We start from the raw sequence: 395165 nt of genomic DNA on the forward strand, positions 1-395165 counted from the left end.
ATGTGCTGTTCGAAGCCCACCGTGATGCCCTGTGCCCACCAGCCGTCGACGCCGCGCTCGTCGACGAGCCAGGCAGCAATGGTCGTGTGGTCCCACTCGCGGGCGCCGGCGCTGTCGAGCAGGTCGTTCCAGGCATCACGTGACCGTCCGGTCGCCCGTTCGAGGGCTTCGGTGCCGACGGTCTCGCTGTGCGACGCGGTGGGCTTTGTCATGCCCCTAGTGTGCCTTGAGGGCGGCTTCCCCGCCAGCGTTCAGTCCGCGGCAGCGCCAAAATCAGCCCACTGCCGCGCACAACTTCGGAAATCTGCGGCAATCGCCAACCACGCAGAGAAAAACCCCAGGTCAGGGGTGCTCGCAATGCACAGTGCCGGCCAATTCTCCGAAATACGTGCACGCGGGTGAATCTCAAACGCGCGCGAGCGCGGCGAAGTCATGCACCGTGAGCGTCTCACCCCGGCTCGTCGGATCGATGCTCGCGCTTTCGAGAACAGCGGATGCCGCGGCCGAGCCGCCGAGCACGGAGCCCAGCGACTGCCGCAGCATCTTGCGGCGCTGCGCGAATGCAGCATCCACGAGGGCAAAGGTCTTCTCACGCTCTGCCTCGGTTCCGAACGGCTCACCGTGTCGCACGAACTCCACGAGCACGCTGTCGACGTTGGGGACGGGCCAGAACACCTGGCGACTCACGGTTCCCGCCGTGCGCCACGTTCCGTACCAGGCGGACTTGACGCTGGGGCTGCCGTACACCTTCGATCCGGGTTCAGCCGCGAGCCGGTACCCGACCTCGGCCTGCACCATGACGACGCCCGCCGTCAAGCTCGGCACCGTCTGCATGAGGTGCAGCAGCACGGGCACCGAGACGTTGTACGGCAGATTCGCGACGAGACGCGTCGGCTCCCCAGGCAGCTCACGCACGCGCAGCGCATCTTCGGCCAGAACCGTGAGGTCGGCGCCGGGCGCCATCTCGGCCACCGTGCGCGGCAGCTGCTCGGCAAGTCGCTTGTCGATCTCGATTGCGAGCACCTTCGCCCCCGCCTCGAGCAGTCCGAGCGTGAGCGATCCGAGTCCGGGTCCGACCTCGATCACGCGGTCGCCGGCCTGCACGTGCGCCGTCGCGACGATCTTGCGCACGGTATTGGCGTCGACGACGAAGTTCTGCCCGAGCTTCTTCGTGGGCTGCACGCCCAGCAGTTGGGCAAGGTCGCGAATCTCGGCGGGGCCGAGCAGCGCGACGCCGCTCATTGCGGGCCTGCAGCGTATGGATCGCCGGGCGCGACGACCGGGTCGGTGTCCCACCGGCCGTACACGTACTCGGTGTTCGAGAGAATCTGCGCCGCGAGCATCGTGACATCGGTCTCGAGATGCTGAGCGATAAACCGGACCGTGTGCGGCAGCAGGTACGACGCGTTGGGGCGACCCCGGTACGGCATCGGCGTGAGAAACGGCGCGTCGGTCTCGACAAGCACGAGCGCGCGCGGCGCAACGTCGAGCGCGCGGCGCAGGTTGCGCGCGTTCTTGAACGTCGCAGTGCCGGCGAACGACATGTACCAGCCGTTCTCGGTGCAGATCTCGGCGAGCTCCGTGTCGCCCGAGAAGCAGTGGAACACCGTGCGCTCAGGAGCGCCCACCCGCTTGAGCGTCGCCACGACATCGTCGTGTGCATCGCGATCGTGAATCTGCAGGGCCAGGTCGTTCTGCTTGGCGATCTCGATGTGCGCCTCGAACGACCGCAGCTGCGCCTCGCGACCGTCTTCTTCCGTGCGAAAGTAGTCGAGTCCCGTCTCGCCGATGCAGCGCACGCGCGGCCGCGACGCGAGCTCAGCGATCGCCGCGAGACCGTCGTCGAGCGTGCCGGCGGCATCGAGCACCGGCGCTTCGTTCGGGTGAATGGCGACGGCCGCCAGCATCCGGGGTTCGGTGGATGCTGCCTCAGCAGACCACCGCGACGAGGCAACGTCGGTGCCGACCTGCACAATGCCCCGCACACCCGCGGCAGAGGCGCGGTCGAGTTGCTCAGCGGGCGTCAGCGAAGGGCCGTCGACCGGAAAATCGTCGATGATCGAGGGGTCGATGTGCGTGTGGTTGTCGTAAACGGGAACGACGAGCTCCTCAGGCACGGGCGGGTAGCTCCGATCACGGTGCTTCTTCGCCGAGCGCCCACTCATCTTTCGCTCCGTTCGTCGCTTCTTGTCGTCAGTCGTTCGTCGTCTCGATGCGCGGGAACAGCGCCTCGAGACGACCCACAACGGTGCCTGCCGGCAGCTGCCCCCAGCGTCCCGCGTCGCGAATCGGCTGGTCGGCAAGTGCTCCGAGCGAGTCGACGACGCCGAGCGCTGTCCACAGCTTATCCGTTGCCACAGGCGTCACCGGGGCCAGCAGCACGGCGAGCGCGCGCAGTCCCTCCGTCACGGTGTACAGCACGGTCGCCAAGCGGTCGCGCTGCGCATCATCTTTCGCGAGCACCCACGGCTGCTGCTCGGTGATGTACCCGTTGAGCTCGTCGACGATCGTCCAGATGTGCGCGAGAGCGTCGTGAATCGCGAGCTTCTCGATCGCGGCATCCGCTGCGCTGGCAGCATCCGCCACCACCTGCTGCACGTGCAGATCGTCATCTGAATATTCGGATGCTGCGGGCACGCTGCCCTCGAAGTACCGCGTCACCATGGCCAGCACGCGCGACGCGAGGTTGCCGAACCCGTTTGCGAGCTCGGACTGATAGCGCGCCGAGAGGTCCTCCCAGCTGAACGACCCGTCTTGCCCGAACGCGATGGCGCGCATGAAGTAGTAGCGGAACGCATCGGAGCCAAAGGTGTCGGTGATCTCGGTCGGGGCGATGCCCGTGAGCTTGGACTTCGACATCTTCTCGCCACCGACGAGCAGCCAGCCGTGTCCGTACACCCGCTGCGGCACCTCGAGCCCCGCGGCCATGAGCATGGCCGGCCAGATCACGGCGTGAAAGCGCAGAATGTCCTTGCCGACAATGTGCACGCCGGGCCACAGGCGTTCGAGCTTGTCTGAGCTGTCGTCGCCGTAGCCGATCGCGGTGATGTAGTTGAGCAGAGCGTCGAACCACACGTAGACGACGTGCGAGTCGTCCCAGGGCACCTTGACGCCCCAGTCGAAGCTCGAGCGCGAGATCGACAGGTCGCTCAGTCCCTGCTTGACGAACTGCGTCACCTCGTTGCGCGCCGACTCCGGCTGCACGAAGTCAGGGCGCTCGTTGTAGAGCGCGAGAAGACGGTCGGCGAATTCGCTCATGCGAAAGAAGTAGTTGCGCTCCTGCAGCAGCTCGACGGGCTTCGAGTGAATGGCGCAGACCTTCTGCCCCTCGTACGGCCCCGAACCGTCGACGAGCTCTGACTCCTGCTTGTACTCTTCGCAGCCCACGCAGTAGAAGCCCTCGTACTCGCCGGCGTAGATGAATCCGTCGTCGTAGAGCTTCTGCAGAAACGTCTGCACGGCCTCTTCGTGGCGCGGCTCGGTTGTGCGAATGAAGTCGTCGTTCGCCACGTCGATCGTCTCGAGCAACGGACGCCAGCTCTTCTCCACGAGCGTGTCGGCCCATTCCTTCGGGCTCACGCCGTTGGCGGTCGCGGTGCGCAAGATCTTCTCGCCGTGCTCGTCTGTGCCCGTCAGCATCCACGTGTCGTCTCCGGCCTGCCGGTGCCAGCGCGCGAGAACGTCGGCGGCGACCTCGGTGTACGCGTGCCCGATGTGCGGGGCGTCGTTCACGTAGAAGATCGGGGTCGTGACGTAGAAGGATTTGCCAGAGCGCATGGGTTCCATCCTAAAGCGAGACGCCTGCGCGTTTGGCCCAGATGACGCGCCCCGCACAGCCCGAGAGGCGTAGGCTCGCCCCATGAGACAACGACGCATCGCATCTTTCTCTGTCAGTGCGATCGGACTTGGCGGCATGCCCATGTCGATTCCCGGCCGCAAAGATCGCGGCACGTCGATCGCGACGATCCACGCCGCCCTCGACGCGGGAGTGACGCTCATCGACACCGCCGACGCCTACACGTCGCCCGGCGATGGCCAGGGGCACAACGAAGTCCTCATCGCCGAGGCGCTCTCGTCGTACGGAAGCGACACCTCGAGCGTGCTCGTCGCGACGAAGGGCGGGCTCATCTATTCGGATCCGGGACCGTGGGCTCGCACGGGCACGCCCGAGTATCTGAAGGATGCTGCCAAGCAGTCAGCCACGCGACTCGGCGTCGAGTCGATCGGTCTGTATCAGTTCCACCGTCCCGATCCCGATGTTCCGTATGCGGAGTCGATCGGAGCGCTGAAGGAGCTCGTCGCGGAGGGCGTGGTCGTGCACGCCGGGATCTCGAACGCCAATGTCGACCAGATTCGTGAGGCCCACAGCATCCTCGGTGACGACCTCGTGTCTGTGCAGAACCAGTTCTCGCCCGCTCACCTCGACAGCCGGCCCGAACTCGACCTGTGCGCAGAACTCGGCCTTGCCTTCTTGCCGTGGAGTCCGCTGGGCGGCATCAAGCGCGCGGGCGAGCTCGCCGACGATCACGCGGCGTTCGGCGAGGTCGCGACCGAGCTCGACGTCAGTCCGCAGCAGGTCGCGCTTGCGTGGGAGCTTTCGCTCTCAGAGGTCGTCGTGCCGATTCCGGGTGCGAGCAGGCCGGCGTCGATCGAGGACTCCGCGAAGGCCGCTGATCTCGAGCTCAGCGCCGAGCAGCTGCAGCGCCTCGGCGCGTAATCTCCAGGCGTGAGGGGCTGCGCCGCATCATCGACGGCGTTTCGCCGGGGTGGGTGCGGGCACAGCGTTCGTGTCGTGATTCGTCGCCATGAGGTGCTCTGAGAGTGCCATCCAGGCGGCGAACACAAGGCAGCCGGCCTCGAAGCTCGGCAGATCGTCGTTCCAGCGAGCGGACGTCCCGCGCTTCCGGGCACCCGTGGCGACGCCCCCTTTCGCCAGCAGCGCGAGGCCGCCTGCGAGGTTGAGAGCGCCCCAGATGCCGTTCACCCCCGGTCCGGAGTCTCGACCGCCAAGCGGCGTCAGGTGGCGGCGCGCCGAGACCGCTGTCGCGAGGTGGGGCGCGCTGTTGGCGACGAGCAATCCGGCGATGAACGATCGAGTTCGCGAAGAAGGCATGGGGTCACGATACGCCCGCGCGGCGCATCGAAGCGAGGCTCATGCGAAATGCTGTCGTCGACGTCGTGTCTCGATGCGCACCGCATGGAGCGCACGTCAGCGGTTGCGGGTGATTCGGCGAGCTACGGCTCGTCCGGTGATGAGCATGAGGCCCGCCGCGAGCAGACCAGCGCCCAGCGCTGCGAGGTTTCCTGCGCCGTCAGCGCCGGTGCGTGGCAGCTCAGCGCCGGCATCGCCCGGGTCATCAGCTGGAGCCGGAGGCGGCGTCGCGGACTCGGTCGGCGTGACCGGCGGTTCCGTCGGGGCAACAGCCACGGCCGTCTGCACGTCTCCGCATTCCGTGGCTGACGCTACTGTCGCCTCATCACCCGAATACAGCGCGACCCAGTAGTACGTGCCGGCCGCATCCGGAACGAACTCGCCCGATTCGGCCGTGCCCTCGGCGGACAGCGGCGACGTCACCGTGTAGAGCGCCTCCGTCAGGCATTGGTCGTCTCCGTAAACGGCAAACAGCACGTCGCCCGTCGCTGCTGCCGGCGTCACCGTCGCGGTGGCAGTGGCAGCCTCGCCCACAGTGAGCTCGTCCGTCGCCTGAACGGAGATCTGCGACGTGCGCGGCAGAACCGCGAAACTCTGCGTCTGTACGGCTCTGTCGAATTCGAAAGGCGCGCTCCACTGAGATGCTTCGATGGTGCATGTTCCCGACACAAGCAACGCAACGCTGCTTCCGTCGACCGTGCACACGTCTGGCGTTGTACTCGCGTAGCTCACCGGCAGTCCCGAGCTGGCGGTTGCCGCCAGAGCCACTGGCCCGTCGTCGACCATGGTGTCCGCCACGGCCGGGAATGTGATCGTCTGCGACTCAGGGAGCTCGGGGATTCCGAGGCGTAGCGTGCCTCGCAAGAAGTTGTTCAAATCGCGGTTGCTGCCTCTGACGTCGAAGCCGTACCGGTCGCCCGCTGAAACATCGAAGCTGACCGTGCCCGTGTATGCGAAATCACCGTTGGGAGGATTGCCAGAACAGTTCGGACCTTCGTCGATGACCGAATTGACGCTCCGCACTCCGGCTGACTCAATCACCTGATCAAGAATCGTCGTCGCGTCACACCACGCGTGATTTCCGGTCCATTCATACTCGACAGTGACGGTGCCGTCCTCGTCGGCAGTCGTCATCATCGACCATGTGCGCAGCTGCTCAAGGCCAGCTGGTTCCATGTCATACGAGAACTGCGCGGGCGCCGTCGTCCCATCGAAATCCAACGTGTACGTATTGTCAGGACCGCTTGCTTCCCACGCCGTACGTTCCGCGGCGTTGGCCGGCTGCACATCGACAAGCAGCGGACCGGCGATCAATGCTCCGGCTGCGAGCCCCAGCCCGAGGGTTCTCAGGGTGACTGTCGTTCTTCGCGATGCGACGCTGCTCACGGTTTCCTCTCGGCGGCGAGACACGTACCCACGAGAGTCTCGTCTTCTTCCCATCACCCTGCGACCCCCCATTCGAGGGTCACATCACAATCAGCGAATGGAGCGCGCGTCGAGCGCTGCCTGATAGAGGTCGCGCTTACCGAGCTCTGTTTCCGCAGCAACGGCGGCCGCGGCATCCTTGAGCCTCTCCCCCGCTGCGACGCGTTCCGTGACGCGGGCAAGACCGTCGTCAAGCGAGAAGGATGCCGCTTCGGCGCCGTGAACCACGAGCACGATCTCGCCCTTCACGCCGTCTGCGGCCCATGCGGCCACGTCGGACGCCGCACCTCGCTTGACCTGCTCATAGAGCTTCGTCAGCTCGCGGCACACGGCGACGCGACGGTCGGCGCCGAGCTCAGCGACCACGTCGTCGAGCGCAGACGCGATGCGCTGGGGCGATTCGAAGAACACCATGGTGCGTCGTTCATCGGCCAGCCCGCGCAGCGTCTTGCGTCGCTCGGCCGGCTTGCGGGGAAGAAACCCCTCGAACGTGAAGCGATCGGTCGGAAGCCCCGAGAGCGCAAGCGCCGTGATCACGGCACTCGGCCCTGGAATCACGGTGACGTCGACGTCTGCCGCGATCGCCGCCTGCACGAGATGGTAACCGGGGTCAGAGACGGTGGGCATTCCCGCGTCGCTCATCACGACGACGTCGCTCTCGCGTGCGCGCTGCACCAGGTCGGCGGCCTTGTCACGTTCGTTATGGTCGTGTAGAGCGACGATCTGCGGTCGGTTCTCGATGCCGAGTCCTGCGAGCAGCCGCGCCGTCGACCGGGTATCTTCGGCCGCGACAAACTCGGCCTCGCTCAGCGTCTCGACCAGCCGTGCCGAGGCGTCGCCGAGATTGCCGATCGGGGTCGCGGCAAGAATGATCATGCAGCCAGTCTGCCACCCGGAACACGCACCGAAGAACGAGTTCATCGTCCGGCGTCGTGACCGTGACAGCATCCCTCGCACAGCCGTCATCGTGGCGCGATCGCTAGCATGGCAGAGTGCCAGCCAGCCAACCTCCCGAGAGCGACGAGACGTTCGATTCCGTGGTGCGCGGCGGCACATCGTCGGTCTCGCAGCCCGCGGCAGACGACGTCGCGACGCCAGCATCCGGCACGCCCATTCCTGCTCGATCGCGCATTGACGCATGGTGGAACCGGATGCTGTCGAGCCCTGCTCGTCAGCGCCTGTGGACGTGGGGCGGCCCCGCGTTCGTCACGCTGCTCGCCGCTGTTCTGCGCCTGTGGAACCTCGGCAACCCCCACGCTCTCGTTTTCGACGAGACGTTCTACGTGAAAGACGCGTGGTCGCAGTGGAACAACGGCTACTCGACGACGTGGCCCGAGAACATCGACGGTCGCTTCGCCGCGGGCGACACCGACAGCTACAGCACAACCGGCTCATACGTCGTGCACCCCCCTCTCGCGAAGTGGCTCATCGGCCTCGGCATGGCCGTCTTCGGCGCCGACTCGAGTGTGGGCTGGCGCATCTCGACAGCGATCGTCGGCGTTCTCGCCGTCGTACTCGTGATGTTCGTCGCCCGCCAGCTGTTCCACTCGCGACTGCTCGCCGTCATCGCGGGCGGCCTGCTCGCGATCGATGGCCACGCCATCGTCATGTCGCGGGTCGCCCTGCTCGACAGCTACGTCATGTTCTTCGCGCTGTGCGGTTTCGCGTGCGTTCTGCTCGACCGGCGCTGGCACGAACGACGACTCGCGTCGGCTCTCGCCGCCTCCGCAGCATCCGATCGCCCTCTCACGTGGGGACCGGCGGTCTGGGGCCGCCCCTGGGTCATCGCCGCGGGAGTCGCCTTCGGGCTCTGCACGGCGACCAAGTGGTCTGGACTGTACTTTCTCGCAGCGTTCGGTCTCTATCTGGTGGTGGTGGATGCTCTCGCACGCCGCCGCGCCGGCATACCATTCTGGGCCTCTGCCGCGGTTCTCAAGCAAGGCCCCGTCACGTTTCTGCTGCTCGTGCCCGTCGCACTCGCCGTCTACCTCGCCAGCTGGACCGGCTGGTTCGTCACGGACGGCGGCTACGACCGGCAGTTCGCCGCGACGGACGGCAACGCCTGGACGGGCGCGTTCTCGTGGCTTCCGCTCGCCCTGCAGAGCCTCGTCGCGTATCACCAGTCGATGTACGACTTTCACGTCGGGCTCTCGACACCGCACCCCTACCAGTCGAATCCGTGGTCGTGGCTGCTCATGCTGCGGCCCGTGGCCATGTGGTACGAGGGCGTTCCCGCCGGAACGGGCGGCTGCACCGGTGAGTGCGTCGTCGACATCACGTCGATCGCGAACCCGCTCATCTGGTGGGCGGGAGCCGCAGCGGCCGTCTACCTGCTCGTGCGCCTCGTGCTGCGCCGCGAGTGGACGGCGGGGCTCATTCTCATGGGCTTCGTCGGCGGCTACCTTCCGTGGCTGCTGTACACCGACCGCACGGTATTCCAGTTCTACTCCATCGCGTTCGAGCCGTACCTCATTCTCGCGCTCACGTTCGTGATCGGCCTCGTGCTCGGACGGCCGGGCGACGCCGCAGAACGTCGCACAAGCGGCATCCTCGCCGTCGCGGTCTTCGGCGTCTTCTGCGTGCTGCTCTCGGCATTCTGGTACCCGCTGTGGGCCGCGATCCCCGTTCCCACCTGGTTCGTGGGGCTGCACTACTGGCTGCACAGTTGGATCTGACTGGCCTGCCGCGCCACGCACGATTAGCCTGGCGAACGGTGTGATGAGAGGAGGCCCGTGAACGCGGTCACAGTGAAAGAGTCGGTACGGATGCTGCCCGGCATCGCCGCGTGCGGAGCTGCCGCCCTGGTGTCGTGGGGTATCGCGTTGGGTGTGCCTGAGATTCCGCTGCTCACGGCGTGCGTCGCCCTCGGCATTCTCTTTGCCCAGCTGCCGGGAACGCAGAGCCTCATTCGCGGCGTCTTCGCACCGGGGCTCGCGTTCTCGTCGAAGAAGCTCATGCGCGCGGGCGTCGTGCTGCTCGGCCTCAAGCTGAGCCTCGTCGATGTGGCGGGTCTCGGCTGGACGACGCTGCTCACCACGATCGCGATCGTGCTCATCACGTTTGCCGCAACCTACGGTCTCGGCAAGCTCTTCCGACTTCCCGGGCACGAGCCGCTGCTCATGGCGACGGGGTTCTCTATCTGCGGAGCGAGCGCGATCGGCGCGATGTCGGGCGTCGTCGGAGCGAAGCGCCGCGAGCAGGCGCATCCTGTCGCCCTTGTGACCTTGTGCGGAACGCTCGCGATCTTCGTGCTGCCCGCCCTGTGGGGCCCGCTCGGTCTCACGAACGAGCAGTTCGGGCACTGGGTGGGCGCCGGGGTGCACGACGTCGGGCAGGTCGTGGCGACAGCGCAGATCGCGGGCAGCTCAGCCCTCGCCATTGCGATCGTCGTCAAGCTCACGCGTGTGCTCATGCTCGCTCCCATCGTCGCTGTCGCTGGCGCCGTCGAGCGGCGACGCAGTGCGGGCGCCGCCGATGCGAAGCGGCCGCCGATCGTTCCGCTGTTCGTCGCGGGGTTCATCGTGGCGATCCTCGTGCGCTCGTTCGTGCCGCTGCCCGAGTCGGTGCTGTCCGGAGCAGACGTGCTGCAGACCGCGCTTCTCGCGATGGCGTTGTTCGGGCTCGGCACCGCCGTCGACCTCAAACGTCTGCTCACGGCGGGCTGGCGCTCACTCGCAGTCGGGCTGATCTCGTGGGTGCTCATTGCGGCGCTCGCGCTCGGCGCCGTGCACCTCGCCTGAGGCACGCGAGCACCAATTTCGGAAATCCTGCTCGCCCGAGTCTCTTCCCGCATGCGCAAAGCCCGGAATGGCGCGGAACTCCTGATTCCGCCTCGACGACTTTTCCGAAATTGTGCACGCTGCCCCGGTTCACCGTCTGTATCGTCGAGCCATGAGCGCGATCCGCCGCATGCACGACGACGAGGTGATTCCGGATGCTGCGCAGGTGGCGACGCTCATCGCCGACCAGCATCCGCAGTGGTCGGCGCTGCCCGTCATGCCCGTCGCCTCGTCTGGCACAGACAACGCCATGTTCCACCTCGGCGACGACCTCGCTGTGCGCATGCCGCGCCGCCCGGGTATGGAGGAGCTTCCGGCGCGCGAGCACCGCTGGCTGCGGGCCCTCGCGCCGCAGCTGCCCGTCGCCATTCCCGAGCCTCTCGCCCTCGGCGCTCCCGGCCACGGATACCCGTACCCGTGGCTCGTGCTCTCGTGGCTCGACGGCGAGAATCCGCGTGTCGGTGCGCTGCAGCATCCGTTCGATCTTGCCCGCGATCTCGGCGCGTTCACTCGGGCGATGCGCGCGATCGACACCGCAGACGGACCGCCGACCGGCGCTTCACTTGCTGAGCGCGACGCTCGAGTGCGACGGGACATTGAGGCATTGCGCGATGAGATCGACGCGGATGCTGTGACGGCGGTGTGGGAGCAGGCGCTGACCCTGCCCGCCGAGACGGCGCCGACGTGGGTGCACAGCGACGTGGCTCCCGGAAATCTGCTGCTGCACGACGGCCGCCTGCACGGTGTCATCGACTTCTCGTGGTGCGGCGTCGGCGACCCGGCCATCGATCTGCAGGTGGCGTGGAACCTGCTGCCCGACGAGGCACGGTCGGCGCTGCGCGAGGCAAGCGGCGTGGATGAGGCGACGTGGCTGCGGGCACGCGCCCGTGCGCTCGCGCAGGCCCTCGTGCAGCTGCCGTACTACAAGACGACGAACATTCCCCTGGCGACGAATGCGCGCCATGTGATCGCCGAAGTGCTGCACGAGGCCGAACTCAGCCCTCGCTGATCGCATCGCGGTCCGAGTGGTCGCCCCGATGAAAGTGACTTCTGTGAGAACGCGACGATTCATGCCCAAGCATTCATCCAGAAGATCCGCGCCGCGAACGGTATCTGAGCCGAAAGCGTCTACCTGAGCACACGATTGCGGCTCGCGAGCACACCGCACACGAACTGAACCGCGACGACGCCGAGCATCACCATGAGCGGCAGCTCCCACGCGCCCGTCGCGTCGTGAATCGCGCCGATCGCGAGCGGACCGGCCGCGGCGAGCAGGTACCCGATCGACTGCGCCATGCCCGAAAGCGAGGCGGCCGCGCGGTGGTCGCGCGTGCGCAGCCCGAAGAGCGCGAGAGCCAGCACGATGAGCCCGCCCTGGGCGAAGCCGATCATGCCGATCCACAGCAGCACGAGCGACGGGGACGTCAGAACCCCGAGAATTCCGAGTGCCGACGAGAGCGAGTAGATCGTGACGACAATGCGCTGGTCGCGCTGCCACTTGTGCAGCATCCCGGCTGCCGTCAGCGTGCCGACGATTCCGCACACCTGAAACGCGCTCTGGTGCCAGCCCGCCGTGAACGCGTCGAATCCGACGGACTGCTCGATCGCGGGCATCCAGGTGATCACGACGTAGAAGATCGTCGACTGCAGTCCCATGAACACGGTGACCTGCCACGCGAGGGCCTGCGACCACGGTGATCTGCCGCGCGGCGGCTCGTCTGCGGCCTGCACGGCGCGCATCTCGAGTGTCGTCGTTCCCGGCCGCCGCATCTGTGGCGCGAAAACGGCGAACGCAATGATCGCGAGGCCCGCCCAGATGCCGTACGCCAGACGCCACCCGCTGTCTGACAGCCCCGCGATCGGAACGGCAAGACCAGCGGATGCTGCGGCGAACGCCGACTGCAGCGCCGAGTACACGCCGGTCAGCCTGCCGATGTCGTGGGGAAAGTCCCGCTTGAGCACCGACGGCAGCAGCACGTTGATCGCCGCGATTGCGGCGCCGAGCGCGAGGGTGCCCGACCACAGAAAGACGTCGCCCGGAACCGATCGCGAGATGATCCCGGCGGCGAGCACCACGAGTGAGGCGCCGATGGTGCGCTCGAGCCCGAACCGCACGGCAATCGCGGGCATGATCGGCGAGAACACCGCGAAGGCGAGCAGCGGAACGCTGATGAGGGCGGATGCTTCGATGGCCGTCAGATCGGCGTCGGCGCGCGCCTGGTCGAGCACTGGTCCGACGGCCGTGATCGACGCTCTGAGGTTGGCGGCGACGAGCAGAATGCCGAGCATGACGAAGCCGGGTCGCAAGCGACGTGCGCCTCCGCCACCGAGCTGCGACGCTCCCCCGCCTGGCGTCGAGGCTCCGCTTCCTGATCCGGAGGAGCCGTGCGACGTCATTGCTCAAGCTTATAGTTTTTCCGCAAACGCGGCGCCGACCTCCACCATGCGGAAGAACCTCGCGAGTTGTTGCGCGTCGTCCGCACACATGTGAGGCATATGCACCGCCCCGCCCCGCGGGAAGGTGCATTCGGCTCAAACAAGCGAGGGACGACGCGACGCGGCAGTGAGCCAGAAGCGACGCGCCAATGCGACGCCGTGTTACACCGGCGCTTCGAGCGACAGCATCCTCGCCAGTAGCCTCGTGCCATGGCAGATCGTGAGTACGGCTTTCGCACGCGGGCGATTCACGCGGGCAACATCCCCGACCCCGAAACCGGCGCCCGGGCGCTGCCCATCTACCAGTCGACGGCCTTCGTCTTCGACGACTCGGCGGATGCTGCAGCACGCTTCGCCCTTCAGAAGTACGGCAACATCTACGCACGCCTCGCCAACCCGACCGTCGCGAGCCTCGAAGAGCGCGTCGCGAGCCTCGAAGGCGGACTCGGCGCTGTCGCGACAGCATCCGGTCTCTCGGCTCAATACATCACGTTCGCGAGCCTTGTCGGAGCCGGCGACCACATTGTCGCGTCGTCGAGCCTCTACGGCGGGTCGATCACGCAGCTCGACGTGACGCTGCGCCGCTTCGGCGTCGAGACGACGTTCGTGCACTCGACGGATCCGGAAGACTACGCAAGCGCCATCACCGAGCGCACGAAGGCGATCTTCGCCGAGACCATCGCCAACCCCTCGGGCGAGATCGCCGACATCGCGGGGCTCGCCGACGTCGCCCACGCGCACGACATTCCGCTCATCATCGACTCGACCATCGCGACGCCGTACCTCAACCGGCCCATCGAGTGGGGCGCCGACATCGTCACGCACTCAGCCACCAAGTTTCTCGGCGGCCACGGCACGACAATGGGCGGTCTCGTCGTCGAGTCCGGCCGGTTCACGTACTCGCGCGAGAAGTTCCCGCTGTTCCACGAGCCCGTGCACACGTACGGCGACCTGCAGTGGGCCGGCAACTTCGGCGAGTACGCGTTTCTCACGCGGCTGCGGGCCGAGCAGCTGCGTGACATCGGACCCGCGCTCTCGGCAACGAGCGCGCAGCAGCTCGCGCAGGGCATTGAGACGCTGCCGTTCCGCATGAGCGCCCACGTGCAGAACGCCCGTGCCGTCGCCGAGTGGCTCGAGCACGACGATCGCGTGGAGGCCGTGTACTGGGCAGGACTCGAGAGCCACCCGCACCACGATCGCGCGCAGAAGTATCTGCCACTCGGACCGAGCTCGGTGTTCAGTTTCGTCGTCGCGGGCGGCCGCGCAGTCGGGCAGAAGCTCATCGAATCGGTCAACCTCGCCAGCCACGTCGCCAATATCGGCGATACCAAGACGCTCATCATTCATCCCGGCTCGACGACTCACGCGCAGCTCACCGAAGAACAGCTGACGGATGCTGGCGTGCAGCCAGGCCTCATCAGACTGAGCGTCGGCATCGAAGACGCCGACGACATCATCTACGACCTCGATCAGGCGCTCAGCCGGGCAGTGGAGGCATGACCATGACAGAGGACACCGCACGTGACACCGACGTCGTCACCCTGCAGAACGGACTCAGCTGCGAGATGCCCGCGGACTCGCCGCTCGCCAAGCTGCTGAAGTCGCAGCGTACGTGGATCGGTCCCGATGCGAAACAGCGCCTCGCGATCCTCAAGGCGGCGAAGTCCGTCGCGATCGTCGGCGCCTCGGCGAACCCGGCGCGGGCAAGCTACTTCGTCGGCACGTACCTGCAGCAGTCGAGTGACTACACGCTGTACTTCGTGAACCCACGCGCAGACGAGATTCTCGGCGAGAAGGCGTACCCCGACCTCGCGTCTCTTCCCGAGACCCCGGACATCGCCGTGGTGTTTCGCAAGGCGAGCGACATTCCGCAGGTCGTCGATGACGTTGTCGCAGCGGGCATCGAGACGATCTGGGTGCAGCTGGGCATCTGGAACGAAGAGGCCGCGTACGACGGCGAGAAGAAGGGGCTCACGGTCGTCATGGACCGCTGCATCAAGGTCGAGCACGCACGATTCCACGGCAAGCTCAACCTCTTCGGGTTCGACACAGGAGTGATCTCGTCGAAGAAGGGCCTCCGCTAGCGCGGCGCATCACTCTCGGGGCACCGCGCGATCACGTGGAACACGTGCCAGTGCTTCGGCCCGTCGAACGAGCGGCCCTCGCGCTCGTCTTCGTCGAGCAGAAGCGTCTCGAGTCCCCATAGCATCCGCTCTACGTCATTGTGCGTGTGAAAGGTCATTCCAGGTGTTCCCGCCCACTTATCACGCACGCCGAAGAACTCGACGGCGAGCAGTCCTCCCGGTCGAAGACACGTGCGGATCGCTCCCCACAGCGCATCGAAGTGCGAGGGCGGGCAGAACGGAAGCGAAAAGCCGGCGAAGACCAGATCGGATGCTGGCAGCTCGCTGATGTGCGCAAAGTCGCGGCGCTCGGGCGTGACACCCTCGACGCCGTCGAGCCGGGCGCGCAGTCCAGAGTCGCCATCGATCGCCGTGACGCGCCATCCGCGTGACGCGAGCTCTCGCGATTCGAGCCCGTCGCCCGCGCCGAGATCGACCGCCTCGCCCGGCTGCCGCTCGCCCCAGTGCTCGAGCGCCGCAAGCAGGTTCTTGCGCGGTTCCCTGCCGGCCATTGCGGCGTAGTAGGCATCCCAGTCGAACGTCGGCGTCATAGCACCATGCTCGCACGAGGTGGCGACACTACACTTGCCTCGTGGGCGAGGGCGAGAACGGTGCGGCACAATCGGTGCGCGTCCGCGTGCTCGGCCCCGTTCTTGTCGACGGTGCCCCCGTCGCGGGGCTGCTGCCACGCCGCCTCATTGCGGCACTCGCGCTCGCGTCCCCGCTCGTCGCCAGCAGCCAGAGGCTGATCGACGACGTCTGGGGCGACGACCCTCCCGACCGGCCGCGCGCCGCGCTGCAGACGCTCGTGTCGCGTGTTCGGCGACTGCTCGGCGCCGACGCCATCGCATCCGGGCCGGCCGGCTACCGACTGACCATCGGCACAGACCTCGATGTCGCCCGGAACGCAACGCAGCCCAGCGACCTCGAGCACGCGCTGGCCCTGTGGCACGGCGACCCGGGCGACGATCTCGGCGATGCGCCGGTCGCCGACCGCTTGACTGTGCAGGCCGACGCGCTGCGCGGCAGCATCCTTCGTGCCCGTGCACGCTCGCTTCTCGACGACGCACGTGTCGACGAGGCGACGGCCGCGCTCACGCCGCTCGTCGACGCGTCGCCGCTTGATGAAGAATCGGCTGTGCTGCTCATGCGCGCGCACACGGCGGCCGGCCGTCGCGTCGATGCCCTCGCGGTCTTCGCCCGCCTGCGCGGCGCTCTGTCGGAGACACTCGGCACGACGCCGGGCAGCGACGCCGTCGAGCTCAACACTCAGCTGCTGCGCGATGATTCGCCGCAGCGCAGACGCATTGGCGTGCGGTCTCGCCGCACGCCGCTCGTCGGCCGCGACGACGACATCGCCGCCGTCGAAGCCGCGGTTGCGTCACACCGTCTCACGACCATCCTCGGCGTTGGCGGACTCGGCAAGACGAGCCTCGCCGCCGAAGTCGCCGGCCGATCGACAGCACCCGTGACCGTGCTCGTCGAGCTCGCCCCGGCGACGAATCCCGACGACGTCATGCTCACGATCGCGACGACGCTCGGCATCCGCACCGTGAGTTCGACCACCCGCCTCTCCGATCCCCTCGTGCGCACCGACCTGCGCTCGCGTGTGATCACGATGCTGGCCGAACGCGACACGCTCCTCGTTCTCGACAACTGCGAGCACCTCGTCGCCACGATCGCCGGGATCACCGACGATCTGCTCGCGGCCGTCGCATCGCTGCGCATCGTGGCGACGAGCCGGTCACCGCTCGCGATCGAGGGCGAGCAGGTCTTTGTGCTTCGGCCGCTCGCGATAACGGATGCTGCGGGCGCGGGCCCTGCCGTCACGCTGTTTCTGGAGCGAGCGCGTGCCGTGCGCCCAAACGCCGAGCTCGACCGTGCCACCGTCGCGCGCATCTGCGAGAGCCTCGACGGGCTTCCGCTCGCGATCGAACTCGCCGCCGCGCGCGTGCGCTCCATGTCGCTCGACGACATCGAGCGGCGCCTGCGCGATCGATTCGCCCTGCTCACCGCCGTGGACCGCTCCGCGCCCGAACGGCATCGCACCCTCTTCGCGGTGATCGACTGGAGCTGGAAGCTGCTCGACGCTCACCAGCGGCGCGTCATGCGACGCCTCGCGCTCTTCGCCGACGGTTTCACCGCGGATGCTGCGGCGATCGTTGCCGGCGACGGCTCCGATGTGCTCGACGACCTCGACGCGCTCGTCATGCAGTCGCTCGTGCAGGTGAGCGACGAGAACGGCACGGCCCGCTACCGCCTGCTCGAGACCGTGAGCGAGTTCGCACGGGATCGGCTCGACGACGCGGGCGAACGGGCTCAGATCGAAGAACGCCACTTCGCGTGGGCAACCGATCTCGCGCTCCGCATCTTCGGCAACACGATCGGCCCGCGCCAGGTCGAGACCATGCGCATCGCCCGCGCCGAGCGCGAGAACCTCATTGCGACGCTGCGCCACGCCATCACGGGTCGCCGGAGCGACGACGTCTACGCCCTGTTCGGCGCGCTGAGTGCACTGTGGATGATGCGCGGTGAGCACGAGGAGATCATGGCGTTCGGCGCGGATGTGCTCGCAGCATCCTCCCCTCGCGAGATCCCCGCGCACATTGCCGACGCCGCGGGGTTCGGGCTCGCGCTCATCGCCGTGGTCTCCGGTCTCGCGGGCATGCGCCACGCCACCTATCCGGCGTTGTCGCGCGTGCGGCGTCTCACCCGTGCCGGCTCGATCACCGATGCCCGCACGCTCATCGTCACCGAGCTGTTCTCGTGGCGCATTCCCGACAGCCACGAGGCGATCGACGCTGTGCTGGGCCGGGTCGACGAGCTCACGGCCTCGCGCGACGACATGACGTCTGCGTGTGCGGCGATGCTCGGCGCGAACGTTCTCGAGAACATCGGCGAGTGCGACCGTGCCATCGAGCTTGCGCGAACGGCGTCGGCACGTGCGGCGCGGCTCGAAGACCCGTGGCTCATGGGCTACGCGGCGCTGCTGCTCGCGCAGCTGTATGGCGAGACGGGCCGCATCGAACAGTGTGCGCGCTGGGCCACGGCCGCTCGCAAGCACCTCGCGCTCATCGATTCGAATCAAGACGCCGAGCAGACCGAGTGGGTGCTGACGCTCGCGCGCATTCGTGCGGGCGACGCCGGTCCGCACGAGCTGCTCGCGGTGAGAGACGACAGCGTTTCGCCCGAGACGAGCTCGATGCTGCTCTCGCTGCACGCCGAGATCGCCCTCGCGGCGGGCGACGCCGCCGGGGCGCGAGCGGTCTTCGAGGAGTGCCTCACGATGCTCCGGTCGGTCGGGGCCCGCTCGGCATCGTGGTCGCTGCTCGTTCAGGCCGCCCTCGTCGCGACATTGCAGTCGATCGAGGGAGCAGGCGACGACCTGGAGCGCGAGGTGGCCCGGCTGGCGACGCGCATCAGGGTCATGCGTCGAGTGCGGCGCTGGGGCGTCGATCAGCCCGTCGTCGGTGCGGGAATAGTGGCGCTCGGATCTTTCGCGCTTGGCCGCTCGGCGACCGCGAACGTGGGCCTGCAGCTCGTCGCGCTTGCCGAGGCGATGAGCTACCGCCGAGACTTCTCGGTGCTGAACCTCGAGAGCATTCTGTCTCGTGCCGCAGAAGCATGCGGGGCGGATGCTGTCGCCACAGCCCGCGCCGACGCCGCCGGCCTTCGCCCACTCGACCGCGTCGAACGCGCGACCGAGCTTCTCGACGACCTGGCTCGCGCGCGGCGCCGCGTCACGAGCAGCACGTGATGCGTCACGAGCGGCACGCGATCACGTGCCGCCGCGCAGCTCGACGCTGATCTGCTCGGCGTCGAGAACATCGAGGGCGCCGGCGAGCGTCTCTGACGAGAACGTTCCCTCATCGCGCACCCGCAGCAGGGCGTCGCGCTGCGCCGTGATGATCTGCACGGCGTCGGCCTTGCGCCCCTCTGCCGCAGCGGCGCCTCGCTCTGCCGTCGCGGTGTCGTTGAGCAGGGTGCTCAGCTGCCGGCGCTCGTCGTCGGCGAGACCTGCCGGCTCGGGCCGCGGCTTAACGCGGGCGATGAGCCACGACAGCGTTCCGCCCTGCAGCAGCAGCGAGACGGCGGCCACGAGAAACGCGATGAGAACGAGCGTCGAGCGATGCGGGGTCTCGGCGGGAAAGGTCTGCGCCGCCGCCACGGTCACGGCACCGCGCATGCCCGCCCACACGACGACGGTGCCCTCGCGCCAGCCGATCGGCCGCTCGAGAAAGTAGTCGAAGTCGGCGACGGCGCGCGTAATGCGCGTGCGCAGCCGCTCGATGCGCTGCGCGGCCCGTGCGCCGAGCGGGGGCCGCGGAATCTCGGCAGGGCCATGCTTCTGCCCGCGGCGAAACCCGTCTGCTGCCGCGGCACGAATATCGTCGGGTCGAATCGCGCCAGGCGCTCCCCCGTCTGGCTGCACCCCAGATGCAAGACGGGCGTCTCGCTCGTCGAAGCGCTGCTTGATGATCTTCATGCGCGGCCGCATCACCTCGTGTCGTCGGGCGCGCCGCTGCAGGGACTGCACCAGGAGCGACACGTAGCCGCTGCGCACGGCGATCGTGAGCACGAGGCCGCCGAGCGCGACGAGAACGGCAGGCAGCACGCCGTCGTGATCGGCGATGACGTCTCCCACAATGCCCGTAAGTTCGAGGCCCAGCAGCAGAAACACGGCGCTCTCGAGCAGCAGCTCGATGGTGCGCCAGTTCTGCTGCTCGGCGATACGGTGCCACGGCTTGAGCCGTTTGACTGCGCCGCGCCCGGTGACAAGGCCCGCGACGACGGCCGCCACGAGTCCCGAGGCGCCGAGCATCTCGGCGGGAATCGACGCGATGAACGGGATCGTGAACGAGATGACAGTGCTCACGGTGGCGTCAGAGACGCGCGAGCGTACGACGAGGTTGAGCCAGCCCACGATCGCGCCAATCGCCGTCGCCACGAGAATCGCGTAGGCGAAGTCGCCCAGCACGCCCCAGAACGAGACGGATGCTGCGGCACCGGCGATCGCCGTTCGCAGCATCACGAGCGCTGTCGCGTCGTTCAGAAGGCTCTCTCCCTCGAGCATCGTCACGATGCGCGGCGAGACGCCGAGCCCCTTGACGATCGACGTCGCGACAGCATCAGTCGGACTCACGACCGCGCCGAGAGCGATGCCCCACGCGAGCGAGATGCCGGGAATCACCCACCAGAAGAACAGTCCGAGAACGATGCTGCTCACCACGACAAGGGCGACCGACAGCCCGCTGATCGCCGTGAACTCGCGGCGAAAGTCGAGCGAGGGCATCGACACCGACGCCGAGTAGAGCAGCGGCGGCAGCACGCCGGCGAGAATCCACTCGGGGTCGATCTCGATGGTGGGAACGGCGGGAACGAGCGTCACGCCGATGCCGAGCAGCACAAGAAGCAGCGGTGCGGCGACGCCGAGTCGCGGGGCGAACGTTGTCGCCGCCGCGATGACGAGTAGTGCCAGAACCGCGACGATCAGAATCGTCTCCATCGCATCGCTCCCCCTTTCCCCTCGATACTGCCACTCACGGATATGCACAAATTCGGAAATCTCAGGCGACACGCCGTGGGGAAAGCGCCATCCACGGCGTGTCGCGTCTAATTTTCCGAATGAACGGTAGGGCTCAGGCCTTGCGCATGTACGCCCGCACGGTGAGCGGCGCAAACACCACCACGATCACCGCGGCGCCCACGAGCGAGATCAGCAGATCGCTGCCGACTGTGCCGGTGTTCGCGAGATCGCGCACGGCCGTGACCAGGTGCGAGATGGGGTTCACCCGCACAAAGCCCTGCAGCCACCCGGGGAGCGTGTCGATGGGCACGAATGCGTTCGACAGGAACGTCAGTGGAAACAGAATGATCATCGAGATGCCCTGAACGCTGGATGCTGTGCGCGCGATGACGCCGAAGAACGCGAAGATCCAGCTGATCGCCCACGCGCACACGATCACCGCGAGTCCCGCGAGAACCACGCCGCCGATTCCGCCGTCGGCACGCCACCCCATGATGAAACCCATCACGAACGTGAGCGTCGTCGCGATCGTGTAGCGCACCGTGTCGGCGAGCAGTGCTCCGGCAAGCGGGGCAATGCGAGCGATCGGCAGCGACCGGAAGCGGTCGAACACGCCCTTGTCCATGTCTTCGCGCAGTTGTACGCCCGTGACGACAGACGTGGTGATCACGGTCTGCACGAGGATGCCGGGAATGATCACCGGAAGGTAGCTCTCAACGTCGCCCGAGATGGCGCCGCCGAAAATGTACGTGAACATCAGGGTGAAGATGATCGGCTGAATGGTCACGTCGATGAGCTGCTCGGGGGTGCGCCTGATCTTGAGGAGGCCGCGGCGGGCCATCGACAGCGAGTGCGAGACGGTGTCGGCGAGGCTGATCGTGTTCGACAGCGTCTGCGTGGGCAGAGCCGAGGTGGGGTGAGCGGATGCTGTGGTCATGCGTGTGCTCCTTCGATTTCGTCGTCTGCCGCCTGCGTCGCGTGACCCGTGATCGCGAGGAACACCTCGTCGAGGGTCGGCTTCTGGACGCTCATTTCGGCGAGGTGGATGCCGCGGGAGCGGAGGTCGATCAGCAGGTCGGCGACCCGGTCGGCGTCGTGCATCGGCACAGTGATGGTGCCGCCCGAGAGGGACGGTGCGCCGCGGAACTGCAGCACGTCGCGCATCGCCTGCACGGCAGCATCCGTGTCACTCTGATCGACGAGTCGCACCTGGAGCGCCGATGTGCCGACAGAGGCCTTGAGCTCGTCTGCCGTGCCCTCGGCGACCACGCGGCCGGTGTCGATCACGGCGATGCGGTCGGCGAGCTGGTCGGCCTCGTCAAGGTACTGGGTCGTGAGCAACACGGTGGAGCCCTGCGCGACGAGGCGGCGGATCGTATCCCACATCTGGTTGCGCGTGCGCGGGTCGAGGCCCGTCGTCGGCTCGTCGAGAAAGATGAGCGGGGGCCGCGCGATGAGGCTCGCGGCGAGGTCGAGGCGGCGTCGCATTCCACCCGAGAACTTCTTTAGCGGGCGGGTGGCGGCATCGGTGAGTGAGAACTCCTCGAGCAGATCGCCAGCCGTGCGCTTCGCCTCACGGCCGCTCAGTCCGAGCAGCCTGCCGAAGAGCACGAGGTTCTCTGTCGCGCTGAGCGACTCGTCGACAGAGGCGTACTGCCCCGTGACGCCGATGAGCTGCCGCACGATGCCGGCGTCGTGCTGCACGTCGAATCCGAAGATGCGGGCGCTGCCGGCATCCGGACGCAGCAGCGTCGCGAGCATGCTGATGGTTGTTGTCTTTCCAGCTCCGTTGGGGCCGAGAACTCCGTAGACGGTTCCGGCCTGCACAGCGAGATCGACGCCGTCGACGGCGCGGTTGGTGCCGAAGACCTTGACGAGTCCTGTCGCGTCGACGGCGAGTTCAGTGGATGGCATTCCTGTTCCTTTCATCGCAGAACAAGAATGTGCCCGCGCACTTTCACATCGCTTACACGACGCTTTCACGACCGGCGACATCGTGACAGCGCTGCGTCCGGCTCCTTCAGTAGGTGAACACCCGGATCGCGAGGTTTCCGCCCGGCGCTTTCGCCCTCAGAGGCATTGTTCTACAATGTAGAACATGAGTGATATCGGAATCCGTGCGCTGAAACAAAACGCGTCGGCAGTCGTTGCCGCGGCCGCTAAGGGCGAGACGGTCACCATTACTGATCGCGGGCGCCCTGTCGCGCAGTTGTCTCCGATGCCGCTACGTCGCCTTGACCATCTCACAGCATCGGGCCAGCTCCGCGCTCCGCGCCGGTCCATCGAAGAGCTCAGTGCGCCCAAGCCAGGCGAGCTCACGTCGGCGCTGCGTCGCGGGCGCGACAACGAGCGGTTCTAATGGCGTTCTACCTCGACACGTCGGCGCTCGTGAAGCTCGTTGTCGGCGAAGCCGAGTCGGCGGCTCTTCAGGCGTGGCTTGTCGCTCAAGAGGAAGAACTCGTCACGAGCGATCTCGCTCGCACAGAACTTATGCGCGCCGTCCGACGGGCATCGCCGGAACACGCCGTGCGAGCACAAGAGGTACTGGATTCCCTGTTCGTCCTGACCTTGCCGTCGAGCACCTATGACGCCGCCGCGCGTCTCGACCCTCCGGAACTGCGCAGCCTTGATGCTCTTCACCTCGCCGCGGCGTTCGAGCTGGGCAACGATCTCAGCGGCGTCGTCGTATACGACGATCGGCTGGCCGAAGCCGCGAACGCATACGGGGTCACGACAGTCGCGCCGCGGTGAGCGACCGCGCTACTCGAGACGTGCGGCGTCGGCACAGTGAGCAGCAGAGGATCGAGGCCGATTCCGAGCGCCACGCCCGACGATGGGCAGTCGGGAATCTCAGAGATCTCGGGTTTGAAGAGGATGTGCGTGAGCAGGTACCCAGCAGTGGCATGACAGCTCCTTTGCTGAGTAGACGACAGCATTACGCGACGGTGACGCGTCGGGTTCACAACGCCACAACACCTCTGATCAGGGCGGCGCCACCTCCCATCGCGGCGAGGGTGATCGCCGTGTTGCGGGCGGCACGCGACGATACTCGCGCGCTCAGGGCGCCGCCGATCATGATTCCAACGATGACGATCACCACGATGACGCCGAAGGTCCACGCGGGAGGCAGTTCTGCGATGGTCGCAGCGCCGAGGGAGATTTTCATGACAACCGAGACGATGCCCATCGTCATGAAGGTGGGCTGCATGGTCGCGGCGGACGAGCGCTGTCTCCATCGCGTGAGCTTCGCGTCGATGACCATGACGGGAGCTGCGACGCCCGCGCACGTGTTGAAGAAGCCGCCGATGGCGCCCGTGACGGGGCCGAGTGCACGAGTTCTGATGACGGGAAGGCTCGGAAGCCCGAACGTCGTCGCGAGGGCGACCAGCACGATGGCACCGATCAGGATCTGCAGCCAGCTCGCCGGTGCTGCACGAACGACGAAGGATGCTGCGATGGCGCCGACGATGATCCCGGGGAGAAAGGCGAGATACCGCTTCCACTCGATGTCGCGGCGCAGCGACAGCAGAATCAGGAGTCCCGAGACGACCGTCGTGGCGTTGGTCACGAGTATTCAGGCAACGGGGCCGAGCAGCATGGCGAGAATCGGGGCGACCACGAGCCCGACGCCTGTGCCGGACAGGCGCTGCAGAATCGCCCCGACCAGGATCGCAACCCCGGCGACGGCCGCCGTGGCTACATCCACGCGGCCGCCGCGAGCGCCGAGGTACTCATACCCTCAGGCTACAGCGATCACCCTGCTGTGCAGATCGCCGTGCCGGCAGCTCACACTGCCGTGCAACTCACACAGCCTGCAACTCACACGGCCTGCAATTACACCGTCGTGTAGCCACCGTCGACGAGGTAGTAGCCTCCGGTCATGAACGATGCCTTGTCAGAGAGCAAGAAGGTCACGAGCTGAGCGACCTCGTCTGCGCGGCCGAGGCGACCGAGCATGTGCTTGCTCTCGAGTGCGGTGCGCACATCGTCGCTCAGGCTGCTGCGCACGAGCGGAGTGTCGATGTAGCCGGGCCCGACGGAGTTGATGCGAAGACCCTGCTGTCCGTATTCGGCGGCAGCGTTCTTCGTGATGCCGACCACGCCGTGCTTGGCCGCCGTGTACGCGCCGTTTCCGATGGCGGCCACGGTTCCGTGGATCGACGCCATGTTCACGATCGCGCCGTTCTCTCCGCCTGCTTTGAGAATTTCGGGGATCTGGTACCGCATGCCATAGAGCACGCCGTTGAGGTTGATGTCGATCACGCGATCCCAGTCCTCGAGATCGATCTCGCCTGCCGGTGCCTGCTTGCCGCCGATTCCGGCGTTGTTGACGGCGAAGTTGAGGCCTCCGAACGTGTCGACGGCGAACGTCACGACCTTCTCGGCATCCTCAGCGCTTGCGGTGTCCTGGGCGACGGCAGCGGCGGTTCCGCCCGCTGATTCGATCTCGCTCACGACGCGCTGTGCGCTGTCGAGGTTGATGTCGGTGACAACGACTTTGGCGCCCTCCGATGCCAGCTGCTTGCTGATTGCCTCGCCGAGACCCGATCCTCCGCCGGTGACGAGTGCGACCTTGCTGTCGAATGCCATGCCACTGTCCTTTCGTTCAGCGATTCGTCTGAACAGGCGGCCTGCACCGTTGTGAGGGGATGGTGATGAGGCCGCGACGAGATCGCGAACCCCTCACGCCCCATGGTATCAAGACAATACATGCATATGCATGGACTTTCCTCCCGGCAGAACCCGAAAGGCGCGTAAACCGACGTACCCTTAACAGACGTTCGAGGAGGAGCATGTACGTCTCAGTGTTCGACCTGTTTTCGATCGGCATCGGCCCGTCGAGCTCCCACACCGTCGGCCCCATGCGCGCAAGCCTCGATTTCGTCAGGCGCCTTCGCGAGTCGAACAGCCTCTCTCGCGTGCGCCGCGTCGGCTGCACACTCTACGGCTCGCTCGGAGCGACCGGACTCGGCCACGGCACGCCAGACGCCGTCGTCGCAGGACTTGCCGGCCTCGAGCCGACAACGTGCGACCCGGCACAGGTGACAGGTGCATGGGATGCTGCCGCAGGAGCCCGCGCTCTTGCGCTCGGCGGCGACCACCGCATCGAGTTCGAGCACGACGACGTTGCGCTTGAACCGCGTACGCGGCTGCAGCATCCGAATGCCATGACGCTCGCGGCGTGGTCGGACAGCGCGGTTCCGATCGTGGAGCACACCTACTTCTCGGTCGGAGGCGGGTTCATTCAACGCGAGGGCGATGCCGAGAACGAGGCGACGACCGAGGTTCCCCTGCCCTACCGCAATGCCACCGAGCTGCTCGAGCTCTGCGCTGAGCTCGACCTCGGCATTGCAGATATCGCGCGCCGCAACGAGGAGTCGCTGCGCAGCAGACAGCAGGTGGATGCTGGTCTCGACGAGCTCTGGCGCGTGATGGACGACTGCATCACCGCGGGCCTGACGACCGATGGCACGCTTCCCGGGCCGCTCAAGGTGGCGCGACGAGCGCGGTCTCTGCGAGAGAAGCTCGAGAACACCGAAGCCGAGAACGGCCGCTCGCTTCCGGGTGAATGGCTTCTCGCGTTCGCCCTCGCTGTGAATGAAGAGAACGCCTCGGGCGGCCGAGTCGTGACGGCCCCGACGAACGGGGCGGCGGGCATCATTCCCGCGGTCGGGCGGTACTACCTGACGTTCGTCGACGGCGCGAGCGTCGAGGGAATGCGCACGTATCTGCTGACCGCGACGGCGATCGGCACGCTCTTTAAGGCGAACGCCTCGATCTCGGGTGCGGTCGGCGGCTGCCAGGCCGAGGTCGGCTCGGCGTGCGCAATGGCAGCTGGGGCACTGTGTGCTGTGCTCGGGGGAACGCCGAAGCAGGTGGAGAACGCCGCAGAGATCGCTATGGAGCACCACCTGGGGCTCACGTGCGATCCGGTTGCGGGACTCGTGCAGGTGCCGTGCATTGAGCGCAATGCGATCGCGTCGTCGACGGCGGTCACCGCCGCGCGCCTCTCGCTCAATGGCGACGGAACGCACGTCGTCTCGCTCGACGCCGTGATCGAGACCATGCGTCAGACGGGACTCGACATGTCGACGAAGTACAAAGAGACGAGCGAGGGCGGGCTCGCGGTGAACGTCATCGAGTGCTGAGACGCAACCCCGTGGCGGAGTGACGCCCTCGGTCTTATGGTTGCCGGATCATTTGACGAGAAAGACGGTGATCGATATGGCGGTCAATCCACTGATTCCAGATCGGGCGAGCCCGGTGCAGCCCGCCGGTGAGGGCAAGGGTTTCGAGCTGGCGATCCTCGAGACGGGGGCGACCGCGCTGCAGTCGTCCACTCCCCTGCACGGCTTCGATGTGTACGTTGTGGGTTTTCACCTGGCCAAGAGCGATCCGCACATGCAGATGGAGGCGCACCACTACTGCCGCGTCGTCAACGACGACCTGCTGCAGTGCACGATCTTCGACGGCAACACGCGAGATGCGAATCTCATCGGTGTCGAGTACATCGTCTCGGAAAAGCTGTTCGACACGTTGCCCGAGGAGGAGCGTGGCTTCTGGCATCCGCACAACTTTGAGGTGCTATCGGGGCAGCTCATTGCGCCGGGGCTTCCCGATGCGGCCGAGGCGAGGTTCATGCAGCACCTGATGAACAGCTATGGCAAGACCTGGCACATGTGGCATACCGGAACGCAGGGCACCCCGGGCGACGAGCTTCCGCTCGGAGAGCCCACGCTCATGTGGTCGTTCAATCGCATGGGAGAGTGTGATCCTGCGCTTCATGAGAGCCGGGAAGAGGCGATGAAGCTCGACACGGCGAAGACCCGGGCGAATCGGCAGCAGCTCGTCAACCTTGCGCGCCCGCAGCAGGGCGTTGATGTCCTTGCCGACGCGTTCACGGGCACGGAGTCAATCACGGGTGTCGTTGATGCCGACAGCGAGAAGCCCTGAGAAAAAGGCACTGCGAAAAGAGGCACTACGAAGAGAGACACTGCGAAGCGACGCGCACGGTTCGCCCGGCGCACCCGTCACAGGGTTTCAGGCAAGCGGCACGCGAAGTCTTCGCACACGTAGAGCGTCGGCTTGCCGTCTACGGCGACTCGGTCGGCGAGAACATCGATTCCGGATGCTGCGAGGCGACGCGCAGCCGACTCGCTCACCCGCATCATGACGTCGGCACCCTCCCGCCGCACGCGCTCGGGCAGGGCGGCCGTTGCTCCGTCTGGCACAACGACGATCGTCTGGCGCGCGGGCGATCCGAGCCGCGAGACCTCCTCGAGCAGCGCACCGAAGCCGACCGGATTCGACAGCGCTTGGTCAGCAAACGGAGCAAGCGCAGACTCTGCCCGATCACGCAGTGACCGGTCGCCGGTGAGCAGCCACAGCATCCGACTGGCACGCGCGCAGGCACTCACACCCGACGGATACGCACCCTCGCTCGGGTCCTCCTGCAGCGCGAGCCCCTGAGCCGCGAGCACCTCGTCGGTCACGGGCTCGGCAAAACCGTTCGCCGACGACACGCGTCGCAGCAGATCCCGCGCCCGCTCGACGTACGCGCCGTCGCCCGTCGCGCACCCCACTTCGATCAGACCGCACGCGAGTAGCCCGAAGTCCTCGAGCACCGCGACGGCGACAGACACCTGCTCCGCCGTTGACGCTCGCACGAGCACGTCGCCGCTGTCGTGACGGCGCAGCAGCTCGTCGGCAACCTCGCGCGCGGTTGCGACCCAGTCGGCGCGGTCGAAGACGACGCCGGCGCGCGCCAGGTTCTCGATCGCAAGGCCGTTCCACCCCGTCAGCACCTTGGCATCAAGCGGCGGCGGCTCGAGCCCCTCGCGGTTCTCGGCGAGGTAGTAGCCGCCCTCTGTGCGCACGCCGTCGATGGTGCTCTCGGAGTCCTGGCCGCTCGCGAATCCCCACCCGAGTAACAGCGTGCTCTGCAGAAACGCGGCGATGCCCTCCGCAATCGTCCGCGACTCGTCAATGCCGCTCTGCCACGAGCGGGTGTAAGCGCCCAGAAGCAGAGCATTGTCATACAGCATCCGCTCGTAATGCGGTTCTGACCAGTCGCGTTGCGTCGCATATCGAAAGAAACCGCCGTCGCGATCTCGCAGCGGTGAGTGCGCCATGGCTGCGAGTGTGCGGTTGGCGAGCTCATCGGCGCCGTAGGCCTGAAGAAACCCGATCACGGGGGCGACAGGAAATTTCGGGGCCATGCCGAATCCGCCAAACAGCGCATCTTCTGCATGCTCCAGACGACCGACGGATGCTGTCAGCTGCTCACGCGCCGGCAGCTCCGCCGTCTCGGCTCCACGCGCTCCGGCCGCGCGCACAGCATCGGCCACCGCCTGCGCTGTGCTCTGAGCCGCGTCGCGTCGCTCGGACCACGCGGTGACGACGGCTTCGAGCACCTGGCGGAATGACGGTCGGCCGCCGATCGGCTGCGGGGGAAAGTACGTGCCGGCGTGAAACGCTCCCCCGTCGGGAGCGGCGAAGACGCTGAGCGGCCAGCCGAGCCCCTGGGTGAATGCGCCCGCCTGTGCGAGGTAGCTCGCGTCGACACTCGGGTGCTCTTCACGATCCACCTTGATGCACACGAAGTGCTCGTTGAGGTAGGCGGCGATCGCGTCGTCGCTGAAGGACTCGCGTGCCATCACATGGCACCAGTGGCACGTCGCGTACCCGATGGAGATGAAGACGGGTACGTCGCGTTCGGCTGCCTCGGCGAAAGCGGCGGAGCCCCACGGCTGCCAGGCGACAGGATTGTCGGCATGGGCCCGCAGGTACGGGCTCATGGCGTCGGCGAGCTGGTTGGCCATGACTCCAGCGTACGGCTGGGCACCGGTCACCGCGAGGTCACTCTCACCGTCGAAGGTCTGAATGCACGCTGCGCCAGCAATCGAGCCTGTGCCGCTCGCGAAAGTCCACCTGGCGCGCGCCGCGCTCGTCGAACCCCATCACGAACTGACCTTCATCGAACCGCGGCCATGGAGGGCTGTGCGCGGCTGATGGCTCCCCGTCGTGCGCAAACGACGCCCACAAGCCGATCATCTCGTCGGCGAGCGCATGCTGCTCGGCGGTCAGCATGTCCTCTCCGCCGAGATCGAAGAGGTACGGCATATCAGCGGCGTGCGCAGCTCCCATCGGAAACCCAGGGATCTCGGCTCCGTTGACGTTCGGGGCAGTCCTGTCGGCAAACGCGTACGCGTACACGGGAGCGCGCGAGGCCTGCAGCTCGTGCTCGCGGTGAACGGCATAGGCCCACGACGAGTCCGTGGCGATCGCCGACCACGTCACGAGCGCCGATCCCCGTGACGCGTCGTAGGCGTCCGCCACGGCAGATGCATGGTCGCCGAAGGAGTTCGCCAGAAACTCGGGAAGCCTTTCGTCGGTGATGGGATTCACCTGGTGCGCACCGGCGATGAACGGCCTCATCTCGTCACGGGTGATTCCCGAGAGAATCGGCACATCGTGCACGAGGCCGTTGCGTACGGCGTCGGCAGGATGCCGCGGGAGCAGCGAAGTGCCCCAGGCAAGGTGGTTGGCGAAGTCCCCCGTGTGTTCTACGAGCGTCGCCGAGTCAAGGGAACGCAGCCTCGCGACAGCATCCTCTCCCCCACACCCCAGCTGGTCGGCAAGCCGCGCACCCGATGCCTCCACGTGGGAAAGGTGGAGGTAGGGCGAGTGCTCGGGTGAGCGCGGAAACATGATGCCGCGCGGCCAGTGCAGCATCGGTGAGCCGGACTGCATGATGGCCCTGTCGAAGAGCCCAGCTGCGTCGGGACTTGTGAGCAGCGCACCGATGCTCATGGCTCCGGCGGACTGCCCGAAGACCGCGACGTTGTGAGGGTCTGCTCCGAATGCTGCAGCGTTGCGGCGAACCCAGCGCAGAGCTTCCAGCTGATCGGCCAGTCCGAAGGTTCCCGATCCGGGCAGCCCCGCGTACCCGAAGTAGCCAAAGACTCCGAGCCGGTAATTGATGGTCACGACGGCGACGTTCCCCTGGGCAGCGAGTCGCTGAGCATCGTAGAGGTGCCCGCCGCCCGTGGTGAATCCGCCTCCGTGAAGCCACACCATGACCGGCAGCGGGTCGGCCGGTTCGTGCCGCGGTGTCGTGACGTTGAGAAACAGGCAGTCCTCATCGATCATGGCTGCGGGCAATCCCGGCTGGGGGCAGAGCGGCCCCGGCTTGGTCGCATCGGCAACTCCGCTCCAGGCATCGGCGGGAGCTGGAGCCGCCCAACGTCGATCACCGACGGGCGGTGCGGCGTAGCGAATGCCCGAGAACACTCGCGCGTGCCGAGTGCGCCGTCCCCGGATTCTGCCGGTGTCAAGCGTCACCTCACGGGGTGCTTCTGTCATGTGCCCTCACCTTCCTGTGTCCTCCCGGCTTGCTCGACGCGCCGCCACAGTCCGGCTCGAGCGAAGTAGCGGTGCTGGATCACTTGCAGCACAACGAACGTGACTGCCCACAGCGCGCCGGCGATCACCGGAACAAGATCCACGGGCAGCGCGTATGCCATCACCACTCGAACGATCGCGTCTCCGATCATCCCGACGCCCCACAGCACGGTCGCGCCGCGCCAGATGCGACGAAATCCTGCGTCGTCCTCCCAGATGTCGTCCCAGAGCTGCGGATGTAGTCGGGCGCTCATGCGCGTCGGCTCGATCATTGTGCGAGCGAATGTGAAGGCCACGGGGCGACGGAAGCGCAGGCTCACGAGAAAGCCCAGCCCGATTGCCCCTGTGAACCATCCCTCTTTCGCGAGCAGGAAGCGCGGGCTGCCGGTCACGAACGTCAGCAGCGCACTTCCCGCGAGCACAATGAGCACGAAGATCCCCAGCGCATTGACCTTCCGCTGCCTGATGGAGCGCACGGCGATCGCCAGAACCGTGGGTAGACCGGCGAGGATCAGCGCGAGTACAGCATCCAGCCCAATTGCTCGCAGAATGTAAAATCCGGCGACGGGCACGACCAGATCAGTGATGATCAGGCCGAGCTGACCGCCCATGCCTCTACCACGGGGGCGCCTGGCGTCAGCGTTGTCCTCGCTCATCGCCGCATGCTCGGCCCTGGTCATGCGGGCTGCCCCTGCGGGTTTTGGCGCTGACCGCTGTGCATTGCAAAGAACTGCCGAACCGAGCGCGGAGCCCAGAGCAGAATGAGCATGATCACGTGGATGCTGTCGCCGGGGATCACCGCCCACAAGTACGCGCTTCCTGCGGCAGCGGAGTACAGGCTGAAGAACGTCGCGATCACGAGGTACGCGCTCAAAGCGATGCGCGCCCATTGACGCCCCTGGAGCACCTTGATGACCAGCCAGATCGAAAGCACGACGTCGACGGCGTGAAGCACGACGGCGTAGATGATCGAGGCGTTGATGGCGAATTCCATGAGGCGAGGCTCAAGTGTCGGATTGGTGGCGCGGATGCTGTCGGCGAGAAAGCCGTCTCTGCCGATGATCATCGCGACCGGGAGCGCAATCAGCAGAAAGATTCCGACGCCGACGGCGGGCACGAGCCACTTGAGCGGAGCGGGCACGTCGGACCAGCGCACCCGGGTCGCCGTCTGCTCAACGGCAGTCGGGCCGGACGGTTCAATGCGTGTGTCGTCTGTCATGCGGGCAGGTTAGCAAAAATTTAGCAAGGGTGATATTTTTTTATCTATGGCGCTAAAAATACGCAGGGAACGCTCACGTGGGCATGTTGGACACTTTCGCTCAGCCGAAGCCCGTCGTGCCTACCGAGCTGCCTACGATGAGGCCTTCCGCGACCTGCCAGAAGCGAACGACAAGCATGACGTCGAAACATCGTTCGGGCGCGTGCGCGCGTACGAGTGGCATCCGCGGGACACGGAGCACCGCCACCCCGTGATCCTGCTGCCGGGTCGCGCGTCGGGCACGCCGATGTGGTCCGCGAACATTCGGGCCCTTGGCGAGAAGCGCCGCGTCATCGCCCTCGACATGTTGGGCGACGCCGGTCTCTCGCAGCAGCATCAACCGTTGAATCAGGTCCGAGATCACGCGACGTGGCTCCATGAGGTGCAGTCGCAGCTCGCTCCGCAGGGAGCACACGTGGTCGGGCACTCCTTTGGCGGCTCAACGGCAGCGGCCTACGCACTTCACCATCCGCAGAGCGTGACGAGCCTTGCACTTCTCGAGCCAATGCTTACGCTCGCGTATCCACCCATCAGGATGCTGTTGTGGACGGCCCTCTTCTCGCTGCCCGTTCTCCCGGCACGGTGGCGCTCGGCAGCGCTCGCTCGTGTGGGCGGGAGCGACGACGATGCGGGGGCATTGGGGCGCATGGTCTCGCTTGGCGTCGCAGGATTCCGTGCGGAACTGCCGATGCCTCGCCCGCTCTCGGCATCGCAACTGTCAGAGCTGACCATGCCGGTCTATGCCGCGTTCGCCGAACGAGACTCGCTTGCGGGAAAACCGGGGACAGCGTCGCGTGTGCGTGAAAGACTTCCTGACGGGCATGTGACGACATGGCCCGGAACAACTCACTCACTCCCCTTGCAGGTGCCGGCGGCGCTTGCGGGCGACCTTGACGAGTTCTGGACGCGGGCCGAAGAGCGCGCCCGAACGCATCCCGCTGCACACGCCAGCAGACTGGAACAACGATGATAATTTCGCTGACGATATGACCGACAAGACTGCATCCGAGCCGCCACGGCTGACGTTCATCCAGCGCACTCGCCGAGCACAGCTCATCGAGTGTGCCATTGCCGTTCTCGCGGAGGACGGCTATGCACAAGCATCCTTGTCGCGCATTGCCAAGCGCGCAGAGGTGACCCGAGGCGTGATTTCGTATCACTTCGCCGACCGAGACGAGCTGCTCGACGCGGTGGTCAGCGAGGTCTACGGCATTGCGACGGAGCAGCTGCGGCCCAAGATCGATGCGCAGCCGACCGCTCTCATGGCCGTCCGCACGTTCATTACGGGAAGTGCTGAGTTCTATCGTGATTTCCCCACACACATGGCCGCCCTGCATGAGATCGCCAGTCATGCGCGTGGAGAAGACGGCATGCTCCGTCACGCCGAGCAGTCGCGCGCCAATGACCAGGAGCTCTCTGCGGTTGGCGTGCTCCTTGAACGCGGCAAGCAGAACGGCGAGTTTCGCGAGTTCTCAACGAGCGTCATGGCGCGCACCATCCGCAGCGCGCTTGACGGTCTGCTCGTGCAGATGCGTGCTGATCCTGACTACGATGCAATCAGGGATGCTGAGGAGCTTGCCGACATCTTCGAGCACGCCCTCTCGAGCTGAACGGGCTCTAGAACAACGGTTCTTCGACTAGCGCCTCCCTCTCGTCATTATCTGCAGCGTTCGCGTCTTCGACTCCGGCTTCCGATTCGGCTTCGTTCGTCGTCTCCAGGAATTGAACGTTGGAGGTGCGTGGCACCTGGTAGGTGATGCCGAGGGGTGAGACCCATTCGATCTGGTCGCCGTTGGTGTGGACCTGCCAGAGGGTGTGGTGTCGGAGCATGTGGTGCTGTTCGCATCCGGGCTGCAGGTTCGACAACTTTGTTTCGCCTCCGTGTTGCCATTGTTCGATGTGATCCAGGTCACAGATCGTGGCAGGCCGGTCGCAGCCGATGCCGGTGCACGTTTCATCACGCAGCCGCACGGTGCGTTTCAGATCCGCCGGCACCGCATAACTGTCACGCCCGACCGACAGCACCGCCCCGGTCTCCGGGTGCGTCAACAACCGGGTGAAACTCGGTGCCCGCGCCGCCAGCTCGCGTGCAATGGTGGGGGCGATGGGGCCGTACCCGTCCAACTGCCCCGGCTCGTCGGAGTGTCCGAGGAGTGTCATGACGGGGACGGTGACATGCACGGTCGGACGAATCCCACCCAAACGGTCAGCACCCACCCCCGAAGCACCAACACCGGGCTTAGGCCCGTCGGTGGTGAATCCCTTGAGTAGAGCGTCGACGATCGTGTCTGCTTCGATCTGCGCCAGAGTCCGGTCGTCGCCGGCGGTTTTCAATGCCCGCGCCGTCCGCGTGGCCGCATTCACAAGGCTCTGCACCACCTCGACCGGACCATACAAAGACAGGACTGCCATGCCGTCTTGGGTGCCGTAACACTCCACCCGACGCTGCTTCACCGCCTCCGTGCGACGTTCCGTGATCGTCTCCGGAAACAAACCCTCCCGAATCTTGACCGCAGCACGAGCAAACTGCGTCGCCGACTGCACCATTGCTTTCGGCAGTGCTTCCGCTTCGAACGCGGCCGCCTCACCAGCATCGAGACTGACGGCTTGACGCAGCATCGCGTCGACATGCTGCCGCGTAATCTCACCAGCCTCTAAAGCGCCGAATGTTGACGAGAGCTTCTCACACAGAAACTCAGCATCATTGAGCAGGCCTTGCGCGTGACCCTTCGTGACACCGATCGCCGCACCGATCTCCTGCGCCAAAGAAGACCGCACCCACCCCTCAGCCTCCGCGTCAAGATCCGCCCGCGTTGCCCCATCCCGCATCGGAATGAACACGCCCGGGTGTGCCAAAGCGTCCTGCAGCATCCCGTAGATGCCGCGCATGCGAGACGCTTCCGCTGCCGAAATCGCACGAGAATCAGCAACAACACCATCCAACTGCTCACGCAACGCGCTCGCTACAGCATCCGCTCCAGAGGGCTGCGGCGACTGATCCGAGCCGGTCGTCTCTAGTTCGGATTCCGCATGTGCCGACTCGTCAGGCTCGGATTCTTCGAATCGAGGATCGCCCCATGGCTGCTCGTTCGAATCTGTCGGCGGCGGCTGATATAACTCATCTCTCCCATCCGCCGGACCCCAATTGCCCGGGTCCGGAGGGGAATCTCTGAACTCATCCATGCACCAATTCCACCACGAACCACCGACATTAATTCGAGCGAACCAACGAATGTGGATAACTTAGCTCGAAGCTGTGTTCGAGCGAAATCTGTGGAGAAATCAGCCCAGACGCGCAGAACGCGGCGACGCGCTATCTACCAGGTGCCGACGTACGTTGAGGCGGGTACCTCCGCCGGAATCCCCCGCTGCCGCACAAACGGAAGCCCTCGACGCACCGCAAGCTCGACGCGCGAACGTACAGCATCGCTCGTCAGCTCATAGCCCGTGAAGTCGGTATTCGACGCATACACTCCGATCGGCAGCGTGAGCGCCTGAAAGAAGCCGAACAGCGGTCGAAACTGATGCTCAAGAATCAGCGCATGCTTCTCTCCCCCGCCCGTCGCCGCCAGCAGCACGGGCGTGTCGACGAGCTCATACTGCCCGACGAAATCGAAGAGGTGCTTGAACAGCCCGGTGAACGAGCCTCGGTACACGGGGCTCCCCACGACGAGCAGATCCGCGGTCTCAATCGACCGCAGCGCCGCCTCGGCGCGTGGCGATACCTGGTCGCGCGTCAGTGCACCCGCAAACCCTGACCCGATCTCAATCAGCTCGATCACCTCGACGTCGACCGTCTCGCGCATCGCCACTTCGCCGACGATCGCGCGAATCAAGGCCGTGGTCTTCGAGGGCTCGTGCAGGCTCCCCGAGACGGCGACCACCTTCAGAGTCGTTGCATCGTGTTCAGGCATGAGGCGACAGTACGCTCGACGGCGGCTCGAGAAAATCTCTCACCGACATAAGTCGTAATGGATGCTGCGGCATGCGGCGCCGCAGCAGGCTCAGTCGCGAACGACAGCCTTCTCGCCGGCACGAATCGGTGTGCTGAGCCGGTTCTCGGCGGGCGGCAGCGGGCACACGTAGTGGTCGGCGAACGCGCATGGAGGCAGGTACGCCCGGTTGAAGTCGATGGTCACCGAACCGTCATCGCCCGGAGCAGTGATCGGCACGAACCGGAACCGGTAGCTCTCATCGCCACTCGTGCCGTCACTGATCACGGCGCGCAGCCCGCGCGGGTCCGTCGTCACCTTCAGCGACGCGCTCTCGCCACCGGGCAGCGTCACGTCGACAGTGCCGGCAAGTTCGCCGTCAGACACGTGGCCGTCGATGCTCTCGACGCTCTGCGTCGCGCCGTCTCCAGCATCCGTGAATCGCCCCGTGAGCACCCAGCTCTCGTCGGGCTCGAACGCAGAAAGATCGCGGATGCTGGCGCGCGTCGCAGCATCCGGGTCGATGAGCCGCAGCGCCAGCGCCCCGTCGCGTGAGAAGTACCGCAGTCGCTTGTCGCCCCACTCGATGTCTTGCCCGGTCTCGAGAGAAATCGATGCGCCCTCGACGGTGCCCACGGGACGACCATCTTGCAGAATCGTCTTGCCGTGCAGTGCCGGCGCCGTACCGACAATTGTCTCTCCGGCCGCCTTCCACGTTCCCGGTACGCCCTCGTACGCTGCCTCGTCGGCGGTCAGCCAGTGTGTCGCTACCAGCGATGCCAAGCCGAGCGGAGACGTCGTGGCGCGAACTCGTGACTCGTGCCAATCCGCCCACGCGGCGGCGAAATCGTTGGTATCAGTCATGCTTCTCCTCGAGTGGTACCGGGGTGCGTGCGATCAGCACGCGCTCACGCACATCGCCCAGCCTATGTCAGCCGGGCGATGTGTGCAGTGCAGATCAGTTGAACTCGTCGGGATGCGAGCCGACGCGCTGACCGCGCTCGAGAGCGTCGATTCCCGCCATCTCGTCGCTGGTGAGCGTGAAGTCGAGAACGTCGAAGTTCTCGGCCATACGGCCGGCGTTGTTCGACTTCGGAAACACGATGTTGCCGTGCTGCAGGTGCCAGCGGATCACGGCCTGCGCTGGAGTCTTTCCGTGCGCCTCAGCGGCCGCGACGACGGCCGGTTCGTCGAACAGCGGGTACTTGCCCTGCCCGAGCGGCCCCCACGCCTCAATGTGGATGCCCTGCGACCGGGCGAACTCCGTGAGCTCACGCGACTGCAGTGCCGGGTGCAGCTCGATCTGATCGATCGCGGGCACCGTGTTGCTCTCGGCGAGAATGCGCTCGAGGTGCGGGCGCAAGAAGTTCGAGACGCCGATCGAGCGCGCCTTGCCGTCGGCCTTGATGCGCTCCATCGCGCGCCAGGTCTCGGCGTACAGGTCGCGCTGCGGCGTGGGCCAGTGGATCAGGTAGAGGTCGACCGAGTCGAGGCCGAGCTTCTCGAGGCTCGCGTCGATGGCATCGAAGGCCGATTGCGTTCCCTGGGCGTCATTCCAGAGCTTGGTCGTGATGAACAGCTCGTCACGCGGAATGCCGCTCGCGGCGATCGCCCGGCCGACGCCCTCCTCGTTGCCATAAATCGCGGCGGTGTCGATGTGCCGGTAGCCTGCCTCGAGCGCGTCGGTGACGATGCGCTCGGTCTGCTCCGGGTCAACGAGAAACACGCCGAAGCCCAGCTGCGGAATGTGGTGTCCATCGTTCAGCTCGATGGAGGGAACATACGAGTTAGCCATGATCTCAGCTAACCACAGACGGATGCTGTCGCGACATGTTCCGCGTATGGCGAACGATCAGCGGCCGAGGTCGAACCCGTCGAGTCCGCTGAACAGATCCGGCTCGGCGCTCGAGGGCACCGAGTCGCGTCCTGTCGCGTTCCCCTGCCCCTCAAAGCCGGGCCCTGTCGGAATCTCGGTCCCGTTCTGATACGCCGTCGCGACAGCACGCGCGCGCAGGTCTGCCGCCTCGTTGAGATCGTGTCCCGCGTGCCCCTTGACCCATTCGAACGTGTAGTCGCGCCCGGCAATCGCCTCGTCGAGTTCCTTGAGCAGTCCCACGTTCATGACGGGTTTGCCGTCGGCCTTGCGCCACCCTTTGCGCTTCCAGCCCGGCATCCACTTCGAGATGCAGTTGATGGCGTACTGGCTGTCGCACAGAATATGCAGGTGCTCGTGCGAGACATGCTCGGTCGAGCGAAAGAGGTCGAGCACGGCCATGAGCTCGCCCATGTTGTTGGTGCCGTGCGGCCATCCGCCTGCCGCCCACGAACCGTCGTCGATGTACCAGGCCCATCCCGCGGGGCCGGGATTGCCGAGTGCTGAGCCGTCAGCGGCAGCCGTGATCGTCATACGTCAATCCTGTCACGGCGACGCGACTGCTCGCCCACACCCTGCCGCGCCGTCCGGTAGTGCACGAGCATCCTTGTAGTAACCTCACTATCCCTGCATTGGAGGGATCATGGTCACCATGTCAGCACGAGAATTCAACCAATCGGTTGCCGCCGCTCAGCGACATGCGGCCGACGGGCCGGTCGTCGTCACGCGTCGTGGAGAGCCCGCCTTCGTGCTGCTGCACATCGACGATTACCGTCGCCTGACGGACGCCACGCACCAGGGCTCTCTGAGTGAACGGCTTGCCCCGTCAGATGGCGCCGACCTCAACGACGTCGAATTTGAGCGCGACGCCGAGAGCTGGCGTCCGGTGATCGAGTTCTGACATGTATCTGCTCGACACGAACGTCGTCTCTGAGACCCGGCTACCTCAAACAGGAAACCGAAACGTGCTCTCGTGGCTCGACTCGGTCTCACCGGCGTCGCTCTATCTGAGCGCCGTTACCGAGTACGAGCTTGAACTCGGTGTGCTCATGAAGGAACGCAAAGACGGGCAGAGCGCCGCCAGGCACCGCCTCTGGCTTGAAGGAGTTCGCGACGCCTTCTCGGGCCGAATCCTGCCGATTTTGCCGGAGACGGCCCGTCTCTGCGCAAGCTTGAACGTTCCTGATGGACGCCCCTTCGCCGGCGCACTGATCGCCGCCACTGCGCTGCACCACGGTCTCACGGTTGTCACGCGCAACGAACGCAACTTCGCCGTGCCTGGCCTTGGTGTGTTGAGCCTGTTCCGCTGAAGGCGCGACCTACTGCGACACCAACTGGCGAAGTGGGCGCACCTACTGTCGCGAGGTAGCGACGAACACCTCACCGTCACCCGAGACCGTCAGCGCGGTCTCGTCCGGCGTGACGTACATCGCCTGCCCCGCCGTCATCGTCGCCGCCCCCTGTGCGCCGGTCACGTCCACTTCGCCGCGCGTCACGACAGCGATGGCCGCCTTCTGAATGTCGATCGACGCGTCATCGTCATGCACGTCCATGCGATACAGCTCGAAGTCCGGAACGTCGGGAGCAAACAGCTCGACACCGTCGCCCACGTGCTCGGGCTCGAGGTACGGCACGGGAACGGGCTCGAAGTTCAGAACCGTGAGCAGCTCGGCAACGTCGACGTGCTTCGGCGTCAGTCCCCCACGCAGCACGTTGTCGCTTGCCGCCATCAGCTCCACGCCGAAGCCGTGCAGGTACGCGTGAATGTTGCCCGCGGGCAGATACAGCGCCTCGCCACGCCGCAGGGTCACGCGGTTGACGAACAACGACACCACGATGCCGGGGTCCCCCGCGTAATGCTCGGCAAGCAGACGCACCGTGTCGACAGCAGGAGTCAGAGGGGCGGATGCTGCCACGTCCGTGACCGCCGAGACCAGCGCCGACACCTCTGAGCCGAGCAGGTACTCGATCACCGAGCGCAGCACCTCGGCGTCGTCGCCCTCGAGTCTTTCGCGCAGGCCGCGCAGCTCTGCCGCCGCGAGCCCTTGGCCGTTGCCCTCAGCCACGTCGATAAGCGCATCGATCTCTGCGACAGCATCCGCCACCGGCCGAAACCCGCATAGGGCGTCGTACGTGTCGCTCAGGGCGACGACGAGCTCTGGCTTGTGAAAGGCGTCTTTGTAGTTGCGGTGCGGAGCGTCGAGCGGAACCCCCGCCGCGTTCTCGCGCGCAAAGCCCGCCTCCGCTTGCTCGGGCGACGGGTGCGCCTGCAGCGAGAGCGGCGTCTCGGCCGCCAGCAGCTTGAGCAGAAACGGCAGTCGCCCACTCGAAAGCCCGGCAGAGTCCGGCTCATGGGCAATCCACGTGGCGAGGTCGGGAAAGCCGACGCCGGAGCCGCCGAAGATCCGCGAGGGCGATCCGGGGTGCGCCCCGAGCCACAGCTCGGCTTCGGGCTCCCCCGACGGCTCCCGGCCCTGCAGCTCCGCGATGGCCGTCGTCGACCCCCACGCGTACGGACGCGGGGTGTTCTCAATGGCTACGAACAAATTGCACCTCACTGTCTGACGCGCAGCGCGGATGCCGTTGCACCGACGCCACCTGAGCTTGTTGTGTCCCCACAATCACGCCGGAGTCCGGCACGGAGCACTTGCATCAACCTACCAACCGTTTCTCACCGTCGCGACGACGCACAATAAGCTCACGAGCAGTTGCAGCGACGACTGCTGCACAGAACGACACCTCACCGGGAGACTTCACATGACGTTCGAGCCCATCTCCGCCGATTTCTACGGGTTCTCGACCCTGCTGAGCGACAACGAGAAGGAGGGTCTCCAGCGCATCCGCGATTACATGGAGAGCGAGGTGCGCCCGGTCATCAACGAGTACTGGGAGAAGGCGGAGTTCCCGACCCACCTGGTTCCCGGCTTCATGGCGACCGACGTTGCCCGCTATGCCTTCCCCGAGACGTCGCCATTCGAGAACTCGGCGGTCTTCCGCGGGTTCGCGGCGCTCGAGATGTCGCGGGTGGATGCTTCGATGGCGACGTTCATCGGCGTGCAGGAGGGCCTCGCCATGGGGTCCATCGGCGTCGCGGGCTCTGCCGAGCAGCGTGCGGAGTGGCTGCCGAAGCTCGCGTCCGGGGAGGTCGTCGGCGCATTTGGCCTGACTGAGCCCCTCTCGGGAAGCGACAGTGCGAAGGGGCTGCGCACGACCGCGCGCCGCGAGGGCGACGAGTGGGTCATCAACGGCGCGAAGCGCTGGATCGGCAACGCCACGTTCAGCGACATCACGATCATCTGGGCGAAAGACGAGGCCGACGGCCAGGTGAAGGGCTTCATTGTTCCCACCTCGACGCCGGGGTACTCCGCCACGAAGATCGAGCGCAAGATCAGCCTGCGTTCGGTGATGAACGCCGACATTACGCTCGAGAACGTGCGGGTGCCTGAGAGCCTGCGTCTGCAGAATGCGAGGTCGTTCCGCGACACAGCGCGCGTGCTGCGGCTCACGCGCGCTCAGGTCGCCTGGTCTTCGGTCGGCGTCGCCGTCGGTGCGTATGACGCCGCCGTCGCATATGCGCAAGAGCGTGAGCAGTTCGGAAAGCCCATCGCGCAGCATCAGCTCATTCAAGACCATTTGTCGCGGTGCCTCGGCAACATCACAGCATCCATTGCCATGTGCGTTCGCGTCTCGCAGATGCTCGACGAGGGCACGCAGCGCGACGAGCACTCGGCCCTGGCGAAGGGCTTTTGCACGGCGCGCATGCGCGAAACGGTGGCGTGGGCGCGTGAGGCGATGGGCGGCAACGGCATCGTTCTCGATTACGAGGCGGCGCGCTTCTTCGCCGACGCCGAGGCGCTCTACTCGTACGAGGGCACGCACGAGATGAACTCCCTCATCGTCGGTCGTTCGATCACGGGGCACAACGCGTTCGTCTGACGCCCCTCAACTCGACCACTACACGTGAGTTGGGCGAGCGATGTGCCACTCTCGAGTCTGGGCCTGGAAAGCATCGAGCTGCTGCTTGAGCTCGCGGGTCGCTGCTGGGTGATCCCCCGAGACGTCACGCTGCTCCGCGATGTCAGCGGAGAGGTCGAACACCGCCTCGTCGACCGCGTGCGGCGGAGTCATTCCCTCTTGCGCATTGACGACGAGCTTCAGATCACCGTTCCGAGCAGCCCATTGCCCGTCGTGGCTCCAGAACAGCGTGCGCTCCTGCGAGCTATCCGCTTCGGGTTGTCGAAGCTCGTCAAGAAGAGAGCATCCATCGATGTCGGAGACAGCCGGGGCATTCCCGTCGACGGCATGCACAACGGTCGGAAGCACATCCATCATGGCGCCAACGCCGCGATACTCCTGACCGGCCGCAAGACCGCCGTTGGGCCAGGAGATGATCGCGGGAACTCGGATGCCGCCCTCGAAAAGTGAGCCCTTCGTGCCACGAAGAACACCTGCGGATCCGCCGGCATACGAGACCTCTTCCCCGTTCAGCCAGTTGCGGCTCTCGGCCGAAGGCCCATTGTCTGACGAGAAGAAGATCAGCGTGTCGTCTCGCACCCCCTGCGCCTCGAGAGCATCCAGAATGACGCCGATGGCATCGTCCATGGCGGCGATCATCGCTGCGATCATTCGACGGTCCTCTGGCAGATGCGCGAACCGCTCGACGTACCGTTCCGGCGCATGCAGCGGATAGTGAGGCGCGTTGAACGGAACGTAGAGAAAGAACGGATGATCTGCGTTGCGTGCGACGAAGTCGGCGGCTCTATCGCCGAGCGTCAGCGTCAGGTATTCCCCGTTGTCCCACACCTCTTCATCGCCGTCCCAGAGGTCATGGACCGGATTGTGGTCGCCCCAGTAATAGATGTGCGAGTAGTAGTCGACGCATCCGGCTCGAAACCCGAAGCTCTCGTCGAACCCGAAGGTCAGCGGGCTGTGATCGGCCGCGGCGCCGAGATGCCACTTCCCGAAGATGCCTGTGCGGTATCCGCGCTCGCGCAACCGCGATGCGAGCGTCTCCTGCGGCGGGAGGCCAGGAGTACCGCGCTCTCCGCCGAGAATCGATTCCACGCCGGCGTGCGCGGGATACCGCCCGGTGAGCAGCGAGGCACGTGACGGCGAGCAGACCGGAGAGTTGGAGTACCACTGCGGCAGCCGAACTCCCGCACGGCACAGTGAGTCGAGAAACGGCGTCTCCAGCTCGTCAGCGCCAAAGGACGGAAGGTCTCCCCACCCGAGGTCATCGCTATACAGAATGACGACATTGGGGCTAGCTTTCTGGGCGGACACGGTCTCCCTTTCGACGACGACGGCGTCCTCCGACATTACTCCATCAAATTGATGAGTGGAACGCGCACCGCGCATGTCCTACGATCAAAGAATGACGCGCACTGACGCGGGCCTCGGCAAGAAGAGCTCAAACAGGGTCCGAAATGAGCGGCGGGGCACAAACCTGCCACGTGTGGCCGACTATAACCAGATGCTCGTGCTCGACTTGATTCGTCGCTCAGCGGGGATCAGTCGAGTAGAGCTTGTACAGCGCACAGGGCTCAGCGCGCAGACGCTGTCGAACATCGCCCGCCGTCTCGTCGACGCGGGACTGATCCGGCAGTCCGGCCGCGTGCACTCTGGCGCCGGCGCGCCGCGAACGATTTTCGAAGTCGAAGAGAACGGCCGGTATGCGATCGGCCTCCACATCGATCCCGCACGGCTGACCTGCATCCTGATGAATCTGGCCGGCGATGTCGTCGCCACCACGGTGGAGTCCACCCCCACGACCCCGGACCCCGACGATGTCCTGAACGCCATTGAATCGTCCATCAGCACGTTGATCTCGGAAACGGGGGCAGACCGTTCCCGCATCGCCGGGATCGGGGTGGCGACTCCTGGACCGGTCGACCTCGTTCAGGGTGCGGTGATCGGCGCTCCAAACCTCCCCGGCTGGGAGACCGTTCAACTGCGCAGTGAGCTCAGCGCCCGTATGGAACTGCCCGTGATCATCGAAAAAGACTCCACTGCCGCGGCACAGGGAGAAATCTGGAACTCCGACGAGAAGCCCGCCAATCTGGCGTTCATCTATCTCGGCACGGGCGTCGCCGCAGGCATCGTCCTCGACGGAGAGATCATGCGAGGGGCCAGCGCCAACATCGGCGATATCGGGCACCTCAGCGCTGACCCCGACGGACCCCTCTGCTATTGCGGAGGGCGTGGATGCCTCTCCGCGACGGCGATGCCTGCCACACTCGTGGCGTCCGCAATCGCGCAGGGAGCGCTGCATTCCGTTGACGTCTCAGATGCCCATGCCGTGGAAGTCGCTCTAGCCGAACTCGGCCGAATGGCCGCGGCAGGCCACCCGACAGCCATCGGCATCCTCGACCGTGCAGCACACGGCTTCGGGCGCGTCGCCGGCCAGCTCGTGAACACGCTGGACCTTGATGCGATCGTCTTCGGCGGACCTCAGTGGGAAACCTTCCGCCCGAGCTTTCTGCGCGTCGTTCCGGCGATCGTTGAGCGCCTGTTCATGGGGCGAGATCTTCATCACGTCGACGTGCGCGGCACGTCGATCGGCGACCCCGTTGGCGCCGTCGGAGCGGCGTCACTTGCCATGTGGTCGACGACGTTCGACACGCCTGGACGCCTCTACCTCACGAGCTGACGGGCGTCGCTTTCAACGCAGCCAAGAACTCGCTATTGACTCTGCGGAGCGCCATTACCTAGACTAACCTCGCGCTATTCAATCAAATTGATTATTGCCACGGTGGCTGGCGCAGGAAGGGAACGCAATGAAGCGCCGACACCTTGTCGCATTGACGACATCGGCCATGGTCGTGGCCGCTGGTCTCACCGCTTGCTCCACGGGCCAAGAAGCCAAAGACGGCCCAGCGACGATCACGATCCTCGAATACCAGCAGGCACGCGCGGACGTGCTCGAAGAGCTCATCCCCGAATTCGAGAAGGCGATGTCGGCCAAAGGCAAAGACATCACCGTCAAGTTGAATGCCGACATCCTCCCCGATAGCGACGTCAACACGAAACTCACTCAGCAGCTGCATGCTGGCACCGCACCCGATGTCATCGATACGGGCGGCTCGAACATCACGGGTTGGGCCGCGGCCGGCTACCTTCTCGAACTCGACGACTATTTGACGGACTGGGACGGATGGGACACGTTCTACGACGTATCCCGCGTGCGGGCCAAGCAGTCCGACGGGCACTATTACTCCATCCCCCACGAGGCGAGTCTGCAGCATCTGTTCGTACGCGCCGACGTCCTCGACGACCTCGGAATCGACACGTCTCAGCCCGAGACCTGGGACGAACTCATCGAACGGTTAACGGCGGTCAAGGACCAGACGGGCGAGGCGCCAATCGTGATTCCGGCTGGAACCGCGTGGGGCGACGGCTCGTTCACGGAGGGATTCCTGCCCATCGCCGCCGGCACGGGAAGTCCGTTTTACAACGCGGAGGACGGCACCTGGACCATCGAGAGCAAGGGACTGACCGCGACGTTCGAGTTGTACAACGAGCTCGTGAAAGAGCAGCTCCTGCCTGTTGAGGCCCTGCTCAATCCCAACCCGTGGGAGCCGACGAAGTACGAGGCGTTCCCGGCCGGGACGATGCCCGTCGCTGCCCAGGGAACCTGGGGCTGGCGTTACGACTGGGGCCCGGACGGATCAGCCCCGATTGAAGATGTTCAAGACAAGGTGATCACCTGGAACTACCCCGCACTCGTCGATGGCACGGAGCCGTACTCCGTGAGCGGCGGCGGTTACAACTACGCCGTCAATGCAGAGAGTGAGTACCCGGACGCTGCTGTCGAATTCATCAAATGGCTGGCGTCGGACGAAGCGCTCGCGAAGCAGTTGGCCGTTGTGGGCGCAGCGTCACCGCGCGAAGGCATCTCCGACATCGAGCCCTACGCGAGCGAGCCGGCCTTGCTCGACGCGGAATCGAAACTGACGACCGCCGTCGTGCCTCTCGTGGGCGAGGGCAGCGATCAGATCTCGCAGGCCGTACAGCACGCGACAGCGCAGATCCTCACGGGCGACGCAAACGGCAAACAAGCGGCGAAGGCATTCGCGAAAGAAGTGCGCGAGTTCCTCGACCCGAGCTTCATCGCCGAATGATGTCAGCTTCTCTCGCTCCGACGCGGCGACGCCGCGGCCTCCAGCAGCGCGGCCTCGTGCCGCTGCTGCTGGGGCCGTCGGTGGTGCTCATCACAGCATTCGTATTGATTCCCGCCGCCTACGGCATCTATCTCAGTTTTACCAACACTCAACTCACCGGCTCCGCGGCACGCAATCCGAAGTTCGTCGGGTTCGACAACTACGCTCACCTGCTCACGTCCGAAGATTTCCTCGGATCGATGTGGAACACCGCGCAGTTCGTCTTCTTCTCGGCCATCATCGGGCAGACCGTGCTGGGAATGGTCGCCGCGCTGATCTTGAGCCGCAAATGGCTTCGAGGAAAGGGCGCGTTCGGCGCCGCGGTGCTGCTGCCCATGGTCGTGCCCGAAGTCGTCGCGTCGCTGACGTGGGCAAGCGTCTTGTCACCCAGCGGCGACGGCACGCTGAATAGGCTCCTCGGCGTCTTCGGCGAGGCTCCCGTGGCTGCACTGCAAGCGGCGCCCATGCTGTGCATTATCGTCGTGAACATCTGGCGTGGAATTGCCTTCGCCATGATCATGTTCCAGGCGGCACTGGAGGACGTTCCCGACGAGCTCATCGAAGCCGCTCGGATTGACGGGGCCGGACCGTGGCAGGTATTCCGCCATGTCATCCTTCCCCTGATCCGTGGAGCAGTGTTCTTGTACCTGCTGCTCACGACGATCACGACGGTCGGCGTCTTCGGCCTTGTCTACTTCCTCACGCAGGGAGGCCCGGGCAATGCAACCGAGCTGACGGCCATCTTCATCTACCAGCGCGCCTTCCAGTATTCGCAGATCGGCTTGGGAAGCGCAGCATCAGTGATCCTGCTCATTCTGCTGCTGATCTTCGGCCTGACCTACGTGCGTTTTTCGAAAGTTGAGGTCTGATGGCTGCCACCAGCACCGCAGTGAACACCACCACCTCGGTGGTGCGCCGCCGTCCGAGCATGTTCCGGTCCGTGCAACGCACGTTGCAGTACGTCTTGATCACGCTGCTCGCGCTCTTCTGCCTTATTCCGTTCGCGTGGCTCGTGCTCACCGCCTTCGATGCGGATGCGGGTTCGACCATCAAGCTGCCGGATCTCACCGCCAGCAACTTTGTGCGGTTCTTCACCGAAGCGAACACTCCTCGCCTGCTCGCGAACAGCCTCATCATCTCCGTGCTAGCCACGGCGCTGAATCTCGCTGTCGGCGTGCTCGGAGCCTACGCGCTGTCCCGATTCCGCTTTCGCGGCCGCGCGACGTTCATGTTCTCCATCCTGCTGATCAGGGTCATTCCTGCACCAGCCACCATCGTCGCCCTGTATCTGCTGATGGTGAAGGTGAATCTGGACAACACCCTGTTCGGGCTGATCCTCGTCGAAGCGGCAGCTGCTCTGCCGATCACGCTGTGGATGCTCAAAGGAGCCATCGATGCAGTGCCCGTCGAGATCGAAGAAGCCGCGTGGCTTGACGGGAACAGCCGATTCCAGGGAATCATCCGCGTCGTCGCGCCCCTCGTGATGCCGGGACTCGGCGCCACCGCGATGCTGACATTCATGGCGGTGTGGGGGGACTTCCTCACGCCCCTCGTGCTCTTGCAGTCTCCCGACCTGTACCCGCTTTCTATCGGCTTGTTCCGCGCTTTCAGCGCATTCAACCAGGTCGACTGGGGCCTGCTGGCCGCGAGCGCGATGATCTACATGATTCCGCCCGCAATCCTCTACATGGTGCTTCGCAAGCATCTGCTCCGCTCGAGCATGGGCGGCGCCATCAAGGGATAGCAACGCCCAGCGCGCTTCTCCGTTTGTCCTCTCTGGTGTGCCCAACGGGGCACCGCTTCATCACTTTTGAAAAGGAACGATTTCTTTGGTAGTCGATGTCAATCCGCACGGCCGAACCCAGCTCGACGAAGCCGCGCTCGCGATGTTACGGGTGCGCCGCTTCACACGATTCCGCGTCGCGCCCGCGATCTATAGCGAGGCGCTTCCCGTGGAGGTTCGCGCCTGGACGGTGAACGGCGAACCCGTGCCCTTCTCGCACGCGACGGCGCAGACGTTCGAGCCGTTCGAACTCGGCACGGCCTGGGGCCGCCCCTGGGACACCGTGTGGTTCGAGGTGCGCGGCGAAGTACCGTCGGGCTGGAACCCGGCAGAGACGGAGCTCGTCGTCGACCTTGGGTTCACGGCTGATCAGCCGGGCTTCCAAGCGGAGGGAACCGTCTACCGAGAGAACGGCACCATCGTCAAGGCGCTCGAACCCTTGAACGCGTGGGTACCGCTTCCGGATGCTGGACCGTTTCGGCTCTTCATCGAAGCTGCCGCGAATCCGATCGTGCAGGTTCCGTACGAGTACGAGCCCACGCATGTGGGCGACAAGGCTACGGCCGGCACCGAGCCGATCTACACGCTCCGCGATGTCTCGGTCGCGCGTCGTGATCTCGACGTCTGGGAGTTGCTCCAAGACGTGGCAACTCTCGACGGGCTCGTCGACGTGCTCCCGCCCGACGGTTCGCGACGAGCCGACATCATTCATGCCCTCGTACGCATGGTCGACGTGATGGATCCGGACGACATCGCCGGTACTGCGGCGAAGGGGCGAGCGGCCCTCGCCGACGTGCTCTCAGGAACCGCGCCGGACAGCGCCCTGATCGTCTCGGCCGTCGGGCACGCGCACATCGACTGCGCGTGGCTCTGGCCCACGCGTGAGACGGTTCGCAAGGTCGCGCGAACGTTCTCGAACGTTCTCGATCTCATCGAGCGCGACCCGGAGTTCATCTTCGCCGCGTCTTCGGCACAGCAGTACGCCTGGATCAAGGACACGCAGCCCGAGCTCTTTGAACGCGTTCGGGCCGCTGTCAAGGCCGGCCGCATCCGTCCTGTTGGCGGCATGTGGGTGGAGTCTGACACGAATATGCCCGGTGGTGAAGCGCTCGTCCGCCAGTTCGTGCGGGGCACGAGGTTCTTCCGCGAGGAGTTCGGAGTCACAAGCAACGTGGGGTGGCTGCCCGACTCCTTCGGGTACAGCGGGGCACTCCCCCAGATCGTTCGCTCTGCCGGCATCTCGCACTTCTTGACGCAGAAGCCGTCGTGGAACGAGACGAACCCCATGCCCAACTCGAGCTTCCTCTGGGAAGGCATCGACGGATCGCGCCTCTTCACGCATTTCCCGCCGGCCGAGACGTACAACTCCGATCTCGGAGCCGCCGATCTGGCGCGCAGCGAGCGCAAGTTCCGGCAGAAGGGGGCAGCACACAACGTCATCGCTCTGTTCGGCTGGGGCGATGGCGGCGGTGGCCCCACCCGAGAGATGCTCGGTGCTGCTCAGCGCAAACGAGACCTCGATGGTTCGCCGAAGGTTCAGCTCAGCGATCCCGAGACGTTCTTCGAAACGGCGGCAGCCGAATTGGCGGAGCCACCGGTGTGGGTCGGCGAGATGTACCTCGAGCTGCACCGCGGCACTCTGATCTCTCACGCGCGCAGCAAGCGCGGAAACCGGCACTCCGAAGCACTGCTCAGGCAGGCGGAGCTCTGGGCGGCGACGGCAGCTGTCCGACTCGGATCGGAATACCCGTACGAGGCGTTAGAGAAGGCGTGGGAGCGTGTGCTTCTGCTGCAATTCCACGACATCCTCCCCGGAACCTCGATCGCGTGGGTTCACCAGGAGGCCGAGCAGCAGTACGCCGACCTCACGGCTGAGCTCACCGCCCTCGTCGAGCACTCGCTGGGGCAGCTCGCCGGCGACGGAAACGAGGTGCTGCAGGCAAACGCCGGTCCGCTCGCGCGAAGCGGAGTCGCGGCAATGGGTGTCGCCCCCGCATCCGAGGGCGGTGCACCGGATGCGCGCGAGGACGCCGACGGTTTCGTTCTCTCCGACGATCGTCTGCGCGTCGAGATTGACAGGCGCGGCACGCTGGTTTCCATCGTCGATCTCACCGCCGATCGAGAGCTTGTGCCCGCGGAGACCGCGGGAGGCGTACTGCAGCTGTTCCGCGACGCTCCCCGAGAATGGGACGCCTGGGACATCAACGATGAAGACAAGCGCTCGCGGAAGGATCTCGTCGACCCCGACAGCATCCGTCTCGATGGTGATGCCGTTGTCGTGCGCCATGCCGTCGGCACCTCGACCATCGACGTGCGCATCTCCCTCGCAGACGGGTGTTTGCACTACGCGTTCGACATCGACTGGCACGAGTCGCAGAAGCTTCTGAAACTCGCGTTCCCGCTCGACGTCCGGGCGGATCGTGCAACGTCGGAGATTCAGTTCGGCCATCTACACCGTCCCATTCACCAGAACACCTCGTGGGACACCGCGCGCTTCGAGACTGTCGCACACCGATGGATCCACGTTGGCGAGCCTTCCTACGGCGTGGCGATCGCCAATGACGTGGTCTACGGACACGACATCCGAAACGGACAGTCTCCAGATGGCACCCCCATGACGACCGCGCGCCTCTCGCTCGTGCGTGCGCCGCGCTACCCTGATCCGGGCGCCGATCAGGGACAGCACACGTTCACCGTGAGTCTGCGCCCGGGCGGCATCCCTGAGGCTATCGCCGACGGCTACGCCCAGCACCTTCCGCTTCGCGACGTGCGGGGCTCGGCCGTGGAACCGTTGATTGAGGTGAGCGACCCTGCGATCCTGGTCGAGAGCGTGAAGCTCGCGGAGGATCGCTCGGGAGATCTCGTCGTTCGCCTCTACGAGGCTCATGGCAATCGCTCGTCGGCCACGCTGAGCACCAACTTCGCGTGGAGCGGCGTTCAGACGACAGACCTCCTCGAGGATGCCGTGTCGACAACGACGATTCGCGGCACTGCCGAGGGGTCAACGGTCGATGTATGTCTACGGCCGTTCGAACTCGTTACCCTCCGTTTCGCCTCCCCTGCCCGATAAGGACGATGGATATGACCGACAACACGACAGCAATTCCCCGCCCCGAGTACCCACGGCCGCAGTTCCGACGCGATGACTGGGTCAACCTCAACGGAACATGGGGGTTCGAGATCGATCGCAGCGACACCGGGCTGGAGCGCGGGCTTCGCGACTCGGCGCTCTCGGGGCAAATTGTTGTGCCGTTCGCTCCGGAGAGCACTCTCTCCGGCATCGGCGACCTCGATTTCTACAACGCCGTCTGGTACCGCCGTTCGCTGCACGTTCCAGCGGAGTGGAAGGGAAGCCGCGTGGTGCTCCACTTCGGTGCGGTAGACCATGACGCGACAGTGTGGGTGAATGACGTCGAGGTCGGTCGCCACCGCGGTGGCTTCTCAAGTTTCTCGTTCGACGTCACCGACTCTGTGCGCTTCGGAGCCGAGGTGCCCCTCGTGGTGCGCGCTCGAGATGAGCCCCACGCACCGCAGGCACGCGGAAAGCAGTCGCGTACATATACTCCGACCGGCGCGCACTATTGGCGCACGACGGGCATCTGGCAGACCGTCTGGATCGAGCGGGTTCCGGAGACCTCGATTCGCCGGCCGCGCATCACCCCGAATGTCGCCGCCGGATCGTTCGACGTCGAGGTGCCGCTGTCTGGCATTTCCCGGGGCGCCCGCCTCATGGTGGCGGTATCCGATGCCGAGGGCGAGGTCTCGCGGGCTGAGGTGCGCGCCGATCTCGACCTTGCTCCCCGCGTAACGCTCTCGCTCCCCGAAGGGCGGCAGCGCTTGTGGTCCCCGTCTGACCCGTACCTGTACGACGTGCGCTTCGAGTTGCGCGGAAGTGACGGAAACCTGCTGGACGCCGTCGACTCCTACGCGGGGCTGCGCAGTGTGTCGATCACGGGCAAGGCAATTCGCCTCAACGGCGAGGTCGTGTTCCAAAAGCTGGTGCTCGACCAGGGGTATTACCCCGACGGCCTCATGACCGCCCAGAGTGACGCGGACCTGGTTCGCGACATCGAGCTGTCACTCGCGGCCGGTTTCAACGGTGCGCGCCTGCATCAGAAGGTCTTCGAAGAGCGCTTCCTCTACCACGCTGACCGCATGGGATACCTCGTGTGGGGCGAGTTCGGCGACTGGGGATGCAACTCGAGAGAGGGCGAGGCAAGCAATCAGCAGCCCGACGCATCGTTCATTCAAGAGTGGCTCGAAGTCGTGGAGCGTGATTACTCGCATCCCTCGATCATCGGCTGGTGCCCCATGAACGAGACATGGCAGGCGTACGGCGATCGCATCACGGTGCTCGATGACGTCATGCGCGGCATGTTCCTCGCGACGAAGGCCCTCGACACCTCCCGGCCCGTCCTGGACACCTCGGGATACGCGCACCGCGTTCCTGAATCAGACGTGTTCGACAGTCACCAGTACGAGCAGGAGCCGCAGCTGCTCGCCGAGCACTTCGCGCGGCTCAGCGAGGGCGATCCGTTCGTCAATCCGTCGCCAACGACGGGCGAGTCCTGGTCGATCCCCTATGCCGGGCAGCCATTCTTCGTGAGCGAGTTCGGTGGTATCTGGTGGAACGCCGCCGAGGCGCAAAAGGCAGAGTCGAGCGGCTGGGGCTACGGAGAACGAGTTCGCAACATTGACGAGTTCTACGCGCGATTCGAAGGGCAAGTCGCGGTGCTCATGGATCATCCCGACATGTTCGGTTACTGCTACACGCAATTGACAGACGTCTTTCAAGAGCAGAACGGACTGTACAACTTCGACCGCAGCGACAAGTTCGACATCGACCGCATTCGCGAGGCGCAGGACCGCCCGGCCGCGATCGAGCAGAAGTACGCCGAACGCGACGAATGAGTCACATTCGCACGTCCCCGCGCAGCGTCTCGCGCGGGGACGTCGTCTCATGCTTTCGGTCAACATGCACGGGTGACCGAAGTCTCACGCGATAGATTGGAGAAATGAGCTCGCCCGTCGTCGCCCCGCCCGCGACCTTGTCGACCAAGTACCGGGTGACAGCGGCGCACGGCACGTTCGGGCTCTTCGTCGCGTTCGGCGGCGACGGCATCCGGAATCTTGTGGGCTGGCCCGCCTACGTCGTCATTGTCAGCGCGTACACGCTGATCACGCTCGTTCTTATCGCGAGAGCACGACCGGTGCTTTCGCCACGCGCGCTTCCCAAGGCTCTCATCGCCTTTCTCGTGTATGCGCTCGTCTCGGTGACGTGGTCGGCCTATGCCGGCGCGACGCTGCTCACGTACTTGGGCACGTTCATGTGCACGGTCGTCGGCGTATACCTCGCGCTCGTGTTCACGTGGCAGCAGGTGCTGACGCGTCTCGCGAATGCCCTCAAGTGGGTCATCGGACTCTCGCTGGCATTCGAGCTGTGGGTGTCGGTGTTCGTGCGCGACATGGTGCTGCCGCTCTCGGGCGGCGTGTACGTGGGTGACGACCCGCCGCTTCTCGCGTACTGGTCGCGAAACCTGCTGTTCGAGGGCGGAAAGATCCAGGGAATCCTCGGCAACTCGAATCTGCTGTCGATCTGCGCGCTCTTCGCGGTCATCGCCATCGGCATTCAGCTCACCATTGGTTCCGTTCGTCGCAGCTGGGGCTGGTTCTGGATGCTGCTATCAGTCGCGACCTTCTCGCTGACGCGCTCGAGCACGATCATTGTCGCGGCCCTCGTCGCAGCGGCGGCTCTGCTCGCCGTTGTCATCGCTCGCCGCGCATCGCGGCATGGCCGCACGGCGCTGTATGTCACGGTCGCCGTGGTCTTCGCCGGCATCGTCACGGTGATTCTGACGTTCACCGATCAGCTGCTCGCCCTTCTGGGCAAGAGCGAAGATCTCACCGGGCGCACCGAGTTCTGGACTCGAGTCATCAACCAGGCATCGGAACGTCCCTGGTTCGGCTGGGGCTACTCCAGTCCGTGGGTTCCGGGGCAGCTTCCGCTTGACGACCCTCTCGTCAGACATCACGTCGTACAGCTCCACGCGCACAACGCGTGGCTCGACGTATGGCTGCAGCTAGGCGTCATCGGCGTCGTCCTGTTCGCCGCGGTCATCGCGTCGCTGCTCTGGCGCTCGTGGTTCGCGGCCATCGACCGGCCGCGCTTTGACCTGCGCGACGACCGCCCCTACTCCGCCCTGGCGCTGCTGCCCCTGCTGTTCACTGTCGTACTCGTGGTGCAGAGCCTTGCCGAGAGCCGCATCCTCATCGAATCGGACTGGGTGCTCGTCGTCCTTCTGTCACTCAAGACCAAGCGACAGCGCGCGATCACCGAAGACGGGGCAACGTGACGGTGCCGGGCGGACCTCGCGGGCGCATTCCGCACGGCCTTGACGAGGCCGTGAGTTCGGCGCCGTTCGCCCAGGCGTTCACGATCTGCGCGATCGCCACAACGTTCTCGATTCCCCTCATTCGCAATCTGCTCGACTGGCCGGGGGTCGTCGGCGCGCTCGGCACGCTCGTGCTACTGGCCGGCGTCGTGCTGATCGGGCGCCGTCACTACATCGAGTGGCGCGGCTGGTGGCCGCTCTCGATCTTCGCGTTCATGGCCTGGTGTGCCCTCAGCCTGTTCTGGAGTGACTATTCGACAGACGGTTTCGTGGGCATCGCTTATCAGGTCGTCGTCGCGATTCTCGCCATGACCATCGCGCTCACGCGCGACATGATCCAGATCGTGCGCGCCGTCGGGGGCGTGCTGCGCGCGCTGCTTGCCGTATCAATCGTGCTCGAGATGCTGAGCGGCATCTTCTTCGACGTGCCGATTCCGTTCCTCAGCATCGAGGGGAACATCGCGCTCGGCGGTCCGATCCAGGGAATCTTCGTCACGCGCAACATGCTCGGGCTCATGGCCGTCATTGCCCTGATCACCTTCGTCATCGAATGGCGAACGCATTCGGTCGACCGCCCCATCGCCTACGGCTCGGTTGCCCTTGCCGTGCTGTGCCTGCTTCTGTCGCAGTCCCCCATCAACCAGCTGCTCATTCTGGTGGTGCTCGTCGCGACGCTCGCGCTGTACTGGCTGCGCAAGTCCTCCCCCGAGCGGCGCACTCTCATTCAGGCGTTCTTGCTCACGGTGTCGTTTATCGGCTTCGTGGCCGTCTACCTTGCGCGCAACCTGATCATCCGGTGGCTCGACGCCGCGAGCGAGTTCGGTGTGCGGTACCACTTGTGGCGCTCGACGTGGGATCTCGTGAAAGACAACTTTCTCGAAGGCTGGGGGTGGATCGGCGCCTGGCGCAACGACGACTTCCCGTACATTCTCATCAACATCCAGGTCGATCGTGTGCACGCGTCGGCGCTCAACGCCTATCTCGACGTCTACCTGCAGGTCGGCCTCGTCGGAATCTTCCTGTTCCTGGTTCTGTGCCTATTCGCGTTTCTGCGTTCGTGGAATCTGGCATCCAACCGCCGAAGCCTCATCTACACCTGGCCAGCGCTGGTGCTCGTCACGCTCTTGGCGGGCTCTGCAGCTGAGAGCCACATTCTCACCGGTGCGGGGTGGTTCCTTCTGGTCATCTGCGCGGCGAAAGCGTCGCAGTCACAGAGCTGGCGGCAGACGCTCGACAGGCGACCTGCTGGGCCGTCGACGCCGCTGAACCATCCAGACCGTATCGACTGACGCTTACTTGTTCTTCGCCTTGTGAACCTCGAGGGCCTCTTCAATAGGGCCGTCGAAGATCTTCTTGCCCTTGCGCAGAACAATGCCGCGGTCACACAGTTCCTTGACCGTGCCTGCGCTGTGGCTGACCACGACCATGGTCTTACCCTGGTCGATCAGCTCCTGAATCTTCTGATTGCACTTCTCACGAAACGGAGCGTCGCCAACTGAGAGGATCTCGTCGACCAGAAGCACGTCAAGCTCTGTGTGAATGGCGACGGAGAACGCCAACCGCATGAACATTCCGGACGAGTAGTGCTTGACCTCTTGATCGATGAATTCACGGATGCCGGAGAAGTCGACGATATCGTCGAAACGCTCGTCGGTCTCCTTCTCACTCATTCCGAGGATCGCGGCGTTGAGGTAGACGTTCTCGCGCCCGGAGAGCTCTGGATGGAACCCGGCGCCAACTTCGATAAGTCCCGCAAGTCGTCCCCGCACGAGAATGCGTCCCGCGTTGGGCTCGAGCACCCCGGAGATGAGTTTCAGCATCGTCGATTTGCCCGAACCGTTGTGGCCAAGGATGGCCACGGATTCACCTTCGTCGATGGTGAATGACACCTCGTCGACGGCCTGGAACGGACTCGACCCGACCTTGCGTCCACGGATCTTGCCGATCACAGCCTCTTTCATGGAGTGACTGTGTCTGATCAGGAACGTCTTGCGAACGTTCTCGACGATGATGCTCGGGCGAGCTGCAGTTGTTGTCATGCGATTAGAGATCCTGTGCGAAGTTGCGCTCGAACCGGCGGAAGACGAACTGTCCTACAACGATTGTGACAATGGCGATCGCGAATGCGACGAGCGAGTACACGAGCATGTGCTCTGGCGGGAACAACGCATCGGCCGGTGGATTATCGAGAGCCCCTGTCGACGTCGTAAACCAGAAACCGTAGTGGAAGAACTCGACGGCGACGGTTAGAGGGTTGCACATGTAGATGTTGAACAGCCAGCTCGGCGCGATGTCGGCGAGCATTGTCCACGAGTACAGTACGGGAGCGGTCCACGTTGCGAACGTTCGGATAATCTCCACGAAGTTCTGCGCGTCTCGGAACGCCACGTTGAGTGCTCCGAAGAACAGGCCGAGGCCTGTGGAGAACAGCACGATCAGCAGCATCCCGAGAATGGCGACCGCGACGCCAGCGAGTGTGGGCACCCACCCCGTCAGGAGAGCTACGAGGATGAGAATCGCGACCTGTGGCAGAAAGTGCACGAAAGCGACGATGACGGTAGCAACGGGAAAGAGTTCGCGTGGAAGATAGATCTTCTTGACGAGTGCCTTGTTGTTTACGATTGACGTCGTCGCGTTGCTGAAGGACTCATTGAACAGGTTGACGACGACGATTCCCGAGAAAAGATAGACGGGAAAGTTGTCGATGCCACGTGAGAGCCCGAGGATGTGCCCCATGACGAGGTAATAGACAAGAAACTGCGCTGCCGGCTTCGCGTATGACCACATCCAGCCGAAGACGGAGTTCCGATAGCGGGTTGTGACGTCCTTCTTAACGAGAACCTTCAGCAAGTAACGTCTTGTGAAAATATCAAGAACACCGTGACCCCGGCCTGGGGTCTTGAATTCGCTCAAGTCAGCGTTCGTCAATGTCTGTGCCAATGTCGTCGTGCTCTCGGGTCAGCTCTGGGGGCCAACTGGAATCATAGCGCTGTCAAGCTGAATTACTGCCGGTTGCAGAGTCCTACCAGGATTTCACGGATTGTGGAAGCTAGGCTCAGAGAGGCATTGTGCCGCAAGTCAAGACGAACAGGAGTCAAACGCCGCGCATGTGGACAGCACTGCAGAACGTCATCTTCCCTCTTGACCGCGACCCCGACGTCCTTCCTCTCTACGCCGACCCCGAGACGTGGACGACCATCGACGGCCAGAACGTCAAGGTCAGCAACCATGCGCACATCGACGATGTGCTCTCTCGGACGAGCGCTCGTGTAAACGGGGGAAAACGCGTCTCATTCGCAAGCTATTTCAATGCCTTTCCGGCGTCGTACTGGCAGCACTGGACCAACGTCAAGCGCGTGCGTCTAGAGCTTTCCACGACCGGATCCGGCACGATTCTTGTCTACCGCTCGAACTCACAGGGTGCGCAGCAGCGTGTCGAGTCCCGTCGCGTCAGCGAAAACGCAACGAGCACGTTTGACCTTCCGCTCAAGTCCTTCGGCGACGGCGGTTGGTACTGGTTTGAGCTTGAAGCCGACGAGGACGGGCTCGTTCTCGATCGAGGTACCTGGCTGACGGACGCGAAGCAGAAGAACTCGGGTAAGGCGTCGCTGGGCACGACGACATTCAACAAACCCGATTACTGCGTGAACACGCTTGACGCGCTCGCTCAGAGTCCGGAAGTGCTCGAACTTATCGACCGCATTTTCATCATTGACCAAGGCGACCAGAAAGTCGCCGACCAGGACGGGTTTGACCAGGTAAACGACAAGCTCGGCGAACAACTCGAGATCATCGACCAGGCGAATCTCGGCGGCTCCGGAGGCTTCTCGCGCTCGATGGCGGAGGTACTGAAGCGCGACGACAGTGATTTCCTCATCCTCCTCGATGACGACGTCAAGATTGAGCCCGAAAGTATTCTGCGCACCGTCGCTTTTGCGCGACACAGCAAGCGACCCACCATCGTCGGTGGGCACATGTTCGATCTACTCAACCGACCTGTCCTGCATGCCTACGCCGAGATTGTCGATGAGAAGCCCTTCATCTGGCGTCCTCAGCACCGTGAGCTGTTCCCTCATGACTTCCGCAACACCAATCTCCGGCAGACCCGATGGATGCATTCACGCATGGACGCGGACTACAACGGGTGGTGGTTCTGCCTCATCCCTAAAAAGGTCATTCAAGAGATTGGCCTGTCTTTGCCCGCGTTTATCAAGTGGGATGACTCCGAATACAGCCTTCGGGCGCGTGAGCATGGCTTCCCGACCGTGTCGCTACCCGGTGCCGCATTGTGGCACGTATCGTGGCTCGATAAGGACGATTCAATTGACTGGCAGGCGTACTTCCACGCCCGCAATCGAATCGTGGCAGGGCTCCTGCACTCTCGTTACCCGCGGAGCGGAATTCTGCTCCGTGACAGCTTCCGCCTTGACCTCAAACACCTTCTGTCAATGCAGTACTATGCCGTGACCCTGCGTCATATGGCGCTCAGGGACATCCTAAGTGGCCCGGAGCACATGCATGCGCAGCTTCCCACGCAGTTGTCAGTACTTAGAAAGACCGCTTCATCCTTCCCTGAAATGCGTGTCCTGCGCACGGATGAGGAGATTCCGCCGACGAACCAAGGCAAGCGAGTTTTCCCTGTCACGCCACCTCACAAGTCGACACCCGGCCCGCGCGGGATCAGTCTCGCCGTGTTCACAGCGAAGATGACATTGCGCCACTGGTTCACCCGCCCGTCTTCCGCGAACCGTAAGCATCCTCAGGTTGAACTCGCGAAGCGCGACGCCACGTGGTTCCGCACGCCACACTATGACAGCGCGCTTGTCTCAACAGCTGACGGGTCAGGAAAGTCATGGTTCCAGCGTGATCGTTCAACGTTCCGCCGTTTGCTCGCCGAGAGCATTGCGCTCCATCGTCAGCTGCGAGACAGCTGGCGGACGCTTTCCACCGCGTACTGTCAAGAATTGCCCGCACTTACATCACCTGAAGAGTGGAATAAGACATTCGCCGCGAAATAATCGACGAAATAAGCACGAGGTAATAATGAGAACAGTCGCTGTCATCCTTGCTGGCGGAGTCGGCGTGCGCGTTGGACTCGGTATCCCTAAACAACTCATCAAGATTGCAGGCAAGGCAATTGTTGAGCACACGCTTGAGGCAATCGAGAACAACTCACACATCGACGAGATCATCATCATGATGAACGCCGACTCAATTCACGAGCTCGATCACCTTCAGAAGAGCGGACAATTCAGCAAACTAACTCGAATCCTTCCCGGTGGAGAAACGAGAAACGCCACAACCAGACTTGCACTGGCTGCTTTACCGGACGAAGAGTGCAAAGTACTCTTCCACGATGCTGTACGGCCTTTCATCGACGACAGAATCATCGATGACTGCGTGAGGGCACTGGACAGCTACGACGCGGTGGACACGGCAATACGATCTGCGGACACGATCATTCAAGTTGATGACGACGGGTGCATCTCCGACATGCCGGATCGTTCAGTTCTGCGCAGAGGACAGACGCCTCAGGCATTCAAGATCTCGACAATTCGTAGGGCTTACGAGATCGCGACCGAAGACCCGGAGTTCAAGGCAACTGACGACTGCGGCGTCATCTTTAAGTATCTTCCGGATATCAAGATCTACGTCGTCGAGGGAACCGGCGAGAATATGAAAGTAACGGAGCCTATCGACATCCACATCGCCGATAAAATCTTCCAGCTTCAGTCAAAGAGTCTCTCGAGCGAATCTTCCGAAGTCCCAAACTTGGCAGGAAAGACGGTTGTCGTTTTTGGCGGGAGCTACGGAATTGGCAAGAGTATCGCGGATGTGGCCGCGAAAGCCGGCGCCCGGGTATTTTCATACAGCCGAACTGCGACCAACACCGATGTAACTTCACGCAAGAGCGTCCGGGCCGCGTTGCGTTCCTCACTTGAGAAGGCAGGCAGGATTGACTACGTCATCGTGACGGCAGGGATCCTTTCTATTTCGCCGTTGGCCAGCGCTCCGAAGAAGGAGATCAAACGGACAATTAGAACGAATCTCACGGCCCCCGCGGTCATAGCGCAAGAGGCATTTGACTTCTTGAAAGAGTCCGAGGGATCCTTGACGTTCTTTACGTCCAGCTCATACACGCGCGGCAGGGCTGGCTATAGCCTCTACTCCGCGACGAAGGCGGGAGTCGTCAATCTGACACAGGCACTGGCGGAAGAGTGGGCCGACGACCGTGTGCGGGTAAATTGTGTCAATCCGCAACGCACGCACACTCCGATGCGCACGCAAGCCTTTGGCGACGAGCCTCAGGGCACGCTCCTCTCCGCAGACGTCGTCGCGGAAGTGTCAGCTCGCGTCATGGCCTCCCCCATGACCGGCCAAGTCATAAGCGTTCGTCTCTGAGGCCGCACCATTCTCCACACGTTGTCTTCACCCACGGTTACTCGTCCGCGCTTCGCGCTAATCGACCTTACCCGCTTCGCTGCTGCTGCCGCGGTTTTGATTTACCATTTCACCGCGAGAGAAAACAAGGCGTGGGGCGAGCCCGTCAACGAAGTTTTCCCAGGGCTCTTCCCGTTTGCGAAGTACGGTTTCCTCGGTGTAGAAGTCTTCTTTATCATCAGCGGGTTTGTGATTCTTCTGAGCGCTGAAGGTCGTAAACCAGCGGCGTTCATCGCGTCCAGAGTTAGTAGGGTGTACCCGGCGTACTGGACGGGAGTGGCTCTCACGTCGTTCCTTCTTTTGTTTCTATGGCCAGCCGGAAAAGATATTTCGGTTGCACAAGCGCTGCTAAATCTCACTTTGCTTCAAGAGGTATTTAATGTCCCGCACATAGACGGCGTCTACTGGACCCTGTGGGCAGAGCTTCGGTTCTACCTTCTAGTTTTTGGTCTCATTATTGTCGGACTCACTCGAGAGAGGGTTTTGTCCTTGGCCATCCTGTGGCCGCCGCTGGCAGCGCTCTTTCAGCAGCTGGATTCAGACGTTATCGATACGATCTTGATGCCGGAGCAAGCCCCACTCTTTAGTATGGGCATCATCATCTACCTACTTGTCAAGCAACCCAAGAATTTTGTTCTCTGGGCGGCTCTCGGGGTCAACTGGATTTTCGCAGTATTCCAGACGAACGGCGGCACCCGGATCGGAGCCGAGTCGAACACCGAAAACCTTCTGGATCCAGTCATCGTCGCGGTCGTTCTTGGATTCGCAGGTGTTGCAATCTGTCTTTTTGCGTTGACGCGATTGAGTCGCATACGTGCGGCATGGATGACATCACTCGGTCTGCTGACCTACCCGCTGTATCTCGTCCACGAACACTGGGGATGGTGGATGCTCTCGAACCTTCGGGAGGCGCCGAGTTGGCTTGCATTGCTCATCGCCTCGCTGGGCTGCATCGCACTTGCCTGGGCAATTTACGCCTTCGTGGAGAAGCCGTTCGGACCACGGATGCGGGCCCTATTGAAACGGCATCTATCTGATCTTGGAGCGACGCGCGAACACAATTTCCGCGAATCAGCCTGACTTGTTTCCACGGCCTCGAAGCCGGTTAAGGCGAACTCTCACACCCTCGAGTACTCGCTTCTCGGCCGGTTGGCGAAGATATTTGAGCGTTCCTTCATGCTCACGCACCTTCGCCTCTAGCCGCTGGATTGACGCGTTCAAAGACTTCGGGTCATTGCCAGACGAGCTCGAACGAGGTGCGAAAGGAGGGGCATAAGCGCCTTCACTTCGCAACTGGTCCGCGTCGATACCTTGCCAAAGCCAGCGCAAACGCTCAATTAGGACATCTCGGTTGTTCGAGAAAAGTGTATGAACCGGATCCGGAAAGCTCGCCGATGCCAGGATATGTTCATAAGAGATGTTCTCCTGGCCGGGCTCGTAAATGGTTGTTAGATCGTTCTTTCTCAAGAACGCGGTGTAACGATCGAAATTTTCCATACTGCACCGGTTCAACTCCGTGAAGTCGGCCGACTCATAGAGCTCTTCTACATCGACACCTTCATCGGCGGATGGAACCGGACGGAAAGGGATCCCGTGGTAGCGAGCCAACTCCAAAGTACGTGAGTCATGGGAAAGCAGAACAGCCGGGGTGCCTGCAGTCAATGCAGCAATATTGCCATGAATTCGGTTCCCGAATACAAACTCACATGAGGATAGATAACCGCGCCAAGTGCTCGGGTCTAAGAAGAATCGAATCCGATCTTGACGGTATAGCGGGTGGGAAATATCTGCTGGTACCCCGCTGGCAAGTTTGCCTGATACGTCTTTCCCCCATAGCAGAAGGGCAAGCTCTCTGTGCTCTTGCGGAATATACACGGAGTTGGGGTATCGATCCGCGACGTTGTTGAGAATGGCTCCCATGCTTGAAATGGACGGGGTGACGTTCAGTCCGATACTTGCATCTACGGCAGGAGGAGCATCTGCCTTTTCGACCACCATCTGACGTCCGTTGTCGTACATCGACGGGCAGCCGATAACGTCTACATGGTTTGTCCCGAAGCCTAGCGAGTTCAAATAATCGGCCGTGATCTCACCACGCACTCCTACTGAACTAGAACGATCGAGTACGGCGCGCATGAACCGCGTTACTGAGGCATTTGTCCTGTCAGAGACTCCGGAGTAGTTGCCATCAAAACCTAACTGCGCACCGACACCGACGACGGCTACAGGAATATCGAGCTTCTCGATAACACCAGAGAGCCTGTCGAGCCAAGGGAGAAACTGCGTACGAAATGCGTTTGCCAATGGTAAAGCGAAGATATCGAATTCATCGTTGACTCGTTTGGTGTATTCGTCGTTGACTCGCGGCGATTCCGTTTCCAACGAATCAACGACAACCTCGGCATCCGGCACGTTCACCGCCTTGTAAACGGCATTCGTGAAAAGCAGATTGCCGACGTTCGCACCAAAGACGCCAGAGCGGTTTCGCGCGAACGAAGCTTCTGGCGAAACTACATCGTGCGGAGCCTTGCCTGCCCGAACTAAAATCCTCACGACAACTCGCCTCCTTGCTCCTGACTACGCCAGCTCAACTGTATCTGGTTAAGGGAGTCTCCCAGATGTGAACCGCGACGGACGTTTAGACTTATCCGGATGCACATGCGACCGCACTCCGCGCCGGACGCAAAGGCGGCAAACGATGAGGGTTTATTTTGAGCAGTTTCCGTAATCTCGCACTCGACATAGTTGCTCGACCAGAGCTGTTGGCGGCTCGAGAAGGAGTGCGAAACGTCGGACGCTGGATAGCTGGACTGAATCTGCGCGTTCGCCTTCTCAGAGATTCACAAGAGTTGATACCGGGGCTCCTCAGCATCGTTGTGCCCGCGTATGGAGTCGAGCGTTACATCGGGGAATGTCTTCGATCACTTAGTGTTCAGAACTACCGCAACATAGAAGTGATCGTCGTGGACGACGGATCTCCCGACCGCAGTTACGAAGTCGCGCAGCATTGGTCAAGGCGTGATCCTCGAATACGGATAATTCGTAAGGAGAATGGCGGACTCAGTTCGGCAAGAAACGTCGGAGTGGAGCATTCCCGAGGTGAGTACATCGCCTTTCTCGATAGTGACGATTTCGTTGACCGTCACGCGTACCAGGATGCGATGAGTATCCTCCGCGAAACGGGGTCCAGTTTTGCCGTCATGCCGTATCGACGCGAACTGAAGGGTTCGTATCCCCAGGCAGCGCCGTGGATTAGAGCGGCGCACGATGTTGAACGCAAAGCAACGACGCTCGAGACCTTTCCAAACGTTATGGTCAACGCGGTCGCGTGGAGCAAGGTGTACAGGCGTGAATTTTGGGACGCTTGCGAGTTCACTTTCCCTGAAGGGCTGCTTTACGAAGATCAAGCTCTCTCAATGGAGGCCTATGCTCGCGCCGACCGATTCGATGTCTTGTCTCGCGTCAGCATTAACTGGCGCATGCGCGATGACCAGTCCTCGATCACGCAACAGGTCACATCATCTCGCAATATCCATCACCATCACATCGCGGTCCGGGACTCGTTGAATGTATTGCAGAAGTACAGCTCGCCAGACGTACGACAGGAACGACTTCGCCAGATCCTGAATAACAACCTCGGCGAATTCCTTCCCAACATTCGCCAGATGGATGACGAAGCGTGGGCTCAATTTGTCGACTTCATCCGATACCTGGTCTCCGAGGTCTCGGAGACGTCGCTGTGGCAAGAGGTTGACGCCCGTAAGAAAATTCTCATTGGACTCGTAGACTCCGAGCATCGGGAACTGGCACTGCAATTTCTTGAGGAACACGGCTGGCAGGCCGACCACTTCTCTGGGTCGGCCGTGGGTAGCCGCGTCGTCGGTGAATTCCCACTTAAGGACAGGCTTCAAACGGAGCTGGAAAGCTTCGCGTTCGAGTTGTCGTCCGGGGAGACCCCTCTGAGGGCGGTGGCGCGTCAGTTGACGGGCTCGAAGGAGGAGATCCAACTCTCAATCGTTGCCTATATCGACAGAATCCGCCCCGAGGACATCGACTCGATGCGCTTTGAGTTGGTTGAAGCTGAAACAGGCTCGACACGAGAACTAGCGAGTCACAAGTCGGGTCTGCCGGGCGCAGTACTCGGGCACACCCGTCGATACGCTGACATGCAGGAGGCGATCTATCGCATCACGGTCCCCAGCGACGCCTTCGACCGCGACGGAGAATATGAGATTCGCGTCACAGGCACGTCTAATGGTCTGAGGCGCGCCGCGATCGTTACCACCGATTGGAAATCGACGCGCTCTACAGCCATCGAACTTGATTCTGGTCGAGTCGTAGTTTCCGTTCGGCGTCCGGACAAGTCCGTGTGCTTCAGGGTCACGACGCCGAGCGTCGTTGCCAAGCAATTAGGCATCGCTGGCGACAAAGGCACACTCACGTTTGACAGCGTGAAACCGATATCCCACGTAGCTCTAGTTCGGGACGGCGACCGCTTTAGTCTCAATCGCTCGATCACCGGCGTCGAACGCGTGAATGGAGAATTCACCGCCAGATTCTCATTGCCACGAAGTTTGTATTCGGACCCGGGGCGCATGACTTTCGATTTGCGTGCGTTCGAACCGGACGGAACTAGCCACACCATTTATGTATCGGCAGAACTGCCGGGCGTAAATCTCGTCGATGCTTCTACGCGCTTCGTCTGGTCGCGCCGAGTCAGGACACGCAATACAGAGGACATTCGTGGCCGCTCGATCCAGGAGTTCACAAGCGGCTGCCTGACGCTAGTTGATCGACGGAATTGCGTGAGCGTGACAGACGTGCGGTACGACGATGCGAACGGGCTCATCGTCGAGTGCCAACGTGTTGAAGGCACGCCTGACCCTGCTCGAGCACTCGCTCAAGTCGGTTCCTCGATGTTCGACTTGCCCATCGTGCTTACGGCCGAGAGTATTTCGATAAGAATCCCTCTCGAAGCATCCGCCTGGAGAGACATTCGCCGACCATATCCAAGTGGCTCATACACTCTTCAACTTGAGAGCTTCGACAGCTCTCCTCTATCCCTTGATGTGCACGATGCGCTCGCGCCCCGTCTCCCCCGAACTTTCGAGACCGAAAAGCTCCGGGTCAACGTCACTCGGGAGACAGGTGCATCGCTGGGTATGCAGATTGAGCCTCCGCTCTCCGACGATGAAATCGGCGGTGGCAACCGTTGGAGGATGAAGGACTGGTTCTACAGCCTTTCGGCTACAAAGCCAAAGTCCGTTCTGTTCCGCAATTTGTACGGGGAGGCCGCAAACGACTCAGCTCTTGCCGTTCATAAGGAGTTGCAGCGCCGGAAGAGTTCACTCGAGCTGATCTGGGCCGTTAAGGATTACTCAGTCGATGTTCCTGAGGGTGCACGCGTTGTACTTGAGGATTCGCACTCCTATTACGAAAGTTTTGGAACTGCTAATTACGTAATGGTCAACGTGCACCAGCCCGACTGGTATGTGAAGCGCGACGGCCAGGTCCTGATCCAGACCTTCCACGGCTATCCGTTCAAATTCAACGGCTATAAATGGTGGCAAAAGCTCGGGTTCACTGCAGAACGTCAGGAATCATTCTTCAAGCGAGCCGCTGAGTGGGATTACCTGATCTCTCCCGCTCGCTATGCAACGCCGATCTTGAAAGAATTCTATCGTCCGGGTTCGAGCGTCCAATCGGAGATTCTTGAAATAGGATATCCGCGCAACGACGCCCTTCTTTCACCCGAAGCGGACCGTGTTCGGGAACAAGTCCGTAAGAACTTGGGGATTCCAGAGGGTCGAAAAGCTGTGCTCTACGCGCCGACTTTCCGCGACTACGTGTCCGCCGATGACATGTCAGCTGCGATGCTAGAGTTTCTAGACCTTTCAAAACTCATGCGGTCACTCGGCGATGACTACGTGATTTTGCTGCGAGGGCACCCGTTTAATGCAAGGCAGGGGACGTCAGCAGATAGCGGGATCATTAATGTCACCGACTATCCCGATATCAACGACCTTATTCTTGCGTCGGATATAGGGATACTCGACTACTCTTCATTGCGCTTTGACTACGCCCTCACTGGGAAACCTTCGCTCTACTATGTGCCCGACTACGAGCAGTATTTCAGAGGTCGGGAGAGTTTCGTCCCATTCGATGAAACTTCGCCCGGGCCGCTTCTCTACAACGCTGCAGATCTCGTCGACGCCATCAAGAACGCCGACGCAGTTGCACGATCGTTCGATGGAGAGAGAAGTACATTCATCAGCCGTTTCATGGAGCTTGAAGACGGGCACGCCACGGAACGCCTTGTCGATTTGATTTTCGCGCCGCGGGGAGACGCGTGAATAAACCAGATGCGCCGGATCCTTGCGTCGCGCTTATAGGGGACGTGGGTTGGGAAGGTCTTTATCACCTCGGAGATGAAGCGATGACAGAGGCCGCGATAGGAGAGCTTCAGTCGCGCGGCATCGCGGACATCACGATCATCGCCGCCGAGGCCGCTCCGGCCCAAAAACGGTACGGAGTCAGCGCAATCGATCGATTTGGTTTCGGAACGCGGTGGAACCGCAAGCGCCTCGAAGAGCGTTACACCACACTTGTTTCAGAAATCGCGAACGATTTTGGCACGATGCCTCCGGAAGACCCGGCGCATGCCATTCTGGACCTCGTGCGCCGGTGCGATGCTGTAATTATCGCGGGCGGGGGGAACATCACGTCGCGATATCTGTATCATGTGTATGAACGCTCCGTGCTCACAAAGCTGGCGAAGAAGTTCGGCAAGCCACTGCTGATGACGAGCCAGACTATAGGTCCAAGCATCGACGACGCGCACCTCGGAATCGTCGCTGAGATACTGACGAGCGCTTCGATGATCGGTGCCCGCGAATTGGACTCGCTCGCGTTGATAGGTGATTTGACTGCGGGCCGAGCAACTGCGTACCGCACCCTCGACGACGCTTTCCATCTGCGCGCGGACGCAGCGGATGAAGAATGGGTCGCAGCCCTCAATCTAGACGATAGGTTCGTGGTTGCCTCGGTCTCACCCTACGTTTCGAACCCGTTTTGGAGTGAAGATGAATACTTCACTCAGATGGCGGCGATACTGGACAGTGTGGCCGCCGAGTTGGACGAGACGGTGTATTTGCTTCCTCACGCAGGCTCGCCAATTCGGGATGAAAAGAAGCACGATCAAATTTCCCATGAGCGAGTCATCAAGACTTCCTCATCCTCTCGTATTTACGCTCTACCTGTAATGTCGGCCAGGGAATGTCTAGCCGTGATGAAGAAGGCAACGCTCGCCGTCAGCACCCGTTACCACCCGATCGTTCTCGGACAGAGTGTTGGTACTCCAACAATTTCGATAGGCGTGGACGCGTACTCATTCGTGCGCATGTACGGTGCTCAGAAGAATTTCGAAACGGCCGAGCTTCATTTGCCAGCGAGGCGCGCAACTGCGGACGCCGTTTCAGCGCTAAGCAGTCAGGTAGCAGCACAACGCCGTGTGTACGAGCAGCACATTAAAGCGATCGAACCCGTTCGAAGAGCAGAAGCGAAAACTTGGTGGGACGCTCTAGTTGAACGAATCAGGGAATCATCAGGAGGAACTGTCCCATCCTTTGCTGAGGTTCCAAGCCTCAAGCTCGCAAATGTAGAAGCGGTTAGCTGCTCAGAACATGCAGCGCACAACGAGTTGAGCTTAATGTATGACTCGCTCATTCGTGAGCGGAAGGCCAAAGCCCACACTGAGGATATCGTTGGCCGAGTTGGGAAAGACCGCGACCAGCAGCGTCAAGCGAGACTAGCTGCAGAGTCGGAGATCTCAACACTCCGAAGCGAACTCGTGGCTGCCAATTCGCGCAAAGTTGTGAGGCTGGCTGACAAGCTAGGTGCGGTGGTACGAGCTCTTCGTCGAAGGAAGAGCTGATTCTAATCACGTGGAAGTTCCAACCGATAACCACTTTTCGTGACTCAAAGAACCAGGGAAGGCCGGTTGCTACTTAGTAGCCGAAACCGATTTGCACGCTGCTAGCCGAGCCTCTCGACTACGAGATCGGTGAGTTCGGCGATCCGCAAGCTATCGCGTCGAGCTTCATCGAGATCACGTCGAAGCTGCTCAACTTCCATTCGTAGGTCGTGAACTTGCTGCTTGAGTACCTGAACTTCCTCGCCAGCAACCATGTTGGCAGGAGCGGCAGCCCAGGCCATACGCTTAAGCTTGGTCTTAATTCCCATGATTACTTCTCCCTCTCCGAGAAACTGTCGAGTCTGCCACCAGCCGTTTACCTCCGTGGACTAGTTCGACATGTGTGCGATCAACTCGCGCTGTCAGCCCATGATCCGCCGCTGACTTGTATACAGCATGAATTGGAATGTGCCATGTCTGTGGACGTTCCATGTCAAATTCTCTACCCGGGGACGCGCAGAAAGTCATGAAAGCAAATGACTCATCCCTCAATAGGTACTTGCACAGGAGAGCCGCGTTGACCCGCGCTGAATTCGTCATTCCTTCAATGGCGTGGTGCATGAAAACATAAATTGGTCGGTGCTCGGAGCGAAGCTCGATTGCCAGCTGAAGCATCTCTTTACGGTCATACAAATTAGCGACCCGAAAGTCGACTTTGCTCCCGGACTCCTGTCTAGCCCTTTCAATAGCGACCCAGGAAAAGTCGAAAGCAACCACCTCGTGCCCTAGCGACGCAAGATATCGGGCATCCGCACCGGTGCCGCACGCGATCTCGAGAACTCGCGAATGTGGAGGCAACCTCGCGGCTAATCGCTCCGCTGCTGCCGAGGGCCCGCGGAGAATGCTGACGTTTTGGTACCGCGAGTCCCAGTACAAACGATGAAGGCTCAAGCGCCCGAACCAGAAGTGGAATCGTCTCACCGTGTCATCTGGGGTCTCGAACACGAAGGACGGGTCAGGAGTGCGCCATTCAGACCCATAACATGCAGTGAGCCAACGCTCCGGGTTCGCTGGGGTAGGAAGCTCCACACCTCCGAGTTCGCGTGTGCTCGTCGGTACGATGTCGCTCATGCTGACCTGGTCAGTGTCGACGTGAATCGGCTCATAGAAGCGACCATCCTTGAAAAGCGCAGCGAACACGTCGACGAAATGATCAATGTGCCCGGACTCCGTCTTGAACATCACCTGGAAATGACTGACGCTGTGCCGGACGATCCAGTATCCCAACGCTTCAAAATCGCGCTGTAATCGGAAACTCTCCAATGCGACGTCTGAGGGATGGGAATATTTGCTCAAATACGCGGTGTCGGCATCATCGTCGTGCTCGAGCACGTCACCGCCTCGCATTGCTCCGAGAAGCGTTCCACCCACGATGAACGAATCGAACCCAAGATCATTCAACTGACCGAGAACCTCGGCCGTCCGCTGAATCAAGCGGTCTTTATCTTCACGAGTCTGCTGTTCGAATCCGTGAGTAAGACGACCCCATTTGTTGACCGTTAGAGTCCGTCCATCAGCGTCCTTTAGGACGATCGGCTGATCGGAAGTTCCGAAAGTCAAGAACCGGCTATCAAGCACAGAATCATTCTGATCTCGGACTTCGAAAAGACTCCGTCCGTCCATCTGACGCAGGAGCTCGTCAGGCCAGCGCACAAGGACGCCGAATCGGCGGACACCAGTATCTGGCGCGACGGTCCATAAATGACGGCCGTCCAAATAAACGTTTAGCGCCGACGTCGCCGCTCCTGGGCGCACAAATATCCCACGGTGGCTAAGCAGCGCTACTTTCATTCCTGAGACTCTACTGTGCAGCAAGCTTGTTGTTCCACATTGAGAGTGCCGAACCGATCGCCATGTGCATATCGAGGTACTGGTAGGTTCCCAACCGACCGCCGAAGTATACGTCCTTCTCGCCACCCTGCAGTTCGCGATACTTCAGCAAGCCATCTCGATCTGCTGCCGTGTTTACCGGGTAATACGGCTCGTCGCCGCGTTCGGCAAAGCGCGAGAACTCGCGCATAATGACCGTCTTGTCGCTCGGATAGCTGTCGCGCTCAGGATGGAAGTGCCGGAACTCGTGGATTCGTGTGTATGGGACGTCCGTGTCGGGATAGTTCATCACCGGCGTACCTTGGAAATCGCCGACGGGCAGGACCTCCTGCTCGAAGTCAAGAGTCCTCCACGAGAGCTCACCTTCGGAGTAATCGAAGTATCGATCCACCGGCCCCGTATAGACGATGGGAACGTGGCCGACCGTCGCCCTCTTATTGAAGGGCTGGCTCTCATCAAAGAAGTCGATATCAAGCTTCACATCAATGTTGGGATGGTCAGCCATGCGTTCAAGCCACACCGTGTAGCCGTCAGTGGGCAGGCCCTCCCACGTGTCGTTGAAGTAGCGGTTGTCGTACGTGTACCGCACGGGAAGACGGCTCACGATTGACGCTGGCAAGTCGGCTGGATCTGTTTGCCATTGCTTTGCCGTGTAGTCGCGGAAGAAAGCTTCATAGAGAGGACGGCCGACGAGGGCGATCCCCTTTTCCACGAAGTTTTTTGCCTCTTTGGCGTTGAACTCGCCGGCTTGTTCTGCGATGAGTTCGCGCGCCTCGTTTGGCGAGTACGCGGCTTGGAAGAACTGGTTGATCGTGCCCAGGTTCACCGGCATCGGATAGACGACACCGTTATGAGTCGTGTAGACCTTATGTACGTAGTTCGTGAACGTGGTGAAGCGGTTGACGTACTCCCACACGGACGGATTCGACGTGTGAAATAGGTGCGCGCCATACTTGTGGACCTCGATACCCGTCTCGGGCTCAGCCTCGCTGTACGCGTTACCGCCGATATGCGGGCGCCGATCGATCACGGTGACCTTGCGGCCACTCTCTGCGGCGCGCTCAGCGATGGTGAGGCCGAAAAAGCCGGACCCGACGACAAGAAGGTCACAGTTCACGAGTGTTCATGCTCCTAGATTGCAGTGTGCGAACGTCAGTACCGACTCTAGACGGTGTCGGCTGTTAGCCCTCCGCATGAAGTTGCGCGCTCCAAGCCGATTCGACCATGTCACGAACCGAATGCGTGGGCGTCCACTCGAAGCGTTCCTTGATCCGGGTTGCGTCAGCAACGACCGCTGCAGGGTCCCCAGCTCTGCGTTCGGTTACCTTTGGCTCGATTGTGCTACCGCTCACTTCAACGAGTTCAGCGAGAACTTCTTTGACACTTGCGCCTGTTCCCGTGCCCACGTTGACGGCGGAGTAGCTCTCGTGCGTTTTGCTGAGATAGTCGATGGCGGCGATGTGGGCGGAAGCCAGGTCTTCGACGTGTACGTAGTCCCTCACCCCCGACCCGTCAGGAGTGTCGTAGTCGTCCCCAAAGATCTTGGGCGCACTTCCTCGCGCGAGCGCGTCGATGGCCAGCGTGATCAGGTTGGCGGGCACCGTGTCTGCGAGCTCGGCCGAACCGGCACCCGCAACGTTGAAATATCGAAGGCTGACCGCTCGTATCGACGTTGCCTTTGCAACATCACGCACGAGCCACTCCCCCATGAGTTTGGACGAACCGTAAGGATTCACGGGCTTCGTCTCGTCCTCTTCACTGACGAGATCAGCAGCAGGACTCCCGTACACGGCTGCAGACGAGGAGAACACAAGAAGCGGTACGCTCTCTGCTTCCATCGCTTCAAGAACGTGCGCGAGCGTCTGCGTGTTCTCGCGGTAGTAGCGAACGGGTTGTTCGACGGACTCACCGACCTGCTTGAGCGCGGCCATGTGGATTACGGCTCGCACATCGTGCCGACGAAGAACAAGGCGCACCTCTCGAACGGAGGAGTCCGCTGCAAGATCAATGTCGTAAATCGGAACATCCGTGATTCGTTCACGGCGCCCCGTGCTGAAGTTATCGACGACAATGACGTCGCTGCTTTGCTGCAGCATCCGGACAATGTGGCTGCCGATGTAGCCGGCTCCCCCGGTGACAAGAACGCTCACGAGTTCTCCCTCGGCTGGCGACGTGCGACCTGCGGCAACTGCTTACTGTCCGCCACCGATTACGAGTCGCGGTGTGCCCGTCCACGAAGCCGGATCGGTCGTGTTGCGCCCATCAATGAGCAGCTTCACTCCGGGAAGATCGGCGGCGGTCATGTCCTTGTACTCCGCGTGGTCCGCCTGGATGATCGCGAGGTCGACGTTCTCGCCGAGGTGATGGGCCGTCCACCCGAATGACGCGAGCTCATCATCGGAGTACATCGGATCGTGCACCGTCACGTTCGCGCCGCGTTCACGCAGCGCGTTCACCGTCTCGAAGACTCCGGAGAACGCGGTCTCCTTGACGCCGCCTCGGTACGACGCTCCGAGGACGACCGCGTTGACGCCGCTGAGGCTGCCCAGTACTTCTTCGGCCTTCGTCACAACGCGCTCTGGCATCGCGGCGTTGAAGAGCCGCGCCTGACGCACAATGTCGGCATTCGGGTCAGTCGAGAGGTACAACCGGGGATAAACAGGAATGCAGTGTCCTCCGACAGCGATACCCGGCCGATGAATATGGCTATACGGCTGAGAGTTACATGCCTCGATCACCTGGTAGACGTCAACGCCGACAGTGTCCGCATACACAGCAAACTGATTCGCGAGTCCGATGTTCACGTCGCGGTACGTCGTCTCGGCCAGCTTTGCCATCTCAGCGGCTTCTGCGGTGCCGAGATCCCACACGCCGTTCTTTCGCGATAGGTCAGGGCGTTCGTCGAACGTCAGCACTGCCTCGTAAAACTCCTGAGCCTGGCGTGCGCCTTCCTCCGAAAGGGCGCCAATGAGCTTCGGGTACTTGCGGAGGTCGTCGAAGACGCGGCCCGTAAGCACGCGCTCTGGCGAGAACACCAGGTGAAAGTCTGCACCCTCGGTCAGTCCGGAGCCCTGCTCGAGCATCGGCTTCCAGCGGTTGCGTGTCGTACCGACGGGAAGCGTCGTCTCGTACGAGACAAGGGTATTCGGCGTGAGATGCTCTGAGAGCGACTTCGTCGCGGCATCCATCCAGGCGAAGTCGGGGTCCCACGTCTCGTCATTCACGAACAGTGGCACGACAAGGACGACCGCGTCCGCGCTCGGAATCGCTTCTGCATAGTCGGTCGTGGCCTTCAGCCGTCCGGCTGGGACGAGCTCCGAGAGCTTTTCTTGGAGGTGCGCTTCGCCGGGAAACGGTTCGACCCCCTTGTTCACGAGATCAACGACGTTCGGGTTCACGTCGACTCCGATGACATCGTGACCTGCGTCAGCGAACTGAACAGCGAGAGGAAGACCAATTTTGCCGAGGGCAACGACCGCAATCTGCATGGTCTTCAGTCTACGTGCATTCACTGAGCTGCTCCGAGCGTGGTGCCACTGGGCTGGCCCAGACGGATACCATTGCACTGTGTCTTCTCGGCCAAGCATCCTCGCGATTTCTTTCTCGGATTTCAGCTCCGACGCGCGCGTTCTTCGACAGCTTGAGGTCCTCAGCGAGTTTGGCGACGTCACGACGGTCGGGTACGGGCCCAAACCGGAGAAGGCGATAGAACACCTTGAAATATCGGGAAACCGTCCTTCTCTTCCACAAACGATTCCCGGTGTCGTCAAGCTCGCAATGCGGCTTCATAAAGGCGCAGAACTCACTGCTCCTGCTGAAGTTTCCGCACTTGCACTTATCAAGGATCGCTCCTTCGACCTTGTCGTTGCCAACGAAGCACGAGCCCTTCCGCTTGCCCACGCAGTCAAGGGCAGCGCTCCGGTGTGGGGCGACATGCATGAGTGGGCCCCAGAAGAACGCACTCACGTTCTCTCGTGGAAGCTCCTGGTGGCGCCCTACATGCGCCACATCTGTGAACGCTATCTGCCCATGACCGATGCTGTAAGCACCGTCAACGCATCGATCGCTCGCCTCTACGACAAGCAGTTCGGTACGATGGCGAGAGTAGTTCGTAACGCGCGGCCGTTCGAGAACCTCACCCCATCCCCACTTGAGGGCGACCGTGTCCGGCTCGTCCATAGTGGAGCTGCCGTGCCCGGACGGGATATCGAGAGCCTTATTAGCGCGACCCTTCAGCTGGATCCGCGCTTTACCCTCGACCTCTATCTCATAAAGGGGCGCGACGGCGGAGAATATTGGCGATCGCTTCGAGCCTTGGCACAGGACTCTGCCCGGATCAACTTCCACGAAGCCGTGCCCCCAGCGGAGCTCCCGAAGGTGCTCAACGCATTCGACGTCGGCGTTTTCAACTTACCTCCTCGCACGACGAATCACCGGCTCATGCTGCCCAACAAACTGTTCGATTTCGTCCAGGCCCGGCTAGCAGTGGTGTTCAGCCCGTCCGTAGAAACTGATGCTGTGATCTCGGCTCATAGCCTCGGTGCCGTAACCGGTGGTTTCTCTACGGACGATTTGGTAGCGACACTGCGTGCCTTGTCCAGCGAGGAGATCGCGGGCTACAAGCAGAACTCGCACAGGGCTGCAATCGAGCTGAGCGCCGAATCCGATGTGGAGACGGAGCGGGCGATCATCGCACGGCTACTCGGCCTCTGATTTTCCGTCCTGATTATTGCCGAGTCCAGACAAAGCAGCTTGCTCCGCGAAATCCGGGACGTCACGGACGAGCTCCGAGAAAGTTCCCTGCGCGTCTACTCGACCATCGCGAAGGAAGAAGATCTGATCGGCATCTTTGATGGTTGAGAGCCGATGGGCGACGAGTATCACCGTGACTTCGCCCTGAAGTTCAGAGATTGCGCGCGAAACCGCGGCCTCTGTCCGAGAGTCAAGTGCACTCGTGGCTTCGTCCATCACGAGCACAAGCGGGCGCCCGTAGAGCGCGCGCGCAATCCCAAGCCGCTGGCGTTGCCCACCGGAGAGGGATAGCCCGCGCTCACCAATGGGTGCGTTTATGCCACCGGGTCGCGCTTCGATTGTCTCTAACAGCTGCGCCTGAGCGAGCACTTCGCGTACTCGCTCGTTGTCGACGTCGTCAGTCCAACTCAAGGCGACATTCTGAGCTACGGTGGCGTCAAAAAGCGCGACATCTTGCGGCACGTATCCGACCCGTGAACGCCACGCTCTCCGGATTGAACGAAGATCAGTTTCATCAAGCGACACAGTCCCCACGGTAGGAGAAATCAGACCAAGGATGAGGTCGATCATCGTCGACTTGCCAGCGCCCGATGAGCCGACGAAGGCCACCGTGCTGCCGAACGGAACAGTGAAATTGACCGAATCGAGGGCGCGAACGTTGTCGTTCCCGTAGGAGAACGAGACGTCGCTCAGGGCAATGGCGGAAGGACGAGTCGGAATCTCAGCGGTGTCCTCTTCGGAGACTGCTTGCTTGGCACTCTCACCTTCTTGAATCTCGCGAAGCACGATTTCAGCGTGCGGTGCGTTCGCGGTCATCTTGTTCACGATAGTTTGGACCCGGACAATTGAGGGCGCCACGCGAAAACCTGCGAGACCGAACATGGCGATGGCCGCAAGGGCCTGTTCGAGTCCACCTCCGATAAACCCAGCGATGCCTACGAGTACGAAACCGCCGACAATACCCGCTTCGAGAACGTACCGGGGAACCTGTCCATAGAATTGGACATCAGCACGGGCGCGCGAACTGTGAACACGTCCTGCTCGCACAACGTCAGAAACCTCAGCAAGTTTGTTGCGAAGGGTGACTTCCTTGAGCGCACCCACCATCTCTGTGATCAATCTCGACGTCTGAAGCGTGTATTTGAGGTTGGTTTTACCTGCCTGGCGTGATCGCTTTGCCACGACGATGTAGAGAAGAAGTCCGAGCAGTCCCATGTACACGAGCGTGATTATCGCGACGACAGGCTGCGCAACCGCAAGAACCACGACAACCGCGATAAAGCTGAGGCTCTCGCCCAATAGCGTTGATCCAGGTAGGAGAAAACCTGCCACGATGGCGCCGACACTGCCGTCCGTGAGACGGACGATATCCGACGAGTTTTTCTTCAGCCGTTCTGTCCAAGGTAGGGCCGTAAACGACTCGAACAGCATTGTGCCGAGCTCTAGCTCATAGGTCGCAAATCGTTTCGTTGCAATGCGCAGAAGGGCTACAGCGCCCACGCCCTTGAACACAATGAGTGCGCAAACGAGTGCAATCGCCCCGATTAAACCAGGCCCGCCGACTTCTCCGACTATGGGGAGCGTGATGGTCGTCTGGCTGATGAGAGGCGTTATGACGATCGCTAGCACCCCGAGCGCCGCGGCATCTAGGATCGCCAGGATTCCAAGCCCAACCGAGTAAAGTGTCAGAAAGCGCTTCGCCCGGCCCGGCAGGATGTTCAAAACATCGCGATAGAGTCCGTAGAGAGCTTTCATTATTCGACCTCGAAGATGCGGGCGACCATCTTCTGCCACACAGCCACTTGAGTTTCACCAGATAATGCCCGCGCGTTGTCGCTCGAGTTCTGCTTCCACCGCCGCACGTCCTCAGGCGTCATCGTTTCGAGCGTCTTCTTGAATTCAGCAACTTCGAATCCGGCTGCGACCGCGCCGAGCTCATACTCGTCAAGTATGCGCATCATTTCCGGCGATGGCCCAATGATGATCCCCAGGCGCGCTTGAATGTAGTCAAAGAACTTGTTGGGCAGGCACCATGCCAGGTTGAAGGTGGTTGGCGCGATAATCGAGACTCCCACATCGTACTGATTGAGCGTCTGGACAAGCTCACTATACGGAACCGGGTCCTTAAAGCGAATTCGATCACTACCCTCTGCAAGGGCGCGTAGCTTGTCGGAGTACTCGGGGATCTTGTGCATGAGGTAGAGATCAAGCGTCACGTTCGCTGTTGTGTCGCGAACTGCCTCGATCATCACTTCCAACTTGCGTGCTGGCGCCGCGATACCGCTATGGACAAGGCTGATGGTGTCACCGACGTCACCGACAGGAAGCTCCTGGTACGGCGTCGCGTTCGTTACAAGCTCGGGAACGAAATCGAAGTTTCGGGAGTACTCGTCAACGATGCCTTGGCTGACAGTTCCGACGCCAGCTGCGCGTGCCACATATTTCCGAAGTATCCAGCGGAAGTAGGGCGCGATGAGGAATCGCCACAGTCGCGAGTGCTCGTTCTGCCGAGGTGCGTATTCATGGAGATCGACCACCACCCCGTGGGTGGAGGGAAGACTCATCGCTAACGGAGCAGTGGCAACATCGTGGGTGATGATGAGGTCCCACTCCCGACCTTCCAATGCTTTTGCAGCCATCTTGTTTCGTGGCGCCGTGCGATACGTCACCTCGTAGAGGCGAGTTAGCAGAGTGAATGGGTAAATGAAACGATCCCAGAGGCCGGCCACACCGCGACGCAGAGCAGGCTGTGTGAACTCGATATGCTCGACGACGTCCGCGTGTGGTCTCTCGCCGAAACCCGCGGTGGTGACCTCGTATTCGTCGACAAATTTGGCGATCTGTTTGAGCGCGCGTGGAGCGCTCTTGATCGGAGTGTACGTGAGTACGAGGATTCTCTTCTTGTTCGGCACAATCACTGTTTTGTCAGTTTCTTCTGGTGTTCTGAGGCGACGGATTCAAGGATGTTGCAGGCGCTGGTGGCGATCGCTCCGATATCAACATTCTCGCGCGCCCAAGCCGAAGCACGCTGTCGGTCCGCGCGCGCTTGTTCTCGTTCCAGCATGCTAATCATCGATGTTGCAACTGATTCGACATCGTAATCAGTGGCGATACCGTAACCGATCGTGTCGATGAACGCCTTTCCAGGACCAGTGCCAGCGTAGATCACCGGCGTACCGCAGCTTGTCGCAGCGTACATCTTCGTCGGAAACGCGAAGTCGTAGCCACTATCGGGTTTCACCGAGGCGAGAGCCGCCGCTGCGCCTCGCAGCCATCGTGCAACTTCGCTCGGTGTCGTCCGGGGAAAGACACTGATTGAACCTTCAGGCAAGTCAGCGGCAATCTCCTTGATTACAGGAAACTCGCTTCCCTGCCCGACGAAGACCAAGGCTGCGTCTGGTCGGACGCGCTGAACGTCCGCGAACGCATCGGCAAAGATCCGGGCACCATGAACCTCAGACGCGGTACCTGTATATACAAAGTACGGGCGCCTGAGATTCTTTGCCGGGCCCTCAAGTGAAAATGCGGCGAGGTCTGAACCATTCCCGATCGTGCGAACATTTCTAGAGACGCTTAGTTCCCTAAGCCGCTCGCTGACTCCGTCGCTGACCGATAAAACGCGCTGCGCCCCGCGCATGGCAAATTTCTCGAGCCATCTCACGATCTTCACGACGAAGCTCGGGGCTCCTGCTGTCTGAGACGCGTCGGACCAGATATCCGCTGCGTAGTACGCGTACGGAACTCGCCGCATTGCGCATATCAGCCGAACGACCGCGCCTGTTGTGGGGGGCGGTTCTGCGAGAACGATGTCTGGACGTCGCGCAAAGAGCAACCGCGCCATCAGCGGTATGTCGAAGCTCATGTACTGTGCGTACCCACGCACATAGCCCGCGCGATCACGCAGAACCTTTGCCCGCTTTATCTGAACGTTGTCGGGGAACTCAATAAGGCCGGCATTCAGCTGAGAGGGCGGAGCGGACGTAAGTACACAGACAGAATTCCCCGCCTCCGCGCATGCACGAGCCAGGGCACCCAATCGAAACGATGCCGCCCCGGGCTCTGGAGCGAAGATCCGTGAAACGATAGTGATTCGCATTAGCTAGGGAGCAAGTGCCTCACCGGTACGCGCGGACTCGAGCGCTGCCTCGACGACCTCAAGCGCACGAAGCCCTTGCTGCATTGTGACAACGTCACTCGCCTGCCCGAGCACTGCGTCGCGAAACGCCTCGTGCTCGACACGAAGTGGCTCGCGCTTGGGGAAGGCGAATCGTGTCACGTCGCCCTCGGAGACGCCCCGGAAAGCGCTCACCGACTCCCACTCGAGCGGAATCGTGCCGTTCGCGTAGAAGGTGAGGTCGCCAGTCGCCGTATCCGCCACGAACGCGCCCTTCTCGCCTGTCACCACCGTGATTCGTTCCTTCATGGGGCTCAGCCAGTTCACGAGGTGGCTGACAACGGCTCCCGAGGCGAGACGACCAGTGACCGCGATCATGTCCTCGTATTCGCGACCACTCTTGAATGCAGTCTGCGCGAACACCCGATCGTAGTCGCTTTGCGTCACCCACGCAGTGAGATCGATATCGTGCGACGCGAGGTCCTTCCCGACCCCCACATCGGCGATGCGCGCGGGGAACGGGCCCTGCCTGCGCGTTGCGACCTGGTAAACGTTGCCGAGTTCACCCGCGGAGAGTCTGCGACGCAGCTCCTGAAGAGCCGGGTTGAAACGCTCGATGTGGCCTACAGCGCCGACCAGCCCGGCATCGGCGAACGCCTTCGTCATGCGCTGCCCTGCCTCAACTGTCTCGGCAATTGGCTTCTCGACAAACGTATGCACACCCGCTGCGGCAAGCTTCAGGGCAGCATCCTCGTGGAACCGCGTCGGAACCGCGACGACAGCCATGTCGATGCTCGCGGCAATCAGCCCCTCCACATCGGGAAGAACCTCGAGACCGCCCGCCACGCCGTGAGGATCTCCGGCCGGGTCGGCAATCGCCACGAGATCGATGCCCTCGACCTCACGAAGCACTCGAGCATGATGCCGGCCCATCATCCCAGCACCGAGAAGACCGGCTCGAAGTTTTTCAACCATTACGCGCCTGCCTTCGCCACGGTGTTCACCGCAGTAACGATGCGTTCGAGATCGCTTCTAGTCAGCGATGGGTGAACCGGGAGCGACACCACCTGCGACGCGGCGCGCTCGGTCTCCGGCAATTCCAATGCCTCAGCAAAGTGCGCGAGTGACGGAAGACGATGATTCGGGACAGGGTAGTACACACCCGCACCGACGTTGTGCTCTGCTTTCAACGCGGCGACGAAGCCGTCTCGATCGTCTTCCACCCGGACAGTGTATTGGTGGTACACGTGCACGGCACCTTCAGCGACTGGCGGTGTCACGACCCCCTCAAGCCGAGCGTCAAGGAACGCGGCGTTTTCCTGACGCTGGGCCGTCCAGCTGTCCACCTTCGACAACTGAACGCGTCCGATCGCCGCATGCACATCGGTCATGCGGTAGTTGAAGCCGACGAGCTCATTCTCGTACTGGCGCTCCATCCCTTGGTTGCGCAGCAGACGCGCGCGGCGAACCAATTCGTCATCGTCGAGCGAGATCATGCCGCCCTCACCACTGGTCATGTTCTTCGTGGGATACAGGCTGAACATGCCGAAGCTACCGAACGTTCCGACGGGTACGCCGTCAAGCGAGGCACCGTGAGCTTGCGCTGCATCTTCGAACACCAAAACCTTGTGACGGGCCGCGATGGCAGACAGCTCTCGCATGTGTGCCGGGTGCCCGTACAAGTGCACCGGCATGATCCCCTTTGTGCGCGGGGTGATTGCGGCTTCCACGGCCTCTGGGTCGAGCGTGAACTGCTCTGGCTCGATATCGACGAAGACGGGAGTGGCCCCGGTCAGAGCGACGGCGTTGCCTGTCGCTGCGAACGTGAAAGACGGGACGATGACTTCGTCCCCCGGACCGACACCTGCCGCCAGAAGACCAACGTGAAGCCCCGAGGTGCCCGAGTTCACCGCGACGACAGCGCGTCCTGGCACGAAGTGTTCGGCGAACTCCGTCTCGAAGGCCGCGACTTCGGGCCCCTGAGCGACCATGCCGCTCCGCAGCACACGATCGACCGCCTCGCGTTCCTCAACTCCGATGATCGGCTTTGCCGGTGGAATGAACGCGTCACTCACTGTTTTGTTACCTCTTTCAGCTCTCCGTCGATCTCGACGTACGTCTCGCCGGTCTCGGAACACACCCAGTATCCGCCACTTTCGCTGAGCGGACGCCCGGACGTGCCCACCCAGCCAATGCGCCGCGCAGGAACGCCCGCCACGAGTGCGTGATCGGGAACATCCTTCGTCACGACCGCGCCAGCGGCCACGGTCGCCCAGCGACCGATCGTTACCGGCGCAACACAGACAGCACGCGCGCCGACCGAGGCACCTTGACGGAGGGTGACACCCACCGCTTCCCAGTCGTCTGCCGACTTCTGCGTCCCATCCGAATTGATTGCTCGTGGGTACGTATCGTTCGTCAGCACAGCTGCAGGCCCGATGAACACGCCGTCCTCGAGCACGGCCGGTTCGTAAACCAGCGCGTAGTTCTGCACCTTGCAGTTGTTGCCGAGCTGCACGCCGGTACCGATGTAGGCTCCTCGACCGACCACGCAGTTCTCCCCCAGCGCTGCGTCCTCGCGCACCTGCGCGAGGTGCCAGATTGAGGAACCAGCTCCAATCGTCGAACTCTCCGCTACGTCCGCGGTCTCAATAACGCGAACATTCGCGTGAGCAGTCACGAGTGCCTCTCTTTCATAGGGCGGTGTGGTCGCGCATCTCAGACTAACGGGTCTGTCAGAATGGAACCATGACAACGCCCGCGCCCCCGTCGAGTGCGAGTTCTGGCCCGTCAGACGTATGGGTTGTTATCCCGCTTTTCAACGAAGCCAGCGTCATCGAGATAGTGATTCGCGACCTTCACCAAGAGTTCAGCAACGTCGTGTGTGTCGACGACGGCAGCACGGACGGATCAGCGGAAGCTGCACGTCGTGCAGGAGCAAAAGTTCTGCAACATCCCGTCAATCTCGGCCAGGGCGCATCGCTGCAGACAGGGTTCGAGTACGTTCTGACGCAACCCGGAGCCCGATACGTCGTCACGTTCGACGCCGATGGGCAGCACCGGGTAGTAGATGCTGCAGAGATGCTCGCGCTCGCGCGCAATGACAACCTCGCGATCGTGTTTGGATCGCGCTTTCTCGACAAGCGCACGAATCCAGGAATCCTCAAACGGATCATTCTGAAGACTGCTGTCTGGGTCACCAATATGACTACCGGGCTGCGCCTCACCGACGCGCACAATGGGCTGCGCGTGATTCGGACTGATGCACTCGCCCGTGTCACCCTGGTACAGGACCGTATGGCACACGCCACTGAGATCGTGCTGAAACTCGGTCGTACAAAGCTGCCCTGGCGGGAATATCCCGTGGAGCTGCTCTACACGGACTACTCTCGCGCCAAGGGACAGTCCGTCTTGAACTCCATCAACATCCTCGTCGATCTCATCGTCCGTTAGGCGCACCGTGCTTATTCAGATCATTCTCGTCATCGGCGTCATCGCCGTTGGCATCTTCTTCACGCGCCCGACGGGAAGCGACAGCCACCTTGCGCTTCGACGCTTGTTTCTCGGCTTTTTCGTCTTCGTGGCGATCCTGTCGATCATCTTCCCGACCTGGCTCACGTGGTTCGCCAACCTCATCGGTGTCGGACGAGGAGCGGATCTCCTGCTCTACGCGCTCGTTCTTGCCTTTCTGGTCTTCGTGTCGACAACCTACCGCCGCAATGTTCAGATAAACCGCCGCATCACTCAACTTGCTCGGCAAATCACGCTTGCAAAGGCGGCTATCGACGATGTTGAAGCAGGAGAAGACAACCAGAAGAAGTCCGACGGCTAAAGGCCGCACGCAGTGATGCGATAGAGCACTTTGTCGCCCTCACGATCAACTTCCTCAACCGCAGACGACTCATCGAGATCGAGAAGCCCCTCGAACCCGATCCAAGTCTTCACATCGAGTCTGCTTCCGTCGAAGCGATCCGCACCGAAATCAAGCACGTAACGAGCTCCGGTTGCTTTTATGGCATCGCATACGCCAGCCTCGTCGACTGCCTCATTCAGCTTTCCATTGACAATCTCGTGTGCTTCAGCATGAGATGTATTGAAATGAGGATTCAGCACGCGTCTATCGGAGATCGCCATCGCCCATGAGGTCCCGGTCCACGGATTGCCGACGATCACAGCGTCGTCCGGAACTTCCTCGGGCAGACGTTCGATCAGAGCACGCTCATCGTCGTCCAGAATTCGAGAGCGCTCGTCGAGACGATAAGCGTTCGACGCGTGCTGAACTGCGTAGACCATCGCGGTGAACTGTGTTGCGGCGACCAGGCCGAGTAGCCCAATGACCCCGATTGCCGTTACGGTTCGTGGGGACGTCGACGGAATGCGGCGCCGAAGCGCGCCCCACGCTGCTTCGGCACCTGCAACCGCAAGTACAAGTGACGGCAGTACAAGGAACGCTTCAAGGCGCGGCGTGTCCTTGTAGAACATGCCCAGGGTCATGTTCCTGAGATCTCCGGGCGGCAATGCTCCGGCAAGGACGAAGAGACCCGCGGCCGCGAGCCACATAAAGCAGAACCACCAGCGTCCACGACGAATCATTGCCACAATGCCGACAACGACGAAGATCGCGATAATGACCGCGAGCGGACGATCCCCGCGGGCGAAAGCGAAAGCATCGATCAACACTTCGGGAAGCGAACCGTAATCACGCCACGGCGCGTTATAGCCGAACTGTCCGATACGTCGCCACACAAGCGCGTAGGCGCCCAGGAGCACGATGATGCCCACGATCCACGCTATGCGAACTCCGTTGGACCGCGCCGCCCGAACCGCGTTCACGCCTAGCGCGGCGAGCCCGACCACCCCAAAAAGACCAAGACCGAATACGACCGATGGTTGTGAAAGACCGATCGCGACCACGACACACGTCAACGTCAAGATCTGCAGCGTTGCAGCGCCTAGTCGCCTCCCTCGCACGAGTTTGAAGAGGCTCAGACCAAGTGCGAGTCCTGCAGGCAGCAATGCGAGCGCCAGAAAGTACGAGAAGAGCACGCCATAATCCAGCATGCCGAGAGGAAAGGGAGGAAAGGCCGTCGCCGCGACCCCTGCAATCACCAGGGCAGATCGACGAGCCGGAAAGAGCAGACGGACGACGGCGAGCACACCGAGGGGCCACACGACAGACGCAACCACAAGGTTCGTCATATTTGCCACCCCCACCAGCTCGGCCCATGGGGCAGCCATAGCCACAACGGAGACGAGGTCGTGCCACGCGGCCGGATAGAACGTCGAGCGTCCCGCCGGAAGAATGAGCCCAGTCAAATGAAACGACGAGCCATTTGCAGTGTCGATGATGTACTGAATGCCGTTGAGGTGGAACGGTGCGTCATACGTCTGCGATACATGGTCCGGCGCGCCGAATGAAAATCCGAGTTGAAGCGCGATGATAACCGCCGCAATGGCAAGGCCGACAGTGAAGGCCCACGAGAACCCGATAATGCGTCGGTCTGGAACGGGCGACCATGTCCCCGTCACCCAACGGCGCACCAGCCAGGTAATGAGCGCAACGCCGACGAACGTGCCGGTAAGCGGACCAAGCGACCAGGGGACACCCACCTTGGCGAAGACGATCGCGGTAATCGCCAGCAACGCGATCGTCACTGCTGGTGCGCCCAGTGCAAGCAGAAGTCGTCTCGCGCCCGCCGCTGCGGCAATCAAACCGCCGGGGACAAAGATGATCAGGAGAGCGATCAGTACCACGGGGACGGCTTCCAGCCACGTCATACCCGCACTCTCCCTCTCGTCGTGTGTAGCACGTTCGACATTATGCGGTATGGTCCGACGTCGACGACGCAGAAACGTCCGAGAATCCGCGCTGAATCATTCGGCGGTAAAGCACTCGCCTGATCCCGACGGGGACGAATCGATACACTCCACGCACGACGAGGTTGCGAACGAACTGCGCTCGTGTGGTGAACCCGATACGCCGCAGCGCCCGCTGCAGATTCCACTCCGCTTCGAACTGCTTTGATCCGCCACGACGTGCATAAGCCCCGGCACCAACGCGATACATGACCAGCGGTTCGGGAAGATTTTCAACCCGAGCACCTGTCTGAATCATTCTCGCGAACAGCCAATAGTCTTCCATCAGTCCGATGTCTTCGTAGCTGCCTGCTCGAGCCACCGTTGCCTTGCGATACATGACCGTCGGGTGGTTGAACGGGTCGTGGAACCGCGCGTATCTCGCGATTTCGGCGGAACCGACTGGAGGAGTGCGACGTCCAAGAACTTCACTTGTGTCATCGGCGAACTCGTACATTCCAGTGCCGACTAGATCGTAGCCTTCGGCCATTTTCACAATTTGGCGTTCGAAACGTTCGGAGAGCGCGACGTCATCTGCGTCCATGCGAGCGACGATGTCGTGCGAGCAGCGCTCGAGCCCCACGGTCAAAGCGCGAGCAAGCCCGCCTCGTTCCTCGATGACAACCCGGACAACGGGGGCGGGACATGCATTTATCACTCGTTCGAGAGACTGCTCGAGCTCTGCTGGAATCGGACCGTCCTGAACGAGCACAACCTCGGAAGGAACGAGTGTCTGTCCTGAAGTTGAACTATTAAATGCACGCTCGAACTGCGAAGGCTCATCGTTTCCGTATACGGGGAGTAGCAGCGAGAACGCATGCTCGGGTGCTGATGTACTCACCCGGCTCGCCCCAGCTCGGCGAAGACATCGTTGGGAACACCCTTGTTTCGGAGGGTGTCAGTATTACGACGTGGACGTCTCCGCCACCCTTCTCGCCACCCGTCAGCGAATCCGGTTTTGAGAGTTGCACGATCGTGCGATTTCATCACGGTTCGACCCCAACGAAGCAGACTAGAGATCCCGTAGAGGAACTTCTCGCGAGGACTCAGTGCTTCGGAGTGGCGGAACAGCCAAATCTTATTTCGCACCTCGAATCGAAAGCGCTCTCCCGGATCGTCGTCAGTCGCGCCACGTCGAGCCGTCTTGTGAACGACGACGCTTCCAGGAACCGAGAGCCCGCGACGCCCACGGAGAATCCGAGTGCTGAACTCAAAATCGTCGTTCCAGAGAAAGTAATCAGCAATCGGATATCCGACTCCGCGCACTACGTCGGCACGATACATCGAGGAGACAAACGAAAGAGAACGCACCGGCAGCGCTCCGACAGCATCCGCAGCGCTCGTTTCATTTGCAGTTGAGAACGGATTCATTCGCGGAGTATTCATAGGATGCTCGCTGCCATCGGTCCATACGACCCTTGATCCCACGGCCGCGAGGTCCTGATTCGAGTACCGGTTCACCGCGTTCATGAGTCCCAGAAGCGCCGTTTTGCTTGGCACCGTGTCGTCGTCCATCACCCAAATCCAGTCAGCGTCATGACGGACGATTGCAGCGGCCATACCGACAGCGAAGCCTCCGGCGCCCCCCGTGTTGTCACTCAGCTCAACGAGCGAATCCCCCAACTCAGCCTCACGAACGACCGCTGAGGTGTCATCAGTCGAAGCGTTGTTGACCACGACAATGGAGTCGACAGGGCGAACCTGTTGGGCGAGTGCTTCGAGAACTTCCGCCAGCAGATCTCGTCGGTTATAGGCGACGACCACAGCAGTGACCCGCGGCGTTTTGACCAAGCCAAGCCCTTTCGTCCAAGGAACGCAGTGCTAAGCGAGTTTACCCCAAGGCTCCTGTCAAGTTTCCATCACTAGGCGATAGTAACGACGACGTCGCCCCCGGGCGCCCACGTCATCGTCCCGTGCTCAAATTGTTGAGATCGAGACCCGTCCTTATGCTTCGTGTAGTCGCCGGTCGGATATCCAAGTGCACTCGCCGGACCCCCTGCTTCAGCATAAGTGTCAGCCATGCCCCCGAGAATGTACCGTACCTTGAACCCCGGCGCCCAGTACATGTCGCCCACATCGAAACTCTGGAAACGTGATCCATCCTTGTTCTTGACGTAGTCACTCGTCGGGTACCCGAGTTCGCCTGACGGCCCCCCGGTCGCCGCGTACGTGTTCGCCATTCCACCCAGAATGTAACGCACGTCCCGCCCGGGCGCCCAGTACATGTCGCCTACCTCGAAGCTCTGGAAACGTGATCCATCCTTGTTCTTGACGTAGTCACTCGTCGGGTACCCGAGTTCGCCTGACGGGCCCCCGGTCGCCGCGTACGTGTTCGCCATTCCACCGAGGATGTATCGAACTCCACCACTATTCGCCATCCAGTACATGTCGCCAACCTGGAAGCTTTGCGATCGCAGCCCGCTCTTGTGGGTAACGTAGTCGCTCGTTGGGAAGCCGAGGTCGCCTTTTGGCCCACCCATGGCCGCGTATTCCTTAGCCATGCCTCCAAGAATGAACTTGGCTCCGGTCCTCGACGACCAGTAGATCCCGCCCTTTACAAACGCCTGGGATCGGCCAGACCCGACAACTGTGTACTCCCCTGATGGAAAACCCAACACTCCATCACCGCCGCCGAGACGATCGTGTTTGGTACGTACAACCCCGGTCGTGTAGTAGGTGCCGTAACTGTTGTGCCAATACAGCGTGCCATTTTGAAACGCTTGGCTTCGCCCGCCGTTCGCGTGCTTCGTGTAATTTCCGGAGGGGTAACCTAGCATGCCGCCACCGCCGCCGAGCCGCCAATGCTCGTCACCGACGGTCCCAGTTGTCCGCAAGTACTGACCTTGCGGGGTTCGGTACAGCACGTACATTTCGAACTTCTGGCCCACGCCGCCGTCGGCGTACGACTTTGCCTCGCTAGTCGGCTTTCCAAGGAGCCCAGATGCACCGCCGTTCTGCGTGTAATAGGTCTGCAGCTTTGGGTGTACTGAGGGTCCCGCGTAGGTGCTACCGAACCAGTCGTTGAAGTAGAGGAAAAAGTTGCGGTTGCCGTAAGACGAGCATGAATCGCCGGTTCCGTAACCGGCGTTCAAGGCGGCCTGGTTGGGACGGTACGGCGTGTAGTTGTACAGACCCGCGGTGGCCTGGTTCTCGATGTAGACCCTGCTTGTTCCGCACGACGAATTGGGGTGCCACTTGATGCTGTTGGTCTTGCCCGCGACGTAGTTGAAGGAGTTCGGCCACGCGCGGTAGATCTGGAATTGTCGAGCGCCAAGGTAGAGCTGGTTCTGGAACCCGAAATATTTCGAGTTGCAGTCCGCCCCGTCCGGACAGCCAAAGCCCATGGCAATCGTGTACCGCCACTCAGAAGGCCAGTGGTGAGTGAGGAGTCCCTGCTCCTTTTGCAGCGTCACAAGAATGACCTGTGGGTTGATGTCACACGCACGCGACACCTTGTAGATGATGCGTGCTGCATCTTCGTTCTTACCGCCAGCAATCGCCTTGCAATATGAATCTGCGGACCGGCCCGTCGTGTTCTCTTTGTACTCATCAAGACACGTGTAGCCTGAGGTACACGCCGGGACTTTGCTGTTGATGAACGATCTGATCTGACTCTCGGTCATCGTCGTTGAATCGTAGAAGACCTCATCATCGATGATGTGACCGGCGTCGAACGTCGCCGCCTCGGCCTTCTGCGTTTCCATGGGCATCGCAGTCAGCACGGCGGCTGTGACGATTCCGACCACAAGTAGCACGATCGTGCGCATGCTGATCCTGCTGACGCGTGTTGACATGATTCCCATAATATTCACATCATTCACAATCGCCACACGAATAACAAGTGGTCGGCGCGGATCCTTCGCTTAGATTAGACAGGTGACTACTTCGCGGAACCCGCAGAAACTCGGGATGGGAGGGCCATTCGCATGGTGACGATGCGCGTGATTGTTGAGGACATGGTTCCCCCAGTAAGGGGGGACCTCGGTTCGTATACCCGGGATCTCACTCGCGCCCTCATTCGCCACGCACCGTCTGGGTGCGACGTGGAAGGCGTAGTTGCTGCACACGATGACGAGCTCGCGGAGCACGTTAGAAATCGGCTCGGCGGGCTCGCGCGACTCACCCCGACAGCGCTCCGGCGACGCGAACTCAGCGCGGCCTGGCAAATGGGAGTCGGTGGATCGTCACTGGCGACAGGCTTGCTGCACTCCCCCACTTTGTTGGCCCCTTTGGTCAAGCATGATCGTGATGGTGGGTCGCAGACGACCGTCACGGTGCACGACATACTTCCGTGGACGCACCCGAAGTCGTTCACGCCGACAACGGTTGCGTTACAAAAGGCTCTTCTGAAGCGCGCGAAGAAGTATGCGGACGCCGTCGTCGTGCCGACGCACGCTGTCGCGGATCAGCTCGCCGAGCTCGCAGACTTTGGAGACCGTGTGCGTGTTGTCGCCGGCGCAGCACCGAGTACCCTGCGGCTTCCAATCGTTCCCGAACAGCGCGCGCTTGAGCTGGGGTTGCCGCCGCAGTACATCGTTGCGAAGGGATCGCTCGATCCCAGGCATGGAATCATCGACCTGATCTCAGCGATGGCGCTCCCGACTGCCCCGGACATTCCACTGCTCATCATCGGACCGGAAACATGGGGGGAGCTCACGATCGAATCGGTCGCGGACGAAGCGGGAGTTGCCGAAGGCCGCGTGGCCGGGCTCGGGCAGCTCTCAGACGCTGACCTGGCACTCGTGCTGTCACGGGCGACTGCCTTCGTGTTTCCCAGCGTGGGAGAAGGATTCGGGCTTCCCCTTGTGGAAGCGTTCACGTTCGGCACACCCGTGATTCACTCTGACGACCCGGCGATTCTCGAAACAGCCGGTGGCTATGGTCACGTCGTCGAGGCCGAAGGCCAGGGGTACCCGGAACGCCTCGCCGAAGCGATCGGTCAGGTCGTCGAAGATGACGAGCTGCGGAATCGCCTCACGATTCTGTCGCAAGACAGAGGGCACTCCTTTAGCTGGGGGTCTGCCGCCGAAGCGATCTGGTCCCTGCACGCGGATCTCTGATCGGGGAAATGCACATGACCGCCGGAATCATCGTCGACGTCATTCTCGTCGTAATACTGCTCGTCGCCGTGATTGGCGGCTGGCAACGAGGCATGCTCCACACGATCGGTGCTATCGCCGGAATGATCGTCGGCGGAATCGTCGCGCTTCTTGTCATGCCCCTCGTCTCGGGAAACGTGCCGGCGGCGGGGTGGAACGTCGTTCTCGCCGTCGCGTGCGGAATCATTCTCGTGGGTCTCGGCATTAGCCTCGGGTCCTGGCTGGGCAAGCTCATTGCCGGCCCCGTTCGCAAGATCAAACTGGGTATCGTCGACAGGTTGCTGGGTGCCGTCGTCAGCGGCATCGTCGCGCTGCTCGTCGTGATGACTCTCGGCATGAGCACAAGCACCCTTGGGCTTCCTACCCTGACGCAGGCGATGGCATCGTCAACGCTTCTCAAAACGTTGGAGAACGCGACACCAACACCGGTGCTCGGCGCGATCTCGCAATTCCGGAGTCTCGTCATCACCGACGGAATTCCATCGGTTCTCGACGCGGCGGGCATTCCCGACAACATCGAGATCCCCGACGCGAACACGGACTCACCTGCCCTTCACGCGGCAGCGCAGTCGGTCACGCGGATTACGGCGAACGCTCCCGCGTGCGGAACACGCAGCGCCGGCAGCGGGTTCGTCATCGACGATGGCCTCGTCATGACAAACGCCCACGTTGTCGCGGGAGCGTCAGACGTTGTCGTGGAAACCCCCGGCGAACTGCCTCGAGCCGGATCGGTCGTCTACTTCGACGCAGACGCGGACATCGCCGTCATCGACGTTGATGGCCTCGGCGCAGAGCCACTCCCCTTTAATCCGACTCCGGATGCCGGCGCCACGGTGTTCTTCCAGGGTTACCCGTTCGGAGGACCGTTCGTCTCGAGAAGCGCCGCCGTCGTCAACACCGGTGACATGACGGTGAGCTCCATCTACGGAGAGCCGGGAGTGACACGATCGGTGACGACCCTGGCGGCCCATGTGCAGCACGGCAACTCGGGCGGTCCGCTCCTTGACAAGAACGGTGCTGTTGTCGGCATGATCTTCGCGAAAGCGGATAATCAGCCGGACGTGGGCTTCGCGCTGTCCATGGCCGAGCTGTCGCCGGTACTCGCTCAAGCGGGGTCGTTCAGTTCTCCCGTCTCGACTGAATCGTGCAGCACCTCTTGACAGCTGTCTGCTCAATGTTTGAGCAGCGCACCGAGCTGCTTCCATAAGCCATCTGCAAGGGCGGCGGAGTAGGTCGCAGAAATGTGGTGCGCGTCTCGGTACACCAGTCTGTTGCCGATGATAACGGGACAGAAATCTTCATTACAGAAGTAGTTAGTCATATCAAGAACCGCCGCTGACTGGCTCGAAGCCGCCTCTCTGGCCGCGTCCTTGAGATCGGTCGACAGCGCTTGCGACTTTGGAGCACCGCACGCAGCGGCATCGTTTACGTGCCCTGATAAGCATGTTGCCGGATCCATCCCGAACTGAGGGTTGTCGAGCATGACAGCCACATCGGTGTTCTCTTGCAACTCCGCGATAATCTGAGCTACTCCGTGTTCCCATACGGATGCTGACGGTCGAGTTTCGCCCTTCCCTGTATAGCCCGTGACGATTGTCAGGTCCGGCTCGTCTAGCTTCACAGCATGGAGCACGTTCTTCTTCCATTTCCTGCAATCTGCAGAGCTCGCGACCTCGTAGGCAGCACAATTGCTCTTGGTATTTGATACGAGATTGATGTCCCCTCTTTCAGCAAGGACGTGTAACGCCGGATACCACTGAGCCGCATGCGAATCGCCGAAAAGCATGACGGTTGGAGCGTCGGGATCGACCTCGACTCGGCACTCATTGATGTCGCTCTCACCGTCGCTCAGATGGCAGCCTTCGGCATATACGTCGGGATTATCTTCGCTGGCATCTTTCACTGTGGGCGTCATGTTGAGCGGCACAAAAGGCGTTGCCACCGGCTCAGCGGTGGGGCCAGACTCCTCAACCGCTGTTTGAGTATGAAAAGGTCGGTCAACAGACGCTCGATAGGCCGTGCCACACGTGAGAACAAGACACGCTGAAACTCCCGCCGCGATCACCATCGTCGGCCACGTCTTCTCGCGAGGCGCTCTGAGCGGAGTTTCGACAAAGCGGTAGAGCAGCCAGGCGAGAGGAATACCAACGGTTGCGAGTCCAAGAGTCACGGGCAGGGAGAGCGGACGTTGATCTCCAACCGCGATCTGCGGAATGGTCAAGAGCGGCCAGTGGACAAGGTACAGAGAGTACGAAATCGTTCCAATGAAGATCATCGGCTTGTTCGAAAGCAATACGGTCGACGAGAACCGTCCCATATTTCCTTGAGCGTCTCGCCCTGATCCCGCAGCAATCACCAGCGCTGTTGCAATAACAGGAATGATTGCTGCAGTTCCGGGAAAAATAGTCGCGCCATCGTAAATAATTCCGCACGCGACAAGCGCGACAACTCCGACCCAGCCAATACTCCACCGCACCAAGGGCGAAAGCGCAAAGGACGTAGCAGTCACGAGCACAGCCAGTAGGCCGCCGATCGCGAACTCCCATGCTCTACTCGGCATCATGAAGAACGCGAGCGGTTGTGAGCGTTCGGTAAGCCAGATCGAGCCTGCAAGGCCGACGAACAACACGAAGGCTAACGTCGCGATGAGCCCACGGACGGATTTTCGCGTCACGAGGAATACCAGCGCAATCGCTGCTGGCCACACCAGATAGAACTGTTCCTCAACGCCAAGGGACCAGAAATGCTGGAAAATCGACGGATTTGGGTTCGAGAGGTAGTCCACCTTCTCACCGGCGAAATAGAAGTTCGGAATGTAGAGCGCGGTGAAGATGGATTCTTTGAAAGAACGCGGCTGCAGCAATGGCGGTATCCAGATCGCCGCGGCAACAACGCTCAACGCTACAACCACGAGCGACGCCGGGAGGATGCGCCGGATACGTCGCGCATAAAAGGTCGCGAAGCGGATTCGACCGTACTTGCTGAGCTCTGAAACGAGGTGAGCCGTGATCAGAAAACCCGAAATGACAAAGAAGACGTCAACTCCGATGTAACCGCCAGACAGCCACGGGACGCCCGCGTGATATATCACGACCAGTAGAACCGCAATTGCTCGCAGTGCTTGTATGTCGGGACGGAACCCGATCCGAGTCACCTTCATGCAGTCGACGCCGTAGCTACTTGCCGTCGCCCGACGCGGTCTCCGGCGGCGCAACCGCCTCGGCGACAAGGTCATGGATGTGCTCGAAGTTCGGGTTGTCTTGATCAGGCACCGTCGGCGGTGACAGTTCGAGATTGGTGATGTCGTGGTCCCGCGTCTTAAGCGCGAGGTCACTGAAGTACCCCAACATCGACTGCGGAATGTCGGTCTTCACGACCTGACTGCCCGCGTCGGCGATCGCCTGAAACTTGGACAGCACGTTGCCCGGCGTGAACTGGCGCAGGATCGCCTCTTGCAGCTCACGCTGCCGCCGCATGCGATCCCAGTCACTCGTCGAGTGCCGCGAACGCGCGTACCACTCCGCGTGGTATCCGTCGAGCTTCTGCTTGCCGACCTCAATCCACCCGTCGACGTTGTTGAGGTTCTCGTCTCCCCCGATCGGCAGCCGCTCCTTCACGTCAATCTCGACGCCGCCCAGTGCGTCGATCAGCTGCGAGAATCCCGCCATGTCGATGAGCGCATAGAACTGGATGCTGAGGCCCGTGACGCCCTCGGCAGCATCGCGCGTCGCCTCGATGCCCGGGGAGCTGCCGTGCGCCTCAGCATCCGGGTACCAGTCGGCGTGGCGTAGCTGGGCCTCGGTGTAGACGGAGTTGAGCTTGCAGGCACTCACATCGCAGTGCTCGTACCCGTTGGGGTACGCGTCGTGGAACGGCCCGTCGGAGAACGGCACGCGCATCATGTCACGCGGAAGGCCGATGATGGTCGCGGCACCTGTGCTGGCGTCGACGCTGACAACCGAGATGCTGTCGGGCCGCAGCCCCTCGCGATCCTCACCCGCGTCGCCGCCCAGCAGAAGGATGTTGTAGCGGCCATCGACGGGTGCGACGGGCGCTGAGTTGCCGAAGATCGCCCCGAGGGCGCCCCGCGCAATGCCTGCGTAGTAGGCGGCGCCGCTCGCGCTTCCCACCGAGAGCACGAGGAAGATCACCGTCGCGACGGCGATCCAGAAGCGGGCGCCCGGCGCGGCCTTGATGATCCTCAGCAGGCGGAACGTGTTGAGCGTGAGCACGAACCACAGCAGCGCATAGGCCACGAGAACGACCTGCACGAGCAGCAGAAACCAGCCTTGCGTCGCCAGCGTGATGAACGGCGTGCGCATGAACGCGAACAGCAGAGCCGCGATGATCGCCGCCGTCCACATGCCCAGCGTCGCGCCGAGGCCGATGCGCCCGAGCTTGCGGTTGCCTGCAAGCACTTGCGCCGACCCGGGGATCACGAAGCCCAGAATGAGCAGCCACCACGCTCGCCGCGTCATTAGCGGCGACGACGCGGTATCGGGGTACCTGATCGGGTTTGCGACCAGCGAGCTCATAGAGAGTTCTTGAGATTCTCGTTCTTGACCTCAACCTGCGCGGCGAGATCGTCGGCGTACTCTTCGAGTTTGGCCTGCAGGGCGGCGTCTGACGTCGCGAGGATCTTCGCGGCGATGAGTCCCGCGTTCTTGGCACCGCCGATCGAGACAGTGGCGACGGGAACCCCTGCGGGCATCTGCACGATCGACAGCAGCGAGTCGAGACCGTCGAGCTTGGCCAGCGGAACCGGAACGCCGACGACCGGCAGAGGTGTGACCGCCGCGAGCATCCCGGGCAAGTGCGCAGCGCCGCCCGCGCCCGCGATGATCACCTTGAGACCGCGCGCAGCAGCATCCTTACCGTAGGCAATCATCTTCTCGGGCGTGCGGTGCGCGCTGACGACCTCGACCTCATGATCGATCTCGAAGTCGCTCAGCACCTGGCTCGCGTCGCTCATGACGCGCCAGTCAGAATCGCTTCCCATGACGACGCCGACAAGCGGGCGCTCGGAATCGTGATGTGGCATGCGCATAATGCTACGGGCGCTGGCTGGAAGTTCTCGGCTACGGCACGCTTTGCGCGACGTATTGCCTATGCGGCACCCGAGTCCTCGGTCGGGTCGGCACGGCCCGCACGTGCTCGCCGGGCCGCGCGCACGCGGTAGACGATCCACGCGGCGAGCGCGACAACGACGGCGAGAATGACGATGTACTTGAGCACGTCGGCGTACTGCTCCACGATGTGCCAGTTCTCCCCGAGGTAGAACCCGGCCATGATGAACACGGTGTTCCAGATGAGGCTGCCCGCGGCGGTGAGCGCTCCGAAGACGAGCAGGTTCATGCGCTCGATGCCGGCCGGAATCGAGATGAGACTGCGAAAGATCGGCAGCATGCGGCCGAAGAAGATCGCCTTTTTGCCGTGCTTGGCGAACCACTTCTCGGCGCTGAGCACCTCGGACACTTTGACCAGCGGCATCCAGTCGGCGATGCGGATCATGCGCTCCCGGCCGAGCAGCGCGCCGAGCCCGTAGAGCAGAAGGGCTCCGACGATAGACCCGAGTGTCGTCCACGCGATCGCCTCGACAAGAGCCATGTTTCCCTGGCTCGCGGTGAAGCCCGCGAGCGGCAGAATGATCTCGCTCGGCAGCGGCGGAAACAGGTTCTCCAGCGCGATTGCGATGCCCGCCCCAACTCCTCCGAGTGTCTCCATGAGCGAGACGGCCCACGCGGCAACGCCCGAGAGCGCGGTGTCAGTAGCGGCATTCAGCATGCGGCTACCGTAGCCGAGCGCGGCTGGCGAAATCATGATGATCAGACCAGCGAACGAGCGGATGCTGTCGCAAATCAGCCGCGAGGATGACTGTTACGCACGAGCCACGTGTCGTCGCCAACGACCTGGATTGGTCAACCGTCGAGGCGATGCTCCCAATACCCGGGCCGACGCGACTCGTGAGCGTAGGCGAGTATGAAAATCTCGCGCTCATGCACCATGTAGATTAGTTTGTAGGGAAATTTGCCAAGATGCCGCGCGCGCACGATTGGCCTGCCCCTTTGTCCATGGTAAGGCGGAGGAGCATCCGGCCACTCAATGATCAGCTCGGCAGCATGCTCAGCCGCGTCCGCGAACTCGTCAGCAATTCTCCCGCCAGCGTCCAAATAGCGGTCATGAGCGTCAAGGAACTCTTCTCGTGCTTCTGGATGTTCACTCCAGTCGCGAGTCATTTACGACGTGCCGCTAGCCTTGCCCTTGCAATGGCGATGGTCTCTCGACCGCTTACCAGCTCGACCGTTCCGTCCAACAGCTCGGTCAAGCGCCTGTCGATTGTCTGGTCCCAGGCGTCGTCGACCTCAGCTTGCTCAGTTTCATCGGCTTCTTGAAGCGCGAGCGCCGCAATTTCACGCTCGTCTGCGTTGAGAGATTTCCCCTCTTCGATGTAGCCCTTCAGCTTCGATGTCATGTACCAATTCTACGGCGCGGCCCTGACGGAGGTAAGGAACTATCCACAGGTAAACGTTGAAAATTCAATCTGAGCCGCGCAGCCAGCGACCGAAGGCGTCGAACGAGTACGGACGACCGAGGAACGCCGCAACGAGATCGGCGGCGTCCGCGGAGCCGCCTCGAGCGAGGATCTCATCGCGATAGCGGGCCGCCACGTCGGCATCGAAAAGATTCTCGGGGTCGAATGCCGAAAACAGGTCCTTCGCGATCACGAGGCTCCACATGTACGTGTAGTAGCCGGAGCCGTAGCCCTCGAGGTGCCCGAACGCCGCCTGGAAGTGCGTGCCGGGCAACGGCCGAACGAGTGAGTACCGGTCGGCGAGCGCCTGAACGGCGGCGTCGTGGTCGTCGGGGCGCTCGAGGTGCAGCCGGTACGACACCGCGGCGTAGTACATCTGCGTGCGCACGCGGTACGCGCGCCCGAAGTCCTCGGCGGTGCGCATGCGCGCGACGAGATCGGCGGGGATCGGCTCGCCCTCGGCGTCGACCGCGAACGAACGCAGAATGTCAGCATCCCACGCCCATTCTTCGAGCATCTGTGACGGCGCCTCAACGAAGTCCCACTCCGTGGCAACGCCCGAGAAGCGCGCCCAGCGCTGATCGCCGCCGAGAACGTGGTGCACGAGGTGGCCGAACTCGTGGAACAGCGTGACGACCTGGGTGTGCTCCATGAGCCCACGTGGAAAATTGCACACGAGCGTGCCCTCGGGAAGCTGGGTGCCGCGAACGCCGGTTGCGAGATCGAGCTGCGCCGCGTGCTTGTACTTGCCCTCGCGCGGGTGCAGGTCGAGGTAGATGCGGCCGATGCGCTCGTCGCCGCGATGCACGTCGTAGCACGCGACGTCGTCTGCCCACCGCGGCACGTCTGGCCGCTCACGGTAGCTGATGCCGAACAGCCGGCCCGTGACCTCGAGCAGACCGGCGCGCACGCGCTCGAAGTCGAAGTAGCGGCGCACGTTCTGCGCGTCGACGTCGAACTGCTCGCGCCGCACGAGCTCGGTGTAGTACGCGCTGTCGCCCGTCGTGATCTCGGTGATGCTCGGGTCGTCCTGCTGTGCGCGGCGCAGTAGAGCCTCCACCTCGGCGCGCCCGCTCTCGCCCGCGAGCTGCGAGATGCGCTCGATGAAGTCGGCGACGGCCGCCCCTGTGCCGATCATCTTGTCTTCGGTGTCGAAGTCGGGCCACGAGTCGTAGCCGAGCAGCCTCGCCTGCTCGGCGCGGAGGTCGAGCATCTCGTGCAGAAGAGCGTCGTTCGCGGGCCACGCACGACTGTTGAACTGGCGAGACACAGCGTGGCGCGCGTCACGGTCGGTGGCGAAGGTGAGAAACGGAATGGTGTCGGGGTAGTCGGTCGTAATTGTGACGAGGCCGTCGGCGTCGGCCGGATGCTCGTTACGGTAGTCCTCGGGCAGCCCGTCGAGCTGTTCGGGGCGCAGTTGCAGCGACCGCACGTCGTCGCGGATGGTGCGCGAGAACCGCTGCCCGACGATCGTGGAACGCTCACTGATCTCGGTGAGCCGCGCCCGCGTCGCACCGTCGCGGTCGACGCCGCTGCGGCGGAAATCGCGCAGAACGTGCTCGAGCAGGCGAGCGGCCTCGGCGTCGAGCTCGGCCGTGTCGACGGACGCGAGTACCCCGTACAGCTCACGGTCTTGCCCGCGTTCGGTCAGGAACGCGATGATCGCCTGCGACTTCTCCTCAGAGAGCTCGCGCACGCTCGGGTCGGGGTGCACCTCGGCGAAGAGGCTAGTGAATCCGGATGCTGTCGAGATGACACGCTCCGCGTCGTTCCACAGCTCGAGCACCTCGAGCGGCGTTCGGGCGGCGCCGTCCTTGAGGCGCTCAACGACGTCACGCCCCGTGGCGAGCGCGGAATCCGCTCCGTCGGAGATGAAAGCGGGCCAGTCGGTAGCGGAGCGGGGAAGCGCGAGTGGTTCGGCAGTCATGGGCGCCACTCTACGCGCCCCCCAATCACGATCGGTTCAGGCTCCGAAGCGCTTCCAGACCAGAAGCAAACGAGTCGTTGAATCGCTCGCGTTCTGATGCGGGGATACCGTTGCCTGCCGCAACCGCTCGCCATTCGCTGAGCACGTCAGCAACGTGCGCCACCACCGCACGCGCTTCGTCCGGGGAGAGCCTGCAGAGTCGGGCGAGCTCCAGGAGCCCTTCGGCTTCGTCGGCGGGGGTGTCGGCACCAGCAATCGTCGTCTGACGTACGTCGGGGTCTGGGTTCGGATTCACGTCGAATGCCGGACTGAGCACCCATCCCCCGCGGCCTCTGAGAAACCCGTGATTGCGGAGATGGTCGTCGGTATTGTTCAATCCGATGCTGACGGCAACGCGCCGAAACAGCTGATGCGCATCTTCTTTCGCGTGGGCACTCACCTCGCCGAGCTGTTCAGCAATGTCGGCGTAATCACCCGAGTCTCCGTCCCGGTATCCGAGGAGCGTCATCGCACTCATGTATCCGATTCGGACGGCATTGTCAGACGCGGCACTGCGTCGGGAAGTTGTGCGGTCAAAGCGATCCAGCAGCAGCACGTGCCGATCTCCCGTACGTTCGAGCCGATGATCGGCGACCCGGACACCGGCTGCCTCCGCGAGGTCCAGTGCAGTGGCTTCCCACGCCATGACGTTCCACGAATCGGCATGGTGCGGAAACTTTGCAATCAGCTGACGGCCGTCGGCGTCAAGCACCGCCGCTTTCGGTCGCGCTCCACCGAGGGAAGCGGTCCCTGCAGCGAGGAGAGTCTTCACCGCTGAAAAGTCGTCATCTGACGTGTCACGAGCGGCGGTGTCGGCGGCATGAAGCAGTTGAGGCAGGCTGACGAGCTTGGGCACGGAGTGCGCGGGGTCAAGGAACTCCGATGATTCGCCACCGCGAAACCTCAAGGCTCCCTGGCGCGTCACATCGCTGACCCCGACCAAGAAGTCCACGTCGTCGAGGCTGTTTGACCTGCGCGATTCTTCGCGGGCGAGCGCTCGTTCGCGCTTCTTGATCAAGTTGCGTCCCCACCGATCCGGTGCTGAGTCCGAAAATGCGCCGGGGAGACCGGTCGTGTGCTGGGTGCCAGAGACAAGCTCGAGAGTCGGATCAACGGGATACGCACGCGGGTGCGCCAGGTAATCCTGTTCGTACTGGAATGTCGTGGAGGTGAGCGCACCTCGGCTACGGTGAAATTGCGCCCGCCCCGCGAAGACCATTCTACCGTCGAGTTCGACGTAGACCTGGAGCTCCTCGTATCGCGTCATCGCACACGCTGACGATCGAGCATGCTGGCTCGGGCCCGACCGAGATCTGTGGTCAGGGGATCGAGCGCCTCGGTAAGTTTCTCAAGGACACCGAGTGCGCGTGCAACCCGCAGCACAACATGAAAGCTCACCGTTGAGTCACCGTGCTCGAGCTTGCGGAGGGTATCCCTGCTGATGTCGGCGCGGTCGGCGACCTGCTCGGCGGTGAGACCGAGAATCTTCCGCCAGCCGGCGACGTCCTCGCCGATTTCGCGAGCGGACCTGAGAATGACGGCGGGCAGCTCGGTAGCCATTGCGCGACCTCTCACTCGTTATTGACGGACAGCTCAGCCATTATAGCCGATACAGGCGAGTATGTCAGTCATTACACCGACACTGTGGCTCCTCTGCGCTGAGTGTGACACAGCAGCGGCCTGGCGCCGGGTCGAGGTCGGCCCGCAGAACTCCGGGCGCCACACCGTCGGTGAACGCACTCAGCATGTCGTGGTTCATGCCGCAGACCAGCTGCGTGTGAGCTCCCGCGAGCTGGTGAAAGGGACAGTTGGCCATGACGATACGGTCGCCGTCGACGCGCGGCTCGTACCCCAGGCCGCGCAGCGTCGTCGCGGCGATGTCGAATGCTCTGTCAGCATCCGTCCCCTCACCGTCATGCTCGGCGGCCAGCAGCTCTCCCCGCTCGCGCGCGACGGCTCGCAGCGCGCTGGAGATGTCTTCACCCTGGCTCGACCTCGCGATCGCCCGCGCCATGAGATCACCCGCGAGTACGTACTCGCGTGCGGGCAGCGAGATGTCAAGCTCGACCTCGGAGCGCTCGTAGAGCTTGGCACTGCGGCCAGCGCCGGGGCCCGTGCGACCGCCCGTGCGGGCATACGAGGAGCGCAGCAACCCGGCCGTCTCGAGCTTGTCGAGGTGAAACTTGGCCGTGTGCACGGGCACGGCGACAGCATCCGCCGCCTGATCCCGAGAGACCGGATGCGGTTGCGCACACACGTACAGGTAGAGGGCGCGCCGCGTCTCATCGGCGAGCGCGCTCGCACCGGCGATGCTGCTGGCAAGTCGCGCCTCGTGCATCGTGACGTCCTCTCAACAGGCCTTGACGGGCCGTGCAGTTCGTTCTAACGTAAGCAATGATATCCGTTAGAAAGCAGATGCGCCATGACGATGACTCAGTCCGTACCCCAGAGCATCGAGCAGACGCTGCCCGATATCGACCGAGCGGCACACCACGCCGAGGGGTTTCTGACCGCGCTCGGCGTTGACCTCGGCACTCCCGCACGGCGGGAGAGCGCGATGCGCATGGCCAAGGCGTACCTCGAGATGATGTCTCGCGACCCGTTCGAGATGACGACGTTCGACAATGACGAGGGGTACGGCGAGCTCGTGCTCGTGACGGGGATCGTGGTGCAGTCGCTGTGCGAGCATCACTTTCTGCCGTTCACGGGCGTGGCGCACGTGGGGTATCTGCCCGGCGAGAGGCTCGTCGGGCTCTCGAAGCTTGCCCGCACGGTCGAGTTGCACGCGCGGGGACCGCAGACGCAAGAGAACCTGACGCAGCAGATCGCCGGCCATCTCGTCGGCAGTCTGGCGCCGCGCGGTGTTGGCGTCGTGATCGAGGCGGAGCACACGTGCATGTCGTTGCGCGGTGTGCGTGCATCGGGCACCCGCACGCGGACGAGCGCGTTCACGGGTGCGCTGCGCGACCCCGCCGCCCGGCAGGAGTTTCTCGCATCACTGTGAGGCTAGCGACACAGTGACGTCACACGAAGGAGGAGTCATGAGTACTCACGGAACGGTCATCGTCGGAGCCGGACTCGCGGGAGCGAAGGCGTGCGAGGGACTGCGCGCCGGCGGCTACACGGACCCGATCGCGCTGGTCGGCGACGAACCGGAGCGCCCCTATGAACGGCCGGGGCTGTCGAAGGAGGTTCTGCTCGGCAAAGACGAGCTGTCGAGCCTCTACGTGCACGACGCCGAGTGGTACGCCGAGAACTCCATCTCAACGCACTTCGGCACGGCCGCGACGACGCTGAACCTCGACGAGCGCACCGTCTCACTCGAGAACGGCGAGATCCTCCCCTACGAGCACCTCGTTCTCGCGACCGGATCGAACCCGCGCACGCTCCCCCTCGACGGCGCAGGGCTCGAGGGCGTGCACACGCTGCGGCGCATGCCCGATACACCGGCGATCAAGGCGCACTTCGGCGAGGGAAAGAAGCTCGTGATCATCGGCGCCGGCTGGATCGGGCTCGAGGTGGCCGCTGCCGCGCGCCTCGCGGGAACCGACGTGACGGTGCTCGAGTACGCGTCGCTCCCCCTTCAGCGCGTGCTGGGCGACACGCTCGCGGCATACATCTACGACCTGCACACCGAGAATGGCGTCGACCTGCGCACGAGCGTGAGCGTCACGTCGATCACCGGCGAGAACGGACATGTGACGGGCGTCGAGAGCTCGGCGGGGCACTTCGACGCGGACGCCGTGGTGATCGGCGTGGGCGCTGCGCCGAACACCGAGCTCGCAGCATCCGCTGGTCTCGCCGTCGACAACGGCGTGCTCGTCGACGAGAAGCTGCGCACGGAGCGGCCAGAGGTGCTCGCGATCGGCGACATCGCGAACGCCCGCAACACGGCGACGGGCGGGCGACTGCGCGTGGAGCACTGGGACAACGCGATGCGACAGGGCGAGCTCGCCGCCCAGACGATTCTCGGCACGGGCGCGATCTATGACTGGCAGCCGTACTTCTTCACCGACCAGTTCGACTTCGGCATGGAGTACGTGGGGCACGGCAGCGCCGACGACACGGTGCACATTCGCGGCAGCCTCGACGCCGGCGAGTTCATTGCGTTCTGGACGAACGGCGAGCGAGTCACGGCGGCGATGAACGTGAACATCTGGGACGTCAACGACGACCTGCGCGCCGTCGTCGGGCACGAGGTCGCTCCCGCCCGCCTCACGGACGAGAGCGTCGACCTCGGTGATCTGCTCGGCAGCTAGAGAAAGCTGACGCCCAGCGACGCGAGCACGCCGAACGCAAGACCCCACAAGATGATCGAGATGATCTGCCAGAAGATCACGACGTTCTTCGATGCCCCGAACGAGACCATCGCCGCTGAGGTGATCTGACTGGGCAGCAGCGCCTGGCCCGCAAGACTGACGCCCGCGACGCCATAGCGGTCGAAACGCTCGCGCAGCTTCTGCCTGCGGGGCGACTCCTTTTTCTGCTCCGACCGCGACGTCACCCTCCGGCGCACTCCGTGCGCGCTCAGCACGAAGATCAGCATCGACACGACGTTGCCGACAACCGCCAGGCCGATCGCGACGGCCGGATGCAGCCCGAGCAGCACGCCGATCACCGATCCGAAGTACGACTCAACGAGAGGAACGGCCGCGATGACCAGAATGCCGAGCCATGTGAGCGGTTCGGGAAGGGATGCGGCGAAGGCCTGGAGCGCCTCGATCATGATGGTGCCTCTCTGTCGGAGTACGAACGTGTGTGCCGGTGCAGTGTGACCGTGCAGAACAATCCTTTCGGCCGCTGCCGCGCGCAGTAAGTGCCGCCACGTCACCGGTTGAGGTGCGATTTCGCACCGGCATCCGTGACATTTGTCACTGCTCTACACTCAGAGCCATGCCCCGATATGCGCGCCCCGGTGAGCACCAATGACAGCCGCCGAGCCCTCCGGTGCCCTGACGTCGGCTCGGCGCGCATCAGAACGCGGAGTGCACGCCACCTGGCTGTACACGCTGGCGTCGATCATCGTGTTCGTGCTGATCGTCGACGCGATCATTCTGCTTCGCGGGCTCGTCGCGGTCACAGCATCCGGTTCACTCGTCGACGTGCTCATCGTGGCGTTCACGCTGGTGTCGATGCTCGTGCAGATTCGCTATTGCTGGTTTCTGCGCGTCGGTCTCGGCGGTGGACTGCCACGGTCCTCGTGGACGATCGCACTCATCGGTGCGGCGGCGCCCGCGTGGGTGCTCGGACTGTTCTCACCTCTGCTCTGGCATGTCTCGGCGGTGCCCCTCTGGGTCTCTGCGGTGCTGATCGCGTGCGGTCTGCCGCGGCGGCGACGGTGGTGGACTCTGACGGCCGGTTTCGCGCTCGTTCTCGCGAGCTACGGACTGGCGCGGATGACGCTCGGCGGCGAGATCGGCTTCTCGGGCGGACCGGACATCGGCCTTCTGCTTATCTACGCCGCGTTCTTTCCCGCGGCCGTGCTGTTCAGCCTGTGGTGGTGGAACATCGTCGTCGAGCTCGACCAGCACCGGCGCTCGGCAGCAGAGCTCGCGATCGCGAAGGAGCGGCTGCGGTTCGCCGCAGACCTGCACGACATTCAGGGGCACCACTTGCAGGTGATCGCGCTCAAGGCAGAGCTGGCCGAGCGGATGCTGGAGCGCGACCCCGTCGCGGCACGCGAACAGCTGCGCGAGACACGCGAGGTCGCGGCGCAGGCGCTGCAGGAGACCCGCTCGCTCGTCGCCGGCTACCGCGATGCGACTCTCGACGAAGAGCTCGAGAACGCGCGCGAAGTGCTCTCGGCAACCGGGGCGGCGTGTGACCTGAGCATCGGGGCGATGCCTTCAAACCCGGGCGGCCGCCGCGCTCTCGCGTTCGTGGTGCGCGAGGCCACGACGAACATCATCAGGCACAGCTCCGCCGGTTCGGTGCGCATTGCGTTGACGACAGAGAACGGATGCTGCGTGCTGACCGTGAGCAACGACGGCGTCTCTGCGACGCCCTCTGCCGACGGCAGCGGCCTCGCGGGACTGCGCGCTCGCGTCGCCGAGCACGGCGGCACGCTCACGACGCAGCTCGACGCCGGGCGCTTCGAGCTGATCGTGACAATTCCCGATCGCGGCGCACGAACATCGCAGAGTGCGGAGGTAAGCGAGAGTGCCTGACACCGAGGCGTCGCCGCGCAGCATCCGTCTGCTGATCGCCGACGACGAGCACATGATCCGCACGGCACTCGTCGCGCTGCTCTCGCTCGAACCCGACCTCGAGGTGGTCGCGAGCGCCGACAACGGACTCGCCGCCATCGACCTCGCCGCCGAGACGACCCCCGACGTCTGCCTTCTCGATCTGGAGATGCCGCAGGCCGACGGACTCGAGGCGGCTGAGCGCATCATTCGCGCCGTGCCCACGCGTGTGGTTCTCGTGACGCGGCACGCGCGACCTGGCGTTCTGCGGCGAGCGCTCTCTGCGCGCATCTCGGGGTTCGTGCCGAAGTCGACGCCCGCCGAGCAGATCGCCGACGTCATTCGCGACGTCGCGGCGGGCAAGCGCTACATCGACTCCGAGATCGCCGCTGCCGCTCTCGCCGCCGAACGCTGCCCGCTCACCGATCGAGAGCTCGACGCCGTGCGACTGGCCCGCTCCACTCTGAGCGTGCAGCAGATCGCCGAACGGCTCAACCTCGCGCAGGGCACCGTGCGCAACTACCTCTCGTCGGCCATGACGAAGCTCGGCGTCGACTCCCGCCACGAGGCGGCGGAGCACGCGTGGCAGCAGGGCTGGATCTAGCCACAGCCGCACGCGACAGCATCCTCTTCACGCTCTGCTGGTAGATTTCCCCGAATGGGTCACTCTCACGGCACTGCCCTTCACGACACTCCCCGCCCGCGCCTCGCGCGCATTCTCACCATCGTGGTGCTCGCGATCGCCGCCGCCGTCGCTGTGGGCATGTTCGCGCTGTGGCCGCAGGGCGAGGTCGAGCAACAGGCCGGGCCGTACGAGGGCGAAGGCGTGAGCATCGTCAACGCGTCGGTCTCTGTCGTCACCGAGTTCGACTGCCAGCAGAACATGGGCGAGCCGTCGTCGATGTCGGGAATCGAGGGGCCGTGCGCAAAGGTGATCTCGCGGCTCGACGACGGCACACGCGCAACGTTCGAGGTCGACCCGTCGACGTACGCGAGCACCGAGATGACCGCGGGCGACAAAGTGCGACTCGTGCGTCTCGAAGCGTCGGAGACCGAGCCCGTCAACTACGCCTTCTACGAGTACCAGCGCACGACCCAGATGATCGTAATCGGCGTTGTGCTCGTGGTGATCGTCGCGCTCGTCGGAAAGTGGCGCGGCATTCGCGCGCTCGTCGGCGTCGCGATCGCGATCGGCGTTCTCGCGGTCTACGTGTTTCCGGCCATGCTCACGGGCCGGCCGCCCAACCTCGTCGCCATCGTCGGTGCCACCGCGATCATGCTCGTCGTGCTATATCTCGCGCACGGCGTCTCGATTCGCACAACCGCCGCGTTGTTCGGCGCCCTGTTCGGCATCGTCTTCACGGCGCTCGCGGGGGTGGTCACGACCGACTGGGCGCACCTGACGGGAACGGGAAGCGAAGAGGGGTGGATGCTGTTTTCAAGCGCGCCCGACGTGAACATGTCCGCCGTCGTCTCGGCGACCATCGTGATCGCGGGGCTCGGCGTGCTCAACGACATCACCATCACCCAAGTGTCTGCCGTGTGGGAGATGCGCGAGCTCAGCCCTCACGCATCTCGGCGGCAGATCTTCACCGCAGCCATGCGCATCGGCCGCGACCACGTGGCGTCGAGCATCTACACGCTCGTGTTCGCGTACGCCGGCTCGGCGATGATGATGCTTCTGCTCGTCTACACCTACCCGCAGAATCTTCTCGATCTGCTGACGACCGAGCGCGTCGCACAAGAGATCGTGCGCACGCTCGTGGGCACGGCGGGTCTCATTCTCGCGATGCCCGTCACGACGCTCTTCGCGATTGCGCTCGCGCCGCGCGAGCAGCAGGTGGCGCGGCACGCTCTCGTGTGAGGGGCGTGAGCGCGCGGTTCCGCGGGTCTTCGCACGCAGGTTCAGGATGCTGTCGCGCGAGCGTGCGCGACAGCATCCTGCCCCCTTACTCAAAGTGAGAAGCGGCCTCGCGCGCCTCGAAAACGACATCGTCGAGGGTCTCGCCCGTCGCGTTGATGTGGCCGATCTTGCGCCCCGGACGCGGCTGCTTGGCGTAGTTGTGCACCTTGACGGTCGGGTGCTTCTCGAGCGCCGCCGGGTATCGGTCGGCGACCGTGCCCTCGGCGGGACCGCCGAGAATGTTGATCATGACGGCAACCTCGTCGCGCAGCCCGGTCGCGCCGAGCGGCAGATCGAGAACCGCGCGCAGGTGCTGCTCGAACTGGCTGGTGGTCGATCCGTCTTGCGTCCAGTGGCCGGAGTTGTGCGGGCGCATGGCGAGCTCGTTGACGAGCAGGCGGTCGTCTGTCGTCTCGAACAGCTCGACCGCGAAGACGCCCGTGACGCCCAGTCCCTCGGCGATGTCGACGGCGATCTGCGCGGCGACCTCGGCAACGCGCCCCGCCGACTGCGGTGCCGGCGCGAAGACCTCGGCGCACACGCCGTTCTTCTGCACGGTCTCGACGACGGGCCACACAGCGATCGGTCCTGAGGGGCGACGCGCGGTGAGCTGCGCGAGCTCGCGGCGAAACTCCACGAGTTCTTCGACGAGCAGCGCTCCCCCGCGACCATCTTCGTTGAGCGCCGTGAACCAGTCGGTGACCTCGTGCGCCTCAGAGACCACGCGAACGCCCTTGCCGTCGTAGCCGCCGCGCGGGGTCTTCACGACCGCGCGGCCGCCGTGCTCGGCGATGAACTTTTGCAGGTCGTCTTCGGTCTCGACGCGCGCCCAATCGGGAACGGGCAGCCCCAGCTCGCTGAGCTTCTCGCGCATGTCGATCTTGTCTTGCGCGTACCGCAGGGCGTCGGGGCCGGGATGAACGGCGTGCCCAGCATCGACGAGGGCGCGCAGCACCGGCTGCGGAACGTGCTCGTGGTCGAACGTGATGACGTCGACGGTCTTCGCGAACTCGAGCACGGTGTCGACGTCGCGATAGTCGCCCACCTGCGTCGCAGCGAGCGACGCCGCCATGTTCTCTTGCTCGGCCAGCACGCGAATGTCGAGTCCCAGGTTGATGGCGGGCGGAATCATCATGCGGGCCAGCTGACCTGCGCCGATAACACCAACTACGGGCATGTGTCGCTCCTGTCGTGCGTGATGTTGTCTCGATTCCCAGTTGATCGGGAACCCGTCTCGCTAAACTGCGAACTCCTCTATCTTCTCGCATGAAGGACGATGCATGACCAACCACGGCGCTCGGCTCCGCGAGCTCGCGGGGCAGCTGGTTCGCTTCGGACTCGTGGGCGCCGCGGGTTTCGCTGTCGACATCGTCGTCTTCAATGCGCTGCGCCTGACGCTTCTGGCGCCCGAGAACATCGAGACGGGCCCGCTCATCGCCAAGACGGTCTCCACAGTGCTCGCGATCGCCACCAATTGGGTGGGCAACCGGTTCTGGACGTTCGCCGACAGCCGCCAGGCGAACACCGTGCGCGAGGCGAGCGAGTTCTTCATCGTGAGCATTGCCGGCATGGGCTTCGGCATTGGCAGCCTGTGGGTGTCGCACTACGTTCTGGGATTCACGAGCGTTCTCGCCGACAACATCTCGTCAAACGTGATCGGCCTGGCGCTCGGCGCTGTGTTCCGGTTTGCGCTGTACCGCTGGTGGGTGTTCTCGCCGAAGCGCGCTGTGGCGCAGCATCCGGTCTCTGATCTTGCTCGCGGTGCTGCTGGACGTGCTGGGGACGGAAGCCCTGTTGCTCAGAGCGCTGTACGCCAGGGCGCTGCGTCTCAGAGCACCGACGTCTCGTCGCGCAGCACCGAGCCGGCAGCGTAGCCGCCGTATCCGAGCTGGCCCTGCGCGCGCTCGATGAGGTCGTGCAGAACGTTCTGCACCTGATTCGCGCCGGGAACGTCTTTGAGCACGATCGGCTTGTCGACTCCCGACGTCAGCACAATGTCACCCGAGCGCGACATCGCCTGCAGGGGGCCGCGCTTGATCGTCACGGTGTAGCCGCGCGAATGCAGCAGCTCGTTGCGGGTGCGCACGAAGAAACCCTGGCGCACGATGACGCGGCGCGTCGTGAGCGTGTACCGGCGATTGAGCCACGTGAAGTACGGCAGCAGCACGAACAGCACGATCGCGGCGATCCCCGAGAACAGCACGACGAGGTTGATCCACTGCTCACGGAATGAGCCGAAGAAATACGCGACGGCGCCGACGACGCCGATCAGAATGATGGCGGGCAGAACCAGGATGCGGCCATGCCGATGCATGCGGGCGACAACGCGTTCTGAGGCGTGCTCTCCCGTGCGGTTCTCCATGGCACCTATTGTGCCGCATGGCGCAGGCACTTTCGTGTGAGCACGCCGAACCCCGCCACGCTGTTCACGCCGAACCCGTCGCGCTGTTCTCGGCGAACCCGTCGCGCTGTTCTCGGCGAACCCGTCGCGCTGTTCTCGCCGGACCCGTCGCGCTGTTCTCGCCGGACCCGCTGCCTTGAGCGCTCAGCGGCACTCCCGACGGCCCGCCGCGAGACCGGAGCCCGTCGGTGCTGAGTGGGGCACCGTGAGCGTCCCGCTGGGCCACGCCAGTCCTCGCTGCGAGCCTTCGCCTCCCGCCGCGCCAGTCTTCCGCGAGCCGTCACCTCCCGCCGCGCCACTCTCCTGCGAGCCGTCACCTCGCCAGCCTTCCGCGAGCTCTCACGTACCGCCGGGCCACTCTTCTGCGCGAGCCGTCACCTCCCGCCGCATCCGCCTTCCGCGCGAGCCCTCACGTCCCGCCGTGTCACTCTTCCGCGCGAGCCGTCACCTCGCCAGCCTTCCGCGAGCTCTCACGTCCCGCTCGCGTTCACCGCTCTACGAGGCCGGGTCGAACGCGAAGGCTCGCACTTCTTGCGCGCAACGGCACGACGCAGCGATCTTCGCCGCCCACTCAAGGGCGTCGTCGCGGGTGGCAACGTCGATGATCGTGAACCCGCCGTCGAGCTCTGCAGTCTGCGGATACGTGCCGGGCGTGACAGTACCGTCGGCGGAGACCCGCACGGGCACCACGCTGTCGTCGAGACCGCCGCCGAACACGTACACACCGGCCTTCTTCGCCTCTTCGATCACTGCGTGGGACTCGTCGACGACGCTCTGAAACTCGTCGTCGGGAATGTCCATGGCCGCGCTCGGAAACGAGATCATGTAGTGCGTCATCTCTGTGCCTTTCACTCGACGCTCGTATGGCAGAGAGCGTACGCCGATCACACACCGACAGCACTGTTCTTCGCAGCGGCTCTCGTTCCTCACGAGACCCCCTGGCACTTAACGTTCTCCGAAACCGTGATGGCACTGCTCTGATCGGTGTTGACGAGCTGATGCTGGCGTTGAGCGCATCAGCCGATCTTCTGACGGCACAGGCGAGTTGACCGTCCGTCGAATCCTGCAGGTCTGCCTGCGTCACGTGCGCTCCATTCGGAAATCTGCGGTCCTCTGCGCAGCAATGCCGCGGAATCTCGCGGTTCGTGTGGCCAGGGTTCCCCAGATTTCCGAAATTGTGGTCCTCTCTCACGCGCCAACGGGTGCCCCTCCCTCGTCCACCGCCGGGCGAACGCCAACACTTATCCACAAAGAGGCGCTGAGTCGATCCTTGATGCGTTGATCCATACGATCCTCAAGGCATGGACATTCTCGCGCTAATGTCATCGCTCGGCGAGGTGGCGCGCACTCCCCGCTTACGAGAAAAGGGCGTCAGTCGCAGCCAGATGGACGCAGCTCTTGCTTCTGGCTCGCTGATCCGCGTCAAGCGCGGGTGGGTCGCCACGCACGCGGCCGACGCCGAACAGCTCGCTGTCGTGCGACACGGCGGCCGGCTGGGATGTATTTCTGCACTGGCGCGATGGGGACTCTGGGCTGCCGATGACCGTGCCCCTCACATCGCCATGGGCCGCCGAGGGCACGCCGCCGCATTGCGCTTCGATCTCGGCACGACGACCGAGGCCGTGCGACACCCCGACGCCATTGACAGCGCGTCGCCGCGCCCGATGCTGAGACGGCCCGCACGACACCACTGGACGACGGTGGACCAGAACGACCTCGATTGGATCGTGAGCCCCGTGGATGCCCTGAGGCAGGCCGTCCACTGCCAGCCCCTCGAACACGCCGTTGCCTGCGTCGACTCGGCATTGCATCACGGCATCGTCAGCAGACCCGAGTGGGCGAACATCGCGAAGACGGTACCGCTCAATCGCGGCCCCGTCGCCAGGCTGGTTGACAGCAGCGCGGACTCAGGACTCGAGAGCCGCATTCGCGTGCGACTGGTCTTGCTGGGACACGATGTCAAGATTCAGGTTCCGCTCGCCGGGTTCGGCAATCTCGACATGGTGATCGATGACTGCGTCGGCCTTGAGCTTGACGGCGATAGATTCCACGCGGATGCTGTGCAGCGACGTCGCGATACGGCAAAGGTGGTCGTCGCGCATTCCAAGCGCCTACCCGTTCTTCGTGTGGGGTACGCACAGGCCATTCACGAATGGGAGACGGTCTACGAGGCAGTGACGCACCTGATCGAGCTTGCTCGGGGCACACAATTTCGGAAAAGTGCGTAGGCATGTCGGCGACTATGTCGTCTGACCAGGTCTTTTGCTGGCCTGAGTCTGACGAGGCCGCCGAATCTCCGAAATTAGCGCTCGGCGTCAGCGAGGGGCCGCAAGTGCGTGACGTCGCCCGCCGAAATGCTGCGCAACGTCGCCTCACCCTCGGGCTGCACCAGCAGCTGGCCGTCAGCGTCGATGCCGCGCGCGACGCCCACGAGGTCGCCGTCGGGCAGCTGCACGCGCACCGCCTGACCGAGCGTCTCGCACGCAGCGCTCACTTGCGAGACAAGCCCGCTCGAGCGCGCGTCGCCCGCCACCGCGAAGGGCTCGTACAGCTCACGCAGCTGCTTCAGATACAGCGACAGCACCGTATCGGGCGCGTAGGTGCGGCGACACTCGATCGCGAGCGACGTCGCCGTGTCCACCGGCAGCTGGTCGCGCGTCATCGATGTATTGAGTCCCGCCCCGACGACGACAGCGGGCTCGTCACCCGGAATGAGCTCGCTGAGAATGCCGCTGACTTTCAGGCCTCGCACGAGCACGTCGTTGGGCCATTTGAGCGTGGCGTCGATCGCCCGCATGCCCGCTCCCGCGAGCAGCATCTGCACGGTTCTCGTCATGGCGAGGCCGGCCATGAGCGGAATCCAGCCCAGCCGATCGGCCGGCACGCTGGGGCGCAGCAGAACCGAAGTCGCGAGACTGGACCCCGGCGGCGTCGACCACACGCGGTCGAGCCGCCCGCGGCCGGAGCGCTGCGTGTCGGTCACGAGCACGGAGAAGTCGGGCCACGCATCGGGGTCGGCAGTCGCGCGCGCAACCAGGTCGGCGTTCGTCGAGCCGGCTTCGGGCAGCCACGTGATGTGCTGCGTCACGTCGAGACTCGCGGAAAGTTCGGGGGTGGGCATACGTCAAGAATATGTCGCGCGGCGCTGGCGAACAGCATCCGGATCTGTCGATACCCACCAAGAGAGCAGAAACGGCTTGTCAGAACCCTCCAACGGCATGACGCCGGGTGGCCGAGATAGAGTGAACGTCGTGACTCACCACGACAGCTCGAACGAGCCCGACATCACGACAACAGCCGGAAAGCTCGCCGACCTCAAACTGCGCTATCACGAGGCCGTCACCGCATCGGGCGAGGCCGCGATCGTCAAGCAGCACGCCAAGGGCAAGATGACCGCTCGCGAGCGCATCGAGAAGCTGCTCGACCACGGAAGCTTCGTCGAGCTCGACGAGTTCGTTCGCCACCGCACCTACGCCTTCGGCATGGACGCCAAGCGGCCGTACGGCGACTCGGTCGTCACCGGAACCGGCACGATCGGCGGACGTCAGGTGGCGGTCTACGCCCAGGACTTCACGATCTTCGGCGGCTCACTCGGCGAAGTGGCGGGCGAGAAGATCATCAAGGTGATGGACCACGCCATCAAGTGCGGCGTTCCCCTCATCGGCATCCTCGACTCTGGTGGCGCGCGCATTCAAGAGGGCGTCGTGGCCCTCGGCAAGTACGGCGAGATCTTCCGTCGCAACACGGCGGCCTCCGGCGTGATTCCGCAGATCTCAATCGTCATGGGACCGGCAGCGGGCGGCGCCGTCTACTCCCCCGCGCTCACCGACTTCGTGATCATGGTCGACAAGACGAGCCAGATGTTCGTGACCGGCCCCGACGTCATCAAGACGGTCACGGGCGAAGACGTCGGCATGGAAGAACTCGGCGGCGCCCTCGCACACAACACGCGCTCGGGCGTCGCGCACTACCTCGCGAGCGACGAAGACGACGCGCTCGACTACGCGCGCAACCTCATCGGGTACCTCCCAGACAACAACCTCTCCGACCCTCCGTCGTACTCGACCGACTTCGATTTCGAGACGACGGATGCTGATCGCAAGCTCAACACCGTGATTCCGGACTCCCCCAACCAGCCGTACGACGTTGTCACGGTCATTGAGAAGCTCGTCGACGACGAGGAGTTTCTCGAGGTGCAGCCGCTGTTCGCGCCGAACATCGTGATCGGCTTCGCACGCATCGAGGGAACGTCGGTCGGCATCATCGCGAACCAGCCGAACACGATGGCGGGCACGCTCAACATCGATGCCGGCGAGAAGGCCAGCCGGTTCGTGCGCTTCTGCGACGCGTTCTCGATTCCGATCCTCACGCTCGTCGACGTTCCCGGCTACCTGCCCGGCACCGACCAGGAGTGGGACGGCGTCATCCGCCGCGGCGCGAAGCTGCTGTACGCCTACGCCGAGGCGACGGTTCCGCTTGTCACGGTGATTCTGCGCAAGGCATATGGCGGCGCCTACATCGTGATGGGCTCGAAGCAGCTCGGCGCCGACATCAACCTCGCGTGGCCGACCGCCGAGATCGCCGTCATGGGCGGCCAGGGCGCGATCAACATCCTCTATCGCAACGAGATCAAGAAGGCAGAGGAGAACGGCGAAGACGTGGCCGCCGTGCGCGCCAAGCTCACCACCGAGTACACGTACAGCGTCACGAGCCCCTTCCTCGCGGCCGAGCGCGGCGAGCTCGACGGCGTGATCGAACCGGCCGCGACGCGCGTCTCCATTGCCAAGGCGCTGCGTTCACTCAAGGGCAAGCGGGCCCAGGTTCCGCCCAAGAAGCACGGAAACATTCCCCTGTGATGAACCCCGGACGACACGCTGCTCCCGTCACCGACGGCGAAGAGGCACACCCAGAAAACGCACTGCGCATTGTGCGCGGCAACCCCACAGAAGAAGAGATCGCCGCCGTCAGCGCCGTGCTCGCATCGGCTGTCGCCGAGGTGCGCGAGTCGGGTCTCGCCAACGGTGAGGCGACGCCGAGCGAGTGGTCGCGGTCGCAGCGTCCCATGCGACACCCCCTGACTCCGGGTCCCGGGCGGTGGCGCAACTTTACGGCATAATATGCCGTACTGCCTGCGGAGTTTCGGCTCCGGCAGTTGGGGGACGCTTGTCCCCCAAAGTGCCGACTAGCGTCGGCCGCCCAACCCCACAACAATAGATATTGCTAGGTGGCACTCTCAGAGTTTCACCATGAGCCAGTTACCCACCTAGGGAATGGGTTTCTGGTTTGGGGGCGGATGAGAACGATATTCGGGTTGTCGTTGTCATCCGGGGCTTGAGGGGGACCGGAATTAGGGAGCCGGTCCCCCTTATCCATGTCTGCAGTCGCATGACGGATGCTGTCAGCCCCGCTCCTGCCGCGGAATCTCCAGCCACACGTCGACGTCGTCTTCGGTGTCGTCGCTGCCGGGCGGAGGCGAACTGACGCCGACGATCGTCACAGCGACGTCGGAGTGCTCTGGCGCCGTGCGCACGATGAGGCGCTCGGTCTCGGCGGCGTCGATCGCGGCGGCAACGCGATCGAGCACACGCTGCCTCTCGGTCGCGTCGAGATCGTCGATCGTGCCCTCGTCGAGCAGCTGCACGATGATGCCGCGGCGGCGCGCAGCGAGCGCTGCATCACGCACCCGGTCGTTCGCGAGAGCCCGGCCGCGAATATCGTCGCGCAGCCGCGCTTCAATCAGACGGGCCTGATCTCTCTCAGCATCCGTCAACCTGCCCTGCGCCAGAACCACATCGCGCAGCAGGGGCCCGGCGATGCGGCTCGCCGTCTCGAGGCGCTCGCGGCGCTCTGATCGGTGGGCGTGCTGCGCCGCCTCCCAGCGCACGGCCTCGCGCTCGGCCTCGACCAGCTGCGTCGCGCCGGCTTCTGCCTTCTGCAGAGCGCCCGTCATGACGTAGGCGAGTACGACCCACGCGACCGCTCCCGTGACGCCGATCTGCGCCGATCCCATGAGCCCGCACCACGCGACGGAGTACACGATGAGAAACAGCGTTCCCGCCGCGGCCATGAGCTTGTGGCCGCGCACCACGATGATGACCATGAGCGTGCCGACGGCGTTCGTGTGCCACGTCGCGTAGCCGTTGTCGGCGTGCGCGTCGAGCTGGCTCGTCACGAGCAGCGTCACCACGACCGCGCACGAGAACGCGAGCGCCGCCGCCCACGTGGGCATGCCGCGGCCGCCGAACGGCGCGAGAACGAGAACCGTGACCACCGCGTACACGGCGAGCGCGACGATGATCGGGGCGGCGTGCGTGGCCGTGCCGAGGGTGAGCAGTCCGCGCGCGACGTGGTAAGCCGAGAACACTGCGGCGAGCGTGATGAGGGTCGACCGAGGGATGCTGTTCACGCGCGCTCCTCCTCGGTCGACCACGTCAGCACAACGCTCGTGCCGTCTCCGAGCACCGAGCGCACGTGTGCGGAGCCGCCGACCGCCGCCATGCGCTCGACGATCGAGACGCGCACGCCGAGGCGGTCGGTGGGAACGCCGTCGACGTCGAATCCGACCCCGTCGTCGATGACCTCGATGGTCGCCGTGCTCGGAGCATTCGACACGACAACGCGGCGCGTCACGCGTGAGCCGAGCGCCGTGTCGGCATCGGGGCCGTCGGCGTGCTCTGCGCTGTTGACCATGGCCTGCACGGCGGCGAGTCCCATGGCATTGGCCACGCTCTGCGGCACGACAGCTCCGGCGGCGGCCGTGCTCTCGACGGTGAACTCGTGCTCCATCATGCGGGCGGCGATGCTGAGCCGCCCGGCCATCTCGCGCAACGTGACCGACGATTCGTCGTCACCCGGGTCGATGCCCGCCTCGCGCAGTTCCGTGAGCGCGTGCTGCGAGATCTGCACGGCCGCGCGTTCCCGTTCCGCGCCCGTCGCGCGTTCGGCGGCCTGCAGCGCGGCAAGCACGTTGTCGTGCACGAGCGCATCGACTTCGACGCGCTCCGCCTCGATCGCGTGCGCGCGCACGGCACGGTCGTAGCGCACGAGAGCGGCGTCTCGCGCAGCATCCACGCGCTGGGCCGTCTGACGGAACATCACCGCGAGCATCACGATGACCATGCCGAACACGATTCCGTAGATGGCGTCGAGAATGCCGATCTGCAGCCGCATGAAGCCCGACGGCCCGAGCGAGCGCACGAGTCCGTACAGAATCGGCACGCCGATCGTGTAGGCGACGGCCCACGCTTGCGGAAACGCGACGGCGGCGCATGCGGTGGCGACCGTGAGCAGGTACCAGATCCACGGCTCTTCGGGCTGGCCGCCGAACACGAAGCCGGTGTACATGGGCCAGGCGATGAGCGTGGCGAGGTAGAGCAGGGCGAAGGCCCCTCCCGCAATGCGTACGCCGTGCCGCAGCAGGCCCGCGAGCGCGACAGCGGCGAGCGCGGCGAACAGCACGCCGGCAACGAGAGTGCTGATCTCGACGTCACCGCCCACGGCGCGCCGCAGAGACGGGAGCGGCTGCGGCGCGGGAGACATCGTCGCGAACAGCAGTGCCTGCGCGCCGAACACCAGAACGGCGATCGCGAGGGCGAGGCCGATCATGTTCTCGACGCGAGTGCTCGTGAAGACGCGCGAGCGTCGTCTGCCCGCCTCGAATGTTGCGAGCACCGGAGCGTCGTCAGCCGGCATCCGTTCCGCCCGGATTGAGCTCGGGAAGGATGCCGTCTTCAACGGCGCGCCGCAGCAGATCGACCTTCGTCGGCGCTGGGCGACCGACCTCGACATATTTCTTGCGGATTCTGTCGAGATGCTGCTTCACCGTCGAGGGGGCGACGCCGAGCTGCGTCGCCACCTGCTTCATGGGCAGCCCAGACGCGTAGAGGTGCAGCACGTCGCGCTCGCGGCGGCCGAGCTGCACCGACGCGAACTCCGAATCTGCTTCGATCGCGCTCGCCCACTCGAGGTTGTTGAGCACTCCGCCCGAGGCCACCTGCTCGATCGAGGAGATGACGACGTCGGTGGGCGACGACTTCGGAATCACTCCGGCCGCCCCCGCGGCGAGTGCCTGCCGCACGAGCGACATGCGGTCGGCAATGCTGTGGATGAGCACGGCCGCGCCCGTCTCGTGCACGCGAGTGACGTTCGTGGGCACGTCAGTGCCGTCTCCGAGCGACAGGTCGAGAACGACGATGTCGATGGGAGGTGAACCCGCGGGTGACTCCTGCGCGGTGGCGAGAAACTCGGCGACGCTCGACACGCTCATGGCGACGCTATGGCCCGCGCCCGTGCACGCCGCCTGAAGTCCCAGCCGCACCGACTCGTGATCGTCAATGATCGCCACAGTCACCATGGCACTCATCGTATCGGCAAAGTCAGCAGGCTCGCGGCAGACGGTCAGGTGATGTCAGTCGCGCTCAAACGACGCGACGGCCTCCACGTGGTGCGTGTGCGGAAAGAGATCGAACGCGCGCAGGCTCGTCAGGCGGTATCCGGATGCTGCGAAGGCGCCGGCGTCGCGCGCCAGGGCAACGGGATCGCACGCGACGTACACGATCTGCGCGGGCGCGAGTTGCGCCAGCTGCGCCGTGACCTCGGTGCCCGCTCCCGAGCGCGGCGGATCGAGAACAACTGTGGCATCGCGGAACGCGCGCTGCTCAACAGCGGTGTGGCGGTCGAGCAGTCCGGCGAGGTACCGGTCGACGCGCGCCGTCACAGCCTCGCCCGACGTGAGATTGCGCCGCGCGTGTCGTGTGGCGGCAGCATCCGATTCGACCGTCGTCATGCGCACCGACTCACCGAACCGGTCGTGCACGGCCGCCGTGAGCAGGCCGACGCCGCCATAGAGGTCGAGGTTCTCGGCGCGCGGGTCGAGCAGCGCGCCGTCAATCGCCGACTGCACGGCCTCGGTGAGCGTCGCGGCCGCCCCGCGGTGCACCTGCCAGAACCCTCCCGCGGCGACGGTGAACTCCCGGTCGCCCACGCGCTCGGTCACGGTTCCCGCGGCGGCGAGGTCGTCGCTGCCGACGCAGAGCAGGGGCTCTGAGCCGCTTGGATCGATGAGGTCGATGGATGCTGCGCCCTCGACGAGCGCGTCGAGCTCGATCAGCTCCGCGAGACGTGGAGTCGCGAGCGGCAGCGATTCGACGGGCACGACGGTGTGCGAGCGCGACGCGTACGGGCCCATGCGCCCCTCGGCGTCGACGTGCAGCCGCACCCGCGTGCGCCAGCCGAGGCCGCCGCGCTCATCGTCGCCTGCGACCGGCTCCACCTCGAATGCGGGCGCCGCTGCCCCGGCGAACTTCTCGAACGCCTCACTCAGCACCCGGTGCTTGAGGGCGCGCTGGTGCGCCAGCTCAATGTGCCCGAACTCGGCGCCGCCCGCGCGCTCGGCGGGGTCCCGCTCGATCGATGCCTCGCGCCACACGTGCTCACGCCGATGCTCCGAGGGCTCGAGCACCTCGAGGGTCTCGGCGCGCCAGAACTTCTTCTTGCGAGCATCCGTCACGCGTGCCAGCACCTTCTCACCCGGGATCGCGTCGCTCACGAACACGACGCGGCCCTCGTGGCGGGCGATGAAGACGCCGCCGTGCGCTACGTTGGTGATGTCGAGCTCGATGGGCTGTTCCGGCGCTGACGTTGGCATGCTTTCGAGCATGTCACAACCAGCGCCGCTCCCCCTGAGAGGACCCCATGCCCGTCTTTCACCTGGCTTCGACATCACCGGCACGACGGATGCTGCTGGCCCAGGCCGGCATCGACGCGCGGGCCTTCGCGCCAGAGGTCGACGAGGATGCTGCCGTCGCCGACGCCGAGCGCGAGAGCGGCGCTCCCCTCACCCCCGCGCAAACCGTCGAGCTGCTCGCCCGTGCCAAGGCCGAGGCGGGAGCTGCGCTGCTGCGCGAGCGCGGCGAGACCGCGGGCCTGGTGTTCGGCGGCGACTCGGTGTTCGTTCTCGACGGCACGATCTACGGCAAACCGCACACTCCCGACGAGGCGCTGCGCCGCTGGAAGCTGCAGCGCGGCCGCACCGGAACGCTCTTCTCGGGGCACTGGCTCATCGATCTGGCGACGGATGCTGCGGCACACAGCGTCGCAGCATCCGATGTCTCGTTCACCGCCGATATGACCGACGCCGAGATCCGCGCCTACATTGCCAGCGGCGAACCCCTGCTCGTCGCCGGTGCGTTCACGATCGACAGCCTCGGGTCGGCGTTCATCGACTCCGTGTCAGGTGATCCCTCAACGGTCGTCGGGCTGTCGATTCCGGCGCTGCGACGGCTTGTGCGCGAGCTCGGATACGAGTGGACGCAGCTGTGGGGGTCAGCGGCGGGCGCAGCCGACTCGGCCTGAGTTCTCGCCCGGAGCGTTCAGGTGCCGGGCATCACGCGCGCTCCGCGCTGGCGTCCTCGTCAGCCGCGCTCGGTGCCTCGCCCGTCAGCCGCACTCTGTGCCGCGCCCGAGCGTCCGCGTAACCGGCTTTCTTGATCACGCTCGGGCGTCCGTCACTCGCCTTCTGCGTCGCGCGCGGGCCACGCCGCGACGAATCGCTCGAGAAGCTCGGCGAACGTGCGCGCCTCCTGCTCCGTGAACTCGGCGAGCGCGTGAGCGACGGCCGCCGTGCGTGTTGCGCGAACCTCGTTCACGACCTCGCGGCCGCGCGCCGTGAGCCGGATGCGCGCGTACCGCGAGTCACCCGGACGGGATTCGCGCTCGATGAGGCCGGCGTCGAGGAGCTCTCGTGTCAGACGACTGGCCCGCGGGCGATCGACGTCGATGGCACGCGCAATCTCTGAAATGGCGCGGCCGTCGTCGGCATCGTCGAGGGCGTCGAGGTAGCGAAACCGCGCCGCGTCCGCCGATGTCGCTCGATCGTCCCCGGCTGCGTTTCGGTACAGCCTTCGCGCCTGCTGCGCGCGCCTGATGCGCACGAGCGCTCGCTCGATTGCTTGCTGCGATGCGTCAGTCGACATGACCGTGAGCATACAACAGTTGCATATTGACAACTGGACGCTGTCGAATTACAACAGTTGTATGCATACAACTACTTTCGATCGGCCAGCCCGTCCACCGATCGGACTGCTCCTGCGCACTCTCGACCGTCTTCTCGACGAACGTTTCGAGCGCACGCTCGGCATTCGCGACATCTCCCGGCGACAGTGGCAGCTGCTGAACACGCTCGCCCGCCGCCCCGCCACGTCCAACGCCCTCACGGAAGCTGTTGCCCCGTTCCTCGACACGAGCGAAAGCGCAGAGCAGCACCTCGACCCACTGAAGCAGCGCGGCCTCGTCGCCGTGAACGACGACGTGTACGAGCTCACAGACGCGGGACGACGCACCTTCGACGACCTTGCCCGCGAGGTTCAGGTGACGCGCGAGCTCACGGTGCGCGGACTGCCCGAGGGCGAGTACGAGCGCACGATCGCCACTTTGCAGAGGATGGTCGAGAACCTCGAGCCCGTCTGACGGGTTTTGTCGGCCACAGCTACTGTTGTTCGAGCATTTTTGTGGAGGTCACCCAATTTCTCGAGCCTCGGTCGGTTTAGGCTAGGGAACTGTGCCACGAATAACGAAGGTTCTGATCGCCAATCGCGGCGAGATCGCTGTCCGCATCATTCGCGCTGCTCGTGACTCGGGCCGTTCATCGGTCGCGGTGTACGCCGATCAGGATCGCGATGCGTTGCACGTCAAGCTCGCCGACGAGGCCTACGCGCTCGGCGGCACCACGAGCGCCGACACCTACCTCGTGATCGACAAGCTGCTGTCGGTCGCCCGGCGGTCCGGCGCTGACGCCGTGCACCCCGGCTACGGCTTCCTGGCCGAGAACGCCGACTTCGCTCGCGCCGTCATCGACGCGGGGCTCACGTGGATCGGCCCCTCCCCGGATGCGATCGAGAAGCTGGGCGACAAGGTCACCGCTCGCCACGTCGCCGAGAAAGTGGGCGCACCGCTCGCTCCCGGAACCCTCAACCCTGTCAGCGGCGCTGACGAAGTGCTCGAGTTCGTCGACGAACACGGCCTGCCTGTCGCCATCAAGGCGGCGTTCGGCGGCGGCGGCCGCGGCCTCAAGGTTGCGCGCACCCGTGACGAGGTCGCCGAGCAGTTCGAGTCGGCCACGCGCGAGGCCGTCGCAGCGTTCGGCCGCGGCGAGTGCTTCGTCGAGAAGTACCTCGACGAGCCACGTCACGTTGAGACCCAATGCCTGGCGGATGCTGCCGGAAACGTTGTCGTGATCTCGACGCGTGACTGCTCGCTGCAGCGCCGCCACCAGAAGCTCGTCGAAGAGGCGCCGGCACCGTTCCTCACCGATGCGCAGACGGCCAAGCTCTACGAATCCTCGAAGGCGATCCTCGCCGAGGTCGGCTACGTCGGCGCGGGAACATGCGAGTTCCTCATTGGCAAAGACGGAACCGTGTCGTTCCTCGAGGTCAATACTCGACTGCAGGTCGAGCACCCGGTCTCCGAGGAGGTCACGGGCATCGACCTCGTGCGCGAGCAGTTCCGCATCGCCGAGGGCGGCGAGCTCGACTACGACGACCCGGAGCCGACCGGTCACTCGTTCGAGTTCCGCATCAACGGCGAAGACGCGGGCCGCAACTTCCTGCCGCAGCCGGGCCCGATCCATGAATTCCGCACGTTCGGCGGCCCCGGCATCCGTCTGGATTCGGGTGTGACCACGGGCGATGAGATCTCGGGTGCGTTCGATTCGCTGCTCGGCAAGCTCATTGTGTCGGGCAAAGACCGTGCCGAGGCGCTGGAGCGGTCGCGTCGTGCTCTCGAGGAGTTCGAGGTCACGGGCATGCCGACGGTGCTTCCGTTCCACCGCAAGATCGTCAACGACCCGGCCTTCACCGCTGAAGACGGCACGTTCGGCGTGTACACGCGGTGGATCGAGACGGAGTTCGACAACGACATCGAGCCGTGGGACGGCGAGCTCGGCGATCCGAAGCCGATCGACGAACGCCACAGTGTCGTCGTCGAGGTCTCGGGCAAGCGCTTGGAGGTGAGCCTGCCGTCGCGCATTCTGCCGACCTCGGCCGGGACGCAGCGTGTCGCTCCGGCGGCTCCGAAGCGCGGCGGTCATGCGCGAGCGACGTCGACGTCGAGCAGCAACGACATTGCGGCGCCCATGCAGGCAACGATCGTGAAGGTCGTCGCCGAGGAAGGGCAGAAGGTTGTCAAGGGCGATCTGCTGCTCGTGCTTGAGGCGATGAAGATGGAGCAGCCGATCGCTGCCCCTCGTGACGGTGTGGTCTCCGACATCAACGCACCGGTCGGCCAGACCGTCTCTTCGGGCCACCGCCTGCTCTCAATCGTCGACGCCTAACCCTTCCCCCTCTCGTCTCCTCCCAGCGGCCCCCGCCCCGCTCTCTCTTTTAGCGCCAAGAACGTGTCGGTGGAGAGGTAACGTTACCTCTCCACCGACACGTTCTTGGCGCATTCTCCGTCCCCATGCTGGCAAGCGCCGCGGTCGTCCACAATCTGCTGGCGTCGGAGGGCTCGCGTGGCGAGGACGCGCAAGAATCACGGTGTGAACCGAGAAGAATCAGAGCCGAAGCTCATACGCCGCGCCGACTACGTTGCCGCCGGCGGTTCCCTCAACGAGATCACCCGCCGTGTGAAGAGCGGTGAGATCGTGAAGGTTGCGCCGGGCGTCTACGCACCGAGCGCTATCTGGGCCCCCGCCTTTCCAGAGCTCAAGCACACGCTCCGCGTGCACGCGCAGCAGAGACGACTGAAGTCGCCCACCTTCTCGCACTACTCGGCCGCAGGCGTTCACGTCTTCTCTCTCCTCGGCCCCTGGCCCGACAAGGTGCACGTCACGGAGTGCCGTGAAAGCAAGCGCGGCGGGCGCTCAGAGGGAGCTGTCGTCCGGCACCGTGCGCCGCTCAGTGCAGAAGAGACCACGATCGTCGACGGAATCTCCGTTACGACGGTGCCTCGAACTGCATACGACCTTGCGTGCCAGCTGCCGTTCACCGACGCGGTTGCGATGCTCGACAGCGTGCGCTCTCGCCGGCGCCCCCTCGCGAGCATCGCCGAGCTCACAGAGGCATTTGAATCTGGCCGCAATCTGCCAGGGCGCCCGAGAGCGCTCAAAGCGCTTGAGTTCTCAACAGATCGCTCAGATTCAGTGCAAGAGTCCCGAAGCCGGGTGCTCATTCATCAGCTTGGCTTTCCGCCGCCCCAATTGCAGTTCAGTATGAACTGTGACGGCAAGACCTACCGCGCAGATTTCTGGTGGAAGAAGTACCGGCACTGGGGCGAGTTCGACGGCAGGGGAAAGTACCTGTCGCCCCGCTATCAAAACGGCCGCACAGCAGACCAGATCGTCGTGGCAGAGAAGCGGCGCGAAGACGCCATTCGCCGCAACGTCGACGCCTTCTCGCGCTGGGAGAAACGCGATCTCGACGACCCACAGCGGCTCCGCGAAACCCTCACGAGCGCGGGCTTGCCCTGTGAAGGCCCGCGGATGCTGCCAGCCTGACGCGCGTCAGAGCACGATGTGCATCGCGCGAGCAGCATCCGAAATGGACCCCGTGAGCGACGGGTACACCGTATACGCACTCGCGACCTCATCGACCGTGAGCCGGTGCTCGACGGCGAGCGCCAGCGGGAAGATCAGCTCCGAGGCGCGCGGCGCGACAATCACGCCGCCGATCACGGTGCCCGACCCTTCGCGAGCGAACAGCTTGACGAAGCCATCGCGCACGCCGATCATCTTCGCCCGCGGGTTCGCCGTCAACGGGAGCTTGTAGATCGTTCCCTGCGCGATTCCCTCTTCGATCTCGCGCTGACTCCAGCCGACGGTCGCGATCTCGGGCTGCGTAAAGATGTTCGACGTGACGTTGCGCACCTCGATCGGGTTCACGACGTCGCCCATCGCGTGGAACACGGCCGTGCGACCCGACATCGATGCAACAGAGGCGAGCGGTATCTCTGCCGTGCAGTCCCCGACCGCGTAGATGTTCGGGATCGACGTGCGCGAGACGCGATTGACGCGAATGTGCCCCGACTCGGTCAGCTGAACGCCCGCCTCTTCAAGTCCGACGTTCTGCGTGTTCGGCACCGAGCCGACCGCCATGAGGCAGTGGCTGCCCTCGACTGTGCGCCCGTCTGTGAGCGTCGCGACGACGCCGTTCTCTGTGCGCTCCACTTTCTCGGCGCGCGACTTGTTGAGCACATGCATGCCGTCGCGCTTGAAGACGCGCTCAATCACGTTGGCTGCGTCGATGTCCTCGCCAGGCAGCACGCGATCCCGGCTGGAGATCAGCGTCACCTTCGCCCCCAGCACGCAGTACGCCGACGCGAATTCGGCGCCGGTCACACCCGATCCGACGACGATCAGATGCTCGGGGATGCTGTCGAGCTCGTACAGCTGCGTCCAGGTGAGGATCCTCTCCCCATCGGGCTTCGCGGCGGGCAATTCGCGCGGCGACGCACCCACCGAGACGACGATCGTGTCGGCCTCGACGCGGTCGAAGTCCGTGCCTCCCTGCTTCGTCGAGACGATCACGGCATTGTCGCCGTCAAGGCGCCCCTCGCCCTGCACGATGCTCACACCCGCGTGCACGAGGTTCGCGCGCATGTCTTCCGACTGCTGCCGCGCCAGCGACGTGAGCCGCTTGTTCACGGCAGAGAGGTTGACCGTCACTTCAGGGCGAATCGGCTTGCCCGTCGTGTCGTGGCGCGCAAAGAACTGAACGCCGAGGTCCGACGCCCCGCTGATCGACTTCGCCGCCTCGGCCGTCGCGATGAGGCCCTTCGAGGGAACGACGTCGGTGATCACCGCGGATCCGCCGACTCCGGCCCTCTCGATCAGGGTCACTTCTGCGCCGAGCTGTGCTCCGGCGAGTGCTGCTTCGTAGCCCCCTGGGCCACCGCCGACAACAGCGATTCGCTGCTTGCGTTCGAACTCATACGCCATATACCCGAGTCTATCTGCACGGCTTAGACTGGGTGGATGCCAGAGACGCACACAAACCCGCTGGATGCTGCAACGGGCGACCCGTTCGAGATCGCACAGCTCGCGGCAGACGACATCGCCCGCGAAACCGGCGTTGACCACCACGACATCGCCCTGACGCTCGGTTCCGGCTGGAGCAAGGCCGCCGATCTCATCGGAGAGACGACGGCCACCGTCCCCGCGACAGCGATCACGGGATTCTCGAAGCCCGCTCTTGAGGGCCACGTCGGTACGATCCGCTCTATTCTGCTTCCCAACGGCAAGCGCGCGCTCGTCATCGGCGCCCGCACCCACTACTACGAAGGTCACGGCGTTCGCCGCGTCGTGCACTCCGTGCGCACGGCAGCAGCGACCGGCGCGACCACGATGATCCTCACAAACGGCGCCGGCGGCATCAAAGAGCACTGGAAGCCCGGCACTCCCGTGCTCATCAACGACCACATCAACCTCACGTCGGACTCGCCTCTCGAGGGTGCGACCTTCGTCGACCTCACCGGCCTCTACTCGCAGCGCCTTCGCGACATCGCGCACAGCATCGACCCCTCGCTCGATGAGGGCGTCTACTGCCAGTTCCGCGGCCCGCACTACGAGACGCCCGCAGAGGTGCAGATGGCCAAGACCCTCGGCGGCCACATCGTGGGCATGTCGACAGCGCTCGAGGCCATCGCCGCGCGTCAGGCCGGCATGGAAGTGCTCGGCATGTCGCTCATCACCAACCTCGCCGCCGGCATTCAGGCGACGCCGCTGAGCCACGAAGAGGTGATCGAGGCCGGGCGCGCCGCCGAGGCCGAGATCAGCTCGCTTCTGGCCCGAATCGTCGCGGAGCTGTGATGACAGAGAACACGCACGACCCCATCATCGACACAGCATCCGCCTGGCTCGCGCAAGACCCAGACGAGACGACGCGTGTCGAGCTCGACACATTGATTCGGGATGCTGCCGCGGGCAGCGAGATCGCCCTCGACGAGCTTCACGCGCGGTTCGACACGCGCCTCTCGTTCGGCACGGCGGGGCTCCGCGGGCGCATCGGCGCCGGATCAGCGCGCATGAACCGCGTTCTCGTGTCGCAGGCCGCCGCCGGCCTCGCAGCGTACCTCCGCGCGCGCGAGCACGCACCGTCTGTCGTGATCGGCTACGACGGCCGCACGAACTCCGACGTGTTCGCGCGCGACACGGCAGAAATCATGGCGGGAGCCGGTGTGCGCGCGGTTCTTCTGCCGCGACTGCTGCCGACCCCCGTTCTCGCCTTCGCGGTGCGTCACCTCGCAGCATCCGCCGGTGTCATGGTGACGGCAAGCCACAACCCGCCGAAAGACAACGGCTACAAGGTGTACCTCGGCGGCGCCGACGACGGCTCGCAGATCGTGCCGCCGACCGACGGCGACATCGCCGAGCAGATCGAGCGGGTCGCGCGCGACGAGAACGTTCTCGAGTTGCCGCGCAGCACGTCGTTCGAGGTCGCCGACGAGTCCGTCGTCGACGCGTACGTGGCTGCCACGTCGGCGCTGCTTCCCCGCGACGCCGAACAGCTCAGCGTCGTGTACACGGCAATGCACGGCGTCGGCTGGGAGACGTTCTCGCGCGTCATCGAATCGAGCGGTTACTCCGGCATCGCCTCGGTGGCCGAGCAGCAGGAGCCCGACGCCGAGTTTCCGACCGTGTCCTTTCCCAACCCCGAGGAGCCCGGAGCACTGGACCTGTCGTTCGCGCTCGCGCGCGAGGTCGGAGCCGACCTGATCATCGCGAACGACCCCGACGCCGACCGCATGTCGATCGCGATTCCCGACGCCGAGAGCGCCGAGGGCTACCGCCAGCTCACGGGCAACGAGGTGGGGTGGCTGCTCGGCTGGAACGCTGCCCGCGCCGCTGCAGCGACCGATGTGTCCGGCGCGACGCTCGCGTGCACGATCGTGTCGTCGCCCGCGCTTGGCGCCGTGGCGAAGGAGTACGGGCTGAACTTCGTCGAGACACTCACGGGCTTCAAGTGGGTGTCGCGCGTTCCCGGGCTCGTGTTCGGGTATGAGGAGGCCATCGGCTATCTCGTGAATCCGGATGCTGTCAAAGACAAGGACGGCATCTCGGCGGGCGTTGCGTTTCTCGCGATGGCCGCCGAGGCGAAGCGAGAGGGCGTCACCGTCGCGCAGATGCTCGACGGCTTCACCGAGACGTTCGGGTTCTTCGCAAGCGACCAGCTGTCGGTGCGCGTGACCGATCTGTCGCTCATCGCCGCGCTCATGGCGGAGCTGCGCGACAACGCGCCGACGACACTCGGCGGCGTGGAGGTGACGCAGGTCGACGATCTGCGCGACGGATCGAGCGACCTCCCGGCGACCGATGCGCTGCGCTTCACGCTCGCCGACGGATCACGTGTGATGGCGCGACCGAGCGGTACGGAGCCGAAGCTCAAGTACTACATCGACGTCACTGGTCCTGCGGATCAGAGTGAGAAGGCGCGCGCTGTGCTCGCCAGCATCCGCGACGACCTCGACGCGTTCTCGACGCGGGTCGCCGAGCGTTAGCCGAGGGCCTCGTCGAGCTTGCGCTCGATCTCATCAAGGTCGACGTAGCTGTTGATCTCGACGATGTCGGCAAACGTGCGCCCGATGTGCTGCACGAGTTCGGGTGACGTCAGAATCACTTGGGCGTCGGCAGCATCCGCCTGCACATGCTCGACGTCGGTCGCCGTCACCGACGCCTCAATGCCGAGCCGAGCAAGCACGCGCTCGGCGTTCACCTTGAGAATGCCCGACGTGCCGACGCCGACTCCGCACAGCGTCACAATGCGCTTCACGACGTGACCTCCTCGGCGATGCTCAGAATGCTCCGCACCTCGTCTGCCGTTGTCGCGCGCGTCAGCCGCTCGATCGTCGACGCGTCGTTGAACGCGTTCGCGAGCGCGGCGACGCCGGCGACGTGCTCTTCTGGCGTGCGCACGGCAAGCCCGATCACCACCGATACCGGGTCGTTGTGCGGGTGACCGAAGGCGATCGGTTCCGCGAGTGTCACGACAGAAAGACCTTCGGTGTGCACGTCGGGCCCTGGCCGCGCGTGAGCGAGAGCGAGTCCTGGCGCGATCACGATGTACGCGCCGAACTCCTCGACCACCCGCACCATGCGCTTGGCATACTCGGCCGTGACGGCACCGCTCGCCTCGAGGGCTCGGCCGGCAAGCGTCACCGCGTGCTTCCAGTCTCGCGCCGTCGCACCAAGGGTCAGGGCGGAATCAGGAAGCGGTGGCAACGACATCGGCACTCTCAGAAGCTCAGCGTGGGCTCGTGACGCACGCACCCGATTATCGGGTGGGCGCTCCCAACAGCATCCATTTTATGGGAGACCCCTGACCGGCAAGGTCACGCGCCGTAACTCTCGGCGTCTTCAAAGCCCTGACTGATGACGTCCACAAGGTCTTCTCGGTCTTCGAGCGGCAAGAACGCGGACTGCGCAGCGTTGAGCTGGAACGTCTCGATGTCGGCCAGATCGTACGAGAATGCGTCGGCGAGAAGCGCGAGCTCGCGCGTGAGAGTCGTGCCCGACTGCGTGCGGTTGTCAGGGTTGACCGTGACGCAGAAGCCCAGCTGGTACAGCACGTCGAAGGGGTGGTCGGCGATCTCTGTGCCCCACTGGTCGATGGCTCCGGTCTGCAGGTTCGAGGACGGGCTGAGTTCGAGCGCGATCTCGCGGTCTTTCACCCATTCCGCGAGTCTGCCGAGCGACACGTACGTGTTCTCGTCGTCGCTGCGCACCGATTCGATCTCTTCGGCGAGGCGCACGCCGTGCCCCAGCCGCAGGGCGCGACCGTCGACGAGCGCGCTCTGAATCGACGCCAGCCCATCAGCCTCGCCCGCATGCACGGTGACCGGCAGGTGGTTCTGCGCGAGGTAGTCGAACGCGAGGCGATGCCTGCTGGGCAGAAATCCTGCCTCGGCACCGGCGATGTCAAAACCGACGACGCCGTTGTCGCGATGGCGCACCGCGAGCTGGGCGATCTCGAGACCGCGGTCGGCGTGCCGCATGGCGGTGACAAGCTGACCCACACGGATGCTGCGGCCCAGCCGCTCGATGTCGGCAACGCCCGCCTCGAGTCCCGCCTGCACGGCCTCGACGGCCTCGTCGAGACTGAGTCCACGCGCCAGGTGCTGCTCGGGCGCCCACCGCACCTCGCCGTACACGACGCCGTCGTCTGCGAGGTCATGCACGAACTCGCGCGCGACACGCTCGAGGGCGTCGTCGGTCTGCATCACGGCGGTTGTGAGGTCGAACGTCGACAGATAGTCGACGAGGTTGCCCGCGTTGCACTGCGACACGAACCAGTCGGCGAGGTCGTCAGCATCCGTCTCGGGGACGCTCACGCCCGCTTCGTCGGCGAGGTCGAGAATGGTGGCGGGGCGCAGGCCTCCGTCGAGGTGATCGTGAAGCGACACCTTGGGCACGTCTCGCAGGTTGACGCGGCCGAGCGAGTAGTCATCGTCGAGATCAGTCACGCCCTCAGGCTACCGTGCGGCGGCGACGCTGAACAGCATCCGGTTCTGAAACGTATCATTGGCTCCGGATGCTGTCGCCACCCGACTCGAAGGAGTGTCACCCATGCCGCAGAGCGAACCCGTCGAGAACGCCGTGCCGCGTCGTGAGCGCGTGTGCTTTCTCATGCACCTCAAGCCCGACCGCGTCGAGGACTACCTCGCGGTGCACGAGCACGTGTGGCCCGACATGCTCGACGCGCTGCGCCGCACGGGCTGGCACAACTACTCGCTGTTTCTGCGCGCCGAGGACGGTCTTGTCGTGGGCTACCTCGAGACCGACGACTACGAGCGAGCGCAGCGTGAGATGGCCGAGACCGACGTCAACGCGCGCTGGCAGGCGACGATGGCCGAGTACTTCGTGTCGGAGTCGAACCCCGATGCCGCGAGCGAGCGGCTCACCGAGTACTTCCACCTGGCGTAGAGGGGCCGCACCTCCCGCTCGGCGCCCTGAACGCCGTCTCCCGCTGCCCAGGTGCCATAAATGTCGCGCCACGCCGCGCGATGGCCACCGCTGAGAGTGACTTGCACGAAATGGCTGTTCCCGGTGTCGTGAATCACAGCCATTTTCTGCAAGTCGCTGTGTTGTGCGGAGTCAGGGGCGCAGCAGGCACTGCGCCTAGCGGCACCGTGAGGCGGAGCGGCGCCGGCACGAGTGTCAGCCGAGGCGAGCGCGGCGCCGCCGGCATGAGTGTCAGCCGATGCGGGCGGCGACGCGCGGCTTCCGCTCGAACGGGCTCGCTGCCGCGTCAACCTCGTAGGCTCCCTCAAGCGCGTCGAGGGCACGCGCGAAGCGGGCATCGTCGTCGGCCGAGAGCGTGAAGAGCGGCTGCCCCGCCGTCACGGCCTCCCCCGGCTTGACGTGCAGGTCGATGCCCGACGCGTGCAGCACCGGGTCTTGCGCGCGAGCACGACCCGCGCCGAGACGCCAGGCGGCGAGGCCGAACGGAAGAGCCTCCTGCCGCACGAGCACGCCGTCGTGGGCTGCCGTGACCGTGTGCGATTCGCGCGCGGTCGGCAGCGCAGCATCCGGATCTCCCCCTTGCGCGATCACCGTGCGACGCCATACGTCCATGGCGCGGCCGTCGGCAAGCGCCGCCTCGACGTCGGCATCGGGCTGCCCCGCGAGCGTGAGCATCTCGCGGGCGAGAGCGATCGTGAGCTCGACCGTGTCGGCAGGCCCGCCGCCCGCAAGCACCTCGACCGACTCGCGCACCTCGTTGGCATTGCCGATCGCGGTGCCGATCGGCACGTTCATGTCGGTCAGCAGCGCTGACGTCGCGACGCCAGCATCCGTTCCCAGTTCGACCATGGTGCGCGCGAGTTCCTCGGCCTTCGCGTACTCGGTCATGAACGCGCCCGACCCGAACTTCACGTCGAGCACGAGCGACTCGGTGCCCTCGGCGATCTTCTTCGACATGATGCTCGACGCGATCAGCGGAATCGCCTCGACCGTGCCCGTGACATCGCGCAGCGCGTAGAGCCGCTTGTCTGCGGGAGCGAGCCCCGAGCCCGCAGCGCAGACGACACCGCCGATGTCGCGCAGCTGGGCGAACATCTCGTCGTTCGACAAGTTGGCGCGCCACCCCGGAATCGACTCGAGCTTGTCGAGAGTTCCGCCCGTGTGGCCGAGGCCGCGCCCCGACAGCTGCGGCACGGCGACGCCGAACGATGCCACGAGCGGCATGAGGGGCAGCGTGATCTTGTCTCCGACACCGCCCGTGGAGTGCTTGTCGACGGTGCGCTTGCCGAGCCCCGAGAAGTCCATGCGCTCGCCCGACGCGATCATGGCGAGAGTGAGGTCCTTGATCTCGCGGCGCGTCATGCCGTTGAGCAGAATCGCCATCGCGAGCGCCGCCATCTGCTCATTGCCGACGTACTCGCGCGTGTAGGCGTCGACGAGCCAGTTGATCTCGGCCGTCGACAGCTCTCCCCTGTCTCGCTTCGTGCGAATGATGTCGACGGCGTCGAACGCCTCGATGCTCTCGGTCATGTGTTCCTTTCTGAGGGCGAGCGGATGCTGGTGAGCCTCCGCCCGCAGCGCGTCGCTGGTCAGCGACTGAACTCGTCGAGCTGGCGCGGGCCGAACGCGTCGGGAAGCACCTCGTCGATCGTGCGGATTCCCGAGACGGTGTCGAGCAGCATCCCGGGCGCCGAGTGCTCGAACAGCAGCTGGCGGCAGCGCCCGCACGGCATGAGCGTCTCTCCGTTGCCATTGACGCAGGCGAAGGCAACGAGCTGGCCTCCGCCGGTCATCGCGAGGTTCGAGACGAGACCGCATTCGGCGCACAGGCCGACGCCGTAGCTCGCGTTCTCGACGTTGCACCCCGTGACGATGCGACCGTCTGACGCGTATGCCGCAGCGCCGACGGGGAACTTCGAGTACGGAACGTAGGCATTGCTCATGGCGGCGGATGCGGCATCCCGAAGCCGCCCCCAGTCGATCGAGTCTGCGTCGGTCACGGCCCCTCCTAGGACTTTATGTACGGACTGCCGCTTGCGGCGGGTGGCCTCGACTGTCCGACGAAGCCGGCGACGGCGAGGATCGTCACGATGTAGGGCAGCATCAGCAGAAACTCGCTCTCGACCGGCGAGCCCAGGGCACCGAGCAGGTTCTGCAGGTTCGTCGCAAAGCCGAACAGCAGCGCCGCGAGCGTCGCCTTGATGGGGTTCCACTGACCGAAGATCACGGCGGCAAGGGCGATGAAGCCCATGCCGGCGGTCATGTCTTTGGTGAACCCGCCGACCGAGCCGAGCGTGAAGTACGCGCCGCCGAAGCCGGCGATCGCGCCAGCGAGAGAGACGTTCCAGAATCGGGTCGTGTTCACCCGGATGCCGACGGTGTCTGCCGCCTGCGGGTGCTCGCCGACAGCGCGGACGCGGAGTCCCCATTTGGTGTGGAACATGCCCCAGTACACAAGCGCGATCGCGATGTACATGACGTAGATGATGATCGTCTGGCGGAAGAACACCGGCCCGATCAGCGGGATCTCGCTGAGGAACGGGATGCTGATGCGCTCGAAGCGCGGCGGGCTGTTGAGCAGCGGAGTGTTCTCGGTGAGCACCTGCGAGTAGAGGAACGAGGTGAGGCCGAGCACGAGCACGTTGACGACGACGCCGACGATGATCTGGTCGACGAAGTACTTGATCGAGAACGCCGCAAGAATGAAGCTCACGAGCATGCCCGCGATCATCGCGGCGATGAGCCCGAGGTACGGGTTCTGCGTGACCGACGCGACAACCGCCGAGCTGAAGGCGCCCGCGAGCAGCTGCCCCTCGATCGCGATGTTGACGACACCGGAGCGCTCAGAGATGACGCCGCCGAGGGCGCCGAAGATCAGCGGCGCCGACAGCGCGACGGTCCCGAGGAGGAAGCCGGGAAGCGGAACCGTGCCACCGGCTGCTGCCCACGCGAAGAACCCGATGAGGAACAGCGCGGCGAAAAGCGAGATGAGCCAGAGCCACGTCGTCTGGTAGTTGATCGTGCGCCAGACCGACACCGCGGTGATGAGCGCGAGCAGAATCGTCACGACGACGCCCGTCACCGCCGCGTTCATGACGAGCGGGGGCAGCACGATCGCGTCGGAGTCGTTGGACAGCTTGAACGTCGTGTCGCCCTCTCGAGCGAGCAGAACGAACAAGATGAGCGCTGCGATGGTGACGACGGCGAACGCGATCGGCGCCTTCCAGCTGCGCACCTTCGCGACTTCGAGACTTTCGGAGACCGAGGTCTCTGCGGAGTGGGACACAGTGCTCACTTCGCCGCCACCTCCTTCGAGACGTTGGGGGTATTGCGTTTGGAACCGCGCGACCCCGGCTTCGGAATGAAGAAGATCGAACGCACGAGCGGCGGTGCGGCAATGAAGAGAACGATGACCGACTGCACGACGAGGACGATGTCGATGGGAATGCCCTCGCCGGCCTGCATGGCATAGCCGCCGGCCTTGAACGCTCCGAACAGCACGCCGGCCGCGAAGGTGCCCCACGGTGTGCTGCGGCCGAGAAGGGCGACGGTGATGGCGTCGAATCCGATTCCGGCATCGATGCCCGAGCTGAAGCCGCTCGTGATCGTGCCGAGCACCTGCGAGACGCCCGCGATGCCCATGAGGCCACCCGCGATCAGCATCGCCCAGATGTACATGCTCTTGACGTTGATGCCCGCGGTGCGCGCGGCATTGGGGTTCTCACCGACGGCGCGGAACTTGAAGCCGAGGTTCGACCGGTTGAGCAGCCACCACACGAACACCGTCGCGAGAATGACCAGAATGAATCCGGCATGCAGGTTGTACCGGTCCCCGAAGATCGGCGGAAGGATCGCGCTGGGCAGAATGGGCGCCGATTCGGGATTGACGGTTCCCGGCGCCTGAAGCAGGCCGGGCGTGCGCAGCATCCACGAAATCAGATAGAACGCCACGTAGTTGAGCATGATCGTGAGGATCACCTCGTGGGCTCCCGTGCGTGCCTTCAGGTATCCGACGAGTCCGCCCCACAGCGCGCCGGCGGCAATACCCGCGATGACCGCGAGCGGAAGGTGAATCCAAACGGGCAGGTGGAACGAGAAGCCGACCCAGCCTGCCGCGCCCGCGGCAACGAGCATCTGACCGCGACCGCCGATGTTGAACAGGCCGGCGCGGAACGCGAGCGCCACGCCGAGCCCGCCCGCGATAAGCGGCGTCGCGTGGTGGAGCGTGTCTGTGATCGACTTGATTCCGCCGAGGAACGAGTCGCGGTTGGTGTTGTAGATCGCGCCGTTGAAGAGCGCAATGTAGGCGCCGGAGACGGCATCCCAGATCGCGGCGAGCATGTCCGTCGGCCGGGCGAAGAAGTATCCGGCGGTCGCTTGGACCTTGCTGTCGGTCACGGCGATCAGCACGGCACCGACGACGAGCGAGATCACCACGGCGAGCACGGTCATGACCGTGCTGCTGTTCATGATCTGCGACGCGAGCTGGTTCGACCGCGGGGCTTCGTCTGGCTTCTTTGCTGTCTCGACGTCGGTCATGCTGCAGCTCCCGTCGGCTTCTCGCCCGCCATCATGAGGCCGAGCACGTCTCGTGAGGTGTCTCCGGGCACGATGCCCACGATCGAGCCGCGATACATGACCGCGATTCGGTCGGCAAGTGCCGCGACTTCGTCGAGTTCCGTCGACACGACGACGACCGGAATACCGGCATCGCGGGTCTCGACCATGCGCTTGTGCACGAACTCGATGGACCCCACGTCGATTCCGCGCGTGGGCTGGGCTGCGATGAACAGCTTCAGCTCGCGGCTGAGCTCGCGCGCGAGCACGACCTTCTGCTGGTTTCCGCCGGAGAGATTGCCCGCGTTCGTCTCGACGGAGGGCGCTCGAATGTCGAATTCCTCTTTGGTATCGCGGGCGAAGCGATCGCGGTAGGCAAGCTGCAGGCTCCCCGCTTTCACGAACGGCGCTCCGTTTGCACGATCGAGCATGAGGTTCTCTGAGATCGTGAAGTTCTTGACGATGCCGTCTTCGGAACGGTCCTCGGGCACGTACCCCACGCCAGCGTCGAGAACCTTGCGAACCGGGAGCCCGGAGAGGTCTGTGCCGTTGAGGCTGACGGTGCCGGTCATACGCGGCTGCAGGCCCATGATCGCCTCGGTGAGTTCGGTCTGCCCGTTGCCCTGAACACCCGCGATCGCGAGGATCTCACCGGCGTGCACGTCGAAGCTCACGTCGTTGACGACCTTGAGGCCGAGCGGATCGATGACGTTGAGGTCCTTCACCGAGAACGCGACGTCGCCGAGCTTCGGCTCGTCTTTCTGAACGGTCAGTTCGACCGCGCGACCGACCATGAGTGTCGCGAGCTCGCTGTTGCTTGCCGTCGGTTCCGCCTCGCCCACGACCTTTCCCAGGCGAACGACGGTGATGCGGTCCGCAACCTCGCGCACCTCGCGGAGCTTGTGCGTAATGAAGACGATCGACGTGCCGCCGGCCTTGAGCTGGCGCATCGTGTCGATGAGTTCGTCGGTCTCCTGAGGCGTGAGAACCGCCGTCGGCTCGTCGAACACGAGCACCTTGGCGTCACGCGAGAGCGCCTTGATGATCTCGACGCGCTGCTGCACGCCGACGGGGAGGTCTTCGACGAGCGCATCGGGGTCGACGTTGAAGCCGAAGCGGTCTGAGATCTCGAGAACTTTTTTGCGGGCGGCGGCGAGATCGAGAGCGCCGCCGAACTTTGTTGCTTCATGTCCGAGCATCACGTTCTCGGCCACGGTGAAGACGGGAATGAGCATGAAGTGCTGGTGCACCATGCCGATGCCGGCCCGCATCGCGTCTCCCGGGCCGGAGAAATGCTGCACCTCGTCGTCGAGGAGAATCTCGCCCTCGTCGGCCTGGTAAAGGCCGTAGAGCACGTTCATGAGGGTGGACTTGCCTGCCCCGTTCTCGCCGAGCAGGCAGTGAATCTCGCCCGGTTCGACAACGAGGTCGATGTGATCATTGGCCGTCAGCGAACCGAATCGCTTGGTGATGCCGCGAAGTTCGAGCTTCATGTTAGGGATCCTACGGTTAGTGCGTCCGTCACAACAGAGGAGGCCAGCCGGGTAACTGGCCTCCCCCGCAGTGCTGTGAGTTGCGTGTCAGCGACTACTTCGGCGACGACGGTGACTTGACCTCGATCGAGCCGTCGATGATGCCGGCCTTGATCTCGTCGAGCTCGCCCTGAAGGGTGTCGCTCACCTCGTCTTCCCAGTCGTGGAACGGAGCGATGCCGACGCCCTCGTTCTCGAGCGTTCCGACGTAGGGCTCTGCACTGAAGTCACCCTTCGCAGCCGTCGTGACGATGTCGTAGACGCCCTGCGTCATCTGCTTCATGATCGACGTGAGGAACAGCTCGTTGTCGGAGTCTGCCGTGAGGTAGACGTCAGCGTCGACACCGATCATGGCGATGTCGTCACCGGTGTCCTTGATCGCCTCGATGCCCGAGAGGAAGATCGGTCCGCCGACCGGAAGCAGGACGTCTGCGCCCTGGTTGAGCACCGACGTCGCCGTCTGCTTCGCCGTCTCGTTCGCGTCGAATCCGCCGGTGAACTGGCCTTGCTGAGCCTCGACGTCCCAGCCGACGACCTTGACGTCGGCGTCCTTCTGCTCGTTGTAGTACGCAACGCCATCAGCAAAGCCGTCCATGAAGATGGTCACCGTCGGAATCTGCATTCCGCCGAAGGTGCCGACCGTGCCGGTCTTCGAGGTGTCCGCAGCCGCGTAGCCGGCCAGGAAGGCAGCCTCAGCCGTGTTGTAGACAACCGGCTTGACGTTCTCCATGTCGATCGAGTTGTCGTCGAGGATCACGAAGTTGACGTCGGGGTACTTCTCGGCGGCTTCCTTCGTCGCGTCTGCGAGCAGGAAGCCGACCGTGATGATCATGTCGCAGCCCTGATCGACAAGGCTGGTGATGTTCGGCGCGAAGTCGGCTTCAGATGCCGACTCGACGTGCTTCTCTTCAATGCCCAGCTCGTCAGCGGCCTTGACAAGGCCCTCATAGCTGGACTGGTTGAACGACTTGTCGTCGAACCCGCCCGAGTCGGAGACGATGCAGGGCAGGTAATCGATGGCCTCGCCGCCCGATCCGCCGTCTCCGGTGGACTCGGGAGCTTGACCACAGCCGGCGAGCAGGGCGACGACGCCCAGGCCAGCAAGACCGCTCATGACGGCCTTTCGGGTTGTGATTGTCAAGGTGACCTCCAGGTTGCGCAGCCTGCGGTGCCGCAGGGATTCAGGCTCAGGTTACCGAATGTGTCGTGCCCCATTTGCGCGTTTTCGCACTTCGACCTCGAAGTGTTACACATCGATAACTCGAACCGTGTGGAGCGATCGTAAGCCGCTTTTCGCGCACGGCGCACGTTTGTGCTCATATGAGCAATCGGCCTCGAGAGCCCCCAACGAATGAGCACGCGCGTGCACTTCAGAGCACCCGAACGGGGGTGTCGGATGCTGTCATGCCGTCGGTGAGCTGGGTGACGTCACCTCAACATCGCCGTCGATGATCTGCTGGCGAAGCTCGTCGATCTCGGCGGCGAGGTCGTCGCCGACGGCATCCTCCATGTCATGGAATGGGGCGATGTCGACTCCCCCGTTCTCGAGCGTTCCGACGAACGGCTCGTTCGTGAGCTCGCCGTCGAGGTCGCGCTTCACGATGTCGGTGACAGCATCCTGTGTCTTCTTGAGCACGCTCGTCAGAACAAGCGGGCGGTACTCTTCGGGCAGCGTCTCGTAGCCGTCGTTGTCGACCCAGATGATCGACACGCCGTCCGAATCGGCCGCCGCAGCCGCTGCCCCCTCGCCGACTTGACCCGCAACGGGCATGATCACGTCAGCGCCCTGATGAATGAGGGACTCAGCCGTGGCCTTGCCCTTGTTGACGTCTTCGAAGTCACCGGTGAACTGGCCGTCCTGGGCGTCTTTGTCCCACCCGAGTGCCTCAACGTCGGCGTCGTGGACCTCGTTGTAGTGGGCGACGCCGTCGACGAAGCCGTCCATGAACAGCGTCACGGGAGGCTGGTTTCCGCCGCCGAACGTGCCGACAGTGCCTGTCTCGCTGACCCCCGCCGCGAGGTATCCCGCGAGAAACGCCGCTTCGGCCGTGTTGAAGACGACGGACGTGATGTTGTCGCCCTCGAGCTGCTCATCGACGATTGCGAAGTGGCGGTCGGGGTTGGCCTCTGCGGCCGCCTGGGTGTACTCGGCGAGCTCCCATCCGACGGTCACGATAAGCCGGCATCCGGTGTCGACGGCCTGCTCGACGTTGGGCTCGAGGTCGCTCGGTGTCTTCGACACGATCGCCTGAGCGTCGATGCCGAACTTCTCTTGCGCCTGCTCGAGGCCCTCCCAGCTCGACTGGTTGAACGACCGGTCTTCAAGCCCGCCCGAGTTCGTCACCATGCGAGCGCAGTAGTCGGCGCCTTTTTCGTCGCCTGCTCCGGCGTCGGGTTCGGGCGCCTGCCCGCAGCCGGTCAGAATGAGGGCGGATGCTGCGGCGAGCGCAGCGAATCGGGCAAAGGGTCGACGAGACATCGGCGTCCTTTCACGCAGTGGTTTGCTCCCAGAGTAGCGACTGAAGTCATGCGCGTCGCTCCTCCAACGCCTCAAACGCAAGCCACAGCAGAACCCGATCTCGCGGCTCATCGAGCGAAACTCCGAGAACCTTCTCTACCTCAACGAGACGGGCGTTCAACGTCTGCCTGTGGATGCCCAGCGAACGCGCCGCCTTTTCCCGTGCCCCGTTGCATCGGAGGAACGCTCGCAGGGCGCTGACGTGTGTCGCCTCCCGCCCACTCGCTCTCTCGAGCCGCTTCCGCCATTCACGAAGCAGAGGCTCATCTGCCGCTTCTCTCATCCACATCTGCGCAGAATCGACGGTCACGACGTCCGAGTACTCAAGAATCGCGGGCTTCACGCCTCGCGCCGCGATTCGATGTGCGACCGCAGCTTCGCGCAGGAGCTCCATCACGTCGTGGCGATGCTTGCCGCTACTCACCCCGACGCTCCACAATCGAGCGTTCTCGTTGTCACTCATCAATGCTGTCACCGACGAACGTAACGAGTCGATCGCCGCATCGGGTACGACCGCAATGACTGCCGACGAAGTCGCACAGACGAGGCATGGCAAGCCCGCCTTTCCCATCGTGCTCTGCAGCGCGTCGGCGAGTACCTGCGACGCTGCGCCATCGCTGCTCGCGTGCACGATGGCGCAATTCTCGATGTCCGATAGGAGGACATCTATCACGTGTGGCTCTGGAGGCATCTCGTCGACGATCACGAGCTGAAACAAAGCTTCGCGCAGTCGCAGCGCATCCGAAACGGCAGACTCTGCAGACAGCCTGAGTGCCGTCGCGACCGAGCCGATGATGTTCTGCTCAACAGGCGAATAGCGACTTCGCTTCGCGACCCCGAGAGTCGCTCCGTCAGCCTTCGCCGCGTGAATGTAGAGATCACCAATCGCCGTCGTCGTGCTGTGGCGCGCTGAGCCGCGGTGCACCTGCATCTCGTGGACAACGGTGTCGCGATCGCTGGCGTCGAGGGATACGACACCGTCGATGACGTCGAGTGAACCGTCGTCGTACTGCACGACGACCGTTGCATCGAGCACCCGCGCGAGCTTCGAGAGGCTGTCACGAACGAGTGCCTCCGTCTGCTCATTCTGAGCGAGTCGTTGTTGAACATCTAGCATGCGGTTGACCTGACTCAGCTCTTCAACGGCAATCTTGCGGGAGACGAATTCGGCGATTGCAATGTATGGCGTCGACAGTGGAATCTCCAGCACCGGAATGCCGTACCTGAGCGCCGCACAAATCCATACCGGTGGAACGTCGTCGTGAACGAATCCCGTGCCGTAGCCGACCGCCGCGACCCGTGTCGCCGCCAGCGCATCGAAGAAGGCAAACACCTCCTCGTCCGTGCGTTCGACAAGCCCGGTCGTCAGCAGAAGCTCGTTACCCGATAGCCACGGGCTCGGGTCGCCGATTTCTGACACGTGTACCCAGCGAATCTGTCGACCCAGCAACTCGTGTCCGGCGAGGCAGCGCAGTTCAAATGACGGATCGCTGACGAGATCCGCGACGGTTACGCCCATTCATACCTCCGGTTTCACGTTTACCGCGAATTATAGCTTCAATGTTCACGCACACAATGATTGGTGCGGTGACGGCACACCACGAGACTGAGTGCACTGCACGCCACTGAATTGAGGATTGTTTCATGTCACAATCACCGCGGACCTTCGAGATCATCGGGGCGCCCTACGACGGCGCGTCGACTCTGGGCATTCCAGGATCTCGATACGCGCCGGGAGCGATCCGTCGCGCCCTTGAGTGGATCACGATGCGCGTCGAGCACGGCGAGGTCTATTCCCTCGAAAGTGGCGAGCTGCACCAAGCCCCCAAGCTCATCGACGGCGGAGATGCGGAGGTGATAGCTCACGACCTTGAATCGACACTCGTCAACACGAGCGCACGCCTGGGCGAAAGCATTCGCGGAGGCAACGTTCCGATCCTTCTCGGCGGGGACGACTGCTTTCTCTACGCGGGCAGCCGCGGGCTGCATGACGGCACCGACGACGGAAGTGTCGCTGTCATCCACTTCGACGCCCACCTCGACGTCATGGACGAAAACGAGCAGCAGGGGCGGCACAGTCAGTCGAGCGGTATGCGCCGATCACTTGAGCTCCCGCGGGCGAGCCGCAACCACAGCATCCAAGTCGGGCTGCGACATTTCAACTTCCCTTCTTCGCGCCGCTACGTCGTCACTGATGGCCCGGCACAGATCACAGCGCGCGCCTTTGACGAAATCGGCAGCCGGGCAGTCGCGGAGCGAATTCTCGAGCGAATTGCGGGCGCCGCCCACGTGCATCTGAGTTTCGACATTGACGCGATTGACCCGGCTCACGCGCCCGGTGCCGGAGCATCGGAGCCGGGCGGCATCACCTCGCGCCAAGCCATCGACGTTGTCAGTGCCCTCGCCCCGCACTGCGATTCGTTTGCGGTGACGGAGGTAAATCCGATGACTGACCACAGGGACATGACGTCGACCCTCGCCGCCTACCTCTGCTACTACTTCGCCGTCTTCGGACAGGTGAAGAACCAGCTCTGAACCTCACCCGCCCCGCGAACAACGGAGTTTTGTCGTGACACGCAACCCTGGCCACACAGCATTCAACGGTCCCTTAGAGACGGGTTCCATCACCGTCGTAAAACGCCGACAGCTCAGGCGAACCGTGCTCGGCACGTTCGTCGGCAACGTCATGGAGTGGTACGACGTCGGTGTCTTCGGCTACCTCATTGTCACGCTCGGCCCGGTCTTTCTCCCCGAAGCAGACCCAGCTACGCAAGTGGTCTTCATGCTCGGCACCTTCGCGAGCACCTACATCCTCCGCCCGCTGGGCGGCTTGTTCTTCGGCTGGCTGGGAGACAAGATCGGGCGAAAGCGCGTCTTGTTCATCACACTGACCCTCGTCGCCGGCGCGACGTTCGCCATAGGGCTGCTTCCCACGTACGCCGTCATCGGCGTTGTCGGCTCGATCCTGCTCGTCTTGCTGAAGATGGTGCAAGGCTTTTCTGCGGGTGGCGAATTCACTGGCGCCGTCGCATTCATCAGCGAGTCGTCTCCTGATAAGAAGCGGGGCTTCTACGCTGCGTTCCTCGACGCTGGAAGCTACCTGGGGTTCGCCCTCGGCGCGGGTATCGTCACGGCTCTTCAAGTGATCTTCGGCCAGCAGGCCATGCTCGACGGACTGTGGCGAGCACCGTTCCTGATCGCCGGTCCCGTTGGCCTCATCGCGATCTACCTGCGCCTCCGCGTCGAGGAGTCGCCACAGTTCACGGCCCTGCTCAAACAGAGCAGCGCACGAGCGACAACAGGAGGGCTCCGCGTGAACCCGCTTCGCGCATTTGCCGAGAACTGGCGCGCGATGCTCATGGTGATCGTGCTTGTTGCAGCCGCGAACTCTGCCGGATATGCGTTCACGTCGTACATGCCGACGTACCTCTCAACCGTTCTTGAGCACGATGCCGTGCAGAGCAACCTCATCTCGCTACCACTGCTTCTGCTCATGGCGTGTTCCATGCCGTTCGTCGGAATGCTCTCAGACCGTGTGGGCCGCAAGCCGGTGCTCTTTGCAGCATCCATCTGGGTCATCGTGCTGAGCGTCCCGGCGTTCGCCCTTCTCGGCAGCGGCTCACTTGGGGGAACGGTGTCTGGTCTCGCGCTCATCGGCGTACCCGTGGCGCTGTACATGGGAACGCTTGCCTCGACGTATCCGGCGCTCTTTCCCACGAACAGCCGCACGACGAATCTCGGAGTCTCATACAACATCTCCATCGCGATCTTCGGAGGCACCGCTCCGCTCGTCATCGACGCCCTCATTCGCGCAACAGGGAATGAGTTCGCCGCCGCGTTTTATCTCATCGGCATGTCGGTCGTCGGACTCGTCGCAGTGATCATTCTGCGAGAGAGTGCGCGGCAGCCGCTCAAGGGCTCAGAGCCCAACGTCGAGACTGAACGTGAAGCGCACATTCTCAATGCGGAGCGATCCGGGCGCGGCTGACGACCTTCGGTGTGCCGAGGCACGGAAAGAGTGCCGGGACGAGGACGTTTTCGGCGATTTCTTCCTCTACTCAGCACAATCTCCTTGTCTCGGCACATGGGGCGCTGACCGGCGTCGCGAAGCGCGTCACCGACGAGCGACGTGAGCTCCGGCCTGCGCCGGCAGCCGCGCGGCCTCGATCGTGGGGAACAGCAGCATCGCGGCAACGACGAGGAACGCCCACCGATAGCCGAGCCCAACATCTGCCGGGTCAACGACGTCGGCGACACCCGTCGTGATGCGAACGATGAGCGCGGCGACGGCGATACCGAGTCCCGTCGCCACCTGCTGCATCGTCGAGGCGAGGGTGTTCGCCTCGTTCGTGTGCTCGGGCTCGACGTCGGCGAACTGCACGGAGTTGTAGCCGCTGAACCCGATCGAGCGAAAGACGCCGCTCAGAAACAGCGCCACAGCGATGACCACGAGCGGCGTCTGCTGCGTCAGAAACGCACACCACACGTAAACGGCGGCGCCCGCGAGGTTGCTGCCCACGATCACGGCGCGAAAGCCGAACCGCCGAATGAGCGGGCTCGTCGCGGGCTTGATCATGATGTTTCCGGCAAACACGGCGACAACGAGGATGCCGGCGAGCGACGCGCTCCAGCCGAATCCCTCTTGAAACATCAGCGTGAACACGAATGGCGCCGCGCTGATCAGCAGACGATACACTCCACCGCCGACGTTGCCCACGCGGAATGTGGCAATGCGCAGCGAGTCGAATCGCAGCAGCGGGTGCGCTGCCCGCAGCATCCGCCACACCCCGAGCACGCCGGCGACGATGCTGAGCGCCAGCAGCAGAAGCGCCGCGACCAGGCTCGTGCCGAGCTCTTCCATGCCGAGCACGAGGGCGGCAAGCGCAACGCCAAGCAGGGCGAACCCGACAATGTCGAGCGGATGCCGCTGCGCGATCTCCCCCGCCGGAACGAGCCTGCCCGCGGCGATCATCGCGGCAGCGCCGAGCGGAATGTTGATGAGAAAGATCCAGTTCCAGCCGATCGTGTCGGCGAAGATTCCGCCGATCGCCGGCGCGATCACGGGAGCCAGCAGCGCCGGCCACGTGAGGTAGGCCATGGCGTCGAGAAGGTCGCTCTTGTCGACGACGCGCAGCACGGCGAGACGTCCGACCGGCACCATCATCGCTCCGCCAAGGCCCTGCAGCACGCGAGCCGCAACGAGCAGCGGCAGCGTCAGGCTGAACGCGCACAGCAGCGATGCGACTGTGAACACCGCAATCGCTGCCATGAAGACGCGCTTCGTGCCGAAGCGGTCGGCGAGCCATCCGCTGGCGGGAACGCCGACCGCGAGGGTGAGAAGGTACGCCGTCATGGCGAGGTTGATGTCGACGGCGCGCACGCCGAAGTCGGCGGCCATGGCTGGCGCAGCGGTCTGGATGATGGTGCCGTCGAGGTTCTCCATGAAGAACGTGGCGGCGACCAGCAGCGCGAGCGGCCGGTTGAGGGTCTGCGAGCGCGGCATCCCCCTATTCTGCCGCGCTCGCAGACCGCCGCTCCTACGCCGGATGCAACGCCAGCTCCTGCCCGCGCCAGCGCCGCCGCAGCCACCGGTCGTGACTCGCGATCACCACGGCACCGGGATACGTGCCCAGAGCCTCCTCGAGCTCGGTGGCGAGCGCGAGCGACAGGTGGTTCGTCGGCTCATCGAGCAGGAACAGATGCGGCGGCTTCGCGATGATGAGCGCGAGTGCCACGCGTCGCTGCTGCCCCACCGAGAGGCTGCCGACAGGCCGGTCCAGATCGCGCGGGGCCACGAGCCCGAGCGACGAGAGCGGCAGCTGCGCGGCGCGCTTGGCGCCAAGTGCCTTCTCATACAGCTCACGCGCGCTCGCCTCTGGTCGCGCGAACCGTACATCCTGCTCGAGCAGCTGAACCCTCAGTCCGCGGCGGCGCGACACACTCCCCTTGTCGACTCGCAGGTCGCCGGCCATCACATGCAGCAGCGTCGATTTTCCCGCACCGTTCGGTCCGGTCACGAGCAGCTGCGTGCGCGGTTCAACGGTCACGCGGTCGATGTCGAGACGACCATCGACGCTCACATCGCGAACGGAAAGCAGCGCTTCCCCGTCGGCAAGCGCGTGCGACCCCGTCGGGATACCGGCAAACGACAGCACCTTCGGTGGTTTGCGCACCTGGTTCTCGCGCAGCTCCTCGAGACGCCCGCGAGCGTCCTTCACGCGCCTGCTGATCGCCCCGTCAGTGCGCGCCTGCTTGAACTTCACGATGTATTTGTCGTTGTCGGTCGGTCCGCGGCGATGGCTCACCTGCCGTGCGCCCACATCGACGTCGTACTTCAGCCGCTTCAGCTCGTCTTGCTCGGCGGCGAACTGCGCCTCCCATCGCTCGCGCTCCAGCTGCTTTGCGTCGAGGTACTCCGTGAAGCTCCCTCCGAACACCGTTGCCCGCGACGCCTCTCCCACGGCGGCACGGCTCGCGTCAATGTCGACGAGCCCTGTCGCGACCTCGTCGAGGAACGCCCTGTCGTGGCTGGCGAACAGCACGGAACCTTTCCAGCCCATAAGTTCGTCGCGCAGAAACGCCACGGCGGAATCATCGAGGTGGTTCGTCGGCTCATCGAGCAGCAGGGCATCTGGTCGCTCGAGCAGAAGCGCAGCGAGTGCGAACCGGCTGCGCTGACCGCCACTCACGGCGTCAAGGCGTCGATCCAGACGGATGCTGTCAAGCCCGAGCCCCGCGAGCACGCGGTCGCGCCTCGCGTCGACGCCCCACACGTCGAGCCGCTCGGCGTTCTCGAGGGCATTGGCGTAACGCTCGGTGGCGTCGTCTGTGCCGTCGAGCTGCTCAGCAGCATCCGTCAGCTCTTTCTCCGCTCTGCGGTTCTCAGCGAGCGCGCGCTCGATCAGGTCGTCGACAGTGTCGTCGGCGTCGTGCGGCACCTCCTGCCACAGCAATCCGGTGCGCGCCGGCCGCGCGACCGTTCCGGCGTCGGGCTCGTCGGCACCCGCCGCAATGCGCAGCAGTGTCGACTTGCCCGATCCGTTCTCGCCGATCAGGCCGAGGCGCGCGTTGTGCGCGACGACGAGGTTTACATCGGTGAGCACGCGACGGTCGCCGAACGATCGCGAAATGCCATCGAGCCGAACGTGATCGAGTCGCGCGGCCGTGGACTGTCTGAGTGTCTGTGTATGCATCTGGTCCCCTTTGGGGTCGGCCAGGCGCGCGCACAATGACAGTGCTACTCGTATCGAGTGTCAAGAGGAAGAATCCTTGCGCGCCTGTCAGTGAAATCCGCCGGGCAAGCCTCGGACGCGGACCGGACAGGAGTGCGCTAGTTCTTCACGATCGACGAGCATAGACGACGGATGCTGCAAAGTAAACGAGTTTCAGACAGCTGCCTTTGCCCGTGTCTCTCCCGTGCCCTTTCGGAGCAAGGTTTGCAACAAGACATTCAGGGCGACGCCACCTCCTGAGATTTCTAGCACTCTCTGCCTTCGAGTGCTAATATTTCTGTTACTAAACCTGAGTCAACGGGACTCAGGTGCTCATTCGATCACGAAGGGAGAAGTGAAATGGTGATGACATTTGATCCGCTCAGCCAGCTTGACCGTGTCGCGTCGAGCATCTTCTACTCCGCGCGTGGTCCGAGCGCAATGCCCGTCGATCTGCATCTGGACGGGGATCGCTACATCCTCAGCGCGGATCTGCCCGGCATCGATCCCGGATCCATCGATATCAACGTCGATGGCTCACTGCTGACGCTTCGAGCTCAGCGCTCGATCGAGTCGGGCGAGCACGTTCGCTGGCTGACACGAGAGCGTTTTGGGGGAAGCCTGATGCGTCAGTTCACCCTCGGTGAGGGCATCGACACAGAAGGAATCAGCGCCTCGTATCAGAACGGTGTGCTCAGTCTGATCATTCCGCTGTCCGAACGAGCGCGTCCCCGCAAGATCGAGGTCGAACAGGGCGCCCCGGATGCGCCGGCGGCCATTAACGCCTAGCCGGCGCCATCGCCATTCGCGGGGGAGCGGCTACCGCTCCCCCGCACAGCATCCTTTCAATGACGATGTGAGGTGAGAACGATGAAACGTATCCTGTCGACTCAGATGACAATGTTCCTGCAGGACATGGAGTACCCGTGTGACCGCGACGACCTGCTCCGCGAAGCGAAGGCGGAAGGCCTCTCCACCGCCGATCGAAAACTGCTGGAGCACCTGGAAAGCCGACTCTTCTCCAGCCGCTGGGACATCCGACGTGCGCTCGCCACGTCGAGCACCGCGTCGGCACGGCAGACACGCAACCAGCAGAACGCCTCCCCAGCCGGGAGAGAAGTGGTCAGCGTTTAACGACCCCGCGGCTTCAGCGGGGAGTCCACACTAAGAAGTTGCAGAGGCCGGGCGGGAAACGTCCCGCCTTGCACGACGCAAGACCGAGGAGAGTGAAATGTCGCTTGTTGCCGAACCTCAAATCCCGGGTCGCGGCACCACGGCACCGCCGTCACTCGAGGACATCCGGCTCGATGCACTGTCGCATCGTGAATGGCGAGTGATCGACACACGCTTACCCGAACATGACGCTCCGTGCGTGCTCGGATTTATTGAACGCTGCGGCAACCGCTACGAAACCCTCGTCCTCGGCCGGGGAGTACGAAGGTACAGCTTCCCGAGCCTGGCTGAGGCAAAGCGCCACTTCGCCCGATAACATCACTGCGCTTGAGCTTCCGGTTCGCGAGCGCCGTCAGAGCACGTCGTCGCGGCCCGAGATCTTGAGTGCGTCAACAACGCCCTTCACCCGCTGCGCGTTCTCGCTCGTCGTGACCAGAAGTGCATCCGGCGTATCGACGACGACGATGTCCTTCACGCCGATGAGACTCACGACGCGATCACTGTGCGACACGACAATGCCGCTCGACGCATCCGCCAGCACACGAGCGTTCTCACCGAGAATCGCGAGATCGTTCGAGAGCCCGTTCGAATTGAGCTTCGCGAGCGAGGCGAAGTCCCCGACGTCGTCCCATCCGAAATGACCGGGAACCACGGCCATGCGGCCCTTGGCGGCCGACGGCTCTGCCACGGAATAGTCGATCGCGATCTTCTTGAGCTTCGGCCACAACCGGTCGACGGCGGGACCGCGCGTCGTCGGATCGTCCCACGCCTCGGCCAGCTGCAGGATCGCGTCATGCAGCTCCGGCTCATTGCTCGCAAGCTCTTCAAGCAGCACGTCGGCGCGCGAGATGAACATTCCCGCGTTCCACAAGTACCCGCCGTCATCGAGGTACGCCCGCGCCCGCTCGATGTCGGGCTTCTCGACGAAGGCGTCGACGCTCATGGTCCCATCAGCACCGTCGATGTTCAGCGCGTCGCCCGCCTTGATGTAGCCGAAGCCGATCGCGGGCTCGGTGGGGCGGATGCCGATGGTGGTGATGTATCCCGCTTCGGCAGCGGTGATCGCCTGCTGTACCGCAGCGCGGAAAAGCCGGTCCCCTCGAATGACGTGGTCCGCGGCGAACGACCCGATGATCACGTCGGGTTCCCTGCGCTGCAGAATGGCGGCGGCGAGACAGATCGCGACGGTGGAATCCCGGGGGTCGGCCTCGAGAACGATGTTGGCGTCGCTGATCTCGGGCAGCTGCGCCTCGACAGCGCCGCGGTGCGCGCGGCCGGTCACGACCATGATGCGATCGTCGCCCGCGACGGGAGCGAGCCTGTCCCACGTCGCACGCAGAAGCGTGACGCCCGAGCCCGTGAGGTCGTGCAGAAACTTGGGCGCGTCCGCACGCGACAGCGGCCACAGCCGCGAACCGATGCCGCCAGCGGGGATCACGCTGTAAAAGCGTCGTGAGGCGTTCGTCATGACTCCACGGTACCGGCACCGCCCGCAGAACTATCTCGACATCGAGACACTAAGGGTCCCCTAAGGGGCAGAGTGCCCTCAGAGCGGCATAGACTGGGAGTCAGCGCCATGCGCTCGCCGGCCGTCCGGCCGACGCACAATGCGAACCGTCAGGGAGGGTCGTTCCGTGTCAGCGAAGACTGCAGGGACTCCACCAGTGTCAGCTACCACGTCGAAGCGTCCGGCAGGAACTCTGTACCGTGGTCGCGAGGGCATGTGGTCGTGGGTCCTGCACCGGATTACCGGTGTCGCCATCTTCTTCTTCCTCCTCGTGCATATTCTCGACACCGCACTCGTGCGGGTCTCGCCCGAGGCATACAACGCCGTCATCGGCACGTACCAGACTCCGATCATGGGGCTCGGTGAGGTCGCTCTCGTCGGCGCCATCGTGTTCCACGCGTTCAACGGCATCCGGATTATTCTGATCGACCTGTGGAAGAAGGGGCCGAACTACCAGCGCGCCATGTTCTACATCGTCATCGCCGTCTGGGTCATCACCATGCTCGCTTTCGTGCCGCGGCACCTGATCAACGTCTTCGGGCACTAGAAGAGGGGAACGACATGTCGCAAACAATCGAAGCTCCCCGCACACCGGCTCGCGCGAACCGTTCGTCGGGAACGAACTGGGAGAAGTGGGGCTGGATCTACATGCGCGCGTCGGGCGTGCTGCTGATCGTGCTGATCTTCGGGCACCTGTTCATGAACCTCATGGTGGGCGACGGAGTCAGCGCCATCGACTTCGCGTTCGTCGGCGGAAAGTGGTCCGATCCGTTCTGGCAGGTCTGGGACGGCCTGATGCTGTGGCTCGCTCTCATTCACGGCGGCAACGGCATGCGAACGCTCGTCAACGACTACGCCCACAGCCGCGGCATGCGCGGAACCCTGAAAATCGCGATTCTCGTCGCCGTCGTCGTGCTGCTCGTGCTCGGCACGCTCGTGATCTTCACGTTTGACCCGTGCCCCGCCGGGTCTCCTGCCGACCTGCTTCCCTCGATCTGTAAGGGGCTCTAACTCACCAATGTCCACCACCGCTGCACCATCGTCATCCGCCGATTCGACAGTCGTCGGCGGCATCCACTATCACCAGTTCGATGTCGTCATCGTCGGCGCAGGCGGCGCGGGAATGCGCGCAGCCATCGAGGCCGGCCCCGGCGCGAAGACCGCCGTCATCTCGAAGCTCTACCCCACGAGGTCGCACACGGGCGCCGCTCAAGGTGGCATGGCGGCCGCGCTCGCGAACGTCGAGGAGGACACCTGGGAGTGGCACACCTTCGACACCGTCAAGGGCGGCGACTACCTCGTCGACCAGGATGCTGCTGAGATTCTCGCGAAAGAGGCGATCGACGCCGTCATCGATCTCGAGAACATGGGGCTGCCGTTCAACCGCACCCCCGAGGGCAAGATCGACCAGCGGCGCTTCGGCGGCCACACCCGCGACCACGGCAAGTCGGCTGTTCGCCGAGCCTGCTACGCGGCGGACCGCACGGGACACATGATTCTGCAGACGCTGTTCCAGAACTGCGTCAAGCTCGGCATCAACTTCTTCAACGAGTTCTACGTTCTCGACATCGTCATGGCCGAGGTCGAAGGCGAGAAGAAGCCCGCCGGTGTCGTGGCGTACGAGCTCGCGACCGGAGAGCTGCACGTCTTCCAGTCGAAGGCGATCATCTTCGCGACGGGCGGATTCGGCAAGATCTTCAAGACGACGTCGAACGCGCATACGCTCACGGGTGACGGCGTCGGCATCGTCTGGCGCAAGGGACTCCCCCTCGAGGACATGGAGTTCTTCCAGTTCCACCCGACGGGCCTCGCGGGGCTCGGCATCCTGCTCACCGAGGGTGCCCGCGGCGAGGGCGCGATTCTGCGCAACGCCTCGGGCGAGCGGTTCATGGAGCGCTACGCCCCCACGATCAAAGACCTCGCTCCCCGTGACATCGTCGCGCGCAGCATGGTGCAAGAGGTGCAGGAGGGGCGCGGCGCCGGCCCGAACAAGGACTACGTGCTGCTCGACTGCACGCATCTGGGCGCCGAGGTTCTCGAGACCAAGCTTCCCGACATCACGGAGTTCGCGCGCACGTACCTCGGCGTCGATCCGGTCACCGAGCCGGTTCCAGTGATGCCGACCGCTCACTACGCCATGGGCGGCATCCCGACAAACACCAATGCCGAGGTTCTCGCGACAAACGACACCGTCGTTCCGGGACTCTACGCCGCGGGCGAATGCGCGTGCGTCTCGGTGCACGGCTCGAACCGCCTGGGCACCAACTCGCTTCTCGACATCAACGTCTTCGGAAAGCGCGCGGGCAACAACGCCGTCGAGTACGTCAAGACGGCGGAGTTCGTTCCGCTGCCCGAGGATCCGGCCAAGGAGGTGCGCGAGACCCTCGAACGCATCCGCAACGGCGACGGCCCCGAGCGCATCGGCGCGCTGCGCAAGACGCTGCAAGACGAGATGGACAAGAACGCTCAGGTGTTCCGCACCGACGACACGCTCGACGAAGTCACGCAGACCATTCACGACCTGCGCACGAAGTACATGAACATCTCGATTCAAGACCACGGCAAGCGGTTCAACACCGACCTGCTCGAGGCCGTCGAGCTCGGGTTCTTGCTCGACCTTGCCGAGGTCGTCGTGTTCTCAGCGCGCAACCGCAAGGAGTCGCGTGGTGGCCACATGCGCGACGACTACCCCAAGCGCGACGACGAGAACTACATGAAGCACACCATGGCGTACCTGACCGGCGACCCGCATTCGGCGGATGCTGCCGATCACATTCGCCTGGACTGGAAGCCCGTCGTCATGACACGCTACGAGCCAATGGAGAGGAAGTACTAGGCATGTCGCAGGTGGTGGAAGAGGCGCCGGTGTCGAACGACCCGACGCAGACCTTCACGGTGACGCTCATCATCCGCCGTTTCGATCCGGATGCCGATACCGAACCGCACTGGCAGGACTTCGACGTCGAGATGCTCCCGACCGAGCGCGTTCTCGATGCCCTGCACAAGATCAAGTGGGAGGTGGACGGTTCTCTGACGTTCCGCCGCTCGTGCGCCCACGGCATCTGCGGGTCTGACGCCATGCGCATCAACGGCCGCAACCGGCTCGCATGCAAGACGCTCATCAAGGACCTCGACGTCTCAAAGCCCATCTACATCGAGGCCATCAAGGGGCTTCCGCTCGAGAAGGACCTCGTCGTCGACATGGAGCCGTTCTTCGAGTCGTACCGCGAGGTGCAGCCGTTCCTCGTCGCCAACAGCAAGCCGGGCGCAGGCAAGGAGCGCACGCAGTCCGTCGCCGACCGCGCGCGCTTCGACGACACCACGAAGTGCATCCTCTGCGCGGCATGCACGTCATCGTGCCCCGTGTTCTGGACCGACGGTCAGTACTTCGGCCCGGCGGCGATCGTCAACGCGCACCGCTTCATCTTCGACTCGCGCGACGACAACGCGCAGGTGCGCCTCGACATCCTCAACGACAAGGAGGGCGTGTGGCGCTGCCGCACCACGTTCAACTGCAGCGAGGCGTGCCCCCGCGGCATCCAGGTGACCAAGGCCATCGCCGAGGTCAAGCAGGCGATCATGCGCGGCAAGCCGTAGGCTTTCTGCTCCCCGCTCCAGAATTGGGCCGGCGTTCTCGGAATTTCGAGGGCGCCGGCCCGTTTGTGTTGGACGGTCAGCGGCGTCGCACACTCTCGGTGAGTGCAGAGATCAGCTCGTCCAGACTGCGAAATTCGCCGTCGAAGATGTCGGATGCTGTCGGAGGATCGCCCACGGGCCGTTCGACGTACGCGGTGCGCATTCCGCAGGCCTGTGCACCGCGAAGATCCCACGCGTGAGCGGCGACCATGAGAACGCGCTCCGGCGCGACGCCGGCCACATCGATCGCGAGACGATACACCTCTGCGGCCGGTTTGTACGCCTTCACCGCATCGCTCGAGAGAACCTGGTGCCAGCGCAGTCCCGCGTGCGCATTCAGCTGAAGCAGTGCCGCGGTGCTCGCATTCGACAGACCGAGAACGGGGTAGAACTGCGCAAGACGACCGAGGCCTGAGGCAGCATCCGCCCAGGGAGGCAGCCGGTGTCCCGCCCGGGCAAGCCGCTCGCGCACCGCGAGATCTGAGACGCCCATGCGGTCGGCAACACGTGCTGCGGCCTCGCCGTCGACGACGTCGGTGTCTGCGTACGGCCGCTCACCGCTCGCCATGGCGGATTGCGCGGTTTCGACGTGCTGCTGCCAGAGCTGCACGTGCGCGTCGATGTCGCCCACGGATTCGGACGCCTCGCGGATCGCCTGCCGAATGCCGCGCGGCTCATCGACCATCGTACCGAGAACGTCGAACACCACGACGTCAATATCTCTGAGCTGCGCCATGCGGCCTCCGTTCCCTGTCACCAGACGATCGTGGCATACCCACGACGCACGGCGCGCACGCGAGGCGGGTCAGCGAAGCGGAACCCCGGGCATGACCTCGATCACGTTGCCGTCGCCGAGGTCGATGAACGTTCCCGCCGCAACGGCAACAGACTCCCCCGGCGCCATGCGACGCCAGTGTGCGCCCGGCTCCATGACCGACGTGCCGTTCGTCGAGCCGAGATCCGACACGACGACGGCGTCGCCGATCTGGCGCAGATCGAGATGCGTCGCCGACACGGTCTTCGTCGGCGACAGCAGCGGAACAAGCCGCGCCTCGCCGCCCGAGACCACGCGAGGGCTGCGCCCATAGCGGTGCGGAAGATCGAGGGCAAACGCCTGACCGCCGTTCACGCGGTAGCCGAACATCATCGTCGGGCGCGTGTGCGGCACGTCGGCGAGGCGAACGGGACCGGTGAGGGTGTTCGCACTGGGAACGTGCGCCACCGTCTGGCCATCGTGCGCGTCGTCGTGCGAATCGAGCAGAACCGAGCCCGGCTCTCCCGAGCGCTGGCTCGTGGATGCTGTCGCCTGCGCGACCTCGCCGATCGCGACGTCGATGCGCGATGTCGCCACGACTCCCGCGCCGAGGGGGAACTGCGGCGTCTCAGCATCCGCCCCGATCGCAATGTGCGACACGCTCTGAAGATTCGTACGCAGCCACGGCGAACTGCCCGTGGGTGCCACGTGCCGAGGAGCGCCCGCCGCCGCGACGTCGAAGCCGATCGGCCCGTTGACGAGGGCGTGGAACGCGGCGCCGTCTGCCCGCTCGACGATGTCGCCGATCGCGACGAACGCGAGCTGCCTGCCCGCGGACTCTGCGGGGATGCTTCCGATGAGCGACTCGAAACCGGTACCGGCGGAGACCTGGCCCCACAGCTGATCGACAAGACCCGGATCGGTGCGGGAATCGAGAGCGACGAGTGTGCGGTCAGAGGCGATGACGATCGTCGAAGGGGATGCCGAGCGGGCGTACTGCAAGCGTACGACCACGATGAGTCCCCTTTACTCTCGAGCATCCGGCGCTGGTTCCGCCGAGCACCACCATTCTTTCGCAGTTCGGCGCCGAGCGCGAGTCGCAGCGCCACAATCTCGCAACACCACGGGCCAGCCGCCGTTCGCACTCGCACGCCGCTACGCTGACAACGTGGCCGCCCTGTTCTCCCCTCGCGACCCCGACGTGCCCGCGTCGGGCGATACTCGAGGAGCAGGCAGGCCGGGCAGCCCGTGGCTCATCAAGCCCGCCGACACGGTCACCCGCATCGGAACCCGGCTGTCACGCAACCGGCTGTATCGCGTCGTTCAGCACTACCTGTGGGAAGACGGCAACCTCATGGCCGCGGGCATGACCTTCTACGCGGTCTTCGCGGTCTTCGCGGGACTCTCCGTCGGATTCTCCATCACCGGCGTCTGGTTGTCCGGCAACGAAGAGCTTTCTGCGTCGCTCATCGAGATCATCAACACGGCTGTTCCCGACCTCATCGGCGGAGAAGGCCATCTCATCGATCCGGAGCAGCTGTTCAACATCTCGCTGTACGGCTGGTTCGGCGCCGTCGCCCTCATCGGGCTGTCGTGGACCGCGACAGGATGGATGTTCTATACCCGGCAGGCTGTTCGCGCGATCTTCCAGGTGCCGCGAGACCCGCGCAACTTCTTCGTCAAGAAGCTCTGGGATCTGGGAATGGCGTTCGGCATCGGGCTGCTTCTGATCGTCTCGGCCGCCATCAGCATTGTCGGCACGCAGCTGCTCGTGTGGTTCGACGAGCTGCTCGGGCTCGGACCTGACTCGTTTCTCGTCGGAGCAGGCGGCTCGGTGCTCGGCGTCGTGATCTCGCTGCTCATCAACGCCGTCTCGCTCACCGTGATGTTCCGGGTGCTCTCACGGCTTCCGATTCCGTGGCGAACGCTCTCTGTCGGCGTGCTCCTCGGCAGCGTCGTGCTCGCGGGGCTCTCCGTGGCGAGCGGACTCTTGCTCGATGGCGCAGGGCGTTACCCCGTTCTCACCGGATTCACCGTCTTCGTCGCCCTTCTGCTGTGGTTCAACCTGGTCAGCAGGGTCATTCTGCTCTCGGCGTCGTGGATCTCGATTCAGCTGGCCGACAACGACGTCAGCCTGCACACGCCGTCTGACGAGGAGCGTCGCGAAGCGGTTGAGCACGCGCGGCGGATCGTCGCCGCCGCCGACGTGCGCGAGGCTCGCGAGCAGCTCGACGACGCACGCGGGTTCTTCGCCCGGGCGCGCGCGAGACGCAACCTGAAGAAGGTCATCGAGCGCGTACGGCGCTGACGCGGCATCCGGCTGTCACATGCTCAACCTAGAATGGAGGGCATGGCGAATCAGACCCCGTTCCGCATTGCATCCGTCAACGTCAATGGCATTCGTGCCGCCTACCGCAAGGGAATGGGCGAGTGGCTCGCCGAACGCGGCGTCGACGTTCTCGCGATGCAGGAGGTGCGCGCACAAGACGAGCACGTCGAGCAGCTGCTCGGCGAAGGCTGGAACATTCTGCACCACGAGGCCTCCGCAAAGGGACGCGCTGGCGTTGCCATCGCCAGCAGACTCGCTCCCGTCGCGCATCGCGTTGAGCTCGGCGACCACGACTTCGACAGCGCCGGGCGCTGGCTCGAGGCCGACTTCAAGGTGGGCGGACGCACGCTCACCGTCGTCTCGTGCTACGTCCACTCGGGCGAGGTGAACACGCCAAAGCAGGTCGAGAAGTACCGCTTCCTCGACGCCATGACCGGGCGGCTGCCCGAGCTTGAGGCGCACTCCGATCTGGCCGTGGTCGTCGGCGATCTCAACGTCGGTCACCGTGAGCTCGACATCAAGAACTGGAAGGGCAACCGCAAGAACGCCGGCTTCCTCGTCGAGGAACGCGCCTACTTCGACCGGTTCTTCGGCCCGAACGGCGAAACCGTCGAGGGTGTCGACGGAAGCACAGGACCCGGACTCGGCTGGGTCGACATCGGCCGGGCATGGGCGGGCGAGGTCGACGGGCCGTACACCTGGTGGTCGCAACGCGGCAAGGCCTTCGACAACGACACCGGCTGGCGCATCGATTACCACGCCGCCACCCCCGCCCTGGCCAAGACGGTGACGAGCTACGCGATCGACCGTGCTGGCTCGTGGGACACGCGATGGTCCGACCACGCCCCCGTGGTCGTCGACTACGCCATCTGACCGCATCGCAGCATCCGCCATCTGCTTTTTGAAGGACACACTCATGACCAAGCCCCGGCTCTATTCGGGCATGCAACCCACGAACGATTCGCTGCACGTCGGCAACTACATCGGCGCACTCGTGCAATGGAGAAAGATGCAGGAGGAGTACGACGCGTTCTTCTCGGTCGTCGACCTGCACGCCATCTCTGTGCCGCAGAACCCTGCCGAGCTGCGCGAGAAGACGCGCCGCACTGCGGCTCAGTACATCGCGGCGGGCATCGAGCCCGAGAAGTCGACGCTGTACGTGCAGTCGCACGTTCCCGCTCACGCGCAGCTCGCGTGGGTGCTCAGCAGCATCACGGGCTTCGGCGAGGCCAACCGCATGACGCAGTTCAAAGACAAGTCGTCGCGGTACGGCTCCGACGCCACGAACGTCGCCCTGTTCACGTATCCGATTCTCATGGCCGCGGACATTCTGCTGTACCGGACAGAGGCCGTTCCCGTCGGAGACGACCAGCGCCAGCACGTTGAGCTGACCCGCACGCTCGCGGAGCGCTTCAACTCGCGCTTCGGCGAGACCTTCGTCGTGCCCGAGGCGACGATTCCCGCCGACAGCGCGCGCATCTACGATCTGCAGGACCCGACGTCGAAGATGTCGAAGTCGGGCGAGTCCCCGCAGGGCATTCTGTGGCTGTTCGACGAGCCGAAGGCCATGCAGAAGAAGATCATGCGCTCGGTCACAGACAACGACGGCGTCGTGGCGTTCGACCGCGAGACGAAGCCGGGCGTCTCGAATCTCATGGCGATCTACTCGGCGCTCACGGGCAGCACGGTCGAGCAGGTCACGGCGGAATTCGACGGCCGCGGCTACGGCGACTTCAAGAAGGGCGTCGCCGAGGCCGTCGTCAGCGAACTCGAGCCCGTGCGGGCACGAGCACTCGAGCTGCTCGACGATCCAGCAGAGCTCGACCGCCTGCTCGCCGTCAACGCCGCCCGAGCCAACGAGGTAGCCGAGGCGACGCTTGCCGACGTATACGAGAAGGTCGGCTTCTTGGCGGGACGATGACGCGCTTCGCCCTCGCCCTCTTCGACCTCGACGACACGCTCCTCGACCATCGCAGCGCTGTCGTGCGCGGCATCCGCTCGCACGTTGATGCGCTCGGTTCGCCGTACTCCGACGGACGGATCGATTCGGTCACGCTGTGGCACGAGCTCGAAGACGCGCACTATCACCGGTATCTCTCCGGCGAGCTGACGTTCGCCGAGCAGCGGCGCACACGCGCTGTCGCCTTTGCCGATGCTCACGGTGTCGCGCTCACAGACGAACTCGCCGACCAGTGGTTCGACGATTACTTCGTGCACTATCGCGAGAGCTGGACGCTGTTCGACGATGCACTCCCCTGCCTCGACGCGGTGGCCGCCGCCGGGGCGCAGATCGGCGTGATCACGAACGGCGATCCCGACTTTCAGCAGGTGAAGCTCGAGCGAACGGGGCTCGAAGGCCGGTTCGCGCACGTGGTCGCTTCGGGAGCCGTTGGTGTGGCCAAGCCCGACCCCGCGATCTTCACAGCGACGTGCGACCGCTTCGGCGTCGACCCCGCCGATGCGCTCTACATCGGCGACAGGCTCATGACGGATGCTGTCGGCGCCGCGCGCGCCGGACTCACAGGAGTGTGGCTCAACCGCTTCGGCGATGACCTGCCCGAGGGCGCTCTCGGCCACGGCTCGGGAACGGATGCTGCGCCAGAGCGCATCGTCGAGGACAACGGCGTGATCACTGTATCGTCACTCGGCGAGCTGAGCGCTCTCGTCTCCGGCCGCTGAACGCACGTGTGCCGGCGCAACCTGAGGCTGCGCCGGCACACGTCGGCACGATACGACGCTCGCTCGGTGGAGACTCCTCGGGGCCTCCGTCGCCGTGCCCGGCCGGTGCGAAGCCGCATCCGACCCGAGGTCTGTCGTCAGCGCTGCGGCGTGACGATGGATTTGAGGGTGTCGGACCGACCCGTCGATTCGAGAGCCTGCTGCACCTCGTCGAGCGGGAATCGACCCGTGACAAGGGCATCGAGGTCGACCTCGCCTCGCTCGACGAGGCCGATCGCTGTCGGCCACGTGTTGGCGTAGCGGAAGATCCCGGTCACGATGAGCTCGTTGTTCTGAATGGTCGTGACCGGCAGCGGAATCTCACTCGCACCCATGCCGACGAGCACAACGGCTCCGCCGGGGCGAACCTCGCCAAAGCCCGAGCGCACCGCTGGCGCGGCCCCCGATGCGTCGACGAACGCGTCGACGTCGAGTCCGAGCGAGCCGACGGACTCCGCGGACGGGTCGATGACTCGTGTGGCACCGAAACGCAGCGCCTGCTCACGACGGGCCGCGTCGAGGTCGGTAACGATGATCTCTGCAGCGCCGTAGGCCTTCGCGACCTGCGCGGTGATGATGCCGATCGGGCCGGCACCCGTGATGAGCACACGTGAGCCGACCGTGAACCCGGCCTTGCGGGCGGTGGCGACGGCAACCGAGAGCGGTTCGAGAAGCGCAGCGGCCTCAAGGCTGACCGAGTCGGGAACGGTGTGCGCGAAGTGCGCCTGAATGACGGCGTACTCGGCGAACGCTCCGTCGACGCCGGGTACCGCGTAGAACTCCATGGCCGGATCGAGGTTGTACTGACCCGCCATCGACTCGCGCGACGTCGGGTCTGGACGCTGGGGCTCGATCGAGACGCGCTCTCCGACACGGTTGGCGTCGACGTCGGAGCCGACGGCGACGATCACGCCAGCCGACTCGTGTCCCAGAATGAGCGGCTCGTCGACGACCCAGTCGCCGAGGCGCCCTTCTTTGTAGAAGTGCACGTCGGAGCCGCAGACGCCGACGGCTTCGATGCGCACGAGCACCTGATCGGCGTCGGGGACGGGAATCTCGCGCGACTGCACCTCAAGCGACGTTGCTGCCGTGAGCACGCTCGCACGCATTCGACCGGTTTCCGACATGATGCTTCTCCTGATTTCTCGACGGCTGTGTGCCGCCGCTATTCGTCTGTTGACTCCGCCGCCGCGACGACGACGCCCACGTCTTCTGAGCGCAGCCGCTCAACCTCGTCCGGGTCGGTCGCCGCATCGACGATGACGACGTCGAACTCGCGAACCGAGGCGAGTTCGTGCAACGCCCTGCGGCCGAACTTCGTGTGGTCGAGCATGAGCACGCGCACGGCGGCCGAGTCGATCATCGCGCGCTTCGTGTCGACGGTCTCGAGCGCCTGGTAGTAGATGGTGCTGCCGATGAGCGACGGTGCCGAGATGAAGGCGATGTCGCTGCGCAGCTTGGTGATGGCGTCTGTCGTCATGCGCCCCATGAACGACGTGCACCAGTTGTGGTAGCTGCCGCCGAGCCCGATGACCGTGATGCCCCGCAGCCCCGTGAGCATGTTCATCGCGGTGAGCGAGTTGGTGATCACGGTGAGCGGCGCCTTCTCGACGAGCAGCGGAATGAGGTGGTGCACGGTCGTCGAGTCGTCGATGAAGATCGACTGCCCCGGTTCGACGTAGTCGAGAGCGGTCCTCGCGATCGATTCCTTCTCGGCGCGCGCGAGGCCCTCGCGGTACATGATGCTCGATTCGACGAGCGTCGAGGCCAGTGCGGTTGCCACTCCGCGAGACTTCCGCAGGATCCCCCGCTCCTCGAGGTCATCGAGGTCACGGTGAACGGTCATGAGGCTGATGCTGAAGCGTTCGGCGAGCTCTTCGATGCGCAGCGCTCCCGCTGCCATGACAGCATCCGCTATCGCCTTCTGCCGTTGCGCCCGCTTGCCTGTGCGCGGTTGCGTTTCGGTCACGATGCCCCCTGAGAGTGGAACCCGCTGAGGGCCGGGACGGAAGGTCAGGTCCCCCGGCCCTCAGCGAGATTGATACGGTGTCAGCCTTCCAAACTGAATTCTGTCACCTGGTCGGCGTTTTCCTCAGTGATGAGCGTGCAGTCGAATGCCTGCTTCTCAGAGTCGACGCCGGTCTCACCCGTTGTCAGGTAGCTGTCGATCTGGTCGACGACGGCCTTCGAGAAGTCGACGACCGGCTGCAGCACCGTGTACGCGAGCTCACCGTCCACCACGGCCTGGATGGCCTCGGGCGATCCGTCGAATCCGCCGACGACGACGTCATCGAGCTTCTTCGCCTGCTTGAGCGCGGCGATCGCACCGAGCGCCATCTGGTCGTTGCCCGAGATGATTCCCTTGATGTCCGGGTGAGCCTGCAGCATCACCTGGGTCTTCTCGAATCCCTTGTTCTGATCCCAGTCAGCGGTCTCCTGCTGAACGAGCTCGAGGTCGGGGTACTGCTCGAGGACGCTCTTGAAGCCCTCGGAACGCACGACGGAGTTGGAGTCTGTCGACTCTCCGACGAGCTCGACGTACTTTCCTTCGCCGCCCATCGCCTTGACGAACTGCTGGGCGGCCAGAACGGCGCCCTGCGCGTTGTTCGACACGAGCTGCGACTTCGCGATTCCGGCCTCGTTGATCTCGGCGTTCACGAGGAACACCGGGATGCCGGCATCCTCGGCCTTCTGCACGTTTCCGATCGACGAGTCGGCACCCGCGGGGTCAAGAACGATCGCAACGGAGTCGTTGCTGATCGCGGTGTCGATCAGGTCGCTCTCCTTCTTGGGGTCGTAGTCGTGCGACGAGATCTTGGCTGTGTAGCCCTTCTCCTCCGCAGCATCCTTGACCGTCTGTGCCTCGGTGCTCCAGAACGGGTTGTCGAGGGGCGGCGTGATCACCGAGATGAGGCCGCCCTCTGTCGACTTCGCCTCTTCTTCTGAGGAGCCTGAACAGGCGGTCGCCGTGAGTGCCACGACGGCCCCCATGGCCAGCGCCATCGCTGCCTTGCGCAGATTCATTGTGTTCCTTTCGTTGGATGTGATGCGGTCACGTGTGCCGCGGGGTCAGGAGGAGGATGCTGCCGCAGGTGCACGCGGCGACACCGCCTCCTTCTTCTTCGAGGAGCGCTTTGTCTTGACTTCGACGGCGTTGAGCATGACGGCCAGCACAATGACCGCGCCCTTGAACACCATCTGCCAGTACTCGGAGACGCCGACGATCACGAGGCCGTCGCCGAGGAAGCCGATCACGAACGCACCGAGCAATGTGCCGCGAATCGTGCCTTTTCCACCCATGAGCGATGCTCCGCCGATGACGACGGCGGCGATGGCCGTGAGCTCGTAGGAGTCTCCCGCCTGCGGGGTCGCGCTCGTGAGCTCAGATGTGAGGATGAGTCCCGCTGCTCCCGCGAACAGGCCGGCGAGCACATAGACGCTTACCTGCACCTTCTTGACGGGGATGCCGGAGAGCGCTGCCGCGCGCTCGTTGCCACCCGACGCGTACAGCCAGCGGCCGAACGGGGACTTGTTCAGCACCATGCTCATGATCGCGGCGATCACGATCATGACGATGACGCCGATGGGAATGATCCAGATCGAGTTGAAGCCGACCCAGTTGAACCCGGTGTTGCCGAGCGCCTCTTCACCGCGGAGCTTGGGGAACGTGCGGCCGTTCGTGATCAGCAGCGCGATTCCGCGCACGACGTACATCATGCCGAGGGTGGCGACGAACGGAGCCACCTTGAACCGCGCGACGAGCATGCCGTTCACCCAGCCGACGGCGGCACCGACGGCGAGGGAGATGAGCACGACGACCCAGACGGCAGGGTACGCGATCGCCTCTGTGAGCGGCAGATCGACCCCCTGCAGCAGGTACCCGGCGACAACCCCCGAGAGCGCGACCGTCGACCCGACGGACAGGTCGATGCCCGCGTTGAGGATGACCATGAGCATCCCGATCGCGAGAATCGCGTTCACGGCGACGTGGCGGGTCATGACGATCAGGTTGTCAACCGTGAAGAAGTTGTCCGAGAGGAACGAGAACACGATGATGATGACGAGAAGGGCGATGAATGCGCGCCCCTCAAGCAACACCTGACCGATCGTCATTCCTTCGGGAAGGAGCCCCCGCTTCTTGGGAGCTGTTTCCGTGGCGTTCATGAGAGTGTTCCGTTCGTTTCTTCGACCGCCTCGCCAGACGCGGCCATGATGTCTTCTTTCGTCGCCTCAGACGAGTGGAATTCGGCGACAACAGAGCCCTTGCTCATGACGAGCACGCGGTTCGCGACGCCGAGGCACTCGGTCACCTCAGAGGTGCTGTAGAGCACGGCGAGACCGTCTTTCGCCATTTCGGCGAGCAGATGGAAGACCTCGGTCTTCGCGCCGATATCGATTCCGCGGCTCGGCTCGTCGAGCAGGATCACCTTGGGGCCGGTCTGCAGGATCTTGCCGATCACGACCTTCTGCTGGTTTCCGCCGGAGAGTGAGGTGATGGGTGCGCGCGGCCCCGCGGTCTTGATGTGCACGTCGGCGATGCTCTTGAGGTTGCGCTTGTGCTCTTTCTTGTCGTCGAGCCACGACGCTTTCGAGATCGCGGGAAGACTTGCGAGTGAGAGATTGCGGCCGACGGACAGCGCCTGGATCATCCCGTCGCGCTGCCGGTCCTCTGGCACAAGTGCGAGGCCCGACGCGATGCGGTCGCCTACGGAGAGTCCCGCGAGGTCGTCACCGTCAACGGTGAAGTTCCCCTCGACAATGTCTCCCCTGCCGGCAAGAGCCTCGAGCAGCTCTGTCCGTCCGGCCCCCATAAGCCCGTAGATGCAGACGATCTCGCCCTTGCGCACCTGCAGGTCCACGCCGTAGACGGCCAGGCGCTCCGGGTTGGTGGCGTCAACGACGCTGACGCCGTTGACGTCGAGGGCGACGTCGCCGAAGCCCGCCTCGTCCGGCGGTGTGCCGAGGTCGAACTCGGCGCCGACCATCTGCCTCACGATCCACGGCAGGTCGACGTTCGATACCGGCTCTGTCGCGACAAGCTCGCCGTCGCGGAAGACGACGCAGTAGTCGGAGACCTGCAGCGCCTCCTCGAGGTGGTGCGAGATGTAGACGATCGAGACACCGTCTGCGCGCAGATCGTTGATCACCTTGAACAGCACGTCAACCTCTGAAGCACTCAGTGCCGACGTCGGCTCGTCCATGATGAGGATGCGCGCGTCTTGCGACAGCGAACGCGCGATCTCAACGATCTGCTGCTGCCCGAGCCGGAGCTCAGAGACGCTGGCGCGCGGGCTGATGTCTTCTTCGAGCCGGCTCATAAGCTCGGCGACGATCTTCTCTTCTGCGGCGTAATCGACGGTTCCCGCTGGAGTGCGCAGCTCTCTGCCCATGAAGATGTTGTCGCGCACGTTGAGGTTCGGTGCGAGACTCAGCTCCTGGTGAATGATCGAGATTCCGCGGTCTGTCGCCTCTGTCGTCGACGCGAACTCAACCGGCTCGCCGTAGAGCTCCAGGGTGCCGCCCGTCGGCTTCTCGACTCCCGAGAGAATGCGCATGAGCGTCGATTTTCCGGCCCCGTTCTCGCCGAACAGGGTCGTCACCTTGCCGCGATGGATCTCGAAGTTCACGCCCTTAAGCGCACGGGTCGCGCCGTAGGTCTTCGAGATGTTCTGCGCGCGCAGGATCACCTCGTCGGAATGCGCCGTCATTTGCCGACCTCGAGCGAGACGGGCGTCACGACGATCAGCTGAGGGTTGAGCGGCGCGGTGGCTCCTGTGACGGTGACGGTCTTGCCGACGAGGGACTCGACGTCGATCGGGTCGAGCACACTCTCCTTCATCATCTGGTTGAAGACGGCACCGACTTCCTGGTAATCGAGCTGGTTGGTGAACATCGAGAATGACACCTCGCCTGTCGCGTCGCGCAGGGCCGTTCCGATGATGCCCGGGTTTCCGGTCTGGATCGCCGCCTGGGATTCGTCGGGCATGCCCTCGACATCGACGAGCAGATTTCCGGCTTCAGCGTCGTATTCGCTCACGACGCCCGTGAACGACACGGAGTACGTGGGTGACGGGCCATCGCCGACGCCGTACTCTTCTGCGGCAGCGGCCGGGTCGTCGGCGAGTGCCTGCGCGACTTTCGGGAGCTCGACGGCGTTCTCGGTGATGCCGGCGACGATCAGGGATTCGTAGTTCTCTTCGGCGAAGACCTTCGGGTCATTGCCCGACGACGACGCCTCGGCGGCTTCGTCCGGAGTGAGGTACGTGGTTCCGATGGTCCCCATGGCGACGACCGTGATCACGGCGATCGCAGCGATGATCCACGGGGATTTGCGGGACCTCTTCTGTGCGTTCGACACTTGTTGTCTTCCTCTGGCTGGGGGCGGGCGGCCGCCGGAGCATGCTCTCGGCGGCCGCGATGGCGGCCTTTCGGCTAGATGTCGAGCAGAACGCGCGACTCGGTGTCGTTCGGGCGGATCTGCAGCTTGCGGCCGGTGCCCGCGCGGAACTTCTCAAGGGCGCTGGAGTACTCGTCGAGGGTGAACGAGTGGCTGATCATGGGGGTCGGGTTGATCGCGCCTGCCTCGAACATCGCCACGGCGCGGCCGAAGGTGTTGAGCACGGCCATGGTGCCGACGATGTTGATCTCGTCGCGGTACACGCGGAACGGCGAGTAGTGGGCTGTCGCCTCTGCCGGCGCGACGCCGAAGTGCTGGAAGGTGCCTCCGGCCTTGACGCGGGGCAGCGCGTCTTCGATGGCGGGAATGGCTCCCGTGCAGTCGATCACGACGTCCCACTTCTCGATGCCGAGCTCACGGGAGGCATCGTCTGCCTTCGTGTAGGTGTTCTCGACGCCGACGTCGCGCGCGGCCTGCAGGCGGCCCTCGTTGAGGTCGACGACCGTCACGCTCGCGGCACCCGCACGCGGTGCGAGCTGGGCCATGAGCAGGCCCATCGTGCCTGCACCGTAGATGAGGTAGGTCTCGCCCATGCGACGCGGGAGCAGGTCGTACCCGCGAATCGCGCACGCGAGCGGCTCGATGAGCGCGGCCTCGTGAATGTCGGTTTCGGGACGCAGCTTGAATACGTTGGCGCGCGGTGCGGACAGGTACTCAGCCGAGGCACCGTCGCTCGCGACAACGCCGAGGCCGTTCCACGAGCGGCAGAGGTTCTGGCGGCCGTTGAGGCAGAACTCGCACTCGCCGCACGTCGTGCTCGGGTTGATCGCGACGTGGTCGCCGACCGCGATATCTGCGACGTCCGCTCCCACAGCCGTGACGACGCCCGTCGCCTCGTGCCCGGGGATGAGCGGATAGACCGTTCCCTCGAACTCGCCGTCGAAAACGTGCGTGTCTGTGCCGCAGATGCCGACGGCGGCGACCTTCAGCACGACGTCATTCGCACCGGGCTCCGGTGCGTCTACCTCTTTCAGCGCCAGGTTATGTGCGTCTTCAAAAACTATTGCTCGCATGGCCGGTGACCTTCCCGCCGATCGCTCGTGGATCGGCTCACGATCCCGATGGCCGTGGTTCGCGAGGGGTGCTGCCCACGTCCTTGGGGAGTGCTATTCGATACATCTAACGTACCGTTTTATCAGGTACGCCACCGTTCTATCACAAATACGCGCCCTGCGCACCGATAAATGTTAGAACATCCGTGTTAGTTTGTGATTATCGCATTTTGAGTGAGATATTCGAAGTGCGAGAAATCTCAGCGATGGCATGCAAGAGCCGTCTCGACGACGAGGAGTGACGATGACCCGGCTGTGGAACGATCCGGCTGATTTCGCCGATGAGATGGTCGATGGGTTCGTGCGCGCGCACGGACGGTGGGTGCGCAAGGTCACGGGCGGGGTCGCCCGTTCGACGCAATCCGCCGACCCCACAGTGTCGCTCGTCATCGGCGGCGGTTCCGGCCACTACCCCGCGTTCGCCGGACTCGTCGGCCCGGGCCTCGCACACGGTGCCGCCATGGGAAACCTGTTCGCATCGCCCTCGGCGCATCAGGTGGAGTCGGTTGCCCGCGCGGCCGATCAGGGCCGCGGCATCCTCTTCAGCTACGGCAACTACGCCGGGGATGTGCTCCACTTCAATGCCGCGCAGGATGCCCTGCGCGAGGCCGGCATCGATTGCCGTACGGTGACCGTCACCGATGACATCTTCAGCGCCAAGCCGAACGAGCGCGAGAAGCGCCGGGGCATCGCCGGGGATCTCACGGTCTTCAAGACGGCGGGTGCAGCGGCAGCATCCGGATTCCCACTCGACGATGTCGAGCGCATCGCCCGAACCGCCAACGACCGCACCCGCTCCATGGGCGTCGCCTTCACCGGCTGCACGCTCCCCGGCGCCGACGAGCCGCTGTTCACCGTTCCCGAGGGCCGCATGGCGATCGGACTTGGCATCCACGGCGAACCCGGAATCGACGAGACCGACATTCCCACCGCGAACGAGCTCGCCGAGCTCTTCGTCAGCCGGCTTCTCGACGACGCCGAGATCCCCGAGAACGTCACCGTCGACGGAGCGCGCGTTGTTCCCATTCTCAACGGTCTCGGCTCGGTCAAGAGCGAAGAGCTCTTCGTCGTCTACGCCCGCATCGCCGAGCTGCTCGACGAACGCGGCCTAACGGTCGTCGACCCGCAGGTCGGCGAGTTCTGCACGAGCTTTGACATGGCCGGCGCCTCGCTCACGCTCTTCTGGCTTGACGACGAGCTCGAGCAGCTCTGGTCCGCACCCGCCGACACTCCCGCGTACCGCACGGGCAACGTCGATTCAACGGCTCTCACGACGGTGACGACAGAGGATGCCGCCGAGAGCGACGAGCTTCCCGACGCCGACGAGGCATCGGCAGACGTCGCCGCCCGCATCGCGGAGCTTCTCGCCGTGGTGCGCGACGTCGTCGACGAGAACGTCGCCGAGCTGGGCCGCATCGACGCGATCGCCGGTGACGGCGACCACGGAATCGGCATGCAGCGCGGCACGGTCGCCGCAGCCGGTACGGCGGCGTCCCTCGCGGAGAAGCGCGCGGGAGCAGCGTCCCTTCTCGCACGCAGCGGCGACGCATGGTCGGATCGCGCGGGCGGCACCTCTGGAGCGCTCTGGGGCGTGATTCTTCGCACCATCGGCGACCACCTCGGAGACGCCGGCCGCCCCGATGCGGCGACGATCAGCGCGGGAGTGTCCCACGCCGCGCGCGCCGTCATGGACTACGGCAAGGCAGCGGTCGGCGACAAGACCATGGTCGATGCGCTCGTGCCGTTCGCCGAGGAACTGCACCGTGCGGTTGACGCGGGCAGCACGCTGACAGAAGCCTGGACCGACGCCGCACGCGCGGCAACCGAGGCCGCGGAGGCGACGGCCGATCTCCTGCCCGCAATGGGCCGCGCCCGGTCGCACGGCGAGAAGGCGCTCGGCGTGCGCGACCCGGGAGCCGTCTCATTCGCTCTGATCACCACGCGCATCGCGGCCGAGCTCGGTCGCTGATCGAGACACCTGAAACCGAAAGCAGAGGACACCATGACTGGACTGAGAATCGTGGTCGGCGGAGACGACGCCGGCTTCGCCTACAAAGAGCGCATCAAAGAAGACCTGCAGAACGACCCGCGGGTCGCATCGGTGACCGACGTGGGAGTGGATGCCGACAGTCACACGAACTACCCCCACATCGCCGTCGACGCGGCGCGCCTCGTGGCCGACGGCGAGGCGGACAGGGCCATGCTGATCTGCGGAACGGGACTTGGCGTCGCAATCGCCGCGAACAAGGTCAAGGGAATTCGCGCCGTGACCGCGCACGACAGCTACTCCGTTGAGCGCTCGGTGCTCTCGAACAACGCGCAGGTGCTCTGCATGGGTCAGCGCGTCGTCGGAATCGAGCTCGCTCGGCGCCTCGTGAGCGAGTGGCTCGACTACACCTTCGACCCGACCAGCGCGTCGAACGAGAAGGTGCAGGACATCTGCGCCTACGAGGGCGACTAGATGCCCGCCGCGGGGCATCCGATCACACTCGGCATCAGCCTCAAGATGTACTTCGACCACGAGCGCACGCTCTCGTGGTGCCGTGGAGTCGCCGAGATCGCGCGAGCGCATGACGCCGTGCGGTCAGGCAGAGCTACCCTGTTCGCCATGCCCTCGTTCGTGTCGATCTCAGACGCGCGCGACATTCTCAATGGGGCGGCAGAAGTGGGCGCGCAGGACATCGCGGCAGACGACGCGGGGGCGTTCACGGGAGAAGTGAGCGGCCCGCAGCTCGTGCAGGTGGGCTGCCGCTATGCAGAGATCGGCCATGCCGAGCGGCGCACGCTGTTCGGCGAGACCGACGATCTCGTCGCGCGCAAACTCGCCGCCGCCGTGCGCAACGGCATCACCCCCGTGCTGTGCATCGGCGAGGAGCAGCAGCTGACTCCCGCGGCCGCCGCCGAGGCGTGCGCGGAGCAGATCGCCTCGGCAAGCGCCCGTCTCGACGACAGCGCGACGCGCATGATCGTCGCCTACGAGCCGCAGTGGGCGATCGGCCAGGCAGAGCCCGCGCCCACCGACTACGTGCGCGAGGTCGCGCAGCGCTTGCGCGGCACTCTCGACGCAAGCGGTCGGGAGTCCTCGTCCATCCTCTATGGCGGAAGCGCCGGCCCCGGTCTCATCACCGAGATCGCCGACAGCGTCGACGGCCTGTTCCTCGGCCGTTTCGCGCACGACCCGCACGCTCTCGAGCAGATCCTCGACGAGGTCGACGCGCTCGCGTGAGGCTGCCTGGGGCGCACAGGCAGCCTCGCGCGGCTATCTCGCGACGGCGTCAAGCCGCAGCATCCGCGCGAGCACGGTGTCGAGCTCGTCGTCGCGGAACACCTTCTTCCAGTCATCTTTGATGATCGACTCGCGGCCGTAGTCCATGGCGATCAGGCACGCGTCGGAGAACGGATTGTCACCGTTGAGCGAGTTGGCGAGTGCGACCTGCGTATGACCGAGCAGAATCGCCCGCGCGGCAGGCTCGGGAACCCCCATGGTGTGCACGGCCTCGTGCAGCGACTCCTTGAGCAGGCCCCCGATCATGCACGCGATCGTCTCGACGAGCGTCGGCTCGAGCTGCGCGAGCTGCTTGACGGTGACCCAGTGCACGTCGATGACCGGAGCGTAGATGACGCGCACGGCCTCTTCGGCGATCGCCTTCTTCTCAGCATCCTCTGACTCGATGGCCGCGACGACGTCTTGCGGAGCGGCGATGCCGCCGAAGGTGTCGGCGTATTCCTCGGGCGTGTGACGCTCGAGGAAGATCGAGGGGTGGCAGGGGTGGGCAACCGCGAAGACGACATCGTCGCGGGTGGCGAGCAGTCCCGCGTACGCTGCCGCTGGATCGAGCGTCAGGATGACGGCGCCCGGTTTCGCCTGCGGCACGAGCTCTGCCGACACCGCCTGCAGCGCGAGGTCGGGGACGGCGAGCACAACGACGTCTGCCTCGGCGACGGCGTCACTCGCGTCGGTGATCGTGCGGCCTGCCTCGCGCACGCGATCTTGGCCAGCGGGCGAGACCTCGCTGTAATACCCGTCGTGGCGTGACGTCGCGATGTTGTTAGACACTCGCATGCCCATCTTGCCGCCCGCGCCGATCACGGCGATGTTCAGCTGTGGCGTTGTCATGTGTTCATGCTCCTCACGTAGCGCACATTGTGTGCTGTCCATTCGTCCTCAAGCCGGAACGTCGTCTCTGCGTCGCCCTGCCAGGGAAGCCAGTGCTCGATGATCTGGTTGATGCCGCGTTCTTCGGGCTCGATCGCCGCGATCATGCCGGCGTAGTCGAGCAGCCCCTCGCCGAGGGGCGCCCCCGTGAGCGAGAACCCGATCCAGCCCGCGTGGCGGGTGAACGCGAAGTCCTTGATGTGCATGTTCACGACGTGCGGGGCGACGCGCGCGATGAGCTCTGCCGGGCTCTCGAGCGCCGCGACGCAGTTGGCGGGATCGCTGCAGATGCCGAGCCGCGGGCTTCCGATGCGCTCGACGATGCCAACGAGTGTGCTGGTCGGCACCTGCTCGTATGTCTCGAGTGCGATCGTCACCTCGGCTCGCTCGTATTCGGGAAGCACCTCGCGCAGCAGTCCCTCGGCCTCGTTGTCGCCGGGGTGGTCGCCGGCTGTGGCGATCATGGTGCGCACAAGCGTCACGCCGAGAAGCTCGGCGATGTGCAGGAATCGGCGCAGGTGAGCGGGCCGCACTCCTCTCGTTCCCAGTTCGAGGCGGATGCCGAGGCCGTCGGCGATCCGCCACAGCTCACGCAGTTCGGCATCGCTGCGCCGCTCGAGGGGCGGGTAATCGCAGACCTGGAACACGTCGGCGTCGAGATCGCGCGTCTTCTGCAGCATCCTCTCGAGTGAGAGGGGTTCTGTCGCGCGCTCCGACCACTGCCAGAAGAATGCGTACGTGCTGAGTCCGAGTGCCACGTCACTCAGTATCAACCGGTGACGCGAAATAGTCAACCGGTTGACCAAACAGGCGCTTTTGGTCAACCAGTTGCTAGGCTGAGTGCATGCCTGCCTATCCCGGGGACTCCGCAACTCGCATCAGCGCCGAACTCGGCAGCGTGAGCGCGGGCAATTCGGTCCCCGAGATCGCTCGACGCATGCTCGACCTATTCACGAGCGGCAGCATCGAGGCCGGCACGCGCCTTCCGCCAGAACGTCAGCTGTCGGCGTCTCTCGGTGTCGGGCGTTCCGCGGTGCGCGAGACCCTCGCGGCTCTCGAGATTCTCGGCATCGTCGAGATCCGCCCCGGCTCGGGAACCTACCTGCGCGGCAGCGCCTCAGAACTGCTTCCCGAGACACTCAACTGGGGCCTCATGCTGAGCGCAGAGCGCACGACCGAGCTCATCGAGCTGCGCGGCGAACTCGAGGTGTCGGCGGCGACGTTCGCGGCCACGCGCGTGGATGCCGACCAGCTCGCGAGCCTGCGTGCGCACCTCGATGAGATGCGCGCTGGGCTCGACGATCTCCCCCGGTTCATCACGGCCGACGTCGCCTTTCACGTCGCCATCGCCGAGTCCGCGGGCAACACGGTGCTCACGGGAATGCTGCAGTCCGTGCGGTCGATGCTGCGCCTGTGGGTCGAGCGCGGACTTCGTGATCGCACGCAGGCAGAGAAGGCTCTCGCGGAGCACGCCGCGATCGTCGCGGCACTCGAGAAAAACGACGCGGATGCTGCAGCCGCAGCCATGCGCGCACACATGGCGACCGCCGGCGAGCGTCTCGCGTCAGAGACGACGTAGGCTCGCCCGCGCTCTCACGGGTCAGTACGCCTGCCGCACGTAGTCCGTCGCAGGAACGACGAGAGCGCCGATGCCCTCGATCGTGAATCGCGCGTCGTCGTCGGCAACGTTTGCCACGAGAATCTCGCGCCGCTCGGGAAACGCGGCGCCCCAGCATCCGTCGGGCAGGTTCTCGAGGCGGCGCGTCAGCTCTCCTCCGCGAGCAATGAGCAGCTCGGCCGCGTCGGCCACCGGAAATCGCCCGGTCTCGTCGGCAAGACCTCGCGGCCCCCGCGCCTCGCCCAGGGTGATGCTCGCCACGTTGTCGATCGCGAGCGCGAACGTGCTCGCCATGACCCACGCCGCCATCGCGGGGCTCGTCTGCCGAGCATCCGTGGCCTCTGCGACACGCTCGGCGCCGTAACCGCCGCTCACATCTGTCGCACGATCTGCCGCGTATGGCGTCGTCGCCACCGCGTTATACCGGGCGCGCAGCGTGACCGGGCCGACGTGCACAGCGGCACCGTCGGCGATGCGCACGGCGTTCTCGGCGACGAGGCGTTGCATGGCGATGGACTCGACGATCTGCGCGCGCTCGATGTCGTGCATCTGCGGAGTGATGCTGAAGGTCAGCGGTGCGTCCGGCAACCGTTCATGCGTGCGATTCAGCTCGGTGAAGTGCGCGCGCGTTCCCGCGACCAGTTCACCGCGAATGCCGCGCGCAGCCGCGGCGTCGCCCAGGACCCGCCAGAGAACAGGCTCGCTCACGTGTGTTGTCGCATCGAAAACCGCGAGGCGCGCAATCGGCAGCGGGGCAACAGCATCGACGAGCTGCGCAACGTCTGCCTCGTCTCGCGCGATGAGCCTCACGTCGAGCAGACCCTTTCCCGCGTCCTGCCGCGCACGCTCGAGGGCCGCCCGCCAGTTCGCGTCTCTCACATCGAGTTCGACGAGCGTGACCGGCGCTCGCACCTCATCGCGCGGTCGAGATGACTCGGATGCTGTCGATGCAGCGATGCCGATCTGAGGAAACACGCGCTCAGCGCCGAGCACGACCTCCTCGCGTTCTGGCGCGTCATCACCCGCGCCGCTTTCAGGGTCACCGTCGCACGTCACGGTGACGCTCTGCGCGACACGATCTCCCGGGTCCAGACGGACCGGAAAAGGCCTCTCGAGCGGCGTGCTGTAGGTCTTGAACGAGGCGTCTGTCCAGTTGCGCTGATCTTCCATTTCGAACACGTCGCCCGCGAAGTGCAGCCGAACGTCGATTCCCTGACGCGACCACTCGAGGCCCGCGATGTCGAGCGCAGGCTGGTGCGGGGCGATTGCGTCGGGAAACCGCGTCCGCGTCGACGTGCCGTCCGGATGCGTCACCCACAGCTGCGAACCGGCATCGCTCGGCCAGTGCAGCACGATGATGCCAATGCGGTTGCGGTCGAACGCAGACTGCGCCACTCCCGAAAGGTCGACGCGCAGCTCGGTGTCGTCAAGCGACAGCGTGGCCGTCCACGCGAGGTCGACCTCGTTGCGCTGGCACCGCGCCGCAATCGTGATGCTGCCTCCGTCTCCCCCGGTGACCGTCACGTCGCGCGGTTCGATCGTGCGCCAGTCGGCGTCGCGAACGACGACGCGCAGCGCTCGAAGAACGGAGACTCCCCGGAACCGAATGTCGGCGAGTCCCGCTCCCACGCGATCCATACGCCACGGTCCATGCTCGATGGCGACGGCTGTGGGAGCGTCGTCGAGCCACCGAGCGGCTGCGGGCGTTGCGAATTCGGTCACAGCGTCGTCATTCCGCCGTCGACGCGAAAGAGGCTGCCCGTCGCGAACGCTGCCTCGTCGCTCGCGAGAAAGACCATGATGCCTTCCACGTCGGCGGGAGTTCCCGGCCGTCCGAGCGGAATGCGCGAAACGATCGCGGCGCGGGACTCCGGGTCGTCGGAGATCGACGTGACAAGCGGAGTCTCCGTGTACCCTGGCACAACGGCGTTGGCACGGATCCCCTCTCGCGCATACGCGGCCGCGACCGTGCGCGTCAGCCCGTGGATTCCCGCTTTCGTCGTGCTGTACGCCGTGAACTCGGCCCCTTCTCCGGTCAGACCCGTCGGAGACCCGGTGAGAATGATGCTTCCGCCTCGGCCGCGCAGCGCCCGCACGGCGTGCTTGACCGTCAGGAAGGTTCCGGTCAGGTTCACGTCAAGCGTGCGCTTCCAGACGTCGAGGTCGAGATCGGCGACCGGGGCGTCGTGGCCGAAGAGCTGCACACCGGCGTTCGCGACGACGACATCGAGCGCGATCCCGCGGCCGGCGATCTCGGCATAGGCCCGCTCAACGCTTCCCTCGTCAGAGACATCGAGTTCTACTCCGATGGCGTCGCGACAGCTCGCGGCGGCACGGTGAGCCGCCGCGCCGTCTCGATCCGAGAACACGACAGCTGCACCCTCGTGCGCGAAGCGCGTGGCCACAGCCTTGCCGATGCCCGAGCCTGCGCCCGTGACCAAAATGGATTTACCTGCTAGTCGTTCCTGCACGTTGTCCTCCTCAAGGGTCGCCTTACGACACTGCCGCTGCCGCTATTAGGCTAACCGGTTGACCAAAAGAAGTCACGGTAGGGGCGACGTTTAACGGGAACGGGCCGGGGCACCGCCCCGGCCCGCTTCACCACGAGGTCTCCTACTTGACGTCCTCGTCGATCCAGTCGAAGGTCTTGGTCACGGCCTTCTTCCAGAGACGCAGCTGGCGCTGAGCTTCAGCGTCATCCATCTGCGGCTCCCACCGCTTGTCTTCCGACCAGTTCGCCGAAAGCTCGTCGAGATCTGACCAGAAGCCGACAGCGAGACCGGCCGCGTATGCGGCACCCAGCGCTGTCGTCTCAATGACCTTCGGGCGGATGACGGGGACCCCGAGCACATCTGCCTGGAACTGCATGAGGGCGTCGTTCGCGACCATTCCGCCGTCGACCTTCAGCTCGCTGAGATCCACGCCGGAGTCCGCGTTCACAGCATCCAGCACCTCACGCGTCTGGAACGCCGTGGCCTCGAGAGCCGCACGTGCGATGTGCCCCTTGTTCGCAAAGCGCGTCAGCCCGACGATCGCACCGCGGGCATCGGAGCGCCAGTACGGAGCGAACAGACCGGAGAACGCGGGGACGATGTACACGCCGCCGTTGTCCTCGACCGTGTCCGCGAGCTTCTCGACCTCTGGAGCCGAGTTGATGAGGTTCAGGTTGTCGCGCAGCCACTGGATGAGCGATCCCGTGACGGCGATCGATCCTTCGAGCGCGTAATGTGGCTTGGCGTCGCCCAGCTTGTAGCCGAGCGTTGTGAGCAGGCCGTTCTCGGAGCGCACGATCTCTTCACCCGTGTTGAAGATGAGGAAGTTGCCCGTTCCGTACGTGTTCTTCGACTCGCCCTTCTGGAACGCGGCCTGACCGAACGTCGCCGCCTGCTGGTCGCCAAGGATGCCGGCGATCGGCGTCTCGCGCAGAAGGCTCGATCCGTGAGCGTGGCCATAGACCTCGCTCGAGGACTTGATCTCAGGCAGCATCGACTTCGGAACGCCGAACACCTCGAGAATGTCGTCACGCCACTCGAGCGTCTCGAGGTCCATGAACATCGTGCGGCTCGCGTTCGTCACATCGGTGACGTGCACGCCGCCGTCGGTGCCGCCCGTGAGGTTCCACAGCACCCACGTGTCGGTGGTGCCGAAGATGAGGTCGCCGGCCTCCGCCTTCTCGCGCGCTCCGTCGACGTTGTCGAGGATCCACTTGATCTTCGTGCCCGCGAAGTAGGTTGCGAGCGGAAGGCCCACGATGTCCTTGAAGCGCTCGACTCCGCCGTCCTTCGCGAGCTCGTCGACAATCGACTGCGTGCGGGTGTCCTGCCACACGATGGCGTTGTACACAGGCTCGCCGGTGTTCTTGTCCCACACCACCGTTGTTTCGCGCTGGTTGGTGATTCCGACGGCAGCGATGTCGTGACGCGTCACGTTCGCCTTCGACAGTGCCTGGCCGATGACCTCGCGGGTGTTCGTCCAGATCTCGTTCGCGTCGTGCTCGACCCATCCAGCTTTGGGCAGAATCTGCTCATGCTCGAGCTGGCCGGTCGAGACGATCGAGCCGGACTTGTCGAAGATGATGGCGCGAGAGCTTGTCGTGCCCTGATCGATGGCAATGATGTAGTCCGCCATGGGGAACTCCTTTGTTTGTGCGACTTCGGGTTGAGGCGACGGACCGGCGAGCGGCCCGCCGCGACGTCAGATGAGAGCGGGAAGCAGACCGGCAGTGCCGAGCCAGCCGCCGAGGGCGCCACCGATGAGCGGGCCGACGACGGGCACCCACGAGTAGCTCCAGTCGCTCGAGCCCTTGCCCTTGATCGGCAGCAGAGCGTGCGCGATGCGGGGGCCGAGGTCACGAGCCGGGTTGATCGCGTATCCGGTCGGACCACCGAGCGAGATACCGATGGCGAGAACGACGAGCGCCACGGGCAGAGCGCCGAGGGCAGCAAGCCCCTTTGCATCGCCGTGCTGACCGAACGCGATGACGAGAAACACGAGCACGAACGTTCCGACGATCTCGGTGACGAGGTTCCAGCCGTAGCTGCGAATCTCGGGGCCGGTCGAGAAGACAGCGAGCTTGGCGCCCGGATCGTCCGACTCATCGAAGTGCTTCTTGTACGCCAGGAACACGACGACGGCGCCGATGAATGCTCCGAGCATCTCGGAACCGAAATACAGGAACGTCGACCCGAGGGTGACCGGTACTCCTTCGACGAACTCGGTCGCGCCGCTCGTGATTATCCCAAGGGTGACGGCCGGGTTGAGGTGAGCTCCTGAGAACGCGGCGGCGACGACGCCGACGTAGACCGCGAGGCCCCATCCGAAGTTGATCAGCAGCCAGCCGCCGTTGAACCCCTTCGTCTTCGCCAGCACGACGTTCGCTACGACGCCGCCACCGAGAATGATGAGCAGTGCCGTTCCAACGACCTCGGAGATGAATATCGATCCAAGTGCCATGTGTCTTCTTTGACCTTCCAATAATGGTGCGGCGCCGAGCCGGATGCCCGGGCCGCTGCTGCAGGGTGGTGTTACTGGTCACCCACTCCAGAACCTAACCGTGTCGCGGCGCGGTAACAAGAGCAGGCTTACCTCGGGTTTAAGCGTGTGCGGGTGTCTCCCTTCGTCCGGAGAGCTCGACGCCGTGGGCATCGCGCAGAACGCGCGATGCTTCGGCGCGCTCGGCGACGGCGTCCGCGTCGCTCCAGCGCAGTTCGCTGGCGACGATCGGGGTGATCTCGTCGAGCAGCTCATCGGTGACCTGGCCGGTGAAGGCAAGGCTCGTGCGTCGCTTGAGCACGTCGATCAGGTGCACGACATGCTCGGTGCGCACAAGGTACGCGATCTCTTCGCGCGAGTAGTCCGGGGCATTCACAAGCGGGGTGTCACTCGTCGCGTCGAGTTCATCGATGACGGATGCTGCTCGCGAGCCGTACCGCTCGAGCAGAACGTCCGCTCGCTCTCGTGAGACGGCGTCGCCGTGCGCGGCGAGCCACGTCGTGCGCGCAGCATCCGTTGTGGGATAGCCGCGTCCACCGCCGATGGGCATACCCGTCGTCGAGACCGAGCGCTCGGTTCCGATGCGCGACAGCACCTCGTCGCCGAGCTGCTCGCCGAGCGCGCGGAACGTCGTGAGCTTGCCGCCGACGAGACTGAGCACCGGCGTTCCGCCGAGCTCTGCGGGAACGATGCGGTAGTCGCGCGAGACGAAGCCGGGCTGGGTGTCCCCGTGCCCGGGCAGCGGGCGGATGCCCGAGAAGCGGTAGACGATCTGCTGGCGATCGACGTGAACGTCGGGGAACACGTGCTTGACGAGGTCGAAGAAGTAGTCAACCTCTTCTTCGGTGCACACGGCGGGCTGCGACGGGTCGGCGTCAATGTCGGTGGTGCCCACCATGACGCGTCCCTTGAGCGGGTAGATCAGCACGATGCGGCCGTCTTCGTGCTCGAAGAAGATCTCGTTTCCACCCGTCGCCTCCAGCAGCTCGGGGTTGTCGAGCACGATGTGCGAGCCCTTGGTGCCGCCCATGTATGCGGTCGTCTGGCCGAGAGCGGCGTTCGTCAGGTCGGTCCACGGTCCGCTCGCGTTGACGATCACGTCTGCCGTCACCGGGAACGTCTCCCCCGTCACGTTGTCCCGAAGGGTCACGCCGGCTCCGTCGAACCCGACGGCCTCGACATAGTTGGCCGCTCGGGCGTGCGGTCCCGCATCCACACCATCGCGCAGCACGTCGAGCGCGAGACGCTCGGGGTCGTGCACCGACGCGTCGTAGTAGGTCGCCGTGTACTTGAGGTCTTTATTGAATGCCGGATGCTGCTTGAGCGACGCCGTGCGGCCCCGGAACGAGTGCCTCGGCACCGATCCCCCGTCGCGTGAGAAGGAGTCGTAGAGCATGAGGCCGATCTTGATCAAGAAGGCGCCGCGCTCGGTCGGCTTTCCCTGTTTGTGCGTGAGGAAGCGCAGCGGTGCAGAGAGGATGCCCGAGAACGTCGAGAAGATGGGCACGGTCGTCTCGAGGGGCTTCACGTAGTGCGGCGCGATCTTCACGAGGCCGTTGCGCTCCTGAACCGATTCGCGCACGAGGCGGAACTCGCCGTTCTCGAGGTAGCGGATGCCGCCGTGAATCATGTGCGACGACGCCGAAGAGGCGCCGGAGCACCAGTCGTCGCGCTCGACGATCGCGACATCCACGCCCTGCAGCGAGAGGTCGCGGAACGTCGAGAGGCCGTTGATTCCCCCTCCGATGATGAGAATGCTCGCGTGCGGACGTTCTGCGAGTGCACGCACCGTGTCTCTCGTGCCGACGCTGCCAGGCTTCTCGCTCGTCATTGGATCACTCCTCATCGCCATTGGTGCCGGATGCTGTGAAGCGTGCGCTCCGGCGTCACTCACCATCCTCTGCAGAAGCTACACTTGCGTTCAAACCTGATGCACAAACGTGCAAGGAGCGAACTGTGGCCAAACATCCGTCGAATTCTCTGTCGGGAAAGACTCGCGACGCCCTGACCGCTGCCCAGCTGTACTATCTGCAGGACCTCACGATGGATGCGATCGCTCGCGAGCTGCACACCTCGAGATCCTCGGTATCTCGCCTGTTGAGCCACGCTCGCGACACGGGACTCGTCACGATCAACGTGTCCAGTCCGCTCGATGTCCCTCGTCAGCTCGAGTCAGACATCCGTCGCCGATTCGGAGTCGTGACGCACGTCGTTCCTATCCCCGAGCACACGAGCGACGTCGACAGGCTCGACCGCGTCGCGCTCACTGCTGCACGAATTCTCGGAGGATTCGTCGAGTCGAACATGGTGATCGGCGTCGCGTGGGGCGCGACCATGACCGCCGTCTCGCGGCATCTCACTCCCAAGCACACGCACAATTCCCGCATCGTCCAGCTCAACGGAGCCGCCAACCCGCGCACGACGGGTCTCGTCTACGCGAGTGAGCTGCTGCAGCGGTTCGGAACGGCCTTCGGGGCCGCCGTGCAGCAGTTCGCCGTTCCCGCGTTGTTCGACGACCCCGAGACCAAGGCGGCGATGTGGCGCGAGCGCAGTGTCCGCCGTGTTCTCGACATTCAGCACAGCATGGATATGACAGTCTTCGGCCTCGGGTCGCCGTTCGCGGTCGTGCCGAGCCACGTCTATGTGGGCGGCTATCTCGACGAAGACGACCTCGCGTCAATGCAGAAGGCCAACGTGGTCGGCGACGTCGCCACCGTCTTCTACCGTGAGGACGGCTCGTCCGACGGCATCGAGATCAATACGCGCTCCTCCGGCCCAGACCTCGATGTGCAGCGCCGTGTGGCGCGCCGAGTCTGCATTGTCTCGGGCGAGAGCAAGCTGCAGAGCCTGCGTGGCGCGCTCGCTGCCGGTCTCATCACCGACCTCATTGTCGATGCGACGACGGCCCGCCTCCTTCTTGCCTCCTGACTGCAGGCCTGTCGCGCCATCAACGATGCGGCCGACATGACCCGTCGCCCGGTGAGTTGCAGGAAACGGTTCCTCTTGCCGGCGCTGGAGCAGCCATTTCCTGCAATTCACGTCGCCCGATCGCGTCATGAAGCGACACGAAAACCGCCGCGGGAACAGACTGACGTAGCATGGTGTTATACGTAACGTGCTCCGGGGTCGGTGAGAGTCCGAACCGGCGGTGAAAGTCCGCGACCCTCCCTCGGGAGGTTGAGCCGGTGAAATTCCGGCACCGACGGTTATGGATCGCCACACGGCGATTCGAGTCCGGAAGGGAGGAGGCACGTCGGCGCCGCCTGCGGTGCCGTCAACGCAGCCTCGCGTTTCCCCGGAGCCTCGAGAACGGGAGCGCCGGTGGCATCACAACGCGAGCAGCAGCTCATGCGTCGCGCCCTCGAGCTTGCCGCAAACGGCCCGGCCCGCGGCGTCAATCCCCGCGTCGGATGCGTCATCGTCTCCCCCGACGGAACCATCATCGGCGAGGGATGGCACCGCGGTGCAGGAACCCCGCACGCGGAGGTCGCAGCGTTGTCACAGACGGCTCCGGATGCTGCGCGCGGCGCAACCGCCATCGTCACTCTCGAGCCGTGCAACCACACCGGCCGAACGGGTCCGTGCGTCGACGCTCTGCTTGACGCCGGCATCGCGCGCGTCGTCTACGCGTCGACCGATCCGGGCGGCGACTCCAGCGGAGGCGGCACGAGGCTCCGCGAATCGGGAGTCGATGTCGAGGGCGGCGTTCTTGAATCCGAGGTCGACGCGTTCCTCGGCACCTGGATGACGACGGCCCGTCTCGCGCGCCCGCACGTCACCGTCAAGTGGGCGTCGTCGCTCGACGGCCGCACAGCAGCGGCCGACGGCACAAGCCAGTGGATCACGGGGGCAGAGTCCCGCGCCGACGCACACCTTCTGCGGTCGCAGCACGATGCGATCGCTGTCGGCACGGGGACAGTGCTGACCGACGATCCGTCGCTCACAGCGCGCGATTCCGCGGGCGCGCTGCTTGCCGAGCAGCCTGTTCCGGTCGTGTTCGGCACCCGCGCGATTCCGGGCGGCGCGCGTCTGCGACAGCATCCACTCCCCCTCATTCAGGTCGACGGTCGCGACCTCGCCGCCGATCTGCGGCTGCTGCGTGAACGCGGCATCCGCTCGCTCTTCATCGAGGGCGGTCCTACCCTCGTCTCGGCATTCGTGCGCGCGGGTCTTGTCGACTCCTACGTCGTCTATCTCGCGCCCGCACTGCTCGGCGGCGATCGCGTCGCCCTCACAGACATCGGCGTCGCCTCCATCGATGAGGCACGGCGTCTGACCATCACAGACATCACGCTCACGGGCGACGACGCTCGCCTCACTCTGAGTCCGAAGGGACGGTAACACCATGTTCACCGGAATCATCGAAGAGATCGGCACGGTCACGGCTGTGACGCGCAGCGTGTCGTCGCTGCGCCTCAGCGTGCAGGGCCCGCTCGCAGTCTCTGACGCCAGACACGGAGACTCCATCGCTGTCTCGGGCGTCTGTCTCACCGTCGTCGAGCAGTCAGACGACAGCTTCACCGCCGACGTCATGGGCCAGACCCTCGCGATGTCGACGCTCGACACCGTCGATGTCGGCCGGCGCGTCAACCTCGAGCGCGCCGCCCACGTCGGCGATCGTCTCGGCGGACACATCGTGCAGGGCCACGTCGACGGCACGTCGCGCCTTGAGAGCATCCGCGACGATGGCGACTGGCGCGTGCTGCGCTTCTCACTCGCGAGCGACCTCGCCCGGCTCGTGGTCGACAAGGGGTCCGTCGCCGTCGACGGCACATCGCTCACCGTGAGCGCCGTGGCCCCCGCCGAGCTCGCGCAGCAGTGGTTCGAGGTCTCCCTCATTCCCGAGACTCTCGCCGCCACGACGCTCGGTGAGCTGCGGGTCGGGGACCACGTCAATATCGAGACCGACATCATTGCGCGACACGTCGAACGGATGCTGGCGCGCGACGCCGCGGAAGGGAACAACCGATGAGCCTGGCCACCATTCCCGAGGCCCTCGACGCGCTGCGTCAGGGCAAGCCGGTTCTCGTCGCCGACGACGAATCACGTGAGAACGAGGGAGACGTCATTCTGTCGGCGGCTCTCGCCACTCAGGAGTGGCTCGCGTGGACGATCAGGCACACGAGCGGCTACATCTGCGCTCCCATGACCAACGAGATCGCCGATCGGCTGAACCTGCCGCTCATGGTCAACGACAGCGAAGACCCGCGCGGCACCGCGTACACGATCTCTGTTGACGCGTCGGATCGAGTCTCGACGGGCATCAGCGCCGCCGACCGCGCGCACACTCTGCGCACGCTCGGCGATCCCGAATCGACCCCCGCGAGCCTCATTCGGCCTGGGCACGTGCTTCCCCTTCGCGCGCGCGACGGCGGGGTTCGCGAGCGCGACGGGCACACCGAAGCGGCCGTCGATCTCATGAAGCTCGCCGGGCTTCCTCCCGTCGGCGCGATCTGCGAGGCCGTGCACGACGACGGCGAGATGATGCGCCTGCCCGGGCTCATCGAGCTCGGGACCGAGGCCGATGTTCCCGTGATCACGATCGCGGAGCTCATTCGCTACATCGAGACGACGCCCGACGCTTCGCGCGTCTGCACAGCTGGTTCGTCGGTTCCCGAGTCGAGCGAGGTGATCTTCGAGGTCGAGACGACAGTGCCCACCACCCACGGCACGTTCAGCGTGCGGGCGTACCGCGACCGCGCGACAGGCGCAGATCACGTCGCCATCATCTCGGGCGAGCTCGAGCCGGGAGCGCTCGTGCGCGTGCACTCCGAGTGCCTCACAGGCGAAGCGTTCGGCTCACTCAAGTGCGAGTGCGGGCCGCAATTGGATGCTGCGCTCGATACGGTTCAGCGCCATGGCGGCGTCGTCATCTATCTTCGGGGTCACGAGGGTAGGGGCATCGGCCTGGTGAACAAGCTGCGCGCGTACAAGCTGCAGGAAGACGGCCTCGACACACTCGACGCGAACCTCGCGCTCGGGCTGCCCGCCGACGCGCGTGATTACACGGCAGCATCCGCCATTCTGGCCGATCTCGGCCTCGACACCGTTCGCGTTCTGACGAACAATCCGGCCAAGGTGCAGCAGCTTGAGTCGCACGGCATCACCGTCACCGAGCGCGTGCCGCTCGTCGTGGGCGTCGGGCCGTTCAACTCCGAGTACCTGGCGACGAAGCGCGACCGCATGGGGCACCAGCTTGAGCAGTCGCTTGCCCCTGGCGCCGTCGAAGGCTGAACCCGCGCCACGCAATAGTCGTGGGACACTGAAGAAACCACCCGTCAACAACCCGAAGGAAGCACAATGAGCGGAGCTGGATCCCCTACCCTCAACGTCGACGGCACCGGCCTCGACATCACGATCGTCGCCGCCAGCTGGCACGACACGATCATGAACGGGCTCATCGACGGAGCCGTGCGCGCTCTCGACGAAGCGGGCGCATCCCACTCGGTCGTTCGGGTTCCGGGCAGTTTCGAGCTTCCCGTCGTCGCACGCGCAGCACTGCACGACGGCGCCGACGCCGTCGTCGCGCTGGGCGTAATCATTCGCGGAGGCACACCGCATTTCGAGTACGTCGCCGATGCGGCGACGTCCGGGCTTACAACTGTCGCGATCGAAACGGGAAAGCCAATCGGATTCGGAGTGCTCACCGTCGACGACGAGCAGCAGGCGCTCGATCGGGCCGGTCTGCCTGGTTCCACCGAAGACAAGGGACGCGAAGCCGCAGAGGCGGCGATCGCCACGACGCGCGCGCTCACGGCCATCATGCGCTGAGGCCGGAACAGAGAAGAGCGCCCGAGCGAATGATCGCTCGGGCGCTCTTCTCTGTGTCGACGGTTCTACGGCTTCCAGACCATGAGCACAACGACGGCGATCAGAAGGATCGTCGACAGTCCGCTGCCCGCGGCGATCGCCGGGTAGCCGGACCGCTCGTTCGCCTCGCCATCGGCGAGCGCACTCGCGGCCTTTCTCATGGTCGGCACCACGAGCGCAAGATTGATGATGGTTGCGACGGCCCAGAGAATGAGCGACCACAGAATCCACGGTGTCGAGATCGAGATGTCGTACTCCGACATGCCCATGATCCCGAATCCGAACACCACGACGAGCAGCGACAGCCAGCTGAAGATCATCGTGGACTTCGCAAGCACCGCGACCTGCGCGCCATTGCCCGCGCGCACCGCACGCATCGCCGTCATCGGAAGGATCGCCATGGGGCCGACGATGAAGACCGCCGCGACGACGTGAAGCACAGTGAACAAGGTATCCATGCCTCAAGGCTACGTGCCCGCGGTCGCGAACAGCATCAACCTTTCGATGGGTTCGCGCTGTGCGGATTGCGGCATGGGGAACGTCTGCCCACAGCATCCGGAATGGTTTGGCAGCGTTTTCACAGCAGGCGTATTGTTATGAGGTCCCGCCACAAGCAGGGCCTCGTCAATGCCGCGACACGACCGCGCGTAACCCGCGTGATCCCGTCAGCGGCACCACGTATCTCACGCAATCGAAGGCTCATGTCCAAGGCTCCACTCTCGACACCCACTGCAACGGCCGAAGTGCCCACGCCCGCGAATCCGCGTTCACGCGTCATTCTCGCGAGCATGATCGGCACGACGATCGAGTTCTATGACTTCTACGTCTACGCAACCGCCGCCGTTCTCGTCTTTCCGCGCCTCTTCTTTCCCGAAGGCGACCCGACCGTAGCTCTGCTGTCGTCGTTCGCAATCTTCGGTGCCGCCATGGTGGCTCGCCCGCTTGGCGCAATCTTCTACGGCCACCTCGGCGACCGCAAGGGTCGCAAGACCACGCTCGTCGCGTCTCTCATGACAATGGGCATCGCGACGTTCCTCATCGGATTCCTCCCCACGTATCACGACGTCGGCTGGTTCGCGCCGCTGTTCCTCGTGATCTTCCGCCTCGCGCAGGGCTTTGCCCTTGGCGGCGAATGGTCGGGCGCCGCGCTCGTCGCCACCGAGAACGCCCCGAAGGGCAAGCGGGCCTGGTACGGCACCTTCCCGCAGCTCGGCGCTCCCCTCGGCTACATCATCGCCAACGGCATCTTCATCATCATCTCGGTGCTGCAGCCCGCAAACGGCGGCGTGAGCGAGCAGTTCCTCGCGTGGGGCTGGCGTGTTCCGTTCTGGTTCTCGATCATCATGGTCATCGTCGGTGTGATCGTGCGTTTGAAGCTCGTGGAGTCCACCTCGTTCGCGGCAACCGTCGCAAAGGGTACGGTGCGCAAGGTTCCGCTGGGAACGGTGCTGCGCAACAACTGGCGCGAGCTCATTCTCGGCACGTTCTTCATGCTCGCGACGTACGTGCTGTTCTACCTGATGACGACGTTCGTGCTCAGCTACGGAACCACACCGACGGATGCTGCCATGGCGGGGCTCGGGTACGAGCGCAACCAGTTCATTCTGATGTCCATCATCGGCGTCGTGTTCTTCGGCATCTTCACCCTGGTGTCTGGCCCATGGGCTGACAAGTGGGGCCGTCGACGCACGCTCATCTGGGTGACCCTCGCGATCGTCGTCTTCGGGCTGCTGTTCGTGCCACTGCTCGACGGCGGTCCCGTGGGCGTCATGGCGATGCTGATCATCGGGTTCTCACTCATGGGCATGACGTTCGGCCCGATGGGCGCGCTGCTGCCAGAGCTCTTCCCGACGAATGTGCGCTACACCGGGTCAGGCGTCTCGTACAACGTCTCGTCGATTCTCGGTGCGGCCGTTGCGCCGTTCATCGCCGTCGCTCTCTGGAGCGCCGGCGGCGGCAGCCCGTTCTGGGTGGGCGTCTACCTCTCCGCGATGGCGCTCATCACGCTCGTCTCGCTGCTGGTCAGCAGAGAGACCAAAGACGTCGACATGGAGAAGTAGCTCTCAGCGTCTGTGTGCACCCACAAGGAGGCCGACCCGGAATGCATTCCGGGCCGGCCTCCTTTCGCGTGGTTACCCTCAGCTCTGCTCGCAACCCCTACCAGAGGACTAAGCGAGAACGGCACCGCGGGGTGACGCGCGGTACGGTCGTGGTCTTTAGCGTGGAAGTGCGTGATGCGACAGCATCCTTACACTCCCACGAAAGCAGACCATGACTTCGACTTCTCCTGTTCGCCGCTTACTGCAATTTCCCCTCACCTGGCTCGTGATCGGGACTGTCACCGTCGGCGGTGCGTACGCGCTCATCACTGCCCTTACCGCCGCCACAGGCGACGTCGGCGCGGCCGTGCTTCCGCTTGCCGGAGCGGTCGTCGCGATGCTGCTGTATCACGTGGTCATGCGGCGCATCGCCCGTCGAGCAACACCGGAAACTGCGGCGAAAGGCGCACTGTTCGACGTGCTTCTCGGCATCGAAATCGGTCTCGGTTTCATCGCCGTCTCCGTTGCGACGATCACGCTTCTCGGCGGATACCGCATTGAGTGGGCATCCGCTGACGTTCTCGGCGTCGTCCTCCAGATCGTGGCGCTGAACGTCGGCGTCGCCGTCGTCGAAGAACTCATCTTCCGCGGCTTCGCACTTCAGGCACTTGAGCGTCTCACCGGAAGCTGGTTCGCCCTGGGCGCCACTGCGCTCTTCTTCGGTGCCGCCCATCTGGCCAACCCCGGCGCGACGCTGTGGAGGGGGCTGGCGATCGCGATCGAGGCGGGAGTGCTTCTCGGCGCCGTCTTCCTCTGGCGTCGCAGCCTCTGGACGGCGATCGGCGCGCACTTCGCGTGGAACACGACGGTCGGGCTGCTCGGCATCCCGGTCTCGGGCCATGCTCTTCCCGGGCTCTTCAACACGACCGCGACCGGCTCACCGATGCTGACGGGAGGCGAGTTCGGGCTTGAGGCGTCGATTGTTCCCGTTGTCGTGAGCCTGCTGCTGTCGATTCCGATGCTCGTGATCGCTCACCGCCGCGGAAACCTCGTGTCGCGACCGCGACGCAACGACCCCTCGGTTCTGGACGTGTCCGTTGCTACGACGCAGCGATGACGTCGACCTGAACTCGCATCGCTTCATACGTCGGCCGCGCTCGCGCGTCTCGTGTCGTAAGCACGAGATTATGCTCGCGCGCGGCCAGGGCGACGAGTCCGTCGTATGCTGCGCCTCCGGCGATGCCGCTCCGCTGCAACTCGCGATGCGCGAGAGCTGCTTTGTCCGGCGAGAGCTGCACCGTCTCTGGAAAGTTGTCGTCGATGATCGCCACTGCGTCATCGGGACTCACGCGTGCATCGGCCGGCAGCCGGGTGAGCACCGAATACGTCTCGGCAAGTGCGTGTCCGCTGAGACCGAGGACGCGACCGTCAGCCCAGCGTGCGACGGCCTCGTGTGCTTCGTGCGACCTGACAAGCAAGGGAATGGCCACGCTTGTATCGATCGCGAATGGGCCTGCGCCGGTCACCGGCGTCCCGCATCGATGAGTGCGAACATCGTGTCATCCGTGACCGCAGTTTTTCCACTCGATACCAGGCGTCCGGACGCGTCGCGGTCGAGCCTCGCCGTGCGCCCTCCCGGGGGGTACATGGCTCGTACCTGGCTCTCCATCTCGGTCGAACTGGTGGAACAGATTCCATTCGAGCCACTTCCCCGCAGTAATCGTAATGACTGTCTCAACCAAGGAACAGCGCTCGGAGGCGCCGCGTGGTGAAGACCAGTCCGATGAGCGACATCACCGCGAAGTAGAGCACGTGCCACAGCATCCCGAACCCGACGACACCGGTCGTCAGCCCGCGCACGAGTTCGACACCGTGCCAGAGCGGCAGCACCTGAATCACGAACTGCACGCCTTGCGGGTAGACGCTGAGCGGAAAGAACGTTGCCGAGAACAGGAACATGGGCATGAGAATGAAGTTGATCCAGTCCATGTGCTGGAAGGTCTTCATGTAGCTCGTCACCGCCATGCCGAAGCTCGCGAAGCCGCACGCGATCAGCAGAACGGCGGGGAAAGCGAGCAGCGCCCACCACGACAGGTTGAGCCCGAGCACCTGCATCACGAGTATGAACCCGAATGCGTAAAGCGCACCGCGAAGGAGTGCGAGGGCGATCTCACCGAGCGCGATGTCGAAGGGGCCGAGCGACGTCGCGAGCATTCCCTCGTAGATCTTCGAGAACTTGATCTTGAAGAACACGTTCCATGTGGAGTCGTAGACGGCTCCGTTCATGGCCGCGACTGCGAGAAGCGCGGGAGCGATGAAGGCAGCGTAGGGAATCTCGGTTCCGCCCGGACCGTCAACGTCGCCGACGAGGGCACCGAGCCCGATGCCCATCGACAGGAGGTAGAAGATCGGCTCGAAGAAGCCCGAGACCATGACGAGCCAGTTCGTGCTGGCCGTCGCGCGCCAGCCGCGCAGCATCACCGCGCGGGCGTTTCCCGCGTAAAGCGCGGAGGGCCCGTTGACGCGGCGTCGTGAGGGAGCAGTGTGAATGCTCATCGGTTGAGCCTCCTCGCGGCGACGCGGCGCGCCAGCATCCACCCGATCACTGTCAGAAGCAGAAGGTATGCCATGTGAATGATGGTGAGCCAGATCGGCTCGTGGTGCCCGTACGAAAGCACGCGTCCCAGCTCTGTGCCGTGCCAGAGCGGCGAGAGCCAGCCGATCCACTGCAGAAACCAGGGCAGCTGCGTGAGCGGAAACACGGTTCCCGAGAAGAGCGTGAGCGGCAGCACGAGAAACCGCATGACCATGGCGATCTGACCGCTGTCGTTTTCCAGCGTTGCGACGTACGCCATGAGCAGCGTGCCGAACGCGAGACCGGTGAGCACGGCGGTGAAAAGCGAGAGCCAGCCGAGCTCGCCCGGAACAGCACCGAACAGCAGCATGAAGAGGTAGTAGAGACCGGATGTGACGGCGATGCGCACGGTCACGGCGATGACCTGGCCGTCGATGATCTGCCCGGGCGTCACCGGGCTCGCGCCCATGCCGGTGAAGATGGGGTTCCACTTGAACCCGAGCATGATCGGGTAGCTGAACTCCTCGGCAGCGGCTTCGAACGCCGCCATCGCCAGCAGCGCGGGCGCGACGAACACGAGGTAGCTGACCGCGAGACCGTTCTGCTCGACGTTGGCGTCGACGAGGCTCGCGAGGCCGACACCCATCGCGAAGAGGTACATGAGCGGCGATCCGATGCCCGTCGCGATGACCGTCTGCGTGTACGCCTTCATGCCGCGGAAGCGGTGCTCCGCGACATACCAGGCTCCCCAGCGCCGTGGTGCCCGCGCTGCGATCAGTGCACGAGCAGCATTCGCCCGTCTCGTCGTGGTGGTCATTCGATCAGGCTCCGCCCGGTGAGCCGCAAAAACACGTCTTCGAGGCTCGATCGGCGCACCAGACTCGTGAGGGGCGTGTGGCCGCGGTCGGTCACGGCGCCGAGCGCTTCTTCGCCGCTGGCGGCATAGATGAGGATGCGGTCGGGCAGCACCTCGAGCCGATCGCCGAGCCCCTCGAGCTCGCGTGCGACGAGATCGTTGTTCTGCGAGCCGAAGCGCACCTCGAGAACTTCGCGCGACGAATACTGCCGAATGAGCTGCGACGGCGACCCCTCGGCCATGATGCGGCCGTTGTCGACGACGACGAGTCGGTCGCAGAGCTGTTCGGCCTCGTCCATGTAGTGCGTCGTGAGCACAAGCGTCGTTCCCTGCTCTTTGAGCCGGAAGAGGCGGTCCCACAGAATGTGTCGTGCTTGCGGGTCGAGGCCGGTTGTCGGCTCGTCGAGCAGCAGAATGCGCGGATCGTTGATGAGCGCGCGGGCGATGGTGAGGCGCCGCTTCATGCCGCCCGAGAGATCGTCGACCTTGGCTTTCACCTTGTCTTCGAGCTGCGCGAACGCCATGAGTTCGTCTGCTCGCTCGGCGACGAGCTTGCGCGGCAGGCCGAAATATCGGCCGTAGACGAGCAGGTTCTCGCGGGCGCGCAGCTCTTCGTCGAGGTTGTCGGCCTGCGGAACGACGCCGAGCTGTGAACGGATCTCGGGGCCATACTCATCAGGGTCAAGACCCAGGATGCTGAGTTGACCCGACGTGCGGGTCGAGACGGCTCCGACCATGCGCATGGTCGTCGATTTGCCGGCGCCGTTCGGCCCGAGCAGACCGAACGACTCCCCCGGTGCCACGTCGAACGAGATGTCGTCGACGGCGGCGAAGTCTTTGTACTTCTTGACGAGGTTGGTGGCTTCGATGACGGGTTCAGGCACGACTGACAGCTTATTAAGAGCCGCTGACACTGCCAAGAAGCGCGTTTCGGTTCTTCACCACGTTTCAGCGCCGCGGAGGCCGGCTCTTGCCGGTGATGATGCCGACGATTCCAAGCACCAGAAGGACAGCCCCGATAGCGAATACCGTAAGGCCCGGAGCCTTGAAGCTGTCGGCGAATCCGTAGAACGCGTCGACGTTGCCGCCGCCACCCAAGAGAAAGAGACCGTATGGCAAAACGACGATAATGCCGCCCATCACCGCCGTGAAAAATCCGAGCACCGTTGCGACGATTCCGCAGATGCGAAGCGGATGCATCCTTGGGCTCGGCTGCCGCACGCGCGGCGCATACGGGCGCACGGGCGGCGGATACGGGCCGTAGCGGGGCGGATACCCGGGTGGAGGGGCCGGAGGCAGGGGCGCAGCGTTCGTGCTCGGGTGCTGGCCAGCTCCCTCTGAGTGCGTCATGGCTTCACCATAGCGAGCCGCGGTCACTATGCGAGGAGGACGGCAGCACCCGCGGCACGCAGGTCGGCGACAAGAACGGGGTCTGCGGAAGCATCCGTCACGATCGTGTCAACCTGCGACAGCCCGGCGACGTGCCCCATCGTCACTCGTCCGAGCTTTGACGCATCGGCGGTAATGACAACACGGTCGGATGCCGCCACCATGGCGCGCTTGATCTCGGCTTCGGGAAGGTTGACGTTTGTCACGCCGGCCCCAACGTCGACGCCGTTGCAGCCGAGAATCGCGACGTCAGCGTGCACCGTCTCGATGAGCTGCTGCCCCATGGGATTGACCAGCGAGTGCTGTAGCGGGCGAAGCGCACCACCCGTCACGTAGACCGACAGCCGTGGCAGTGCCGGTTCAAGCGCGAGCGCCGTTGCGAGACCGTTCGTGACAACAACGACGTCGTGCAGCTCAGTGCGATCGACGAGCGCCTCCGCCACGGCGAGCGCCGTCGATCCAACGTCGAGGAACACGCTCTGACCAGCATCCACGAGGCTCGCCGCCCTGCGTCCGATCGCCGCCTTCGACTCCGCACCGGATTGCGACGTCTGCTCAACCGGAGCTTCGGGCGCGGCCGACGCCGACACCGCTCCCCCGTGCACCCGCCGGGCCGCCCCCGCGTCGACGAGCGCGTCGAGGTCGGCCCGCGCCGTGACGCTCGATACAGAAAAGTCGCGCGCAATATCGGCGGCGCGAATGTACCCGCGCTGATCAAGGCGTTCGCGAATGCGAGAGCGACGCAATTCGGCGGGGAGAGCTGCAGCATCCGTCATAGCTCAATTTTCGTTTACTTGCCTTTACTTATCAATACGCAAGCGATAGATTCAGTGGATGCTGCTGCGCGAGCGTCACGCGCCTGAGAATCTTGTGGCGCACACCCGAACACGTAGCGCAGAAGAGGAAGCGAAGCGGAACCCGATGCCCGACACCCCCGAGAATGCACAGACCGATGCTCGCCGCACAACGAAAACGGCTCTTTCGACGCTGACCGGCGGCATCACGAGCCAGGCGCACAAGCTCGCCGACGGCCGCGACATCATCTACTTCGACGACCCCGACACGCAGCTTCCCGCCGAGCGCCGCGCCGATCCTCGCGAGCTCGACCCTCGACCCGCAACAGCGACCATGCGGCAGGACCCACTCACCGGCGAATGGGTCTCCATCGCGGCCGCCCGGCAGAACCGCGCGTTTCTGCCCCCGGCAGAGCTCGACCCCCTCGCACCGCAAACGCCGACGAACCCCTCAGAGGTACCGAGCGATTACGACGTCGCGGTGTTCGAGAACAAGTCGCCCTCGTTCGGCCCGCTGCTGCGCGACGACAACGAGCCGCGAGGCCTCTACGACCTGACGCGCATCGGCCTCGAACGCACCCGAACCTCGGTCGGCCGCTGCGAAGTCGTGTGCTTCTCACCGGAGCGCGAAGGCTCGTTCGGCTCGCTCTCGCGCACGCGCGCCCGCACCGTGATTGAGGCATGGGCAGAGCGCACTCGAGCTCTCAGCGCCATGCCGAACGTGCGGCAGGTCTTTCCCTTCGAGAACCGCGGCGTCGAGATCGGCGTCACCCTGCAGCATCCGCACGGTCAGATCTACTCGTACCCGTACATCACGCCGCGCACCCGCCAGGTGCTCGACGCCATTGATACCTATGGGCCGACGCTCTTCGCCGACATTCTCGAGCGCGAACAGGCGGGCGAGAGGATGCTGCTGCGCGGCGAGCACTGGAGCGCGTTCGTTCCGTTTGCCGCTCGCTGGCCCGTCGAAGTGCACATGCTGCCGCACCGTCACGTCGCCGACTTCACCGAGACGACGGCGGAGGAGCGCGACGAACTCGCGGTGCTGTACCTGCGGCTGCTGCGGGGCGTCGACGCCCTGTACGACACACCAACGCCCTACATCGCCGCGTGGCACCAGGCGCCCGTGAACGTCGCGCGCGACGACGTGCGGCTCATGCTGCAGCTCACGTCGCCGCGCCGCGCCGCCGACAAGCTCAAGTACCTCGCCGGATCCGAGGCGGCAATGGGTGCGTGGATCGGCGACATCCCGCCCGAGAAGGCGGCGCAGAACCTGCGCGACGCCATCGCTCGCGCCGATATCGCGCACCCCGTCGAGCCGACAGCATCCGCCGCCTCGAATGACCAGGAGCCACGATGATGACCTCCCCACGCTCAACCGCAGATTCGTTCAGCGCCCACTACGGGCACACCCCGGACGGCGTGTGGCGCGGACCGGGGCGCGTCAATCTGATCGGCGAGCACACCGACTATAACGACGGCTTCGTTTTTCCGTTCGCGATCGACCGTTCGACGGCCGTCGCCGTGGGGTCACGAGACGACCGCACCGTGCGCATGACGACAGATTTCGCGGATGCTGCAGCCACGGTGTCGCTCGACGATCTCGACGTCGAGCAGCTCGCCGACGGAACGCTGAGCGGCTGGTCGGCGTACCCGTTCGGCGTCATCTGGGCCATGCGGCACTTCGGCGCCGATCTGTGCCAGGTGAGCGGCTTCGACGCACACATCGCCTCGGACGTTCCCGCCGGAGCAGGGCTGTCGTCGTCTGCCGCGCTCATGTGCGCTGTCGCCGTCGCGCTCAACGACGAGTGGCAGCTCGGCTTCGACACCCAGACACTCGCGCGCATCGGCCAGCTCGCCGAGAACAAAGCCGTCGGCGCGCCGACCGGAATCATGGACGAGAGCGCCTCGCTCTTCGGTCAGCGCGATCACGGCGTGTTTCTGGACTGCCGTTCGCTCGACTCCGAGGTGATCGAGCTCGGCTTCGAGCAGTACGGCCTCGACGTGCTCGTCATGAACACGCGCGTCGACCACGCCCACGCGACGGGCGGCTATGCCGAGCGCCGAGCGTCATGCGAGAAGGGCGCGCGACTCATGGGCGTGAAGAGCCTGCGCGATCTCGACGTCGACGACCTCGAGCGCGCCAAACGTGAGCTCGACGACGAGACGTTCCGTCGGGTGCGGCACATCGTCACCGAGAACCAGCGCGTGCTCGACACCGTTCGCACCCTGCGCACTGAGGGACCCGCGGCGATCGGCGATCTACTCAACGCCTCGCACGTCTCGATGCGCGACGACTTCGAGATCTCCGTTGCCGAGCTCGACCTCGCCGTCGAGACGGCCCAGGCGTGCGGCGCGATCGGAGCACGCATGACGGGAGGCGGCTTCGGCGGTGCCGCGATCGCGCTCGTCGCGCACGATCGCGTGGGAGAGACGGCGGATGCTGTCATGCAGGCGTTCGCCGATGCCGGGTACCGCGCGCCGGAGTGCTTCACGGTGCATCCCGACGACGGCGCCGGCCGCGCACTCTGAGCGACAGCATCCACACTCTGCGAGCACCCGCCACACTCGACGAGCCGTTTCTCGGGGTGACCGCTGCCGAAAGAGGCACCGCCCTCACAGCGACCTGAGTCGTTTCGCGAACCCGCAGGGGAACGTCACAAAGCGAACGTCGATTACGAGATACGAGCAACTCTCGCTAGCCTCGAAGAACGATGACTGACACGTATCCCCCCACGTCGGCAATTACGATCATCCAAGCCCCCCGCAATCTGGAGATTCCCGACGCGCTCCGCTCAGACGTTCGTCTTCTCGGCGAACTGCTGGGCCGTGTGCTGATCGAGACGGGCGGAAAAGACCTTCTCGACGACGTCGAGAGGCTGCGGAGCCTGACGATCGCCGCATACGAGAACGAAGACACCGCCGCGTTCGAAGACGCTGAAGCGCTCGTCACATCGTTCTCTCCCGAGCGGGCAGAAGAGGTGGCGCGCGCGTTCACGTGCTACTTCCACCTCGTGAATCTCGCAGAGGAGCGCCACCGTGTGCGCGTACTGCAGGGCCGCAATCCCGAACCGGGCGAAGACGTCGGAGCGTCCTTCACCTCGACCATGAACGCCCTCGTCGACGAGCTCGGCGAAGACGGCGCGCAGAAGATGCTCGACGGGCTCGAGTTCCGCCCCGTACTGACGGCGCACCCGACGGAGGCGCGGCGCCGTGCCGTGGCCTCGTCGATTCGCCGCATCAGCGAGCTCATCGCTACAAACGACGACCCGCGGCTGGGCGAAGACGTTCAGGCCGAGACCAAACGCACGCTGCTCGCCGAGATCAACGTGCTGTTCCGCACCGCTCCCCTGCGCTCGACGCGGCCGACGCCGCTCGACGAGGTGCGCACGGCGATGAACATCTTCGACCAGACGCTGTTCGAGGCGATGCCCCGCATCTACCGCCTCATCGACGACCGCCTCACGGGCAAGGCCGCCGGAACGCTTCCGCCCCGCTCGCACTCGTTCGTGCGATTCGGCTCGTGGATCGGCGCCGACCGCGACGGCAACCCCAACGTCACGGCGAAGATCACGCGCCAGGCGGCCGCGATTCAGTCGGAGCACGTGCTGCTCGGGCTCGAGCACGCGGCGTCGCGCGTCGGCCGGATGCTGACGCTCGACGCGGGCGATACGGCACCCAGCCCCGAGCTTCTGCAGCTCTGGCAGCGGCAGCGCTCACTCGCCGACGAGCTCACCAGCGAGATCGCGACGCGCTCCCCCAACGAGCCGCACCGCCGTGTCGTGCTCATGATCGCCGAGCGCATCGCCGCGACGCGCGGTCGCAACGCCGACCTCGCCTACGCCGGGCCCGACGACCTGCTCGACGACCTGCGCACAGTACAGGACTCCCTCGTTGCCGCGGGCGACAAGCGCAGTGCCTACGGCGAGGTGCAGGGGCTCATCTGGCAGGTCGAGACGTTCGGCTTCCACCTTGCCGAGCTCGAGGTGCGCCAGCACTCGAAGGTGCACCGCCAGGCGCTCGACGAACTCGACCGCGGCGTGCAGCCGAGCGAGATGACCGACGAAGTGCTCGACGTCTTCCGCACGATCGGCGCTCTGCAGTCCCGCTACGGCGTCAACGCCGCCCGCCGCTACATCATCTCGTTCACGCAAGAAGTCGACGACATCGCCAACGTGCACCGCCTCGCGCGCTACGCGTTCGGCGACGGCGAGACGCCCGTGCTCGACGTGATTCCGCTGTTCGAGACGTTCAACGACCTCAAGAACGCTCCCGCGATCCTCGAGAAGATGATCGAGCTCCCCGAGGTGGCCAAGCGCCTCGACGAGACCGACCGTCGCCTTGAGGTCATGCTCGGCTACTCCGACTCGTCAAAGGACGTCGGCCCGGTCTCGGCGACGCTGACGCTGTATGAGGCGCAAGACGCGATCGCTCGCTGGGCGGAGCGCCACAGCATCCGTCTCACTCTCTTTCACGGCCGAGGCGGTGCCATGGGCCGCGGCGGCGGTCCGGCGAACGAGGCCGTGCTGTCGCAGCCGCCCGGGTCGGTCGACGGCCGCTTCAAGCTCACCGAGCAGGGCGAAGTCATCTTCGCCCAGTACGGCAACCCGACGATCGCGCTGCGTCACCTCGAGCAGATCGCGTCGGCGACCCTTCTGGCGTCGAGCCCGTCGAACGGCGAGCTCAACGCGTCGGCGGCGACGACGTTCGCCGACATGGCGCAGGTGATGGATGCTGCAAGCCGCGAGCGCTTCTACGAGCTCGTTCACGCGGAAGGCTTTGCCCCGTGGTTCGCCGAGGTCACGCCGCAAGAAGAGGTCGGCCTTCTTCCCCTCGGCTCGCGTCCGGCACGCCGTGGACTCTCGGTCGAGTCGCTCGAAGACCTCCGTGCGATTCCGTGGGTGTTCTCGTGGTCGCAGGCGCGCATCAACCTTGCCGGCTGGTTCGGCCTCGGCACAGCACTCAAAGCTGTCGGCGACCGCGAGCAGCTGCAGAAGGCGTACCGCGAGTGGCCGCTGTTCACGACGATGATCGACAACGTGCAGATGTCGCTTGCGAAGACCGACGCGCGCATTGCCGCCCGGTACCTGCAGCTCGGCAATCGTGACGACCTCGCGGCGCTCGTTCTCGACGAGATGGAGCGCACGCGCGAATGGGTGCTCGCCGCTACCGGAAGCACTGAGCTTCTCGACAACCGCGCCGTGCTGCAGCGCGCCGTGCGGCTGCGCACGCCGTACGTTGATGCGCTGTCGCTACTGCAGCTTCGCGCCCTGCGCACGCTGCGAGGTGCGGCGACGCAAGAAACCGAGACGACAATCGACCAGGCGCGCAACTTGCTGCTGCTCTCGGTCAACGGAGTCGCTGCGGGGCTGCAGAACACGGGCTGACCCGGAGACACGTCTCAGCCGAGCGGCGGTCCGGGAGGGCCGTCGCTCGCTGACGTGAGTTGCAGAAGGTGGCTCTTCACGCCAGCTCGCGTGGCCGCCATCTTCTGCAACTCACACCGTACGCACGTTCGCCACCGCGTGTTTACCCCGACAGAACCGACGGGAAACGTCGCCGGCTTAGCGTCGCCGTATGCACGGTGTTGATGAGCGTGGCCACGACCGGGCGACAGTCGTCGCCATCATTCCCGCCCGCGGCGGCTCACAGGGCATACCTGCCAAGAACCTGCGCGAGGTCGGCGGTACACCGCTGATCGTTCGCGCAATCGAGGCAGCGGCCGCATCTGCGCGCATACAGAAGGTCGTGGTCTCGACCGACGACGAGCAGATTGCAGCAGTCGCGCGGGCGGCCGGGGCAGACGTGATCGAGCGGCCCGATGAGCTGGCCACACACGAAGCGACGTCGGAGTCTGCCCTGCTGCACGCGCTCGCGCAGCTCGATGCCCGCGGTGCCGCGCCCGAGATCACCGTGTTCATTCAGGCGACCTCGCCGTTCATCGACCCGGTCGACATCGACGAGGCCATCGCTCGCGTCGCATCCGGCACAAGCGACGTGGTTTTCTCGGCCGTTCCCAACCACTCGTTTCTCTGGCGCCCAGACGAGATCGACCCGGGCAACATGGTCGGCGTCAACCACCGGCGCCTCACGCGGCAGCGTCGCCAGGACCGCCCCGTCGAGTATCGCGAGACCGGTGCCTTCTATGTGCTGCGCACGCGCGGGTTTCTCGAGGCGAAGCACCGGTTCTTCGGGCGGGTCGGCGTGCAGCTCGTCGCCGAGCAGAACGCGCTCGAGATCGACACGCTCGACGATCTGCGTGTTGCGCGCGCGATCGTCGACGTGCGTGGCGTCGACGGCGGGCGCGTTGCGCAGACAGCATCCGCCGACTCGGTTTCCGTGGCGATCGGCGACGAGAACAGCGCCCCGGCAGAGCGCGCCGCGCTGACAGCATCCGGAAGCGCGATGTCAGACCGCATCGACGTGGATGCTGTCGTCACGGACTTCGACGGCGTGCACACCGACGACACCGCGATCATCGGCGCAGACGGCGAAGAGCTCGTGCGCGTCAGCCGACGTGACGGCGCCGGAATCGCGCGGCTTCGCGCCGCCGGCATCCGGGTTCTGATTCTCTCTGCCGAGAAGCATCCCGTCGTCGCCGCTCGAGCACGCAAGCTCGAGGTCGATGTGCGGCAGGGCATCGACGACAAGGGCGCCGCCCTCTCCGCGTGGGCTCGAGCCAACGGCATCCGTCTCGATCGCATCGCGTACCTGGGAAACGATCTCGGCGACGTCTCTGCCTCGACGATCGTGGGCTGGCCCATGGCCGTAGCGGATGCTGCGCCCGAAGTGCGCGCGGCCGCCCGGCGTGTGCTGACCAGACGAGGAGGCGACGGTGCCGTGCGCGAACTCGCCGACGCCGTACTCCGTGCCGTTGCGCACGCTCAACCGCCCGCTGTCGCTCATACCGAAGGAGCCCTGTCGTGACCGTGCAGATCGGAAGCCACCGCATTGGAATGGGCGAGCCCGTCTACGTGATCGCCGAAATTGGCCTCAACCATAACGGCGACATCGGGCTCGCGAAGCAGCTCATCGATGTGGCCGCGAGCGCCGGCGCGCAGGCCGTGAAGTTTCAGAAGCGCACTCCCGAGATCGCGACGCCCGAGCACATGAAAGATGTGCCGCGCGAGACGCCCTGGGGCACGATGAGCTACCTCGACTACCGCCGCCGTGTCGAGTTCGGGCGCGTCGAATACGCGCAGATCGCCGCGCACGCCGCCGAACGCGGGCTCGACTGGTTCGCGTCGCCGTGGGACGTTCCGAGTGTCGCGTTTCTGTACGAACTCGATGTTCCGGCGTTCAAAGTCGCCTCAGCATCCGTCACCGACCTCGAGTTGCTCGAGGCGATCGCCGAGACGCGCAAGCCCGTGATCCCGTCGACCGGCATGTCGACGCTCGACGAGATCGACATGGCCGTCGCCACCCTCGGCACCGAGAAACTCGTGATTCTGCACGCGACGTCGACGTATCCGATGCCGCCAGAAGAGGCCAACCTGCGGGTGATCGGCGAGCTGCAGCAGCGTTACCCCGCGCCCGTCGGGTATTCGGGGCACGAGCGCGGGCTGCAGATCTCGCTCGCGGCGGTGACGCTGGGAGCGGTCGCCGTCGAGCGGCACATCACGCTCGACCGCACGATGTGGGGATCTGACCACGCGGCGTCGCTCGAGCCGCTGGGGTTTGAGCACCTCGTGCGCGACATTAGGGTCATTGAGCAGGCGATGGGCGACGGAGTGAAGCGAGTGTTCCCCGGCGAAGAGGCGCCGAAAGCGAAGCTGCGGCGGGTGCTCGCGTGAGCACGGGCACGCGGCGGATGCTGGTCATCGCCGACTCCGATTCGTATCTCAAGTGGGGCGCCGCCTTCGCGGAGCAGCGCGACGCATCGTGGAGCGCGGCACTCGTGCTGTTGAAGTCGCCCGTGCTGCCGAGCGCCAGGCAGCTCGATGCCGCTCTGGCGGGCACACGGTTCACGCGCGGTGACACACGCTCGATCGATCTCGACGACCTCACGGCACTCATCGAGACTGAGCGCCCGCACGTCGTGCTGCTGGCTCTGCGCGGTCCGCTCGTTCGCGTCGTCGCGCCGCTCATCGCGGAGCTTCCCGGTCGTCCCGTCATCGTGTCGGGGCTCCCCGGCCTCACGATTCCGGCCGAACCGAAGGCGATCGTCTACCGCGAACAGTGCGACATGATCGTGCTGCACAGCAGACGCGAAGTGCGGGAGTTCAGTGCCAATGCCGCGTCGCTTGGCATCGAGATGCGTTTCGCTCTCGCCACTCTCCCGTTTCTCGAAGCGCGGGAGCAGCGCGCACGAACTGACGCGCGGTCGATCGTCTTCGCCGTGCAGGCAAAGGTGCCGGCTGCGCGCGAGGAGCGCGTTCAGCTGCTGCAGATTCTGAGCACTGCCGCTCGCGCGCACACCGGAAAGCGCGTCGTCGTGAAGACGCGTGCGCGCCGCGGCGAAGCGCAGACGCACCTCGAGCAGTACGACCTCGCGGCGCTGCTCGACACGCCCGACGTCGTCGACGCGATCGGCGGTGTTCCCGACAATCTCGTCGTTTCAGATGGTCCCATGGCGGAGCACCTCTCGCGGGCTGCGGCGCTGGTCACCGTGAGTTCGACGGCGGCGCTCGAGGCCATCGCCGCGGGCGTGCCCGTGCTGCTGCTCGACGACTTCGGCATCGGGCCGCGGCAGATCAACACGGTGTTCGTGGGCAGCGACCTCTTTGGCAACGCCTCCGATCTGGCGCGCGGCGCGTGGCGGCATCCTGATTCTGCCTGGCTCGACGACAACTACTTTCATCCCGCGCACGCGACCACGGTCGACGACCGGCTCGACGAGCTCGTCCGTCGCAACGCCGCCCGGCCCCTGCCATTTCCCGAGCGCCGCTTCAACCTCACGGGCGGCACTCTGCGCCGAGCGTTCGAGCGCAAGCGGATGCTGGGGCACTACGATCGGTCGCTGTCGGGCACACTGTCACTCGTGGTCGCGCTCCCGGCGCGCGCGGCGGTGCGGCGCGCGAGAAGACTCGCCCGGATGCTGCGCGGCGACCAGCAGCATCCAGCCCTCTTCACGTCGGCTGCCGTGTCGACGTCACCGGGCGCGCACGAGTTCGGAGACTCACGTCCCGTCGGGTGACCGCTGACGCGAGAAGCGGGCCGATCATGCTGCAAACCCCGTTTTCTGCCAGCCGATGTTCGCTAGTCGGAAGCCTCCCGGCCGCTGCAGCGTGTTGCGCACGACACGCCGCCGACGCGCCGGAATCTCCGATTATCGGAACGGCACCGCTGCCTCAGCCGGCGGCGCGCTCGGCAGCCTCCACGACGTTGGTCATGAGCAGCGCGACGGTCATCGGCCCCACGCCGCCGGGGTTCGGCGACAGGTATCCGGCGACGTCTGCAACCCCGGGGTCGACGTCTCCGAAGACCTTGGCCTTTCCGCCGTCTGGGTTCTCCTCGCGCGTCACGCCGACGTCGAGAACCGCGGCGCCAGGCTTGACGTCTTCGGGACGAATGAGGTGCTTCACTCCGGCAGCGGCCACGATCACGTCGCCCTGACGCAGGTAGCGCGGCATGTCGACAGTGCCCGTGTGCGTGAGCGTCACCGTCGCGTTGAGCTGACGTCGCGTCAGCAGCAGCCCGATCGTGCGACCGATCGTCACGCCCCGACCCACGACGACGACGTGCTTGCCCGTGAGGTCGTAGTCGTTGCGCAGCAGCAGCTCGATCACACCGCGTGGCGTGCACGGCAGCGGAGTGTCGATCGGCGCATTGACGTTGAGCACAAGTCGGCCCAGGTTGGTGGGGTGCAACCCGTCGGCGTCTTTCGCCGGATCGATGCGTTCGAGGATGCTATCGGTGTCGATGTGCTTCGGCAGCGGAAGCTGCACGATGTAGCCGTGGCATTCGGGATCGGCGTTGAGCTCGTCGATCAGCGCCTCGACCTGCTCTTGCGTCGCATCGGCGGGCAGTTCGCGCTGAATCGAGTTCATGCCGATCGCGACGGACTGCTTGTGCTTCATGCCCACGTACAGCTGCGATGCCGGGTCGGCACCCACGAGCACCGTCGCGATGCCCGGCGTGATGCCCCTCTGCTTGAGTGCTGCCACGCGCTCGGTCAGCTCGGCTTTGATGTCGGCAGACGCCGCGCGCCCGTCAAGAATCTGTGCGGTCATTCGCTGCCCGCCCTACTGCTGCAGCCCGGGGTACAGCGGGAAGGCGTCGGTGAGGGTCTTCACCCGGCCGCGAAGCGCCGCGATGTCAGCATCCGGCCGCACGGCCAGCGCGATGATGTCGGCGACCTCGGCGAATTCCGCATCTCCGAAACCACGCGTCGCAAGTGCTGGCGTGCCGATGCGCATGCCGCTCGTGACCATCGGCGGGCGCGGGTCGAACGGCACGGAGTTCTTGTTCACCGTGATGCCGACCTCGTGCAGACGGTTCTCTGCGTCTTGCCCCGATAGCTCGCTCTCGCGCAGGTCGGCGAGCACGAGGTGCACGTCGGTGCCGCCGGTGAGCACGTTGACGCCGGCGGCGCGCGACTCGTCAGACGTGAGTGCTTCGGCCAGGAGCTTGGCGCCCGAGACGGTGCGCTCCTGGCGATCCTTGAAGTCATCGGATGCTGCCAGCAGGAACGCCGTGGCCTTGGCAGCGATGACGTGCATGAGCGGGCCGCCCTGCTGACCGGGGAAGACGTTGGAGTTGAGCTTCTTCGCGAGTTCGGTGTCGCGCGACACGATGAAGCCGGAGCGCGGGCCACCGATGGTCTTGTGCACGGTCGACGACACGACGTCAGCGTACGGAACCGGCGACGGGTGAAGTCCCGCGGCGACGAGTCCGGCGAAGTGCGCCATGTCGACCCAGAGCTTGGCACCCACCTCGTCGGCGATCGCGCGGAACGCGGCGAAGTCGAGCTGACGCGGGTATGCCGACCAGCCGGCGATGATGACCTGCGGCTTGTGCTCGAGCGCCTTGTCGCGCACGACGTTCATGTCGACGCGGCACGTCTCGGGGTCAACGCCGTACGAGACGGCGTTGTACAGCTTGCCCGAGAAGTTGAGCTTCATGCCGTGCGTCAGGTGACCACCGTGAGCGAGCTCGAGGCCGAGAATCGTGTCGCCGGGCGTCGCGATGGCGGAGAGCACCGCCGCGTTTGCAGACGCACCGGAGTGCGGCTGAACGTTGGCGTACTCGGCGCCGAACAGCGACTTGGCGCGCTCGATCGCGAGGGACTCGGCGATGTCGACGAACTCGCAGCCGCCGTAGTAGCGACGGCCCGGGTACCCTTCCGCGTACTTGTTCGTGAGCACCGAGCCCTGTGATTGCAGCACGGAGACGGGAACGAAGTTCTCGCTCGCGATCATCTCGAGGTAGTCGCGCTGGCGGCCCAGCTCTTGGTCGAGCACGGCGGCGATCTCGGGATCGACCTCCGACAGCGGCGCGTTGAACGTATCGGTCATGCTGGCTCCTTTGTGACAGGCGGATGGAAAATCCCGTATCGGCCCAGGCGTGCGGCCGAATCCGCCTCAATGCTGAGGGTCAGCGTCGCTCCCCGATGGTGCCCCATCTGAGCCGGGTCATCCGCGAGCTGCGAGCCCGCCGGAATCGTCCGTCAATACGCCAGTCGCGACGCGTACAGCATAACAGCGGATGCTGTCGCGGAAGCGCTGCCGCGCGTGTTCCTGCAGCACTCACTCCCGCGCGCGGCGTCAGCGAACCCAGCTGGGGTCGTTCAGGAGTTCTTGCAGTTCATTCACGAGACGCGCCGTGTGGAATCCGTCGGCGGCGGCATGGTGAATCTGCACGGCAAGAGGGAGCACCGTGCGGCCGTCGCGTTCGATGTAACGACCGAGTGTGAAGATGGGCGCGAAATGCTCCCAGCTGTCGCGGATATTAAGCGTAAATCCGGTAAATGACGTCCACGGAAGACTCGACACGTCGAACGTGTTCGGCGGGAGCGCTCCTTGGGGAAAGAACTCCGTTGCCCGGCTGTGCGCCGCGAGAAGAGCGGCGGCCGACTCGTGAAACACGGCGAAGTCGGGATCGTAGGGAGCCGAGACGCAGGCGAACGTCTCTCGCTCGGTGTTGAAGACGGTGAAGGCAGGGTCGACGACCGACCAGATGGCCGGGGCTCCCGATTCCGTGAGGCACATTCTGAATTCGTCGTGCCGGTTGACAACGGTGGCGAGCGCCCAGATTTGAGCGATGTACGTTTTGCGTGCGGAACGGCGCAGAGCATCGGCAAATGCCGTGACGTCAAGGTCAACGGTCATCGCGTAGGTGCAGGGCACGGTGTTGCGGTAATGCTCGAAGTGCTCCCGGCGCGGCCAGGAGTCGAGGTCAATGACGACGGGCGCTTCCATCTCTCGATCTTCTCAGTCAGTACTCGACGGGGTGGGGGCAGTGCGCAATTCGCGCCGTCACAGCCAGTGCATCCGCTGCCCATGCGGCGCCGCAAACGCCTGCGCCTGCCCATCGAGCGCGAGCACGAAGCGGTTGTCGTCTCGCTGCCTGCGTCCGGGGATCGTACGGTCGATCTGGGGAAACACACCGCGCCCCTCGAACGAAATCCAGCGCGCGCCGAGCCGCGCCATCTGCCCGTAGAAGCGGTCGCGCCCTGCCGCGTCCAGGTACGCGAGCACGGCCGTGTGCTGAACGACCGGCGTCACTCCCGCGGGTACAGCGTCGACGATGCTCTCGATCTGCTCGTTGAGGTCGCCGCGCACGAGGGTCGGCGGCTCGGCGCGGGCGATCGCCGCGGCAGCATCCAGTCGCTCATCTCTGTCGTTCTGCCCCGGCCAGATAAGCGCGTGCAGCCACCGCATGTCATCGGGGTCACTCACGTCGAGCGGATTGAGGTCGACGCCGAACCGCGACACGATCTCGGGCACCTGCTGCGGCAGAGGAACACCGCCGGTCGTCGCGCAGCGCGTGACGACGGTCGAGGGGCCCGCAGGCGGGTCGATGCGCACCGCGTCGTCATACACGTGGCTATAGCGGTCGGGGTAGAGGCAGAGGCCAGCGGATGCTCCCACTTCGATGAGAGCAATCGGACCATCGAGCTGCGCCAGCAGAGGCAGAATCACGGCTGTGCGCCCGGCCTCGTTCGTCTGCGTCGACCGCGCGAGAACCTCGCGGCGCACGTCGTTCCAGTGCTCACGCAGCCAGGCCAGAAAGACCTCAGGTGGCGCTTCAGGGACTCCGAGATATCGCGTCGCGGCGAGCACGAGGTTGGGCTGCTGCTTGTGCGCGGGAAGATCGGCGATGAGACCGCACACCTCGTGATCTGCCGCGATCGCCTGGCACCAGTTGTCGTAGCGCTCCGAGTTGCCGTATGCCTCGTGATGGGCGAAGTCGGCGAATCGTGCCGCGACGTCCATGCGGTTGTCGACGTCGAGGGGACGCACGTCAGCACACCTCGATTCCGAGCTGCGACGCGAAGAACGGAGCGAGCTGCGCCAGCTGGGATTCGTCGATCACTGTGCCCTTCAACCCGTCGATGCCGACGATGCGCGAGAGCTCGAGACCCCGCAGGTCGACGTGCGCGAGTGTCGCACCGGGCACCTCGAGCGTGCCCACGCGGCACCCGCTGAGGCTGACCCGTGTGGCCGATGCCGCCCCGAGGTCGAGCTCGTCGATCTGGCAGTCTTCGAAGACGACATCGACGAGAGCGCTGCCGCGCAGGTTCACGAACCCGAGCTTGCATCCCGTGAAGCGCACTGAATTCCAGCGGCTGTCGTAGGCCTCGAGCGACCCGATGCGCGAACGGCTGACGTCGACGTCGCGCAGTTTCAGGGACGGTGCCGAAACGGTGGCTCCGTCGCCCGACGCGATCGTGCAGTCGGTGAAGCGCGCTCCGCGGCAGACGAGTCCGGCGAGAGCGAGATCGTCGAAAGCGCACTCTGAGAACGTGAGGTCGGCAAGGTCACGACCAGCGAGCGACGCACCCTCGAAACGCTCGCCCTCGCGCAAATCGCCAGGCAGCAGATCGTCGAGATCCGAAGGCGACAGATCGTGAAGTATCGGTGGCTCAAATCGCGGTGCGTGAACGGTCACGTCGTCACACTATCTCGGTAGACTCGCCGAACCACCACAGCCAACTCCGGAGGGTATTCGTGTCGCTTCCCGTGCTCTTGCCTCAGCCTCGCTCCGTTGACGAGAAGGAGGGAACGTTCACGATCACCGAGGGCACCCGCATCGTGACCGACCGGCCTGAGCTCGGCGACTACCTGGCGAGCGTGCTGCGTCCCGCCACGGGCTACGAGTTCGCGGTGTCGGCAGGCGCAGCCGCCGAGGGCGACATCGTGCTCGAGATCAACGCCGAGGCTGCGAGTTCCACCGGCAACCAGGCGGAGGCGTACCGCCTCGTGGTTGACGGACGCAACGCGATAATCGACGCACCCGCAGATGCCGGGCTCTTCGCGGGCATCCAGACACTGCGGCAGCTGCTGCCTGCCGAGATCGAGTCGCGTACGCCAGCGTCAGCACGGTGGGAGGTTTCGGCCGTGACCATCGTCGACGCGCCGCGTTTCGCCTACCGCGGCGTCATGCTCGACATTGCGCGACACTTCTTCGGCGTCGACACGATCATGCAGCTGATCGACAATGTGGCGGCGTACAAGATCAATCATCTTCACCTGCATCTGAGCGACGACCAGGGCTGGCGCATTGAGATTCCGGGGTGGCCGGAGCTGACGCGCTCCGGAGCCGAGTCTCAGGTCGGCGGTGGCGACGGCGGGTTCTTGACCACGAGCGATTATGAGCAGATCGTGCACTATGCGGCATCCCGCTTCATCACGGTCGTGCCCGAGATCGATATGCCCGGTCACACCAACGCCGCGATGGTCGCCTACCCCGAGCTGGCACCCGAGGGGGCGAAGATTGCTCCGTACACGGGCATTGCCGTCGGCTTCTCGTCTTTCAGCATCGAGGCCGATGTGACGTACCGGTTCATCGACGACGTCGTCGGCCACATCGCGTCGCTGACGCCAGGGCCGTTCTTTCATCTCGGCGGAGACGAGTCGCTGGCGACGAAGGACGAGGATTACTGCACCTTCATGTCGCGAGCGAGCCGCATCGTCACGTCTCACGGCAAGACGCCGGTCGGCTGGCTTGAGATCGGCACGTGCGCAGATCTTGCGCCCGGCACCGTCGGTCAGTATTGGAGCTACCGGGTTCCGCAAGACGGCGCAGACGACCAGGCGGTCTCAATTGTTCGTCAGGGCGGTGCACTCATTCTCTCCCCCGCCGATGCTGTGTATCTCGACATCATGCCCGAATCCGGCTTTCGGCTGGGGCTCGAGTGGACGGGCGCGCCGACTCCGCTGTCGCAGGTGGCTGACTGGGACCCGGCGACTCTTGTTCCGAGCGTCGGCGAAGAGAACATTCTCGGGATTGAAGCGCCCCTGTGGACGGAAACCGTCGAGACGGCAGCCGACATCGACGCGCTGATCTTCCCGCGCCTGCTCGCCGTTGCAGATATGGCATGGGCGGATGCTGTCAGCGACAGCGAGACGCGCGTGCGCGCCCTTCTGCCACGCCTCGATGCGGCGGGCGTGCAGTACGGTCCTGCGTAGGCCGTTCTCAGCGCGAGGCGGATGGGCTGCCGTGTCGACGTCATGAACGCCGGTGAGGTCAGGGAGGGGACGCCATTGCGCACACCGGTTGCCCAGCTTGTGGCGTGGCGCATGCCGCTGAGTCGACGGGGCTGAGTGGAGGGCATGGCGACTCTGTGCGCTGCGGGTGGGCGTCGCTCATGTGAGGTGAGTGATTGCGCTTCTGATTGATTCTGATTGATGTGGCTATGCAATAATCAGTTTCACGCATAAACGAGAGGATGCGCCATGCCTGACGCCGGTGCCTACATGGCCCAAGAGCTAGCCAGCCAACCCGAGATGTGGTCGCGCGCGATTACGCAGAGCGACGACGCAGCGAAGCTTCCTGCGGCAGGACAACGCGTCGCCGTCGTCGGGTGCGGAACCTCGTGGTTCATGGCGCAATCCTACGCGGCCCTGCGCGAAACCGCTGGGCTCGGAATCACCGATGCCTTCGCCGCAAGCGAGGCGTTCATCGACCGCGACTACGACGCGATCATCGCGCTGACGCGGTCAGGCACCACGACCGAGGTACTCGAGCTGCTGGAGCACGTGGGCGACTCGACGCGTACGATCGCCATCATCGGCGACACCGAGACCCCCATCGTCAACATGGTCAACGATGTCATCGCGTTTCCCTACGCTGACGAGAAGTCCGTCGTGCAGACGCGTTTCGCCACGACCGCGCTCACGTTCCTGCGCCACTCGACGGGCGCCGACGTCTCGGCACAGATCTCTGACGCCGAGAAGATTCTCGACGAGCAGCTGCCGACAGAACTCGTCAACGCCGAGCAGTTCTCGTTCCTCGGCCGCGGCTGGACGACCGGCCTCGCCCACGAGGCCGCGCTGAAGATGCGCGAAGCATCGCAGTCGTGGACCGAGTCGTACTCTGCCATGGAGTACCGCCACGGCCCGATCGCGATCGCCGCTCCCGGCCGCGTGAGCTGGATGTTCGGAGAGGCCCCGAGCGGGCTCGCCGACAGCGTCGCCCTCACCGGCGCGCACTTTGAAGACGCTCGCATCGACCCGCTCGCCGATCTCGTGCGCGCCCAGCGCGTCGCCCTTCAGCGGGCGCTCAACGCCGGGCTCGACCCCGACACGCCGCGCAACCTCACGCGGTCGGTGGTTCTCGACGTATGACCTCACTGCTCGGCCCCGGAGCTCCCGTTCTCGCGTTCGACGTGGGCGGCACTGATCTCAAGTCCGCCCTCGTCGCGCCCGACGGCGAACTGCTCGGGGTGCAGCGCACACCGACGCCCGTTCAGCCGGAGCACACGGAGAAGTCGGTGCTCGAGACGATCACTCGTCTGGGAGCGGCGTTGCGCGAGCAGCATCCATCGATCTCGCCTGAAGCGGTCGGACTCATCGCCCCCGGCGTCGTCGACGACGAGCGCGGTCTCGGCCTCTTCGCCGAGAATCTGAACTGGCATGACGTGCCGTTCCGCGACCTCGCTGAAAAGGCGTTCGGACTGCCGGCATCGTTCACCCACGATGTGCGGGCCGCAGGCGAGGCCGAGTACCGGCTTGGCCCGGCGTCGGCGTACCGCGATGCGCTCGTCGTCACGATCGGCACGGGCATCGCGGCAGCGATCTTCATCGATGGCAAGCCCGTCGCCGGCGATGGCTACGCGGGAGAGCTCGGCCACTCGGTCATCGCACCGGGAGGCGAGCCATGCGCGTGCGGGGGCCGCGGCTGCCTTGAGGCAATCGCGTCGGCCGCGTCGATCACCCGCCGCTACAACAGGCTCACACCGTCGCCCGTCCCCGGTGCCCGCGAAGTACTCGAGAGGGCCCGCGCGGGAGACACGGATGCCGAGGCGGTCTGGATCACGGCCCTCGACGCCCTCGGGCTCGGCCTGTCGCACGCCACGGCGCTGCTCGCCCCCGAGGTCATTGTGCTCGGCGGCGGGCTCGCCCAGGCCGGCGACGCCCTCTTCAATCCCGTTCGCGAGCGCCTGTATTCGCACTTGACGTTCCACAGGCGCCCAAAGCTCATGCACGCCAGCATCGGTCAGAACGCCGGCCTGGTTGGCGCGGCCCTGCGCGCTCGTGCTGTGCTGGAGACACCATGATCATCACGGTCACTCCCAACCCAGCGCTCGACGCCACGATCACACTCGAGCGCCTGACGCCCGGTGCCACACACCGTGTCGCCCCCGCCGAGCTGCGCGCCGGCGGCAAAGGCATTAACGTCGCGCGTGTGCTGACCGATCAGGGTGAGGATGCTGTCGCCATCGCGCCCGTGAGCGCGACGGAGGCCGCGTTCAGCGCCGACCTCGGCGACGTGCCGCACTCCCTCGTGGGAACGCCGTGGCCGCTGCGCCGCTCAACCGCGATCGTCGAGACCGAGGGCGGAACGACGACGGTCATCAACGAATCGGGAAGCCCACAGCCGCTCACCGTATGGACGGAGCTGCACGACGTCGTGACGTCGCGACTGCCTCGCGCGCGATGCCTCGTCGTCTCGGGCAGCACGCCTCCCGAGGCGCCCGACGACCTCGCGGCAGACCTCATCGCCCCCGCGAACGCCGCCGGCGTCGCCACGATCGCCGACGCGACAGGCGCACAGCTTCTCGGGGCTGCACGCGCGGGAGCACAGCTGCTCAAGCCCAACCGCGACGAGCTGCGCGACACGACAGGTGAATCGGATGCTGTCGCGGGAGCCCACGCCCTGCAGAACCTCGGCGCGGGAATCGTTGTCGTCTCGCTCGGCGAAGAGGGAATGATCGCCGTACCCGCGGACGGTGCACCCGTGCGCCACGCGCGCCTCGACCGCGTGCTGCGCGGAAACCCCACGGGAGCGGGAGACGCGGCCGTCGCATCGCTTGCGGCACACCTCGCCGCCCGAGAGACCGACATCGACACGCTGCTGCGGCGGGCCGTCGCCTGGTCGGCAGCCGCCGTGCTCATGCCGCTGGCCGGCAGCATCCATTCTTCTCATACCGACCTCGCCCGTGACGTGACGATCACGACCCTGGAGACTCCATGACCCTCACCCCGACGCGCAGCATCATCGACGACGCCGTGCAGGCGCGCTCAGGCGTCGCCGCATTCAACGTGATCCACCTCGAGACGGCCGAGGGCCTCGTCGCCGCCGCCGAACGCTCGCAGCTGCCGGTCGTGCTGCAGATCTCGCAGAACTGCGTCGGCTATCACGGCGCGCTCGAACCCATCGCGACCGCGTGCGCTGCCCTCGCCGAGCAGTCGAGCGCGAGCGTCGCCCTGCACCTCGACCACGCCGAAAGCGAAGACCTCACGCGCGAGGCCGTCGACCTCGGGTTCGGCTCAGTCATGTACGACGGCGCGAAGCTGCCGTATGGCGAGAACGTCGCGGCAACGGCCCGCAGCGTTGCCTACGCGCACGCGGCGGGCGTCTTCGTCGAGGCCGAGCTCGGCGAAGTGGGCGGCAAAGACGGTGCGCACGCTCCCGGCGTACGCACCGACCCGGCCGAGGCTTCGGACTTCGTCGCCGAGACGGGAGTCGACGCTCTCGCCGTGGCCGTCGGCTCATCGCACGCCATGACCGAGCGCGTCGCGGCGCTCGACCTTGACCTCATCTCGCGCCTGCACGCCGCCCTCGACGTGCCGCTCGTGCTGCACGGCTCGTCTGGCGTCGCCGACGATGTGCTCACGCTCGCCGTGCGCGCGGGCATGACGAAGATCAACGTGTCGACGCACCTCAATGGCGTGTTCACGGGGGCGATTCGCGAGTTTCTGGCGACGAACCCGGCCGTCGTCGACTCGCGCAAGTACCTCGCCCCGGCGCGGGCTGCTCTGTCGGCCGAGGCCGAGCGACTGCAGCGACTGTTCGCCCTCGCCCCGCACGGAGGCACAACGTGAACCGGTCAGAGCGGCTGCAGGCCGTGCTCGATCTGCTCGCCGAGAACGGGCAGATCGAGGTTGACGACGTCGTCGACGCACTCGAGGTCTCCCCCGCTACCGTGCGCCGCGACCTCGACACGCTCGCGAGTCAGAACCTCCTCTCGCGCACGCGCGGCGGGGCCGTCGGGCACTCCGTCTCGTACGATCTTCCGCTGCGGTACAAGCGCGGGCAGCGGGCCGACGAGAAGGCCGCGATCGCGCGCGCCGCGAGCGAGCTCGTCGCGCCGGGCTCCGTCGTCGGGCTGTGCGGCGGCACCACGTCGACCGCGGTCGCGAGCGAGCTTGCCACGCGCGGCGACCTGAGCGACCCGCAGGGCGATGCTGGCCTCACCGTCGTCACCAACGCGATAAACATCGCCTCGCAGCTGGCCCTGCGCCCGCACATCAAGGTCGTCGTCTCGGGCGGCGTCGTGCACGCCCGCTCCTACGAGCTGACCGGCCCGTATGCCGACGAGATGCTCGGCAAACTCAGCATCGACGTCGCCTTCATCGGCGTCAACGGCATCGACCCCGAGCAGGGCGCCACGGTGCACGACGAGGGCGAGGCACGCGTCAATCAGCTCATGGCCGAGCGCGCGAAGTCGGCGGTCATCGTGGCAGACTCTCAGAAGATCGGCCGCCGCGCGTTCGCCTCCGTCGCGCCGCTCGATGCGTTCGATCTGCTCATCACCGACGCCGGTGCGAGCCCAGAGACCATCGCCGCGTTCGCCGAGCGCGGCCTCGACGTGAGGATCGCCGAATGACCGTCATCCACTCCGCCCGTCTCGTCACCGATGCACAGGTCACCGAGAACGCGTGGGTGCAGATGACGGATGCTGTCGTCACAGCGACCGGCATCGGCGACGACTGGCGCCGCGCCGCGCCCGACGACGACGTGGTCGACGCCGCGGGCGCGTGGCTGACCCCGGGATTCATCGATATTCACGGGCACGGTGGAGGCGCTGCCGCCTATGACGACGGGCGCGAGGCCGTCGCCACGGCGGTCGCCGTGCATCGCGCTCACGGAACGACGCGCTCGGTGCTCTCGCTCGTGACAGCATCCGTCGCCGACCTGGCGCAGCGTGCCGCCATGATCGCCGAGCTGACAGCATCCGACCCGCTCATTCTCGGCTCGCATCTGGAGGGCCCATTTCTCGACGTCGGGCACAAGGGCGCGCACACCGCTGACCTGCTCGTTGCACCGACGCGCGATGACATCGAGACGCTGCTGAGCGCCGCTGACGGTTCGCTGCGGCAGATCACGCTCGCTCCCGAACTCGACGGTGGGCTCGACGCCGTTCGCGCGTTCAGCGACGCGGGCGTGCGCGTTGCCGTCGGGCACACGGATGCTGATTACGAGACGACGCTCGCCGCGTTCGACGCCGGCGCGACGCTGCTCACACACGCGTTCAACGCGATGAACGGCATTCACCACCGCGCCCCGGGCCCCGTGATCGCCGCGCTCGGCCGCGACGACGTCACGCTCGAGGTGATCAACGACGGCACTCACGTGCACGCCGACGTCGTGCGCATGCTCTTCGGCGAGGCGCCTGGCCGGATCGCGCTCATCACCGATGCGATGGCCGCCGCCGGAGCCGCCGATGGCGCGTACACGCTCGGCGGACTCGATGTGACCGTGCGCGACGGCGTCGCCCGTCTCGACGACGGGAGCGAGACCGGCGGTTCGATCGCCGGTTCGACGCTGCTGCTCGACGAGGCGCTGCGCCGCGCGGTGACCGACGTGCGCCTGCCGATCGAACAGGCGGTGGATGCTGTCACGGGCGCTCCCGCCCGCGCGCTCGGCCTCACCGAGCTCGGCAGTCTGCGCCCCGGATTCGCCGCCGACGCTGTGCTGCTCTCCTCCGAGTTCGACGTTCTCGGCGTGTGGGCTGACGGCAACCGGCTGCGCTAGCGGATCAGCCGTTCGGTTTGACCTCGATGCGCCGCTGAGTTCACCGGCCAACGTGCTCTAATTTCGGAAATTTGGTGCCGATCACCGTCAGCTCTGCGCGCGAGGCCCGGAATCTCGCGGCTCTCATCGAGCCCCCTCGGAGAATTTCCGAATTTAGCGCATGCGGTTCAGTGTTTCTGCGTGCGCTCTGCCTGCTCGATGCGCCGCGCCAGGTCGTCGCGCAGCAGCGATTCGCGGTGAACGCTGCCCGCGCGGTACCCCGCCCGACCGACCATGTGCGCCGAGATCGGCGCCGTGAGTCCCTGGAAGAAGATGATCGCGATCGCCATCGTGATCGTGACAACCGCGGGGGTGTTGAGCGCGATGTCGGCCATCATCGCGATGAGACCGAGAATCTGCGGCTTCGTCGCCGCGTGCAGTCGCGTCAGAACGTCGGGCATGCGCAGCAGGCCGATGCCCGCCGCGAGGCACATCACGGCAGCGACGAGCACGAGAACCATCGTGATCCAGTCACGGACTTCGCCGGTCATGTGTCGTCCTTTCGTCCCATGAACTTCGCAACGCTCACCGACCCGATGAACGCGAACGCCGCGAGCACGAGCAGCAGCGGAAGCGTCGTCGTGTGGTGGTTGATCGCCATCTCGGCCCCGAGTCCGCACATGACCGTGACCAGCAGCACATCACTGGCCACAACCCGGTCGAGCAGCGTCGGCCCCGCGATCAGCCGGTACAGCGACGCGAGGGCACCCGCGGCGAAGAGCACGATCGCCACTCCGATGAGCACGTTCATGACGGTCACTGCTCCTCACCTCTGTCGATGGTGACGGATGCTGCCGAGCCAGCGCGCACGCGATCGATGTCGGCCTTCGTTCCCAGCGCGAGCGCGATGCGCTTCTCGGTGCGCAGCACTTCGTCTTCGAACGCCTCCACCTCGGCGAGCGTGCGCACGTTGATGACATGCACGTAGAGAACCGAGTCTTCGCGATCGACGTCGAGAACAATCGAGCCGGGAACGATCGAGATCGCCTCGGCCGTCCACGTCATAATCAGGTCGGAGCGAGTGCGCAGCGGCACCGCCGTGATCGCGTTCGAGGGCACGTACGTCGGGCGCATCACGAGCCACGCGATGCCGACCGACGCGCGCACGATGTCCCACAGCAGACGCGCGAAGAATACGAACGTGTACCAGGGGTTCACACGGATGCTCATCTGCACGGCGGGCAGGTAGAACACGATCGAGACGCCGAGGGCGAGAATCACGCCCGTGATGAGCGACAGCCAGGTGAACTGCCCCCACAGCAGCATCCAGATCACCACGAGTCCCACGCTGAGAATGATGAGCCCTCCGGGCGACGATCGCTCCTCGCGCGGCTTCACCTCTGGTTCGCTGCTCATCGCTCACCTCCCCCGAAGACGGCGCTCACGTAGTTGCCGGGGTCGCTCAGGTTGTCTGCGGCCCTGTCGGTGTAGCCGAACAGCGGCCCGGCGAGCAGCGTGAGCGCGACGGTCACGGCGACGAGCCCCGTCGTCGCGCCGAGCATGAGCTTCGAGATGCTCTTGGTCATGACGCTGCCGGAGTCGTCGGGGCTCTCGCTCAGCGATGCGAGTAGCGGAGACGAGTAGCCCCTCACCTCGTTGCGGCTGCGCCAGAACCCCATGTTCCACACGCGAACAAGGGCGTACAGCGTGAGCAGCGACGTGGCGGCGCCCGCGGCGACGAGCACGTAGATGAGCCAATCCGCCTGCTCAAGACCGGCTTGGAACAGCGCGAGCTTGCCGAGAAATCCCGAGAACGGTGGGATGCCGCCCAGGTTCATGGCGCCGATGAAGAACAGTACAGCCACCATGGGGGATGCTTTCAGTACGCCGCCGAGCCGAGAGATCGATGTCGACCCGCCCACGCGCTCCACGAGCCCCGCGGCGAGAAACAGCGTGGTCTGCACGGCAATGTGGTGCACGATGTAGTAGATCGTCGCCGAGAGCGCATGGACTCCCCCGATGGCGATGCCGAAGATCATGTACCCGATGTGGCTCACGAGCGTGAACGACAGCAGCCGCTTGATGTCGGCTTGCGCGAGAGCGCCGAGAATGCCGATGAGCAGCGTGAAGAACGCGACGATCATGAGCGGCACTCTCAGCGGAACGTCGACGAAGAGCACGTTGTCGGTGCGGATGATCGCGTAGACGCCCACCTTAGTGAGCAACCCGGCGAACACAGCGGTGACCGGCGCGGGCGCGGTCGGGTACGAGTCGGGAAGCCAGAACGACAGTGGGAACACGGCCGCCTTGATGCAGAACGCCATAAGCAGTGCGACGCACAGGATCATCTGGATGTCCATCGGCAGGTCGCGGATGCGCTCGGAGATGAGCGCGATCGTCACGGTTCCTGTCGCGCCATAGATGAGCGCGATGGCGGCGAGAAAGATGATCGACGATACGAGGCTGACGACGATGTACGTCACTCCCGCTCGGATGCGCGCACCCGTGCCTCCGAGCGTGAGCAGCACGTAGCTCGCCGAGAGCAGCATCTCGAAGGCGACGTAGAGGTTGAACAGGTCGCCCGCGACGAACGCGTCGAACACGCCAGCGGCCAGCACGAGGTAGGTCGGGTGGAAGATCGAGACCGGCGTCTCCTCGTCGTTCTGATCGACGATGCCCTGACCGATCGAGAAGATGAGAACGCCGAGCAGCATGAGCGACGAGATCAGGAGCATGATGGCCGACAGCCGGTCGGCGACGAGCACAATCCCCCACGGAGCATCCCACCCGCCGATGTGCACGACGGCGGTGCCGTTCGTGTCGACGTCGAACATCAGGGCGAGGCTCAGCACCGTCACGAGCACGAGGCTCAGCGTGCTCACGATCACCTGAAGTCGCGTGCGGCGCCCGAGCGCGAGTGTGACGGCCGCGCCAAGCAGCGGAATGGCGACGACGAGCGGCAGAAGAGAGGCGATCATCGGTCCCCTCTCGTCGTGTCGGAGTCGTCGTCGACGTGCTCGTCGCTCGCGTCGAGCAGGTCTTGAATGGCCTGATCGTCGACGTCGACGGCGTCGAACGTGGCCTCTGTGGTCTGTTCGGTGTCTGACGCGTGCTCGTCGGGCACGGTGTCTCCGCGATCGCCGAGCCTCGCGAGCCACCACGACCGGTAGATGAGCGCGAGCAGAAATGCCGTGATGCCGAAGTTGATCACGATGGCCGTGAGCATGAGCACCTGAGGCAGCGCGTCAACCATGGGAGCATCCGCCGTCGAATCGCTCACGATCGGCGCCGACCCGCTCGGCCCGCTCATGATGAAGATGAGAATGTTCGTGGCGTTGCCCACGAGCAGAAACCCGATGAGCACGCGCGTGAGGCTGCGCTCGAGCATGACGTAGACGCCGGCTGCGTACAGCACGGCCATGATGATCACGAGGGTGAGGGATGCTGTCATGCCGAACCTCCTCGAGAGCCGACGCTGACCTCGGCGTCATCGAGCTGCCGATCGACCTCGCCGCCGAGGCTGCGCAGAATGTCGAGGATGAGCCCGACGACCACGAGGTAGACGCCGATGTCGAAGATCGTCGATGTGCCGATCGAGAGGTGCCCGAGCACCGCCACGTCGGCCTCGAGGTACGCCGAGGTGAGGGCGTCGGCGCCGAAGAACAGCGAACCGACAGCGGTACCCACAGCGAGCAGGATGCCGGCGCCGAGAATCTTGCCCGCGTCGACGGTGACGGCCTCCGCGAGCTCGAAGCGGCCGCCAGCGAGATAGCGAGCAATGAGCGCGAGCCCCGCGAGAAGGCCCCCCGCGAATCCGCCGCCTGGCTGGTTGTGTCCGACGAACAGCAGGTAGATCGACACGATGATCGCGGGGTGGAACAGCAGCCGCACGACGACCTCGAGCAGAATCGAACGGTGCCGCAGCGACAGGGTGCGACCGGCGAAGATCCACGTGTGCCGCGTCTCGGTCTCGCCGTGAGCCGGCGCGAGCGGGTCGTGCACGACTTGGCGGCGACGCGCCGAGCGGCGCATGGCGCGAGCACCTGCGATGCGCGGCATCGCTCCCATGCGCCCCGACACGAACAGCAGGCTCGCGACTCCCGTCGCCACGACAACGAGCACGGAGATCTCGCCCATCGTGTCCCACGCGCGAATGTCGACGAGCATCACGTTGACGATGTTGCGGCCGTGCCCCTCGGTCACGGCGAGCTCCGGAAGGTCGACGGCGATCGTCTGAGCTTGACGCGCGGCAAGCGCGACGACGCCGACGATTCCCATTGTGAGGCCGACGAGAGCGCCGATCAGCATCCGCCGTTTCTTCTGCACAGGCTTGTTGTGCTGCGCGATCTTGACGGGCAGCCGCCGCAGCACGAGCACGAAGATCACAATCGTCGCCATCTCGACGAGCCCCTGCGTGATCGCGAGGTCGGGTGCGCCGTGCAGTGCGAAGAGCGCAACGAGACCGTAGCCCGTGATGCCGACCAGCAACACGGCGGTCATGCGCTGTTCGACCAGGGCGGCCAGGATCGCGGCGACGATCATGATGAGGCCGATAACCGGCTGCGCGGGGTAGTCGAAGAGGCGGATGCTGTCGGGCCACGTTCGGTTCATCGACAGCGTGAACACGACGCCGGCCACGAACACGACGAGGATCGTGGCGAGGTACTGCGAGAGACCACCGCGCTGGGCGAAGATCGTCGTGCGGGCGGCGAAGCGGTCGACGACGCTCAGCACGGACCAGTAGCCGCGCGACGCTTCTATCCAGTCGGGCACGAGGTCTTGCAGGCGCGCCACGGCGGTTCGCACGGCGAACAAGGCGAGACCGACGATGAGCACTCCGGCCGAGACGGCGAGCGCGGGCTGCAGGCCGTGCCACAGGGCGAGATGTGCCGACCCGGGGCCCGCGAAGCTCGCCGCGTAGACGCCGAGCGGTGCGTCGATCAGGCCGGGGGCGACGCCGAACACGATCGTCGCGACGGTGAGAATGACCGGCGACACCATGAGTCCGCGGCTGCTGTGTGTGAGCGGAGTCGGCGCGCAATTCTCGCGGCGGGCGAATGCACCCCAGAAGAAGCGCGCCGTGTACGCGACGGTGAGCGCAGAGCCGACCGCGGTTCCGACGAGGGCGACCCAGCCCCAGTCACTTCCCGCGAGCCCCGCGTCGATGAACGACGTGAACACGGCCTCTTTGGCGACGAAGCCGAATAACAGTGGAACGCCCGCCATTGAGAGGCACGCAACGGCCGAGACGCTCATGAGCACGGGCGCACGCCTGCCGAGGTCTGAGAGCTTTCGCCAGTCGCGTGTTCCCGTGCGATGGTCGATGATGCCGACCACGAGAAAGAGCGTCGCCTTGTACAACGCGTGCGCGAGCAGAAGCGCCACCGCGGCGAGGGCGGCATCATGAGTGCCGAATCCGGCGATCACGATCAAGAAGCCCAGTTGACTCACGGTGCCGTATGCGAGAACGAGCTTGAGGTCGTACTGCCGCAGAGAGCGCCATGCCCCGACGAGCATGGCCGCGAGCCCGAGAACGATGAGTGTCGGCATCCACCCCGGTGAATCTGCATAGCCTGGCGCGAATCGGCCGACGAGGTAGATGCCCGCTTTGACCATCGCGGCGGCGTGCAGGTACGCACTCACGGGGGTCGGAGCGGCCATCGCGGCGGGCAGCCAGAAGTGGAACGGCACGATCGCCGACTTCGACAGCGCGCCGATGAGAATCAGAATGACGGCTGTCGCGACGGCCGGGCCCTCTTGCGGCTGGGCGACCATGGCGGCGATCGATGTCGTGCCGTTGGCGACGACCATCATCACGACTCCGACGAGCATGATGAGCCCGCCGAATGTCGTGACCAGCAGAGCCTGCAGCGCTGCACCGCGTGATTCTTTGCGGCCCGTGTAGTGCCCGATGAGCAGATACGACAGAACGCTCGTGATCTCCCAGAACATGAACAGCACGACGATGTCGTCGGTGATCACGAGCCCGTACATGGTGCCTGCGAACGCGAGCATGAGGCCCGCGAAGCGTCCGAGCCCCGGTTCGTCTGTCGAGAAGTAGTGTGCGCAATACAGCAGAACGAGCGCGCCGACTCCCGTGACCACGAGAGAGAGCAGCCAGGCCAGGGCATCGACGCGGAATGACAGCTCTACGCCGAGCGAGGGAATCCATGCATACGATTCGAGGGCTTCGTGCCCGTCGAGAATCGTCGGCGTCTGCAGCAGTGTGAGAACAAATGCCGCCAGCGGAACCAGGGCGATCACGAAGAACACCCGGGTCGAGAGCCATCGCGTGAGATTCGGCGTGACAATTGACAGCACCAAGAATGCGGTCAAGAGCACTGCCATGCGCGTCTCCGAAATGTCGGCGGCGGTTTCTCCTTATTCTACAGAGTCCACTACGCGCACTTCCGAGAAAATCGAGAGTAACTCTGCAGATGCCCAGAGAGGAATATTTCCGCCGATCGCGCTGTTGACGCCCCGAAATCCAGTGCGGTGAGACGCGGCGACCCCCATTGCCGTGCCGCGTCCCACCGCATCCGACCTCGCTGGCGTGCTCCCGAAGTCGGATCCCTGATGGGGCTCGGGTTTCCCATCAGGTATCCGGCTGCTCGTGACGAGCTTCCGGGCCACCGCTAGGGACGATGGCGTCCGTCGCGCCCACTCCTGTGTCGTGCGTGCGACGTCCTTCACTCTGAGAGAGGGCAGTATCGCGAGATTATGACGCGGGTTCGCAAATATTCTTTCTGGATATTTTCCCGCCGCTGGCCGACAATGGCCGACGGCGTCATAATTCGCCGCTGACCGCATCTCTTAAGGGAGCAGCTCCTGCTTCGCCCCTTCGATCGCTGAGAGAATCACTCTATGTTTGGTGCCAACGCCGCTGAGCCGTCGGACTCCCGTCTGATTGAGCGCACGCGCGACGGCGACGAGAGCGCGTACGCGGAGCTGTGGCGGCGGCATTCGGCGGCTGGTCTCACGGTTGCGCGGTCGATCACGTCGAGCCTCGACCACGACGACCTCGTGCAAGAGGCGTTCGTGCGCGTGTTCACGGCAGTGCGCAAGGGCGGCGGCCCCAAAGGAGCATTTCGGCCGTACCTCTTCACGACACTGCGCAACACCGCGGCCGAGTGGGGGCGCAAGCGACGCGAGACCTCGCTCGACAGGCTCGAATCGTTCGAAGACCCGGCAACCAGCGAGGCTGAGACCGAGGCGGCACTCGATCGCGGGCTGACCGCCAAAGCCTTCCGCAGTCTGCCCTCCCGCTGGCAGGAGGTGCTGTGGTACTCAGAGGTCGAGCAGATGACGCCCGCCGAGATCGGACCGTTGCTCGGCATGAAGACGAACAGCGTCGCAGCGCTCACCTATCGTGCGCGCGAAGGTCTGCGGCAGGCCTGGATTCAGGCTCACATCAACTCGGCCGTTGAGGGGTCGGAGTGCCGCTGGACGCTGGAGCGAATGGGTTCGTACGCACGATCGGCTCTCGGCAAGCGCGACACCGTGCGGTTCGAGGAGCACCTCGACGAGTGCGCACGGTGCACGATCGTCGTTGCCGAGGCGAAGGCAGTTGGCTCGAGAATCGCACTTGTCCTGCTGCCGCTCGCGATCGGTGCGACGGGGGCGAGTTCGTATCTCGCGTGGCTGCAATCGGGGCAGGATGCTGCGGTCATGGCGATGCCCGCAGGACTCGCCGCGAGCGTCGGCGCACCGGCTGGCGCGGCCGGCGCAGGAGCCGCGTCCGGTGGCAGTGGTGGCGCGAGCGGAGGAGGAGCAAGCGGCAGCGCGGGCGGAGCAGGGACGACGAGTACCGGCCTTTCTGCGGGAGCCCTCGCGGTCGGCGGAACGGTGATTGCCGGCGTGCTGGCGGCAGCGGTAGCGGCGGCCGTCATCTTCATTCCCACGCTGTCGCCGGTTGACGGCGACGCGCAGACGTCGCCACCGCAGGCTGCGGGGCAGCCGCCAGCCGTCGGGGACCCCGATGATGGCGCGGAGCTTGTGCTTCCCGACGAGAAGCTTCCACCTGAAGACAGCGTCCCGCCGGCCGACGACGCGCCGCCTGCCGACAGCCCTCCTGCTGCTGAGCCTCCTGCGCAAGACCCGCCGGTCGCGGCGCCGCCGGTGGACGAACCTCCGTCCGACGACGTGGACGACGCGGCTCCTCCATCGAAGCCGGACGACTCCGACGATGACACGGTAAATCCCCCTCCCGGGGAGACACCGCTGGCCGCTCCCTCAGACATCGCGTACGACAACGGCGGCGGTACCTCGTACCCCGTGGTGTCAGGAACAGCGGCTCCCGGCAGTACGGTGACGCTCGCAATCACGTCGGCGGGCGAAGAGCCGACGACGCAGTCGACCGGAGAATCGGCGAGTCTCATGATGGCGCCGACAGCTGCGTCTATCGAACCCCTCGTCGTCACTGCCGACGGGCAAGGAGCATGGGTGACGGAGCCCCTCAGATACAACCCCGGTGCCTACTCACTGACGGCGACGACAACGCTTGGTGAAAGATCATCTCCGGCGTCGGCTCCCGTCGAGTTCGTCGTAACGGCGTCTCCAGCCATCACGGGCGTCGGAGGCACTGCGCACTGCAGCTTGGATCCCGCTACTGAAGAAATTGCCTGCGACGAGGCCACCGCTGTGGACATCACATCACTCACATTTGCGGGGACCAACAACGCGCCGGTGCAAATTACTCTGACGAACGGCGACGCGTCGCCGTTCGTATGGACGGCAGAGATCAGCGACGAGGGGACGCTGGCGTGGGAATTCGAGGACCCGCTTCCGGTCGAAGTTGCTCTGGGCGACACCGTGTCGATCGAGTACGTGGCGTCCGGTAGCGCGGTCCCGGGAACGTCGAGGCTTCTCTTGACCTATCTTGAAGATCCTGCCGTGGCTTCACCTGGATCTTCTGCAGCCGCATCCATCGACCCGCCCAGTCGCGCTATGCGTTCCGAGGATCTGGTCAGCGGAGCCTGAAGGAGAAGTGAGTTGCACGAAATGGCTGGCCCAGGAGCATCGCTGAATGACCACTTTCTGCAACTCACTTACGTGACAACCCGGCGGCGGCTCCGCAGCACGACAGCCAGCACAATCACGAGACCCACAACCGTGAGCGCCGCATTGACCAGCGGCAGCGACTGAATGCCCAGCCACGGCAGCAGCATCGCGCCGAGGAACGCTCCCCCGCTGATGCCCACGTTGAAGGCCGTCGTGTAGATCGCACTCGCCGTGTCACGAAAGCGCTCGCTCGCCGTCTGCAGCATCCTTGTCTGCAACAGCGGCGGCACCATGCCGAATGCCAGCCCCCACACGGCGAGCGCGACCATCGATCCCCAAAAGCCACCGACCGTGAATGCGAGAGCCAGAACGGATGCTGCGACTCCGGCGAGCCCGATCACAATGCCGAGCCGCGTGCGGCGGGCGAACACCGTTCCTGTCAGAACGAGACCGATCGCTCCGGCGCCGCCGTAGACGAACAGCGCAATGCTGATGTACTCGGAGGGCACACCGACGGGGTCGAGCAGAAACGGCGTGACATACGTGTAGAAGGCGTAGTTGCCGATCATGATGATCGCGACGGTGACGCAGATCACGAGCACCGGAACGACAGTGGAATCGCGGCGCTTCGTGGCGCCAGCATCCTGTGCCTCGTGCTTCTCGCGGGCAACGGGAGCGAGCCAGAGCAGAACCGCAATCGCCCCCAGAATGAGGCCGGCCGAGATGGCGACGAACGCCCAGCGCCAGCCCACAGCATGCCCGAGTGCTGTCGCGAGCGGAACGCCGAGCACGAGCGCGAGCGTGCCGCCCGCAAGCGTGAGCGACACGGCGCGGCTGAGGTTCTCGCGCGAGACGATGCGCGCGGCATACGCCGGAACGAGCGACCAGAACAGGCCATGCGCGAGGCCGCCGACAATGCGCGCGACAACCACGAGCGCGTAGGTGGGCGCAAGTCCCGTGGCGAGGTTGGCGATGCCGAGCACAACGAGCACGGCAACGATGAGCGGCTTGCGCGGCAACCGTACGGTGAGCGCGGTCAGCGGTGCGCTCGTGATCACGACAGTGAATGCGAAGATCGACACGAGTAGGCCGATCTGACCCTCGGTGACGCTGAGCGCAGAACTCATCTCGGGCAGGAGCCCCGTGGGCGTGACCTCGCTCGTAATCGCGAGAAAGACGCCTGCCGAGAGCAGAATGAGCCCGAGCCACGGAAACGGCCGGCGGTCGGTGGGGATGCTCGCAGAACGCGGAGCAACAGGAATTGGGGAGGTAGTCATCGGAAGAATCCAACAACGGCGTTCACTCGGGCGGGGAAGACCTGCGCCACCGAGTTCGACTTCGCGCCCATGTGCGCGCCCAGGGCTCGACGAGAATGCGTGAACCGCCACATATTCTACGGCACAGCCCGATTTTCGCGACCCACCGGCGAGGCGCAGCATGGAAAGCTGTGTTTCTGCCGAGAATCACGGCATGATGGGTGCACTACATCACTCGAACAACGAGGTGGAAAGTGAAAGCTAAATCATCGGCCGTGGGCCTCAGAACGCGCGAGACGTTCTCGGGGCGCAACGCCTTCATCTTCGCGGCGATCGGATCCGCCGTCGGGCTGGGCAACATCTGGCGCTTCCCCTACGTCGCGTATGACAACGGCGGCGGCGCCTTCATTGTGCCGTACCTGATCGCGCTGGTCACGGCGGGAATCCCGCTGCTGTTTCTCGACTACGCCATCGGTCACAAGTTCCGCGGTTCACCGCCCATGGCGTTCCGGCGTCTGCACAAGAAGGCCGAGATGTTCGGCTGGTGGCAGGTGCTGATCTGCTTCGTCATCGCCGTGTACTACGCCGTCATCATCGCGTGGGCCGCCTGCTACACCTGGTTCTCTGTCACGAAGGCGTGGGGGGACGACCCGGCGGGCTTCTTGATGGGCGAATACCTGCAGGTCGCCGACGAGGTGAACGTGCAGTTCAACTTCGTTCCCGGCGTGCTGATTCCGCTCATTCTCGTGTGGGTCGCGGCCATCGCGATTCTCGCATTCGGCGTCCAGAAGGGCATCGCCCGCTCGGCGATGATCTTCATTCCGCTGCTCTTCGTGATGTTCATCATCCTTGTCGTGCAGTCGCTGTTCCTCCCGGGTGCCTTCGAAGGGCTCAACGCACTGTTCACGCCCGACTGGAGCCGCATGGCCGACAGCGGAATCTGGATCGCGGCGTACGGGCAGATCTTCTTCTCGCTCTCGGTGGCGTTCGGCATCATGCTCACGTACGCGTCGTATCTCAAGAAGAAGACCGACCTCACCGGCAGCGGTTTCGTCGTCGGGTTCTCGAACAGCGGGTTTGAGATCCTCGCCGGAATCGGCGTCTTCGCCGCTCTCGGGTTCATCGCAACTCAGAACGGCCAGGCGGTCGACGAGGTTGCAGCATCCGGTATCGGTCTGGCGTTCATCGGATTCCCGACGATCATCTCGCAGGCTCCGGCGGGCGCTTTGCTCGGCGTGCTGTTCTTCGCCTCGCTCGTCTTCGCCGGCTTCACGTCGATGGTCAGCATCCTCGAAGTCGTCATCTCGGCGATCAAGGACAAGCTGGGCCTCGGGCGCGTCAGTGCGACGCTCTGGGTCGGCATTCCCATGGCGATCATCTCGATTCTGCTATTCCCCACGACGACGGGTCTCAACCTGCTCGACGTGACCGACGCATTCGTGAACAGCTTCGGAATCGTCGCGGTCGCCCTGGTCGTCGTGATCTTCCTCACGGCGGGCTTCACGGCACTGCCGAAGCTGCGCGATCACCTGAACAAGACGTCGTCGATTCGCATGGGCCGCACGTGGATGATGTTCGTCGGCGGAATCACGCCGATCATTCTCGGCTACATTCTCATCGACTCGCTGCAGACGATGATCAGCGAAGGCTACGGCGACATGCCCGCGTGGTTCGTCGGCGTGTTTGGCTGGGGCATGGCGATCGCGCTCGTCGTTGTCGCGTACCTGCTGTCGAAACTGCCGTGGTCGTCGAAGTCAGCGCTTCACGATCCCGACATCGACGGCGAGCCGGTCTCAGCGCCGATTCTCGACCCCGAGATCGACGCGAAGGAAATCGCGCGTCACGACGCAGAGACGGGCGAGTTCGCCGCCGCGAACGCACCCGATGAGCCTGCCGCAGCAACGAGACGCTCGGCGCGCAACGGAAAGGACAGGCCATGAGCGCATCCGCCATCATCATGATGCTCGTCGCGATCGTCACGGTGTGGGGCGGCATGGCCGTCTCGATCGTTCACCTCATGCGGCATCCCGAAGAGCACGACGACGAGTGATGCATCCGTGAACACGAGCGGGCGCTGCGGCATCAGCCGTCGGCGCCCGCTCGTTTTCGTTCACGCGCGTGCGCGTGAGGCGAGCTTCTGCGCGAGCAGAACGAGAACGACGGATGCTGTCGAGGCCACGGCCGTGAGGGCGGCATTCGCGGGCGTGCCCGCCGTGCTCTCGACCACGCCGCCCACCCACGACCCCGCGGCGATTCCGCTGTTGAACGACACGACCAGCGCCGCGCTCGCGGTGGCGCGCAGCTGCGGTGACGCCGTGCGCATGACGGCGGTCTGCACGAGCGGCGACATTGCTCCCATCGCCACACCCCAGACGAAGACGCCGGCGACGACGAGAGCGGGAACGGCCGGCGCGACAGCAAGCGCCACGGTGGCCACGGCCATGCTGGCGAAGGTGACGGGCAGCGCGATCGAGGGCCAGCGATCCACCGTCAGTCCGCTCACGAGGATGCCGACGAATCCCGCCGCCCCGAAGAGCGCGAGCAGCGGCCCCGTCCAGCCCGCGTCGAAGTGCGCCGCGTCGGTCAGGTAGGGCGTGATGTAGGCGAAGAGCGTGAAGTGCCCGAACGCGAAGACCAGTGCCGCGGCGAGCAGCGCGGCGACCGGGGCACGCGACGCGTCACCTTTCGCGGGCTCCGCGTCCGGCTCGCTCTGTGCGGGCACGGAAGCCTCGGAGGCAACGCGCGGCAGAAAGCGCGCCACGACGAACGACAGGATGCCGACGAGCACACCGACCCCGAGAAATGCGAAGCACCAGTCCCCCACGAGCGCGATCGCCGCCCCGGCCGGAAGCCCGAGTGCGAGCGCAACCGTGACGCCTCCCGTGACGATCGCGAGCCCGCGCCCGAGATGCCGTGAATCGAGAATCGCCGTCGCGTACACGATCACGACGGACCACAGCAGACCGTGTGCCGCTGCCGTGACTACGCGGGTCACGAGGGCGATCTCATACGTCGGCGCGAGCGCCGTTCCAAGGCTTCCCAGGGCGAAGACGGCAAGCGACCCGGACACGACGAGGCGACGGTCGATGCGACGGGTCAGACGAGCAAGCGGGATGCTGGCGAGGATCACCGTGACGGCCCACGCCGACAACAGAAGACCGATTTGCAGATTGTCGGCGCCGAGCGTGGCAGCCATCTGCGGCATGATCGCCGCGGGCAGCGACTCCGCGGCGACAGTGAGTGCCAGCACGAGTGACAGCACACCGGTCGCGAGGTAGGGGAACGACGTGCCCGACTGTACGTCGCTCGGTACCGAGGTGACGGAGGTAGTTGTTTCAGGCATGGCTTGAGCGTAAACTTTGACACTAATGTCAATGTCAAGCACGAATCTCCCTCCGATGCTGAGGGACCCGGCACCAAGGGAGACACGGTGAAGATCGGCGAGCTTTCGGAGCGCACGGGCATACCGACACGGATGCTGCGCTACTACGAACAGCAGGGGCTCATTGCCCCGATGCGCTCAGCCAACGGATACCGCTCATACGCGGAGCGAGACGTCGAGCGCGCGATTCAGGTGCGCGGTCTCGTGCAGTCCGGTCTCTCCACGCGCCTGACGAAGCTCGTGCTCGATGCCGCAGACGTGTGCTCGAGACAAGAGGTCGTCGAATGCTCTGTCGATGTCGCCGACGAGCTGGCCGACGAACTCGCGGCGATCGAGTCGCGCATCAGCTGCCTCACCCGCAGCCGTGACACCGTGCGCGACTTTCTCTGCCGTTCGAACAACAAGGAGCGCCTCCTTCCCGCGGCTGCGTCAGCGTCAGCATCCTGACCCCTCCCCGCCCGCGTGCGCCGGTCGCCCTCACGGGTGGCCAGAATGGCTACTCTTGAGGAGTGACTTCCGCACCCGTTCCCTCTGCTGAGAGCACGAACGACCCGAACCACTGGGTTCTCACGTTCGTGTGCCCCGATCAACCTGGAATCGTGCACGACGTGAGCGGTGCGATCGTGGCCGCGCGCGGCAACATCAGCGAAAGCCAGCAATTCGCGAGCGTCGACACCGACCGGTTCTTCATGCGCCTGCAGGTGCAGTCGTCGGCGTCTCGCGACGAGTTCGAGACGGCGCTGGCCCCCGTGGCCGAGAAGTTCGGCATGACGTGGAACGTCGACACCGTGGGGCGCCCGGTGCGCACGCTCATGCTCGCGTCGACGGCGGCGCACTGCGTCAATGACCTGCTGTTCCGCCAGCGCGCGGGGCACCTGCCCATTGACGTTCCGCTCATTCTCGCGAACCACCCCGACCTCGGCTCGCTCGCGGAGTTCTACGGCGTTCCCTTCGAGTCACAGCCGGTGGTCGACGCCGACACGAAGGCTGCGTTCGAGCAGCGCGTTCTCGACGCCGTCGACGAGTACGACATCGAGCTCGTCGTGCTCGCCCGCTACATGCAGATCCTCTCGCCCGAGCTGTGCGCCGCGCTCGAGGGTCGCGCCATCAACATCCACCATTCCTTTCTCCCTGGATTCAAGGGCGCCAACCCGTACCGCCAGGCGCACGCACGCGGCGTCAAGCTCATCGGCGCCACCGCGCACTTCGTCACGAGCGATCTCGACGAGGGTCCGATCATCGAGCAGAACGTCGTGCGCGTCGACCACACGCAGTCGCCCAAGCAGCTCGTCGCGATCGGGCAAGACGAAGAGAGCCGCACGCTCACGCAGGCGGTGAAGTGGTTCGCAGAAAAGCGCGTGCTGCTCGACGGCGCCCGCACGATCATCTTCAAATAGCAACGGAGGCTTGCGTGACATTCGCCGAACGCATCGACGCGCTGACCATCGACGATCTGAGGCGAACGGGCGCGACAAAGTGGATCGCTCCCGGCATCGACATCGGCGCGTTCATTGCCGAGATGGACTTCGGGGTGGCCGACCCCGTCAAGTCCGCGCTGCGTGACGCGGTCGACGCCGAGGTCTTCGGCTACCTGCCCGAATCGATGCTGCGGGACGTCAAGGCGGCGACAGCATCCGCGCTCGCCTCGCGCGGCTACCCGGTCTCGGCCGACCACGTGATCGCCGTTCCCGACGTGCTGCGCGCGCTCGAGCTCACGCTCACGCGTCTCATGAGCCCGCAGGGCAAGGTCATCGTTCCGACGCCGTCGTACATGCCGTTCCTGTTTCTGCCCCCGCGGCTCGGGCGCGAGGTCATCGAAGTGCCGATGATCGACGACGACGGCACCTGGCGCTTTGACCTCGATGCCTTGCGTGCCGCGTTCGCCGCCGGAGGCGAGATTCTGCTGCTCTGCCAGCCCTTCAACCCGCTCGGGCGCGTGTTCAGTCGCGACGAGCTTGCCGCGGTGAGCTCCGTCGTGGGCGAGGCGGGTGGACGCGTGTTCGCCGACGAGATCTGGGCACCTCTCGTGCTTCCGGGTGCGACGCACGTGTCATATGCAACGGTGTCGGATGCTGCCGCACAACACACGGTCACGGCGACGTCCGCCGCCAAGGGGTGGAACCTTCCGGGCCTCAAATGCGCGCAGCTCATCGTCTCGGGTGACGCCGATCGCGCCCGTTTCGACGACGCGGACTGGATCTCGCACGGTGCCTCGACCATGGGCGCTGCGGCAACGATCGCGGCGTACACCGAGGGTGGCCCGTGGCTCGACGACGTCGTGAGCTACCTCGACGGCAACCGTGCCGAGCTGCTCGATCTCGTCGCCGAGCACCTGCCCGGGGTGACGATGCATCGCCCCGAGGGCACCTACGTCGCGTGGCTCGACTTCACAGCGCTCGGCATCGACTCCCCCGGCGAGTTCTTCGCCGAGAACGCGCGTGTCGGTGTTACCGACGGAGCAGGATGCGGCGCCGCTGGCGTGGGTGGCGCGCGGTTCATCTTCGCAACGCCGCTCCCCATCATGCGCGAGGCGATCACGCGCATGGGAGCGGCGCTGCGCGAGCACGGGCTGGCCTGACAGCATCCGTTTCGACCCTCTCCTGCGACGCTCATGCGCGCCTCAGCTTGTCGAACCGGCCGATCATTGCCACGATAAAGACCGTGAGTGAGTCTCCGTACCAGGCCCTGTTCTTCATTTCGGGCGAGCACGAGCAGCTCGTCAGCTACGTGCAATCGCGGCTTGACGACCTCGCGACCGAGCTCGGGCAGCACGTCGAGCACGACGGCGAGCGCTCTGTGTGGCGGGTGAACGACGACTTCGCGTTCTCGATCACGGCTGAGAAGCTGAGCGACGTGCACGCGTGGGAGTACGCCCAGCGCTACGACGACATTCGCGCGGCGTGGACGGTGTACGACTCGAGCACGCTCATCACGCTCGCGGGCCAGCAAGACGTGATTCTCGAGACCGACGACCAGTACGACGCCGAGTTTCAGCGCCTGCGGTCAGAGCTCGAGTCGCTCGCCGTTGTCGTCGTGGACCCACTCGCGCCGCCGGTCGTCACCGACTCGATCATCATCACACCCCGCGCCGACACAAAGGCTGCTCCCGACTGGTTCGAGCACCAGCACGCCCCGGAGCGCCGCCCCGAGACCCTTCCGACCACGGCGATCATGCGCGGTGAGAAGCCGCGGACCATGCAGGCGATCCTCATCGGCGTCGTGGTCGTGCTCGCGCTCATCCTTGCGGCGATCATCGCGACGTTCGCACCTGTTCTCGGTACGTGGTGGCTCTCGTTCGCGGTGTTCGCCTGCGCCGCGCTCGTGGGAGTCGCTCTCGCAACGTGGCTCGTGCGCCGCGCCAGAGCCTAGCCTTCACGCAACGGCGGGTGCGAGCGCCCGCCAGAGACGGTAGCTCACACCCGCGGGTCGCGCTGACTGCCTCAGCGAGCGGCCTCGAGTTCCTTCTCGGGTTCTGGTTCCCCAGACTTCGGAGCGGTACTCGTATGTGCATCGGGCTCAAGCGCAAGCTCGTCGAACGGGCTCGTGCCCGAGAGCGCAGCACGCGCCTGCTGCATGTCGATCTCGTGCGTCCAGCGCCCGATGAGCAGCGTCGCGACGGCGTTGCCCGTGAAGTTGGTGAGCGCGCGGCACTCCGACATGAACTTGTCGATGCCGACGATCACGCCCATGCCCTCGAGCAGTTCGGGCCGGTGCGCCTGCAGCCCGGCGGCGAGCGTCGCGAGCCCGGCACCCGTGACTCCAGCAGCACCCTTCGACGCGATGATCATGAACACCAGCAGCGACACCTGCTCTCCGAGGTTCATCGGCATGCCCATGGCCGTCGAGACGAACAGCGACGCCATGGTGAGGTAAATCGCGGTCCCGTCGAGGTTGAACGAGTACCCGGTCGGCACCGTGATGCCGACGACCGGCTTCGAAACGCCCGCATGCTCCATCTTCGCGATGAGCCGCGGCAGCGCCGACTCCGACGACGACGTCGAGAAGATCAGCAGGTACTCGCGGGCCAGGTACTTCATGAGCATGAAGATGTTCAGGCCCGTCACGAGTTTCAGGATGCCGCCAAGCACGACCACGATGAACAGCGCGCACGTGAGGTAGAACGCGCCCATCAGAATCGCCATCGACCCGATCGCGGCCCAGCCGGTGTTGCCGACGACGGCGGCGATCGCACCGAAAGCCCCGACGGGAGCGGCCCACATGATCATCATCATGAGCTTGAAGACCACAGCCTGAATGTGACGGATGCCGTTCACAACGGGTTCTCCGGCCTTGCCCATCGACTGCAGCGCGAAGCCCACGAGCAGGGCAAGCACGAGCGTGGGAAGCACCGGAATGTCGCCGGGAATGAGGCTCATCAAGAAGTCGACGGTCGCGTTCGACTCGCCGCCCGCGGCCTCCTTGTACGGCTCGAGGTGCAGGCCGCTTCCCGGATGCACGATGTTGCCGACGACAAGACCGATGACGAGCGCGAACGTCGCCATGACCAAGAAGTACAGCATGGCGAGCCCGCCGACCTTGCCGACCGTCGCCGCGCGGGCGACAGAGCCAACGCCGAGCACGATCGTGCAGAAGATCACGGGCGCGATGATCATCTTGATCAGCGCGACAAACGCGGTTCCGAGGGGTTTCAGCGCGACGCCGGCCTCGGGAAAAATGAGGCCGATCGCGGCGCCAAGCACCACGGCGACGATCACCATGATGTAGAGCCAGTGGGTGCGATCCTTCTTGCGCTGAGGCGAAGCGTTCGAAGACGCGCCCGATGTGCGGGGTTGTGGCGTCATTGCCATGCCGACTCCTAAGTCTGGTAGCGGTTGTCCTGCGTCACCATGCTGGTACCGGGCACGGATGCTGTCGCGGTTGCGTTCATAGTGTTCTCGACGTGCGAGGCTAATGTGCGTGAAAAAGGAGATCTGCGCATGAGCTCGAGCCGCGCTGACCGCGCACCGCGTGCTCCGCGTCGCCGGCGCTCCCTGGCGCGCACGCTGTTCGTCGCGCAGCTGGTGCTGATCGTCGTCGTGTGCGCGACGCTCAGTCTCACGAGTTATTTCTCGACGCGCGCCGACATGCGCGAGGCCACGGCCAACCGGGTCTTGAGCATCGCGCAGACCCTCGCGAACGATCCGTTCGTGACGAATGCCGTGCAGACGGCGCAGCCCTCGGATCAGCTGCAACCCTATGCGCTCACCGTCATGTCGACGGCGAAGGTCGACTTCATCACGATCATGGACCGCGACCGCACGCGCTACACACATCCGGATCCCGATCAGCTGGGAAAGCCGTATATCGGCAGCATCCAGACCGCGCTCGACGGCGAGAGTCAGGTGGAAGAATACGTCGGCACCCTCGGGCCGTCGGTGCGCGCGATCGTGCCAATCTTCGGCGACACGGGCGAGGTCACGGCGATGGTCTCTGTCGGCGTGACGCTCGAGACGATCTCCGTCGCTCAGGCGGCCGCGCTGCCGCAGATCATCATCGTGGCTCTCGCGGCGATCGCGCTCGGGGGCATCGGCTCGTGGATCGTGAGCCGCTACCTGCGCCGCGTCACCCTGGGCTACGGGCCCGAGCAGCTGCGGAGCCTCTTCGCGTTCTACGATTCGGCGCTGCACTCTCTGCGCGAAGGCCTCGTGCTCGTCGACACCAACGGCCGTCTCGTGCTCTACAACGACCAGGCCGCCGAGCTTCTCGGGCTGCCGAGCGGCGGTGAGCACGACCCGATTGCGGTGTCGGAGCTGAGCCTGCCAGCATCCGTTCGCTCGCTTTTCGCCTCGGGGCGGGATGCTGATGACGAAATCCATCTCACACGAGACCGTGTTCTGGTCGTCAATCAGAAGCAGGCGACGCAGCCGGTCGGCGGCACGCGCATTCGCGAAGGTAGCCGAGGCACGGTCGCGACGCTGCGTGACCGCACCGATATTCAGGAGCTCACGGGCGAGCTCGAATCGATGACGACGCTGTCTGAGGCGCTGCGCGCGCAGACGCACGAGCACGCGAACCGGCTGCACACGGTCGCGACGCTCATTGAGCTGGGGCGCGAGCGTGAGGCGCTCGACTTCGCGGTGCACGACCAGCAGGAGTCGCAGCGACTGACCGACACGTTCGTGCAGTCGCTCGATGAGCCGTTCATCACGGCGCTCATGATCGGTAAGGCCGCGCAGGCGCACGAGCGTGGCATCGAGCTGACGATCACGGCAGCGGGCGAGCTTCCGCCCGGGTCGCTCGACGCCCGCGATCTCGTCACCGTCACGGGCAACCTGCTCGACAACGCGTTCGACGCTGCCGCGAGTTCTGACGCGCGGCATGTGTGGGCCGACTTTGCTGCAGCCGACGGTGAGCTCATCATCACGATCGCGGACTCGGGTCCCGGCGTCGATACGGGTGAGATCGACGCGATCTTCCACCTCGGCGAGTCGAGCAAGGCGGCGCCGCCACGGTCGGGCGGCCGCGGGTATGGCCTCGTTCTCGTGCGGCAGGCCGTGACGAGGCTCGGCGGCACCCTCGATGTGGAATCTGACGGCGGCGCGATCTTCACGGTTACACTTCCCCTGGCGTCGCGCGACAGCGGCGCCGCGGCGGGCGAAGGAGGCACCGATGGCGCGTGACCGCGACCTGCGGGTGCTCATCGTCGACGACGACCCGCTCACGGCGGAGGCGCACGCGGACTACGTTCGACGCGTGCCTGGCTTCGCGGTCGACAGTGTTGTGCTGACGGGCAACGATGCGATGTCTCGAATGGATGCTGCGGCAGCATCCGACTCCCCCGTCGACATCGTGCTTCTCGACATGAACCTCACCGACTCGCACGGCCTCGACGTCGCCTATCGCATGCATCAGCGCGGGCATGGGGCGGACATCATCGCGATCACGGCGGTGCGCGACTTGCAGGTAGTCAGGTCGGCGATCTCCACCGGGGTGACGCAGTATCTGATCAAGCCGTTCACTTTCGCGGCGTTCCGCGAGAAGCTCGAGAACCAGCGTGCCTTCCGGCTGAACCTGACCGACACCGGGGCGTTGGCCACGCAAGCATCGGTGGACAATGCCCTGAGTGCGCTGCGTTCGGTGTCGCAGAGCCGTCTGCCGAAGGGGCTGCTTGAAGAGACGCTCGCCGCTGTCTCTACGCTGTTGCGTGAATCCGACGCCGCGCTCTCGGCGACGGAGGTCGGCGAGCGCCTCTCCCTCTCGCGGGTGACGGTGCGTCGCTACCTCGAGTACCTCGCGGAGACGAAGCAGGCCCGCAAACAGCCCCGCCATGGCACGCCGGGCCGTCCGGAGTACGAGTACCGCTGGCTCTGATCCGCGGTATCAACAGTTGGCATAGAGCCACAGGCAGGCGTAACCGACGCTTGTCAGGTGATCCAGCGACCCCGGCTTCACAACCTTGTTAAAGATAACTACCGGGTGTTGCTATTTATCTTTAGTAGACTAAAGATAAATAACGAGGGATGCTATCGACACATCGGAGAGGAAGCCGCAATGGCAGGATCAGCAGCGTGGCCGCCGATTGCCAAGGAAACCCTGGCGTGGAAATCGTCAGTCGAACGCGCCCAGGTGTCGCGACGCGAGTGGGCATTAATCCACACACCATACGAGGCTTCGGTCACGCCCGAGGTCGCCCATCTCCCTGTGAGCGTAGAATCCGATATTTCGGCGGAGGCAAGCGAAGTCGAATCGATGATGTCGCGTTTCGACGCCGACTTCGGATCGGTCGTAGCGCCGTTCTCGTCGTTATTACTGCGCTCGGAGTCAGCATCGTCGTCAGAGATCGAGAAGCTTTCTGCGTCTGCTCAAGCGGTTGCCGAGGCCGAAATCGGCGAGAGGCAGCGCGGCAACGCGGCGCTTGTTGTTGCAAATGTGCACGCGATGCGCGCAGCCCTGTCCTTAGCCGACGACATCTCTCACGACACAATCATCACCATGCACCGGACCTTGCTTGATGACACCGCGCCCGAACTGACCGGAGCCTATCGTCGTCAACAAGTCTGGATCGGTGGCGGCCCACAGAGTCCGCACCGCGCCTTGTTTGTTCCGCCCCAGGCGAAACGTGTTCAAGCGGCGATGGCTGACCTAGTCCGATTTGCTCGGCGTGCTGATGTCCAGGCGATCCCTCACATTGCTCTCGCACATGCTCAATTCGAGACGATCCACCCGTTTCTCGATGGGAATGGACGCACCGGCCGCGCCCTGGTGCAAGCGATGTTTCGTTCTCAGGGCGTCACGCAGCATGTCACCGTGCCTGTGTCCGCTGGCCTGCTGGCAGACACTGACGGGTACTTTGCTGCGCTCACCGCGTTCCGAGAAGGTGACATCGAGCCGATTATCCGCGCATTCTTGCAAGCCACCACACGCGGCATCTGGAATGGTCGGCGTCTCGCGAACGACATCAACGAGATCACCGCGCGATACAACGACTTGCTCTCAGGAATCCGTTCCGACTCCGTAGCGCACCGAATTTCCGGCCTGTTGTTCCGGCAGCCCGTTGTAAATGTGAAGTCGGTCATCGCCGAGACCGGATCAGCGCCAGTGAATATCTATCGTGCTCTCGACTCGATGGCTGAACGCGGAGTGATTCGCGAAGCCACCTCGAAGCGCCGCAATCGCATCTGGGTCGCCGATGACATTATTGACGCGCTCGACGCATTTGCCACGCGCTCGGGAAAACGTCGATGACGAACATGCGATGCTCCTCGCTCGGTCACAGTCCGACTAAACGGGCGAGTCCAGCTTCGTCCACGATCGGGATGCTGTACTCGCGCGCTTTCTTCGCTTTGCCTGACAGCGAATCAGGGTCAGCGGCAGCGACGAGAGACACCTTCTTCGTCACGTTTGGATGGGTCTTGAAGCCTCGAGACTCGATGATCGCGCTCCACTCAGATCGGGGCCTACTCATCTCTCCGGTAAGCACAACCATGTCTTCCGGGCAAAGTGCGAACGCCTCCATCGCCGGCAATGGCGCCGTCATCGGAGTAGCAACTGCTGCCGGAGGAGTGGCAAGCGCATCGGCAACGGCTTCCACCGGAATCTCAAGAGCCCGAGCCACCTTCTCAAGCTCTCGTCGCTCGGCTTCTGTGACGATTCCGTCCATCCACGCGGCACTGACCAAGTCGTCGACATAGCCAACGTGCAACACCTCGGCTGCTCGGCGGTCTAGGCCGATCTCGTCGGCGAGAGCGACCAACATCCCAGCCTCGCTGACCGAAATCGAACGATCCAACAGGCATCGATCGAGCAGGGCAAGATATTCAGATTCCGCGCCAGGCTCGACGTCACGGTCGAGCCTGGCGGAGAGACGATTCAAGAAACTGGATTGCGGCTCGACAGGACCCTTACGTTGTTGCCAGAGCACACCTTTCGTGGGAAGCATCGGATAGGAATACGCGCCGCCGCTCCGTTCCCAATCTGCCCAGAACTGGTTCCAATCCGGCCACATGGCACTTTCTCTGCGGTACACCGCGAGAAGTTGAGCGGCCGCAAATGCATCATCCCCCGCGCGGTGAGCGCTTCCAAGAGGTATCCCAAACGACTCACAGGCGGCCGCAAGCGAGGCGGAACCACCGAGGCCAAAACTGTGGGCAAGCCGCATCGTGCAGAGCGAGGGTATCTGTGGGTGCAGCAGATACCCCGCGCGCTCAAACTCGGCCTGCAAAAACCGCAGGTCGAAGTTCACGTTATGGGCGACGAACACACGACCTTGCAGGAGTCCCGCAAGCTCCGGAACGATGTCTGCGAAGTCCGGCGCATCAAGAACATCAGAAGCTCGGATGCCGTGAATGCTCTGTGACCCAAGATCACGCTGCGGGTTAACGACGGTCTCCCACCGCCCGGACACCGTGCCGTCTGACTCAACGTGCACGACTCCGATTTCGATTACTCGATGGTGGTACGAAGGGAGAATCCCAGTGGTCTCGAAATCGACGACTGCGTATCCCATTCACAACTCTTTCGTATCTGCCGACGAGTACGCGCCGAAGCGTTCTTCAACTCAACGCGTCACGAGATCAATTGTCCGAGACAACGCGTAACGGCAGATAGCCCACGAACAGGGGTAACAAGCCGTCGTGATAGGACGTGCGTTGCCCACGTGCGTTCGCACTACGTCAGGGGCGACCGCTTCCCTCGAGAATCGTGATCGTGACAATTTTCATGCCGATCACGAATTTCAGGGAAAGCAGTCCTTCCCTCGACATCGACCTTCCAGGTAGGCCTCGCTCTGATGCCCTACGAAACGATCTTTTCGACGTCACGAACGCGAAGCTTTCCTGACATTCATTGCGGCAAATAGCGCCTCACAGGTCTCACGATCATCAGTGCTCTTGAGACCAGGTTGCCCATCGTTTTCAGCGTGACCTTTCGGCCTGGCTCACAAGATTTGAACCTGCGACCCCTTGGGCCGCATCGACGGCATCAGCGTGGGGCCACTGGTCGTGCCCGTAATTGCTATAGGAGAAGCAGCTATGCATCTTCTGCCAGGTGCGGGATGCCGAGCACGGCGAAGGGATCATCATCTCGCGCGATGATATTCCTGCGGCGCGGCTCGTGCCTGCAGCAGTCGTGATTACGCCAGCGTCGAGCGGAGAGTGTTCAGGGCGTCCGCAATGATGTCGGCGAGAGGCGTTTCGTCGTCGCGAGCGAGCCACTCCTGCACCGAGACATAGAGCAGCGTCACGCTGGTTTCGGCCAGCAGCGCAGCTTGCGTTGCGGAGACACCGCGCGCAATCAGGGCGTCATGCACGACTTTGCCCACCGTCTCACGCTTCTGCAGGTCACGCTCCCGCAGGCCAGGGTCTGAACTTACGATCTCACGCCGCATCCGGAGTTCGTCGCGACGCCCCTCGAAGCGCGTCTCGGCGAACGTGCGGAGGCTCGTCATAATCAAATCGAGCGGTTCGTCGTCTGGCGCAGCATCCGCCAACATCTGGGCAGCTTCCGCCGGTACGTCCTCTCCCCCGAAGACCACCTCGCGCTTATCGGCGAAGTACCGGTGAAAAGTGCGCGTACTGAGCCCAGCCCGCGCCGTGATCTCGGGAACCGTCGTCGCCGCAAAGCCTTGCTCGGCAAAGAGCTCGAAGGCCGCCTTCTCGAGCCTTCGGCGCGCGCCCGGTTCCCATCTGCTCACGTCTTCAGTCTAAATGATGACATGGCGTGTCATCAGGCGTACAGTGATGACACGTCATGTCATCAACCGAGGAGCAGACAATGAGCAACGACGTATGGATTGTGGGCGGCGCAGGCCGAAGCGGACGACACATCGCGACACAGCTGCGGCAGCGCGGCATCGAGCCGGTGCTCGTCGGACGGAACGCCGATCGCCTGGCCGAAGCGGCGAAGGACGGCGAGCGAACGGTCGTGGCCCACTCGATCGATGAGATTGTCGCAGAGGTGCGGCGACAGCATCCTGCCGTCGTGATCAACACAGTCGCACCGTTCGCCGAGACAGCCGCGGAACTCGTGTCGACGGGCGCGCACTATATCGACATCGCCAACGATATGGGTGCGATCTCGGGACTACTCGACCGCAACGAGAAACTTTCCGCGCGCGGACAAACTGCCGTGACCGGCGCCGGGTTCGGCGTGACAGGGACCGAGAGCATCCTCGTGAAGCTCCTCGAAGGTCGCCCGACACCTGCACGGGTTCGCGTCGACATGCTGCCGTCACTGGAGACCGAGGCAGGAACGGTCGGCGAATCGCTCGCCGCGTCTCTCATCACCGGGTTGGCGTACCGCGACCCGCGGGGCAGCCGGTTCGGGAGGAATCTCATGCGGCTCGTCCTGCCGGACGGATCGGAGGTGTCGACGGCGAGCATGCCTCTCGGCGACCTAGCGGCCGCGCGCCACGTCAGCAAGGCGCCCACCGTGATCGCTGCCTCGAGCATGGCACCCACCGGACCGATCCGTTTTGTCGCGCCACTCGCATCGACTCTGCTGGCTGTGCGGCCGCTTCAGGAGTTCGCCCAGCGCCAGCTGGCGCGCGTGACCGTCAAGGCACAGCCGCGCCCTCGGGAGTACTCGTGGGCGCACGCACACGTTGAGTGGGATGACGGCAGCGTGCGCGACGGCTGGCTGCGCATCGGCGATGCGTCGACGTTCACGGGCACGGTGCCGGCGGAGGTCGCTCGCCGTCTGCTCGAGGGCGACGGGCGCGCGGGTGCGTTCACGCCGGCGTCACTCTTCGGCACCGACCTGGCCGAGGCGTGCGGCGCCGAGTACCTGCCGGGGCTCGTTGCCGCGTGAGCGCCGCGGACTTCTGACCCGTCACGTCGCGTCACAACTCGGGTCGGAGACGCAGCGGCACAATACAATGAGCGAGTGCCGCGCCCCGACGATTCTGCTCCAGCATCCCCCACCGAGCACCAGGCAGAGGCCGCGTCAATTCTTGCGGCGGTGAATCGGATCACGAATCGACTGATCGCCGGCACGCGGTTCGCGATTCTCGGCGGAGCAGACACGGCGAGGGCGCTGCGGGCGATTCTGCACGGCATGGGCGGACACACGGTCTCCCCCGCGCAGTGCGAGATCGTGGTTCTTCTGGGTGGCCTCACCGATGCAGAGCATGCGGAGATTCGCTCATGGCTGCTCGCTGAATACGCCAAGGATGACGACGGTGCTTCTCGACTGCCGATCGTCGTCGATCACGCCGGGGTCTTGAGTGCCGGGGCGTCAGAGCCCGCGGACCTTCTTGGTGACAGCGAGCGCGTGCTCCCCGAAGGCCTCCGGGCCGTGCGGGCAGCACGTGGCGAGATCGTCGTCATCGACACCGAGAGCCTGCAGAAACCGCCGCAGCGCCAGGCATCTGCGCACGAGGACTATCTCGCCGAACGCGGCCTGAGCCGCATCGACTGGGCGGCGACAGCGATGCCCGTCACGCGCAAGTTGGCATCACAGCTTGCGGCCACCGGCGCTGTGCGCGGAGTGCGCATCGGAATCGTGCTGGTGCTTGAGCCGAAGACGGCAGTTCTCGCGATCGAGCTGGCCCGCGCGGGCGCGGACGTGCGCGTGTTCGCGCCGGCGAACGAGGTCGATCCCGAAGCTGCGGCGGCGCTTCGCACGCGCGGGATCGTCGTGCTGGGCTCCCCCGACGCGACAGAAGAGGACGACGCGAAGCAGGCCCTGGACCTCGTGCGATGGCATCCGGACCTGCTGATCGACGACGGCGCCCACCTCATTCGCCTCGTGCACGAGCAACCAGATGCCCTGGAACAGCTGCGTGGCGCCGCCGAGGAGACCACGAGCGGCGTGCGGCCGCTGCGTGAGATGGATGCTGCAGAAAAGCTCGCCGTTCCCGTGGTCCCCGTGAACGACGCTCGCGTCAAGACGCTGTTCGATAACCGGTACGGCACCGGACAGACGTGCGCGTTCGCGATCGTCGACCTGCTCGAGGAGGCACACTCGCGCAGGATCAGCGCGTGCGATCCGCTCATCGCGACGTGGCTCGTGGTCGGCTACGGACCCGTCGGCGAAGGCGTCTGCCGGCACGCCCGTGCACTCGGCGCCCGCGTGATCGTCGCGGAGATCGATCCCGTGCGCGCTCTTGCCGCCGAGGTCGACGGTTTCGAGGTGATGCCGGCGGAACACGGCGCACGAGAAGCGGACATCGTGGTGTCGGCAACGGGGGTGCGCGGCACGATCCATGAGCAGCTGATCAGCGCCGCTAGCAACGGCACGATCTTCGCCGTCGCGGGCGGCACGGATGGCGAACTCGAGGCGCCGCACGCGACGTGGACCGACCGTGGACCGCAGATCAGCGAGGTTGCGCTCGGCGAGCGCCAGGTGATTGTGCTCGCGCACGGGCACGGCGTGAACTACACAGCATCCGGTGGCAACCCCATCGAGATCATGGACCTCTCGTTCGCCGCGCAGCTTGCCGCGGTCGAGCAGCTCGTCGCGGCGGGGGTTCTCACGGACCCATCCGCGCTCGCACCCGGTTTGCACCCGCTCGACCCTGAGCGCGAGAACGATATCGCTCACCTCGCGCTCGCCGCGCGGCATGGCGCCGCAGCATCCGGGCATTCTGCCCCCGTGTCTCGCGTGGCGGCGACGGGTTCCGAGCCCAGCCGCTACTCACGAGACGCCGCGCCCACGGTGCTGCAGACGGATGACGCCGCTCACGCCACCGTCACGGTGTACAGCGCGCCGCTCGTGATCCCGGTGACGGCACCGCGCATTCGCGACGGCGCTGTCGCCGTGCGCGGCGAGCGGATTCTGCACGTCGGCGAGCGCCAGTGGGTGCTGCAGTCGCTGCGCGATGCCGGGATCGACTTCGTCGAAGAGCACTGGGACGGGGTGATCACACCGGGGCTCGTCAACGCGCACACGCACCTGCAGTACACGCGCATGGCCGACGTCGCCACACGGCGATACAACGGCTTCGACGACTGGGCCGCGGCATTCGACCGGGTGTACGACAGCGACGGCGCACGGCACGACTGGAGCGCGGCCGCCGCCGAGGGTGCGCGGCTCGCCGTGGCGTCGGGGACGACAGCCCTGGCCGACGTCGTGACCGACCGCGAGGCGGTGTCGGCGCTGCACGACGCCGGCCTGCACGGCATCGCCTACTGGGAAGTCATGGGCTGGAGTAACGCCGACTGGCGCGCCCACGGACGCGACGCCGCGATCGCCGACCTCGACAGCATGCCCGCCACCCCGGGCGTCGGCGTCTCACCGCACGCGCCGTATTCGCTCGAGGTGCAGCCTCTTCTCGACATTCCCGATGTGGTGCGCAACCGCGGCATGCGGCTGCACATCCACCTCGCCGAAGCGCACTTCGAGAACGAGAATGTCTCGAGCGACGACGCGTGGGTGGGCCTGAACGCCGAGAGCTTCAGAGCGCTGCGCAGCCGCGGCGTCGGTGTCAGTTCGACGCAGTTCGTCGATCAGCTCGGCGTGCTCGGCCCCGACTGCCATATCGCCCACGGCATCTACATGACCGCCCGCGACCGTTCGCTGCTGCGCGCACGCGGAACCTCCGTCGCACTCTGCCCGCGCTCGAACGACGTGATCGGGCTCGACGCACCGCCCGTCGCGGCATACCTGCGCGAGGGAAATCTCATCTGCGTCGGCACTGACTCGCTCTCGTCATCGCCGAGCCTCGACCCGCTCGCAGACGTGGCGCACCTGCACAGAATCGCGCGCGAACAAGGCTATGCCGACGACGATCTGCACCAGCGGCTCTTCCACGCCGCGACACTCGGCGGAGCGCACGCCCTCGGCCTCAGCGCCGGACCGCAGCGCATCGGGCAGCTCGCCGTCGGCGCCCTCGCGGACCTCGCGTTCTTCGCCGTGAGCGACACGTCGCCGCGAGCAGCACTGGCCGAGCTCGTCGAGGCCGGAGCCGGAACATGCCGGCGCACGATCGTCGCCGGCGAGACCGTCTTTCGCAGAGAGGAACAGTCGGCATGACGTACGACGCCATTCGCGAGCTGTCGCTTGAACAGCATCCTGAGGGCGGCTGGTTCCGCCGAACCTACACGGCCGCCGACGCGCTGGCCACACCCGGCGGGGAGCGCCCCGCTGCGACGCTCATTCACTTCTGGCTGCCTGCAGGAGAGCACTCGCGCTGGCACGTCGTCGCCTCGGACGAGATCTGGATGTGGCACGGCCCCGGCTCCCTGCGACTCGAGCTTGGCGGAACGAGTGACCAGCCGCGCGACACGGGCGACGGCGGACTGCTCGCCGCACCCGGAACGGTCGGCGCGACACAGCAGCTGATCGTTCCAGGCGGATGCTGGCAGCGCACGGTTCCGGGCGACGACGACGTGCTCGTGAGCTGCCTCGTGACGCCCGGCTTCGACTTTGCCGATTGGCGCCTCGCCGACTGACCGAGCAACAATTCGTCATTCCCGCGCGCGAGCGTGCCCGCGACGATAGTCTTTCTCGGTGGCGCGGCATCCCGAACGCGCCCCGTCCCCGAGGAGCCCTCCGTGAAATCACGTTCCGTTCTGCGTGCTGTTGCCATCGCCAGCGCCGCCGCTGCTGCGATCGCCTTGTCCGCCTGCTCGGCATCAACCCCAGAGGATGCTGCCGCCGGCGACGATTCGGGACTGCAGACCGTCACGCCGGGCAAGTTCACCATTGCCACGGGCGAGCCCGCCTACTCCCCCTGGGTTGAGAACGACGACCCCGAGTCGGGCGAAGGGTTCGAGGCGGCAGTCGCCTACGCCGTCGCCGGCCAGCTGGGCTTCGACAAGTCGGACGTCGTCTGGATCCGCACGCCGTTCGACACCGTGATCGCGCCGGGGCCAAAGGACTTCGACATCAACATTCAGCAGTTCTCGGCAAACGAAGACCGCGAGAAGGCCGTCGACTTCTCATCGCCGTACTACGAGACAACGCAGGGTGTCGTGAGCGTCGAGGGCAGCCCTGCCGCCGATGCGACATCGCTCGCTGACCTCGCCGACGTGAAGGTCGGCGTGGCCGCCGGATCGACATCGATCGCCGCCGTGAAGGAAGCCATCGGCACGGACCCCGCGATCTTCAACAGCAACGAAGACACCGTGCAGGCCCTCATCGCCGGCAACATCGACGCCCTCGTCACCGACCTGCCGACAGCGTTCTACAACGCCAACGCGGTTCTCGACAACGGCGTTCTCGTCGGCCAGTTCGAGAGCTCGGCCGGAGGCGACAAGCTCGCCCTCCTGCTCGAGAACGACTCGCCACTCACCGACCCGGTGACCGAGGCCGTTGACGCTCTTCGCGAAGACGGCACGCTCGACGAGCTCGCCGAGAAGTGGCTCGCCGACAACGCCGGCGCAACGGTTCTGTCGTAGGAGCGCCTGCACACCCCGTGACGAACGATATAGACACGAGCACGCCGCCCGGCTCGGCGCGTCCCGAACCGAGTCGGGTCGAGCTGGACAGGCGCGCGTTTCGACGCCGCCAGACGGCACGGTCGCTGCTGATCAGCGTCGTCAGCACGATCATCTTCGCGGTGATCGTGTGGCTCGTTCTGGTGAACAGCCCCGGCTGGGACGAGGTGCGGCGTTCGTTCTTCGACATCGACACGGCGGTCGCGTCTTTCCCCAGCATCCTTGTCGGTCTCTGGCTGAACATTCAGGTGCTCTTCTTCGCCGCGATTCTCGTCGGCATTTTCGGCTCGCTTCTGGCCATCGCGCGCACGCTGCGCGGCGCCGTCTTCGCGCCGATTCGCCTGGCAGCGGCGATATACACGGACTTCTTCCGCGGCATCCCTCTGCTGCTTGTTCTCTACCTCGTCGGCTTCGGCGTTCCCGCCCTCGGCTTCACCGACCGTCTGCCCATGCAGTTCTGGGGAACAATCGCTCTGACCCTGACGTACTCGTCGTACGTCGCCGAGGTGCTGCGCGCCGGAATCGAGGCCGTGCACCCGTCGCAGCGCATGGCCGCGCGCTCGCTCGGCCTCGGCTACTCGAAGACCCTGCGACTCGTCGTGCTCCCCCAGGCCGTGCGCAAGGTGACGCCGGCCCTCATGAACGACTTCGTGTCGATGCAGAAAGACGTGGGGCTGATCTCGGTTCTCGGCGCCGTCGACGCGATTCGCGCCGCGCAGATCGAGGTCGCGAGCGTCTACAACTTCACCCCGTATGTCGTCGCCGGCGTGCTCTTCGTTCTGCTCTCGTGGCCGATGATCCGGCTCACCGACTGGTACACGGCACGCGCACAGCGCCGCGAGCAGATGGGAGGACAGGTATGACCGACGCGAACACAACCCAGGGTCCTGTCCTGCGCGTCTCGGGCGTGCAGAAATGGTTCGGCGATACTGCCGTGCTGCAGGGCATCGACATCGAGGTCGCCGAGCACGAGGTCGTCGTGCTCATCGGCGCGAGCGGATCGGGCAAGTCAACGCTGCTCAAGACCATCAACCTGCTCGAGCGCGTCGACGACGGCCAGATCTTTCTGCAGGGCGACGACATCACCGACCCTCGCGTCAACGCCGACCGCGTTCGGGCTCGCATCGGCGTGGTATTTCAGCACTACAACCTCTTTCCGCACCTCTCGGTGCTGCACAACATCACGCTCGCGAGCCGCAATGTCTTCAAGATCGGCAAGGCCGAGGCAGAGTCGCGCGGGCGCGAGCTGCTGCGGCGCATCGGTCTCGAAGAGAAAGCCAGCGAGTACCCCGACCGGCTTTCGGGCGGCCAGCAGCAGCGCGTCGCGATCGCCCGCGCCATCGCCACAGAGCCCGAACTGCTGCTGCTCGACGAGATCACGAGCGCTCTCGACCCCCAGCTCGTCGGCGAAGTTCTCGATCTCGTCGGCGAGCTGAAGCAGGCGGGAAGCACCATGGTCATGGCGACGCACGAGATGTCGTTTGCGCGGCAGGTCGCCGACCGCGTCGTGTTTCTCTCGAACGGCCGCATCGTCGAGTCGGGCCCGCCGAGCCAGCTTTTCGATGCGCCGCAGAACGACGAGACCAAGGCGTTTCTCTCTCGCGTGCGGCAGGCGAGCCCGGGCCTCTGACCTCTCGCGGCCGAGCGTCGTCGACGCGACGTAGAATTGAAGCGTGACTTCAACACCTGCGCCCGCACGCGTCAGCGTGAATGACCTCGTGCGGTTCGTTCTCGAGCTCTTCGCCTTCGTCTCGCTGGGCCTGTGGGGCTTCCTCTGCTTCGAGCTGCCCTGGAACATCGTCATCGGAATCGGCGCCCCCGTGATCGCGATCGTGCTCTGGGCTCTGTTCCGCTCCCCCAAGGCCGTCTTCACCATGGACCCTTTCGGCAAAGCGATCGTCGAGATCGCCGTCATGGGCACGGCCGTCTTCGGCTGGTGGGACATGGGTCAGCCGATCGTCGCCGCGATCTTCGCCATCGTCGCCGTCACGAGCGGCGTCATCAACGGCCGCAGGGAGATCGGCTGACATGACCGAGGTCGTCGCCCAGCTCATCGAGGCGCTCGGCGATGCGGTATCAGTGGATGCTGCGCAGCTCGACGCCGCGCAAGCCGACAAGTCGGGGCACCGTTCCGGCAGCTCGCCGCTCGCGATCGTGACCGCGCGCTCCATCGACGACGTTCAAGCGACACTGCGCATTGCTACGCAGACCCGCACTCCCGTCGTCACGCGCGGCGCTGGCACGGGACTCGCTGGCGGCGCCGTCGGCGGCTCCGGCGAGATCATGCTCTCGACACTCGCCATGGACCGTGTGTTCGAAATCAACAGCTCCGATCTGCTCGCCGTCGTCGAACCCGGCATCCTGAACGGTCATTTCAACGACATTCTCGCCGAGCAGGGTCTGTGGTTCGCACCCGATCCCGCGTCGAAGGCGATCTCGACGGTCGGCGGCAACATCGCCACGAACGCCGGCGGCCTGCTGTGCGCGAAGTACGGCGTCACGCGCGACGCCGTGCTCGGACTCAAGGTCGTGCTGCCCGACGGCCGGCTGCTCACCCTGGGGCGCCGCAGCGTCAAGGGCGTCACCGGGCTCGACCTCACGGCGCTCATGGTCGGCTCAGAGGGACTGCTCGGCGTCATCGTCGAGGCGACGGTGCGCATCCGCCGCGCGGTGCCGGGCACGGTGGCGACGATCGCCGCGTTCTATCTGGGGGTTCGGGATGCGGCGGCAAGCTCCGCCGCGATCACCGCAGCGGGACTGCAGCCCGCCGTCATGGAGCTCATCGACCCGCACGTGCTTCGGGCGATCGACGCGTTTCACGGCAGCTCGCTGTCGCAGCGCGGTGCCGCCCACCTCGCCGTGCAATTCGACGGACCCGGCGCCGAAAACGACGCCCGTCGCGCGCTCGAGATCATCACGCGCCTCGGCGGAGACGCCGACCTCACAACGGACCGCGACGAAGCCGACGAGCTTCTCGCCGCGCGTCGCGCCGCGCATGGGTCGCTTGCCGCGCTCGGCACGACGCTCATTGAAGACGTCTCGGTGCCGCGCTCGGCACTGCCTGACATGTTCGACGCGATCGCCGACATCGAGAAACGCTATGGCATCAGCATCCCGACGCTCGCGCACGCGGGAGACGGCAACCTGCACCCCAATTTCATCTTCGACGGTCCCGAGGTTCCCGACGAGATCTGGGATGCCGCGGGCGAGCTGTTCACCGCGGCGCTGAAGCTCGGCGGCACCCTCACGGGCGAGCACGGCATCGGCGTGCTCAAGAAGCGCTGGCTCGGCGACGAACTCGGCGACGATCAGCTGCAGCTGCAACGGCAGATCAAGCAGGTCTTCGATCCCCTCGGCATCCTGAACCCCGGCAAGGTGTTCTAGGCACACGGCGCCTTGTGCTGGGCGGCCAGCGGTCTGCGGTGTTCTCAGCAAGATCAGAGTCGAGAGCCTATGCTAGAGGCACTGACTTAGAGCGTCGACGCGGAGGTCCCCATGCTCGCCAATCTCAACGGATGGCACCTTGTCATCATCCTGTTCCTCGTGCTTCTGCTGTTCGGTGCGCCGAAGCTGCCTGGCCTCGCCAAGAGCGTCGGCGAATCGATGAAGATCTTCAAGAAGGAAGTCCGCGAGGTCACAGACGACGGCGAGAAGACCGCCGACGGCACCACGACGTCGACCACTGACGCCTCGACGACGCCGCGCTCAGACGCCGCGTAGATCACTGCAACGCGGCGCCACGTCCACGCACGTCGACGTGGGCACCGACTGACGTAGCAACGGCACGCGCTCGCTCCGTACTCGCACGAACGCGAGCAGCGCTTTGCGGCGATGCCGACGCTGCGTGCATCTTCTTCTTGCAACACTTCATGGCAGCGCCGCCACGAGACGCACTGTTCATGTGTCAAAACCTGCGGTTCTGGGTGTGAACTGGCGCAGATATCGACATCTGAATAGGTTCGGCCCGGTTCACTGCATAAGGATTACAAGCCCTGCCACGACGGCTTGTTCGCGTACGCGTGGCGATAATAATCAGCGTTCTTCAGGTCTGCGGCGGCCGCTTCGTCAACGATGACCGTCGCGCGCTCATGCAGCTGCAGCGCCGATCCGGGCAGCGTCGCACTGATCGGCCCTTCGACGGCACCGGCAACGGCGCGCGCCTTGCCCGCACCGAACGCGAGCAGCACCAGGTGCCGCGCGCGCTGAATCGTGCCGAGGCCCTGCGTGATGCAGTGCATGGGCACCTCGTCTTCTGACGCAAAGAACCGCGCGTTGTCGCGCCGCGTCTGCTTCGTCAGGGTCTTGACGCGCGTGCGTGACGCAAACGACGACCCCGGCTCGTTGAAGCCGATGTGCCCGTCGGTGCCAATGCCGAGAATCTGCAGGTCGATGCCCCCGGCCGCGATGATCGCCTCTTCGTAATCGGCGCCCGCGTGCTCAATGGTGTCGAGCGCACCGTTCGGCACGTGCACGCGCTCCGGGTCGAGCCCGAGCGGTTCCACGACCTCGCGCGTGATCACCGAGCGATAGCTTTCAGGGTGGGATGCTGGCAGGCCGACGTACTCGTCGAGCGCAAAGCCCGACACCCCCGACAGATCCATCTCGTCGCGCCGACTCGCGAGCGCCCGATACACCGGCAGCGGCGTCGATCCGGTTGCCAGGCCAAGCACGGCGTTCGGCTTGGCAGCGACGAGCGAGACGATCTCGTCGGCAACGAGTGAACCCGCGTCATCTGCGGAGGTGACGATGATGACTTCAGCCATGTACCTGTTCTTTCTGCATTCGAACGAGCGCGAGCACGCGCGAAGATCCCGAGTGGTCCGACTCCGAGCGTAGCCGGTGCGGCGCGACGGCTACGACGCGGGCACGGCGACGTCGCCGAACAGCTCGCGCACGAGGGCAGTGCCGAGCAGCCGCGAAGCGCCGAACGTTGCGACGTCGGCGTATGCTCGATCGTCTGAGGGCCACCCCATGTCGACGGTCAGAACGCTGCGGCCCGTCGCACGCAGGGCGTCGATCACCGCAATCGCAGTCGCGTGGCGGTGGTTGCCCTTTCCGACGACGATGACGGTGCCGGCCGGCGCCTCGGCGTCGACGCGCTGGGCAACTCCTGCAGGGTCGTCGGCGGCGAGGTCCATGCGCGTGACGGGGGCGCCGCGCCACGGGTCGTCGAGGCTGAACGGACCCCAGGGCGCCGTTCCCACGGCGATGTTCGCGGGGGCATCGAGGCGCAGCACGGCGGCGGGCGTGCGCGCGGCGTCGAGCGCGTCAGCATCCACCTGTACCGAGATCGCCCGACCGGCTTCCTCGACCGCCGCGTCATCGATGAGGGCGCTGGCCGACCCGGCATCGCCGACGCTCGCTCGCGCCGCGAAGTCCCGCACGCGCTGCGCCGCCTGGTCGACACGGGATGCTGTGAGGCGCCCTGCCTCGACAGCATCCGCGATCGCCTGCTCGATCTGCCCCAGCTGTTCGTCGGTGTTCGCCGTGCCAATGCAGAGCAGATCAACCCCGGCGGCGAGCGAACGCACCGCCGCCTCGGGAATGCCGATCTCGCCACTTGCACCCGCCATGTCGAGGGCGTCGCTCACGATCAGACCCTCGAATCCGAGGTCGCCGCGCAGCAGCCCCTCGAGCACGGCGCTCGACATGGTGGCTGGGTGCTCGGCGTCGATCTGCGGCAGCATGATGTGGCTCGTCATGATCGATGCGACGCCCGCGTCGATCGCCGCGGCGAACGGCACGAGCTCGCGGCGCAGCAGCGTCTCGCGGTCGACGTCGAGAACGGGGAGGGCGATGTGTGAGTCGGCGTCGACATCGCCGTGTCCCGGAAAGTGCTTGGCGCACGCGGCAACCCCTGCGTCCTGCAGGCCGGTGACCCACGCGGCACCGTGCCGCGCGACGAGCTGCTCGTCTGCGCCGAAGCTGCGCACGCCGATCACGGGGTTCAGCGGGTTGGAATTGACGTCGACGCTCGGGGCGAAGTCGAGGGTGCAGCCCGTCGCGCGCAGCTCGGCGGCGACGGTTGCCGCGACGCGCGCCGTAACCGCGGTGTCGTCGAGGCGGCCGAGCACGGCGTTTCCCGGGTACGGCGAGCCCGTGGCATAGTGCAGCCGCGTGACGTCTCCGCCCTCCTCGTCGATCGCGACGATCGCACGAGGGTTCGCGTCGCGGATCTGATCGGTCAGGCGACGCAGCTGGGCAGCATCCTCAATATTCGGGCCGAAAATGCACACCCCGCCCAGGCCATCGCGAAGCCGCGCGGCGAGCCAGTCGGGCAGCGTCGTTCCTGCGAATCCGGGGAGCAGAGTTGTCGAGGCGGCAGCATGAGGCATACCTCTCATCCTTTCACTGCTCCCGCCACGAGTCCGCCGGTCATGCGGCCTTGCACGAAGAGGAAGAAGATCACGACGGGCAGAGCGAGCAGGGTCGACCCCGCCATGATCGCGGCCCAGTTTGTCGATTGCGTCGCCTGTTGAAAGGCACGCAACCAGATCGGCAGCGTGTACGAGCCGGGGCTCTGCATAATGATGAGCGCCATGAGAAACTCATTCCAGGCCTGAATGAACGCGAAGACGCCCGTCGAGATGAGGCCAGGCGCGAGCAGAGGAAACGTGACTTTCCAGAACGCCTGCGTGCGCGTGCAGCCGTCGATCATGGCTGCCTCTTCAAGGTCGGCGGGCACACCGGCAACGAAGCCACGCAGCATCCAGATGGTAAAAGGCAGCACGCCGGCGAGATACACGATCGTCAGGCCGATCACGGTGTTCAGCAGGCGCCACGAATCAACCATTCCGAAAATGGTGAACATGAGCGCTTCACCGGGAATCATCTGAATGATCAGCAGAGCGATGATGTACTGCCTGCGACCGCGAAACTTGAAGCGCGATACCGCGACCGCGCCGACGAACGCGAACACGAGGCAGATCAGCAGTGTCAGTCCCGTGACGGCAAGCGACATGACGAACGCGGAGGGAAAGTTCGCACGATCCGGCCGCGCGGGCTCGAACAGAACCGTGATGTAGTTGCGCAGCGTGAAGTTCTCGGGCCACCACTGCGGCGTCGGGCTGATCACGTCGGAGTTCGGCTTGAACGAGGTGTTCAGCATCCAGTACACCGGAAAGACCGAGCAGACGAACACGATGATCGAGACGACTCCCCACAGGGCATTCGCCGAGAAGCGCTTCAGCTCGCGCGTGGAAGAACGCCGGCGCAGAACCGGTGGCCGAACATCGGATGCTGCGGACCCGGGGTCCGTGGTCTCGACGCGCGTGGCGACACTCATATTTCTTCGTCCTTCACTGTCTTGCGCACGTAGTAGATCGAGATCACGAGCATCATGGCGACCATGATGAACGACACGGCGCCCGCAGCACCGAGGTTGCTGGAGCCGAGGTGAAAGATGTACGTGCCGAACACGTCGGTCTGACTCGAGATGCCGCCGAGCCCCTGCAGCGTGTACGCCTGCGTGAACACGCGCAGGTCCCAGATCATCTGCAGCACGGCGGTGATGAGCAGGATGCTGCGCAGGTACGGCAGCACGATGAATCCGAACCTCTTGACGGCGCCCGCGCCATCGAGCTGAGCGGCCTCGAGCACTTCGTCGGGAACCTGTGTGAGCCCCGCGTAGACGGTGAACGCCACGAACGGCACCGACATCCACGTGATGATGACCGTGAGCACGGCATAGAACGAGAGCGGGTCGATGAGCCACGAGTGTCCCGACCAGTTCGTCGTTCCGGTCACGGTGTTGAGCACCCAGTTGAGCAGACCGTACTTGGTGTCGACGATCCACCCCCAGACGACGACGGACGACACGGGCGGCATCGCCCAGGCCAGAAGCAGCCCGATCGAGATCAGCAGGCGGAAGAACGCGTTCACGCGCGTCATGAGAAGCGCGATCAGGATGCCGAGGCCCATCGTCGCGACGACGAGCACGGCCATGAGCGCGAAGCTGCGTCCGGCGACGGCCCAGAACGTGGGATCCGTGAGCGTGTCCGTGTAGTTCTTCAGCCCGATCCACTCGGGCGGCGCACCGAAGATCTGCGCCTTGCCGTATTTCTGAAACGAGTTGATCGCCATCTTGACCAGGGGATAACCGGTCATGACGAGCAGAATGAGAGTTGCGGGTGCCAGCATCAGCCAGGGCGTCACGCGTCTTCTGCGCGTGCGCTTCCTGTGCTGGCGAGGCGGCGCCGGTTGCGTCCGGGCCTCGCTGACCGCGGTGGTCATGCGTGCTCCTTCAATGTGCGTGGGCGAGCAGAGTGTGGTGTGACGAGCGATCTCGGTAGGGAGCCGAGACCGCCCGTCACGACCCGCGGGGACGCGGGTCAGCTGTTGAGGATCTCCTCGATCTCGGCGTCGAGGCCCCTCGCGATCTTTGTCACGTCCTTGCCCTGCGCGATCTTGACGAGAGCGTTCTTGATCACTTCGGACGCCTCGACGTCGGCCCACTTCGGCGCCGCCGGGGTGAGCCGGGCACTCTCTGCTGCTGCAGCGGCTGCAGCTGTCACCGCGTCATCGGGAAGCGCGTCTTTCGCTTCACTCGTCGCGGGGATCATGCCGTTCGCGGCGAGCAGCTCCTGGTACTCGACCGAGAGCATGATCTTCAGTGCCTCGTACGCGAGATCCTGGTTGGCGGAGTTGGCGGCGACAGCGATGTTCGAGCCTCCGGCGAACGCCTGCGCGGCACCGCCGTCCTTGCCCGGAAGAGCGAATGCCGTAGCATCCTTGCCGAATGTGTCTGGGCACCCCGGAGTGTCAGCGTCAGCTTCGGCCTTCAGCGATCCCATGAACCAGCTCGGTGCCGAGAGAAAGCCGACGTTGCCCTCGCAGAACGGAACCTGAGCGTTCGTCTCGTCGCCGTCCTTGGGAGCTGACGTCGCGTTCAGGTAGACGCTCTGCAGCTGCTCGAGACCGGCGATGCCGCCCTCGCTCGAGAAGCCGGCCTTCCATGTGCCGTCGTCTTGCTGCTCGGCAACGAAGCCGCCGTTCTCCCACACGTACGGGAGCATGTTGTACCAGTCCTTGCCCGGCGCGTAGATTCCCGAGGCGGTACCGGCCTCCTTCATGGCGATGCCTGCCTCGACGTACTCGTCGAACGTCGTCGGCACCTCACCGTCGAACACCTGAGGCGTGTAGAACACGACGCGCGCTCCGGAGTAGTACGGGTAGGCGTAGATCTTGCCGTCGTACGTTCCGGCCTCGACGAAGCCCTGCAGCAGGTTGTCCCCTCCGAGCTCGTCGTACTTGTCGGTAAGGTCGGTGAATGCGCCCGCCGAGGTGAACGCGGCCGCCTGGGTGTTTCCGATCTCGACGACGTCGGGAGAGTCGGAGCCCGACAGAGCTGTCGTGTACTTGTCGACGAGTCCGTTCCACTGCTGCTCTTCGATGACCAGGGTCGAGCCCGGATTCTGCTCTTCGAACGTCTCTTTCAGGTAGGTGCGCGCGTCGTCGGGCGTGTCGGTGCCGACGAGCCACACGCGAATCTCGGCCGAGCCGCCGTCAGAGGCTCCCTCCGCCGATCCGGAGCACCCGGCCAAAGCCAGCGCTGCGATGGCCGCGAGGGCCACAATGCCGGTTTTCCTCATCATGAGGTCCTTTCTCAAATGCGGGCGAGCTGTTGTGTCGCCACGTCGTTGTGGTGCGAATGCGTGCAGGGTTCTCTTACGAGACCCCCAGTTGTCCGGTGAGGACGAGAACCACGGCGCCGAACAGCACGTTGTCGCGTCCGAGCGTGGTCATCCTGAGCGACAGATCGTCGGGATCGCCGATCATCGTTCGCTCGAGGAGTGTGTCGTGGGCGGCGGCGAGAAAGTCGCCTCCCAGAAGGTGAGGCGGACCCGACAGCACGATGTCGGTCAGGTCGAGTGTGCGCACGATCGGCGCGAGAGCGATGCCGAGGTGCTCCCCCGCTTCACGGAGGAATGCTGACCGCTCGGCCTCGCCCGTGAGTCGTTCGCGCTCCGCAGCCAGCCGTGGCACGCCGACCCAGGCTTCGAGGCACGCTGCACGTCCGCAGCGGCACATCGGGCCCCCGCTCGTGCCGACGGTGACATGACCGATCTCGCCATCCCAGAAGCGGCTTCCGCGGTACGTTGCGCCGCCGACGATGACTCCGGCTCCGACGCCGTGGCCGATGCGCACGAGCATGATGTCGTCGCTGTCGACGTCGGCGAAGCTGTGCTCCGCGAGCACGGCCACGTTCACGTCGTTCATGACGGTGACAGGCAGCCCCGTGCGCTCCGCGATCGCTGCCCGAAGGTTCACGTCCGTCCACCCGAGACTCACGGCCACGCGCACAATCCCGAGATCGTCGACGACCCCCGGGGTGCCGACCCCGACGCCGAGCAGTGGCGCCGTCGCTCGACCACGCGCGTCGTCGACGACGGCGAGCGCTTTGGCAAGAGCGTCGTCTCCCGTGGCTCCGTCGATGGGAATCTCGCAGGTCTCGATGAACTCGCCACCGAGGTTGACGACGGCGGCGCGAAAGACATCGTCGTCCGAGAGATCGACGGCGACCATCTGATGTCCCTCGCGATCAATGTTGATCATGGTCGCGCGCTTCCCAGGGCGAGATTCATCGCGCAGGCCTTGCTCGACGACGAACCTGTCCTCGATCAGCTCGGCGACGAGATCAGAGACGGTCACCCGCGTCAGATCGGTCGACCGCGCGATGTCCGCGCGACTCATCGGCCCTTCGCGGTACAGCAGCTGGAGCACGAGCGATCGATTGTGCGCCCGCGTGTACTCGGGCAGCAGTTTGCTGCTCGGGCGCAGTGCGCGAGCGGCGCCGATTCGGCCAGCATCCTTGGCGGTCATATTTGTTAGTGAACCGTACTAACAATCAAATTGCAAGTTGTCTCCGAGAACAGAGGTTCTTCTCACCCCCACACGGTGAGGAGGAATCGACTAGCGTCGATGCAGGGGGGGGAATCATGACGTCACGCACCGCACCACTCGCGCTCGCTCTCACGCTCGTCGCGGGCGCTGCGCTTGCGGGCTGCGCCCCGAGCCAGTCGAAGAGCGACGCCTGCGACATCTTCAGCAGCGCCGACCTCGCTCTCGTCGATGCGATCACGAGTTCGAGCGGGTCGCTCATCGACGATCCCGCGACAGCTCGCGACGATCTCGACGACGCCGTGAGCACGTTCGCGAAGGACGTCTCGTCGATCTCGCACCCCGAGGTGAAGACCTCTGTCGATGCCATGACCGACGCGCTCAAAGACTTCAACAGCCAATTCGGGGATGCTGCCGAGGCCGCCGCCGAGAACCCGGAATCCGTCGACAACCAGGCGCTCTCCGAGAGCCTGAACGCTGCCGAGAAGGCTGAGGCAGGCGTCGTCACGGCGTGCAATTCATAGCCGTGCTCTTTCGGTCGAGGGGCCGATGCGGCTAGCCTTGGAGCATGTCTGAGATGCGAGTGGTGGAACTGTCGGCGTCGACGATCGTGGCGGTCAACGCCCTGTCGCTGCGGCCTGGCCAAGAGCAGTTCGTCGCTCCTGTCTCGTATTCCGTTGCCGCAGCCGTGACGAATCCGGCAACGACGTGGCAGCGCGTGGTGCTCGACGGCGACGAAGTCGTCGGCTTTGTGCAGGGCAACTTCGACCACGAGATGGACGACTATTTCAAGAGCGTGCTCTGGCGCATCAACGTGGACGCCGAGGCTCAGCGGCAGGGCGTCGGCAAGTTTGCCGTCGAGGCTCTTGCGGCAGAGGCGCGTGACCGCGGCTTCGGGCATCTGAACGTCATGTACGAACCCGGCGAGGGCGGCCCCGAGAAGTTCTTTCTCGCCGTCGGCTTCGAGCCTGTCGACGAAACCGAGTACGGCGAGGTCGTCGGCCGGCTCAGCATCTGACCGACTGCTCACGTGAACGAGGACTTCGTCGAGGCGGTTCTCTCCGTCGTCGAGGAGATACCGCCGGGCAAGGTGATGAGTTACGGCCAGGTCGCCGCGCAGTTCGGCTCACGGTCAGCGCGCGGCGTCGGCTGGGTCATGTCGCGGTACGGCAGCGATGTGCCGTGGTGGCGCGTCGTACAGGCGTCGGGAAAGCCGCCGAGCTGTCACGAGAACTCTGCGCGCGAGCACTATGACGCAGAGGGCACTCCCCTGCGCCTGACGGGAGCGGCGTACCGCCTCGATCGCTCGGCGTTCGTGGCGTGAGACGCCGACCTTAGACGATGCCGCGCCCCCGCACCGTGACCGTGATCGTCGCGCCGTAGGCGTGACGCGTCGTGAAGTCCAGGCGCGTGGCACCTTTCACGCGATGTGCTGTGACGTGGGGGTGCTCGTCGTCGAGGACCGCGCGATTGTCGGGAATCGTAATGCTCACCGTGTCGCGCGCGAAGGTCGGATCCGAGACGGCGATGACCGTGCGGCCCCTGTCGGCGTTCTGCGCCAGAACAGCCGCCGGACCATCGACGGTGAGCTTACCGATCTCGTGCTCACCCGTGGAGAACACGTTGATGCCGAGCAGGCCGAGCCCGTCGTGCCGCACGGCATGAACGTCATCGCTGTGCTCGACGATCTGCGGCTCGGAGCGTCGATTCGCAAGCGACTCGGCCGTGGCGCCGGGAACGATGGCGTAGGCCAGCATCCCGGATTCTGAGCCAGCAGCCCGTGTCTCGGAGAGATCGAAGACGGTCTTCGAGACGAGCGTGTCGGAGTTTGACGTGCGAATGAACCGATGGCTGCGCTCCACGGACTCAAGTCGAACATCGATCGTGTTGTCGGTGTAGAACACGTAGCCGAGCGCGTTTCCGCGTGTCTCGTTCGCATAGCGCAGCCAGCCGGGCGACGACATGGTGCCTGCGCCTGACACGGGGCTTCCGTCCCGCGTCTCGCCGCTGATGCTGACGGCATCGGCGGTGCCGGCCATACGACTGTCGAGCGTCGTCACCGTCGCTCGGTCGTGTTCATCGCCGATGCCCGAGGCGACAACCACGATTTCGTCGTCGAACATGAACCACGACTTCGTGGAGCGTGAGTTCGCGTAGACGACAAAATCGTCGGGCAGATCCCCGGCCTGCTTCGCCGCGTACGCGGCATCGTCTGACTGCTGCATGCCCGCGACGGCATAGGCACCGAGAGTCGTTCCCCCTGAGTACGCGTTCGTACCGAGCGGGAAGTAGACATAGGTGTTCTGCTTGACCGACGACGACGTGAAACCGGCATCCGGATTGTCATAGTACGGGGTGCCGTAGAGCTCTGGAATCGTGGCACGGTCTTCAACCGGCGCCGTCACTCCGGCCAGTTGCATGGCATCGGTGACCGTGAAGTAGTCGACACCGAACGCCTCCGTCTGGTCGTCTCCCGCGAGATACAGATAGTGCGCGCCGTCGCCTTGAAACCACGGCCTCAGATTCTCACCGCTCATGTACTCGTACTTGCTCACGCGCTCTGAGCTGCGGGCGAGCGCGAAGGTGTACGCGCCGCGGTGGTGCACGTGGCGATCCATCGCGTTGTAGGCGAACGTGGCCGACTCGGGCACGAGGTTCTGAGGCGAGATCGAGCCGTCGGACACGGTCGCCGCGTACCGAACGATGTTCGCCGGATCCGAGAAGGACTCGGGTGCGATGCTCATGTGTGCCAACCCGTGCAGGTAGGCGACGTACGCGTTGAGCTTGGCGGCCGATTCCTCGGTGGCGAGGGCCGAGAGAGCGACCACCGACTCGACGACCTTCGTCGCGTTCGTGTAGCCCGTGGCTGTGCGCGACACCGCGCGGCCCTTGATCATCTCCATCATCCAGCCCTCGACGATGACGGGCGAGAAACTGGTCGCCAGCCAGTCGTTGATGCGCGACTCGAGGTCAGGCTCTGTGGAATACGAGGTTCCGTCGAGCATCGCGATCGTTGTGGTCACGCGCTCGAGAAGCCCGATTCCGTAGCTTCCCGTGTAGGCGACAGACGAATGCTGAATGAACGAGCCATCCGCGTAGAAGCCGTCTGTCACGCCATGCTGCAGGTGATACGGGTCGATGATCTGGTAGACCGTGAGCTGATCGGAGATCGCCTTCGTGATGCGCGCGGAGTCCCCCACGACGGCGCCCTGCACGATGCGGTTCGTCGTGATGTCGGCCAGATTGGCTCCCGTGTGAAAGCGCGAATCGAGATCGACGTCGCCGTCTATGCCGTTGCGCAGGTATTTGTCCATCGCGCTGACGTACTGGCTTGCAAGCTCTGGGTCTGCCTCGGCGACGTCTGCGTGCACGAGGGCGAGGGTGCGACCGACGTGCGTCGGTATGCCGATCTCCCAGTTGTACCAATTGCCGTAGTAACCGGCATCCTGGTCTTCGAAGTAGGTGTCGAACAGCCACCTCAAACCCGAGATGACCCTGCGCGCTGCATCGGCATTGCGGCTCAGGTCGTCGGGAACCGACGCCGCAGCCGGGACCGGCATGGCAATGGCGACGGCGATCTCGAAGAGGCGCTGATACGTCGTCTCGAGGTTGCGGTCATTGCTGCCGAGCTCGAGGCCGGGAAAGAGCTCCGTCGTCGGGTCGGACACCAGGGCATCGAGGTTCTTCTTCGCCGTCGCGTAGAGCTTCTCGAGCTTGGGTTGCACGTCGGCTGCAGCATTCGTCTCGCTCGTACCCGCGAGGCTGGCCACGATGTTCTCGAGCAGCGCGCTGCCGCCCTCGGCGACCGTGGCGTTGCGCGGACTCGCGGCGAAGGCGAGCTGAGGGGCGGGAAAAGCGGCGGCGAGCGCAGCCACCCCCGTCGCGGTGAGAACGGTTCGACGGCTGACACTGCGCATGCGCACTCCCTTGGTCTCCTCGGCACTGAGGTCGCGACCACCCACGATCGGGTGTCACATCGGACAGCGTACCCGAAAGGAGGGAAAGCGCATACCCTGCGCGCCTCAGGCCGAGAGCGATGCCGTGCGTCGCAGCCGGAGCTCCCGAATGAACGTCACGATCAGCCAGACGAAGACAACAGCCCAGACCGCGAGGGCGGCCCAGAGAAAGCGACTGCCGATCCAGCCCACGATGGGGAGATTGTCGGCCTCGCCGAGGTAGATTCCCGCGACCGCATACATGCCGAGCGGAAAGACCATACTCCAGAGGGAAGCCTCGTAACGCAGAGGAACGTGCTTGATCTTGTGGCGCCACAGCCCGATGCCGATGAGTGCGGGAATGAGCCAGGTCGCGAAGGCCCAGAACACGACGGCGGCTGCTGCAACCGGGGCTCGAACCACACTCACCATGGCGGTATCGGTCATCTCGACGATACGAGATCCCGCGAGCACGGTGATCGCCCCGGCACCCATCGTCACCCAGTACGGCGGCCCGAGCTCCGCGGCCGGAATTCCCCGCGTCAGCAGCCGGATGACGACGGCACAGCCGATGACGCCGTACAGAATAAGACCGATCCCCCACGACAGCACGGCGACGATGGAGAGTGCGTCACTGAGGCCGTGCGGCATTTTCGGCTCAAGGGAGGCGGAGAGCACGGCGAGCGATTGACTCGCCACCGACCAGATGAACCATGTCCCGTTGAGCCCGGCGAGAATGTCGGCGCCCTGGTGGCGCCCGATCACGAGCCCCGGAATAACGTAGCCGAGCACGAGCCACGCGGCAAAGCTCACCGCGAGAAGCACGAGTGGAACGGTCACGCTGCCGTCCTGCGCCGCGATCCGGGCGCCGAGCACGTTGGTTCCAGCCACGAACGTGAAGAACGAGAATCCGTTGTGCGCCGTCGAAAAGTCGTCGACAACTCGACGAGGGTAACGGATGCCGCGCCACACTGTGAGCACGACGAGAATCAGATACGCGGCGGCAGTGATGACCAGCAGAATGACCGACAGCACGTCGATTCCCTCGAAGTGCAGCCCGAGGGAGATGATTCCCGTCGCCATGACGAATGCGAAGGCTCCAGGCGGAAGATTCCGCACGGCGATCCGTGATTCTGCTGGCGACTCCACACAGCCAGCGTAGCGGCAGCCTCGACCTACACGAGGGAGTCGCGCCACGCGGCGTGAAGTTGCGCGAACCTTCCGGTTCCGCCGATCAGCTCAGCCGGAGACCCATCTTCGACGATGCGCCCGTGCTCCATCACGAGCACACGATCGGCGATCGCAACCGTCGAGAGCCGGTGGGCGATGATCACGGCTGTGCGGTCGGCCAGCAGTGTCTGCAGCGCCTCTTGAACGAGCCGCTCGCTCGGAATGTCGAGCGACGCCGTCGCCTCGTCGAGGATCAGCACGGCCGGATCGGCGAGAAACGCCCGAGCGAACGAGACAAGCTGCCGCTGCCCGGCGGAGACGCGCCCGCCGCGCTTGTTCACGTCGGTGTCGTACCCGTCCGGGAGATCCTCGATGAACTGATGGGCACCGACAGCGCGCGCGGCCTCCATGATCTCGTCACGCGTCGCATCCGGTCGCCCAAGCGCGATATTGTCGGCAACCGTGCCCGAGAACAGATATGCCTCCTGCGTGACCATCACGATCGCACGCCGAAGATCCTTCGGGTGCATGCGGCGCAGATCGACGTCGTCGAGCAGCACCGCTCCTTCACTCGGATCGTAGAAACGCGAGATGAGCTTGGCGAGCGTCGACTTGCCTGCTCCCGTCGACCCGACGAGCGCGATCGTCTGACCGGCCGGAATGTCGAGCGAGAAGCTCGGCAGCACCGTTGTCTTGTCGTTGTACGCGAACGTCACGTCATCGAAAGTGACACGTCCTTTCGCCGTCCAGAGATCGATGGGCGTTGTCGGATCGGGAACGCTCGGACGCTCCTCAAGCACGCCCGAGATCTTCTCGAGCGCCGCTGCGGCCGACTGGTAGGCGTTGTAGAACATCGCCATCTCTTCCATCGGGTCGAAGAAGCGTCGCACGTACAGCACGGCCGCCAGCAGAGCGCCGATCTCCATGTAGCCGCCGACCACGCGGAACCCGCCGACGAGCAGAACCGCGGCGACCGCGAGGTTGCCGATCATGATGATGCCTGGCTCGTAGATGCCGAAAAGCTGAATGGTGCGGGCGTTGATGTCGCGGTAGTCCTCGACGAGCCGCCCGAACTCCTTTTCATTGCGCTTCTCTTTGCGGAACGCCTTGACGGCTCGAATGCCGGTCATGGACTCCACGAAGTGCACGATCACCCGCGCTGACAGAACGCGCGACTGCCGGAACATGACTTGCGAGCGCTTCTGGAACCAGCGCGTCAGGAAGTACAGCGGAACGACGGACCCCACGACGACGAGACCGCTCGTCCAGTCGAGCAGAAACAGCGCGCCGAAGATGAACCCCATGTAGAGGATCCCGTTCACGAGCTGGCTGATGCCCTCGTCGAGCAGCTGCTTGATCGCGTCGAGGTCGCTCGTCTGGCGCGAGATGATGCGCCCCGATGTGTAGGACTCGTGAAACTCGAGGCTGAGCTTCTGCGTGTGCTGAAACACGCGCATGCGCAGATCGAGAAGAACCGCCTGACTGACGCGCGCGCTCGCGACGACGTAGCTGGCCATGAACGTCGCTGCAGCGAGCGCGGTCACGAGGTACACGACCCCGACGCCGAGAGCCGGAAGCCAATCGGCGCGCTCGAGCACGGCGGGAAGCGCCGTGTCGATGCCGAACGCGATCAGGGCGGGACCGGCGACGCTCGCGGCCGTCGAGATGATCACGAGGATCATCGCGGCGACGACGCGCTTGCGCAGCGGCTTCAGCAGCGAGCCGAGAAGGCGAAGCGACCTCTGCCGAATCTGCCTGCTCTCTTCTTTCGTGAGGTCTCCGCGCTCTTCGCCCGAGACCCCGTGCACCGTCGCGGTGCTCATTGTGCGACCTCCTCGCGTTCGCGCTTCTCTTCGTCTTCGAGAGAAGAGATCACGAACCTGTAGTGCTCGTTGCGCGCGAGCAGTTCTGTGTGGGTGCCGACGTCGACGATTCGCCCGTTCTGCATGAGGGCGACCCGATCGGCGAGCGCCACCGTCGACGGCCGGTGCGCCACGATGAGCGCTGTTGTCGAGGCCAGCACACGCCGCAGCGCAGCCTCGACCAGCGCCTCCGTGTCGACGTCGAGTGCCGAGAGCGGGTCGTCGAGAACGAGCACCGACGGTGCTGCCGCAACGGCCCGGGCAAGCGCGAGGCGCTGCCTCTGCCCGCCCGAGAGACTCAAGCCCTCTTCACCGACCAGCGTGTCGACGCCGTACGGGAGATCGTGCACGAACTGGGCCTGCGCGATGCCGATCGCCTCGTCGAGCACGCGCTGGGCTTCGTCGCTGTCGAGATCGAGGTCTTCGCGACCCAGCAGAACGTTGTCACGCACGGATGCTGAGAACAGCGTCGCATCTTCGAAGGCCATGGCAATGTGCCGCCGAAGCTCGCCGCGCGTCAGGTTGCGCACGTCGACGCCGTCGAGCAGCACGGCCCCACCCGTGAGGTCGTAGATGCGCGTGGTGAGCGACGTGAGCGTCGTCTTGCCGCATCCGGTCAGCCCGACCAGAGCCATGGTCTCCCCCGGCTGGATCGTGAGATTCACCCCGTCGATCAGGTCGGGATAGCGGGCGGGAGAGTCGGCGAAACGAAAGTGCGCGTCGGCGAACTCGAGACGCCCCTGCGGGTTCTCGATGGTCTCGGGATACTCGGGGTCGGTGATCGTGTTCACCTCGTCGAGCACCTCGAAGACGCGGTCGATCGCGGTGCGCGTGTCGAACGTCATCGAGAGCAGAAAGCCGATGGACTCGATCGGGAATCGCAGAACCGTTGCTGTGGCAAAGAACGCGAAGAGCTCCCCCACGTCGATCTGCCCCTGCGACGCAAGCCAGATGCCCGCAACGAGGCACAGGCCGAACCCGATGTCGGGCAGAAGAATCAGCCAGTACCAGATGCCGGCGATCGCCTTCGCCTTTTCGATTTCGACGCCCCGCAGGCTTTCGGCGCGAACAGAGAAGCCCTTGAGCGCATGCTTGCCGCGACCGAACGCCTTGAGCACGCGGATGCCGTGAACGGACTCTTCGACGTTCGTTGCGAGGTCGCCCGCCTGGTCCTGGCTGCGTCGCGCGATCGTCGAGTACCTCTTCTCGAAGGCGTACCCGTAGATCCACACAGGAATCGCGCAGATCAAGAAGATGGTGCCGAGCAGCCAGTGCCATGTGAACAGCACGACGGTGCCGATCACGATCGTCAGAATGTTGACGACGAGCAGCACGATGCCGAACGACAGCCAGCGGCGGATCATGTTGAGGTCCTGCATCATGCGTGACAGCAGCTGGCCCGACGGCCACCGGTCGTGGAACGCGACCGGAAGATCCTGAAGCTGGCGGTAGATCTCATTGCGCATCTTGGCCTCGACCGTTGTGCCGGGAAGCAGCACGAACCAGCGGCGCAGGGCGATCATGGCCGCCTCGAGAACACCGAGCGCCAGAATGAGCCCCACAGCGGGCCAGATCTCGGCAGGATCGCGCTGCGCGAGGGCACCGTTGACGAGGCGCTCGAGCACCATGGGAATGATGAGCGCGACGATCGAACCGAGCAGCGCGGCGATCATGCCGAGCGAGATGCGCGGCAGGGCGTGCTTGGCGAAGGGGTAGATGCGCCAGATCGCCTGCACGGTGTTGAGGTCTGATTTTCGCGTGGCTTCAGTGCCGGACATAGTGGTGAGTCTCGCTTGTGGTTCTGACAACGGTCATGACGGACGGCGGACGCCGGTGCGCGCCGTGGGAGTACGGGCCGGAGTTCTCCGGCTCGGTGCGGGTTGCGGGAGAGGCTGGCGCTACATGGCGCCGACGGGGCCGGAATATCCGACGACCGCGCGGGCTCGGAGGAGACGACCGCTCGGCTGCTGCCCAGAAATGGCAATCGACATGTCGGCCTCCCTACGTACTCGTGGATCGTGCTGCATGACCGCTGGTCAGCACGCAGCCTTTTAGACTAGACGAGTTCTGTTCGCAGGCGCAAGAGGTGTTTTTCAGCGCACCCGAACAGAGAGGCATGTCACCGAACCGCCGAGCTTCTCGAACTCCGAGATGTCGGCGGTGACGACCGTGTAGCCGAGGTCTTCAAGCAGATCGGCCGTCTTGGGGGCGGATGCTGCGAGCAGCACCGTGTCGTCGGTGAGTACGACGACCGCTGCCCCTGCGGGCTCAGGAGCCGCGATGAACCCAGGAAACAGGCCGATCTCGTCGATCGACGAGGGGTCGCCGATGAACGTGCCGTCGGGAAGCGCCGTGATCGCTGCCTTGAGGTGGTGGACCTTGCTCATGGGAGCCGCGACAACGGAGTAGCCGTACGGGGCGGCAATGCTGCGCAGCTGGCGGATGCCCTCGGCGTTCGTGCGCTCCGTGCGCCCGACGTACAGCGTGTCGCCGACGAGCAGGGCGTCGCCGCCCTCGAAGGTGCCGGGGTCCATGACCCGCTCCACGGTGAATCCGAGGTCTTGCACCGTCTCTTCGATGCCGTCGAGCTCACGCCGCCTGGTCTCGTCGACCGGGCGCGTGATGATCGCGAGGTCATCGAGCAGAACCACGCCGTCTTGCACGAACACGGAGTCGGGAAGCTCGCTCGCGAACGGAACCTCCCGCGTCGTCCAGCCGTTGTCTTCGAACGCCGCCGTGTAGGCATCCCACTGCTTGTCCGCGAGGTCCGAATCGATGAGCGCCTCGGTCTCGTCGTCGCTCTCGGTCAGCGCCGTCGCCGGCAGCCGCACGAGGGCGATGCGCCGCTCGGCGGCGCGAGGCGCTTCGCGGTAGCCGACGGTCGCCGCGTAGACGGCACGGCCGGCGGTGGGAACGCCGATGAACACGGCGAGCGCGTAGATGGCATTCGTGCTCGTGAGCGTTGCCACGATGAGCCCGAAGATCTCGCCCGACATCGAGCCGCCCTGCTGCAGCGTGGTGAGGATGACGCCGACAACCGGGGCGACGATGCCGACGACGATGCCGGCGGGCAGAGCCCACTTCCAGCTCGTCAGCGCCCCCAGCATCCCCGCAATGAATAGCAGCAGAAATGTGAAGAGGCTCGCGAGAATGAAGTACGAGCTTGCCGGGCCGATGATGGTCGGCTGCATCTGGTTGACGAGAAAGAACGCTGTCACCGCGGCAACGTGAGCGAGAAGTGCGACGAGAACGGCGGATGCGAGCGACGCGATGACGCGGCGGGCCCAGGTGACAGTCATGACAAAGAGCCTACGGGATGCGCGGGGCCGGGCACGCCACGCGCCCGGCCCCGCTGATCGGATTCACACCGCGCTCAATGAAAGAAGTGGCGCTCTCCGCTGAAGTACATGGTGACGCCCGCTGCCTTTGCCGCCGCGATGACCTCGTCGTCGCGCACGGAGCCGCCGGGCTGAACGACGGCCTTGACTCCGCCCTTCAGCAGGATCTCGAGTCCGTCGGCGAACGGGAAGAAGGCGTCGGATGCTGCGACGGAGCCCGCCGCGCGGTCGCCGGCGCGCTTCACCGCGAGTTCGCACGAGTCGACGCGGTTGACCTGCCCCATACCCACGCCGACTGCCGCACCCGACTTGGCGAGCAGAATGGCGTTGGACTTGACGCTGCGGCACGCCTTCCACGCGAACGCCAGATCGGCGAGCGTTGTGTCGTCTGCCGCGTCGCCGGAGACGAGCTCCCAGCCCTCCGTGATGTTCGCCTCGGGATCAAAGCGGTCGGACTGCTGCACGAGCAGTCCGCCCGAGATCTGCTTGGCCTCGAGCGGTTCGAGCGCGAAGCCCTCGGGAAGCTGCAGAATGCGCAGGTTCTTCTTGGTCTGCAGAAGAGCGAGCGCGTCGTCCTCGAAGCCGGGCGCGACGATCACCTCGGTGAAGATCTCTTTCACGGCCTCGGCCATGCCGAGCGTCACCGTGCGGTTTGCCGCGATCACGCCGCCGTAGGCCGACACGGGGTCGGTGTCGTGCGCGCGGCGGTGTGCCGAGGCGATCGGGTCGCTCGCCTTGGGCTTGGCGACGGCGATGCCGCACGGGTTCGCGTGCTTGATGACGGCGACGGCGGGCTCGGCGAAGTCGTACGCGGCGCGCACGGCGGCGTCGGCGTCTGTGAAGTTGTTGAAGCTCATCTCTTTGCCATGCAGCTGGGTCGCCTGCGCGATGCCCTGGCCTCCGGCACGGAGGTACAGCGCGGCCTCCTGGTGCGAGTTCTCGCCGTAGCGCAGCACGTGCGACAGCTCGCCCTGGATCGTCAGCGACGAGCCGAAGCCCTCGACAGCATCCGTGAACCACCCGGCGACAGCCGTGTCGTACGACGCGGTGTGCGAGAACGCGGCGGCCGCGAGCGCGCGACGCTGAACGAGGCTCGTGCCGCCCGACTTGACCGCCTCGATGATCTCGCCATACGACCCGGGCGAGACCACGACAGCGACGTTCGGGTGATTCTTGGCCGCGGCGCGCACCATTGAAGGACCGCCGATGTCGATCTGCTCGACGACGTCGTTGGACTCGGCGCCCGAGGCGACGGTCTCGACAAAGGGATACAGGTTGACGACCACGAGCTCAAACGGCTCGATGTCGAAGTCGGCAAGCTGCTGCTCGTGCGACTCGAGTCGCAGGTCGGCGAGCAGCCCGGCGTGCACTGACGGGTGAAGCGTCTTGACGCGGCCGTCGAGCATCTCGGGAGACCCGGTCATGGCGGCGACGTCGGTCACGGGGTATCCCGCGTCGCGAATGGTCTGCGCCGTCGAGCCGGTCGACACGATCTCGACGCCCGCGTTCGCGAGGGCGCTGGCGAGTTCGACGAGGCCGGTCTTGTCGCTCACCGAGAGGAGCGCCCGCTTGATCGGAACGATGTCGCGCTCGCGATACAGGCTCTTGTCGTGGCTGGGTCCGCTCATTGCTGCTCCTTCGATTGGGGATTAGATCGTGCGCAGGTCGAGACCGTTGGCAATGTCGAGCACGGTCTGTACGAGCAGACGGCGCTCTACGGGCTTGATGCGCTCGTGCAGCGAGTGCTCCGTGTCGCCTGGAGCGACGGGAACGCGTTCCTGCACGATGATCGAACCCGTGTCGACGCCGTTGTCGACAACGATGATGGATGCTCCGGACTCCGTCGCGCCCGCGGCGATCGCGTCGCGAACGGCGTGCGCGCCGGGAAATTCCGGAAGGTAGGCCGGGTGCGTATTGATGAGGTTGGGCGAGAGAGCGCTGACGACGGATGCTGGAAGCAATCTCATGAGCCCCGACAGCACGACGACGTCCGCGTCCCACACGCGGATCTGCTCGAGGAGCGCCTCCCCCCATTCGTCGCGGCTGCCGAACGATGTGTAGGGAACGGTGAACGTCGGGATCCCGAACTCTTCGGCGTGTGCGAGTCCCTCAGCATCCCTGTCGGCTCCAACGGCCAGAATTCGCGCGGGAAACTCGGCGTCTGATGCCGCGTCGAGGAGGGCACGGAGGTTGGAGCCCCCGCCGGAGATCAGCACGACGAGTGAGAGCACCCGTTCATCTTACCGGTCGTGCGAATGCATCCCTCGCGCGGCCGAGCGCGCGGACGACGCGACCCGCTCTAAGCTTCCCGATGCCATGCCCACGAGGGCGCCGACGGCGACGAGAGCCGCGCACATGCCACCGACGGCGAGGGGATCCGGTCCGACGCTGACGAAACGTGCCGGCCCTGCCGCGCCCGCCGACCACCAGGCCAGGAGCGCCATCTCGATGCCGGCGATTACGCCGATGACGAGGGCGCTCAGCGCGAGGGAGGCGATTTTCGACCGTATGCCGATGGCGGCGACGACGCGGTGGCGCACCGAGAGTGCCGCGATGAAACCGGCGACGATCGGAATCGCGAGCCCGACAAAGCCGAACGCGAGGTCCGTGCCGGGCAGGCTCCCGAGCAGCGGGATGCTCGGAACCGGTCCCGTGATCGTTCCCGAGGGCGACACGATGGATCCTTCTCCCAGCGTGTAGCCGGGACCGACGAGCCAGGATGCCGTCCAGATGACCACGTTGGGCATGTAGGCGATCTGGGCGAGTGTGACGGAGATGCCCCCGACAACCCCGACCTGGGCGGCCTGGTACAGCGAGATGACGGAGCTGAATCCGACAACGATGCTCACGGTCACGACGAGTCCCGCGCCGACGATCAGCAGCGCAACGGCACCGGTCGCGGCACGGATGCCAGACATGACGATCGTGTCGACGTGCGACGGCATGCGATCACGAAGATCCAAGACGCGCTGCACGATGCGATCGTCGTCGTCGGTGCTGGCGAGCTCTATCGCAACCCCGATGACGAGGCCGAGTGCCCACACCAGGGCGGGAACGACGAAGGCTTGCCACGCTGAGGGCGACGCGATCGCGTTGATCGCGGTGATACCCACGATCCCCGAGAAGACGACGAACACGGCGAACGAGGTGATGACAGCAGGCAGCCACGAGCCGCTACGCACGGACCGTCGCCCCGTGCGCACTCCCATGAGCACGGTGAACAGCGCGAACGCGAGCGGCGCGAACGACACGACGAAGCTTTCGGCAGCATCCGGGATTCCCACGATCTGAAGCGTCGCCTCGTTGAGGGTCACGGTGAGGTCGACGCCGTTGCCGAGAAGCCAGATGTCTGCGGCGGCGCGCCAGAACACGAACCAGTCGACGCTGAAGTCGTACTGGATCGCCCAGAGCAGAGTGAGCGGAACGAGCGGGAGGAACACGCCGATGGCCACGACGATGAACGCTTCGAGAGCGGCGAGAAGGGAGGCAGTCAGGCGGTTCATCCGGTGGCCAAGCTTACCCGCGGCTCACCGAGAAACACGTCAGGCCCCGCCGAGAACCGGCGGGGCCTGACGGTGACAGAGATCAGAGAGATTCGATGATCTCGCGCATGAGCTGCGCGGTCTCGCTCGGGGTCTTTCCGACCTTGACGCCTGCGGCCTCGAGGGCCTCCTTCTTCGCCTGAGCGGTTCCCGCGGAACCCGAGACGATGGCACCCGCGTGGCCCATCGTCTTGCCCTCTGGAGCCGTGAAGCCGGCGACGTAGCCGACGACCGGCTTCGTCACGTTCTCTTTGATGAAGTCGGCTGCGCGCTCCTCAGCATCCCCGCCGATCTCGCCGATCATGACCATCGCCTTGGTCTCGGGGTCGGCCTCGAACGCCTTGAGGGCGTCGATGTGGGTCGTGCCGATAATGGGGTCGCCGCCGATGCCGATGGCCGTCGAGAAGCCGATTTCGCGCAGCTCGTACATCATCTGGTAGGTCAGGGTTCCCGACTTCGACACGAGGCCGATCGGGCCCTTGCCCGTGATGTTGGCCGGCGTGATGCCGACGAGCGACTCGTCGGGAGTGATGATGCCTGGGCAGTTCGGGCCGATGATGCGGGTCTTGTTGCTCTTCTGCTGCGCGTACGCCCAGAACTCGGCCGAGTCGCCGACGGGAACACCCTCGGTGATGATCACGAGAAGCGGAATCTCGGCGTCGATGGCCTCCATGACGGCGTCCTTCGTGAACGCCGGGGGCACGAACGCGATCGACACGTCGGCACCCGTCTTCTGCATGGCCTCTTCGACGGTACCGAAGACGGGCAGCTCGACGTCACCGTGCTTGACGGTCGTTCCCGCCTTGCGAGCGTTGACGCCGCCGACGACGTTGGTGCCGGCCTTCAGCATGAGGGCGGTGTGCTTCGTGCCCTCACCGCCCGTGATGCCCTGGACGATGACCTTGGAATCCTTGTTGAGGAAGATTGACATATCAGTTGTTCCTAAAGCTCAGTGTGTCTCAGCGGGCGTTCGCGAGTTCGGCGGCCTTGTCGGCACCCTCGTCCATAGTCGCGGCGAGCGTGACGAGGGGGTGGTTCGCCTCCGCGAGGATGCGCCGGCCCTCGTCGACGTTGTTGCCGTCAAGGCGAACGACGAGCGGCTTGTTCGCGCTGTCGCCGAGTTCGGCGAGCGCGCCGACGATGCCCTTCGCGACAGCGTCGCACGCGGTGATGCCGCCGAAGACGTTGACGAACACGCTCTTGACCTGCTCGTCGCCGAGAATGACGTCGAGTCCCGCGGCCATGACCTCGGCCGAGGCTCCGCCGCCGATGTCGAGGAAGTTGGCCGGCTTCACGTTTCCGTGGCTCTCACCGGCGTAGGCGACGACGTCGAGTGTCGACATGACGAGACCCGCACCGTTTCCGATGACGCCGACCTCTCCGTCGAGCTTCACGTAGTTGAGGTCCTGCGCCTTGGCCTTGGCCTCGAGCGGGTCTGCGGCTGCCTTGTCTTCGAGCTCTTCGTGCCCGGGGTGGCGGAAGCCGGCGTTCTCGTCGAGCGAGACCTTGCCGTCGAGCGCGATGATGTCGCCCTCTTCGGTGAGCACGAGCGGGTTGACCTCGACGAGCGTCGCGTCTTCACCCGTGTACACGTCGTAAAGCTTCACGAAGACGGGAACGACCTTCTCGACGAGCTCTGCCGGGAACTTCGCCGACTCGGCGATCTCGCGAGCCTTTGTCTCGTCGATGCCCACCCGCGGGTCCACCTCGACGCGCGCGAGCGCTTCAGGCTTCTCGACGGCGAGTTGCTCGATCTCCATGCCGCCCTCGACGCTGCACAGCGACAGGTACGAGCGGTTGGCGCGGTCGAGCAGCACGGAGAAGTAGAACTCCTGCGCGATGCGGGCGCCACCGGCGACCATGACGCGCTTGACGGTGTGCCCCTTGATGTCGAGACCGAGAATCGCGCGTGCTGCCTCTTCTGCCTCGTCGGGGTTCTTGGCGACCTTGACCCCACCGGCCTTGCCACGGCCCCCGATCTTCACCTGAGCTTTGACAACGACGACACCGCCGAGCTTCTCTGCTGCTGCGCGCACCTCCTCGGGAGTGTCCGCGATGATGCCCGGGAGCACCGGGACCTCATGCTTCTCAAACAGGTCTCGTGCCTGGTACTCGTAAAGATCCACGTAGGTTCCTAACCGCTTTCAGGGGCGTTGCGTTGTGTTGTCGTATCGCGACGCGCTCGGCATTCTCGACGCCGAGAGAAAATCGCCACCCCCACTTTACTCCGGGCCGCGACAGGGCTCGGGCGCGGGGCCGCCATGCGGAATAGCGCGTAGCCTGAGGCCATGCGGCAGGTGCGTGACATCAGAGATATCGCGGCAGAGGCGGTTCTCATTGCCGGCGGCGGCGCAGCGATCCTGCTGCAGATCGCCGACGAACGGGTCGGTCTCGGCGTCGCCCATCACAGCGACTTCGCCTCGAGGCCTCTTGACCGGCTGCATTCGACGCTCTCGTATATCTACGTGCAGGTGTACGGAACGGGGGCCGAGCGCCGCTACGTCGCGCGCAAGGTCGGTGTCGCGCATCGGCCGGTGAGAGCGGATGCTGTCGCAAATCGCCCCGCCTACTCGGCGAGCGATTCCGGCCTGCAGCTCTGGGTGGCCGCGACGCTGTATCGAACGGCGATCGACCTCGACGCACGCATCAACGGGCCCTTGCCCGACGCCACCGCCGAGAAGCTCTACCGCGAGTACGCCGTGCTCGGCACAGCGCTCGGCATGCCGAAGCACCTGTGGCCCGGCGACCGTGCGGCGTTCGAGAAGTACTGGAACGACGCCCACGCCGCCCTGCACGTCACACCCGAGGCGCGCCGTGTGGCGCACGACCTGCTCTTTCCGCGCGTGGCTCCGCTGTGGCTGAAGGCGGCCATGCCTCTTGCGCGGCTCGTCACCGCGGGGCTCCTCGACGGCACCCTGCGTGACGCGTACGGGCTCCCTTGGTCGCGGGCGCGGCAACGCCGGTTCGAGGTGGTCATGACAATCGCGCGGATGCTGTGGAGGTGGCTGCCTCGCGGCATCCGTCATCGTCCTGCCATCGTGTTCGTGCGCAGCGTGCGTGCCGAGATGCGTTCCGTTCGCTGATCGTCTGCCTGTCTCTGCTTCGTTCAGCGCTCGTGCGGCACTCCTTGAGGTACGCCCACCGGCGCGCCACCTCAGAGCTTCTCGATAGGAGCGATCTTGATCAGGAGCTTCTTCGCGCCCGCTGCATCGAACAGAACGTGGGCAACGCGCTTCGTGCCCTCGCCCGTCACATTCTGCACGCGGCCTTCACCGAAGTCCGAGTGACGGATGCGGTCGCCCGCTGCGAGCTCGAGGTCGCCGTTGTCGCGCACGGTGTTCGTGACTTTGTTAGGCCACTGCTTCTTCTCGGCGCGAGGCAGTGCCGCAGCATCCTGCCCCCTGCCCGGCGACCAGCGACGCGCATTGAGCGCCCGCGACTGCGTACCGCCGCGCGAATTGACGGAACCAGGTGACTGCTTCCAGTCGATGAGTTCGGCGGGGATCTCCTGCAGGTACCGACTCGGCATCGCGACAGCGGTCTCGCCGAACTGCGCGCGTGTCATGGCGAGCGAGAGAAACAGCCGTTTGCGGGCGCGCGTGATGCCGACGTAGAACAGCCTGCGCTCCTCCGACGGTCCGCCCGGCTCGTTCGCCGACATGCGGTGCGGAAGCAGGTCTTCTTCGACGCCCGTCAAGAACACCGTGTCGTACTCGAGGCCCTTCGCGGTGTGCAGCGTCATGAGCGACACGGTTCCGCTCGCGTCGTCGATGTCGTCGGCCGCGGCGACGAGCGACACCTCGGTGAGAAAGTCGATGAGCGTTCCGTCGGGGTTGTTGCGCTCGAACTCCTTGGTGACCGCGACGAGCTCATCGAGGTTCTCGGCGCGCGCTTCGTCTTGCGGGTCGCGGCTCATCCGCAGCGCGTCGATGAGCCCGCTCTTCTGCAACAGCGTCGTGAGCACCTCGCTCACCTTGCCCGCGTCGGCGAGCGCAGCGGCCTCGTCGAGCACGTTCGACAGGTCGCTGATCGCCCGCGTCACCTTGGGTCCGAATCCGAGGGTGGATGCTTCGCGCAATGCCTCGCGCAGTGTGGTCTCGGCGTTCTCCGCAAAGCTCGCCAGCTGCGTCACCGTCGCCGGGCCGATGCCGCGCTTCGGCGTATTGATGATGCGCCGTACCGCAAGTTCGTCTGCCGGGTTCATCACACTCGTGAGGTAGGCGAAGGCGTCCTTGATCTCGGCACGCTCGTAGAACTTCGTGCCGCCCATGATCTTGTACGGAAGCGCCGAGCGCACGAAGATCTCTTCAAGTGCGCGCGTCTGCGCGTTGGTGCGATAGAAGACGGCGATGTCGCCGTATGCGAGGCCGTCGGCGTGCAGACGCTCGATCTCATCGGCAACAAACTGCGCTTCGTCATGCCCGGAGTATCCCGTGAAGCCGATGATTTTGTCGCCCGACCCGATGTCGGTCCACAGCTTCTTGTCTTTGCGATCGAAGTTGTTCGCGATGACGGCGTTCGCCGCCGACAGAATGTTCTGCGTCGACCGGTAGTTCTGCTCGAGCAGAATCACCTTCGCCCCGCGAAAATCGCGCTCGAACTCGACGATGTTGCGAATGTCGGCGCCCCGGAACGCATAGATCGACTGGTCGGAATCGCCCACGACCGTGAGCGATGCCCCTTCGTCGACACCCGGAAGAAAACCATCTGCCTCGGGCTCGCGCGTCAGCTCGCGAATGAGCGCGTACTGCGCGTGGTTGGTGTCTTGGTACTCGTCGACGAGCACGTGGCGAAACTTCTTCTGGTACAGCGCGGCCACCTGCGGAAACGCGCGGAACAGGTACACCGTCTGCGCAATGAGGTCGTCGAAGTCGAACGCGCTGGCGCGCTGAAGCTCACGTTGGTAGTCGCGGAAGATCTCGACGAAGGCAGCTTCATTCGGGTCGGACATGTTCGCGTTGCGTGCGTAACTGTCAGCATCCGCCAGCTCATTCTTGAGCTTGGAGATCTTCGCTGCCGCGTTGGCGGGCGTGAATCCGAGCACGTCGGCGTCGTACCGCTTGATGATGCGCTTGAGCAGCACGCGCGAGTCTGACGAGTCGTAGATGGTGAAGTTCTTGCCGAAGCCCACGTTCTCAGCCTCGCGCCGCAGAATGCGCACGCACGCCGAGTGGAACGTCGAGATCCACATGCCCTCTGTGCGCCCGCCGAGCAGGTCTTCGACGCGCTCGCGCATCTCGGCCGCCGCTTTGTTCGTGAACGTGATGGCGAGAATCTGACTCGGCCACGCCTCGCGGTTCTCGATGAGACTCGCGATGCGGTGCGTGAGCACGCGCGTCTTTCCCGACCCCGCCCCCGCGACGATGAGCAGCGCCTTGCCCCGGTATTCGACGGCTTCGCGCTGCTGCGGGTTGAGACCGTCAAGCAGGTGAGCGGATGCTGCCGAGCCATCGCCCGGAATGCCAGCGGTCGGCCAGTCGACGATCACCGGAGTCGCCGGATCGTCCGTGACCTGTTCGCTGCCGTGTGCGTCAGAAGTGGAGGTGCTCGTCATGTCCCTTCAAGTCTAAGCTGTGCGGCTGACAGCCAGATCGGGATGATCCGCGAACACCCCGTCGACGCCCGTCGACAGAATCTCGTCGAACTCGCGCTGCCACCGTCCGAACGCCGCACGGCCGTCGCCCGTTCGATGCCGTGAGTCGAGAAACGCGTTCTCGGGACGCAGCGTCCAGGTGTACACGACAAGCCCGCGCCGGTGCGCGTGCGAAACGAGGTCGCCCACGCTGCTGCCGAGCGGCGTCCACGGCAGCAGGTACGCCTTGTCGACGCTGATTCCGTCGACGGCCGCGGCGAGTGCATCGAGCCCGCTGTCGGTGAGGTCGTCGGCGTAGGTCCGCGCGGCACTGCCGTCACGCGCCACGCGGTCGGCCGGCGCTCCGGCTTTCTCGATCAGGTACACGTAGCGCGCGTCGAGGCCGCTCGCCTTGAGCCGCTCGAGCACGCCGAGCTCGAAGCTCTCGATCACCAGGCCGGTTTCGGCCGACCACCCGGAGTGAGCGAGCTCGCGGGCCAGCAGCTCGTCAAGGGGAAGCCCGAGCGCCGCGAAGTACGTCGCGTGCTTGATCTCGACGACGAGTCCCACGCGTCGCCCCGTCGTCTGCTCGTGCTCGCGCAGCAGCTCGAGCACGTCGGCGAGCCGCAGCATCCGTTCCCTACCGTCGAACGCGGCGCTGTCCGGCCGCAGTTCTGCAATCCGCTCACGTACGCGCAGTGATCGCAGCTCGTCCCACGTGAAGTCCTCGGTGAACCAGCCGGTCACCTCAGCTCCGTGCACGGTCTTCGTCGTGCGCCTGTCGGCGAATTCAGGATGCTGCGCGACATCCGTCGTGCCGCCGATCTCGTTCTCGTGCCGCACGACGAGAACACCGTCGCGCGTGGCGACGACGTCGGGCTCGACGGCGTCGGCTCCCAGCTCGAACGCGAGGCGGTACGACGCGGCGGAGTGCTCGGGGCGATACCCCGGGGCGCCGCGGTGTCCGATGACGAGTGCGCTCATGTGCCCAGGCTACGTCCAGAGCCCGCGCTGCTGCAGGGGTACTAGCTGAGGATTCGCCTTGCTCTCTGCGGGAACATAGCCAGTTCCGATAGCGTTAAGCATAGTATTCCACCCCCAATACGAGAGTAGGGATCACGCCTCATGGCCATCGACAACCCGGCATTCCGCAACGCCGGATTCCAGCGCGGCGGCGTCGCTCAGCAGCCGCAGAACCTCACAGCAGAGCAGCTGCAGCAAATGTACGACGAGCCGGCGGCGACGGCTGTGCAGACCGACCGCATGACGGTCGAAGACACCCTCGGCAAGTCCGTCATCGCGTTCGGCATCCTCCTTGTCGGTGCGGCAGTCGGCTGGTTCATTCCCGCGCTCGCGATTCCCGCGGCCATCGCCGGCTTCGTGCTCGCACTCGTCAACATCTTCAAGAAGGAGCCTTCTGCTCCCCTCGTGCTCAGCTACGCGGGTGTTCAGGGAATCTTCGTCGGCGGCATCTCGGGCATCTTCGAGAGCATGTTCCCGGGCATCGTGAGCCAGGCGCTCATCGGCACCGTCGCGGTGTTCGGCGTGACGTTCGCCCTGTTCGCCAGCGGCAAGGTGCGCGCCTCGGCTCGCGCCACCAAGGTCTTCATGATCGCGATGATCGGCTACGCCGTCTTCTCGCTCGTGAACATCGTTCTGATGTGGACCGGCGCCAACGACGACCCGTGGGGGCTTCGCGGCAGCGTTGAGATCGCGGGTATCCCGCTCGGTCTGATCCTCGGCGTTCTCGTCGTGATCATGGCGGCGTACTCGCTTGTTCTCGACTTCGACTTCATCAAGCAGGGCGCTCAGAACGGCCTGCCGCGCAAGTTCGGTTGGACCGGAGTCTTCGGCGTCATGATGACCGTCGTCTGGCTCTACCTTGAGATCCTCCGCATGATCGCCATCACGCGCGACTGATCTCCTCGAGCTTCAGCCAAACGCCCCTCGTCCGCACAGATGAGGGGCGTTTGCTGTACGGCTACGCCGTCTTGAGGACGTCGGCGGTGAATCCCTGCACGCGCTCCAGCAACCGCTGAGACCGCGTTTCGACGAGGTCGGGCTGCAGCGGCTGAGACGGCGTGATGCGAATGAGCATCGAACACGCGAGGTCCTCGCAGATGTACGTGCCGATCGTGTTGCCGTTCAGCCCAGCCTCCCCGGCTCGCGGAGCCGAGAACATGCGCACTTGCGTCGCGGGCTGTGACGATCGGCAAAACGAGCACATGGCGGCGATCCCACGATTGAGACCGCCGGATGCTGCGCGCACGACGATCCCGACCGGGCGATCGTCTGCCCAGTGCACGATGTACCCGAGCCGTGCCGCCTGCGGATCACGCCACCCCAGGTACTCGCGTTCGTCCCACATCGTCTCGTGCAATCCGGGAAGCGGCAGGCGCTCAAGCTGCTCTGGAGTCGCGTTCACAAAGCTCGACACGATGTCGTCAGGGGTCAACTGCTTCATTCCAGCATCCTGCCGCGCTCACCCGCCGTAGTTCAAGTGCCCGCGTACTGAGCTTTCAGATGACGTTAGGATCATTCCACCCGTGCCGCGCCTGTGGCAGGACTGACGTAAGGAGCGAGGTGGACGGCAACGACATGTTCTCGCTCGCCCTCGAGCTTGCATCGTGGTTCGCGTTTGGTGCGTGCGTCGTCGTCGCAGTCATCGCGGTCATCGTTCACGTGACGTCGGGAACCTGGCGCAGCACGAACGGCGTCGTTGACGACGACGGTGCCGCGATCCGCTGGTTCATCGACGGAGGCGAACACTCGGGGCACGCCGAGCTCAGCCGTGAGCAGCGCGACTGGCTGAACGGGCGAACCGAGGTGGAGATCTTCTACCGCGACGGGCGGCCGGGAACGTTCCGGTTCGAACACCCGCATTCACACGTGCGAGTTCTCTGGTACACCGCGCTCGGACTGCTCGTGCTCGGCGTCGCGGCGTCGGTGGCGCAGCTCTTCGTCATGGCGCCCTGAGCCGCGCGCGGGAAGATCACTCCCACTCAATGGTGCCCGGCGGCTTCGACGTGACGTCGAGCACAACGCGGTTCACTTCTTCGACCTCGTTCGTAATGCGGTTCGAGATGCGCGCCAGCACATCGTACGGAACACGCGTCCAGTCGGCGGTCATGGCGTCTTCACTCGAGACCGGCCGCAGCACGATCGGGTGCCCATACGTGCGCCCATCGCCCTGCACGCCCACTGACCGCACATCGGCGAGAAGCACGACGGGGCACTGCCAGATCTCGTTGTCGAGCCCGGCCGCCGTGAGCTCTTCGCGCACGATGGCGTCTGCCTCGCGCAGCACCTCGAGCCGCTCGGCGGTCACCGAACCGACAATGCGAATGCCGAGTCCCGGTCCAGGGAACGGCTGGCGCCCCACGATCTCCTCCGGCAGCCCGAGTTCGCGCCCGATCGCGCGCACCTCGTCTTTGAACAGCGTGCGCAGCGGCTCGACGAGCTCGAACGTCATGTCTTCGGGCAGTCCGCCCACATTATGGTGACTCTTGATGTTCGCGGTGCCGGTTCCGCCACCCGACTCGACGACGTCGGGGTACAGGGTGCCCTGCACGAGAAAGCGAATCGGGTCTCCGTCGCTCTCAAGCGATTCGGCGACGAGGTCGGCTTGAGCGCGCTCGAACGTGCGGATGAACTCGCGGCCGATGATCTTGCGCTTCTGCTCGGGATCGCTCACGCCATCGAGCGCATCGAGAAACACGTCTGCCGCGTCGACGGTGACCAAGCGGATGCCGGTCGCGGCAACGTAGTCCTCTTCGACCTGGCGCCGCTCGTCTTGGCGCAGCAGCCCGTGGTCGACGAACACGGCGGTGAGCTGATCACCCACAGCCTCGTGCACGAGCGCTGCGGCGACGGCGGAGTCGACGCCGCCCGAGAGCCCTGCGATGACCTTGCCCGAGCCGATCTGCGCGCGAATGCGCTCGACCTGCTCGGCGATGACGTTGCCCGAGTTCCAGTCGGGCGCAATGCCCGCGGCCTCGTGCAAGAAGTTCTCGAGAACGTTCTGCCCATATGCCGAGTGCTTGACCTCGGGGTGCCACTGCACGCCGTACAGGCAGCGCTCGTCGTTGCCGAACGCAGCGACAGGTGTGGATGCTGTCGACGCCAGTACCTGAAAGCCCTCGGGTGCCGCAGCCACCGAGTCGCCGTGGCTCATCCACACCGTCTGCTCGGCCGGCTGTCCCGTGAGCAGCGTTCCGCCGTCGCCGGTCAGCTCGGCGTCTGTCGAGCCGTACTCGCGCTTGCCTGTGTGCGCCACCTCGCCGCCGAGCGCGCGGGCCATCACCTGAAAGCCGTAGCAGATGCCGAGCGTCGGAATGCCGAGGTCGAAGATCTCGCTGTCGAAGCCGGGGGCGCCGTCGGCGTACACGCTCGACGGACCGCCCGAGAGGATCATGCCGACGGGGTTCTTCTCACGCACCTCGGCCGCCGTGATCGTGTGGGGCACGATCTCCGAATACACGCGGGCCTCGCGCACGCGACGCGCGATGAGCTGGGCATACTGGGCGCCGAAGTCGACGACGAGAACCGGCCGCATGGCCGTGGTCTGCTCGCTAATGGGTTGCCTCCTGGTTTTCGGCATCACGGGTCTGGTCGTCGCGCGCCTGCCGCTCGGCGAGGTACGCTCTCACGCGCTTGGCCATTCTCGCTTCGACGATGAACGAGAGAAACGGCACGACGCCGCCGAGCGCGATCAGCACAAACGTCGTCAGGGGCCAGCGCATCAGGCTCCACAGCCGGAAGTCGGCGAAGAGGTACACGACGTAGAACCAGCCGTGCACGACGAGAACGCCGATCGAGAGGTTGATCGCGGCGACGCTTCCGCTCGGAACCAGGGCGAGAAAGCCGTAGGCTCCGCCCAGCTCGAGCTCGACGCCGAACGCGTACTTCCCGAGCATCTCGAGGCACAGCGCCAGCAGCAGCACACCCGTGATGATCGACGCCACCTGATAGAACTTCAGGGCACCCGGAATCTTCGGCAGATCGGATGCTCGGGGTTCAAGGGCCATGGTTCTAGTTTACTTTCTCGTTCGGTGCGTCTGTCGCCGCCTGGGCAAGCTCACGCTCTTCGATGTCTCGCTCCCACGCATCTTTCACGATGCGGTACCAAAGGAAGACGGCGAAGCCCGCGAACACGACCCATTCGATGGCGTAGAAGATGTTGAGCCAGTTGATCTCCACCTTCTGCGCCGGGGGCGGGGAGCTGATGGTCTCCAGCCCCTCGGGCGCGGTGTCGGAGACGACGTAGATCTCGTAGACATCCGTCTCGGCCATCTCGTGCCACACGTTCACGAAGAGCGCCGGCGCCATGGCCGTGATCTCGAACGGGGCGTCTTCGTCGAGCTCGGGGAACTGCGCGCTCAGGGCACGGCCGGTGACGGATGCTGATGCACGCTGCTCGTCGTTCAGGCGCTGCGCGACAGCATCCGCCTTCTGCTTCGATGGCGTCCAGCCGAGGGCAACGGCGAGCGCATCGCCCTGCTCGGTCACGAGGTGTCCGGCAACCCAGAACCCCGTTTCGCCCTCATTCAGCCGGTCGGTGATGACGAGGTAGTCGCCGGGAACGAACTCGCCGTCGACGCTCACCTTCTGCCCCACGCGCTCGGTTCGCAGCAGGCTTCCCGGCTGCACGGTCTCGGTGAGCGGACGCACCGTCTCGGTCGGGGCCGTCTGTTGCGTCGGGGCCGCACGGTAGGCGCGTTCGAGCTGCCACTTTCCGAGTGCGGCGAACGCGGCGGCGATCGCGAGAGCGAGAACAAGCAGCGCGATCCAGCGCGGCATGACCATTGTGCGCAGCAGCGTGCGCGGCTGGTGCGGATCGCGTCGAGAAATGATGCTCACTCTTTCGAAGGCCGAGAAGTTACCCGAGGGAACACGTCGACTCTATCCGCTCATCGCTGTGGGCTCGCTGAGGCGCCAGCGGTGCGCGGGGCGGTCACGCCCGGGTGCGGCGGTAGTGCTCAGCGAGCCTGCGCATGCCGTCGTCGATGCCGATCGCCGGCCTCCAGTCGAGGTCGCGGCGCGTGGCGCGCTGATCGAACCAGTGCGAGGTCGACAGCTGCTCGGCAAGAAAGCGCGTCATCGGCGGCTCGTCGCTTCTGGGGCGCACAGCCCACACGCGTTCGATGACGCTGCCTGCCGCCGTGGCGATGCCAGCCGGGATGCTGAGGCGCGGCGCACGAACGCCGGCCGCAGTGCAGATGCCGGCGAGCAGCTCGGCGACCGTTCGCGGCTCGCCGTTGGTGATCACGTAGCTGCGCCCGGTCACGTGCTCTGCACGGTGCAGAGCGGCAACGATGCCACTCGCGGCGTTGTCGATGTACGTCGAGTCGATGAGCGCCGTGCCATCGTTGAGCAGCGGCAGCGTTCCGCGCCGCGCCCGGTCGACAATGCGCGCGACGAGCTGCGTGTCGCCCGGTCCCCACACAAGGTGCGGTCGAACGGCGACGACGGCGAGGTCAGCGCTGCTTCTGTCGAGGGCGAGAAGCTCACCCTCGGCCTTTGTGCGGGCGTAGTCCCCGCGTGCGCGTTGCGGGTCCGCGGGTTCTGCCCCGACTCCCGCGAGAGAGTCCCCCACGTGCGCGACAGACGGCGACGACACCTGCACGAAGCGGCGCACTCCGGCCCGTTCGGCCGCATCGAGCAGGTTTCGCGTGCCCTCGACGTTGACGCGGCGAAACTCCGAGCGGTCCCCCGCCAGCGACACCTTCGCCGCGAGGTGCACGATCGCCTCGGCACCATCGACCGCGCGGCAGACGTCGGCGGCAGCGGTGACCGAGCCGAGCCTGTCGTCGACCCCTTCAAGCCCTGACGGCCGGCGCTGCAGAGTTCGAACGTCGTTGCCGGTGTCGCGCAGCAGCGTCGCCACCGCGCGGCCGAGCAGCCCGCTGGCTCCCGTGACGAGAACGGTCATGGCGTCTCCAGACGCTGGCCTGACAGCATCCGCTCTGCCCAGGCCGACAAGCGCGATCTGTCGATCTTCGAGTTGTGGCGAATGTCTGTCGGCAGGCGCGGCACCTCGAACACCGCGACGAGCGGCAGCGACGTTGCGGCGCGCAGGCGTTCGGCGAGCGCCGTGTCGGCGATGCGCGGGCTGCGCGCACCCGCAACGTTCTCAATGACGGCGACGGCCTGCCGAAGACCGTGCGGCCCGACGCCCACCACGGCGGCGCGGCGCACATCGTCGACGCGCTCGAGGTCTTGCTCCGGCCCGACCGGCGCAACCGGGCCGTCCGACGTGACGATGACGTGCTGCAGCCGGCCCTCGACCCAGAGCCGTCCGTCGGCGTCGAGGTGCCCGATGTCTCCCGTGCGGTGCCAGCGCCCGTCGGCGGGAACGTCGCGCGTCGCGGCACGATCGGTGAGCCAGAGCCGGTCGTACCGCTGCTTGAGGTGCGGCGCCGAAATGACGATCTCGCCGAGCACTCCCGGTTGAGCGGATGCTGCGCCCGTGGCGTTTCCGTCGTCGTCGAGAGCGCTGATCAGCGCACTGTTGCCGCCGATCGGCACTCCGACGCACACTCCTCGATCAGCACGAGCGGTGGCGTCGCGAATGCCGTCAAGCGTGATGTCTGTGACGAGCAGGCACTCCGTCATGCCGTATGGCGTATGCGGCGTGGCATTCGGCATGAGCTCTGCCGTCGAGGCGAGCAGCCGTTCGCTAATGGGAGCACCGGTCGAGATGAACGTGTGCACGTCGTCAAGAGCAGAGCGATCGGATGCTGTCAGCTCGCCGGCTGTCGCGACCACGTTGAGAATCGCGGCCGGAGAGAGAAAGACGATGCGGGAGTCGGAGGCGCGCACGGCGGCGGCGACGGCCCTGGCGGTGAGCGTGCGCGGTGCGCTGATGTCCATCTCGGGAGTCACCGACCGCGTGCCGAGCGCCGGTCCCAGCAGGGCGAAGGGCGCGAAGCCCGTGACGAGTCCGGCGTCGGCGGTCACGTCGAAATGCTGCGCGATGATGTCGCGCATGGCGGCGAGCTGCGCGTGCGTGTACACGACGCCCTTCGCTGGCCCCGTCGACCCCGACGTGAACAGCACGGCGGCGTCGTCGTGCGCCCGAGGCTCGGGCGGCAGCTGCTCGTCGCGTCCGGCGTCTGCGACATCACGCAGCGTGTGCTCGACGCCGAGCAGGGCGGCCGCCCCTCGCGGCAGTCGCGCCGTCGAGATGCGCGTTCCGGGCCAGCGCAGCGCGCGGGCAGCACTGAGCGCTCGAGCATCCCCGACAATGACATCGGGCCGCGCTCCTCGGATCGCACGGCTCAACCCGGTGACGCCGAGACCGGCGTCGGCAACGACCACGACGGCTCCGATGCGCAGGCAGGCGTAGACGACAGCCGTGAGCGTCGGCCCCGGCTGCACCAGAAGCGACACGCGGTCGCCGCGGCGCACGCCCAGATGATGGAGTCCCGAGGCCAGCTGCCGCACGCGCCGAGAGAGCATCGCCCAGCTGACCTGCACGGGCTCAGAGCTCACCGACATGTCCGTGACGGCGAGCGACGAATCGTCGCGATGCTTCTCCAGCTGATCCCAGAGCGGCACGAACGACGCGTCGTCTTCGGCGGCATCCGTCGGCAACTGCTCGGTCGGCGTATGCAGCGTCTCGCCGAGCCAGTTCAGCACGGCGCTCGCGTACGCGGCGTCCTCGGCGATGAGATGACCGGCGCCCTCGAACCGGTGAACGTCGGCGTGCGGCATCCGCTCGATCAGATCGGCCAGATAGCGGTCGCTGAAGATGGGATCGCGCGGACCCCAGAGCAGCAGGGCTGGCACATCGAGCGTCGTGATGCCGTCGGCGATGGCGTCAAGCGTTCCGCGACTCTCGTGATCGGTGGCCGCGGGAATGTCGGCGACGAACTCGCGAATGCCGCGTCGCCGGGAAGCATCGTCGTACGGTGCCCGGTAGGCCTCGGCGACAGCGCTCTCAAGCGGCGGATGGGCGAGTGCGAGCGTGACGTCGAGAAACGCCGTCGTTGTCGCTGTGCCCGCCGCGAGTACGCCGCGCGCGCCGGCGAGACGCAGCGGCGCGGGAATCGCAACGCCCTCCGGCTGGTGCACGGCGGTATTGAGCAGGGCGACGCCCGCGAGATCAGCGCGATGCTCGAGCGCCCAGCCGAGCGAGATCACGCCGCCCCAGTCGTGGCCGAGCGTCACGATCCGGCCGGAGAGTTCGAGAGCTTCGGTGAACGCCGAGAGATCGTCGATGCGCTGCCGCAGTGGGCGGTGGGCCGTGGTGCGCTCGGAATAGCCCATGTCGAGCTGGTCGACGGCGACGACGCGCCACGAACGCTCGGCTCCTGCGGCGACAATTGTCCGCCAGAGGTACGACCACGTCGGGTTTCCATGCACGGCGAGGATGGTGCCGACCGGTTCCACGTCTCGGTCGGCGAGCTCGGCGGCGTTGTCGAGGTAGTGCCACGTGCGGGTGCGCCCTCGATCGGCGCCGCGACCGGGAACCGCGAGCGTGTGGCTGTACCTCGCGTCGAGTCCTGGCAATGATGTGGGCAGCGTCACCACGCCAGTTCCATCATCGCCGTGTTCAGGCCAGACCCGACGCCCATGAGCAGCACGCGATCGCCCTTCGACAGATTCTTCTTCTCTTCGACGAGGGTGATAGGAATGGACGCCGGCCCGACATTGCCGAGCCACGGGAACGTCGTCGGCACGCGCCGCTGGTCGAGCTTGGCCGCCTTGAGAATCGCGTTCGTGTGCACGCGCGAGACCTGGTGCGTGATGTAGCGGTCCATCGCGCCCCAGTTCCACTCTTTCGACGCCTCTTTCCAGGCCGAAACCACGAGGTCGAGACCGCCCTTCAGCAGAGCCTTCGCGTCGGTGAACATGCCGTCGGTGCTGCCGACGCACAACTCGTGAAACTGGGTGGCGGCGCGCGTGACGCCGCCGAGAATGCGGTGCCCGTTCGGGTGGGCGTCGCCCGGGCCGATGACGGCGGCAGCCGCCCCCGACCCAAGAGTGAGCGAGGCGAACTCGCTCATGAATCCGTCGCGCCCGACATCGTCGCGCAGCAGACGGTTGACGGTGTTCACCTGGATCTCATCAGCATCCTCGCCATTCACGATGAGCGCATAGCGAATCTGGCCCGAATCGATCATGCCCGCCGCGAGGCTCATGCCGTTGACGAAGCCGAGGCACGCGTTCGCCAGGTCGAAGTTGACGGCCGAGCTCGGCAGTCCGAGGCCGTGGTGCAGGCGCACCGCCACCGATGGCTCGAGGTGCTTGCGCGTGACCGACGTGTTGACGATGAGTCCGATGTCGGATGCTGCGATGCCGGCCTCGGCGATCGCTTTCTTGCCCGCGGACACCGTCGCGTCGTCTGAGTTCTCGCCCGGACCCCAGTTGCGGCGCTCGATGACGCCGGCGACGCGCTCGAGGAGGCTGCCCGGAAGGCGCAGTCGCTTCAATGCAGACGAGAGCCGAATTTCGATGTCCGCCGAACTCGTCACGCGAGACGGCAGGGTGCTCGCCACAGACAGCAGTGAGGCATTCGTGAATCGGGTTGTTGCGTTTCCGGTGCTCACTTCTCCTCCGTCTGGCGGGAGTTCTCCCGCCGGAGGGTCAGCTTATCGGCGCGAACACCACGCAGCCTGAGTGTCCGCAGGGCTTGCGCTGATACCCGTTTGTGAGGTAGCTCGTGTCAGACCTGCGAGATATCGGGCGCCTCCAGCCGCACACGCTCGGCCGACACGTCGTCTGGCTGCTCTTGCGACGCGCGCTCTGCGGCGACGCGCTCGAGGTAGTACCTCACCTCAGATTCGCGCTTCTCGGCGTCCCAGCCGAGAACGTCGCCCATGAGCTCCGCAACGACGGGAGCGGCAGATACTCCGCGGTCCCATGCCTCGATCGAAATGCGTGTGCGGCGGGCGAGCACGTCTTCGATGTGCAGTGCGCCCTCGCTCGTTGCCGCGTACACGACCTCGGCCTTGATGTAGTCGTCGGCGCCCGGGAGCGGCTCCTGCAGCTCGGGATTGTCACGAATCAGGTCGAGGATGTCGTCGGTGAGCACGCCGAAGCGATTGAGCAGGTGCTCGACCCGGGCCTTGTGCACGCCGAACTTGCGGGCGATCTTGCCGCGCTTGTTCCACGCAGCCTGATAGCCCTCCGCTCCGAGGAGCGAGATGTTGTCGGTCGTCGACTCGGGAATCTTGCCGTCGAGAGCGTCGGCGGCGGCATCGATCACGTCCTTCGCCATGATGCGGTACGTCGTCCATTTGCCGCCCGCCACGACGACGAGGCCGGGAACCGAGTGAGCGACCACGTGCTCACGCGAGAGCTTCGACGTGTCGTCGCTCTCGCCCGCGAGCAGCGGCCGCAGCCCGGCGTAGACGCCCTCGACGTCGTCGCGCGTCAGCGGAACGGCGAGCACACGGTTGACGTGCTCGAGCAGATAGTCGATGTCTGCCGCTGTCGCCGCCGGGTGTGCCTTGTCGAGGTGCCAGTCGGTGTCGGTCGTGCCGATGAGCCAGTGCCGGCCCCACGGAATCACGAAAAGCACGCTCTTCTCCGTGCGCAGGATCATGCCCATCGTCGACTGAAAGCGGTCGCGTGGCACCACGAGGTGGATGCCCTTCGACGCGCGCACCTTGAACTGCCCGCGCTCGCCCACCATCGACTGCGTCTCGTCGGTCCAGACACCCGTCGCGTTGACGACCTGCTTGGCCTTGACCTCGAAGTGCGTGTCGGTCTCGAGATCGTGAGCTTTCACGCCGACCACGCGCTGGCCCACCTTGAGGAAGCCTTCGACGCGAACGCGGCTCGCCACGTGAGCGCCGTAGGCGGACGCCGTTCGTGCAAGCGTCGCAACGTAGCGGGCGTCGTCGACCTGGGCGTCGTAGTACGTAAGCCCGCCGACGAAAGCGTTGCTGCGCAGCGACGGAATCGACTTGCGCAGCTGACGCTTCGACAGATGCCTGTGGTGCGGCACCCCGGGCGGCCGCAGGCCCGTGTAGCTGAAGATGTCGTACAGCATCATTCCTGCGCCGATGTACAGGCGCTCCCACACGGGCTTCGTCAGGGGGTAGAGAAAGCGCACGGGCTTCACGAGGTGCGGCGCGATCCGCTGCAGAAGCAGACCGCGCTCGATGAGCGCCTCGCGCACAAGACCGAAGTCCAGCTGCTCCAGATACCGGATGCCGCCGTGAACGAGCTTCGACGACCGGCTCGACGTTCCGCTCGACCAGTCACGCGCTTCGAGTAGTCCCGTCGAGAGACCGCGTGTGACAGCATCCATGGCACTTCCGGTGCCCACGATTCCGCCGCCGATGACGAGAACGTCGAGCTCCTTCGAGCTCATCTCCTCGATGGCTTCGGCGCGTTCTTCCAGGCCCAGCTTCTTCGACCGTGCGACGGTCTTCTTGGCGCTCATTCGAACCTCCATCGGCGTGAGCCTGTCGAATGCTCACGCCCTGGTTCGACGCTAACGCAGTCGGTACGGCGCGACAACTACCTCGACGCGCTGAAACTCCTTGAGGTCGCTGTATCCCGTTGTCGCCATGGAGCGCTTGAGCGCCCCGAGCAGGTTCGCCGTGCCGTCGGGCGTTGTCGCGGGTCCGTAGATGATCTCTTCGAGCGTGCCGGTCGTGCCCACCTCAACGCGGTTGCCGCGGGGCAGCTTGGAGTGGTGCGCCTCGGCTCCCCAATGGAAGCCGCCGCCAGGGGCGTCGCTCGCTCGAGCCAGCGTCGTGCCCAGCATGACGGCGTCGGCGCCGCACGCGATGGCCTTGACGATGTCGCCTGAGGTGCCGAGTCCGCCGTCGGCGATGACGTGAACGTAGCGGCCGCCCGACTCGTCGAGGTAGTCGCGGCGAGCGCCGGCGACGTCGGCGACGGCGGTCGCCATGGGGGCGTGGATGCCGAGGGTGTTGCGCGTTGTCGATGCGGCACCGCCACCGAACCCGACGAGCACGCCCGCCGCGCCCGTACGCATGAGATGCAGTGCGGCCGTGTACGTTGCCGCTCCCCCGACGATCACGGGAACGTCGAGTTCGTAGATGAACTTCTTGAGGTTGAGGGGCTCCTGGTTCTGCGAGACGTGCTCGGCAGAGACTGTCGTTCCGCGAATGACGAAGAGGTCGACGCCCGCGTCGACGACGGTCTGGTAGAACTCCTGCGTGCGCTGAGGCGACAGCGAGCCCGCCACGGTGACGCCGGATTCGCGAATCTCCTCGAGTCGTGCCGTGATGAGCTCAGCCTTGATCGGCTCGGCGTAGAGCTCCTGCATGCGGGCGACGACCGCGTCGGCGGGCATGCTGCGGATCTCGTCGAGAATCGGCTCGGGGTTCTCGTAACGGGTCCAGAGTCCTTCGAGGTCGAGAACGCCGAGTCCGCCGAGCTGTCCCATCATGATCGCGGTGCGCGGTGACACGACGGAGTCCATCGGTGCGGCGATGAAGGGCGTGTCAAAGGTGTAGGCGTCGATCGTCCATGCCGTTGAGACGTCTTCGGGGTCACGTGTGCGTCGCGACGGCACGATGGCGACATCGTCGAACGAGAATGTGGTGCGTGCCCGCTTGGCGCGGCCGATTTCGGTTTCTTGGCTCACGGCTTCCACCCTACCGCGCTGCATTCTGCACACGTTGTGCGAGTGCGTCTCGGTAGGCCTGCGCGGCGGAGAGATACCATGCTGAGTGCGCAGGCAGTTGCCCGCGCGAACGTGGCGGGAGGGTGCATGCGGCCAGCGACACACAAGGCGTCGACGGCGACGAGCAACACGGTCTCGCGGGTGAACCGCACGGCGATCATCGAGGCGCTCCGCAATCGGGGTCCGCTCTCGCGCCAGCAGATAGGCGAAGCCACCGGCCTCAGCCCGGCGACAGTGAACCGGCTCACGGCGAACCTGATCGACGAGGGCCTTGTCGCGCGCCAGGGACAGATTCCGTCGACGGGCGGCCGTCCCTCCGTTCTGCTGAGTTATACCGGAAACAAGCAACTCGTCGCGTGCATTCAGATGCGAGCCGATTCCTCCCGGGGCGCTCTCATCGACTTCGACTCGCACTTCGTCCACCGCATCGATGTCAGTTTCGAGGATCTTCCACCAGCGGGAGCACCGACCGACATCGAAACAGATGAACGCGTCACCCGCACGCTCGCACTTCTCGATGAGCTCATCGAGACAGCCGACGAACGTGGCACGCCGTGCGTGAGCGTCGGAGTCTCGGTTCCCGGCGTCGTCATGCAACCTGAGGGTCGCGTTGCTCACCTTCCCGAAATGGGCTGGCCCGAGTTTCCCTTGAAGAAACTGTTCGCAGCGCGCACGGAGCTTCCGATCGTGATGGAGAATGACGCGAACGCCCTCGCCGTCGGCGAGCTGCAGCACGGCGCCGGTCGCGGAGTAAGGAGCCTTGTCGCGGTCCACCTCGAGAACGGCCTCGGCGCCGGCATCATCAGCAATGGTCGGATTCACCATGGGTACCGGTTCGAAGCGGGTGAGATCGGGTACCTGCTCATGGAACCCGCATCACTCGAGAAGTCGTACTCCGTCCTTGGCGATCTCGAGGACCGCGTCGGTTCCGTTGCACTCACCCGGAAGGCCCGATCACGCGGTCTCGACGTTCCCGAGGGGCATCTGCTGATGGCAGACGAGATTTTCGATCGTGCGGTGCAGGGCGAAGCAGTCGCTGTCGAGATGACCTCCGAGATCCTCGACATGGTGGCCATCGCCATCGGAGCGATGTCAATCATCCTCGACCCTGAGGTTATCGTCCTCGGCAGCGGCCTCGCCTCTCACGTCGACATGGCGATCCCCGCCATCGAGGAGCGACTCGCCGGCCGCATCATCCGGGTTCCCCACCTGGAGCCAGCAACATTCGTCGATGACGGAGTCCTGGTCGGAATCGCCGAACTCGCCGCCCTCGAGGTGCGCGGTTTCACGTACGTCGCCGGCTAATTCTCACGCGACTGTTGACATCACCGGACCCACCCTCTACATTCGGAACAACTTCTTTTCACTGTGATCGATAAGAAGTTGTGACTCAAGGAGGCGTCTGTGCCCGTTGGCATCGATATCGGTGGAACCAAGACCCACATCGCGTTCCGCGACTCGAACGGGAGCGTACGCGATGACGTGTTCCCCAGTGCACACTGGCGGCGAGGAGGGCTCTTCGGCGATTCAGAGAACGCGAATCGTCTTGTCGGTGCACTCCGCGCGCTGAGCGGAGACGCCGACCCGGGTGCCCTGGCGATCGGCGCCCACGGGTGCGACACTCCCGCCGATTGCGCGCGCTTCGAGCGTCTCATGGAAGCCGCCTACGGGCGCGACGTCACTGTCGTCAACGATGCCCAGCTGCTCGTTCCTGCTGCAGGCCACGATGCCGGGCTCGCCGTCATCGTCGGAACAGGATCGATCGTCGTCGGCTCCTCCCCCGCCGAGCCCATGCTCGTCTCTGGTGGGCACGGATGGCTCTTCGGCGACCCAGGAAGCGCCCCCGGGATCGTGAGGGAATCGGTGAAGCACGTTCTCCAAGGTCGCGACCAGAACGCAGGCAGCGATCTGCTCACTCGACGGCTCACCGATTTCTACGACGTCAATGACGTGACAGGGCTGATCTATACGCTCTCCGTCACGCCGGAGATCGAGGTTTGGGGCGCTGCCGCGCCACTCGTATTCGAGGCGGCCGACGATGGTTCCGAGGTCGCTGCCCTGGTGATCTCCCAGGCGGCTGAAAGCCTGGTGGGGGACGTTCTGAACGTCTATCAGCGCGGGGCTGTCGGGAGCGCGATCGTCTGCGCAGGCGGAGTCGTGACGAACCAGCCGCGGCTCTTCGACGCCTTCCGCGATCGCATTGCGGAGGTCCGGCCGGAGGCGAGTGTGGAGCTCCTGAAGACACCGCCCGTCCTCGGCGCACTCGCGCTAGCTGATTCGACTACCCACCCGCTCCGGGACGATGAACCGAACCGTCTCCTCACGTGAACCCGCGCACTATCCCCCATCGAATAACACCCTCAACGAGGAAGTAGAGGAAACAATGAAAACCCCGCAGAAACGAGTGAGGCGCCTGGCCGCTGCTGCAGCGATCGCCGCGGCCTCGGCTCTCGTCCTCAGCGCGTGCAGCGTCACAGGAGCCCCCACGTCGGCCGGCGGTGCCGGCGATGCCGATTCCGGAACGCTGAATGCCCTCTTCATGAAGCAGGCCGGCTACACAGAAGACGATGTGAAAGCGATGATCGAGGACTTCAATGAGGAGTATCCAGACATCACCGTCAATCCCACCTTTGTCGCCTACGAGGCGCTGCACGACAAAATAGTGACGTCTGCCCCGTCTGGAACCTACGACGTTGTCCTGATGGACGTGATCTGGCCGGCCGAGTTCGCATCGAAGGGCCTCGTCACCGACGTGACCGATAGGTTCCCCGAGGAGTGGGAGCAGGACATGCTCGGGGGCGCGCTCATCACGGCGGAATACCAGGACAAGTACTACGGAGTTCCGTGGTATCCATCGACGAAACTGTTCTACTACAACACAGAGATGGTCGAGCAGGCCGGATACTCCACGTCGGACCTTGACACCTGGGACGGTGTTCTCGAAGTCGCCGCAGCGATGAAAGAGCAAGGGATCGTTAAATACCCGATCGCCTGGAGCTGGGCTCAGGCCGAGGCGCTCATCTGCGACTACGCGCAGCTTCTCGGCGCTTTCGGCGGCGAGTTCACGAATGACGATGGAGAACTCATCATCAACGAGGGACCGGGAGTCGAAGCCCTGAGCTGGATGAAGCAGACCATCGATGATGGCCTCTCCAACCCGAACTCGACGACGTTCCTCGAAGACGATGTGAACAAGACCATGGCCTCAGGTCAGGCTGCGTTCTCACTGAACTGGGAGTCGACGTTCCGGGATCTCAATGACGAATCCATCTCGCAGGTCGTTGGCCAGGTCGGCGTCTCCGCAACGCCGAAGGGAGCGGAAGGAACGCGCCCAGGCGTCAACGGCGCCATGGCCCTCGGCATCGCTTCGAAGTCTGAGAACAAGGATGCAGCGTGGAACTTCATCTCGTTCATCAGCAGTCAAAGCGAGCAAGAGAAATTCGTCACCAGCACCCTGCCGAACTGGAAAGCGTCGTACGAAGACCCCGAGATCACGGAGACCAACCCCGAGGTGTTCGCCGCAGCGAAGGTCGGTTACGACGACGGAATCCTGCGCCCGCAGGTGCCGAACTACAGCGAGGTATCGCAGATCATCCAGGCGGAGATCCAGAATGCGCTCCTCGGGAAGAAGTCACCGCAGCAGGCGATGGATGATGCCGTCGCTGCCGCAAACGATGTTCTGAACGACTGAGCGGAACGATGACGAAACTCGCCACCGTGGCACCTCCACGTCGGCGGACGGGTCGAGAGAGCCAGAAGCGGCTTGCCTTCTGGCTCCTCCTCCCCGCCGCCGTCGCGGTATTCGGCATCATCATCTACCCGATTGCGCGGACCCTGATCATCTCGTTCTTCGAGGTGGAGTCTGCACTCGCCACCGAAACTCCATTCGTCGGTATCGACAATTACGTGGAGGCGCTTTCGAGCTCCGGGTTCTGGGCAGCGATCGGCCGTACGCTCTACTTCACCGTCGTGTCGACCGCTCTGGAGCTGACGCTGGGCATGATGCTCGCGATGCTGCTCAACGCCCGATTGCGCATGCGGTGGCTGTTCCGCGCCATCGTCGTCCTCCCGTGGGCCGTCCCCACGATCGTCAATGCCGCGATGTGGAAGGGAATCTTCAACGCCCAGTACGGCTCACTCAACGCGGCCCTCACACAGCTTGGACTCACCGATGAGTACATCGCCTGGCTCGGCGACCCGTTCCTCGCCCTGAACATGGTGATCCTGGCCGATGCCTGGAAGACGACGCCACTCGTCGCCTTCTTCCTCCTCGCCGGGTTGACGGCGATCAACCCCGAGATCTACGAAAGCGCCAAGATCGACAGAGCGTCGTGGCCGCGCATCTTCCGGTCGATCACTCTTCCTATGCTCCTGCCGTCGATTTCCATCGTGCTCGTGCTTCGCACCGTCGAGGCGTTCAAGGCATTCGACATCATCTACGCGATGACGAGAGGCGGACCCGCGAACGGAACGCAGACGATCGCGTACTACACCTACGTTCGCGCTTTCTCCGATCAGAACTTCGGCATGGGGTCTGCGCTGTCGTACATCATCGTCATCGTCATTCTGATCCTGACGACGATCTACCTCAGAATGCTGCGCCGATCGGAGATGAGCCTACTGTGAGAAACCAAAGACGAAACTCAATTCTTCTGCACATCGCCGCGGTCGTCGTCTCAATACTCATTCTCCTGCCGTTCGCGTGGATGGTCGAGGCGAGCTTCGCTCCGCAGCGTGATCTGGTCAGCCGCCCGATGCGCTGGATCCCGTCTGAAATCGATCTGAGCCGGTATGTCGAGATCTTCCAGGGCGGCGAGGGCAGCGTCGGTTCGACATTCCGCGCCGCGATGCTGAATTCCACGATCGTCGCTGTCTCGGTCGTCGCCCTTGCCATGATCGTCGGAGTTTTGGGGGCATACGCTTTCGCCCGGCTAAAGTTCCCGTTCCGCAAAGCGACGCTGCTGACCTTCCTCGCCACGTACATGCTGCCGCAGATCGCTCTGCTGATTCCCCTGTACTTCATCTTGAATTCGCTTGGTCTGCTCAACACGCTTGTCGGGCTGATCCTCGTTGACTCGTCCCTGGTGATCCCCTTCACGCTGTGGATTCTCAGCAATTACTTCGTGACGATTCCAGACGAACTGGAGGAGGCCGCACGGATCGACGGGACGTCCCGTGTCGGTGCACTCTTCCGCATCATCCTGCCGAGCGCTAAACCGGGGATCTTCGCGGCGATGATGTTCGCGTTCCTCCTCGCGTGGGATGAGTTTATGTACGCGCTGATCTTCACGTCATCAGACGCTGCCAAGACGCTTCCCGTCGCGATCTCGGAGTTCGCCGGGAGATACACGACAGACTTCGGGCTCGTCGCCGCCGGCGGCATCCTCGCGGCGATCCCGCCGATCGTGATCGCCGTCATCTTCCAGCGCTACGTCGTGAGCGGGATGAGCGCAGGAGCGGTGAAGGGGTAGCGACGCATCGTGCACCGGCGCTCTTAGCGTCGGCCAAACGATGTTTCGAACGATGTGGAGAGAACCATGGAACGCATAGAGTACGGTCTCGCTGTTCGCGATCAGCCGGCGAATCTGGAACGAGCGCACCACTCGGTGTCGCAGGCACTTGCCAGGGCAACCATCGAGCCATGGCGCCCGGGCGATACCGTCGCTGTCGTCGCGATGGGGGCGTCGTCGCATTCGGCTCACGCCCTCGTCTTCGCGCTCATAGCGTCAGGGGTACGAGCGTTCCCTCTGTCGGCGTCAGATGCCGTCGCCTACGCTCCGGGCAGCCAACCCGCCGACCATTACGTGATCGTCTCAGAATCGGGGCGCAGCCCCGAACCGCTCAATGCCGCCAAACGATTCACCCCGGGGCGACGCATCGGAATCACCAATGTTCCGAACAGTCCGCTCACCGCTGCTGTCGACGTCGTGCTTCCACTCGGCGACTTCGATGACTCGGGAGTTTACACAGTCGGCTACACAGCAACGCTTCTCGCGTACGCTCTGCTGAGCGAGCACGCTACTGGGCTGACTGCACCTGACCCGAGCTCCGTGTCGGCACGCGTCGAAGCAGCGCTCTCTGATTTCGAGGCGCCGACCGCTCTCGCGGCAGAACGACTGAGTACGGCGCACACCGTCGACTTCGTCGGAAGCGGGATGTCGCTGGCCGCTGCGTCCGAAGGTGCCCTGATGTTCCGCGAAGCGCTCGGTGTCCCCACAGCGGCATTCGACACGTACCAGTACCTGCACGGACCAATGGAGCCGTTGCGCGAGAACAGCGGTCTCGTGATCTTCGGTGATTCACGGGAACTCTCGCTCGCCGATTCGGTTCTCGATTCCGGAGTGCAGGTTTGCCTGGTCACCCAGAGCCCCCTTACAGAGGTTCCCCGCCCGGATCACGAGAACCTTGTCGTGATCTCGCTCCCGTCTGAAGTGACGAGCTTCGAGCGCGCTATCGTCGAGGTCATCGTTCCCCAGTTACTCGTCGGGCACCGGGCCAGAAGCCTCGGCCGCCGCCCGGGAGAATTCACATACCGGCAGCCCGACACGAAACTCCCGCTCACATAGAGCACGGCTCGTTGCGGCGTCCAGGGACAACGCGCTTCGGGCCCGCGCCACATTTTTCGTCGCGCTCCAGTTCTTTCTGGCGCGCAAAACCGAAAGCGGAGCGCAAACAAGGTCAGCGTTCTACCGGCGGTAGTTCGGGGCCTCCACCACGATCTGCACATCGTGCGGGTGCGATTCCTTGAGCCCCGCCGACGTGATGCGCACGAACTTGCCGCGCTTCTTGAGCTCGGGGATCGTGCGGGCGCCGACGTAGAACATCGACTGCCTGAGTCCGCCGATGAGCTGGTAGGCGACGGCCGAGAGCGGTCCCCGGTACGGCACCTGACCCTCGATACCCTCGGGAATCAGCTTGTCGTCGCTGGGTACGTCGGCCTGGAAGTAGCGGTCCTTCGAATACGAGGTCTTCTTGCCACGCGTCTGCAGCGCGCCAAGTGAGCCCATGCCGCGGTACGTCTTGAATTGCTTGCCGTTGACGAAGACGAGCTCCCCCGGCGACTCGTCGCAGCCGGCGAGCAGCGAGCCGAGCATGACGGTCTCAGCACCGGCGACGATCGCCTTCGCGATGTCGCCCGAGTACTGCAGACCTCCGTCGGCGATGATCGGCACGTCGAGATCGCGCACGGACTTCCACGCCTCATACACAGCGGAGACCTGCGGAACACCAACACCGGCGACCACGCGCGTCGTGCAGATGGAGCCCGGGCCAACGCCGACCTTGACAGCATCCGCCCCAGCCTCGGCAATGGCGCGCGCACCGTCGCCTGTTGCAACGTTGCCGCCGATCACGTCGACAGACGCGAAGCTCTCGTCTGCCTTGATGCGGCGGATGAGCTCGAGAACGCCCTCGGAGTCGCCGTTCGCTGTATCGACGACGAGCACGTCGACACCCACGTCACGCAGCGCACACGCGCGCTCCCACGCGTCGCCGAAGAAGCCGATCGCCGCGCCCACGCGCAGGCGGCCCGAGGCATCTTTCGTGGCGAGCGGGTACTTCTCGCTCTTGTCGAAGTCCTTGACGGTGATGAGCCCCTTGAGCACTCCGGCGTCATCGACGAGGGGCAGCTTCTCGATGCGGTGCTTTGCGAGCAGCTCGATCGCTTGCTCGGGGCTCGTGCCGACCGGCGCCGTGATGAGCTTTTCGCTCGTCATCACGGCAGAGACCGGCGTCGATGCTTTCTTGTCGTCATCGACGAAGCGCATGTCGCGGTTGGTGACGATTCCCTTGAGCACGCCTGCCTCGTCGACGACGGGCAGCCCGGAAACGCGGAACTGCCCGCAGAGCTCGTCGACGTCGGCGACGGTCGCGTCTGCTGTGGTCGTCACGGGGTTGGTGATCATTCCCGATTCGCTGCGCTTGACGCGGTCGACCATCTCGGCCTGGTCGGCAATCGAGATATTGCGGTGAAGGATGCCGATGCCGCCCTCACGCGCCATCGCGATCGCCATGCGCGACTCCGTCACCGTGTCCATCGCGCTCGAGAGCAGCGGAGTGGCAACGGTGATGTTCTTCGTCAGGCGCGACGACGTATCCGCCTCGCTCGGAATCACGTTCGTGTGCGCTGGCAGCAGCAGCACGTCATCGTAGGTGAGACCGATGTAGCCGAACGGATCCGAGGTGTCCATAGCGTCCCTTCGCAAGGCGAATTGAGTGTCCGAGAATTCCCGGCGGAGCGGTGCTGGTCGACGCCGGTAATCCATGGTAACCACCGCGGGGCTGTGTTTATGTCTGCGAACGTTCAGGCCATGCTGCGCGCACGACGCCGCGCCGTCCGCGCGCGCCTCACCATGTCGATCGTGAGCAGCACGAGCGCCGCCCAGACGAGAAGGAAGCCGGCCCAACGCTCGGGCGGCATCGGCTCGCGCAAAATGAACACACCGACCAGAAACTGCAGCAGCGGCGTGACGTACTGGAACAGACCCATGTATACGAGAGGCAGGCGGCGGGATGCTGACGCGAAGAGCAGCAGCGGAACAGCGGTGACGATTCCCGAGGCCACGAGAAGCGTTGTGTTACCGGCCCCAGCGGTGCCGAACACGATGCCCGTCGTTGCCGCGACTCCGACGAGCACTATGGCCGCCACCGGGGCGAGAAACAGCGTCTCGAGCGTGAGGCCGGAAATGGCGCCGACGTTGCCGCCCACCCGGTTCTTCATCAGACCGTACAGCCCGAACGAGAACGCGAGAATCAGCGCGATGAGCGGAAAGTTGCCGTAGCCGACCCACAGCACGAGAACCGCGATGCCGCTCACTCCGACGGAGGCCCATTGCAGCGGACGCAGTCGCTCGCGCAGAAAGACGACGCCGAAGAGCACCGTGACGATGGGGTTGATGAAGTAGCCGAGAGACGCCTCGATCACGTGGCCTGTGAGCGTTGCGATGACGTAGGTCTGCCAGTTGATGAAGATGAACACTGCGGCGAGCGTCATGAACAGCATCGTGCGCTTCGACCGGAACAGCGCGAAGAATCCGCGCCAGTCGCGCAGGATGCTCAGCAGAACGCCGCAGAACACGAGCGAGAACAGAATGCGCATCGCCACGATCTCGAACGGCCCTGCCGGTTCGAGAATGACGAAGTAGAGCGGCAGCGCACCCCAGAGCAGGTACGCGGATGCCGCGTAGAGAAATCCGGAGCGGGAGCCCTGGCTCGCAGCCGGCGTCACGAGGCGAGCTCGGCCGCGAGCGAGGAGCGCAGCGCCGCAGCATCCGTGAACTGCACGGCTCGCCAGCCGAACTGCGCAGCCGCCTCGATGTTCGCGGAGAGGTCGTCGGTGAAATGCACGGATGCTGGTGACACGGCGCTGCCGAGGGTCTGCTCGATGAGCGCATGGGCCCGCGCGTAGCAGTCGGGCGCGGGCTTCGCGACGCCAATCTCGTGAGAGTTCAGCACGCGATGAAACCGGTCAGCGATGCCGTGGGTGTCGAGTTCGTGCGCCGTGCGGTCGGTTCCGTTCGTCAATGCGAAAACGGGATGCTCCTGCCTGAGCTCGTCGATGAGTTCGATGGTCTCGGGGATCAGCTGCCCGATATCTGTCGCCCATTCGGCGACGATCGAGCGCGCAGCATCCGCATCGCGCGCCGTCCTGGCAATCATCTCGGTGACCTCGTCAACCCACTCCGCCCGCGTCATGCGGCCTTCGACAAGGGCGCGCCCAAGTGGGTCGGCGAATGCGGCGTCTTCGATGATGCCGACCGGAAGTCCGAGCTCTGCGTCGAGTCTCGCCGCCATGCGCTCGGGTGTGAAGGTGCGGATGACGCCGTCGATGTCGAAGACGAACACCTGTGACACAGCCATATGACGAGTCTACGGCGAACCACAGACAAGGGCCCGGGTGATGATCACCCGGACCCTTAGTGCTGTGCGTCGTTTAGCGCTCGACGACCGCGAGAACGTCGCGGGCCGAGAGCACGAGGTACTCGTCAGCGCCGAACTTGACCTCGGTGCCGCCGTACTTCGAGTAGAGAACGCGGTCGCCGACGGTGACGTCGAGCGGAACGCGGTTGCCGTTGTCGTCGATGCGGCCGGGGCCAACGGCCACGACTTCGCCCTCCTGCGGCTTTTCCTTGGCGGTGTCAGGGATGACCAGACCAGACGCGGTGGTCTGCTCTGCCTCGACCTGCTTGATGACGATGCGATCCTCGAGCGGCTTGATGGAGACCGACACGGTTGACCTCTTTCTCATAAGAAGACGTGAGTTAGCACCCTCACTATCCGAGTGCTAATTGCAAGTTTACGGATGCGCTGGCACTCGTGCAACGTGAGTGCCAACTCCGCGTCTGGTTTCGCTCTCGGCGAGATCGGGCGCATTGATATGTTGGGCGGATGGAACGCGCCGAGCTCGCCTCTCTGCTCACCCCCGACGGCATGGCTCTTCTCGATGAGCTTGCCGGTCAGGACACCGCGGGAGACATCGTCGCAACGGTCACTCGCCTGCGCAAGGCGGGCCACGATCCCGATCTGGTCGCCGCAGCGCTCACACAGTCACGCCTCCGTGCACGCGCCCGCGTCAAATTCGGCGAGTTCGCCGAACGGATGCTGTTCACGCAGGCCGGGCTCGAACAGGCGACGCGCATTCGCGCGGCTGCCATGCACGCGGGGCGGTATCTTGCGAGCAATCTGAGCCGCGTCGCCGATCTCGGCTGCGGTATCGGCGGCGATGCAATGGCGATGGCTGCCATGCAGATCGCTGTCACTGCCGTGGAGGCCGACGAGGTGACGGCGGCAATCGCCACGCACAACCTCGCGCCCTTCGCCTCGGCGCATGTTGTTCGCGGGCGTGCCGAAGACACCGATCTGAGCGACGTCGACGCCGTGTTCTTCGATCCGGCGAGGCGAACGTCGGGGCATGCGGAGACGACGCGGATCACCGACCCGGCGGACTACTCTCCGCACCTCGATACGGTCTTCGAGGTGGCACGTCGAATGCCGACCGGCATCAAGCTCGGTCCGGGATTCGACCGCGACCTGATCCCCGACGACATGGAGGCGCAGTGGGTCAGCGTCGACGGGAGCGTCGTCGAACTCATGCTGTGGTCGGGTTCGCTCGCGCGCGACGGCATCACGAGGGCTGCGCTCGTGCTGAGCGATGACGGCTCGCCCGAGCTGACCGCCGCGGCAGACAGTGCTGACGAGCCGGTTCGCGACCTCGGCGCGGTCCTCTACGAACCCGACGGCGCGGTCATTCGTGCGAGGCTCATCGGCGATCTCGCCCGTCAGCTCGAGGCCGGGCCGATCAGCGAGGGCATCGCCTACCTGACCTCAGACGCGCACACAGCGACGCCGTTCGCGACGGCATTCAGAGTCGTCGAACGGCTGCCGCTCGACGAGAAGGTGCTGCGACGCTGGGTCAAGGGCAACGACATCGGCACGCTCGAGATCAAGAAGCGCGGTGTCGACATCGATCCCGCCGCGTTCCGCAAACGGCTCAATCCGCGCGGCACGGCGAGCGCGACTCTTGTCTTGACGCGCGTCGCCGGGCGGCACACGGCGCTCGTAGTCGAGCGGGTCTGACCGATCAGGTGTAGTACGCGCCCGACATGCCGACGGTGCCGAGAAGGACCACGAAGAACACGATGTAGATGATGATGATCGCGACGATGATCGCCGTGAACACGTAGCCGAGGATCAGTCCCGTCAGAGCGAGGCCGTCGCCCTGCTCCCCCGTCTCACGAATCTGCTTGCGGGCGATGTGGCCGCAGATGATCCCGGCGATCGGAATGAAGAACGCCGAGATGATGGCAACGATCGCCAGAACGTTCGTGCCGGGCTGAGGCGGATACGCGCTGTACGGCTGCTGACCGTATGGCTGCTGCACGTACCCGGGTGGCGGTGTCGTCTGCTGACCATAGGGCTGCTGGCCGTGAGGCTGCTGTCCGTACGTCGGCGCTGGCGCCTGCTGACCGTAGCTCGGCTGCTGGTTCTGTCCATACGCGGGCTGCTGGTTCTCGTGGCCCTGCTGTGGATCGCTCATTGTCTGTGATCTCCCCTCGTACCGATCATCTCATGACGAGATAAAGGATGCTGTACACGAACCATCCGACCGAGAACAGCGTGCCGGCAAAGCCCGTGATGATGGCCCACAGCGCGAACGTGCGGTCGTCGTCGGGCTTCGAACGGGCTTTGAATCCGAGAACGATGCCGACGATCGCGAGCGGAAGCGCCCACCCGAAGAACACGCCGCCGATCACGCCGAGGATGCCGAAGATGAGACCCGTGAGCCCCGTGCGGCTCTTGTGCGACTTCGGCGCAGAGACAGGCTGGGCTGCGGGCATTGCTCCGCCGGGGCCGACGAGCGGCGGCTGCCCCGGTGCACCCTGTGGCGTGGGCTGGAAGTACGGCTGCGCCGTCTGCTGCTGCGGCGCCTGCTGGTATGGGGACGGTGCCGGCTGCTGCTGCGGGGCAGGTTGCGTGTATGGCGACGTCTGAGGATGCGGTGCCCCGTGCGGTCCCTGCGGTGCGGGGTGCTGCGGAGCGGACTGCTGATAGCTCGGAGCGGGTTGCTGGTACGGGGCGTGACTCTGCTGCGGAGGAGTGGGCTGCGCACCCGGATGCTGCGGAGCGAACTGCTGCGAAGCTTGCTGCTGCTGCGGTGGAGCGGCTTGCTGCTGGGGCGCCGCCTGCTGCGGAGCGGCTTGCTGCTGGGGCGCCGCCTGCTGCGGAGCGGCTTGCTGCTGCGGAGCGGCTTGCTGCTGCGGAGCTTGCTGCTGTTGCGCGGGCGGCGCGCCGGCCGGTCGTGCCCACGGAGCCGGGTTCTGAGGCGGGTTCTGAGCCTGCGGGTTCTGAGCCTGCGGGTTCTGAGCCTGCGGGTTCTGAGCGGGGGTCTGGCCTGGCTGCTGCTGCGCTCCATCGCCAGCGTTCTGGCCCGCGTCGTGCGGCCGCGTTCCATCGTTCTGAGCCGGCGGTGTTTGCGGCAGCGGCGGACGCGGTGGCACAGCCGGGTTCTCGCGATCGTTGGGCTCAGTCATCAAACGTCTCCTCGCGGTTGCAGCGGTGTTGTCTCACGGTACCTGAATATCGGTGACCGGGAGCGTGGAGTCTGCCCCGAACTCCAGCGTTGACGGTTCGAAGCCGGCCATGATGCGCTGCGCCGCCAGAGCGGCGATCATCGCACCGTTGTCGGTGCAGAGCGACAGCGGCGGAATGCGCAGGGCGACGTCCGCGGCGGCGGCGCGCTCTGCGGCGAGCTCGCGGATGCGCGCGTTCGCGACGACGCCGCCACCGAGCAGCAGCCGCGGCACATCGTGGTCGCGGCACGCGGCGATCGCCTTCGTCAGCAGCACGTCGGCGACGGCCTCGCGGAACGAGGCGGCGACATCGGCGACGGGCACTGCCTCGCCAGCATCCTGTTTCTGCTCGACCCACCGCGCAACCGCCGTTTTGAGGCCCGAGAACGAGAAGTCGTAGCGGTGCTTCGCCATGTCTTTGGGAAGGCTGAGCCCGCGTGGAAAGCGAATTGCCGTGGCGTCGCCCTCGGCTGCGGCCTTGTCGATCTGCGGCCCGCCCGGGTATGGCAGGCCGAGAATGCGCGCCACCTTGTCGAACGCTTCGCCCGCGGCGTCGTCGATGGTCTCGCCGAGCAGCTCGACGTCGCTCGTCAGATCGCGAACGAGCAGCAGCGACGTATGGCCGCCCGAGACGAGCAGCGCGACGGCCGGGTACTCGAAGGGCTCGCCTATGTCGTCGAGAATGTCGGCGCCAACGTGCCCGACGAGGTGGTTCACGGCGTAGATCGGCTTATCGAGAGCGAGCGCGAGCGCTTTTGCCGCACCGACGCCGACCATGAGCGCCCCCGCGAGACCCGGGCCGCTCGTCACGGCGACAGCATCGATGTCGCTCAGTTCGATCTGCGCTTCGTCGACGGCGGCGGTGAGCGCCGGGCCGAGGGCTTCGAGGTGGGCGCGCGCTGCGACCTCGGGAACGACGCCGCCGTAGCGCGCGTGCTGCTCCATGGAAGACGAGATGGTGTTCGACAGCAGCGTCGAGCCGCGGACGATGCCAATTCCGGTCTCGTCGCAGCTCGATTCGATGCCGAGCACGAGTGGGGTGTCGCGGTTCATGCTGCTCCTGCTTCGTCGGGGCGATCGAGTTTCATGACGACGGCGTCGATGCCGCCCTTGTAATACCGGGGCCGCACCCCGAGCACGGCGAATCCGAGCGACTGGTAGAGCTGCTGGGCGCCCGGATTGTCGGCGCGGACCTCGAGAAACACGGCTTTCGCCCCTGTGGATGCTGCTCGCGCGATGAGCCGTGTCATGAGCTCGCGCCCGAGACCGGTGCGCCGATGGCTCGGGTCGACGGCGATCGTCTGAATGTCGGCGTCGGTGCTTCCGCTCGGCGCGAGAACGCCGCCATAGCCCACGAGACGGTCGTCGTCGACGATCACGAGATACGTCGTATGCTCGCTCTCGATTTCCCGCAGCATGCTCTCGCTCGACCAGTCGTCCGGAGCGAAGGTCGCGCGTTCGAGCTGCATGATGGCGTCGAGATCGCTCGCCGTCGCCGCACGAAACTCGGTCACGAGGTCACGCGCTTTCCGGCAGACGGCGTGACGTCTGGCGACCGCAGATACAGCGGCTCATCTGCGGCGAAGGGGCGTCCTGCCGCCCACGTATATTCGGCGACGAGTCCGAGATGGCCCGCTGATACGCGATCGACCTCGTGGCGCGTCGCTGCGCCAACGACGATCTCGTGCGGCTTCGAGAGGCCGGGGCCGTCGATGCGGATCGGCAGCCTCGCAGCATCCGTCCCCGAGTATCGGGACCAGTAGTTCTCGCGCCGACGCGCGTCGGTGACGACGAGCAGCTCGCCCTCTCCGCCCGAGGCGTACCACTCGAGGGCGACGGCGTCGTGACTGACGACCGGTGCGACGGGCTTGCCCGCACCGAATGCGAAGGCTCGTGCGGCCGCTATGCCGATGCGCAGTCCCGTGAACGGGCCCGGACCCATTCCGGCGACGACACCCGAAAGCTCAGAGGTCTCAACGCCCGACTCGGCGAGAACCTCGCGCATGAGAGTTCCGACGACTTCGGCATGCCTGCGGGTGTCGTGGATGCTGCGCTCGGCGATGATGCCGCGTTCATAGTCGACGACGGCGACCGATGTTCCGAGTGACGAATCGATGGCGAGAAGCACGTATCCAGCCTATTCCCCTGTGCGCACGCTGTTCTCCGCGCCGTCCCCTGTGCGCACGCTGTTCTCCGCGCCGTCCCCTGTGCGCACGCTGTTTTCCGCGCCGTCCCCCGCGCGCACACGCTTCACCCGAACGATGCGCGGCTCGTCCACCTCGGCCCCGGCTTCGGCCTCTGCCCCCGCCCTTGCCTCTGCCTCTGCCTCTGCCCCAGCCCTTGCCCCAAAAGTGACTTGCAGAGAATGGTCGTCCTCCGTCGATGAATCAGCAGCCACTTCCTGCAACTCACTTTTACTGACGTTGGATGCTGCGGCAGAGTCGACGGTACCGGTGGAAACATCGGGGGCAGAGTCGGCGACCGACCCCGCCGCTCCGGTCGGACGCTCGATCTCGACCTCGAGCCACTGCTCGGCAACGCCCCCGAGCATGCCGCGGCCCCACTCGACGACCACAACGCTGCGCTCGAAGTCGATGTCGAGATCGTCAAGCTCAACCGCGTCACTCAGCCGATACGCATCGACGTGCACAAGCGGCGCACCGCCCGCGAGGTTCGGGTGCGTGCGAGCCAGCACGAACGTCGGGCTCGTGACGGGGCCACGCACGCCGAGACCCTCGCCGATTCCGCGGGTCAGCGTGGTCTTTCCGGCGCCGAGCGGTCCGGTGAGCACGAGCAGATCGCCGGCGTGCAGCATCCGGCCGAGCTCGACACCGAGCTCATGCATCTCGTCGGTCGTCGCGCAGACTGTCGTCGATGGAATCTCGATCATGCGTCCTCGTATCGACGCGCGACACGGGGACCGATGCGCGTGACGATGTCATAATTGATGGTGGATGCCGCATTCGCCCAGTCGTCCGCACTGGGAACCCCGCGCGAGGCATCGCCGAACAGCACAGCCTCGTCGCCGACCGAGACCGGCTCGTCGCCGACGTCGACGACGAACTGATCCATGGCGACCCGGCCGACGTTGCCGAAGATGCGGCCGCCGATCGCGACCGTGCCGCCATTCGAGGCCTGGCGCGGAACGCCGTCGCCATAGCCGAGCGGAACCAGCGCGAGAGTCGTCTCGCGTTCTGTGCGATGCGTGAATCCGTAAGACACGCCCGCGCCTGCCGCGACACGACGCACCGCAGCAACCGGTGCGCGCAGTGTCATGGCGGGGCGGATGCCGAGCTGCTGGCTCGTCTCGTCGTCAAAGGGTGTGAGCCCGTAGAGGCCGATGCCGAGCCGCACCATGTCGAAGCGCGACTCCGGAATGCGCAGCGCCGCCGCCGTCGCCGCGGCATGCAGCACCTCGGGGCGCAGCCCGGCGCTCCGTGCATCGTCGACGAGCCGGGTGAACAGCGCGACCTGCGCGAGGTCTTCGGCGGGCGCCGTATTCGAGACGTGCGTCATGAGGCCGCGCACGCGAATCACGCGCTCGGCCTCGAGCTCGGCGGCGCGTGCAAAGACGGCGCCGGCGACATCGGGAGCCACGCCATTGCGGCTGAGCCCCGTGTCGATCTTGATCTGAATGGGCACAGCGGATGCTGCCGCGCGCCGCGCCGCGTCGGCGACAGCGTTCAGCTGGGCGACGCTCGACACGGCGACCTCGATGTCGTGGGCGAGCGCGGCGTCGAAGTCCGCGTCGGGGCCGTGCAGCCAGCAGAGGATCGGCGCCGTGATTCCGGCGTCGCGCAGCACGAGAGCCTCGTCGATGTCGGCCGTGCCGAGCATGTCGGCTCCGGCATCCGCCAGAGTGCGCGCCACGGGAACAGCGCCGTGACCGTACGCGTCGGCCTTCACGACGGCGAGAACACTCGTCGCCTGCGTCGATCCACGCAGGGTGCGCAGGTTGCCGGCGATCGCCGCGAGATCGATCGTTGCTTCGCGGAACGCGCTCACTGCAAGGCTCCCGGGGTCTCTTTCTCGGCGACGACGAAGGCGATCGCCGCTCCCCCGTCGTGGCTCATGCTCACGTGCAGCGACGTGATGCCACGCGCGGCAACGGCGTCGGCGGTGCTTCCCGAGAGCGTGAAGAACGGGTCACCATCGTCGGTCTTGTCGACGACGACGTCGAGCCAGCGCACGCCGTCTGAGCCGCCGAGCGCCTTGATGAGCGCTTCTTTCGCGGCATAGCGCCCCGCGAGTGAGCGCAGCGGCAGCATTCGTTCGCTCTCAGCGAACAGGCGCTCGCGCAGACGAGGTGTGCGGTCGACGGCCCGCTCAAAGCGCGCGAGATCGACGAGGTCGACCCCTACTCCGACGATCATCGGCCACCACTCGCAGACGTCATGACTACTCGACGGTGACGCTCTTGGCGAGGTTGCGCGGCTGGTCGACGTCGAGTCCCTTGGCCGAGGCGAGCTCCATGGCGAAGATCTGCGTCGGGATCACGCACAGCAGCGGCTCGAACAGCGGTGCCGCGAGCGGAACGCGCACCACGGTGTCGGCGTATGGCAGAACAGCGACGTCGCCCTCTTCGGCGATCGCAATGACGCGGGCGCCTCGGGCGCGGATCTCCTGAATGTTCGACACGACCTTGGCGTGCATCGTCTGCGATCCCCGCGGGCTCGGAACAACGACGAACACGGGCTGACCAGGCTCGATGAGCGCGATCGGGCCGTGCTTGAGCTCACCGGCGGCGAAGCCCTCGGCGTGAATGTACGCGAGCTCCTTGAGCTTGAGGGCGCCCTCGAGCGAGATGGGGTAGCCCACGTTACGGCCGAGGAACAGCACGGATCTGGTGTCGCTCATCCAGTGAGCGAGCTGCGCCACCTCGTCGTGCTGGGCCAGAACCTCGCCGATCTTCTCGGGGATCGCCTGAAGCTCGGCTGCGTTCTCGGTGATCTGCTCGCTCGTGAGGCTGCCACGAACGTTCGCGATGTGCAGGCCCAACAGGTAAAGCGCGGTGACCTGCGCGACAAACGCCTTTGTCGAGGCGACGGCGACTTCGGGACCCGCGTGCGTGTAGACGACCGCGTCGGACTCCCGAGGAATCGTCGCGCCCTGCGTGTTGCAGATCGACAGCGTCTTGGCACCGCGCTCGGCCGCGTACTTGACCGCCATGAGCGTGTCCATCGTCTCGCCAGACTGGCTGATCGACACGACGAGCGTGCTCGCGTCAACGACGGGATCGCTGTACCGGAACTCGTGGCTGAGTGCGACTTCGACGGGCAGACGCGTCCACGCCTCGATCGCGTACTTACCCACCATTCCCGCATATGAGGCGGTGCCGCAGGCGACGATCACCACGCGCGAGACGCCGCGGAAGAGCTCGTCGAGACCGTCAAGCTCGGGAACGTGCACGAGCCCGTCGTCGCCGATGCGCGCGCGGATCGTGTTGGCGACAGCATCCGGCTGCTCACTGATCTCTTTGGCCATGAAGCTTGACCAGCCGCCCTTCTCGGCAGCTGAGGCGTCCCACTGCACCTCGAAGGGCGTCGACTGCACGGGGTTTCCTGCAAAGTCGGTGACCTCGACGTTGTCCGGGGTGATGGCGACCATTTCGCCCTCACCCACGGCGAGCGCGAAGCGCGTGTACTCGACGAATGCGGCAACGTCGGAGCCGAGGAAGTTCTCGCCCTGACCGAGGCCGATGACGAGCGGCGAATTCTGCCGGGCGCCGACGACGAGACCGGGCTGATCCTCGTGCACGGCAAGCAGCGTGAAGGCGCCGTCGAGCTGACCGACGACCCGCTGGAATGCCGCGCGCAGGTCACCCGTCTCGGCGTATTCGCGGCCGAGCAGGATCGCGGCCGCCTCGGTGTCGGTCTCGCTCTCGAAAGTGTAACCCTGGGCGATGAGCTCGTCGCGGATTGCGGCGAAGTTCTCGATGATGCCGTTGTGGATGACCGCGAGTTTGCCGTCGGCGCTCAGATGCGGGTGAGCGTTTTCATCTGTGGGGCCCCCGTGCGTCGCCCAACGCGTGTGGCCGATTCCGGTAGTGCTCTCGGGCAGCGGGTGAGCGGCGATGTCATCGCTCAGCACAGCGAGCTTTCCCGCGCGCTTGCGCGTGCTGATCGATCCGTCTTCGGCGATCACGGCGACGCCTGCCGAGTCGTATCCGCGATACTCGAGGCGCTTCAGGCCGTTCATCAGGACGTCAATGCTGGCACGTCCTCCGACGTATCCCACGATTCCACACATGGAATCAAGTTTATGGGCACGAAGCTGAGTGCACGGCACACCCCTTACCTCGCCCCGTTGGTCTTGCAGGGAACACTGCCCCACCGCTGCCCGGTGCCGTGACCAGAGACCACCGCCCCTCGCACCACGATCGCGCGCGAGGCGAATTGGCCCGGCAACCTGCGTAAAATGACGTTTCATGTCGCCCAGTCGCACTGCCACCGGATCGTTCCCCACGCACACGACCCCGTTCGTCGAGATCGACCGCGCACGATGGGCCAGCCTCGCGCCCAACATGCAGAACCCTCTGACGGATGCTGAGATCGTGCAGTTGCGCGGACTCGGCGACCGCATGGACATCACCGAGGTCGCCGAGGTGTACCTGCCGCTCAGCCGACTGCTGAGTCTCTACGTCGCCAACGCGAAGCGCCTCCACGATTCGACGCAGGCGTTCCTCGGAGAGTCGTCGGGCAGGACTCCCTTCGTCATCGGGGTCGCCGGTTCCGTCGCGGCGGGAAAGTCGACGGTATCCCGGCTGCTGCGCGAGCTCATGTCCCGGTGGCCTGACACCCCTCACGTCGAGCTCATCACGACAGACGGCTTTCTCTACCCCAACGAAGAGCTCGAGCGCCGCGGCATCATGCACCGCAAGGGATTCCCCGAAGCGTACGACAGGCGTGCACTTCTGCGCTTCATAACCGAGGTGAAATCGGGCGCTGACGAAGTGCGCGCCCCGTTCTACTCTCACATGCAGTACAACATCGTGCCTGACGCGAGCGTCGTGGTGCGCCGCCCTGACGTGCTCATCGTCGAGGGCCTCAACGTGCTGCAGCCCGCTCTCGCCGGCCACCTCACGATTGCCGACCTCTTCGACTTCAGCGTCTACGTCGATGCCCGCACAGACGACATCGCGCACTGGTTCGAAGAGCGCTTCATGGCACTGCAGCGCGGCGCATTCAGCAACCCCAACTCGTACTTCAATGTCTTTGCCGGCCTCAGCGAGCACGAGGCACGCGAGAAGGCCCGTTACTTCTGGCGCGAGGTGAACGAGCCCAACCTGCGCGAGAACATCCGCCCGACGCGGGCGCGCGCAAAGCTCGTGCTGCGCAAAGAGAGCGACCACACCGTGAGCAAGGTGCTTCTGCGCAAGGTCTGACACAACGTTCGGCGCATCTTCAGCCGCCGATCGTATCGTTGCCGAATGGCGTACGAGACCGAGATCTCACGTGACGTCGCTCGCGCTGAGAACCCGCACCATCCGCTGCGGCGCTGGTTGCGCCGCATGCGCGCGTGGCTGACGCAGCATCCCAAGCTCCAGCACGCCTACCGGGTGACGGTCGGAGCGCTGGGCGCCACCATCGCCCTTCTCGGTCTCGTTCTCGTTCCGCTGCCTGGTCCCGGTTGGCTCATCGTCTTTCTCGGTCTGGCCACTCTCGGCACCGAATTCCGCTGGGCTCGACGCTTTTCCGGCTGGCTCAAGCGGATGCTGTCGCGATTCTGGGCGTGGCAGAAATCACGCCGCGCGGCTCGCGCCTAAAGTTCTCACGGCTTCCGCTCGGCTCCCTCTAAGATGGGGCCATCGTGCAACGCAGCACAGACGGGAGAACCATGGATCTGACCTGGCTCGAGGAGGCACTGGGCAACATCAGCTCGGTCGTCTGGGGACCGTATGTCCTCATTCCCCTCCTCATCGGAACCGGCATCTACCTCACATTTCGCCTCGGCGGGCTTCAGTTCATCAAACTGGGCGCGGCATTACGCCTCGGCATCCTCAAGCGCAAAGATGCCGGGAGCGAGGGTGACATCTCGCAGTTCCAGGCGCTCACGACAGCGCTGGCCGCGACAGTCGGAACGGGAAACATCGTCGGCGTCGCTACCGCCATTGCGATCGGCGGGCCCGGCGCGCTGTTCTGGATGTGGATTACCGGACTCGTCGGCATGGTCACCAAGTACACCGAGGCGTATCTCGGTGTGCGTTTCAGGGGCACGGATGCTGCGGGCGAGAAGTCCGGCGGCCCCCAGTACTACCTGGAGCGCGGCATCAAGGGCCCCTTCGGCAAGATACTGGGGCTCATGTTCGCGATCTTCGCGACGATCGCGTGCTTCGGCATCGGAAACATGACGCAGGGCAACTCGATCGCCACGAACGTGCAGTCGAGTTTCAACGTGCCGACCTGGGTGACGGGAATCGTGCTCACGGTGCTGGCGCTGCTGGTGCTGGTCGGCGGCATCAAGTCGATCGGCCGCGTGACCGCCGGATTCGTGCCGGTCATGATCATCTTCTACGTGGCGGCCGCACTGTACATTCTGATCGCCAACATCGGATCACTCCCCGCGGCGATCGCGCAGGTGTTCACCGAAGCGTTCACCGGCACCAGCGCTGTCGGCGGGTTCGCCGGGTCGGCCATCATCATCGTCATTCAGTACGGTGTCGCCCGCGGTCTCTTCTCGAATGAGTCGGGGCTCGGTTCGGCACCGATGGCAGCCGCAGCGGCGCAGACCACTCACCCCGTTCGCCAGGGTCTCGTGTCGATGACGCAGACGTTCATCGACACGATCATCGTCGTCACGATGACGGGACTGGTGATCGTCACGACGGGGGCGTGGAAGGCCGTCGATCCCGAGACCGGTGAGCAGATCTCGGCCGCACTCATGACGGGTGAGGCGTTCACGAACGGTCTGCCAGGCGAGTGGGGTCACTGGGTAGTCACGATCGCTCTCGTGATGTTCGCGTTCTCAACAATCCTTGGGTGGTCGTACTACGGCGAGCGCAACATCGAGCGACTGTTCGGGCGCCGCGCGGTCATGCCGTTCCGCATCGTGTTCTCGCTCATCGTGTACATCGGCTGCACGGTTCAGCTCGGCGTCGTCTGGGCGTTCTCCGATGTGATGAACGGGTTGATGGCGATTCCGAACCTCATCGGCCTGCTTGTGCTGTCTGGCCTCGTCGCGCGCGAGACCAAGCACTACCTCAAGCACGACCCCAAGCTCGAGGCGTCGAAAGACGAGATCGAGGAGTTCATGGCCGGGCGAGAGGGCTGGGAGGACTGGAAGGCCGGGGATATTGTGGGCTCCAGCCGCAGGCTCTGACGCGATCTGAGCAGTGACACTGCGGCCCGCGTCCGTGTCGGACGCGGGCCGCAGTGTCTGAATCGCTACCTCGAACGGTGCACGCAGGCGCAGCCGTTCAGACGATGCTGAGGCTCGAGCGCACGATCCCTGCGAGATGGTCGGCGATGCGGCCGGCTGTGTCGTGATCGGCTGCCTCGACCATGACGCGTACGAGCTGCTCGGTTCCGCTCGGGCGCAGCAGCACACGACCCGACTCACCGAGTTCGCCCTCGGCAGCGGCGACGGCCTGCAGCACCGACTCGTCGGAGTGGGCGCGCGTCTTGTCGACGTCTTTCACGTTGATCATCACCTGCGGGTACACGGTCATGACCGATGCGAGCTCTGCGAGGCTCTTGCCCGTGCGAGCCATCTCGCTCACGAGGTGAAGGCCGGTGAGGATGCCGTCGCCCGTCGTGGCGAATTCGCTCATGATCACGTGGCCGGACTGCTCTCCGCCGAGGGAGTAGCCATTCTCGTTCATCGACTCGAGAACGTAGCGGTCACCCACCTTGGTCTGAAGTGTCGAGATGCCGTGCTCGTCCATCGCGCGCCGCAGTCCGAGGTTGCTCATGACCGTCGCAACGAGGGTGTCGTCAACGAGCTTTCCGCGCTCCTTCATCGACACGGCGAGAATCGCCATGATCTGATCGCCGTCAACGATCGTGCCGTTCGCGTCGACAGCGAGGCAGCGGTCGGCATCACCGTCGTGGGCGATGCCCACGTCGGCGCCGAGTTCAACCACCGTGCGCGCGAGGTTGTCGATATGCGTCGAGCCGACGCCGTCGTTGATATTGATGCCGTCGGGATCGTTTCCGACGACAGAGACGCGTGCACCTGCATCAGAGAACACCTGCGGAGAGACTCCTGCGGCTGCGCCGTTCGCGCAGTCGATCACGACGCGCAGACCGTCGAGTGTGTGCGGCAGGCTCCCGAGCAGGTGGATGAGGTAGCGGTCTTCAGCGTCGGCAAAACGGCGGATGCGGCCGACATCGGCGCCCGTCGGCATGAGTTGCTCTGCCTCGAGGTGTTCTTCGATGCGCTCTTCGACAATGTCAGGCAGCTTGGTGCCGCCGTGCGCGAAGATCTTGATGCCGTTGTCGGGCGCCGGGTTATGCGATGCAGAGATCATCACGCCGAAGTCCGCGTCGATGTCTTGCACAAGGAACGCCGCGGCCGGAGTGGTGATCACACCGGCGTCGAGTACATCGACGCCGCTTGATGCGAGGCCTGCCGAGACGGCTGCGGCGAGAAAGTCGCCGGAGACGCGCGGATCGCGCGCGACAACGCCGACGGGCCTCTTGCCCTCAGCACGCCGGGCCTCAGCACTTCGGCCTTGCCCAAGCACCACTGCGGTGGCTTGAGCAAGGCCGAGAGCGAGGTCGGCTGTGAGAACACCGTTCGCGAGTCCGCGAACACCGTCGGTTCCAAACAGACGAGCCATGGGAGTCGAACCCGTACGCGTTAGCGCTTCGAGAACTGCGAAGCCTTGCGGGCCTTCTTGAGTCCTGCCTTCTTGCGCTCCTTGACGCGAGCGTCGCGCGAGAGGAATCCGGCCTTCTTGAGCGACGGACGGTTGTTCTCAACGTCGATCTGGTTCAGGGCGCGTGCGATGCCGAGGCGGAGTGCGCCGGCCTGGCCCGAGGGGCCACCGCCCGAGATGCGGGCGATCACGTCGTAGCTGCCCGAGAGGTCGAGCACCGTGAACGGGTCGTTGATGAGCTGCTGGTGCAGCTTGTTCGGGAAGTAGTCGGCAAGCTCACGGCCGTTGACCGTGATGCTTCCGGTGCCGGGAACCAGGCGCACGCGTGCGATGGCCTGCTTGCGGCGGCCGACTGCCGCGCCGGGAACGGTGAGAGCGGGGCGCGGGGCCGCAGCCTCGGGTGCCGCTTCCGACTCGGTCGTGAAGTTCTGGGGGGTCTCGATGGAGTCTTCGATCTTCGCCACTGTCATAAATCCTTAGCTTTGCGGGCGCTTACTGTGCGACCTGGTCGAATGAGTACGGCTTGGGCTGCTGCGCCGCGTGAGGGTGCTCGCTGCCTGCGTACACCTTGAGCTTGCCCAGCTGCGTACGGCCGAGGGAGTTCTTCGGAAGCATTCCGCGAACCGCCTTCTCAACGGCGCGAACAGGGTTCTTCTCGAGGAGCTCGCCGTAGCTCATGGAGGAGAGGCCGCCCGGGTAGCCCGAGTGGCGGTAGGCACGCTTCTTCTGAAGCTTGTCGCCGCTCAGTGCAACCTTGTCGGCGTTGATGATGATGACGTAGTCACCGGTGTCGAGGTGGTTGACGAAGGTCGGCTTGTGCTTGCCGCGAAGAAGAACCGCGGCGTGGCTTGCCAGGCGACCGAGAACAACGTCTTCGGCGTCGATGACGATCCAGTCACGCTGGATCTCACTGGCCTTGGGGGTGTAGGTGCGCGTCACAGTAGTGCTGCTTTCTTGATCGTTAGTTGGACGTTCGTGAATCCCGCTCCGTTGGGCGTTCACATGACGTGAACTCCGCAGGTGGAGGGCTCAACTACGGGTGCGTACCGAAAAGGGCACAACACCAACGAGCAATCTTACGGGACGGGCGGGTACCGGTCAATTCGCGTCTGCGTTCGGTCAATTCACGTCTGCGCGTTCAGGCAGTTCACGTCTGTGGAGAAATGACGCTCGGCCCACCGTCAGTCCAGCGTGCGCTTGGCCTTCGTCAGCTCCGCACGCGCTGCAAGCAGGTCGTCTTCGGGGTAACCGACCTGCACGAGGGTCAGACCATGCGCAGGCATCACCGTGAAGGAACTCGTTCGCTCTGCAGCATCCCGAATCTGCACAAGCTCGGCAGCAGAAAGCCGCCCTTCACCGACCGCAACACATGCCCCGACAAGCGAGCGCACCATGCTGTGACAGAAGGCATCCGCCCGCACCTCGGCGATCACGCGTCCTGCGTCGTCACGACGCCAGCAGAAGTCCTGCAACGTACGGATCGTCGTGGCCCCCTCGCGCGGCTTGCAGTACGCCCCGAAGTCGTGAAGACCCACGAGTTCGCGAGCAGCGGCATCCATCGCATCAACGTCGAGCACTCCGGGCCGCCACACGATCGTGTTGCGCTCAAGCGGATTGCGACCCGTCACGTCATCGGCCACACGGTACTCGTACCGTCGCCACGAGGCAGAGAATCGCGCGTCAAATCCCGCAGGAGCCTCGGATGCCGACGTGACCACGACGTCGGAACGCCGACCGAGCACACCGTCAACCCGGCGCGTAAATACTTCTCCGGGGCTCTGCGGCACAGCATCCCGCCGCCTCTGTCGTTTCAGCGCATCGACGTGCCTTTCGAGAAGATCAATGTGCGCGACCTGGCCCGTGGCGTGCACACCGGCGTCCGTGCGACCCGCCACAGTGAGTCCTGGCTCGTCACCACGACGGCCGAAGAGCCGCGCAATCGCATCTTCAAGCACTCCCTGCACCGTTCGCAGACCGGGCTGCCTCGCCCACCCTTTGAAGTCGGTTCCGTCGTACGCGATGTCGAGTCGAAATCGCGTGGCGTCAGGATGCTGGTCGATCACGGCGCTCAGTCTATCGACGCGCCGGCATGCTCCCCCCGCGTCTGGCTCAGCGAGAATCTCGACGAATCCGTCGGTTCCGTGAACGCGAATGCGCTGCCCATCTCGAATCAGCCGCGCGAGGACAAGATCCACCTTCATGAACGTTTCTCACCTGCGTCAGAAAGTGAGAAGCGAAGGCGCTCTCATGCATCGCCCACCCTCGCCGGTTATCCTCGAGCGGTTCCATGGTGATGTCAGCCTCTTCCCCACAACAGCCCGTCACCCGCATGCACTACGCGGGTCTCGACGGGCTGCGCGCGCTCGCCGTCGCGGGCGTGCTCGTCTACCACCTGTTCCCCGGAGCGCTCCCCGGCGGATTCATCGGCGTCGACGTGTTCTTCGTCATCTCGGGGTTTCTCATCACGAGTCTTCTCATGCGCGAGCACGATGCGCACGGGAGCATCAGTCTTCGTCGGTTCTGGACGAGGCGGGCACGGCGCATTCTCCCGGCGCTCGTTCTCGTCGTCACGGCGTCGACGACGGCAGCCCTCGTGGTCGGCGGAGACGTTCTCGTGCGCATCGGGCGGCAGGTACTCGGGGCTGCGACGTTCAGCTACAACTGGGTCGAGATCGCCTCGGGCGGCTCGTACTTCGACGCCCTCTCTCCCGAGATGTTTCGCACGCTCTGGTCTCTCGCCGTCGAGGAGCAGTTCTACATCGTCTGGCCGCTGCTGCTTCTCGCGCTGCTGCTCGTGCCGTCGCGATGGCTGCGCGCGGCGCTGCTCGTGGCAGCATCCGCGGGTTCGGCGCTCTGGATGAGCGCACTGTTCACACCGGGCGCTGACGCCACGCGGGTCTACTACGGCACCGACACTCACGCGTTCGGGCTGCTCATCGGCGCCGCCCTCGCCGTGCTGCTCGAGGGGCGTCTCGGCGCAGGGCTGCCCCGCAGCGATCGGCGCAGCATCCGCATTGCCTTCGACGTTGTGGGCACTGTCGCTCTCGCCGGGGTTGCAGCACTGGCGGTCGCGCTCGGCGACGGAGACGCGGCGACGTACCGAGGTGGCCTCGCGCTCGCATCACTGCTGACGGTGATCGCCATCACGGCAGCGATCCGGCCGGGCTCGCTGCTCGGATCGCGGCTCGATGCCGGGGCGCTGCGATGGCTGGGCCGGCGTTCATACGGCGTGTACCTCTGGCACTGGCCGGTCTTCACGCTCATTCTCGCGGTGAGCGGCTCCATCGCGACCCAGGCCCCGCCGGTGTCTGCATCGCTCGTCGCGATCGTGCTCACTCTCGCGCTCTCAGAGCTGTCATTCCGGTGCGTCGAGACTCCCGTGCGCGTGCGCGGGTTCCGGCAGTGCGGCCGAGCGATGCTGCGTGCATTCCGCGCGAGCGCTCCCCGAGCGGCGACCGCGACAGGAATCACGGTCGCAGCGATTGCCCTCGTCGGGTCGACGGGCACCGCCGTCGCCGTCGCACCGCAGTCGTCGTCGGTCGAGCGGTTGATCGCGCACGCTCAGAAGTCGGCGGATGAACGAGAAGAACCGGCCGAATCGAAGCCGTCTCCCGCGACGATCTCCGGCTCCGATATCACGGCGGTCGGCGACTCGGTCATGCTTGCCGCGGCCCCCGCACTCGAAGACACGCTGCCGGGAATCGACATCGACGCGCAGGTCTCGCGATCCATGTATACCGCTCCCGGCATCCTCGAAGACCTCAAGAAGCGGGGCAGGCTGCGCTCAACGGTCGTCGTAGGACTCGGCACGAACGGCCCCGTCAACGAATCGACGCTGCGCGAGGTCGTCGACGTTCTCGGTCCCGACCGCCATCTCATCCTCGTGAACGCCTATGCGCCGCGCGACTGGATCGCGGGAGTGAACGCCGAACTCGAGGCGTTCGCGTCACGGCACCGCACCTCTGTCGTCGCCGACTGGCGCGACGCAATCGAACCGCGCGCAGGCGAACTGCTCGCCGGCGACAGCATACACCCCGGATATGAGGGAGGCACCGTGTATGCCGAAGCGATCATGCAGTCGCTGCAGGTGCTGGCCGATCTGCCACCTGCCGTGACCGAGCAGCACGGATACAACCTTCCGCTCGTGCGCTGAGCAGGATGCGCGTCTACACCTCGAGCACGTAGGAGAAACCGCGCTCGCCTGCGACGAATCCCATGCGCTCGTACAGCGTGTTGGCGCCCGTCGGGCTCTCGGAGTCGACGTCGAGCGTCGCCCTCTCAATGCCGACGTCGCGCAGACTCTGCAGCGCAGCGGTGATGATGGCGGGAGCCAGCCGCTCTCCGCGGTGGTCTCGCACAACGCCGATGTACTCGATATACGCCTTCGAGTAGCCCGCCGCCTCCCAGTCGCGCTTGTTCACCGAGATGAGCGCGAATGCGACGACGCGCTGCTCGCCAGCATCCGTCATCTCGACCGCGACTCGGCTCAGGTCTTTGCGGAACTCCGGCGACGAGGTCATGTGCTCCCACCGCTCCGACGTCGTCGGCTGGCTGCCCCAATGGTCGCGAAAGGCATCGTTGCGCGCAAGGCGGGCAGAATCGACAAGATCGTCTGTCAGGGGCACGATTCGCACGTCGGCAAGCGGCTCGACGGGGTCGACGGGATCTGACAGCCGGCGCTCCATCTCGGTGAAGTACCGCGTGAGTGTGAAGCCGGCGCGTTCGCTCACGTGCTGCCCCGCGATGTTTCCCTGCTCCTGGTCGACCATGATCCAGCCCGGAAGCGCGTGCGGGCTCCCCGACAGAATCTGCAGGGCGCGGTCGCGCTGCCATGCCAGCAGCTGCCGCCCGATGCCGCGGTCCCGCCATTGCGGATGCACCGTGCCCTCCAGATACACCTGCACGCGCGTGGACTGCGCTTGCGCCTCGGCGACCACGCCCGCTGCAATGAGCACTCCAGACGAGCTCTCGCCCACGAGCGTGTCCGTCGCCATGATGAGCTTCGACGACCGCAGTGCATTTTCCACCTCGGCCCGGGTTGTCGTCGACGCGGGATGATCGATGCGATCAGCAGCATCCATCAACACCATCATGGCGTCGAGATCGTCGAGGGTTGCAGGCCGCCACCGAGCGATATCCGGATGCTGCGGGAGCACGAGTTCCGGCGCGGCGACACGGTCACGGAGTGGAACGCTGGTGACGGTCATGACCCCAGTTTATCGAGCACGGCCGACCGGCCGCCCCACCGTGGACGCCACACAATGCGCGAAGCCCCGCAACCCAAGGGCTGCGGGGCTTCGAGTGCAGGATGCTGCTTACTTGGCGTCGTCCTCAGACTCGGCCTTGTCGTCAGCAGCTGCGTCCTCGGCTGGAGCCTCGGTGGTCTCCTCAGCGGGAGTTTCCTCGACCTCAGTCTCCTCGACTGGCTCTTCAGCCTTCGGCGCGTCAGCCTTCTTGGCCGCCTTCGCCTTGGGCGTCACGGGCTCGAGAACGAGCTCGATCACGGCCATGGGAGCGTTGTCGCCCTTGCGGTTGCCGATCTTCGTAATGCGGGTGTAGCCACCCTCACGCTCAGCAACGAGCGGCGCGATCTGCGTGAACAGCTCGTGCACGACCGTCTTGTCGCCGATGGTCGACAGCACGCGCCGACGCGAGTGCAGGTCGCCGCGCTTGGCGAACGTGACGAGGCGCTCAGCGAACGGGCGCAGCCGCTTCGCCTTGGTCTCGGTCGTGGTGATGCGCTTGTGCGTGAACAGCGCCGCGGAAAGGTTGGCGAGCAGAAGGCGCTCGTGCGCCGCTCCGCCTCCGAGGCGGGGTCCCTTGGTGGGCTTAGGCATTGTCGTGTTTCTCCAGATTAATCTCGGACCGTCTTACGACTGACCGTCAGTTGTTCTCGTCTTCGTAGCCCGAGTAGAAGTGCGCGCCGTCGAACCCGGGAACCGAGTCCTTGAGCGACAGCCCCATCTCGACGAGCTTGTCACGAACCTCGTCCACCGACTTCTGGCCGAAGTTGCGGATGTTCATGAGCTGCGTCTCGCTGAGGGCGACAAGCTCGGAAACCGTGTTGATTCCCTCGCGCTTGAGGCAGTTGTACGAACGCACCGACAGGTCGAGGTCTTCGATCGGCACCGACAGCTCGCTCGAGAGCACGGTCTCGGCGGGAGCAGCACCCAGCTCGATGCCCTCGGCCTGGTTGTTGAGCTCCTTCGCGAGGCCGAACAGCTCGACGAGAGTGCTTCCGGCGGAAGCGATGGCGTCGCGCGGCGTGATGGCCTGCTTGGTCTCGACGTCGACGACGAGGCGGTCGAAGTCGGTGCGCTCACCGGCACGCGTCGCCTCGACGCGGTAGGTGACCTTGAGAACGGGCGAGTAGATCGAGTCGACCGGAATCTGGCCGGCCTCGGAGAACTCGTTGCGGTTCTGCGTGGCCGAGACGTAGCCGCGGCCGCGCTCGATCGTGAGCTCGAGCTCGAACTTCGCCTCTTCGTTCAGCGTGGCGATCACGAGCTCGGGGTTGTGCACCTCGACACCGGCGGGCGCCGAGATGTCAGCTGCCGTGACCTGACCGGAGCCGGTCTTGCGCAGGTACGCGGTGATCGGCTCGTCGTGCTCGCTCGAGACGACGAGTCCCTTGACGTTGAGGATGACCTCGGTGACGTCTTCCTTCACTCCGGGAATGGTGCTGAACTCGTGCAGCACGCCGTCGATGCGGACGCTGGTGACAGCGGCTCCGGGAATCGACGACAGAAGCGTGCGGCGAAGCGAGTTTCCGAGCGTGTAACCGAAGCCGGGCTCGAGCGGTTCGATGACGAAACGGCTGCGGAACTCCGAGATGTTCTCCTCGGTGAGCGATGGACGCTGTGCAATAAGCACTATGTATTCCTTTCGGCTAAGTGTCCGCTATATGACACTTGCGTTGACGGGATATTGAGTTGTGTTAACCCCAAGAATCGAGCCGGGGTGAACCGGCCCGATCTCGGGTGTGAAGTGCTTAGACGCGGCGGCGCTTCGGCGGACGGCATCCGTTGTGTGCCTGCGGCGTGACGTCCGAGATCGAACCGACCTCGAGGCCAGCGGCCTGCAGCGAACGGATCGCGGTCTCGCGACCGGAGCCCGGTCCCTTGACGAAGACGTCGACCTTCTTCATGCCATGCTCCTGCGCCTGACGCGCGGCGGCCTCAGCGGCCATCTGAGCGGCGAACGGGGTCGACTTGCGCGAACCCTTGAAGCCGACGCCACCTGACGAGGCCCAGCTGATCACAGCGCCTGAGGCGTCGGTGATCGACACGATCGTATTGTTGAACGTCGACTTGATGTGGGCCTGGCCCTGAACGACGTTCTTCTTTTCTTTTCTACGCGGCTTGCGGACGGCCGACTTGGGTGCTGCCATTGGTTATCTCCTGAATCCTTGAGGCGAGGCTCGACCTAGCGAGCCTTCTTCTTGCCGGCGACGGTGCGCTTCGGGCCCTTGCGGGTGCGCGCGTTGGTCTTGGTGCGCTGGCCGTGAACCGGCAGCCCGCGACGGTGGCGGATGCCCTGGTAAGAACCGATCTCGACCTTGCGGCGGATGTCAGCGGCAACCTCACGGCGAAGATCACCCTCGACCTGGAAGTTGCCCTCGATGTAGTCACGAAGGGCGACCAGCTGGTCGTCGGTAAGGTCCTTGACGCGGATGTTTCCGTCGATTTCAGTGTCGGCGAGGGCCTTGAGCGCCCGGGTACGGCCGACACCATAGATGTACGTCAGTGCGACTTCCACGCGCTTGTCGCGGGGAATGTCTACGCCGGCGAGACGTGCCATGGTGGCTTCTCCTAGGAGTAAGTGGAGGTGTGGAGCAGATCCGGTGCCAGGGCCTCCGCCCCTGGGTGTCCCCCGCTGAGCCTCAGCTCGGGCGAGTTTCTGAACCTGCCAGTTCTGTTCTGTTGTCGTGGCGCGGCAGCTGCCGCGTCTGCTAGCCCTGGCGCTGCTTGTGGCGCGGGTTGCTCTTGCAGATCACCATGACGCGTCCGTGACGACGGATCACCTTGCAGTGATCGCAGACCTTCTTGACGCTGGGGTGGACCTTCATGTTCTTCCTTCGATTCGCTGTCCTCGTGAAGAACCGTGCGCACCGCTCGGCGCAGCACAGTTCAACCGTTACTTACAGCGCGACTTACTTGTAGCGGTAGACGATCCGGCCGCGGGTCAGGTCGTAAGGAGTCAGCTCCACAATCACGCGGTCCTCGGGGAGGATGCGGATGTAGTGCTGGCGCATCTTGCCCGAAATGTGGGCAAGCACCTTGTGACCGTTCGTCAGCTCAACGCGGAACATCGCGTTGGGCAGAGCCTCGATCACAGATCCTTCGATCTCGATGACACCGTCTTTTTTGGCCATAGCCTCACTGTCGCTCAGGTTCGTCGCACTGGTCGTGCGTTGGATTTCGGTGCGGACGAGACACGCCACTGGCGTGCACAATGCACCAACGAATTATCTTATGTGATAAAGCGCAGATTCGCCAGTCGATCCACCATCAGCGCACACGACGTCCGCAAGTGGACCGACTGTCTCTCGTCAGCGCGGCGTGCGCGTCACGGCCGCCACCTCTCGGCAGACACGGTCGAAGAGCGGATGCTGCGGGTCAAGGCCCATCACCTGTGCCACGAACTCCGACGGCTCGAGCGTCTCGAGCAGTTCGGCCATCTCCTGGCTCTGCGCGTCGTCGGCGACGTGAAACTGCAGCGCGGCCCCGATGGCGTCGACGAGAGCGTCAGGGGTGTTTCCGCGTTCGGCGATCGCGGCGGCAGGACCGATGAAGCGCTCGTGGCGACCGAGTTTGCGCAGGGGTTCGCGGCCCACGCGCTGCACGGTGTCTGGAAGGTGCTCGTTGGCAAAGCGCGAGAGAATCGTCTCCCGGTACGCGGACTGCTCGTCAGCGTCGAGCCCGTGCACGGCTACGAGATACGCCGATGTCTCTTCGAGCGCGCTGCGCACCTTGCCCGAGACGGTCGGATCGGCGGCAGCATCCGCGATCTTCTCGTGGCCGGCCAGAAACCCGAAGTAGGCGATTGTCGCATGCCCGGTGTTCACGGTGTAGAGCTTGCGTTCGATGTAGGGCGCAAGATCGTCGACGAAGTGCGCCCCCGGAAGCGTCGGCTCCGCCCCGCCGAAGGGCCCGCGCTCGACGACCCACTCGTGGAATGCCTCGACCGTGACGTCGATGCCGGCGTCTGCCGATTGTGCCGGGACAATGCGGTCGACGGCCGTATTGGCGAAGATCGCGCGCTCGGCGAGCCGGTTCCACTCCGCTCCCGCGTTCTCTTCGATGTGCGTGCGCAGCGTGTCTGTCGCGCCAATGGCGTTCTCGCACGCCATGACCGCGACGGGCGCCCTGTCGGCAGACCGAGCTGCGAGACCTCGCGCGATCGCCGGCGCGATGAACCGCAGCACGTTCGGTCCGACGGCCGTCGTGATGATGTCGGCCGTCGAGAGCTCCGCGACAAGTCGCTCCTCGTCTTCGGCCGAGTTCACGGCGTTGAATCCGGTGACCGTTCTGTCGACGCCGCCCTCGCCGACCTCGTGAACCGTATAGCTGGACGCAGCCTGCAGCGCGGCGATGAGTTCGGGGTTCACATCGGAGAAGACAACGTCGTACCCCGCATCGTGCAGCAGGAGCCCGATGAAGCCGCGACCGATGTTGCCCGCTCCGAAGTGAACCGCCTTCATTGGTCGTTGACCTCCTCGAGCACCGCGTACAGTGCATCGGCGTCGTCGGCGTCGATAAGCTGCTGCACCTGGTCTTCTTCAGAGAAGACGATGGCGATCTTCGACAGAATCTCCAGGTGCTCGTTTTCGACCCCGGCGATGCCGACGACGAAGCGCACTTCCTCGCCGTCCCAGTCGATGGGGTTCTCATAGCGGATGAACGAGAGCGCAGAGGCCTTGATCTCGTCCTTCGCCTCGTTCGTGCCGTGCGGAATCGCCAAATAGTTGCCCATGTAGGTCGAGACGGTCTCCTCCCGTTCGCGCATGGCGTCAACGTAACGCTGCGTCACGGCGCCTGCGTCCACGAGCACGCGGCCCGCCTCGGCGATCGCCTCGTCGCGCGTGGTGGCGCTCCCCGACGCCACGATGTTGCGGACTGTGAGAATGTCGCTGCTCATTGATTGTCCCCCTCAGAGCCTTCGGCTGCGTTGCTTTCGGTCACCCGCTGCACGACCTCGTCGTACTTCGGGCTGTTCATGAAGTTGTCGACAGATACGTGAATCGAGTTCGGCGATTTCTGCTTCGCCCGGTCGGTCAATTCATTTTGCGTGACGATGAGGTCGGCGTCACCCGTGAGGTTTGCAATCGCCTGGTTGGTCACTTTCACGTCGCTGACGCCGGCCTTCTTGAGCTTGTTGCGCAGAACGGATGCTCCCATGGCGCTGGATCCCATTCCCGCATCGCACGCGAACACGATGTTGCTAATCGGGCCGGTGATCGTGGCCGTGCCGGAGTCGCCCGCTGCGGCAGCATCCGTTGCACCGCCCATCGTGCCGAGCACGGTCGACTTCTTGCCCTTGTTCGCCTCGGTCTTGGCGATCGCATCGCTGAGGTCACCGGCATTCTCGTTCTCGAGGTCGCGTTTGCGCGACGCCCGAAGAATCACCGCCGAGATGATGAACGAGACCGCTGCGGCACCGATCACCGAGAGAATCACGCCGACATAGCTGTCGGGCGCCGTCTGAATGAGCACCGCGATGATACTGCCGGGGGATGCCGGTGCGCGAAGCCCCGTCTGGAACGCCGCGTTGATCGCCACGCCCGTCATGCCACCCGCGATCGCCGCGATGATGATCATGGGCTTCATGAGCACGTACGGAAAGTAGATCTCGTGGATTCCGCCGAAGAACTGAATGATCGCTGCGCCCGGTGCGCTGGCCTTCGACATGCCGACGCCGAAGAACATGAATGCGAGAAGGATACCGACGCCTGGGCCCGGGTTCGCCTCGATGAGGAAGAGGATCGACTTGCCGGTCTCGAGAACCTGCTCGGTGCCGAGCGGCGTGAAGACACCGTGGTTGATGGCGTTGTTGAGAAACAGAACCTTGCCCGGCTCGACGAAGATGCTCGCGAGCGGCAGTAGGTGCAGACCGACGAGCCAGTTCACGGCTCCCTCGAGAACACCGCTGAGCCAGCTCACGACCGGCGCGATTCCGTAGAACCCGGCGAGCGCGAGCAGGCCGCCCAGAATGCCCGCAGAGAAGTTGTTGACGAGCATCTCGAAGCCGGCCTTGATCTTGCCGTCCCAGATCGCGTCGACCTTCTTCATGAGCCACGCCGCGAGCGGACCCATGATCATGGCGCCGATGAACATCGGAATGTCGCTGCCGACGATGACGCCCATGGTCGCGATGACACCGACGACGCCTCCGCGAACGTCGTACACCATCTTGCCTCCGGTGTACGCGAGCAGCAGCGGCAGCATGTACGTGATCATTGGTCCGACCAGGCCGAGGTACTCGTTGCCCTCGGCATCGGGGAACCCGCCGAGGGCCGGCACAGGAGTCCATCCCGTCTCGATGAAGAACGCCGTGATGAGACCCCACGCAATGAACGCGCCGATGTTGGGCATGACCATGCCCGAGAGGAAGGTGCCGAACCGCTGTACGCGGACGCGCACTCCTCCCTTCTTGGCTGTGTCGTTGGACGTCGTCGTCATTGTGATCACTCTTTCTGTAGGGAAGGCGCCGCGTCAGTCACAGCGCTTCTGGCTGAGGCCGCATCGTGAGCGTCGAGCGCGATGCTGGCGAGTCGCTGCGCGGCGTTGCTGTCAAACCGCGCGAGCGACAGTCGAACGTCGGCAAGCGCCGACGGTGACATCGAGAGGGTTGTCGCGCCGAGTCCGACGAGCACGACGGCGAGCAGAGGGTCGGCCGCCGCTTCGCCGCAGATGCCCACGGGCTTGCCCGATTCGGCGCCCGCCTGGCCGACTTCGCTGATGAGCCGGAGCACCGCGGGGTGCCACGGGTCTTGAAACGACGCGACGGTTCCGAGCAGCCGGTCGGCTGCGAGCGTGTACTGCGTCAGGTCGTTGGTGCCGATCGACGCGAAATCGCTGGCCGCGAGGGCCGGCTTCGCGAGCAGAGCGATCGACGGAACCTCGACCATGATGCCCGCGGTCTTGAGCCCGAACTCGTGGGCGCGCGTCACGAAGTACTCGGTCTCTTCGAGAGTCGACACCATCGGGGCCATGACCCACAGGTCGGCGTCGGTCTGCGCGTCGGCGGCGGCGAGCGCGGTCAGCTGATCGCGCAGAATGTTCTCGCTCGCGCGCAGGGCGCGAAGTCCGCGGAGACCCAGCGCCGGGTTCTCTTCTGGCGCATCGTTGAGAAACGGCAGGGGCTTGTCTGCGCCGGCGTCGAGAACACGAACCGTAACCTTCTTGCCGGCGAACGCCTCGAGAACGCGAACGTAATGCTGCGTCTGCTCCTCCACGCTCGGGGCCGTCGAGCCCGCGTCGAGAAACAGAAACTCGGTGCGGAACAGCCCAACGCCCTCAGCACCGAGTTCGACGGCGCTGGCCGCGGCATCCCCCGACCCGAGGTTTGCCAACAGCGGAACGGGCGTGCCATCGGCCAGGGCACCAGGCGTCAGAGGGGCGGATGCCGCTTCGCGACGCTGCGCGATGCGGGCCTCGGCGTCGGCGATGGCCTCGGCGGACGGATCCGTCGTGACGGTGCCCGCTGCAGCATCCACCACCACCTGCGTACCATCACCGATCGTGAGTGCGTCTGCCGTGCCGACGATCGCGACGATCGACTTCTCACGGGCGAGGATCGCGGTGTGCGAAGTCGGGCCACCGTCGCTCGTCACGAGCGCGAGCACCTTGTCGAGGTCGAGCAGCGCGGTATCGGCGGGCGCGAGGTCACGGGCGACGAGCACGAACGGCTCATCGGGCTGCGGAACGCCGGGGGCCGCAACCCCGCGCAGGTGCGCGATGACCCGCTGCGAGACGTCGTCGAGATCGGCCGCGCGCTCACCGAGGTAGCCCCCCATGGCGGCGAGCTGGTCGCGGAACGATGCAAACGCCTCAAAGACCGCGCGCTCGGCCGTCTTACCCGACCCTGTCGCCTGCGTGACGAGCTCCGAGAGAGACGGGTCCTCGGCCATCATCGCCTGCGCCTCGAGCACGTCGCCGGCCGTTCCGCCAGCGGTCTCGCCCCGCTGCTGCAGATCGCGCGCCACGGCGGACATCGACGCGCTTGCGCGCTCGGCCTCCTCGGCGGCGCTGCGCGTGCTGGGCACGTCGTCCGGCTCTGGCAGGGGCTCGGGCATGCGCACCGTCGGCCCGACGGCGACTCCTTGACCGATTCCTGTTCCGGTGAACTCCATCAGCGACCTCCTCGTTCTCGCGAGGCCGCACGCGTTGTGCGGTCAGGCCTCGTCTTGATCGGTGACGAGCAGCTCCTCGAGCTCGCCGATAATGCGTTCCGCGTCGTCGCCCTCGACCGTGAGCGTGACCTCGTCACCGTGGTCGACGCCAAGCGAGATGACTCCGAGGATGCTCGCGGCGTTGACCGACTTGTCGCCCTTGCGGACGGTGACGGTCGCGCCGCTCGATGCCGCGGCCTGTGTGAAGAGCTTGGCCGGACGAGCGTGCAGCCCATGCGACGATCCGATCCTGATGTTCCGTTCCACCATGTGGTCCTCCCGCACGCCTGAGGGCTGTGCTTGTCACCATAGTCTGAGTGTGCGCTGAGGCACAACGATTCGTTGATCATGCGCTCGCCTCCGCTGTCGCGAGAGCGAGCTCGAGAGCGTCGTCGCCCGTCGGCGCCGTGAACACCGATTCCGGCATCACGGCGAGGGCGACGCCCGCCTGCTCGGCACGCCGGGCGATGTCGTCTGCGCCGGTGGCGAGGTGTGCTCCGAGCAGCAGCACATCGGCGTCGGCGAGCGCGGCATCAAGGTCTGCGAGGGGCACGGCGCGAGCCGCCACATCGAGACCACGGGATGCTGCGGCTCGACGCACGCGCAGCGCGACGAACGTCGATGACGCTCCCGCTCCGCACACAACGATGATCCGCATGCCATCGAGTCTGCCCAGTCGCCGTGACCCCGGCCAGCAGAGGCTCTTCCGCCCGGGCGGAAGCGTGTCGATTGACGAAAATCCTTCGCGCGCGCGACGATGCCTGGTTGACTCGTATCAGCGATGCCGAAGGAGAACCGTGAGCGCCGATCGACACAGTCAGCTGCTTGAGCAGCTCGTGCGCTCGAGTGGGTGGCAGACGGCGGGAGAGCTCGCCGATGCGCTCGGCGTCTCTGCACGCAGCATCCGCACCTATATCGCACGGGTCAAGTCGAAGGCCGGTTCCCTGCCCGTGATTGAGTCCGGGCCTGAAGGGTACCGTCTAAATCGTGACGCCTATGCGGCGTATCTCGCGACGGGTGACGGCTCCGGAGCCGACGGAACCCCGCGAGAGCGGCTGCACCGCCTCGTGCGACTGCTCATCGACGATGCCGAGGGTCTCGACGTGTTCGAGACGGCGAGCGCGCTGTTCATCAGCGATTCCACGCTCGAAACCGATCTGTCGCGGCTGCGCGCCCTGCTCACCGACACGAGACTGACGCTCAAGCGCACGGGCAGCCGAGTCACGCTGCACGGCTCGGAGCTGGCCAGACGGCGTCTGCTCTCACGCCTGTTCCGCGACGAGACCACGCACGGCATGGCACAGCTCGACGCGATCCAGCGAGAGTTCGAGTCGGAGAGCCTCGGCTCGTTCAAGACCGATCTCATCGACGCCCTGCAGTCCAGCGGCTACTACATCAACGACTACGGCATGGACAACGTCCTGCTGCACATCGCGATCGCGGCTGACCGTGCGGGCAAGGGGACTCCTGTCGAAACGGAGGGGCGCGCGACAGGCGCCGACACCGAACTGCGCGGCATTGTGCGCGATCTGGCTCGCACGCACTTCGCCGAGCCTCTCGGTGAGTCAGATATCGGCTACATTGCCTACCTGCTCTCGACCCGCGCCGTCGCTCCGCGGCCCGATGCCGACACCGTCGCGCCCTCGGAGTATTTCACGCCGGACGAATTCGCGACCGTGCGGGCGATCGCGGAGCGGGCAGGCGACGAGTACCTCGTCGACCTCACCGACGTGGACTTTCTGACCCGGCTCACGGTGCACGTCAGCAACCTGCTGGAGCGTGCAGAAGATCAGACGTACTCGCGCAATCCGCTGACCAAGTCGATAAAGACGGCGTACCCCATGATCTACGAGCTCGCCGTGTTCATCGCGAGCGGGCTGCACGATGCCCGTGGCATCGACGTGAATGACGACGAGATCGCGTACATCGCCATGCACATCGGAGCGCACCTTCAGCAGCAGACGCGGCGCGACGATGCGGCGACGTGCATTGTCGTGTGCCCGAACTACTACGACCTTCAGGCGATGCTCGCCGACCGTGTCGTGCAGGCGCTCGGTGACGCGCTCACCGTCACCCGGGTCGTCACGCGCACCGACGTGCCGTGGGACCATCTCGACGCCGATCTCGTGCTCACGACGATCGAGCCGCCCGTTCCCGCCGAGAACATCGTGCGCATTCAGCCGTTCCTCAGTCCGGCAGACGTCGACCGGGTGCGCGTGGCGCTGAGCCGCGTACGGCGGCAGGTCCGGCGTGCGGCGATTCGCGATCAGCTGCTGCGATATCTCGACGAGCGCCTGTTTCTTCGCGACGTCGATGTGGAGGGCGAAGAGGCGATGATCCGGCTGCTCGGTGAGCGGATGCTGCAACTCGACGTGATCGACGAACGGTACATCGATGCCGCGATCGAGCGGGAGCGCATGTCGTCGACGGCGTTCACCGACACACTCGCGGTGCCGCACGCCATGGAGATGACGGCGAGCCGCACGTCAATCGCGATCGCCGTGAACGAGCGCAGCATGCCGTGGGGCGACGGACGCGTCAATGTCGTCGCGCTCATCGCGTTCAGCGCCGACGGCCGCGCGCAGTTTCAAGAGGTCTTCGATCAGTTCGTCGAAGTGTTCTCCGAGCGCGACGACGTCGCGAGCATCATTCGCGGTGGACGCACATTCGGGTCATTCATCGACGAACTCGTGCGCACCATGGACAGCTGACTCAGCCGAGCGCCAGCAGATGCTCGTTCATGCGCCGCGTGAGTCCCTCGTCGACCTGCATCGTCCGGTCGTCGATCGCTATGATGGGCACGACGAGCCGCACGCTCGACGCCAGCCATGCCGCGTCGGCCTGCCGCACCTCGTCGGCGCGCACTCGACGTGACTGCGTGCTGAAACCGTTCTGCTCGGCCCAGCCGAAAAGCTCGCGCTGCGTCGTGCCCGGCAGGTTGCCATCGCCAGACGTCGGCGTCACGAGCATCGTTCCCGTACGGACGATGAGCGACGACGTCGGTCCCTCGAGCGCGTAGCCCTCGAGCGACGTGAAGACGACGTCGTCGGCGCCGCGGCGCCGCGCCTCGCGCAGCGCCGCCATGTTCGGCGCGTACGAGAGCGTCTTCGCGCCGGCCAGCATCCATGGAGCTCTCTCTGCGATGTCGATGGGCCAGCCCCGGTCGAGCAGCACGACACGCACCCCATGCTCGCGCTCGCGCACCTCGGGCGGGGTCTCCTCTCCCGTGATCCAGCACGTCGGTCGCCCGTCACCAGTGCCCCGCGTCATGACGAGCCGGATCACGCCCCCGCGGGCGGGGTCGAGCAGCCCGGCGACGCGTTCGATCGCGTGCATCCACTGCTCGGCGTCGGGCTCGGGCAGATCCATGATGCGAGCGGATGCTGCGAGCCTGTCGAGGTGCGATCGGGGTTTGCGCGCGCTGCCGGCGTTCACGCCGATCGTCTCGAAGACGCCGTCGCCGCGCGCGACGCCCGCGTCGAAGACGCTGAGAACCGCGTCATTCGGGTCGACGCGGGTCAGAAGCGCATCGAAGTCAGGGGCAGGCGCTGACCGGTCATGCGGGGTGATCACGAACACGACGCTCATGATCCGACGATATCGCGCCGCCGCTCAGGCGATGGGCGTTGGTGTGACGCCGAAGGGCGCGAGACCCGCGGCTCCGCCGTCTTCGGCCGTGAGCACCCAGATGCCGTCGTCGTGCACGGCGACGCTGTGCTCCCAGTGAGCGGCGATGTCCCCGTCAACGGTCAGAACTGTCCACTCATCGTTGTCCACGACGGTATCCGGCGATCCTCCGACGACCATCGGCTCGATGGCGACGACAAGCCCCGGCTTCACGGCGGGGCCCTGCATCGGTACGCGATAGTTGAACACCGGCGGCTCCTCGTGCATCGAACGCCCGATGCCGTGCCCGATGTAGTCCTCGATAATTCCGTACTGGTCGCCGAACTCGTCGGGGTTCGCCTCGACGAAGCTCTGCACGGCGTCGCCGACCTCGTTGAGGTGCGTCGCCGTGGCCAGGCGCGCGATGCCGGCCCACATGGCGCCCTCCGTTGCCCGGGATAACCGCTCACCAGCGCTCTGAACGTCCGGGCGCACGGTGTCAGGAACGACGACGCTCGCCGCGGAGTCGCCGTTCCAGCCGCCGACGTCGGCGCCGCAGTCGATCGAAACGATGTCCCCGGCCTCGATCACCCGGTTTCCGGGAATGCCGTGCACGACCTGGTCATTGACCGAGACGCAAAGCGTGTGGTGGTAGCCGGGCTCCATCTTGAAGTTGGGCTTTCCCCCGCCTGCGACGATGACGCCCTCGGCAATGCGATCGAGCGCCCCCGTCGTGACGCCGGGTTTCACAGCCGCGCACGCCGCAGCGAGGGCTCGCGCGGTCAGAAGACCCGGCTCACGCATCAGCCTCAGCTGAGCAGGAGACTTGTACAGCGAGCGTCGAAACAGACCCATCAGGCGGATGCTGCCAGGCCGCGTTCGGCCAGGGCGCGCAGCACGCGCTCGCTGACCGCGTCGATCGTGCCCAGGCCATCGACGCTCACGACGAGCCCTCGACTCTCATACACCGCGATGACGGGCTCGGTCTGCTCGTGATAGACGTCCTGCCTGTGTCGAATGACGTCCTCGGTGTCGTCGGAGCGGCCCTGCTCCTCGGCGCGGATCAGCAGGCGCTTCACAACCTCGTCGCGATCGGCCGTCAGCTGCACCACGGCGTCGAGAGAGTTTCCGGATGCTGCCAGAATGCGGTCGAGCTCGGCAACCTGCTCTTCGGTGCGCGGGTAGCCGTCGAGCAGAAAGCCCTGCGCGGCGTCCGGCTGCTGCAGACGGTCGGCCACGATCTCGTTGGTCAGCGAGTCGGGAACGTATCCTCCGCTCGAGACGATCTCGTCGACTTTCTTTCCAAGCTCCGTGCCGTCGGCGATGTTCTGCCGAAAGATGTCGCCCGTCGAGATCGCCGGAATGCCGTACGCCTCGGCGATCACGCTGGCCTGCGTGCCCTTGCCCGCGCCGGGAGGGCCGACGATCAGCAGTCGAACGTCCGTCTTCGTGGCTTCCGTCGTCATCGAAGCAACCCTTCGTAGTGACGCTGCTGGAGCTGCGAATCGATCTGCTTGACCGTCTCAAGACCAACACCGACGATGATCAAGATGGAGGCGCCGCCGAACGGGAAGTTCTGGTTCGCTCCGACCGTCGCGAGCGCGATCAGCGGAATCAGGGCGATCAAACCGAGGTAGAGGGACCCGGGCAGCGTCACACGCGTGAGCACGTAGTCCAGGTACTCTGCGGTCGGGCGCCCCGCGCGGATGCCGGGAATGAATCCGCCGTACTTCTTCATGTTGTCGGCGACTTCCTCCGGGTTGAAGGTGATCGCCACGTAGAAGTACGTGAATCCGATGATGAGCAGGAAGTAGATCGCCATATACAGCGGGTGGTCGCCGTTCGTCAGGTACGTCGTGATCCACGTGACCCATGCAGCGGGCTGCTCGCCTGCGGCGGGCTGGTTGAACTGGGCGATGAGCGCGGGCAGGTACAACAGCGACGATGCGAAGATGATCGGGATCACGCCGGCCATGTTGACCTTGATCGGAATGTACGTGCTGTTTCCGCCGTACGTGCGGCGTCCGACCATGCGCTTGGCGTATTGCACGGGCACACGGCGCTGTGACTGCTCGACGAAGACCACCGCGACAACCACGACGCAGCCGATCGCGAGCACGAGAAGGAACATCTCGAATCCGTGTGACTCCGCGATGGCCCACAGCGAGCTGGGGAACGTTGCGGCGATCGAGGTGAAGATCAGCAGAGACATTCCGTTGCCGATGCCGCGCTCGGTGATGAGCTCACCCATCCACATGATGAGACCGGTGCCCGCGGTCATGGTGAGCACCATGAGAAGAACCGCGTACCAGGTGTCGTCCGTGATGAGCGAGCTGCACTCGGGGCCCGAGTTCGTACCGAACAGCGCACCGCTTCGTGCGACAGTGATCAGCGTCGTCGACTGCAGGATGCCGAGGAAGATCGTGAGGTAGCGCGTGTACTGCGTCAGCTTGCTCTGGCCGGCCTGGCCTTCCTTGTGCAGCGTCTCGAAGTGCGGAATGACGACGCGCAGGAGCTGAGTGATGATCGAGGCCGTGATGTACGGCATGATGCCGAGGGCGAAGATCGACAGCTGCAGAAGTGCTCCACCCGAAAACAGGTTGACGAGCTCATACAGGCCGCTTGTGCCCTGGTTCTGCGCCAGACATTTCTGGACGTTGCCGAAATCGACGAAGGGCGTCGGAATGAACGATCCAAGTCGATACAGGGCGATGATGCCGAGGGTGAAGCCGATCTTCCGGCGCAGGTCCGGGGTGCGGAAGATCCGCGCAATAGCGCTAAACAACAAGGGCCTCCTGGGTTGAGCCGGCCAGTCCGGCTCGCCATGCCTACAAAGAGCCTTCCGAAATCGAAGGGCCCAGCAATCGAATCTAGCCGATTACTGGGCCCGACGAACAATCGAAGGCACGATTCACGCTGATGGCGAGTCGCACAACCGGTTGTGACTTACTTGACCGAACCGCCGGCGGCGACGATCTTCTGCTCCGCTGAGCCCGAGACCTTGTCGACCTCGACGTTCAGCTTCACCGAGATCTCGCCGTTTCCGAGGACCTTGACCTTCTCGTTCTTGCGAACGGCGCCCTTGGCCACGAGGTCGTCGACGGTGACGTCGCCGCCCTTCGGGTAGAGCTCGGCAAGACGCTCAAGGTTCACGACCTGGTACTCGACGCGGAACGGGTTCTTGAACCCGCGCAGCTTCGGCGTACGCATGTGCGCCGGAAGCTGCCCGCCTTCGAAGCCGGGGCGAACCTGGTAGCGAGCCTTCGTTCCCTTGGTTCCGCGACCAGCGGTCTTACCCTTCGAACCCTCACCACGGCCGACGCGCGTGCGATCGGTCTTGGCACCGGGAGCCGGGCGGAGGTGGTGCACCTTCAGCGCAGGAGAGCTGGTCTCCTCGGCCTTGGCAGCGGCCTTCTTAGCCGGAGCCTTCTTGGCCGGAGCCTTTGCTGCCTTCTCGGCGGGAGCGGCCTTCTCCGTGGTGACGTCCTTCTTCTCGTCAGCCATTAGTCGATCTCCTCAACCTTTACGAGGTGGGAAACAGTGTTGACGTAGCCACGGTTCTGCGGCGTGTCCTCGCGGACCACGACATCGCCGATGCGCTTGAGTCCCAGGCTGCGAAGAGTGTCGCGCTGGTTCTGCTTCTCACTAATTTTGGACTTGATCTGCGTGACCTTCAGCTGTGCGGCCATTACGCACCTACCTTTGCCGCGGCTGCGGCCTCAGCGGCCCGCGCCTCAATCTGCAGCAACTTGGCCGGGGCGACCTCGTCATACTCCTTGCCGCGGCGAGCTGCGACGGAGCGAGGCTCCTCGAGCTGCTTGAGCGCGGTGACAGTTGCGTGCACGATGTTGATGGTGTTCGACGAGCCGAGCGACTTGCTGAGCACGTCGTGGATTCCGGCGCACTCGAGCACGGCGCGCACGGGACCACCGGCGATAACACCGGTACCGGCAGCGGCGGGGCGCAGAAGCACGACGCCTGCCGCTTCCTCGCCCTGCACGGGGTGAGGAATCGACTGGCCGATGCGGGGAACGCGGAAGAAGTTCTTCTTCGCTTCCTCGACGCCCTTGGAGATCGCGAGCGGAACCTCGCGTGCCTTGCCGTAGCCGACTCCGACGACGCCGTTTCCGTCGCCGACGACGACGAGAGCGGTGAAGCTGAAGCGACGACCGCCCTTCACGACCTTCGACACGCGGTTGATGGTGACGACGCGCTCGAGGAACTGGTTCTTGTCGTCGCGGCCCGAACGGTCACGTCCGCCGCGGTCACGGCCCTGGTTGCGGTCGCGTCCGCCACGGCGTCCGCCGCCGCGCGCCTCTTCCGCGCGCGGCTCGGAACCGGCTGCGGTCTCGACCGGCTTCTCAGCAGTCTGGTCTGTAGCCATGTCCTGCTCCTTCTTTGCTTCGCTCACAGGTTCAGCCCACCCTCTCGAGCCCCTTCGGCGATCGCCGCAACGCGTCCTGCGTAGCGGTTTCCACCACGGTCAAATACAACGGACTCGATTCCAGCGTCCTTGGCGCGCGAGGCGACAAGCTCGCCGACCTTCTTCGCCTTCTCCGACTTGTCAGCGGAGAGCGAGCGCAGATCGGTCTCGAGAGTGGATGCCGACACGAGTGTGTGGCCCTTGGAGTCGTCTACGACCTGCACGAACACGTGGCGCGACGAGCGGGTGACGACGAGGCGCGGACGCGACGCAGTCCCCACGACCTTCTTGCGAAGGCGCGCGTGACGACGGTTGCGGGCTGACGACTTGGTCTTGACAGCCATGCTTACTTACCAGCCTTTCCGGCCTTGCGGCGAATGACCTCGCCTGCGTAACGCACACCCTTGCCCTTGTACGGCTCAGGCCTGCGAATCTTGCGAATGTTGGCGGCGGTCTCGCCGACAGCCTGCTTGTCGATCCCGGAGACCGTGAGCTTGTTGTTGCCCTCGACGGTGAACGTGATGCCCGCAGGCGGCTCAACGACAACCGGGTGCGAGAAGCCGAGAGCGAACTCGACGTTCGACCCCTTCTGCTGCACGCGGTAACCGGTTCCGACGACCTCGAGGCCCTTGCTGTACCCGGTCGTGACGCCGATGATGTTGTTGTTGATGAGCGTGCGCGTCAGTCCGTGCAGCGAGCGCGACTCGCGCTCCTCGTCCGGACGGCTCACGACGATCTGGCCGTCGTCGACCTTCGCCACGATGGGCTCGGCGACGGTGAGGCTCAGTTCACCCTTCGGTCCCTTGACCGTGACGGACTGGCCGTTGATAGTGACATCGACCCCAGCGGGGATGTCAATGGGAAGCTTTCCAATTCGTGACATAGCGCGTTACCACACGTAAGCGAGGACTTCCCCGCCGACGCCCTTCTTCTCGGCCTCTCGGTCCGTCAGAAGACCGGAGGAGGTGGACAGGATGGCGACGCCGAGCCCGCCGAGCACCTTGGGGAGCTCTGTCGACTTGGCGTACACGCGAAGCCCGGGCTTCGAGACGCGCTTGATGCCGACGATCGAGGGCTCGCGGTCCGGACCGAACTTCAGGTCAAGCGTGAGCGTCTTGCCGACGCGAGCGTCTGCGACGTCCCAGCCGGTGATGAAGCCCTCGCTCGCGAGGATCTCCGCGATGCGGCCCTTCAGCTTCGAGTGCGGCATCGACACGGAATCGTGGTGCGCCGTGTTGGCGTTGCGCAGTCTGGTCAGCATGTCTGCGACCGGATCTGTCATTGTCATGTGTTATTTCCTTTGTTCACCAGGTTTCGCACACCCGTTACACGAATGCCGACCTGTGGTGTGAACGGGGCCGGCAGCTGCCGGCCCCGCAGCGCCGCTGGTTACGCGGCGTCTTTCGACTTGAACGGGAAGCCGAGCGCCTTGAGCAGCGCGCGACCCTCGTCGTCGTTCTTCGCCGTGGTGACGACGGTGATGTCGAAACCGCGGACGCGATCGATCCTGTCCTGGTCAATCTCGTGGAACACGGACTGCTCGGTCAGGCCGAATGTGTAGTTTCCGTTGCCGTCGAACTGACGGTCGCTGAGCCCGCGGAAGTCGCGGATACGCGGAAGCGCAAGCGAGAGAAGCCGGTCGAGGAACTCCCAGGCACGGTCGCCGCGCAGCGTGGTGTGCGCGCCGATGGCCTGTCCTTCACGCAGCTTGAACTGCGCGATGGACTTGCGAGCCTTCGTGACCTGCGGCTTCTGTCCCGTGATCTTGGTCAGGTCGGCGATCGCGCCGTCGATGACCTTGCTGTCACGAGCAGCGTCGCCCACGCCCGTGTTCACGACGATCTTCACGAGTCCGGGGACCTGATGAACGTTCGAGAACCCGAACTGCTCCTTGAGCGCGGGAACGATCTCCGTCTTGTACTTCTGCTTCAGGCGCGGCTGGATTTTGCCAGCGGGCGCAGCAGTTGCGGTGTCAGTCATTACTTCAGGTCCTTACCAGACTTCTTGTCGTAGCGAACGCGCACCGTCTTGGCGACGCCGTCCTTGACGACTTCTTCGTTGCGGAAGCCGACCTTGACCGGCTTCTTGCTGTCGGGGTCGACGAGCGCAACGTTCGAGATGTGGATCGGCGCCTCGTGAGTCTCGAGGCCGCCGGTCTTGGTGCCGCGCTGGGTCTGGCCCTGGCGAACGTGCTTGGTGACGTAGTTGACGCCCTCGACGATCACGCGGTTCTTCTCAACGAGCACCTCGATGACGCGACCCTGCTTGCCACGGTATCCACCGCGCTCCTCGGTCGGTCCGCTGATGACCTGGACCAGGTCACCCTTCTTGATCTTTGCACCCATGACTAGATAACCTCCGGCGCCAGCGAGACGATCTTCATGAACCGCTTGTCGCGAAGCTCGCGACCGACCGGCCCGAAGATACGGGTACCGCGGGGTTCACCGTCATTCTTCAAGATCACTGCGGCGTTCTCATCGAACTTGATGTACGAGCCGTCCTGACGACGGGTCTGCTTCTTCGTGCGAACGATGACGGCCTTGACCACATCGCCGCGCTTCACATTTCCGCCGGGGATGGCATCCTTCACTGTGGCGACGATGGTGTCACCGAGGCCCGCGTAGTGACGGCCAGAACCGCCGAGCACGCGAATCGTGAGGAGCTCCTTGGCGCCGCTGTTGTCGGCGACCTTGAGCCGTGATTCCTGCTGAATCATTCCTTACTCCTTCTCACAGCAAGCCGAAAGGCTTACTTGGCCTTCTCGACGATCTCGACCAGACGCCACCGCTTGGTGGCGCTCAGCGGACGGGTCTCGTCGATGACGACGAGGTCGCCGATGCCGGCCTGCCCCTGCTCATCATGCGCCTTGACCTTGGAGCTGCGGCGAATGACCTTGCCATACAGCGGGTGCTTCACGCGGTCCTCGACCTCGACGACGATGGTCTTCTCCATCTTGTCGCTGACGACGTAGCCGCGAAGCGTCTTGCGGTAGCCGCGAACAGGAGCGCCTGACGCGGCCTCGGATGCTGCTTTTGCAGTCTCAGCCATGTCTAGGCCTCCTTCGTCTCGTCAGCCGCGGCTGCCTCTTCGGCTGCCTTGGCCTTCTTGCTCTTGCGGGTCTCCTTTGCGGGAGCCTCGACAGGTGCCGGGGTTGCCCGGATGCCGAGCTCGCGCTCACGGATGACCGTGTAGATGCGGGCGATGTCGCGCTTGACAGCGCGCAGGCGCCCGTGGGTCTCGAGCTGTCCCGTTGCTGCCTGGAAGCGAAGGTTGAACAGTTCTTCCTTCGCCTTGCGCAGCTCGTCAGTCAGACGCTCGTCTTCGAATGTGTCGAGCTCAGCGGGCGTGAGCTCCTTGGAACCGATCGCCATTACGCGTCGCCCTCCTCGCGCTTGATGATGCGTGCCTTGAGGGGCAGCTTGTGAATTGCACGGGTGAGTGCTTCGCGGGCGAGCGTCTCGTCGACACCCGCAACCTCGAACAGCACGCGTCCGGGCTTGACGTTTGCGACCCACCACTCGGGCGAGCCCTTACCGGAACCCATGCGGGTTTCAGCCGGCTTCTTGGTGAGCGGACGGTCAGGGTAGATGTTGATCCACACCTTTCCGCCACGCTTGATGTGACGGGTCATCGCGATACGAGCTGCCTCGATCTGACGGTTGGTCACGTACGCGGGAGTGAGGGCCTGGATGCCGAACTCACCGAAGCTGACCTTGGTGCCGCCCGTAGCCTGACCGGTGCGAACCGGTCGGTGCTGCTTGCGGAACTTAACTCTGCGGGGAATCAACATGATTAAGCACTGGCTCCTTCTGCGACCGGGGCCTGAGCCTCGCGGGGCTGACGGCGCGGACGGTCGTTGCGCTCACGGCTCGGCTTCGAGTTGGCCTGCTCGCGAGCAAGTTCCTTGTTGGTGACGTCACCCTTGTAGATCCAGACCTTCACGCCGATGCGGCCGAAGGTCGTACGGGCCTCGTAGAAGCCGTAGTCGATGTTCGCGCGGAGGGTGTGCAGCGGAACGCGGCCCTCACGGTAGAACTCGGAACGGCTCATCTCAGCACCGCCGAGGCGGCCGGACACCTGAATGCGAACGCCCTTCGCACCGGCGCGCTGTGCACCCTGCAGACCCTTGCGCATTGCGCGGCGGAAGGCCACGCGTGCGGAAAGCTGCTCGGCGATGCCCTGTGCCACGAGCTGAGCGTCGGCCTCGGGGTTCTTCACCTCGAGAATGTTCAGCTGGATCTGCTTGCCTGTGAGCTTCTCGAGCTCACCGCGAATGCGCTCTGCCTCGGCGCCGCGGCGACCGATCACGATTCCCGGGCGAGCCGTGTGGATGTCCACACGAACACGGTCACGGGTGCGCTCGATCTCGATGCGCGACACGCCTGCGCGGTCAAGCGAGGTGGTCAGCAGCTTGCGGATCTTGACGTCCTCGGCGACGTAGTCGCTGTAACGCTGTCCCGGCTTGGTGCTGTCAGCGAACCAGCGCGACACGTGGTCGGTGGTGATACCAAGACGGAAGCCGTACGGGTTGATTTTCTGGCCCATTACTTGCTCGCCTTCTTTGTTGCCGTGGCTGCGCCGACCTCGTCGGGCGTCGAAAGGACGACCGTGATGTGGCTGGTGCGCTTGTTGATGCGGTAGGCGCGGCCCTGGGCGCGCGGCTGGAACCGCTTGAGGGTCGCACCCTCGTCAACGAATGCCTTGGTGATGTACAGGTCCTGCTCGTCGAGGAAGCTGTTCTCGGCATCCGCCTTCACGCGAGCGTTGGCGATGGCCGAGGCGACCAGCTTGTAGACGGGCTCAGAAGCACCCTGCGGGGCGAACTTCAGGATGGCAAGTGCCTCCTGCGCCTGCTTGCCGCGGATCATGTTGACAACGCGGCGGGCCTTCATGGGGGTTACGCGGATGTGTCGCACGCGGGCGATCGACTCCACCATTTCTTCTCCTCCTTCACGTCACCGCGTCAGCGGCGACGGCCCTTCTTGTCGTCCTTCACGTGACCGCGGAAGGTGCGAGTCGGAGCAAACTCACCGAGCTTGTGTCCGACCATGCTCTCGGTGACGAACACCGGGATGTGCTTGCGACCGTCGTGCACCGCGATGGTGTGACCGAGCATCGCCGGCACGATCATCGAACGGCGCGACCAGGTCTTGATGACGTTCTTGTTCTTGGCCTCGTTCGCGACGGTCACCTTGCGGAGCAGGTGTTCGTCAACGAAGGGGCCCTTCTTGAGACTGCGTGGCATCTTCTACAACTCCTACTTGCGCTTCTTCGAGGTGGGCCGACGACGAACGATGAGCTTGTCGCTTTCCTTGTTGGGGTGACGAGTGCGGCCTTCCTTCTGGCCCCACGGGCTGACAGGGTGGCGTCCACCGGAGGTCTTGCCCTCACCACCACCGTGCGGGTGGTCGACCGGGTTCATGACAACACCGCGCACTGTCGGGCGAACGCCCTTCCAGCGGCTGCGTCCTGCCTTGCCCCAGTTGATGTTCGTCTGCTCGGCGTTGCCGACCTCTCCGATCGTTGCGCGGCAGCGTGCGTCGACGTTGCGGATCTCGCCCGAAGGCAGACGCAGCTGAGCGTAGGGGCCGTCCTTGGCGACGAGTCGCACTGATGCACCGGCCGAGCGAGCGAGCTTCGCTCCCCCGCCGGGCTTGAGCTCGATCGCGTGCACGACGGTACCTGTCGGGATGTTGCGCAGCGGCAGGTTGTTTCCGGGCTTGATGTCCGCGCCGGCACCCGACTCCACGACGTCGCCCTGCTTGAGGCGCTGCGGCGCGAGGATGTAGCGCTTCGTGCCGTCGACGAAGTGCAGCAGCGCGATGTGCGCCGTGCGGTTCGGGTCGTACTCGATGTGAGCGACCTTGGCGTTCACGCCGTCCTTGTCGTTGCGACGGAAGTCGATGACGCGGTACTGACGCTTGTGGCCGCCACCGATGTGACGGGTGGTGATGCGACCCTGGTTGTTGCGGCCACCGGTCTTCGACAGAGGGCGGAGGAGCGACTTCTCAGGAGTCGTGCGCGTGACCTCGGCGAAGTCGGAAACGCTTGAACCGCGCCGACCCGGGGTCGTGGGCTTGTACTTACGAATAGCCATTGTTTATTCCTGTACTCCTAGCCGACAGCCGTGAAGATGTCGATGGAACCGGACTTCAGCGTGACGATGGCGCGCTTGGTGTCCTTGCGCTTGCCGATGCCGAAGCGGGTGCGGCGAGTCTTGCCCTGGCGGTTCAGGGTGTTGACTGAAGCAACCTTGACGCTGAAGATCTTCTCGATCGCGAACTTGATCTCAGTCTTGTTCGCGCGGTCGTCGACGATGAAGGTGTACTTGCCCTCGTCGATCAGACCGTAGCTCTTCTCGGAAACGACCGGCGCGATGATGATTTCGCGGGGGTCCTTGATTGTCTGGCTCATGCCGAGACCTCCTCAGTTGCTTCAGCAGAGCTTGCACTCGCCGTGACTGACTTGCCCTTTGCGGGGCCAGCGATGAAGCCCTCGAGTGCAGCCTTCGTGAAGACGATGTCGTCAGAGACGAGCACGTCGTAAGCGTTGAGCTGGTCGTACGAGAGCACGTGCACCGTCGGGATGTTGCGCAGGGCGAGCAGGCTCGCCTCGTCGCTGCGCTCGATGACCGCGAGGATGTTCTTGGACTCGGCGAGCTTCGCGAGGAACTCAGCAGCGTTCTTGGTGGGGCGCTCCTCCGAGACCGCGAAGGTCTCGACAGCGTGGAGGCGTCCACCGCGAGCGCGATCCGAGAGCGATCCGCGGAGCGCTGCCTGAATCATCTTCTTGGGAGTGCGCTGCGAGTAGTCACGCGGCGTCGGGCCGTGAACGATGCCACCACCGGTGTGCTGCGGCATGCGGATCGAGCCCTGACGTGCACGACCCGTGCCCTTCTGCTTGAAGGGCTTGCTGCCGGAGCCGGAGACCTCACCGCGGCCCTTGGTCTTGTGGGTTCCCTGACGCGCCGCAGCCTGCTGGGCTACAACGACCTGGTGGATCAGCGGAACATTGGTCTGAACGTCGAACACCTCTGCGGGAAGGTCGACCGAACCGGCCTTCTTGCCCTTGGCGTCGATAACGTCGAGCGAGGTAGCCATTGAACTACGCTCCCTTCACTGCGTTGCGGACGAAAACGATGCGGCCACGGGGACCGGGAACGGCGCCCTTGACGAGCATGAGGCCCTTTTCCACGTCGATGGCGTGCACGCGGAGGTTGAGGACAGTCACACGGTCGCCGCCCATGCGGCCAGCCATGCGCTGGCCCTTGAAGACGCGACCGGGAGTGGCCGACGCACCGATGGAGCCCGGCTTGCGGTGGTTGCGGTGAGCACCGTGCGACGCGGAGACGCCCTGGAAGTTGTGGCGCTTCATGACACCGGCGAAGCCCTTACCCTTTGACGTGCCGACGACGTCGACCTTCTGGCCGGCCTCGAACACGCCGTCGATGGTGAGCTCCTGACCGAGTGAGTAGTCAGCAGCGTCATCCGTGCGGACCTCGGTGAGGTGACGGCGGGGAGTGACACCGGCGCTCTTGAAGTGCCCGGCGGAGGGCTGGTCCACCTTGCGCGGGTCGATCTCGCCTGCGGCGATCTGCACGGCGTTGTAGCCGTCGACCTCGGGGGTGCGAACCTGGGTAACCACGTTCGGGGTGATCTCGATAACGGTGACGGGAACGACCTTGCCTTCGTCGTCCCACACCTGAGTCATGCCCAGCTTCTTGCCGAGCAGACCCTTGCTGGTCTTGTTCTGCGTAGCCATGACTTCCCTTAGAGCTTGATCTCGATGTTGACGTCGGCCGGCAGGTCGAGTCGCATCAGCGAGTCAACGGCCTTCGGAGTCGGGTCGACGATGTCGATCAACCGCTTGTGGGTACGCATCTCGAAGTGCTCGCGGCTGTCCTTGTACTTGTGGGGTGAGCGAATGACACACACCACGTTCTTCTCTGTCGGAAGCGGCACGGGGCCGACGACCTGCGCACCCGCACGGGTGACTGTGTCGACGATCTTGCGCGCCGAGGTGTCGATGACCTCGTGGTCATACGACTTAAGTCGAATGCGGATCTTCTGTCCCGCCATCTGTGACTCACTCTCTGTCGTGCGTCTTACGAATTGCTCGCATTGGACGCTCTCTACTGTGTGCCAGCGGGTTTCCCCTCTGACACGGGCACTTCTTCGCGTACCACTGTTCTTCTGTCAAGCTTCATCACTCTCCACGAGATCCGCCCGCTTCAGGGCACACGAATACTCAGCGGAATTGTTTGAGTGATTAAGTCGGCGTTCTGCTGCCCGCGGCCTAGACATCTCGGTGGTCTATGCACTGCCTGGCAGTGATCCGGAAAGGCACGCCACAGGGCGCGTCCGAAATACTGAACTAGATGAGTTTGCCAGATATCTGGGCATTCTGCAACCCGGGCGTGTCGCGCTGGCGCACCTCGCCTCACATTCACAGCAGAGTCGCGGCTGGCGACCGCAACGGAATGCGGAGGACCCGAAAAACCGAGCCCTCCGCAGGATCATCGCTTTGTGATACAGACGCTATTCGTCGCCGAGCTTCTTGTCGGCAGCATCCCGTGCGCCGTCGATCTTGTCTGAGTATTTTCCGCCGGTCAGGTTGTCCGCGCCGTCTGCGGCCTTATCGAGAATCTGATCGCTCATGCCCTCCGCCTTCTCCGAGTGGAGCGCTTCGTCGATCTTGTCCTTGTTCTGCTCGAACAGTTCCTTGCCTTTGTCGAAGAGTCCCATGATTCCCTCCTGTATATCGACGGCGGTCTCGTGACCATTCTGACGATCCGATGACGACGTGACAAGGGCGTGAACCCATCGAAAAAGGGGCCGGACCCGAAGGCCCGACCCCTTTGTGAGATCTGAAGTCGCGAAGACTACTTGTTGATCTTGGTGACGGTACCGGCACCAACGGTGCGGCCACCCTCACGGATAGCGAACCCGAGGCCCTCTTCCATAGCGATCGGCTGAATCAGCTCGACCGACATGTCCGTCGTGTCGCCGGGCATGACCATCTCGGTGCCCTCGGGCAGCGAGATGACGCCGGTGACGTCGGTGGTGCGGAAGTAGAACTGCGGGCGGTAGTTCGTGTAGAACGGGTTGTGACGGCCACCCTCGTCCTTCGAGAGGATGTAGGCGGTGCCCTCGAAGTTGGTGTGCGGCGTAACCGAACCAGGCTTCACGACGACCTGACCGCGCTCAACGTCTTCACGCTTGGTTCCGCGAAGAAGCAGACCACAGTTCTCGCCGGCCCATGCCTCGTCGAGCTGCTTGTGGAACATCTCGATACCCGTGACCGTGGTCTTCTGCGTCGGACGGATTCCGACGATCTCGACCTCGGAGTTGATGCCGAGAGTACCGCGCTCGGCGCGGCCGGTGACGACGGTTCCACGACCGGTGATCGTGAAGACGTCCTCGATCGGCATGAGGAACGGCTTGTCCTTGTCGCGCACGGGGTCGGGAACGTTGTTGTCGACGGCCTCCATGAGGTCGAGGATCGCCTGCTCCCACTTGGCGTCGCCCTCAAGAGCCTTGAGTGCCGAAACCTGAATGACCGGCGCGTTGTCGCCGTCGAAGCTCTGGCTCGAGAGAAGCTCGCGAACCTCGAGCTCGACGAGCTCCATGATCTCCTCGTCGTCCACCATGTCGGACTTGTTGAGAGCCACGACAAGGTAGGGAACGCCGACCTGCTTGGCGAGCAGGACGTGCTCGCGGGTCTGAGCCATCGGACCGTCAGTGGCGGCAACCACGAGGATCGCACCGTCCATCTGGGCAGCACCGGTGATCATGTTCTTCACGTAGTCGGCGTGGCCGGGAGCGTCAACGTGAGCGTAGTGGCGCTTCTCGGTCTCGTACTCAACGTGCGAGATGTTGATCGTGATGCCGCGCTGGCGCTCTTCAGGAGCCGAGTCGATGCTGGCGAAGTCGCGCTGGACGTTGACGTCCGACGGGAACTTGAGTGCCAGAACGTGCGAGATCGCAGCGGTAAGGGTCGTCTTACCGTGGTCGACGTGACCGATCGTTCCGATGTTTACGTGCGGCTTGGTCCGCTCGAACTTGGCCTTAGCCACTGTGGTCCTCCTCAGGACTCTCGTGTAGATACAGCGGGCACTGGATTGCGACCGATTCTCTACGGGGATTTGTGTATTTATGTTACTAGGTGACGACCGGGCGCCGCACTGTGTGCACAGCGGGCGCCCAGCGGCTCAGGCTATTCGCCCTTAGCCTTTTGGATGATCTCGTCGGCAACCGCCTTCGGGACCTCGGCGTACGTCTCGAACTGCATCGAGTACACGGCACGACCCGAGGTCTTCGACCGCAGATCACCGACGTATCCGAACATCTCCGAGAGGGGGACGTTGGCGCGAATCACCTTGACACCCGACGCGTCTTCCATCGACTGGATCATGCCACGGCGCGAGTTGAGGTCGCCGATGACATCACCCATGTACTCCTCAGGAGTACGCACCTCAACAGCCATGAGCGGCTCGAGGAGAGCCGGGCTGGCCTTGGGGAGGGCTTCCTTCATACCCATCGAACCGGCGATCTTGAACGCCATCTCCGACGAGTCGACATCGTGTGCAGCACCGTCGAGCAGGGTCGCCTTGACGCCCACCATCGGGTAGCCCGCGAGCACGCCCACCTGAAGCGCATCCTGGAACCCGGCATCCACCGACGGAATGTACTCGCGCGGAACGCGACCACCGGTCACCTTGTTCTCGAACTCGTAGACCTTGTCGCCCTCAACCTCAAGCGGTGCGAGCGCGAACTGGATCTTCGCGAACTGACCAGAACCACCGGTCTGCTTCTTGTGGGTGTAGTCGTGACGGTCCACGGCGCGGCGGATGGTCTCGCGGAAGGCCACCTGGGGCTTACCCACGTTAGCCTCGACGCGGAACTCGCGCTTCATGCGGTCGACAAGGATGTCGAGGTGCAGCTCGCCCATGCCCTTGATCACGGTCTGGCCCGTCTCGGCGTTGAGCTCGACGCGGAACGTCGGGTCCTCTTCGGCGAGCTTCTGGATGGCTGTCGACAGCTTCTCCTGGTCAGCCTTGGTCTTCGGCTCGATCGCGACCTCGATGACCGGCTCCGGGAACGTCATCGACTCGAGAACGACCTGGTCGCTCGGGTCGCAGAGCGTGTCGCCCGTCGTCGTGTCCTTGAGGCCGATGACCGCGTAGATGTGGCCGGCTGTCACGGACTCGACAGGGTTCTCCTTGTTGGCGTGCATCTGGAAGATCTTCCCGATGCGCTCCTTCTTCTGCTTGGTCGAGTTGATGACCTGTGCACCGCTGTCGAGCTTGCCCGAGTACACGCGCACGTAGGTCAGACGACCGAAGAACGGGTGAACGGCAACCTTGAATGCGAGAGCCGAGAACGGCTCGCCGCTGTCGGCGTGACGCAGAATGACCTTGTCTTCGTCGCGCGGGTCGTGCGCCTCGATGGCTGGCACGTCAAGCGGCGACGGGAGGTAGTCAACGACAGCGTCGAGCATGGGCTGCACACCGCGGTTCTTGAAAGCAGAGCCGCAGAGAACCGGGTAGATCTCGCTGTTGACGGTGAGCTTGCGGATCGCGGCCTTGATCTCGTCGATCGTGAGCTCGTCACCGGCGAAGTACTTCTCCATGAGCTCGTCGCTCGTCTCGGCGACGGTCTCGAGCAGCTCCGTACGGTACTGCTCGGCCTTGGCCTGCAGGTCCTCGGGAATGTCGCGGACCTCGAACTTGGCGCCCATGGTCACGTCTCCCTTGGCATCGCCGGGCCACACCTTGGCGCGCATCTCGATGAGGTCGACGACACCGACGAAGTCGTTCTCAGCGCCGATCGGCAGCTGAAGCACGAGCGGCTTCGCTCCGAGACGGCTCTTGATCGTCTCGACGGTGAAGTAGAAGTCGGCACCGAGCTTGTCCATCTTGTTGACGAAGCAGATGCGCGGAACGTCGTACTTGTCAGCCTGACGCCACACGGTCTCAGACTGCGGCTCGACGCCCTCCTTGCCGTCGAAGACGGCAACGGCTCCGTCGAGGACGCGCAGCGAGCGCTCAACCTCGACGGTGAAGTCAACGTGACCCGGGGTGTCGATGATGTTGATCTGGTTGTTTTCCCAGAAGCAGGTGACAGCGGCAGACGTGATCGTGATGCCACGCTCCTGCTCCTGCTCCATCCAGTCGGTGGTCGCTCCACCGTCGTGGGTCTCACCGAGCTTGTGGTTGACGCCCGTGTAGAACAGGATGCGCTCAGTGGTAGTGGTCTTACCGGCATCAATGTGCGCCATGATGCCAATGTTGCGAACCTTCTTCAGGTCAGTGAGCACGTCTTGTGCCACGGGGTTCCTCCGGAAAGTGAATGTGAAGTGGTGTGTGGGCGGCGCCTCCGCAGCGCTGCTGCGGAGGACGCCTCCCGACTGCTACCAGCGGTAGTGTGCGAATGCGCGGTTGGACTCGGCCATCTTGTGGGTGTCCTCACGACGCTTCACAGCGGCGCCGAGGCCGTTCGACGCGTCGAGGATCTCGTTGGTGAGTCGCTCCGTCATCGTCTTCTCGCGGCGGCCCTTCGCGTAGCTCACGAGCCAGCGCAGTGCGAGAGTGTTGGCGCGGTGAGGCTTGACCTCGACCGGCACCTGGTAGGTCGAGCCACCGACACGGCGGCTCTTGACCTCGATGGACGGACGGACGTTGTCGAGCGCCTTCTTCAGGGTGACGACAGCATCCTGGCTGTTCTTCGCCGCGACTCCCTCGAGCGCGTCGTAGACGATGCGCTCAGCGAGAGCCTTCTTGCCGTCAACGAGAATCTTGTTGACGAGCTGGCTGACGATCGGGGCGCCGTAGACGGGGTCAGCAATGACCGGGCGCTTGGGTGCTGGTCCCTTACGTGGCATTACTTCTTCTCCATCTTCGCGCCGTAGTGGCTGCGACCCTGCTTGCGGTTCTTGACGGCCTGCGTGTCGAGCGCACCGCGAACGATGCGGTAGCGGACACCCGGGAGGTCCTTGACACGTCCACCACGGACGAGCACCATCGAGTGCTCCTGAAGGTTGTGACCTTCACCCGGGATGTACGCGGTGACCTCTGTACCGTTCGAGAGCTTCACACGAGCCACCTTGCGCATTGCCGAGTTCGGCTTCTTCGGGGTGGTCGTGTAGACGCGTGTGCACACGCCTCGCTGCTGGGGGTTGGCCTTCAGGGCGGGAGCCTTGGTCTTTGCAGACTTCGACTTGCGACCCTTGCGGACCAACTGCTGAATAGTTGGCACTGCTTCTCCTCAATGTGCTGCACGGTGACAGCGAATATGTGATGGTGAGGCACGCGATCGCTCGCGCGCCGCCACGATCCGCCCATCCGACAGAATGCGAAGGATGCTGGTGGCGAATATGCCGTGGGGGTCGTTCCATTCGAACCAACCCAGGATGTGAGTGCCTCTACGCGGCTTCATCGCGCGAAGGCACGATTCAGCGCACGCGAATGCGCACACCCGATCTATGATACGGGCACAGCGGGTGCCGGTCAAATACCACAGGCCCGGTCGAAACCGGGCCTGTGGTTCGGCTCGTCGCGACTTAGAACTCGTCCCATTCGAAGGTCGCTGTGCCGTCTTCGCCGAAGGTGACGGCGCCGTCGACGGAGATGTCGATCGGGTTCTCCAGGCTGACGTTCTTCTCGACTCTGTCGTCGGGCCACGTGACGGTGGCCGACAGGTCTGCTTCGCCCATCTGGTCTGTGGTCACGGCCCATCCGGAACCGTCGTACTCGCCGACAGAGAATTCCGGCCGCGGGTCGATGGTCCAGACGATGTCCTCCACCTTCTTGGTGCCTCGGTCGCTCGCGAAGTTGGGGCAGCCGTCGGGGGCCATCTCCGTAGAAGCTTCACACTCGTCGAGGAACGCGGTCACCGCTTCTTCCGCCGCCGTCACGCCCTCCTCTGAGAGTGTCACGGTCAGCTCGGGCGCCTCTTCAGCTTCGTTGCCGAACCCAAGAACCGTCGTCGAGACGCCCTCGGCCTGGAAGACTCCCTGGTCCTCGGACATCGCGATGCTGTACGTCCCCGGAAGGGCACGCAGCGCGGCGCTCTCGCCCGGTTCGGCTGCCACCGTCACGCCATTCACAGCGACCTTGGCATTCTGAGGTCCGACGACCGAGTACGAGACTTCGCCGAGCTTGGGCGCATCGAGCTTCCATTTGTCGAAGAAGACCATGTCTTTGCCCGCCTTGCTCAGAGAGAAGTCCTGCTCGTAGGTCTCGCCGCCCTGCGAGATCGAGGCGGTCACCGTCGCGCTGTCGCCCGAGACCTCTGTCGACGAGATCGAGTACTTCGAGATGCGGTCGTCCGCTGCCTTGTACGCTTCGTCGGTCAAGAGCACGTCGCCCTTCTCGACCTTGACCCCGGAGTCCTTGAGCGCCTGCTCTGCCTTACCCGCCTTCAGAAGGTCGAGATACGCGGTCACCTGGTTCTCCGGAGCGTGCGCTGCGTTGCCGATGGCGAAGCCGACAACACCCGCGATAATAATGAGCAGAAGCGCTGAGCCGCCGGCGATCCAGCCGACCATTGACTTCTTTTTCTTCTGAGGAGGCTGGCCGCCGCCACCCGCGGGGTAGGCCTCGGTGTTCTGCGGCGGGTACACCTGCGTCTGCTGCGCGCCGTAATCGGGCTGCTGCGTGTAGGGATGCTGCGGACCCGTCGGCTGCTGCTCACCAGGCGTCTGCGGGTAGGGGTTCGTCGCGGCGGGCTGCTGTGGCGCTTGCGGCTGCTGCTGCGGTTGCCCATACGACTGCTGCGAGCCCGTTGACTGCTGGTACGGCTGCTGAGGCTGCTGCTGTTGGTACGGCTGCTGCGGGCCTGTCGGCTGCTGAGGCTGCTGCCGGTACGGCTGCTGCGGCTCGGGTTGCTGCGGCTGCTGACCATAGGGCTGCTGAGGCGGTTCGGGCTGCTGACCATACGGCTGCTGAGGTTCGTTGCCCTGCGGCTGGTTGCTCTGCGGGTTTCCGTGCTGCCAGGGCTGCTGCGGGTCATTGGGTGGGTACGACATCTCTCCCCCTCGTGCGTTGGTGATACTAGTTTGTCCGCAACCCCCGCCGCCGTCCAGGGGTACTTGTCACCACCGGGTCGGGGGCGCGTCGAGACTCTCCGACAGGGCGTCCAAAAGCGCGCTCACCTGCGGTTCGATAATCGTCGCAATCGCCTCTCGCGCAGCGACGCGGTGCTGCTGCAGAAACTGGCAGATGAGGCGTCCCGCGTGGTCGGCGCATTCGTCTGCGAGCCGGATCTCTGTGCGCAGCGCCTGCTTCTCTTCATCGCTCAGTTCGACGGGGCGCACCGATTCCGGCACGTCGCCGCCCTCGGCCAGCTCCCCGAGCGTGAAGAGAAACGGTTCGCCGGGAACCGGGTCCGGGTCAAGCTGCAGACCGTCGAATTCGGGATCGAGTCCCACCTCAGGGCGGTACGACCGCGATTTGCGTTTTTCGGACTCGTGCAGCTCTCGCGAGAGCAGAGGCAGATTCTGATCGGTGTAGTCGTCGACGACGTCGTCGATGAGGGCCTTCATGCGGGTCGTCAGGCCGTGCTGCACGCCGTGCGGAACATCGGCGTCGACGCCGAGCGCGGCGAGAAAGGGCGAGCCGAGGCATCGTCTGCACACGCGCGTACGCACGCGGTGCGTCGCCGGCTTCCACCGAGGGAGCCAGGCGATCCATGCGTCGACAGCGCTGCCGACCTTGGCCTCGAGGGTCCGCTCCATACGACAACCGTACTCTGCGCGGTGCCGTTCAGTCTTTCTCCCACGGCCAGAGCGGCCGCTTCGGGTCGTCTCCCCCGAGCCCGATCATCACGACGAAGCTGATGTGCACGAGCGCAGCGAGCACCCCAATCGCGAGGCTGTACGGCCGCAGCAGCTCGTGCAGGGCGAACTCGAGCAGCACGCCCGGGTCGCGCAGGGCGACGGCCCGCAGCATCCCGCCGATGACCACGTAGCCGACGAGCGCGCCGAGTCCCGTGAGCAGCCCGCCGCCAAGCGGAACACGAACCGCGAGATCGCCCCGCTCGCGCTCTTGAACGAGGTGCACGGCCGCGCCAACGAGCCGCAGAGCGACGATCACGATCGATGTCGCGACCATCGAGGGACCGAGCAGGAGGCTCGCGTCGACGTCGATGACGTCGGTGTCGGTCAGAAGGCTCAGGATGCCGAAGCTGGCGACGACGAGCGCGAGATACAGCGCGACGGCGAACGCCGCCTGGGCCAGAGCGATCAGCCGCGGATCTCTGGCCTCACTCGGTTCCATCGCTGCCCCTCGCCCGAAGCGAAGCGAGAGCGCGCCCGAAAAGGATTCCCCCGTCACGCGGGGCGGGCGTCGGCACCCCGGGAACGCACGCGGTCTCGCGCCCCGACGCATCGATGATGCGTGTGCCGTTCGTCGAGTTGAGGTCGGTGACCCAGACCGCGCCGCGCGACCATTGAACGGCGGCGTGCGTCTTCGACATGCTGCGACTGACATCGACGACGGCGATGGCCTGCGCGTCAGGGAAGGCGGACTGCGCGTTCGGGTCACGGCCGATCAGGATGCTGCCGTCGACAGCGATCCGCGTGCCGTCTTCGAACTCGAGCTCGCAGTCCGACGTGCTGTCGTCGAGCGCGGGCACGGGCGCAACGCCCGGTGCAGGGGCGCCCGCGGAAGCCGGGATCGTGTCGATGTCGGCCTGCATGCCGGGAGGCAGCCCGATGAAGCCCGGTCGCGTCACGGCCTCGGATGCCTCGGGCTTCTCGCCCTGCTCAGAGTCGGGTCGCGTCGGCGACGCCGCTGCCTGCTCGTCGGGCAGCGGTGGCAGAGGCGGCCGCGGAGGAACCGGCACGCCGTTCCACGTGTCAGGCTGCGCGCCGCCTGCGCGTGCGGCGGCGTCGTCAGCGCTCATCGTTCCTCCTCGACGCCTTCGACCGCTTCGGCGCTCGTCGTGCGCGACTGACCCGGAAACGGCTCACCTGACGTCGCCACCAGCCTACCGCTCGCGCCGCGAGTCGCGACTGCTCATCTGACTGACTCCACAGGTCGTCGACCGTCGAATCGGGGGCGTCGTGAGCGCCGAAAACGGCGGCGTCTGCGTCGAAGGCGAGCGATTCGAGCGTGGCTGTTCCCGCAGCATCCGTCTCCCTCTGCACCGCGAGCGATTCGATGACGCCGGAGCGAGTGCGCACGGGAACGTCGTAGCCGAGCTCGGCGTGGCGATCGAGAAACTCGTCCCACGCGCCAGACGCCCGTGCATGGGCGGACTCCGCACGGCGACGCCGCTTCACGCGCCGCCGCTTGACGAGCGCGATGATCAGCAGCGGCACGAGATAGAGCAGCAGCAGTCCGCCGAGCGTCGACAGCGCCGCCACCGCCCAGCCGGGCAGAGCGAACGCGTCTTCGTCGTCTTCGTCTTTCTTGTCGTCGATCTCGCTCTCGGTCAGCAGATCGTCTGGACGCTTCTCTGACCGCGGGGGCTGCCGCACCTGGGGCTGAGGCTCGCTCTGCGGCTTCGGGTTCTGGTCTTGCGGAATCTCGGTCTCGTCTGGAGTCGGAAAGAACGGAATCCAGCCGACGCCCTCGAACGGCACCTCGACCCAGGCCGTGACGTCGTCACCCGTGACGGTGGTGGGAGAGCCTTCGATGATCGACTTCGGCGCGAATCCCATGACGACGCGAGCCGGGTACCCGAAGCTGCGGGCCATGAGCGCCATCGCCGACGCATACTGCTCTTCGTCGCCGATGAGCTGCGAGCGAGTGAACAGCTCCTCCATGCGATCAGCTCCGTGTCCGGCGCGTGATGACGCAGCATCCTCTTCTCGCCCGTGGCTGAGGTAGCCGTTGGTGACGAGCGCGGACTCGATGGCGCGAAGCTGATCGATCGGCGTCTCGGCCGCGCCAGCGTACTCCTTTGCCTTCGCCACGACGACGTCGGGAACCTTCTCGACGGGAGGCATTCCGACCGGGGCCACAGGAGTGTCTGAGAGCTCTTCGTCACCGGGCACGGCCTGGATGCCGCTGCGCATGGAGTACTCGATGCCTGACGTAACGCCGTCGATCAGCACGGCGGAGCTCGTCGACGCGTTGTAGCGGAAGCCCGCGGACCGTTCGCGGTCGATGCCGTCGAGGTCGATTCTCTGGGGAACGCCCATCGTGGGCAGCCACGGTCCGGAGTAGCCGAGAACATCGATCGAGATGCCGCGTCTGTCGACGATGTCGGCGAGCGGCGCGGTGGGCAGCGTCGATCCGCTGAGTTCGTACAGCCCGGAGCCTTCGGTTGCCAGCTCAGGCCCTGCGACGTTCCAGAGGTGCCCGTCGTAGGTGTCCATGACCGCGAGACGCAGACGATCGCCCGGGATCATTCCCGTGACCGTGAACAAGTCGGTCTCGTTGAGCGTCTTCGTGTAGATGCGGTAGCCCGAGAGCGGGCTCGGGAACAGCTCGGGGTCGAACGGCGGCTGCACCTCGTCGCGCACCACGAGCCTGCTTTCAGGAGCGGGGTGAAGAAGGGATGCTGCCAAGCCGCCGATCACGATGGAGGCGAGTGCTACGGCTGCGGTGCCGACAACGCGCGCGCGACGCAGTCCCGACTTCTCAGAGAGGCTGATGTTCTTGCCCTCCGGGCGGCGCCATCCGAGCCAGATCAAGGCGATGACCGCCACGGCCAGGCCGCGCAGCGGTGCGAAGAACGGCTCTCGTGTGCCGAGCACGACCGGCAGCGCAAAGGCGGCGAGAGGCACGAGCAGCACGAGGCCGCAGCGCCACAGCGTGCGGTAGCGCTTCGGCAGCCAGCGGAACAGCAGAACGCCGGCGACGACGCCGAGCACGCACGCGAAGACGTACGGCAGCACGGCGAGATGCGGCGGTGCCCCGACGGGAGCGGCGAGGGTTACGACGTCTGTCCAGCCGAACACAGCGCCGACCGCGAGGTCTCGCACCGTATCGAGGGTCGGAAGCACGAACCACAGGGCATCGCCGGGCAGAGCGAGAGCGCTGCCGAAGAGAAAGTACGCCACGAACAGCGCGAGCACTGTCGTCACCGCGTTGAGCCGCAGCCGGTGACTGCCCCACGCGACACCGAGCCCGACGGCGAGCCCCCCGAGCGAAGCCGAAAGGTGCGTCAGTCCGTCGAAGACGGGCATCCACCCGAGAAGGCCGATGACGACGAGTCCCGCGACCACGGCCACGTCGACCCAGGTCTGGGTTGTCACGGTTCCGGGCGCTAACGCCGCCCGGTTCTCGCGAGGGGTGCGCGCGAAAACGCCGCTGAGCCGCCGCTTCTGCGTACCGGCGTCCTGCTGCTGGGCCTTGCGAGCCGCGCGCCTCTCGCTCACTGCGCCTTCTCCATGATGCGGGTCAGGTCGCGGAGCGCACCGATCGTGTACACCTGCAGCCCGGCGACGTCTTGAACGCGCGGCTGGCCGCCTTCGGCGACGCGCAGGGCGATCACGTTGACCTCGCCCGAAAAGAGCCTTTGGATGCTGCGGTAGTCACCAGCATCCATCATCGACCCCGCGACGATTACGACGACGCTGGGGTCGGGAAGTCGCTTCGTGGCGTTGCGGGCGAAATCGCGAGCGGACTCGTCGGAGTCGAACGGCTGAATGCGGCAACTGTCGTCGAGCATTGCCTGCAGCGTGTGCGTGCGCAGCCGCATCCCCTCGCTGACCACGTTGATATCGGTGGCGTCTCTGATCACCTGCGTCGCGATCGATGCCGTCACCGACACGGCAGTCTCGAACTCGTCGTCGCTTGCGTAGTAACGCCGGTTGGCGCTGTGCACGATGGTGAGCTGCGACCGGCGAGACTCCTCGAACTGCCGCACCATGAGCTGCCCCGTTCGCGCGGAGCTGCGCCAGTGCACGTACCGCACGTCGTCGCCGCGCACGTAGTCGCGCAACGCGTGAAACGAGATGTCGTTGTTGGTGATCTTCTTGGTGATCTGGCCTTCGAGGTCGCGCACGAGTCCGGCGGCGGTGGGATGCAGGCGCACGACGCGCGGATGCACGAAGAGCTCTATCGGGTCCGTCCAGTCGACGCTGCGGCGGAACAAACCGAGGCGGTCACCGCGCACGGAGCGAGCCGGGCCGGCGATGATCACCGCGCGACGCTCGGTGGGAACGGCGAACAGCTCTTCAGAGACGTCGTCGGGCGTGAGTCCGGGAACGTCGAAGACCGCGAGACCGTCGCCGACGGGCAGCTCGAATGTCGTCGCGAGCGAGTTGCGCTTTGCCGTGTTCGTCACGATCATCTCGCCGACGGCGCGCTCCCCCACGGTGACGCGGCGCGGGTTCAACCGCACAGACACCGCGAAGCGCGAGCGGCCGATGGTGAACAGCGCCGCGATGGCAAAGGCGCTCACGAACGCGGCACCCGCGAAGACGAGTTCGGCCCAGCCGAGCACGAGACCCGCGGCGAGTAGCACGACCCCGACGACGGCGACGAGCCACCCGGTCGAGCTCACGGTGGCGAAAAACGGGTGAATGGCCTTCGTCACGGGCACGACGAATGTCGCGAGCCCCTGCCTGACCCTCTGCGTCGTCGTCGCAGCACGTGTCAGCAGCGGCGACAGACGCGTCGTCGACTGCGGGCTTTCGTGCTCGACGGTCGTTGTCATGCTGCGCGATACGCCGGCGGTGTGATCGAGAGAAGGATGCGGTCGATGATCTGATCTGCCTTGGTGCCGGCGAACTCCGACTCCGGATCGACGAGCAGACGGTGTGCGAGCACGGGGACGGCGAGCGCGTTGACATCGTCGGGCGTCGCGTACGTGCGCCCCTGGCTGAGAGCCCACACCTTTACGATGCGTGCGAGGGCAAGGCCGCCGCGCATGCTCACGCCCAGCGCAACGTCTTTGTCAGAGCGTGTCGCATGAATGATGTCGGTGATGTACTCCATGATCGAGCGCTCAACGTGCACCTGCCCGGCGAGCGCAATCATGGCGTTCACCGACTCAGCGTTGATGATGGGGCCGACGCTCGTCGACCTCGAGCGGTTCGCAGCATCCATGAGCAGCTCGACGCTCGTGTCACGATCGGGGTAGCCGAGCGAGGTCTTCACGAGAAAGCGGTCGAGCTGTGCTTCGGGAAGCTTGTAGGTTCCCGACTGCTCGACGGGGTTCTGCGTGGCGATCACCATGAAGGGGCTGCCGACGGGGTGCGTCTCTCCGTCGACAGTGACGAGGCCCTCTTCCATGACCTCGAGCAGGGCACTCTGTGTCTTGGGCGACGCGCGGTTGATCTCGTCGGCGAGCACGATCTGGGCGAAGATCGGTCCCTTGTGAAACTCGAAGACGTGCGTCTGCTGGTTATAGATCGTCACGCCGGTGACGTCGCTGGGGAGCAGGTCGGGAGTGAACTGGATGCGGGAGCTTGCGCCCTCGAGCGTGTTCGCGAGCGACTTCGCCAGCACGGTCTTACCCGTTCCGGGGTAGTCCTCGAGAAGCACGTGGCCGCCGGTCAGTAGAGACGCGATAACCAGCCTGATGACGTCTTGCTTGCCGACGATGGCCTTGTCGACGTTGTCGACGAGGCTCGTGAAGGCGTCCTTGAACCAGTTCGCCTGCTCCTGTGTGATGTCCAATGATGTCTCCTGATCATGGTTCATAGTGGGCCGGCCCAACCATCGCCGTATTGCCCCGAGGCGTCGTGCCAGCCGCCGATGTTCACTTGAGCGCGCTTATTCTCACCGTTGTAGCCGTCGTAGCAGCTGGCATCCCCGCTGAAGTTGCCGTTGGAATCAAGTTTCAAGGGGACGGTCTTTCCGTCAGGAGTGCCGCCGCTCGGGATTCGCTGCTTGTTCGTCACCTTCTCCCAGTGCTCCCCGTTGGAGCCGGGTCCGATGCATTTCACCTGGAAAGTCTGATTCGCATAATCCACGTAGCCGCGAATCTCGAAGTGGTAGTAGTACGCATTAATGGACCCTGGCCGGAAAGCGCCCTGGCTCAGCTTGGCCGACTTGGGAGGCTTCTTGGAAACAGCGACAGAGTTTGATGACGATGCCCACGAGCCGCACCCGGCAGGCGAACAGGCACGGACTTCCAACTTGTATGAGCCGGGCGACGCATTATTCGCGGTCGCGCTGCCGGAAGTGCCCGTCTTCCACACCGATCCGTCCTTGAGAATCCGCCACTCGTATCTAGAGAGCTTGCCGCCATCATCTGACGGCGCGGACCAGTTCCCGCTGATAGTGGCACCTTCATATTTGGAACTGGCGCTGATCTTTCCAACGTTTGGTTTACCCGGCACACCGTAGGGCGTCACCGTCTTCGATGCAGGCGACAACTCGCTATCGCCGACGCCATTCGTTGCCATGACCCGGAACGAATATGACGTGCCGTTCTTAGCAGCCATCGAGCACGCAACACCGGCGCGACAAATCTTTGAGTCCCCGTCGCTGCGCTTGACGGTGTACTCCGTGATGGCCGAGCCATTGTCGGCGGGCGACCCCTTCACGACAACCGTCGTCGTGCTGTCGCTCGCTGAGACGCTCGGCGCTGGCGGCGCATCGGGAACATCTTTCACCACGATCGTGATGCGCGCAGACGACCGCCTGTTGGGGTCACCGGTGGCGTCTTCGATCGTATAGATGATGCTGATCTCCTGGCTCTTCGCCGGACCTGTCTTGACGGTCACCAATGTGCCGTCGGTGCTCACCGTAGCGTCGCCCGAGTCGAGTTCTGCGCTCACGATCGTGAGGTCTTCTTCGGGGAAGGGATTGAACGCGCCCTTCAGCGCGTCGATCGTGTATTTCTCTCCCTTGCGCGCGTCATTGTTGACGTGATCGACCGCAAGCGGCATCGGCCGTGTCGAGGCGACCACAGACACGGTGACCTGCCCATCAACCGAGAAGTCCTTGAACTTCAGCGTGACTCCGAGCGTCACCGAGGTTCCCGGGGGCGTGCCAAAGGGTGCCTGCACCGAGAGTTCCGAACCCCTGAGATCAGCCTGGATCCCGTTTCCGTCGCCATGCAGATCGCTGAAGGTCACCTGGTCGAGAACGTCCGGGTTCGGATGCGACGCTGCGCTCCGAAGGTCGAACGAGACAGCATCCTCACCCGCTTCGATCGTGATCGACGGCGGTGTGAACGTGGGCGGAATGTCTTCGAAGTTCGGGTCGCCCACAGTGATCGGCAGCACGAGCATCGTCGTTCCGGTCGACGTACCGTCAGTCACCTCAAAACTGATCGAGGCGGGGCCGCGGTAGTCCTCCACCGGCGTGAACCGCAGAGTCTTTTCGTCGACAAAAGACGGTTCGCCATTGCCGCGCGACGCCTTCACTCCGTCGGCGCCCGTGATGGTGATGTCCTTGCCCGAGGGCGAGTAGGCGATGTCGTCGAGGTTCCACTCTTTCGAGGAGTTCATGTCGACGATCTGCTCGGGCAAATTCTCGCGCAGCCGCGGCGGCTGCCCGTCTGAATACGGCGGCACGACAATGAAGGCCGCCGAGCTCAGACCGTCAACCTCGTTCGTCAGACGGAACGTAATAGCCATGCGGTTGTCGCCGAGCGTGACACGCACGGTGCCGTCTTCGAGAATCGTCGCCTGGTCGGCATTCGGCCCCTCAAGCGACGCCTTCAAGTCAGAAACGCGGCCACCGGGGTTCGTCGCGCCGTCGTACACGTCAATGTCGACGGTCTCCTTGCCGATGACCTCGTCTTGCTCGACAACCTGATCTTGCACGCCCGGCGGCTGAATCTTCGCCTCTTCGGTGGCCCGCACCATGACGTAGGCAGAGTCGAATCCGCCCTTCTCATTGCGAATCGTGTAGCGCAGCGCAAACGTCATTTCGATGTCGGGCGCCTCGACCACGATGCTCTCGCCCTCGACCGTCGCGACGACGTCTTCGGGTACGTCTTCGACCTTCTCGTCGAGAGACAGAGAGTACTGGTTCGGATCCGAATCGTTCTTGAGCACCGGAACAGATGCCACGCGTCCGGGCTTTACCTCGATCGAATCGTCGACGGCGACAGGGCTCATCGCCTGCTCGGGCCGCGGAATCACCGCGATCTTGATCGTGCCGACGGCCGTCGCACCGAGCACGTCTTTCACCTTGTACGTGAACGTGTCGGTGCCGAGCTCCATCGACCCGGCAACGTACGAGAAGCTCTTGCTCTTCTCGTTGCGCACAGCACCCAGAATCGGCGCGCTGGCCAGCCCGTCATACACGACCGAATCGCCGTCGGGGTCGAGCCCCTCAAGCGGAATCTCGATGTCGACAGAACTGCCGGCGAAGACACGGGTCGTCAGTGTCTTGGCGACCGGCGCCTGGTTGGAGTCTTCGTCCATCGCCACAACGGTGAAGGTGACGGATGCTGTCGCCTTCTGCCCGTAATCGTCAACCACCGTGTACACGGCGGAGTACACGCCTGCTTCGACCGGCGCCTGGTACCGCACGCGATCGTCGGTGACGAACGCGAGCCCCTTGTCGGTTCCCTGCACGAGCTCCTGCTCGACCGACATGCCCGCGTTGTCCGGGTGCGTGTCGTTGTCGAGAACGGGAACACTCGCGATGTCTCCGGCGCGCACGCGCACCTGGTCGTCGGCCGCGATCGGGGCCTGGTGCTTCGTCAGCGGCGGCACCATCACGACGGTCACCGTTGTCGTCGATTCCTTATACCCGTCGGAGACCGTGTAGCTGAACTGCACCTGCCCCGTTACCGCTGCCGTCGCCGTCACACGGATCATGCTCTGCGAGAGCAGCTCGATCGACAGCTGGGCGGCCTCGCCCGTCGCCTCGATCGATTTGACCGCAAGCACCTCACCCGTCGGCGAGACGTCGTTGACGAGCACGGGAATCATCGCGGGTTCACCTGGCCGCACGTAGCCGGTATCGCGCACCGCCACGGGGGCAAGGTCCGCCTCGGACTTCTCAGTCACCTCGATGCGAATGAGCCCGATGCTCGTGCGTTCACCGGCCCCGAGCGAGTACTTGACGTAGTAGGCACCGGCTTTGCCCGCGGATGCTGTGATGGTGCCACGATCCGTGTCGACGGCGACCGAGATCGCGCCCTCGAGCGCCTCGGCGCCCAGCAGCTCGAGCTGCCCGCCCGACGGTGAGAGGTCGTTGTCGAGGGGGTGCACGTCGACGGCCTCGCCGACGAAGGTCTGCGCGAAGTCCGGCGTTCCGACTGGGTTCGACGACCCGGCGGGTTTCACGTCGAGCGTGAACGCGCCTGTGACCGACGTCGTGCCGTCAGAGACAGTGAAGACGATGTCGCGCGGCCCCAGCTGCCCTGAGGTGTGCGTGACGGTGACCCGCCCGTCGGGGTTGAACCGCACGCGGTCTCCCGCGTCAGACGCGGCGGATTCCAGATAGATGTCGTCACCGTCTGGGTCGCTCCAGTCGGCGAGCGCGTCATAGGTGATGGTCTCGCCGGCATCGACGACAGCGGCTCCGACTCGCGCCGATTCCGGAGGCTCGTTGACCTCTGGCGGTCGCACGGTCACGTTGACCGAGCCCTCGGCGATGCCTCCCGGCCGCCCGTCGCTCACGGTGTAGCGGAAGGTAAACGTGCCGGCTTCCGTGCCCTCGCTCGGTGAGAACTGCAGAGCGCGCCCGCCGTCGATGAACTGCAGGGTTCCCCATTTGTCTGAGAATCCGTTGATGTCGGTGATCGTGAGCACGTCGCCGTCGGGGTCGGTGTCGTTGCTCAGCAGAGGCAGGACCGTCGTGCGCGCGGGTCGCACGCCCAGCTCGTCGTCATTCGCGATCGGCGGCCGGTTCTGCTCGGTGCGCTCGGCGAGCGTGTCTTCGAACGACTTCACTGCCGACTTCTCGTCGCCTTCTTCGCCGTCGTCTTCTTCGGGCGGAGTGACGTCCTCCCAGTTGTGCACGAGGCGCATGTTCTCGGTGACGAGCCACGAGTCACCATTCTGAAGGTTGTTCAGCGCAATGATGTCGCGATTGACGCGGAACACCAGCTCAGCGCCCGCCGTGGTCGGCTCGATCTCCTCGTGCGCCGGCGCCGCACCGTCGCATTGTGCGAGGTAGCGGCTGCCCGACGCCCACGCGGCGTGCCAGCATCCCTCGAGGTTGACGGGAGCGGCAACGGCGTCGGGGTTCTGCGCCGGAGCGGCAATGTCGGCGTCGATCTCGACGACCTCGTCGCCGTCGAGCGGAACAGCCATGAGCGAGTCGCCGCCCGCCACCAGCACCTCGCCGGGATCAGCAGAGGATTGCTGCAGCTTGACACCCTCCGAGGGCAGCTCGACCGGCTCTGAACCGGGAACGATGACGCGGTTCGCGTCGCCGTCGAACAGCACCGGGGTATCTCCCGCCGCCGTCAGCTGGTAGCTCTCGCTCGAGGGAATCTGCTGCTCGCTCGGCTTTCCGCCCTCGGAGCCGTAGGTGTACAGCACACCGTCAGAAGGGGATGCTGCGAAGACGTCGCCGCTCTTCGAGACAGCGATAGCGGCATCCTTCCCCAATTTGACGAGGGGTTCGTTGTTCACTGTCGTGAAGTCGAGGCCTCCCGCGACGTTGGTGATCCACAGGCTGCCGCTGTCGGGCTCGAGAACAGCGAGGCGCTCTCCCCCGTAGGCGAGTTCGGCGCCCGGCAGTAGGTCGGCGCTGTTGCCGAGAGTCGTGTACGCGGGGTCGATCGTCTGAACGGTCGACGAGACGCGATCGTGCAGCAGGGCGAGGTCGCCGTCTTGAAAGATGTCGATATCGTTGGCGAGCGTCGCGACGGAGGCGTCGAGCTCTTCGATCTGCTTGTTGAGGCGGCCCGCGAGCAGCTCTTTGCCGTTCGTGACCCACACGTCGCGGGCCTCGAGATCAACGTCAGAGGCGGGGTATCCGGGGTGCAGAACGGCGAATGTGACCGGAACCGCGACGATCAGGGATGCGGCGATGACGGAAGCCGTGACCTTTCGGCCGCGCAACCACCCCTTCATGCTCCCCACACACACGTTCCGTCTCGTTTAACTGCCGCCGTACAGCGCCCAAGGCACACTTGAACCGGAGCTTAAGGTAACACGGTAACGCGCAGCAGGAAAGTTCTAGCCCTCCGCGGCGCTTTCACCGGCGGCCGACGTGTCTTGATCAAGCAGCACCAGATCGCTCGGATCGACCATTCGCGTCGACACGGCGTACTCCACGAGCCTCGACCGCCGGTTGGTCGCGAGCTTGCCCCGGCCGCCCCGCAATCCGGGCACTCCGAACCGGTCGAGCTTGTCGCACACGTTGTCGAGCTTGCGGTTGAACGCCGTCTGCGTCCATCCGAGACGCTCTGCCGCCTGTGCGGAGGCGGGGATCTCGCCGCGTCCCGGAGAATTCTGCCGAAGCACGTCTTCGGCGAGCGCGAGAATCAGCAGGCGCTGGTTGCTCGTCAGGTGAATCGGGCCGACCGTCGTCTCGCCGCTCGACACCGAGGTCAGCGGAGACGTGCCGAAGAACTCGGACTCCATGTGGATGGTGAAGTCGTACGTCGTCGAGCCGGCGCTGAAGAGCACCTGCAGCTCACGGAAGACGACGGGAAGTCGTGCTCCAGGTGCGAGCCACGCCTGCACCTGCCCCGTGCTGTCGGTGACCGTCGCCGAGAGCGCATTGCCCACGTTGATGAGCCAGTACATTCCGTTCTCGAGGCCGACGGCGAGAAAGCGGCGGTGCAGAAACGGGTTGTCGTCGACGACGAGGTCGCCCTCTCGGCCGATGTAGAAGAATTCCTCGGGGCGCACGTCGTACCATTCCCCGCAGAACTCGATGCGTGGTGCCGTCACGTGGTGCACATCTCCAATGGCTCGGTGGACGTTTTGCCGCTTGATCTGCTGATCACAACCGTGACACACACCTTATCGCCATCCGACACGCCGTCGATGGTGACCGACGGCTCGGCGACAACATGCTTCGGCCCGGGCTCGCCGTTCTCTAAGCGCCGCCAGATGAACACGTCGCCCTCTTCGGGCGCCGGATTCCCCCACTCGAACGTGATGCTCGAGCCGTCTTCTGACACGGTGATGCCGCGCTCCACGGGCGCTGGCACCCCCGTGACGACAAGCGGCTCTCCTGTCGACGTCTCCATCTTCTCCGGCGCAGCCTGACCACCGAAGAGAAAGGATGCTGTCACCCCGCCGCCGACAAGCAGCAGCGCTGCCGCCCCGATCACGATCGGAACGAGGCGCCTCCGCGGCTTTGCCACGGCATCCGTCTGCGACGCAGCATCCGGAGTCTCATGGGTCGGCGCGACCGGGCCTCGCTTCGCCGTCGCATCGGTGGCGGGTGGAACGGGAACCTGTGGGGTCACGGCCAGCGCTCGCATGCGCGTTTCGTCGTCGCTGGGCGGTTGACCGTTCACCTGTTGAACCGGCCGGGCGACCGTCGCGTCGTCGTCGGCCGGTTCAGACGGGGCCGGATGCTGAGGCGTCACTGTCGTGACCGGGCGAATGCGCGTTGCATCATCGCCCGTCGCGTCGCTCTGCGGTTTGGCCGACGCGAGGTTCGGCACGTCGAGCGGCGTGGTGGAGTACGCCAGCTCGAGTTCGACGCGCTGAAGCGAGCGGCCGAAGTCCACGGCGCTCGGAAAACGGTCCTCGCGGCGCGTCGCCATGCCCCGGCGCAGCACTGCCATGAGCGACGGCGGAACATCGGTGCGCTCAAGCGGTGTGATGGTGCCGCGCTCGATGCGCCCGATGAGATCGATCGAGCCGTTCGGCTGCCCCGGCACCTCGAATGGAGAGCGCCCGGCCAGCAGCGTGTACACCGTGGCGGCGAGCGCGAAGACGTCGCTTCTGACGTCGGCGACGGGGTGGTCCGCGAACATCTCGGGCGGCGACCACGGAATCGACATGCCAAGCGACTGCGATTCTCCGGGCTGCGCGTGATCCGCGTCGACAGCAGACGAGATTCCGAAGTCCGCGAGCGCGGGCCAGCCATATGCATTGGTCAGCACGTTGGCGGGCTTGATGTCGCGGTGCAGAATGCCAGACGAGTGCGCCGTCGCGACAGCACTCGTCACCCGGATGCCGGTGCGCAGCACATCCGCGACGGTGAACTGCCGGTACCGGTACTGCTGCGACAAGCTCGGGCCGGGGCAGTACTCCATGACAAAATACGGGCGCCCGTCTTCGGCGACCGCCGCGTTGTAGATCGTCACGATGTACGGATGCGCCGACACCTGAGCCATCAGGTTGGCCTCGGCCACGAACGCGGCGCGCGACGCATCGGTCACCTCGTCAAGAGAGAGCACCTTGACGGCGACCTGGCGGCGCGGGAGCTCTTGACGGTACAGAAAGACGTCACTGAAGCCGCCCGATCCGAGAAGCCGCTCCGCCTCAAGCCCGGGAATGCGCGGGGGCTGTGCTGCCTGACGAGCCACGCTATGCCTCGAGCACGCGCAGTTTCACGCCCGATCCGAGATCGATCACTGTTCCAGCAATGACGGGCACGGGCTCCCCGCCACGCAACTGCTGGGGTGCGCGACCCGGTGCGTCGATGACAGTGCCATTGCTCGAGTGGAGGTCGGTCACGACGACGGCGTCTCCCTCGACAGCGACGCGGACGTGCGTGCGCGAAATGTCGTCTCCGGCGAGGGTCACAAGGTGAGGCAGAACCGAGGCAGGCACGTTCGAGACGCTCGGGGCTCGACCCAGTACAACGGGCGCGTCGAGCCGCTGACGGCCGCCGCCGGGCAGTTCAAGGGCGTAGGCGTACTGCGGCACGTCCTGCGGCGCGGCAGCGGCGCCATCGGGCAGGTGGGCGGCGTTACGCGCTGCACGCACGTCTTCGGCGAGCACGGTCATGCCGTCGTGATCGCCGAGCGGCTCGTCGCGCTGAGGGACAACCGGCTGTCCCGGGGTGCGCACGATCGTCTGCTCGTCGGGTTCGGGAAGCTCGATCGGTCCTGCGACGTCGCCGGGAAGCAGCGTCATCTCGGGAACCTCGGTGTCCTCGCTCACGGGCTCAGACGCCGACGGCTCGGCCCAGACGGGCTGTTCGGCGGTGTCCGGCTTGGGTTCGGCCTCCGCCGCCTCGGCCGACGGTGCGGGAGGTGGCGCCGCGGCTGCGGGCTTCTCGATGGCCACCGTGTCGGGCTTGGGCTCTGACGCGGGCTCACGCGCGATCGGCACCGGGTTCTCGTGCTGCGACTCGGCTGCCACCGCAGCATCCTGCTGTTCCGTTCTGGCGGCGGCTCCAGCATCGGCGACGTCATCGTCGACGCGCAGCGAGACGCCCGCTACCCATGCGGCGCCCTGGCTGAGAGGAAGCGCTGCTGCCGTGTCGGCGCCGTCGAGCAGCTCGATGCGTGACGCGCCTTCGACGAGCTGCTCTCCCCATCCGCTGACACCTGTTGCGCGTACGGTAATGTCGCCGGCGTCCGTTCCGACCGTGACCTCCGTGTCGCCATACACGATCACGCCGACACCGTCGGCCGAGAGCGTTCCTGCCACCCAGAAGCACAGCCCGAATGCGGGGGTGCTCGCGAGGCCTCCTGCTGTGAGAGCGTCGAGTGTATCGTGAATCGTCAGCGCGCCGATGTCGAGTTTCGTCACGCGCGTCAGCAGCTCGGCGTCGTCATCGATCCGCACCACGAGAAGACGACCGGATGCTGCCAGAGCGATCCATTCGCGTTGATGCGCCGCCGTGTAGCTGAACTGCGTCATATCGTCCTTACGTCGAGCGTGGCAAGGTCTCTTCGAGAGCGCCCAGGCCTCTCGTGTCATGATAGCCCGGGCTCGGCGGGGTCGTATCCACCGACAGCGCATCGAGAACGACGGCAGAGACGTTGTCACGCGCCCCTGCCTCAAGGGCGCGGTCGACGAGCGCCCGAGACGGGTCTCGCGGCGCCGAGAGCAGGATCTGCCGGATCTCCTCATCCGGCATTTCGCGACTGAGCCCGTCCGAACAGATGATGAACATCTGGTGACCTCCAGCCGGGAGCAGCCAGACATCCGGATCGGCGTCGCTTTCAACGCCGACGGCTCGCGTGACGACATTGCGTTGCGGATGCGTGGCGGCCTCGCTTGGGCTGATACTGCCCTGATCAATGAGTTCTTGAACCGCGGAATGGTCGACGGTGATCTGCCGCAACTGCTGTCCCTCAAGCAGGTACACGCGCGAGTCTCCGATGTTGAAGACCATCCAGTGGCTGTCGGCTTGCGATGAGAGCGAGACGAGCGCGACGCCGGCGACGGTGCTTCCTGCGACCCCGCCGTCTTCCGCCCACGCGAGAATCCGGCCGTTTGCTGCCGTGATGCCCGTGAAGACAACCTCGGGGCTTGTCGGCTCTCCCGGGCGCACACTCAGCTGGAGCTGCTCGACGACGACCCGACTCGCTTCGTCCCCGCGCTGATGCCCGCCCATGCCGTCGGCGACGGCGAAGATCGGCGAGGCCATGATGATCGAGTCTTCGTTGACGCGGCGACGCTTGCCGACGTCCGTCACTCCGGTGACGGTGATATCGACCCGTGAGCGGGGAAGAGTGAACGTCGTACGGGTCGCCATAAGGAACAAGCCTAACGAGAGCGCTCGGGGCTGCCGATGGGGAGTGCTCCCCATGCAGATGCATACACCTGCAGTGACAATAATGCGAGAGCGTCGTCGCTCTCATTCGTTTTTTGGTGCGCCGGTGTGGTGGGTGGTGTGTGGGTTAAATGGTGAAGGCCACCCCGTGGTTAGGGGTGGCCTTCACTGTAGGTTAAGTCCGGCGGTGTCCTACTCTCCCACAGGGTCCCCCCTGCAGTACCATCGGCGCTGAGAGCCTTAGCTTCCGGGTTCGGAATGTGACCGGGCGTTTCCCTCTCGCTATGACCGCCGTAACAATCATGGACGCAATATGTGAACACACCGTGGGGTGTGTTGTTTGTTCCTGCCGTGCGTCAGGAACCACAAAGTGGACGCGAAACATCAGATGTTGTTGTTATCAAGTTATCGGCTTATTAGTACCAGTCAGCTGCACACATTGCTGTGCTTCCACATCTGGCCTATCAACCCAGTCGTCTAGCTGGGAGCCTCTCACCCGCGTGGGGTATGGAAATCTCATCTTGAGGCCGGCTTCCCGCTTAGATGCTTTCAGCGGTTATCCATCCCGAACGTAGCTAATCAGCGATGCCACTGGCGTGACAACTGACATACCAGAGGTTCGTCCAACCCGGTCCTCTCGTACTAGGGTCAGATCCTCTCAAATTTCCTGCGCGCGCAGCGGATAGGGACCGAACTGTCTCACGACGTTCTAAACCCAGCTCGCGTACCGCTTTAATGGGCGAACAGCCCAACCCTTGGGACCTACTCCAGCCCCAGGATGCGACGAGCCGACATCGAGGTGCCAAACCATGCCGTCGATATGGACTCTTGGGCAAGATCAGCCTGTTATCCCCGAGGTACCTTTTATCCGTTGAGCGACAGCGCTTCCACAAGCCACTGCCGGATCACTAGTCCCGACTTTCGTCCCTGCTCGACCTGTCAGTCTCACAGTCAAGCTCCCTTGTGCACTTACACTCGCCACCTGATTGCCAACCAGGTTGAGGGAACCTTTGGGCGCCTCCGTTACATTTTGGGAGGCAACCGCCCCAGTTAAACTACCCACCAGGCACTGTCCCTGAACCGGATCACGGTTCGAAGTTAGATATCCAGAATGACCAGAGTGGTATTTCAACAACGACTCCACGAACACTAGCGTGCCCGCTTCAAAGTCTCCCACCTATCCTACACAAGCCACACCGAACACCAATACCAAGCTGTAGTAAAGGTCACGGGGTCTTTCCGTCCTGCTGCGCGTAACGAGCATCTTTACTCGTAATGCAATTTCGCCGAGTTCGTGGTTGAGACAGCTGGGAAGTCGTTACGCCATTCGTGCAGGTCGGAACTTACCCGACAAGGAATTTCGCTACCTTAGGATGGTTATAGTTACCACCGCCGTTTACTGGGGCTTAAATTCACAGCTTCACCCCGAAGGGTTGACCGTTCCTCTTAACCTTCCAGCACCGGGCAGGCGTCAGTCCGTATACATCGTCTTGCGACTTGGCACGGACCTGTGTTTTTAGTAAACAGTCGCTTCCCACTGGTCTCTGCGGCCACCACACCCTTTCGGAGCAAGTCCTAATAAGTGAGCGGCCCCCCTTCTCCCGAAGTTACGGGGGCATTTTGCCGAGTTCCTTAACCACGATTCTCTCGATCTCCTTAGTATTCTCTACCTGACCACCTGTGTCGGTTTGGGGTACGGGCAGCTAGAACCTCGCGTCGATGCTTTTCTCGGCAGCATAGGATCATCGGATCATACCCTTTACGGGTTCCCCTTCAACTCTCAGCCACATGGGAGACGGATTTGCCTATCTCCCGGCCTACAGCCTTGGCCTGGGACAACCATCGCCCAGGACCGACTACCTTCCTGCGTCACACCTGTTAACACGCTAGCCGCACCAGCATGGGGTCGAGCGTTCACCCGCACCATCCACCCCCCAAAAGAGGAGCTTCCGGTACGAGCTAGGACTCTTAGCACCACTGGATTAGCTGGGGCGGTTCTTCGCCGGTACGGGAATATCAACCCGTTGTCCATCGACTACGCCTGTCGGCCTCGCCTTAGGTCCCGACTTACCCAGGGCGGATTAACCTGGCCCTGGAACCCTTGGTCTTCCGGAGGACGGGTTTCTCACCCGTCTTTCGCTACTCATGCCTGCATTCTCACTCGTGTAGCCTCCACGGCTGGTTTACACCGCCGCTTCACCGGCCACACGACGCTCTCCTACCCATCAACACACCTGAACCAACGAGAACAAGTCCCGCGGCTTGGTTATTAATGTCAATGCCACAACTTCGGTGGCGTGCTTGAGCCCCGTTACATTGTCGGCGCGGAATCACTTGACCAGTGAGCTATTACGCACTCTTTCAAGGATGGCTGCTTCTAAGCCAACCTCCTGGTTGTCTCTGCAACTCCACATCCTTTCCCACTTAGCACGCGCTTAGGGACCTTAGATGGTGGTCTGGGTTGTTTCCCTCTCGACGATGAAGCTTATCCCCCACCGTCTCACTGCTGCGCTCTCACTTCCCGGCATTCGGAGTTTGGCTGACGTCAGTAACCTGTTGAGGCCCATCGGCCATCCAGTAGCTCTACCTCCGGAAAGAAACACGCAACGCTGCACCTAAATGCATTTCGGAGAGAACCAGCTATCACGAAGTTTGATTGGCCTTTCACCCCTATCCACAGCTCATCCCCTCCATTTTCAACTGAAGTGGGTTCGGCCCTCCACGCGCTCTTACACACGCTTCAGCCTGGCCATGGATAGATCACTTCGCTTCGGGTCTAGGACACGCGACTCAACGCCCTATTCAGACTCGCTTTCGCTACGGCTACCCCACACGGGTTAACCTCGCCACGTATCGCTAACTCGCAGGCTCATTCTTCAAAAGGCACGCTGTCACCCCAACAAGGAGGCTCCAACGGATTGTAAGCAAACGGTTTCAGGTACTATTTCACTCCCCTCCCGGGGTACTTTTCACCTTTCCCTCACGGTACTTGTCCGCTATCGGTCATCTGGGAGTATTTAGGCTTATCAGGTGGTCCTGACAGATTCACACGGGATTTCTCGGGCCCCGTGCTACTTGGGATACTCTTCACGCGATCATGGCATTTCGGCTACGGGGTTCGCACCCTCTCTGACCGGCCATTCAAAACCGTTCGCCTATACCACTCACAACGCCCACCACGTGTCAGCATGATGAAAAAAGTCCCACAACCCCGACCATGCAACCCCTGACAGGTATCTCACATAACCGGTTTAGCCTCATCCGGGTTCGCTCGCCACTACTACCGGAATCACTTTTGTTTTCTCTTCCTGTGGGTACTGAGATGTTTCACTTCCCCACGTTCCCTCACCCCGCCCTATACATTCAGACGGGAGTGACCAGGCACCCCAAAGGGCCCAGGCCGGGTTTCCCCATTCGGAAATCCTCGGATCACAGCTCGTTTATCAGCTCCCCGAGGCTTATCGCAGATTACGACGTCCTTCTTCGGCTCCAGATGCCAAGGCATCCACCGTTTGCTCTTAGAAACTTGAAACAACATGAGCATGAATCGAAATAAATCTTCAAAAGAAAAATTTGACCATGATTGAAACACAAAAAGTGTTTCTAAGATGCTCGCGTCCACTGTGTAGTTCTCAACGTACGGCCGGTACTCCCACCCCAACCCACAAAAGGCCGGAAACAGAAGTCCGAGAAACCCGCAACCCCAAACGGGGAAGCCTGGTCCCTCAGGACCCAATAACGTGCACGCCAACCAAACACCCAGGCCACCGTTTCCCATCCCCACACGAGGACGTACTCCAACAACCCGACCATCCAGCCGGCCATATCAAATGTTCCACCCACGAGCTAACCAGCCACACACATTCGGTGCGGACCTGGCGCCTGGACACCAACGGTGCCAGTTGCTCCTTAGAAAGGAGGTGATCCAGCCGCACCTTCCGGTACGGCTACCTTGTTACGACTTAGTCCTAATTACCGGTCCCACCTTCGACAGCTCCCTCCCCAAGGGGTTAGGCCACCGGCTTCGGGTGTTACCGACTTTCATGACTTGACGGGCGGTGTGTACAAGGCCCGGGAACGTATTCACCGCAGCGTTGCTGATCTGCGATTACTAGCGACTCCGACTTCACGTAGTCGAGTTGCAGACTACGATCCGAACTGGGACCAGCTTTTTGGGATTCGCTCCACCTCACGGTATCGCCGCCCATTGTACTGGCCATTGTAGCATGCGTGAAGCCCAAGACATAAGGGGCATGATGATTTGACGTCATCCCCACCTTCCTCCGAGTTGACCCCGGCAGTATCCCCTGAGTTCCCACCATAACGTGCTGGCAACAGAGAACGAGGGTTGCGCTCGTTGCGGGACTTAACCCAACATCTCACGACACGAGCTGACGACAACCATGCACCACCTGTATACGAGTGTCCAAAGAGAACCCTGTTTCCAGGGCGTTCTCGTATATGTCAAGCCTTGGTAAGGTTCTTCGCGTTGCATCGAATTAATCCGCATGCTCCGCCGCTTGTGCGGGCCCCCGTCAATTCCTTTGAGTTTTAGCCTTGCGGCCGTACTCCCCAGGCGGGGAACTTAATGCGTTAGCTGCGACACGGAGACCGTGGAAAGGCCCCCACATCTAGTTCCCAACGTTTACGGGGTGGACTACCAGGGTATCTAAGCCTGTTCGCTCCCCACCCTTTCGCTCCTCAGCGTCAGTAGCGGCCCAGAGATCTGCCTTCGCCATCGGTGTTCCTCCTGATATCTGCGCATTCCACCGCTACACCAGGAATTCCAATCTCCCCTACCGCACTCTAGTCTGCCCGTACCCACTGCAGGCCCGAGGTTGAGCCTCGGGATTTCACAGCAGACGCGACAAACCGCCTACGAGCTCTTTACGCCCAATAATTCCGGACAACGCTCGCACCCTACGTATTACCGCGGCTGCTGGCACGTAGTTAGCCGGTGCTTTTTCTGCAGGTACCGTCACCCAAAGGCTTCTTCCCTGCCAAAAGAGGTTTACAACCCGAAGGCCGTCATCCCCCACGCGGCGTTGCTGCATCAGGCTTTCGCCCATTGTGCAATATTCCCCACTGCTGCCTCCCGTAGGAGTCTGGGCCGTGTCTCAGTCCCAGTGTGGCCGGTCACCCTCTCAGGCCGGCTACCCGTCGTCGCCTTGGTAAGCCATTACCTCACCAACAAGCTGATAGGCCGCGAGTCCATCCCCAACCAGTAAACCCTTTCCACCCACAGACCATGCGGCCATGAGTCATATCCAGTATTAGACACCGTTTCCAGCGCTTATCCCAGAGTCAGGGGCAGGTTACTCACGTGTTACTCACCCGTTCGCCACTAATCCACCCCACAAGTGAGGCTTCATCGTTCGACTTGCATGTGTTAAGCACGCCGCCAGCGTTCGTCCTGAGCCAGGATCAAACTCTCCGTAAATGCATAAACACCAACCAGGACAAAACCCAGCCAGCAAACATAAACGCACCCACCCAACAAAGGGCAGACACAAGTTCAATCATGACAACACAAACATCATTACTGACATTCGCAATCAATCAATATCAAAGGAATCTCAAACCCAGACAAAAGCCCAGGCCGAGGTTCAAAAATTGGCATTTGACATGTGCACGCTATTGAGTTCTCAAGGACCAGACGCTCCTGAAGTGATCCCTCTCGGAATCTGCCTCAGAGCAACCTCATTACCTTACCACACCCGAGCAGCTCTTCGAGCCACACGCCGACTCCGTCGATCAGATGATCTGTGTGAGTTCGTCCCGCGCAGCCGTTGCGTCTCGGGGTGAGTTATCCATCCTAGGTCGTGAAACACGACACAACAAGATCTGAATCAGAACTTCGGAGGATTTCGCCGATTGAGGCCCGTGAGCTCTTCGGCTCTTCGGCACCTTTGTGGCGACGAATGAATACTTTACGCACCGCTCGGGCCGGCACCAAATCACCGCTGCATCCCGGGCGTGTCGGCACAATTCGCCGTTGTCTGCACCCGTCGTATCCTGTGACAATGACCGACAGGAGGCAGACGGCCGCGGGCGCAGCTACTCAACTCGGAACGCAGGTGAGCCTCAATCTGGGTTCCTCTCTCGCAGGCCTTGCGATTCCCGCGGTGGGAACGGCCATCATCGTCGCCGCGCGCCAGCTCGTCATGCTGGCTATCGTCCTACCGGTCAGTCGTCCTCGATTTCGAACGCTGTCGTGGCGCACGGTCTGGCCCGCTCTCGCGCTTGGTGTCGTGCTCGTCACGATGAACACCGCCTACTACCAATCGATTCATCTGCTCGGCTTGGGTGTTGCAGCAACTCTCGAGTTCCTCGGCCCCTTCGCCGTTGCTCTCTTCAGCTCGCGCCGGCTCATCGACGTCGTGTGCGCGGTTGCCGTGGGTGCGGGCGTCGTCATGCTGACCGGATTCGACGGCGCGGTCAACGTGCTCGGCGTCGCGCTTGCCCTGCTCGCGGCAGCATCATGGGCGGCGTACATCCTGTTGGCGCGTCGGGCGGCACTGACATTGCCTGGACTTCAAGGACTCGGCATCGCAGGTGTCGTAAGCGTGGCTGTTCTGCTGCCTCTGGCGATCGCCTCACTTCCCGGAGCGCAGTTCTCGTGGGAAGTGATCCTGCTGCTGGTGCTGATCGGCGTGCTCTCGTCCGCGCTTCCCTACAGCCTGGACTCGTTCATCCTCCGCCGCATCTCGGCCAGGCTCTACGCGATCATCTCCGCATTCGGGCCTGTGATTGCCGCCGTGTTCGGCTGGCTCGTGCTCAATGAATCGCTCACAGCATTGCAGGTCGTGGCCATCCTGATGGTGTGCGCGGCCGCGTGCGTTGCAATCACGACGCAGCGGCCGGCACGGAAATCTCGGCTTCAGGAAACCGCCGAGATCTTTCCCTGATCAGCGGTATGCGGCATCCCGCTCGTCAAGCCGCCGCTCGTAGTCGTCGCGAGCTTCGCGGTTGCGCGCGGCAACCTTGCGGCCGCGCGCGGCTGTCCACGCGCCGAACCAGATCGGAATCTCGCGCCCGAGGATGAACGCAGCAACCGACGGCCAGGTCAGCAGGTTCTCCCAGATGAATTCGAGCACCCGATTGGACGGAACCGACATCGCGTCCTGCACAAGCAGGCCGCCGATCCACCCCACGTAGGCGAACGCAGCGATGAGAAGACCACCCAGAATCCACGCCCACCAGCCCGCGCGATTCACGAGCAGCGAGACGATCACGAGGCCGATGAAGAACATTCCCGTCGCGATGAGGAGCGCGGGCGACAAGAGCGTGCCGAGCAGATCGGGCTGCTCACCCGAAATGAGATCGATGAGGATCAAGACCCCGAACATCGCAGCGGCGAAGACCAAGGCCTGAATGACGCCGATGCCGATTCCCGCCCAGCGGTTTCCTTTGCGCTTCGGCTCTTCAGCGACCTCGACGTGCTCAGGCGCTCCGCCCCACGTGCCGTCGTTCGGCGGCGGAGTCTGGCGAGGCTCGTACGCGCGCGTCGGTTCCGGCCCGGTCAGTACCCGCTCAGTGGATGCAGAGTCGGTGTACGCTTCCGTCACCGTGTGATCTGATGAAGGATTCGTGGCGGGAGCGCGCTCGTACGGATACGCATTCGTCGCATCATCACGATCGTTGCTGCTGCCCGGTACGGTCTGCGTCCGTTCCGTCGGCGCCGCACCCGTATCAGCTGGCGCCGCAGTGGCTTCCGTCGATTCGAACACCGGCGTTTCGGGTTCGCGCGCACCAGCTGGCCGCTCGGGCGTCGCCGGTTCGGTGGGCTCCGGAGAACTCGGTGACGGCTCGGGCGCAGCCGGAGGTGCCTGCGGGGCACCCGGCGCATCGGGGCGCGGCTCCACGGGGGTAGGATCCGGTGTCGTCGCTCCGGGCCCTTTGGCGTGCTCCGGCGTCGAATCACTCGGAGTCGAGTTGGGGTCGCTCATCGCAGCCTCCTCGGCGGTAGCCTCCACTTGCGGTCACTCTACTGCGCCGGGTGGGGCACCCGCGAGCCCCTATGGCGTGTCGGGGGTTTCGCGGACGACGCTCAGGGTTGAGGTGCGGTGTCCGGCCAGAGCGTCTGGACGATATCCGGAGTGTAGCCCTCGGGCGCGAAGTTCACCCACGCGGTGGCAAGCCAGAGGCCGTCGCGCACGAAGTGCGATTCGCCGTAGCGATTGCCCGCTTCGGTCGCCGACGTCAGGCACCGCGTTCCGCCGTCTTCGTCGTGGCAGTTGTATCCCAGCTCGGTCATGCGCTCACGGACGGTCTTCACGGCATCGGCGTTCACACGCGTAACGCTCGTGGTAAGACCATAGTCTCCAGCGAAGCCCCAGCTGCAGTCGAGATGCTCGATCCCGTTGATCACCGCGATCAGCTCGGGGTCGTAACTGCCCACGTTCTCGGCAACCGACTGGTCGTTGAGCGGCATCCCTGTTCCTGTCAGGTAGGAATACATCTCTTCTGAATAGATCTGTTCGCACGACGTGGGGTTCGGACCCGCGTGCTCGGGGGCCGGCTGATTCTCGGGCAGGGGCCGCTCAGGATCGGGAGCCTCTGTTGCAGGAGGCGGATCTGCTTCTGGCGACGCCGTCGACACGAGCGATGCGACGAGTGCTCCGCTTGCCACAACGAGCGCTGCGATCACGACGGTCGCCACCACGAACCACCACCGCGATGTACTGCGACCCTCATCGGGATCGGTCATGAGCACTCCTCGTCGCATCTGTCGTCCCGATCTTATAACGCGCGCGCGACTCTGCCGCCCGACGTCGCAAGCAGGCACAGTGGTCCTGACACGACGAAGCGGAGGGCCCTCAAAGAGGACCCTCCGCCGTCGTGCTCAGTGCTTAGCTGTACGTGCCCGGGTTGAAGTCGTCGCTCGAGAAGCTGTCGAAGTCGACGAACGACAGGTCGGACTCGCTGAACGCACCGTCATCCGCGAAGATGCGGTTCGGGTAGCGCTCGGCCTTCGCCTCTTCCGTCGCCTCAACAGAGACGTTGCGGTACTTGGCGAGACCGGTTCCGGCCGGGATGAGCTTACCGATGATGACGTTCTCCTTGAGACCGATCAGCGGGTCACGCTTTCCTTCCATGGCGGCCTGCGTGAGAACGCGGGTCGTCTCCTGGAAGGATGCTGCGGACAGCCACGATTCGGTCGCAAGCGACGCCTTGGTGATACCCATGACCTCCTGACGAGCCGAGGCCGTGCGCTTGCCTTCGGCCAGAGCGGCACGGTTCGTCTCGTTGTACCGCGAACGGTCGACGAGCTCACCGGGAAGCAGCTCGGTGTCGCCGTGGTCGACCACGGTGACCTTGCGGAGCATCTGGCGCACGATGACCTCGATGTGCTTGTCGTGGATCGGCACACCCTGCGAGCGGTAGACGCCCTGAACCCCGCCGACGAGGTGCTTCTGAACCTCGCGGACGCCCTGCACGCGCAGAACCTCCTTGGGGTCGGTGGCACCGACGTGCAGCGGCTGACCGAGGTCAACGTGATCGCCGTCCTCAACGAGGAGCGTGGCGCGCTTCAGCACGGGGTAGACAACCGGCTCGTCGCCGTTGTCTGGCGTGAGGATGACCTTTCGGCTCTTCTCGGTCTCCTCGATCGTCACGCGGCCAGCGGCCTCGGCGATCGGGGTCGCCCCCTTCGGGGTGCGAGCCTCGAAGAGCTCCTGCACGCGGGGAAGACCCTGCGTGATGTCGTCTGCCGATGCCGAACCACCGGTGTGGAACGTACGCATCGTGAGCTGGGTTCCCGGCTCACCGATCGACTGAGCTGCGATCGTTCCGATTGCCTCTCCGATGTCGACGAGCTTGCCCGTCGCCAGCGAACGACCGTAGCAGGCGGCGCAGACGCCGATGCTCGACTCGCATGTCAGGACAGAACGGACCTTGATCGTCTCGATTCCTGCCTCGACAAGACGGTCGATGAGCACGTCACCCACGTCGTCACCTGCGGAGGCCACGACGGTTCCCTCGGCGTCGACAACGTCGGCAGCCAGCGAGCGGGCGAACACCGAGTTCTCGACGTTCGGGTCGCGCACGAGCGTGCCCTGCGAGTCGAACGAGGCGATCGGGAGCTCGAGACCCTTCGACGTGCCACAGTCCTTCTCGCGGATGATGACGTCCTGAGAGACGTCGACGAGTCGACGCGTCAGGTATCCGGAGTCGGCGGTGCGGAGAGCGGTGTCGGCCAGACCCTTACGGGCACCGTGCGTCGCGATGAAGTACTCGGCGACCGAGAGACCCTCGCGGTAGCTCGAGATGATCGGACGCGGGATGATGCCGCCCTTCGGGTCGTTCACCAGTCCGCGCATACCCGCGATGTTGCGGATCTGCAGCCAGTTACCACGGGCACCCGACGACACCATGCGGTTGATGGTGTTGTCAGCGGGGAACCCGTCGCGCATGGCCTGCGCAACCTCGTCGGTCGCCTCGGTCCAGATCTTGATGAGCTCCTGACGACGCTCGGCGTCGGTCGTGAGTCCCTTGTCGAACTGGCCCTGAACCTTCGCGGCCTGCTTCTCGTACTTGGCGACGATGTCCTTCTTGCTCGCGGGCGTGAGAATGTCGCTCAATGCGACGGTCACACCCGAGCGGGTCGCCCAGTAGAAGCCGGCGTCCTTGATGTTGTCAAGGGTCGTCGCGGTGTCGGTCTTCGAGTAGCGCTCAGCGAGGTCGTTGACGATCGACGAGAGCTTGCCCTTGTCGGCCACCTCGTTGACGAACGGGTAGTCCTCGGGCAGCGCCTCGTTGAAGATCGCGCGACCGAGCGTCGTCTCGAAGATGAACGGCTCGCCCTGAACGAAGCCCTCGGGCTCCTCGCCTGCGCGGAAGTGCAGGCCGTCGAGGCGAATGCGGATCTTCGCGTTGAGGTGCAGCGTGTGCTGATCGTGAGCGAGGATCGCCTCGGCGATGCTCGAGAACGCACGGCCCTCGCCGACGGCACCATCGGTGAGCGTCGTGAGGTGGTGCAGACCGATGATCATGTCCTGGCTGGGCAGGGTGACCGGGCGGCCGTCGGAGGGCTTCAGGATGTTGTTGGACGCGAGCATGAGCACGCGGGCCTCAGCCTGAGCCTCGACCGACAGCGGAAGGTGCACGGCCATCTGGTCACCGTCGAAGTCGGCGTTGAACGCGGCACACACGAGCGGGTGAAGCTGGATCGCCTTACCCTCGACGAGCTGCGGCTCGAACGCCTGGATTCCCAGACGGTGAAGCGTCGGAGCACGGTTCAGCAGCACCGGGCGCTCGCGGATGATCTCTTCGAGAACGTCCCACACCTCGGGGCGCGCCCGCTCGACCATGCGCTTCGCTGCCTTGATGTTCTGAGCGTGGCTCAGGTCGATCAGGCGCTTGATGACGAACGGCTTGAACAACTCGAGCGCCATCTGCTTCGGCAGACCACACTGGTGAAGCTTGAGCTGCGGACCGACGACGATGACCGAACGGCCCGAGTAGTCGACGCGCTTACCCAGCAGGTTCTGACGGAAGCGACCCTGCTTGCCCTTGAGCATGTCACTCAGTGACTTGAGCGCGCGGTTGCCCGTTCCCGTGACGGGACGGCCGCGACGACCGTTGTCGAAGAGAGCGTCGACGGCTTCCTGCAGCATCCGCTTCTCGTTGTTGACGATGATCTCGGGAGCACCGAGGTCAAGCAGTCGACGAAGACGGTTGTTGCGGTTGATCACGCGACGGTAGAGGTCGTTCAGGTCGCTCGTGGCGAAGCGGCCACCGTCGAGCTGCACCATCGGGCGAAGCTCCGGCGGAATCACCGGAACGACATCGAGAACCATGGCGGCAGGCGATGTGCCCGTCTGCAGGAACGCGTTGACGACCTTGAGGCGCTTGATGGCGCGGATCTTCTTCTGACCCTTGCCCTCGGCGATCTGCCCGTGGAGCGACTCGGCCTCGGCCTGCAGGTCGAAGGTCTCGAGACGCTTCTGGATGCCCTCGGCGCCCATGTGCGCCTCGAAGTACAGACCGTAGCGGTCCTGGAGCTCGTGGAAGACGGCGTCTTCGGGCTTGAGCTCTCCGATCTTGAGGTTTCGGAAGTCTTCCCAGACGCGCTCGAGCTGACCGATCTGCTCGTCGAAGGACTTGCGCAGCTGAGTCATCTCTTTCTCAGCGGCGTCCTTCGTGCGGCGCTTCTGGTCGGCCTTGGCACCCTCTTCTTCCAGAGCGGCCAGGTCGTCTTCGAGCTTCTTCATACGGTCAGCGATCGCGGAGTCGCGCTGGTCGCCGAGCGTCTTCAGCTCGAGACGGAGCTCGTTCTCGAGTCCGGGCATGTCAGCGTGGCGAGCTTCCTCGTCGACGCTGATCACCATGTATGCGGCGAAGTAGATGACCTTCTCGAGGTCCTTCGGCGCCATGTCGAGCAGGTAGCCGAGGCGCGACGGCACACCCTTGAAGTACCAGATGTGCGTGACGGGAGCGGCGAGCTCGATGTGGCCCATGCGCTCGCGGCGAACCGAGGACTTCGTGACCTCGACTCCACAGCGCTCACACACGATTCCCTTGAAGCGCACGCGCTTGTACTTGCCGCACGAGCACTCCCAGTCGCGGCTGGGCCCGAAGATCTGCTCACCGAACAGACCGTCCTTCTCAGGCTTCAGGGTGCGGTAGTTGATGGTCTCGGGCTTCTTGACCTCGCCGTAAGACCAACGACGGATGTCGTCGCCGGTCGCCAGGCCAATGCGAAGCTCGTCAAATGTTGTTGCGTCGAGCAATTTCTCTCCTGAAATTCTCTGAAGTTTCTACAGTGGCCAGGCGCTTAGATCTCGTCAATCGACGAGGACTCGAACCTGGAGGAAATGTTGATCCCGAGCTCCTCGGCGGCGCGGAAGGCGTCGTCGTCGGTGTCGCGCAGGCTCACCGCCGTGCCATCGGCCGAGAGCACCTCGACGTTCAAGCACAGCGACTGCATTTCCTTCATGAGCACCTTGAAGCTCTCGGGGATGCCGGGCTCCTGAATGTTCTCGCCCTTGACGATGGACTCGTACACCTTGACGCGGCCGAGAATGTCGTCGGACTTGATCGTGAGGAGCTCCTGGAGGGCGTATGCGGCACCGTAAGCCTCGAGTGCCCACACCTCCATCTCACCGAAGCGCTGTCCACCGAACTGCGCCTTACCACCGAGAGGCTGCTGCGTGATCATCGAGTACGGGCCCGTCGAACGCGCGTGGATCTTGTCGTCCACGAGGTGGTGCAGCTTCAGGATGTACATGTAACCCACCGAGATCGGCTCGGGGAACGGCTCTCCGGAGCGACCGTCGAACAGACGGGTCTTTCCGCTCGAGTCGATCATGCGCTCCCCATCACGGTTCGGCAGAGTAGCGTCGAGAAGACCAGCGATCTCGTGCTCTTCAGCGCCGTCGAACACCGGGGTTGCGACCTTGGTTCCGGGAGCGCCCTCGCGAGCCTCCGCCGGGAGATCCTTCGCCCACTCCGGGTTGCCCTCGACCTTCCAGCCCTGGTTGGCAATCCAGCCAAGGTGCGTCTCGAGAACCTGGCCGAAGTTCATGCGACCCGGGATTCCGAGGGGGTTGAGGATGATGTCGACCGGAGTTCCGTCAGAGAGGAACGGCATGTCCTCGACCGGCAGGATCTTCGAGATGACGCCCTTGTTGCCGTGACGGCCCGCGAGCTTGTCACCCTCGGTGATCTTGCGTTTCTGAGCGATGTAGACCACGACGCGACGGTTGACGCCAGAGCCCAGCTCGTCGTCGCCCTCTTCTGCGTCGAACTCCTTGACGGCGATCACTGTTCCGTTCTCACCGTGCGGAACCTTGAGGCTCGTGTCGCGCACCTCGCGGCTCTTCTCGTTGAAGATCGCGCGAAGCAGACGCTCCTCGGCGCTCAGCTCGGTTTCACCCTTCGGGGTGACCTTTCCGACGAGGATGTCGCCGGGGTGGACCTCGGCGCCGATGCGGATGATGCCGCGCTCGTCGAGGTCCTTGAGCAGGTCGGGGCTGACGTTCGGCAGATCACGCGTGATCTCTTCCTTGCCGAGCTTGGTGTCGCGGGCGTCAACCTCGTACTCCTCGATGTGGATGGAGCTGAGTGTGTCGTCCTTCACCACGTTCTGGCTGAGGATGATGGCGTCCTCGAAGTTGAGGCCCTCCCACGGCATGAACGCGACGAGCAGGTTCTTGCCGAGCGCGAGCTCACCGTCTTCGGTCGAGGGACCGTCAGCAACGACCTCGCCAGCCTCAATGCGGTCACCCTCGTTGACGATGACGCGGTGGTTGTAGCTGTTTCCCTGGTTTGAGCGGAGGAACTTGTCGAGGTAGTACGTCTTGGTGCCGCCCTCGTCGAGCTGCAGCGTGACGCTGTCAGCCGACACCTGGGAGACGACGCCCGCCTTGTCTGCGGTGATGACCTCGCCAGCGTCGATTGCGGCGTAGCCTTCCATACCGGTTCCGACGTACGGCGATTCGCTGCGCAGCAGCGGCACAGCCTGACGCTGCATGTTCGCACCCATGAGAGCGCGGTTCGCGTCGTCGTGCTCGAGGAACGGAATGAGCGACGTACCGACCGACACCATCTGGCGCGGCGAGACGTCCATGTAGGCGATCTCCTCGACGGGAACGAGGTCGACCTCGCCGTCTTCCTTGCGCGCGAGGACACGGTCGTCGCGGAAGGTGCTGTCGTCGTTCAGAACGGCGTTCGCCTGAGCGACGATGTAGTCCTCTTCTTCCATCGCGGTGAGGTAGTCGACCTTCTCGGTGACCTTGCCGTTCACGATGCGGCGGTACGGCGTCTCGATGAAGCCGAACGCGTTGATGCGAGCGAACGTCGCGAGCGAGCCGATCAGACCGATGTTCGGGCCTTCAGGAGTCTCGATGGGGCACATGCGGCCGTAGTGCGAGGGGTGAACGTCGCGAACCTCGACACCCGCGCGCTCACGCGACAGACCACCGGGGCCGAGCGCCGAGAGGCGGCGCTTGTGCGTGAGACCCGCGAGCGGGTTGTTCTGGTCCATGAACTGCGACAGCTGGCTCGTTCCGAAGAACTCCTTGATCGCAGCGACGACCGGGCGCACGTTGATCAGGGTCTGCGGCGTGATCGCCTCGATGTCCTGCGTCGTCATGCGCTCGCGGACGACGCGCTCCATGCGCGAGAGACCCGTGCGGACCTGGTTCTGAATGAGCTCGCCGACCGCGCGGATGCGACGGTTACCGAAGTTGTCGATGTCGTCGACGTCGAGGCGGATCTCGGCCGGCTTGCCACCGCGGACGCCCTCGAAGGAGGTCTCTCCGGCATGCAGACGAACGAGGTACTTGATCGTTGCGACGACGTCCTCGACCGTGAGCACCGAGTCGCTGAGCGGCGCTTCAAGACCGAGCTTCTTGTTGATCTTGTAGCGACCGACCTTGGCGAGGTCGTAGCGCTTCGGGTTGAAGTAGAAGTTGTCGAGAAGCGCGCGAGCTGCCTCAGCGGCAACCTGCTCGCCCGGGCGGAGCTTGCGGTAGATGTCGCGAAGCGCGTCTTCCTTCGTAAGGATCGGGTCCTTCTCGAGCGTCGACGCGATCGACTCGTAGCCGTCGAACTCGGCGAGGATCTCTTCGCTCGTCATGCCGAGAGCCTTGAGGAACGTCGTGACCGACTGCTTGCGCTTGCGGTCGATGCGAACGCCGACCTGGTCGCGCTTGTCGATCTCGAACTCGAGCCATGCACCGCGGCTCGGAATGACGCGCGCCGAGAAGACGTCCTTGTCGCTCGTCTTCTCAGGAGTGCGCTCGAAGTACACACCGGGGCTGCGGACCAGCTGAGACACGACGACACGCTCGGTGCCGTTGATGATGAACGTGCCCTTCTCGGTCATGAGAGGGAAGTCGCCCATGAAGACCGTCTGGGTCTTGATCTCACCCGTGAGGTGGTTCATGAACTCGGCCTCGACGTACAGCGGGGCCGCGTACGTCTTGCCGCGCTCTGTGCACTCCTCGATGGAGTACTTCTCAGGCTCGAGGTACGGGTTGGCGAACGAGAGCTGCATCGTCTCGCCGAGGTCCTCGATCGGAGAGATCTCCTCGAAGATCTCTTCAAGGCCCGAGTCGTTCGGCAGGTCCTTGCGGTCGGATTCCGCCGCGTTGGCGACGCGTTCCTTCCAGTTCTCGTTGCCGACGAGCCAGTCGAAGCTCTCTGTCTGCAGTGCCAGAAGATCTGGGACGGTCAGCGTGTCACTGATCTTGGCGAATGACGGCCGTGATGCGTGACGGCCATTCTTGGATGTGGTGGTGGTTGCGTTGCGCGCAGCAGCCAAGGGTTATAACCTCCGTGGGCCCCGTCGGGCCAAGTTACTGTTAGTAATGGAGTACTCGCCTCACGCCATGTGAAGTCGTGCGTCATGCGAAGCACGTTGCACTGGGCCGACCGCAATATGAAGGCATGGTAGAACGTCAGGGAGCGCAAAGAACAAGTGTATGCCGTTTGACGCGCCGTGTCCACTGCGGTTCTTGACGATCGGGAATCTCTCAGGTATAACCGGGCGATCGCGCTGCAGCATCCGGTTCTCGGCTTGTTCGTCAGGCGCCTGAAACGACGGTGAGCGGCCCCTCGGACGGCGTCGGGATCTCGAAGCCGTCATAGAAGCGGCGCGCCGTCTCGACGCTCAAAACGGCATCGTTCGCGTCTTCACCGCGCCGCTCGCGGATGCGTTGAAGCGCCACGTCGCGCGGGGTGTCGACGAAGACGATCTCGGGAACAACGCCGAACGCCGCGACGAACGCGCGATAGTCGTCGCGCACCGCGCGCGTGGCGAATGAGTAGTCGAGCACGACGCCGCGATTCGCGGTGAGAAGCTCGGTGAGTCGCTCGCGAAGGAGAACGTCGATCTCCTCGGCATCCTGAACCGGGATCGGATGCGAGCGGAAACCGCGCTTCCACGCCTCTTCGTCGACAGAGAGGCGCGTGAGGCCCTCGGTTTCGACGAGGCGCATCGCCACCGTGGTCTTTCCCGACCCGGCAGGACCGCACATGAACACCGCTCGACTCACCATCTGATGGTAATCGCGGGATCGTGCGCGACGCGACGTTCGCCTCCGGCAATGTGGGCGCGGACACGCTCGATGAGCTGGGACGGGTCCCGGTCGTCTGCGGCTGTTGCGCGGATCGTTCGCAATCCGATGTCGGCGAAATCGTTCACTCGGGCGATGTCGGTTTGCCACTGCCCGACATCTGTCAGATGCTGTTCCCCTTCATATTCGATGATGAGACCCCACGTCAGGTACAGCATGTCGACGCGCCCCACGAACGCGCCGCGGTAGTAGATCGACGGGTTGACCGCGGGCTCGGGAAGCCCCGCTTGTACGAGATGAACGCGCAGTCTCGACTCGCGCGGGGACTCTGCGCGCTCGTTGAGGAGCGCGAGCGACGCGGTTCGGCGCGCACGCCCGCGTGACGTCGGGTAACTGCGGGCGACTGCGGCGAGCGCTCGCTTTGTCGTGCGCCGAGCGCGGCGGTGAATGAGCCCGTCACCCGCGGCGACAAGGTCGGGAACATCCAGTAGTGCGGCGAGGTCGCACCACGTGCGTTCGACAGTGGTCACGGGGATGCCGTCGATCGACGTGATTTCGCCGGGACGCGTCGTTACTTGATGCCCCGCGATGCCCTTTCCGACGGGCGCGCGCGTCCCCCTCGGAACACTAATGTGCACCACTTCGTCCCCGAGAAAACGAAGAGGAAGCGGGATGCTGTGGAGGTAGGCGGCCGATGTCAGCGACGCCGCGCTGCCGACGGGCATTCTCAGCATTGCCGAACGCGCGAACGCTTCGACCCGCCGTCGCTTGTCGCTCACCTTCTCGCGAACAGTCGCGCTGTCGCCGACTGGTTGTAGCCAGCGTGCCGGCATTCGTACGCGGGGAAATGGCGCAACGAGATCGCTTCCGCGCATACGGGCGCGGCTCAGTCCGGCACCTCGCCCGTCCTTCACCGTGAATGCACTGTTCTCCAAATGTTCGGGAAGTGGCTTCGGCATGCAACAACTCTGCGCCTCGCCAAGCAGTGACGGCGCCCCGGCGAGCATCCTGTGGATGATGAAGGACCGCTTCACCCCTGTGGAGGGAGAGTCCCGAAAGTGACTTGCAGGATCTGGCTGTTCCCGGGGAGACGATGAGCAGCCACTTCCTGCAACTCACCTTCGGCGGGGTCGGGGTCGGCGGGGTCGGGGTCGGCGGGGTCGGGGTCGGCGGGGTCGGGGTCGGCGGGGTCGGGGTCGGGGTCGGGGTCGGGGTCGGCGGGGTCGGAGTCGGCAGGGTCGGGGTGGCCAGCGCGACTATCGGGACGGTGGCGGCCGCGGCCACAGCGCCATGCGCGGCGGGAACCGTCAGACGCGACGAAAAGAGACGGCCTGCCCTGGACGCACCTGAGCGAAAACGTCAAGCGCGTTACGGGAGACCACGCCGATCACCGGGTACCCGCCCGTGACCGGATGGTCGGCGAGCAGCACCGTCGGGAGGCCGGACGGCGGAACCTGGATCGCGCCGGCCACCATGCCCTCGCTCGGAAGCTCCGCATCGACAGCGCGTTCGAGGGGAACGCCGGCCAGGCGCGCGCCCACTCTGTTCGAAGCCGCGTCGATGCGCCACTCGGCGGAGAAGAACGCGGCGACCGCGGCATCCGTAAACCAGTCGTCGCGGGGGCCCAGCGAGACAGGAACATCGACACGCTCATCGGTGGGCGGACCCCATGGCGCAATCTCGAGAACGGGAACCTCCGTGCGCGGCGGCGCCCCGACCGTCAGCTCGTCGCCCGCCATGAGAGGGCCGGGCCCCAGCTCTGACAGCACGTCGCGCGAGCGAGACCCGAGCACGGGGGCGACGTCGACGCCGCCCCGCACCGCGAGATACGGGCGCAGACCGTGTGTCGCGGCATCCACGCGAATCAGCTGACCCGCCTGCGCTCGCACGGCGGAATTCGGGTCAACCGGCTCGCCGTCCACCATGATGGGACACCATGCTCCCGTGACGGCGAACCAGACGTCGTCGTCAGCGCGAGCCTCGAATCCGCCGACCGTGATCTCGAGGCCTGCCGCACGCTCGCCATTGCCCACGAGCCGGTTGGCGAGCGTGAGCGCGCCGCGATCGAGCGCACCGGACGGGGGAACGCCGATGTGAGCGAACCCCGGCCGGCCGAGGTCTTGCACGGTCGTGAGCGGCCCGGGCTCAACGACGATCAGCCGCGTCATGGCGCCTCCCGAAACGAGACCGTCGCTCCGGGTTCGAGAAGGGCAGGATGCTGCCGCTCGACGTTCCACAGTTCGGCGTCCGTTCGGCCGATGAGCTGCCATCCGCCGGGCGACGACCGCGGATAGACGCCCGTGAACTCGCCGGCGAGAGCGACGGATCCGGCCGGAACGTGCGTGCGCGGCGTTTCGCGACGCGGCACCGCCAGACCGTCATCGTCGGTGACGAGATACGCGAAGCCAGGAGCGAATCCGCCGAACGCGACACGCCACGTCGCCCGAGTGTGTCGCGCGATGACCTCACGCTCGGACATGCCGGTCAGACGCGCGACTTCGGCGAGATCGGCGCCGTCATAGCGCACGTCGATGTGCACGAGCGCTGTCTCGGAGACCTCGGCGTCAACCGGTTGCGCATCGTCGAGCCACCGTCGCACCGCCTGCACGTCGTGCGGACGCTCGACGGTGACGAGGATGGTGCGTGCCGCCGGAACAACATCGACGACGGAGCCGGGCCGGTCGACGAGGCCACGATGCAGCGCCATGACGTCGTCGAGACTCGCGCACTCGACAAGCAGCGCCACATCGCCGACGCGGCGGATGCTGCGGGACGCCGCCTGCATCACACGACCGCCGCGATCTCGATGCCCGCGCGCCCGAGCGCTGCCCGCACGTCGGCGGCCATGCGCACCGCGCCGGGGGTATCGCCGTGCACGCACAGGGAGTCGACGTCGAGCGACAGCCGCTCCCCCGTCACCGCGACGACCTCGCCGTGAGCGACGATCCCGACGGCACGTTCGGCGACAGCATCCGGCTCAAGCAATGCACCCTCGTCGCCACGCGGAACAAGAGAGCCGTCGCGCGCGTAGCCGCGATCGACGAATGCCTCGCGAATGAACCGCAGACCCCGTTCGGATGCTGCGGTCGCGATGCTCGACTGCGGAAGCCCCATGATCGGCAGGGCTCCGCGCGATGCCACCGCCGCAGCAACAATGTCGGCGCGCTCGGCGTCGCAGGCGATGCGGTTGTACAGCGCCCCGTGCGGCTTGATGTAGCTCACCGCTCCCCCCGCGGCATACGCGATCTCGCTCAGCGTCTCGATCTGCTCGACGATGTCGTCGGTGAGCGTCGCGCGGTCGATCTCGATGTCGGTGCGCCCGAAGCCCGTGCGATCGCGGTACGAGACGTGCGCGCCGATTGCGACGCCATGCTGCACGGCGAGATCGCACGTCGCGCGCATGCTCGCCGCGTCGCCCGCGTGAAAGCCGCACGCGACGTTAGCGCTCGAGATGTGCGGGAACATGGCGGCATCGTCTGCCGTCGGCTGCCCGTCGACGGTCTCACCGAGGTCGCAATTGAGATCGATGCGCACACCTCAAGGCTAGCGCGGTGCCCGCGCGGGGTTCTGACCGTTGCGGTCGTACTGGCGCCGCGGCGCACTAATACGTCCGCAAGGTTCAGAAGACGTGGGCGCCCGGGGGGATCCCCGGCGCCGGAAGGACCAGCGCCGTAGACTCGCGAGTGTGAGCGAGAATCCGTCGATCGTGCTGTCGGGCAGCGGCCTGGCAGCATCCATCGAGCCTGATGCGTATGTCGACGGCGCCTATCAGCTGGTCGTTGACGGCACGCCGCAATCGCACGTGAACATGACCGATCCGCGCGAGCTGTTCTTCGAGTACGTGCGCCGCATCGGCCACGTCGTCGACCTCGTTCGCTCCCCCGCGGCTCCCATCACCGCTGTGCACCTCGGCGCCGGCGCGCTCACGCTGCCTCGCTACGTCGACGCCACGCGTCCGGGTTCGCGGCAGCAGGTGATCGAGCTCGAGCGCGACCTCGTGGATTTTGTGCGCGAGCACCTGCCGTGGCCCAAGCGCGCCCAGATTCGCGTGCGATACGGCGACGCCCGCGAGGTGCTCGGCCGCCTTCCGGCCGGTCTGCACGGCACTGTCGACCTCGTGATCAGCGACATCTTCAATGGCGCGCAGACCCCTGCCCACGTGACCAGCACCGAGTTCTACGCGATGGTCTCTGCGCTGCTCTCGCCCGACGGAATGCTCGCCGTCAACGTCGCCGACGGGCCGGGTCTTGCGTTCGCCCGCGGTCAGGCCGCAACGCTGAGCGAGGTGTTCGGCGAGGTGGCTGCCCTCGCCGACACGCAGATTCTCAAGGGACGTCGCTTCGGCAACGTCGTGCTCGTCGCCTCGCGGTCGATGCTGCCGCTCGACATGGTGCCTCGACTTCTTGCGGGAGGACCGTATCCGGCAAAGCTCGTCGCGGGCCGCGAACTGCGGGACTTCATGGCAGGCGCTCGCCCGGTGTCTGACGCCGAGGCGACGCCGTCTCCTGAGCCGTCGCGCACCGTGTTCGGACTGTGACCATGCCATCGAGAGCATATTCCCAGCGGATGCTGTCGAGCGCAGCGCTTCTGGCAGCATCCGCTCTGCTTCTTACGGCGTGCACGAGCACAGAAGTGCCGACCGATCCTCGCGCTTCCGCGTCCGCCGACAGCGGCGCGCCAGGAATGCCGAGTGGGGAATACGACGTTCTCGCAACGAACCTCGACGCACCCTGGTCGGTGGTCCCTCTCGACGGCGGCGCTCTTCTCTCGCTGCGCGATGCCGCGCAGATCGTGCATCTCGCCGCGGGCGGCGCCCTCAACGTCGTCGCGACGGTCGACCAGGCAGCGCCCGGAGGTGAGGGCGGCCTGCTCGGCCTCGCACTGCACGACGACGATGGCGACGCGTGGCTGTACGCATATGTCACGACCGCGAGCGACAATCGCATTCTGCGCTACCCGGTGACCGGGCTGCCCGATGATCCGCAACTCGGAGCCAGCACAGTCGTTCTCACCGGCATCCCGAAAGCCTCCATTCACAACGGCGGTCGCCTCGCATTCGGGCCCGATGGCATGCTGTACGCCACGACGGGAGACGCGACCGGGGGCGAGATCGCGCAAGACATCGACTCGCTCGCGGGCAAGATCCTGCGCATGACCCCCGACGGGAGCGTGCCAGACGACAATCCGATCGACGGTTCGCTCGTGTACTCGCTCGGGCACCGCAACCCGCAGGGACTGGCGTGGACCGATGACGGAACGCTGTGGGCCAGCGAGTTCGGCCAGAACACGTGGGACGAGCTGAACATCATCGAACCGGGAGCGAACTACGGCTGGCCTACCGTCGAGGGCATCGCCGACGACGACCGCTTCGTCGATCCGGTGCTGCAGTGGTCGACGGCCGAAGCGAGCCCGAGCGGTCTCGCGGCGATCGGCGACACGCTGTACATGGCGGGGCTGGGTGGCGAACGCCTGTGGGTGATCGAGACGGAGGCCGACGCCCCGACGGCATCCGCGTTCTTCGTCGGCGAGTTCGGTCGCGTGCGCGACGCCGTGGCGACAGCATCCGGATCTCTCTGGCTGCTGACGAACAACACCGACGGCCGGGGAAATCCGGGCGCCGATGACGACAAGCTGATCGAGGTGCGCATCAATGCGAGCCGATCGGGTTAGCCTCGAAGTCGACAGCGGCCGTTTCGGGGCACAAAGGGGGAGAGCACTCTGAGCATCATTTTGGGCTATGACGCCGCGAGCCTTCGCGAGAAGGTAGACCTGAAGGCCGTCGGCGAGCGCCTCGACGAGCTCGGCAACATGCGCAGTCTTGAGGCTCTGTGCGAGAAAGCGTGGCTGCTGAAGGTCGCCGGCCAGCTCGACGATGCCCTCGATGCCGCGAACGCCGCCGTGCGACTCGCGAGGTTCACGGGCAACCGCCGCGACCTCATGAGACCGCGGATGCTGCGCGCGCAGGTTCTGCAGTTTCGCGCTGAGTTCGAGCCCGCCCTTCATGAGCTGAACTCCCTCATCGAAGAGGCGCACACGCACGAGTGGATGCTGTACGAGGCGTTCGCTCTGCAGCACAGGGGCAAGGTGTACTTCGATCAGAAGGAGTACGAGCTCGCACTCGAGGACTTCCGCACCGCGGTTCAGCTGCGGAGGGACGCCGGGGCGTCTGAGGAGCAGATCGAGTCATCGCTCATTGCGATTCGGGCTGCGGAGTCGCACCTTTCGCTGTAGCCGGAGCGTTGCGCGGCGCGATCGAGCGCGCAATGTCGGTGACGTGCCATACCGTTAAGCCATGGCAGATCTTGGTCGAGTCAGAGTATGGGCTGACGCGCTCATCTCTCTGCATCTCGACGCGTCGTGGAGCTTCGCGTTCGACAATGCGAAGAAGCGTGCCGGGCTGTGCAATTTCACCGCGAAGCGCATCTCGGTCTCGCGATATCTCGCGTCGCGGTACGACGACGACGAGATCCATCAAGTGCTTCTGCACGAGGTCGCGCACGCGCTTGCCGGTCCGAAAGCCGGGCACGGCCCCTCGTGGAAGCGCATCGCCAGAGACATCGGGTACGTCGGGCAGCGACTGCACCGCGGTCAGATCGCGGATGAGCTCGCACCGTGGGTCGGCGAATGTCCGCGCGGCCACCGCCTGTATCGCTACCGGGCTCCCACCAGGCGCGCCTCGTGCGGCGAGTGCTCTCGCCGGTTCGACCCGGCATTCGAGATCGTCTGGACGAAGCGTGTCATTTCGCCCGATGCGCGGCGCAAGGCGGCCCTCAGCGCCTCGTGACGCGGTCAGTCTCGCCGGAACGCGAGCGGGTCGGCGAGCAGCGGGGCGAACGCGAGCTCGGCGGCGCCGATCATGACGCGCCGCGATCGAAGCCGGGCGCGCGCGAGCACGACGGATCGCGAGTGCGCCGACATGGAGCGGAGCGTGAGCTCACCGCCCAGACGCTCGTCTGACACCGTCAGCAGCGCACCGAGATAGCCGCCGAGAACGACGACCTCGGGGTCGAAGATGTTCACGAGGTTCGAGAGCGCGATGGAGAGAAACCCGAGTTGGCGCCGCACCTCTTCGAGCACGGCCTGGTCCCGGGTCACTCCCAGTTCGATGTCGAGCTCGTGCTCGTCTGCGCGCGTCAGCCCGAGCAGCCGCAGCAGGCTCTCGAGATTGACCTCGGTCTCAAGGCATCCCGTGCGGCCGCAGTGGCAGCGTGTGCCGTTGCTGTTGACCATGACGTGCCCGAGCTCGCCGGCGAACCCGGACGTTCCGCGCAGCGGCTGACCGTCGATGATCACTCCGCCGCCGATGCCCGACGCACTGCCGTCGACGAAGACGAGATCTTTGGCCCCCTTCGCCGCGCCGAACAGGTTCTCGGCGATCGCACCGACCGTCGCGTCGTTGGCGATGAAGACGGGAAGCTGAAACGCCTGCGCCATGGGGGTCGCAAGGTCGACGTCTTTCCAGCGCAGCTGAGGGGCGTTGACGATCCGCCCGCTCGCCGCGCTCACGAGCCCTGGCACGGCCACGCCGACGCCGACAAGGTCGTACGACTGCTCGATCTCGCCCCGCATGCCTTCGACGATGGAATGCGCCGCACGCACAGCCTCGGCGGGGCTGGGAATGCGTGAGCTGTCGAAGCGCACGCTTCTGATGATCTCTCCGCCGAGGCCGATGAGCCCGATCGCGACGCTGTTGTGCTCGGGGTTGACGGTGATCGCCGAGAGGCGCGGCTCTGGGTGCACGCGAAGACTCGGCCGGCCGATCTGGCCGACAACGGTCTCGGGCTCACCCTCATAGGCGAGTCCCGCCTCCACGAGCTCGGCGACCAGCACAGCGATCGTCGAGCGGTTGAGACCTGTTTGCCGTGTGAGCTCTGCCCGACTGCACCCGCCGTTGCGGTGCAGAATCTGCATGAGCATCGACAGGTTGAACCGGCGAAGCTGATCGTTGCTGGTTCGGGAACCAGAAGAGGGAGCAGCGCGATCCGGCACGACGGCCTCGCGATGGGTCATCGCGCTGCTCCCCTCTGATCCACTTTTTGCGTTCAAGCCCCTTCGAGACTATCCGGCGCTGCCGCGCTTCTTGTTGAAGATATCGAAGGCGACCGCAAGCAGAAGCACAAGTCCCTTGATGGCCATCTGCCACGCAGCATCCACCGAGAGAATCGACAGTCCCATGTTGAGCACGCCCATGACGAGCGCACCGATCACGGCACCGACGACCGTTCCGACGCCGCCTGTGACGGCCGCACCGCCGATGAACACGGCAGCGATGGCGTCGAGCTCGTAGTTCGTACCGGCCGAGGCGACCGCTCCGCCGGCTCGCGCCGTCGAGACGACTCCGGCGAGACCGGCGAGAAGACCCATGTTCGTGAGGATGAAGAAGTCGATCCACTTGGTCTTCACACCACTCATCATCGCCGCGAAGCGGTTGCCGCCAATCGCGTACACGTGGCGCCCGAACACCGTGTTGCGCAGCAGGAAGGTGTACGCCAAGATCAGCACCGCGAGAATGATGAGAATGTACGGCGTGCCCGCGTAATCGCTCAGCAGCCACGCGAGAGCGAGAATCGCCACCGACGCGATCCCCAGCTTGATCCAGAACGAGACGAGAGGCTCGCGAACCAGGTCGAGGCGGCGCTGCGCAGCGCGAGCACGCGCCTGCTGCAGCACCAGAAGGGCGACGGCGACGACGCCGAAGACGAGAGTGAGAACGTCACGCCCGCCGAGTTCGCCGAGCCAGCCCGGGAACCAGCCCGCGCCGATCGCGACGAAGCCCTCGGGAAGACCACTGATCGTTCCGCCGGTCAGCAGCACGAGCGTGAGACCGCGGAACAAGAGCATTCCCGCGAGCGTCACGATGAACGCCGGAATCCCCACGAACGCGACCCAGAATCCTTGCCACGCGCCGACGAGCGCTCCGACGGCGATGGCGACGATCGCGGCGAGCCACCACGGCAGGCCCCACTGCTGAATCGCGATCGCCGAGATGGCTCCGACCATGGCGACTACCGAGCCGACAGACAGATCGATGTGCCCGCCGATGATCACGATGACCATGCCGACGGCGAGAATCAGCACGTAGGCGTTCTGCTGAATGAGGTTGTTGATGTTGCCGGGGAACAGCAGCCGGCCGTCGGTCAGAACCTGGAACAGCACGATGATGATCGCCAGTGCGGCGAGAATCCCGTACTGCCTCAGGTTGACCGAGATCGTCGGCCGCTTGCGCGGCTTCTTCTCCGGCGCCGGCGTCTTGGGCGCCGTCATTGTCGAGGTGCTCATGCCCTCAGTCCTTTCCCGCTGTCATGTACTCCATGAGCACTTCCTGCGTTGCATCGGCGCGAGCAACCTCGCCCGTGAGCCGTCCTTCGGATATTGCGTAGATTCGGTCGGCCAGCCCCAGCAGCTCGGGCAGCTCCGATGAGATGACGACGACGGCCTTTCCCTGCGCCGCCAGCTCATTGATGATTCCGTAGATCTCGTACTTCGCACCCACGTCGATGCCGCGCGTGGGCTCGTCGAGAAACAGCACGTCGGGCCCCGTGAAGATCCACTTGGAGAGCACGACCTTCTGCTGGTTTCCACCCGAGAGCTTTCCCGTGATCGCCGAGACCGACGGCGCCTTGATGTTCATCTTCTCTCGGTACGAATCCGCGACCTTGTGCTCGCGATTGCGGTCAACGACGCCCGCGCGCGAGAGTTTCGCCAGGGCTGCAGACGAGACGTTCTCCGAGATGTCCTTGATCAGGTTGAGCCATAGCGTTTGCGGTCTTCTGTCGCGTACGCGATGCCGTGGCTGATCGCCTCTCCGACCGATCGCGCCTGGATCTCTGTGCCGTTCTTGTAGATGCGCCCCGAGATCCGCGTGCCGTATGAGTGCCCGAAGACGCTCATGGCCAGCTCGGTTCGCCCGGCGCCATGAGGCCGGCAAAGCCCACGATCTCTCCGGCGCGCACCGAGAAGGATGCTCCGTCGACAACCTTTCGGCTCGTGTCGACGGGGTGATACACGGTCCAGTCCTCGACGCGCAGCACTTCGTCCCCGATATCGGGATCGCGCGGCGGGAAGAGGTTGTTGAGATCGCGACCGACCATGGAGCGGATGATGCGGTTCTCTGTCGCGTCGGGCTCCGACATCGAGAACGATTCGATCGTCTTGCCGTCTCTGATGATCGTGACGCTGTCGGCAATGCGCTTAATCTCTCTGAGCTTGTGCGAGATGATGATGCTCGTGATGCCCTGGTCGCGCAGCTGCTCGATCAGACCCAGCAGGTGCGCCGAGTCTTCGTCGTTGAGGGCCGCTGTCGGCTCGTCGAGAATCAGCAGCTTCACGTTCTTCGAGAGCGCCTTCGCGATCTCCACGAGCTGCTGCTTGCCCACTCCCAGCTCGAGCACGGGCGTTGAGGGGTTCTCGCGCAGGCCGACGCGGGCGAGCAGCTTTGCCGCCTCGGCATTCGTCGAGTTCAGTCGATGACGCCGCGCGTCTGCTGCTCGTTTCCGAGAAAGATATTCTCGGCGATGGAGAGGTAGGGGCTGAGGGCAAGCTCCTGGTGAATGATGACGATGCCGTCGCGCTCGCTGTCGTTGATGGAGCGGTAGCCGACGTCGTGGCCGTCGAACTGGATGCTGCCCGTGTACGTTCCGGCGGGGTACACACCGCTCAGCACCTTCATGAGCGTCGACTTTCCTGCGCCGTTCTCGCCGCAGATGCCGTGGACCTCGCCGCGGTGAACGTCGAGCGAGACGCCGTCGAGCGCCTTCACCTGACCGAACGAGATGGCGATGTCCGACATCGTCAGAATGCTTGATGACTGCATAGGGACTTCTTTCCGTGTCAAGGGAGAGGGAACGGATGCGGCCGGTGCGCGTGCACCGGCCGCATCACGATCACAGTCCGACGTCAGAGGCGTCGATGAAGCCCGAGTCGATCAGCTTCTCCTGGACATTCTCCTTCGTCACGACCTGCGGCTCGAGCAGGTACGAGGGAACGACCTTCTTTCCGTTGTCGTAGGTCTCGGTGTCGTTGACCTCGACCTCGTCGCCGGCGATGATCGCCATGATCATGTCGCGCACGGTGTCGCCGAGCTGGCGCGTGTCCTTCCAGACGGTCATGGACTGCTCGTCGTCGAGGATCGCCTTGACGTTTGCCTTGTCAGCATCCTGTCCCGTGATCAGCGGATAGTCCTCGCCCGGGGTGTAACCGGCGGACTTGAGCGATGCCTCGATGCCGATCGCGAGGCTGTCGTTCGGCGACAGCACGACGTCGACCTTCTCGTCGCCCGTGTAGGAACGATGTCAGGCGGTTGTCCATCTCGGCCTGCGCCTTGTCAGACGCCCAGCCCTGGATGCCGATGGAGGCCCAGTCGTCGTTCGACTTCGGTGCCTTGCCGCTCGGAACCTCGAGCTGACCGTTCTCGACGTAGGGAAGAAGAACGTCCCATGCGCCCGAGAAGAAGAACTTCGCGTTGTTGTCGTCGGGGCTGCCCGCGAACGGCTCGAGGTTGAACGGGCCCTCGCCGTCGGCGAGACCCAGCTGCTCCTCGATGAACTCGCCCTGCAGCTGGCCCACGCGGTAGTTGTCGAACGTCGCGTAGTAGTCGACGTCTTCTGTGCCGTTGATCAGCCGGTCATACGAGATCACGACGGCGTCCTGCGTCTTCTTGGCCTCGCTCAGAACGGGAGAGAGAACTTCTCCGTCGATGGGAGCGACGACGAGAATCTTCGCGCCTCCGGCGATCTGGTTCTGAATCTGGCTGATCTGCTTGTTCGTCTTGTTGTCTGCGTACTGCAGGTCGACGGTGCAGCCTTCGTCCTTGAGGAGCTTCTCGAGGTGCTCGCCGTCGTTGATCCAGCGCTCGAGCCGAACGCGTGGGCATCGAGATGCCGACGTTGCAGTCGACGGCGCCCGCCTTCGGTCGAGCCTTCGGCCTCAGACGAGCATGCGGCGAGACCCGCAGCCATGAGTCCGACGGCCCGAGGCGAGGACCTTCTTGGTGATGGACATGTGTTGATTTCCTCTCTGAAATGCGATCACGTCGTCAGCCGCGCACGGGAGCAATTCGCGGTGCCTCTGCTCGCTTTCGATCCGTTGTTGCGGGGTCTGCATCGAACGCGGCTTTGTTGACGGAGAAAAACATAGCCGAGATTCTTCGCTTTGTCTACGCCGCCAACAAAGAGAATCCGGTGCAGCTTCGGCGGATTGCAGGGTCAAACTCGCTCGAGAAGCGCCAATCTGGCGTGAAAAAACCTTTTGTTTGCGTTACGCACCAAAGGCGCGTGCGTGATCTTCGAAACTGCACGGGTGAGCGACGGCGGCCCGACGTCGGCCGTGGGTGGGGGCGGACGCCGGACGGTCCTGCTTCGCAGCGGGCTTTTGCGAACAGCATCCGTGCTCTAATATGTTGTGTAGATCGACAAATCATCGATGGTGCTGACACAGACGGAGTTTTTCATGAGCCTCACCCCCACACGCGACGACAAGTTCTCGTTCGGACTCTGGACGATCGGATACAACGGAACCGACCCCTTCGGCGGCCCGACCCGCGCTCCCCTCGACGTTGTTCACGGCGTCGAGAAGCTCAGCGAGCTGGGTGCGTACGGGCTCACCTTCCACGACGATGACCTCTTCGCCTTCGGGTCGACCGACGCCGAGCGCCAGACGCAGATCGACCGCCTCAAGCAGGCCCTCGCCGACACCGGAATCGTCGTTCCAATGGTCACGACGAACCTGTTCTCGGCTCCCGTCTTCAAAGATGGCGGCTTCACCTCAAACGATCGCGCCGTGCGCCGCTTCGCCCTGCGCAAAGTGCTGCGCAACATTGACCTCGCTGCCGAACTGGGCGCGAAGACGTTCGTCATGTGGGGCGGCCGCGAGGGCGCAGAGTACGACACCGCGAAAGACGTTCAGGCCGCCCTCGAGCGCTACCGCGAGGCCGTCAACCTGCTCGGTCAGTACGTGACCGACAAGGGGTACGACATCCGCTTCGCCATCGAGCCCAAGCCGAACGAGCCCCGCGGTGACATTCTGCTGCCGACGCTCGGCCACGCACTCGCATTCATCGAGACGCTTGAGCGCCCAGAGCTCGTCGGCATCAACCCCGAGGTCGGCCACGAGCAGATGGCGGGCCTCAACATGACAGCGGGCATCGCGCAGGCGCTGTACCAGGGCAAGCTGTTCCACATCGACCTCAACGGCCAGCGCGGCATCAAGTACGACCAGGACCTCGTGTTCGGCCACGGCGACCTGCAGAACGCGTTCTCGCTCGTCGACCTGCTCGAGAACGGCGGCCCGAACGGTGGCCCGCGTACGACGGGCCGCGCCACTTCGACTACAAGCCGAGCCGCACAGAAGACGAGTCGGGCGTGTGGGAATCGGCCGCCGCGAACATGCGCACGTACCTGCTGCTCAAGGAGCGCGCTGCAGCGTTCCGCGCCGATCCCGAGGTGCAGGAGGCGCTGAAGGCCGCACGCGTCGACGAACTGTCGACGCCGACGCTGGGCGACGGCGAGAGCTACGACGCCCTGCTCGCGGACCGCACGTCGTTCGAGGACTTCAACGCCGACGCCTACTTCAACGGCAAGGGTTTCGGCTTCGTGAAACTGCAGCAGCTGATGGTCGAGCACCTCATGGGCGCCGCGGCTAGCAGCATCCGATGTGTCGTGCGCGACCGTTCCCAGGCGAGCGAGCGGAGCGGTCGCGCGCGGCATCCACTTGTCACGAGAGGCACACACATGGCGCTGGTCGCGGGAGTCGATTCGTCGACGCAGAGTTGCAAGATCGTCATTCGGGATGCTGCGACGGGCGCCGTCGTGCGCCGGGGTCGCGCCTCGCACCCCGAGGGAACAGAAGTCGCACCCGCCGCGTGGTGGACGGCGCTGCGCGAGGCCATCGCCGACGGCGGCGGACTCGCGGATGTGTCGGCGATCTCGGTCGCCGGTCAGCAGCACGGAATGGTCGCGCTCGACGCCGAGGGAAACGTGATTCGCGATGCGCTGCTGTGGAACGACACGCGCAGCGCCGACGCCGCTCGCGACCTCATCGCCGAGGTCGGTGCCGAGGAATACGCGCGTCGGGTCGGCGTCGTTCCCGTCGCCTCGTTCACCGCGTCGAAGCTGCGCTGGCTGCGCGATGCCGAGCCGGAGAACGCACGTCGTGTTGCCGCGGTCGCGCTGCCGCACGACTGGCTGACGTGGCGGCTGCGCGGATACGGTCCCGCCGGAGACTCCCCCCTCGGCCCCGATCTCAGTCAGCTGACAACGGATCGCTCCGATGCCTCGGGAACCGCGTACTGGTCAGCCGAGCGCGGTGAATACGACACGGAGCTCTTCGAGCTCGCTCTCGGCCACAGCGCTGTTCTGCCCCGCGTCCTCGCCCCCGGAGAGACGGCGGGCACGACTCCCGAGGGCGTCGTCGTGGGAGCGGGCGCCGGCGACAACGCCGGCGCCGCGCTTGGCCTGGGCGCGGTATCGGGAGACGTCATTGTCTCGATCGGCACCTCGGGGACCGTCTTCGCGGTCACCGACACACCGGCGCGCGATGCCTCCGGCACCGTCGCAGGTTTCGGCGTCCGCGGACGGCGCGTACCTTCCGCTCATCGCAACCTCAACGCCGCGCGGATTCTCGACGCGGTCGCGCGGCTGCTCGACGTCGACCACGCCGCGCTCGGCGAACTCGCACTCGACGCCGAACCTGGCGCGAACGGGCTCGTGCTCCAGCCCTACTTCGAAGGCGAGCGCACGCCCAACCTGCCGAATGCCACGGCGACGCTCTTCGGCATGACGCTGAGTTCGGCCACCCGCC

Annotated in this window: 358 protein-coding genes, 3 rRNA genes, 5 pseudogenes and 2 riboswitches (1 of these 368 only partly in view); of the genes and pseudogenes, 132 read left to right on the forward strand and 234 right to left on the reverse strand. The window is 64.7% G+C overall.

The features are described from left to right. The 4 genes from ATJ78_RS13915 to metG form a co-directional block, all read right to left on the reverse strand. Window positions 1-212: the 5' end (the start) of a hypothetical protein gene (locus tag ATJ78_RS13915; protein ID WP_098408788.1), read on the reverse strand. The gene continues 337 nt to the left of window position 1, outside the view; only the first 212 of its 549 coding nucleotides appear in the window; its start codon is at window positions 210-212; the stop codon falls past the left edge of the window. A 193-nt stretch (window positions 213-405) separates the two neighbouring features. Continuing rightward, a complete protein-coding gene (gene rsmA, locus ATJ78_RS13920; RefSeq protein ID WP_098408789.1) occupies window positions 406-1242 on the reverse strand; it encodes a 16S rRNA (adenine(1518)-N(6)/adenine(1519)-N(6))-dimethyltransferase RsmA in 837 nt (278 codons plus the stop codon). Further along, a complete protein-coding gene (locus ATJ78_RS13925) occupies window positions 1239-2165 on the reverse strand; it encodes a TatD family hydrolase (protein ID WP_098408790.1) in 927 nt (308 codons plus the stop codon). Before ATJ78_RS13925 ends, rsmA begins: the two co-directional genes overlap by 4 nt. 28 nt (window positions 2166-2193) lie before the next feature. Further along, the gene (metG, locus tag ATJ78_RS13930) at window positions 2194-3777 is read right to left on the reverse strand and encodes a methionine--tRNA ligase (protein ID WP_098408791.1); all 1584 of its coding nucleotides are present in this window, start codon (window positions 3775-3777) and stop codon (window positions 2194-2196) included. An 82-nt stretch (window positions 3778-3859) separates the two neighbouring features. Here metG and ATJ78_RS13935 point away from each other — a divergent pair, with 82 nt between their 5' ends. After that, window positions 3860-4717 (forward strand): aldo/keto reductase, encoded by an 858-nt coding sequence (locus ATJ78_RS13935; RefSeq protein WP_098408792.1) that lies wholly within the window; start codon window positions 3860-3862, stop codon window positions 4715-4717. A gap of 27 nt (window positions 4718-4744) precedes the next feature. Here the strand turns inward: ATJ78_RS13935 and ATJ78_RS13940 are convergent, their stop codons facing one another. The 3 genes from ATJ78_RS13940 to rsmI all read right to left on the reverse strand — a co-directional run bounded on the left by ATJ78_RS13940 (window position 4745) and on the right by rsmI (window position 7453). Then, window positions 4745-5113 carry a hypothetical protein gene (locus tag ATJ78_RS13940; RefSeq protein ID WP_098408793.1) on the reverse strand — a complete coding sequence of 123 codons (369 nt, stop codon included), beginning with the start codon at window positions 5111-5113 and terminating at the stop codon, window positions 4745-4747. Window positions 5114-5209: 96 nt separating this feature from the next. After that, the gene (locus ATJ78_RS13945) at window positions 5210-6538 is read right to left on the reverse strand and encodes an LPXTG cell wall anchor domain-containing protein (protein WP_098408794.1); all 1329 of its coding nucleotides are present in this window, start codon (window positions 6536-6538) and stop codon (window positions 5210-5212) included. 90 nt (window positions 6539-6628) lie between these two features. Beyond that, window positions 6629-7453: a 16S rRNA (cytidine(1402)-2'-O)-methyltransferase gene (gene rsmI / locus ATJ78_RS13950; protein ID WP_098409403.1), complete on the reverse strand. Its 825-nt coding sequence runs from the start codon at window positions 7451-7453 to the stop codon at window positions 6629-6631. Window positions 7454-7569: 116 nt separating this feature from the next. Between rsmI and ATJ78_RS13955 the strand changes: the two genes are divergently transcribed. From ATJ78_RS13955 to ATJ78_RS13965, 3 genes are all read left to right on the forward strand, one after another. After that, the gene (locus ATJ78_RS13955) at window positions 7570-9252 is read left to right on the forward strand and encodes a dolichyl-phosphate-mannose--protein mannosyltransferase (protein WP_245836334.1); all 1683 of its coding nucleotides are present in this window, start codon (window positions 7570-7572) and stop codon (window positions 9250-9252) included. 90 nt (window positions 9253-9342) lie between these two features. Next, window positions 9343-10317 (forward strand): YeiH family protein, encoded by a 975-nt coding sequence (locus tag ATJ78_RS13960; protein ID WP_098409405.1) that lies wholly within the window; start codon window positions 9343-9345, stop codon window positions 10315-10317. A 151-nt stretch (window positions 10318-10468) separates the two neighbouring features. Then, window positions 10469-11365, forward strand: a complete 897-nt coding sequence (locus ATJ78_RS13965; RefSeq protein ID WP_211288471.1) for an aminoglycoside phosphotransferase family protein — start codon at window positions 10469-10471, stop codon at window positions 11363-11365. A 119-nt stretch (window positions 11366-11484) separates the two neighbouring features. On the opposite strand, the gene ATJ78_RS13970 is transcribed toward ATJ78_RS13965, so the two are convergent. Then, the gene (locus ATJ78_RS13970; protein WP_098408795.1) at window positions 11485-12753 is read right to left on the reverse strand and encodes a CynX/NimT family MFS transporter; all 1269 of its coding nucleotides are present in this window, start codon (window positions 12751-12753) and stop codon (window positions 11485-11487) included. A gap of 249 nt (window positions 12754-13002) precedes the next feature. Here ATJ78_RS13970 and ATJ78_RS13975 point away from each other — a divergent pair, with 249 nt between their 5' ends. Further along, window positions 13003-14292, forward strand: coding sequence for an O-acetylhomoserine aminocarboxypropyltransferase/cysteine synthase family protein (locus ATJ78_RS13975; protein ID WP_098408796.1), 1290 nt, complete (start codon window positions 13003-13005; stop codon window positions 14290-14292). Further along, a complete protein-coding gene (locus ATJ78_RS13980) occupies window positions 14289-14876 on the forward strand; it encodes a CoA-binding protein (protein WP_434061502.1) in 588 nt (195 codons plus the stop codon). Before ATJ78_RS13975 ends, ATJ78_RS13980 begins: the two co-directional genes overlap by 4 nt. Here ATJ78_RS13980 and ATJ78_RS13985 read toward each other — a convergent pair. Then, window positions 14873-15466, reverse strand: a complete 594-nt coding sequence (locus ATJ78_RS13985; protein WP_098408798.1) for a class I SAM-dependent methyltransferase — start codon at window positions 15464-15466, stop codon at window positions 14873-14875. The two genes, ATJ78_RS13980 and ATJ78_RS13985, sit on opposite strands and share 4 nt — an antisense overlap. A gap of 41 nt (window positions 15467-15507) precedes the next feature. Between ATJ78_RS13985 and ATJ78_RS13990 the strand changes: the two genes are divergently transcribed. Beyond that, window positions 15508-18672, forward strand: coding sequence for an AfsR/SARP family transcriptional regulator (locus ATJ78_RS13990; protein WP_098408799.1), 3165 nt, complete (start codon window positions 15508-15510; stop codon window positions 18670-18672). A gap of 21 nt (window positions 18673-18693) precedes the next feature. Here ATJ78_RS13990 and ATJ78_RS13995 read toward each other — a convergent pair whose 3' ends face one another. The 3 genes from ATJ78_RS13995 to ATJ78_RS14005 form a co-directional block, all read right to left on the reverse strand. After that, on the reverse strand, window positions 18694-20421 hold the full coding sequence (locus ATJ78_RS13995) for a cation:proton antiporter (protein ID WP_098408800.1): 1728 nt from the start codon (window positions 20419-20421) through the stop codon (window positions 18694-18696). A 133-nt stretch (window positions 20422-20554) separates the two neighbouring features. Then, complete coding sequence (locus ATJ78_RS14000; protein ID WP_098408801.1) at window positions 20555-21379, reverse strand: ABC transporter permease; 825 nt, start codon at window positions 21377-21379, stop codon at window positions 20555-20557. After that, window positions 21376-22356, reverse strand: a complete 981-nt coding sequence (locus ATJ78_RS14005; RefSeq protein ID WP_098408802.1) for an ATP-binding cassette domain-containing protein — start codon at window positions 22354-22356, stop codon at window positions 21376-21378. Before ATJ78_RS14005 ends, ATJ78_RS14000 begins: the two co-directional genes overlap by 4 nt. A 184-nt stretch (window positions 22357-22540) precedes the next feature. On the opposite strand from ATJ78_RS14005, the gene ATJ78_RS14010 reads away from it, so the two are divergent. Next, window positions 22541-22801, forward strand: a complete 261-nt coding sequence (locus ATJ78_RS14010) for a type II toxin-antitoxin system Phd/YefM family antitoxin (RefSeq protein ID WP_098408803.1) — start codon at window positions 22541-22543, stop codon at window positions 22799-22801. After that, window positions 22801-23193 (forward strand): type II toxin-antitoxin system VapC family toxin, encoded by a 393-nt coding sequence (locus ATJ78_RS14015; RefSeq protein ID WP_098408804.1) that lies wholly within the window; start codon window positions 22801-22803, stop codon window positions 23191-23193. Before ATJ78_RS14010 ends, ATJ78_RS14015 begins: the two co-directional genes overlap by 1 nt. Before the next feature lie 208 nt (window positions 23194-23401). Here the strand turns inward: ATJ78_RS14015 and ATJ78_RS14020 are convergent, their stop codons facing one another. From ATJ78_RS14020 to ATJ78_RS14025, 3 genes are all read right to left on the reverse strand, one after another. Beyond that, on the reverse strand, window positions 23402-24010 hold the full coding sequence (locus tag ATJ78_RS14020; RefSeq protein ID WP_245836335.1) for a TSUP family transporter: 609 nt from the start codon (window positions 24008-24010) through the stop codon (window positions 23402-23404). A 6-nt stretch (window positions 24011-24016) separates the two neighbouring features. Next, window positions 24017-24148: a hypothetical protein gene (locus ATJ78_RS16200; RefSeq protein WP_281253398.1), complete on the reverse strand. Its 132-nt coding sequence runs from the start codon at window positions 24146-24148 to the stop codon at window positions 24017-24019. Window positions 24149-24276: 128 nt separating this feature from the next. Further along, window positions 24277-25032, reverse strand: a complete 756-nt coding sequence (locus ATJ78_RS14025; protein ID WP_098408805.1) for an SDR family NAD(P)-dependent oxidoreductase — start codon at window positions 25030-25032, stop codon at window positions 24277-24279. 203 nt (window positions 25033-25235) lie between these two features. On the opposite strand from ATJ78_RS14025, the gene ATJ78_RS14030 reads away from it, so the two are divergent. Together ATJ78_RS14030 and ATJ78_RS14035 are read left to right on the forward strand one after the other, a co-directional pair. Then, window positions 25236-26591 (forward strand): L-serine ammonia-lyase, encoded by a 1356-nt coding sequence (locus ATJ78_RS14030; RefSeq protein ID WP_098408806.1) that lies wholly within the window; start codon window positions 25236-25238, stop codon window positions 26589-26591. Between the two features lie 76 nt (window positions 26592-26667). Continuing rightward, window positions 26668-27396: an OBAP family protein gene (locus ATJ78_RS14035; protein ID WP_098409407.1), complete on the forward strand. Its 729-nt coding sequence runs from the start codon at window positions 26668-26670 to the stop codon at window positions 27394-27396. A 77-nt stretch (window positions 27397-27473) separates the two neighbouring features. On the opposite strand, the gene ATJ78_RS14040 is transcribed toward ATJ78_RS14035, so the two are convergent. Genes ATJ78_RS14040 through ATJ78_RS14055 form a run of 4 tightly spaced genes read right to left on the reverse strand, consistent with a single transcriptional unit; the run spans window position 27474 to window position 32065 of the window. After that, on the reverse strand, window positions 27474-29264 hold the full coding sequence (locus ATJ78_RS14040; RefSeq protein ID WP_098408807.1) for a thioredoxin domain-containing protein: 1791 nt from the start codon (window positions 29262-29264) through the stop codon (window positions 27474-27476). Window positions 29265-29307: 43 nt separating this feature from the next. Continuing rightward, window positions 29308-30807, reverse strand: coding sequence for a carboxylesterase/lipase family protein (locus ATJ78_RS14045; RefSeq protein ID WP_098408808.1), 1500 nt, complete (start codon window positions 30805-30807; stop codon window positions 29308-29310). Further along, window positions 30804-31502, reverse strand: a complete 699-nt coding sequence (locus ATJ78_RS14050) for a VC0807 family protein (RefSeq protein WP_211288472.1) — start codon at window positions 31500-31502, stop codon at window positions 30804-30806. The genes ATJ78_RS14045 and ATJ78_RS14050 overlap by 4 nt, the downstream gene beginning before the upstream one ends. 20 nt (window positions 31503-31522) lie before the next feature. Then, the gene (locus ATJ78_RS14055) at window positions 31523-32065 is read right to left on the reverse strand and encodes a hypothetical protein (RefSeq protein WP_098408810.1); all 543 of its coding nucleotides are present in this window, start codon (window positions 32063-32065) and stop codon (window positions 31523-31525) included. Between the two features lie 46 nt (window positions 32066-32111). On the opposite strand from ATJ78_RS14055, the gene ATJ78_RS14060 reads away from it, so the two are divergent. Together ATJ78_RS14060 and ATJ78_RS14065 are read left to right on the forward strand one after the other, a co-directional pair. Further along, entirely contained in the window at window positions 32112-33074 is a 963-nt protein-coding gene (locus ATJ78_RS14060) for an alpha/beta fold hydrolase (RefSeq protein WP_098408811.1), read from the forward strand. 16 nt (window positions 33075-33090) lie between these two features. Then, the gene (locus ATJ78_RS14065) at window positions 33091-33714 is read left to right on the forward strand and encodes a TetR/AcrR family transcriptional regulator (protein ID WP_098408812.1); all 624 of its coding nucleotides are present in this window, start codon (window positions 33091-33093) and stop codon (window positions 33712-33714) included. Between the two features lie 7 nt (window positions 33715-33721). Here the strand turns inward: ATJ78_RS14065 and ATJ78_RS14070 are convergent, their stop codons facing one another. From ATJ78_RS14070 to ATJ78_RS14090, 5 genes and pseudogenes are all read right to left on the reverse strand, one after another. After that, window positions 33722-35287: an HNH endonuclease signature motif containing protein gene (locus ATJ78_RS14070; protein WP_098408813.1), complete on the reverse strand. Its 1566-nt coding sequence runs from the start codon at window positions 35285-35287 to the stop codon at window positions 33722-33724. A gap of 134 nt (window positions 35288-35421) precedes the next feature. Continuing rightward, window positions 35422-36018: an FMN reductase gene (gene msuE / locus ATJ78_RS14075; RefSeq protein WP_098408814.1), complete on the reverse strand. Its 597-nt coding sequence runs from the start codon at window positions 36016-36018 to the stop codon at window positions 35422-35424. A 90-nt stretch (window positions 36019-36108) separates the two neighbouring features. Continuing rightward, window positions 36109-36900, reverse strand: a complete 792-nt coding sequence (locus ATJ78_RS14080) for a DUF1684 domain-containing protein (protein WP_098408815.1) — start codon at window positions 36898-36900, stop codon at window positions 36109-36111. 94 nt (window positions 36901-36994) lie between these two features. Continuing rightward, window positions 36995-37831 carry an aldo/keto reductase gene (locus ATJ78_RS14085; RefSeq protein WP_098408816.1) on the reverse strand — a complete coding sequence of 279 codons (837 nt, stop codon included), beginning with the start codon at window positions 37829-37831 and terminating at the stop codon, window positions 36995-36997. A gap of 102 nt (window positions 37832-37933) precedes the next feature. Beyond that, a pseudogene (locus ATJ78_RS14090) lies at window positions 37934-38443 on the reverse strand (ribonuclease H family protein); the annotation flags it as partial. Between the two features lie 118 nt (window positions 38444-38561). Here ATJ78_RS14090 and ATJ78_RS14095 point away from each other — a divergent pair. Next, entirely contained in the window at window positions 38562-38810 is a 249-nt protein-coding gene (locus ATJ78_RS14095; protein ID WP_245836336.1) for a type II toxin-antitoxin system Phd/YefM family antitoxin, read from the forward strand. A gap of 1 nt (window position 38811) precedes the next feature. After that, a complete protein-coding gene (locus ATJ78_RS14100; RefSeq protein ID WP_098408818.1) occupies window positions 38812-39219 on the forward strand; it encodes a type II toxin-antitoxin system VapC family toxin in 408 nt (135 codons plus the stop codon). A gap of 42 nt (window positions 39220-39261) precedes the next feature. Here ATJ78_RS14100 and manA read toward each other — a convergent pair whose 3' ends face one another. Continuing rightward, on the reverse strand, window positions 39262-40455 hold the full coding sequence (gene manA, locus ATJ78_RS14105) for a mannose-6-phosphate isomerase, class I (RefSeq protein ID WP_098408819.1): 1194 nt from the start codon (window positions 40453-40455) through the stop codon (window positions 39262-39264). A 211-nt stretch (window positions 40456-40666) separates the two neighbouring features. Here manA and ATJ78_RS14110 point away from each other — a divergent pair, with 211 nt between their 5' ends. After that, window positions 40667-41845, forward strand: coding sequence for an acyl-CoA dehydrogenase family protein (locus ATJ78_RS14110; protein WP_098408820.1), 1179 nt, complete (start codon window positions 40667-40669; stop codon window positions 41843-41845). 18 nt (window positions 41846-41863) lie between these two features. Here ATJ78_RS14110 and ATJ78_RS14115 read toward each other — a convergent pair whose 3' ends face one another. Then, entirely contained in the window at window positions 41864-43228 is a 1365-nt protein-coding gene (locus tag ATJ78_RS14115; RefSeq protein ID WP_169923466.1) for a sulfatase-like hydrolase/transferase, read from the reverse strand. A 55-nt stretch (window positions 43229-43283) separates the two neighbouring features. Between ATJ78_RS14115 and ATJ78_RS14120 the strand changes: the two genes are divergently transcribed. From ATJ78_RS14120 to ATJ78_RS14155, 8 genes are all read left to right on the forward strand, one after another. Beyond that, complete coding sequence (locus ATJ78_RS14120) at window positions 43284-44558, forward strand: ROK family transcriptional regulator (RefSeq protein WP_169923467.1); 1275 nt, start codon at window positions 43284-43286, stop codon at window positions 44556-44558. Window positions 44559-44685: 127 nt separating this feature from the next. Then, window positions 44686-46029 (forward strand): ABC transporter substrate-binding protein, encoded by a 1344-nt coding sequence (locus tag ATJ78_RS14125; RefSeq protein ID WP_098408823.1) that lies wholly within the window; start codon window positions 44686-44688, stop codon window positions 46027-46029. After that, on the forward strand, window positions 46026-46937 hold the full coding sequence (locus tag ATJ78_RS14130; RefSeq protein WP_098408824.1) for a carbohydrate ABC transporter permease: 912 nt from the start codon (window positions 46026-46028) through the stop codon (window positions 46935-46937). Before ATJ78_RS14125 ends, ATJ78_RS14130 begins: the two co-directional genes overlap by 4 nt. Further along, window positions 46937-47812 (forward strand): carbohydrate ABC transporter permease, encoded by an 876-nt coding sequence (locus ATJ78_RS14135; protein ID WP_098408825.1) that lies wholly within the window; start codon window positions 46937-46939, stop codon window positions 47810-47812. The genes ATJ78_RS14130 and ATJ78_RS14135 overlap by 1 nt, the downstream gene beginning before the upstream one ends. Before the next feature lie 142 nt (window positions 47813-47954). Then, window positions 47955-50921: an alpha-mannosidase gene (locus ATJ78_RS14140; protein WP_098409408.1), complete on the forward strand. Its 2967-nt coding sequence runs from the start codon at window positions 47955-47957 to the stop codon at window positions 50919-50921. 11 nt (window positions 50922-50932) lie between these two features. Beyond that, a complete protein-coding gene (locus tag ATJ78_RS14145; protein ID WP_098408826.1) occupies window positions 50933-52762 on the forward strand; it encodes a glycoside hydrolase family 2 protein in 1830 nt (609 codons plus the stop codon). Window positions 52763-52866: 104 nt separating this feature from the next. Beyond that, on the forward strand, window positions 52867-54204 hold the full coding sequence (locus tag ATJ78_RS14150) for an O-antigen ligase family protein (RefSeq protein WP_098408827.1): 1338 nt from the start codon (window positions 52867-52869) through the stop codon (window positions 54202-54204). After that, the gene (locus ATJ78_RS14155; RefSeq protein WP_245836337.1) at window positions 54201-55532 is read left to right on the forward strand and encodes an O-antigen ligase family protein; all 1332 of its coding nucleotides are present in this window, start codon (window positions 54201-54203) and stop codon (window positions 55530-55532) included. The genes ATJ78_RS14150 and ATJ78_RS14155 overlap by 4 nt, the downstream gene beginning before the upstream one ends. Before the next feature lie 3 nt (window positions 55533-55535). On the opposite strand, the gene ATJ78_RS14160 is transcribed toward ATJ78_RS14155, so the two are convergent. Continuing rightward, on the reverse strand, window positions 55536-56282 hold the full coding sequence (locus ATJ78_RS14160; RefSeq protein ID WP_098408828.1) for an ABC transporter ATP-binding protein: 747 nt from the start codon (window positions 56280-56282) through the stop codon (window positions 55536-55538). A gap of 4 nt (window positions 56283-56286) precedes the next feature. Further along, window positions 56287-57093, reverse strand: coding sequence for an ABC transporter permease (locus ATJ78_RS14165; RefSeq protein ID WP_342744802.1), 807 nt, complete (start codon window positions 57091-57093; stop codon window positions 56287-56289). Window positions 57094-57311: 218 nt separating this feature from the next. Between ATJ78_RS14165 and ATJ78_RS14170 the strand changes: the two genes are divergently transcribed. Genes ATJ78_RS14170 through ATJ78_RS14180 form a run of 3 tightly spaced genes read left to right on the forward strand, consistent with a single transcriptional unit; the run spans window position 57312 to window position 61764 of the window. Beyond that, window positions 57312-59261, forward strand: coding sequence for a glycosyltransferase (locus tag ATJ78_RS14170; RefSeq protein ID WP_245836338.1), 1950 nt, complete (start codon window positions 57312-57314; stop codon window positions 59259-59261). A 25-nt stretch (window positions 59262-59286) separates the two neighbouring features. After that, window positions 59287-60645 (forward strand): bifunctional cytidylyltransferase/SDR family oxidoreductase, encoded by a 1359-nt coding sequence (locus ATJ78_RS14175; protein WP_098408831.1) that lies wholly within the window; start codon window positions 59287-59289, stop codon window positions 60643-60645. A 21-nt stretch (window positions 60646-60666) separates the two neighbouring features. Next, the gene (locus ATJ78_RS14180) at window positions 60667-61764 is read left to right on the forward strand and encodes an acyltransferase family protein (protein ID WP_169923468.1); all 1098 of its coding nucleotides are present in this window, start codon (window positions 60667-60669) and stop codon (window positions 61762-61764) included. On the opposite strand, the gene ATJ78_RS14185 is transcribed toward ATJ78_RS14180, so the two are convergent. Continuing rightward, window positions 61756-63237, reverse strand: coding sequence for a polysaccharide pyruvyl transferase family protein (locus ATJ78_RS14185; protein ID WP_098408833.1), 1482 nt, complete (start codon window positions 63235-63237; stop codon window positions 61756-61758). The two genes, ATJ78_RS14180 and ATJ78_RS14185, sit on opposite strands and share 9 nt — an antisense overlap. Before the next feature lie 227 nt (window positions 63238-63464). On the opposite strand from ATJ78_RS14185, the gene ATJ78_RS14190 reads away from it, so the two are divergent. Together ATJ78_RS14190 and ATJ78_RS14195 are read left to right on the forward strand one after the other, a co-directional pair. After that, complete coding sequence (locus tag ATJ78_RS14190) at window positions 63465-67037, forward strand: CDP-glycerol glycerophosphotransferase family protein (protein ID WP_169923469.1); 3573 nt, start codon at window positions 63465-63467, stop codon at window positions 67035-67037. Beyond that, entirely contained in the window at window positions 67034-68617 is a 1584-nt protein-coding gene (locus ATJ78_RS14195) for a polysaccharide pyruvyl transferase family protein (protein ID WP_143741428.1), read from the forward strand. Before ATJ78_RS14190 ends, ATJ78_RS14195 begins: the two co-directional genes overlap by 4 nt. Window positions 68618-68718: 101 nt before the next feature. On the opposite strand, the gene ATJ78_RS14200 is transcribed toward ATJ78_RS14195, so the two are convergent. The 5 genes from ATJ78_RS14200 to ATJ78_RS14220 form a co-directional block, all read right to left on the reverse strand. Continuing rightward, window positions 68719-68925, reverse strand: coding sequence for a hypothetical protein (locus ATJ78_RS14200; RefSeq protein ID WP_143741429.1), 207 nt, complete (start codon window positions 68923-68925; stop codon window positions 68719-68721). Next, window positions 68915-70447 carry a class I SAM-dependent methyltransferase gene (locus ATJ78_RS14205; RefSeq protein WP_098408837.1) on the reverse strand — a complete coding sequence of 511 codons (1533 nt, stop codon included), beginning with the start codon at window positions 70445-70447 and terminating at the stop codon, window positions 68915-68917. The genes ATJ78_RS14200 and ATJ78_RS14205 overlap by 11 nt, the downstream gene beginning before the upstream one ends. Before the next feature lie 10 nt (window positions 70448-70457). Further along, on the reverse strand, window positions 70458-71603 hold the full coding sequence (gene glf, locus ATJ78_RS14210) for a UDP-galactopyranose mutase (protein WP_098408838.1): 1146 nt from the start codon (window positions 71601-71603) through the stop codon (window positions 70458-70460). 64 nt (window positions 71604-71667) lie between these two features. Next, entirely contained in the window at window positions 71668-72636 is a 969-nt protein-coding gene (gene galE / locus ATJ78_RS14215) for a UDP-glucose 4-epimerase GalE (RefSeq protein WP_098408839.1), read from the reverse strand. A gap of 42 nt (window positions 72637-72678) precedes the next feature. Further along, window positions 72679-73974 (reverse strand): nucleotide sugar dehydrogenase, encoded by a 1296-nt coding sequence (locus tag ATJ78_RS14220; RefSeq protein WP_098408840.1) that lies wholly within the window; start codon window positions 73972-73974, stop codon window positions 72679-72681. Window positions 73975-74263: 289 nt separating this feature from the next. Between ATJ78_RS14220 and ATJ78_RS14225 the strand changes: the two genes are divergently transcribed. Then, the gene (locus ATJ78_RS14225) at window positions 74264-75199 is read left to right on the forward strand and encodes a glycosyltransferase family protein (RefSeq protein ID WP_245836339.1); all 936 of its coding nucleotides are present in this window, start codon (window positions 74264-74266) and stop codon (window positions 75197-75199) included. On the opposite strand, the gene ATJ78_RS14230 is transcribed toward ATJ78_RS14225, so the two are convergent. Genes ATJ78_RS14230 through ATJ78_RS14255 form a run of 6 tightly spaced genes read right to left on the reverse strand, consistent with a single transcriptional unit; the run spans window position 75185 to window position 82032 of the window. Then, window positions 75185-76993, reverse strand: a complete 1809-nt coding sequence (locus ATJ78_RS14230) for an ABC transporter ATP-binding protein (protein ID WP_098408841.1) — start codon at window positions 76991-76993, stop codon at window positions 75185-75187. The two genes, ATJ78_RS14225 and ATJ78_RS14230, sit on opposite strands and share 15 nt — an antisense overlap. Next, window positions 76993-78150, reverse strand: coding sequence for a glycosyltransferase family protein (locus ATJ78_RS14235; protein ID WP_143741430.1), 1158 nt, complete (start codon window positions 78148-78150; stop codon window positions 76993-76995). The genes ATJ78_RS14230 and ATJ78_RS14235 overlap by 1 nt, the downstream gene beginning before the upstream one ends. Window positions 78151-78152: 2 nt before the next feature. After that, window positions 78153-79334, reverse strand: coding sequence for a glycosyltransferase family 4 protein (locus ATJ78_RS14240; RefSeq protein WP_098408843.1), 1182 nt, complete (start codon window positions 79332-79334; stop codon window positions 78153-78155). 3 nt (window positions 79335-79337) lie between these two features. Beyond that, window positions 79338-80327: a Gfo/Idh/MocA family protein gene (locus tag ATJ78_RS14245; protein ID WP_098408844.1), complete on the reverse strand. Its 990-nt coding sequence runs from the start codon at window positions 80325-80327 to the stop codon at window positions 79338-79340. Continuing rightward, complete coding sequence (locus ATJ78_RS14250) at window positions 80327-81427, reverse strand: DegT/DnrJ/EryC1/StrS family aminotransferase (protein ID WP_098408845.1); 1101 nt, start codon at window positions 81425-81427, stop codon at window positions 80327-80329. The genes ATJ78_RS14245 and ATJ78_RS14250 overlap by 1 nt, the downstream gene beginning before the upstream one ends. Continuing rightward, the gene (locus ATJ78_RS14255) at window positions 81424-82032 is read right to left on the reverse strand and encodes an acyltransferase (protein ID WP_098408846.1); all 609 of its coding nucleotides are present in this window, start codon (window positions 82030-82032) and stop codon (window positions 81424-81426) included. The genes ATJ78_RS14250 and ATJ78_RS14255 overlap by 4 nt, the downstream gene beginning before the upstream one ends. Before the next feature lie 68 nt (window positions 82033-82100). Here ATJ78_RS14255 and ATJ78_RS14260 point away from each other — a divergent pair, with 68 nt between their 5' ends. After that, complete coding sequence (locus ATJ78_RS14260) at window positions 82101-82805, forward strand: glycosyltransferase family 2 protein (protein WP_098408847.1); 705 nt, start codon at window positions 82101-82103, stop codon at window positions 82803-82805. A 7-nt stretch (window positions 82806-82812) separates the two neighbouring features. Beyond that, window positions 82813-83184, forward strand: a complete 372-nt coding sequence (locus ATJ78_RS14265) for a DUF2304 domain-containing protein (RefSeq protein WP_098408848.1) — start codon at window positions 82813-82815, stop codon at window positions 83182-83184. Here the strand turns inward: ATJ78_RS14265 and ATJ78_RS14270 are convergent. From ATJ78_RS14270 to ATJ78_RS14285, 4 genes are all read right to left on the reverse strand, one after another. After that, entirely contained in the window at window positions 83181-85130 is a 1950-nt protein-coding gene (locus ATJ78_RS14270; RefSeq protein ID WP_098408849.1) for a DUF6541 family protein, read from the reverse strand. The two genes, ATJ78_RS14265 and ATJ78_RS14270, sit on opposite strands and share 4 nt — an antisense overlap. Window positions 85131-85170: 40 nt before the next feature. Further along, window positions 85171-86049 carry a glycosyltransferase gene (locus ATJ78_RS14275; protein WP_098408850.1) on the reverse strand — a complete coding sequence of 293 codons (879 nt, stop codon included), beginning with the start codon at window positions 86047-86049 and terminating at the stop codon, window positions 85171-85173. Continuing rightward, complete coding sequence (locus tag ATJ78_RS14280) at window positions 86046-86999, reverse strand: glycosyltransferase (protein ID WP_098408851.1); 954 nt, start codon at window positions 86997-86999, stop codon at window positions 86046-86048. Before ATJ78_RS14280 ends, ATJ78_RS14275 begins: the two co-directional genes overlap by 4 nt. Before the next feature lie 71 nt (window positions 87000-87070). Further along, complete coding sequence (locus tag ATJ78_RS14285; RefSeq protein WP_169923470.1) at window positions 87071-89002, reverse strand: LGFP repeat-containing protein; 1932 nt, start codon at window positions 89000-89002, stop codon at window positions 87071-87073. A gap of 162 nt (window positions 89003-89164) precedes the next feature. On the opposite strand from ATJ78_RS14285, the gene ATJ78_RS14290 reads away from it, so the two are divergent. Together ATJ78_RS14290 and ATJ78_RS14295 are read left to right on the forward strand one after the other, a co-directional pair. Then, window positions 89165-90268, forward strand: coding sequence for a glycosyltransferase family 4 protein (locus ATJ78_RS14290; protein ID WP_245836340.1), 1104 nt, complete (start codon window positions 89165-89167; stop codon window positions 90266-90268). Between the two features lie 14 nt (window positions 90269-90282). Next, window positions 90283-91467 carry a MarP family serine protease gene (locus ATJ78_RS14295; protein WP_169923471.1) on the forward strand — a complete coding sequence of 395 codons (1185 nt, stop codon included), beginning with the start codon at window positions 90283-90285 and terminating at the stop codon, window positions 91465-91467. Between the two features lie 11 nt (window positions 91468-91478). Here the strand turns inward: ATJ78_RS14295 and ATJ78_RS14300 are convergent, their stop codons facing one another. The 9 genes from ATJ78_RS14300 to ATJ78_RS14345 all read right to left on the reverse strand — a co-directional run bounded on the left by ATJ78_RS14300 (window position 91479) and on the right by ATJ78_RS14345 (window position 101143). Beyond that, the gene (locus ATJ78_RS14300) at window positions 91479-93467 is read right to left on the reverse strand and encodes an acyltransferase family protein (protein ID WP_169923472.1); all 1989 of its coding nucleotides are present in this window, start codon (window positions 93465-93467) and stop codon (window positions 91479-91481) included. Between the two features lie 16 nt (window positions 93468-93483). Beyond that, complete coding sequence (locus tag ATJ78_RS14305; protein ID WP_098408856.1) at window positions 93484-94842, reverse strand: LCP family protein; 1359 nt, start codon at window positions 94840-94842, stop codon at window positions 93484-93486. After that, the gene (gene purE, locus ATJ78_RS14310; RefSeq protein ID WP_434061503.1) at window positions 94839-95354 is read right to left on the reverse strand and encodes a 5-(carboxyamino)imidazole ribonucleotide mutase; all 516 of its coding nucleotides are present in this window, start codon (window positions 95352-95354) and stop codon (window positions 94839-94841) included. Before purE ends, ATJ78_RS14305 begins: the two co-directional genes overlap by 4 nt. Window positions 95355-95413: 59 nt before the next feature. Next, window positions 95414-96127, reverse strand: a complete 714-nt coding sequence (locus ATJ78_RS14315) for a DedA family protein (protein ID WP_245836341.1) — start codon at window positions 96125-96127, stop codon at window positions 95414-95416. A 412-nt stretch (window positions 96128-96539) separates the two neighbouring features. Then, window positions 96540-96779: an addiction module protein gene (locus ATJ78_RS14325; RefSeq protein ID WP_098408859.1), complete on the reverse strand. Its 240-nt coding sequence runs from the start codon at window positions 96777-96779 to the stop codon at window positions 96540-96542. A 64-nt stretch (window positions 96780-96843) separates the two neighbouring features. After that, window positions 96844-98766: a M3 family metallopeptidase gene (locus tag ATJ78_RS14330; RefSeq protein ID WP_098408860.1), complete on the reverse strand. Its 1923-nt coding sequence runs from the start codon at window positions 98764-98766 to the stop codon at window positions 96844-96846. A 25-nt stretch (window positions 98767-98791) separates the two neighbouring features. Then, window positions 98792-100072: a type II toxin-antitoxin system HipA family toxin gene (locus ATJ78_RS14335; protein WP_245836342.1), complete on the reverse strand. Its 1281-nt coding sequence runs from the start codon at window positions 100070-100072 to the stop codon at window positions 98792-98794. Next, window positions 100069-100365: a helix-turn-helix domain-containing protein gene (locus tag ATJ78_RS14340; RefSeq protein WP_098408861.1), complete on the reverse strand. Its 297-nt coding sequence runs from the start codon at window positions 100363-100365 to the stop codon at window positions 100069-100071. The genes ATJ78_RS14335 and ATJ78_RS14340 overlap by 4 nt, the downstream gene beginning before the upstream one ends. 64 nt (window positions 100366-100429) lie before the next feature. After that, on the reverse strand, window positions 100430-101143 hold the full coding sequence (locus tag ATJ78_RS14345; RefSeq protein WP_098408862.1) for a helix-turn-helix transcriptional regulator: 714 nt from the start codon (window positions 101141-101143) through the stop codon (window positions 100430-100432). 84 nt (window positions 101144-101227) lie between these two features. Between ATJ78_RS14345 and folE the strand changes: the two genes are divergently transcribed. Both folE and ATJ78_RS14355 read left to right on the forward strand, forming a co-directional pair. Further along, on the forward strand, window positions 101228-101809 hold the full coding sequence (folE, locus tag ATJ78_RS14350; protein WP_211288473.1) for a GTP cyclohydrolase I: 582 nt from the start codon (window positions 101228-101230) through the stop codon (window positions 101807-101809). A gap of 37 nt (window positions 101810-101846) precedes the next feature. Beyond that, complete coding sequence (locus tag ATJ78_RS14355; RefSeq protein ID WP_098408863.1) at window positions 101847-103064, forward strand: NAD(P)/FAD-dependent oxidoreductase; 1218 nt, start codon at window positions 101847-101849, stop codon at window positions 103062-103064. On the opposite strand, the gene ATJ78_RS14360 is transcribed toward ATJ78_RS14355, so the two are convergent. Further along, on the reverse strand, window positions 103061-103531 hold the full coding sequence (locus ATJ78_RS14360; protein ID WP_098408864.1) for a hypothetical protein: 471 nt from the start codon (window positions 103529-103531) through the stop codon (window positions 103061-103063). The two genes, ATJ78_RS14355 and ATJ78_RS14360, sit on opposite strands and share 4 nt — an antisense overlap. A gap of 199 nt (window positions 103532-103730) precedes the next feature. Between ATJ78_RS14360 and ATJ78_RS14365 the strand changes: the two genes are divergently transcribed. Genes ATJ78_RS14365 through ATJ78_RS14375 form a run of 3 tightly spaced genes read left to right on the forward strand, consistent with a single transcriptional unit; the run spans window position 103731 to window position 106854 of the window. Then, a complete protein-coding gene (locus ATJ78_RS14365) occupies window positions 103731-104972 on the forward strand; it encodes a sensor histidine kinase (protein ID WP_098408865.1) in 1242 nt (413 codons plus the stop codon). After that, entirely contained in the window at window positions 104965-105594 is a 630-nt protein-coding gene (locus ATJ78_RS14370) for a response regulator transcription factor (RefSeq protein ID WP_281253399.1), read from the forward strand. Before ATJ78_RS14365 ends, ATJ78_RS14370 begins: the two co-directional genes overlap by 8 nt. 54 nt (window positions 105595-105648) lie before the next feature. Further along, a complete protein-coding gene (locus ATJ78_RS14375; RefSeq protein ID WP_098408866.1) occupies window positions 105649-106854 on the forward strand; it encodes a YibE/F family protein in 1206 nt (401 codons plus the stop codon). An 85-nt stretch (window positions 106855-106939) separates the two neighbouring features. On the opposite strand, the gene ATJ78_RS14380 is transcribed toward ATJ78_RS14375, so the two are convergent. Continuing rightward, entirely contained in the window at window positions 106940-108115 is a 1176-nt protein-coding gene (locus ATJ78_RS14380; RefSeq protein WP_281253417.1) for a 5-(carboxyamino)imidazole ribonucleotide synthase, read from the reverse strand. Window positions 108116-108173: 58 nt separating this feature from the next. Here ATJ78_RS14380 and ATJ78_RS14385 point away from each other — a divergent pair, with 58 nt between their 5' ends. Continuing rightward, complete coding sequence (locus ATJ78_RS14385) at window positions 108174-108767, forward strand: GtrA family protein (RefSeq protein WP_098408868.1); 594 nt, start codon at window positions 108174-108176, stop codon at window positions 108765-108767. Here ATJ78_RS14385 and ATJ78_RS14390 read toward each other — a convergent pair. Next, window positions 108722-109255, reverse strand: a complete 534-nt coding sequence (locus tag ATJ78_RS14390) for a PH domain-containing protein (RefSeq protein WP_098408869.1) — start codon at window positions 109253-109255, stop codon at window positions 108722-108724. The two genes, ATJ78_RS14385 and ATJ78_RS14390, sit on opposite strands and share 46 nt — an antisense overlap. Before the next feature lie 17 nt (window positions 109256-109272). On the opposite strand from ATJ78_RS14390, the gene ATJ78_RS15910 reads away from it, so the two are divergent. Continuing rightward, complete coding sequence (locus ATJ78_RS15910; RefSeq protein WP_156088596.1) at window positions 109273-109434, forward strand: hypothetical protein; 162 nt, start codon at window positions 109273-109275, stop codon at window positions 109432-109434. A 355-nt stretch (window positions 109435-109789) separates the two neighbouring features. Here ATJ78_RS15910 and ATJ78_RS14395 read toward each other — a convergent pair whose 3' ends face one another. Continuing rightward, on the reverse strand, window positions 109790-110131 hold the full coding sequence (locus ATJ78_RS14395; RefSeq protein ID WP_098408870.1) for a YciI family protein: 342 nt from the start codon (window positions 110129-110131) through the stop codon (window positions 109790-109792). Window positions 110132-110595: 464 nt separating this feature from the next. On the opposite strand from ATJ78_RS14395, the gene ATJ78_RS14400 reads away from it, so the two are divergent. Beyond that, window positions 110596-111522, forward strand: coding sequence for a hypothetical protein (locus ATJ78_RS14400; protein ID WP_143741432.1), 927 nt, complete (start codon window positions 110596-110598; stop codon window positions 111520-111522). Window positions 111523-111596: 74 nt separating this feature from the next. On the opposite strand, the gene ATJ78_RS14405 is transcribed toward ATJ78_RS14400, so the two are convergent. Beyond that, complete coding sequence (locus ATJ78_RS14405) at window positions 111597-112415, reverse strand: biotin--[acetyl-CoA-carboxylase] ligase (RefSeq protein WP_098408872.1); 819 nt, start codon at window positions 112413-112415, stop codon at window positions 111597-111599. A 130-nt stretch (window positions 112416-112545) separates the two neighbouring features. On the opposite strand from ATJ78_RS14405, the gene ATJ78_RS14410 reads away from it, so the two are divergent. Further along, entirely contained in the window at window positions 112546-114150 is a 1605-nt protein-coding gene (locus ATJ78_RS14410) for an acyl-CoA carboxylase subunit beta (protein ID WP_245836343.1), read from the forward strand. Further along, on the forward strand, window positions 114150-114410 hold the full coding sequence (locus ATJ78_RS14415) for an acyl-CoA carboxylase subunit epsilon (protein WP_098408874.1): 261 nt from the start codon (window positions 114150-114152) through the stop codon (window positions 114408-114410). Before ATJ78_RS14410 ends, ATJ78_RS14415 begins: the two co-directional genes overlap by 1 nt. 282 nt (window positions 114411-114692) lie before the next feature. Here ATJ78_RS14415 and ATJ78_RS14420 read toward each other — a convergent pair whose 3' ends face one another. Genes ATJ78_RS14420 through ATJ78_RS14435 form a run of 4 tightly spaced genes read right to left on the reverse strand, consistent with a single transcriptional unit; the run spans window position 114693 to window position 118940 of the window. Next, window positions 114693-115700, reverse strand: coding sequence for a DUF8320 family protein (locus tag ATJ78_RS14420; protein ID WP_143741433.1), 1008 nt, complete (start codon window positions 115698-115700; stop codon window positions 114693-114695). Further along, a complete protein-coding gene (locus ATJ78_RS14425) occupies window positions 115697-116986 on the reverse strand; it encodes a sensor histidine kinase (protein WP_098408876.1) in 1290 nt (429 codons plus the stop codon). The genes ATJ78_RS14420 and ATJ78_RS14425 overlap by 4 nt, the downstream gene beginning before the upstream one ends. Continuing rightward, window positions 116976-117647, reverse strand: a complete 672-nt coding sequence (locus ATJ78_RS14430) for a response regulator transcription factor (RefSeq protein ID WP_098408877.1) — start codon at window positions 117645-117647, stop codon at window positions 116976-116978. Before ATJ78_RS14430 ends, ATJ78_RS14425 begins: the two co-directional genes overlap by 11 nt. A gap of 54 nt (window positions 117648-117701) precedes the next feature. Further along, window positions 117702-118940: a class I SAM-dependent RNA methyltransferase gene (locus ATJ78_RS14435; RefSeq protein WP_098408878.1), complete on the reverse strand. Its 1239-nt coding sequence runs from the start codon at window positions 118938-118940 to the stop codon at window positions 117702-117704. 47 nt (window positions 118941-118987) lie between these two features. On the opposite strand from ATJ78_RS14435, the gene ATJ78_RS14440 reads away from it, so the two are divergent. Next, on the forward strand, window positions 118988-119647 hold the full coding sequence (locus ATJ78_RS14440; protein ID WP_098408879.1) for a Maf family protein: 660 nt from the start codon (window positions 118988-118990) through the stop codon (window positions 119645-119647). A gap of 152 nt (window positions 119648-119799) precedes the next feature. Here ATJ78_RS14440 and ATJ78_RS14445 read toward each other — a convergent pair whose 3' ends face one another. Then, window positions 119800-120267: a MarR family winged helix-turn-helix transcriptional regulator gene (locus ATJ78_RS14445; protein ID WP_169923474.1), complete on the reverse strand. Its 468-nt coding sequence runs from the start codon at window positions 120265-120267 to the stop codon at window positions 119800-119802. Between the two features lie 61 nt (window positions 120268-120328). Here ATJ78_RS14445 and ATJ78_RS14450 point away from each other — a divergent pair, with 61 nt between their 5' ends. The 3 genes from ATJ78_RS14450 (at window position 120329) to ATJ78_RS14460 (ending at window position 123782) form a co-directional block, all read left to right on the forward strand. Further along, entirely contained in the window at window positions 120329-120760 is a 432-nt protein-coding gene (locus tag ATJ78_RS14450) for a helix-turn-helix domain-containing protein (protein WP_098408881.1), read from the forward strand. Window positions 120761-120851: 91 nt separating this feature from the next. Then, window positions 120852-122621, forward strand: a complete 1770-nt coding sequence (locus ATJ78_RS14455; protein ID WP_098408882.1) for an acetyl/propionyl/methylcrotonyl-CoA carboxylase subunit alpha — start codon at window positions 120852-120854, stop codon at window positions 122619-122621. 204 nt (window positions 122622-122825) lie between these two features. Beyond that, window positions 122826-123782 (forward strand): type IV toxin-antitoxin system AbiEi family antitoxin domain-containing protein, encoded by a 957-nt coding sequence (locus ATJ78_RS14460; RefSeq protein ID WP_143741434.1) that lies wholly within the window; start codon window positions 122826-122828, stop codon window positions 123780-123782. Between the two features lie 6 nt (window positions 123783-123788). Here ATJ78_RS14460 and ATJ78_RS14465 read toward each other — a convergent pair whose 3' ends face one another. Then, window positions 123789-125222 (reverse strand): NAD(P)H-quinone dehydrogenase, encoded by a 1434-nt coding sequence (locus ATJ78_RS14465; protein ID WP_098408884.1) that lies wholly within the window; start codon window positions 125220-125222, stop codon window positions 123789-123791. A gap of 36 nt (window positions 125223-125258) precedes the next feature. Between ATJ78_RS14465 and ATJ78_RS14470 the strand changes: the two genes are divergently transcribed. Further along, on the forward strand, window positions 125259-126092 hold the full coding sequence (locus ATJ78_RS14470; protein ID WP_098408885.1) for a purine-nucleoside phosphorylase: 834 nt from the start codon (window positions 125259-125261) through the stop codon (window positions 126090-126092). Beyond that, entirely contained in the window at window positions 126092-127780 is a 1689-nt protein-coding gene (locus ATJ78_RS14475) for a phospho-sugar mutase (RefSeq protein ID WP_098408886.1), read from the forward strand. Before ATJ78_RS14470 ends, ATJ78_RS14475 begins: the two co-directional genes overlap by 1 nt. On the opposite strand, the gene ATJ78_RS14480 is transcribed toward ATJ78_RS14475, so the two are convergent. The 3 genes from ATJ78_RS14480 to ATJ78_RS14490 all read right to left on the reverse strand — a co-directional run bounded on the left by ATJ78_RS14480 (window position 127777) and on the right by ATJ78_RS14490 (window position 129742). Continuing rightward, on the reverse strand, window positions 127777-128052 hold the full coding sequence (locus ATJ78_RS14480; RefSeq protein WP_098408887.1) for a PTS sugar transporter subunit IIB: 276 nt from the start codon (window positions 128050-128052) through the stop codon (window positions 127777-127779). The two genes, ATJ78_RS14475 and ATJ78_RS14480, sit on opposite strands and share 4 nt — an antisense overlap. Continuing rightward, window positions 128049-128507 carry a PTS sugar transporter subunit IIA gene (locus tag ATJ78_RS14485; RefSeq protein ID WP_098408888.1) on the reverse strand — a complete coding sequence of 153 codons (459 nt, stop codon included), beginning with the start codon at window positions 128505-128507 and terminating at the stop codon, window positions 128049-128051. Before ATJ78_RS14485 ends, ATJ78_RS14480 begins: the two co-directional genes overlap by 4 nt. A 104-nt stretch (window positions 128508-128611) precedes the next feature. Next, window positions 128612-129742: an adenosine deaminase gene (locus tag ATJ78_RS14490; protein WP_098408889.1), complete on the reverse strand. Its 1131-nt coding sequence runs from the start codon at window positions 129740-129742 to the stop codon at window positions 128612-128614. A gap of 103 nt (window positions 129743-129845) precedes the next feature. Here ATJ78_RS14490 and ATJ78_RS14495 point away from each other — a divergent pair, with 103 nt between their 5' ends. Then, entirely contained in the window at window positions 129846-130202 is a 357-nt protein-coding gene (locus ATJ78_RS14495) for an L-rhamnose mutarotase (RefSeq protein WP_098408890.1), read from the forward strand. Between the two features lie 270 nt (window positions 130203-130472). On the opposite strand, the gene ATJ78_RS14500 is transcribed toward ATJ78_RS14495, so the two are convergent. From ATJ78_RS14500 to ATJ78_RS14535, 8 genes are all read right to left on the reverse strand, one after another. After that, entirely contained in the window at window positions 130473-131771 is a 1299-nt protein-coding gene (locus ATJ78_RS14500) for a thymidine phosphorylase (protein ID WP_098408891.1), read from the reverse strand. A 59-nt stretch (window positions 131772-131830) separates the two neighbouring features. Continuing rightward, window positions 131831-132241 (reverse strand): cytidine deaminase, encoded by a 411-nt coding sequence (locus ATJ78_RS14505; protein ID WP_098408892.1) that lies wholly within the window; start codon window positions 132239-132241, stop codon window positions 131831-131833. A gap of 8 nt (window positions 132242-132249) precedes the next feature. After that, window positions 132250-133536 carry an ABC transporter permease gene (locus ATJ78_RS14510; RefSeq protein WP_098408893.1) on the reverse strand — a complete coding sequence of 429 codons (1287 nt, stop codon included), beginning with the start codon at window positions 133534-133536 and terminating at the stop codon, window positions 132250-132252. Beyond that, window positions 133533-134780, reverse strand: a complete 1248-nt coding sequence (locus tag ATJ78_RS14515) for an ABC transporter permease (protein WP_098408894.1) — start codon at window positions 134778-134780, stop codon at window positions 133533-133535. Before ATJ78_RS14515 ends, ATJ78_RS14510 begins: the two co-directional genes overlap by 4 nt. Continuing rightward, window positions 134777-136291 (reverse strand): ABC transporter ATP-binding protein, encoded by a 1515-nt coding sequence (locus ATJ78_RS14520; protein ID WP_098408895.1) that lies wholly within the window; start codon window positions 136289-136291, stop codon window positions 134777-134779. The genes ATJ78_RS14515 and ATJ78_RS14520 overlap by 4 nt, the downstream gene beginning before the upstream one ends. Window positions 136292-136385: 94 nt before the next feature. After that, complete coding sequence (locus tag ATJ78_RS14525) at window positions 136386-137471, reverse strand: BMP family lipoprotein (RefSeq protein ID WP_098408896.1); 1086 nt, start codon at window positions 137469-137471, stop codon at window positions 136386-136388. Window positions 137472-137732: 261 nt separating this feature from the next. Further along, window positions 137733-138809, reverse strand: coding sequence for a BMP family lipoprotein (locus tag ATJ78_RS14530; RefSeq protein WP_098408897.1), 1077 nt, complete (start codon window positions 138807-138809; stop codon window positions 137733-137735). 46 nt (window positions 138810-138855) lie between these two features. Next, entirely contained in the window at window positions 138856-140367 is a 1512-nt protein-coding gene (locus tag ATJ78_RS14535; RefSeq protein ID WP_098408898.1) for a PucR family transcriptional regulator, read from the reverse strand. 125 nt (window positions 140368-140492) lie between these two features. On the opposite strand from ATJ78_RS14535, the gene ATJ78_RS14540 reads away from it, so the two are divergent. Continuing rightward, entirely contained in the window at window positions 140493-141383 is an 891-nt protein-coding gene (locus tag ATJ78_RS14540) for an arginase family protein (RefSeq protein ID WP_098408899.1), read from the forward strand. Between the two features lie 34 nt (window positions 141384-141417). After that, entirely contained in the window at window positions 141418-142836 is a 1419-nt protein-coding gene (locus ATJ78_RS14545; protein WP_245836344.1) for an MFS transporter, read from the forward strand. 126 nt (window positions 142837-142962) lie between these two features. Here ATJ78_RS14545 and ATJ78_RS14550 read toward each other — a convergent pair whose 3' ends face one another. Further along, window positions 142963-144351: an MFS transporter gene (locus ATJ78_RS14550; RefSeq protein WP_098408900.1), complete on the reverse strand. Its 1389-nt coding sequence runs from the start codon at window positions 144349-144351 to the stop codon at window positions 142963-142965. Window positions 144352-144385: 34 nt separating this feature from the next. Continuing rightward, the gene (locus ATJ78_RS14555; protein ID WP_098409416.1) at window positions 144386-146041 is read right to left on the reverse strand and encodes an ABC-F family ATP-binding cassette domain-containing protein; all 1656 of its coding nucleotides are present in this window, start codon (window positions 146039-146041) and stop codon (window positions 144386-144388) included. Window positions 146042-146419: 378 nt separating this feature from the next. Here ATJ78_RS14555 and ATJ78_RS14560 point away from each other — a divergent pair, with 378 nt between their 5' ends. From ATJ78_RS14560 to ATJ78_RS14570, 3 genes are all read left to right on the forward strand, one after another. Then, window positions 146420-146848 (forward strand): Hsp20/alpha crystallin family protein, encoded by a 429-nt coding sequence (locus tag ATJ78_RS14560; RefSeq protein ID WP_098408901.1) that lies wholly within the window; start codon window positions 146420-146422, stop codon window positions 146846-146848. Between the two features lie 81 nt (window positions 146849-146929). Next, complete coding sequence (locus ATJ78_RS14565) at window positions 146930-147193, forward strand: DUF2795 domain-containing protein (protein WP_098408902.1); 264 nt, start codon at window positions 146930-146932, stop codon at window positions 147191-147193. A gap of 97 nt (window positions 147194-147290) precedes the next feature. Next, complete coding sequence (locus tag ATJ78_RS14570; RefSeq protein WP_098408903.1) at window positions 147291-147548, forward strand: hypothetical protein; 258 nt, start codon at window positions 147291-147293, stop codon at window positions 147546-147548. A gap of 36 nt (window positions 147549-147584) precedes the next feature. On the opposite strand, the gene ATJ78_RS14575 is transcribed toward ATJ78_RS14570, so the two are convergent. After that, entirely contained in the window at window positions 147585-148700 is a 1116-nt protein-coding gene (locus tag ATJ78_RS14575) for a mannose-1-phosphate guanylyltransferase (protein ID WP_098408904.1), read from the reverse strand. A 166-nt stretch (window positions 148701-148866) separates the two neighbouring features. On the opposite strand from ATJ78_RS14575, the gene sdhC reads away from it, so the two are divergent. From sdhC to ATJ78_RS14595, 4 genes are read left to right on the forward strand one after another with little or no spacing between them, the layout of a single operon-like run. Further along, window positions 148867-149286 carry a succinate dehydrogenase, cytochrome b556 subunit gene (gene sdhC / locus ATJ78_RS14580; RefSeq protein WP_281253400.1) on the forward strand — a complete coding sequence of 140 codons (420 nt, stop codon included), beginning with the start codon at window positions 148867-148869 and terminating at the stop codon, window positions 149284-149286. A 14-nt stretch (window positions 149287-149300) separates the two neighbouring features. Continuing rightward, window positions 149301-149750, forward strand: a complete 450-nt coding sequence (locus tag ATJ78_RS14585) for a succinate dehydrogenase hydrophobic membrane anchor subunit (RefSeq protein ID WP_098408906.1) — start codon at window positions 149301-149303, stop codon at window positions 149748-149750. Between the two features lie 7 nt (window positions 149751-149757). Next, the gene (gene sdhA / locus ATJ78_RS14590) at window positions 149758-151575 is read left to right on the forward strand and encodes a succinate dehydrogenase flavoprotein subunit (protein ID WP_098408907.1); all 1818 of its coding nucleotides are present in this window, start codon (window positions 149758-149760) and stop codon (window positions 151573-151575) included. Window positions 151576-151577: 2 nt separating this feature from the next. Beyond that, entirely contained in the window at window positions 151578-152336 is a 759-nt protein-coding gene (locus ATJ78_RS14595; RefSeq protein ID WP_098408908.1) for a succinate dehydrogenase iron-sulfur subunit, read from the forward strand. A 76-nt stretch (window positions 152337-152412) separates the two neighbouring features. Here ATJ78_RS14595 and ATJ78_RS14600 read toward each other — a convergent pair whose 3' ends face one another. Together ATJ78_RS14600 and ATJ78_RS15810 are read right to left on the reverse strand one after the other, a co-directional pair. Next, window positions 152413-153111: a haloacid dehalogenase type II gene (locus ATJ78_RS14600; RefSeq protein WP_098408909.1), complete on the reverse strand. Its 699-nt coding sequence runs from the start codon at window positions 153109-153111 to the stop codon at window positions 152413-152415. A 69-nt stretch (window positions 153112-153180) separates the two neighbouring features. After that, a complete protein-coding gene (locus tag ATJ78_RS15810) occupies window positions 153181-154143 on the reverse strand; it encodes an FHA domain-containing protein (protein ID WP_141897283.1) in 963 nt (320 codons plus the stop codon). A 154-nt stretch (window positions 154144-154297) separates the two neighbouring features. On the opposite strand from ATJ78_RS15810, the gene ATJ78_RS14615 reads away from it, so the two are divergent. Genes ATJ78_RS14615 through ATJ78_RS14630 form a run of 4 tightly spaced genes read left to right on the forward strand, consistent with a single transcriptional unit; the run spans window position 154298 to window position 158137 of the window. Then, window positions 154298-155437, forward strand: a complete 1140-nt coding sequence (locus tag ATJ78_RS14615) for a YihY/virulence factor BrkB family protein (RefSeq protein WP_169923475.1) — start codon at window positions 154298-154300, stop codon at window positions 155435-155437. A gap of 42 nt (window positions 155438-155479) precedes the next feature. Further along, complete coding sequence (locus ATJ78_RS14620; RefSeq protein ID WP_098408913.1) at window positions 155480-156331, forward strand: exodeoxyribonuclease III; 852 nt, start codon at window positions 155480-155482, stop codon at window positions 156329-156331. Window positions 156332-156374: 43 nt separating this feature from the next. Then, window positions 156375-157379: a tryptophan--tRNA ligase gene (gene trpS / locus ATJ78_RS14625; RefSeq protein WP_098408914.1), complete on the forward strand. Its 1005-nt coding sequence runs from the start codon at window positions 156375-156377 to the stop codon at window positions 157377-157379. Continuing rightward, window positions 157376-158137 (forward strand): HAD family hydrolase, encoded by a 762-nt coding sequence (locus ATJ78_RS14630; protein ID WP_098408915.1) that lies wholly within the window; start codon window positions 157376-157378, stop codon window positions 158135-158137. The genes trpS and ATJ78_RS14630 overlap by 4 nt, the downstream gene beginning before the upstream one ends. A gap of 137 nt (window positions 158138-158274) precedes the next feature. Here ATJ78_RS14630 and ATJ78_RS14635 read toward each other — a convergent pair whose 3' ends face one another. From ATJ78_RS14635 to ATJ78_RS14665, 7 genes are all read right to left on the reverse strand, one after another. Further along, window positions 158275-159303, reverse strand: coding sequence for an NAD(P)-dependent alcohol dehydrogenase (locus ATJ78_RS14635; protein ID WP_211288474.1), 1029 nt, complete (start codon window positions 159301-159303; stop codon window positions 158275-158277). Window positions 159304-159341: 38 nt separating this feature from the next. Further along, window positions 159342-160145 (reverse strand): DeoR/GlpR family DNA-binding transcription regulator, encoded by an 804-nt coding sequence (locus ATJ78_RS14640; protein WP_245836345.1) that lies wholly within the window; start codon window positions 160143-160145, stop codon window positions 159342-159344. Window positions 160146-160225: 80 nt separating this feature from the next. Next, a complete protein-coding gene (locus ATJ78_RS14645; protein ID WP_098408917.1) occupies window positions 160226-161200 on the reverse strand; it encodes a D-ribose ABC transporter substrate-binding protein in 975 nt (324 codons plus the stop codon). 45 nt (window positions 161201-161245) lie between these two features. Then, window positions 161246-162340, reverse strand: coding sequence for an ABC transporter permease (locus ATJ78_RS14650; protein ID WP_098408918.1), 1095 nt, complete (start codon window positions 162338-162340; stop codon window positions 161246-161248). After that, window positions 162337-163884, reverse strand: a complete 1548-nt coding sequence (locus ATJ78_RS14655) for a sugar ABC transporter ATP-binding protein (protein WP_098408919.1) — start codon at window positions 163882-163884, stop codon at window positions 162337-162339. The genes ATJ78_RS14650 and ATJ78_RS14655 overlap by 4 nt, the downstream gene beginning before the upstream one ends. Then, window positions 163881-164534, reverse strand: coding sequence for a DUF2291 family protein (locus ATJ78_RS14660; RefSeq protein ID WP_098408920.1), 654 nt, complete (start codon window positions 164532-164534; stop codon window positions 163881-163883). The genes ATJ78_RS14655 and ATJ78_RS14660 overlap by 4 nt, the downstream gene beginning before the upstream one ends. A gap of 74 nt (window positions 164535-164608) precedes the next feature. Beyond that, on the reverse strand, window positions 164609-165646 hold the full coding sequence (locus ATJ78_RS14665; protein ID WP_098408921.1) for a zinc-dependent alcohol dehydrogenase family protein: 1038 nt from the start codon (window positions 165644-165646) through the stop codon (window positions 164609-164611). A gap of 283 nt (window positions 165647-165929) precedes the next feature. Here ATJ78_RS14665 and ATJ78_RS14670 point away from each other — a divergent pair, with 283 nt between their 5' ends. From ATJ78_RS14670 to ATJ78_RS14680, 3 genes are read left to right on the forward strand one after another with little or no spacing between them, the layout of a single operon-like run. Further along, entirely contained in the window at window positions 165930-167654 is a 1725-nt protein-coding gene (locus ATJ78_RS14670) for a dihydroxyacetone kinase family protein (protein WP_098409418.1), read from the forward strand. Between the two features lie 33 nt (window positions 167655-167687). Then, the gene (locus ATJ78_RS14675) at window positions 167688-168146 is read left to right on the forward strand and encodes a ribose-5-phosphate isomerase (protein WP_098408922.1); all 459 of its coding nucleotides are present in this window, start codon (window positions 167688-167690) and stop codon (window positions 168144-168146) included. Further along, a complete protein-coding gene (locus ATJ78_RS14680; protein WP_098408923.1) occupies window positions 168147-168911 on the forward strand; it encodes a triose-phosphate isomerase family protein in 765 nt (254 codons plus the stop codon). Window positions 168912-168944: 33 nt separating this feature from the next. Here ATJ78_RS14680 and ATJ78_RS14685 read toward each other — a convergent pair whose 3' ends face one another. Together ATJ78_RS14685 and ATJ78_RS14690 are read right to left on the reverse strand one after the other, a co-directional pair. Next, a complete protein-coding gene (locus ATJ78_RS14685; RefSeq protein WP_098408924.1) occupies window positions 168945-169802 on the reverse strand; it encodes a phosphogluconate dehydrogenase C-terminal domain-containing protein in 858 nt (285 codons plus the stop codon). After that, window positions 169799-170599 (reverse strand): sugar phosphate isomerase/epimerase family protein, encoded by an 801-nt coding sequence (locus ATJ78_RS14690; protein WP_098408925.1) that lies wholly within the window; start codon window positions 170597-170599, stop codon window positions 169799-169801. The genes ATJ78_RS14685 and ATJ78_RS14690 overlap by 4 nt, the downstream gene beginning before the upstream one ends. A gap of 86 nt (window positions 170600-170685) precedes the next feature. On the opposite strand from ATJ78_RS14690, the gene ATJ78_RS14695 reads away from it, so the two are divergent. Further along, window positions 170686-171420, forward strand: a complete 735-nt coding sequence (locus ATJ78_RS14695; RefSeq protein ID WP_098408926.1) for a FadR/GntR family transcriptional regulator — start codon at window positions 170686-170688, stop codon at window positions 171418-171420. A gap of 21 nt (window positions 171421-171441) precedes the next feature. On the opposite strand, the gene ATJ78_RS14700 is transcribed toward ATJ78_RS14695, so the two are convergent. The 5 genes from ATJ78_RS14700 to ATJ78_RS14720 form a co-directional block, all read right to left on the reverse strand. Beyond that, on the reverse strand, window positions 171442-173181 hold the full coding sequence (locus tag ATJ78_RS14700; RefSeq protein WP_098408927.1) for a D-apionate lactonase family protein: 1740 nt from the start codon (window positions 173179-173181) through the stop codon (window positions 171442-171444). Next, entirely contained in the window at window positions 173178-173930 is a 753-nt protein-coding gene (locus ATJ78_RS14705; RefSeq protein ID WP_098408928.1) for an SDR family NAD(P)-dependent oxidoreductase, read from the reverse strand. The genes ATJ78_RS14700 and ATJ78_RS14705 overlap by 4 nt, the downstream gene beginning before the upstream one ends. Before the next feature lie 142 nt (window positions 173931-174072). Further along, window positions 174073-175587, reverse strand: coding sequence for a glycerol kinase GlpK (gene glpK / locus ATJ78_RS14710; RefSeq protein WP_098408929.1), 1515 nt, complete (start codon window positions 175585-175587; stop codon window positions 174073-174075). 66 nt (window positions 175588-175653) lie between these two features. After that, the gene (locus ATJ78_RS14715; RefSeq protein ID WP_098408930.1) at window positions 175654-176412 is read right to left on the reverse strand and encodes an MIP/aquaporin family protein; all 759 of its coding nucleotides are present in this window, start codon (window positions 176410-176412) and stop codon (window positions 175654-175656) included. Between the two features lie 139 nt (window positions 176413-176551). Next, window positions 176552-178282, reverse strand: coding sequence for a glycerol-3-phosphate dehydrogenase/oxidase (locus ATJ78_RS14720; protein ID WP_098408931.1), 1731 nt, complete (start codon window positions 178280-178282; stop codon window positions 176552-176554). A gap of 125 nt (window positions 178283-178407) precedes the next feature. Between ATJ78_RS14720 and ATJ78_RS14725 the strand changes: the two genes are divergently transcribed. The 5 genes from ATJ78_RS14725 to ribH all read left to right on the forward strand — a co-directional run bounded on the left by ATJ78_RS14725 (window position 178408) and on the right by ribH (window position 183222). Then, on the forward strand, window positions 178408-179379 hold the full coding sequence (locus ATJ78_RS14725) for a sugar-binding transcriptional regulator (RefSeq protein WP_434061504.1): 972 nt from the start codon (window positions 178408-178410) through the stop codon (window positions 179377-179379). Between the two features lie 184 nt (window positions 179380-179563). Further along, window positions 179564-179706, forward strand: a riboswitch (FMN riboswitch). 66 nt (window positions 179707-179772) lie between these two features. After that, window positions 179773-180792, forward strand: coding sequence for a bifunctional diaminohydroxyphosphoribosylaminopyrimidine deaminase/5-amino-6-(5-phosphoribosylamino)uracil reductase RibD (gene ribD, locus ATJ78_RS14730; RefSeq protein WP_281253403.1), 1020 nt, complete (start codon window positions 179773-179775; stop codon window positions 180790-180792). Window positions 180793-180796: 4 nt separating this feature from the next. Beyond that, window positions 180797-181423 (forward strand): riboflavin synthase, encoded by a 627-nt coding sequence (locus ATJ78_RS14735; RefSeq protein ID WP_098408932.1) that lies wholly within the window; start codon window positions 180797-180799, stop codon window positions 181421-181423. After that, window positions 181420-182685 (forward strand): 3,4-dihydroxy-2-butanone-4-phosphate synthase, encoded by a 1266-nt coding sequence (gene ribB / locus ATJ78_RS14740; protein ID WP_098408933.1) that lies wholly within the window; start codon window positions 181420-181422, stop codon window positions 182683-182685. Before ATJ78_RS14735 ends, ribB begins: the two co-directional genes overlap by 4 nt. Before the next feature lie 66 nt (window positions 182686-182751). After that, window positions 182752-183222: a 6,7-dimethyl-8-ribityllumazine synthase gene (ribH, locus tag ATJ78_RS14745; RefSeq protein WP_098408934.1), complete on the forward strand. Its 471-nt coding sequence runs from the start codon at window positions 182752-182754 to the stop codon at window positions 183220-183222. 65 nt (window positions 183223-183287) lie between these two features. On the opposite strand, the gene ATJ78_RS14750 is transcribed toward ribH, so the two are convergent. Next, a complete protein-coding gene (locus tag ATJ78_RS14750) occupies window positions 183288-183719 on the reverse strand; it encodes a DUF2269 family protein (RefSeq protein ID WP_098408935.1) in 432 nt (143 codons plus the stop codon). A 243-nt stretch (window positions 183720-183962) separates the two neighbouring features. Between ATJ78_RS14750 and ATJ78_RS14755 the strand changes: the two genes are divergently transcribed. Both ATJ78_RS14755 and ATJ78_RS14760 read left to right on the forward strand, forming a co-directional pair. Then, complete coding sequence (locus ATJ78_RS14755) at window positions 183963-185321, forward strand: MFS transporter (protein WP_098408936.1); 1359 nt, start codon at window positions 183963-183965, stop codon at window positions 185319-185321. Between the two features lie 211 nt (window positions 185322-185532). Further along, window positions 185533-186417, forward strand: coding sequence for a CPBP family intramembrane glutamic endopeptidase (locus ATJ78_RS14760; RefSeq protein WP_098408937.1), 885 nt, complete (start codon window positions 185533-185535; stop codon window positions 186415-186417). On the opposite strand, the gene ATJ78_RS14765 is transcribed toward ATJ78_RS14760, so the two are convergent. From ATJ78_RS14765 to ATJ78_RS14795, 6 genes are all read right to left on the reverse strand, one after another. Then, entirely contained in the window at window positions 186401-186790 is a 390-nt protein-coding gene (locus tag ATJ78_RS14765) for a type II toxin-antitoxin system VapC family toxin (RefSeq protein ID WP_245836346.1), read from the reverse strand. The two genes, ATJ78_RS14760 and ATJ78_RS14765, sit on opposite strands and share 17 nt — an antisense overlap. A 244-nt stretch (window positions 186791-187034) precedes the next feature. Beyond that, entirely contained in the window at window positions 187035-187856 is an 822-nt protein-coding gene (locus tag ATJ78_RS14775) for an ABC transporter permease (protein WP_098408939.1), read from the reverse strand. Next, entirely contained in the window at window positions 187853-188692 is an 840-nt protein-coding gene (locus ATJ78_RS14780) for an ABC transporter permease (RefSeq protein ID WP_098408940.1), read from the reverse strand. The genes ATJ78_RS14775 and ATJ78_RS14780 overlap by 4 nt, the downstream gene beginning before the upstream one ends. Next, window positions 188689-189615, reverse strand: a complete 927-nt coding sequence (locus ATJ78_RS14785) for an ABC transporter ATP-binding protein (protein WP_098409421.1) — start codon at window positions 189613-189615, stop codon at window positions 188689-188691. Before ATJ78_RS14785 ends, ATJ78_RS14780 begins: the two co-directional genes overlap by 4 nt. A 64-nt stretch (window positions 189616-189679) precedes the next feature. Further along, window positions 189680-190081, reverse strand: a complete 402-nt coding sequence (locus ATJ78_RS15815; RefSeq protein ID WP_143741435.1) for a hypothetical protein — start codon at window positions 190079-190081, stop codon at window positions 189680-189682. Between the two features lie 26 nt (window positions 190082-190107). Then, a complete protein-coding gene (locus tag ATJ78_RS14795; protein WP_098408942.1) occupies window positions 190108-190896 on the reverse strand; it encodes a DeoR/GlpR family DNA-binding transcription regulator in 789 nt (262 codons plus the stop codon). A 145-nt stretch (window positions 190897-191041) separates the two neighbouring features. Between ATJ78_RS14795 and galT the strand changes: the two genes are divergently transcribed. The 6 genes from galT to ATJ78_RS14825 all read left to right on the forward strand — a co-directional run bounded on the left by galT (window position 191042) and on the right by ATJ78_RS14825 (window position 200050). After that, the gene (gene galT / locus ATJ78_RS14800) at window positions 191042-192274 is read left to right on the forward strand and encodes a galactose-1-phosphate uridylyltransferase (RefSeq protein WP_098409422.1); all 1233 of its coding nucleotides are present in this window, start codon (window positions 191042-191044) and stop codon (window positions 192272-192274) included. Further along, window positions 192274-193446 (forward strand): galactokinase, encoded by a 1173-nt coding sequence (gene galK, locus ATJ78_RS14805; protein WP_098409423.1) that lies wholly within the window; start codon window positions 192274-192276, stop codon window positions 193444-193446. Before galT ends, galK begins: the two co-directional genes overlap by 1 nt. A 182-nt stretch (window positions 193447-193628) precedes the next feature. Continuing rightward, on the forward strand, window positions 193629-196301 hold the full coding sequence (locus tag ATJ78_RS14810) for a phosphoenolpyruvate carboxylase (RefSeq protein WP_098408943.1): 2673 nt from the start codon (window positions 193629-193631) through the stop codon (window positions 196299-196301). A 190-nt stretch (window positions 196302-196491) separates the two neighbouring features. Continuing rightward, window positions 196492-197841 (forward strand): acylneuraminate cytidylyltransferase, encoded by a 1350-nt coding sequence (locus ATJ78_RS14815; RefSeq protein ID WP_098408944.1) that lies wholly within the window; start codon window positions 196492-196494, stop codon window positions 197839-197841. Continuing rightward, the gene (locus ATJ78_RS14820) at window positions 197838-198707 is read left to right on the forward strand and encodes an N-acetylneuraminate synthase family protein (RefSeq protein ID WP_098408945.1); all 870 of its coding nucleotides are present in this window, start codon (window positions 197838-197840) and stop codon (window positions 198705-198707) included. The genes ATJ78_RS14815 and ATJ78_RS14820 overlap by 4 nt, the downstream gene beginning before the upstream one ends. Then, window positions 198704-200050, forward strand: a complete 1347-nt coding sequence (locus tag ATJ78_RS14825; protein WP_098408946.1) for a DUF6716 putative glycosyltransferase — start codon at window positions 198704-198706, stop codon at window positions 200048-200050. Before ATJ78_RS14820 ends, ATJ78_RS14825 begins: the two co-directional genes overlap by 4 nt. A gap of 154 nt (window positions 200051-200204) precedes the next feature. On the opposite strand, the gene ATJ78_RS14830 is transcribed toward ATJ78_RS14825, so the two are convergent. From ATJ78_RS14830 to ATJ78_RS14850, 5 genes are all read right to left on the reverse strand, one after another. Next, window positions 200205-201086: a bifunctional methylenetetrahydrofolate dehydrogenase/methenyltetrahydrofolate cyclohydrolase gene (locus ATJ78_RS14830; protein WP_098408947.1), complete on the reverse strand. Its 882-nt coding sequence runs from the start codon at window positions 201084-201086 to the stop codon at window positions 200205-200207. A gap of 12 nt (window positions 201087-201098) precedes the next feature. Continuing rightward, entirely contained in the window at window positions 201099-202370 is a 1272-nt protein-coding gene (gene glyA / locus ATJ78_RS14835; protein ID WP_098408948.1) for a serine hydroxymethyltransferase, read from the reverse strand. Between the two features lie 34 nt (window positions 202371-202404). Then, a riboswitch (ZMP/ZTP riboswitch) is annotated at window positions 202405-202548 on the reverse strand. Between the two features lie 71 nt (window positions 202549-202619). After that, window positions 202620-203273, reverse strand: a complete 654-nt coding sequence (gene catA, locus ATJ78_RS14840) for a type A chloramphenicol O-acetyltransferase (RefSeq protein ID WP_098408949.1) — start codon at window positions 203271-203273, stop codon at window positions 202620-202622. A gap of 57 nt (window positions 203274-203330) precedes the next feature. Continuing rightward, window positions 203331-204317, reverse strand: a complete 987-nt coding sequence (locus tag ATJ78_RS14845; protein ID WP_211288475.1) for a DUF2332 domain-containing protein — start codon at window positions 204315-204317, stop codon at window positions 203331-203333. Window position 204318: 1 nt separating this feature from the next. Next, window positions 204319-204966 (reverse strand): pentapeptide repeat-containing protein, encoded by a 648-nt coding sequence (locus ATJ78_RS14850; protein ID WP_143741436.1) that lies wholly within the window; start codon window positions 204964-204966, stop codon window positions 204319-204321. A gap of 59 nt (window positions 204967-205025) precedes the next feature. Here ATJ78_RS14850 and ATJ78_RS14855 point away from each other — a divergent pair, with 59 nt between their 5' ends. The 7 genes from ATJ78_RS14855 (at window position 205026) to nagA (ending at window position 212277) form a co-directional block, all read left to right on the forward strand. Further along, window positions 205026-206486, forward strand: a complete 1461-nt coding sequence (locus ATJ78_RS14855; protein WP_169923476.1) for a beta-N-acetylhexosaminidase — start codon at window positions 205026-205028, stop codon at window positions 206484-206486. Window positions 206487-206753: 267 nt separating this feature from the next. Beyond that, window positions 206754-207644: an SIS domain-containing protein gene (locus tag ATJ78_RS14860; protein WP_098408952.1), complete on the forward strand. Its 891-nt coding sequence runs from the start codon at window positions 206754-206756 to the stop codon at window positions 207642-207644. Beyond that, complete coding sequence (locus ATJ78_RS14865) at window positions 207641-208576, forward strand: ROK family protein (protein ID WP_098408953.1); 936 nt, start codon at window positions 207641-207643, stop codon at window positions 208574-208576. The genes ATJ78_RS14860 and ATJ78_RS14865 overlap by 4 nt, the downstream gene beginning before the upstream one ends. Next, entirely contained in the window at window positions 208573-209493 is a 921-nt protein-coding gene (locus ATJ78_RS14870; RefSeq protein WP_098408954.1) for a 1-phosphofructokinase family hexose kinase, read from the forward strand. Before ATJ78_RS14865 ends, ATJ78_RS14870 begins: the two co-directional genes overlap by 4 nt. After that, window positions 209490-210344, forward strand: a complete 855-nt coding sequence (locus tag ATJ78_RS14875) for a class II fructose-bisphosphate aldolase (protein WP_098408955.1) — start codon at window positions 209490-209492, stop codon at window positions 210342-210344. The genes ATJ78_RS14870 and ATJ78_RS14875 overlap by 4 nt, the downstream gene beginning before the upstream one ends. After that, window positions 210341-211129, forward strand: coding sequence for a DeoR/GlpR family DNA-binding transcription regulator (locus tag ATJ78_RS14880; RefSeq protein ID WP_098408956.1), 789 nt, complete (start codon window positions 210341-210343; stop codon window positions 211127-211129). The genes ATJ78_RS14875 and ATJ78_RS14880 overlap by 4 nt, the downstream gene beginning before the upstream one ends. Further along, window positions 211126-212277: an N-acetylglucosamine-6-phosphate deacetylase gene (gene nagA / locus ATJ78_RS14885; RefSeq protein ID WP_098408957.1), complete on the forward strand. Its 1152-nt coding sequence runs from the start codon at window positions 211126-211128 to the stop codon at window positions 212275-212277. Before ATJ78_RS14880 ends, nagA begins: the two co-directional genes overlap by 4 nt. A gap of 167 nt (window positions 212278-212444) precedes the next feature. Here the strand turns inward: nagA and mnhG are convergent, their stop codons facing one another. Genes mnhG through ATJ78_RS14915 form a run of 6 tightly spaced genes read right to left on the reverse strand, consistent with a single transcriptional unit; the run spans window position 212445 to window position 218604 of the window. Beyond that, window positions 212445-212807 (reverse strand): monovalent cation/H(+) antiporter subunit G, encoded by a 363-nt coding sequence (mnhG, locus tag ATJ78_RS14890; RefSeq protein WP_098408958.1) that lies wholly within the window; start codon window positions 212805-212807, stop codon window positions 212445-212447. After that, window positions 212804-213067: an MrpF/PhaF family protein gene (locus ATJ78_RS14895; protein WP_098409425.1), complete on the reverse strand. Its 264-nt coding sequence runs from the start codon at window positions 213065-213067 to the stop codon at window positions 212804-212806. Before ATJ78_RS14895 ends, mnhG begins: the two co-directional genes overlap by 4 nt. 5 nt (window positions 213068-213072) lie before the next feature. Then, a complete protein-coding gene (locus ATJ78_RS14900) occupies window positions 213073-213672 on the reverse strand; it encodes a Na+/H+ antiporter subunit E (protein WP_098408959.1) in 600 nt (199 codons plus the stop codon). Continuing rightward, window positions 213669-215234, reverse strand: a complete 1566-nt coding sequence (locus tag ATJ78_RS14905) for a Na+/H+ antiporter subunit D (protein ID WP_098408960.1) — start codon at window positions 215232-215234, stop codon at window positions 213669-213671. The genes ATJ78_RS14900 and ATJ78_RS14905 overlap by 4 nt, the downstream gene beginning before the upstream one ends. Continuing rightward, on the reverse strand, window positions 215231-215707 hold the full coding sequence (locus ATJ78_RS14910; RefSeq protein WP_098408961.1) for a sodium:proton antiporter: 477 nt from the start codon (window positions 215705-215707) through the stop codon (window positions 215231-215233). The genes ATJ78_RS14905 and ATJ78_RS14910 overlap by 4 nt, the downstream gene beginning before the upstream one ends. Continuing rightward, complete coding sequence (locus ATJ78_RS14915; RefSeq protein ID WP_098408962.1) at window positions 215704-218604, reverse strand: Na+/H+ antiporter subunit A; 2901 nt, start codon at window positions 218602-218604, stop codon at window positions 215704-215706. The genes ATJ78_RS14910 and ATJ78_RS14915 overlap by 4 nt, the downstream gene beginning before the upstream one ends. Window positions 218605-219120: 516 nt before the next feature. On the opposite strand from ATJ78_RS14915, the gene ATJ78_RS16205 reads away from it, so the two are divergent. Beyond that, entirely contained in the window at window positions 219121-221235 is a 2115-nt protein-coding gene (locus ATJ78_RS16205) for a sigma-70 family RNA polymerase sigma factor (RefSeq protein ID WP_098408963.1), read from the forward strand. Between the two features lie 68 nt (window positions 221236-221303). Here ATJ78_RS16205 and ATJ78_RS14925 read toward each other — a convergent pair whose 3' ends face one another. After that, complete coding sequence (locus ATJ78_RS14925) at window positions 221304-222533, reverse strand: MFS transporter (RefSeq protein ID WP_169923477.1); 1230 nt, start codon at window positions 222531-222533, stop codon at window positions 221304-221306. Between the two features lie 233 nt (window positions 222534-222766). Between ATJ78_RS14925 and ATJ78_RS14930 the strand changes: the two genes are divergently transcribed. Beyond that, window positions 222767-224452: a sodium-dependent transporter gene (locus ATJ78_RS14930; RefSeq protein ID WP_098408965.1), complete on the forward strand. Its 1686-nt coding sequence runs from the start codon at window positions 222767-222769 to the stop codon at window positions 224450-224452. Next, a complete protein-coding gene (locus tag ATJ78_RS14935) occupies window positions 224449-224562 on the forward strand; it encodes a methionine/alanine import family NSS transporter small subunit (RefSeq protein WP_098408966.1) in 114 nt (37 codons plus the stop codon). The genes ATJ78_RS14930 and ATJ78_RS14935 overlap by 4 nt, the downstream gene beginning before the upstream one ends. 60 nt (window positions 224563-224622) lie before the next feature. On the opposite strand, the gene ATJ78_RS14940 is transcribed toward ATJ78_RS14935, so the two are convergent. Beyond that, window positions 224623-225855, reverse strand: a complete 1233-nt coding sequence (locus tag ATJ78_RS14940) for an MFS transporter (RefSeq protein ID WP_098408967.1) — start codon at window positions 225853-225855, stop codon at window positions 224623-224625. A gap of 87 nt (window positions 225856-225942) precedes the next feature. Here ATJ78_RS14940 and ATJ78_RS14945 point away from each other — a divergent pair, with 87 nt between their 5' ends. The 4 genes from ATJ78_RS14945 to ATJ78_RS14960 all read left to right on the forward strand — a co-directional run bounded on the left by ATJ78_RS14945 (window position 225943) and on the right by ATJ78_RS14960 (window position 229263). Beyond that, entirely contained in the window at window positions 225943-226341 is a 399-nt protein-coding gene (locus tag ATJ78_RS14945; RefSeq protein ID WP_098408968.1) for a MerR family DNA-binding transcriptional regulator, read from the forward strand. Window positions 226342-226403: 62 nt separating this feature from the next. Beyond that, window positions 226404-227291: a formyltetrahydrofolate deformylase gene (purU, locus tag ATJ78_RS14950; RefSeq protein WP_098408969.1), complete on the forward strand. Its 888-nt coding sequence runs from the start codon at window positions 226404-226406 to the stop codon at window positions 227289-227291. Window positions 227292-227305: 14 nt separating this feature from the next. After that, window positions 227306-228472 (forward strand): MalY/PatB family protein, encoded by a 1167-nt coding sequence (locus ATJ78_RS14955; RefSeq protein WP_098408970.1) that lies wholly within the window; start codon window positions 227306-227308, stop codon window positions 228470-228472. 83 nt (window positions 228473-228555) lie between these two features. Further along, on the forward strand, window positions 228556-229263 hold the full coding sequence (locus ATJ78_RS14960) for a hypothetical protein (protein ID WP_098408971.1): 708 nt from the start codon (window positions 228556-228558) through the stop codon (window positions 229261-229263). A gap of 71 nt (window positions 229264-229334) precedes the next feature. Here ATJ78_RS14960 and ATJ78_RS14965 read toward each other — a convergent pair whose 3' ends face one another. Continuing rightward, a complete protein-coding gene (locus ATJ78_RS14965) occupies window positions 229335-230702 on the reverse strand; it encodes a cation:dicarboxylate symporter family transporter (protein ID WP_098408972.1) in 1368 nt (455 codons plus the stop codon). Window positions 230703-230831: 129 nt separating this feature from the next. Here ATJ78_RS14965 and ATJ78_RS14970 point away from each other — a divergent pair, with 129 nt between their 5' ends. The 3 genes from ATJ78_RS14970 to ATJ78_RS14980 are packed head-to-tail and all read left to right on the forward strand — an operon-like array spanning window position 230832 to window position 234579. Continuing rightward, the gene (locus ATJ78_RS14970; protein ID WP_098408973.1) at window positions 230832-232514 is read left to right on the forward strand and encodes an ATP-binding protein; all 1683 of its coding nucleotides are present in this window, start codon (window positions 230832-230834) and stop codon (window positions 232512-232514) included. After that, window positions 232504-233205 (forward strand): response regulator, encoded by a 702-nt coding sequence (locus tag ATJ78_RS14975; protein ID WP_098408974.1) that lies wholly within the window; start codon window positions 232504-232506, stop codon window positions 233203-233205. The genes ATJ78_RS14970 and ATJ78_RS14975 overlap by 11 nt, the downstream gene beginning before the upstream one ends. 57 nt (window positions 233206-233262) lie before the next feature. Continuing rightward, window positions 233263-234579 carry a Fic family protein gene (locus tag ATJ78_RS14980; protein WP_245836347.1) on the forward strand — a complete coding sequence of 439 codons (1317 nt, stop codon included), beginning with the start codon at window positions 233263-233265 and terminating at the stop codon, window positions 234577-234579. A gap of 25 nt (window positions 234580-234604) precedes the next feature. Here ATJ78_RS14980 and ATJ78_RS14985 read toward each other — a convergent pair whose 3' ends face one another. Then, window positions 234605-235840: an exonuclease domain-containing protein gene (locus ATJ78_RS14985; RefSeq protein ID WP_098408976.1), complete on the reverse strand. Its 1236-nt coding sequence runs from the start codon at window positions 235838-235840 to the stop codon at window positions 234605-234607. Window positions 235841-236464: 624 nt separating this feature from the next. After that, on the reverse strand, window positions 236465-237025 hold the full coding sequence (locus tag ATJ78_RS14990) for a TetR family transcriptional regulator (RefSeq protein ID WP_098408977.1): 561 nt from the start codon (window positions 237023-237025) through the stop codon (window positions 236465-236467). Between the two features lie 80 nt (window positions 237026-237105). Here ATJ78_RS14990 and ATJ78_RS14995 point away from each other — a divergent pair, with 80 nt between their 5' ends. The 9 genes from ATJ78_RS14995 to tatA all read left to right on the forward strand — a co-directional run bounded on the left by ATJ78_RS14995 (window position 237106) and on the right by tatA (window position 246431). Then, the gene (locus ATJ78_RS14995) at window positions 237106-238140 is read left to right on the forward strand and encodes a saccharopine dehydrogenase family protein (RefSeq protein ID WP_211288476.1); all 1035 of its coding nucleotides are present in this window, start codon (window positions 237106-237108) and stop codon (window positions 238138-238140) included. A gap of 75 nt (window positions 238141-238215) precedes the next feature. After that, a complete protein-coding gene (locus ATJ78_RS16250; protein ID WP_098408979.1) occupies window positions 238216-241305 on the forward strand; it encodes an adenosylhomocysteinase in 3090 nt (1029 codons plus the stop codon). Further along, a complete protein-coding gene (locus tag ATJ78_RS15005; protein ID WP_098408980.1) occupies window positions 241302-241724 on the forward strand; it encodes a cupin domain-containing protein in 423 nt (140 codons plus the stop codon). The genes ATJ78_RS16250 and ATJ78_RS15005 overlap by 4 nt, the downstream gene beginning before the upstream one ends. Window positions 241725-241826: 102 nt before the next feature. Further along, complete coding sequence (locus ATJ78_RS15010; protein ID WP_098408981.1) at window positions 241827-242672, forward strand: ABC transporter substrate-binding protein; 846 nt, start codon at window positions 241827-241829, stop codon at window positions 242670-242672. Between the two features lie 17 nt (window positions 242673-242689). Next, window positions 242690-243574, forward strand: coding sequence for an amino acid ABC transporter permease (locus ATJ78_RS15015; RefSeq protein ID WP_245836348.1), 885 nt, complete (start codon window positions 242690-242692; stop codon window positions 243572-243574). Beyond that, on the forward strand, window positions 243571-244341 hold the full coding sequence (locus ATJ78_RS15020; protein ID WP_098408982.1) for an amino acid ABC transporter ATP-binding protein: 771 nt from the start codon (window positions 243571-243573) through the stop codon (window positions 244339-244341). The genes ATJ78_RS15015 and ATJ78_RS15020 overlap by 4 nt, the downstream gene beginning before the upstream one ends. A 43-nt stretch (window positions 244342-244384) precedes the next feature. Next, a complete protein-coding gene (locus ATJ78_RS15025; protein ID WP_098408983.1) occupies window positions 244385-244738 on the forward strand; it encodes a YrdB family protein in 354 nt (117 codons plus the stop codon). 1 nt (window position 244739) lies between these two features. Then, on the forward strand, window positions 244740-246095 hold the full coding sequence (locus ATJ78_RS15030) for an FAD-binding oxidoreductase (protein WP_098408984.1): 1356 nt from the start codon (window positions 244740-244742) through the stop codon (window positions 246093-246095). 111 nt (window positions 246096-246206) lie between these two features. Next, window positions 246207-246431, forward strand: a complete 225-nt coding sequence (gene tatA / locus ATJ78_RS15035; protein ID WP_098408985.1) for a twin-arginine translocase TatA/TatE family subunit — start codon at window positions 246207-246209, stop codon at window positions 246429-246431. A gap of 263 nt (window positions 246432-246694) precedes the next feature. Here the strand turns inward: tatA and nagB are convergent, their stop codons facing one another. The 6 genes from nagB to ATJ78_RS15065 form a co-directional block, all read right to left on the reverse strand. Next, window positions 246695-247474, reverse strand: coding sequence for a glucosamine-6-phosphate deaminase (nagB, locus tag ATJ78_RS15040; RefSeq protein WP_098408986.1), 780 nt, complete (start codon window positions 247472-247474; stop codon window positions 246695-246697). Window positions 247475-247564: 90 nt separating this feature from the next. Continuing rightward, window positions 247565-249046 carry a beta-N-acetylhexosaminidase gene (gene nagZ / locus ATJ78_RS15045; RefSeq protein WP_245836349.1) on the reverse strand — a complete coding sequence of 494 codons (1482 nt, stop codon included), beginning with the start codon at window positions 249044-249046 and terminating at the stop codon, window positions 247565-247567. Window positions 249047-249051: 5 nt separating this feature from the next. Next, complete coding sequence (locus ATJ78_RS15050; RefSeq protein WP_098408988.1) at window positions 249052-249996, reverse strand: carbohydrate ABC transporter permease; 945 nt, start codon at window positions 249994-249996, stop codon at window positions 249052-249054. Further along, the gene (locus ATJ78_RS15055; protein WP_098408989.1) at window positions 249993-250943 is read right to left on the reverse strand and encodes a carbohydrate ABC transporter permease; all 951 of its coding nucleotides are present in this window, start codon (window positions 250941-250943) and stop codon (window positions 249993-249995) included. Before ATJ78_RS15055 ends, ATJ78_RS15050 begins: the two co-directional genes overlap by 4 nt. Before the next feature lie 98 nt (window positions 250944-251041). Then, the gene (locus tag ATJ78_RS15060; protein ID WP_245836350.1) at window positions 251042-252304 is read right to left on the reverse strand and encodes an extracellular solute-binding protein; all 1263 of its coding nucleotides are present in this window, start codon (window positions 252302-252304) and stop codon (window positions 251042-251044) included. A gap of 73 nt (window positions 252305-252377) precedes the next feature. Beyond that, window positions 252378-253532, reverse strand: coding sequence for an ROK family transcriptional regulator (locus ATJ78_RS15065; protein ID WP_098408990.1), 1155 nt, complete (start codon window positions 253530-253532; stop codon window positions 252378-252380). Window positions 253533-253648: 116 nt separating this feature from the next. On the opposite strand from ATJ78_RS15065, the gene ATJ78_RS15070 reads away from it, so the two are divergent. Genes ATJ78_RS15070 through ATJ78_RS15080 form a run of 3 tightly spaced genes read left to right on the forward strand, consistent with a single transcriptional unit; the run spans window position 253649 to window position 254874 of the window. Next, on the forward strand, window positions 253649-254074 hold the full coding sequence (locus ATJ78_RS15070) for a hypothetical protein (protein ID WP_098408991.1): 426 nt from the start codon (window positions 253649-253651) through the stop codon (window positions 254072-254074). 44 nt (window positions 254075-254118) lie between these two features. Further along, entirely contained in the window at window positions 254119-254568 is a 450-nt protein-coding gene (locus ATJ78_RS15075; protein WP_098408992.1) for a GNAT family N-acetyltransferase, read from the forward strand. Window positions 254569-254580: 12 nt separating this feature from the next. Next, window positions 254581-254874 carry an MGMT family protein gene (locus ATJ78_RS15080; RefSeq protein ID WP_098408993.1) on the forward strand — a complete coding sequence of 98 codons (294 nt, stop codon included), beginning with the start codon at window positions 254581-254583 and terminating at the stop codon, window positions 254872-254874. Window positions 254875-254884: 10 nt separating this feature from the next. Here ATJ78_RS15080 and ATJ78_RS15085 read toward each other — a convergent pair whose 3' ends face one another. The 10 genes from ATJ78_RS15085 to sucC all read right to left on the reverse strand — a co-directional run bounded on the left by ATJ78_RS15085 (window position 254885) and on the right by sucC (window position 269523). Continuing rightward, window positions 254885-257467 (reverse strand): polysaccharide lyase family 8 super-sandwich domain-containing protein, encoded by a 2583-nt coding sequence (locus tag ATJ78_RS15085; protein ID WP_098409428.1) that lies wholly within the window; start codon window positions 257465-257467, stop codon window positions 254885-254887. 105 nt (window positions 257468-257572) lie between these two features. After that, window positions 257573-258634, reverse strand: a complete 1062-nt coding sequence (locus ATJ78_RS15090) for a tellurite resistance/C4-dicarboxylate transporter family protein (RefSeq protein WP_245836351.1) — start codon at window positions 258632-258634, stop codon at window positions 257573-257575. Window positions 258635-258660: 26 nt separating this feature from the next. Next, window positions 258661-260478 (reverse strand): ABC transporter ATP-binding protein, encoded by a 1818-nt coding sequence (locus ATJ78_RS15095; protein WP_098408994.1) that lies wholly within the window; start codon window positions 260476-260478, stop codon window positions 258661-258663. Further along, window positions 260475-262295, reverse strand: a complete 1821-nt coding sequence (locus ATJ78_RS15100) for an ABC transporter ATP-binding protein (RefSeq protein WP_098408995.1) — start codon at window positions 262293-262295, stop codon at window positions 260475-260477. The genes ATJ78_RS15095 and ATJ78_RS15100 overlap by 4 nt, the downstream gene beginning before the upstream one ends. A gap of 315 nt (window positions 262296-262610) precedes the next feature. Next, window positions 262611-263816, reverse strand: coding sequence for an arginine deiminase-related protein (locus tag ATJ78_RS15105; protein WP_098408996.1), 1206 nt, complete (start codon window positions 263814-263816; stop codon window positions 262611-262613). Between the two features lie 74 nt (window positions 263817-263890). Then, entirely contained in the window at window positions 263891-265483 is a 1593-nt protein-coding gene (gene purH / locus ATJ78_RS15110; protein ID WP_098408997.1) for a bifunctional phosphoribosylaminoimidazolecarboxamide formyltransferase/IMP cyclohydrolase, read from the reverse strand. 21 nt (window positions 265484-265504) lie between these two features. Then, window positions 265505-266086 (reverse strand): phosphoribosylglycinamide formyltransferase, encoded by a 582-nt coding sequence (gene purN / locus ATJ78_RS15115; protein WP_098408998.1) that lies wholly within the window; start codon window positions 266084-266086, stop codon window positions 265505-265507. Between the two features lie 9 nt (window positions 266087-266095). After that, complete coding sequence (locus ATJ78_RS15120) at window positions 266096-267358, reverse strand: cell division protein PerM (RefSeq protein ID WP_098408999.1); 1263 nt, start codon at window positions 267356-267358, stop codon at window positions 266096-266098. A gap of 82 nt (window positions 267359-267440) precedes the next feature. Further along, complete coding sequence (sucD, locus tag ATJ78_RS15125; RefSeq protein WP_098409000.1) at window positions 267441-268328, reverse strand: succinate--CoA ligase subunit alpha; 888 nt, start codon at window positions 268326-268328, stop codon at window positions 267441-267443. A 28-nt stretch (window positions 268329-268356) separates the two neighbouring features. Next, complete coding sequence (sucC, locus tag ATJ78_RS15130) at window positions 268357-269523, reverse strand: ADP-forming succinate--CoA ligase subunit beta (RefSeq protein ID WP_098409001.1); 1167 nt, start codon at window positions 269521-269523, stop codon at window positions 268357-268359. A 162-nt stretch (window positions 269524-269685) separates the two neighbouring features. Here sucC and ATJ78_RS15135 point away from each other — a divergent pair, with 162 nt between their 5' ends. After that, entirely contained in the window at window positions 269686-270480 is a 795-nt protein-coding gene (locus ATJ78_RS15135) for an oxygenase MpaB family protein (protein ID WP_169923478.1), read from the forward strand. 71 nt (window positions 270481-270551) lie between these two features. On the opposite strand, the gene ATJ78_RS15140 is transcribed toward ATJ78_RS15135, so the two are convergent. Both ATJ78_RS15140 and ATJ78_RS15145 read right to left on the reverse strand, forming a co-directional pair. Next, the gene (locus ATJ78_RS15140) at window positions 270552-272951 is read right to left on the reverse strand and encodes an ATP-dependent helicase (RefSeq protein ID WP_098409002.1); all 2400 of its coding nucleotides are present in this window, start codon (window positions 272949-272951) and stop codon (window positions 270552-270554) included. Window positions 272952-272963: 12 nt separating this feature from the next. After that, entirely contained in the window at window positions 272964-273953 is a 990-nt protein-coding gene (locus ATJ78_RS15145; protein WP_098409003.1) for a glycerophosphodiester phosphodiesterase family protein, read from the reverse strand. A gap of 141 nt (window positions 273954-274094) precedes the next feature. Between ATJ78_RS15145 and ATJ78_RS15150 the strand changes: the two genes are divergently transcribed. After that, window positions 274095-274889 (forward strand): Bax inhibitor-1/YccA family protein, encoded by a 795-nt coding sequence (locus ATJ78_RS15150; RefSeq protein WP_098409004.1) that lies wholly within the window; start codon window positions 274095-274097, stop codon window positions 274887-274889. Between the two features lie 61 nt (window positions 274890-274950). Here the strand turns inward: ATJ78_RS15150 and ATJ78_RS15155 are convergent, their stop codons facing one another. Further along, entirely contained in the window at window positions 274951-275433 is a 483-nt protein-coding gene (locus ATJ78_RS15155) for an FBP domain-containing protein (RefSeq protein WP_098409005.1), read from the reverse strand. 119 nt (window positions 275434-275552) lie between these two features. Here ATJ78_RS15155 and ATJ78_RS15160 point away from each other — a divergent pair, with 119 nt between their 5' ends. Continuing rightward, the gene (locus ATJ78_RS15160; protein ID WP_098409006.1) at window positions 275553-275945 is read left to right on the forward strand and encodes a hypothetical protein; all 393 of its coding nucleotides are present in this window, start codon (window positions 275553-275555) and stop codon (window positions 275943-275945) included. 16 nt (window positions 275946-275961) lie between these two features. On the opposite strand, the gene guaA is transcribed toward ATJ78_RS15160, so the two are convergent. From guaA to ATJ78_RS15200, 8 genes are all read right to left on the reverse strand, one after another. Further along, window positions 275962-277545, reverse strand: a complete 1584-nt coding sequence (gene guaA / locus ATJ78_RS15165; RefSeq protein WP_098409430.1) for a glutamine-hydrolyzing GMP synthase — start codon at window positions 277543-277545, stop codon at window positions 275962-275964. Beyond that, on the reverse strand, window positions 277541-277996 hold the full coding sequence (locus tag ATJ78_RS15170; RefSeq protein ID WP_098409007.1) for a DUF3817 domain-containing protein: 456 nt from the start codon (window positions 277994-277996) through the stop codon (window positions 277541-277543). The genes guaA and ATJ78_RS15170 overlap by 5 nt, the downstream gene beginning before the upstream one ends. A gap of 4 nt (window positions 277997-278000) precedes the next feature. Next, a complete protein-coding gene (locus ATJ78_RS15175) occupies window positions 278001-278828 on the reverse strand; it encodes an SURF1 family cytochrome oxidase biogenesis protein (protein ID WP_098409008.1) in 828 nt (275 codons plus the stop codon). Between the two features lie 94 nt (window positions 278829-278922). Next, window positions 278923-279900, reverse strand: a complete 978-nt coding sequence (locus ATJ78_RS15180) for an NAD-dependent epimerase/dehydratase family protein (protein ID WP_098409009.1) — start codon at window positions 279898-279900, stop codon at window positions 278923-278925. Further along, window positions 279897-282503: an alpha/beta fold hydrolase gene (locus ATJ78_RS15185; protein WP_098409010.1), complete on the reverse strand. Its 2607-nt coding sequence runs from the start codon at window positions 282501-282503 to the stop codon at window positions 279897-279899. Before ATJ78_RS15185 ends, ATJ78_RS15180 begins: the two co-directional genes overlap by 4 nt. Then, window positions 282497-283522: a 3-oxoacyl-ACP synthase III gene (locus ATJ78_RS15190; protein ID WP_098409011.1), complete on the reverse strand. Its 1026-nt coding sequence runs from the start codon at window positions 283520-283522 to the stop codon at window positions 282497-282499. The genes ATJ78_RS15185 and ATJ78_RS15190 overlap by 7 nt, the downstream gene beginning before the upstream one ends. 116 nt (window positions 283523-283638) lie before the next feature. Continuing rightward, a complete protein-coding gene (locus ATJ78_RS15195) occupies window positions 283639-285366 on the reverse strand; it encodes a glycerol-3-phosphate dehydrogenase/oxidase (protein ID WP_098409431.1) in 1728 nt (575 codons plus the stop codon). Between the two features lie 51 nt (window positions 285367-285417). Next, the gene (locus tag ATJ78_RS15200) at window positions 285418-286542 is read right to left on the reverse strand and encodes a GuaB3 family IMP dehydrogenase-related protein (RefSeq protein WP_245836352.1); all 1125 of its coding nucleotides are present in this window, start codon (window positions 286540-286542) and stop codon (window positions 285418-285420) included. A gap of 126 nt (window positions 286543-286668) precedes the next feature. Here ATJ78_RS15200 and ATJ78_RS15205 point away from each other — a divergent pair, with 126 nt between their 5' ends. From ATJ78_RS15205 to ATJ78_RS15230, 6 genes are all read left to right on the forward strand, one after another. Next, the gene (locus ATJ78_RS15205) at window positions 286669-287886 is read left to right on the forward strand and encodes an ROK family transcriptional regulator (protein WP_098409432.1); all 1218 of its coding nucleotides are present in this window, start codon (window positions 286669-286671) and stop codon (window positions 287884-287886) included. Window positions 287887-287985: 99 nt separating this feature from the next. Next, window positions 287986-288909: a BadF/BadG/BcrA/BcrD ATPase family protein gene (locus ATJ78_RS15210; protein ID WP_098409013.1), complete on the forward strand. Its 924-nt coding sequence runs from the start codon at window positions 287986-287988 to the stop codon at window positions 288907-288909. A gap of 55 nt (window positions 288910-288964) precedes the next feature. Then, a complete protein-coding gene (locus tag ATJ78_RS15215; protein WP_098409014.1) occupies window positions 288965-290272 on the forward strand; it encodes an extracellular solute-binding protein in 1308 nt (435 codons plus the stop codon). Between the two features lie 8 nt (window positions 290273-290280). After that, window positions 290281-291207 carry a carbohydrate ABC transporter permease gene (locus ATJ78_RS15220; protein ID WP_098409015.1) on the forward strand — a complete coding sequence of 309 codons (927 nt, stop codon included), beginning with the start codon at window positions 290281-290283 and terminating at the stop codon, window positions 291205-291207. Then, window positions 291204-292052, forward strand: coding sequence for a carbohydrate ABC transporter permease (locus ATJ78_RS15225; protein ID WP_098409016.1), 849 nt, complete (start codon window positions 291204-291206; stop codon window positions 292050-292052). The genes ATJ78_RS15220 and ATJ78_RS15225 overlap by 4 nt, the downstream gene beginning before the upstream one ends. A gap of 66 nt (window positions 292053-292118) precedes the next feature. After that, window positions 292119-293147 (forward strand): SIS domain-containing protein, encoded by a 1029-nt coding sequence (locus ATJ78_RS15230; protein ID WP_098409017.1) that lies wholly within the window; start codon window positions 292119-292121, stop codon window positions 293145-293147. Between the two features lie 120 nt (window positions 293148-293267). Here the strand turns inward: ATJ78_RS15230 and guaB are convergent, their stop codons facing one another. From guaB to groES, 4 genes are all read right to left on the reverse strand, one after another. Further along, a complete protein-coding gene (guaB, locus tag ATJ78_RS15235) occupies window positions 293268-294770 on the reverse strand; it encodes an IMP dehydrogenase (protein ID WP_098409018.1) in 1503 nt (500 codons plus the stop codon). 113 nt (window positions 294771-294883) lie between these two features. Next, window positions 294884-295807 carry an EamA family transporter RarD gene (gene rarD, locus ATJ78_RS15240; RefSeq protein WP_098409019.1) on the reverse strand — a complete coding sequence of 308 codons (924 nt, stop codon included), beginning with the start codon at window positions 295805-295807 and terminating at the stop codon, window positions 294884-294886. Further along, window positions 295804-296439, reverse strand: coding sequence for an HAD-IA family hydrolase (locus ATJ78_RS15245; RefSeq protein ID WP_098409020.1), 636 nt, complete (start codon window positions 296437-296439; stop codon window positions 295804-295806). The genes rarD and ATJ78_RS15245 overlap by 4 nt, the downstream gene beginning before the upstream one ends. Window positions 296440-296512: 73 nt before the next feature. After that, window positions 296513-296827 carry a co-chaperone GroES gene (groES, locus tag ATJ78_RS15250; protein WP_281253409.1) on the reverse strand — a complete coding sequence of 105 codons (315 nt, stop codon included), beginning with the start codon at window positions 296825-296827 and terminating at the stop codon, window positions 296513-296515. A gap of 140 nt (window positions 296828-296967) precedes the next feature. Here groES and ATJ78_RS15255 point away from each other — a divergent pair, with 140 nt between their 5' ends. Continuing rightward, window positions 296968-298155, forward strand: coding sequence for a THUMP-like domain-containing protein (locus ATJ78_RS15255; RefSeq protein WP_098409022.1), 1188 nt, complete (start codon window positions 296968-296970; stop codon window positions 298153-298155). Window positions 298156-298159: 4 nt separating this feature from the next. On the opposite strand, the gene ATJ78_RS15260 is transcribed toward ATJ78_RS15255, so the two are convergent. The 9 genes and pseudogenes from ATJ78_RS15260 to glmS form a co-directional block, all read right to left on the reverse strand. Continuing rightward, window positions 298160-298615 carry a DUF4190 domain-containing protein gene (locus ATJ78_RS15260; RefSeq protein WP_098409023.1) on the reverse strand — a complete coding sequence of 152 codons (456 nt, stop codon included), beginning with the start codon at window positions 298613-298615 and terminating at the stop codon, window positions 298160-298162. A gap of 25 nt (window positions 298616-298640) precedes the next feature. Further along, window positions 298641-299609, reverse strand: coding sequence for a DUF4190 domain-containing protein (locus tag ATJ78_RS15265; RefSeq protein WP_098409024.1), 969 nt, complete (start codon window positions 299607-299609; stop codon window positions 298641-298643). Between the two features lie 33 nt (window positions 299610-299642). Beyond that, window positions 299643-300701: a tRNA (adenosine(37)-N6)-threonylcarbamoyltransferase complex transferase subunit TsaD gene (gene tsaD, locus ATJ78_RS15270; protein WP_098409025.1), complete on the reverse strand. Its 1059-nt coding sequence runs from the start codon at window positions 300699-300701 to the stop codon at window positions 299643-299645. Beyond that, window positions 300698-301162 carry a ribosomal protein S18-alanine N-acetyltransferase gene (rimI, locus tag ATJ78_RS15275; RefSeq protein ID WP_245836353.1) on the reverse strand — a complete coding sequence of 155 codons (465 nt, stop codon included), beginning with the start codon at window positions 301160-301162 and terminating at the stop codon, window positions 300698-300700. The genes tsaD and rimI overlap by 4 nt, the downstream gene beginning before the upstream one ends. After that, the gene (gene tsaB, locus ATJ78_RS15280) at window positions 301159-301776 is read right to left on the reverse strand and encodes a tRNA (adenosine(37)-N6)-threonylcarbamoyltransferase complex dimerization subunit type 1 TsaB (protein ID WP_098409026.1); all 618 of its coding nucleotides are present in this window, start codon (window positions 301774-301776) and stop codon (window positions 301159-301161) included. The genes rimI and tsaB overlap by 4 nt, the downstream gene beginning before the upstream one ends. 330 nt (window positions 301777-302106) lie before the next feature. After that, a pseudogene (gene tsaE, locus ATJ78_RS15285) lies at window positions 302107-302538 on the reverse strand (tRNA (adenosine(37)-N6)-threonylcarbamoyltransferase complex ATPase subunit type 1 TsaE); the annotation flags it as partial. After that, window positions 302535-303653 carry an alanine racemase gene (gene alr, locus ATJ78_RS15290; protein ID WP_098409027.1) on the reverse strand — a complete coding sequence of 373 codons (1119 nt, stop codon included), beginning with the start codon at window positions 303651-303653 and terminating at the stop codon, window positions 302535-302537. The pseudogene tsaE and the gene alr, both read right to left, overlap by 4 nt. Continuing rightward, complete coding sequence (locus ATJ78_RS15295; protein ID WP_098409028.1) at window positions 303650-304021, reverse strand: holo-ACP synthase; 372 nt, start codon at window positions 304019-304021, stop codon at window positions 303650-303652. Before ATJ78_RS15295 ends, alr begins: the two co-directional genes overlap by 4 nt. Before the next feature lie 25 nt (window positions 304022-304046). Beyond that, on the reverse strand, window positions 304047-305897 hold the full coding sequence (glmS, locus tag ATJ78_RS15300; protein ID WP_098409029.1) for a glutamine--fructose-6-phosphate transaminase (isomerizing): 1851 nt from the start codon (window positions 305895-305897) through the stop codon (window positions 304047-304049). A gap of 178 nt (window positions 305898-306075) precedes the next feature. Here glmS and coaA point away from each other — a divergent pair, with 178 nt between their 5' ends. From coaA to ATJ78_RS15315, 3 genes are all read left to right on the forward strand, one after another. After that, on the forward strand, window positions 306076-307032 hold the full coding sequence (coaA, locus tag ATJ78_RS15305; protein WP_098409030.1) for a type I pantothenate kinase: 957 nt from the start codon (window positions 306076-306078) through the stop codon (window positions 307030-307032). 45 nt (window positions 307033-307077) lie between these two features. Then, entirely contained in the window at window positions 307078-307413 is a 336-nt protein-coding gene (locus ATJ78_RS15310) for a TIGR02611 family protein (protein WP_169923479.1), read from the forward strand. A gap of 71 nt (window positions 307414-307484) precedes the next feature. Next, on the forward strand, window positions 307485-308966 hold the full coding sequence (locus ATJ78_RS15315) for an alanine/glycine:cation symporter family protein (RefSeq protein WP_098409031.1): 1482 nt from the start codon (window positions 307485-307487) through the stop codon (window positions 308964-308966). 97 nt (window positions 308967-309063) lie between these two features. On the opposite strand, the gene glmM is transcribed toward ATJ78_RS15315, so the two are convergent. The 4 genes from glmM to ATJ78_RS15335 all read right to left on the reverse strand — a co-directional run bounded on the left by glmM (window position 309064) and on the right by ATJ78_RS15335 (window position 312668). Further along, entirely contained in the window at window positions 309064-310428 is a 1365-nt protein-coding gene (glmM, locus tag ATJ78_RS15320; RefSeq protein ID WP_098409032.1) for a phosphoglucosamine mutase, read from the reverse strand. Between the two features lie 20 nt (window positions 310429-310448). Beyond that, window positions 310449-310931 (reverse strand): 30S ribosomal protein S9, encoded by a 483-nt coding sequence (gene rpsI, locus ATJ78_RS15325; RefSeq protein ID WP_098409435.1) that lies wholly within the window; start codon window positions 310929-310931, stop codon window positions 310449-310451. A gap of 28 nt (window positions 310932-310959) precedes the next feature. Further along, window positions 310960-311406 (reverse strand): 50S ribosomal protein L13, encoded by a 447-nt coding sequence (rplM, locus tag ATJ78_RS15330; RefSeq protein ID WP_098409033.1) that lies wholly within the window; start codon window positions 311404-311406, stop codon window positions 310960-310962. Between the two features lie 242 nt (window positions 311407-311648). Beyond that, a complete protein-coding gene (locus ATJ78_RS15335; protein WP_098409034.1) occupies window positions 311649-312668 on the reverse strand; it encodes a tRNA pseudouridine synthase A in 1020 nt (339 codons plus the stop codon). A gap of 92 nt (window positions 312669-312760) precedes the next feature. Between ATJ78_RS15335 and ATJ78_RS15340 the strand changes: the two genes are divergently transcribed. Next, the gene (locus tag ATJ78_RS15340; protein WP_169923480.1) at window positions 312761-314620 is read left to right on the forward strand and encodes an acyltransferase family protein; all 1860 of its coding nucleotides are present in this window, start codon (window positions 312761-312763) and stop codon (window positions 314618-314620) included. Between the two features lie 13 nt (window positions 314621-314633). Here ATJ78_RS15340 and ATJ78_RS15345 read toward each other — a convergent pair whose 3' ends face one another. From ATJ78_RS15345 to ATJ78_RS15405, 13 genes are all read right to left on the reverse strand, one after another. Next, entirely contained in the window at window positions 314634-315674 is a 1041-nt protein-coding gene (locus ATJ78_RS15345) for a GNAT family N-acetyltransferase (RefSeq protein ID WP_098409036.1), read from the reverse strand. 108 nt (window positions 315675-315782) lie between these two features. Further along, on the reverse strand, window positions 315783-316304 hold the full coding sequence (rplQ, locus tag ATJ78_RS15350) for a 50S ribosomal protein L17 (RefSeq protein ID WP_098409037.1): 522 nt from the start codon (window positions 316302-316304) through the stop codon (window positions 315783-315785). Between the two features lie 46 nt (window positions 316305-316350). Next, window positions 316351-317340: a DNA-directed RNA polymerase subunit alpha gene (locus ATJ78_RS15355; protein WP_098409038.1), complete on the reverse strand. Its 990-nt coding sequence runs from the start codon at window positions 317338-317340 to the stop codon at window positions 316351-316353. A 118-nt stretch (window positions 317341-317458) separates the two neighbouring features. Next, window positions 317459-317857 (reverse strand): 30S ribosomal protein S11, encoded by a 399-nt coding sequence (gene rpsK / locus ATJ78_RS15360; RefSeq protein WP_098409039.1) that lies wholly within the window; start codon window positions 317855-317857, stop codon window positions 317459-317461. A gap of 35 nt (window positions 317858-317892) precedes the next feature. Beyond that, complete coding sequence (gene rpsM / locus ATJ78_RS15365) at window positions 317893-318267, reverse strand: 30S ribosomal protein S13 (RefSeq protein WP_098409040.1); 375 nt, start codon at window positions 318265-318267, stop codon at window positions 317893-317895. Window positions 318268-318418: 151 nt separating this feature from the next. Beyond that, window positions 318419-318535 (reverse strand): 50S ribosomal protein L36, encoded by a 117-nt coding sequence (rpmJ, locus tag ATJ78_RS15370; protein ID WP_098409041.1) that lies wholly within the window; start codon window positions 318533-318535, stop codon window positions 318419-318421. An 84-nt stretch (window positions 318536-318619) separates the two neighbouring features. Continuing rightward, a complete protein-coding gene (infA, locus tag ATJ78_RS15375) occupies window positions 318620-318841 on the reverse strand; it encodes a translation initiation factor IF-1 (RefSeq protein ID WP_091179331.1) in 222 nt (73 codons plus the stop codon). A 177-nt stretch (window positions 318842-319018) separates the two neighbouring features. Then, window positions 319019-320170, reverse strand: a complete 1152-nt coding sequence (locus ATJ78_RS15380) for a mannitol-1-phosphate 5-dehydrogenase (RefSeq protein ID WP_098409042.1) — start codon at window positions 320168-320170, stop codon at window positions 319019-319021. Then, window positions 320167-320607, reverse strand: a complete 441-nt coding sequence (locus ATJ78_RS15385; protein WP_098409043.1) for a PTS mannitol transporter subunit IIA — start codon at window positions 320605-320607, stop codon at window positions 320167-320169. The genes ATJ78_RS15380 and ATJ78_RS15385 overlap by 4 nt, the downstream gene beginning before the upstream one ends. Continuing rightward, window positions 320604-322148 carry a PTS mannitol transporter subunit IIBC gene (locus ATJ78_RS15390; RefSeq protein WP_098409436.1) on the reverse strand — a complete coding sequence of 515 codons (1545 nt, stop codon included), beginning with the start codon at window positions 322146-322148 and terminating at the stop codon, window positions 320604-320606. Before ATJ78_RS15390 ends, ATJ78_RS15385 begins: the two co-directional genes overlap by 4 nt. Before the next feature lie 5 nt (window positions 322149-322153). Further along, window positions 322154-323821 carry a phosphoenolpyruvate--protein phosphotransferase gene (gene ptsP / locus ATJ78_RS15395; RefSeq protein ID WP_098409044.1) on the reverse strand — a complete coding sequence of 556 codons (1668 nt, stop codon included), beginning with the start codon at window positions 323819-323821 and terminating at the stop codon, window positions 322154-322156. A gap of 42 nt (window positions 323822-323863) precedes the next feature. Then, window positions 323864-324130, reverse strand: coding sequence for an HPr family phosphocarrier protein (locus tag ATJ78_RS15400; protein ID WP_098409045.1), 267 nt, complete (start codon window positions 324128-324130; stop codon window positions 323864-323866). A 76-nt stretch (window positions 324131-324206) separates the two neighbouring features. Further along, window positions 324207-324518 carry a hypothetical protein gene (locus tag ATJ78_RS15405; RefSeq protein ID WP_098409046.1) on the reverse strand — a complete coding sequence of 104 codons (312 nt, stop codon included), beginning with the start codon at window positions 324516-324518 and terminating at the stop codon, window positions 324207-324209. A gap of 139 nt (window positions 324519-324657) precedes the next feature. Between ATJ78_RS15405 and ATJ78_RS15410 the strand changes: the two genes are divergently transcribed. Next, window positions 324658-326571, forward strand: coding sequence for a BglG family transcription antiterminator (locus tag ATJ78_RS15410; protein ID WP_245836354.1), 1914 nt, complete (start codon window positions 324658-324660; stop codon window positions 326569-326571). A gap of 1 nt (window position 326572) precedes the next feature. Here the strand turns inward: ATJ78_RS15410 and ATJ78_RS15415 are convergent, their stop codons facing one another. The 44 genes from ATJ78_RS15415 to ATJ78_RS15630 all read right to left on the reverse strand — a co-directional run bounded on the left by ATJ78_RS15415 (window position 326573) and on the right by ATJ78_RS15630 (window position 368785). Continuing rightward, entirely contained in the window at window positions 326573-327448 is an 876-nt protein-coding gene (locus ATJ78_RS15415) for an aminotransferase class IV (protein ID WP_098409047.1), read from the reverse strand. A 24-nt stretch (window positions 327449-327472) separates the two neighbouring features. After that, window positions 327473-328321, reverse strand: a complete 849-nt coding sequence (gene map / locus ATJ78_RS15420; protein ID WP_098409048.1) for a type I methionyl aminopeptidase — start codon at window positions 328319-328321, stop codon at window positions 327473-327475. Then, complete coding sequence (locus tag ATJ78_RS15425; protein ID WP_211288478.1) at window positions 328321-328932, reverse strand: adenylate kinase; 612 nt, start codon at window positions 328930-328932, stop codon at window positions 328321-328323. The genes map and ATJ78_RS15425 overlap by 1 nt, the downstream gene beginning before the upstream one ends. Beyond that, window positions 328929-330251 (reverse strand): preprotein translocase subunit SecY, encoded by a 1323-nt coding sequence (secY, locus tag ATJ78_RS15430; protein ID WP_098409049.1) that lies wholly within the window; start codon window positions 330249-330251, stop codon window positions 328929-328931. The genes ATJ78_RS15425 and secY overlap by 4 nt, the downstream gene beginning before the upstream one ends. 161 nt (window positions 330252-330412) lie before the next feature. Beyond that, a complete protein-coding gene (rplO, locus tag ATJ78_RS15435; RefSeq protein WP_098409050.1) occupies window positions 330413-330970 on the reverse strand; it encodes a 50S ribosomal protein L15 in 558 nt (185 codons plus the stop codon). Beyond that, on the reverse strand, window positions 330970-331155 hold the full coding sequence (rpmD, locus tag ATJ78_RS15440) for a 50S ribosomal protein L30 (protein WP_098409051.1): 186 nt from the start codon (window positions 331153-331155) through the stop codon (window positions 330970-330972). Before rpmD ends, rplO begins: the two co-directional genes overlap by 1 nt. Then, on the reverse strand, window positions 331155-331850 hold the full coding sequence (gene rpsE, locus ATJ78_RS15445; protein ID WP_098409439.1) for a 30S ribosomal protein S5: 696 nt from the start codon (window positions 331848-331850) through the stop codon (window positions 331155-331157). The genes rpmD and rpsE overlap by 1 nt, the downstream gene beginning before the upstream one ends. 23 nt (window positions 331851-331873) lie before the next feature. Continuing rightward, a complete protein-coding gene (gene rplR, locus ATJ78_RS15450) occupies window positions 331874-332233 on the reverse strand; it encodes a 50S ribosomal protein L18 (RefSeq protein ID WP_098409052.1) in 360 nt (119 codons plus the stop codon). Window positions 332234-332235: 2 nt separating this feature from the next. After that, window positions 332236-332772 carry a 50S ribosomal protein L6 gene (gene rplF, locus ATJ78_RS15455; protein ID WP_098409053.1) on the reverse strand — a complete coding sequence of 179 codons (537 nt, stop codon included), beginning with the start codon at window positions 332770-332772 and terminating at the stop codon, window positions 332236-332238. A gap of 6 nt (window positions 332773-332778) precedes the next feature. Continuing rightward, entirely contained in the window at window positions 332779-333177 is a 399-nt protein-coding gene (gene rpsH, locus ATJ78_RS15460) for a 30S ribosomal protein S8 (protein ID WP_098409054.1), read from the reverse strand. A 101-nt stretch (window positions 333178-333278) separates the two neighbouring features. After that, window positions 333279-333869 (reverse strand): 50S ribosomal protein L5, encoded by a 591-nt coding sequence (gene rplE / locus ATJ78_RS15465; RefSeq protein ID WP_098409055.1) that lies wholly within the window; start codon window positions 333867-333869, stop codon window positions 333279-333281. After that, complete coding sequence (gene rplX / locus ATJ78_RS15470) at window positions 333869-334234, reverse strand: 50S ribosomal protein L24 (RefSeq protein ID WP_098409056.1); 366 nt, start codon at window positions 334232-334234, stop codon at window positions 333869-333871. The genes rplE and rplX overlap by 1 nt, the downstream gene beginning before the upstream one ends. A gap of 2 nt (window positions 334235-334236) precedes the next feature. Next, window positions 334237-334605 (reverse strand): 50S ribosomal protein L14, encoded by a 369-nt coding sequence (gene rplN / locus ATJ78_RS15475; protein WP_098409057.1) that lies wholly within the window; start codon window positions 334603-334605, stop codon window positions 334237-334239. 32 nt (window positions 334606-334637) lie between these two features. Next, entirely contained in the window at window positions 334638-334937 is a 300-nt protein-coding gene (rpsQ, locus tag ATJ78_RS15480) for a 30S ribosomal protein S17 (RefSeq protein WP_098409058.1), read from the reverse strand. A 2-nt stretch (window positions 334938-334939) separates the two neighbouring features. Next, entirely contained in the window at window positions 334940-335260 is a 321-nt protein-coding gene (rpmC, locus tag ATJ78_RS15485; protein ID WP_098409059.1) for a 50S ribosomal protein L29, read from the reverse strand. Then, entirely contained in the window at window positions 335260-335679 is a 420-nt protein-coding gene (rplP, locus tag ATJ78_RS15490; RefSeq protein ID WP_098409060.1) for a 50S ribosomal protein L16, read from the reverse strand. Before rplP ends, rpmC begins: the two co-directional genes overlap by 1 nt. Before the next feature lie 2 nt (window positions 335680-335681). Further along, window positions 335682-336434, reverse strand: coding sequence for a 30S ribosomal protein S3 (gene rpsC, locus ATJ78_RS15495; RefSeq protein WP_098409061.1), 753 nt, complete (start codon window positions 336432-336434; stop codon window positions 335682-335684). Next, entirely contained in the window at window positions 336434-336826 is a 393-nt protein-coding gene (rplV, locus tag ATJ78_RS15500) for a 50S ribosomal protein L22 (RefSeq protein WP_098409062.1), read from the reverse strand. The genes rpsC and rplV overlap by 1 nt, the downstream gene beginning before the upstream one ends. 26 nt (window positions 336827-336852) lie before the next feature. Beyond that, the gene (rpsS, locus tag ATJ78_RS15505) at window positions 336853-337134 is read right to left on the reverse strand and encodes a 30S ribosomal protein S19 (RefSeq protein ID WP_098409063.1); all 282 of its coding nucleotides are present in this window, start codon (window positions 337132-337134) and stop codon (window positions 336853-336855) included. Window positions 337135-337146: 12 nt separating this feature from the next. Further along, window positions 337147-337986 (reverse strand): 50S ribosomal protein L2, encoded by an 840-nt coding sequence (gene rplB, locus ATJ78_RS15510; RefSeq protein ID WP_098409064.1) that lies wholly within the window; start codon window positions 337984-337986, stop codon window positions 337147-337149. Between the two features lie 17 nt (window positions 337987-338003). Further along, window positions 338004-338303, reverse strand: a complete 300-nt coding sequence (gene rplW / locus ATJ78_RS15515) for a 50S ribosomal protein L23 (protein ID WP_098409065.1) — start codon at window positions 338301-338303, stop codon at window positions 338004-338006. Further along, a complete protein-coding gene (rplD, locus tag ATJ78_RS15520) occupies window positions 338300-338989 on the reverse strand; it encodes a 50S ribosomal protein L4 (protein ID WP_098409066.1) in 690 nt (229 codons plus the stop codon). The genes rplW and rplD overlap by 4 nt, the downstream gene beginning before the upstream one ends. A 4-nt stretch (window positions 338990-338993) precedes the next feature. Further along, window positions 338994-339650 (reverse strand): 50S ribosomal protein L3, encoded by a 657-nt coding sequence (rplC, locus tag ATJ78_RS15525; RefSeq protein ID WP_098409067.1) that lies wholly within the window; start codon window positions 339648-339650, stop codon window positions 338994-338996. Between the two features lie 8 nt (window positions 339651-339658). Beyond that, complete coding sequence (gene rpsJ, locus ATJ78_RS15530) at window positions 339659-339967, reverse strand: 30S ribosomal protein S10 (protein WP_098409068.1); 309 nt, start codon at window positions 339965-339967, stop codon at window positions 339659-339661. 459 nt (window positions 339968-340426) lie between these two features. Further along, a complete protein-coding gene (locus tag ATJ78_RS15535) occupies window positions 340427-340633 on the reverse strand; it encodes an antitoxin (RefSeq protein ID WP_098409069.1) in 207 nt (68 codons plus the stop codon). A gap of 137 nt (window positions 340634-340770) precedes the next feature. Then, window positions 340771-341964, reverse strand: a complete 1194-nt coding sequence (tuf, locus tag ATJ78_RS15540; protein WP_098409070.1) for an elongation factor Tu — start codon at window positions 341962-341964, stop codon at window positions 340771-340773. A 140-nt stretch (window positions 341965-342104) separates the two neighbouring features. Further along, entirely contained in the window at window positions 342105-344219 is a 2115-nt protein-coding gene (gene fusA / locus ATJ78_RS15545; protein ID WP_098409071.1) for an elongation factor G, read from the reverse strand. A gap of 81 nt (window positions 344220-344300) precedes the next feature. Further along, window positions 344301-344771, reverse strand: coding sequence for a 30S ribosomal protein S7 (gene rpsG / locus ATJ78_RS15550; RefSeq protein ID WP_098409072.1), 471 nt, complete (start codon window positions 344769-344771; stop codon window positions 344301-344303). Next, on the reverse strand, window positions 344771-345145 hold the full coding sequence (gene rpsL, locus ATJ78_RS15555) for a 30S ribosomal protein S12 (RefSeq protein WP_098409073.1): 375 nt from the start codon (window positions 345143-345145) through the stop codon (window positions 344771-344773). The genes rpsG and rpsL overlap by 1 nt, the downstream gene beginning before the upstream one ends. Before the next feature lie 304 nt (window positions 345146-345449). Next, window positions 345450-346916: a hypothetical protein gene (locus ATJ78_RS15560; RefSeq protein ID WP_098409074.1), complete on the reverse strand. Its 1467-nt coding sequence runs from the start codon at window positions 346914-346916 to the stop codon at window positions 345450-345452. Window positions 346917-346982: 66 nt separating this feature from the next. Then, on the reverse strand, window positions 346983-347624 hold the full coding sequence (locus ATJ78_RS15565) for a spermidine/putrescine ABC transporter substrate-binding protein (protein ID WP_098409075.1): 642 nt from the start codon (window positions 347622-347624) through the stop codon (window positions 346983-346985). 28 nt (window positions 347625-347652) lie between these two features. After that, window positions 347653-348165, reverse strand: a complete 513-nt coding sequence (locus ATJ78_RS15570; RefSeq protein ID WP_098409076.1) for a DUF6121 family protein — start codon at window positions 348163-348165, stop codon at window positions 347653-347655. Beyond that, on the reverse strand, window positions 348152-348793 hold the full coding sequence (locus ATJ78_RS15575; protein WP_098409077.1) for an FHA domain-containing protein: 642 nt from the start codon (window positions 348791-348793) through the stop codon (window positions 348152-348154). Before ATJ78_RS15575 ends, ATJ78_RS15570 begins: the two co-directional genes overlap by 14 nt. After that, complete coding sequence (locus ATJ78_RS15580; RefSeq protein ID WP_098409078.1) at window positions 348783-351218, reverse strand: transglutaminase TgpA family protein; 2436 nt, start codon at window positions 351216-351218, stop codon at window positions 348783-348785. The genes ATJ78_RS15575 and ATJ78_RS15580 overlap by 11 nt, the downstream gene beginning before the upstream one ends. Further along, a complete protein-coding gene (locus ATJ78_RS15585) occupies window positions 351215-352501 on the reverse strand; it encodes a DUF58 domain-containing protein (protein WP_245836355.1) in 1287 nt (428 codons plus the stop codon). The genes ATJ78_RS15580 and ATJ78_RS15585 overlap by 4 nt, the downstream gene beginning before the upstream one ends. Then, window positions 352498-353466 carry an AAA family ATPase gene (locus ATJ78_RS15590; protein WP_169923481.1) on the reverse strand — a complete coding sequence of 323 codons (969 nt, stop codon included), beginning with the start codon at window positions 353464-353466 and terminating at the stop codon, window positions 352498-352500. Before ATJ78_RS15590 ends, ATJ78_RS15585 begins: the two co-directional genes overlap by 4 nt. A 20-nt stretch (window positions 353467-353486) precedes the next feature. Further along, window positions 353487-358781, reverse strand: a complete 5295-nt coding sequence (locus tag ATJ78_RS15595) for an Ig-like domain-containing protein (RefSeq protein WP_098409079.1) — start codon at window positions 358779-358781, stop codon at window positions 353487-353489. Window positions 358782-358886: 105 nt separating this feature from the next. Beyond that, the gene (locus tag ATJ78_RS15600; protein ID WP_245836356.1) at window positions 358887-359615 is read right to left on the reverse strand and encodes a hypothetical protein; all 729 of its coding nucleotides are present in this window, start codon (window positions 359613-359615) and stop codon (window positions 358887-358889) included. Then, the gene (locus ATJ78_RS15605) at window positions 359603-361201 is read right to left on the reverse strand and encodes a protein kinase domain-containing protein (protein WP_098409080.1); all 1599 of its coding nucleotides are present in this window, start codon (window positions 361199-361201) and stop codon (window positions 359603-359605) included. Before ATJ78_RS15605 ends, ATJ78_RS15600 begins: the two co-directional genes overlap by 13 nt. Window position 361202: 1 nt before the next feature. After that, window positions 361203-362486 (reverse strand): FHA domain-containing protein, encoded by a 1284-nt coding sequence (locus ATJ78_RS15610; RefSeq protein WP_169923482.1) that lies wholly within the window; start codon window positions 362484-362486, stop codon window positions 361203-361205. A 7-nt stretch (window positions 362487-362493) separates the two neighbouring features. Continuing rightward, window positions 362494-363327, reverse strand: coding sequence for a PP2C family protein-serine/threonine phosphatase (locus tag ATJ78_RS15615; protein WP_098409082.1), 834 nt, complete (start codon window positions 363325-363327; stop codon window positions 362494-362496). A 197-nt stretch (window positions 363328-363524) separates the two neighbouring features. After that, window positions 363525-363641: ribosomal RNA gene (gene rrf, locus ATJ78_RS15620) — 5S ribosomal RNA — on the reverse strand. A 100-nt stretch (window positions 363642-363741) separates the two neighbouring features. Continuing rightward, a 23S ribosomal RNA gene (locus ATJ78_RS15625) occupies window positions 363742-366877 on the reverse strand. A gap of 381 nt (window positions 366878-367258) precedes the next feature. After that, window positions 367259-368785 (reverse strand): 16S ribosomal RNA (locus tag ATJ78_RS15630). Together the 16S, 23S and 5S rRNA genes form the textbook arrangement of a ribosomal RNA operon. A 583-nt stretch (window positions 368786-369368) precedes the next feature. Between ATJ78_RS15630 and ATJ78_RS15635 the strand changes: the two genes are divergently transcribed. Then, window positions 369369-370253 carry an EamA family transporter gene (locus tag ATJ78_RS15635; RefSeq protein ID WP_098409083.1) on the forward strand — a complete coding sequence of 295 codons (885 nt, stop codon included), beginning with the start codon at window positions 369369-369371 and terminating at the stop codon, window positions 370251-370253. Here ATJ78_RS15635 and ATJ78_RS15640 read toward each other — a convergent pair whose 3' ends face one another. The 9 genes from ATJ78_RS15640 to ATJ78_RS15685 all read right to left on the reverse strand — a co-directional run bounded on the left by ATJ78_RS15640 (window position 370254) and on the right by ATJ78_RS15685 (window position 383897). Beyond that, window positions 370254-371294, reverse strand: a complete 1041-nt coding sequence (locus ATJ78_RS15640; protein WP_098409084.1) for a hypothetical protein — start codon at window positions 371292-371294, stop codon at window positions 370254-370256. Between the two features lie 101 nt (window positions 371295-371395). Then, window positions 371396-372055, reverse strand: a complete 660-nt coding sequence (locus ATJ78_RS15645) for a hypothetical protein (protein WP_143741437.1) — start codon at window positions 372053-372055, stop codon at window positions 371396-371398. Between the two features lie 142 nt (window positions 372056-372197). Beyond that, window positions 372198-376079 (reverse strand): DNA-directed RNA polymerase subunit beta', encoded by a 3882-nt coding sequence (locus ATJ78_RS15650; protein ID WP_098409086.1) that lies wholly within the window; start codon window positions 376077-376079, stop codon window positions 372198-372200. A 44-nt stretch (window positions 376080-376123) separates the two neighbouring features. Further along, window positions 376124-379615, reverse strand: a complete 3492-nt coding sequence (gene rpoB / locus ATJ78_RS15655; RefSeq protein WP_098409087.1) for a DNA-directed RNA polymerase subunit beta — start codon at window positions 379613-379615, stop codon at window positions 376124-376126. A gap of 262 nt (window positions 379616-379877) precedes the next feature. Continuing rightward, window positions 379878-380348, reverse strand: a complete 471-nt coding sequence (locus tag ATJ78_RS15660) for a P-loop nucleotide/nucleoside kinase family protein (protein WP_434061505.1) — start codon at window positions 380346-380348, stop codon at window positions 379878-379880. Then, on the reverse strand, window positions 380345-381328 hold the full coding sequence (locus ATJ78_RS15665) for a hypothetical protein (protein WP_169923341.1): 984 nt from the start codon (window positions 381326-381328) through the stop codon (window positions 380345-380347). The genes ATJ78_RS15660 and ATJ78_RS15665 overlap by 4 nt, the downstream gene beginning before the upstream one ends. A gap of 348 nt (window positions 381329-381676) precedes the next feature. Continuing rightward, entirely contained in the window at window positions 381677-382537 is an 861-nt protein-coding gene (locus ATJ78_RS15675) for a 5-oxoprolinase subunit C family protein (protein WP_098409091.1), read from the reverse strand. Further along, on the reverse strand, window positions 382534-383154 hold the full coding sequence (locus tag ATJ78_RS15680) for a 5-oxoprolinase subunit B family protein (RefSeq protein ID WP_098409092.1): 621 nt from the start codon (window positions 383152-383154) through the stop codon (window positions 382534-382536). The genes ATJ78_RS15675 and ATJ78_RS15680 overlap by 4 nt, the downstream gene beginning before the upstream one ends. Continuing rightward, entirely contained in the window at window positions 383154-383897 is a 744-nt protein-coding gene (locus ATJ78_RS15685) for a LamB/YcsF family protein (protein WP_098409442.1), read from the reverse strand. Before ATJ78_RS15685 ends, ATJ78_RS15680 begins: the two co-directional genes overlap by 1 nt. A 157-nt stretch (window positions 383898-384054) precedes the next feature. Between ATJ78_RS15685 and ATJ78_RS15690 the strand changes: the two genes are divergently transcribed. The 4 genes from ATJ78_RS15690 (at window position 384055) to ATJ78_RS15705 (ending at window position 387153) form a co-directional block, all read left to right on the forward strand. After that, a complete protein-coding gene (locus ATJ78_RS15690) occupies window positions 384055-384906 on the forward strand; it encodes a spermidine synthase (RefSeq protein ID WP_098409093.1) in 852 nt (283 codons plus the stop codon). Between the two features lie 2 nt (window positions 384907-384908). Next, on the forward strand, window positions 384909-386039 hold the full coding sequence (locus tag ATJ78_RS15695; RefSeq protein ID WP_098409094.1) for a PQQ-dependent sugar dehydrogenase: 1131 nt from the start codon (window positions 384909-384911) through the stop codon (window positions 386037-386039). 60 nt (window positions 386040-386099) lie between these two features. Next, entirely contained in the window at window positions 386100-386600 is a 501-nt protein-coding gene (locus ATJ78_RS15700; RefSeq protein WP_245836141.1) for a tetratricopeptide repeat protein, read from the forward strand. A 61-nt stretch (window positions 386601-386661) separates the two neighbouring features. Beyond that, complete coding sequence (locus ATJ78_RS15705) at window positions 386662-387153, forward strand: SprT-like domain-containing protein (RefSeq protein ID WP_098405744.1); 492 nt, start codon at window positions 386662-386664, stop codon at window positions 387151-387153. Between the two features lie 5 nt (window positions 387154-387158). On the opposite strand, the gene ATJ78_RS15710 is transcribed toward ATJ78_RS15705, so the two are convergent. The 7 genes and pseudogenes from ATJ78_RS15710 to ATJ78_RS16260 form a co-directional block, all read right to left on the reverse strand. Further along, a complete protein-coding gene (locus tag ATJ78_RS15710) occupies window positions 387159-388379 on the reverse strand; it encodes an ROK family protein (RefSeq protein WP_098405745.1) in 1221 nt (406 codons plus the stop codon). A 48-nt stretch (window positions 388380-388427) separates the two neighbouring features. Then, window positions 388428-389648, reverse strand: a complete 1221-nt coding sequence (gene mmsB, locus ATJ78_RS15715) for a multiple monosaccharide ABC transporter permease (protein WP_098405746.1) — start codon at window positions 389646-389648, stop codon at window positions 388428-388430. A gap of 4 nt (window positions 389649-389652) precedes the next feature. Beyond that, window positions 389653-390114: an ATP-binding cassette domain-containing protein gene (locus ATJ78_RS16150; RefSeq protein ID WP_245836415.1), complete on the reverse strand. Its 462-nt coding sequence runs from the start codon at window positions 390112-390114 to the stop codon at window positions 389653-389655. Further along, window positions 390111-390260 carry a hypothetical protein gene (locus ATJ78_RS16155; RefSeq protein ID WP_245836419.1) on the reverse strand — a complete coding sequence of 50 codons (150 nt, stop codon included), beginning with the start codon at window positions 390258-390260 and terminating at the stop codon, window positions 390111-390113. Before ATJ78_RS16155 ends, ATJ78_RS16150 begins: the two co-directional genes overlap by 4 nt. Further along, window positions 390257-391182: pseudogene (locus ATJ78_RS16160) on the reverse strand (ATP-binding cassette domain-containing protein). The gene ATJ78_RS16155 and the pseudogene ATJ78_RS16160 overlap by 4 nt, the downstream one beginning before the upstream one ends. Window positions 391183-391252: 70 nt before the next feature. After that, window positions 391253-391624: a substrate-binding domain-containing protein gene (locus tag ATJ78_RS16255; protein WP_342744807.1), complete on the reverse strand. Its 372-nt coding sequence runs from the start codon at window positions 391622-391624 to the stop codon at window positions 391253-391255. Then, a complete protein-coding gene (locus ATJ78_RS16260) occupies window positions 391518-392213 on the reverse strand; it encodes a substrate-binding domain-containing protein (protein WP_342744811.1) in 696 nt (231 codons plus the stop codon). Before ATJ78_RS16260 ends, ATJ78_RS16255 begins: the two co-directional genes overlap by 107 nt. 603 nt (window positions 392214-392816) lie before the next feature. On the opposite strand from ATJ78_RS16260, the pseudogene xylA reads away from it, so the two are divergent. Together xylA and ATJ78_RS15735 are read left to right on the forward strand one after the other, a co-directional pair. After that, window positions 392817-394000 (forward strand): annotated as a pseudogene (xylA, locus tag ATJ78_RS15730) (xylose isomerase); the annotation flags it as partial. Between the two features lie 96 nt (window positions 394001-394096). Continuing rightward, window positions 394097-395165, forward strand: a pseudogene (locus ATJ78_RS15735) (FGGY family carbohydrate kinase); the annotation flags it as partial.

The organism is Paramicrobacterium agarici (genome assembly GCF_002563955.1).
GTDB classification, from domain to species: Bacteria; Actinomycetota; Actinomycetes; order Actinomycetales; family Microbacteriaceae; genus Paramicrobacterium; species Paramicrobacterium agarici.

Bases quoted from the DNA above. Each gene is read 5' to 3' on its own strand.
- mmsB (WP_098405746.1), bottom strand. From the start codon at position 389,648: ATGAGCACCTCGACAATGACGGCGCCCAAGACGCCGGCGCCGGAGAAG.
- sdhA (WP_098408907.1), top strand. From the start codon at position 149,758: ATGTCCACCACCGCTGCACCATCGTCATCCGCCGATTCGACAGTCGTC.
- ATJ78_RS15145 (WP_098409003.1), bottom strand. From the start codon at position 273,953: ATGAGCGCACTCGTCATCGGACACCGCGGCGCCCCGGGGTATCGCCCC.
- rplR (WP_098409052.1), bottom strand. From the start codon at position 332,233: ATGGCTGTCAAGACCAAGTCGTCAGCCCGCAACCGTCGTCACGCGCGC.
- ATJ78_RS14365 (WP_098408865.1), top strand. From the start codon at position 103,731: ATGACAGCCGCCGAGCCCTCCGGTGCCCTGACGTCGGCTCGGCGCGCA.
- ATJ78_RS14735 (WP_098408932.1), top strand. From the start codon at position 180,797: ATGTTCACCGGAATCATCGAAGAGATCGGCACGGTCACGGCTGTGACG.
- ATJ78_RS14340 (WP_098408861.1), bottom strand. From the start codon at position 100,365: ATGGCTACCGAGCTGCCCGCCGTCATTCTCAGGTCCGCTCGCGAAATC.
- ATJ78_RS14750 (WP_098408935.1), bottom strand. From the start codon at position 183,719: ATGGATACCTTGTTCACTGTGCTTCACGTCGTCGCGGCGGTCTTCATC.
- rpsQ (WP_098409058.1), bottom strand. From the start codon at position 334,937: ATGGCTGAGACTGCAAAAGCAGCATCCGAGGCCGCGTCAGGCGCTCCT.
- ATJ78_RS14485 (WP_098408888.1), bottom strand. From the start codon at position 128,507: ATGTCGTTGCCACCGCTTCCTGATTCCGCCCTGACCCTTGGTGCGACG.
- ATJ78_RS14030 (WP_098408806.1), top strand. From the start codon at position 25,236: ATGTACGTCTCAGTGTTCGACCTGTTTTCGATCGGCATCGGCCCGTCG.
- infA (WP_091179331.1), bottom strand. From the start codon at position 318,841: ATGGCCAAAAAAGACGGTGTCATCGAGATCGAAGGATCTGTGATCGAG.
- ATJ78_RS15425 (WP_211288478.1), bottom strand. From the start codon at position 328,932: ATGACGACGGAAGCCACGAAGACGGACGTTCGACTGCTGATCGTCGGC.
- ATJ78_RS15385 (WP_098409043.1), bottom strand. From the start codon at position 320,607: ATGAGCAGCGACATTCTCACAGTCCGCAACATCGTGGCGTCGGGGAGC.
- rpmD (WP_098409051.1), bottom strand. From the start codon at position 331,155: ATGGCCGCACAGCTGAAGGTCACGCAGATCAAGTCCAAAATTAGTGAG.
- ATJ78_RS14810 (WP_098408943.1), top strand. From the start codon at position 193,629: ATGACTGACACGTATCCCCCCACGTCGGCAATTACGATCATCCAAGCC.
- ATJ78_RS14830 (WP_098408947.1), bottom strand. From the start codon at position 201,086: ATGACCGCACAGATTCTTGACGGGCGCGCGGCGTCTGCCGACATCAAA.
- nagB (WP_098408986.1), bottom strand. From the start codon at position 247,474: ATGGCTGAAGTCATCATCGTCACCTCCGCAGATGACGCGGGTTCACTC.
- ATJ78_RS14295 (WP_169923471.1), top strand. From the start codon at position 90,283: ATGACCGCCGGAATCATCGTCGACGTCATTCTCGTCGTAATACTGCTC.
- ATJ78_RS15565 (WP_098409075.1), bottom strand. From the start codon at position 347,624: ATGGAGCGGACCCTCGAGGCCAAGGTCGGCAGCGCTGTCGACGCATGG.
- ptsP (WP_098409044.1), bottom strand. From the start codon at position 323,821: ATGGAGTTCACCGGAACAGGAATCGGTCAAGGAGTCGCCGTCGGGCCG.
- ATJ78_RS13940 (WP_098408793.1), bottom strand. From the start codon at position 5,113: ATGCCTTCTTCGCGAACTCGATCGTTCATCGCCGGATTGCTCGTCGCC.
- ATJ78_RS14910 (WP_098408961.1), bottom strand. From the start codon at position 215,707: ATGACAGCATCCCTCACCCTCGTGATCATCATGGCCGTGCTGTACGCA.
- ATJ78_RS15095 (WP_098408994.1), bottom strand. From the start codon at position 260,478: ATGAGCACCGCGACGGTGCACGGGGTCTCGGGCGAAGAGCGCGGAGAC.
- ATJ78_RS14405 (WP_098408872.1), bottom strand. From the start codon at position 112,415: ATGCCCACCCCCGAACTTTCCGCGAGTCTCGACGTGACGCAGCACATC.
- rpsH (WP_098409054.1), bottom strand. From the start codon at position 333,177: ATGACAATGACAGATCCGGTCGCAGACATGCTGACCAGACTGCGCAAC.
- ATJ78_RS14205 (WP_098408837.1), bottom strand. From the start codon at position 70,447: ATGAAAGTAGCGCTGCTTAGCCACCGTGGGATATTTGTGCGCCCAGGA.
- purE (WP_434061503.1), bottom strand. From the start codon at position 95,354: ATGCGCATGCCACATCACGATTCCGAGCGCCCGCTTGTCGGCGTCGTC.
- ATJ78_RS14010 (WP_098408803.1), top strand. From the start codon at position 22,541: ATGAGTGATATCGGAATCCGTGCGCTGAAACAAAACGCGTCGGCAGTC.
- ATJ78_RS14905 (WP_098408960.1), bottom strand. From the start codon at position 215,234: ATGATCGCCTCTCTTCTGCCGCTCGTCGTCGCCATTCCGCTGCTTGGC.
- ATJ78_RS14430 (WP_098408877.1), bottom strand. From the start codon at position 117,647: ATGGTGACTGTGGCGATCATTGACGATCACGAGTCGGTGCGGCTGGGA.
- glpK (WP_098408929.1), bottom strand. From the start codon at position 175,587: ATGGCGGACTACATCATTGCCATCGATCAGGGCACGACAAGCTCTCGC.
- ATJ78_RS15705 (WP_098405744.1), top strand. From the start codon at position 386,662: ATGGCAGATCTTGGTCGAGTCAGAGTATGGGCTGACGCGCTCATCTCT.
- ATJ78_RS15345 (WP_098409036.1), bottom strand. From the start codon at position 315,674: ATGACCGTCACCAGCGTTCCACTCCGTGACCGTGTCGCCGCGCCGGAA.
- tatA (WP_098408985.1), top strand. From the start codon at position 246,207: ATGCTCGCCAATCTCAACGGATGGCACCTTGTCATCATCCTGTTCCTC.
- ATJ78_RS14245 (WP_098408844.1), bottom strand. From the start codon at position 80,327: ATGGTTGAAAAACTTCGAGCCGGTCTTCTCGGTGCTGGGATGATGGGC.
- rplD (WP_098409066.1), bottom strand. From the start codon at position 338,989: ATGGCTACCTCGCTCGACGTTATCGACGCCAAGGGCAAGAAGGCCGGT.
- ATJ78_RS15105 (WP_098408996.1), bottom strand. From the start codon at position 263,816: ATGACTGTCACCTGGGCCCGCCGCGTCATCGCGTCGCTCGCATCCGCC.
- ATJ78_RS15055 (WP_098408989.1), bottom strand. From the start codon at position 250,943: ATGACCACCGCGGTCAGCGAGGCCCGGACGCAACCGGCGCCGCCTCGC.
- ATJ78_RS15315 (WP_098409031.1), top strand. From the start codon at position 307,485: ATGGATCTGACCTGGCTCGAGGAGGCACTGGGCAACATCAGCTCGGTC.
- ATJ78_RS13970 (WP_098408795.1), bottom strand. From the start codon at position 12,753: ATGACGTCGCACGGCTCCTCCGGATCAGGAAGCGGAGCCTCGACGCCA.
- ATJ78_RS14565 (WP_098408902.1), top strand. From the start codon at position 146,930: ATGAAACGTATCCTGTCGACTCAGATGACAATGTTCCTGCAGGACATG.
- ATJ78_RS13995 (WP_098408800.1), bottom strand. From the start codon at position 20,421: ATGGAGACGATTCTGATCGTCGCGGTTCTGGCACTACTCGTCATCGCG.
- ATJ78_RS14015 (WP_098408804.1), top strand. From the start codon at position 22,801: ATGGCGTTCTACCTCGACACGTCGGCGCTCGTGAAGCTCGTTGTCGGC.
- ATJ78_RS14225 (WP_245836339.1), top strand. From the start codon at position 74,264: ATGCGGCTTCATAAAGGCGCAGAACTCACTGCTCCTGCTGAAGTTTCC.
- ATJ78_RS14620 (WP_098408913.1), top strand. From the start codon at position 155,480: ATGGCGAATCAGACCCCGTTCCGCATTGCATCCGTCAACGTCAATGGC.
- glmS (WP_098409029.1), bottom strand. From the start codon at position 305,897: ATGTGTGGAATCGTGGGATACGTCGGAGGACGTGCCAGCATTGACGTC.
- ATJ78_RS14940 (WP_098408967.1), bottom strand. From the start codon at position 225,855: ATGCCTGAAACAACTACCTCCGTCACCTCGGTACCGAGCGACGTACAG.
- rplB (WP_098409064.1), bottom strand. From the start codon at position 337,986: ATGGCTATTCGTAAGTACAAGCCCACGACCCCGGGTCGGCGCGGTTCA.
- ATJ78_RS14900 (WP_098408959.1), bottom strand. From the start codon at position 213,672: ATGAGCAGCGAACCAGAGGTGAAGCCGCGCGAGGAGCGATCGTCGCCC.
- ATJ78_RS14975 (WP_098408974.1), top strand. From the start codon at position 232,504: ATGGCGCGTGACCGCGACCTGCGGGTGCTCATCGTCGACGACGACCCG.
- ATJ78_RS14035 (WP_098409407.1), top strand. From the start codon at position 26,668: ATGGCGGTCAATCCACTGATTCCAGATCGGGCGAGCCCGGTGCAGCCC.
- ATJ78_RS14475 (WP_098408886.1), top strand. From the start codon at position 126,092: ATGACAGAGAACACGCACGACCCCATCATCGACACAGCATCCGCCTGG.
- ATJ78_RS14150 (WP_098408827.1), top strand. From the start codon at position 52,867: ATGAGCTCGCCCGTCGTCGCCCCGCCCGCGACCTTGTCGACCAAGTAC.
- ATJ78_RS15155 (WP_098409005.1), bottom strand. From the start codon at position 275,433: ATGAAGCAGTTGACCCCTGACGACATCGTGTCGAGCTTTGTGAACGCG.
- coaA (WP_098409030.1), top strand. From the start codon at position 306,076: ATGTCGCCCAGTCGCACTGCCACCGGATCGTTCCCCACGCACACGACC.
- groES (WP_281253409.1), bottom strand. From the start codon at position 296,827: ATGAGAAAGAGGTCAACCGTGTCGGTCTCCATCAAGCCGCTCGAGGAT.
- ATJ78_RS14670 (WP_098409418.1), top strand. From the start codon at position 165,930: ATGACCCGGCTGTGGAACGATCCGGCTGATTTCGCCGATGAGATGGTC.
- rpsE (WP_098409439.1), bottom strand. From the start codon at position 331,850: ATGGCTACAGACCAGACTGCTGAGAAGCCGGTCGAGACCGCAGCCGGT.
- ATJ78_RS14140 (WP_098409408.1), top strand. From the start codon at position 47,955: ATGTTACGGGTGCGCCGCTTCACACGATTCCGCGTCGCGCCCGCGATC.
- nagZ (WP_245836349.1), bottom strand. From the start codon at position 249,046: ATGCCTCATGCTGCCGCCTCGACAACTCTGCTCCCCGGATTCGCAGGA.
- ATJ78_RS15585 (WP_245836355.1), bottom strand. From the start codon at position 352,501: ATGACAACGACCGTCGAGCACGAAAGCCCGCAGTCGACGACGCGTCTG.
- ATJ78_RS14535 (WP_098408898.1), bottom strand. From the start codon at position 140,367: ATGGGCGTAACCGTCGCGGATCTCGTCAGCGATCCGTCATTTGAACTG.
- rplV (WP_098409062.1), bottom strand. From the start codon at position 336,826: ATGGTGGAGTCGATCGCCCGCGTGCGACACATCCGCGTAACCCCCATG.
- ATJ78_RS15230 (WP_098409017.1), top strand. From the start codon at position 292,119: ATGGAACGCATAGAGTACGGTCTCGCTGTTCGCGATCAGCCGGCGAAT.
- ATJ78_RS15570 (WP_098409076.1), bottom strand. From the start codon at position 348,165: ATGGAACCGAGTGAGGCCAGAGATCCGCGGCTGATCGCTCTGGCCCAG.
- ATJ78_RS14530 (WP_098408897.1), bottom strand. From the start codon at position 138,809: ATGTCTCGTCGACCCTTTGCCCGATTCGCTGCGCTCGCCGCAGCATCC.
- ATJ78_RS15635 (WP_098409083.1), top strand. From the start codon at position 369,369: ATGACCGACAGGAGGCAGACGGCCGCGGGCGCAGCTACTCAACTCGGA.
- rpsJ (WP_098409068.1), bottom strand. From the start codon at position 339,967: ATGGCGGGACAGAAGATCCGCATTCGACTTAAGTCGTATGACCACGAG.
- ATJ78_RS15220 (WP_098409015.1), top strand. From the start codon at position 290,281: ATGACGAAACTCGCCACCGTGGCACCTCCACGTCGGCGGACGGGTCGA.
- ATJ78_RS14500 (WP_098408891.1), bottom strand. From the start codon at position 131,771: ATGACCGAGAGCATCGAGGCGTTCGACGCCGTCGACATCATTCGCACG.
- ATJ78_RS14315 (WP_245836341.1), bottom strand. From the start codon at position 96,127: ATGATTTCGCCAGCCGCGCTCGGCTACGGTAGCCGCATGCTGAATGCC.
- ATJ78_RS14995 (WP_211288476.1), top strand. From the start codon at position 237,106: ATGAGCAACGACGTATGGATTGTGGGCGGCGCAGGCCGAAGCGGACGA.
- ATJ78_RS15215 (WP_098409014.1), top strand. From the start codon at position 288,965: ATGAAAACCCCGCAGAAACGAGTGAGGCGCCTGGCCGCTGCTGCAGCG.
- ATJ78_RS14085 (WP_098408816.1), bottom strand. From the start codon at position 37,831: ATGGCTAACTCGTATGTTCCCTCCATCGAGCTGAACGATGGACACCAC.
- ATJ78_RS15030 (WP_098408984.1), top strand. From the start codon at position 244,740: ATGACCGAGGTCGTCGCCCAGCTCATCGAGGCGCTCGGCGATGCGGTA.
- ATJ78_RS15645 (WP_143741437.1), bottom strand. From the start codon at position 372,055: ATGACCGATCCCGATGAGGGTCGCAGTACATCGCGGTGGTGGTTCGTG.
- tsaD (WP_098409025.1), bottom strand. From the start codon at position 300,701: ATGAACCGCGACACCCCACTCGTGCTCGGCATCGAATCGAGCTGCGAC.
- ATJ78_RS14895 (WP_098409425.1), bottom strand. From the start codon at position 213,067: ATGAACGTGCTCATCGGAGTGGCGATCGTGCTCTTCGCCGCGGGTGCC.
- ATJ78_RS16155 (WP_245836419.1), bottom strand. From the start codon at position 390,260: ATGAGCGTCTTCGGGCACTCATACGGCACGCGGATCTCGGGGCGCATC.
- ATJ78_RS14415 (WP_098408874.1), top strand. From the start codon at position 114,150: ATGAACCCCGGACGACACGCTGCTCCCGTCACCGACGGCGAAGAGGCA.
- msuE (WP_098408814.1), bottom strand. From the start codon at position 36,018: ATGCCTGAACACGATGCAACGACTCTGAAGGTGGTCGCCGTCTCGGGG.
- ATJ78_RS15295 (WP_098409028.1), bottom strand. From the start codon at position 304,021: ATGATCGTCGGAGTAGGGGTCGACCTCGTCGATCTCGCGCGCTTTGAG.
- rplE (WP_098409055.1), bottom strand. From the start codon at position 333,869: ATGACTGACACCGCAACTGCTGCGCCCGCTGGCAAAATCCAGCCGCGC.
- ATJ78_RS15075 (WP_098408992.1), top strand. From the start codon at position 254,119: ATGTCTGAGATGCGAGTGGTGGAACTGTCGGCGTCGACGATCGTGGCG.
- glmM (WP_098409032.1), bottom strand. From the start codon at position 310,428: ATGGCTCGTCTGTTTGGAACCGACGGTGTTCGCGGACTCGCGAACGGT.
- rplF (WP_098409053.1), bottom strand. From the start codon at position 332,772: ATGTCACGAATTGGAAAGCTTCCCATTGACATCCCCGCTGGGGTCGAT.
- ATJ78_RS15665 (WP_169923341.1), bottom strand. From the start codon at position 381,328: ATGCCGAAGCCACTTCCCGAACATTTGGAGAACAGTGCATTCACGGTG.
- ATJ78_RS14465 (WP_098408884.1), bottom strand. From the start codon at position 125,222: ATGGCGTATGAGTTCGAACGCAAGCAGCGAATCGCTGTTGTCGGCGGT.
- ATJ78_RS13985 (WP_098408798.1), bottom strand. From the start codon at position 15,466: ATGACGCCGACGTTCGACTGGGATGCCTACTACGCCGCAATGGCCGGC.
- glyA (WP_098408948.1), bottom strand. From the start codon at position 202,370: ATGACCGATACGTTCAACGCGCCGCTGTCGGAGGTCGATCCCGAGATC.
- ATJ78_RS14695 (WP_098408926.1), top strand. From the start codon at position 170,686: ATGCCTGCCTATCCCGGGGACTCCGCAACTCGCATCAGCGCCGAACTC.
- ATJ78_RS15610 (WP_169923482.1), bottom strand. From the start codon at position 362,486: ATGACGCAGTTCAGCTACACGGCGGCGCATCAACGCGAATGGATCGCT.
- ATJ78_RS14515 (WP_098408894.1), bottom strand. From the start codon at position 134,780: ATGACCGACGTCGAGACAGCAAAGAAGCCAGACGAAGCCCCGCGGTCG.
- ATJ78_RS14055 (WP_098408810.1), bottom strand. From the start codon at position 32,065: ATGACAGACGACACACGCATTGAACCGTCCGGCCCGACTGCCGTTGAG.
- ATJ78_RS15695 (WP_098409094.1), top strand. From the start codon at position 384,909: ATGCCATCGAGAGCATATTCCCAGCGGATGCTGTCGAGCGCAGCGCTT.
- ATJ78_RS14285 (WP_169923470.1), bottom strand. From the start codon at position 89,002: ATGTCAACACGCGTCAGCAGGATCAGCATGCGCACGATCGTGCTACTT.
- rsmA (WP_098408789.1), bottom strand. From the start codon at position 1,242: ATGAGCGGCGTCGCGCTGCTCGGCCCCGCCGAGATTCGCGACCTTGCC.
- ATJ78_RS14260 (WP_098408847.1), top strand. From the start codon at position 82,101: ATGACAACGCCCGCGCCCCCGTCGAGTGCGAGTTCTGGCCCGTCAGAC.
- ATJ78_RS14305 (WP_098408856.1), bottom strand. From the start codon at position 94,842: ATGAGCTCGCTGGTCGCAAACCCGATCAGGTACCCCGATACCGCGTCG.
- ATJ78_RS15085 (WP_098409428.1), bottom strand. From the start codon at position 257,467: ATGCGCAGTGTCAGCCGTCGAACCGTTCTCACCGCGACGGGGGTGGCT.
- ATJ78_RS15260 (WP_098409023.1), bottom strand. From the start codon at position 298,615: ATGAGCGATCCACAGCAGGGCCACGAGAACCAGCAGCCCGCGTATGGA.
- ATJ78_RS14240 (WP_098408843.1), bottom strand. From the start codon at position 79,334: ATGCGAATCACTATCGTTTCACGGATCTTCGCTCCAGAGCCCGGGGCG.
- ATJ78_RS13980 (WP_434061502.1), top strand. From the start codon at position 14,289: ATGACCATGACAGAGGACACCGCACGTGACACCGACGTCGTCACCCTG.
- rplQ (WP_098409037.1), bottom strand. From the start codon at position 316,304: ATGCCTAAGCCCACCAAGGGACCCCGCCTCGGAGGCGGAGCGGCGCAC.
- ATJ78_RS14495 (WP_098408890.1), top strand. From the start codon at position 129,846: ATGCCGCAGAGCGAACCCGTCGAGAACGCCGTGCCGCGTCGTGAGCGC.
- ATJ78_RS14345 (WP_098408862.1), bottom strand. From the start codon at position 101,143: ATGCACGAGGCGCGACTTGCCAGCAGCATCGCCGGTGCGAGCGCGCTC.
- ATJ78_RS14175 (WP_098408831.1), top strand. From the start codon at position 59,287: ATGAGAACAGTCGCTGTCATCCTTGCTGGCGGAGTCGGCGTGCGCGTT.
- ATJ78_RS14220 (WP_098408840.1), bottom strand. From the start codon at position 73,974: ATGCAGATTGCGGTCGTTGCCCTCGGCAAAATTGGTCTTCCTCTCGCT.
- ATJ78_RS15415 (WP_098409047.1), bottom strand. From the start codon at position 327,448: ATGAGCGTCGTGTTCGTGATCACCCCGCATGACCGGTCAGCGCCTGCC.
- ATJ78_RS14860 (WP_098408952.1), top strand. From the start codon at position 206,754: ATGCCTGACGCCGGTGCCTACATGGCCCAAGAGCTAGCCAGCCAACCC.
- galT (WP_098409422.1), top strand. From the start codon at position 191,042: ATGCCCGACACCCCCGAGAATGCACAGACCGATGCTCGCCGCACAACG.
- ATJ78_RS15065 (WP_098408990.1), bottom strand. From the start codon at position 253,532: ATGACCGCCAAGGATGCTGGCCGAATCGGCGCCGCTCGCGCACTGCGC.
- ATJ78_RS15640 (WP_098409084.1), bottom strand. From the start codon at position 371,294: ATGAGCGACCCCAACTCGACTCCGAGTGATTCGACGCCGGAGCACGCC.
- ATJ78_RS14775 (WP_098408939.1), bottom strand. From the start codon at position 187,856: ATGAGCATTCACACTGCTCCCTCACGACGCCGCGTCAACGGGCCCTCC.
- ATJ78_RS14685 (WP_098408924.1), bottom strand. From the start codon at position 169,802: ATGACAACGCCACAGCTGAACATCGCCGTGATCGGCGCGGGCGGCAAG.
- ATJ78_RS15205 (WP_098409432.1), top strand. From the start codon at position 286,669: ATGCGGCCAGCGACACACAAGGCGTCGACGGCGACGAGCAACACGGTC.
- ATJ78_RS15595 (WP_098409079.1), bottom strand. From the start codon at position 358,781: ATGAAGGGGTGGTTGCGCGGCCGAAAGGTCACGGCTTCCGTCATCGCC.
- rplP (WP_098409060.1), bottom strand. From the start codon at position 335,679: ATGTTGATTCCCCGCAGAGTTAAGTTCCGCAAGCAGCACCGACCGGTT.
- ATJ78_RS14520 (WP_098408895.1), bottom strand. From the start codon at position 136,291: ATGAAGCTCGAACTTCGCGGCATCACCAAGCGATTCGGTTCGCTGACG.
- ATJ78_RS13960 (WP_098409405.1), top strand. From the start codon at position 9,343: ATGCTGCCCGGCATCGCCGCGTGCGGAGCTGCCGCCCTGGTGTCGTGG.
- ATJ78_RS15910 (WP_156088596.1), top strand. From the start codon at position 109,273: ATGGCGCAGGCACTTTCGTGTGAGCACGCCGAACCCCGCCACGCTGTT.
- rsmI (WP_098409403.1), bottom strand. From the start codon at position 7,453: ATGATCATTCTTGCCGCGACCCCGATCGGCAATCTCGGCGACGCCTCG.
- ATJ78_RS14425 (WP_098408876.1), bottom strand. From the start codon at position 116,986: ATGCCGGCTGACGACGCTCCGGTGCTCGCAACATTCGAGGCGGGCAGA.
- rplW (WP_098409065.1), bottom strand. From the start codon at position 338,303: ATGAGCCAGACAATCAAGGACCCCCGCGAAATCATCATCGCGCCGGTC.
- ATJ78_RS15400 (WP_098409045.1), bottom strand. From the start codon at position 324,130: ATGGTGGAACGGAACATCAGGATCGGATCGTCGCATGGGCTGCACGCT.
- ATJ78_RS14395 (WP_098408870.1), bottom strand. From the start codon at position 110,131: ATGACGCACTACATGATCTCGTTTCCGAGCGCGGCCATGGACATTCCC.
- map (WP_098409048.1), bottom strand. From the start codon at position 328,321: ATGGGTCTGTTTCGACGCTCGCTGTACAAGTCTCCTGCTCAGCTGAGG.
- ATJ78_RS14600 (WP_098408909.1), bottom strand. From the start codon at position 153,111: ATGGCGCAGCTCAGAGATATTGACGTCGTGGTGTTCGACGTTCTCGGT.
- ATJ78_RS14435 (WP_098408878.1), bottom strand. From the start codon at position 118,940: ATGCCAACGTCAGCGCCGGAACAGCCCATCGAGCTCGACATCACCAAC.
- folE (WP_211288473.1), top strand. From the start codon at position 101,228: ATGACGATGACTCAGTCCGTACCCCAGAGCATCGAGCAGACGCTGCCC.
- ATJ78_RS15340 (WP_169923480.1), top strand. From the start codon at position 312,761: ATGTCAGCCTCTTCCCCACAACAGCCCGTCACCCGCATGCACTACGCG.
- ATJ78_RS14100 (WP_098408818.1), top strand. From the start codon at position 38,812: ATGTATCTGCTCGACACGAACGTCGTCTCTGAGACCCGGCTACCTCAA.
- ATJ78_RS14575 (WP_098408904.1), bottom strand. From the start codon at position 148,700: ATGACGAACGCCTCACGACGCTTTTACAGCGTGATCCCCGCTGGCGGC.
- ATJ78_RS14040 (WP_098408807.1), bottom strand. From the start codon at position 29,264: ATGGCCAACCAGCTCGCCGACGCCATGAGCCCGTACCTGCGGGCCCAT.
- ATJ78_RS15180 (WP_098409009.1), bottom strand. From the start codon at position 279,900: ATGACCGTTCTCGTCACGGGAGCCAGCGGGCTGCTCGGCCGCGCGGTG.
- ATJ78_RS15140 (WP_098409002.1), bottom strand. From the start codon at position 272,951: ATGACGAGCACCTCCACTTCTGACGCACACGGCAGCGAACAGGTCACG.
- ATJ78_RS15675 (WP_098409091.1), bottom strand. From the start codon at position 382,537: ATGACGCGGCTGATCGTCGTTGAGCCCGGGCCGCTCACGACCGTGCAA.
- ATJ78_RS14760 (WP_098408937.1), top strand. From the start codon at position 185,533: ATGACTTCGACTTCTCCTGTTCGCCGCTTACTGCAATTTCCCCTCACC.
- ATJ78_RS14675 (WP_098408922.1), top strand. From the start codon at position 167,688: ATGACTGGACTGAGAATCGTGGTCGGCGGAGACGACGCCGGCTTCGCC.
- sucD (WP_098409000.1), bottom strand. From the start codon at position 268,328: ATGTCAATCTTCCTCAACAAGGATTCCAAGGTCATCGTCCAGGGCATC.
- ATJ78_RS15710 (WP_098405745.1), bottom strand. From the start codon at position 388,379: ATGACCCATCGCGAGGCCGTCGTGCCGGATCGCGCTGCTCCCTCTTCT.
- ATJ78_RS15815 (WP_143741435.1), bottom strand. From the start codon at position 190,081: ATGACGCACTCAGAGGGAGCTGGCCAGCACCCGAGCACGAACGCTGCG.
- ATJ78_RS14630 (WP_098408915.1), top strand. From the start codon at position 157,376: ATGACGCGCTTCGCCCTCGCCCTCTTCGACCTCGACGACACGCTCCTC.
- ATJ78_RS14095 (WP_245836336.1), top strand. From the start codon at position 38,562: ATGTCAGCACGAGAATTCAACCAATCGGTTGCCGCCGCTCAGCGACAT.
- ATJ78_RS14065 (WP_098408812.1), top strand. From the start codon at position 33,091: ATGACCGACAAGACTGCATCCGAGCCGCCACGGCTGACGTTCATCCAG.
- ATJ78_RS14230 (WP_098408841.1), bottom strand. From the start codon at position 76,993: ATGAAAGCTCTCTACGGACTCTATCGCGATGTTTTGAACATCCTGCCG.
- ATJ78_RS14385 (WP_098408868.1), top strand. From the start codon at position 108,174: ATGACCAACCACGGCGCTCGGCTCCGCGAGCTCGCGGGGCAGCTGGTT.
- ATJ78_RS14160 (WP_098408828.1), bottom strand. From the start codon at position 56,282: ATGACAACAACTGCAGCTCGCCCGAGCATCATCGTCGAGAACGTTCGC.
- ribB (WP_098408933.1), top strand. From the start codon at position 181,420: ATGAGCCTGGCCACCATTCCCGAGGCCCTCGACGCGCTGCGTCAGGGC.
- ATJ78_RS14005 (WP_098408802.1), bottom strand. From the start codon at position 22,356: ATGCCATCCACTGAACTCGCCGTCGACGCGACAGGACTCGTCAAGGTC.
- ATJ78_RS13935 (WP_098408792.1), top strand. From the start codon at position 3,860: ATGAGACAACGACGCATCGCATCTTTCTCTGTCAGTGCGATCGGACTT.
- ATJ78_RS14390 (WP_098408869.1), bottom strand. From the start codon at position 109,255: ATGGAGAACCGCACGGGAGAGCACGCCTCAGAACGCGTTGTCGCCCGC.
- ATJ78_RS14270 (WP_098408849.1), bottom strand. From the start codon at position 85,130: ATGACGTGGCTGGAAGCCGTCCCCGTGGTACTGATCGCTCTCCTGATC.
- ATJ78_RS15120 (WP_098408999.1), bottom strand. From the start codon at position 267,358: ATGAACCGCCTGACTGCCTCCCTTCTCGCCGCTCTCGAAGCGTTCATC.
- ATJ78_RS15535 (WP_098409069.1), bottom strand. From the start codon at position 340,633: ATGGGACTCTTCGACAAAGGCAAGGAACTGTTCGAGCAGAACAAGGAC.
- rpmC (WP_098409059.1), bottom strand. From the start codon at position 335,260: ATGGCGATCGGTTCCAAGGAGCTCACGCCCGCTGAGCTCGACACATTC.
- ATJ78_RS15615 (WP_098409082.1), bottom strand. From the start codon at position 363,327: ATGGCGACCCGTACGACGTTCACTCTTCCCCGCTCACGGGTCGATATC.
- ATJ78_RS14985 (WP_098408976.1), bottom strand. From the start codon at position 235,840: ATGGGATACGCAGTCGTCGATTTCGAGACCACTGGGATTCTCCCTTCG.
- ATJ78_RS14570 (WP_098408903.1), top strand. From the start codon at position 147,291: ATGTCGCTTGTTGCCGAACCTCAAATCCCGGGTCGCGGCACCACGGCA.
- purH (WP_098408997.1), bottom strand. From the start codon at position 265,483: ATGAGCGGACCCAGCCACGACAAGAGCCTGTATCGCGAGCGCGACATC.
- rplX (WP_098409056.1), bottom strand. From the start codon at position 334,234: ATGGGTGCAAAGATCAAGAAGGGTGACCTGGTCCAGGTCATCAGCGGA.
- ATJ78_RS15335 (WP_098409034.1), bottom strand. From the start codon at position 312,668: ATGAAGGTGGATCTTGTCCTCGCGCGGCTGATTCGAGATGGGCAGCGC.
- ATJ78_RS14470 (WP_098408885.1), top strand. From the start codon at position 125,259: ATGCCAGAGACGCACACAAACCCGCTGGATGCTGCAACGGGCGACCCG.
- ATJ78_RS14755 (WP_098408936.1), top strand. From the start codon at position 183,963: ATGTCCAAGGCTCCACTCTCGACACCCACTGCAACGGCCGAAGTGCCC.
- ATJ78_RS14300 (WP_169923472.1), bottom strand. From the start codon at position 93,467: ATGAAGGTGACTCGGATCGGGTTCCGTCCCGACATACAAGCACTGCGA.
- ATJ78_RS14290 (WP_245836340.1), top strand. From the start codon at position 89,165: ATGGTTCCCCCAGTAAGGGGGGACCTCGGTTCGTATACCCGGGATCTC.
- ATJ78_RS15560 (WP_098409074.1), bottom strand. From the start codon at position 346,916: ATGTCGTACCCACCCAATGACCCGCAGCAGCCCTGGCAGCACGGAAAC.
- rpsC (WP_098409061.1), bottom strand. From the start codon at position 336,434: ATGGGCCAGAAAATCAACCCGTACGGCTTCCGTCTTGGTATCACCACC.
- ATJ78_RS14915 (WP_098408962.1), bottom strand. From the start codon at position 218,604: ATGGCAGTGCTCTTGACCGCATTCTTGGTGCTGTCAATTGTCACGCCG.
- ATJ78_RS14655 (WP_098408919.1), bottom strand. From the start codon at position 163,884: ATGACGGCGCATTCCGACGAGGTGATCCTGCGCGCGCAGAACATCTCG.
- ATJ78_RS14000 (WP_098408801.1), bottom strand. From the start codon at position 21,379: ATGACCACAGCATCCGCTCACCCCACCTCGGCTCTGCCCACGCAGACG.
- rplC (WP_098409067.1), bottom strand. From the start codon at position 339,650: ATGGCTACGCAGAACAAGACCAGCAAGGGTCTGCTCGGCAAGAAGCTG.
- catA (WP_098408949.1), bottom strand. From the start codon at position 203,273: ATGGAAGCGCCCGTCGTCATTGACCTCGACTCCTGGCCGCGCCGGGAG.
- ATJ78_RS14335 (WP_245836342.1), bottom strand. From the start codon at position 100,072: ATGACGCGATACGAGGAGCTCCAGGTCTACGTCGAACTCGACGGTAGA.
- ATJ78_RS15255 (WP_098409022.1), top strand. From the start codon at position 296,968: ATGGAACGCGCCGAGCTCGCCTCTCTGCTCACCCCCGACGGCATGGCT.
- ATJ78_RS14540 (WP_098408899.1), top strand. From the start codon at position 140,493: ATGTCACAATCACCGCGGACCTTCGAGATCATCGGGGCGCCCTACGAC.
- ATJ78_RS14330 (WP_098408860.1), bottom strand. From the start codon at position 98,766: ATGACTGCCGAACCACTCGCGCTTCCCCGCTCCGCTACCGACTGGCCC.
- trpS (WP_098408914.1), top strand. From the start codon at position 156,375: ATGACCAAGCCCCGGCTCTATTCGGGCATGCAACCCACGAACGATTCG.
- rplN (WP_098409057.1), bottom strand. From the start codon at position 334,605: ATGATTCAGCAGGAATCACGGCTCAAGGTCGCCGACAACAGCGGCGCC.
- ATJ78_RS14645 (WP_098408917.1), bottom strand. From the start codon at position 161,200: ATGAATCTGCGCAAGGCAGCGATGGCGCTGGCCATGGGGGCCGTCGTG.
- rpmJ (WP_098409041.1), bottom strand. From the start codon at position 318,535: ATGAAGGTCCACCCCAGCGTCAAGAAGGTCTGCGATCACTGCAAGGTG.
- ATJ78_RS15135 (WP_169923478.1), top strand. From the start codon at position 269,686: ATGCGGCAGGTGCGTGACATCAGAGATATCGCGGCAGAGGCGGTTCTC.
- ATJ78_RS14070 (WP_098408813.1), bottom strand. From the start codon at position 35,287: ATGGATGAGTTCAGAGATTCCCCTCCGGACCCGGGCAATTGGGGTCCG.
- ATJ78_RS14680 (WP_098408923.1), top strand. From the start codon at position 168,147: ATGCCCGCCGCGGGGCATCCGATCACACTCGGCATCAGCCTCAAGATG.
- ATJ78_RS14025 (WP_098408805.1), bottom strand. From the start codon at position 25,032: ATGGCATTCGACAGCAAGGTCGCACTCGTCACCGGCGGAGGATCGGGT.
- ATJ78_RS14585 (WP_098408906.1), top strand. From the start codon at position 149,301: ATGTCGCAAACAATCGAAGCTCCCCGCACACCGGCTCGCGCGAACCGT.
- ATJ78_RS14400 (WP_143741432.1), top strand. From the start codon at position 110,596: ATGGACATTCTCGCGCTAATGTCATCGCTCGGCGAGGTGGCGCGCACT.
- ATJ78_RS14145 (WP_098408826.1), top strand. From the start codon at position 50,933: ATGACCGACAACACGACAGCAATTCCCCGCCCCGAGTACCCACGGCCG.
- ATJ78_RS14450 (WP_098408881.1), top strand. From the start codon at position 120,329: ATGCATACAACTACTTTCGATCGGCCAGCCCGTCCACCGATCGGACTG.
- ATJ78_RS15060 (WP_245836350.1), bottom strand. From the start codon at position 252,304: ATGATGAGGAAAACCGGCATTGTGGCCCTCGCGGCCATCGCAGCGCTG.
- ATJ78_RS14650 (WP_098408918.1), bottom strand. From the start codon at position 162,340: ATGAACGCCACGGAAACAGCTCCCAAGAAGCGGGGGCTCCTTCCCGAA.
- ATJ78_RS14925 (WP_169923477.1), bottom strand. From the start codon at position 222,533: ATGACTACCTCCCCAATTCCTGTTGCTCCGCGTTCTGCGAGCATCCCC.
- ATJ78_RS14110 (WP_098408820.1), top strand. From the start codon at position 40,667: ATGACGTTCGAGCCCATCTCCGCCGATTTCTACGGGTTCTCGACCCTG.
- ATJ78_RS14780 (WP_098408940.1), bottom strand. From the start codon at position 188,692: ATGACCACCACGACGAGACGGGCGAATGCTGCTCGTGCACTGATCGCA.
- ATJ78_RS14555 (WP_098409416.1), bottom strand. From the start codon at position 146,041: ATGCATACACAGACACTCAGACAGTCCACGGCCGCGCGACTCGATCAC.
- ATJ78_RS14595 (WP_098408908.1), top strand. From the start codon at position 151,578: ATGTCGCAGGTGGTGGAAGAGGCGCCGGTGTCGAACGACCCGACGCAG.
- ATJ78_RS14965 (WP_098408972.1), bottom strand. From the start codon at position 230,702: ATGGCAATGACGCCACAACCCCGCACATCGGGCGCGTCTTCGAACGCT.
- rplO (WP_098409050.1), bottom strand. From the start codon at position 330,970: ATGGCTGACGAGAAGAAGGACGTCACCACGGAGAAGGCCGCTCCCGCC.
- ATJ78_RS14135 (WP_098408825.1), top strand. From the start codon at position 46,937: ATGGCTGCCACCAGCACCGCAGTGAACACCACCACCTCGGTGGTGCGC.
- ATJ78_RS14715 (WP_098408930.1), bottom strand. From the start codon at position 176,412: ATGGCACTTGGATCGATATTCATCTCCGAGGTCGTTGGAACGGCACTG.
- ATJ78_RS14115 (WP_169923466.1), bottom strand. From the start codon at position 43,228: ATGTCGGAGGACGCCGTCGTCGTCGAAAGGGAGACCGTGTCCGCCCAG.
- ATJ78_RS14635 (WP_211288474.1), bottom strand. From the start codon at position 159,303: ATGTCGGAAACCGGTCGAATGCGTGCGAGCGTGCTCACGGCAGCAACG.
- ATJ78_RS14815 (WP_098408944.1), top strand. From the start codon at position 196,492: ATGCACGGTGTTGATGAGCGTGGCCACGACCGGGCGACAGTCGTCGCC.
- ATJ78_RS14120 (WP_169923467.1), top strand. From the start codon at position 43,284: ATGACGCGCACTGACGCGGGCCTCGGCAAGAAGAGCTCAAACAGGGTC.
- ATJ78_RS15050 (WP_098408988.1), bottom strand. From the start codon at position 249,996: ATGAGTGTCGCCACGCGCGTCGAGACCACGGACCCCGGGTCCGCAGCA.
- ATJ78_RS16205 (WP_098408963.1), top strand. From the start codon at position 219,121: ATGTTTGGTGCCAACGCCGCTGAGCCGTCGGACTCCCGTCTGATTGAG.
- ATJ78_RS14375 (WP_098408866.1), top strand. From the start codon at position 105,649: ATGGGTCACTCTCACGGCACTGCCCTTCACGACACTCCCCGCCCGCGC.
- galK (WP_098409423.1), top strand. From the start codon at position 192,274: ATGACCTCCCCACGCTCAACCGCAGATTCGTTCAGCGCCCACTACGGG.
- ATJ78_RS15070 (WP_098408991.1), top strand. From the start codon at position 253,649: ATGACGTCACGCACCGCACCACTCGCGCTCGCTCTCACGCTCGTCGCG.
- ATJ78_RS14865 (WP_098408953.1), top strand. From the start codon at position 207,641: ATGACCTCACTGCTCGGCCCCGGAGCTCCCGTTCTCGCGTTCGACGTG.
- ATJ78_RS14560 (WP_098408901.1), top strand. From the start codon at position 146,420: ATGGTGATGACATTTGATCCGCTCAGCCAGCTTGACCGTGTCGCGTCG.
- ATJ78_RS14360 (WP_098408864.1), bottom strand. From the start codon at position 103,531: ATGATCGAGGCGCTCCAGGCCTTCGCCGCATCCCTTCCCGAACCGCTC.
- ATJ78_RS14080 (WP_098408815.1), bottom strand. From the start codon at position 36,900: ATGACTGATACCAACGATTTCGCCGCCGCGTGGGCGGATTGGCACGAG.
- ATJ78_RS14355 (WP_098408863.1), top strand. From the start codon at position 101,847: ATGAGTACTCACGGAACGGTCATCGTCGGAGCCGGACTCGCGGGAGCG.
- ATJ78_RS14665 (WP_098408921.1), bottom strand. From the start codon at position 165,646: ATGCGAGCAATAGTTTTTGAAGACGCACATAACCTGGCGCTGAAAGAG.
- ATJ78_RS14325 (WP_098408859.1), bottom strand. From the start codon at position 96,779: ATGACATCGAAGCTGAAGGGCTACATCGAAGAGGGGAAATCTCTCAAC.
- ATJ78_RS15195 (WP_098409431.1), bottom strand. From the start codon at position 285,366: ATGAGCGCCAAGAAGACCGTCGCACGGTCGAAGAAGCTGGGCCTGGAA.
- ATJ78_RS14200 (WP_143741429.1), bottom strand. From the start codon at position 68,925: ATGGGAATTAAGACCAAGCTTAAGCGTATGGCCTGGGCTGCCGCTCCT.
- ATJ78_RS15020 (WP_098408982.1), top strand. From the start codon at position 243,571: ATGACCGACGCGAACACAACCCAGGGTCCTGTCCTGCGCGTCTCGGGC.
- ATJ78_RS13965 (WP_211288471.1), top strand. From the start codon at position 10,469: ATGAGCGCGATCCGCCGCATGCACGACGACGAGGTGATTCCGGATGCT.
- ATJ78_RS14050 (WP_211288472.1), bottom strand. From the start codon at position 31,502: ATGAGCGAGGACAACGCTGACGCCAGGCGCCCCCGTGGTAGAGGCATG.
- ATJ78_RS15005 (WP_098408980.1), top strand. From the start codon at position 241,302: ATGACGTACGACGCCATTCGCGAGCTGTCGCTTGAACAGCATCCTGAG.
- ATJ78_RS14550 (WP_098408900.1), bottom strand. From the start codon at position 144,351: ATGCCGCGCTCGCAGACCCTCAACCGGCCGCTCGCGCTGCTGGTCGCC.
- guaB (WP_098409018.1), bottom strand. From the start codon at position 294,770: ATGGACACCTCGGATCCGTTCGGCTACATCGGTCTCACCTACGATGAC.
- ATJ78_RS14045 (WP_098408808.1), bottom strand. From the start codon at position 30,807: ATGACAGAAGCACCCCGTGAGGTGACGCTTGACACCGGCAGAATCCGG.
- ATJ78_RS15310 (WP_169923479.1), top strand. From the start codon at position 307,078: ATGGCGTACGAGACCGAGATCTCACGTGACGTCGCTCGCGCTGAGAAC.
- ATJ78_RS14445 (WP_169923474.1), bottom strand. From the start codon at position 120,267: ATGTCGACTGACGCATCGCAGCAAGCAATCGAGCGAGCGCTCGTGCGC.
- ATJ78_RS15265 (WP_098409024.1), bottom strand. From the start codon at position 299,609: ATGACTGAGCCCAACGATCGCGAGAACCCGGCTGTGCCACCGCGTCCG.
- ATJ78_RS15245 (WP_098409020.1), bottom strand. From the start codon at position 296,439: ATGGCTGTGTCACAGGTGTTCGTCTTCGACATCGACGGCGTCATCCGC.
- ATJ78_RS14130 (WP_098408824.1), top strand. From the start codon at position 46,026: ATGATGTCAGCTTCTCTCGCTCCGACGCGGCGACGCCGCGGCCTCCAG.
- ATJ78_RS13975 (WP_098408796.1), top strand. From the start codon at position 13,003: ATGGCAGATCGTGAGTACGGCTTTCGCACGCGGGCGATTCACGCGGGC.
- metG (WP_098408791.1), bottom strand. From the start codon at position 3,777: ATGCGCTCTGGCAAATCCTTCTACGTCACGACCCCGATCTTCTACGTG.
- ATJ78_RS14125 (WP_098408823.1), top strand. From the start codon at position 44,686: ATGAAGCGCCGACACCTTGTCGCATTGACGACATCGGCCATGGTCGTG.
- ATJ78_RS15100 (WP_098408995.1), bottom strand. From the start codon at position 262,295: ATGTCCGGCACTGAAGCCACGCGAAAATCAGACCTCAACACCGTGCAG.
- rpsG (WP_098409072.1), bottom strand. From the start codon at position 344,771: ATGCCACGTAAGGGACCAGCACCCAAGCGCCCGGTCATTGCTGACCCC.
- rpsM (WP_098409040.1), bottom strand. From the start codon at position 318,267: ATGGCACGTCTCGCCGGCGTAGACATTCCCCGCGACAAGCGCGTGGAA.
- ATJ78_RS14720 (WP_098408931.1), bottom strand. From the start codon at position 178,282: ATGACGAGCGAGAAGCCTGGCAGCGTCGGCACGAGAGACACGGTGCGT.
- ATJ78_RS14440 (WP_098408879.1), top strand. From the start codon at position 118,988: ATGCCCGTCTTTCACCTGGCTTCGACATCACCGGCACGACGGATGCTG.
- ATJ78_RS15150 (WP_098409004.1), top strand. From the start codon at position 274,095: ATGGCCATCGACAACCCGGCATTCCGCAACGCCGGATTCCAGCGCGGC.
- ATJ78_RS15680 (WP_098409092.1), bottom strand. From the start codon at position 383,154: ATGCAGGCGGCGTCCCGCAGCATCCGCCGCGTCGGCGATGTGGCGCTG.
- rpsK (WP_098409039.1), bottom strand. From the start codon at position 317,857: ATGGCAGCACCCAAGTCGGCCGTCCGCAAGCCGCGTAGAAAAGAAAAG.
- ribH (WP_098408934.1), top strand. From the start codon at position 182,752: ATGAGCGGAGCTGGATCCCCTACCCTCAACGTCGACGGCACCGGCCTC.
- ATJ78_RS14870 (WP_098408954.1), top strand. From the start codon at position 208,573: ATGATCATCACGGTCACTCCCAACCCAGCGCTCGACGCCACGATCACA.
- ATJ78_RS14795 (WP_098408942.1), bottom strand. From the start codon at position 190,896: ATGACGGATGCTGCAGCTCTCCCCGCCGAATTGCGTCGCTCTCGCATT.
- ATJ78_RS14970 (WP_098408973.1), top strand. From the start codon at position 230,832: ATGAGCTCGAGCCGCGCTGACCGCGCACCGCGTGCTCCGCGTCGCCGG.
- rpsS (WP_098409063.1), bottom strand. From the start codon at position 337,134: ATGCCACGCAGTCTCAAGAAGGGCCCCTTCGTTGACGAACACCTGCTC.
- mnhG (WP_098408958.1), bottom strand. From the start codon at position 212,807: ATGACCGGCGAAGTCCGTGACTGGATCACGATGGTTCTCGTGCTCGTC.
- ATJ78_RS15380 (WP_098409042.1), bottom strand. From the start codon at position 320,170: ATGAAGGCGGTTCACTTCGGAGCGGGCAACATCGGTCGCGGCTTCATC.
- ATJ78_RS14060 (WP_098408811.1), top strand. From the start codon at position 32,112: ATGGCGCTAAAAATACGCAGGGAACGCTCACGTGGGCATGTTGGACAC.
- ATJ78_RS14935 (WP_098408966.1), top strand. From the start codon at position 224,449: ATGAGCGCATCCGCCATCATCATGATGCTCGTCGCGATCGTCACGGTG.
- ATJ78_RS13925 (WP_098408790.1), bottom strand. From the start codon at position 2,165: ATGAGTGGGCGCTCGGCGAAGAAGCACCGTGATCGGAGCTACCCGCCC.
- ATJ78_RS15390 (WP_098409436.1), bottom strand. From the start codon at position 322,148: ATGACGACGACGTCCAACGACACAGCCAAGAAGGGAGGAGTGCGCGTC.
- ATJ78_RS15170 (WP_098409007.1), bottom strand. From the start codon at position 277,996: ATGGCCCTTGAACCCCGAGCATCCGATCTGCCGAAGATTCCGGGTGCC.
- nagA (WP_098408957.1), top strand. From the start codon at position 211,126: ATGACCGTCATCCACTCCGCCCGTCTCGTCACCGATGCACAGGTCACC.
- ATJ78_RS14875 (WP_098408955.1), top strand. From the start codon at position 209,490: ATGACCCTCACCCCGACGCGCAGCATCATCGACGACGCCGTGCAGGCG.
- ATJ78_RS15575 (WP_098409077.1), bottom strand. From the start codon at position 348,793: ATGAGCGCTGACGACGCCGCCGCACGCGCAGGCGGCGCGCAGCCTGAC.
- ATJ78_RS15405 (WP_098409046.1), bottom strand. From the start codon at position 324,518: ATGCGGATCATCGTTGTGTGCGGAGCGGGAGCGTCATCGACGTTCGTC.